Origin of the sequence: Vibrio sp. CyArs1, from assembly GCF_022432925.1 — a bacterium.
Classification (GTDB): Bacteria; Pseudomonadota; Gammaproteobacteria; order Enterobacterales; family Vibrionaceae; genus Vibrio; species Vibrio mediterranei.
Genome location: NZ_JAKRBO010000002.1, coordinates 287,605 through 748,977 on the forward strand (window position 1 = coordinate 287,605; position 461,373 = coordinate 748,977).

Sequence of the window (461,373 nt, forward strand, 5' to 3'; positions counted from 1 at the left end):
CAACTATCAAACCATTAATTCCACATTCGGGTCGCGCAATCTACCGTTACTATAACTACTCGTCAATCTCTTCTGCTCGCCAAACTAGGCGTAACATGTCTTTGTGTTGAATACCGTGTTCGAAGATCGGTTCATCATAATTATCGAGAAAGAAGTCTTTAATCACTCTCTCTACTCGAAAACCGTGCTTTTGATAAAACGAGAGTTGATAACCAAATGTACCTGTTCCTAATTCGACAACCCTAATACCTCGGCTCGCTAGCTTCGCTAATGTTTCATCAAGTAGAACTCCGCCAAATCCTTTGCCATGGTACTCTGGGTAGGTTGCGATATTGAACAGTTCAGCTTTACCATTAACCTGATCAACTTCTATTAACGTTGCCCCAATCAACCTATCTTGCATAAACACAGCAAAAGCATGACATCGGCCTCGATAAACGTTAATCGCGGCTTCCTCTGGGTCAGCCAATAACAAAATATCCAGCGGTAACTGTTCTTGAGCAATCTCTTTCACTTCAAACATCGAGTTATTCATCTTTTAATACTCTTTCCATCAGATAGTTATCTAACACGACGCCACGAATGTCAGCTTGGTTTGGTCGCACTACGTTAAAGCCAAAATGAAGGAAAAACGGCTTTGCTGTAATGCTCACATAGGAATACAGCCTACAAATATCAGCTTCTCGCGCTTTATTCATAATGGTCTGCATCAACACACTCCCTACCCCTTGCCTTTGTGCTTGGTGGTGACAATAGAAATGGTCTATTAATCCATCGGCTTGTAAATCACTATAACCCAGTATCTGAGTTTGGATTGTCACCACAAAAGGCTTACATCGAGCAATATACGCTTCAAAAGCGGATGTCTCTAACTCATCACGAGCCCATGCTCTAATCTGCATCTCATTGTAATCATTGCGATTTACAGTGCGAATTGTTTGCCGATATAATTCCAATAACTCATTTGCATCGTCTTGCGTCGCTGCTCTAACCGACAATCGCATATCTAGACTCCTTTATGTGACCGTTAATTCTCGCAATTAATAGTAGCAAGCTAAAGATGTTTAACGGGGTTCAATGTTAAGGTTACTAGACGGTAACCAATTGAAAAATATCTTTTTGTGTACTAGATATTAAAACTCATAGATGAAGCTATCCGGAAGCCATTATGCCCGAAAAAAATAACAAAGTGCTGGTGCTGTACGCACATCCATCTCAGAGACGTTCAGAGGTCAATGCTCCCATGTTTAGAGATGCCCAATCCATTAAAGGAGTCACCGCGGTCGATCTGTATTATGAGTACCCAACTTACAACATTAATATCGATAGAGAGCAACAACGATTAATTGATCACGATATTGTTATTTTTCAATTCCCTCTCTATTGGTACTCAACGCCTTCTATCCTTAAAGAATGGCAAGACTTGGTATTAGAGTATGGGTTTGCTTATGGGCAAGATGGCACAGCACTGCATGGTAAGACTTTTTTATGTGCAATCTCTGCTGGCGGTAAGGCAGATGCTTATCAAACAGAAGGCTACAACCATTTCACTATTAGAGAACTACTCCAACCATTAGAACAGACTGCTAGTTTGACGGGCATGACCTATTTACCGCCTTTCTGCCTTTTTGGTTCACGTACAGCTCAAGAAGAGCGACGTATACCGGAGCATAGAGAGCGTTGGAAAACGCTTTTAAACCTGCTTGTTACCAGCGAGTTCGATATCGAACGAGCAAAACCTCTCGAAAAACTTAACCATTATTGGCCACAAGAACAGGCTATCGAATCAGATAAGGACGCATCATGACCGGTTACTTTCTCCAGGCTTTCGTTTATCTTATAGCCGCCGTCATCGCAGTACCTATTGCTAAGCGCTTAGGTTTGGGATCTGTACTTGGTTACCTCATTGCTGGGGTGGTTATTGGACCTATTATTGGCCTCGTGGGTGAAGAAACTACTACCATTCAACATTTCGCTGAGTTTGGTGTCGTTATGATGCTGTTCTTAGTTGGCCTAGAACTAGAACCTAAGATGCTTTGGGGCATGCGTCATAAACTTATCGGTCTTGGCGGCATTCAAGTTGGTGGCACAGCAGCAGCGGTTATGGGAATAGCACTGATACTCGGACAAAGCTGGAGCGTTGCGCTGACTATTGGCCTTATTTTTGCTCTTTCTTCGACTGCAATTGTTCTGCAAACCTTTAATGAAAAAGGACTGTCGAAAACAGAAGGTGGCCAGAGTGCATTTTCAGTCTTGCTATTTCAAGACATTGCCGTAATTCCAATGTTGGCGTTCATCCCCTTACTCGCCTTGCCAGAACTAGTTGAACAAGCGCAAAATGCCGCGGCGCAGGCGGCTGAGCATCATGACGAATTAAGCTTGGTAGCTGGACTTCCAGGGTGGGCTTATGGATTAGTCATTACTGCGTCAATTGCGGTGGTCGTCGTTGGTGGTCATTATCTTAGTAGACCTTTGTTTAGGTTCGTCGCATCATCTGGATTAAGAGAAATCTTTACAGCTACTGCGCTTATGCTTGTTATTGGTATTGCAGCCTTAATGAGCTTGGTCGGTCTATCTCCTGCCCTTGGTACATTTTTGGCAGGTGTCGTATTGGCCAACAGTGAGTTTAGACATGAGCTGGAGTCAAATATTGACCCTTTTAAAGGGCTTCTCCTAGGCTTGTTCTTTATTACCGTTGGCGCAGGTATTAACTTCGGTATCCTATTTGACGATTTCTTTGTCATTATCGGTTTAACTTTGGGCGTAATGCTCCTAAAGGCAGCAGTGCTGTACGTACTCGCGATGATTTTCAAAATCAAAGATAGTGCCCGATGGTTATTTACCTTGAGTCTTGCTCAAGCCGGTGAGTTTGGTTTTGTTCTGTTAAGCTTCTCGGTTCAGAATCATGTATTGCCTACCGATATCGCCCAAACACTATCACTGGTTGTTGCTTTATCTATGTTCTTAACTCCTGGTCTGTTTATTCTGTTTGATAAAGTCATCTTGCCTAAATTTGAGAAAGACAGTAATGACCGTGAGGCCGACACAGTTGAAGAGCGAGGCACTGTCTTGATTGCGGGTATTGGCCGCTTTGGGCAAATCGTCAATCGTCTTTTGGTCGCTAATGATGTGAAGACGGTGGTACTAGACGTACGTGCTGAACAAGTCGATAACATGCGCCAAATTGGCACCAAAGCTTATTTTGGTGACGCGTCCAAGCCAGATATCCTACATACTGCAGGAATCGAAGATGTGAAACTGCTTGTTATTGCTATTGATAATCAAGAAACCAATGTTGAGCTTGTAAAATACGTTAAACATACGTACCCTCACGTCAAAATTCTTACTCGAGCATTCGACAGAGGGCACGGTTACCAACTAAGGCAAGCCGGCGCAGATTATATAGAGTCTGAAACCTACCATTCAGCTTTAGAGCTTGGTGCTAAAACCATGAAATGTCTTGGCTTTCACCCATTCTTTATTGAACAGCAGAAATCCATCTATAAGACGATTGAAGACAAACAATCCGACCGTCTATATAAAGCTTGGGCAGACGGTGCTGATGGTGAAGAACGCTACGATAACAACTACCGTGACTTATTCATTGAATTGGAAGGCTTCATAAAGGATGCCATGCAAGTCGATCGAAATGACAAACATTCTCGCGAGCGTGGATGGACACCACCTCCAAAAGGTTATGCGGATAAGTTCGAGGAATAAAACGTAAGTAACATTAATCTTTGCTTTGTTTAGCCCCCTGTAACTAATGGGCTCATAAGCTATGATGTTAACAGAGACGGGCATTTAGTCCGTCTCTCCTTTTTCGCAAGTACACAATGATAAGTAAATAGGCACAAATAAAGAGAACAACGTGGATAAAGATTCAAAACAGTTAGCCAAACAATTGTTCAACATGACCCTTCCTATGGTGCTGGGTGTGTTATCCCTTATGAGCTTTCAATTAGTCGATAGTGCCTTTATCGGACAACTAGGCGTATTACCTCTCGCTGCTCAAGGTTTTACACTGCCGATGCAAATGGTCATTATTGGTATCCAAGTAGGCCTTGGTATCGCTACAACGGCAATCATTTCTCGTGCTTTGGGGGCCAATGACGAGTCTTACGCGAAACAATTAGGGGGGTTGATCCTTGTTTTCGGTAGCTTAGGCGTTGCGGCAATTGGCGTACTCATTTGGCTAATTCGACACCCAATCCTCGCCTTGTTAAGTGCACCCGAATCTGTCTATCCAGTAATTGACAGCTATTGGCCTTATTGGCTTCTAAGCTCTTGGGTTGGTGCGGTGCTGTACTTCTACTACAGCGTCTGTCGCGCTAATGGTAATACGGTTCTACCAGGAATGATGATGGTCGCCACGAGTATCATTAACTTAATTCTCGATCCACTGTTTATCTTTACCTTTGATTTGGGTATCAATGGCGCGGCAATCGCGACTATCGTCGCCTTTGGTATTGGTATCGCTTTCGTCGCACCGAAAGTGGTCAATAAGAATTGGGCATCGTTTGATTGGAAAGATGTCAATGTAGTAAACAGTTTGAAGTCGATATGGAAAATTATGGCACCCGCGATGGTCAGTCAATTACTTCCCCCGCTTTCCTCGATGTTGGCTACTAAACTACTCGCAACATTTGGTACTGCTGCAGTAGCTGCATGGGCACTGGGCTCTCGTTACGAGTTTTTTGCCATTGTAACCGTATTAGCTTTGACCATGTCTATGCCGCCTATGGTCGGTAAGCTATTGGGGGCTAAAAACCTTACAGATATCAAAAAACTCGTCAACCTTGCCGTAAGTTATATTCTTGCGTTCCAACTCTTAGTCGCCATTATCACTTACTTGTTTGCAGGTCACTTATCAATACTGATGACCAGCGAAGACAATGTACAACAGATCCTCAATTATCATCTTATTTTAGTCCCTTTCAGCCTTGGGCCTTTGGGCATCTGTATGTTAATGGTGTCTATATCCAATGCGCTTGGCAAAGCAAAAACCGCTTTGACCATTTCAGCGCTTCGTTTATTTGCGTTCTTCTTGCCTTGCTTGTGGTTAGGGTCACAGTTTGGAGGAATCGAAGGACTCTTTTGGGGCGCTTTGGTCGGAAATGTCCTTGCGGGTCTAAGCGCTTGGTTCACATACAGTTATTCTTTAACGCAATTAGAAAAGTCCCTTTCTAAATAAGGCTCAATTTCTATTCCATTTGTACTAACTATTTTTGTCAAAATAGCCCTCCTTTGCTACGTTTAAAAGACGTAGTGAAAGGAGAGGTACAATTAATGAAAATAAACGTTCAGACCCACCACGTTTCAATTGGCGAAGAGTCTCGTCAAGAGATTGAAAACAAATTTGACAAAGTATCAGCTCACTTTCCTCAGTTGATCAGCTGTGACATCATTATCAAGAAAGAGCATGGCCAACACGAAGTGGAAATTTTCACCAATTATGAGGGTGTGAGAGTATCAGCTAAAGCCACCCACGATATTATGTACCCAGCCATTTCCGCAGCGTTGAAGAAGCTTGAAGCAGGTTTGCGAAACCGAAAAGGACAACTAAAAACTGACTTGCACGCCAAACCGACGAGCACCAAACCAGAGATCGCGTCAGACATCATTCAAGAAATGAAACTCACTTAGCCTACCCTTTAAATACAACCTAAAAAGCCGGCTCTTAGCCGGCTTTAACTCGAAAACTTATTGCAGTTCAATAACTTATCCATTACCATTCATAAATTCTTACACTGACTTTTCTATTCTAAATATCTGCTTTATTGCCAACAATATCGAACCCAGCTCAGCATTTCTCTAAAGTTCGCTCCTTTCTGACCACAATGGCGCAAAATGACAAATTCAATAATGCGTTGTCATTACTATGTGCTTAACGCTTTAGGAGGCACGATATGACATATAGAGAATTTCAACACACTGACACTTACAAACTGATGGTTGGCACAGGGGAGTTAATCTCATCTATTGCTTCCTTTCTTTTTACGCTAATCACAGCGATAGCCAAAGCCGGAGTATGGCTTGCTAAAAAAACCTACTCATGGATCGCTAAGCGATAATCCAACATCAACTCAACCAGAGACAGCGAATGAAAAGCAAATTAACTCTTGTTTTGGCATTGGCAATTGGATGTGCCTCTCCTGTTACGCTAGCCGAAGATAGCCATGCCACATCTGTAGGTACTGCAAGCCCACTCTTCGCGCAAATGGATGCACTTCAACAGGACATAAATACATTACAAAAGCAGGCTGAACTTAATCGTTTTGAAGAGAGTATTATCGACAGAAAAAACAACGCGTTGAGACAATCACTTGCGGAACAGTTGCAACATAAAAACCAAGTAGATGAGAACAAGCAGCTTGTTACACAACAAATTCACCTCTTACAAACATTACTCGCGGCAAACGACCAAGACCTTAAACGACTTTCCGACGCATCCAAAATTGCGAGCGACACTGAAAAAGATGCCGTTCAGTTTGCAATGCAAAAACGTATTACCGCGATGGATGAGTATTATGCTGATCTGTCCACCACGTTATCTTGGGCCGCTGAATTAGGGGTAGACATTTCAAAAGCGGAAACTCAATTAGAGCAAGACTTACAGAAACGTGCTGACTTTTTATATAACTCTGTTCTTTTCTTAGATAGCCAACTAAGTGACATTAATGACCGACTTGCTTACGTACCAGAAGACGGTAAAGCAGGATTGCAAGAAGATGGGATCCGAATTTCTGGTCAGATTAATTTACTTATTCTTAGCTTAGAGTCCAGTATTACCCTGTTGGAAAACTACGGTGTTGACACTACAGAGTATAAACAGCTGTTATTCACTGTAACGGGGGATATTAGCACGGACGTTCTCGATTTCAGCGTAATTGTCGGGCTCATGAAAGAGTGGTTAGGCGCATTTAAAGATTGGGCGATGGAGCATACTCCGTCACTAATTGTGAAGATATTCGTCTTTGGCGTCATACTCTGGTTGTCACGTTCGTTCGCTAAAATTGTTGGTAAGGCGGTTAGGAAGAGCGTTAGCCATTCAACAATGAAATTCAGTGTTTTGATGCAAGATTTCTTTGTTTCAATGGCACAAAAAGGAGTAACGGCTCTAGGGCTGCTTATAGCCTTATCACAGCTTGGTATAGAGTTAGGACCGCTATTGACTGGTTTTGGAGTGGCGGGTGTAATTATTGGTTTTGCATTACAAGATACCTTGTCTAACTTTGCGTCTGGCATGATGATTCTCATCTATCGTCCTTTTGATGTAGGAGATCTGGTCAAGGTTGCCGGCATATCAGGAACAGTGAGCCATATGAGCTTAGTATCAACGACCATACGGACTGTTGATAATCAAAGATTAGTCATTCCGAATAATAAGATTTGGGGCGATACTATCAATAATATTACCGCAGAGAAAACTCGACGTGTTGATATGACCTTTGGTATTGGCTACGGCGACGATATAGATCAAGCGAAACAGGTCTTTTCTGACATCTTGCAGCAGCACCCGAAAGTACTTAAATCTCCAGAGCCGATGATCTATGTACATACACTTAATGAAAGCTCTGTCGATTTTATTGTTCGACCGTGGGTACGAACAGAAGACTATTGGGATGTATATTGGGAAGTGACCGAAGAGGTGAAGAAACAACTGGACCGCAATGGGATCAGTATTCCTTTCCCACAAAGAGACGTTCACGTATATCAACATGACCTCGCTCAAAACACAACACTAGACCTGGTCACTCAAGTCGCAAGCAAATAACCACCAATGCGAACTTTAACCGAAGTTCGCATTAGTTTTAGTTATGGAAAATCAAAATATTTATCGTGATTGTCATCACACTTTTCTATTGATTGATTCTATTTCAAACTCTAATATCTGCGCCCTACCGCCCACAGTGGCGAATTTGAACAACAAAAAGCACGAACCACGCAGAGACGAGACAAAAACGAAATGGCATCCAAATACCCATTAGCTAGGCTGACCTTTTTAATCGCAATTTTGACTGCCGTTGGCCAAATGACCCAGACAATGTACGTACCGTCAATTGGGCAAATGGCGCAAGAGTTCCGCGTTAATCCAGCGATGCTGCAGGCAGTAATGGCGTGTTACTTAATTCCCTATGGTTTGTCCCAGTTCATCTATGGTCCACTGTCGGATCGATTAGGTCGCAAGCCAATAATTATCGTTGGTCTTGTTATCTATCTAATTGGAGCGCTCGTAAGCTTATTTGCACATTCTTTTGAACTCTTTCTACTAGGCAGCTTCATTCAAGGAGCGGGAATTGGTAGTGGCGGCGCAATGTCACGAACTCTTTCTCGTGACTGCTTTTCAGGCGAAGAATTACACAGAGCCAACAGCATCATTAGTATGTGCGTGATCTTTTCACCGCTGCTCGCCCCCGTTCTTGGTGGCGTGTTAACTGAAACTATGGGTTGGCGCTCTAGCTACCTTTTTCTGACTCTGTTTGCTGTTGCAGTAGTCATAGTCATGGCTTCCAAACTGGTCGAAACTCTACCAGTTGAGAGACGTAGCCAAAGTTCGGCGATGGATAACTACCGATTTGTGCTTTCTGACAAGCGTTTTCAGGGCTATGTCATTTGCTTAGTTGCTACCTTTGCAGGCGTTGCCGTGTTTGAAGCCGCTGCTGGTGTGTTGTTTGGTGGTGTTTTAAAGCTTTCGGCACTGACGGTAAGCATCCTGTTTGTATTACCAATTCCAGGTTATTTACTTGGTGCTGGGTTCTCTTCCATTATCGCAAAACGGTATGGTAACAACGCAGCATTTAAGTTTGGTTTGGTTTCGACACTTGTAGGCTCAGCGGTCGTCCTTGTGCCTGGATTACAAGGCTCGACCGACGCTTGGACACTTACCATCGGCTCTACCGTTTACTTCCTTGGCGCAGGTGTTTTGTTCCCTGCTGCAACTACAGGTGCCTTAACCCCTTTCCCAAACCACGCGGGAACAGGTGGAGCTGTATTAGGGGGTATGCAAAATCTCGGTGCTGGTTTAGCAACCTTAGGCGCATCTGTTATACCCGCTACTAGCCAGCTACCACTGGGCGTAATCATGTTGATCATGGCGTTGTTAGCTATGTGGGGTTTGCATATCGCCAAGCGCGACAATGGTCCAGATAACGCCGACGATGCGGTAATGGTTTAAATTAGAAAAGAAACAAAGGCTACCTCAGTCTTAGGTAGCCTTTTTAAGATCCTTCGTCCGTCGCATTGCCCCTCATAAGAACACTTACTCAAACTTCAACTTTCTTATAATCATGCGCTATTCATTCAAAGAGCAACACGCCCTTCTCAGTTTTCGAAAATAAACCAGCTTTTATTTTTAATTCAGCCAGTTAACGTTGTATTCTTCATATCTATTATTAAACTATGTCTGTACCTCTGATTCACCCCAAGGAAGGAGTTATTGGAGTTGAAACTTAAATGTGTGCTCACTTTTAAAACCATGCTCACTCGCATGGTTGTTTTGATCGTATTACTAGGAGCCACGCACGTTACTCTAGCTCAGTCTGATACCTATATTGTCGCGGCTCATGAACGAGACTTTATCGCCCGTTTTATTTTTTCTACCATTGAAAAACAATCCAATTTCTCTTTTCAGTACGCAGACTATCCTGTATTTGGTGAGCGATTAGATGCTGTTGAAGACGGTAAAATAGACTTTGTCGCTAATATTACCTATACCAAGAGTCGAGCTTCACGATTCATCTTCTCTGAGCCAATCAACATTGAGCCAACCTATTTATTTAACAAAGGTGGCGAGTCGTTTGATGAAATGCATGTCATTGGAACAACAATGGGAACAGCGTTTAACGACATAATTCAGAGATACTATCCAGACAAACGTGTATTGGGGTTCAATGACAATGACGTTGCATTTGAGAGCTTATTGGCTGGTAATATAGATGGCTATATTGGCACTTTCCTACAATTAGAGAGCTTTTTATCTGCAGGGTTTAAAGCAACCTCGATCAACGACCAAGTCTCCATTCCACCTGTATCCATTATTACCAACAAACAACAGAACACACCACTATTAGCGGCTTTTAGTGACATTATTGCAAAAGACTCTGTCCAGAAAGAAATTCGTCGTTACATCGACAGTTACATTACCGAAATTGCCATTAAACAGCTGAGACACAAAGTTAACTCTAGTGGGTTAGACCTAGACTCTATTATTGAGATCTATCTTAACCCTCGCCCACCTTATGTGTTTTCAGGAGCGAATGGACAACCTGAAGGTATTTCTGTTGAGTTCGCAAAGCAAATTTGCAAACTCAATCAACTAAAATGCCGAATGGTCTACGATCCTACAGAATCGTGGTCAGCATCTTTGCAAAAGCTCACTTTGGGTGAACGTGACGTGACGACTCCTATTGCTGACATAAAACACCGTCAACGTATACTTAACTTCAGCCGTCCCTACGCTTCTATACATGGTGCCATCGCCAAGCGTGTTGGTTACAAAGAAGAAGTCTACCGACATATTTCCGAACTGTTCGCGGAAAAAGTCGGTGTAGTGGAAAACGATGTGTTTGCCTCCATCACTCGACGTTCATTGCCCAACAAAACTCTGGTTTACTACGGTGATACTGAAAAGCTCATTAACGGACTTACTAGCGGGGAAGTCGATTACGCCATTACCAGTCAAGTCACGTTAGACACGTTATTGTACGAACACAATATAACCAACGTGACACAAGACCGTTACTTTCGCCCTTTTTATCAATCTGAGTTGAGTTTTGGGTTTCCTAAAACTGAGCGTGGCGAGATTCTCGCTCAGTTGTTTAATAGAACCTTAGACTTTATCGACGCCAACTCAATAAACCGCCGTTATCAGCCACCAGCAAACTGGCGTGAACTGAATGAAAAAGAGAGTGACAAACGTCGATTAAATATCATCAATACACTGTTAGCGCTGCTAGTGCTAGTGACCTTTTTCTTCGGTTACATAACTAATCATCGCGCCAATCATGATGCACTGACTAAACTTAAAAATCGTCATGCTTTAAACCGTATCCGTAAACAGGCTCTAGAAAAAGGCCACGGACTAATTTACATCGACCTTAATCGCTTTAAACACATTAACGACACTTATGGTCATACGGTCGGTGACCAAGTATTACGTTGCTACGCCAAACGTTTGAAAGAAACCATTGATGGTCAAATTTACCGGATCGGTGGTGACGAGTTCGTTGCCATCACGGAATTCGACCCTAATGAACTCAGAACAATATTAGACCAACTAGAAAGCTATCCGTTTATAGTGCGCGGTTCCGGGGTTGTATTGACGCTGTATGCCTCTGTTGGAGTCTTCTTGCCAGACACTAGTGAGTTAAGTATCAAGCAGTTACTTATCTATACAGACTTCGCTATGTACGAAGCCAAGCGTAATGACAAGATCCGAAGTGTCATTATTGATGAGGCTAAACTCAGAGATCTTGCTATCGTTCATGACCCCAAAAAACGCTCACATCGTGATGTTCCCAAAGGATAAGTAAAACTGCTTAACCTTTATTCCAACATGCTTCTTAGAAAAGACTCCCCCCTCAAAAAAACACAATTGCTAACAGAAAACCTCACTCATAACTCCCTGATTTGAAGCAATTTATGACACCTAGCAAGAGATTGCGAATATAATAGTTTTAGTGAAATAAACAAAAACAGGAGACTTTATGACTGCAAAACAAAATGCTAGCCAATTCGTGTCCATTATCTCAACCATACTTGTTATCGGACTCGCTATCTATCTTGGTACTCTAGTGAAGTCTGTTGATACGATAGAAGAGAAGCTTAGCCATCAGGCACAACAAATAGAAAGAACTTCTCTAAAAGCAACAAATGGTAGTCTTGGTGATACCGCTCGCTCTTATGTTCCTGTCTATTCACATATTTATACCGATGGTGGTAAACCCGTATTGCTGGAAAGCACCTTAGTCGTGCGTAACACTGACCCTAACTCAAGTATTAATATCCATAGCATCAATTACTATGACACCAATGGCCAACTTGTTCGTCAGTTTGTCTCCGAAGGTTACAAACTTGAGGCAATGTCCAGTTCTGAATACTTGGTTGAAAAGCGCGAAGTCAGTGGAGGCGCAGGGGCTAATTTCTTAATCGAATGGTCGAATCCAAACCAAGCGTCAGCCCCTATTTTTGAAGCGGTCATGATTGGCTCTGGCCATGGAAAGGATATTTCATTCACTAGCCGAGCTCCTCTATAAAAAAACACCCCGCATAATGCGGGGTGTTTTATCAATATAACCACTGTAATTAGTTGGCCTGTTCGTTTAGGTAAGCTTGAAGTGAGATGTTCGTCCATTCACGCATCTTCACTAGATAATTGGCTTGTGAATCAAGAATCTCTTTCGCCAATTTATCGTTAGCCGCCTGCTGCTGAAGCAGTTCCTCATTTGCTGCTTTTAGGGCATTGATTACTTCTGGCGGGAAAGAACGGACTTTAATATTCGGATACTCTGAACTCATCTTAGACCAACTGTTCGCATTCTCATGCAAAGCTTGGGTGTACATATCAAACGCGGCAACGCGGAACGAAGTTTCTAAAATGATTTGGAGATCTGCTGGCAGAGATTCCCACACTTTCTTGTTGACCAAGAACTGAGTCTCAGAGCCTGGTTCATGCCATGCTGTGTAGTAATAAGGTGCGATTTTTTGAAAACCCATTCGTAAATCAAAGGCAGGCCCTACCCACTCTAATGCGTCAATTGTTCCTCGCTCTAATGAGGTATACAGTTCGCCCGGCGCGATGTTGGTTGGTTTCGCGCCAACTTTCGCTAACACCTCACCAGCAAAGCCAGGGATACGCATCTTCAAACCTTGCAGATCCTCAACGGTGTTGATCTCTTTTTTAAACCAACCACCCATCTGTATATCTGAGTTGCCGCCGGGGAACGACAACAAATTATGAGGTGAATAGACTTGCTGCATGAGTTCTAGACCCCCACCATGATAGAACCACGAATACTGCTCCATCGTTGTCATACCAAATGGCATCGATGAGAAATACAGAGTATTAGGGACCTTACCTTTCCAATAGTATGAACTTGAATGACCAAGGTCATATTGACCAGACTTAACCATATCAAACACACCTAAAGGGGCTTTGTGTTTGTTAGCAGAGTCGATTCGAATAATTAAACGTCCATTCGACATTTCTTTGGCTAACTTTGCCATATTCTTACTCGCGTCACCCAGAATTGGTGTATTAGGCCCCCAGGTTTCTGCCAGTTTTAAACGGTAAACTTTATCGTCAGCTTGCACTTGAAAGGTTGCCACAGCAGTGAGGGATGCAATGACGATAGTACTCAGTCGACGAATGGTTTTTGTGAATTCCATTTCTTAGATTCCTATGTACGTTATTGGATAGCTCAACAACAATGGATGTAAACACTATGTATGTCAAAGTGTTACCGTTTGGGTATATTCTTCTTAAGCAGTCATTACACCTAATATTTAACCGTTCATCCCTATTTTATACTTCACATTGTCTAACGACTCTATTTAACTCCAACCTTTCACTAGCCAAAAATATTCCATTCTGTTTAACAAATTGATAGTTCTGTCACGAAATCTCTGTTATTAATAGCTAAATTGTTAAATATTCTAATAAGCATCATTATGGACTGGGCAACACTCTCAATATTCATCCCCACATTTTTCTTTGTTTCTATCACCCCAGGAATGTGCATGACACTGGCGCTTACAATGGGCATGAGTATTGGCTACCGACGTACGTTGTGGATGATGGTCGGTGAATTGCTCGGTGTTGCCGCCGTTTCTCTTGCTGCTATCTTAGGTATTGCTGCCGTCATGTTGAAATACCCAGAAGTATTCACTGTCTTTAAGGCCGTCGGCGCAACTTATCTGTTCTATCTTGGCATCCAAATGTGGCGCTCACGTGGTAAACTAGCCATCACCTCTGACGTTGAACAACAAACCGAACACAAAGATTGGGATCTAGTCGTTCAAGGCTTTGTTACCGCTATTGCCAATCCCAAAGGTTGGGCATTTATGATTTCGCTTCTTCCCCCATTTATCGACCAGTCAAAGCCAATGTTTGGACAAGTATCGATCATGCTCGGAATTATTTTGGTCAGTGAGTTTGTTTGTATGACTATCTACGCGACTGGTGGAAAAGGATTGAAACGAACATTGGGTAATGCAAACAACGTACGGACCATGAACCGCATTGCGGGAACACTCATGTGTGGTGTTGGGGTTTGGTTGTTTATTGGGTAAAAATGGGCTCCGATTTGGAGCCCGTTTATTTTATTGTGTTACACCTACAATCACTGAAGGCTCTCCTGTCACCTCAGGCATACTACCGATATCGGCACTACCCGTGACAGAAGTTGGTACCGCAACGGCAGGGTCTTGCAAGGTTAATGCGTCGCACTCAGACGTTGCCAAAGGTTTCATCAACTCTTCAATTTCACGAGCTTTTATAACGTATTGACTGCTTCCTCCCATAGCTACACCATCGCCGATTGAAAAGGCAGCACGATAATGGTCGTCCTCGTCATTTTTGATACTTGGAATGCCCCATAGATCACCATTCCCTCCGTAGTTAAGCATAAAGGTCTGGTTCGCATAGTCACCAGCATCACCATTTCGATCATTGTTAGTGGTATGAACATAGCTAAACTGAATTGGACGGTCGAAGCTCACGATATCCCCCGATTCATTGCGAACTGTAGTCAATCGATTCCACTCATTGACCCCTGTTTCCCACACATAAAATTCTTGCACAACATTAGGATCGTAAATTTCCCATGGATTAGAAATAGACTGCGACGATAGAACCATTGGTCCTGTTCTCAATCCCCAATGGTGAGGTGTAGATTCAAGACTTGATGAGGTAACAGACGAATCGAAATGAACCGCTTCGCCACTGGTTACGCTAACGAGCGTCAATGCGTTAACACCATCAATCGAGAACGTAAATTGATAAGCAATGCCATTCACAGTTTCAAATGGGCTATTCTCTCCCCAATACTGGGCGATATGCTGGTCATCAATGGTACCGATCGGACAATTATCGTAACAAGTTAGTGTAATGGTGCCGTTGTTAGGAAGTGCAGCATCACCGTTTTGTGACCCATCAATAAAGGTTTGGACATAATAAGTTATGCTATCCTCTCCGTTGAGATACTTCACCTCTCCGCCGAGCTGCTCAGAATACATATATAGACTGTCGTAATCGCTAAGCGATATTACGATTGGAGTTTCTAGCTGAGTCACACTAGGACCATTATCCGTCCAAGACAGCTTACCAACTTTAATGAACTGTTGATTGCTATAGTTCACGACCCACTGATCGAAAGAGTTGTCTTGATAGACATCATCATCCCAATAGTTAAAGTCTATCCCTGCTAATTCAGTGAGCGCTAACGTATTCACTGTGTTTTTGATTAAACGGCCCGGCGCTGTCACGATAGTCAAAGTTTCCTGTTGTTCGTTGTTATCCTTCACTACGGTGTCACCATTACTGAACTGATGACCGCTTTCGGTCCAAAGCCCCCAATAACCTATAAAGCCGTAGTTATCGTTATTGCCATTGCCCGTAGAGTCATAACGAATAGGAAAGCCACTATTGAGTTCGACAGCAGCCCCTGTCGATGCATCAAATAAATCATATCGATGAACGTGTGATGTAAATTCTGTCCGACTCAAACATTGAGAGCCAGTTGCAAAGTCTCCTGACTTGTAAGGCAAATCATCAAAACCGCCATTGGTACTCTGAACTAATACGCGATTCTCATTGAATGCTAGTGCAAACGTCTGTCCTCCACTACCATATTGACCAGAGTATTCCATGCCCGTTAACGCAACGCCTGTAGTTCTATCTTCAGACATGACCACACTGGCACATTGTTTGTAGCTTTGGTTACCGCCGTGGCTTCCCTGCTCATATAATGTGAAACCAATTTGTCCATCAAGATCAGAGATCGTTTTGACTTCACCTCCTCCTGATTGATTGTTTTGGTCAAAATTATCAAAGAAGTCAAAGTTAAAGGTGAAGTCGCCAAATGGATTGGCATCAGTGGCGCCATTACGAATTTCCGCTTTGAACTTAATCGCTTGTTCCCCCTCATCACTTTGTCCCATATCTGGAAGCCATACACTAACGCGTAAAGGGTCGGAATCAGACTCTCGAACAACCGTACTTACCGCTTTCATCAACTGGGTTTGATTACTCGCGCCTGATGATTGCCCGCTATCACCTGATTTATCTTCATCAAAACACACCGACTCATCAGCTAACACTAAGTAAGGCCCTTGGTTAGCAAACTCGACGCTGTTGAACTGCGCCGTAAAGCACAGAATGCTGTTCACGAGTTCAATAGGTTCTAAAGCTTCGTTCCAGACATGTGTCCGCTGCTCTGCGAGCGTATAGTCTGTGCCCGCGTCATTGTATGCGGCTTGAATAGTGAAAGGGGCTAGCGCCAAGACAAGTGGAATTAGTTTAGTCGTTTTCATTGGTCACTACCTCCAATTGTTCAGGCAGCGAAAGCTGAGATGTCGGAATGGTTTGAGTCTGATTACCTGAGCTGGAGTCTCCTCCACTTCCATTACAACCGAAGAGTATTCCTAGGACAAAGGTAGCGATTACTGCTTGGATATGAAGTCGTTTCATATCTCCTCCTTGTAATTCAACTTACGAACGTAATTCGCGCCAACTAACCTTATTTATAATGTGGTTATAAATACCCTAGGATAATGGATACATAAGTTTATAGAACAAAATCCCATATACATATGGCATTTGCTTATAAACCATACAATTTACATGGTTTATGTAGGTAAATTACAATATATGTAAAAACAGCACTATTGTATGACAAATATATCTATGCTAATCTGCGTTCACCCTTGCGGCAAAACGATTGCTATGCTTTTCCCCTATAAATAGCTTCTTCTACTATTAACTTGTTGATTAGTTAATCACCCCACCTACCACTTTAGAGTAGTTTAAAAGTGTAATTGATTTACATCATGTTTTAATTTTCTTTCACATTTAACAATGCGCGAAGATTCGAAGAACTAACACTTAGGTATTAATATGAGCAAGATGAAGCTTGTCGTGATAGGAAACGGCATGGTTGGTCATCGTTATCTCGAGGACTTAGTCGAGAAAACCGATATGGCTAACTATGACGTCACCGTTTTCTGCGAAGAACCACGCGTCGCGTATGACCGTGTCCACCTCTCCTCTTACTTTTCACACCACACTGCAGACGAACTTTCCCTAGTTAAAGAAGGTTTCTACGAAAAGCACGGCATCAATGTCCTTATTGGTGAACGCGCAATCAACGTTAACCGCGAAAACAAAATCGTTTATTCAAGTACTGGTCGTGAAATTAAGTACGACAAGCTTATTCTCGCAACAGGCTCCTACCCATTTGTACCACCTATTAAAGGTAACGAGAACAAAGACTGTTTTGTTTATCGTACTATCGAAGACCTAAAAGCTATTGAAGCAACGGCGAAAAAGAGTAAACGCGGCGTTGTTGTTGGTGGCGGTCTACTTGGTTTAGAAGCAGCCGGAGCACTTAAAGCACTGGGCGTCGAGACACACGTTGTGGAATTCGCTCCAGTATTAATGGCGGAACAGTTAGACCTTCAAGGTGGTTTGCAACTTCGCAACAAGATTGAACGTATGGGCGTTCAGGTTCACACAAGCAAAAATACACTTGAAATCAAAGCCGAGGGTAATGAAGCCCGCAACACTATGGTGTTTGCTGACGGTACTGATCTTGAAGTAGATTTCATCGTGTTCTCTGCGGGTATCCGCCCACAAGACAAACTTGCTCGTCAGATGGGCTTAGGTGTTGCACCTCGTGGCGGTATCGAAATTAACAACTTCGCTCAAACTACTGACCAAGATATTTATGCGATTGGTGAGTGCGCTTCGTGGAACCGTACTTTCTACGGGTTAGTTGCTCCTGGTTATAAAATGGCGACAGTTGCTGTTGACCACTTGGTAGGTAACGACAGTCAGTTTGAAGGCGCAGATATGAGCGCTAAGTTAAAGCTACTTGGCGTAAAAGTGGGCTCTATTGGCGATGCAAATGGCCGTACTCCTGGTTGTAAGAGCTTCGTATACCAAAACGAAGAACAAGAAGTTTACAAGCGTTTGATTGTTTCTGAAGATGGCAAGAAGTTGCTTGGTGCAGTAATGGTTGGCGATACTTCTGATTACGGCGATCTACTTCAGCTTAAGCTCAATGAAATCGAACTTCCAGAGCACCCTGATACTTTGATTCTACCTGCGCATGCTGGTGCTGAAAAGCCGACACTAGGTGCAGATTCTCTACCTGAATCAGCCGTTATCTGTTCTTGTTTTGATGTCACTAAGGGCAAGATTGCACAAGCTGTTGCTGACGGTCACCACACGATTGGCGATATTAAAGCAGTGACGGGCGCAGGTACGGGCTGTGGCGGTTGTATCCCTCTTGTTACCTCGGTCCTTAATGCTGAACTAGCAAAATCAGGCATCGAAGTTAAAAACGACGTTTGTGAACACTTTGCTTACTCTCGCCAAGAGCTGTTCCACTTAATTCGTATCGAAGAAATCAAGACGTTCGAAGAACTACTTGAGAAACACGGTAAAGGTTACGGCTGTGAAGTGTGTAAACCTCTTGCAGGCTCTATTTTAGCGTCTTGCTGGGGCGAGCATATTCTTAAGCCTGAGCTTGTGAAACTGCACGATACCAACGACAACTTCCTAGGTAACATTCAAAAAGACGGTACTTACTCTGTCATTCCTCGTATGGCGGGTGGTGAAGTTACTCCTGAAGCACTGAAAGTGCTTGCTGAAGTGGCAGCAGAGTACAGCTTATATACTAAAGTTACGGGTGCTCAACGTATTGGTCTATTTGGTGCGCAAAAAGACGACCTTCCTGCTATCTGGAAAAAACTGATTGCGGCTGGCTACGAGACTGGTCAAGCGTATGCCAAAGCACTTCGCATGGCGAAGACTTGCGTGGGTTCAACATGGTGTCGTTATGGTGTTCAAGATTCTGTTGGTCTGGGGTCACGCATCGAGAACCGTTACAAAGGTATTCGTACTCCTCATAAGATGAAGTTTGGCGTTTCTGGCTGTACTCGTGAGTGTGCTGAGGCTCAAGGTAAAGACCTGGGTATTATCGCGACGGATGCTGGCTGGAATATGTATGTATGTGGTAACGGTGGTATGAAGCCACGTCACGCTGACCTACTTGCTTCTGACTTAGACGAAGCAACGCTAATTCAATATATCGACCGTTTCATGATGTTCTATATCCGTACTGCTGCACCGCTACAACGTACTTCAGTTTGGATGGAAAACATGGAAGGCGGCGTCGACTATCTACGTGAGGTGATCGTTGATAACAAACTTGGTATCAACGAACAGTTAGAAGCCGATGTACAACGTCTAGTGGGTGATTACAGCTGCGAATGGAAGAGCACAATTGAAGATGAGTCTCAGCTTAAACGCTTCTCTCACTTTATCAACAGCGATCTTCGCGATGACAATGTGGTCTTCGTTCAAGAGCGTGAGCAACACCGTCCAGCGACATTTACAGAGAAACACCCAGAAGCTAAGGGTGACATCCTACACGTTGAGTTGGAGAAGTAATCATGGCATTTCAAAAAGTATGTGATATCCAAGACATCATCCCTGGTACTGGCGTATGTGCATTGGTGGATGGCCAACAGGTTGCTATTTTTCGCCCAACGGCCGCTGAAGAAGTGATGGCGATCAGCAACATGGACCCGTTCTACCAATCTAACGTGCTATCACGTGGATTAATTGTTGAGCACCAAGGTGAGCTTTGGGTAGCAAGCCCTCTTAAGAAACAACGCTTTAACCTAGCAACAGGTACTTGTATGGAAGATGAGCGCTTTAGCGTGAAAGCATACAAAACTCGTATTGCCAAAGGTGCAGTAGAAGTTTCGGCGTAAGCCAAGAGACTGAATAGCCTATAGGGGTTGGAAGCTCTAGCCCCTATCACTATTCAATCTTAACTTTTTAACTTTAACTTTTAATAGGTACAATTCTATGTCTGCTGATTTTAAACCTGCGCAGTTTGTGCAAACCATGATCGACGTTGGCGAAGCGAAAACAAAAACAAGCACTCGCGACCTCCTCCTTCGTGGCACAATGGCCGGTATCATCCTGTCTTTAGCGGTAGTTGTTGCAATCACAACAATCGTCCAAACGGGTATCGGTATCGTAGGCGCACTCGTCTTCCCTGTTGGCTTCGTTATTCTAAGTGTAATGGGCTATGACCTTGTAACGGGTGTATTCGGTCTTGCGCCACTGGCTAAATTTGCTAACCGTCCGGGTATTACTTGGAACCGTATTTTCCGCTGTTGGGGACTCGTAGGTTTGGGCAACCTAATTGGTTCTCTTATCGTTGCTTACCTTGTAGCAGTTTCACTAACTGGTAACTTCTCTCTGGAACTTAATGCGGTTGCTAAAAAGTTTGTAGCGGTATCGACAGCTCGTAGCCTTGGTTTTGAGAACATGGGCATGGACGGATGGATCACCTGTTTCGTACGCGGTATCTTCTGTAACCTTATGGTATGCCTTGGCGTTATCGGCAACATGACAGCACGTTCTGTATCAGGTCGTGTGGCGATGATGTGGTTCCCTATCTTCATCTTCTTCGCACTAGTATTTGAGCATACTGTGGTAAACATGTTCCTATTCCCACTAGGTATGATTCTTGGTGCCGATTTTGGTATTGCAACTTGGTTGAACTTCAACCTAATCCCTACCATTCTTGGTAACATCGTTGGCGGTCTTATCATGACTTGTCTCCCGCTTTACCTAACTCACGCTAAAACTGCACCATCTCTAGATGCACAAGCAGACGCAGAAGTGTCAGTGAACGCTGAACCAGCGCTGAGCAAATAAGCTTATTGGGCCTCGTACTATGTGCGAGGCCTTGTTGATAGCTTCTTTGGCTATAAACAGTATTAACTTTGCCATTATCTGAGTTTTACTTTTTATATCCAAAATTTGAAATTGATAGGCATAACTATGACCACTCATCAAACATCTTTAAACACTGGCTTCGTTTCTCTAGTCGGTGCAGGGCCGGGAGACCCTGATTTGTTGACAGTGAAAGGATATCGCGTAATTCAATCGGCTGATGTTGTCGTTTTTGACCGTTTAGTCTCTAAAGAAATTCTTGCACTTGCCAAACCAGATGCTGAGATGATTTATGTGGGCAAAAAGCTCGATTACCACTGTGTGCCTCAAGATCAAATCAACCAGATCTTAGTTGAACAAGCACAGTTAGGACTCAAAGTGGTGCGCCTCAAAGGCGGCGACTCCTTCATATTTGGTCGTGGCGGCGAGGAGCTAGAAACACTGGCAGAAAATGGCATTAGTTTTGAAGTGGTTCCAGGAATTACCGCAGCGGCTGGTGCCACAGCCTATGCTGGCATCCCCCTCACCCACCGCGACCACGCTCAAAGCGTACAGTTTATTACCGGACATGTTCAAAAGGACGGCCGAGAAATTGAGTGGAGTTCACTGGCTCAATCAAACAATACACTTGTGTTCTACATGGGTCTGAAGCAAAGCGGCCGTATCACTGATAAACTAATTACCCATGGTCTTGACGAAAATACGCCATGCGCAGTGATTGAAAACGGTACACGCAAAGAACAGCGCGTTTTCCAAGGGCCACTTAACACGCTGCCTACAATGGCAAGTGAGGCTGAAAGTCCTGCATTGATCGTGGTTGGAAGTGTTACGCAACTGCATGATAAGTTGAAATGGTTCTGATATAAAAAAGCCCAGCTATCTCGCTGGGCTTTATTTATTGATTATCTACTTTCGAGTCCAACGGTATATAAACATCAGAACGTCGATTTTGAGATCGCCCATCCGCTGTTTTATTCGAAGCTAATGGCTCAGATTCACCAAATGTTTTTAACGTTGTATTCTCTTTCCTCACCCCGTTACTGGCTAGTTCATTAGCCGTTGCCGTTGCACGCCTCATCCCCAATGCTTGGTTGTACTCATCAGAACCTACCCAGTCTGTATGCCCTTCTACAGTCACCTCAAAATTGTTAGCCGCTAACTGCTTGGCGACTCCAGTTAAGGTTTTGTGAGCCAAAGGCGTGAGATTGTATTTATCAAAGGCAAAATGTACCCGCGCAACCAAGTATCCCTTTTCAGTCGGTTCACCAAACTTAGCAATGCCCAAATTCGATATGTAAGTCAAACATTCCTCGGGATTGGTAATGAGTGCAGACATCTTAAGTAACTGCCATTTAAGCTCATCATCCGTGCTGGTTTCCGTTACCTGCATATAACCTTGTCGATGTGTTCCCACACCTTCGATATCACCAATGGTTATATTATGTGAATACTCATAGTGCTTAGCTCCACAATACTCTGTAATGTGAGCACTTTCTTCATTAGCGACGGCATTGAAACTGCTAACGACTGCGATTGCTAGTATAGCTTGTAATTTCGACATCCTAATCACCCATATAAACGTGTCTCGCCTGTTCCTTGTGAGCCTTTTTGAATTAGCTCTTCGATTTTTTCTATAAACTCTTCGGTATCCGTTACATCTGTGATGTCTTCATCCGGATTTAACACACAATCTTGGAATCCACTTTGCTCCGACGCCGCAAAGTCGATGCCGATCACCGCAATATACAACCCAGGGATTTCTTCTCGAGCTTTGTCACACATACCTGCATCAACAAGCCCTTTTAGAATACCGTTGTTTGGACTTTCTACCCCATCGCTAAGCACCAAAACCATTTTGATTTTGTCATTGTACTCAGCCAACTCGTCTTCATCCGAAGTATCAGGTTTACCGGCAAGCATATGTTGAAAACCGCGTAGCATACCTTGAAATGAGGCAGTACTCCCATCAGCCCACATATCATCTATAACATCAATTTCTGTTCGATCGCTGGTAAGGTCAATAGAATAAAACTGATTCTCGTTAGAACTTCCATAACCTCTATAAAGCTCTAAACTGTCTAGACGATACTCCGTACGCGCATCTGGAAATTTGTTGATGAACATTTCAGCCACACTCAAATCAAAGTCAACATAGTCATAAACTTCAACATGATACGACCGGTCATTATCATCTTCATCAATATCAAAAACACTAACTAGCCTTTGTGCTTGTCGCCTTTCACCATTCCGGCCATTGGGACAATCATCTCGATCCTGAGAGCAATCGTATACTTCGCCAGATGTATACTCTCGCCATTTGTTCCAGTTAACGTCTTCATACGTCCGAGGAGAATCGTCTTCATCGACATCGTCTCGGTAGCGCAATTGAGTCACAGTAAACACATTGCTGCCATTAGACTCTCTAGTTCTAATATTAAACGGCACAACCGCTACACGATTATCCAACTTACTTGTGAGTTCAGGCTGGTCATCGTCAGCGCAATAGTCTTCGTTAGTTGCTGGATCAGTTTGTATGTCACTACAGAGCAACTTATCAGCAATCTCTTTAACCGCGACTTTTAAGTCAGCGATCTTGCAGTTCGTCGCGGTACACGGGTCACTTGAATTCCCGCCCCATTGCCAACTCATAGAGCCTGAAAAGTCTGAAACAAAAACGATATCTATATTCTTATCGCCTAGGTTGAACGGGTATTTTTTGGCAACAGCGACCCCTTTTAGATCTTGGGTTTCTCCAAACACTGGTATCAGGTTGCTAGCAAACCAAGAATTATGATTAGTCGTTGCTTCAACCGTATATTGGATAAACTCATCCACATCATTTTCTGGGTCAGGGGCTTGATAAAAACGCGTAGCTACTACTGTTTCACTGTTAATGTCTCTGACGTAATCTCGGATATAGTCTTTTGCCATTTCATTCGCGTTAGCAGATTGGTCCTCTATTGTTACTGCTGAAGCAGCGGCTTGTGCTGCATCTCGTAAGCGATTCGTTTCTTGGATGTATCGCGTACCTTCGACAGCAAAAAACGTCATTCCCAGTACTGGAATAAGTGTAAATGCCATCCAAACGGCTGCAATTCCTCGTTGCCGCCGTGCACACTGTCTACATATACTACTCATGCTACCTCCCCGCCACGACTGAGCTAGATGTGATGGTTAAAGTAGGCGATCCAGTGTTTCCCCAAAACCGCGCGAACCAAGAGTCCCTTTGCTCACACAGTGATACTTGATATAAGGAATAAACCGTTTCATCTTCGGTGGGAACAAGGTCCGACTTTTGGTCGATCGATGTAGTTTCACAGCCCATCGCTCCATATTGGACACTGGTGTAACTATCCACCGTCGCGGTGTTATGCAACGCTTCTATCTTTATCGCTATGTCTGCTTCTGCCGTATCAAGCATCCTAGAAGCTAAGGCATGCATGTCATCTCTATCACCGTCACTAAGAACCAGACGATCATTATAGAAACGAGCGCGCTCTTTAAGGATGTTAGCAAGAGCAAAACTCGCCCTATCTAACTGAGCTCTTACCAAAAGTTTATGACTGATATCCGTCGTAAAAAGGAAAATTCCAATTAAAACAATAACAACTAAAGTAAGCTCAATAATGAACGTGCCTCGTTGGTTTTTATGAGAGTACTTCATTATTCTCCCTCCCACCCCTCGTGCTCTAGTGTCAACACAGTTGTTCTGGAAATAGTTTTTTCAGATGCACCGAGGACATTGAGTATTGGGGTGTATTGATAATCCAAGGTTATCTCCGCCAAAGCGTAGCCCTCTTGAAAACCATCATCGTCTTCCGAAAAGCCTACATCATCGACAAAGTCCCTATATGAATTGAAATATTTCCCTGTAATTTGAAAATTCTCCTGTGGCGCTAGATAACTCCATAGCTTGCCATCAGATGTAATCAGTTCATCAAGCCTATTTTTATAACTGTCATGGACACTAGAACCTTCATAGACCTTTGCATTTCTTACTGTTTCTCGAAGCGAATACTCCACCAAATTGGTTACGTATATTTGATAGCTTGCTTCAATAATCAACAACGTCGTTAATATCAGCGCAACCGCTCCTACAGCAAACTCAACAGTTGAAGTTCCTTTTTGACGAGAAATCCGAATAAACATAACTACTACCCATCAGATTTGTAGAGCTGTCGTGATATCTTCGACACTTGGCTGTCGCTATACTCATCATTTAACAGCTCTCTGGCTTGATCAATTCTTCCCAGTTTAAAGAACGCTATAGCCAAGTTTGCTTTCACCACTTGATTGCTTGGATTTTCTTTAAATACCGGTGTGAGTAACTGAGTTACTCTGAAGTAATCACCTTTCGCTAAATACACTACTGCTAAATTGTTTTTTATTATTAGATCATTATGACCTTTCAGTCTTGCTGTATTAAATTCCTGCTCGGCTTGATTAAACTTGTCCTGCTTACTATAAGTAATACCTAAAAGTACGTGAATATCGCTCGATGTATTACCCAAGTTCAAAGATTGCTTGTAACGAGTTTCAGCATAGCTGTTCTCACCCATCTTATCGTGGATCTGGCCACGCAGTTGGGCAAGCTGCCAATTCTGCACTCCGTCATTTAATAAATGATCTGTATAGAATTGTGCCGACTCAATATCACCTTTATCAAAATACACTTTCGCAAGTTCTTGGGTAATTTGATTATCTTCAGGTTTATTTTGCAAATGCCCCTTATAGTGCTGAATAAGTCCGTCATGATTGTCAACACGCTCCATGCTGTTAACAATGTCTTGATTACTAGGCGTTGAGCTTGACACACAACCGAATAGAAAAATGGTTACTATACAAACCAAGATACCTCGAATATCCATATCATTTCCTTAGGTCCGTGAAGTCTAGTTGCATCACTCCAGGTGCAAGAATTAAAATTACGATTGGAAACATAATGAGAAGTATTAAAGGAACGCTCATTTTGGCGGAGAGTTTCCCAACCTTCTCTTCAACTTTTAACAATTGAATCCGACGCATATCTTCAGCTAAATCACTCAAAATATTGGCAACCGATGTACCGTATTGAAGGTTTTGAATTATGGTTAAAACAAAGCTCTGGACCTCTGGTGCCGGCAAGCGATTGTTTAAGTCATTAAGTGCTTTTTCAATGCCATGGATTTTTCCTGCATCTGATGTTTTCTTGATTTGATAGCTAAGATCACTATCAAATGCCGCCAATTCTTTATGCAAGTAATCAAAAGAAGCTTCGATTGTCATACCCGTTTGAACGCATACAGACATGATATCTAATACGTACGGTAAGTTTCGTGAAATCTTTCTGACCATTAACTTCTTTTTGATATCGAGAATTATATCTGGAAGAATTATTACCGTTATCATAACAACGACAACTGCAACTACTTTATAAAGCACTGCTATATTTAAGAATAATATTGCTAACGATATACATACTGCGACAGCAAATTTAGTGGGTAGATAGTACTTTGCCAGATTTTTGTTGTAATAACCTGCATCAAGTAACTTCTGCTCTAGTTCCTTTCGTTGTTCTTTCGCAAAGCCAATAATTATACGATTACTCTTTACTGGGCTTAGTGTTTGCGACTTAGAAATAAATGATTTGATTTTTTTCTGTCTGCCATTGACCTTTACCATTTCAAAAACTAAAAAGGTAATGGTTAAAGTAATCACTAATAAGCTCATCAAAATGATCATAATCTTACCGCCTTAACCAATAACCAAACGATAAACAGGCCGACAAGCTCACTACCTACAACGTAATACAATACCCAAACACCTTTGGGATCATGGAGGATGTAGTTAATGTTATCGGGATTCACGTTATAGAGTATGACTGCAAAAATAACAGGAATCGCTGCGACGACTTTGGCAGAGATCCTTGCCTCAGAGGTCATCGCCATTTTCTTAGTCTCCATCGTTCTCGCGTCGACTAAGACTCGAATCAGGCGCGCTAAGACCCCTCTCAACTGACCTCCTCGGCTCATATTCGCTCTGATAGCAATAGTAAAGAAGATAAACTCAGGATAAGGAAAACGCTTAGCGGCACGCTGCAACACTTGGTCTGGCGACTCACCGAGCTTGAGCCGATCCCCCATATTTTTGAATTCCCTACCTACCTCATTATCAAGATTCTGACCGACAAAACTGACGGCTTGCATTAGGCTTTCACCCGCGGTCACCGCACTCATTAACACATTAAGTGCATCCGGAAACGTTTGTTGAAACTGAACTCGACGACGATTTGATAGCCATTGGTATCCTAGAAACCAAAACACTAACAGTGCGACGACAAAGACAACAATCTGATTAGCACTCAGTACTTCAAACGCAATGTACCAAGCAGCAACCACACTAGCCACAACGAACAGCCCGACCATGATGTTGGCACGTGGTCCCAATGTTTGAACTGAGAATTTAAATGACTCTTGAGCTTGCTTGATCCCTTTTTTAGGCACTAATGTACCTAAGTTAATCGCAGAGGTTAGTTCTTCTTGCGTGCCTGTGTCAGGGAAATACTGCGCGACCTTGTCCTTCTTGCCCATGGCCAAAAGCATTGCTACGACACCGAGTAATATGAACGAGATCCAAATAAGCATTATCTTACTCCATTAAAAGACATCATCAGCTCTTCGTATAAACCGTAGAACTGTGACTTTTTCACCAACTCAGAACGCTGCATAATCCCTTGAGTAAGAAACGATCCTTTGACATTTTCACCATAGCCTGACTCTTCATACTTAAAGCGATAGATTTCTTCCATCACCACATTCTCGCCCTCTAGGCCAACAACTTCTGAAATGCTAGTGACTTTTCGAGAACCGTCTCTCAATCGATTTACTTGCACAATAAGTTGGACTGCGCTGACAATAGAACGCCTTATGGCATCTAAAGGTTGGTTGAGGTTAGCCATCATTATCATAGATTCAACACGACTAATGGCATCTCGAGGAGAGTTAGCATGAAGCGTCGACATTGAGCCATCATGGCCTGTATTCATGGCCTGCAACATCTCAAACGCTTCAGGGCCACGACACTCCCCAAGTATGATCCGATCCGGTCTCATCCGCAGCGCATTTATCACCAAATCCCGCTGCGTCACTACGCCCGTTTCCTCAATACTGGCTGAGCGAGTTTCTAGTCTCACCAAATTAGGCTGTTGTAATCGTAGCTCCGCTGCATCTTCTATCGTTACGATGCGTTCATCGTCTTCGACATAATGCGATAAGGCGTTAAGTAACGTCGTTTTCCCAGAACCCGTACCACCTGAAATGAGAATATTCATCCGACAACGTGAGGCTATAGATAGTACTCTCGCCATGTCTAATGACATCGAACCTATCTCGACAAGCTCTTCGACGCCAAAGTTCTGTTCTCTGAATTTTCGGATGGAGATAGAAGTGCCATCAAGGGCAATAGGAGGAATAACAATGTTTACACGGCTCCCATCTTCCAGTCGAGCATCGACGGTTGGAGAGAGCTCATCAACGCGTCGACCAACCCTAGCAGCAATAAGTTTCGCAATGGCTAAAACCTGTTCTTCACTCACAAATGAAATATCAGAGCGGTGTAGTTTGCCGTTTTTCTCGAAAAACACATCCGTTGCACTGTTGACCAATATATCGGTTACGGTTGGGTCATCAACTAACGATTGAATGGGCCCAAGTCCAAACAACTCGTCCATCATGCTTTTAACGAGGCCACTTTTCATCATCGCTGTAATCGGACGTTCGAAGTTGTTCGCAAGCACATCCACAGCATTGCGAATTTGATTCTCAACCTCTTTTTGACTTAGCGTTTGTATTGCTTCAGGATCCAATGCTTCAAAGATTTGCGACCGAAACGCTACGTAGACTTCCTTGTTTGAACTCATCTCCATCCCAACCTTTGTAAAATGCCCCTATTAGTGTTAATTGGTTGGCCGTTAACTAAACGCGCCAGCTGGTCAATGGATCGATTCACAGAACGATCATGCTTGTACACACGCTTGCCATCGATTTGAAGATGAGCAAGTTGTTTACAGTATTCGACGTCCAAATCGACGCTTGCGCCCAGAAATTTTGTGACATCATCATGTGCGATTGGGAAGTTATTATTAGGTCGGTGATGATTTACCACAGTAACAATTCGAGTCCGTTTCTTGGTTAGGTCTCGCGAGGTATCAATATCTGAAATAAGTGCTTTAGCTTTTCTAACTGCGGTAACTGTTGGCTCGATGACAATGGCGATAACATCGTAATTTCTTACTAACATGTCGCAATCGAGTGGGAAATCAACGCTGCCCGAATAATCCTCTACAATGAAGTTAGTGTTATGAACTAAAAGTTCACAAAGTGTTTGGTTGTAATTCAACAAGTCCTTTTGGTCTGCACTTCCTTGAAGCGACAACAACCGAAGCTCAGGAGATACCGAAGTTAGGTAGCTTAACGCTCCTTCCAAATCAAGCTCGTGGAGAGGGACAGATAGCTCATCGACCTGTCTCGCAGAAAACTCTGTAAGACCTAATAAGACATCGGTTCCACTTCCATTGTACTGATGGTCAACTAATATAGTGTCTACGCCTTCGCCAGCCAGTTTGTTCCCAAGCTCCGTAGCAATAAACGACGTACCTACTCCACCCTTGCTACCTACAACCGCTACTCGCTTCGCTCTCCTTTCTTTACTCACCCCTTTTTGAGCTTTCAAATCATTGTTCACATGCATTACAAACTCAGCGAACTCATACTTGTTAATAGGCCAAAAAAGATAGTAGAAGCCCATCTCTTTCAAGCTTCTCAGCGTCGAGATGGCATCTTCTTTACCTATAACGATCACGCCTTTATGGGTTGGAAGTTTGGCCGCTACCGCTTGCGCATCCGCGACAACATTCGATGATTCATTTAGCTCCAAGAGAATTAAGTTACTCTCTTGTTTCGAATAGAACTCGCTGTCTGCTTTATGTTGTTGTATACCAGTGGGGCAATCCCACCCTTCAAACTCAAACAGCTCTTCCACCAAATTTCGACATTCATCCGTTTGATAAACTAACGAGCAAGTAATATTGGAACTCGACGTTCCAACTTGCGGTTTGTTTGACTCCGGAAGTTTTTTAGTGATATCGAACATTAGATTCCCTCCACCAGACGTTCTTTATGAGCCACCTGCTGAACTCTTGCCGCTTCTGAAAAACAATTCCTGCTGCTATTCTGAGTTTCGATTTCAATCGGTTTGCATTTGGCTTTAGCTAAATTATGAAATGTCACTATCACCTTGATATCTGAGCTGAGAGCACCGTTCTTGGTCATTGAAAACGCGTCCGCTCGATAAGGTAGATATTTGAGGTCTTTCATCGAATCCTTCAAGATCGACTTTGCAGTATTATTTTTGTATTCAATGACATAAGTTGGACCAGTATCAATGTCGTCGATCGTGTCAAAGATTTGAGCCAGTTTTTTCGTTGCTTCAACCTTGTCTCTAGCCGTAAACTCGTACACATGGGTCTCTGGATAAACAAGATACTCCGCCCCTTCTCCGTTGTAGTAACGTTCACTGCATCCCAGAAGTAGCAACAAAGGCAGTAACCAAATTGAGGTATTTATTGAAATATTCATTGGATAAACCCTCCTTTGGATAAGAGCTCAATCGTAGGGCTTGACCCTTCATTCGTTTCTTCCGGCTCAGAGATATTCAACCAACGGCGTAAAGTATTGGTTTTGGTGATGTACGGAAGTTGGATGTCTTTTCTTTTCATTGGCTTAACTAAGTTCACCGTTGCGACAATGATCAGTTCTGTTCGACGTCTGTCTGTGGAAGACTTTCTAAACGCCGCACCAAGTACTGGTATATCGCCAATGAGGGGAGTTTTTTGAATCTCTTCAAAGTCTGCACTACTCATAAGACCACCGAGCACAAAGCTATCACCATCACCTAGCTCTATGGTGGTCATAGCTCTGCGTGTCGCTAATTGAGGCACCTCAATACCCGCAGCTCTGATATAACGCTCAATTTCACTTACTTCTGGAAAAAGCTGCATTCGTATCTTTTCTTCAGTTAGCACTTTTGCAGTAAGGTCGAGTTTGATACCAAACTCTTTAAAGGTGATATTTACGTTGTTATTGGTAGAGACAATCACCGGGACTTCCCCACCTACGAGGAAACTTGCTGATTCGCCTGAGATAACAGTTAGATTGGGCTCAGCAAGCACTTGTGCGACGTTTTCATTGCCAAGCGCAGTAATGAGAGTTGTTAAGTCTGCAGCTTCAAATTGCTGGAACAAGAACTGGCCAACGTTGGCACCAAACGAAGACCAATCGACACCTACCGTCTCAGCGAAACGCTCAGTCACTTGGGCTACGGATATTTTTACATTGACTTGTTGCACGGTCGCCACTTCAAGTCGTTCTATTATCCCATCCCACGTCATGTTCCTCTCAAAGATCATACTCTCTGGTTCTTCGATCGAAATATTGTCGTTCTGGAACTTTAGCTTCTGGACTTTATCCCATTTCTCTAGTTTTTCTCGACCGAGTAAAGTTGCAACAAGTCGATAAATATCGTCTCTTTCTCGTTCAGAGTTTACGATACCACTCACTGCAACTTGGTTACCTACGGACTCAATTTTCACACTAGTATCAGGGAACAATAGCGCGACTTGGCGACGCACTTGACTCAGGTCTATGTCAGCTATGATGCGTTCGGAATAGAGCAATTTTTCTGATTCGCCATAAATCATCAACCTTGCCTGACCGACAGCTTTTGAGAATATTACGATGGAGTTTTCATTAATAACGTTGTAGTCCACAATATCGGGATCACTTACAAAAACTTTAGTGATTCTCTCACTAAGCTCTATATTTTTAGCATCATTTACAGTTATGTAAGTTTCACCCGAGTAAGCTATTGATGATAAGAAGAAACTCAGTAAAATTACGGTGAGACGATATCCATACCTCATTATTTTGTAGTCCATTACAAATCCCCTCCAAAACGGTCGTTTCCTGAGGGCGAGCCCCTTAGCTCCTCTACGCCAATATAGTTGTCCATAACATTTCTGACATCCGCATATACAGGCTCTTGATATTCACGGCTTCGATAAACTTCGAGATGCATCGTTCGTTGCGCAAGAGCTAACCGAGCCACTTCCTCAGGTGGAATTTCAATAATAATGGTGGTAAAACCATCCTCTTTGTTTTCTGATACTGGTTTAACACTTTGCTCTTCTTCCGAACCGCCCATGTTTAACACTTTGATATTTTGCAAAAATAGGGTTGCCGTGACACCTCTAAATTTAATTGGTTTCTCACGCTTTCCTGATAAGTTATCTTTAGGAGAGCTTACTGTAAGAATATCAATATGTTCTCCAGGGCGAATAAAGTCGCTGATAAGGTTTTTACTGCTCACCACAAGTGGGTAAAGTGTCATGCCTTCGGTAACAAGAAGATCAATATACCCTGGGGCATCTTTTTTAGTGAGCATCTCGGGCAGAATAAGTTGACCCGATGAAATGGGGGTATTGAATAATGTTGTAGGGTCAAAATCCAATTCAACATCAGATCGGATACCTTCATCAAGAGCAGAAGTGAGTAATAATTGCTCTCGCTTGACCTTGGATGAATTAATTGGCTCGCCTCTAGAAATAGATTCGGTAGACCGCCAAACGGTCACATATTCTGCCTTAGGTTCGATGGTAGGAGTCGCTGCTTGTTTTTCTTCTACCACTGGCTGTTGTAGGGGCTTATTCATGCTTGAATAAACGCCAAGAACCCCAATTAATATTGCTAGAAATGCGACAGCAAATATTATCTTCGACTTCATAATGTTTACCTATATATAAATATATATCAGTGGTAAGCAGAAACCCATAGATATTGCAACTCCATAGGGTAATCCGCGTTGATCTTTCTTCGCTGAAATTAGGCTAAAGCGGTATTGCGATAATCGAACGACGGCTAATACACCACCAAATATCATCGTTAACCAAAGTGCTACTACTGTTATAACACTAGGTAATGCCAACGCTAATATTGCTATTAACTTAACGTCACCACCACCCATCCAGCCAAAATAGAAAGTCGTTAGCAGAATGGTAATTAGAAGAAAGTAATTGAAAAGGTATTCTGTTGTATAATACTGAAACCCAAGTGATAGTGACAATACTGCTAGCATCGCGATGTAAGAGTTTGGTATTGTTCTTTTCCTAATATCAGAAACTGAAATCAGTACCAATAGAACAACGATTGATGCTAGCAGAATGCTATTAAACACCAGATCACCACTGTGCAACTAAGGGGCGGTTAAACCAGTAGTGGTGTTAATGTCGCCTGATATTGCAGCAAACGCTTGTTGAAGCTCTCCGAGCATATTACCTTCACCAAACACCAAAACTGCAGACAAGAGTACAGCCATAGCCACCGCTATCAACCCATACTCAATTGCGGTAACACCGCGTTCATCATTCTTAAGCGTGGTCAAAAATGACAAAGCTTTTACGTATAATGTCATCAACATAATCCTATTCCTTTTATGACTGTTTGCCCTTGGCATTAGTAAAGGTAGGCATTGGATCACCGTCTCAAAAGTGAACGCTATCGGAATTACCGATAGCGTTTGAGAAAAATAAATAAACTATTTTTAGTAGTTTATAATTAGGAATAACTAAACCTTCGCAATTTTCAATATCTTACTTTTCAATTTCTTAATTCTCATTAAAAATTAAAATCTCAAATCGCCCACTTATAGTGTGACGCAAATCACACTATTCTCAATATGACATTCTATTTGCAAATAGACTGTTACGCTTAAATCGTTACTTTACATTATCGTAGAGCGTATGTATGAAGCTACCTTTCGACAATTTGCTATCGTTTCACTCCGTTGTTACTAATGGTTCATTTAGCAAGGCCGCCAGAAAACTTGCTAAATCTCAGTCAACTATTAGCGGCGCCGTCAAAAACCTAGAGAATGAGCTTGGGTATGATTTATTAGAGAGAAAAAGCAACTCTATTGAATTGACTTCTCGAGGAAAGAAAATTTTTCAATTAGCAACACCAATTGTGTCAAAATATATGGAACTTATTAATGTTGCAGAAGCACTGAGCTTTAAAGATGAAAGTAAATTAAGGATAGGTATCGACCCACTCGTGTTTGACCATAATGTCAAGCACACACTGATGGAGTTTTCTGAAATCTATCCTGATACGGAACTTACAGTTGTCACAAAACCGAGCTATATCCTTGGGCAATACATTAACAACCATCAAATAGATATCGCCATAGGCAACCCTTACCATAAGACAGAGTTTGACTTCAACGTCGATGAGTTATTCTTGGTTAATTGTCATTGGATTGCACATAAGGATTTCTCTGAAAGCGATAGCTATATATCCGCAAGGCTTTTGCTCATCGACGGTAGCGAAGACATCATTGATATCTCCAGTATTGCTCGGCACAATATTTGGGTTCTGGATGATACCTCTACAATTCTAGAGCTATGTTTAGCAAAAAAAGGAATAGCGTTTCTTCCTCAGCACCTTGTTGAAAATCATATAAAAAGAGATTCAATTATGATGATTAACGATCAAACATTACTATTTGGCCGACAGATATATGCATCACTAATTTGGTCTCAACATGGTGATTACAGCATTCACCATCAATGGCTACATGATCGATTAAGAAAGAAATAACATGTTTCCTTAGTAGTATCAAAACCAATACACTCCATTTTTCAAAAGAACGCTAAGCTTAAATTTTAGGTTTCTTGCTTGCTATTCTCTTATGCTAATAATTTCACGTAGTATCCTGTACCTATTGTTAACGGTAGTTTTTCTACTATATCAAAATAAAGTGTATGGAAAGCAATACATAGAGGTTGTCTCGGACAACAGTTCTTCTTCAGAGAAACTCAAGAGTCAAAGCTCGGCTAAATCAAGATTGACTACAATTAATCCATCTCAGTCTAATCATAATATTATCCAACTTCGTGGAGGCAGGAGTCAAAATCAACCTCTCCCCTCGCCCAATATCACAGCGGGTGGTGTTAAGAGCACTTTGTATCAACCAATTATCCGCGCTTCTTCAGAAAAATGGAACGTTGATGCCAGTTTGATTTATGCTGTAATCCATGTCGAAAGTTATTTTAATCCTACAGCACAAAGCCCTGCTTATGCGTACGGACTAATGCAGATAACAGAAGATGGAGCGGCGCAAGAAGTCGCAAAAAGATACAGAGGGGGTGTGAGCTATTCCATTCAACAAATCTTTGACCCTATAACTAACATCGATATCGGAACTGCTTACCTTAGTATTCTTGATACCGTGTACCTTCGCAATATAAGAGATCGAAATTCTAGAAAGCTACTCGTCATAGCAGCTTACAACTGCGGCCTTAGCAATCTGATGAAATATGGATTCGATACCCAATCTTTATCACACCTTACTTTTAGAGTCAGTCAACTCACTACTGAGCAACTTTATGTTAAGCTGACTAAAGAGTTTCCAATAAAAGAAACGCGCAACTATGTTGCGCGTGTCGTAGAAATGCAAAGTCGATATCTAAACCGATAAGGTTAGTTCATACTTAGCATGCAAATAAACCTATTAGTATCAAAAGCTTTATCTAGTTCTTCATGTTTTTCCGAAGAATACACCTTACCTTTTTGAGTCCAATAATCTCCAGGTGCAAGGTCCGTATATAGCTCTAAATACTGATAAGCGGCTTGCGTTGGTAGTTTAGAAGACAAACGTTGCTCACAATATTGAATAGCGTCTTCACGATTTAGGAATAGATCATGAGACTTTTTGTTCCCCTGAAATCTCGGTGATAAATAGGTAAATGCCTGATCTTTATAAATTACCTTATTAGTATAATGCGTTTCATTTTTTGAACTAGCTGATGTCGCTTCCTTAATCTTGCTTGGATTTAGAACGCTTTTAGTAAACTTTGTTTTATGACTGCTGGGTATGGTACGACTGATCGCATTGCTCGTTTCCTTTAAAACAAGCTTGTCCGAGCTTGTTTTGCTAGCAAATGGGAAGAAATAATCTCCACCATTCTTTAAGTTAAGTTTTAGCGACTGTGCTTTTCCATTATTTACAGCACGCACGCTGTAGACTCCGACATAATTACCAGTTACATCAACACGTTCACCAGAACCGACCTTCTGGTCGTTAATATAAAAACTTGTTTTAGAGGAGTTAGATCGAAACACAAAACGCACATTATCCAAGTTTAGTGCTTTCCTAAGCTCAACTTCAGTGTTAGTGCTGTAACTGTGTTTATAACTCGCATCAGCAATGAAGCTTAAATCACCATTTAACCTTTGTGTTGCATCGACCACTCTGAATCCAGTGAGTTTAATACGAGATAAACCACCTTTGCTAATTACAAATGCATTTTTTATCGACGGTAGATTTCGGTTTACACAAGTCGATAGGCTCTCCGCCACATTACATTGCAAACTACCCTCATATGTATCTTTAACTACTTGCTTAGCTTCATTCATATGACGGCTTTTTATTTGCTCATATAGAGCGAGAATTGCATCATTCTTAACCCTTTCAACCTGAGCGGCTTGTTGCTGGCCATGAGACAGTTCTTTTTTAGTTTCAGCAAGTTGCTTTACTGCAGTCTCTATCTGATGCTTCATTGAGTTGACTTTTGCTGATAAGTTACGAAGAGTCAGAATCAACGATTCGTCGTAGACGCCTTCCACCAGTTTATCCTTAAGCCTAGACGTCTCTGATTTTATCATTTCTATATTGTTGTCGAGCTTGATCTTGGTTGATTCAATGTCTGCATTCAACTTATTAAATCGAGCTATATTCTCATCGATTCTCAACTCACTGTATTGCTGCTCATACGAAGAGTTAATGTTGTTTAACTTGTCTCGTTCTTCAAAATCAATAAGCTCCGACGCTGCAACGACACCACTCCAAGTCATCACAACCATAATGGCGATCATTCTTTTGTATCTATCCACTGCCACTCTATTGCTATCCACCATGACTCCATTCAGTTTGATGTGGCAACTTCCCTAAACAGACAAGATGACCACTTAGTTATTGAATCATTTGTTCACTGATTTAACCGTGCTACCGGAAGAAACCCATATCTCCGAACGTCGATTTTGCGCTCGCCCTTCTGTCGTCGAGTTGGTCGCAATCGGCTTGGTTTCGCCAAAAGAGCGCACAACAATATGATTCTTATCCACGCCTTTTGAGATTAGGCCATCTGAGGTTGTTAACGCTCTTTTCAGCCCAAGTGCTTGGTTATACCCTTCGGGTCCAGTACTGTCGGTGTGCCCGTCTATAGTGATATTACTAGCCTGTTTCCCTAGCGTATCTGCTAAACGATTTAATGCTTCATCGCCCATGGGAGTGAGATTGGCTTGGTCAAAACCAAAATGAAGACGTGCCACTAAGCCTCCTTGTTTAGCCTTTCCGTGCTCATCACCTATCCAAGTGGTGCAGCCTGACTGACTTAAAGCAAGACTAGATTTCCCGGCCAACAGCTTTTTTAAGTCACTGTCATCTGACTTTTGTTCTATTTGCAAAAAGCCTTTTCGATGCTGCGCAATACCTGTGATATTCCCTACTGTCACACTGTGCTGAAATTCATTAAAAGTGTTATCGCAATACACGCTTTGCCCCTCTCCTGCACTCGCGGCCAAACTGTATGGCAACATCGACATGACAAGTGCACCAATCACTAACTTCTTCATATTTTCCTCTAGTACAACTTAGTTATTCCGCTTGTTTTAGAGCCCTTGCGGATGAGTTCTTCTATCTTCTTAATCAATTCATCGAGGTTGGCTACGTCGATAATGTCTTCATTGGGGTCAACTACACAGTCTTGAAAACCACTTTGTTGAGACGCTTGAAAGTTAATACCTATCACGCCTATGTATAAACCGGGTATTTGCTGTCTTGCTTTATTACACATGCCAGCATTCACCAGTCCCCTCAAAATGCCGTTGTTAGGGCTCTCTTGACCATCACTTAATATGAGCAGCATTTTTATTTTTTGGTTGTATGCTTGCTGTTCTTTCAGATCAGTACTGTTCGGGTTACCGTCAGCTAGTATCTGAGCTCCTCTTAATATTCCTTGAAACGCCGCGGTAAACCCACTGGCCCGCATAGAGCTTAGTGGCGCAAGATTATCGATATTGTTAGTCAAGGATATATTGTGAAACTGATTAAATGAGCTATCACCAAATCCCCAGTACAGCTTGTTGCGGTCAACACGATAATACGTGGAAACTGTAGGAAAATGATTGGTCATCATTTGTGACACTGTGGCAGAGAAATCTACATATTTATAAGAATCAACAACGTAATAGCGCTGGTTAGAATAAGGCTTAATGTTAAGGGCTCGAACGACTCGATTAGCTTCATTGCGTTCATCATCAGTACGACTCGGACAGTAATGACTATCAACCGAGCAGTTGTAAACTTGTCTACCAGTGTATCTACGCCACTTATTCCAATTAACGGATTCAAAGGTTCGTTCGGGGTACAACACATCAACACCCGTTTTGTATCTTAACTGGCTAACAGAGGACACGGTTCCATTAGCGTGTTTTTCCCGCGTACGAATGTTGTAAGGTACAATACCAATCCTGTTTTTAACCTTATCGGCCAGTTCACCATTATTCTCATCGCAGGTACTCGCTTCATTTCCATTATGGGCATCAGAGTCTCTGGGGTTGCAAAGAATTTTGTCCGCAATTTCATTGATTGCGCGCTTGAGATCATCGATCTTTCGACTTCTGTTTTGCCCCCATGTCCATTCCATAGAACCAGAAAAGTCGGAAACAAACACGATATCGATATTATTATCCCCCAAATAGACTGGGTATTTTCTCGCCAAGGAACGTCCTGCTAGATCTTGCTGGTCACCGAATGATGGAATAAAGCTGCTCGCAAACCAAGAATCATGTGTCGTTTTAGCGTTAACCGTATATTGGATATACTCCAGTACACCTGCGTTTTGGTTCTCTGCCTGATGAAATCGCTGCGCGGTCAGTGCCATTGACTTGATATCGCGCACGTAGTTTTCAATATATTTAGTCGCAAGATTGTTAGCGAGCGTTGGTTGATCTTCAATGGTTACCGCTAAAGCAGCAGCTTCAGAAGCATCCCTTAGACGGCTGGTTTCCTGAACATAACGCGTCCCTTCGACTGCCCAAAATGTAAATCCCATTATGGGTACAAGCATCAATCCCATCCAAATTGCGGCGACTCCTTTCTGGCGACGGAGACTTCGATGCTGATAACGCTGCATTCTCATTACACTATCTCCCGGGCAGTATTGAGGATGAAACAATTTTGACGGTGGTACTGGTACCGCCATTTATAAAGGGTTCAAACCAAGAATGTTGTTGCTGACATATACTCACTCGATACAGCGGATAGATAACCCCTTTTTCCACCGGAGCTAAATCAGCGTGCTCTTGGAGTGAGTCAGTCTGACAATTTAAGCTATTAAATTTGTTACTAGTAAACCCAACCACGGTCGTTTTATTGGTCAGCGATTCAATTTTAAGTGCTACGTTTCCAGGCGCTGTATTTAGCATTCGACTCGCAACTTGAGTAAGGTTGACTAGATCAGAGCTGGTTACTGCTAGATTCTTTCCGGCAGCAACATCAGCATCGAAATAGCGAGTACGTTCTTTGATCACGTTGGCGAGCGCGAAGCTCGAGCGATCCAACTTAGCTCGAACTAGAAGCTGATGACTCAAATCTGTCGAAAAGAGGTAGATAGCACACAAAGCCATCATGACGAACGCTAATTCGATCGCGAAGGACCCTTTTTGGCGATGTTTGGAACATACACCGTGGTTATGGAGCGTCATCTTTCCACCCCTCATGTTCTAAATTGAGCACCATAGTACGAGAGATGGTGCTATCAGACGTTCCCCAAAGCTTGAGCATTGGAGAGTAATGATAAGTAACTGTGATTTCTGCCAAATCATAGTTGAAATTCAACCCTTGGCTCGAATGCCCTCGGTTAGCAATGAAATCGTCATAGGTTTTGAAGTACTTGCCATCTATAGAAAATCTCGAGCTATCGATTAAGAAGTGCCATAAGTTTTTATCGTCTTCGATAAGCGTCTTAAACTTTGCTTCGTATTGCTGATTGATGCCCTTTCCTTCATAGATTTTGGTGTTTCTAATCGTTTCTCTCAGCGAATACTCGGTCATATTGACGACGTAGATTTGGTAACTCGATTCGAAAATAGCAAATGTAGCGAAGATGAGTACGATGGCTCCCAAAGCAAACTCAACCGTTGTAACTCCTTTTTGCTTGTACAGGCGATTCATTGTTAACTCCGGTACTGAGTGAGTTCGGCGCTAATATCACGCAATTCTTGGTCAGAAAACTCACCTTTTAGCAGTTTTCTCGCGGCATCCACCTGCTGCACTTTCATAAGTGCAATGGCTAAGTTTGCTTTTACGATCTTATTACTCGGGTTTTCTTTGAGGATTGGAGTGAGCATTTCTACCGCCTTTTGGTAATCACCATTTGCCATATGAATCATCGCTAGATTGTTCTTAATGACAACGTCGTCATAACCTCGTAATCTTGCTTCATTCAACTGCTTGTAGGCTTCTTTGTAGCTCCCAGCCTTGGTATACGATACGCCCAACAAGACATGAACTTGACCGGATTGATTACCCGATTTAATAGAGTCTAAATAAGCATTAATCGCATTATCAGTGTCGTCTTTAGCGTCAAAAACCTGCCCCTCTAACTGGTACAAACTTGGATTTATGACACCTTCTTTCTGTAAGTGCTGGACGTAAAAATCGGCAGATTCTAGGTCACCTTTATGAAAGTAGGCCCAAGCCAACTTTTCTTTGACTTGAGGATCTTTCGATCCTTTTTCTAACTCAGACTTGTAGTAACTAATCAAACCATCATAGTTTTTTACCTTTTCCATACTGGCAATTTCGTCCTGTTGCTCACGCTCTGGAGATGGAGCTGACTGACATCCGACTAGCGAAATCAGTAAAACTAAGACGATATAGAACGGTTTTCTAATCACTCGTTACCCTCCTATATTTATGGACATTTGCATAATTCCCGGTGCGAGAATAAGAATCACGATGGGAAACATAATGAACAAAATCAATGGGATACTCATTTTTGCGGACAATTTCCCCACTTTTTCTTCCACAGTTAGAATTTGTACTTTTCGCATATCTTCTGCCAAATCACTCAGTACCTGCGCCACGGAAGTACCGTATTGCAGGTTTTGAATAATAGTCAGTACAAAACTTCGCACTGCAGGCGTAGGTATGCGATCACTGAGGTCATTCAGTGCTTTTTCTAAACCATGTATTTTGGCGGAATCGGAAGTGCGCTTAACCTGATAGCAGAGATCAGAATCAAACTCTGCAAGCTCTTTACCTAAATAGATCAATGCTGCCTCGATGGTCATACCGGTTTGTACACACACCGACATCATGTCCAGTAGATAAGGAAGTTGAGCGGACGTTTTTCCAATGAGTACCTTGCGTCGCAACTGCAACAGCATGTCAGGAACGACAATCACCGCAACAAGAGATACCAATACCGTCAATAACTTGTTACTGGCCGTCATATCCGTCATTAACACTAAAACCGACAACACGGCGAGCACCGCTAACTTGGCTGGGAAGTAAAATCTTGCCCACTCAGTGTTGTAATAACCTGCTTCGATAAACTTCTGCTCGAGCTCATGTCGGTGCTCTTTACCAAACCGAACAAAAAAGCGATTAACACGAGAAGAAGAATTTAAAGTCTGTCCGCCGATATAGTCCTCTACCTTCTTACGCCTTTGCTCTGCTCGTAAAGACTCAAAAATCAGAAATAACAGGGAAACAAATAGGACGATCAGCGCCGTCAATAACATCATGCGCGCACTCCCCTTACCAGTAGCCAAACAATAGACAAGCCGATGAGTTCGCTACCAAGGACGTAAAACAGGACGTACTGACCTTGCGGATCATTTAAAACAAAGTCGACATTCGCTGGGTTTACATAATTTAGAATAACGGTAAAGATAAGCGGAATAGCCGCAACGATTTTCGCAGAAATCCTCGCCTCTGAAGTCATGGCCATTTTCTTTTTCTCTAGCGTCCTAGAATCAACCAATACTCTTATAAGGCGAGCTAATACTCCTTTGAGCTGTCCTCCACGAGCAATGTTTGCCCTAATAGTCACTGTGAAAAATAAAAACTCAGGATAAGGGTAATTTTTACAAGAACGCTGCAAGACGACTTCCGGTGATTCGCCCAACTTCAACCGATCGCCCATTAACTTAAATTCACGGCCTATCGGATTGTTCATTGCTTCACCGACATAACTAATTGCTTGCATCAAGCTATCACCCGCCGTTACTGCGCTCATCAGAATATTCAGAGCATCAGGAAAGGTATTTTCAAAATCACGTCGCCGTCTTCCCACCAAAACGCGATAACCGAAAACAGTGAAAATGAGAGAAAGACTGAGCACTAACCAAGAATTGGTCATGGATAATAATTCAATAACGATATACCACGACGCGATAATGCTGCCTGTAATATAAAGAGCTATATAAAGCGAAGAACGCGGCCCCAAGATGGTAAGCGTCGGTGAAATCGACTCCTTAAATTTCTGCCAACTCTGCTTTCTCACCAACGACTTAACGTTAATAGCATTTAAGTTTTCCGCTTCAGCTTCTTCTATGTTGAAAAACTGATCGACTTTTTTGACTTTAGAGTCTCTCAAAAGAATGATGACTAAGGCAAAGAGGACTAACGACAACCAAAGCATGTTATAGCCCCTTAAACGATGCCATTAAGTCATCATATAAGCCGAAAAACTGTGCTTTTTTCACCAGTTCCGAGCGCTGCATAATACCGTTAGTGACGAAATCACCCTTCACTGCCTCGCCGTAATGAGCATCGTCATAGCGAAAGCGGTAGATTTCCTCCATCACCACGCTGTCGCCTTCAAGCCCGACAATCTCTGAAATGCTGGTAACTTTACGGGAACCGTCACGTAAACGGTTAACCTGTACCACCATTTGAACCGCACTGACTATGGTTCTCCTAATAGCATCCAAAGGCTGATTTAAGTTCGCCATCATAACCATGGATTCAACACGAGCAATAGCATCGCGTGGTGTGTTGGCGTGCAACGTTGACATCGAACCGTCGTGTCCCGTGTTCATCGCTTGTAGCATTTCAAACGCTTCCGAGCCACGACACTCACCGAGAATAATACGATCTGGTCTCATACGAAGTGCGTTGATCACCAAGTCGCGTTGCGTGACGGCTCCGGTTTGCTCAATACTCGAAGTTCTTGTTTCCAATCGAACTAAGTTAGGCTGTTGAAGGCGCAGTTCAGCGGCATCTTCTATGGTTATAATGCGTTCATCTTCGGCAATGTACTGAGACAAGGCATTGAGTAAGGTAGTTTTACCTGAGCCCGTACCACCAGAAATCAACACATTGATTCGACAACGAGAAGCAATCATCAACACCCGCGCCATGTCTAAAGACATAGAGCCAAAACCAATCAAATCCTCAAAACCAATGTTCTGCTCTCGGAATTTACGTATTGAAATAGACGTGCCGTCTAGTGCTATAGGAGGAATAACAATATTTACACGACTGCCATCTTCTAGCCTGGCATCAACCGTAGGAGAAAGTTCGTCAACGCGGCGCCCGACACGCGATGCAATACGTTTTGCAATCGCCAACACCTGCTCTTCGTTGACAAACGTCACCTCAGACTTTTGAACTTTGCCGTGTCTTTCAAAAAAGATGTTGTTAGAACCGTTCACCATAATGTCGGTAATCGACTGATCCTCTACCAAAGGCTGCAAAGGACCTAGGCCAAACAACTCATCCATTAAGCTCTTTACTAAGCCTGACTTCATCATAGATGTGATAGGTCTTTGATAGCTATTAGCAAGAAGATCCACAGCACTTTGTATCTGAGACTCTAGGTCTCGACGACTCATTTTCTGAACCGCTTCTGCGTCCAAGGCTTCAAAAATCTGACCACGAAATGCGAGATATAAGTCTTTGTTAGAACTCATTTAGCGCGCACCTTCTTTAACCAAGAGCCCATGCCTTTAGTATCCACTGGCTGACCATTAATTAGTTTCACCAGTTGCTCTATAGAACGACTGATGTGGCGGTCGTGTTTGTGTCCACGTTTGCCGTCAATAATGATGTGAGACAATGACTTACAGTAGGCCACTTCCAAGTCGATATCCGCACCTAAATATTTCTTAAGATCTGGCCTTTGCAACACATATGCATTCTCAGGTCGATGATAGTTCACCACCGTAATAACACGCGTACGCGAAGATAGCGTGAGTTGTAAGTTAGCGACTTTCTCAAACAGTCGCTTTGCACTACGGACCGATGATACCGAGGCGTCTAGTACCAATACGACGACGTCAAAGTTTTCAACGAGCAACTGAGGTTCCACTTTAAAATCGACGCTTCCGGAGAAGTCTTCGATAATAAAGTTGGTATTTCGTGCTAGTAACTCACAAAGCGTCTGGTTGTAGGTGAGAATATCGTTTTGATTCATATCACCATCAATGGCCAACAAGCGAAGGTTTTTTCTAGCGCTAAACAGATAACTTAGCGCCCCCTCTTCATCCATCTCATGCAAAGGTGCGGTAAACTCGTCAATCGCTCGAGGCTTAAAATCCTTGAGAGCGAGCAAAACATCTATATTGGTACCGGAGTATTGGTGGTCCACAAGGATGGTGTCAGTCCCATGAGTAGAAAGTAGAGAGCTCAGTTCTGTCGCCAAAAATGATGCGCCTACACCACCTTTGGAGCCGACTACAGCCACGCGCTTAGCTTTTCGCTTTTGGCTAACCCCAGAAAAGGTTTTGAGGTTCTTGCTCACGTGAGTTAAGAAATCAGCAAATTCTTGCTTGTTCACTGGCCAAAAAACGTAGTAAAAGCCCATGTCTTTAAGTGAACGTAAAGTAGAGATAGCATCTTCTTTACCAATAACTATCACACCTTTATGAGTAGGCAGCTTGCTAACAAACGCTTTAGCATCTTCCACGACATTATTCGATTCATTAAGCTCAAGAACAACGATGTGGCTACTTTGCTGCTCAGTTAACTTCGTCAGTCCCGCCGTGGTTTTCACACATGCTGGATCATTCCAGCCTTCAAATCGGAACACTTCCTGTACAAGATTCAAGCACTCCTGCGATTGATAAAACAATGTACAACCCGCGACCCCTGTTGGTGTTTTCGGAACCGGCTTTGCCTTTGTGGTTAGTGCTTTAGTAAGGTCAAACATCTTATTCTCCTACCAACCGAGACTTGTAGGACACTTGCTTCAAACGCATTGACTCAACAAAGCAATCAGGCTGTCCAATCTGTTGTTGTATCTGCGCGGGTGCGCATTGTTGCGTTTTCAGTCGAGTTAACGTGACTTGAATATTGAGATCATTACGCATGGTGTGAACGTGTTTGAACTCCACTCGTTGCGGTGCAACTTTGTGAGACGGATACTGGTCAAAGATCTTCTCTAACATCTTTTTGCTGCGAGTGTTCTTATAGTCGATAACGTAAGTCGCCTCTTTATCAGTCGACTCAATGTCCTTCACCAATGCGTTAATTTGTTTAGCCGTTTCATCATAATTCTTAATTGCAAAGTCGAAATTATGATGTTCTTGATAGGTAATAGCCTCTGCACCATTCCCACCAAAGTAGCGTTCGGAAGCGCAGCCTAATAAAGTTGAAACAAGGAAAACAATTATGATTAGCTTCTTCATTGAATGAATCCTCCTTGCGATAACAGACGAATAGTGGCATCTGAAGACGCTACAGGCTTTCCATCTGCGTCAACATTTAGCCAACGCGACAAGGTCGAGGTTTTCTTAATGTATGGCAGTTGAATATCCTTTGGTTTCATAGGCTCTACCAAGTTCACGGTAGCAACAATGATAAGTTCGGTTCGTTTTCGTTGAGTGGTTGCTTTTCGAAACGCAGCACCGAGTACAGGTACATCACCGATAAATGGGATTTTCTGCATTTTTTCTAGGTCACTACTACTCATCAGCCCACCTAAAATGAAGCTGTCACCGTCCGCTAACTCAACCGTCGTCATGGCACGTCTAGACGCTAATTGAGGTACCTTGACACCGGCTGCTTCAACATAACTTTCCACTTCACTAACTTCTGGAGAAAGCTGCATACGAATTTTGTCTTGGCTGAGCACTTTCGCGGTAAGATCGAGCTTGATACCAAACTCTTTAAACGTAATGTTCACGTTGTTGCTTGTTGACACTATTACGGGAACTTCTCCACCGACGAGAAAACTCGCAGACTCTCCAGACAACACGGTTAGATTCGGTTCTGCTAGCACTTCTGCAATGCTGTCATTACCTAATGCAGTGATAAGCGTACTAAGATTTGCGGCATCAAATTGGTCAAAGACGAACTCTCCCACACTTGAGCCTACTGAGCTCCAGTCTACACCGACCGTTTTACCAAACGACTCCGTTACCTGAGCAACGGATATTTTGACGTTAACCTGTTGGGTAGTAGCGACCTCAATACGTTCAAGAATCCCGTCCCAAGTCATATTGCGGGCAAAAACCATACTTTCTGGCTCTTCAAGCTCCAACGAGTCAGATTTGAATTTCATTTTCTGTGTTTTATCCCACTTCTCAGTTTTTTTACGTCCCAGAAGCGTCGCCACCAAACGGTAGATATCGTCTCGAGTTTGCTCCGAGTCCACTACACCACTAACAGCAACCTGCTCACCGACCGACTGAACCTTGACCTTCGCGTCGGGAAAATGGAACTTAAGCTGGCGGCGTACCTCGGTTAAATCGAGATCAACAATAATGCGGTCTGAAAGCAGAACATCATTGTTTGTCCCATATACAATAAGCCTTGATTGCCCGACACTATTGGCAAACACCACAAGCGTGTTGTCATTGATAATTTTGTAGTCTGCGATGGCAGGGTTACTTATAAAAACCTTACCAATAGGCATTTTCAATTGAATATGCTGACCATCGTTAAGAGTAATTGAGCGATCCGCTGCGTAAGCGTGTTTCACCCAAAGCAAGCCTATGAGCAAGGATGTAATGTAAACCCACAGTGCTTGCTTGAGTCGATGTTGCATGATCATTACAAGGCCTCTCTCGGATTCGTTTCGTTACCACGTAACTCTTCAATTCCCGTATAGTTGTCAATAATGTTACGCACTTCCGCGTATTCCGGCTGCTTATAGGTTTGACTTCGATAGATTTCGATATGCATGGTTCGTTGCGCTAGCGCAAGCTTTGCTAAATCGTCTGGCTTTACTTCGATCACCACGGTAGTAAGCCCATTTTCCTTAGTGGGAGACCGAGCGGTAACAGAGCTGTTATCGCCTTTGTCATCACCCACGTTAAGTACTTTGACATGTTTGAGAAACATTGAGGCTTTAACTCCTCTGAAGCGTTTAGGCTTATCAACATTTCCAGCTAAGTTATCGTTAGGCGAACTCACGGTTAGAACATCAATGAACGAACCGGGACGAATGTAATCATTGATAAGGTTTTTATCACTTACTTCAAGTGGATATAACGTCATTCCCTCAGTGACCAGCAAGTCGATATACCCCGATTGACCAGGGGAAACTTGATATTCAGGTAGAACGATCTCTCCCGGTGTAAGAGTTCGGTTTAATAGTACAGATGGTGAAAAACTAATTTTCGCGTCTTCTCGAACGCCAAGGCTTAGTGCCTCACTTAGAGGTAATTGCTTTTTTACCACCCCTTGAGCAGTGATTGCATGACCCTTTTCGTATGCTTCTGTGGTCATCCAAACTGCAACATGCTCTTCATCTTTGTTTTCCGTCACTTCAGTGACAGTAGTCGGTTGAGGTTTACTTTTGAATAAGTCGACAACGCCTAGCGCCCCTACTACCAACGCTACAACAGCGACAAGTAATACCAGTCGAGATCTCATAATTTTCTCACTCTTAGAGATTCAAATATGTGGCGCAATTTGGACAAATATAACTAAATAAAACCCAACACTAATTGCTACCCCATATGGGATACCATTTTTAATATGACACTCATCACTTATAACTTTGCTTTTCATCCAGTAAATTACTGCAATTAAACCACCAGAAAAACCAGTGAGAACGTATGCCCATGGTAAATCAGTGAGTGGAATCGTTAAGGACAAAATAGCAGCATACTTAATATCACCAGCCCCGAACCACTTGAATACGTAAGATATTAATCCTAGAGTTAGCACCAATAAAAACGTAGTCATATGGATATCGAGTGGTGATAATAAACATTGAAAAATGAAGAGCATTGCCAATATCGAATTATGTATTTTCCTGTAAGAAATGTCCGTTATAGAGATAACACAACACACTATAGCCAAGACAATTAAATACACTGCATTACTTAGCATTACATTTCATTAGTTAGATATAGTCATTTCCAATGTCTGCAAGACATATCGTATATATATTCGTTAGACCAATAAAATACTGGTCTAACTTTGATATACCACTTATGGCTTATGTAAGTATTTAAACTTACTTTCCACTAGTAGAGGTAGCAATCGTTGTACCTATTTTGGCAAAAGCAGCTTTCAATTCTTTCAAGAAACCACCATCGCCACCCACGCTAAAAGCAACACTCACTGCTATAGCCATAGCTACACCAATCAATCCATACTCAATTGCAGTTACACCGCGTTGGTCGTTTTTAAATTGTGATAAAAACAAGCTTGTTTTTACATATAGTTTGGTAATCATTTTAACTTCCTTTAAGGTCGATTTACAAAAGCTTGCTCATTCTAATTAATACTTACATTCAACAAAAAATACACCCTATCGATGTAATCGATAGGCTTAACAAACAATGTTCAAAATGAGAATTCAAACAACAACACAGAAATCATACAAACACTTATATAACATACACTTAAAGACAAATGTTATACTTTTATTACAGCCTCAGCACAGATAACATATTTCGTACTGTGAGATATAGATCATTAATAGAGCCATTACTTTATTGTTGGTTATAATTATTCTTAGCACAAAAAGAGATAGATGCGATGATAATTTATGCAATATGGGAATATATCCACACTATAATTAACATCATTAATTTCCAGTGCTTTATAAAACGAGTTGAAATACTAGTATCATCACGCTATTGTGTTGCAAATGTACAATTCACATAATTAAAATCTGCTTGCTTTATAAAGGTTGGTTGAATCATGAAACTACAATTCGAAAATATTGTTTCGTTCGTAGCTGTAGTTGACGAAGGTTCATTTAGCTCCGCTGCTCGTAAGCTTGGTAAATCCCAATCTACTGTTAGCACTGCTGTTCAGAATCTAGAGTCAGACTTAGGCTTCAATTTATTTAATAGACAACACTCTAAAGTCTGGTTAACTGAAAAAGGGAAACGCCTGTTCCATTTATCGACACCGGTTGTGTCGAAGTATCGTGAGTTGATCACAACTGCGAAGCAAATGAATATATCAGAGCAAATTGTCTACCGTGTGGGTATTGATCCTTTAGTGTTCAATAAAGAAGTGAAGAAAACACTGTTGGACTTCTCTGAAGCATTTCCCAACGTCGATTTGGTCGTTGTTACTAAACCAAGTTTCGTTTTAGGGAACTACATTAATGAGGGGAAAATAGATCTTGCGTTAGGGAACCCTTATCACAAGACTGATAATGACTTTAACATAGACGAACTATTTCACGTTAACTGTTGGTGGGTCGCTCATGAAGACTTAAAATCCGTTAAAAGTCATCCCTCCCAACGAGTGCTGTTAATGGATGGCATTGAGGAGTTACTCAATCTCTCAAATATAGCCTCATACAACCTATGGAGGCTAGATGACTTAGGAACTATTATCGATCTGTGCAAGGCTCAACGTGGCATTGCATTTTTGCCTGAGTTCCTTATCGACAAAAACATGAAAGACAGCAAACTAAAAGTAATTACCGACCACCCCGATTTCTTTGGCAAAAAAGTCGTTGCCTCCCTTTTCTGGCCGGTACATTCTGACTTCAGTTTGTTTAATCAATGGATCAAAGGAAAACTTCAAACTAGTGTAAGTAGAAAACAATCATTCATTGCAGATTTAGCCCAATAGGTCCTGCGCTCAGTATACATCACACTCAAGTCAGCAGCGTAGCGTGCCCAGAGTGAGATAATTACGCTTTGTTCCCTCAAGCCTTAGAGTCAGGCAAAGATAAAGCTTTAGGCATAAAAAAGCCGTCACCTAGCGATGACGGCAATATCTAGCAGTGGATGTCGGATTTACACAACAGCTGGGTAGGTTTTGTATTTCACGCCCATCATCTGTTCCATGCAATGTACAACTTGGCAACTGTAGCCAAATTCATTGTCGTACCAGATGTACAATACGCAACGATTATCTTGTGCGATTGTCGCTTGGCCGTCTACGATACCTGGATGACGAGCACCAACTAAATCGGTCGAAACAATCTCTGTTGAATCGGTATAGTCTATTTGTGCCGATAGAGATGAGGTGAGAGAGATTTCACGCAAGTACGCATTAAGCTCATCTTTTGAGGTTTCTTTTTCAAGATTTAAGTTCGCCACCGCCATCGAGACATTTGGTGTAGGGACACGAATAGCGTTACCGCTTAGTTTGCCTGCCAGCTCCGGAAGCGCTTTAGCAACGGCTTTTGCTGCACCCGTTGATGTTAAAACCATATTCAAAGAAGCAGAACGTCCGCGACGGTCACCTTTATGATAGTTATCAATAAGGTTTTGATCATTCGTGTATGAGTGAACCGTCTCAATGTGGCCTGAAATAATGCCATACTTATCATTGACCGCTTTTAAAGTCGGAGTAATCGCGTTGGTCGTACAGCTCGCTGCCGATACAATAGTATCGTCCTCCAGAATCGACTCATGGTTCACACCAAATACGATATTTTTAATGTCACCCTTACCCGGAGCAGTCAGTAACACTTTATTTGCGCCATTGCACGCTACATGCTGACCTAAACCTTCAGCATCACGCCAAACGCCAGTATTATCAACAACCAGTGCATTGTTGATTCCGTATTCGGTATAGTCCACGTCAGCAGGGCTGTTGGCATAGATAATTTGAATATAATTACCGTTAACAATCAGCGCTTTATTCTCTTCATCAACTACTATGCTGCCATTGAACTGGCCATGCACGGAGTCACGACGCAAAAGGCTAGCACGTTTTTGTAAGTCACCTTCACGACCTCCACGAACTACAATCGCTCTAAGAGTCAGTGGGTAACCTGGGCCACTTTTCTCGACCAAGATACGAGTTAGTAGACGACCAATACGACCAAAGCCATATAAGACAACATCACGAGACTCAAGTGCCCCATTGCTTTCTATACTCTCAACTAGCGCTGTCATTAAGAAATCATCGATGTTTTGTTCATTATCGTTATTCGCCCAATACTGTTGAGCTAGTTGGCCGATATCGATGCAGCATGGAGACAGGTTTAATTGAGACAGTTTTTCGATGAGAGGAGCAGTTTGAACAATGTTGATGGCTTGAGGAGAGTAGTGTCGTGATACGCGATGAGTTTTAATAATGTCGATGGTCGTTGCATTGACGAGAGTTTTGCCGAACAACAGTATTTCAACGCCCTTCTCTCTGTACAGTCGACCTAAGATAGGTAGCATGGACTCAGCGAGTGTTTGGTTTAGTTGCCACTGATTCTGGTGAATTTCAGTTTGCGAGATGTTGCTATTACTCATAGTAACTGGGGGACCTCTATAAGTTAAAGGCTCGTTACTCTTGAATGTAGGGTACAAGAAATAAGGAGCTGTTTGGGGGATGTAATTGTGTTGTTATTTTTTATGCGCGGAAGTGTAACAAACAGAGACTTAATCTGCTAGGAAAAATAATTGACAGAATATATAAGGAAAAGTGTGACTTAAGTAGAATTAATGCAGGACATGATACCAGCCTTAGTCGTAAAAGAACCTGACTTAGGTCGAGCTTATTTTTCGCATTCAATCAAGAAAAGGAATGGCTAACTCAACACCATTCCTATCATTAACACGTCACTAGGGAATATGGTGGCTAGTTGGACTCAAACTCTTCGTGATCTTGCTTTTTAATCACTTTGTGACCATCTTCTGCCACCCCTCGCTTCCAATAGCTACTGATATAGATGTCTTGTCTTGGAATTTCTTTTTCGTTGCGGAAATAACGGCGAAGTGCTCTCATTTCATCAAACTCACAAGCACACCAAACGAAAGGTGAACCTGTTAACCAATCTAAGTCCTCTGATGTTTTAGACAGAGAGTCAGTCGTCCAAATCAGTCTGATGCCCTCTGGGACCTCCAATATTTGTTCATCCGCGCTGTCTTCTATTTGAATCACAGCATATCCTTTTGCATCGCTTGGGAGCATTTTTAACTTAACCGCCAACGCTGGTAAAGAAGTCATGTCTGCATTGAAGAAAAACCAGTCTTTACTAGTATCAACATCTTGAAGAGTTCCTGGTCCCATGATGGATATCATATCGCCCTCTTTCGCAGAACTTGCCCAGCGTGCACCAAATCCACACAACTTGTCTTCAGTAATATGAGTGACGAAATCGACATCCATTTCACCTGACTCGACATTAAGGCTTCTTATGGTATAGGTACGTAACTTGGGGCGATTATTTTCCGAAAGCCCGGTGATATCTGTACCACCATATTCATTAAACAAGAACTTAATATAGCCACCGACACTATCCGATGGAAAGGCCTTCAGTTCTTCTGAATAAAAAGAAATACGTAGCATGTTAGGAGAAAGTGGATGCACTTTAGTGACTTTGAGAGTCTTAGGACGTGGCTTTTTCATGATTTTCTCTTAATGATTATTGTTTTCATTTAAGTCTATCATAACAATTCCAATTGTTACGCTCTATTTTCGTTGCTTTACACTTTACGATCTTTAACTAATAAGTTTCATAGGCTCAAACACCTCCCAAGTTTCGCGGATAACATCATTTCATATGGAATGCCATAAAACACTGCTCATTATTTGACCAGCTTCAAATTTACTCCTATGTTTGATAAACCGCTCACGGCAAAGGAGGTAAAACATGAAGAAAATGAGCAAGGCATATCGCATGCAAATCATCAAGGAAGTAGCTGAGAAAAAACGCCGCGACCAGTTCGATGATCCTATGGCGGTCTACATCAACCATCTATTAGATGAAAGGCCACAAGCGGATAATGTCGTTGAATATAAACAAGAATTCAGTGGAAATTACTTTGATGAGAGCATAGGGGGATGGATCAGTAAAACTTGGCAGAGCAAATAACATATTCGCTTCACTCAACCACATGATTAATCTAATCTGAAAACTTGGGACTGAGCAGAAAAGCTCACTATGAGGCGCCATAATCTAGCGGCGCCCCCAGAACTTATTTCTTACATCACTAGCCTTTTCTAACCGCTATTACCTCGATCTCTACTTTTGCATCCATAGGAAGACGCGCGACTTCTACACAAGACCTTGCGGGGAAAGGAGCATTGTGAGCGTTAAAGAACGCTTCATAAGCAGCATTGACTAAAGCAAAATCGTTGAGGTCTTTGACAAACACTGTCGTTTTTACAATATTACTTGCTTCCAAGCCAGCTTCCTTGACGATCGCTAATGCATTGGTTAATGACTGAGTTGCCTGCTCCGCCACATCGTCAACCATTGCCTTAGTTTCGGGATCAATTGGCAACTGCCCTGAAGTAATAACCATATCACCAAATGTAACGCCTTGAACATAAGGGCCAATCGCAGCTGGTGCGTTATTTGTAGCTATTGCAGTCATAGTTGTCTCCTCTTGTTTTTATCTGGTTAAGCTAGCTCGTCTTTTGCAAGCACAAGCTAGCTGCGAATAGTTGTTTAAGGTTTAGCCAACAAATGTCGGCAACAGACCCATCATAGAAAGAATGTGGAACACCGCAGTCAGGACACCAAAAGTAATCACTAGAGTAATCATCACCTGACCACCAGGTGCTTTAAATCCATCAGCGCCTGCATGCACTTCGCGTGTTTTCTTCGCCAATAATGCCGGGATGATACATGCCCATACCGTTGCCGCAGCACCCGCGTAGCCAATAGCGATCACGAAACCAAATGGGAATAGTAGAGACATAACAAGTGGTGGTAGGAAGGTAACGAGCCATGTTTTGGTGCGACCTTGTTTTGTATCTTCGAACTTAAAGAAGTCTGCAAGGAAATCAAAAACACCCAGACCAACACCAATAAATGAAGACAAAATTGCTGCCATTGAGAAAGTATTGATTGCGTTCGCGACTTTATCTGACTCAATTACTGAGCCAAGAGCTTTTAGCAATGCATCTACATTACCACCCTGCTCGATAACTGGGCCGAAGTTTGCTCTAGGAAGATTGCCGAAAATACTAAATAGCCATAGGAAATAAAGACTAAGTGCGATAACAGTACCGCCTAGAATGGCGTATTTGGCTTTTGTCTCTTCACCGTAATAAGCGCGCATTGAAGACACTGAGTGATGGTATCCAAATGAGGTCAGTGCTACAGGCAACATTGCCATGGCGTATGGCGCATAAGCATTCTCTTCACTAATGGTATCGAAAAGTACCGCCATATTTACTTTCACAGCCAAGCCCGATACACCAAACACAAAGCTTAGAATCATGAAAGCAATTAGCACAACCGAAATTCGGTCTACCGCACGGGTTGAATGCCAAACAAACGCAGAAAAAATCAAGACAAAAAGAACGGATGCGATTTTAGCATTAAGACCGAGTACATCCTGTAATATGAGTCCTGAAGAAGTGATGTAGGCGTAGAGTAAAATACCACCCACGAAATACACTGTAATGTTGTTAATAAGATTAATCTTATCGCCTAATAAGTCCTTTGTAACTGTGTCAAAAGACACTTTTAATTCGTAGTGTTTGAATGCTTCCAATAGCATCCAACCAGAAATTGTCATGACCACCATAGTTATTGCGATGGCCAACATCGACCAAATAGTCCAGGCGCCAGCACCTGCACTTGGTAGGCCCAACATACCAGCGCCTACACAGACACTCGCTATAATACAGGCACCACCTATCAGAGACGGATTCTTTTTCATCATTCTGTTCTCATCAAATTCACGTTATTAGATTAGGGAGACTCCCCCTACTTCTCTGCTTTTATTTTTTGTATTGCTAGAGAAAAAGAGCGCAGCCAAATGACTGCGCTCTGAAGTGGTTATGCTTCTTCGAGCACTTTCGCTTCTGCTGGATTAACTACGGGTTCAACTTCTTTTAATCGAGCAGTAAAGTGACGTAAAACTTCAGGCTCATAAGTGAAATCCAATCCTTTCACTTTATGCGCGTTCTCTTTCACTTTCTCAAATGCTTCAATAACGTAATCCATATGCGTTTGAGTATAAGTAGCACGTGGAATTGTTAAGCGAAGCAATTCAGCTGGACATGGATGCTGTTTGCCAGTTGCAGGATCACGACCTAGAAGTAGTGAACCGATTTCCACTGCACGAATACCAGCTACTTTATAAAGCTCACAAGCAAGAGCGTGTGCAGGGAATTGGTCTGCTGGAATATGAGGTAGCAATTTACCTGCATCAACGAACGCAGCGTGGCCACCCGCTTGCTGACAGACGACGCCTATCGCTTCTAAGCCATCGACTAGGTATTGGATTTGGTTAATGCGGTACTCTAGCCAGTCTTGACGCATACCGTCGTACAGACCTACTGCTAGACGCTCCATTGCGCCACCTTCTAGGCCACCGTATGTAGGGAAACCTTCTTGAACCACACATAGAGTACGACAGTCAGTATATACATCCATGAAAGATTCATCTTTGAAGCACAATAAGCCGCCCATTTGAACCATTGCGTCTTTCTTCGCAGACATTGCTAGGCCATCAGCATACTTGTAAGACTCACGAGTGATCTCTTCGATAGTCCAATCTTTATATCCAGGTTCACGCTGCTGGACAAAGTATGCGTTTTCAGCATAGCGAGCAGAGTCCATAATGACCGGAATATCGTATTTTTGTGCGATTTCATATACCGCTTTTAAGTTCGCGATAGAGACTGGTTGACCACCCGCAGAGTTACACGTGATTGTACTTACGATGTAAGGTACGTTAGCTGGGCCAGCTTCAATGATAGCTTCTTCTAGCTTCTCTAAGTCAAAGTTACCTTTAAAGTCTGCATTTACTGCTGTATCAAACGCGTCTTTTGTATAAACGTTCTTAGCTACGCAGCAGTTCACTTGAGTGTGACCTTGTGTAGTATCAAAGAAGTAGTTAGACAGTGCTACCATCTTTGAACGGTCCAAACCTTTCTCTTTTTCACGCTTTTTAATTAGTACAGGGATGTAGATCTGTTCAGCACCACGACCTTGGTGAGTCGGAATGGTCAGTTCATAACCAAAGATGTCTTTTACTGCGTTAGCTAAAGCGTAATAGCTGCGGCTACCACTGTATGCTTCATCACCGCGTAGCATTGCTGCTTGCATATCTTGAGTAATTGAACCTGTACCACTGTCTGTTAGTAGATCAATAAATACATCTTCACTATCTAGTAGGAATGGGTTCATACCCGCTTTAATAATTGCTTCTTCACGGTACTCACGCGTAGTACGTTTTACTGGCTCAACAACGCGAATACGGAACGGTTCTGGTAGATGTTTGAAGTTTTCCATTTTAATTTACCTAATATATTCATTTCTTATCTAATATTTAATTAGCGATCAAAAAGATAAGAAATATAATTAAAGAGAACCCTATCCAGAATATATATCCAGATACGATTTAGTTTTGTTTCTATATTTAATCTATGAACATACTTTAACCATTACGACAATAATGCACGTTCTTGCATATTGATTCATTAAGGATAGCTGCACATAGGCTATGCGCACTGGACAGTGCGAGAGACAGGGTTATCTCGAAGGGAAGAAGAAAGCGATTTTGTAATCTAGAGTAATCCAGATACTTGTGATGTTGAACTTTTCCATTTGTTTACCTACTTGAGATGTTCAATACCTTGCTGAGTGAGGTATATTCCAAAGTAACTAAGTTAATTATCTATAATTAACCGTATATGTCATCACTATAGAATATAATTTGAGAAGTCGCTAACAAAAAAGTTGATTATGCAGGATATACGGCTGTTTAATAAAGTTTATTTTTGACGACGATCAACACAGCGTACTAGTTAATAAAAACACTTCGAGCCATTAATAAAAATAAATCTATAAATATCACTATTCTTGAGTCATAAATTCGATAACTCGTACCATCATAGGTTCAAAGTAAGGATTCCAACTCAATCTCGCGCTGATGGTATCTTCATTAAACAATCCCCAAGCTGAGTAAGACAAAGTTGGCATCTTAGCACAGTCGACCATATAGACCTCTCCTTCTTGAGAGCCACCGCATTGTCTCATCCACCCTCTACGTCCATACAAGATATTATCATCGCGATACAAGACAGAAATGTGTGAACCACTCTGTATGTTAGAATCTGGCAGTTTCATACTAAATTGCACGAAGCGCGGATCTGAGTAGTTCTGTTCACCAAACCAAATAAGTGAACTATTCTCGTTACTAAAGCGGGTTTTAAAGAGATCGTATATAACTTTGGAGTTTATTAACTCATCTGTTTCCGTCACTAACAGTAGTGCAGGCAATTCAAAAGGTTTCTCTTTTAGCGCGTCTTGAACATCAACCGCAGTTTGGTAGTACAGCGCCGCCCCATTCATTGCCAATGAATCATAGCGAGTAAAGTTCTGCTCCTTCTCGACACTTACCCAATCGACAAAATGACGCGCAAAACTCGCCATTGAAACTAGTGGGTCTTTCGGCGCAAACGCTGGCGAAAATAGCACAAGCCCCTGAATTGCTTTCGGATGAGCTAAAGCGTATTCAGTCACCAAATTGGTGCCTGTTGAAAAACCGCCTAACCATATTTTGTCGACATCATCACGCAGCAGGTTTACTTGATGTTCCACCGCCAAACGCCAGTCTTCATTGGTTGGGTTCATTAGATCAGCTGGTCGAGAACCGTGACCCGGTAACAACATGACATGAACTAAATAGCCATGCTCTGCTAAGTAAGGCGCAATATCGACAAAGGAGTAAGGCGAGTCCCCCAGTCCATGGACCAGTAATATACCTTCCCCATTCGGATTGTCAGGTAGCAGTCTGTAAGGGCTTACAACATCCATTTCGACTTGGTAACCGGCTCCGTGAAATACTCGAGTTTCATCAAGCCAAGTTCTAGTCTCATCGACATATTGTTCAAAACTGGATTGTGTATAAGGAGCGATAGAGCCCGAACTGGTATACATTTCGGGCTCTTGTTGGATAATTTGATTACTACAACCAACCATGACGAGTGCAATGATGAAAACGAAAAAACCTGTTACTTTACTCTTTTGCACTATACCGTCCTTGTTGTTAGCAGCAATACGAACTTAGCTGCTGGTAGATTGATGATCTCTGAAGTAGCTTTCGGCATCCATAACTTTACCGTCTGGGAGCGCACATTTGCTCGAATCTTGCATATAGACGCCACCTGTAGATTCACAATATCTCGCCGCCTCGTTTGGCATTTCCTTGTGGTTTTCTCGGTAATAATCCCAGGCGTCCACCATCTCACCCGACTTTAACGTACATTGACCACTTTGAAGATCATAAGAACCATGCTCTTCACAATATACTGCGGCAGGATTAGCCATCCCGATAGGTTGCTCTTTGTTAGCCTGGTCGCTGTTTGAGCATCCAGCTAATGCCAGCGTAGATACCGCAATAAGACCAGCAAGGTATTTTAAGCTATTCTTTTTCATATTATTTCCTCTTACTTACCTTAGATAAAGTTAGATGAATCTAATCAAACTTCAACCTTTTCCGCATATTGTGTGGGTAATCTAAGTTCTAGTATCTTCAAAGAATATTTGAAACTGCATCAAATTCCACAGTGTTTTTACTTGCGGCTGGTTTCGCTATCCTCGGGCTAACTCCGTTAAGTAGAGACACGTTTATGAACATTGCTGACAACGCTAAAAACCGCTATTCAACCAAAGTATTCGACCCATCTTTTAAGCTATCTTCCCAGCAGGTAGATGCGATTAAAACACTCCTCCGATTTAGTCCATCCAGTGTGAACTCTCAACCATGGCACTTTATCATTGCCAGTACTGACGAAGCCAAACAGCGTGTTGCGACTGCCACACAAGACCGCTACAGTTTCAATGCTCCCAAAGTGCTTAACGCTTCTCATGTCATCGTATTCTGTACAAGAACAGAAATTGATGACAACTACTTACAGTTGTTGCTAGAAAATGAAGAGAAGGACGGCCGCTTTGCTACTCCAGATGCAAAACTAGGACAACAGAATGGCCGACACTACTTCGTTGATATGCATCGCTCCGATTTGAAAGATGCTCAGCATTGGATGGAGAAGCAAGTGTACCTTAATGTAGGTACGCTCCTACTTGGCGCTTCGACTCTGGGTATTGATGCCGTACCTATCGAAGGGTTTGACAGCACTGTTCTTGATAAAGAATTCAACTTGGCAGCGCAAGGATACCGTAGTTCGGTTATCGTACCGCTCGGAAAACATGGTGAGCAGGACTTCAATGCAAAACTGCCTAAGTCGAGACACAGCTCAGACTACCTATTCAGTGAATGTTAACTATTTAAACGAGGTAAACAAAAACTAGCCTTATATGAATAGGGCTAGTTATTTAAAATGTCACTAACCTTGTCAAACTGACTTTGACACTTCTCTTTCAAGAACTTTTGGAATTCTCGAATAATTGGTCTTAACTGCCTCTTATCAGCACATACCATATAAAGCGGCACTGACTCACCTTGCCAGTCAGGTAGAACTTTTCTCAGCTTCCCCTCAATAATGTCCTGACTAGCGTCGATTAACGACTTATTGACGATTCCTCTGCCTTTTAACCCTAAACGCCTCACGACATCACCATCATTAGCTGATATCGCTCCTTTGGTCTCTATAACAACTTGTTGAGAATCGTAGGATAATGGCCAGTGGTTATGTACTGAGCCCGCCACCATAAAGCTGATGCAGTTATGTTGATTCAAATCGTTTGGGTGTAGCACTGGAGAGTGATGACGAATGTAGTCTGGGCTAGCACAAAGCACTCGAACATTCTGCGGACATAACGGTATTGCCACCATATTGGAATCTGGAAGTTCCCCATATCGAATAGCAACATCAATTGGTTTGCTATACATATCTACCAACTGATCAGATAACTCAAGACGAACCGTGACGTTTTCATGTAAGTCAGTGAACTCATTAATCCAATCAAGCAGTAAGTTTCGCCCAAAGTCAGACGGTGCAGACACATAAATGTTACCTGTTAGCGCGCCACGAGCATTTGCGATCTCCTCGACACCTTCATTCAAAGTTGCAAGAGCACAATTAACTTTGGCTAGGAATAGTTCTCCCTCTCCAGTTAAGCTCAATCTTCGTGTTGTTCGAACAAACAGCGGGAAGCCAACTTGCTCTTCTAAACGCTTTATTGATGCACTAACGGCTGCAGGCGTCATATCCATTTGATTCGCTACTTTAGAAAAACTACCTTGTTTGGCCGTTTCGGCAAACAAAGTCAGTTCGTTCAGTGCTTTCATGTTACTTTCACCATATTCACTACAATCTTTTCCATCATATACAAAAAATACCTCGACTCATAAAAGAAGAGGTATTTTTAACTAACATGCTGATTGTTTAATCAAAGTTGATGGCAAGCTTACCGATCATAGCGCCACTTTCCATCAATCGGTGCCCTTGCTTTAATGACTCTGCATTGAAGCCATTGATCTCTTTGGTCAAGGTTGATTGAATTCGTCCAGAGTCAATAAGATTAGCGACTTGTTTTAAGATATCACCTTGTTTGTACATATCCTGTGTTTTGTATATTGAGCGTGTGAACATAAGCTCCCAAACAAAACCGACTGACTTACCTTGAAGCTTACTAAGATCAATACCGCTATCAAACTCAACGATTGAACCGATCATGCCTTGAGGTGCAATAAGTTCTGCCATCGCATCCCAATGACCAACCGTGTCAGCGACATTGAAAATATAATCTACCGTCTCAAACCCCAAGTCATGAACAGATTCAACTAAGTTTCTATGATTGGCCACATAGTCTGCACCCATCTCTTTTACCCAAGCTTCGGTCTCTGGACGTGATGCTGTCGCTATAACCGTTAGGTTAGTGAGCTGTTTTGCAATTTGAGTAGTAATAGAGCCGACACCACCAGCACCACCGATAATTAATAGCGTTTTACGCTCTGACGGGTCTACACGAAGACGATCAAACAGAGCCTCCCATCCCGTTAATGCAGTCAACGGGACTACAGCCGCTTCTGCGTCAGTGAGCCCTTTTGGAGCTCTCGCGACAATTCTAGAATCAACAGCATGATATTGTGCGTTGGTGCCAGGGCGAGTGACATCACCAGCATAGTACACTCGTTCGCCCTCAGTGAAGTTGGTAACCTTACTGCCCACTGATACCACTTCTCCCACGGCATCAAAGCCCAGAACTCGTGGACTTTCTAATGTTTTATTCACTGCTGAACGAACACGTATTTTTGCATCTGCAGGGTTAACGGAAATGGCCGCAACTTTTACAAGTAGGTCGAATTCGCCGATTTCAGGCATAGCCATTTCAAACTCATACAAGCTGTTTTCTTCATCGATAGTTTTTGATTCACTAAAACCGATTGCTTTCATCATTGTTGTCATAACGTGTTCCTCTATAGTGTCTAGCTGCAAGTGTTCTTGCTCAATGACTTAACTATAGGTTGAGAGAAGGAAGCTAAAAACCACCAAAGACTTGAAACACTTTCAAATAAAAACCGATGTATCTAACAAGCTCAAAACTCCAGATGATAAGTATTCTTATCTTTACTTAACTTTACACATATGCATCTAGAACAAAAAAAGAGCATAAGGAATAATTATCGCCATAAGCCCACAACAAAAATATGGACTAATATGCTCAACAACAAACTTAGTAAACCTACCATGGTGTTTCATTGGCTAACTGCTGTTTTCTTTATAGCGACGCTTGCCATAGGACTTTATCTCGGCGATATGGCCAATGGCCCAGACAAAAATGAGCTAAGGAATCTTCATAAATCACTCGGAGTACTTGTGATGTTTGCAGCTTCCATCAGGCTAGTTTGGCGCCTGAAAGAAGGCATGATCGGTTCCATCAAACAGCTACCTGCGTGGCAAGAGAAATCTGCCCACTTTGTTCACTGGTTTTTGCTTTTAGCTACAATAATGATGCCCCTATCTGGAATCACTATGAGTATCGGAGGAGGACGTTCGGTCGAGTTTTTTGGCATAAGTCTTATCTCAGCAGGAGAGAAAATCGAATGGCTACAACAAATTAGCTCTACCATTCACTTCTCATCTGTGAACATTGCAATCGCTACACTTGTATTGCACGTTCTGGCAGCCCTAAAACACCAACTCGTTGATAAAGATGGCACACTCTCACGTATGTTAGGCAGAAGCTAAAAACATAATTTCAAATGATGAAAGCACCACTTTTTGGTCTTTCATCATTTGATGTCATTAGAAGACGGGGCGTAATTATTCGATTGTGAGAAGGTAACGGGGAGTATGTTACTTGTTTCTCTGTCCAATTCCTTGAAAATTCATGAGTAAATTATTAATAGAGGTTCTCACTCATGAATGGCATTCGACTGTGGCATTTCGCACAAGCTTCTCTTGGTATTGTCCAATGGGTTGGTATTGCGATTCTTCTCAACCCAATCATCATTGAAAGAACATCTAGTGGCGCACTACTAGGCCAAGTCATGGCACTCATTGGAGGTGCGGGTTTATTAGCACCGTTGATTGGTGGGATGGCCGATCGTTATTGTTGTCATCGTCTACTACAACGAATGGCCTTGTTTATTCATTTTATTGCTCTGTTAATTCTTTACTTCGCTGAGACAACCGCAGCAATCTACTGGACAGTAGGTATTCTGATAGGCATTGGTAGTGTCGCATTGTTAGTACTGAATCCGACCTTTGTAATCGCGTCTAGCAAAAACCAAAATGATGAAGGCCGGGGTCTAGCCAGCTTATATCAATGTCAGTTCTTTGGTGTTGTTGTGACTGGTTTACTTATTTCAATTGCTGACTTCTACCATGTGCCAAGTGACGATCAGCTGCTTATACTTATGTCTTTGGTCATCATCGTGCTTTGTTTGGTTTCTGTTTGCCCTCCTCCATCCATTGAAACGGATAAATCCTACTTTGAGGGTGCTGAGAAGAAATCAGCTAATGAAACCACTTCACAACAAGGTGCGGCACCTTGGTTTCTCTTTTTGTTGGCAGTCTTCTTCTCAATGTTTCTCTCTTCTAACCTGATGGAACTTGGTCCTTTGCTAATCAAAGAAGTTTATCAAGTCAATATCGGCAACTCCGCACTTGGTATGGCTATCTCTGCCATTATCAGCATTTTTATGCTCGAATCGGCCGGAAGATGGATGCAAAGAAGCGGGCCATTTAAAGTTTGGTATGCCGCTCAAGTGATTTATTTAATAGTCGGCACTCTATTTTGGTTAACTGCTGGAAATGATGTTCAGGCTTTCGTGCCTATCGCACTGTTAGTGTTACTCATGCAAGCAATGTCTTGGAATGACATGATCATTCCATCCATCGCAGGTCGTTTGAGTCCCAATTCTCCAGCGTTAACTCAGGGTCTTTTGATGTTATGTATGGCAGGCGGTTTTGGTGTCGGCGCAATGCTTGCTGGCTTATCCATTGATAAATTCGGCTACGCATCAGTATTCACCTTGTCATTAATCGGGATTATCATTGCGCTCTTGTGTATAGGATTACTCACCCTGTCTACCCAGAAAAACCGATGTACCATTTCTGCCTCTTAAAGCCCCTTTCCGCTACACACCCAAAGCACAGTAACTCGATACTGTGCTTTGATATTGCTCACATTCTTCCTTAACTGCCTATACTGTTTAGTATCTAGTGCTAATCTTAGAATATTATCAAAGGCTTAGTTCAAGGAAGACAGAATGGCCGATCTATACTTGGCATCGACCAGTGAGTTCACTGCCAAAGATTATAAGAACAATGAGTACCTAGTAACTCATGCGACAATTCAAGAGCGGTTCTTTGAACCTTTTGAGATCAATCTACAACTGGTCGCAAAAGGGCTCTCTGCCTCTGATCAACTCGGTCAGACAATGACGCTTAATCGCTATACTTTTGAGTCAGGCTCACAAAGCCTAGTGCGTAGCTTTCATGGCTACATCGCAAAGATCGTTTGCACGGGTTTCGATGAAACTCAGCAATATGCGTTTTACAACATCACTTTACGGCCTTGGCTATGGTTACTTAACTTTTCTAAGAAAAGCCGTGTTTTCCAAAACCAATCAACCAAAGATATCGTTTCTTCTGTGTTTAGTGATGCCGGTTTCTCAAGCCTATTTACAGCCAAATCTCTACCAAGTACCAAACGTGAGTACTGCATACAGTTCAATGAAACGGATTATGACTTTGTCTGTCGGTTGCTTGCTCAAGAAGGAATTCAATTTCACTTTGAACACACATCAAGCAGCCATAAACTGATCTTACAAGACGCGGAGAAACCATACAGCAAAGCGGATATCAATAAGTTCGATATGGCTAACCTACCCTCTGGTAGCAACCCACTCATTCAATCTTGGCATTCTGACCTTCAGTTTCACGGAACGAGTTTGGAGCTCACTGATTACGACTACAGTCAATCTAAGTTGCTCTCCAGTAAAGCAAGTAAATCGAGCAATAAAATCGCCAATAACACTAAACTAGCCGCAACACATTTTTCTAACGATAGCGTTTCTGGAGACATGACCGATCTGTCCACTCTGGTCAAACGTCGTGTGGAAGCGATAGAAAGCCAGTACAGTACAATACAGGCATCCAGTGATGTAGACGCATTTTATGTGGGGCAATACTTTTCACTAGCCAGTCACACAGACAATACACAGTTGGGTGAATACTTAGTAGTCTCGCAAACCGTTCAATATGATGGCCAGTCAAGCGGTCAATCGAATTGCCAAACTCAAATCACTGTAGTGCCCAATTCCACTCCCTATTTGCCAACCGTCATTGACAAACCTTCAATTCAAGGCGTTCACAACGCCGTAGTTGCAGGAAAAACAAGTGGTGATATTAGTCAGGATGACCAGGGGAGAGTAAAAATCCAATTTTTGTGGGACAACGAAACGAGCGGCGATGATACCAGTTGCTATGTTCGCGTTGCTCAACTAATGGCGGGAAAAGGTTACGGGACACAGTTTATCCCACGAGTTGGCCAAGAAGTGCTTGTCACTTTCATTAATGGCGACGCGGATAAGCCAATTATTACTGGCTCGGTATACAATAGTCAGAATGCTCCTCCATATAAGACAGCAAACTCTACTCAAACTGGTATTAAAACCATGCTTAAAGGTCAGAGTAATGAGTGGTACTTCGATGATAAAAAAGATAACGAACTGTTTTATCAACATGCCGCTAAGGACTTTACCTTAGAAGTAGAAAACAACGTCACCACGACCATCAAAGGTGAAGTCGCCTATAAAGCGACCAAAGCTATTACCTATACCGCTGAGGATGCGATGACGATGAGCGTTGCTAAAGCGTTTAGCGGCAAAGCCAAGACCGTCAGCATTGAGGGCGAAGACTCTCTAGAGCTAAAAGTAGGCTCAAGCAAAATCACCATCAGCTCTTCCTCTATCAAGATTGAATCTAGTGCAATCGAAATTAAAGCCTCTAACGCACTAAAACTTCAGGGTATGACGTTGGATGCCAAAGGCTCAACGTCTGCCAAATTATCCGCTGCGTCTGTAACTGTAGACGCCTCAGGAAGTGGAACTATAAAAGGGGCGAGCTTGACATTAGACGCCCAGACGACTTTAACCGCTCAAGGAAAGCTCTCAGCCGATCTCAAGTCAAACCTGAAAGCATCCATTAACGGTGCTGTCATGTCTGAAGTCAAAGGCGCTATAGTGAAGGTAAATTAATGATGACTCAACAACTTCAGTATCGAAAGATACCCTACGTAAACCCTGAGCAAATCACGCCATTGTTTAGTGCTTCAGAGGATCTCACTGAGATACTAGCTCAGTCACAGAGCATTGAAGATTTTATAGCGACATTGCAAGAGAAAGAGCTCTATTTCGATCTGGTTCAATTTCTTGCACACGCTTTACCGGTAAGGGAAGCCATCCTTTGGGCTTACTTATGCCTTGAGATTCGGATGCCGGACTGGAACAAAACACAACAGACTTGCCTTGCAAGCTGCAAACAATGGGTATTTGAACCAAGTGAAGAGGGAAGGCGGCGCTGCGAACTCTATGCAACTCGATTAGAGTTAAAGTGCGCACCATCATGGTTAGCACAAGCTGTATTTTGGAACGGTGCTGGTAGTATTGTGTCACCTGAACTCCCCAGTGTACTCCCCGACCCCAAGCTATACGCCAAAGCCTGCGCTGGGGCCATTAACACCGCCGCTGCGATACCTGAATGGGACAAGCATGCCGACTATTATCAACAATCCATCGCAGTCGCTCTCAATATAGCTCATGGAGGCTTAGGAAAGTTATGACTTTGCCAGCAGCTCGTTCAACAGACATGCATGTCTGCCCAATGCAAACACCTGCAGTGCCCCCTATTCCGCACGTAGGAGGGCCTATTATTGGGCCAGGAGTACCAACCGTTTTAATCGGGAACATGCCTGCGTCAGTCATGGGAGACATGTGCACATGCGTAGGGCCACCGGACAGCATAATTAAGGGCAGTGCGACAGTGCTTATTTGCAATCGGCCAGCAGCGAGATTAGGTGACACAACAGCACACGGAGGTACCATTGTTGCGGGAATGCCCACAGTCCTAATAGGGGGATAAACCCCTAATTTTATTATAGTTAATTAGCGTTCGCGTGTGACGTCGTTCCAATATTCCTACCGAAAAGCAAAAAAATGACGAAATTTCACAAATTTCCGAGACTTTCTGAAAAACGCTTCTAATATTAAAGCAATGTAATCATGTTGTTAAGCTATTGACACTTTAAAAAGTAAATAGTTTTGTTAATTGCTTTGATATGCATAAATGAAATAAACCAAGGAATGGTATGTACAGTTTCGATGACCTATCAGGCGCTCTATCGGAAGACGCTCCCAGTGGACAATACTTAAAGCTTGATCGCGGCGAATATAGAGCGATCAGAAATGGATATAACACCGCCCTTTCATCCTTTAGACAAATGTTAGAAGCCCCAGATGCATTTGCTGACGAAGAAAAGTCTGAACTCAATGATCAAAACTGGCAGCAGTTTAGAGAACAGCTCAACGAAGCACTCGGTTCGAAAACAAAAGATACGGAACTTTGGAGCTGGTACATAACTAGCTTGTCATTTGACCGAGAACCTATACCGAAGCTGATTGAAGGTTTTAAGCTTCTTCAAAACTACATTGACAACTTCTGGGATACCTTGCATCCAACACTGCCTGACAACAAGGTCAAGGCGACGGATGAGTCTGGAAAACAAAAAGAACTGGTGGAGTTTCGCATCAAACCGTTATCGCAGTTCATCGGTGACGCACCCGAGGCCTCCGCGCTCTTTATGCCAACACAGTTCATTCCTCTTGTTGGCAACATCACTTATTCTCGCTATTTCCAAGCAGAACGCAGCGGCACATTGAGTGATCTGCAAAACGAAGCTAACGACGCTTTTAGCCTTGAATGTACCGACTTGATTCTCGGCTTAGGGCAATTGGTAGAGCAGGTAAATCAGGTAGAAACTGTACTTGCAGAACGTTGTCAAAGCCATGGCGTCCAAGCGCTCAGCTTTAAATTCGTCCGTGAAATCTTCGAAAGCCATTTAACGGCACTGCGAACATTAATCGGTAACCAATATAGTCAGTGGCCTTTAGACGATATGAACACTGAAGCAGCTTCTGGCGAGGCTCAATCTCAACCAGATAGCTCTGAGCAGTCAGACGAGTCAGACGCTCACGATAATATAGACTCGGTCAGTTCTAATCCAGATACCGTTAGTATTCCCGATGCGACGCCTAATAAAGCACCAGAATCTACACCCCCTATTTCAGCGACAGTTTCAACTATCTCTACACAGCCTCTCACAAGAGACGCCGCTTATAATCAATTGAGAACTCTGGCGGACTTCTTTAAGCAAACTGAACCACATAACCCAACTAGTTACCTACTTGAACGGGCAATTGTTTGGGGACAACTACCCTTACCAGAACTGATGAAAATTCTGGTAGGAAATAATTCCAATGCACTTAATCAAATCGATTCACTGATTGGAATGAATGACGCCCCTATAAACATGAAAAACAGTTCACTATCAACTCAGTCTGGTGGTCACTCTAAGCAGTACACAGAGTCTCCTACTAGCAACTCGAATGATGCCGAATCCTCGGCCTCAAACCAATCCAACAACAATGAAGTAACTCAAGCTACCGCAAATTCAGACGTTTCTGATTTTGAATGGTAACGGTTTAACGCGATACGCGAAGGAGAAAACTGATGGCTTCTATTTTTATGAGAATTGACGGAACCAAACCTAAAGGTGCAGCAACCGTTGAGAAAATTGGTGGTAAAGATGGGTTCTTTGCCATTGATAATGTTTCTTGGAGCGCCGTTCGTGGCGTAGGTATTGATGTTGGTAATGCCAACAATGCTGACCAAGGTATGGTAGCTCTAGGGGAAATCACTATTGGCCGTGGCTGTGATGGTGCCTCACCTTACCTTACAACTTTCTTATATGCACCAGGTGCTGAAGGTAAAACCATTGAAGTGGTGATGACTAAACCAAATCGCGAAGGTTCCGGTGCTGATCCGTACCTTATCTTAACGCTGAAAAACGCACGTATGTCTAACTACACAATGACTGGAACAAACGGTTCATTACCAAGTGAGAGCTTTGCGCTTACCTACACCGAGATTTCAAAAGCTTACTATATCGAGGGAGAAGGCGGAAAAATCGAGAAAGGCCCAGAAGTCGGCTTTGATGCAACTGAAGCGAAAGTCACTTCAACCGCTAGCTAATTAATCAAGGAGAGATGTTGTGGCACTAAATTCTCAGCACAAACGCGTAAGTAAGAACCGCGTTAGCATCACATATGATGTAGAAACCAATGGAGCAGTTGAAACAAAAGAGCTGCCTTTTGTTGTGGGTGTAATCGGTGATTATTCTGGTCATAAACAAGACAAAGAAGATGTTGAAGATCGCACATTCTATAACCTAGACAAAGATAACTTCGATCATGTTATGAAACGCGTTGGTCCTGAGTTATCCATGAAAGTAGACAATGTTCTTGCCGAAGATGATAGTCAATTTGAAGCAAGCCTTAAGTTTAATTCTATGAAGGACTTCGAGCCTGAAGCCATCATTGACCAAGTCGAGCCCTTAAAAAAGCTCGTAGAGACTCGCAATCAGTTGAAGGTACTACTTTCTAAGGCTGATCGCTCTCGTGATCTAGAGAAGTTATTGAAAGAAGTGTTGCAAAGTGCAGACACCATCAACGCCTTATCTCAAGAACTTGGTATTGAACAGAAAGGAGCAGAAGAATGAGCACTGAATCAGACGTACAAGGCCAACCGTCCGCTGAGGAAGGCTCACTGAGTTTCCTTGACAGAGCGATTGAAGCCACAACACAAACTCCTGCGGATACAACTAAAGAGCTGTTTTCAGTACTTGCTGAACAGGCACTTTCAGGCACCGTAACGTGGGATAAAAACTTAACTAAAACTATTGAAAGCGCCATCGGCGAAATCGACAAGAAGCTGTCAAAGCAGCTTTCTGCGGTGATGCAACAAGACGACTTTCAAAAGCTTGAAGGTTCTTGGCGTGGTCTACAAAAACTCGTCAAAGAGAGCGAAACTGGGCGTTCATTGAAAATCAAAATGGTTGATTTCTCACAAGATGAATTGCTCGAACAATTTGAAGATGCACCAGCTATAGACCGCAGTCCTCTCTTCAACGCCCTGTATCAAGATGAATACGGTACAGCAGGTGGTGAGCCCTACGGCACATTCATCGGTGACTACGAGTTCAGCGCAAAAGATGAAGATGTCGCACTTCTTCGTTACATGGGCGAAGTAGCTGCAGCGTGCCACGCTCCATTCATTGCCGCAGCCAATGCGCAAATGTTTGAGTTCAATGACTTCTCTACATTTGAAGAAGGCAAACCTGTCGCAGCAGGCTTTGACTCTCCTGCATACGCTGCTTGGAACTCGTTTAGGGAAAGTGATGACGCGCGTTATGTCACTCTGACGCTTCCTCGTACTATGGCACGCTTACCATATGGACAAAAAGGGCTAAGCACAGACGTCTTCGCTTATGAAGAGCTGGATGTTGATATGGATGGTAATCCGAATCCGAAGAATAACGATGAACTTGTCTGGTCTAATGCGGCGTATGATCTAGGTCTTAAGATGACTCAAGCATTTACTGCATATGGCTGGTGTACTGCTATTCGAGGTCTTGATAACGGCGGTAAAGTAGAAAACCTGCCTAACCTAACGTACAAGACTGAGGCTGGCGATCTAGTCCAGCAATGTCCAACAGAAGTGAATCTCACCGACGAACGAGAGAAAGAACTCAGCGACCTTGGTTTCCTTCCTCTAGTTCATTACAAGAACACCAACTATGGCGTTTTTATCGGCGGGCAAACTACCCAAAAACCGAAAACCTATACCGATCCGGATGCTACGGCTAACGCTGCTATCTCCGCACGACTGCCATACATCATGGCAAGTGGTCGAATTGCCCATTATTTGAAAGTAATGGGACGTGATCGTTTGGGTTCAAACATTGAAGCACCCGATATTCAACGTGAACTTCAACTTTGGATCGACCAATACACCAACGCAGGTGCGATTGGTAACGATTCTCGAGCTCGTACGCCACTGGCAGAGTCTCGTATTGAAGTGGTTGAACAGCCGGGTAAACCTGGGGCTTACTCTGCGATTGCACACCTAAGACCATGGCTTCAACTCGAAGAACTTACCACCTCTGTTCGCATGGTTGCGAAGATTCCTGGTTAATTGTGATAAGCCGCAACCTTTGTGGTTGCGGCTAAATGCTGCGGTAGTTGATGTAGATGTTTAGTACAGACTGGCAAAAACAATTTAACGCGCTCGACCCCAAACAAGATTCATACTTGTTTGACGCACTCGCAATGATGGTCGAACTAGCAAAAAAAGAACACCAATACTCTACTTATTCAGCAGAGCGTATTATTGCGCAAATTACTCAACTCATTCTTGTCTTAGATGAGCGCCTTTCCAAACAAATGGATCTCATTCTGCACAATGACGACTTTCAAGCTCTAGAGGCTAGCTGGCGTCAAGCGCTTTACCTAGCAACACAACCAGTCAGCAGGCAAAGAACCAAACTCAAAATTCTTGATATGAGCTGGGAAGAGGTATCAAACGACCTCAATCAATCATATTCCATCAAACAAACTTTTTTGTTCAATACCATTGGCAATAAAGAACTTAATACGCTAGGTGGACAACCCTTTGGTTGTATCGCCTTCACACACCCTATTTCCATGGACCTAGACGTTAATAGCGAATTTGACGACATCTACACACTGGGTCTAATTGGTCAACTGGGTGAACAAACTTTATGTACCATGCTAGCTTCTCCTGATTCACTTTTTTTTGCCGACTCGGGCGCCGATTGGCTTTCCAATACACAAAGAATAGAAAAGGTCTTAAACGGCCCAGATTACACAGCTTGGCAAGCTCTGCGCAAGCAACCTAGTGCTCGTTTTCTTGGCTTAGCGATGCCACGTATCAAATTGCGTCAACCGTACAAAGATCATCGCTGTGGATTCCTTTATCAAGAAAAAGGCGACACGCTTTGGGGATATGCCAATATTGCTTTCCTATCTACGGTCATGAAGGAACACCATCGTATCGGTTGGTTTGGCTTCCTAAAAGCTCGTTGGAGTGATAAAGAACAAGGGGCTCTTCTGACATGGAAACACAAAACATCTGAGCTTACTTACAGCGAATGTGACAGTTATTTATTTGGTAGAATCGCTAGCTTTTATTCCAATCAAGGTTTCATCTCTCTCGCAAGAAACGCACTAACAGGCAAGCTCTACTTCTCTGGTAACAATTCAGTGTGGGCACCATCAGATAGCGATAACGACAAAGTTTTGGCTCAACTACAAACGACACTGATGTGCTGCCGTGTCGCCCATTTTCTCAAAGTTCAAGTGCGTGAAATGATTGGTAACTTCAGTGATGCGCGAGAATGTGAACAGTTTCTACGAAACTGGATTGAGAAATTCTCCAGTAATGTGAACTACGCCAACGAAGAGACCTTGGCAAAATATCCTCTCAGCAAAGCACACATTGCCGTTAACGAGATAGAGTCCCTTCCCGGCCATTTCTCTTGCACGTTACGAATGGTTCCCCAATATCAGTTCGACCATTTTAACGGTGAAGTGGTGTTAACTACGGAGCTTGGGGAGGTCAGCCAGTGAGTTTCTACAATGCTTTTATTCAGTCATCTCGCCAAGACGATGAGATTGACGATATTCGCTACCATCTGACTCGATTACTAGAGTCTGAAGCACCGTTAATTGCTGTCGAAAACAGTCTTTCTGAGGTCAGACGTTCTAGCTTTACCTTCGGTATTACTGATGTTCAGCTGTTGACCGCCAACCTCGACCAAACACAGTTGGCAAGAAAAATAGAAACATGGCTTACCACATATGAACCGCGATTATCCGATGTTTCTGTGGAGATGTTAGAACGCCGGGAAGGTCAAAACTGTATTCAATTTACCATTGTAGCCAAGCATCTATCTCAGGACGGAGAACAAACCCTCGTCTTTGACTCGAAAATAGCGCTTGGTGACTTCAGTGCCAAGATATCAGAGGAAGAATATGACTGATCCTTTGCTTCGATACTATGAAAGAGAGTTAGCTTTAGTAAAGCGTTCCTTAGGGTTCTATGCCGAGGAGCACTCTCATATTGCCTCATTACTCGATATGCATCAGGGGCAAATCGAAGATCCCAGCCTCGCGCGCTTGCTGGACGGTGTTGCCTTGCTCAACGCTAAAACAGAAATGGCATTGGAGACCCAATATTCGCAAGTTATCGATAGCTTGATAGACGTGATATACCCTTCCATCAATCAACGAGTTCCAAGTATTGGTTACGCAGAATTGAATGCACCGGATGGTATTACAGAGAACGCGAATATTCCATTGGGTAGTCAATTTTCAAATATGATTGGGGAGCAAGAGTGCTTGTTTCAAACGGTTGATAACTTAGCGATCAACCCATTCAGCATAACAGATATTTCAGCAACCACTGCACCGTTCTCAGTCCATAAGCCAGAAGAGGCGGAACTGGCCAATGCTGCGCTTCAGATTCAATTATCAACGGGAGATGAAGGTGTCTACTTTTCCTCGCTAGCTTGTTCTGACTTAAACTTCTTTGTAAAAGGTTTCGCTAACAACGCAGACTTATTAGTAGAACTCCTGCTCTCAAACTGTCTCGCTATCTCTCTGTCAGATCGTGAAAATAACACAATTGCAGAATTGAGTGGCGTGCAACTACAGAGCCGTGTCGGTGATCCTGATTTTAAGTTTTTACCCGCAAAAGGTAATCAGTTTGATGGCTTTCAAATCATAAGAGAGTTTTTCTTATTCAAAGAAAAGCGACAGTTTTTCATTATAAGAAATTTCGCTAGCGCTATTAGCAAAGTTAATGACCATCAATGTACTTTGAATATCTTCCTGAATGACATTCCTTCTGAGTTTTTGCGTTTATTTGATACCGACGTCATTCGTTTAAATGTTGTGCCCGTAATTAATACTTTCGAGCACATAAGCGAACCGATTACTGTCGATGGGCGTCGCCTCGCTTATCCTATTCAACCTAACAGTGGCAATGACTCTGTCATCGACATCATCAAGATCCAATCAGTCAAACAAATCACTGCATACGGAGATGTCGAACTGGTGCCTGTTCTAGGGGACAAATACAAACACAGCAAAAAGACACACGGTACAAGTACTGCCTATTGGGAAGCGAAAATGAACTTAGAGCGACAGTTTGAAGTCGTCGTTTCAGAGTCTCTTTATCAATCGGAAAATGCCACGCTAATTGCACGTTTATTGTGCTGCAATGACAAACTGGCCTGTAGTGCGTCTGGTGAGCTTGAATGCCGAGAGAGCATTGATCTCCCCGGAGTCATGACCCTGATGTACCCGCCATCCGCGCCGCAAGATGTACAAAATAGTGAAAAGTCATTAAGCCAGCTGATTGGGCTTTTAACATGTAACTTTAACTCCTTGCTGCAAAGCGATGATCCCGCATCCATGCTAAAAGGAATTTTTAAGCTATTCGCTCATGATGCCAAAAACCTCGATGAAATTAACACCATCAACAATGTGAAATTCCAAACGCAAGTCTCTACCCTGCGAGTTCACAATAAAAATGTATTTGTCCCGGGTACAGAAATCACGGTAGAGCTCAACTCTGAGATGCCCTATCACTCGTTCTCAATAGTCATGAACGAGTTTTTCAAACAATTCTGCAGCTTTGACCGCTATATACAACTTAGTGTCAATCTATATGGTAAGCCGCAAAGCGGCCTCTGTTTCGCGAAAGTTCACGGGAATCAGTTATGTCTTTAAACCTATCTAGTTCACCTATGAACGGTCTCTGCAATCAGCCCGATGATTTTGAGTTTGCTCAAGCTATTCGTGTTCTTCAATCGTATTGTTCTGACAATCCTCAGAACCGGACTCGATTGAAACTAGAATCAGAAGTCATTCCCAGTGGAGATTTAAATGACATTAGTCAGATAGAAGTCACCAATAGACAAATACGTTTATCTATCGCAAAGACGGCTTTGTCCGGTGTATATGGTGTCATCCCTGATTACATCTATGAAGAATTGCTTGAAGCACTACATCAGGAAGACGAAGGATTAAAAGCCTTTCTTGATGTCTTCAACCAACGTCAATTTGAGCTTACTTACAAACAAGAGACACGCGCTTGGTTACTGCTTCAAAATGAGCAAAACAATAAGTTAAGTAACACGCTTTATCATTTGTCAGGATTGGAAAATAGCAATCGTCATTTGATTCAATATACCATGCTGCTCGGTCAAAATAGCAGAAACATTCGTACGTTAGAGCAACTATTAAACGACTACTACGAACTAAAGATATCGGTACAGGTCACCCCATATGAGACTCGAAAGCTACCTGAAGCCGCAACTAGCAATATTGGTAAATCTGTTAGGTCTAGGAAAAACAATAAATTAGGACACGGTTTATTAATAGGAAGTCGCTGTGATGTACCTAGTGCCAGCATTAAAGTTTATATCGAGCCTCAGAATAGACGCGAAGTCGAACAGCTCAAACGGGATTCAAGATTAGCAAACGATGTGAAGTCAACGGTTCAACATTATCTCAAAGATGATACTCCAGTAACGATCTATCTTCTCATTCTTAGGCAGCATCTAAATGCACCAGTTCTTAGCTCCAACGCTTTAAGCTCTGCGAAACTGGGAGAAGTCGACTGCTTAGCTCCTGAGCGTTTTCCACAATCCAAGGTACGAATAAGGCTACGCTGATCTAGCTTTAGGACTCTAGGGACATCAAAAAAGGGAATTTATACATGGCACAAGTAACACTCACTAATTTAGTTAGCAAACTCTCACCCGAGTTAAAGCAGGCTCTAGAAGTATCGGCTGGAGCAGCAATGAACCAAGGGGTGCCTGCTATCGAAGTAGAACATTGGATTTTGCAGCTCATCTCGCAGAAAGACAAAGGTCTAGAAAATCTCTGTCGTTCTCAAAACATTGCTCAAGATGCTTTGGTTAGTGAACTCACAGATAAAATCACGCGTCTTCCCAAAGGAAGTGAAGGACAACCAACACTAAGCCATGAGCTCACTGAATTGATTAAAGATGCTTGGATGATTGCCTCGGTAAACTACGGACATGGTGAAATAATCAGTCTGCACCTTATTCAGTCCATGCTTCAACAAAACGTAATGGGTGTTTCCACTTTGAAACTTGAGAGTTTGAAAGATGTTTCCACGGAATCTTTACAAGGTCTTATTCGAAAAAGTGGCGCGTCGACTTCTACCACCTCCCCTGGCACCAGCACAGGTGTTGAGTCGTCTAGCGGTGGCGATGCGCTCTCAAAGTACACTATCAACCTGACCCAACAAGCTCAAGATGGCAAGATCGACCCCATTTCTGGACGCAACAGTGAAGTGCGCAAAGCTATTGATATTTTGTGCCGTAAGAGACAAAACAACCCTATTTTCGTAGGAGAACCTGGCGTCGGTAAAACCGCAGTGGTTGAAGGCTTAGCGCTTCGAATTGCAACTGGCGAGGTGCCAGCGGCGATTCAAGGTGTTCAAATTCACTCTCTCGACCTTGGGCTCCTCCAAGCAGGAGCAAGCGTTAAGGGTGAATTTGAAAACCGACTAAAAGATGTCATTAACGAAGTTAAAAGCTCCGAGGAGCCCATTATCGTCTTTATCGATGAAGCACACACGTTAATTGGTGCTGGCGGTGCAGCCGGACAAAATGACGCTGCTAATCTGTTGAAACCGGCCTTGGCTCGTGGAGAATTCAAAACCATCGCAGCAACAACGTGGGCGGAATACAAAAAGTACTTTGAGAAAGATCCTGCTTTAACCCGAAGATTCCAAGTTGTCACCATTGAAGAACCAAACGCAGAAGACGCAATGCAGATGCTAAGAGGGGTTGCCGACTCACTTCAAGGACATCATGGTGCCTTCATTACCGAATCAGCCATTGCAGCCGCCGTTAATCTGTCAATACGCTATTTACCATCAAGACAACTTCCAGACAAAGCCATTAGCTTGCTCGACACTGCAAGTGCTCGAATTGCCTTAACCCAAGGCGCAAAGCCAGAAATTATCGAGTCTTTAGAGCAAATGATTCGTTATCAAGAAAACGAATTGATGGCATTGGCTAAAGAGCAAGCGCTATTCGGTGGCAATGAAGCCGATATTGCAGAAGTCACACAGCAAAAAGAGCAAAAACAAAACAAACTCGATGCCTTGAATAGCCAGTGGAATCAAGAAGTTGAGCTAGTTGATAAAATTAAAGCAATACAATCTGATATCAGCAACGCGAGCGAAGAAACCGAAAACCCTGAGCAAATGACTGAAGAACTGAACAAGCTGCGAGATGAACTGGCAGAGTTACAAGGAGAGACTCCTCTGGTTCACGCATTAGTTGATGAAGGAACGATCGCTGAAGTGATTGCAAACTGGACCGGAATTCCCGTTGGAAGCATGTTGAGTGATGAAATTAATAAGCTGCTTACTCTGGAAACCGAACTTGATAAGCGAGTGATTGGGCAGAATGTGGCAAAACAAGAGCTCGCTAAAGCAATTCGTATTTCCAGAGCTGGCTTGACGGACAACCGTAAACCTATCGGCGTATTCTTGATGTGTGGCCCAAGTGGTGTTGGTAAGACTGAAACCGCTATGGCACTTGCAGAACAGCTCTATGGTGGTAGCAACGACATGACCATCATTAACATGACGGAGTTTAAAGAAGAACATAAAATATCAATGTTGCTCGGTAGTCCGGCGGGCTACGTGGGCTTTGGTGAAGGCGGTGTATTAACCGAAGCGATTAGACGCAACCCCTACTCTGTTCTGTTACTTGATGAGATGGAGAAAGCACATCCTGGTGTCCACGATCTCTTTTATCAAATCTTCGATAAGGGACATATCAAGGACAGTGAAGGCCGCAGTGTCGATTTTAAAAATACCATTATTATCATGACTTCAAATGCGGCTGACCAAGCTATTTGCGATGCTTGTGACGAAGCTGAGTCCCAGCTTGATAACAGCACGCTGTTAGAAATGATTCGACCTGACCTTCAACGTTACTTTAAACCTGCATTTTTAGGCCGTACGACCATTGTGCCTTACTACCCACTTAACGATAGTGAGTTAGGCAAGATAACCGAAATATCACTGAATCGTATTAAGAAAAAACTGGCTGAGCAATACCAAGCATCATTCCGATGGGATGAGTCGTTCATTAACTACGTTGTGGAGAAAAACAACGACCCAACAACTGGCGGTCGTGCGGTAGAACAGATCATTAATCGCTCGCTCATGCCCAAGTTAGCTGAAGAGTGTATTAATCGCTTGAGCAGACAAGAAGCCATAAATCATGTGGAGGTCTCCGGTGATGACAAAAATGGTTTCTCTTTAAGTATTAGCTAGCAAAAAGGCGATAGTGATGAGTCGACAAAAAACGGATATTCAGGATGAAAGCGTAAACAGCAAGTCTCGCGGTATGTTACCGGGGCTTAGCTTCAAGCTTTCTTTCGCTATTTTTGTCGTCTTGTCACTGTCTATTTTCCTGACCACCAGCTTAAACTACCTAAATTTTGATAAGCGTTTAACTGAGACGACTGACTCCAAATATAAGGTGGTCATGCAAGAAACCTTGTCCGACATCAACAATGCTATTGCCTTCGGTGTTCCTTTGCATGGCATCAGCAATGTACAGTCTCTATTGGAACGTCATTTAGCCAGCGTTTCTGGCCTAATCGCTCTTGAAGTTACCGATAGACAAACTGAGCGGCTCTACTTTGCCAACCACGCTGAGGTCTCTATCGCAGAGAGCCAAACTAAACAGCTACGCACACCTATTTACAATGCATTCGGTCAGTTGGACGGCGAGATCTCACTCACTTACTCCCTCGAACATTTAGGCTCGTTGCGCAGTGGGCTCATTTCAAAAAGTGCTTTCTACGCTGTAATTTGGATCGTTATTGCGACACTGTGTAATTTAATTTTCATTCACGGCATCACAAAGCACATGTTGCGCCGAACCTCCGAGGTCGATCAATGCTTGTCGTCGCAAGAAATTGCAGGATGTAAATTTGAGCTTGCAAGCCAAATTATGGAAGGCAACCAACAGCATTTAACCCGTTGGCAAAAATTCAGACAAAGACACACCACGATGTTGATTCTGGTGTTGGCATTCACCACCACTTTTGTTGCCAACTTTATGACTTCATTACAAATGATGGACTACTTCGCGGATATCTATCAACAAGAATTAAACGAAAAAGCCTCCATTATTGCCTACTCCCTCGTTCAATTACTAGATTACCTCATCGCTAGTGGCTTTGATGTCGCTAATCTACGTGGTCTTGATAGTGAACTAGCCAACTATCTGATCAATCACAACGACATTATCGCGATTTCTATCGTCCAAGAATCACAAACATTAGTGAACGCTGGTGCTCAATTCGATGAGTTGCAACTCAACACCCATTTATTTCCACTCAATAACCACGACACCATCGCCTTAACCATATCATCGGACAAAAATCTCGTTGCCACTCTCCTCAAAGAGAACTTGCTCGATATGTTATCCATATTGGTTGCCTCTTTGCTAGTCGTTACTGAAGTGATTCTTTTCCTATGTAACTATATGATCATGTCACCGTGGCACCAATTAAAACAGTTAGTTGCTCGGCTCAGTAAAGGCTTTACAGACACGACTGCTAAGGTCACAAGCCGCGATGAAATCAGCTCGCTGCTTGCAAAAATCAACCGAACAACTCTAGCAGAAAACACCTCACAAACATCGATAATTGAACATCAGAACTATCGTTTTGTCCGCCTGCCTTTATTTTTGTTTGTCTTTGCCGAGGCGGCATCTCTCTCTTTCTTTCCCAACTATGTCTCGACCTTAGTGATGGATGTCTCTTGGATACCATTAAGTATGCAAGCGAGTTTTCCTATCTCGTTATTCATGTTGGTCTGGGCGATTTCTCTACCCTTTGCAGGATACTGGTCAGATAAATTGGGACGACGTAAGGCGCTAATTATCGGTGGTTTAGTTATCACAGTTGGCATGGTTTCCACCAGTTTGTGCAATACATTATCTGCGATGCTTCTCAGCAGAACGATTACCGCATTAGGCTATGGATTAGTGTTTATTTCAGCGCAAGGTTTTGTCAGTGACTATACCGACAATTCAAATAGAACCAAAGGTATGGCGACGTTCTTGTCTTCGTTCTTCTCGGGCTCCTTGTGCGGAGCAGCTATAGGAGGCTTGCTTGCTGACCGTATTGGATATAGTGGCACCTTCTTCTTAGCTTCGGGGATCAGCGTCGTTGGCGTGTTGTTAGTTTGGCGCTTCTTCGAACAAGGCGACAATAACCAGTCTTCAGTACCAATTAAGCTATCCGACTTCAGTGATCTATTGAGCAATAAACACTTTGCTCTTATAAGCTTTTGCAGCGCTATTCCAGCCAAAGTAGTTCTTACCGGCTTTCTCTATTATTTATGCCCCGTTTATCTGCAGCATCTTGGCGAGAGCAATGCCATGTCCGGACGTATTTTGATGATCTATGGGTTAGCCATTGTGGTTATCTCGCCCTTAACCGCGATATGGATAGACAGATTTAAGAACAAACTTGTCTTCGTAGTGATTGGCGGACTGTTGTCCTCATTTGCTTTGCTCAACATCTATTACTTTAATGGCACCCTTGGATTGCTAGTTGTTGTTCTCGTTGTTGGTGTCGCTCACAGCATCGGTATTTCACCACAGATCCCTTTAGTGATGAGTCTAATGAAAGTCTCCACCAGTGAACGGGGAAAAGCGATTGGTATTTTTAGACTTACAGAGAGGATCGGTAATGTGACAGGCCCTATTTTAACTGGAGCATTGCTTGGCATTTATGGGTTTATTAACACCGTAATGATCCTAGGCGGACTGCTATTCGTCAGCACTATAAGCCTTGTATTGGTGTATTACTTTTGGCAAAAGAAAGACAAAATATTTAGTGACGTTGAAGGAGCTTCCGCATGATTAAATCGCTTCAATCCATCGTCTTAATCGTAACTTTGCTGCTGACGTCGATAGTCTCGGCAAATGAAGATAGTCCCAACTCTAACTTGCAGGACTCCAAACATGTCGTCATGCTGCTTTGGCGAGGAGTGACTCAAGCAGAGCAAGGGTTTGTTGATGAAATGAATAAGAATGATAGCGTCCGAATCACTATTTTAGATGCGGATAAGAACCGAGAAACTTTAGCAAAGCACATCGACTCCCTTGAAGGTCTTAGACCTGATCTTGTTTATACCTTTGGGACCACCATTACCTTGTCACTTTTGGGTAGCACTAATGCCCCTACAAAGTTTAATAGTAGCGGTGAAATACCGGTTGTTTTTAATATTGTGAGCGACCCTATTGGCTCAAAAATAGTAGATAGTGTGGATAGTTCACAAAGAGCCCAAAACTATACTGGGGTTAGCCATATTGTCCCCTATGAAGTGCAGCTTAACGTCATCAAAGAACTGGGAGACATCCGTACTGTTGGTATTTTGTTTAACCCTTTAGAAAACAATTCGCAAATAGCCGCGAACACTTTACTGGCCGTCGCGACACAAAACGGTATTAACGTCAAACGCTACCCAGTCCAGAAAACGACTAACGGAATAGAAAAGGCCAATATTCAATCTTTGGTCGTCGAAATGAAGAACGACGACGTGGATTTAGTGTACCTACCGGCAGACTCGCTACTGATATCGAATGCTAAAGTAATTACTGATATTGTTCACAGTGCGGGGCTACCTACTTTCTCAGCCACAGAATCACCAATACGCAATAGCGGTGCGCTTGTTGGTGTTGTTAGCCGCTATTATTATGCTGGTCAATTTGCGGCCTTTAAAGCGCAGCAAATACTCACCGAAGACACTTTTGCTGGAGATATACCCATTGAAACGCTCCAACAGTTTTCCTATATCGTTAATGCCGATACCGCAAATCTAATTGGGTATTTCCCTCCCGTTTCTATGTTGAAAATTTCAGAGTTAGTAAGGAATAAGGATGTTCTTGAAACCCCATAACATGACAAGTTATCTATCATTTTCAAGGCGATGTACTTTGTTGCTCGCTAGCACCATAGTTGCATATGGTGCTACGGCTAATACGATAGGTCCATCTAGGTTGATGTTAACAACCCAAGACTGGCCTCCCTATCAATATTATGAACACGCCGAGATGAAAGGTGTTGCGATTACTACAGTGAAGTGCGCACTTGGTTCAATGGGTCAACCATACCAATTTACTATGACCAGTTGGTCTGATGCCCAAATGCGAGTCCAAAATGGCAATCAGCATGGTTTTTTTGTCGCGACCGAAACTCTGGAGCGAAATGAGTATGCAGCAGTTTCAACCCCAATCGCCGAACAGAAGATTAACTGGTACTTCGGGGCTGGTGTCGATCCCAAGATCACCGAATTAAATAAACTCAACCTCAAATTTTCTGCAAAATTTGGGTCAAACAAATGGTTTTGGCTTAAAAGACAGGGATTTAACGTAGTGAAGCAGCCAAGAGATGCTAAAGTTTTATTAAAGCTGTTAAAACAACGTGAAATCGACATTGCACTCGAAGACCAACTGGTTTTTGAAAATGAGTTAGACGTAGCTGGATTGTCCAAAGACTACTTTCGCTCACAGCATATGGAAACAAAAAAGATGGGGGTCTACTTTTCAAATCGATTCCTCAACGAATACTCTGGGTTCTTAACAAGCTTTAATCGCGCAGTGGAAAAGTGTAAGGGGTAACCATGGCCATTAGTATTCATTTAGTGTCAATTCCGGAGCAGGAAGCCGTCGCGTCCCGAATTGTCCACCTTCCAGAGGAAGGTGGTGTGATTGGCCGCAGCCCAGATTGTGATGTAGTTCTGCCAGATCACTCCAGTCGAATATCGCGTAAACATGCTGCCATCACTCTCACCAGTGACGGTTACTTTATTCAAGACCTAAGTCGCAATGGCATTAATCTCAATGATAAATCGGTACAAGGTGGACTTCAGCTACCTATTAGCGATGGCGATATCATTGCAATAGCAGATTACAGTCTTCTCGTCAGCACATTGACGGCTTCGAAAGCGGCTGTGGTCAATAAGGAAGTCGATGTTGATACCCTTAGTTTCAACATCGACGCCAGCGATGATGTTGATTTTCTTGAAACCAGCACACTCAGTTCAATACAAGTCGACCCTATGACCAACGATTTTTCTACCCAGAACGTACTGGCCGATGACCCATTTTCATCGGATCCTTTTGACGGTTTTGAACAGGAAGAGATTTCTCGATTTGAAGAGCCAATAAACAACGTCCAACACGTCAACTTTAGCGAAGAATCAGCGCCATCTTCGACCATTGAATTCGTTCCTATGAATAGAGAAAACGATGACATCACCTCCTCGTTACAGCAGCTCATTGCGCTATCAAAAGAAAACCAAAGCCTGTTGCAAAACCCATCATTTCAACACGACCAACTTTTTACTGCCTTGGAACAGACCATAGAACAATTTTTAGATGAGTTCTGCCCTGAACAACTGGAGTCTCAGTTTAATGAATATGTAGGCAACAGCCTGTTTGTTAACAAAGAAAAGCGTTACTGGCGCATTTATAGAAAGACCTTTGAGCGCAGACAGAAAAATGGCGATTTTCGCCGCCAATTTAAGGCGCTGTTTATCGAAAATATGCAGCGTGGAGGAGAAGACTAATGCGGTTTTCAATGCTATCGACCGCTTTGTTTGTACTCAGCATTACAGCATGTTCTTCCGACCCTGTCCCAGTGACCACGGCCTATAGCATGACTGTTAATGCGGACGATACCATTAACAAATATCAATCTGACTCGGCCAACCCTGTCGTGGTCAGATTATATCAACTCGCAAGTAAAGAGAGCTTCGAGCAAAGCAGTTTTATTACTCTGTATAACTCCGACCTCCAAGCGCTAGGAAGTAGTCTGGTGGTCAAACAAGTTTTACCGTCAGTGATGCCTGACAGTAACCAAACTATCTCACTAGATATCAACAAAAATACCCAGTACATCGCCGCATTAGTGGAGTATGCCAACTACCGTGAAAGCAATGGAAAAGCAGTAACTGCTGTACCCACTGATGGTGAAAGTAGCATCGCGCTTAGACTATCTGGACTTAATGTAGAGCTTGACATCGTCGCTCCTGAGTCTAGTTGGTGGCAGATATTCTGATAGAACGATAAAAAGGATTTTTCGTGGACGCGCATAAGAAAGTAGTATGGAAAGAAGGCATGTTTATTGCCCCTCAACATTTTCAACAGCAGGATAGATTTGTCCAAAACTATGTCAGACAAAACGTCGACACACTCTCTCATTTTGCCCCATTTTTTGGTTTGACGGAGCTCTCTATTAACACAGACCTGTTAAAGATTGGAAAGTTAGCCATCACCCAATGCTCTGGGATTTTCCCCGACGGCACTCAGTTTAACACCGTCAAAGAAGTCGCCATAAATATCCCTGTTGGTACTGTCGATAACACTATATATCTTGCTCTACCTTTAGCTCTGCAGGGCAATAACGATTATTGTGAGGATGAGAGTGGGACAAGCCGTTATGTCACCAAGTCCATCAATGTATTTGACTCAGCGACTCATGAAAACACCAGCCTTGAAGTAGATGTCGCAAGATTAAACGTTCAACTTCTCTCTGACCACGATGATCACTCAGGTCACTCATTGATTCCTGTTGCTCGTATACTTGAATGTACTGAGGCTGGCGAGGTCATTTTAGACCGAGCATTTATCGCAGCGTGCCTTCACTACGGAGCTTCACGTTATTTGACGGATAAAGTTAAAGAAACTCACGCCTTATTGGTCAGTCGGACGCAGAACTTGTTTAAGCGCATTCAAGCAGGTCAAAGTCAAAAAAGTGACCAGTCGTTAATGCTTGACTACCTATGGCTACAGACTTTGAATAGTTGGATGCCTTGGTTTGATTTGACATCACAAAATGAGCGATATAGCACTTATGACTTGTACGTGCACCTCAATCGTTTTAGAGCTGAGTTAATGGCATTGAGCCCTGAACTCGCTCCAGAAGCGAGCGCGCTAAAAGTCGATAAGTTGTACAGTAACTTCAGTCCACTTTTTGCCGATTTACGTAACCTCTTGACGCTTGTTCAACAAGACTCAGTAATAGAGTTTACTTGGGATACTGCACTATTTGAGAAACGCCGACTACTCCGAACCATTATTAAAGACCCATTATCTGTCCAATCAAGACGCTTTGTACTCAGTGTGACCTCTTCATTGTCAGCAGGTGAACTCAGTGACACCTTCATAGCTGCGGCGAAATTAAGCAGTAATACCCGTATTGTTGAATTGGTTCGCAACTCTCTCTCGGGTATCAGCCTCACAGCTCTTCCTGTTGCACCAAGCGAACTTAAACCGGTTCAAGGTACTACCTATTTTGAACTCAATACTTCAGACCCTATGTGGCAAGAGATGCTAACTATGAGGGATGCCTTGGCACTTCACGTTGATACTCGTGTGCCTGATCTTGAAGTACACTTATATGCGCTGAGGTAATCCATGCTCGACTATTTGGATGAAGAGACCGTCATTTGGGAACAAGACCCCAAAAAGAAAATATCAGAAGTTAATTCTGATAAGCCTGCGGTATTTCGAACACCAGATGCTACACAAATGGAGTTTCTTAAGCACTTCGACAAATCAGAAAATCAGCTTATCAATATCAGTGCTGAGCTCTTGGCGGTGACATTAAAAATCGACAGTATTCCCGAACCAGACGATATCGCCGAGTTAAGAGAACAATTGGTAGCGAGGATTAGTGACCTCAAGGATAAGGGGAGTCACCTCAATTATCCCGTAGCTGTCATTGATAAGTTGTGCTTCTTATTTGCCGTAGTTCTTGACGAATTTATCGTCTACACCGACTGGGGGGAAAAACGCGGTTGGGAAAACAAAACACTTCTCAGTGAGCTGTTTGGAATGAGAAATGGTGGGGAGCTGTTCTTTTCCGTAGCAGATAAGGCTGCGAGACAACCCAATAAAATGATCGACCTTATCGAGATCATCTATCTTTTCTTGAGTATTGGATTCAAAGGGCAATATCACTCACAAGGTTCTGAGCAGCTTAAACGCTTTATCCACCAGCTAGAACAAATATTAAGTCAATACCGCCAATCAACTCGCATTCATTGCCAAACTCGCGTGACTCACCCTAAAGTTCGTCGTCCTAGCCGCAAAAAGCGCTATGCCGTTATCAGCTTACTGTTCGCTACACTTATCGGCTCAACGCTAGCCCTCACCTACTTCTGGTACAGTAAAACTCTACCACAACGATCTCGAGATTTTACTTATCTGCCAGATTTCAGCCAGCGATATATTCTGTCCGGACAAGTTAACGATATTGTGTTTATTTCGAGCGATAGCGACCTTTCGTCCCCTCCTATTAGAGGAAGCCGAGTAGAAGCTCAACAGAGTCCACGTGTTGCCGCCTCTCCAATTAATAGTGACTCTAAACTCTGGTTAGTTCAGCTCGCTACCTTCTCGAATGAACAAAATGCACAGCTGTTTATCGAGCGTTTGAGCGCTAGCAAGTACGAGCCCCGAGTCGATAGTTACAAACAGTATTTTAGAGTAGTAGTCGATGTTGATGATCGTTCACAAGCGATTGAAACCCAGAAATGGCTCAAAGATAACCAAAATATCGATTCAATTGTGATCAAGACAAACAAACAACAATAACGATCTAAAGACAGTTTTCAGGGAAGAAAATAGACATGGCAGATGGAAAAAAACAGAAGACAACAGCAAAGCCATTAATCAGCGGTATTTCCTCCGGATTTTTGCTTTGTATATTACTGTTGGTAACTGTGTGGTTTACGCCAGCACTTAAGGCCTACCTCGTCATAGCGATTGCTTTTTGCATCATTCTATCTGGCATCCTCGGTTTCTTCATCTATTGGTTGAGCCGAAAGAACAATAAACTTAACGACCCTGATGAGAATAAAAAGAAAGAGCTTATTGCTAGACGATGTCAGTTGCTACAAAAGCATTTTCAAAACGTTCTTAAAGTTCAGAAGACAAACAAGAGACTACAGAGTCGTTATGATTTGCCCGTCTATCTTTGGTTCAGTGACAAACCGCAAAACGATTTCAATGTCATTACTCAAATGGGCTATGAAGCTTACCAAGTAGACGAGTTTGGCAATGATATCGAGTTCCCTATTCTTTTCTGGCTCAGCGAACACTCTTTGGTTATATCGGTTAGCCAAGGAGAAGACCAACACCCGGAATACCTCAAGACACTCTACAACTGCTTGAAAAAATGGCGTCCTAGACAGGCCCTTAACGGGTTACTGCTAGCAACCAATGCTGACGCATTACTAGGGCAAAAAGAAGCCATAAAGATGAGAGCGGATCAGATAAAAGCCGATTTAACGCGATTGAATCGAACCTTTGGTTTGTCTATTCCGGTGTACAGCATTATCACTCACAGCAGCAGCATCAGTGACTTCTGCCAATACTTCTCTGGTTTTGAAGACGCAAGGCGTGAAGACGCATTTGGCTCTATGATGCCATTTAGAGAACACGGTGGTATTGACGCAGACTGGTATGATCACGCTTATGACGCCTTGATAGGTCAACTGATTGCCAATATGACAAGTGCCCTCTCAGGGCAGCTCAACCTAGACTACCGCAAGTCTATCGCTGCGGCTCCACTTCAATTTGGACTGTTAAAACAAAACTTGTGGCTACAATTAAACCGTATATTTGGCGTCAATCAACTGGGTGATGGCTTGATGTTCCGTGGCTTTTTCTTCACTCATGAAGGAAGTGACAGTAAGAACGTCGATGCACTTGCCGCAACAATCAGCAACGACTTAGGTCACGAGTTCTATCATCCAAAATCTAGTCAGCCAGTTAAGCAAGTACTTTTTGCCCAGCATCTTATGACTCATGCTTTAATCCCTGAACATATGCTTGTGGGAGTAAATAAGAAGAAAGAAAACTGGTTGCTGACCATGCAAACCACTTATACGCTTCTGTGCGCCTTATTATTAATTGCAATACTTGCAATCATCAAATTGGATTTCGACTTCCAAAGCCAGCGGGAAGCTCGCGCTGATGCTCTTCTGGAACGCTACAAAGAAGCAATAACCGCGTCACCTTATGACGTGGAAAATCTTGCAGACAATATTCCTAACCTTTATTCACTCCGTAAGATCTACGAACTTTATAATAAGCCAGAACCTTGGTACGTGTTACCGTTCATGCCTTCTTACACTATTAAGCCAGAGGTTGAACTAGCCTATATCACTGAGTTACAAGCCGTGTTGATGCCGTCTTTAGAAAAGTCTTTGGCCAATGACTTGTTCGTATACGTTAATCTTGAAGAGCAAGCGACAACACTTTCATTACTCAATAGTTATCGTCTGCTATTTACTCCTAACAAGAACAATACAGAGGAACTAAGAGCCTATTTTGTTCAATCTCTGGAGGATCAAGGAGTAGGTACAACGAGTACTCTCAATCAATTGACCAGTTTACTTGATGATGCCTTCGCCAATCATTTGATACCTGAAGAATCTAATACTGATTTAGAGCAACTGGCTCGTAAAGTCATTAATCAAACAGGTATTGAAACGCTGCTTTATCAACATATTAAGAGCCAAACTAAATACGCCAATCGAATAGATATTCGCTCAGAGCTTGGTAGCAACTACTCTCAAGTCTACTCATTCTCTTCTGGCTTTGTAGGCTATCTTGTTCCCCATATCTTTACCCCGAGTGGATTTACCGAGTTAGATCTTTCCGTAGATTCCCCTATTATCAAGGAAGCTTTATCAGCCTACGCGGGTGTTGCTGGCGAAGCACCGAGCGCATTGGAAATGTATCGGATTAGTAGAGACCTACGCCAACTCTATAAAAATGATTACATCAACTATTGGAAAGACTTCACCAATAACATCGTCGTCAATCCGGTTAAAGATGATACTGAACTCAGTCGCCTTCTGACATTATTGACCAACGCGGGAGATAACCCGATCCAAAATTATTATAATACGATCAGTAAATATACGACGATAAACATAGAGCCAGTAGAACCAGCGAAAGACGAGAAAGCGACCGAAAAAGAACAGACACCGATTGACCAAGACCAAATGGAGGCAATGAGACTGATTAATGTCAGTTTTTCCGACTTTCATAGCTATGTCAGTTCGGTAAACGATGCACCAAAACCAGTAGATCAATGGCTAGCTGCAGTCAAAGCTGCGAAAGCTTATCTTGATACTTTTTATCAAGCTGAGGATGCTCGCAAACTCGCCTATGACACGTTAGCAAAGCCATTACAAAGCTCCAACCCGATCGCCGCTATACAACTCACCGCCTCAACTCAACCTACTATGACAAAGAGTTTGTCTGATGCGATTACTCAACTTAGCAATGATGCTGTGTTATCGCTGGCACACCAGCATTTGAACCTGCAGTGGAAAAACTCAGTACTAACCACATTCCAGTCGAGCTTAGCCAGTTACTACCCATTCAGCAAAAATGCAGAAACTGACGCAAGTGTTGCTGACGTAAAAGCTTTCTTTTCTTCAAGTGGCGCTTTTGAGGCTTTCAATAAAAAATACTTAAACTCATTCTTACAAGGCACAGAAGGAAGCCCTTACCTTCCAGGTCTGCTTCCGCGTTCTGGGTTAGAGATCACACCGGAAGTCTGGGATATGGTTGATGTTGCTAATCAAATACGCAGCGCACTATTTCTGGCATCACCAGATAATGTTTCGGTTAAGTTCCAAATGAAAGCCTTAACAATGAGTCCAAAAGCAACAGAATTTATGATTTATAGCGATCAACCACTGTTCACCTACCGACATGGGCCAACCCTGTGGAAGTCCATAAGTTGGGATGGAGAGCAACAGGCAGAGGATAACCTTAATATTGAACTTAAAGACAGCGTAACATCGTTGTCCCAATCCAATTTCAGTGGTAATTGGAATTGGTTTAAGCTTATCAACTCACAATTGGTTAAGGCGGATAATCAAGGCGCGGAGATTTCCATCGGCAACAAAGGCGAGCAAATTCGTCTTTCGGTGAAGACGCAAGGTCAAGTAAACCCATTTACACCCGATTTTTTTACTCAATTTAAGTTACCTGAAAATATCTAACGATGTTTCGAATTGAGTTTAGACATGATCAACAAGGGCTATCACTCATAGCGTCAGTCCTTGAAGTTCAACCTGAAGATATTGAATGGCATTCAGACCATGTTTTTGAGTGCCACTCAGCAAAGTTAGGTCATTTGAAAGGCCGTTTAGGTCGAGGAATAACTGCTAAAAAACAGCTACTACTTGAAGCCGAACTAACTGCGCTCATTTCCCCACAAAATGTGTCATCGCGGCAATCTCTGACCTCTTTAGATGAGACTCATTTACTCCTAAATACTTGGATAGAAGGTGAAACATTGAGTCAACTCGCGCGAAGCAATACACCACCTGTAAGTTGGCATCATGATATTGAACAGCAAATCCTAGCTTTACATCGTGCTGGTTACGTACACGGTGATATCAAGCCCAGTAATATCGTCATTGAACCTGATGGACACGCTACGCTAATTGATCTTTCAATGGCTATTAAAATTGGCAGTTCATTGAAAACACTGCCTTTTCGCCACTATTCACCGTCATACTCTCCACCACAGCAAATAGACGCTGTCGGTAACATAGAGCCTATATTGGATTGGTATGCCTTAGCTATCTGTTACTGTGCCACTCATCGTGCACATCCTTACGAGGGCTTAGATATTACTCAGCATCAAACAAGCAAAAAGTTGACGTTTTTTTCACACTGCCGGACCAGTTATCAGAGAATTATTACTCACACACTAGCTGAGTTTCAGAAAGAAAAGCAAAATTCGTGTCATATCACATACTGGATGGACCATTAAAGCCGATTACTCATATATAATTCGTGACAATTGAGTTTAATCTAAGAGTATTATGTTTCTAGCTCCTTACGTTTCTACTAACAACGAACAATTCGAGTTCACACGCCAACAAGCAAGCCACTTTGCGAAAAAAGTAGCGGGCGACTTTAACCCTATCCATGACGAAGACAACAAGCGTTTCTGTGTTCCTGGCGATCTACTGTTTGCAGTATTACTGCAAAAAGAAGGAATCAGTCAGAAAATGCGCTTTGATTTCTCAGGAATGGTCAGCGATGGCGTAGCTCTAAACGTTGTAGAAAAGGGCGAAACAGAAAGTACTGTTGTCGATCAAACTGGCAAAGAATACCTTCAGATGACTCACGATGGTGAGACAAGCCACAACCAAGAGTTTATCGAACACGTAGTCACTAACTACGTTCAGTTCTCTGGTATGAATTTCCCTCACATCATGGTTCCGCTCATGCAAGAGCAACAGATGATGATTAACTGCCAGCGCCCTCTAGTTATTTACGAGAGCATGGAAGTGGAATTTGAACACCTGAACCTCACCCACCCTGAAGTCGAGTTTACTGGCGCGACTTTTGATGTAGAGGGTAAGCGCGGTGTGGTTACGTTGAACTTTGCGTTTAAAGAAGATGGGATTGTTGTGGGCAAAGGCATTAAGCGAATGGTTGCAAGTGGTCTTAAACCTTATGACAACGATGCCGTTGATGACCTAGTATCACGTTTCAACGAAAGAAAGACCTATTTTCTCGAGCAGTTTAACAACGCGGCCTAATCAAAAGTAAAAATGAACATTCAAAGCCTCGACTTATGTCGAGGCTTTTTGGTTTGTTATGCACGCATTTTTCACTAGTTAAGCGTTATAGAAGCCGATTGAATATCTCGGTATTGCTTTAAGCTATCGAAATAGTAATGTGCTTTCTGCACATGCTCGAGTTCTAGCATCCAAGTGGCGTTTCTTTGGCAGCAACAAAACTTAGCGATTTTGTCGAGCAGTGCATTGCTTTGTTTGTCCAATACTTCTCTGACACTATGTATCAGGGAAGTTTGTTCAATTGAAAGGAATTGAAAGGTAGCATGAGCATTGTTTAGTACACCAAACGCTTGGTGTTGCTTACCTAATTGATTAAAAATAGCAGACTGTGATACCGCCGCGTCATAAAAACCGGTCAACATGCAGGCAAACTGGCAAGGCTTTATACTTGTATCATCAAGAGCAGCATAAATATGTTGAGGAAGGTGGTGCAAAACTTCATCAAAAAGATGGTAAGCCTCTGGCCAATGACCTTGTTCTACTAATTGTTCTGCTTTTAAAAAACGATTCCAACACGCCTCAATATTCATCGCTAAATAGTTCCAGTCCACAATACCGACAACCATTTAAATGCAAACTAGAATCAATTGCAAATAAATATCATTTGCAACTCTATATCCAACGCCTTACTTTCGCTTTATACGAAAGATAATCATCACCAAATATTTTTTCCAACGCCCGCTCCTCGGGTTTAATCTGAAAACGGTTCATATACGGTATAAAAAACATCGACAAGAACAGGCTCAACCCATCTTCTAACCAGAAGCCCCAAGACAATAACAACGTAAATAAAGCAACATACATCGGGTTTCGAGTTTTCGAAAAAATACCAGTGTCAACCACACTGCTTGCTTTAGTCGGCTTAGTCGGGTCAACCGTTGTTTTAGCCTTCTTGAACTCAAGCACGCCTGAAATACCCATGTAACCACTAAAAACAAACAGTGCTGCAACCCAAATCGACTTAAGTGGAATATGCATATATAGCCAACCGTTATCAATAGCAGCTAGTGCATACATCGAAACGGCAAACAGGATAAACAGCAGTACTGGGGGGATTTTTAGTTCAAGCGCTTTCATTGATTATTCCTTTATCAATAATAGAAGCGCCCCAATCTGGGGCGCTTCATAAAGTTAGTTCAGTAGTTGTAGCAGAGCCTGTACAGGATGCTTGACCTTCACATCTTCAAACCTTTTTACCTGACTTCGACACGAGTAACCTGTGACTAGGCAGCGCTCTTTTGGCAACTTGTCTAGATTTGGCTGCCAACTTAAGCCATAAATATCTTTCGACATTTGCAACTTGTCTGATTCATGCCCAAACGTTCCTGCCATACCACAACAGCCTACAGGTACTGTTGTTAGTCGACCGCCGAAATGATGGAAAATAGCGCCCCACTCTTTTTCCGCATTAGGCATCTTGGTTTTCTCTGTACAATGTGCAAACAAATACCAATCTGCTTCATCCACCATCTCAAGAGCGTCTTTATCTTGTACCAGAGGCATGAGCCACTCATGAGCGGTTAACACATTAAATGTCCCACGTTCCTCTTTAAGAATCTCTACATATTCATCGCGGTAGCACAACACTAAGGCGGGATCGACTCCAACCAATGGAATATTCAACTGAGACACCTGTGTTAAGAAATCCGCCGTTGATTTTGCCCCTTTTGCAAACTGACTTAAAAACCCTTTAATGTGAGCTGCTTTGCCATTGGGCTTAAAAGGTAACAACACCGGTTTCTTACCCATTTTGAGTATTAGTTTGGCAAAATCTTCGACCACTTCAGCATCGTAGAAACTAGTAAAAGGATCTTGGACGATGCATACATAGTCACTGCGTTGACCCGCAGGAATGGCCTGTAACTGCTCCAGGCTAAACTGAGCAACAGGTTGCGACTTCAAACGTTGTTTGAGAGTAGGAACAGAAAGAAGCGGCGCGTCAATGTAGCCAACTGTTTTCTCGGTGAGCGTCTGAACAACTCTCTGGTTCAATCCAAAATTGACCACCTTGGGGAATTTGGCCATATATGGCAATAGTGTCTCGATATTTGCCACTAGATAATCTTTAGCAGGTCTTTGATATCTCGAGTAATAAAGGTTTAGGAATCGAGCTCTGAAGCTTGGTACATCAACCTTTATTGGACATTGGCTAGCACACGCTTTGCAAGCGAGGCAGCCATTCATGGCGTCATATACTTCGTGGGAAAAATCATATTCATGACGTTTATTAAACGTGTTCCGCCACTTCTCAATTAACCCTTTCGCACTATTTGAGCGATTAATATTGGTCTCTAACTCAAGAACATCGAAGCCCTGTTCCGATAGCTGTCTTAACCACTCGCGCACTAAGCCAGCCCTACCCTTTGGTGAATGACGTCGGTCTGCGGTTACTTTCATCGAAGGGCACATAGGTGAAGCGGTGTTATAGTTAAAGCACAGACCATTACCGTTACATTCCATTGCTTGGGCAAAACTATCACGAACTTCAATCGGGATCTGTCTGTCGTATGTTCCTCGCTTGGTATCCGAGACTTTAACGAGCTCATCCGTACTCTCTAACGGAGTACATATCTTACCGGGATTCATTTTGTTCAACGGGTCACACGCGGCTTTAATGCGTCTGAGTTCATTAAACAGTTGCTCACCGAAGAAATCAGGGCCATATTCAGAACGGAAACCTTTACCGTGCTCCCCCCACATAAGGCCGCCGTACTTGGCGACAAGCTTGACGACTTCATCTGAGATTTGATGCATCAACGACTCTTGGTCAGGGTCACACATATCAAGCGCAGGCCTTACATGAAGCACACCTGCATCCACATGACCAAACATGCCATAATTCAACCCGTGCCCATCGAGTAAATCGCGAAACTCGGCAATAAAGTCAGCCAAGTTCTCCGGTGGCACACAAGTATCCTCTGCAAACGCAATAGGTTTCGCGCTGCCTTTCACGGCACCCAAGAGGCCAACCGCTTTCTTACGCATATTGTAAATGCGTCCAAGACTAGCAACGTCGCTGGTCACTTGGTAACCAATGATACCGTCCTGCTCTGTCTTCAGTTTCTCATCTAGACTCTTAGTTAAAGCCGCTACCGCTTGAGTCACTTCTTCTTCATCTTGCCCCGCGTACTCAACCATATTGATACCTTGCATTTCTTTGCCTGGCACATCACTAATAAGGTCGCTCACTGTATGCCAAACAATATCCTGCTTGGCCAGATTCAATACGCGTGAATCAACGGTTTCCACAGATAATGCATTTGCTTCAACCATGAAGGGAGCATTTCTCAATGCAGCATCAAAACTGTTGTACTTGACGTTGATGAGAGTACGAGCTTTAGGGATCGGCGTAAGATTCAGCTTAGCTTCAGTGATAAAGGCCAGTGAACCTTCTGCACCACAGAGAATTCGCGTAGCATTGAAACTATCTGTCTTTGGGTCATAAGCGTTTTTTAGATCATAGCCGGTTAAGAAGCGATTTAATGGTGGAAACTTTTCGTCAATCAGTACTCGGTTTTGCTTACATACCTGTTCAGCAATCTGTAATGCATTGGCAGCGAAACTGTCTGGCTCTAGCTGATTCAATGAACCGTCACTTTCCAAAAGTGAACCGTCAGCAAACACCGCTTGCAGAGATAGCACGTGATCCGATGTCTTACCGTACTTTAATGAGCCCTGACCGGACGCATCGGTATTGACCATTCCACCCAGCGTCGCGCGATTACTGGTAGAAAGATCTGGGGAAAAGAAGAAACCATAAGGACGCACGGCATCATTTAGCGCATCCTTTACAATACCAGTTTGAACTCTTACCCACCCTTCTTGTTCATTAATCTCAAGGACCTGGTTCATATGTCGGGATAAATCGACAACAATGCCTGACGTCAAGGACTGTCCGTTAGTCCCTGTACCGCCGCCTCTCGGAGAAAACGCAATAGCCGCGAATTTTTCTTGATTAGCAAGTTTACCTATAAGCTGTACATCTGCCGTTGTTTTTGGATGCACTACCGCTTGCGGCAATTTTTGGTAAACGCTGTTGTCCGTTGCAACGGCAAGGCGACTCGAATATTGAGTTTCGATATCCCCGGTAAACCCTTCAGCCTCAAGCTGTTTCAGATAAACCAGTACGGTGGGGTTAATGTCGGTTTGAGAGTGTAATCTTGGTAACATTTAGCTTCCTGCCCCTAATTCTGCTGATCCGCTCAGCAAAGGAGTGTATGTAAAATAAAAAGTTCACCTACTTAGTCGCATGGTCGTTTAAATAAACGCGTTTTTAATTATTGTACGTAGCTGAAACCGAATAGATTTTATAGGTATTGGACACTTTACAACAATTAAAAATGTGATCAAATCGGAAAGTCATAGCGATTGACTATGGTTTATGCCTTTTCAAGAGGTTTGCTTCGTGACACACTCCTTTAACCACGGAAGAAATGATTAAACGAAGTAATCAATAATGAAAAAAACCAAAGTAATCACCACCGAAGATATTCTGTTAAAACTCTGCCAGTCCGTTTCAACTGTTTTGACTTCTGCGACACAATCAAGTGTGACATACTCAGCAATGGTTCAGAAAATCACCAAAACCACGTTAAAACCTGACTTTGGCTGCTTCGTCCTCTTTGATGGCGGTTTCTCGGGTTTAGTGGTTATTAATTTCACTTCACAAGCAGCACTTGAAGTTTACAGCAATTATATGCGTCACATGGGTATGCCTGAGGAAGAGCTCGCAATTCACCACAATGCAGATGAAGTTGGCGATGTCCTCGGCGAACTCATGAATCAGCTTGTTGGCGACTTCACCAACAAAGTTCGCAAAGAACTGCAGACCAACATTACCCAAAACCAACCAAAAATGTTGTCGATCAACAAGCAAGTGGTTCTGTCAGTCGACACAAACTTAGAACGACCTCAAGCCCGTCGAGTTACCTTCTCTACAGCTAATAACAACATTTTTTATCTTGAGTTTGCTATGGACAAAACCGAGTTTATTCAAATGGAAGAGTTTGAGATTCAACCAGATGAGTGCCCAGATACCATTATTGAGCAAGCCATCGCAGCCAAAAAACAGCGTACAGACACCAAACCAGAAAACGACAATCAAGATTTGCTCGATGAACTAGGTATTTAAGCGGCGGCTCTACAGATTCTCTTGGGACTCGGGTTACCGCTCTGAGTCCCACCCTACATCTTCTGCCCTTCCCCTTTTAGCTGAAAATCGTTAAAATAGTGCCCTTTTTCTTTCGCGGTACAGAGAACTCAGATTGTCGATGGATAAACAGAAAGCCCTCAAAAAGATTGCTAAGTGCTTAGAATTAGGTAACTCAGCGAACGTCAATGAAGCAGCCAATGCCATAAAAATGGCACACCGCCTCATGCTCAAATACGGCCTAGACAAGGACGATATTGAGTTTATTAAGATGGGTAAAACACAATCGACGCACTTACTGCCTACAACGATAAGTTCTACACTACTGCGGGTGATCCGGGGCATCAATACCAAATTTGGCGTCGAAGCTGTTTTACTCAACCATAAAGGTCTAAAGCGAGTTGAGTTTATCGGCGAAGCTGACCGTGCCATCTTTGCAGCTTTTGCTTTTGATATCATTTATCGTGAGATGAATGAGCAAACGGGTCAGTTTAGAAATAGCTTCGCAGGTTCTGGTACTTCAAATACAGAAGTGACAAAACGTGTTAATTCATTTGTCTCCGGGTGGATAGAAGGCGCGCTAGAAAAACTGCCTGTTATTGCCCCTGATGATGAATCGGCAAATAAAATTAATAACTATATCGATAAAGAGTTCAAAAACATCGATAGAGAGACATTCAAACAGCAGCTAAGAGAAGCGATGAAAAATATCACCGCTGACTACGAAGTTGGGCTGAAAAAAGGTCGAAAAGTATCGGTTAATCGTCCGATAGACGGCGCTCAAGCACCAAAGATGCTGAAATAGAAAGACCACACAACAAGGAGAGCGATAAATATGAGGATCAACTTGGCAAAGACATGCTCCAAGTTACTGTTTGTTTTTATCGCTCTGTTACTTTCATTCTCTTCTCTCGCCTCCATTGCGCAGCTTGAACAACAGGCACAACTTAACAATGCTGAAGCTCAGTACCGTCTAGGACTGGCATATGAGACTGGTGAAGGTGTTCGCAGAGATCTCAGTTTAGCGGCTCACTGGTATCAACAAGCGAGCGAAAACGGACATCGCGCAGCAACCTATAATTACGCACAAGCACTAGAATATGGACGCGGTATAAAATCCAATCCTGCAAAAGCCGTTTTGCTCTATACGAAGCTCGCCGCTGAAGGCGACCCTTCTACTTACGGAAAAATCGCTCGGCTTTACCGCGATTTTAATATCGACATTGCCAACGAAGATCAAGCCGTGCTTTGGTATGATCTCGCAAGAACCCAATCAACCGAGTTTGACGCCGAATACGCGCTCGCTTTGAAAAAACAATTCGATGCTCATCAGTTAAAACAAATTGCCGCGCTTAAGCAGCAAGAGCAATCTGTCACAAGTACACAGAAGAGCCTAACAACATCTAACTCAGTACCAACTACCCCAAGCATAAACTGGTCATTACATCTAATCTATATCTCAATTCTATTGAGCGCTTGCTTCGCCGCATTGATCATTTTCAAGAGATTCAATATGGCAAGCCAACACCGCCGCTCATCGATTCAAGAAATGAAAACAAGGCTCTCTCAACAACAAGACCTGATCACTAAGCTCAAATTACAACTTAAGAACGCCGCAAATCTTCAGAAAAGAGCATCATCCACAGCATCTAGTTCAACCACTTCTGCACTTAATGATGCTTACCTTCGTTTTGGCTTCACTCAAGGACAAATTAACAACTTAACACCAAAGCAAGTAAAAGCACGCTATAAGCAGTTGTGTCGTATTTATCACCCTGATGCTCAAGGTAGTGATGATGAAATGAGGCAATTAAACCTTGCTTTCAAAGCAATCGTGGAGCATCTAAAAGCCACTCAAAAGATCCATTGATATACCAATTTCTCAGAAAATCGCGATCTTGAAAAACATTTGAAACAAATTAAGAAACATTTATTTAACATTGCATGCAATTTTATGTCATAATACGTCCCGATAATAACACCCGTACAAATAAGGGTGGGGAGTAAAAATGCATACATTCACTATCGAAGGTTTCTGTGATTGGTGCCAAACGCCAAGTTTTGTGACCAAGCATGAGTATATAGACGGTCTATGTCACCACTCATGTGAAAAGTGTCTGAGTTTCGCCATTATGGACGTTAAGCAGTTCAATCAAGCAGAAATCGAATTTAGAAACCGATCGTCAGCTCAATCCTAAAGGAACCGCGCCTCTCTTAGAGAGGCGTTTTTGTTTCTCAATATCCTTATCTATTGTCACCCAGTAAAAACCATTGCTCTATACAGTATTCTTATACAGTAGTTGTTAGCTTATACCTGTGTAAAACTAAAAAGTATGAGATTTCCGCCCATTCCAATAGAAATTTTAACAATTAAATATCAACAACTTAGTTTCTTTTGTCGTTTTTTTATGCAAAAAGTGCTTGATCTTTTCACACCCAAAAACTACTGTATACACATACAGCATGTATAAAGGAACAGGGTTATGTTGCTCAACAATACAATTCACTCACAATACAATGTCCCAAACCAATACCGAGTTTTTGATGATCAAGGAACTTCACAACAGCTTCGTCGAATTCAGGATGATGTACTTGAAAAGGTTTCGCAGCTGGCTTCTAAGCCACAGTGGATTTTGTTGACGGCAGAATGTCCTCGCCCTTCAATTGGACAAATCATGCACTTTCATAAACTAGGTAACCATATGGTTCAGATGAAGGCTTCATTGCATTTATCGCAGTATCAGGTTGTCAAAAAAGCCATTCGCTCAGGTAACGCGTGTGCTGTTATCGCAAATGGTGAGTTCTCTCTAACAGAACAAAATCAACTTCAAGAATTGGCCGCTGACTATCAATGCGAAGTCATCTTTCTTGGTAAAGACAGTTATTTACATTAATCCAAATTCCGACCACTCGTTAAGTTAATCATGTAATCCCTTTTTTATGACGGTAAGTACTTGTTCAATAGTACTTACCGTATTTTTTATCCTCTCTTTAGGCAACTTATATAAAAATTGCGCAAACGTTTGCTATTTTTCTGGCAGCATAGAATAGTTCTGGTATGATGCGTGCAGCAAAGAGTATTACCACTCCCCATAATCGTCGCACTTTTTACGACACAACATTAGATAGGAATGTCTCCATGAGTCTCGCTGATCAAGTTCTAGCTGTAAACGATGATCTACCAATCCGCACTGATAAGCCTGTTCATAGCGGCAAGGTTCGTTCGGTTTATTGGTTGACCGAAGAGGATAGCCGCCGCCTAATCAAAGACAAAGGCTACGATGTTGCAGAAGATGCACCGTTAGCCATTATGGTTATCAGTGATCGCATTTCTGCCTTTGATTGTATCTGGCGAGGTGAAGGTAACTTAAGGGGCGTTCCTGGCAAAGGTGCCGCACTCAACGCGATTTCTAATCACTGGTTCCAATTGTTTAAGGATAATGGTTTAGCGGATAGCCACATTCTAGATATTCCTCATCCATTTGTCTGGATCGTTCAAAAAGCAAAACCTGTAATGATCGAAGCTATCTGTCGCCAATACATTACCGGTTCTATGTGGCGTGCTTATGAGAAGGGTGAGCGCGAATTCTGCGGTATCACTTTACCTGAAGGCTTAAAGAAAGACTCTAAACTGGATGACGTCCTAATTACTCCTTCAACAAAAGGTATCTTACGTGGTATCCCTGGAGTCCCTGAAGCAGATGATGTAAACATCACACGCGACAACATTAGCGACAACTTTGCAGCGTTTAATTTTACGAATGCAGCCGACATCGATGGCTACGAAAAACTTCTTAAAGAAGGCTTCTCCGTCATCAGTGATGCTTTAGAAGCTATCGATCAAACGTTTGTTGATACCAAATTTGAATTCGGCTACGTTACCGATTCAAAAGGCGAAGAAAAGCTCATCTATATGGACGAGGTTGGAACACCGGACTCTTCCCGCATTTGGGATACTAAAGCGTATCAAGTAGGCGATATCGTTGAGAACTCAAAAGAAGGCTTCCGCCAGTTCCTGCTAAACCACTTCCCTGATCCTGATATCCTTTTAAACAAAGAGCGTATGCCAGAGCGTGAAGCACTTGCAGCCGACAACGAACTTCCCCTATCCGCGCTTATGGATGTTTCCAAAACATATGTTGGTATCGCAGAGAAAATCACTGGTCGCAAGATTGAATTAAGCAGCAATCCAAAGCAAGAAATTATAGACATACTTCGTACCAACTACGACCTCATCGCAGACTAGGGTCCTAGTCGCAGCGCACATCAAAAAAGGGAGCTTAAAGCTCCCTTTTTGGTTACATAGCACAACGTGATCTAGTGAAATTCAGCGATTAATACATCTTCGTTAGGTATCACGACAATTTTCACGTTACCTTTATCTTGAATAAGCTGAATCTGTTCAGATTCTAATGAGTAAGGCATAACAACCTTAAGACACGCGATGTTTTCTTTGCGAGCGATTTTCATCAGCGCGACCAAATTCGACTCATCACTTCGTCGACTCGATAATGCACTCAGCGCTTTCTCCCAAAGACGGCTATCTGGATCAATATTCTGATTTTTTGTACTCTCTTTCCACGCTTCGCCAAACACTGGCGCTACAGAAGTGAGCGCTTCAAGGAACGTCCATTTTTTACTACAAGATGCACCGAGGAAACTGGTGTAATCAAATTCTACCGGCGATGTTTTCTTGTCACACATAACCACTCCCAATTACAGAATGCTATGCAACTACTATTATTCAAACTTTCTTATATAGCAATAGGATATATAAAAATCATCTTTTATACCCTACTTAGACATCAAAAGGTGATATAAAAATCCAAATAGCAACATAATGTGAACAAAAGTACATCACCACAATGCCACTTGGTTAACTATGTATGGTACATCTATCAATAGCAACATTCATCCATCTTTTGTTGAGTAAAACATCACAAACTCAACGAAGATCTAACACGCGACTCGCCTTCTTGTACTTTACTTTCCATCCAGACCAAGCAGGCAGTTCTTTGCGTTTAGGATCGTCTTTTCGAGAGCCTGAATGGAAGTGGACGTGTATAAGCTTGCCTTTGCCAAAATACTCGACAGTTAAACGCAGACCACTTAACTGAATGACCAATGGGTACTTAGCTGCAAAATCTGAATACTCCCAATCTGGAACGCCGTTAAACACAAAATCTCGCTCATCAATAAGCTCAAGATCTTCAAATGAACTTACACCGAGCATTGACAGTTGTTCAGCTATCCAAGACTCCAATGATACTTCTTCTACTGGACCGGTTTGGTCAGATAGACCCAGTTCAACATACAGCTTCCAATGCAGCATACGTTCGGTAAGCTGTTCTGCCAACGTGGGAAAGATAGCTCCTTCAATGATCGATTTGGCGATGGCTTTCAAAGCGACATTGCCTTTAGGCGCAATCCTGCGCTCCGCCAGTTTGCGACCTGCATACATCAAATGTTCACAATGCTGAAGACCCTCGTCGGTCTCGATAGTTTCTCCGCTCACCCATTCCCCAACATTAAGTTCTTTGAGCTGAGTGATGTCCACAGGTAAAAGTAATGTGGCCAGTGTCATCGTCTGTTTAACGCCTCGGCCAGGTAAGCTATGAGTGGCTAATACCAGCCCTGCTTCTGTTTTCGGTTTAATTCGATTCTGTCTCCCTAACAGCACTTCGACAAAACCATTACCAAAAGCGTCACGTCGCCGCTCTCTTCTCACATACAGCAAGGCGTTGTTCGCTTGGATAATTTGCTTTATCAATTCATCACGTTGATATCTAGAAGCCACTTCCAGACTCGGCAATTCAAATACACTACGCATCTGCTCCGATAACCCTTGTGCTTCACGCAAACAATCTTGGTCGACCGTCAAGCCTGTGTACTGCTTGCCTCTTACTAGGCCAATAAGAATACTTGCGTCACAACCTAACGGCTCTTCTAGGTCCAGCTTGATCAATAGCTCTTCATTACTGGTGATTTGAAACAGTTTACCTGTCGCACATAGTGCAGCCGTTAGGTCAATCATAGCCTCCTTCAGCGCTCGTGAAGGCATCTTAGTGACCAAATCAGCGTAAATAGTATCAATCGGTAATGGGTATAGCTTTTTTCCATGCTCAGTAATGCCAATATCATCTATCGCACCAAGTTGTAATAACTGCTCTTTGGCGGCTTGAAGTGATTTATCAGGTATCGCATCAATGAATTCGAGATCGTTAAGCGCTAACCCACATGTCGCAGCAGCCAACATAGGCTCGACAATAGATTCACGTTGAAGTTCTGGTGGGGTGACCAGATCAAGAGCAGCATGCTCACCATAAAGACGGATACATGTTCCTGCCATTACTCGTCCTGCTCGGCCAGAACGCTGAGCAGCACTCGCCTTAGAAATATGAGTCAGCATTAACGTGGTTTGTCCGTTACGCTGTACATTTCTTCTTTCTAATCCTGAATCCACAACAACCGCGATATTAGGAATCGTCAAAGAGGTTTCCGCAACATTTGTTGCAATCACGACCTTGCGCTTATCTTGAACTGACATTGCAACAGAACGCTGTTGCTCAGTCACAGAAGCATGCAGCGGCGCTAGAATAAGGTCATACTGCTCCGCAAGGGGTTTTAGCGAGGATACTACCTGCTGAATTTCCTTTCGCCCGGGAACAAACACCAAGATATCTGCTGCAAGCTCGTCTAACAATGGCTCAATCGCACTTTTAACACGTGTTTCTAGATGCCTTGCATCAGGCAGTTGTCGACTGTCGTTTCGATGGTGCTGAACTGCCACATCAAACACTCTTCCTTGTGCGACCAAGCGCTCGGCATCAAAGTAGTCAGCTAGCTTTTGACCTTCAATGGTAGCCGAAGTAATTACTGTTTTATGAGTTTGATTGCGCTTTAACATCGAAACCAGTAAGTCGGTGTCCCAACGTCGTTCATGAAATTCATCCACAATAACCACATCAAAGCTCTTCAGGCGGTCTTCGGCATACCACCTCAAGGCGACACCTGGCGTGACAAACACCACTTTTGAGGCCTCGGTATAACAGTTTTCAAGCTTGATTGCATAACCAACGCTTTCTCCAACCTTTTCACCAAGTCCATGCGCCACGAAGTGTGCCAGCGACGTACAGGCAATTCGTCTCGGCTCTACCACCAGCACCCGTCCTTGCTCCATCGACCAAAGAGGCAATCTCGTCGATTTTCCTGAACCCGTTTCAGATTCAACGATAAGGTGTGATTGTTTCAGGGCTTGTTTAAATTCTTGTTCAATAGAATCAATTGGTAAGACTGTCATTTTGCTTTGCTATTCAAGGTCGTTGTGAAGGAGTATACCCATAGCAGGATTAACATTCGACTCACTTCGCTTTTTACCGCAAACCGAATACAAATAGTTAACATTTCGTCATCGCTTAGAATGTCTAATTGTGTTAAATTAACCCGCAAATTGTTCCCAATCCCAAATGACTGTTCCTAGACAGGTAACCTAATGAACAACAACAAAAGACCGCTCTATATCCCGTACGCGGGCCCTGCACTTCTCAGTACCCCACTTTTGAACAAAGGCAGTGCATTTTCTGCTGAAGAAAGAATGTCCTTTAACCTTGAAGGACTTCTACCTGAAACAACAGAAACAATTCAAGAACAAGTAGATCGCGCTTACAAGCAATACACCAGCTTTGAAAGCGATATGGATAAACACATTTATCTGCGTAACATCCAAGATACTAACGAAACTTTGTTTTATCGCTTAGTACAAAATCATATCTCTGAAATGATGCCGATTATCTACACGCCGACTGTAGGCGCAGCGTGTGAGAACTTCTCCAACATCTATCGCCGTGGTCGTGGTCTTTTCATTTCTTACCCAAATCGTGATCGTATTGACGATTTGCTAAACAATGCACGTAACCACAACGTAAAAGTAATCGTTGTAACCGATGGTGAGCGTATTCTAGGACTGGGCGACCAAGGGATTGGTGGTATGGGCATTCCTATCGGTAAACTGGCATTGTACACAGCGTGTGGTGGTATCAGCCCAGCTTATACACTGCCTATTGTTCTTGATGTTGGTACGAATAACCCACAACGACTTGCTGATCCAATGTACATGGGCTGGCGCCATCCGCGAATTACTGGTGATGAATACCGAGCGTTTGTAGAAGACTTTATTCAAGCGGTTCAACGTCGCTGGCCAGATGCACTCGTTCAGTTTGAAGACTTTGCACAGAAAAATGCAATGCCGTTACTTGAACGTTATAAGGATCGTATTTGCTGTTTCAACGATGATATTCAAGGCACCGCAGCAGTGACCGTAGGCTCTCTACTTGCAGCATGTAAAGCAGCAGGTAGCAAGCTTTCTGAACAGCGAGTTACCTTCTTAGGTGCAGGTTCTGCAGGTTGTGGTATTGCTGAAGCGATCATCGCGCAGATGGTGTCTGAAGGCATCAGTGATGCGCAAGCGCGCTCTCAAGTATTCATGGTTGACCGTTGGGGACTTCTACAAGAAGGCATGCCTAACCTACTCGACTTCCAACAACGTCTGGTACAAAAACACGAACAAACCAAAGAATGGACATCGGAGAACTCAGGCTTCTCATTACATGATGTTATTCGTAATGGTAAACCTACGGTTCTTATTGGTGTGTCAGGTGCGCCTGGTCTATTCAGCAAGGAGATCATCCAAGAGATGCATCAACATTGCGACCGTCCAATCGTATTCCCGCTATCGAACCCAACTAGCCGTGTTGAAGCAACACCAAATGACATCTTACGTTGGACAAATGGCCAGGCACTGGTTGCAACAGGCAGCCCATTCGACCCTGTAGTTGTCGAAGGTAAAACCTACCCTATCGCGCAATGTAACAACAGCTACATCTTCCCTGGTATTGGTCTAGGCGTACTTGCAGCGCAAGCATCACGCGTTACAGACGAAATGTTGATGGAATCAAGTCGTGCGCTCGCAGAGTGTTCTCCTCTTGCACAGAAAGGATCAGGTCAACTGTTACCGCCACTTGAAGAGATTCATTTAGTGTCTAAGAAAATTGCTTACGCCGTGGCGAAAAAAGCCATTGAACAAGGAGTGGCGAAAGAACGCTCAGATGAAACTCTGCGTGAAGCTATTGACGACAACTTCTGGCAGCCGGTTTACCGTAAATACAAACGTTCAGCATTCTAATCTGAATCGACATCACATTTAGGCTCTTGTTTACAAGAGCCTTTTTTTTGTTTAATAGTCAGCTCATTTCTATCGTTATACTGCAGCAAGGACATTGACATGCTCGATATTTTCGCTCCGGGAGGACGCTTTATTGCTCCTTATCTTTTTGAAGTTTCTACGGCACTAATCGCATGTTCTCTTGTCGTACTAGGTGCGGATATCAACCGCCTCTTAAGGAACGCATTACGAGATACAAATTTCGTAATTCGAACGGTCTGCTTTATACTACTCAATGCATTTGGCTATGGGTTGATCATTATTAAAGCCACCCCATTGTTAAAGAACGTATTAGTTAATACAGAACCAGGCTTGATGTTCGCCATCGTGGTTCTAAGCTTTGTGAGTATAGGTATTTGGGCTCAAAGGAATCGTCAGATTTAGTGACCTTTAGATTTAACAAGGAAACGTTGTTATCCAGCACCGTGCTTTCTTTCTTAAAGAGAGCACTTCGTATCGCTTGTTATACACTTGTTTTGTTCGTCGTCTTCATCGCGTCCATTGACCGTTGGGTGAGTTGGCAAGCCGAAGACCGGATTCTCACCTCTATCGACGATATTGATAATGTTCAGGTCGCAGTCGTTCTTGGCACGAGTAAGTATCTAGGTCGAACTCTCAACGAGTACTACTCCCATCGCATTGAGGCGGCGATTGACCTTTACAACGAAGGTAAAGTGTCTCATTTCCTACTCAGTGGCGATAACGCTCACCGTTCATACAATGAACCATGGACAATGAAACGAGACTTGTTGAGAGCAGAAGTTCCTGAGCCAGCTATCCACTTGGACTACGCCGGATTTAGAACGCTAGATTCGATTGTTCGTGCCAAAAAGATCTTTGATACCGATGACTTCTTAATCATCACGCAGAAGTTTCACTGTGAAAGAGCTCTGTTTATCGCACGATCATACGATATTAATGCGACATGTTTAGCGGTGTCTGGACCGACATCCAAGTCAGGGTTTTCAGTAAGATTAAGGGAAGTATTTGCCAGAACTAAGGCGTTTTTGGATTTGTATATTATGAATACTCAACCGAAGTTTTTGGGGCCGAAGGAGCCGATTATGGACACGGAAGAAGAAGGGTTAGTCGATGAACCAATTGCACCGTATGAAAAAGGCCTTCAGCAATAAAACCGAAGGCCTTGCCAGTTTATAGCGGATTATACTGTTGGAAAGTAATCATCCAAAGAGGTTTCAACCTCGCCAATCTTAATAACTTCAACATTCTTGATGATCGTAAAGTCATCAGTACCAACGACACTAACTTTATACTCATTTCGATAAGTAGCCCCATTAGCTTCAACGGTAATTGCCGTTCCAGCTGCAAATACCAAACTATCTACACCGTGTCCGCCATCGACATAATCTTCACCTGAGCTTGCGTGGACCGTATCATCACCATGCATAACATTAATAATATCATCGTAAGCAGATCCAGTGACGGTATCCTCTCCAGCACCGGTCCACTTGTCAATATAGGTCATTCCATGCCCTAATCCACTGAAGTCAATGACATCATCACCTCGGGTCCCGTGTAATACCTCCACATTTTTCACAGTATCTGTTGCAACCTCAGTGTCATTGTCTTTTGCAATGACAGACATAACTCCTTTGTTTGAAGTTACTTCTAGGTGAGTCGCCCCAACTAAATTGTCACTATAGTAAAGTGTATCAATACCATCGCCACCATCTACATAATCATCGGCCATTTCAGAACGTAAATACCCAGCAACTTTAGCGTCCGCGTAAATTACATCATCACCGTTTCCTGCATAAATTTTGTCCTCATCGTTACCACCGTACAGTTCATCATTACCACCAGAGCCACGCAGTTCATCATTGCCATCACCGCCTCGCAATATGTCATGAATATCTGTCAGGTCATCATCATGTACGGCGTAATATCGACCTGCAGACAAAAAGTCGTTGCCACTACCACCTACAAGTAAATCACTGTGATTACCACCATGTAATTTATCATCACCCTCTTCACCATAGAATTCGTTATTGCCACCACTCGCTTTTATTACATCATTACCTTTACCGCCATAAGCAGTATCATTACCCCACATTAGGTCAAATATATCAGCATGATCACTTCCTACCATGCTTTCATCACCAGCATCAGTCCATTTATCTTTATAGACAATGCCATGATTTAAACCACTAAAATCACCGACATCGTCACCACGAGTGCCCTGAATCTCTTCGATGTTTTTGACCATATCAGTTGACAATATATTACTTATCTGTCCGGAGTTATCCACGGCAGAGATCTGGATGGATTGGTACCCCCCATTACCCTTCACAGACATATTGAGAGCAGCATCAGTACCTAGTCCATTTACTAAGTGATCATTGTAGAAAAGTATGTCGTAGCCATCTCCGCCATCAACAATATCATCTTCAACTGAGCCTCTACCGTCCGTCTCGAAGTAATCGTTACCCCCTCCACCACGTAGGGTATCCTCACCAGCCCCTCCTATCAATGTGTCATCGCGATCTTCACTGCCATCACCATAGTAATTACCGCCAACGATGTAGTCGTCTCCATCACCACCGTTCAGATAGTCACTGTGGTTACCACCATTGAGATGGTCGTTTCCTTCTTCACCGTAAAGCTTGTTGTTTCCAAGGGTTACTTTCAGAGTATCGTTACCCTTTCCACCGTATATGATGTCATCACCAGACACTAGATTTATATCATCATCAAAATCACTACCTATTGCAAAATCGTTACTGGCTGCTTCACTAGTGTCGGTAATCGTAATACCTTTGCTCGTTCCCGATAATGGGTCAACTAAACCACTGAAGTCATACTGATCTTCGCCGCGAGTACCTATGATTTTTTCAACCGAAATAAGCGTGTCGGTGAAATCCGCAGCACTTTCTGTATTCGAATGCTCTTTCGATGTTAGAAACTGCTCCAGTTTGATACTACCATCATCATTTACCGAGGCATGAATGTGTCCCTTTTGATACCAGTAGCTCGCGGTGTCAAACCCTTCGCCACCGTCAAGGATGTCATTACCCAGTGAATGCCCACCATATTCCTGAAACTTATCATCGCCTCCAAGTGCAAGAACATAGTCATTTCCGTCCGTCGTAAATGCCGGTAACGATTCCGAGGGCGATGCACCGATAGTTTCGTCGCCATTGGTGCCTGCAGCAGTCGCGTCTGGATTAGACAAAAGAGCAATAATAGATTCGGTGTTTCCTAAAGCTAGGTGCGCACTTATTTGGTCCGCAAGAGGGCCGGTGTTTTTTACGAAAAAATCTTTTAGAGTTATGTTTGTACCCAAGTTTCGCTTCGCATCTGCATCATAATCTAGAAATGTGAGAACTAAGTCACTCCCATCTTGGCTTATTGTCAGTTCATTCTCGATCGCATAATCGACAAATTGGTCGGCTTTACTCTCATCACTATCACTATCCAATGTCACCTTGTTTTCATTGTTTTTGTTGATTTTATTCAGGGCACTATCAACTTGACCTTCCATTCTCCCAGTTAATGCTTGCTCACGAGCGTCAACTTTAGAGTCTAATTCTTCTTGGTTTAAGTTAGGTCTTTTTGACGAAATTTTCTGTTCAGTTATATCATTCTCAAGAACATAATGTTTACGATTAAAGACAAGCTGTAAAGTATCCTCTCCTAAAGTAAAATCAGAGATGGTATTGTCACCTCCCTTCCAGATTCTCATAGAAAACGTATCTTTATCATCTCCTCCGATCAAAGTATCATTGCCGACCCCACCAAAAAGAAGATCGTTTCCACTACCTCCTTTTAGGGTGTCATCGCCTTGATTTCCTTCTACGATATCATTACCTTGACCACCTTTAATCTTGTCGTCTCCTTGTCTACCTCTTACAAAATCATTGTTCTCACCATTACGGTCTATCAGGTCATTACCTGAGGTCCCTTCATTACTTGATATAAACTCTGCCATGATTTGATTTCCTTTCTAACGTTGCTCTATATCTCTCTCATCCCCTTCTCCATACTTTGTATCAGCGGAGAAAGTAGATAATCAAGAACAGTGCGTTCCTCTAGTACTATTTGCGCTTCTACCGGCATACCCGGTTTCAGATCTAAGCCAAGATCCAGAAGCTCCGTTGCATCGAGGGCTATCTTTCCTTGATAGAAATGACCGCCTAGCCGCTCATCTACGATGCTGTCCGCGGAGAGGTGTATAAGCTCACCTGTTACTGCTGGGACTTGTCGAAAGCTGTATGAAGTCAGACGGATGTTTGCCGACAAACCTTCATACACCGATTCGATATCCTTGGGTTGAATGTTGACACTTGCGACCACTCGGGTGTTATTGGGGACGATCTCCAGTATCGTACTTGTTGGAGCAACAACACCACCTTGAGTGTGAATAACGAGATTGATCACATCGCCTCCAACTGGAGCGCGTACTTCTATGCGGTCGTTTAGCGTATTAGACGCTTTTAGCTGTTTTAAGATTGCTTGCTCTTCTGAAACTAGCTCTTGCTTTTTCTCTTGAGCGGTGCGCATAAAGTCTATTTTTAGTGCGTCCATTTGAGATTCAAGCTCAGCAACTTTGTTATTGGTTCTTTTGATTCGAGTACGGTGCTCCGCTATTTTTGCCACCAAGCTTGAGTACTCTCTCTTTAGTTCAAGAAAGGCAACTTTTGATACATACCCTTTTTCTAATAGAGCTGAGTTCGCTTCGATTTCTTCGTTGAGCAATGTCAGAGAATGTTCGTCGCTTGAAAGCCAAGCCTTGTAGCTGTCTCTATCATTCTCTGATTGAGCCATTTGCTGGCGGAGTGACATCATTTGTTCTTTATGAATCAGACGATTCTGGTTTAACAGTGATGCTTGATCACGACGTATCTGACTTTGAATCGGAGTGAGGTTCTCCTCGTTCCCCCACTTAATCGCCTCTCCTGAAAGCTCTGCGTCAATTCGAGCTAGGCGAGCTTGGACGATAAAACGTTTTTGATTCAGTTGTTCGAGTTGACTAACAAGCAATGGATCCGAGAGCACCAGTAACAAGTCGCCTTTTTCGACACGCTGACCTTCTTTGACGAGAAGCGTTTCGACTACCCCTCCTGTATGATGCTGCACTTTCTGATTCTCGAGCTCTGTCACCAATTTCCCTGGTGCCAACGAGGCTGAACTTAATGGTGCGCTATAACTCCAATAGCCAATTCCAATGAAGCAAACCAACAATACGAGCCAACCAAACAGAATGAAGTTGGTCAAAGAGAGATTGAACGAACGAGATGTCTCTGAATGATTTAGTTTCATGACACACTCCCTATGCTGTTTGCTGACGATGCAGGAATATTTAAGATCTCGGTCGTTTTACCGTATTGCTGGAGGCGTCCTTCACCTAACACCATGCATAAACTGGTATGCTGAATAATCGACATACGGTGTGAAATGACAATGACGGTAATTTGCTTGTGATGTGCATGAGCAATGAAATCGATCAGTGCCGCCTGCCCTGGATGATCAAGATTAGAATCGGGCTCATCCAATATAAGTAAGGCTGGTTTTGTATATAGCGCACGAGCCAAGGCAATTCGTTGCTGTTGTCCACCAGACAATCGGATTCCTAGTGCACCAACCAGTGTTTGATAGCCATTTGGGAGTGACAGAATCATCTCGTGAACACCAGCTAATTTGGCTGCATCGACGATGTCCTTCGCATCAACATTCTCATCGAATCGGCAAATATTTTGCGCAATCGTGCCCGATAGCAACTGACTATTTTGGGAAACATAACCAACTTGCCTCCCTAGTTCTGATACTTGGCGCTGGTTAAGTGTTGCGCCATCAATGCGCACCTCACCGCTTACAGGTTTAACCAAACCTAGAATAGCTTTGACCAATGTTGATTTGCCTACACCGCTACCTCCAACAATAGCTACCGATGCACCAGCAGGAATGGAAAAAGTAAGATCTTCGAGCAACGGCTTCTCACTACCTTGGTGACCTAAGAAAACTTTGTCGAATCCGACAGCGCCTTTAATCTTTGGTAGTTCGACGACTTCTTTTGGTTGTTCGAGATAAGACTTGCGTAATCTTTGATGTGCTTTCCAACCTTCTAACCAGCTTTGCCAGTTATGGATCGCCTGCTCAACTGGTGCTAAAACTCGGCTCATAATCATCGATGCGGCAATCAATACTCCAGCACCAACTTCGTTCTCTAATACCAGAATGACCGAAACGCATAACACTCCAATTTGCAACAGCATCCGAGCATACTTAGCAAGTGCTAAAATCGCTCGAGAAATTCTGTCTGCGTTCGCTTTGTCTACTGTCGGATTTATTGATTCCTTACGCCACTTCGCGACCAAATTGTCATTCATACCTAATGCTTGAACAATCTCAGCGTTTTTAAGCCAATCACTAGTTAATGTATTGAACGTACTCGCATGCTGGCTTGCATTATTCTGCAAGCGCTTCGTCACTATCATACTTATGATCGATATAACAAAGAGAACCGTTGCGCCTGCTAACGCAAAGTGTCCAAGCAGCGGGTGCATGAGATACATGACCGCTAAAAAAACAGGTGCAAATGGAGCATCAAATAACGCAAAGATCCCAGGAGAAGTGAGAGTTTCTTTAACTCGAGATAAATCAGTTAGAGATTGGCTGAATATTCCATTGCTTTGTTGTGACTTGAGCATAGAAACATTAAAGGCGAAGTCTGCGGACTGTTGCTCAACGCCATATCCATAACGCAACATTACTTGCCCGCGAACCCAATCGAGTAGCGCTTGAATAGATAAGAGGAACAATGCAACTATTGCAAGCATTACAAGCGTTTCGCGACTTTCGGAAGAAAGAACACGATCAAAAACTTGCATCGAAAATAAAGGAAGCACAAGAAAAAGCACATTTACCGCAATAGAAACCACGGTAATAAAAATAAGAACTTTCTTGTTTATTTTAAAGTACTGCGTATTATTTAAACTACCAGCATCCTTGCTTAAAGTAGACGTCATGTTAGCCTCAGACGGTTATTTATCCTTGTCATTGATTTAATAAATAAGAATGACAAAGGAATTATTTAAATATTGCCGACTTCGATATTAGACCTATTTCTGACACTTTATTTACAAAATGCTCGGCCAACCCTAACCAACCACACTTGTTCCACTTTTTGAGACCCGTTGCATAAATATTACACAATTAATGCGTTAATCATCACAAAAATAAGCAATATTGTGATACAAATCGCATTTTGATAACTATATTAATAAACTTTCGTTTAATACCAGACTAACAATTTGAAATTAGAGATGACTGATTCATATAATCTAAAAAGCTAATTAACCTAGGCATTATCATGATGCGCATTTATATTGCACCAATTTTGTGCATGAGTTTCTTCAGTCATATTGTTTACGGAAAAGAGATTTTAAAAATATTATCTTGGCATGGATATACCGACACAGATATTGTATCTATTTTCGAAAATAAAAATAACATCGACATTGAAGTAACTTATGTAAATAATGACAAACAGTTAAGAGAGAAACTTGATGATAGAAATCAAGATTATGACCTTGTTGCCCTAAACTCCTCTGAGCTACAACGATATATCAAATTGCGAAAATTTATTCCAATCGACATATCCAAAATAGAAAATAGTAAATGGATCAGCAATCAATTCGCACCACTGTCAACAAACCCAGAAATCACCTTTAAAGGTAATATCTACGGCCTCCCCTATACCTATTCATCAATGGGAATCATCTACAATGCCGATCGTGTAAAATCTGCTCCAACTTCTTGGCAAGATTTCTGGTCACCGGAATACCATCACAAAGCGCTTGGATATGATGGCGGGACACATAATGTGAGTTTAGCCGCACTGGCATTGAAGCTACCCGATCCTTTTCAGATTCCAAAATCAGACGACGAACTCATTGCTAAAAAACTGATATCGCTGAGAGAGAATACGTTAACGTTCTATCGTTCACTCGAGGAGGCAACAGAGCTATTTAATCGCTTTGAACTATCAATCATGTTTGCGAATTTTGGCCATCAACAAGTTGATTCGCTTAAAAAGACGGGTGCCAATATAGAATATACGATTCCAAAAGAGGGAGCATTGGCTTGGTTAGATTGTTGGTCAATCTTGTCTACTTCCAAACAAACTGAACTTGCTCACCGCTGGATTGATTTTGTGCTAGAACCATGGGTTCAACTTGAACTAACTAAGCGTCATGGACTACAAAGTCCTCTTAACCAGTTTTCTGAAAGCGATAATAAGGAAAAGTTGATATGGCTTTCACCTGTAGAATCACCGGAAAAACGTGAAGCCATGTGGGATTCAGTATACAGCGGTAAACCACTTCCCAAGGTAATGGAACATACCAAGAGAACGAGGCAATGAAGCTTTCTACGAAAATTGCACTGATGTTCACATGTACATTGTTAGTTTCATTTTCTATTCTAGCTTGGCTAAGCTATCAAGGCTCTAAGGCACTGCTTGCTGATAATATCAAAACAAAAATGGTACAAACCACAGGAATTGCCACTCGCGCTTTGCAGGAGAAACTGCAAGATATTGAGCGAACCAATGATATGTTAGCGATGTTGGTCAAAGATAAGCTCGACAAACAGTATGCTAAAACTGAGCTGGCAGCAGCCATCATTCCATTTCTTCAAAACAACTCAACCTATAACAGTGTCTCGATTATCCACCAAAAAACAGCACTTAGAGAAATCCTCAGAATTCAAACAGGACCTAACCAAAAAATACATGCTGTAGAACCAAATGAGCTCAACAACCTTACTCATATTCCATTGTTTGTCGAAGCTACGAAAATTTATGCGGGAGAAATCTACGTCTCTCCAGTTTCAACCCATTATGACCGTATCGTTCATCATGAATCTACGCCTTACGTATTTATTGTTTATCCTCTCAATCTCAAGAGTGATGAAAGTACATCTTTATTGTTCACTATCGATATCAAAGCCTTAATGGAAAAAGCGACCTCTTTAATGGATGACCCGACAACGTTTATGATCGCTAACACCAATGGAGATTATTTGCTTCACCCAGACAGAGACAAGCAGTTTAGTTTTATGAGAGGAAAAGTTGAACAAGTCCAGAATGACTATCCAAATGCGCTGACAACCGTTAATCACGGACATTCAAGCTTCTTTGAACTAAATACGAACACTAAAGATAACAGCTTGTATTACGCAAGCTTCGCGTTAGCAAAGTTTCAGATCCATCAAACTTCGAGTGCCTATATTTTGGGCCACGTCAGACAAGACTCCATCGGTAGCCTGTGGCGGGAAAACACAATCAAGAGCGTACTGATTACTACTATGGTATTGCTGTCAATCGCATCTGTACTTTCATTTTCTCTATTTCGATACGTTACGCTGCCCCTCACTCACATTGCCTCCTTTGCACAAAGGATTACGTTGGGAAAGAAAACAACTCCTTATCAATATAACCAACGAGATGAGATTGGAGATGTCGCGCAAGCACTCAATTACCTTCAAAACAATCTCAACGTCCAGTATGAAAAGCTCAAGAACTCGGAACAAAAGTTTCAAGAACTTGCTCGCAAGGATGATTTAACAGGCCTGCCGAACAGAAAAGATTTTTCTGTTCGGTTAGAGAACGAAATCCAACACCATCGAATCAATCAACTTCACTTTGCACTACTGTTTGTTGATGTTAATAACTTTAAACTGGTCAACGACCATATCGGACACCATGCCGGAGATGAACTCTTAAAGAAAATAGCTCATGTTCTGGCTGGAGAGCTGCGTAGCAGTGATCTGGTATGTCGGCATGGTGGTGACGAGTTCATCATCTTGCTTTCAAATCTTAGGCAGTTGACCATCATACATACGATTTGCGACAAGCTGCATCAGTCGATGGAGAGACTCGTTGGCTGTGAAAGGTTACACCATCAACATCTATCACTTAGTATAGGTGTTGCCATTTACCCAGAATCTTCTAGTCAGCCCATAGAACTCATTCAATTGGCTGATAAAGCGATGTATGAAGCAAAGAAAAATGGCCATGCTCAAACTTATTGGCACACTCCCTTTCGATAGTTTTTTCGACAGATTCTAACTCTTGTTTTTGCTACACTGGGCAAAACAACTAAAAGAGTAATGTCATGTCACTATTAGCCTCAGGTACGCTGTCCAAAATGCGTGCCTCTCTAGATTCGCAAGTTCAATACCGTTTACCCGTTGGTGAACAAGAAGTAGAACTCACCTCGTTTATTGGAAAGACGCTGACCCTTACCCATACTGGTAACATTTTCTGTAGCTCTTGTGGCAAAAAAACAAAGAAGAGCTATTCACAAGGCCATTGCTTTGTTTGCATGAAAAAACTAGCAAGCTGCGATATGTGCATTATGAAACCTGAAACTTGCCACTATGATCAAGGCACTTGTCGTGAACCCGAGTGGGGCGAAGCCAATTGCATGGTTGATCATTTCGTCTACTTATCTAACACCTCCAGCTTGAAAGTAGGTATTACACGTCATACGCAAATTCCTACTCGTTGGATAGACCAAGGGGCAACACAAGGTTTACCGATTCTGAAAGTTAAAACGCGTCAGATATCAGGCTTGATTGAAGTTGAGCTTGCCAAACACATTGCGGATAAAACCAACTGGAGAACCTTGTTAAAGCAAGATGGTGACCCGATGGAGTTAGTGGAAAAAGCACAAGAACTATTACCGCTTGTCGCCGACAAAATTGCGGAGATTAAAGCTCAATATGGTAACGATGCGATAGAAGTGCTAAGCGAAGTGATTACGCCGATCAGCTATCCAGTTGAAGTTTATCCGACCAAGATTAAGTCGCATAACTTTGATAAAGAGCCCGTGGTCACAGGAACGTTACAGGGTATCAAAGGTCAATACTTAATCTTTGATACCGGAGTGATCAATATTCGCAAATTCACCTCCTATGAAGTTGAAGTTTCCGCCTAACGAAGAACATCCAAAGAAAAGCCCGCAAACGCGGGCTTTTCTATCACTAGATATTCTCTATGGCATCGAAAAATCTGTCAACTTCTTCGAGAGTGTTGTAATGCATAAAACCGACCCGTAATACACCGCCCTTATCTTCTAGTCCGAGTTGTTTGACTAATCCTAGTGCGTAGAAGTGGCCATTCCATACGCAGATATTTTGTTCACCAAGAGATTTTGCCATCAATTCTGGTGAATGCTTACTTGAACGAAGGGCAAACGTCGGTGTGCGCCTGCTATGAGCCGAATCAGCTATTCCATAAAGGCTTAACGAATCACATCGCGATAGTCGCTCCAAAAAGTAGCGGCTTATTTGCTCTTCATGGTAACCAATATCCTTGAACGCGGACACAAGTTGTTGCCGTAAACTCTGCCCTTTACCCCAGCTAGCTAGATAACGAACCGCCTCAATGAAACCAGCCATCGCTTCAAAGTTTTGCGTGCCAGTTTCAAACCGCCCTGGGCCAATATCTGTTGCTGGTTCGACTTTATATGGTTTCAATGACTGCAACCACGTCGGTGAGATATAGGCTAACCCTAAGTGAGGTCCAAAGAACTTGTATGCAGAACAGACCAGAAAATCACACTCTAGGTCTTGTACGTCTACCAATGCATGTGGCGCAAAGTGAACCGCATCGACATAGACTAGTGCCCCCACCCGTTTTGCCAGCTCCACAATACGCTTAATATCAGTTATAGAACCAGTGGTATTGGACGCGTAAGTCACGGCGATCAATCTGGTTTTTTCAGAAATTAGACTCTCTAAATGTTCAAAATCCAAAGAGCAGTCACTTTCATCGACTTTAACCTGTTTGACCACCGCACCTTTATCTTCTGCAGCTTGTTGCCAGCTTGATACATTTGAGTAATGGTCCAGCGCCGTAACGATGACTTCATCATTAGGCTGCCAGTTTCTCGCTATCGCTCTACTCAACTGAAATGTCAACGATGTCATGTTGGCGCCAAACACGATGTTGTCCACCTCTTCGGCATTAAGTAGTGCTTTTCCATGGTGGCGGGCTTTTGTAACAAGCTCCACTGTTTCTTTGCTAGAAAAGTAGTGACCACCTAAATTAGAATTGTACTGGCCAAGGTAATCCGTCATGGCTTTAAGAACTGAGCCTGGTACTTGAGAACCTCCGGGACCATCAAGGAATACCACTGACTGGCCGTTATAAGATTGATGAAGAGCAGAAAAGTGCTCTCGAGCAGAACTAGGAGTGAAGTGCATTGCGCATATCCTTAGCGGTTAATACAAACACGTCCATGTAGCCTGCGTTTTGATTATCAATACAGCGGATTGGCTGAGCATTGTGCCAAAGCTTAGAGTCGTCAAGGATAGCTACTTCCCCATTTTCCAGTACTTTTCTGAAAAACGGAGCTTCACCATTATCGTTGTAGAGCATGATCTCACCGCCTACGATGTTTTCTCGACCAATACCGACCAAGGCAATATGGTCAAATCCATCTTGATGTACACCTTCTGGAGCAACCTCGGTTTCATCGTAAACCGCTGCGATCCTCATCTGATGAATTTCAATTTCCTGTCCGTCAGGTAAGGCATTCGTGTTAACAAAAAGCGTAACCAGTTCCAACATCGCAGAGCTCTGCAGAGTCGATTCTAAAACAGGTTCAAACTGTCTAATCACATCGCCTTGAAAGTGGTTAAAATGCTCAGACTGAACAAAGCAATTATCACCTTTGTCTACAATTTGACCTTTTTCAAAACGCACCACCGAATAACGACGTAAGCGATATTTGCCATCAGCATGTTCCGTGTTAGGTAGCGTGGCAAAAGATGGGGCCAATTGTTCAGTGGAACGGCCACTCAGGCTAGTAAGATGTAATGTACTTTCAACACTATGTAGCATCATTAACTCCTTTCAATGTTATGCCAAAAACAATGTGTTTCACAATTTATTTACAAACCATTAAATATTAACAATTCTGCAAGATCAACATTTCACAGCCTTTTAAACCATAGATTCGAACAAAAAGGAACAATCACCTACAATAAACCAACTGAACAGCGGTATGTTCTAATTATCGATTTCAACCCACTAAAAACCTAGCATTGTTAACTAGACAAGAAAATATTATGTTATTTAACAATGATTTATGGCAAAAATAACTATTAACTCATCGTCTTTGCAAAGGTGAATCGTTAAAGTGTTAGCCACCATCTAGATTATCAATCCTAGTATTTATCTCTAATCGGAAGGAACAAATGGAAAATATGCATTTGATGCGTTCGATTAACAACTAACTGCTCAAAATGACATCAGTTATCACAAATCTAGTATTGATTAATTCACCGTAACCCCAATATATTAGGTAATTAAGATGCACCGATAGAAGGTGCAATAAGAATGACTGAAGTGAGACAACAAAATGGCTGACACAAAACACTGTAAATTGCTTATCTTAGGTTCTGGCCCTGCTGGTTATACCGCGGCTGTTTATGCGGCACGTGCCAACCTCGATCCTGTTCTAGTGACTGGAATGCAACAAGGTGGACAGCTCACAACGACCACTGAAGTGGAAAATTGGCCAGGTGATGCCGAAGGATTGACGGGCCCTGCTCTAATGGATCGTATGAAAGAGCACGCTGAGAAATTTGAGACCGAGATGATCTTCGATCACATTAATAAAGTCGATTTCAGTACTCGCCCGTTTAAGTTGTTTGGCGACTCTCAGAGCTATACTGCCGATGCAGTTATCATCTCAACGGGCGCATCAGCCAAATACCTTGGCCTAGAATCAGAAGAAGCGTTCAAAGGACGTGGCGTTTCAGCTTGTGCGACATGTGACGGTTTCTTCTATCGCAACCAGAAAGTTGCGGTTGTTGGCGGCGGCAATACCGCTGTTGAAGAGGCTCTTTATCTATCAAATATCGCTTCAGAGGTTCACCTAATCCACCGTAGAGACACATTCCGTGCGGAAAAGATTCTCGTTAAGCGTTTGATGGACAAAGTAGAGTCAGGCAATATCGTCCTGCATACCGACCGTACGTTGGAAGAAGTCGTTGGTGATGATATGGGCGTCACTGGCGTACGAATTAAAGATACACAGTCAGAAGAAATTGAACACATTGATGTTATGGGTGCATTTATCGCCATTGGTCATCAGCCGAATACTGACTTGTTCGAAGGTCAGCTTGAAATGAACAACGGCTATATTGTTGTGAAATCCGGTCTAGAAGGCAATGCTACGCAAACAAGCATTCCCGGTATTTACGCTGCTGGCGACGTGATGGACCATAACTACCGCCAAGCGATTACTTCAGCCGGAACAGGATGTATGGCAGCGTTAGATGCTGAGCGTTTCCTTGACGCACAGTCATAAATTTAACATTTCGTCTCATTATTTTTGAAAACAAGAAACCCATAGGTATGCCCTGTGGGTTTCTTTTTGTATAATCGCCGTTTCTTCTAATAATAATACTCATTAAGCCTTCTACATGGATAAGAAAAAACAACGGAGCTTGAATAATTGGCTCAAGACGCAAAGTAAGCTTGCTAAACGCTGGCTCGCTATTGCGATTGGCCTTGGCGTTCTTTCAAGCCTGTTTTTGCTAGCGCAAGCTGCGCTTATCGCCACAATATTGCACCAACTCATTATTGAGCATGTCGACAAATATGAACTCATTCCGCACTTCTTAGGGTTACTAGTAGCCGTTGCTGGGCGTGCTGGATGTGCTTGGGGGCGCGAAATCGCTGGATTCAAATGTGGCGAGCAGATACGTTGTTACATGAGGCAGCTCATCCTTGATAAGTTACGCGAATTAGGACCAACTTATATAAAAGGCAAACCTGCTGGCACATGGGCAACACTAGTTCTTGAACAGGTGGAAGAAATGCAAGATTTCTTCGCTAAGTACTTGCCGCAAATGTCCCTCGCAGTTGCTGTCCCTATTATCATCCTTATCGTTGTATTTCCTATCAACTGGGCTGCCGGTCTAATTTTCCTTGTCACCGCACCACTTGTTCCTCTGTTTATGGCATTCGTCGGAATGAAGGCTGCCGACGCTAACCGTAAAAACTTTAAGGCTTTACAACGTCTTTCTGGTCACTTTTATGACCGATTGCAATCCATGACAACAATTCGTCTCTTCAATCGCACAGAAACTGAGACAGAGGTACTACGTGGTGCGTCTGAAGTATTTCGTAAACGCACAATGGATGTATTACGACTTGCCTTCCTTTCGTCTGCGGTTTTGGAGTTCTTTACATCAATCTCCATCGCCATCACTGCTGTCTATTTTGGCTTCAGCTATATTGGTGAGCTTAACTTTGGTCATTATGGTGTCGGCGTTACCTTGTTCGCTGGCTTATTCATTTTGATTTTAGCGCCTGAGTTTTATCAGCCACTGCGCGACTTAGGTACTTTCTACCATGCTAAAGCACAAGCCGTCGGTGCAGCAGAAAGTATTGTCGAGTTCTTGGATACAGAAGTTACCGCATTACCACAGGGCAGTCAGAACATTTCTCACCCTCAAAGCATCTCTATCGAAGCAATAGATCTAGAAGTTTTCAGCCCTGAGGGGACTCGCCTTGTCGGTCCAATTAGCTTCAAAATAAACGCCAACGAAGCCGCTGCGTTAGTCGGCCCGAGCGGCGCAGGCAAAACCAGTTTGGTCAACGCCATTTTAGGATTTATGCCTTATCAAGGTTCATTAAAAGTGGCAGGTATTGAACTTAAAGACCTCGACCAAACCGACTGGCGTAAAAACATCAGCTGGGTTGGCCAAAACCCACTGCTACTTCACGGAACGATTCGCGACAACATCACCCTAGGTAATAATGATGTTAACCAAGAGCAAGTCAACAATGCTCTTTTGGCGTCGTTCTCGGCTGAGTTTGTCGAAAAACATGGTTTGGATTATCAAGTTACCGATCGTTCCGGAGGTCTTTCGGTCGGTCAAGCTCAGCGTATCGCGTTAGCAAGAGCAATGGTACAAAACGGTAACTTCTGGTTATTAGATGAACCGACTGCAAGTCTGGACGCCAAAAGTGAACGTCTTGTTACTCAAGGTATACACACCAGTACCGCAGGTAAAACGACATTGATGGTCACCCACCAGCTCTCTCAACTAAAGAACGTAGATACCATATTAGTGATGAATCAAGGCCGTCTGGAACAACAAGGCAGTTATGATTCGCTTTCAGACTCAGATGGCTTATTCAGCACCATGTTGTCTGCCCATCAATCATCCGTTGCTCAAGATAAGGGGAATTTAGATGCGTGATTTACTCCCTTACTTAAAACTGTATAAAAAGCATTGGTTTGGCCTGTCTTTGGGTATGCTTCTCTCCTTTGCAACACTTTTTGCGTCCATTGGCCTACTCACTCTATCAGGCTGGTTTATTTCTGCTGCTGCGGTCGCAGGCTTAACCATTGCTCGCGAAACTTTTAACTATATGTTGCCAGGTGCCGGTGTACGTGGCGCGGCAATGGCGCGCACCGCTGGACGTTGGGGTGAACGTGTAGTCAGCCACAACGCTACCTTCAAACTACTCACCGATCTTCGAATCTTCTTTTTCACCAAGTTAGCGCCGCTTATTCCCGGTAAAGCCGTCAACATTCGCGATGCGGATATGCTCAACCGTCTTGTGGCAGATGTTGATGCCATGGACCACGTCTATTTGCGTCTTGTTAGCCCAATTATCGTCGGTGTATTTGGTATCTTATGTCTGACCGCTGTTCTTTGTTGGTTTGACATGACGCTAGGCCTCACGCTTGGCGCAATTCTAATGCTGCTGCTTATCACGTGGCCAATCGTTTTCTACCGCTTGGGAAGCAAGAATGGGGAAGCGTTAACACTAAATAAAGCTGAGCTTCGCATTCGTACCTTAGATTGGTTGCAAGGTTATAGTGAACTGACGCTTTTTGGCGCTGAATCTCGCTACCGAAAAGCTATTGTGACTGCGCAAGACAAGTTGATTACCAATCAGTTGGTTCATGCAAAAGTATCTGGTATGGCTCAGGGTCTGCTGATTCTCGCTAATGGTTGGCTGCTCATACTAATGCTGTGGCTAGCAGCGGATGGCGTGGGTGGAAATCAACCTGATCCACTAATCGCGTTAATGGCCTTTGCGACCATGGCAAGCTTTGAAATGCTTATGCCTATTGCAGGTGCATTCCAGTATCTAGGTCAAACGCTGACCTCCGCCAAAAGACTAAATGAGGTGATTCTAGCAACGCCGGAAGTCACCTTCCCTGACGATCCTGTGACGCATTCGAACGAGTACTCCATCGATATCGATCACGTTTGCTTTAGCTACCCAGACGCTAAAGAAAAAGCACTTCGCGATGTGTCACTTTCTGTGAAGGGTGGACATCGTTTGGCTATTGTTGGTCAAACTGGTTCAGGTAAGTCAACGCTGTTGCAGCTCATTTCACGTTACTGGGATGCCGACCAAGGGAAGATTACCCTTGCCGGTGCTCAGATTCAAAACTGGAGTGAACGTCAACTTCGTGAAGCAACTAGCATTGTTAGCCAGAAAGTCGACATCTTGAATGGCACACTACGTGATAACTTGTTTATGGCGAAACCGTCAGCTTCTGATGAGGAGCTTATCGCTGCTCTAGATAAAGTAGACTTGGCACATTTGGCTGAAGACAATGGCTTGGACGCATGGTTGGGTGATGGCGGACGTCAACTTTCCGGTGGCGAAAAGCGCCGTATTGGTATCGCACGAGCACTGCTACATGATGCGCCGATCTTACTACTTGATGAGCCTACTGAAGGCTTAGACAAAAAGACTGAGCAACAAATCATGCAGTTGTTTGACCAACACTTTAACAGTAAAACGGTTATTTTCATCACTCACCGCTTAGTGCATTTAGAAACATTTGATGCCATCTGCTTACTCGAAGACGGTGAAGTTTTGGAGTACGGCCAGCACCAAGCGCTTCTTGACGAGAAAGGTCGATACTACGAACTGCATCAAACGCTTTAACGGCTAATATTCATATTCACCATACGAAAAGCCCGCTTCCCTTTGTCACTAACATATTGAAGCGGGCTTTTTCATCCACTTAATTTTAATGGCAATAGTTTTCTATTTATCCTGTTTCTCTGAATCTTGAGTTCCACACACTCTGTGTGCTCTTACTTGGGTGATGCGATTATTCTTAACCTTCAGTACTTCAAAGTCCCATTGTTGATAGCAAATGTGTGTCCCGGCTTTTGCCACACTCCCAACCTGCCAGGACAAAAAACCGTTCAAGGTTTGGAAGCCCTCATCAAACTCTCCCTCTAGTTCTTGAATATCCAGCTTATGTTTCAGCTCGTTGATTGGAATTAATCCATCAATAATCCAACTTCCATCAGCAAGCAACTTAGCCCAAACTTGTTGCGGAGCCATCCCCAACTCCCCAGCAATAGACTTAAGCAAGTCATAATGAGTAACTAACCCTTGGACGTCACCATACTCATCAACTAAAAACGCCATCTCAGAGCTGGTTTGCTGCATGTGGTTGAGAAGAGCTAATCCTTTCATTGATTCAGGAACAAATCTTGGCTTACGCAACATTTTAGCGAGTTTACCCGCCGAAAGCACTTCATACTCATCCAATAGATTCTTTGAAGATACCGTACCAATGATGTTATCAAGACCGCCACGACACACGGGCCATACAGAGTGCTTGGTTTGCCTAAGCTCTTTGAGTGCTTGTTCAATTGGTTTATCTATATCAAGATGATGTATGTCGCTACGCGGCGTCATAAGTGACGTTACCGCTCTATCATTTAGATGCAATAAATTGCGGATCATCACCAATTCTTGCTGTTCTATAGCGCCTGTTTCTGAACCTTCTCGCACTAAAGAAATGATGTCTTCTTCGGTCACGCAATCGCTTTGTCCCTCCTTTTGACCAAGGAGACGAAGCACCGCATCAGTGGATACCGATAAAAGCTTAACAAAAGGGCTGGTTAATAATGATAGCCAATGTATTGGATAGGCAACGAGAATAGCAATTCGCTCTGCGTTGTTTTGCGCAAGCCGCTTTGGAACTAACTCTCCTACGACGATCGCGAAATAAGTAATCGATATAACTACGCTCGCTGTAGCCAAAATATTCGCAAGTTCAGGGTCTATGCCTTTTGAGTGCAACCAGACTGACAACGGCGCAGATAAAACTGCCTCACCAAATATCCCGCTGAGAATACCGATTGCAGTAATACCGATTTGAATAGTAGAGAGGAATAATGTGGGGTTATTTTTAAGCTTTAACGCAAGTTGCGCAGATTTCTGTCGTTCTGCCATTTTTCGCAGTCGACCACTTTTCGCTGCCACTAAAGCGATTTCTGACATGGCAAATAAACCATTCAGCCCAATTAAACTTGCTAATAAGATAATGTCCATAAACCGATCCAGTGATGCACACATAGCAAGCATAAACGAGTTGTCAGCGATGAAGCTGTGAATCAGTGCATAATTACTGAGTCCTATTTATTGGGTTATTTATGGACACAATAGATAATATTAATAAGAGAGAAAATTGCCATTTACCCAAAAGAAAAGCCGAGCTTAACTGCTCGGCTTTATTAGAAATAGTCAGTACCGTTTAAGCGAACTGCTCTTCAAACTCTTTCATGAAATCCACTAACGCTTGTACACCTTCGATCGGCATCGCATTGTAGATTGATGCGCGCATACCACCTACGGCGCGGTGGCCTTTCAGTGCGCGCAAACCACGTTCATCTGCCAGTTCCAAGAATTTAGCATCTAGTTCAGGTTTTGATAGCTGGAACGGCACGTTCATTAGCGAACGGTTGTTCTCGTGTACATTGTTGTGGTAGAAGTCAGAAGCATCAATGTGATTGTAAAGAATCGCCGCTTTGTCTCGGTTAATCTTCTCAATTGCAGCAACACCGCCCTGCTCTTTCAGCCACTTAAACACTAAACCAGACAAATACCACGCAAAAGTTGGCGGCGTGTTGTACATAGAGTCTTTTTCAGCGAGCACTTTGTAATTTAAAAATGTCGGTAGGACATCGTTGGCTAGGTCAAGCAAATCATCGCGTACAATCGCAATACAGATACCGGCAGGTCCAATGTTCTTTTGCGCGCCCGCATAAATAACGCCGTACTGTGACACATCGATTTGACGTGAAAGAATCGTCGAAGACATATCCGCTACAATTGGTAGCTCAGTCTGCGGTAGTTCATTGATTTCAATACCGTCGATGGTTTCATTTGGACAGAAGTGAACGTATGCCGAGTCGGCATCAATGACCCATTCACTCACAGGTTGAACCGCAATTTTTCCATCTATTTCTGTCTTCGCTTTATGCACGACAGGTGTACAGTATTTTTCAGCTTCATCAATCGCACTTTCGGCCCAGTAACCTGCGTCAATGTAAGTTGCTTTGGTCTTTGAACCCAATAAATTAAGTGGTACAGCAGAGAATTGTGCTCTCGCTCCACCTTGGCAGAAAAGTACTTTATAGTTGGAAGGAATATTTAGCAGGTCTCTTAAATCTTGTTCAGCCTCATCCGCAACCTTGATGAAAGGTTTACTTCTATGGCTGATTTCCATCACCGACGTACCCAAATCATTCCAATCAAGCAACTCAGATTGTGCCTTTTGTAGTACCGCTCGAGGTAACCCAGCAGGACCAGCACTGAAATTGAATACGTTATGTGAAATCGGCTCCATGACCTTTATACTCCTGACTAAATACATAAAGAAGTGCCAGTAATATCACGTTTTTACGGAGATAAAAAGCAAGAAAAGAGGCCATCAGACCTCTTTTCTAATCACGAGTGTAATTTGTACTCACTTAGCGATTATTGCCCCATTGATTGCCCCATCAAGAGCGGCAAGAAAAGTGCAACTAGTGGAATTTTCTGGCCATTGGCAAATACCAGTTGACCGTCTTCAATATCAGCCTTCATTTGATAGCCTGCATCTTGTTGCGTCACCATCTCCATCACTACCAATTCATCAATACCTTGAGCAAGCATCGGGTTAACATTCACCATGCCTTCTGACATATACGCATTCATGTTACCAGTCAGCGCTGGCATCACCACACTTGGATCACGTGATACATTTTCAGTCCCTTCAGGCACTTTTAGTAGCCAGTTAGATTTGAACTCATCGTCCGCTACCTTGAAGTGCATGTCGTTCATCGCAACGTTAAAGCCACGCGCAAACAACGTCTCAATCAACGGGGCTAAAGTAGTAATATCTGCTTGCGCGATAGTTGGATTAGTTTGATACAAGTCGACCAGTCCTTCGAATGATTTTCTATCTAGCGAGGTTAGCGCAAAGTCGACCTTGAGGTCGCTCAGTTGACCACCATCCGGATAGGTCATATTGCTCATACTGAATATGTGTTGGGTATCAATGCGATCCGCTTCAGAATCAAAAGACGATTTGAAGGTGTAGCCAAGATCATCAATATTCAAAATGCTAGTATGCATTTCATCGAGAATGGTGAAGTTTTTTAACGTCACACTCTGATCACCAAGCCAAAAACCTTGCTCTTTTTTCCCAACACCATTTGCAGACAAGTCTGTTAATGTCAGTTGTTCACCGTTTTCAAAATCCAATTGAATCGAAGGGATATTAGCATTGAACGTCAACTGACCTAGAACGGTTGCAGTACCTGTTGCCACTGACGGAGAAATAGACATGCTAACTTTCTGTGCATCATCTCCTTGATAACTCCAACTATCGAGTGACAATTCAAATTCAGTATTACCATTCAGCTGCGTCACTGTTTTTAACGCGAGAGGGAAATCAGGATAATTCTGGATATGCGAGTTCGCTGTTAAGCTGAATAAACCGTGACTAATTTCACTCTGAACCACAATTTCTGTGGGCAAGCCATCCACTTCTAACTGTTCTTTCAGAACAGGATCGTTAACTTGGTAGCGTGTTTCTACGTTAGAAGAAAGGTAACCGCGATCGTAGGTTACAATCTCTGCTGTAACACCTTCGTTGTTTAGTTGCTCTACACCATCCTCAACAACTTGTTGCCCGATATGTCCAACAGCCAGTGGCCAACATAAAACAAGCGCTACTGCACCGCCGATTGCGCCATATTTTTTCAATTGATTCATAGAGTATTTAAGACATTTTGTGAAGTATATTTCATTCAGTCTAACTCAAGTCGCTAGGATCTCCAATCTCATACCTAGTTCTCATAACCCCATGCTTTTTATTGATATATTAAAATTACTGTTGAGAGAATCGAATAGCGCAGGTTCATGACAAAGCGAAATCAATACGCCGTACTCTGTTTAGACAATGATCTGATTAATTTGGACACTCTGGATACTGAGCTGTCTCTCTATCAGTCACACTTTGATATTCATCTGGTGACGTCCATCAGTGAAGGACACGAACTGTTGCAATATATCGGTGCTCAAGGGCAACAGCTGGCGATGGTAATTGCCAGACATAGTCGTCTTTTCGATGGTGGAGAGTTTCTTATTCAGCTAGAACAAACTCTTCATGCTCAATCAGCGCGAAAGATACTGGTGAGCCGAACTAACTTCCAAGACGTTCAAGCGATTTTAAATGCAGTCAACGAAGGACGACTAGACCACTGCCTTACTCTACCCTTAGAACAAAAAGAGTTACACAAAACGGTCGTCAAAGAGCTCACTCAATTCGTTATCACTCACGAGAAAGACAACCTACTTCATTATGGCAAGGTACTCGATCAACAGAAGATTCTCCGCGCCCACATCGACCAAAAAATGCACTCCTATCGGGCCAGTTTTATTCACGATTTCCATGAACTATCAGACAAAGAACTCGCCGCCCAAGTCATTGAATCTCTGTTGGGATTTTTTGCCGAAAAAGACGAAACTCGTGCGGTAAGAGAGTATTCGCCCGAACACCTGTTAACCGTTGAAGGCCAGCCTAATGAATTTCTGTGGTTTATCGTCGAAGGTCAGGTGACACTGTATAAAAAAGATGAGTTAGGTCAACAGCGTGAAGTAGTACAACACAGTCGAGGCGGTATTGTCGGCGGTATGTCTTTTGTAACTGGCGAATGCTCGTTCTCAACCGCTATGACATTGACCGCAACGCAAGTTATTAAGTTAGATAGAAAGGTATTCACTCAAGTAATGCATTCTAATACCGACTTACTGCCACTCTTCACTAACTTGTTGCTGAGACACTTTAACCGTCGCTTACAACGTAGTATTGATACTAAACTCGAGTTGCAAAAGACATTGGAATCATTGGAATCGGCCCATCAACAGCTCATAGAACAAGAAAAAATGGCAATGTTAGGGCAGCTTGTCGCAGGTGTTGCCCATGAGCTAAACAACCCAGTTTCTGCGATTTTGAGAGGTGCAGAGACCGTTTCAGAGAAAATTGATTCTATACTTAAGCAAAACCATGACCCATCCATTTTTGAACTCGGATTGAATGTCCTTGAGCAAGCTAGACAATCCACACCACTCTCCACCTCGGAAATAAGAGCAAGAACTAAAAAGCTTCAAGAGACGCTCAAAGAGCGCCGACTAGCCAAACGACTGGTCAATCTCAACTTACAAGGTAATGAACAGCTTTTAGCGCAAGCAACGCTGTCACCAGATAAGCTAACGAGTGAGCTAGATAAACTTGAGAACTTTCAAGTAACCGGGGCCACTCTGCGTTCTATTCAAGTGTGTGCCCAACGAATTGCCGACATGGTCAAGAGCCTAAAAGGCTATGCGAGACCAGATAATGAATCTTACGAATGTGTCGACTTACATGAAGGCATCGAAGATACGTTAGTCATTTTTGAGAACCGACTAAAACGGCACTCTCTCATTAAAGAGTATGGAAAGCTCCAACCGGTACTTTGCAAACCCATTGCCTTGCAGCAAGTTTGGACCAACCTTATTTCTAATGCGCTAGACGCACTCCCTGAAAAAGGGCAGCTGACAATTCGGACTGACTGCGTCGCTCGGGAAGGTTCGCTATATAACATGTATCAGTTTATCGACAATGGTGCTGGCATTCCTCGCGATCAACTTGAGTCGATATTCGAACTTAACTTCACGACCAAGAAAGAAGGCAACTTCGGGCTGGGTATCGGTCTTTCTGTTTGCCAACAAATTTTGAACCAACATAAAGGCTGGATAGAAGTCGACTCTGAAGTTGGTGTTTATACCAATATGTCTGTACTCATCCCTGTCGACAACGATGACAAATTATAAGGAGTATTACGATGAGCGAATACCTAATCCTATGTGTAGATGATGAGCGAGAAGTGTTGGACAGTGTTCTACAGGACCTCGATGATTATGAGGAACATTTTGTTGTCGAAGGTGCTGAATCAGTTGATGAAGCAAGAGAAGTGATTCAAGAACACGCTAAAGATGGTACAAGACTGGCATTGATTCTCTGCGATCACATCATGCCGGAACAAACAGGCGTCAGCTTCCTTATCGAGCTTAGTGAAAATGAAGAGTTCAAGCACTGTCGTAAGGTATTACTAACAGGACAAGCAGGCCACGAAGATACAATAGAAGCTGTCAATCATGCCTGTCTTGATTTCTACATTAGTAAACCATGGAAAGGCGATCACCTGAGAGAAGTAGTTAAACAGCAACTTACTGATTTTGTGATAGAACACGATAAGAACCTCGCCCCTTGGGGACGAATCTTAGACACAGAACGGATTTTTAAGGCCCTATCAGATAATCGAATGAGCTTTGGCGAATGACCGAGTTTTATCCCAAGTGCTAATTCTGTGAACTATAACTTTATAACAGACTGTAGTTGTGGGAATTATAGCGTGGCTACTCTCAGGTTTTCTGTTACTAATTCCTTACAGAATGCGGACGTTTTGATTGAAATCTGTATGACAATGTAAATTTTTGGGAATTTGCCCTCGTTAAAGACACTTTTTATTGGTGAATCAATCACAAATTGGATTATCATACTCCGATAATGATTGTCGCCATAAGCTTGATGCGACGCGCGTGCTTCTTATGGGCAAGGAATTAATTTCAACAAAAAGGTTTAGAGACACTATGCGCAAAACTCTATTAGCCGCTCTGATGGTAATCACTTCTCAGCAGGCGTTTGCAAACCAAGAAGAACCACGAGCTACAATGAGTAACTTCAACTATGATTACGCTGAAGCTCGAATTGGTGCAAGTCCGATGACATTCGGTGCTGCAATTAGCAAGTCAATCCACCCTAACGCTCATATCGTTGGTAGCATTGATTCTAAGTTTGAAGGCGATTACGATTTTTCTGGTGGTGTTGGCTTCCACGCTCCGGTAAATAACTGGGCGGACTTTACTGGTGAAATGCTTGCTCACATTCACGATAGCGGTGAGCATCACAAAACAGATACAGGTATGGAAGTTAACCTAGGTGTGCGCCAATGGTTAGGTCCACAGCTTGAGATTGGTGGTAAAGCAGGTTACCTGAACGTTGGTGATAAAGATCGTTGGATGGGTAGCGTATATGGTCGCTTCCACTCAACTGAACTATTCTCACTAGGCTTAGAGGGCCGAATCAACCATATCTATGGTGATCAACTTATGTTTACTGCTCGCTTTGCATTCTAAGGCTATTAGCGAACGGATCGAAAAAGGTCGTGCTAAGCACGACCTTTTTTATTTAATCAATTTCTGAGCAGTACTGTAACAGTTGCTGTTTACGGGGGTCTTGAATCAACTTCCAGTGTATTCCCTCAACCGCACCTGCAAATTTCCAAAGCAATTTTACATCCACATCATTGCCATAGGTTCTTTTTACTTTATTGAACACTTGCGGCGCACCCAACTCCAAGAATGTTTTTACATCTTCAATGCCAGACTTCTTCACCATACGTTCGAGCGTGAGCTGCATATTCGGTAGGTCTCTAAGTCTTCTATTTTCTACAGACTTTTTGCTCGATTGCTGTTCAACAGAATTAGTAATGGAACGCTGCACTAAGTCACTTAGCATCGGTGCTCTTTCATTAAACAACGCCGTAATGTCATAGTAATTAACGGTTGCTGTAGATTGCTTTTTAACATGCCTAAACTTTTCACAATTTAGGTTTTGTAGCGTCTCGTCTAAAGCACAGCCACCACGAATAAAAACTCTATCGTTACTGATAAGCGCATACATAGCACCGTCTTTAAACAGCCCTGTACCACCAAACATGGAGCGCTTTTGAGAGATACCGAATTGAATTGTGTAGTCGTAAAAAGATTGCTCTATCATTTCCTTTGATCCTTAATCTTTTACCCCGATTAATACGATCACCAGAAATAGCAGCGGATAAATGCGAAAAAATATTATTTAGAGTCAGTCAAGATAAGTAGTAACTGCTCTGTTTGTTTTATGTGTAATTATAATAGTTCACAATGCAAAATAAGTCTGGCTCAACGTCACAAATGTGCGACTTAAAAGCAAAAGCTTTGCGAGTCACTTCACATGATTCCTATTATACAACCGATTTCATTAACAATTTTCTAATTGAATGGTGTTTCAAACGTCAAACAATTGACCTAAGACTACATTTTGGCATTTAGGTTATTGTCAATTGTAAAGCCTGACAGGTAAACTGACCTTCTATCTCCAGCTGTCGAAATCTTATGAACCACTTATCTTTTTACTGGCTACCAGACAACCAACAATTATTTATAGAGAGCTTAGAAACCGAATTTGCTGAGCTCGTAGAACAATCAATTAATACCGGAAAAATATCCCTTCCTCCAATTTCCGAAGTTGTTCTCAAGATTCAAAAACTGTGCTCCTTAGAGTCCACCGGGATTTCGGACATCGCAAATTGCCTGTTAGAAGATCCTGGACTAGCAGCCATCGTGCTCAAAGTCGCCAACTCTGTCATCTTTAATCGTGGCAATGTGACCTGTAAGGACCTTAATACCGCGGTCTCTCGCTTAGGTATCCTTCGTGTCAGAGATATTGTGACTGCCCAATCAATAGAACTTCTTAAGCACTCCGTCAATCTGACTGAGGAATGTAAGGATGTTTTGGTACAAAGTGCAGCAGTATCAAGAGAGCTCGCTGCGACCATGGTGATGGTCACCCAAGCTTTCCAAGATCAAGCGCCGACAACCTATCAATATCTTGAGCAAGAAAAAGCGTTACTTGTTGGCTTCCTAGCAGACATTGGACTGTTCTGCCTAGTCAACGAGTATCACCTCTATTTAGAGAAAGGCAACTACCTTGACTCCAACCTCGCGATGCAAATATTCCACTCGCGCTGCCCTATTACCAGTGAGCAAGTATTAAAAACTTGGGGCTTCGACAATGACTTTATCGAAGTGGCGTCGAATCAACCTAAGTCTCTAGAGCGACCGGAAGTGTCTTATCTTGATATCGCACGAATCGCCAATCACGTGTTGTTGTATCGAAAGCAAGATCACGAAGCATTAGAAGAACATGAAGTTGAAATAAACGTAGATGGTGCAGAAGTGCTGTATAAGTTAACGACAATGTCTGATCAGGAATTCAAAACCAAAACATCAGAAATTATCCGCTCAGCAGGAATGTAGGAGAGCAATCTCCTATCTCACTCTTGTTTTTGTGAAGTAAACCTCTCACAATACCGCATACGCTAATAATAACGAAGGATCGTCGCGTCAATGTTTTCAGGGATGCTGTATATTTTTACGCCGCTAGTCATCGGTTATTTTTTTTCTATTAATAATAAATCATTGCTTGAGACGTTAAATAAAGCGACCTCATGGCTGATTTACATCATCTTGTTCCTAATGGGTCTGAGCCTAGCCGCATTAGATAACTTCGGAAGCAACCTCAAGACCATTGTTACCATGACATTGGTGTTCTTTGTGTCAATCGGTGCCTGCAATTTGCTGTCTTTACCCCTGGTCGACCGTATTCTGCCACTAAAGACCGAAAATCTGACAAGTAACCTACCCCTTTCAGCCATGGCGTTAGAGTCACTAAAGCTCATATTAGTGGTAGGTTCAGGCTTAGTAGCCGGCCTATTGTTGCCAATAGGTTTAGGCTGGGTAGAAACTGCCAGTGAGTGGATTCTGCTCGCTCTACTATTTTTTATCGGTATTCAATTAAGAAACAGCGGACTCACGCTAAAACAGATTCTGGTAAATAAGCAAGGCATGGCGATCGCACTCATTATTGTCGTGAGTTCTCTCATAGGTGGTGCAATTGCTGCAATGGTACTTGATATCTCTGTCTACAAAGGTCTTGCTATGGCGTCAGGATTTGGGTGGTATTCACTAGCAGGAATTCTAATGGGCGATGCATTTGGACCAGTTTACGGTGGCGCATCTTTTATGATTGAACTGTTAAGAGAGCTGGTTGCACTTGTCTTTATCCCATTGTTAATCACCAGAAAACCCTGTACCGCCATAGGTTATGCAGGAGCAACTGCGATGGACTTTACCCTACCCGTCATTCAAAGCACTGGTGGCGTAAGATGCGTCCCAGTCGCCATCGTTAGTGGTTTTATTTTGAGTCTATTGGTACCAGTGATGATGTTATTTTTTGTATCACTTGCTGGTTAGATCGCAGGAAAACAGCGATTTTTCAGATATGCTTCGCTATCAAAACAACAATAAAGACGTATTAATAATTTAGTTAGCCCAATTCAAAGGACAATATAATGAAAAAATGGCTTATCGCAGCAATGCTCGTCGGAACTTCTTTTTCCTCATTTTCAGCTGACACGCAATGCTTAGAGAAGAAATACGATGCTTATATCGATGCATCTATCCAATGGTATGATGATCTCGTTCAATTAACGACCCAGCAATATCCAGAACTTGAAAGCGTTGGACAATGGTTTCTAGATGGTCGTAAAAACCATTTTGAACTTAATCGCGAAGCCGTTCATTACTACTTAAAGAACGAACCAACCAAAGTGGCAACCGAGCGCTCAATCGAAAGTTGGCTACAACTAGAGCAACAAGATGTAAAAGCGCTAGCACAGCGTAACGACATGTTAGGTAAAGCTGCTGCTAAGAGCTTCGCTGATCGTCAAGCTAAACCTCATGAACAGAACTACGATCTACGTAGCGCGTTTGCTGATTTACTCAGCCACCCAAAGAAGATCGACACTGCACTTAATAAATACAACTCGGCTATCCAAAAGGTAGAAAAAACCGAGTGTAAATAGTGCAGTAACAACATTTAAAAAAGCTGGCAAACTGCCAGCTTTTTGCATTTTATTTGACCATTAACACAATGCTTCGCACGCAACCCCATGAAAATTAAGTTCCCATTCCAATTTTTGCGAGACTTTCACCGCTAATTGGTTTAGATTGTGCCGCTTGCAGTAACGGAATAATAGTAGATCACGGTATGGTATCTGAGCAGAAAATTGCTGATGTCAGCTTCGAAAGCCTTCTTCGAATCTTCACTATCCCTGAAGGACCAGATTCAACTCTGACCCAAATCGAAGAAGGATTGTCCAAGAACTTAAACCAGTTTTTGCGCGAACATATAGTGGCAGAAGAAAAGCCTTTACATGAAATTGAAAAGGACTTTTCTAGTGCTGTTATTCCAGAACAACCAGCGTTTGTTTCGGACCATACTGAACACCTTCTTGATACGCTCGTATCGCACTCGGTACACACCTCTTCACCAAGTTTTATTGGTCATATGACCTCGGCCTTGCCTTATTTCTTGATGCCGTTGTCGAAAATTATGATCGCGCTAAATCAGAACTTGGTAAAGATTGAAACCTCCAAAGCATTCACGCCTCTAGAACGCCAAGTTCTAGGTATGCTCCATAAACTGATTTATGGTGAGTCCGACCCTTTCTATAGTCGATGGATGCACAGTGCTAACCATTCTCTTGGTGCATTTTGCTCGGGAGGCACCATTGCCAATATCACCGCACTTTGGGTGGCACGCAACAACGCTTTAAAAGCGCAAGGCGATTTCCTTGGCGTGGAAAAAGAAGGATTGTTTAAGGCAATGAAGCATTACGGTTATGAAGGTCTAGCCGTGCTTGTCTCTGAACGTGGGCATTATTCTCTAAAAAAAGCTGCCGATGTCCTTGGCATTGGTCAACAAGGTCTGGTCGCAGTTAAAACGGATAGTTCTAACCGAATCTGCCCTGAAGATCTAAAAGCCAAATTTGCTCAGCTCAAAGAAGACAAGATCAAACCTTTTGCGGTCATTGGCGTTGCCGGGACAACCGAAACAGGTAACGTTGATCCATTAAGAGAAATCGCTCAAATCTGCCAACAAGAGTCTTGTCACTTTCACGTTGATGCGGCATGGGGCGGCGCTACTTTGATGTCGGCTAAATATCGCTATCTACTAGATGGTGTGGAACTGGCGGATTCAGTGACAATTGATGCGCATAAGCAGCTTTATATCCCTATGGGTGCGGGTATGGTGTTGTTCAAGCAGCCAGATGCCATGAAGAGCATCGAACACCACGCTCAGTATATTTTGCGTAAAGGGTCGAAAGACTTGGGCAGTCACACTCTAGAAGGTTCACGCTCAGGCATGGCAATGCTCGTGTATGCCGCAATGCATATAATTAGCCGTCCAGGTTATGAGCTGTTGATCAATCAAAGCATAGAGAAAGCTCGTTACTTTGCTGACCTCATTAAACAACAAGACGATTTCGAGCTCGTAAGCGAACCAGAATTGTGTCTCCTGACCTATCGCTACGTTCCAAAATATGTCCGTAATGCACTGGCTAGTGCTTCAACCGAGCAGACAACCGAGATCCATAACTTGCTAAATGAACTGACCAAAGTCATTCAGAAAAAACAGCGAGAAACCGGGCTCTCCTTTGTATCTCGCACACAACTTAATCCAACTCAATGGACACTGCGCGACACTATTGTGTTTAGAGTCGTACTAGCCAACCCTTTAACTACAACTGATGTATTAAGTTCAGTACTTGAAGAACAAAGAGATATTGCTAAAACGGTGCCTAACTTAATGGCAAGACTTGATCAAGTCTCTCACGAGATCCTTCGTACAAAAGACTAAAAGTGAAATCAATTTCATTCTCGCAGTTATGAAAATTTCTTTCTGTTTTGTGGGAGTAATACGGTAAAAACGAGCTAGAAACTGGCGATTTCTGGCTGTTTTTTCTTCAATTGTTTTTTTCTTCCATTTTTTTGTTTGATGCCTGTCATATTCTAAAGATTTCATGTGAGCTTTTATTACAGCTCGTATGCTGCTTCGTTTATACTGAGGACATGGAGTTGGCGTATTTCTAACGTACTATAAGAACTCAATGTTAGATTGAGATTTGCGAAATTACCTTTTGCTCTTCACTAATAGAATCGCCAGCAAGTTGTTCTCTTTACCCTGTGAACACTATGAATACACTAGAGAAAGTCCAAAAAAATTTAGAGAACTTCAGCAAATCTGAACGTAAGGTTGCTGAAGTTATTATGGCATCCCCCCAGACTGCCATACACTCAAGTATCGCGACACTCGCTAAGATGGCGGATGTTAGTGAGCCAACTGTTAACCGCTTCTGCCGTCGTTTAGACACCAAAGGTTTCCCAGACTTTAAACTGCACCTCGCACAAAGTTTGGCGAATGGTACACCTTATGTGAACCGTAACGTCGAAGAAGACGACGGTCCGGATGCCTATACTCACAAGATTTTTGAGTCGACAATGGCATGCTTGGACGTTGCTAAGAACAGCCTAGACCCGATGCAAATCAATCGTGCGGTTGACTTGCTGACTCAAGCAAAGCGAATCTCTTTCTTTGGTTTAGGTGCTTCCTCATCGGTTGCTCGAGATGCTCAAAACAAGTTTATCCGTTTCAACATTCCTATCTCTTGTTACGAAGACGTAGTAATGCAACGTATGAGCTGCATCAACTGTTCAGACAACGATGTTATCGTACTGATTTCTCACACAGGTCGTACTAAGAGCCAAGTTGAAATTGCTCACCTTGCTAGGGAGAACGGTGCAACAGTTATTGCCGTTACCGCGAAAGACTCGCCGTTAGATAAGGCCAGTTCACTATCTATTACTGTTGACGTACCAGAAGACACTGACGTTTACATGCCGATGGCTAGCCGTGTGGTACAGATGACCATCATCGATGTCTTAGCGACAGGCTTTACATTGCGTCGTGGCTCTGGCTTCAGAGACAACCTAAAACGCGTGAAAGAAGCATTAAAAGATTCTCGCTACAACAAAATGCCTAACTACTAGTCATAGAAAATCTGTTAAAAAAAGAGGCCAATGGCCTCTTTTTTATTGCTCGTTAATCTGTCTCGACTGGATTATTGCGAATCTCTACTTGGTTTGAGTCCTCATGGGTTTGCGGATGACCATCGCACTGACATTGACACACTTGATTCAGAATAAAAATAAGTCTGTCTTCAGTTAATGGTATAGGGTTGCCTTTAATAGCTACTGACTTCATTGCATCAACAGCAACCTGCTCGAAAGACGTATTACAAACGCCAAACTCGGATAGTAGTGGCAGTTCAAGCCTTTCGAGTATCATATTCACCCAAAGCACGCTGTCTTCAATACTGGCATTGGTTCGTCCAGTAAGAATTTGCGCCATATTACGGTATCGATTCAACACGTCACTGCGTCCTGCTCTTTTCGCTGCTTTAATGTTCTCAGTCATAACATGTGGAGCGAGTCGTGCGGTAATCACGCTATGTGGCGCGGTAATTTTGCCACCAAGCGCTGAGGCAAGGCCATGAGCAGCCCCCAATTTGGCATTAGTTATCGCCATCCCGCCTAGCATCGCGGCAAAGGACAGATCCGCACGTGATTTGGGATTATCTTGTTTGCAACCTGAGATAATGGAATAACTGAGGCGTCTCAAACCTTCTTCACAAACCATATCAGTCAATGGGTTGGGTTCACCACAAACGTACGCTTCCATTAAGTGAGTAAATGCATCCATTGCACCCCGCCCCGAAGTGTAAGCATCGGTACCGTAGGTTAGAACAGGGTCGACAATCGCCACATCAGGCAACATATCCGGATTCCGTAAACTCACTTTAACCTTATCTTGTCCAGATTTAAGTACCGCATTTTTGGTCACTTCAGCTCCGGTACTGGCTGTAGTTGGAATTGCGATCATGGGAATAGGTTTGGTTTTTAATGGCACATTTCGACCCACAACTTCAACATAGTCGTAGACATCACCCTGATTGGGAATGATCGCAGCAAGTGCCTTACCCATATCTAAAACACTGCCACCACCAATAGCAACCACCATGTCAGGCTTAAAACGCCTACCCATGATCGCCGTTTCCTCGACCATGGTAATGTTAGGCTCGCCACGAATGGCGACATGCTGATAACGCATGTTTTGGCTGTGAAGATAATGAATCACAGGGTCGGCTCTTTGACGCTCCTGCCCTGTTACCAGCAACACACTGTATCCAAACTGATTGATGATTGAGAGGGAAGATTGAAGCGCGCCCTCTCCGAAGATAATACGACTAGACGTCATGAACTGAAACATACCAATATCCTTTAGGTATACCATTCGACTCACTAATCAAACCATTGCCTATGAAACTAGCAATACAAATACTCTAAGTGTGAGTCTTATTGGTAGTGCAAACATAGAAAAGAAAAGCTTCGATAAGCATGCAGTTTCCTTTGCTGCAAAAACTTGATTTAAACCAAGCTACTTAGTTTTTGCTCTATTTTATATCGACAACTTTGCCATAAATCACACTCCGTTATGTTCAACTTTGCATCTAACTGAGTAAATTATGCTCTGATAGTTTTCACCTATTAGAGCAAGTGGGATTTGCCACTTTATTTCCTTTTCATCTTGAGGCATAGTGGTTTCCAACAATATGAAAGAGCTGAGACTTGGTCTCTTTAGATGCTCAGAAAAAGTTTAATCTTCAAGGAGAAAGTCAATGTTCGTAGTGATTTTTGGTCGCCCTGGTTGTCCATTCTGTGTTCGTGCAAAAGAGCACGCTGAAAAGCTAAAAGAAAAACGTGACGATTTTAACTACCGTTACGTTGATATCCATGCAGAAGGTATCTCAAAAGCAGATTTAGAGAAAACTGTAGGTAAACCTGTTGAAACAGTACCTCAAATCTTCATTGACCAAGAGCACATTGGCGGCTGTACTGAATTCGAAGCCTACGCTAAAGAAAATCTTGGCCTTTTTGACGAATAATCGTCTGCACTATCAATAGTATAGTTGAAAAAAGAGTCTCAATAGCCAGCTGATATAAGCTGGCTTTTTTATTTGCGAGCTGCATCCGTTTTCATCAAGACTGTCATCGATTGTCAGGCTTTGTCTGGATTAGGATAGAAATACGTAATCTAATAGTAAAACATAAAAAAAATCACTTATCTTTTTGATTATTTCGGCTACAATCGCCACACTTTATTAATCTCAACTTAAGCCTCTTCGAGCAGCTACATACAGTGAATATCGACGTAGTAAATTTGCTAGATCAAAACCCGATTCTTCTCATCTTTGTCGCTTTAGCGATTGGCCTTGCTTTTGGCAAAATTCGCTTTGGTAATCTTCAACTCGGCAACTCTATTGGTGTTTTAATTGCCTCTCTCGTCATGGGACATTTAGGTTTCAGTTTTAATGCAGAAGCCTTAACCATCGGCTTTATGCTATTTATCTACTGTGTGGGTATTGAAGCTGGTCCCAACTTCTTTGGCATCTTTTTCCGTGACGGAAAACATTATTTAATTCTCAGTCTTGTTGTGTTGGTCACCGCACTGACAGTGACCTACTTTGCTAGCCACTACTTGGGACTTGATTACGGTCTTTCCGCGGGTGTGATGGCCGGTGCTTTGACCGCTACACCAGTGTTAGTAGGTGCTCAAGACGCCTTAAATTCAGGGCTTGCGACGATTCCGCGTGGAATGGACTTCTCTTTGGTCATAGAGAATCTTTCTGTAGGTTATGCAATGGCTTACCTGATCGGCCTTATCAGTATGATCATGCTTGCCAAGTTACTGCCTAAGTTGCAAAAGCAAAACCTGCACGACTCTGCACAGCAAATCGCGCAAGAACGAGGGTTGGGCGGCTCAGGCCAGAGAAAAGTCTATCTGCCTATTATTCGTGCTTACCGTGTCGGACAAGAGCTAATCGACTGGACGGACGGGAAAAACTTGAGAGAGCTTGGTATTTATCGCCAAACAGGCTGTTATATCGAGCGAATTCGCCGTAATGGCATCTTGGCTCACCCAGATGGCGATGCTATTTTACAAGAAGGCGATGAGATTGCCTTGGTTGGCTTCCCTGATAGTCACGCTCGTCTAGACCCAAGCTTCCGCAACGGTAAAGAAGTATTCGACCGCAACTTGCTCGACCTGCGAATCGTTGAAGAAGAGATCGTAGTAAAAAGTGATAACATTGCAGGAAAGAGCTTATCGAGCCTAAACCTTTCCGAGTATGGCTGTTTCCTCAACCGAGTCGTTCGAGCGCAAATTGAAATGCCAATGGACGCCAATATCGTGCTGGCAAAAGGGGATATTCTTCAAGTCAGTGGTGAAAAGAGTCGTGTACATGGCCTTGCAGAGAAAATTGGTTTCATTTCGATCCACAGTCAAATGGCCGACCTGCTCGCGTTTTGTAGCTTCTTTATTCTTGGCATTATGTTTGGTTTGATTACCATGACTTTTGGACAAGTTTCGTTTGGTCTAGGTAACGCTGTAGGTCTTTTGCTTGCAGGGATCACGCTCGGTTTCTTAAGAGCCAACCACCCTACTTTTGGTTATGTTCCTCAGGGAGCCTTGAACATGGTCAAAGATCTTGGCTTGATGTTCTTTATGGTTGGTATTGGCTTGAGTGCAGGCGGCAAGATGTTTGAGCACTTAACTCAAGTCGGTCCTCAGGTCATAGCGATAGCTTTCTTAGTTAGCGTTGTGCCTGTTGTTTTAGCTTACCTTGTTGGAGCGTACGTTCTGAAAATGAACCGAGCGTTGTTGATAGGTGCGATTGTGGGTGCACGAACTTGCGCACCGGCTATGGATGTTGTTAATGAACACGCACGTTCAACTATACCGGCACTTGGTTATGCGGGCACCTATGCTATTGCTAACATACTAATGACACTAGCAGGTACCATACTTATCATTTTGTCCTAGTCTTTTATAACGAAAGCTCTAGGGCAACGGTTCTATTAAAACTGTTATTTCTATATACCGCAAATAGCAAAGGGGCGCATAAAGCGCCCCTTTTCATTATCAGCTAATGTCTCGATTATAGGTCGATAACATCAAACTCTACGAGTGGTGATACATCTGCATCATAGTCCACACCGTCAACACCGAAACCAAATAGCTTCAAGAACTCTTCTTTGTACTCAACGTAGTCAGTTAGCTCTTTCAGATTTTCAGTTGTGATTTGTGGCCAAAGTTCTGCACAGTGCTTCTGGATATCATCACGCAGTTCCCAGTCATCTAGACGTAGACGATTCTTTTCATCGACCTCTGCAGCGCTACCATCAGCTTTGTAAAGACGCTGAGAGAACATACGGAAGATCTGCTCCATACAACCTTCGTGGATACCCTCTTCACGCATCTTCTTAAATACCATTGCGATATAAAGAGGCATAACAGGAATCGCCGAACTTGCTTGAGTCACAACAGACTTAAGAACCGCTACATTGGCACTACCACCAGTTTTAGCCAACTTATCGTTAAGCTCGGTAGCGGCACGATCTAGGTCCATTTTTGCTTTACCTAGTGCGCCTTCCCAATAGATAGGCCATGTCAGCTCAGTACCAATGTATGAATACGCAACCGTCTTACAACCGTCTGCAAGTACACCAGCATCTGATAGCGCGTTAATCCATAGCTCCCAATCTTGGCCGCCCATTACAGTAACAGTATCTTCAATCTCTTGTTCTGTCGCTGGCTCAACACTTGCTTCAATGATTGTGTCTGAGTTTGTGTCTACTGCTGTAGAAGTGTAAGTCTCACCAATTGGTTTTAGCGATGAACGAATCAGCTCACCCGTTTCTGGAAGCTTACGTACTGGAGAAGCCAATGAGTAAACCACCATGTCGATTTGACCAAGATCTTCTTTGATTAAATCAATAACTTTTTGTTTTGCTTCGTTAGAGAAAGCATCACCGTTGATGCTCTTCGAGTACAAGCCTTCTTCTTTTGCTAGCTTGTCAAAAGCAGCAGAGTTATAGAAACCTGCTGTACCAGGCTTACGTTCTGTACCTGGTTTTTCGAAAAATACGCCGATTGTCGCCGCACCACCACCGAATGCCGCAGCGATACGAGAAGACAGGCCATAACCACTAGAAGAACCAACAACAAGTACACGCTTTGGCGCGTTTGCAATTGGTCCTTGAGCTTTGGTATAAGCGATTTGTTCTTTTACGTTTGCTTCACAACCTACTGGGTGAGTAGTAGTACAAATAAATCCACGAATTCTTGGTTTGATGATCATATTCAGTTCCTCAAAAAATCCCTAGTAGGATAAGAGTTTCAATCCCAGTTCGCATCTTATTTCTGTCAATTTCCTTGAATTTTCTAAGTGGTTGGAGCACTTTCGGCGCCTAATCCTCGATTTCTATAAAAAAAGCGCCCTATAAAAAGGCGCTTTTTGCTATTAACAAGAATAGTTTCTGTCCTAGTTAGGCAACACTATTCAACTTTGGTTTGGACTCTGAGTGCGTTCTTACTTCAGACATGTCATGGCTAAAGTGGTCAACTTGAATCGCTTTGTAACGAAGAGCATCCGCTTCACGAATTCTAGCGACTTCTTCTTCAGTCAGAACATTAGCTTCAAGTGCTTGATTCAATCGATCTTCCAATAGACCTTTCTTCGCCACTTTGCCTTCTTTCACACCAACAAACAGCTTTTTCTCTAGGTCACGAATGTTGTACATCGCGATAAAGGCGTTTTCCATAAGACCGACATTATCGTCCTCTTTTGGCCCGATGTAACATAGGTGAGTCAGGCGATCACGATGCGCACCCGGTACCATCATACTTTTTGCTAGTTTCAACCCTAGATCGTCTGATGGTTTCTCAAAATGGTTACCAATCGGGAATAATAGACCTTTCAAAGTCACCCCTGCCCATCGTGCTGGGAAGTTGCGGTAAGCTTCGTTCAGTGACTTCGCTGCATGGTAGAAACAATGTTGAACCGAGTAATGAACGTAATCCAAGTCAGCTTGTTGACGGCCATCATCTTCATACTTCTTCAGCGCCGCAGAAGCCATGAACAGGTAAGCAAGACCGTCACCTAAACGTGCTGAGATCATCTCTTTACGTTTCAGATCACCACCCAGTGTCAACATGGCAAAGTCTGCACTCACTGCTAAGGCTTTACTTAGGCGAGTTAGGTCTTTGTAGTAGCGTTTCGTTGGACCACTCATATGAGCACCGACAAATGCAGAACCTGTTAATGCTGCAGTAAAGGCACCCAAGGTGTTTTTAGTTGCATGACCGATATGTTTGAACAGTAGCTTATCAAAGTCCTCAGCAGCCTGTTTCTCATCTGGGTTGGCTGCTGCTTCCATCTCTTTAAGGACATATGGATGACAACGTGTTGCGCCCTGACCAAAGATCATCAAGTTACGAGTGAGGATGTTTGCACCTTCTACTGTGATCGCTACCGGGATACCCAAATAGCTCGAAGCAAGGTAATTCATAGGACCATCTTGGATGGCACGTCCAGCGTGAATATCCATAGAGTCATTGAGAATAGTACGTGCCATCTCAGTCATATGGTATTTGGCAATCGCTGTAACGATTCCTGGTTTTTCCCCCATATCCAGCGAGGTAGTCGTTAATGTTCGAGTCGCTTCAAGTAGGTAGGTTAAGCCACCAATACGGCCCATAGCTTCTGCTACACCCTCAAACTTACCGATAGACATACCAAACTGTTTACGAACATAAGCGTAAGCACCCGTTGTTCGTGTTGTTAGGTGTCCAATAGCGGTACCTAGTGCTGGAAGTGAGATACCTCGACCTGCGGACAGACATTCAACCAACATTCTCCATCCACGACCAGCATACTCTTGACCACCAATCAGCCATTCCATTGGGATAAATACATCTTTACCACGTGTCGGACCGTTCATGAATGCCAAATGCAATGGGTCATGACGCTCACCGATCTCAACACCTTTATGGTCTGCTGGAATCAGTGCACAAGTGATACCGATATCTTCTTTGTCACCCATAAGTTTGTCGGGATCGTGCAATTTGAAAGCGAGACCCAACACGGTCGCAACTGGTGCAAGCGTGATATAACGCTTATTCCAATTAAGGCGAATACCTAATACTTCTTTGCCTTCATGCTCGCCATAACACACGATACCTTTATCTGGGATACCGCCAGCGTCAGAACCCGCTTCAGGGCCCGTCAATGCGAAACATGGGATATCAGTACCGTCAGCCAAGCGTGGCAACCAATAATCTTTCTGCTCTTGAGTCCCGTAGTGAGACAGAAGCTCGCCCGGACCTAGTGAGTTTGGAACCATAACCGATACGGCAGCACTAATACTGCGAGTCGCAATTTTAGTTACAATAGTAGAGTTCGCTAGTGGCGAGAACTCTCTACCGCCAAACTTTTTAGAGATAATGAGAGAAAAGAAACGCTCTTTACGCAAGTATTCCCATACTTCTTTCGGTAGATCGCGGTCTTCTTTCACGATTTTGTTGTCATCTAACATCTCTAGCAGTGTTTCAAGCTCATTGTCCATAAAAGACTGCTCTTCTGCTGACAGCGTCGGCTTAGGGTACTGGTGCAGTGTTTTAAAGTTAGGCGTTCCTGAGAATAACTCTCCATCCCACCATACGCTCCCTGCTTCCATTGCTTCTTTCTCGGTTGCCGATAGTGGCGGCAATACCTTCTTAAACATTTTGAATGCAGGGTCACTTATCCATTTTCTTCTCAGAGAGCTCATGATACCTATCCTTTTGTTCAGATTATTTCTTGTTATTATTTGGGTTATTAGTTTGATTAAGGTTTTAGCTTGGTAGTCATTATTCCGCCGCTACACCTGCAGCGAGATAGGGAATTATTTGGTTGATGATTGCTTCCGCGTCTACTTCTTTATCAAAGGAACTCAAAGCAATTTCTGACAACGCTTGACTCGATGCCATAGTGAATACGCATGTACCCAGTGTTAGGTGCAAACGCCAAAACAGGGTTTCCGCATCTAACTTTGGATTCGCTTTCATCACGGATTGAGTGAACATCGCTAACGCTTCGGTGTATCGAGTAGTGATAAACCAGCGCAGGTGGCCTTGAACATCGGTATAGCCACGTCCAACTAGCGACATGAATCGGCTCGCTCCTCCCGGCTTCACTTGATTCAAGCTAAGCAAAGGCGACTTCAGCGCACCAAATACATCGGCCATTGTGTAGTGCTCACGCTCATTCAGTTCGTAGAGCGCCGCTTCTACAGCTGGCATAAACGCTTCTAGATAACGATTAAGTACTGCTCGAACCAGAGTTTTTTTATCGCCAAAATGATAGTTCACGGAGGCTAAATTCACGTTAGCCTTGCTAGTGATAGTTCGTAGAGAGGTATCGTTGAATCCATGCTCAGCGAACAGTATCTCTGCGACATCGAGAATCTTATCCTTGGTAGTTACTCTATTGGTCATTTCAATCATCCGTATCAAACACATGTTTGAATATACTCTCGCAACAGCAAGATAACAAGTGATTAACATCAAACTTTTTAATAAATACGCAAGACTGGTCGGACAAGGTTTATAACCACCTGTTTTCATTAAACTTTGAAAATTTTCTCAAAAAAACGTGTTTTTTTAATGAACTAACTCATCGTTATCGGGTCTATTTAAGTGTTATCAACAATGACTTGTTTTACCGACATGACACTGATTTCCATTGTTATTGTTGATGACATATGCTGCTTTTTCTTATTAACTCCTATTTTTTGTATCCGCCCAAACCAACATTGGTTTGGGCTTTTTTTATCCGTTTTTCAAACATAAAAAAACCCAGCCTAAGCTGGGTTTGTGTAATCATGGTTTCTGGCAGTTAGTATTGAACCTTCGGTTCTGGCGCCTCTTCTTTAGGAAGCGAAAAGTTAAGCAATATATAGCCAAGAACAGCTGCTGTTGTTGAGCCCATCAAAATGCCCAATCTAGCGTATGTATCAAACTCGGGGCTCACTCCAGTAAACGCCAGAGATGATATGAAAATCGACATGGTGAAGCCAATACCACACAAAACAGACACCGCAAACACCTGCTTAAAGTCCACACCATCAGGCAGTTTTGCCACACCAAGTTTCACTGCTAACCAACTAAAGCTGAAGATACCTAGTGGTTTACCAACCAAGAGACCTACTGCAATACCAAGTGGCAACATCGACGTTAGACCCGACATTGATACGCCTTCCAACGAAATGCCTGCATTGGCAAACGCGAAGATAGGTAGAATCAAGAATGCGACGTATGGATGAAGCGCATGTTCTATATGTTTCAGCGGTGACTTTTCACCTTCATTACCTTTAAGAGGAATAGCAAAGCCTAATACCACACCAGCTAAGGTTGCGTGCACTCCAGAGGCCAATACACTCACCCAAAGAACCGCACCAACCAAGAGGTAAACAGGTATGCTTGTCACCTTCTTCGCGTTCAACATGAACAACACAGCGGTCATTATGAAGCCAATAGTTAACGCCAACGTAGACAGATCGCTGCTATAAAACAACGCAATAATAACGATAACGCCTAAGTCATCAATGATAGCAAGTGCGAGTAGGAATACTTTCAGAGCTACAGGGACACGCTTACCCAACAACGCCATAATACCTAAAGCAAACGCGATATCCGTTGCTGCTGGGATTGCCCAGCCACTCATAGCTTCAGGATCACCCATGTTAAACAGTACATAAATAAGTGCTGGAGCTAACATGCCACCGACTGCGGCAATCGCAGGGAAGATAGCAGTCTCTCTAGACTTCAATGCACCTTCGAGTAACTCACGTTTTACTTCCAAACCGATCAGGAAGAAGAAGATCGCCATCAAACCATCGTTGATCCAGTGTGAGATAGACAGACCAAACACGTAGGTATGAAGCACGCCTTGATACATTTCGTTCAATGGAGAGTTTGCGACGAACATAGCGATCGCAGCAGCAATAACGAGGATGATACCTCCAGCTGACTCCATCTTGAAAAAATTACGAATGACGTCATTCATGTTGTAAAGCCCTTAATAGTTATTCATCTTGTCAGAATGTTAAAAATTGTATATCTAGTTAATTTTCAGAAAAAATCGATTCTACGGAGTTTATACTAAGGAATTTCCGAAATATAAAACTAAACCGTTCGAGATATCCTCACAAGTAATGGCCGTGTTAGATAGAAGTATAGTGCATAGATGAGCAGCTAGTCATTGATAAATTCAATCACTTAGCTGTAGTCAATATCATTTGAGAGTTGAAGGCAGAAGAGAATTAGTAACAGATTGTTACTTGTAACTATATAACAACAAAAAGGTTTTTCTTACCTAATAACCACTAAGTTGCATAAAGCCAATGGCAGAATCTGAACCTTTGGCCGTGACTGACCCTTGCCATTGTGGTACGACGAAATTCACCCAGTTATCTCGCTTACGAGCATTAATAACCAAGTCGATATTTTGGCTGGGGATTTGTAGATTCCAGGATAGAGGCACACGAGTTCCTGACGCAAATTCCGTATAGTTGAGTGCCTTAAGTATGATGTCCTCCGATGGGATGTTAATGATGTTACCTTTAATATCAATCAAAGCAGCCGTGGTATAGGGCATATTGTCTTTGTAACGATATTGGCTCACCTGTAGCGCTTCAGTATCGCTCAGCCAAAGAAGAAAGTTATCTTCGCCGACATAATTTGCACCAACAAGCTCACTACCCCACTCTTTACTTAACCAAGCGCGGCCTGTCACTTTCAGCACCTTACCATCTGATAGGGTCAACTCTCCTGTTGATGCAACAAACGGCGATTCAAAAGTATAAGATGCGCGAGGGAGTAGATCATGTTTGGCGTGGTAGCCATTTTCGCCAATAAGAGCATATGGCCCGGTTTGTTTTAACTGAAGATTCACACTGAAGTTATCGCTGGATAAGCGCAGATTCCCAGGCAGTGGCTGATTAGACAGAGAACGCCAAGACCACTCATCAATCCAAACGCGAAATGGACGGCTAAGACCTCCCGCCTGACCGATACCACCACGAGCGATGCGCTGATCGGTAAACATTCCTAAATGGCTATTCATCACTAAATTTGCGATGTAGATCTGTGGATCTTGCCAACCCGTTGCAATACGGTCATCGCTGGCATAGCGAAAAAAGCGCCATCTTAGCCAGTATGCCTGACCGGATTCGTCTTTCAGCTGCACCACCATTTGCCACCATTCATGTTGGAATTCAGGATGAAAACGGAAGTCTCTTGGTAGCTCAACCTCTCGGTCGGGTAAAACGGGTTCAAAAACCTTACGACCTGGAGAACCAAATACAGTATTGATATAGGTCGCTTTAGTCACACTGGGCTTTGACTCGCGTGATTCCGTTAGCCAAATTGATGTGCTAGCGACCACCACTACCAGCAAACATGAGAAAATAAGCTTCTGCATACGATTCATCTATAACGCATCCCTTAACGAATGAATCGGTGTATTACGTATCAACTTCAGCACTGGTAGCGCTCCTGCAACTACCAAGGCCAACAGAGACCACAAACATGTGGTGAGATACTGCCATGGGACAATCTGCAGTTGTAAAGACCAACCGAACGACTGCTTGATCACAATATCCACAATCAGTTGCGCCAGTGCAATACCAAGCGGCATAGCAATAATGGCAGAGATAAGCCCAAACACCAGCAACTGTAAGCCACCCATTAACACCAGCTCTTTTGCGGAAATACCCAGACAGCGCAGCAACGAGGTATGGCGTTGTCTAGAGATTTCCCCTGCTATTGTTGCAAAGAAGATACCAAACACGGCAATCACCAAGGTGATATTGCCCAGGGTGTCAGCAATCGCAAAAGTACGATCAAAGGTAGTCATCGCTTTAGCGTGAATAGACGTGTTGTCGTAAATCCGTTCACTGTTTAACCTAAATGTCGATTGCAGGCGTCTTTCGACAAACAACGATTGAGACTTATCATTCAGTACCGCTCCTAACGCCACATCACCAGAACCTTCTAAGTTGGCTAGCCAACGATTTTGCGATAACAATACTTGATGATAAGGGTTTCCGTAATCATAGTAGACACCAATCACGTGCCAGTTCCCACCCAGTGGCGGACCTAAATCGACATAATCGCCCGGACGAATATCCAACTTAAGTGCCATAGATTCGCTGATCATGACACTGCGAGAGTGGTGAAGATTATACCAATAGTTAGGAACAGCAATTTTAACAGTTAACGCGTCGCGTTCACCTTCTGAGTCACCCGTACTAACCACTTGCATCATTCCATGATCTGTCGGGATCTCCTCTTCCCAGCGCCACCAGACGCGATCAACTTCGGGTTGAGCTTCCAACCATTTACTCATGCGAACTGCATTATTGTTAGTTGGATAAACGTAAATATCGGCCGCAAGCCTTTGGGTTAACCATCGGTCAGTAGTATCTCTAAAACTACCAACCATAGTCTCAACCCCCATATTAGCAGCCATAGCTAACATGAAAGCCATATTGGCAACACCGCGGTAGCTCATACTGGCAGCTGCATCCGCAAAGAACCAACGGACTTTTACCCAGCGGAGAGAGTACGAGAATAACGTGAAGATTTTCCAAGTAATAAACGGCGTAATCAATGCGACACTTAGCAACATCAATACAATGATGGCATAACCTGAGTTCTGCGACTTAGGTGCTTGATAAATAGCGACTGCAGCCACACAAAATCCACATGCTACAAACGCTTGCCATGTAAACTCTGCTCCGGTAAATCGCATTAACGATAGACGAGCAGAAAGTCGAATAGGTTGAGATTTCAAAAGTCGGACTAACGGCCAGCCGCACGAGACCACAGCACCTGTGAACGCCAATAAGAAGCTATATAAGCTCCACTGCCAACTCCACTCAATGCTCAAACCAATGTTCGCATCATAAAGATCATTCAAGCTCTGTGAGACTGCTGGAATCAACTGATTTGCCAATGCTAAACCAAACAGGTTGCCACCAAGCCAGCTCAAGAACACTAAAGCCGCCAGTTCAAGACACAAGGCTTGAGTCAACTGCCACCCCGAGACACCGACTTGGCGCAGACTACCAACCAAAGGCTGACGCTGAGCTAAAGACAACGACATCGCTTGATAGAAGATAAACAGGCCAACAACGAAAGACAGCATACTCATCGCAGACAAGTTGGTGTGGAATGCTTTAGTGAGCGACTCCAGTTCTGATTGTGAGCTGCGTGATAACGTCATACCATTTGGAATCATCTTACGAAGATTCTCAAGTTTGGCTGCGCTCATCTCACCACAAGCAATTACAGACAACCCAGACGATTTTTTCATCGCACGGACTAAAGACATATCCGCTAAGATACGCGTGCCGCGAATGCCTTTCTTCGAATCAATCTTGATAGGGCCTAACTGAATTCCGTTATTGAGCGTCAACGTATCGCCATTTTGCCAGCCTTTAAGCTCGGCAAGATCATGACTCACAATAATTGTCGTTGGGACTTTAATCATATCTTGCGATGCGATATCGCCAATAGTGACAACATTACGCAGCTGCAATAAAGAAATTGGATCTACACCAACTAGGTTAAGTTCCAAACCATCGACTGTAGTTACTTTTTGAATATCAAAAGGAACACATTGTTTGAACCCTTCGCGGCGCAGTTGGATATAGAAGCCTTGCGGAATTTTGGTTTCTGCGTGCTTAGGACGAATGCGGTATGGAACGGGATTAGCGAAAAGTTTTTCACCGCTTGCGTAAGCCTGTTTAGCGTGGTGATTTATAGCCGTAACGCCAACTAATAACGATACACCAAGCGTTAAACCAAGCCAGACGAGAAGTATTTGTAGCGGGTGGCGACGATAATGGCCAAGTAGTGCTTTAACTACGGGCCATAACATGAAGTTGCCCCCCTTGAAGGCGGATAGAACCGTCCATGTGAGAAGCGACTTTTTCACTGTGGGTGACGACAAGCAAGGTACACTCTAGATGTCTTGTGAGTGAAGTAAGAAGTCGCATTACCGCTTCAGCGTTACGCTCATCCAAGCTACCCGTTGGCTCGTCGGCTAGCAGGATTTTTGGCTCCATATAGAGCGCGCGAGCAATAGCCGCACGCTGCTGTTGCCCCCCAGAAAGCTCTTCTGGATAACGACCAAGCAACGCCATTAAATCTAAAGCGGATAAAATCTGACGCCAAAGCCCTCGATCTTCTGGCAGTCCTTTAATCTGTCTGCAGAATCGAATATTGTCGGCAATATTAAGAGTTGGTAGCAAATTGAACTGCTGAAAGATATGACCAATGTTATTTCTTCGATAAGCCGTTCTAAGACTTTCTTTTGCGTCATGCATAGCAAAATCGGGGTACCAGATTTCCCCAGAATCGACCTTATCGATGCCAGCGATTAAGTTAAGTAGTGTACTCTTACCCGAGCCACTTTCACCCATCAATGCCAGTTGTTCACCTTGCGACAGTGTTAGCTCTGCACTTTGCAATACAGGATGGAATTCTCCACCGTCAATATAGCCTTTACAAAGGTCTGACAACTTAAGCATTCAATCTCTTCAATCACTGGTAAATTTGGAGTGTGAATCTACACTAAATTTGCAGTTCTAGGAAGCAAATTTGGCCATAAAGCCCCTACATTGAGTCGGTTTAGCTCAATTTCGATTCAAGATATCGTTTTTTAAAAGAATTGGAATTTGGAACATATACGCGTGAAAACACCCTAATTAGCCATCATGTATTGTAAACAAATGAAGATAAACTAGAAAAATGTGTTAAATTTTATAGAGATAACAATTAAGAGAGATAACGGAATATGAAGCGCGTATTGGTATTAGGGGCGTCGGGTTATGTCGGTTCTCAGCTCATTCCTATCCTACTGGACCAAGGCTACGAAGTAACAGCAGCGGCTCGTCAAATAGACTACCTAAAAAGCCGTGTCGTCCCCCACTCGATGCTTAAGTTTGAGTATCTTGATCTCGCTAATCGAGACGCCACAATGGCACTCATTCCTAAGTTCGATATCGTTTATTTCTTGGTACATGGTATGGCTCATGGCCATGACTTTTTGGACTACGAGCTCTCTCTTGCTCAAAACTTCAAAGATGCGCTCGATATTGGTCATGTTGAACACGTCATCTATCTCAGCGCAATTCAACCTCAAACTGGTAATTCCGAGCACCTTGCAGCCAGAAAAGCAACCGGCAAGCTTCTTCGTACCAGTAAAGTGCCAATTACCGAACTGCGTGCAGGTGTTATTATAGGCCCCGGCTCTGCCGCTTACGAAATCATGAGGGATTTCGTCTATAACCTACCTATCTTAATCGCCCCCAAATGGGTGGACTCCAAAGCGAATCCTATTGCTTTACAAAACCTCAATTATTACCTAATCGAACTGGCTAAAGAGACATCACCCGATTCAATTATTTATGAGGTTGGTGGCCCCGATACCTTGTCTTACCGCGAGCAGTTCGCCGTTATTTGCAGCAAAATAAACAAACCACTACGACTCTGGTCAACGCGACTTCTCACACCTAAACTCGCCTCATACTGGCTCGGTGTTGTAACTTCGGTTCCTTCAAGCATTGGCAAAGCACTATTGGCGGGGCTAGAGCATGACTTTATCGCCGATTCTCAAGCAATCAGAGCTCGTTACCCACAAGATATGGTTTCCTACTCTGACTCAGTCTCAGAGACCATAGAAAAAGAAGGTACCTTTGTTCGTAGCAATGTTTGGGGCTACGACCCTGCGGCATTAACGCGATGGCAAGCAGGATTTGGCTATTACCCAAAGAAGACTGGGGCCAGCTATTTCACTGATAAATCCACTGAGCAGCTTTGGGAGGTCGTCAAACAAATCGGCAGTCCTAAAGAAGGCTATTTCTTTGCTAACACACTGTGGCGCACTCGAGAATGGTTAGATGTACTGTTTGGTGCAGGAAGACCAATAAGGCGCTCACCTGCAGGACCAGAATTAAAAGTGGGTGACTTTATCGATTCATGGAAAGTCATTCGATGTGACAAGCCGCATTTTCTGTCACTATTATTCGGAATGAAAGGCCCTGGACTGGGGCGACTGGAATTCACCATTACTGATCATGGCGACAAAAGAGAAATCAACGTGACTGCGTGGTGGCACCCGCAAGGATTCAAAGGGCTGCTTTATTGGTTTGCAATGATGCCTGCACACTTGTTCATTTTTAAAGGAATGGTAAGGGCGATCTGTCGCAAAGCCTAGTCGTTACAAATACTTCAACCTCTATGCTTTGCGACAATTATGCTCTCATACCACTAAGCTTTAACTTAAGCTTTAAATGACAGAGGGATTTCAGCTAGCTGAGTCCCTTTGTTCATTGGATAAATAAGATATTCGCCGTGATACTTTACTTTCGATTTGTAATCAGTGCGTTTGTGGAGCATAAAGCCAGCCTCGTACGCTTTAGTCACAAACTCCGTATGATTACCACGTACAAACCAACTCATCGGCTTCACCAGGTTTTCTGCATCAAAGCAGTCGTCACATTGATTCGCGCACAGTGCGAAAGAGTTATGACCATCGGTGAAGAATTGAACTTTACTGCCATCAGTCAGAATCTCTGAGGTGCAGACACCCCAACCCGCCTCTTCCATATCTTCAATAAACTGTTCAATCTTTGCATCAGTTACTGGCTGTACGTCACCAGAAAAAAACTCAGCATAGTAAGCAGAAATGCGCTTAAACAAAGGTTCAAGCATTGAATCATTACCCTTGGAACGCCCAGATTTCTGCCATTGAATTAGGTTAGCACTGGTCGTTTTCCCAAAACGCTGAGTTTTTATCGCTTTTGTTACCCATCGAACAAGAAAGTGATTGTTAGTCACTGGAGAATTAATCAACTTGCCTGAAGCATGCTCATTCGCCAATTCTTCTAGTGCACTGTTTACGATTTTTTGGATCTCTGAATAGTAGTCAGACATTATGCTTTTTTCCCAAACGTCCAATATAAGGCGGCGGATAATACCGAACAAATAGCCATTAATGCAATCATAGGCCAAACTGTTCCACCCGGAAGCATTGCCACAATCGCCCCAATGACTGAGCCAGTGCCAAATCGCAATGTTCCTGCAAGTGAGGAAGCCGTGCCCGCCATCGTTGGATAACCGCTTAACAACAAGCCCATTGAATTACTACCGATGGTCGACAGCGTACCAATAAATAGCATAACGAAAGGAACCGTACCCCAAATCCCAAGATCTAGAATACCACTCGCTAACAGTCCTAGACCTGCGAACAGCTGAATGCTTAGCCCAAAACGAAGCATGCCATGTAAGCCAACTTTCTTCACCATACGGCCATTAATACTGGTCATGATGATCATTGTGACAATGTTCAGGCCAAACAGATATCCAAACTGATCTGGCGTCACACCATAGATATCAATATAGACAAACGAGCCCGCGGTAAGAAAGGCAAACATACCAGCGAACGAAAACGCTCCAGAGAACATCAGTCCCATCGCGACCGGATTCTTGCACAACCTCAGGTAATTTCTGATCGTGGTTCGAAAACGAAGTGGCTGTCTGTTTTCTGGCGCTAAAGTCTCCGGAATTTTCCAAAGTACCGCTGCTATTACCACTACAGAAAATGCTGTCAGCACCCAAAATATCGAACGCCACCCAAACCAGACCGCCAAATGGCCCCCTATCATAGGCGCAACTAACGGAGCCAAGGTAATGACCAAGGTGACAAAAGACATGGTACGCGCGAAATCTTCCTTATCGAACATGTCGCGAACCACTGCTTGGATAATGACCGCTGCCGCTGCACCCGCAAAGCCTTGGGCAGTACGAATATAAGTTAAAGATTCAATGGTTGTCGCGGTGGCTGATATCGCTGAAGCAACACCAAAAAAGAACACACCAAATAGCAGGATCGGCCGGCGACCAAAACTATCAGCGAGAGGACCATGTAAAAGTTGGCCGATAGCAAATCCGGCAGTGTATACCGTTAATGTAATCTGAACAGCCCCGGCTGTTACCCCTAAATCTTGTGCGATAGTTGGCATCGCGGGCAAGTACATATCGATAGCAAGAGGCGTTAACGCGCCTATAGCTCCGAGAACTAGGAAAAGAACTAAACCTAGTTGAGGTATGTCGGGCTGCGATACTGGCTTAGAACTCATATCGCTCCTAATGAAATCTTTATTTGTGTGCGATCCGTGCCAACAAATAAACAACCTAGACTCAATTTATCCCATTGAGTGATGTGAGATAGCGCAACAACAGAGCGCTATCTTCGGGGTAACCGTAATATAAGGAAGGCTCTCAGAGTTCGAGAGTAATGACTCATTACGGGTATTACTTTTACTCTGGACGAGTAGACGTTTTATCTATCAAAACAGTTTATTAGTATTACTTTTTCCAGACAGAGTCAATTTCTTCTTGAGTGAGATATCGATACTCTCCTGGCTCAAGCATTTCATCAAGAACAATGTCACCGACGCTTTCACGATGTAGACCTTCAACTTTATTACCTAGCGCCGCAAACATACGCTTGACTTGGTGATATTTGCCTTCGTGAATGGTTAATAACACTTCTGTTTCATCAATAATTTCGAGTTGTGCTGGCAGAGTTGGCGCTTTCTCATTTCTCAGCTCAATGCCTTCTTCGAATGCCTTGATGTAATTATCTTGCACAGGGTCTGCTAACCATACGCGATAAGTTTTTGCACATTTATGTTTCGGTGAGGTAATTCGATGAGACCATTGACCATCGTCTGTAATTAACACCAAACCTGTCGTATCAACATCTAAGCGACCTGCAAAATGAAGGTTCTCCATTTTGACCTCATCGAGCAACACAAACGCAGTGTGATTAAAGCCATCTTCATGAGAACAAACAAAGCCATCTGGTTTGAATAGCATGATATAGCGCGGCCCCTGCATGCGGACCTCTCTATCTTGCCATTCGACACTGTTATCCTCAGTGACTTTAAATGCACCGCTCTTTTGTACTACGCCGTCAACGGTAACATCACCGGATTTAATGATTTTTGTTGCTTCTTTACGTGTTGCGCCTAAAGCGTCACACAAAAACTTATCTAAACGCATGAATACCTCGTTTTCATTTCGTGAGGTATTATAGAGCGGTTTTTTGAAATGTAGAGTAAAACTGAGCCGTATGTACACGCTTCGCCCCTACCAAGCCGATTCTGTTAAAGCTGTTATCCACTATTTCCGCAAAAACGATACCCCAGCGGTGATCGTATTGCCCACTGGGGCTGGAAAAAGCTTAGTTATTGCCGAACTTGCAAGGCTAGCGCGAGGTCGTGTTTTGGTTCTAGCGCACGTTAAAGAGCTCGTAGAACAAAATCACGCAAAATACGAAGGCTATGGACTCAAAGGCTCTGTTTTCTCTGCCGGCTTAGGTAGAAAAGAGACATCTGAGCAAGTGGTGTTCGCCTCCGTTCAATCAGTAGTGAGAAACTTGGATGCATTTGCCAATCAATTTTCACTGCTTGTTATCGACGAATGTCACCGCGTACCAGAAACCAAAACATCAAGCTATCAAAAAGTGATCAGCCACCTATGCGAGATTAATCCTGGAATTAAGATCCTTGGTTTAACCGCAACCCCCTATCGTCTTGGCGTTGGCTGGATCTATCAATATCACACCAAAGGACTGGTTCGCAGCGACGAAGCTCGTTTCTTTAAAGATTGTATCTTCGAGCTTCCTATCCAATACTTGCTCGATGAGGGCTTTTTAACACCTGCGAAACTCATCGACGCTCCAGTCCTTAGTTACGACTTTTCTCAGCTCAAACCTACCAGTATGGGTAAATACAAAGAATCTGAAATGGATCTTGTTATTGAGCAATCAAAGCGCGCAACACCGCAAATTGTGGAGCAAATAAAACGCTATAGTGAAGACAAACTAGGTGTCATGATTTTCGCTGCGACGGTTCGTCATGCGCAGGAAATACTGTCGCTGCTACCGAATGAAAACAGCCAAATTGTCATTGGTGATACACCAACACCTGAACGCGACGCTATCATCAGTGATTTCAAAAATCGTAAGATCAAGTTCTTGGTTAACGTTTCGGTTTTAACTACTGGATTCGATGCGCCCCATGTTGACCTGATTGCAATTCTTCGCCCAACCGAATCCATCAGTTTATATCAGCAAATCGTTGGCCGTGGTTTACGATTGTCAGAGGGCAAGTCAGAGTGTCTCGTTCTTGACTATGCGGGTAACACGTACGATTTGTATCAACCTGAAGTCGGTAACCCTAAACCTGATTCCGATTCCGAAATTATCACCATCCCCTGCCCTGCGTGCGGGTTCAATAATGACTTCTGGGGTAAACTCGATGCCAATGGTTTTTTAATTGAGCACTTTGGTCGCAAATGTCAGGGCTATTTCACCGACGAAGAAACCGGAGAACGTGAACACTGTGACTATCGCTTTAGAGCCAAATACTGCTCTGAATGCGGCGCAGATAACGATATCGCTGCGCGAATCTGCCACGAATGCGACGCCACTTTGGTAGACCCAGATAAAAAACTTAAAGAAGCCCTTAACCTCAAAGATGCGCTCGTCTTCGAATGCACCGACATGAACCTTGTCGTTCATAAAGATGAAAAAGGTAAAAACAGTCTAAGAGTTAACTATATTGGAGAGAACGATGCCCAAGTCAGCGAGTTTTGGTCATTAAATACCAAAAAGCAGAAAGAATCGTTTCTCGCTAAGTTTGTACGCCCACATTTGGCCGACAAGCATCGTGAGTTTGATGCCACTTCGCCAACAAAAGTCGTGAACAATCAACATCGTTTCCGATTGCCCGCGTTCGTCATAGCCAGAAAAAGTGGTCGATTTTGGAAAATGAGAGACAAAGTTTTTGACGACGAACTGAACTAATCACTGTTCAGCTTTCATTCATGTTTACAAATGTATATTTTAACTATGTTGAAAATATTGGGTCTCCGCCATGCTTAATAAAACCAAACAGACAATATCCATCGTCTCGCTCTCCCTATTATTGGCAGTACCGCTTAGCGCCCATGCCGAATTTTTCTCAGACTCAAGCAAGCCAAGTGGTCACGACCTCGTGCAGGATGTGCAACCGGATGGTGCCCGCATTGAGTTTGAAGAGGACCAAGACGAGGTCTATGACGCTGTACAGCAAGGGCTTATCAAACCGTTTTCTGAGTTGTTTGCGACGGTAGAACGCGACCTCAATGGTCGAGTGATCAAAGTCGAACTAGAAGAAGACGACGATGAGTGGATTTACGAGCTAAAATTGCTTCATGAACAAGATGTTATTAAAGTCGAATATAACGCCACCACACTGGAGATGATGGAAATCAAAGGCCATAATCTTCAAAGAGTCATAAGAAAATAAAATAGAGAACAATAATGAAAATTCTTGTCGTGGAAGATGACCCAAGACTGGGTGAACAAATATTAGAAACTCTAGAAAGCGCAGGTTGGGTGCCTGAACTTGCCCAAGACGGTATCGATGCGCTTTACCGCGCTACGTCAGAAGAGTGGGATGTCATTGTTTTGGACTTAGGACTTCCTAAGATTGATGGTTTGACGGTACTTAAAGGCATTCGAGACGAAAACATTAACACACCAGTCGTCATTCTCAGCGCACGTGACACCTTAAGTCAGCGCGTTGAGGGCCTAAATGCTGGTGCAGATGATTACCTTACCAAGCCATTTGAAATGATTGAGCTTATTGCACGTATCCGAGCGCAGCTACGACGCGCTTCTGGCAACGCTTCCCCGCTGATGCAAGTCGGTGACTTAAGCTTAGATACACGAACTTCAAAAGTAATGTGGCAAGGTAATGCAGTAAGCTTAACCGCACTGGAATATAAGGTCGTTGCTTACTTTATGCATAATGCCGACAAGGTCATTTCTCGTACTGAGTTAGTCGAGCATATCTACAAACAAGACTTTGATAGAGACTCCAACACAATTGAAGTGTTCATCGGTAGAATCCGTAAAAAAATTGCTCCTAAAATTATCAAAACCGTACGTGGCTTAGGGTATCAACTTAATGCCTGATATTAGCGCGACTCGGCTCAAAACAGAGTTCAAGCGACTCAGTCTAAAAACGCGATTATTGCTGGCAGCCACCTTGTGGTTGTCAGCCATGATGATCGCCGCCGGTATTCTCATTCCCGGTCTAGTTCGAGATTACCTTAGTCAAGACTTAGAAACTAAGCTTGGACTGACTATGGATGAAATCGCCGCTAATCTAGAAGTGAATAAACAAGGACAACTGGTTCTACAAACTCGTCTTTCAGACCCACGCTTTAATCAGCCATACAGTGGTCTGTACTGGAGCGTCGACAGTGGCTCAGACAAACTCCGCTCTCGCTCATTATGGGACCGCACCATTCGAATTAAGAATGAGAAACACAAAGCGACTTACTTCGGTGCCAAAGACGAGAAACTTATTGCCATAAAGCGAACCGTCTTCTTACCTGACATAAGTGACGGCGTCACAATCATTATTGGCCAAGATGAAGATCGTATCGATGACACCCTAAATTTGCTGACAGGCCAACTTTGGTTGATCTTAGGTGTTCTTTCCATTGGTATTCTGACTTTAGTGGTGGTTCAAGTCAGCTGGTCACTCAGACCTTTAGGGAAGATGCAGAAAGAACTGAAACTATTAAAAACGGGTGAGCAACAAACACTGGACGAACAATATCCAAAAGAAATTGCCCCACTCGTAAGCGATCTCAATGCCCTATTGTTCCACTATCAAGAGTTATTAGCGCGCGCACGTAATCACGCAGGTAACCTATCGCACGCACTCAAAACACCGCTCTCGGTGTTAAAGAATGAGTTACACCAACTTTCAGAGCAAGACCGACAGAGGCTACAACCCTCGATAGAGCAGATTCAAGCACATATCGATTACCATTTGGGTCGAACTCGAATGGCAGGCGCAATGAATATTCTCTCGGTTAAGTCATCACCGAGTGAACGCGTCGATGCTATTTCATTGGCTTTCGATAAGGTTTACGCTCAGCGCGATATCGCTTTGGTGAGCGAACTGGATACCGATCAATACGTCGCCGTAGAAAAAGCGGACCTCGACGAGATGCTTGGTAACCTACTAGAAAATGCCTACAAATGGGGTAACAGCTTCATCCGCGTATATTCCGAACTGCTCGATAATCACGAGATCGCTATCATCGTCGAAGATGATGGTCCCGGTATACCTCAAGAGAAGCTAAAAGAAGTGCTGAAACGTGGAGTTCGCCTAGATGAAACGACTCCCGGTACCGGTTTAGGGCTTAATATAGTCAATGAGATGGCGCATAGCTATCGAGGTGATTTAGCTTTGGAATCGAGCAAATTGGGCGGTTTACGAGCAGTTCTTAAACTGCAACGTGCAAAAGAGTAAAAATTGTAACGTTATAAGCGATTTGCTATTGCTCCGCCTAGATTTGAATGTTAGTATCCGCGCTCGTTTTGAATGTATCGATTCGATACTTCGGAACGGCTATAGTTTTGACTAGGTCGCTACGTCAAAACAGTTACTTTAATTTTACTATTTTGAGAGTAAATACTATGAAATTCGAAGCAGTAGTACGTACTGAACTAGGTAAGGGTGCGAGCCGCCGCCTACGTCACGCTGGCCAATTCCCAGCAATCGTTTACGGTGGTGAAGCAGCACCTGTTTCTATCGCTCTAAACCACGATGACGTGATCAACCAAATGGACAAGCCAGCATTCTACGAAGGCATCACTCTAGTGATCGACGGCGCAGAAGTTAAGGTTAAGCCACAAGACGTTCAACGTCACGCGTTCAAGCCAAAAGTTGAGCACATGGACTTCATCCGCATCTAATTCCCTACCAAGGAATTATTCGGATCAAATCCAAACCTTTTGCATAAAAAGATTCTCGGCTTTACCAACCAAGAATTCTTAAAAAATTCGAAACCCCGATGCTACCAACATCGGGGTTTCACCTTTTCTAGGGCTTTGAAAATCCGAAAGCCCTATCTAATCACCTGATTTAAATGATTTTAATACCAACAAACAATAACCTTGTAGTTTGTATGTAATTGGGGTGTAGTTATACAGTAGAGTGAACTAAATCAAGACATTACGATCAAACCAGTGAAAACTACTCGTTAACATCGTTTCATGCCTAAACCCTACTTCAAAACCAAAAACTGGCGCTAGTACAATAATTCGTTGATTAACACAGGCTCGCTCACATTTTGGATCGACGAGGAAACGATAAGAGACTGGAAGCAAGGAAAGCACGGTAGTGATCTCGCTATCACCAAGGCTCTTCGTGTACACTTGATGCCTTTAAGAGCACTTCAGGGCTTTATGAACTCGGTGTTTAGGTTAGTCGATTTTCCATTAGTATGCCCACACTATACATGCCTCAACCGCCGAGTGAAGGATATTGAGGTCTCATTAAAACCCTATACTCGGGGCACAACACTACACCCAGCCGTCGATACCTCCACTCATGAAATCATCATTACGGAGTTGAGTTTATCTGGTTTCACAAATGGTGAAGTGCTGCCCAAAACTTCTGCAGCAAAGACGGCGCACCATCAAAGCAATATCAGGTAATGGTACTTATGGTACGAGAGAGTGTTTTCAAGCTTTTGGTCGTAAGAAGGCCTCGCCTTTGATATCCCATTTTGGGAGAAAGGACCCCTGGGAACCTAGCTGTAGGCAGCCAGAAACTTTACCGTTCAAACAAGAAATGGAAACAGGAATACGGCTACCACAAACGTTCACCGTCTGAGTTGGCTATGCACCGAGTGAAGCAACCCTTTGGCGCGTCATTAAACTGCGAAACTGCAATGCTCAAGATGGGGAGACTTACACGATGATCAAAACGTTGAACAAACTCACTAGCCTAGATTTGCCTCAAACTCGGGATATTGTTTGAAACTTAGTCATTTTGGAAGCATTGTGCCTTGAACTCGATTTAAGCAACAGAGCCTTATATGAGTCAAGAAGAACTGAGAAAGGCAGCGGAATTTTGCTTTGTGGACTTGTAATAACAACTTACGGCCGAAGCGGGTATTTGCCTCGGCCATAACAATAGACTTTGCTTTATGTCTTATTAGTTACCGTGCCAGATAGAGTAAGCCATACGGTCAACGTTATCGGCTAAATTCTCTTTATAACCTCTCCAGTGACTGAACTCAGGAAGTTTGATGGCTTTTCTTAACTCGTCGACGTTTTTCCCTTCTCTTAAACCTTTTGATACTTCATCGAACAGCGCCTGATGGAAACGGTAATCTTCGTCAAAAGCTTCAGGTGAAGATTGTGGAGAATGAGCACTGACCACTGTGTCAAATTCCCAACCTTTTGCTTTTACATTTTTAAAAGTGCTTAGCTGGCCTAACATATTGCGCGCGTATTGACGGCGATAGTCCAGCATAAAGCCCGGTAGGTGCCAGTCAGCCGCAAACAATAGCCCGCCGTTATCTGGTATATGAATGGTACTCATACAGAAACTTTCATTTGGGCCTAAGTAGTGAAGGTCGACATTGATGTCTCCCATTTCTACACGATATGAGTCACCTTTATAGTAGACATCTGGCTGTACGACTCGGTTTTCCGGGTCTCGGCCTAGAAGATCAGCACATTTTTCATTGGCAATAAACTCGGCGCCTTCTTCTTTAAAAATCTGGCCTCCGCGAGTGTGGTCAAAGTGATCGTGGGTATACACTACTTTGGTTACCGGAAGATCGGTTATTTTTCTGATTTCTTTTCGCATATCAGCAGCACGTTTTTCGTTTACCGGATCAACGACCAGAACGCCTTCATCACTTACCACGATAAGGCTGTTAGTGTAGAACTGAAAGTACTGATATACGCCATCTTTCAGCTTTGTCATCATAGGTGTTGCCGGGTCAAAATCTGCTGCTATTGCGGAAGTTCCGGAAAAAAGAGTGGCGATGAGTAAGAGAGGGTTTATAGCCTTTTTCATTTTGCTATCTCCAGTTAGTTATGACCTAAATTTATTAACTCAGCGTTTCTGCATGAATCAAGAGATTTTTGGACTCTGATTAGTCAGTTGGCACTCAATATACAGAGTCAAATATTATTGGATACTTTCTAAAGGCAGTGGATTGACTGAGCTATGAAGGTTCGTATCTTTAACATTTACGTTCAAGTATACGTTCGGAGTTAGTTTAATAAATGAGCATAATGTATCTTCTAAATATACATATAATATCGAATATGCCAGACGCCCGGTAGTAACGTGCTTGGCGTCTAACAGTTTTTCAAACAACCCTCTTTAACCTAAGGAACATTTCCATGGAACCACTCTTTTAGAAAATTGAGAAACAAACTTAAACGATAAGGTAGGTGCTTTCGGGTGGGGTACATAGCGTAAACCCCGACTTCAGGAAATGTGGCCAGTGGTGGCAATTCTACTAAAGCGCCTTGTTCTATGTGTGTTCGGACAAATACGGTAGGTAATACGCCTATTCCCATTCCACTTACTAGAGCCTGAATTAAGCTACCAGTATTAGAAGTCACCATTGCCCATGGCTGTCGGTAGGTAATATTCTTACCTTCTACCTGCAGATTCCATGCATCACCATAGCGGCTTGTTCCCATATGCAGGCAGTTGTGTTCTTCAAGATCACCCAATTTGGCAGGAATACCTCGGTTAGAGAGATAATCCGGAGAAGCGTACATCCCAAATGTGGTTGTACTTAGTTTGGTAGCGACATAGCTTGAATCTTGTAGATCAAAAGAAAAACGAAAGCTAAGATCAATCTCCTCAGACGCTAAATCAACCTGATTGTTATTCAGTTCAAGGTCAAACCGAATATTTGGATAACTATTGCGAAAGACCTGCATTGCTTTAATAAGAAATGTACTCAGTCCATCTGGGGCAGATAACCGTATCATACCCGAGGGGTTACTCAGATAGTCACTGCACAGTGATTCCTCAAACTGTTCAATATCAGCGACAATACGTTTAGCTCCTTTGTAATAAGTTTTGCCGCCCGGAGTGAGCTGCATACTTCGCGTTGTACGATTTAAAAGAACAAAGCCTAATGAATTCTCCAAATCGGCAATGCGCCGTCCAACGATTGCGGGGGTGACACCAGCAGCTTTCGCAGCTTTCGCAAAGCTCCCTTTTTCTACTACCGAGCAGAAGAGCTGCATATTTTTAAATTTATCCATTCGATACTTTCCGTATATATAGAAGTTACTAATTGAGCAATTGTTTGGAATAAGTATATAAATTATCTTTCCAGTATCCCACTCTTGTGTAGCAAGTGAAAAGTAGTAAATGAAGGTGCTTTCAAGAATAACTGTCCAACCACTCTTATAGGGAACCACGTTAAACACTCGGCTAATAAAGGTGTCATCGTTACGGATCCTACAGGCACGGTAACTAAACGCTCAACAAATGAGGTTACATTATGAATATTTTCAAAAATATGGCACTAGTCATTATTGCATCTATTCCTCTCAGTACTCCGGTACTGGCAAAAGGTGGAGGTGGTGCGACAGTAAAAGAACTGGCGGAAAACGTTTATTCTGTCAGCATGTTTAACTACAACAGCCTGGTGGTGATAGGTGATCAAGATGTTTTAATTACGGACACCGCTAATAGCTTTCGCGCTAAAGTGTTAAAAGAAGAAATTGCAAAATTAACGGATAAACCGATTAAGAAAATCGTGTTTTCACATGAACATTTTGACCATGTTGGTGGTACGGAAGTGTTCCCTGATGCTGAAATCATCGCACAAAGAAACATTCTGGAATACGAAGGGCTGGATCCGTTGGATGTGGTTCCGGATATGATTCATAAGACATTCGATAAGTCGATGACGATTGATATGGGGACAACAACTGTTGAGCTGAAACATTACGGAGCTGCTGATGGGCTAGCCGTCGCGGTTATTTATCTGCCGAAAGAAAAAGTCGTTTTAACAGCAGATATGTACGTTGACAAAGGGCTTAATCCGGGTGTGTTTTTAACCGATACCAATATGTTAGGCAGCCGGGCTCTTTTAAACAGAATCGCAGATATGGATCTGAATTACGCCATTAATGTGCATTCTCAACGTTTGGATCTTGTGCCGTTATTGGCCACTAAAGATTTCTACAATGATCTATATGACTTAGTGATGCCGGAAATTCAGGCACAACTTCGCACCAATCCTGCTGGTTTAATACCACGTATTCTGGAAATGAGCCAAACACTAAAAATGCCTAAATACCAAGACTGGAAAAACTACCAGGATCTTCCGACTTACATTCAGAAGATGTCATTTGCAATCATCCATGGGGGATAAAATGAAACTACACGTATTTGATAGCTGTCCTTACTGTGTGCGCGTTAAAGTTTTAATTGGACTGAAAGGTCTAGATTGTCAGATTAATCCAATGGTTTTAGGTCAACTTCCTGAGTCGGTTGAAGGGAAACTCGAAAAGTTCAGTGTGCCTATTCTTGAGGAATCTGCCCCGGGAAATGGTGACTTAACCATTATGACAGAGAGCTTAGATATCTTCCGTAAACTTGACAGTATCGGGACACCACTCTTTTGTAGCTACGAGCCTTCGAAAAAAGTAGTGGAGCTGTTGGCAAAGCTTCAGCAGGCCAAAGCACCACTTTCTTATCCGCGCATGCCGTTGATGAATCTACCGGAGCTGTCATCTAAAGAGGCACTAATGATGTTTCGAACATCGCGAGAAGAGGCATTTGGTCAGACACTTGAGCAAGCCATTGAGAACACCCCTCAGTATATTCCGAGGGTGAAAGAAGTAGTTGATGAGCTTGAACAGGCTCTCATGCAGGAGGCCTTCATCAGCGGAAACAGAAACCTAGATATTGATGATGTTGTAGCATTTGCAGAGTTAAGAAACCTCACCATGGTGGGTGAACTTAACTTAAGCGAACAGATGCAAGCATACCTAGATATGATTTCATCTCGTTCAAATGTGCCGTTATATGTTCCGGCAATCTTCTAATTAACTTACAGTAAAAGGGGGTATTACGATGGCTCATCCAAGTCTATTACCACTGATTATTATTTTCTCTCTGGTTCCATTAGGACCGCTGGCGATAGATGTCTATTTGCCATCGTTTCCCCAAATGATCGAAAGTTTTTCTGCTTCTGACAGTGATATCAGGCAGACCATTTCAATTTATGTACTAGCGCTGGGTTTCAGTCAATTGATAGCTGGCCCGGTATCAGATAGAAAAGGCCGTAAGTTTTCGGCCATGCTGGGTTTGGCCTTATACGCCGCAGGGAGCTTATTTGTTGTTGCTTCATCATCGCTGTCGTTTTTGTATGCCGCGCGTGCACTTCAGGGTGTTGGAGCATCTTTTACCATGATCACGGCGATGGCATGGATTCGAGATAATTATGAAGGTGAGACTGCCGGGAAATGGCTTAGCTACATGGGTGGTGTAACAAGTGCTATTCCCACTATTGCGCCGCTTATCGGTAGTGGGTTGGCATTGCACTGGGGCTGGTCTGGCGGTTTTTACCTTATGGCTGCGTTGGCCATACTATTGTTTGCTTTATCTTTCATAGGGCTAGAATCTAAAAAAGTCTCCAATACCACAGTGGATATTGAAGATACTAAAGTACTTAAATGCAATGTGCGTGATATTTTTGCTAACCATACCTTCACCACCTATGCACTAGCTAATATGTTGAGTTTTGGTGCTATTCTGACCTATATTTCTGTCGCGCCGATTGTAGCGATGAAAGAAGGAAATTTCAGCCAAGTACAGTTTTCCATTATGTTTGGCTTAATAGGTGGCATGCAGATTTTGGCCAGTCTGATTGCACCTAAGCTGATGAAAGTGTGGGGGCGAAGAAACACAGTTCGCTTTGGTTCTGGGGTGATAGTGTTGGGTGGTATTGGGCTACTGTTTACCCCGTCAACGGCAACTTATGCCTTCTTTGTGATGGCAGCGCTTGGTGCGGCTGGATTTAGCATTATGTCAGGCTCGGCGACATCGCTCGCACTGGAGCCATTTAAGTATTGTGCTGGACTTGCTACTTCCATTGATGGCTTTTTAAGAATGATAGGTGGTGCACTTTTAGTCGTTCTGTCAGGGGTGCTAGGGGTAAGCAGTATGCATACACTGGCTGCAGTATTACTGCTATCACTGGTTCCAGTGTTGCTGATTTCAGTTGATGTCCATAAAGCACACAGGTCCGGTATGACTAGCAACTGATTTACATAACGATACGCCGGAAAAGCTCTGTTTGATGCGTCTGTTTCGAGTCAGCACCTATTAAGTACAAATCAAATCCGGCATATTGATGAAATAAGGCGGCATCGACCAGTCATTATGCATTCTAGAATAATAAGCGACCAAACGTGCAGTTCTTCTCGTCCCACCACGAGAAGGGGCGACCTCCTAAGAACAAAGGCATCCTCGCAATTTATCGATAGGTTGTCAGAAACTTTACGGCTCGAACAAGAAGTGGAAAAAGCTATGCAGCTGTCATAAGTACTCAATTACATTTAGATCAATACGTTATACTCCATAGAAAATCACTTAGCACTTAATTGCAGCTTTTATCTATCTAAGTCATTTAATAAGTTTGGTACCTCGTTATTTATAGACTATCTTTTATAAGAAATTAGATTATTTAGAGGCGAAAATCATGTCAGAGAAAATGCAAAAAACCAAACACTCAACTGAAGAAAAAATGCAACATAAATATGGCACTGAAACGGAACACAAACATAACAAAGATCATTTAGAGTTTCACGATAAAGAGAAGAGCCATCCTCATAACAAACATGGTGGTAGTAATGATGGGCATAAGCACTCTGTAAACCACCACCCTGATGGACACCACGACAAACATCATCATGACAAAAAACATGACCACAAACACTCCTCCAGAAACCACCACAAGACTGGAAGTGAAGAATAATATCATGATTTTCAAACAGTAAGATAGTAACATTTGAACATAGATAGGATAGAAAACTGTTCGAATAGTCACTTATTATACTGCCTAATCAAATTAGTATTTAGTAGATTGCTTTTCTTCTGGCTTCAATGGACCATTTATTATTAATAGTTGAATTTTAGCAGTTTTATTTTTAGTAAAAATCAGTATAAGTCATTGGAAGAGCATTCATCTTACTATAATTTTCAATCGCCAGAAAAATCAAAGTTACTTTCTAACACTCATTAATAACATTATTAAATTATACATTTAATAGCCAGATACCATGTATTTTTGATCATCGCTAGATATTGGAAGTGATTATATCGGCTTGGTCAACATAAGTCGTTTAACTTCTAATATATTCTTTCGTTTTTCTAAGGAGTTAAGCTCATAGTCTGACTGTACTATCAAGTACCGTGCACCCATCACCTTCGTTACAATTGACTAGATAGACTTTTTTCTTGCCACAACCTTTAACACCTATTTGATATTGCGGCCTTTCAAAGCGATAAGCTTCGATACGTTTCTCTGAAATCAAGGTTGTAGATACATCTTTGCAGTCGAATACGAACTCGGCTTTGCGCTTGGATGCTGCCTCTGCTTCGGCTTGATATTCAGCTAGATAGTCTTGCGTAGACTCACAGGCTACCAACACGAGCGAAGCCACTATTATCATTATAGATTTCATAATTTATCTTCCTGTTACCCTTCAAATAACCAATTTTGCCAGCTCTGCATTCTCAAAATAACCTTTCTCACAACTGAAAACATTTCCCATTCTGGTGAATATACCGCAACATGTGCATCTGTCCCTGCAGGTATAGGTTGGCCTTTTAACAACTCGGGCTCGTTAAGTTCGACACGCACTAATACGCGACCTCCGACTCTCACTAGCGGGTCATTCAATACTCCTGAAGGAGCGACAGCACCTTCCTTAGTAATATCCAAGACACTCATTACCTTAGCCTTGTACGCGTGACCAGGAATGGTTTTGAATGTCACTTCTGCTTCATAACCTTTTTTTATGTAGCGAGCAGGATTCTGCTTAAATGCAGCGAAGATTACTTTGTTTTCTTTGTGAACAAACGTTAAGTTACCTTGAAAAGGCACAACACGGCTTTTCATACCGGGCCTCAAGGCCACTTGAGTGACAAACCCATCTGTTGGCGCTCTTACCACAGTGCTATCAAGATTGAACTGAGCTTTATCCAAGGCTGCTTGATAAAGAGAGTTGTTGGCATTTTGCTCATCAACTTGCGCGTCTATGACATCAAGCTGAATGTGGTTTTGGTTTTGAGCTGCCGTAAGTTCGTTCACTGTATCGGTAAATTTATCCACCTGTTGCTGAGCGCTGAAATCTTTCTTAGCAAGCTTATTGAAACGTGCTAGTTCCTTTTTATTGAAGTCAATACTTGCCTGTGTTTTAGCGATAGCTTGTTCAACACTCGATTTTGACAAAGACAGTTGCGTAATCTTAGCTCTCACTCCGAGCAACTGAGCCTTAACCTTATCCACTTCAGCTTGGAATGGAACCGGATCAATTTTATAGAGCGGTTCCCCTTTTTTTAGCGGAGTGTTGCCCTCTATATATACTTCTTTCACTATACCTGACACTTGAGAAGTTATAGGAGTTGTTATGCTGTAAACGCCTGCGACACGGGCGACAGGTTGATACATAGCCATATACAAGAAAATCCAACCAACCAAAAACATCCCGATAACGCCGGCTGTGGTGATAGTCCATTTGTTTTTAGGTACTTTAAACACGCGAAACACAATGACACATAGTGCAACATAACTGAGCGTAATAAGCGTTTCCATAGCTACTCCCTGTCTTTATCCTGCATTTGCTTTTCTAGTTGGTTAAGGCGAGCCAACAACGCGTCATATCCTTCTTGTTCCCGCTGTCCTGCCCAGTTTTGTTTCACAGGGTCATACATCATGGCCCATACCCATAAAATAGGCCAAAGCACATGGAGGAAAAACAAACTTATCCACCCCGCCACATGAATAGCATCTTGATGCGGATGTTGACGCTTAACCGCTATTTCATAGGGGATGTCATGAACGACTATTAAGCCATAGATAAAAATCAAAATGACTATAAACAAAATCGCAAGTGACGCATAATCTAAAATCAAATTCATCATTACCTCAGTAGGTTATTATTGGTTTTCATCGCTAATAGTCGTAATCTAACTGCACAGAAAAAAACTGATTCTTTTGCTCATACCTGCCCTGAACACCAATTAAGTTTTTACTTTGTTCGATGTTTCTCGAACCATAATCGTTATATTGATAAGCCACATTAACGGCAAGAGCTGCGTTAATTTGATAGTTCAAACCAACGCCAACATTGAAGATATCGTTAACAGGTAAGTCAGGGTACAGCTTAGTATCGTCCGACTGAGGGTTAGTCGCGTAGCTCGTCCCAAAGTCTAGGCGATAACGTTCGTTTATGTGGTACCTTCCACCTAGAGCAAACGTGTAAACATTGTCAAACTCTCGATTATAGACGCCCTTTGGTATGCCAGAGTCTACTTCCACATAAGTAACGTTATAGTCACCCCAAAACTCCATTCCCACACTCCAAGCTAAATCGAACTTGGCGGTTAACTGATGAAACCCTGACAAATCAAGCTGCGCGGCATTGGGAATGTTCAAGCCCACGCTTCCCGAAGACCCATTAATACGAGTGTAATCTCCAGCTAAATCGTGTTTAATCTCTGAGCGATAAGCAAATCCGAATTGATCTTTCTCAGTAGGTTTAAATAAAAGCCCAGCATTAAATCCTGCATTCCAATCATCGGCGGAAATATTGATACGCTTGTTTAACACGTGCTCTTCTACCGTCATATATTCCACAGCTATACCAAGACCTACCGCCCATTGAGATGAAATTCGATAGGAAAATGAAGGATTCAGTTGCACAGACGTGAGGCTCACGTCGTTAAGCTGAGCACTCCCTTCCCAATTTGTTCCATAGTCCAACGATGCACCACCTGGGGCGGTAAGAGAAAACCCGATGGCTGTGCCTTGTTGCAGTTGCTTAACAATGAAGAAATTACCATAGGGCATCACTGACCCTGAATCGGGAGCATTGCCAATCCCAGATTGAGAATAATAGTCCACATCGTAAGCCATTACACCAAGAGAGGCGCTCAACGCATCTTTGCCTAAAACACTCATTCCTGCAGGGTTGGTATAAGCAATTGTCGCATTATCCGCAATCGCAGCACTCCCTGCTCCTGAGAGCGCCAAATTTCCATCACTTAATGCAGGAACGAGGATTACTGCTGATTTAGACGTCGCAGTTAAAACTAGTCCTGTCAGAGCCAAGCTAATTTGCTTCACCTTCATAAGCATACCCATATGAATCGTTGTAACTCTAAACTAGTAGAGATCTTCACGATCTCAACTCATAACTTCAACATCGTAGATATTTGCTCTCCTTGGGCACTGTCCATGTATTGGGAATAATATTATTGCTTAATATTATTAACACCTTAGTAGTGGTTTTACTCACTAGGCTACACCTCAAAAGAGATGGTGGTAAATCAATTCAATTTGGCTTTTCAAATAACAATAAAAATTAAGTAGCCAGATTTTAACTAACACCTATACTAATTTTGTCTTTGATTCTATTTCAGTCAAAACACAACAAATAATTAGCAACGAGAGGTTTTACATGTATAAATCTAATCTTATGTACTTAACTTGTTTATCACTATCCTTATTATCAACAGCATGCACAACAGGGCAGTCTACAAACGAGAAAACTATGGACTCATCTATGAATTCGTTACAACAGGAAACACTAGTCGTCAACGACTTTGGTTATGAGATTCAAACAGGTGATGACATTAGAACGCAATTTGATGCCTACCTAACACCTGTATATAGAGAAACATATATTACTTCAGAACAAGCAAAAAAAATGAATCTAAAACCAGGCTATACATTTCATGCATACGATTTTCAATCCATTGATAAGTTAGACAAAAAAATCGCTGATAAAGTAAAAAAAGACAAGCCCATTTATTTTACGGTTGACTACTATAAAAATGTTGTCGGTGATGATGACCATACAGAATATAACGCAAAAGTGACGTTTTATTAGAACAGTTATTATTGCTAGAATTTATGCAACATCAGTTATAGGTATTTCTTTTAACCAACATTGAAGATGCCTATAACCCCTCTTAGATATATTCACCCGCGCTGTTATCATGTTAATAACGGATATCGTTGAGTGCTGTTCAATTTTGGATTGTCGACCTTAATTCAACATCTAAAACCCAGTTCCTACTTGAAAATAGATTGCATTGTCATCTCTACTGGTAGCAATATCAACCCCTGAATGCAAGCCATATCGCCTTGCCATCAGGTACCGGAAACCAACCCCGTAAGCATATTGAATATCATCGGAAAAGAGCCCACTGGTTGATGACGATGCCGCCCCCCCTCCTCCAAAGGTAAGTAACGACCAACGAGGTGTCATTTTCCAAGTTAACTGAGCCTCGACGCTTGCCGTGACATTACCTTGATATCGATTACGAGGGATCCCTCTTAAATCAATGAATGGGTATGCTGGAGGCGGTAAGAAACGCTCATCAGTGAATACTTCATTAAACAAACCTTTAAACCCTAAATTAAAAGAATCTCCCAAAGGGAAGTAGTGTATTCCACTAGCGGCTAGAAGGTTGAAGTCATAATCACTACCCACTACGCTATTAAACATCGTATATTCAAGAGTATAGTCTCCCCCTTCTGTTGGATAAAGAAAAGCATTCTTTGTATCATACTCTAAATTCAATCCGAGCCCAGACACAAAAGGAGATGTATTGACCCATCGTTTAAGAATATCTGAGGCACGATTCGGCTCACCCACTTTGAATGTGGGGCTGAAAAGCCGCTGTGCAGCACCAATGAATAAGGGAGAGTCACTGACTCTAAACTGCAATTTTTGCATCACACCATACCCCAGCATCTCCAATTCAACGCCTTGTGCGTTACTTTGAGAAAAAGGAGCATAAAAGTTCATATAAACATCTCCATAAAACAACGCGCCCTGGTAACGAATAGAGTCTTTCCCCCAAGTATGACGGTGAGCCAGCATGCCCGCTTTTGTTCCATTATCGGTAGCGATAGCACCCACCAAGGTTATTGCAGGGGTCAAAAGTTTAGCTCCACCATCAACCGATTTTAGCGCTAACGCTTTACGTTTTTCTTTGGCCTCTTCTGATTCATGAAGAAAAAGTCCTACGATACCACCGCCATAACCAACTGCAGGCTCAGTGATCAAAACGGGAACAGGAAGAAACCCATACGCGTTTTCTGCAAGATAATCACCGACATCAAATTTCCCATCAATAGGATCAACGAAAGAGGTGGCCCATGTATAGGATGAAAAAGTACACACCATTACCACTATCAGTCGGTAAAAACGATATCGCATTGTCGAGAATCCTTTCGTTACGGGTATGTTTAGAAACGAAGTGAGATAGCTAAATACTGCACTATCGTTACAGGTCATAGCATCAAGTGGTGGATTAATTTAAATGCCTAAGAATGCAATCATGATAAGGACTGTTTTCATGCTTACAGAGCTCCACCCACCTCTGTGGCCAAAACACACGAGTCGTTTGATTAATCTCAATACACTCCATTGAGATGTTTTGAAACACTAAGCTAGCTCCAACCTCAAACGAGTCTTGACTATTTAAATAGCATCTTTGTTGCAATTGACCAGACTCAGCTAGCTGATAAACCCAGTTCTTTTCTCTAGGTAGATTAAATGCCTCAAAAAAGCCCCGATTCGCCTCAAGCGTCGTCTTTTTCTCTAGTTCCGTCGCCTTTTGTTCATCAGGCACTGCGGAAGATAGACATGACCAAAGGGTCACTAACGCCACCACTATCGTGTTATAAATTTTCAAACGTTGGCGCTCCTAGCTATCTGGTTTAAACCAAATGAAATATTCGTTATTTGGGTCCTGCTTCAATACCCAATTCATATACTCTAACCAGATATCGGGCTGTTTTTCATAAGCCGCCATTGTCGCAATATAAAAGGCCACTAATTTATCTTGCTCCAATTTAGCCTGAGCGGCTCGTTCCTCTTTAACCGTTGGCACTAGGGTAAACAAATTAATCAATTCAGGCATAACTTCTGTAATAACAAGCTCATTTGTCCACTCGTCAAACTCCAGTAATGGGTAGTCATCCGTAATTAGCGGTGTATCAGTGTGCGCGAACTGTTCAAGTTCCTTTCGGCCTCCCACATAGGTCGCTAAAAGAGACTCGTAACTACTGACGCCCACCTCTAACAAAGAGGCCTCAATCATAGGGTTAGAGGAGAAAAAGTTTGAGGCTTGATCAAAAGAGAGGGTTTGAGGTTCGTCGGATCCAACCAACAACATTTCATGAACCTCAGTACTCCACAGCGTGACATATTTAAAGTTGTTAAGCATAGTTGCGACAATTGACCTTGACGCCTCAACACTTTGTGTAGCTATAGGCCACCACTGTGCCAACACTCCAGAGTCGGATAGACGCTTTTTCGCCAGTTTGTAAAAATCATCTGAGTACAGATTAGACACTCCCGATGCGGTGGGTGGTGGTGGCTCCAATGTAATGAGGTCGTATTTAGCGCCACTCCGACTTAACTGGTGTCGCCCATCCCCAATAAATACATCGATGTCCGACGGCTGATTTGTTGCTAAGTAGTTTCCTTGGAAAAAACGAGTAGCTTCTCGCACTTCTGGCAACAGTTCAAATACATGCCTTACTTCCAAAGACTCTATATTGGTTAGCGCACCAGCCGTTATGCCTGTCCCTAAGCCTATCACCAACGCTTTTCTTGGCGGCTTAGGTGAAACCAAGGCCGGGATGTAACTTTGAAGGCGCATGTATCGAAGTGAGGCCATAACATCGCCTGTATTCGATACACCTTGGATGTAAAGACGACGAAACTTGCGCTTTCCTTCACCCTGCTCAATCACAGCGACAGTGTTTCCAATACCTTCCTTAAACCACAGGAGATTTCCACCTTCCTTCGCCACAAGCATTTCGGATAAACGATTCTTAGGAAGCACAGCGGTAGCGACAATAAGGAGTGTACATGTCGTCACAACTAATAAACGATATTGAGAAAAACGAGTAGCACAAACCACTACCAATACGATAAGTCCACTGAGGACTTTAACCGTATTTATTGCCCCAATTAAGGGAACCAACCAAAATCCAACCACAAAGGTCGCAAGTACCCCAGCGATAGTATTGAATCCGAGTAACTCACCTGAAAAGCGTGCATGTAACTGCTCATTTTTCTGAATTTTCAGCGCTAGAACAAAAACAAACCCAAAGAAAAAAGCACCAAAAAACACAAAGAAAAAGGCAATGAAGATAAAGGCAATGGCATTTGATGCCATTGCCTGTCCAACAGTTTCAAAAACGAGAGATTTTATTGACAACTGTGTCTGCCATACGGCCTCGTTAATAAGTAAATACGGGAGAATCGTGGCTATCATAGCGCTCAACATAACAACTAGTAATGCGGCATAACTTTTTTCTGGCGACATTTTTAGGCGGTTAGCAGTGAAGTTCCCCACCATTAAACCTAATAGCAAAACACTTAATATCGTGGCATAAGCGAACGAGCGAGTGTTCATATATTGAACGACCGTTTGAATCCATATGATTTCCATTCCAATAGCAACAAATCCTGACGTCGCATAGAGTGCTATTAATGTTTTTCTATACACAATATGCCCCTGCTTATTAGCAGAAGTATCTGCGACTGGTGCATGCGTCTGAGTGATAAGGAAGTAGGAGGTCATTGCCAACATTAAGTTGACTGCAACAACAAGCCAAATAGAATGAATTATTCCCAGCAATGGCATCAGTATGCTCGGGGCGCTAAGTGCACCAATGACGGCACCTAGGATGTTCATACCATACAAAGTACCTGCAATCGTCTTCTTTAGCTCTATCTCTAACCAACGAATTAACAGTAAAAGAGTGCCGCCCATAAAAAAAGGAGGGAAAGCCAACAGCAATGAATAAACCAGAAGTGCCTTATCTCCCAATATGTCCTCAAGAGATAGGTAGGGGTCGATGCCCAAATACAAAACACTACTTACAATTAGCGCGCTCAGAGCAACGCATACTTCGAGAGAAGCATATCCAAGACTTAAGTTCTTAATTCGATTGACATATCGGGAAAAACACAAGGAACCAAGACCGACTCCTAATAAGAAACCACCGATGACAATACTCGTGGCATACACATCAATCCCAATAACCAGAGCCAACTGCTTATACCAAAGGGTCTGAAAAGCTAAAGAGCAAAAACCTGATACAGCGGCAAATACACTACCTACTACTATTGGCTTCATACTAGAATCATCCTGATTACTTATTATCTGTTTGTTATTGTTGCCTATTTTTAAGTTTAGAGCGGCTAAATAAAAACGCCACCCGTTCTTTGATTTTAACCCTCTGATTGTCACTGAAAGCCTGCTCCATCACCTTCTCTCTCAGCGCATCATTACTACACACCTCCGTATATAAATTAATATTCTTAGTGTGACGAGTTTTATGGCGATACCACAGACTCAACCATCCCAGGCCGCCGCTAAATAAATAACGAAAGACATTCCTTACCATGCTAATGACAGTGTTGTGGTAACGATAACCCACAAGGAGAATAGCAGTGACGGCAATGAGGATAGCCCAGTGATTCAGTAGAAATTGTTTTAGACTAAAACCAGCATCCACTTGCAATGGCTTAAACTGATAGCTTTCCAGTTCCTGCACGGAAGGCTTCCACCATCTCAGCGTTTCTCCTCCCAAGTGGTAGCGACCACTTTCTTTGATGGTGTAAGTTAAAGTCTGCTGCAGCTCTGCAAAGTTATCGTTACGACTGTTCACATCCTGCAATTGTGGACTGCCTATTTGAATGGTGTAATGAGCGCTCTTATTAGGTACAAAGTCGGGAAATATAAGACTCGTACTTTCTTCAGCATGTATGACTACCTTTCTTGTTACAATATCGCCAACCTTATAATTTGGCTTTTGACCATCCCAAGTCTCATTGACATCCACGTGGTCCGACACCAAAATATCCCCCAATTGTTGGGTTTCAGTGGGCTGTGACACGACTAACGTAAAAGCTTGCGTTTCAAGTTTACTATCCTTGCCCTCGACTTGAGTGGTGATGCTCAGTGATGGGATGGTCAACACGCCAACGTGAGTTGGATAGATATCGACAGTAAACGTTTGACTAACGTACTTAACACCTTGGTAATCGGTGAACGACGACACCACGTCTTTATCTTGCTGTAACACAAGCGCATGATTAATTGCGGGAAGCCTATATACAGGCCCGTTCGTGAAATATGAATCCGTTAGTACACTCACGGACATAGCGACCCGTTGATTGACCGCAACCATCTCCTTGTTATCTAAATGAGTCAACACCAATGTACTTGACTGCCCCTGCGATGAAAAAAAGAACAGCAACAGGCACAACCGCATCTTTACTTTATTCACTGGACTTTCCTCGGTTAAATTCGTTTAAAAACTTTCTTCGAATAAAGTCTTCAGGATCTTTGCTGACGTCTCTCAACCATTTGTCGGTGGCCGCTTTATTTGCCAACACATCCTGTGCTTTGAGTGAAGACACGGGGCGAACCCCTATGACCGTCTGTTTCTTGCCATTTGCAATTTCATCTTCATCAGGAGGCGGCTTGGATTCATTTTGTTGTGGAGGGCGACTATCATCATAAGACTGACTGAGGCGGTCAATTTTCTTGATAATACCCTCGACTATTTTTAGGTTATGTTGAGCCTCTTTATTGTTCGGCTCTATAGCTAACACCGCTTGATAATAACTCTGTGCTTTCTTGTATATGCCTCTCTGAGCCAAAGCATTCGCCGCATTGTAAGTGCCCTCCACCGAACCCACATTGACAAAGCTCTTTTCAGCACATTGGAATTTTTCTTGGTAATAACAACTGACCGCTCGCCACTCTTCATTTTCAAAAAGGGATTCTGCACTTTTGTAATCCCCAAAGTACATATAAATCATGGCCTGCTGGTCTTTAGTTAAAAATACGTCTTTTATGTTAGCTTCAACATACGGTGTCCAAAGAAAGGGAACCATAACAAACCACGAGAACCTTAATGCCCACCCTTTTCGAAACCACAATGAGCTCAAAGCAACAATGAACACCAATAACCAGTGTGATTCATCCGCCAACCCTTCTGACGAAGAATGACCTCTCGCTATAAGTTCAAACAAGCTAGTCCTGAGCGTTAGAATGTCAACGTTTGACGAGCCTCCATCATAACGGTTAGAAGAGATCGACTTAGCGACCTGCTCTCCCAGAGGGCCAAAATAGATAACATGACTAGTCACTTTTTTCTGACTTAAATAAGTCTTCAGTGTTTGTGGATCGTCTAGGCCGCCATCGGTCAAAAATAGCATATCGATTGACTCAGAGTCTTCAGGCAGTGTTGTTGACATCAGCCTCTCCAAAGATGCGACATCCCCTCCATTTAATGGCATGACTGATGGAGACAAATAAGACAGGTAAAGTAAATCAATCTTTGCATCGTCTGTGAAGGGCACCAGTTGATGTGAAGACCCTGAAAATGCCACAATACTGACAGGTCTTGAGACACCTGATTGCAATAACTGCTCAAGCAGCAATTTTGCTTTATCCAGACGTGAGGGCTGCACGTCCGTTTTTCGCATACTGTTAGACACATCAAGAACAATAAACAGGGGCGAATTGGGATAATACGTTGAGGATTTTGGCGCCCAAACAGGTCGAGCAAGTACGAATGCCAACAAAAGCATCACTACTAAGACCACAAAGGAGGGCGTCAAAATTGAAGTTCGCCTTGAAGCTTTAACAGTCAGTAGCTTCAGTAAATGCGGAGCAATAGCGCTACTTTTTTCGCTTCCAACGCGCGCTTGCCAAAACAAATAACAAGCCAGTAGCGCTATCGGAATAAGGAACCACAAGAACGCAGGTGAAAGAAAGAAAATTGTGGTGCCAAAAAGTGTTAACGCCATTATAGTTTTCTCCATGCACTAACAATCAAATACACCCACATCAACAAGTTAAAACTCATCACCAAGGTCAAAATATAGGGATACAAATAAAGGTAGTTTGGTGTAGTCGACATTTGAAATTGACTTGGTGCGATGTTATTGATTTGAGATAAAACATTCGACAGTGCATCGTTATCCTCTGCCTTAAATGCGCTTCCTTGTGTAAGGTGTGCGATAGACTGCAGCGTTTTAAAGTCCACTCTATCTTGGCCTTGCTTTTGTTCAACATTGCCAATAGCCAACGAATAGATTTTTATCCCTCTACTTTTTGCCACTTTAGCGGCTTCTACTGGCGGCAGTACGCTAGCGTTATCACTGCCATCGGTCACCAAAAGCAGCGCCTTTTCCTGTACTTTCGAATGTTCAAATGCTTTGATAGACAGTCCTATGGCATCTCCAATCGCCGTTGCGGAACCTGCTATTTCTACGTCCATACTGACAAGGATTTCGCGCCAAGAGTTTAGCTGGTCAGTAAACGGCACCATCAGATATGCGCCACTACCAAACACAATGAGCCCTAACCGGTCCCCTTCTCGTTGCTTAGAAAAACTATCCATCAAGGATTTTAATCCCTCCCACCGAGACACCAGTTTACTAGGGGCTACCTCAAAGTCTTTTTTGTTCATTGACTTTGACATGTCTATCGCCACCATTAAGTCTCGCCCTGATTTCTTTTCTGTGGTCGGCTTGCCCACTAACACAGGCTCAGAAACACAAAGAACAAGCAACGCCCAGGTTAACAACAACGACCATTTTTGAAGACGCTTTCTTCTGTCAACTTTGGAGATACTGGAGCCTTTACCACCATTAATCTTTATGACCTGTTCATAGAACGGCGCTTTTATGACGGAGCGGCTTCGACGATAAGGAGGGATAAGGTAGTACACCGCAACGGGTAGAAAAAACAGCATCAACCACCAAGGTTGCAGTAACATCATGAGCTTTTCTCCTCACGATGGTGCTTAACCCACTGGATCGCCATCGATCGACATTCTTGCCGTATTTCTATATCACCAGGGTTCAACATTACTCCCGCATACTGCTCTCGCTCTAAAAACTGGATCATTTCCGCTGTGAACTTAGCTTTATTTGAGTTCATTGTTTGGTTTAGGAATTGCCGCCAAGCTTCACCATATAAAGCCCCTCTGGCGCGTTTAGGAAAAGCACTAATGGCTGTCTGTTTCAGGATGTGGTTGAGCTGTCCATTCAAAGATTCATCATTAATGTGTTTCAGCTGAAACAGAGCGGTTCTTCGATACGCATTTCGTTTCCAAGCTTTGTAACATCGAACAATCACAAAGCACGTTATCAACACAAAAACCAGCACTAACAGCTTAGCCCCTATTGTTTGCGGCGCTAAACTCACCACGTCGGGCAAGACAATAGTCTTAAATCCTTCAGATTTGAGTAGATAGTTTCCAAAATTCTCTGGTTGAGGTACATCCAATGTCACCATCACGCTTTCCCTGTTATGAGTTTTGAAAGCTGCTTATAGGGCTCGTCTATCGTATCCAACATAGCAAACGAGAGCCCACTCCCACTTAATAGCTTTTGGATCTGCTCTATTTTTGCTTCGTTTTCTTTGCGAAATGACTCCATTGCTTTTTTCGACGTCGATAAGGACACTTGGGTAATACCATCGCTAATCGCTAGGTCAGTCGCTTGGCTGTAGTCAACCTCCAATGGGTCATACACGAGAAAAAAGAGGACATTGTGTTTATGAGTGATCAGTTTTAGAGTATCGAGCATAACAAGGTCGATACTTTCTAGGTCGCTGATCACCACCAAGGTTCCATTGCTACTCAGTAGCCGAGTCGCGTCACTCACTATCTGTTTGAAGCGCAGATTAGCATCAGCTTTCTCAATCGCGGTGGATTTGTTAACTTCAAGCAAAGCTTGGTTAGATTTGACTATGACATCGAGATAGCGAGTAAACGGTTTCACTCCTCGCTTAGGGGGCACTACTTGATGACCGTGCTTATCGACTACGATGCCGCCAACTCGTTCGCCCTGCTCTAAGAAATGAAAGCCGAGTAGCGCTGCTAAATGTGCCGCCACAACCGACTTGGTATAAACCTTGGAACCAAATAGCATGCCTTCATTTTGGTTGCAGAGGATGACGGTCGGTTTATCCGTTTCTTGTGTGAACACTTTGACAATTTGCTTACCTGAGCGAGACGAGGCTTTCCAATCAATATCTCTTGGATTATCTCCAAAATGAAACGGTCGCAGCTCATCGAAGTTATACCCTTGCCCCTTGAGTTTGGATTGAGCTCGTCCAGAGAACATTCCCCCACTTCTATAACGCTCATCAATCCTCAGTTTTTTACTTTTGTTTCTTAAGTGGCGCAAAATATCCAAAGTGATATGCAAACGTTCATCCATCATTCAATCACCGTAACGAAACCCATTGCGTAAGCTCTTTAATAACCTCTTTGGACGTAATGCCATCAGCAATAGCATCATAGGTCAGTATGAGTCGATGCCCTAAAATGGAATCTATTACCGACAACACATCGTCTGGCTCAACATAATCCCGCCCTTCAAGAAGCGCTTTAACACGAGCAGCCTTATCTAATGCAATAGAGCCTCGAGGACTAATACCAATGTCTATCCATTTCGATAATGAAGAGTCTGGGAACAGCGTCAAGTCGCGTGTTGCGTTGATCAAATCAACAATATAGTGCTCAATGGACTCAGAGGTCCGAATGGAGGTTAACTGATGACGAGCACTGTATATCAGCTCTGGCGAGACTTTTGATGGGGCTGTTGTTTGATTTTCTTCACCCTTGACCAACTGTAAAATCTTCAGCTCATTCTCAGGTGTGGGATAATCGACAACGACTTTCATCAAAAACCGATCTAATTGAGCCTCTGGAAGTGGATAAGTACCCTCCTGCTCGACGGGGTTTTGCGTGGCTAGTACCAAAAAAATATCAGGAAGTGGATGAGAAGTTCCATTAATGGTGACTTGCCTTTCTTCCATAGCTTCTAGAAGCGCAGACTGCACTTTAGGAGGTGCTCTGTTGATTTCATCAGCCAAAAGAATGTTGGTAAACACCGGACCTGAATTAAAAGTCATCTGGTTAGTACTACTGAGCGTCTCGTAACCTACTACATCAGAAGGCATGAGATCGGGAGTGAACTGAATTCGATTTAAATCGACGGATAAACTCTTTGCTAAAGAACGCACGGATCGTGTTTTAGCGGTACCAGGCAGGCCTTCCAGTAATATGTGCCCATTCGCAATAAGACCAATAAGCATCGACTCAACAACATGTTGTTGTCCAATAATTTGCTTACCAAGAGAGTGGGAAAGGGATTGTAGTTCTGATGCAGTACTTTTCGTGTCCATACGCTACCAATTAACTTAATCGATGATGCTCCTTGAGAAACAAGGAGCACCGACTTAGGCCCTATTTGTCTTTGTGCTCACCCATAGCTTCAAGCTTATAGGCATTGTCTTTCAAGTCTTTAAGAGACCATGAGCCTGGTTTTTGCGAGGCAGGAAACTCCTTAAATGTCATCACATACTCTTGCATGTGTGCCATCATGGAATACATGAATGGAATTTGATTCACCCACCAATCGCCGTACGTTGTTGAGTCGTACGGAGCTCGTTCAAACGGATCCATTTTCAAATCCACTGGCATTGGTGTACGAAGCCATGTGAATGGTTCAGCCCAAAGTTCGAGACCATTTCTATAGCCCCTCTGCTCGGCAAATGTCCATTTCAGCGACATTTCTTGGTCACCCGCTGTCACGTCATTGCGAACCGCGACTGGCTCTGCTTCTGAGGTATGATAGATGAACCATTTTCGTGGTGATTCATCCACTTTACCTTGTAAATATGGAAGCACGTTGTAGCCATCTAGGTGCACTTTGAACTCTTTGTTATTGGCCTTATAACCCCCTTTCAAGAGTTTTTCTTTAATATCTGGTTCACCTGCTGCTGCAAGAAGCGTGGGCATCCAATCAAGGTGTGCCACCATACCATCTAACACTTTACCGCCTTTAATGCCTCCATCAGTCCAGCGGATCATAAATGGAACACGGTATGCACCTTCATATTGTGTCTCTTTTTCTGCTCGGTATGGTGAGATACCGCCATCAGGCCAAGTATTGGTTTGAGGACCATTGTCCGTGCCATAGATAACAATGGTGTTATCTGCTATCCCTTTTTTATCTAGATAATCAAGAAGCGTAGCGACATGATTTGAGTGTTCGACCATACCATCGTTATAAAAGCCTCTTCCTGAAAGTCCTTTTGACTCAGGTTTGATATGCGTGCGAAAGTGCATTTTCGCAGCATTCCACCAAACGAAGAACGGCTTACCATCGGCTTGCGCTTTATCCATGAACTTCATCGCACGCTCAGTAATATCATCATCGATGGTTTGAATACGTTTGACCGTTAATGGCCCCGTATCAACAACCTTGCCATCTGCGGTCGCATGAAGTACCCCACGTGGTCCAAATTTCTTTTTAAATTCAGCGGATTTAGGGTAGTTCGGATACTCAGGCTCTTCCATCGCATTTAAGTGGTAAAGAAAGCCATAAAACTCATCAAAACCATGCTTATTAGGCAACATATGGTCTTGGTCACCCAAGTGGTTTTTACCAAATTGACCCGTAGCGTAACCGTGGTTTTTTAGAGCTTCCGCAATGGTAATGTCATCGTCTGTCTGGCCTTGAGGAAAGCCTGGCATACCTACTTTTGTCATCCCTGTCCGAAGACCACTTTGCCCTGTAATAAATGAGGAACGTCCTGCCGTACAAGACTGCTCACCATAGTAATCCGTAAACTTTATTCCCTCATTTGCAATACGATCAATACCATCGGTGGTGTACCCCATTTGACCACCGCTGTATGCACTGACATTCCAAAGACCAATATCATCCCCCCACATTACAAGAATGTTGGGCTTTTCAGCAGCATGTGCTGCTCCCAACATAGTGGTAGCAAGGAGACCTGCCAAAATAACTCTCTTCATAGATAAACTCCATTTCAGCTAATAGAACCAGTTTAAGAGTAATTTCTTAATCACCAGTTAACTGAAACCTAGGACATGAAGTTGATAATTTCTAGAAAAAAGCTCAAGACAAAGACATTCATTCTGACGTCGAGTTTGTCTAAAGAGAATACGCATTAATATCGATACGAACTTGTAAATTCAGTCATACTGTACAATATTTCCACTTGGTTAAGTGATTAAGAGGAATTGATTTTGAGACTAATAAAAATAGCATTAAGCCTTCTTTTTATAATCATAATCTCTATGCGTTTGGCGCAAGCTGAGCAATCCTTGGCTAATTGGCATGATACCGCTCTTAAGCAACATATTATGGATTTTGTTGCTGATAGAGTCGATGAATCCAGTGCTCAGTATAGACCACCGGAAGAGCGCATCGCGGTCTTTGATAATGACGGTACTCTTTGGAACGAAAAGCCTACTTACATTCATTTTCAAGCAGTCTTTCATACCTTAGGCGAGCAACTTAAAAGAGATAAGAGTCTCGCGACAAGGCAGCCCTGGGCAACGATTGCAAGTGGTAAACCAGACCTTTCTCATTACGGTCAGTTATTTGATATAGAGAGTTTTGGCTTAGATAGCATCGTCGAACAATTGCTTGGTGTTCCCTATTCCGGGATGACGAGCAGTGCCTTCACGAAACACAACGAGCAGTTTCTAAAAACATGGAAACACTCTAAATATGATGTGGGATATCAAGATTTAACTTACGCACCAATGAAGGAGCTGATAGATTACTTACATCAAAACCAGTTCAAAGTATTTATATTCACTGCAGATGAAGTTGATTTCTTGAGGCCGCTTAGCCAACAACTTTACGGTATTCCACCAGAAAGAGTATTTGGGACTTCTATTAAACACGACTTAACCTTCGAAAGTGGAATTGGCGTATTAACTCGCTCTGCGCAGCCACTTTGGATTAATAACTGGGCACATAAATCTGAACTCATCCAGCGTACATTTGGTGAGTTAGTCCCAGTAATTGCTGTTGGCAATTCGAACGGAGACCAACAAATGCTTCATTATACCGCTAGCCATGGCGGCTTATCTTTGTGGCTACACCATGACGACCCAGAACGTGAAGATAAATACGACAAGCACACAGATGAATTGCAGAAACTAACAAGCAAAGGACTTATAAAACCGATTAATATGAGTACAGAATGGAAAGTAGTATTTTGATTAAGGTTAAGCACTTCTGTAATAGCTATTACTTTTTTTTGTATTTACATAGCGTTCATTAACCCCGGTTGTCACTTAGAGCAACTGGGGTCAATAACGGACTATTTATAACGTCATGTATGCTTTAAATCTCTGCCATTTCCCAACGGGCTTTTCTCGCCTAAACTGTTCTTTTAATACATCTTTTAAAACTCGTTCATCACTAGAAGCATCGATGAGTAACATAAAAGATTTATCACTTGCTTTCGAATAGCAACTATTAATCCAAGTGGCATTTTGTCCAAAAAACAATCGTTTTAACCTTAGTGTTCTTTTCGAGTTTGTTTTGGCGCAAATGACTCCGCCCACGCTAGCGATTAATGCTCCGAACAGACCAATCAACCACTTAGTCAATTGTTTATAATCAAATCCACCAGAATCAATAGCATGGTGCTTCGCGATCCAACTCTGCTTCACTTTCTGGCTAGGGTTCCACCAAAATAACGCTTCTCCTCCTAGTGAATAGTGCCCGGGCTCATCAATGCTATAGCTTATCTTCTGAGTAAGGGTTGAATAATGCTCTCCTCGAGTGTAATTGGATGAAAGTTGAGGCTCAGATATCGATATACTTATCCCGTTTGGAGCCAGTGGTATAAAATCTGGCATCATAAAAGTAGATGTATCATCTGCTTTTATTGTTACGGTTCGTTGTATTATGTCCCCTTTTTTAAACTGTTCATTTTGTCCTACATTCGTAGACCATTTATCGGTTACTGTAACCGCTGGAGAAACTAAGTAGCCAGACTTGCCCTTCATAGTGGCAGGAGCATTCACCATAATTGCCATCGGTTGTGTTTTATGGTGCGTTTTTACCGAATTCCCCCCATCTCCAGCAGTGAGTAGCGTCACATCTATAGATGGTATAAGGTACACTCCTTCATTATTAGGGTATACCTGTATGGACCAACGTTGACTGGTATATTTCTTCCCATCTACATAAGAAAAGCCAGATAGAACAGACGTTTGTTCTTGCTTAACCATTGCGTCTGCCACATAAGGTACTGAGAACTCTGGACTGTCTACAAAATATTGATCTGTTGTAGCAATAAACTCTAGGTTCACTTGCTCACCGGGTACAACATTTTGCTTATCTATAGAGACGGATACGTTTGCCGCTGAAATAGCAGGCATAGAAACTAATAACGATAGTAGTAATGACATCAATCGGTACATCAGTTCAACTCCCGGTTATATTCATTCAGAAATTTCCGTCGAATAAAGTCTTTAGGGTCACGACTAATATCTCTTAACCATTTATTTGTCGCTGTCTCATTCCTCAACACATCTGAAGCTTTAAGCGTCGAATGAGGGACTTGCCCTAGCGATTTTCGCTTAGCACCATCCGATATATCGTTAACATCTTTAGGCGGCGGTGGTGCATCTTTAGGTGGCGGGTGTTGATCATGCTGATTTTCACTAAGTAGCTTCATTTCAAGTAGAATTGCATCTACCTTGTCAAGGTTCTGCTGAGCTTTTACATTATTTGGGTCTACTTCTAGCAGAGCTAAATACAGTTGATGAGCTTTTTTATATCTTCCATCCTGTGCGGCTGCATTAGCCATATTGAAAATCGCTGTGGCATTACCTATTTTGGCAAATTCTTTCTCTGCACATTTAAAATTTTCTTGATAGTAGCAAGCGACCCCTTTCCAGTTAGGGTCTTGGAATGATTGCTCTGCTTGTTGAAATTTACCCATATACATTAGTACCATCCCCTGCTGGTCCTTGGTCATAAGCCAATCTAACGCACCAGCTTCAGCAGTTTGACTGTGAGGAAGCAGTAATAACAGACAAAGAGTCCATTGCAATGTCCATCCTTTTCGAAACCATAACGCTACAAAGATTGACAATATAATGATCAACCAGTGCGACTCATCCTGCCAGTGATTGCCTTTTGAGCTCTTTTCATGGAAATTCAGAAAGTAATTTCTAAGCGAGTTATCACTTATCGTCATATCTCTTCCATCAAATGAAGTAACTGTTAGGTTCTTTGCCGTTTGCAAACCTAGTTCATTGAGATAAAGCACCGCCGCTGTTATGTGATGTTTTTCGATAAAAGACGTTAACTGTTGCTCTCCTGAAGAAACGCCATCAGTGACCAACAACAATTGAGATTCATCTAACTTCAGCCCTTTGGTGTTATTTAATCGCGCTATCAGATTGGATAAGTCCCCGCCATCCAAGGGCATCACGTTTGGCGCTAAGTAAGATAGATAGAGCGTCAATAAATCCTGATCTGATGACGGTGGTAACAAAACATGGCTACTCCCGGCCATTGCTATTATCGATATGGGACGATTCATTCCAGTTTGTAGCAGGTGTTTTACGATCAGCTGTGCTTTTAGATTTCGACTAGGTGGAATATCTACCTTATTCATTGAAGATGATTCATCCATTACAACGTAAAGTGGTGGATTGTCTTGTGATGAGGTATCTGCAACTTGCCAAACTGGTTTAGACAACGTGCCGATAACAATCAATAGAACAATTGATGCCGCCAAAATAGGCCCATATCCTTCTTTTTTATTAGGTTGTTCTACTAGCTCCGAGAGCAAATGTGGTGCGATTGCTGTCGTCGATATGGATAATTTATTGTGGCGCTTTTTGAATAAATACCCGATCAAGGCAATGAGTGGTAGAACCAACCATAAATACTCTGGTGCTAAAAAGTAGAATGCTCGGAAATAATCAGCCATGTGAACTCCTCGTTCTCCATTCAACAACAGACAACCCAAGCCACATCACGGCATAATAGAAAAGAAGGCTAGTTAGAAGATATGGGTAAAGATAGATATATGGTTGAAAGCTGCTTTGTTGATATTTGCTTTGCTCAATCTGGTTAATTTGTTGCAACACAGATTTAAGGGCATCTTTGTTCATTGCCAAATAGTTTTTTCCACCCGTTAAAGCGGCAACTTGACGTAAAGTGTTCACATCAACTTTGGCATTTTCGTCCTTCGTATCAGGATTGCCCATCGCAATTGTATAGATTTTAATATCACGTGTTTTCGCCACTTTTGCTGCCTCAACCGGCGGTAGCTGACTTGACGTATCGCTACCATCAGTGACTAAAATCAAGACTTTTTGTTTTGCATCAGATTTATCAAAAGCGCGTATACTCAAGCCAATTGCATCACCAATAGCTGTCGCAGGACCGGCAATCTCAGTTTCCAAACCTTCAACAACTTGTGTCCACGTTTCTAATTCCTGAGTAAAAGGCACTTGTAAATAGGCGCCGCTGCCAAACACGATCAAACCCAGACGGTCTCCTTGTCGCTTTGCCCCAAACTTCCACATGAGTTTTTGTAGTGCTCCCCATCGAGACGATAGCTGCCCGTCTTGCTGAGGAAAGTCAATTTTATTCATAGACTTCGAGAGATCTAAAGCAACCATTAAGTCTCGAGCAGACTTTTGTTCCGTGATTTTGTCCCCAAGAATCACAGGCTGAGCCGCACACAAAACCAATAAGCCCCATGTAATTAACAGTGATATTTTCTGTACTTTAGATCGAACAGGAATGCAGCTGTTTTTTTGCGCACTCTTGTTCGTAGTGTCTAGCACTTTCTGGAAAAATGACACTCGCACAGCACTTTCGCTTTCTCGATACGCAGGCATCAAGAAATAGACTAGCGGTGCAACTAATCCCAAGAGAAGCCACCAAGGTGTTAATAAAGTCATAAAGAGACTCCTTTTTCTGCCCCATGGTGTGCAATCCAATCTATAGCGGCACTTAAACATTGTGAGTTGAGTTCAACATTCGACGTCCAAACTCTTGGATTCTGAAACGCAATGGCTTCAATATGTTTTTGAATAGCCTTAGTAAATATTGTCGTCTTTGCGGATGAATTTAGAAATTCGTACCACTCTTGCCCAGTTAAGGTGCCTATAGGTAAGTTTGGATAAGCAATAGAAGCGACCTGGCGCAATTCGTTTGGAATGAGCGCAATACCCTGCTCCAACGGCAACCTATGGAGCAGTGATATCGCTTTTCGTCGATATGCATTAGCTCGCCATTTGTGAATCTGCCACCAAATAGTAAGGGCTAATATCACTACAAAACATAGGATCAAGCCCCAAGCAGCTGGGGTTTTTGGCGTCAACGACACGTACTTAGGCATGATGATGCCGTTAAAACCCTTTAACATATAATTACCAAAGACTTCTGGTTCAGGGATCTGATATGTAAACATCATCCGCCCTCTCTTAGAAGCTGACTTAACTGAAGGTAGGGTTCATCAACAGTATTAAACAGACCAAAAGGTAAACCAGAGTGATGAACCGAACGGCGAACTTTAGCAAAGTGCTCATTAGATGCAGTTTGATATCGCAGTATATCTTGAGCGTTGTTATCAAGTTTTATTTGCTTTGAACCATCACTAATTAGCAAGTCAGATGCCGACTGGTAATCCTGTTCCAGCAAGTCGGTGACGAGAAAGACCATCACGTTATGCTTTATTGACAAACGTTTAAGCTGGTCAAGCTCTTGATTTGTCAGCGCCAATCCATCTATAACTAGTACTAACGTACCACTGCTGCCTAACAAAGGAGTGTAAGTCGTCAACGTTTCTTGAAGCGGAACAAACGCGGGAGCTTTCTCTTTAGGTGAGTCGCGTAGAGCTTGATTTAGTGTCGTTATATCAGATATGTAACGCAATATTTGAGATGTCGTTCGTGATGGATATTGAACTAAAGTTTGGTTGGCACCCATGGTAATTCCACCAACACGATCTCCTTGAAGGTGCAGTAACCAAGCGATTAGCGTAGCAAGTTGCGCTGCAACAACCGACTTCATGTAACGTTGGCTACCGAAGAACATATTTGCACGTTGGTCACAAAGTACTAAAGCAGGTCTATCCGTCTCTTGGGTAAAAACTTTGGTGACACGACCATTCGCTCGCATACTCGCTTTCCAGTCAATGTCCTTAATATTGTCACCAGTTCGATATGTTCGGAGTTCTTCAAAACTCAGCCCTTGCCCACGAAACTTGGAACTATTTTGGCCCGAAAAGATACCGTCAGGCTTGAACTTCGCATAAAGAGTTAATCGCTTTGCTTTATTTTTGAGGTCCATTAACGTGGCACGATCCACAACTATTCTGGGGTCAGATATAGGCATTAGACAATTTCCACCACGTTAATGAGCTCATCCACTACCGCTTTACTATCAATGGCATCAGACATCGCATCAAAACTCAGAGTAATACGATGGCAGAGTACGCTATGCGCAACCGCTCTAACATCATCAGTGTCAACATAGTCTTTATTTTTGAGAAAAGCATAAGCTCGCGCCGCTTTGTCTAAGGCTATTGTTGCTCTGGGGCTCGCCCCAATTCGAATCCATTTGGACAATTGGCTGGTCTGATATAAGTCTGGGGAGCGTGTTGCCATTACCAAATCTACAATATAACTTTCGATAGAATCAGAGACATAAACGTCTAGAATGGCCTTTCTAGCATCTAGCACCACAGAAGGCTCAACCTGCATTAGTGCTTCCACAAATTGTTGCTCTTTTTTGACAAGCTTTAATATCGCTAGCTCATCAGCACGTTTAGGATAATCAACAACAATTTTCATTAAGAAACGGTCTAACTGAGCCTCTGGTAATGGGTAGGTACCCTCTTGCTCAACTGGATTTTGTGTCGCTAAAACCAGGAAGATTTCAGGCAGTTCATGGCTCTGTCCACCTACAGTGATTTGTCTTTCTTCCATCGCTTCAAGTAATGCAGATTGCACCTTAGGAGGCGCGCGGTTAATCTCATCGGCAAGCAGAATATTGGTAAACGCCGGCCCTTTGACAAAAGACATCATTCCTTCGTCATTAAGAGATTCATAACCCACAACATCGCTAGGCATAAGGTCTGGGGTAAATTGAATACGGTTTAGATCCAGATCGAGACTCTGTGCTAACGAACGTACTGAACGTGTTTTAGCAGTCCCCGGCAAACCCTCTAAAAGTACATGACCATCGGTCAAGAGTGCAATTAAGAGGGAATCAACAACATGTTGTTGACCGATTATTTTATGTGTTAGTGATTCAGATAACGTTTGTATATCTCGGCTAATACTTGTCACTGACATATTTACCTCCAATAAGTTGAAGAGAAAATATTAGCCCTTTAGAAAACTGAGATAAATTAATTGTATTTAAAATAGCATTTAGCAATACTAATCTCATGCAAAACACAACAAAGGCAGCAACAATGCATATAAAAATCAGCACTTTAACCATGATTTAAACTAAGATAAATAATACTTTAAGCATTAGTAATTATTCAAATCACCAAACATCATTAATATTCACCTCAAGCTTAGATGCTGAATGATAATTTAAATCCAAATACATACTGGTGAAGATAAATGAAAATACCATGTAAGAAGACACTATTAACGTCCGCAATGCTCGCGCTATCCGCATTGACGTCTGTTAATGCAACTGCTGCCCCATCAACTCCATCTACACCCACCGAAAAACCCAACATTCTAGTGATGTGGGGTGACGATATTGGTATGTGGAATATCAGCTACTGGAACCGTGGATTAATGGGCTATGAAACTCCCAATATAGATAGAGTCGCCAATGAAGGCGTCGCTTTCACTGATTACTACGGAGAACAATCTTGTACTGCGGGTCGTAGTGCGTTTATTACCGGTCAAGATGGCTTGCGTACCGGAATGACTAAGGTTGGTCTTCCTGGTGCTCCACAAGGCATCGCTGACGATGATATGACGATTGCCGAAGCGCTTAAAGATATGGGTTATATGACAGGCCAATTTGGTAAAAACCACCTAGGTGACAAAGATAAAGACTTACCTACAAATCACGGCTTCGATGAGTTTTACGGTTTCCTTTATCATCTAGACGCGATGGAAGAACCTGAGCATGACTTCTACCCTAAAGATCCTAAGTTTGCCGAGCAATACGGTCCTCGTGGTGTCATCCATTCAACGGCTGATGGTCAAATCAAGGATACAGGCCCATTGACCACAAAACGCATGGAAATCATTGATGATGACGTTACAGCACACGCTATTAAGTTTATGGACAAGGCACAAGCTGCGCACAAGCCATTCTTTGTTTGGTGGAACTCATCCAAGATGCACTTCAAAACGCACCTTAATCCGAAAGACAGAGGTATTTCTGGTCAGGGTTTCTACAATGATGCCATGGTGTCTCACGACAGAAACATCGGCCAACTTCTCGATTATCTTGATGATAACAACCTAACTGACAACACCATAGTCATGTATGGCACCGACAACGGTCCACACTATAACGCATGGCCTGACGGTGCAATCACTCCATTCCGCTCAGAAAAAGAAACTAACTGGGAAGGTGCATGGCGCGTACCTGCATTCGTTCGCTGGCCTGCCGGTCACTGGGATGGTGGTCGAGTACTAAACGGCATGGTTTCTGGTCTAGATATGCTGCCAACATTAGTCGCTGCTGCAGGTAACTCACACATCAAACAAGACCTTCTAAAAGGTGGATTTAAAGCGAACAACAAAGAATTCAAGATCCATCTTGATGGCTATAACATGAATGATTACTTCGCAGGTCGCACTAAAGAAACTCCACGTAAGAGCATTATGTTGTACAACGCCGACGCTCAGATCGTTGCTATGCGCTACTCACAAGACAACTACATCGGTGGCGGTAAAAACCACAGCACGGATTGGAAAGTTGTGTACGGTGAACAACGTGCGAAAACAATGGCTCTATGGGCAGAACCATTCACATGGTTACGTCTACCTAAAATCTTCAACCTTCGCCAAGACCCATTTGAGCGTGCTGATCAAAACGCTAATGGCTACTGGAACTGGGAAATTGACAATGTATTTGTGTTTTATAAAGCTAACCAGTTGGTTAAAGAACACCTAATGACATACAAGGATTACCCACCATCACAACGTCCTGGATCTTTCACCATGTCTGGCGCAAGTGAAACGGTTTACAAAAACTTTGGTATAGGTGCTGGTGGCTCAAAAGTTCAAACTGCTCACTAGACAAAACTCAACTAACGATACAAGGGTGAATTGACGTTCACCCTCTTTTTTGGAGAAAACCATGAATAAAGCAGCTTTAATACTGTTATTGGTCACATCAGCTTGCGCTCATGCAACGACTGCAGATGACTCTAACAGCGCAGTACTAGAAAATATCGCTCGTTTTAATAAGTACGAGCAAACGGCAAAAGAAATGTCTAATGGCCAATCAGATATGGTTCAAATTAGCCAACAACAATACCAGAAGGCACCAAGCCAGCCCCAAATTGTCATGCCTACTACCGCGACATCCAGTAAACAAACGGCCGCACCAACACGTGCTGAGTCTTCTGTTTATCAATCCATCAAAATCTTAATTGAAAGTGGGAACCTTACAGAGAAAGATAAGATGAAGCTAATCAGTGCCTTGAGTTCTTGATTGAGCATACACATAGAGTTGGATTTAGTTTTAGTTAAATAACTAATAAGCACCGCTATTCAATTAATTAGCATTGGACGCCTTATAGTACCCCTATCAACGAAACACGAGAAAGGTTATTTATGAGTGATACCAGCCCTGTAATTCAAGCGGGACCACAATTTAATGGCAAACCATCTAAGCGCATGCATGTAATGGCAAAGCCGATTGGCGCAGCATGTAATTTAGACTGCGATTACTGTTATTATTTAAGTAAAGAAGACCTGCTTGAGTATAAAAAAGGATGTTCACCAAAACTGGATGACCAAAAACTAGAAAAATTCATTAAAGATTATATTCAAGGCCAAAATACACCGCAGATTACTTTTTCATGGCAGGGCGGCGAAGCTACTATGTTAGGTCTTCCTTATTTTGAAAAGATCGTTGAATTTCAAAAAAAATACCAACCTGAAGGTGTAACTATTTCCAACGACCTTCAAACCAATGGCACCCTTTTAAATGACAAATGGTGTAAGTTTCTCAAACAGAACAACTTTCTTGTTGGCTTAAGCATTGATGGTCCTGAACTGCTGCACAATACCTATCGTACCAACAAATCTGGTCGTGGTACCTTCAAGCAAGTAATGAGAGCTGTTGAATTGTTACATAAACACCAAGTAAGCTTTGCAACACTTACCTGTGTGAACAATATAACTAGTCGCAACCCATTAGAGGTGTACCGCTTTTTAAGGGATGTAGTGAAGTCACCTCAGATGCAGTTCATCCCAATTGTTGAAATGAAAACCTTCCGCGAAACTGCACCAAATACTTGGCAGATTGACGAGAGATTAATGCAAGGTGACAAACGCCTTATTCCAGGCTACAAAGACTCCGTAGTGGAACCGTTCTGTGTTTCTGATCATGCATGGGGCAATTTTCTCATCGCTATTTTCAATGAATGGATATGTAACGATGTGGGAACCGTATTTGTTCAGTATTTCGAAGCATTTCTTGAGGCGTGGATGGGACATAGAAACCCTCTTTGTACTCTGGGTGAAATGTGCGGAAAGGGCTTAGCGATGGAACCTAATGGTGATGTATACACGTGCGATCACTATGTTTATCCAGAGTACAAAATCGGTAATATTGCCGAGACCGAACTCGAAAACATGGCGTTCTCGGCTAAACAACAACAGTTCGGTACAGCGAAGTCAAAATCCCTCCCTAAACAATGCAGAGAATGTGACTATAAGTTTGCATGCTTTGGAGAGTGTCCAAAAAATCGATTCATCAAGACCAAAGAAGGCGAAAATGGCCTGAACTACCTGTGTGCGGGATGGAATAAGTTCTTTCGTCATGCAGATGCAGGCTTTGCATTTACACTGCGAAGACTTGGTTTACCCGTCGCTCATGGAAAGCATAGTGACCAAGCCCTAATCGATAATCAAATAATCTCTGAACACAAGGCATAGGCATGAAGTCGTTATCTTTAATCTTTATTGGTTTGTTGTCGTTTTCTGTGTTTGCTTCAGGAGTACCGTCTGAAAACTTCAATCCAAATAAAAATGATCCTGCATATGTCGCTCAGGATAAGTCTCAGCCAATCGAGCAACGAATTGACGCGTTAGAATCGTTAAGAATCACGCCTTCCCAAAATGCTCTAATAGCCATCGCTCGAGCACTCAAAGAGGATAATGAACGCATTCAACATGCTGCAATAGTAGGTAGTGATGGGTTAGCACTCGACTATCGTTGGGAGCTCATTTCACCTTTTTTAGGTGATACTAGCCCGACCTTAAGCTATGCGGCAACATACAGCTTAGCAAAGATGTATCCGAAGTTAACAACATCTATGAGACACAAGCTTGATTTATATATCCCGAAACTAGAACAGTATTACAAATCGAAGCATGACGCCTTTTCAACCTTTAAACTGGCTGAAGTGTATCAAGCATCAGGTGACACTAAAAAAGCAATAACGACCTATAAATCACTTATTGAAGAAGACTCAAGTAATCAAGCTTTTTGGGTTGGATTATCGGAATCCTATCGCGCAGACAGTCATACTGACAAAGCTTTAGATGTACTGAACGAAGGCATTCTGTTAAATCCCAATGCTTCACAACTGTATTACGCCAGAGCACTTGCTCGTGTACGAAATGATAACAAACGCGAAGCGCTTTCCGACTTCAAATCCGCTGCCATTTTAGCTGAAACGAATAGCTATTATTGGTATTTATATGCCGTAGCGCAAAAAGGTTTTGACCTCGAAAAATCTGTGCCGCTTTTCGAACATGCGTATCAACTGTCAGGCTCTGCCGAGCAACTGTACACACTATGTAGTGTTTACATAGAGTCGAACAATACGGCTGCCAAGTCTTGCCTAAATGAGCTAAAACCTAGAGTACCTCAGGCGAATTATGATGCTTTACAGTATGAACTTCTCCACAAAACAAAGAGATGATAACGATATGTACAAAGTTACGCAGTTAAAACGATGCTTAACCCTTTTACCAATGATAGTGGCACCGATTAGCTTCACAGCCGATGCAGGACAATTGTTAGCTCAACAGCAAGAGGTTTCCGCCGTGACCAATGCAAACGCGTCATACTATAGTGCTTTTAAGCAAAGTAACGAGGATAACTGGGTTTACCAATTAGCCCAAAAAAACGAACTGAAACAACACTGTTATTTGTCTAAAGATAAATCGTTACCTCTGGGCAAACAGATTAGTTACCTAGGAGTCGAAATGACGTGCATACAAATAGGAAAGTCTAGCCGTATCTTTTGGCCAACTAGATGGGTGGAGCACTGCCAGTCGGTAGGAAAGCCTTACAACATCTGTATGATAGACGACATCAAAACATAGATAAGTAAACTTCAACAGACTTCTCGTTAATCGTAATACATCCCACCAGCAGTAACTTTCTCATTACTGCTTAAGCCACAAATTGACTATCATACATATAGAATGCATTATCATTTTGTAATGTTGCTTAAAGAGTAGGTTATGGATCTTAATTTATTAAAAACCTTTGATGTTGTAATGAAGTCTAAAAGCGTTAGCGAGGCGGCCGAGGTCTTAAATATTACTGCTCCGGCTGTGAGTCACGCTCTCAACCGCCTTAGAGATCAGTATCAAGACCCTCTTTTTATTCGACAAGGCAGAGGGATAACGCCTACCAATTTTGCTCTTCAACTGCACAGTGAAATACAAGGCCCCTTGAGTTTTCTGCTCAATGGCACTAGTTCTAAACAAGAATTTATTCCTTCTAAGAGTCAAAGAACTTTCCGCATATCAAGCCATAAAGATTTTGATTTGATGATGGTACCTGCGATTACCAAATATAAGCAGAAATACGCTCCTCATATTACGATTCAAGCAGACGTAGAACACTTGAACGAAGCAGATAGACAAGATGACCTTCGCCGAAGAACCGTTGATGTCATTCTGGCGACCGTTCCCCTCTCTGAACACGGCTACCACAATGAACTTATAATGGAACAAAAAGCAGTTGTTGTAGCGAGTAAGTCGCATCCTACTATTCAAGATTCATTATCTTTCGATGACTTTATGCAAGCGCATCACGTTACATGGCGCAGCCAACGTCTTAGTACTCATACATTAGACTCTCTTGCTATCGAAGGCCAACTTCCAACTAGAAAAGTAGCCTATTCTACAGGTTCACTGCTAACAGCCATGCAATTGGCTTCAGAAACTGAGTGGCTTAGTGTATGTGGTGAATGGTATGCAAATAAATTTTCGGAACGATTAGATTTGAATGTACTCCCATTACCATTTTCTGCAAAGAAAGTTCCCATATACATGACATGGCATCAATCACAAAAGAAAGATAAAGGTCATGAGTGGCTTCGTGAAACGATTAAAACTATATTTAAGAGCATCGGATAGTACTCTATTACTGTACTCACATTGAATGTTTGAGCTAGCACACTTTCGGTACCTACTTAAAACATCATATTGATACTCTTATCCTTCTACAAAATAACTAGTCGTAGAGTAATTTACATACGCTTGAACCACGATAGACACCATGGCAGCAGCACAATCATGAGTGTACCCAACCCCCAAATAACACCCATATTCGCAGCTCGTCGAATAAATGGACCAATATCGAACCCACTTGAATGAGTGTACAGTGTAAACGGTGTCAGCGTAGCTGCTAGGAGTCCAATTTCGAAATTTGGTATTTTCTTGGAGATTTTCTCCGAACTATGAGCAAAGTAAAATACAACAATGGAGAAGCCAAATATCACTAGCGATAGCATCAGTATATTTTGGCCATGACCAGCCACAAGCATATGTAATACTAGCGCAATGAAACAGCCGGATACCTGCAGCGGTAAGATACTTTTTAGGCCTTTTATGATCGAAGCATAATCTGGTCTACAAACAATACTTATGATCACTGAAAGGCAGAATATGGCCTTGCCAACTTCAATCGATAGAAAGTAAACCAAGGATAGAGATATGATGATGGTGGATATCACATTCAGAGTCTTAGAACGCTTGGCGACTTTTTGATTTTGTCTGGATGACATTTGGTTAGTTGGGGTCGGCAAAATCCAAAAAATAGCTTTTGCTAGTAGTAGCATCATGAACGCGACATGTAGAAGTTGGTAAAAATACAACTCCATCGAAGTTCCATATGTTGTATTGATAAGTCCATAACAATATAAAAATAGCGGCGCCGTTGAAAATGATGCAAGTTTTTCAATTCGCAAATAGCTATATATGACGAAAACCGAGATTACTATTAACGCCCACTGGTTATGGTCGAGTATTGTCGCAGCCAAGGAGCCCGAAATAAAATAGATGCTAACTAAAGATATGAACACTAATGATTTATTCAAGCTAAACTTATCTCGTAAGATCAAAGCTGGACCTAAAAAAACACTAAATACTGGCATTCCTAAATGCAGCATATCAGTGATAACAATCGATAGAGTAAAGAACAGTGCACTTCTTATCATTGGTGCTTTTATGTTAAACATAGGATATATCTTTCATTAGTATAGGTAACGAAATAATGCAATAATATGCATCGTCATATATGAAAACGAATTCCAGTATTTGCTATCGTCACGAACTACCATTACTGTTGCTCGAGAACCTGAAATTAAACTGCTATCAACATCTGGCATATTTAGAGTAGAGCGAACATATTGGCTTTTGCGTACCCATCTATCTCCCTGAGTTACCGTAGCAGTCTCTCCTAACTTTTGATCGCCAACCCCAGTTACAGTTATCGCTTGGTCTATGCTAGTTACTTGTGTCTTGAATATTCTGCCGGGTATAGCATCAAACACAACCAAGCAATTCGCATTGGGTAAAAGATCTAAACCTTTTTCGTTAAAATCAGCGACGAGCTGTCTCTGTGATTGAGAGGTTATGACGATTTGCGGTGAGTTCTTTGATACAAAATGACCTTTTACGAGCTGCATATTGGTAATTACTCCGTCAAATGGAGCATGTACTGTAGCTTTATTAAGGTTTTTCCTAGCTTTTTCTAATATAGCTTTCCCTAACATCAGCCCACCGTTTCCACCTTGTTCTGAGCCAAGCTTAACGTGGTTAATCTGTAACTTGATTTTAAGTTGTTCTATTTCTCTTATTTCATCAATGTATGCTGTGTAAGCATCATCATATTGTTGCTGGTTAATTGCTTTATTACGTAAAAGGGTTTTCATCCTCATATAGTGCTGTTTTTTATTACTGGCAATTTCTGTTTTTTGCTTTATTTCGCTTTCAATCAAACCCATTTCAAGTTCAATCTTCTTAAAGTTCTGTTCTAGAATAATCAAATTTGCATAAGCGGTATCGTACTTAGATTGAAGTTCATCAGTTTCAATTTTAAAAAGAGGGTCACCTTTTTTAACAAATTGACCATTTCTTACGTATATGTGCTCTACCACACCGTCAATATCAGTAGATATTTTCGATATATCACTTATCACGTAACTATCCGTTGTAAATGGAGAATACAAGTCACTAAGAATCATGCTGACAGCAGATATTACCAATAGAACAATGGCAGCTAAAGTTAGAGGTTTCGAAAGATTATGGAGAGTTAAATTCATCTTAGAATGTCCTTCATTCGGTACTATTAACGTCAATACCCAGAAAGAGCAAACTACAATCAGATACTGTGTATTGATTTCATATTATCTACATATAGACTTATGGTTAAATGGCTCGAAATCAGGAACAGTTTTGCACAGAAACAATAATCGCTTTGACTTAAATACACTTGTCATCTTTCGGCGTGTAGTAGACCTAAACTCGTTGTCTAAAGCCGCTGAAGAGCTAGGAATCAATGCCTCTACTGTAAGCCGTAAGATATCAGAAATAGAAGCATACTACGGCGTTAAACTCCTCATACGTTCAACACGAGCACTTGACCTAACTGAGGAGGGAAAAGCACTCTACCGCTACTGTCAAAATGTGGACGATGTGTTAAGACGTTCAGAAGATGAAATAATGCTCCACCAACTGGAGCCCACAGGCATTTTGAAAGTTGTCGTACCCGTTGACCTTGGTAACCTCTTACTTCAAGACGCCCTCGTGAGTTTTTCCCGAAAGTACCCTGAAGTTTTACTCGATCTTGATTTTTCTAATCGGCAAGTCGATATGCTTGAAGAAGGCATCGACATTTGGTTTTGTATTGGAGAAGTAAGTAATAAGAGCTTGATTTCAAGTGAGTTACTATCATATAAACGATACCTTATGGCATCAAAGACATATCTTTCAGAATATGGCGACATTAGCTCTATTGCTGACCTAAAAGCGCCTCATAGACAGCTCAAATCTAAAAATCCATTCATTTATCAAGAGTCAGATAAGTCAGTACTTAAACAGCTACCAGTGGCATTGACAGTCAATAGCGGCTATACCATTTTCAAAGCTTGTGCTTCAGGCCTAGGACTAGCTTTCATCATGCCTAACCTAGTAGAAAAATACGATACCGATAAAACGCTAGTGCCTGTCCTTCCAAACGAAATCTATCAGCAATCGTCTGTTAACATGGTATACAAAGAGCGAAAGCTAAAGCCAATGCGCGTTGAATACTTCTTAGCTCACATGAAGAGTTACTTTCTTTAATGAGGTAAAATTCCTTCGACTAGCTGTTTTTGGTCAAACCATAAATAAACGCCAACTCAGCCACCGTTTTTGCTTTGAATTTTCTCAGTAAACTGGCTCTATGAACTTCCACCGTCCGCATAGCGATACACAATTCATCAGCAATGCGAATATTGCGCTTTCCGGCTATGATCAAGCGCAGAATATCTTTTTCTCGCGGTGTTAGCGACGCATACGCGTTTTTTGCTTCCATTGTATCTAGGTTGGCAGATGACTGAGCCAACCCTAGGACTATCGCTTGAGCTAACTCTGAACCTTTCACTGGTTTTTGGAAGAAGTTGACGGCTCCAGACTGTAAGGCATCTACAGCCATTGGAACATCACCATGTCCCGTCAGATAAATAACCGCGAGTGGACTGTGTGCTTCTGTCAGGATTTGATGTACTTGTTGGCCGCGAAGCTTTGGCATACGACTATCTAAAATCACACAACCCGCTTGTTGGATATCAGCGTTATTTAAAAAAGTCACACCATCAGGAAAGCTGGTTACATTAAAGTCCTGCTCTTCAAGCATAAACGCCAATGAATCTCTGACAGATTCGTCATCATCAACGACGTATACAGGCAGTTGGTTATCACACAATTTATATCACTCCTTGGCTACTCGTCGGTGAGCATGGTGTCTGCTGGTGGATGGTATGGCAAAGTAATCACGACTAAACAGCCATGCGGCTGCGTTGATTGTATTTGTAACTCTCCGTTGTGCATCTCCACTACATCGCGGCATATTGCCAGGCCTAACCCTAGGCCATCTTTTTTACTGCTTATAAAAGCTTGCGTCGGGTTATCTTGCTCCAAACCAGTGCCGTTGTCTGCGATTCGAATAGATAACATTTGAGATTGATACTCAGTATGAAGAGCTATCGTTCCTTTATAGTCACGTTGTTTTTCAGCAAGCTTTGAGCAGGCCTCAATAGCATTGTTGATCACGTTAACAAGTACTTGTTGTATACCCACCGCGTCAACATTGACGAGTCGTTGTTGCCCTTCTGTACTCCGAACCGTCTCAATACCATTTTTGTCTAATCGATATTTAAGTAGCTCGATACTATCCCCTAGCAACTGTTCAACATCACATTCTGTCTTCGCAATCGCACGTTTCTTTATGAGATCCCTTAGTCTGCTGATAATTGCATCGGCGCGCTCAACTTGGTCTTGGATTTTTTCCAACACTGGCACGATGTCTTCTGGAGGACGCTTTTTGGCAAGGCGCAGCAAGCCACCTTCACTGTAGTTTCGAATGGCAGCTAATGGTTGGTTAATTTCATGTGCCAAACTACTGCCTAATTCACCAATAATCGCAACTCTCTGTGTATGTTCTAACATTTCACTTTTTTCTTTGAGGCGCAGTAATGTCTGTTCTAAATCGTGTTTACTCTTGCTAAAACGATATTCAAGCCAAAAGTGATACACGTTCAATACAATCACGAATAAAAACAGTGTCCATGCCCATTCTTGATGCAATCTTAACCAACGAATCGCTTCCTTCCACCAAGGCTGCTGAAGCGGATGCAAATCCATAGCCTGAAATAGTTTATCAATGGAGAGTAAACTAACCGGAGAAGTCCAGCCTGACGCTTTTGAGGCAATCGCAGCTGGGCTGTCAGCAGGCATAGCAAGCAAAGCTCGGCTGATTTCTTTGGCGAGTTGAGATGAGCCGCGTTCAGTTTTTGCAAACGACCAGTTAGGATACAGAGGTGTAGAAACAGCACATGATGAATGCGTTTGTTCAAGAGGGTTCAGCACACGCAACAACCCTTTATCTATCAATCCTTCCTTCTCCATTTGTTCCAACAAGCACGCTGGTACAACCGCCGCTTCTACCGCCCTATCACGAAGTTGATATAGGTTGGCATCAATTGGAAACCCCAAGTAGCGCACATCGGAGAAGAAACTATTAGGATCGCCTCCGTCGGTTAGAACTTGGTATCGCATCGTTAGATATCCACCAAAAGCATCTTTAGAAACAGCAGCAATAGATAAACCTGCAACGTCACTTGGTGTCTTATATGGGGAGGCAGACCGAACAACCAAAGCCGAACCAATGCCGTAGTTTGAGCGTTCTGGTGCTTGACTTACTATCGTCGCTATCCACGATAATGGGTATTGACGACCTAATTGAACGGCTTGCCCTGGATTCGTCAAAATGAAATCCATACGCTGCTCTCTAACCGATTGCGCCATTCCATCAAGATCTAAAGGATGCAGTACAAAATGCGCGCTAGGGATCTGTTGATTTAACCAATCAATAGTCGGCTGCCAACGTTGCTGAGCATATAAATGCCCTCTGATAGCTAATACCCCTACATCCACTTGTGCCTTAGTTGTTGAATCTATCTTCGTCCCTTGGTCTTGCTGCCCTGCATAGGCAAATCCAGTTATCGTGCCAACGATAACCATCAATAAACGAACCCAACGTAGCGTGCTTCTCACCATGAATTGTTTTTAATCCTTAAGATTTAGAGCACCAGAATAGCAGCAATAGAGGCACTTCGGCATTTGTCTTAGATCAACTTTGATCGTGGTATGTGGAAATCCACTATATCGACAGCGAGTAACAATTCTGACAATACCAACAGGCTTTCATTAATCTTAGCAGGTGAGTTATGGATTCCACCAAACGTCGCTTTCTTAGCGCCATTACAGCTGGCGCTGCCCTCATCCCTGTTGCAGGCGTTGGTACAGCTACCGCCAGTACAGTTATAAGGAACAATCAGGAACCCAACCGAAAAGGCCAAACTGGAAAACGATTTGCCATGATTGTCGATCTTCGAAAATGCGTAGGGTGCCAAGCATGCACAGTCGGTTGCAGTATCGAAAATCAAGCTCCAATTGGTCAGTTCCGAACCACGGTAAAACAGTATGAAGTCACTTTGGATGACGGCTCAACCGCTACCAAAGAAGTGAAATCCTTTATGCTGCCGCGCCTTTGCAACCATTGCGATAACCCGCCTTGCGTAGCAGTTTGCCCAGTTCAAGCTACTTTTCAACGTGAAGATGGCATCGTCATGGTTGATAACAGTCGTTGTGTTGCCTGTGCTTACTGCGTTCAAGCGTGTCCATACGACGCGCGTTTTATCAATGAAGACACTTTGACTGCAGATAAATGTACCTTCTGTGCACATAGGTTGGAGCAAGGCTTACTACCTGCCTGTGTCGAGACTTGTGTTGGAGGTGCACGTGTCATTGGTGACCTGAATGATCCCCACAGCGAAGTTCGACGCTTAATGAGCGAGCATAGTGACGATATTAAGGTGTTAAAACCGGAAGAAGGAACCGATCCCCACGTGTTTTATATCGGCATGATTGAACGTTTTACTCAGCACATTGAAGGTCAACCCGCTATTTACGAACCACAAGGAGAGCAAGTATGAACATTACTGAAGTTCTAGTTCAACCTCAGGCTATCGCATGGCTCCCGTGGGCGGTACAGTACTTTTTTTACATTGGCTCAGCCTATGCTGCAGCTATTTTGTTTTTGATTGCTCTCACGTTTCAATCTCACACCAGCCATCATTTGCGCGCTGCTTTAGCACTGACCTTGGCCATCGGTGCGATTGTTGGCCCACTTGCCTTAACCGGAGACTTACATCAACCAGGTAGAGCTTGGCATTTTTACGCACACTTAACACCTTGGTCTTGGATGTCTTTAGGTTCGATTTTTCTACCTCTATTTTCGTTATTGGCGATAGCGACAGCTTGGCTTTATCTTCGAAATGACCTAGTTGCGCTGCAACATCAGAACAATAAACTGCTTCGACTCTTTACTAAGTTATCACTAGGTCAATGGACCACCAGCCGTAAACTAATGATGAGTGCAGCCATTGCCACCGTGATTTCTGGTTTGACAATTGCTCTCTATACCGGCGCAGAGATAGCCGTTGTTCAGTCTCGTCCATTATGGAATCAACCTGCCTCGCCACTCATTTGGTTCGTCACAGCTTTCTCAGCAGCAATTGGCTTCACTCTGCTAATTCTGCTCCTTATTCCCTCAAAACCGAAAGCACTGTCATTGGGAGATACCCGTCTAGTGAAACAGACTATGATATTGAGTAGCGTATTAGCCCTCATATTAATCCCTCTTTGGGCATCGAATAATTCCGCGTTTTCACTTTATGCCAACTCGCAGTGGGTTAATAAAATTGCACTGCTTACCGTTCTGCTTGTTGCCAACATACTGTTGTCGCTCTTCTGCCTACGCGACAACAAAACACATTTTTTCTATTTGTTTATCTTGTCCTTTATCTGCCTTGTCAGCGCATGGAGTGTTCGCTGGGTCACCATGATAGAAGTACAAACCATCGCGAAATTTGATGTTGGTCCTTACCCTTATCACCTTCCTGTGGGCAGCAATGGCTCGCTCGGGATTATAGGTATGTTTGGCCTGTGGATTGCTCTTGCTTTACTTTGCTCTGAGCTTGTTCAGCCTAAACAGAACATCAACTCCACTACCCTAAACAAACACTGATTTAAGAGGATTTCACTATGGATAACAAACGTCGTCAGTTTCTGAAATCTGGCCTAGCTGTCGGTGGTCTGGGTGCTTTTTCAGCTGGCTATTCAACCACTACTAAGCATATGTTCGATGGAGTCGTTGAAGGCACTGCAGGACAGAAAACCAGTAATATTCACCATGGAAACTCACTCGAACCTGAATACAAAGTGACCCCAACGGGCGACCTAATACCAAACCCGAACCAGCGCGTGGCACCTTCTATGTGTTTTGGATGTTGGACCTTATGTGGTTTACGTGTACGTATCGACAATCGCAATGACGAAATACTGCGTATTGCAGGTAACCCATACCATCCGCTCTCTCATCAACAGCATATTCCATTCAATACGCCTGTTAAGGATGCTTATCTAGGCATGGCAGGCGAATCTGGCCTCGAAGGACGCTCTACAGCTTGTGCTCGCGGCAACGGCATGATGGAGATTCGCAATAGTCCCTATCGAATTACACAACCATTGAAACGTGTGGGCAAGCGAGGTGATGGGAAATGGCAACCCATCAGTTATGAGCAATTGATTCAAGAAGTCGTACACGGCGGAGACTTATTCGGTGAGGGGCATGTCGAAGGTCTCAAAGATATTCGAGATCTTGTAACTCCTGTCGATGCAGATAACCCAGAATATGGACCTAAAGCCAATCAACTTTTGATGACCAACGCTGGTAATGAAGGTAGAGATGACATCTTTAAACGATTTGCCTTCAACAGTTTTGGAACCAGAAACTTCGGCCATCACGGCTCATATTGCGGTTATGCGTTCCGAGCAGGCAGTGGTGCATTTATGAATGACCTAGACAAATTTGCCCATCTTAAACCTGACTTCGACAACGCTGAGTACATCATTTTCATCGGCATGTCTCCCGCTCAAGCTGGTAATCCGTTCAAACGTCAAGCACGCCAACTTGCTAAAGCACGAACAGAAGGCAAGCTTACCTACACCATAGTAACTCCGAGCTTGCCGGCAGGCTCTTCTAGTCTCGCTGCAGCTGATACCAACCATTGGCTACCTATCAAACCAGGGACAGATTCCGCATTAGTGCTAGGAATGATTCAGTGGATCATCAAAAACAAGCGCTACAATGAGAATTTCCTAAGCCAACCTGGTGTGAATGCCATGCATAACGCGGGTACCGCACATTGGTGTAACGCTACGCACTTGGTGATTAGTGACGAAAATCATCCGCGCTATGGTACATTTTTGCGCGCCTCCGATTTAAACCTTCCATTCGAAGGTGAAGCGCTATCTGACAACGATCCTTACGTGATTATTGATGCGCGATCTGGGCAATTTGGTTTAAACACACAAACGGGTTCAGCGGAGTTGTTTGTTGACCAAACCGTCGAGCTATCCTCAGGCAAAGTCCGAGTTAAATCGTCTCTGCAGCGATTAAAAGAAGAAGCTTTTAAACATGATTTAAACTTCTATAGTAAACAGTGTAAAGTCCCCGTTAATGAAATCACTGCTTTGGCTAAGAAATTCACAAGCTATGGCACTAAGGCGGTAGTGGATACACACGGTGGCAACATGCACACCAATGGGTTCTATAACGCGTTTACCATAATGATGCTCAATGCGCTCATCGGTAATATCAACATGAAAGGAGGCGCAATGGCGAAAGCCGGCGGCTATCCTACATCTGCTGCTGGCCCGCGTTATGACTTTACGAAGTTCCCTGGCAAAACTGCGCCAAAAGGCGTTTTCTTGTCACGCAGCAAATTTCCATATGAAAAGACCAATGAGTACAAACGTCGTGTTGCAGCTGGAGAATCCCCATACCCTACACGAGCGCCGTGGTATCCGTTTGCAGCGCCTTTACTGACTGAGCACTTATCCGCTGCCATTGATGGTTACCCGTATCGCATTAAGGCATGGATTAACCATATGGCAAACCCTATTTACGGTGTACCAGGACTAAAGACATTATTAGAGGAAAAGCTAAGAGATCCGACACAACTCGGATTAATTGTCTCTGTCGATGCCTTTATCAACGAAACCACTGCATTATCTGATTACATCGTACCTGATACTGTCACCTACGAAAGTTGGGGGATGGCAACACCTTGGCATGGTGTTCCAGTAAAAACTGTAACTGCACGTTGGCCTATCGTCGAAGCTCGAACAGAAAAATCTGCCGACGGTCGCTCTATCTGCTTAGAAAACTTCTTAATCGATGTCGCTAAAGAAATGGAATTGGGAGGTTTCGGTGAAAAAGCAATTCGAGATACCAATGGTCAATGGCATGGGATCCATTCTGCGGACGACTATTATTTGCGTTCAGCCGCTAACCTAGCTTATGTGAAAGGTGGAGTACCTGACGTCAATGCAGAAGACATCGCCTGGTCAGGCTTAGAACGACTACTACCGAGTATGCAAAAGACATTAACACCAGAGGAAGTGAGTCGCGTCGCTTACATTTTCGCTCGAGGAGGACGATTTGAAAATGCTACCGAGGCTTATAAAGGCGAACAGATGAAGTACAAATGGTCTCGTCCGCTTGCTGTTTGGAACGAGCGTGTGGGCAGCTCAAGAAACACAATGACTGGTGAATACTACAGTGGCTGCCCTACATGGCACCCGCAGAAGCTAGCGGATGGGACACCATTAGAAGATCGCTATCCAAAAGACAAATGGCCATTTAGCTTAACAAACTTTAAATCCAATATTCATAGTGCAGTCTCCAACCTTTCACCAAGGTTAAACTCAATTAAAGGTATCAATCCGGTCTATATTCATCCAGATGATGCCAGCAACGCAGGAATTAAAACAGGTGATAAGTTCATCATCGAAACGCCTGGAGCGAGTACCACCGCCCTTGCGATGATTGTGCCAGGAATCCTTCAAGGCACACTTGGATTCGAGCATGGTTTTGGGCATACGGAATTAGGGCAACGAGCTCACTGGATTGGTGACAAGCAGCAACCTATCAAAAGTCGTCAAATGGATGGAGTAAATATCAATGACATCGGCTTAACTGACCCTACCCGAGAGGGTAAAGGCGTCATGCTGGATTGGGTTGTTGGCGCCGCTGCTCGCCAATCATTGCCCGCGAAGATTCGCAAAGCTTAATCTACCTCGACTATTTCTTTAGGGCTTCTTTCAGCTTTAGAAAGAAGCCTTTTTTATCATTATTTGCGCTCAAGCCACCAGCACAATTACACACATACAAGTCTTATTGACATATTTTCAATCTTGTCTTTTTGACAAAACAACAATCAAAAAAAACTATAACCAACTGTAATAAAACAAAAATAAAACGTGGCACAGAAAATGAATTAAGTAAGAGTAGTATCAAATAAAAACAATACCCTAGTGAGGTAACTTATGACTGCTCAACATAATAAATTCAACTTCCACCACCTACTCACTTTCTCAAACATCGCATTAGTGGCCACCTTTATTGCCATGATCGTGAGTATTCTGGTGTCTTACCCCTATGCACACCTGTTTACGCTACCTCAACAAATCGCTGCGCACATTAGTACTATCGTCATCGCGGGCTTGCTGAAAGTGAGTTATGTTACGCGCTGTCTCGCTCAGTACAATTTAGGATTAGAAGTTCGCTAAGGAGACGAAAAGTTGGCGTTGAATACTTAGCGCCAACTTATTTACCCAACACACCCGTTAACTTAAACATCCAACAGTCGACGTTGCGACTGATTAAGTCTCATTGAGGTTTCTGCCGTTAACCATTTCTTCTGGTCTTGCTGCTGAACCCCGTCTTTAGCGACATACAACCCATGCAATACACGGCGACGCGTACCTAGCGTATTGACCGTACCTCCGTGCCAGGTGTGGGCATTAAAAATCATAATACTGCCAGCAGGACACTCAAGGTAGACTTCATCTGGATGCGTTGCTTCGGTATCTTCTAAAACATCTTCTGGTAACTCTGGACGTAAATGAGTGCCCGGAATAATCCGAGGGGCGCCATTGTCTCTGCAAAGATCATCAAGTGCCCAGATAGAATTCACTAAATGCACTTTGGGGAAATCGGGCCTTGGTTTCTTCCAATCGCCATGCAGCGGTTGCAAGCCACCACCAGGGTGAGCCTCGCGGCCATTCAAGCTCGACAGTTTGAATTCGCCATTAAAGATATGCTCACAGGCATCAAGCACTAATGGATGACACCAGATTTTTTCCCAGACGGTGCCCTTATTAATCAAATTGGCAATTCGAGTCACCGTCTCTTCTTTGTGGTGCTCAATGGCTAAGTTATCTCCCTCTTTCTCTACAAGGTAGTCAAACTTTGCTCTGAGTTCTTGAAGCCACTCAGGGTCAATCACATCATGAATGATGGTGAAGCCATGAGTGTCTAAATCATCATATTGATGCGGTGTTAATCCCTCTAAAGAGTAGAGGCTAGTTATTGTAGATTCGTGACTCATTTTATTATCCTTCTCGGCTGACTTTTCCCCTACCAATCTACTGTTAAAGCCGTAATAATCCTGTAGGCAATATCTACGATAAACTGGATATTTGTAAGATCGTTTACTAAATGTGAAGCAACGCAAATAGACCAAGCAGGCTTGTCGCGTATACTGGATTCTTATTTAGTTTCGCCTCCACCACCTAGAAGAATGTTATAAAACATGTTAGATAGAACCTACCTCATCGAAGCCTTAGAACACTACGCAACGCATACGGAGCAAATCCACTCATTGCTGTTTGCAGGTAACCTACCAAGCCCACCGCCGCTTGCGTATCAAGTTCACTTTCCTCGTATTGAAATGGTATTAATTGGTGAACTGGAAATGGACGTTGGTAATAGCATAGGAACAGATACGGAGGTCACTCTCAAACAAGGTGATGTTCTCTACTTACCAGCCGAAAGTTGGAATAAACCTAATTGGGATAAACCTGTGGTCACCATGTCAGTCCTTGTGGGTAAGCAAAGTTTTGGGATGAGTCTTTTGAGTTGGGATGGTGAAAAGTTCGATTCGGCAATAAAAGAGAACGTCGCAAGGCGCGGACCGAGAACAGGCTCCTTCATTCTTCAAGCCATTGAGGAATTATCATGGCACTCTCAAGATCAGAATACGTTGCACCTTTTGGCTAGCAGCCTCTTTAGTCATATCCATGACCTGATCCATAACCCACCCGAAACGCCGTCTAAGAGTAAGGCGTTGTTCGATGCAGTAAGAGATTACTTGGAGCAGAACTATCATGAGCCATTGACGCGAGAGTCAGTCGCTAAACATTTCTACGTCTCACCGAACTACCTGTCGCAACTTTTTAACAAAGAGGGAAAAGTGAAGTTCAATGAGTATTTAACGCATATTCGCTTAGAGAGGGCAAAGTACTTACTCAAACAGTATGACACCAAAGTGAAAGAGATTGCGCATCGCTGCGGATTCAACGACAGCAACTACTTCTGCCGAGTATTTAAACAGCAGACAGACCGCTCCCCTTCTGAATATCGGGCGCATTACCAAAGCGGAACGATAGAATAAAGCTAAACGCTTATAACAGTCCCTGCTGGGGCTACTTTAGCGCGCTCGATAGCGTTAATCGCCAGCTCTGGACTACGCAAAAAATCTGAAATCGACATCTTGATTAAGCGTGATTGCTCGAACCTCTCAGCCCCTTCAATGTTGATCTCTGAAATGATAAATGCGACGTCCGCGGCATCAATTGCTGCTTGCTCTAAGGAATTCTCAGCGCCTAATGCTCCCTGTGTCTCCACCTGGATTTTATAACCTGCTTTTTTGGCTGCTTTCTCCAGCAACTCCGCTGCCATATAGGTATGCGCAACGCCACTGATACAAGCCGTAACTCCAACTAACTTCATTATTACCCTAAGATCTTCCTATAGCAAAAAGCCTAGTGAGTATAATCTCACTAGGCATCCGTGTCTTTGTCTATCCTAGCTAAACTTGTTTTTAATCATGTTCATAATAGATCAAGAACCGTTTTGCCTTCACCGTAAGCGCCATGCCAATCACTCATAAAGCCAGCGACACCAGAGTCGGTTAACGGATGAACAAGCAATTGGTCAAACACATCTGGTGCAATCGTAACGGATTGAACCCCTGCTTTTGCCACTTCATGGACTTGTTGAACGTTTTTAAATGAAGCAGCAAGTACTTTTGCATCTAGATTATAGACATCAATTAGGTGGGCCATTTCAGCCGCAACCAACGTGCCATCACCACAGATGTTGTCCAAGCGGTTCACATAAGGAGCAAGGAATTCAGCACCCGCCATAGCGGCCATCAATGCTTGCTGCGGAGTCAAAATCGCCGTTGCAGTAATTCGAATACCTTCAGCGCTGATCAGCTTCATCGCTTTAATACCTTGCGGTGTCACCGGCACTTTAATAATGATTTCAGGGTCAAGCTTACGCAGTGCCTTTGCTTCTTCCAGCATCACCTCTGCAGTGTCACCTACCACCTGAGCATGAAGCATACGCTCAGAGCCAATTAACTCACGAATATCCAAAATGATATCGCGCAGTGAACGGTTTTCTTTTGCGATGATCGTTGGATTGGTCGTCACACCCGCAATCGGATACAGGTCTACCGCTTTCTTAATCGCATCTAAATTGGCGGTATCTAACATATAAATCATGGTACATCTCCAATAACTTTCACTAGTCACGACGCCCTCTCATTTCGGTTCGTCGTTTACTTTTTTAATAACCAAATTCTTTTAAACACTGAGTAATGGCTTGTTTACTCTCAGTAAAGCGGATGCCCTGTGCCGCGAGCTTACTCGTGTCTAAACGAACATCACGCGTCTTAGGCGCATCGCATTGCACCAATAAGTCCGGCAAACGCTGCTCTAATTTGAGTTCCGTCAGAATATGCTCGGCAATGTCATAACGACTCGCGTCATTGTGTGCGCCGGTATGATAGGTGCCATAAGGGATGTCAAAGATCTTAGGAAACTGCTCGATAAGCTCGTGCACATAGGTTAAACCTCGGAACTCATTACCACGTTCGTGCATCACTCCCCCTTTGAATAAGGTTTGAATGGCATTCCAAACCACATTGGGATTGATCGTGGTGTTTCTTTCAGGCAAACCAAACAACCACGTGAACCTCAACACCCACATTTCTGGCAGAATGCTCGCTAACTCTCGCTCTGCTTCCAGTTTGTTCTGACCATAAACGGTGTCAGGAACCGGGATTGATTGTTCTGTGTAAGGACCCGCTTCAGAGTTACCATTGAAAACTTGCTCAGTAGATATGAATACCAGCTTCGCGCCAACTTGCTTACATGCTTTGGCGACATTGATTGCACCTTGGACATTCACTTTATGAGCAGCTTCAGGATGCTCATTACAAAAATCCGTTACAGCAATAGCAGCAGCGTGAATCACGAAATCAGGCTGAAATTCGGTAAATATCTGGTTAACGGCGCTGTTATCAGTGATATCCAGTTGCGCAACGTCCGTCCCTTTAATCTCAAATTCACCTTGGTAACGATTTATAAATCGAGTACCAAAAAAACCACCCGCTCCTGTAATCAAAATTCGTTTCTTGCTCATGTCTAGCCTCCTATGACGACTTTATATCCATGCGCTTCGACATGGCGCTGAATCGCATCAATTTCTTGTTTTGTCGGTACTGGGGTGTCTTTCATGGTGTAGTGCATCCCCAATGTGTCGTATTTATTTGAGCCAAATTGATGAAATGGCAATAAGTGGACCTCTTCAATATCGTAAGGAGCAATAAAGCCAAGTACCCTATCTACATTAATGAGATCGAGGGTGTAGCCTGGTATTAGCGGTAATCTGGGGATGACCTTGCAAGGTTTGGCCATTAACGTCTTAAAGCTTTCGAGTACCTTATCCAGATTAATGCCGATGATCTCCTTAGCTCTGACCTCATCCATCAATTTGAAATCAAACAGAATTTCATCGCAATATTGAGCCATATCGCTCAACTGCTTACTATTTCCATGTCCTGAGGTTTCAATCGCCGTTTTGTATCCCAGTCTTCTTAGCTGCTTTAGAAGTTCGATGCAAAATCTGCCATGCACCAGAATCTCACCACCAGACAAGGTGACCCCACCGCCTGATGTTTGATAGAACACATCATCTTTAGCAATTTCTTTGAGCAGCTCATCAATGGTGACGTCATAACCGACTTGTTCAAACGCACCACTTGGACACTCATCCGCGTCCTGCTCGCAAACATCACAGTGTAAGCACTTGGCTTCCCTGCGAATGTTTACCAAATCAATCGAACGTGACTCTGGGTTAGCACACCAAGGACATTTCAAAGGACAGCCTTTAAAAAAGACCACGGTACGAATACCTTCACCATCATTTAACGAGTATCGCTGGATATTAAATACTCGCGCTTTGAGCTGGGGCGCACTAAACTCCCCAGATTCTGAACAACCTGTTTCGCTCGTTTGGCAATCACAGCTCATGAGCGGTTCTTCGGATAATGTCATCTTGAATTTCTTTCGATAGTTCCACGAAGAAAGCGCTATAGCCGGCTACTCGCACCACCAATCCTGCGTAATCTTCGGGCTTTTCTTGCGCCTTACGTAACGTGTCTGCATTCAATACATTGAACTGAATGTGTTGCAGCTTGAGCTTCATAAATGCTCGTAAGAAATCTCCTAACTTGGTAATGCCCTGCTCTCCCTCTAGGGTTGATGGCGTGAACTTCACATTGAGCAAGCTACCATTCGACAGTAAGTAGTTATCCAGCTTACTGACCGATTTCAGTACCGCAGTCGGGCCTTGCTGATCTTTGCCCAACATAGGAGATAGGCCTCCATCAGCTAATTGCTCACCAGCCAATCTTCCATCTGGTGTTGCACCAACTACAGCACCAAGGGGAACATGAGCAGATACCGTGTATGACCCCGGAGTAAAATATCCACCACGCGGGTTTTCGTAGGTTTCGACTTCCTTACAGAACAGTCTTAACAAGTCAGCACCCAACACATCCACTTCATCGATATCATTGCCATATTTTTCGTAGCGGTTCATCAGACGAGCACGAACTCGTTCGCCCTCTTTACCTTCGAAGTTAGATTCAAGAACCGCGATAAACTCTTCAAAGTTCATACGATTTTCTTCAAATACAAAACGCTTTAACGCCATTAACGAATCAGAAAGGTTGGCTATCCCAATCCCTTGCACCCCCGAGAAATTATAACGACCACCACCATAGGTAATGTCCTTCCCATTCTTGATACAGTCACTAATGAACGAGGACAATAGTGGAACAGGAGCCCAGTCACGATGCCCCACATCACAGATGTTTGACCCTTCAACCATTAGCTGCACATACTGGCAAATGTCAGTGCGAATCTCAGCGAGTAATGTTTCAAAACTGACGTCTTGATTGCCCTTATTGCGCTTAAGTACCAATTCCATGACCTTAAGCAGGTTAAACATCGCTATGTCATGCAGCCCATAGGTTTTCCCCGGAATCGACAGCTCCACACAGCCCACAACAGAATAATCACGCGCATCTTCCAAAGAGACACCACGATTCAAAAACGCCGGCACCACCACTTCATCATTGAATATTTGCGGAATACCTGTGCCTAGACGAATGGTTTCTGCGGTTTTATTGAGAAACGCACGGTCAATGAATTCGTTAACTCGAACACCAAGGTTTGGCTGCGGTAGTTGCACGCTTTGGTACGCATCAAGGCAGAGTGTTGACAGTGTATTAACTGCGCTACGCCCATTTTCAGTCAGACCGCCGAGCAAGATGGTATAACCGGTCGGAAAGCCAGCAAAAAACTTAGCACTGCTGGATGAACGCAGTAGGACAATGTCGTTTGTTTTGACCCACAAACTCTCAAGCAGCTCTTGCAAAAACGCAGGAGATTCACCGTTGGCGATAGAGTCCTGATAAAACGGCATCATATATTGATCAAAACGCCCAAGAGATAGTGAACTCGCATTCGACTCATACTGAAGAATGATATTCATATACCAGAACAGCTGACACGCCTCATAAAAACCTTGCGGTTTTTGTGTGGCGACTTTGCCAGAGATACCTGCAATACGAATTAACTCTGCCGCCCTAACGGGGCACTCGCACTCAGCGGCCATCTGTTTGGCTAACGCTTCGTAACGACGAATATGTCTAGTTGAGGCTTGCAGTAGAATCAGTACCGATTGATAAAACTCGTTGTCACTATTAACGGTTGCTAGCGTAGACATGTCATCGGTCAATGCACCTAACCCGTTTTCAAGTAAGCGATCAAAGTCGATAATGATGTGGCCTTGACCTTTATCGGTTTGGTTAACACTGAATACTTTCTCGGACACCGCTTGTTTGACGTTTTCAGGAATTTGAGCGTTGATAAAATCTTTCATAGAACGCTCGGACCAGTAACTCAGCAGCTTCTCTTTATAGACCACTTTATCTTCTTCAGAGATATAGAATTTATCCTGTGGGCGTGACTCAAAGATATCTAACTCTTTATCAATCCAATAAGGATCCATTTCTGGTGAGACAATACCAGAACGCGGCTTGATGGTGCGGTTTCCGGCAATCAGTTCATCATCACGAATCGATATCGCAACATTATCCAAAACGTGTGCTGTTGCCTTTGCTCGGCGGATAAGCGTATGTTCCCCTTCCGTCTGCTGATGGCTCTCGGTATACAGTAGCGCACGTTCTAGAGAGATTTCACGTTGAGCTTCAAACAGGGCGGACTTTAATCGAGTAATTCTTTCGGTGCTCACAATAGGCTCCATTATTATTGTCTATTGCCACTGATGGGCATTTTCTTGATTCATAACAGAGTCACTTTCGATAACGCTTGAAGAAAGTAACTGTGGTATGAAGGCTCCCTCGTGTTAAGGGAGCCTGACTGGTTATGCTGTCGCTTTCTCTAAGTGAGCTTCAATCTTACTCATCACAGCATCTGCACGCTTGACGGCATCACTCACGCCGATACGAACAATTGTTTTACCCTTGAATCGATCCTCATTCTTGATACCGATATCCTTAGTTAGAATCACGATGTCAGCTTGAGCGACCTCTTCTGCTGTCAGCTCATTTTCAATACCAATTGAGCCCTGAGTTTCAACTTTGCAATTCCAACCTTTTGCTTTTGCTGCTGCCTCTACGGCTTCCGCCGCCATGTAGGTATGCGCTACGCCAGATGGGCACGCTGTAACTGCTACGATATTAGTCATAATTCTCACCTTTATTTTAATGTTCTGTTTTTATTGGATAATATTTAATTCAAAGACTTAGAGTTAACCGATTGATATGTCTAGGTCTAAATCATCAGATTCTTCTTTCTGCGGCTGTTCTACTTTACGACGAGCTTTAAGAAAGTTAACCAGTAGTGCGGTCACTAAAGAGCCAACACCAAGTGCAATTAGGAAACCGAATCGACCGTCTACAACTGGTAGTACAATCAAACCACCCCATGCCGCGAAACACTCAACACCAAGAATCGCTGCAGTCGCCGCACCTACTGCGGTGCCAATCATGATGGAAGGAAGCACACGAAGTGGATCGGCTGCCGCGAATGGAATAGCACCTTCAGTAATACCCATTGTTCCCATTAGAATGGACGCGCGGCCAGCTTCCTGTTCGTCAGCAGCGTATAGCTTCTTGTTCAAGAATGTCGCCAGCCCCATGCCTACAGACGGTGTTGCTACCGCAACTGCACTAATACCCGCGACGTTGTAAATGCCTTCACCGACACAAAGGATGACGAATGCATACGCAACTTTGTTAACTGGACCACCCATATCAAAGGCAATCATTAGGCCCATGATGATAGCGAGTACAACGATACTTGAGTCCTGCATACCTTTTAGGAAACCAGTAAGCGCTTCCGTTGCCGCGCCAATTGGCTCACCGATGCCCCAAACGATGGCACCTGCGGTAATAAATGTACCTATAATTGGAATCACGAAGATTGGCATAATTGAACGAGCAAACGCTGGCACTTTTATCTTCTTCAGATAGAAAACAACAATGCCGCCTAATAGACCCGCGAAGATCGCACCGAAGAAACCAGTGTTGTACATGTTTGCGCCAATGAACGCTGCAATAGCAGAAGGCGCAAGCGCTGAGCGGTCAGCAATCGAATAACCGATGTAAGCAGCTAGAATGGGAACCATAAGTTGGAAGCCGGCTACACCAATAAAGAATAGATCGTGCAGCCACGTTCCTTCTTCAGGCACAGCACCTTCCCCATATAACATGACGGAAGCCGCCAGTAGGATCCCCCCCGCAACCACGAAAGGAATCATGTGAGATACACCTGTCATTAGATGTTGTCTCGTATTTTTAAGAATTGAGATTAAGTCATTCATTGACCTCTCCTTTGAGTACATAAGTATTAAAATTTTTATTAAAGGAAGTACTTCTTTTGTATTTATTGGCTCACGTTTCTGATTAAGCTTCAGAGAAACTCCATCTCTACAGCACAGGGTTATAATAGTGAGCAAAAGTGCTAACCAGTTAGAGGACAAAACTGCTTTTTACTGGATATTTGTTAGATGCAGCGTGAATATTGATCTTGAGCACACTTTACTAGTACTTTTATCAAAAGATGCAAAGCAACCAATTAAACAACTGTTATTAAAGGATTAGTTGAGCATAAAACACTGACACATCTTTTATAAAACTTGATTAAAGTCACATACCAAACTGTATTTTTGAACGGTATCACAAACAGCCCACTACCTTACAAATATCCAGTTTTTAGCACTTTTATCCAATAGTCCACACGGTGCTTTTTGTTAAAGTTGTAGACATAAACGACTAATAACAAATTCGAAACTAAGGACTAAACCCCTATGAGAAGTTTTACCTTTTCTTGTGAGCTACCCAATGGTGTTCACGCAAGACCAGCGGGTCATGTAGAAACCCTTTGTAATCAATACCTATCTAACATTGAGTGGCAGAACGAACGTACTGGTCTATCTGGAAATGCAAAAAGTGTGTTGTCTTTAATAGGGACAGACACACTACTCGGTGACACATGTATGATCACCATAGACGGCGAGGATGAGGAGTCTGCTCTGGAAGCTATACAGAACTTTATTGCGAATGAGTTTCCACATTGCGATTCTCCACTAGAACAAACACACGCTAATGAAGAACAGCAACCACTACCACGTAACTTATCCAACCTCACGAAAGGAGCGATTCGTGCAACTTCCGTGAGCAGTGGCATTGGCCGTGGCGTAGTGGTTAAAGTAGGTGCAATCAACTTTGATCAACTGCCCTACCTTCCTGAAACAAGGGCACTTGAAGAAGAAAAGTCTGAACTAAAAAGCGGTCTCGCTCAGCTTTCTAAGGCCATTGAAGTGCAAGCCAACACATCAGTAGATACGGAAAGCGAAGTGCTTGCCGCGCATCTCTCTATATTGAGGGATGAGTCGTTCGCACAACAACTGAATACTAATCTCGTAGAAGGAAGAAGCTGTGCCCAGGCAGTGGTCGCAACCGCAAAACACTATGCAGAGCAACTACAGAAATCTTCCAGCCAATACCTTCGTGAGCGTGAACTCGACATTCGAGATGTTTGCTTCCAATTACTGCAAACAATCTACGGTGACGAACATTACACCAGCCAACTCGCGCTGACTGAACCCTCTATCTGTATGGCTGAGGACCTCACCCCTAGTCAGTTCTTAGAGCTGGATAAGTCACTGCTAAAAGGTTTGGTTTTGACCCATGGTGGCAGCACATCTCACACAGTTATTCTTGCTCGCTCTTTTGGTATTCCAACAGTCGTTGGAATGAAAGATGGTGCATTGGAGGCCGACATCGGCCAAGAGGTTTATCTTGATGCCAATTTAGGTGCAATCGTCACCGACCTAACTGAACCTGTGGTTCGTTACTACGAACAAGAAAACCGAATCATCAATACGGTTCGAGAGCGCCAGGCTGCGTTCAAAGATACACAGGGTATGACACAAGATGGAAAAAAACTTGAAGTTGCAGCGAACATCGCCCATTCCGTAGAAGCAAAATCAGCATTTGACTCGGGAGCAGAAGCCATCGGTTTATTCCGTACCGAGATGCTATACATGGATCGCAAAAGTGCGCCGAAAGAAGATGAGCTCTACAACATATTCTGCCAAGCACTGGATGCAGCTTCAGGTCGTGCGATCATCGTTCGTACTATCGACATCGGCGGCGATAAACCAGTTGACTACCTCAATATCCCTAAAGAAAACAACCCATTCCTTGGCTACCGTGCAGTACGTATCTACGAAGAGTTTATTGACCTATTTAAAACCCAATTACGAGCTATTCTGCGTGCTTCGGCACATGGTCCGCTGAAGATAATGATTCCAATGATTTCTTCGATGGAGGAGATTTTATGGGTCAAAGACATTCTTGCTGAGATTCGCCAAGAACTCCGTAAAGAACAGGTTCCGTTCGATGAAAAAATCCCGCTTGGCATTATGATGGAAGTTCCTTCTGTAGCCTTTATCATCGATCAATGTTGTGAAGAAGTGGATTTCTTCTCCATCGGCTCTAACGACCTAACTCAATATTTGATGGCCGTTGATCGTGACAATGCAAAAGTAACGAAACACTACAACAGTCTAAATCCAGCATTCTTGAGAACGCTAGACCACGTCGTCAATGAAGTGCATCGTCATGGTAAATGGATTGGACTGTGTGGGGAGCTTGGCGCTAAAGGCTCAGTATTGCCCCTGCTCGTTGGTCTAGGGCTTGATGAAATCAGCATGAGCGCACCAAGCATTGCTGCGACCAAGGAACGCATTTCCAAACTAGATAGCCGAGAATGTCGACAGTTGTTAAACAAAGCAATGCAATGTCGTACACCATTGGAAGTAGAGCATCTACTTGCGCAGTTCCGTATGGCACAAACCGAAGCGCCACTGATTTCAGAAGATTGTATCAAGCTTGATCTCGACCTGCGTAGCAAAGAGGAAGTGATTAAGACACTCGCTGACAATCTATTCCTAACAGGACGTTGCCGTTATCCGAATAAATTGGCGGACGATCTTTGGGCTCGAGAAGATGTGTTCTCAACCGGTCTAGGCTTTGGCTTTGCTATCCCTCATACCAAGAGTGAACACATTGAGCAATCAGCGGTGAGCGTATGCCGTCTAGCGAAGCCTATTCAATGGGGCGATGAAGAGGCGCAGTTTGTCATCATGTTGACGCTGAACAAACACGCAGCCGGCGACCAACATATGAAGATCTTCTCTAAGTTGGCACGTAAAATTATGCATGCCGAATTTCGTGATGCCTTGTTTAACGCCCAATCGAGCAGTGAAATAGAACAGAAACTCATGACGGAGCTAGAGCTATAGTCCCCAATTCCAAATGGAAGTAAGAAGGATTCAAAACCTTCTCACCTCGGACTTGGGCTGACTACTTGTTCGGTTCCAAGTTTTTGGCGAAGTAACCATCATTCGTGTCCAGTGTTACTTCGCCCTTTTTCGTTTTAGAAAGGAGCGGAATATGCCCGCCACTACGACATCAAACACTCAAACAAGACTCGACACCCTTATTGCGGAAGAAAACCTGTTGCAGTTCCCCTATTTCAATCATCAAGTCGCTTGGGATATCGGTAGTGAACTGCGTGCCAACGCCATCGAAAAGCACGCTAAGGTTGCCATCAATATTTCGGTTGGCGAGCAGTGCCTTTTCCACTGTGCACTTGACGGAGCAACGTTAGACAATCAAGAATGGGTGAGAAGAAAATCAAACGTTACCAAGCATTTTCAGCGCAGTTCTTGGTATATGAAGCATTACCTAGAAATGAAGGGAAAGAATATAGAACAAGCTTCCTTCATTGATGAGAAAGATTACAGCCCATTTGGCGGTTCTTTTCCTGTTCGAGTTAAAAACACAGGTATGATAGGAACGATTACGGTTTCAGGTTTGCCTCAACACGAAGACCACCAGCTAATCGTAGATGTACTCTCACAGTATTTGAAAAAGGAATAGTTATCGTGACGACGCTTTCATTTAAAGGTCTGTTATTCGACCTAGACGGTACATTAGTCGACTCAATCCCAGCAGTGACACGTGCATGGTCACGCTGGGGAGAATCTAAAGGTCTCGAGCCTAGCTACGTGATGTCGAGGATTCACGGAAGGCCTGCTATCGAATCAATCGCTGAGCTGCTTAATGCATCAGTCGATACACCAGAAGTTCAAGCCGAATTTGACTATCTAGAACGCTATGAAGCCACCCACACCGAAGGCACCACTGCACTACCTGGCGCCGTTGAGCTACTAAACAGCTTAAATGAGCTCGGTATCCCGTGGGCTATCGTTACCTCTGGTACATTGCCAGTAGCAACAGCTAGAATGAAAGCGGCAAACCTCCCTCAGCCCAAAATCCTTGTTACACCCGAGTTGCTCTCCCAAGGCAAACCACACCCCGAACCTTATTTGAGAGGGGCGAAAGAACTGAATCTGAATCCTGAAGAATGCATCTGCTTTGAAGATGCGGTCGCTGGCCTCAACTCAGGGAACGCAGCAGGTTGCCAGAGCATTGCGGTGCTCAGTCATAGCTCAAGAAGTGAATTGCCTGACGCGGATGGCTATATCTTCAAGCCTTCTGATATTCAGATTGAAAAGACAGAACACGGATTTACCCTGACGTTGTAAGCAGAAAAGGAGGCATACGCCTACCCTGTTCAGAAATTGTCTATTAGTGCTTCTATGTATAGGAAACCTATACCATTGAGCAACCTAGAGTCTGGCAACTCACCATATCGCACCGATGCCCTTTGCTCCTTTAGGGCATTAGTGTTAGCTTCAAACGTATTGAATAGCGCTGATTCTGCTTCTGTACCTCTCGCCACCTAAGACGCTGTCCGCACAACATCAATAGTTCAACTGATCATCAACAAACATACCATTCCCTGTTCTCTTTACTACACTACTATAAGCAACTCCAACTAGTAACACTTTTGTTAATAGCACTGGAAGAGATCATTTGAACAATAATAATAGATTAGTTACCACTGATTCCCTCAGCAAACAAGGCCGTCCATTATCGTCCTTTGATTTACGCTATGTGAGTTTGTTTTTTCTATACATAGTATCTTCATTTCTTTTCTCAATGCTCAGCCCTCAAACTTTAGTTGCATCATTGTGGCCATCAGCTGGTATTGCACTTGCGGGTTGTTTTTTATGGCAGAGACACTTCTTACCTGCAATCTTAGCTGGCTCACTAATATTTAGTATTGGGATTCAATTATTCGATGGGAATGCAACTGGCCTCTCTTTAATAATAACGTCAATTGGAATCAGCTTCGCTTCTACGGTTCAAGCTTGGATAAATTACCGCGTTTTAAGACATCTCTCCTTAAATGTCATTAGCTTAGCCAGCTTTACCAAAGTTACTCTATTTATAGGAGTAGCATTTATATGCTCTCTAATCGGTAGTTTGCTAGTAAACCTGCTCATAGAGCCCACTCATATATTACGCTTTAGCGACAGCTACTGGGCAAATGTAGTCATTCAATGCTTAGGTGACTTTTTAGGTATCATCATTATTACACCTATCGTTGTTATCTTATTTAAATCGCGCGACCGACTAGCCAACAGACTAAAGCACTCTAGGGCTCTGATATTTCCACTTTCTATTGTTTTTATTACACTTATTATCATTCAAAATTACAGTGATAAAACGCTCAAATCCGACAGCCTCAATGAGGTCCAAGTCCGTTCTCAATTGATTGAAAAAAACCTTAATCATCAAGTAGAAAACTATTTAAAGTCTTTATCAACTTTAGCTAGACATCTTTCCGGGAATGGTGACATTACACAAGAAGAGTTTAGAGAGATAACCTTGCCGCTTATCGACAAAACTCCTGGGATTCGAGGGTTTTCTTGGAATCCACTTGTAGAACAGCACCATGTAAGCAAGTTTGAAATAGAGACCAATAACCAAAGCTCTTCGATGTTTAAAGTTCGGGGCACCCCATTGAATGAGTATGATCCTCTCGTTGTTGTAAAATGGATCGAGCCATTCCTTTCCAATGAAAAAGCATTTGGCTTCAATGTGTTCTCTAATGCAGCACGGCGAGAAGCAATGATTCTCGCGCAGAACAATAACTATCCCGTCGCTACAGAGATTATTCAACTTGTCCAACTTGAGACCAAAGAGCCTGGATTTTTAATATTTACTCCGATAAATGATGGACCTTCTCTTGATACCTCAGTTATTACGCGCTCTTTCAATCTATCTGGTTTTGCCGTTGGCGTTTTTGTCGTTGGGGATATTGTTAAAGCAAGTGTGAACAATAGCTCTGCACACTATATGGACGTAGAAATTCTCGACTCTAGTGCAGGAAATGAAGTTATTTACCGCTACTTCTCACCAGACAATTTAGCCCCATCTGAAGGCGCAGTAGAGTTTTCTTTTTCTCAACAAGTGACTACTCGAGAGTGGACCGTCGTTTTATCTGTATCACAACAAGTACTCCTTTCTTTAACCGCTCAAAAATCCGTAACATTTCTCATTTATGAGTCTGTGTTTGGTGCTTTAAGTGTACTGCTTATCATGACGGTGTTTAACAATCATAAGGTCTTATTAAGGCGTGTAAAGAGTCGAACTAAAGAACTGGAAGCGTCAAGAGATCAGCTTAAGCGTTACGCGTTTAACGATGCACTAACCAACTTACCTAACAGACGCATGTTTATCGAGCAAACTAACCATGCTTTAAGATTGGCCGAACGGAATCGTTCGATCGCAGCCGTTCTTTTTCTTGACCTCAATCGTTTTAAACACGTAAACGATAGCCTAGGGCATGACTTTGGCGACAAGTTACTCGTCGAAGTTTCTAAAAGGTTAAGTGGTTGCTTGAGAAGTAGCGACGTACTAGCTCGTTTTGGCGGTGACGAGTTCACAATTCTTATCGAAAACCTTACCAACATAGAACAAGCAATCGCTCTATCCAAAAAGATCATTAATGGGTTGAGAAAACCCATTCAAATTGGGAGAGAGTCCCTTACGATATCAACTAGTATAGGCATTGCCGCTTACCCTAAAGATGGTCAAAATGTCGACGATCTTCTTCGAGCAGCTGATACCGCCATGTATAAAGCAAAAGAGTCATCGGTTGGTTATTTTTGTTACGCGAACACTTTAAGAAAACAAGCACAACACAAACTATTTATTGAATCAGAACTGCCGAGAGCCTTGGAGAAAGGACAGTTTGAATTATACTACCAACCTATTATCGAGCTCCGCTCTGGGAAGCATCTTGGTTGCGAGTGCTTGCTAAGATGGAACCACCCTACCTATGGAGTAATTTCACCCGATTCATTTATACCTATTGCGGAGGTCTCTGGAGAGATCATTCCTATTGGCGCATGGGTCATCGAGCAAGCCTGCAAACAGATCAGAGTGTGGCAAGACCAGAATATTTACCATAAAAAAGTATCAGTAAACGTATCAGTAGTGCAGCTAGTTTCGGGTCAACTAATTGACGATGTGATGGATCCACTTCAACGCTACGGGATTTCACCTGAAGCCCTTGAACTTGAAATTACTGAGAGTGTATTAGTACAAAATATGGGCCAAGCCATCAGGTTCATCACAGAGTTGAAGAAGATTGGGGTAAATATAGCTATCGATGACTATGGAACCGGCTATTCCTCGTTAAGTTATTTAAAGCAACTTCCTGTTGATAGCTTAAAAATCGACAGAATTTTCATAGACCAACTTCACCCAGAAGACATGACGATAGTAAGTTCGACGTTACAAATGGCTAATGAGCTTGGTATTAATGTCATTGCGGAAGGGATACAAACCGCAGAACAAATGAAAATCTTGATAGATCACGATTGTCAGTGGGGTCAAGGTTTTCTATTTAGCAAACCACTCCCCCAATCATCCTACACGGCGTTCTGCCAAAACAGCAAACTTAGCCGTTCAGAACGCTCCAATTGACTCTAGGTCCATTTTAGATACTAAAATCACATAACCGAAGACTAGCGACCGATGAATGATTAAATAGAAAAACCGCGCATACACAGCGCGGCTTTATTTTTTAGCAGTTTGTAAGTGAGCTAGCCAAGCTAATAAGCGAAACAAAAACCTAATTTGTAATCTTCACCACTCTTCGCTGTATATTCCTTGTCTTCATTACTCGCCGTTGGGCGACATTTATCATCGCCTTTTACCAAGCTTACCCAGTGACGAAGACCCGTGGTTTGATGGCCTTCAGACTGACCAAACGTAGTACACGTTTCTAATTGAATATCAGCAATTTGAACCAGCTGTAGAAACCCGTTGCCTTGACGGCGAGCGAACGTAACTTCTACGTGAGTGCCACTTTCGTCGCGAAATAGAATCGAATCCGGAGAACACTTGTCGCCAGTATAAGCAACAAACTGTTTGGCATGGCGCAGGCCGCTATGTTGACCATTTTTGAAGTACGCTTGAACGTGGCGATAGTCAATTTCATAACTTACTACATCCTCGTGAGAACCATTCTCTAGCGGGAACAAGGTATCAAGAAGTTGCTTAGTCATTTGTTGTTTTTGAGTTGGCTTATCAGCGTTGACCATTTCCACGGCAAACACGGCTTCAGCGATAAAATTTTGTGGGTTATGTAGTTCTGTTTTATCGAATGTCTGCATATTCATAGTCTATTCCTTCAGAGGCAATTAATAACAGCTTAAGCAAATACCCTTAACACCTTGTTGGTTTGTCTCGTTATTGCTTGATTATTAGAATAGCGCTTTTTTGACAACAATTTCACAACGAAATTTTCACACTGTCAATTTTACAAAATCACTCTTTGTAAAAATCGATAAAGCACTCTTGGAAATCATATTTATTCTCAATTTTTCAATACGTTAATAAAATCAGACATGCAAAAAACACAAAACCCGCTAAAAGCGAGTTTTGTAAAATTCACTGTGTGAACGAGTAAAAAAGGGGATTTTTACAAACCTCTTTGCCACTCTTGGCGGAGCGAAATTTGCTCTGGATGATGAATTGCCAGCTCAACTTGTTGCAATAATGCCTCTTTATCTTTACCCAGTACTCCCTTGAGCACTAGATAGTTGGAAGCATGATCTGAGCGGAATATTGTCTTGTCTAACTGTAAATGTTCAAGCAATAATTTTATTTCTTTGAATAACTCGAGTTGAGTCAATTGGCGAAAGTCACCGTTATATTCAGCCGCGACGCGCTCTTCACCAAATGGAAAAGACACTACTAAGGTTGAGAGATAGTCTGGCTGAGCGGCATTCATTAGCTTGGCCGAATTCAGTGCATGCTGCTCACTCAAAATAGGGCCGCCTAGACCATTTAGGATCATGACAGAACTTTTCATGCCTGCCGCTTTTATCTTGTTTAGCGCGGCCAACGATGATTCAAATGTCTCACCTTTTTTCACTTTAGCTAGTACTTCGTCATCTACGCTTTCACAACCGATATACATCAAACTCAACCCAAGCTCTCTAAGCTCTGCGAGTTGCTCCGATGTCTTGTTGGTTAAATTTCGTGGCAAACAGTAGCTTGAGATACGTTGAATGTTGGGAAGGTAGCGATGAATTAACTCACAGATCGCTTTAAGACGATGAAATGGTAATGTCATCGCATCACCATCCGCAAGGAAAACTCGGTGAACTCGTGCACCAGACGCGGCCACTTGCTGCAATTCTTGCTCTAGTTCTTCTAGCTTCTTAGGACGAAACTTCTTCTGAGACTGAGTATACATATCGCAGAAAGTGCATTGATTATGGCTACAACCATTGGTTACTTGTAATATCAGCGACGTCCACTCTGACGGTGGTCTAAAAACCGGTTCAATGTAATTGAGCATCCGATATCCTGTTAAGTAAGTGCGTTAGCGAAATCGTAACGCACTTTGACCTCTCGTCCAACGAACAAGGTGAGCTAGAACTACATAAATATGAACTGCCTATATAAACTATCCAGTTCCGCTCGAATTTGCGCATCATTTTGCACAGAGACCGCTTCAAGCAGTCCTTTCTCGCGCGCGGTGATTTGTTGACAAAGGCTAGCAAGACTGTCGCAAAACGCGACATTATGACAAGCCTGCTGCTGCGCCTCTTCCATTGCTGATGCTACTTTACGACGCGATGTAGCGGGCACAATCGCATTTGCTTGATTATAAACTTGTTGTCTTTTACGTCTTTGTAGCGATTCGTCTATCGCTTGCTTCATGGCGGGTGTGATTCTATCGGCATACAAAATCGCCTTACCATTGGCATTTCGTGCTGCTCGACCAATGATCTGAATCAGCGCTTCTACCGAACGTAGAAATCCTGCGTGGTCCGCGTCGAGAATGGCAACCAAGGAAGCTTCGGGAATATCCAGTCCTTCTCTGAGTAAGTTGATACCAATCAAGACATCGAACTCCCCAGCCCTTAATCCATTGATAATACCAACTCTTTCTGAGGTTTTAATATCGGAATGTAAGTAACGAACGCGTATTCCCTGCTCCGCCATATAGTCGTTTAACGACTCCGCACTTACCTTAGTTAAAGTGGTCACGAGCACTCGTTCATTATTACTGGTACGCTGACGTACCTCCTTTAACAGGTCTTCCATATTGTTAGCTGATGGGCGCACCTCAACCTCAGGGTCAAGCAAACCTGTTGGTCGAATAATTTGTTCAACCACCACTCCACCTGAACGCTGAACTTCGTATTTTCCTGGCGTCGCAGAAACAAAAATTGTCTGCGGTTTTGCCTTTTCAAATTCATTGAACGTCAGTGGACGATTATTTAAAGCTGAAGGAAGACGAAACCCGTAATCAATAAGGGTATCTTTACGACTTCGGTCTGATTTCGACATTGCTGAAATCTGAGGAACCATCACGTGAGACTCGTCGATAAACACCAGCCCATCCTTAGGTAGGTAATCCATTAATGTCGTCGGCGGTAGCTCAGGATCTCGTTCATTAAGATAACAGGCATAGTTTTCGATACCGGAGCAATAACCGTATTGCTGCATCATTTCAATATCATGCATACACCGTTCGTAAAGCCTTGCCGCCTCGGTTAATCGGTTTGCTTCGTTGAGCTCTCTAACTCTTTGTTCCATTTCAATACGGATCAACTCACTGGCTTTACGGACTTTTTGTGGTGACGACGCATAGAGTGTTTTAGGTGAAATCTTGTACTCTGTGCAAGATTTTAAGAGTGTACCCACGATAGGGTCGACCCAATCAAGTTGCTGAATAACGCCGTTATTTAAAGTAATGCGAATAGCATCTTGGGCAGAATCAGCTGGAAACACATCTATTTCGTCACCACGAATGCGAAAACCAGCGCGCTCTAACTTGGGCTCGGTAAGGGTATATTGTAAGCGTGCTAATCGTTCCGTTAAATCAGCTATATCTAGCGCCTCACCTACTGCGAGCGATATTTGTAAGTCTCGATAAGTTTGCGGATCGCCTAACCCGTAGACAGAAGAAACGGAAGCCACCACAATAACGTCTCTTCTCTCAATCAGTGACTTGGTTGCCGAGAGCCTTAGTCGCTCTAGCTGTTCGTTAATCGCGGAGTCTTTGCGGATAAAACGGTCGCTACCGGGAATGTAGACTTCTGGCTGAAAGTAATCGTAATAGGAAACAAAATACTCAACGGCATTCTCGGGAAAGAAGTGACACATCTCGCTATATAACTGGGAAGCTAATGTTTTGTTATGAGCAAGAATCAACGTGGGTCGTTTCAAGCGATGGATAATATTCGCCATCGTGAATGTTTTACCCGACCCCGTTACGCCTTGTAATGTTTGATGACTTTTACCACCTTCGATGCCTGAGATTAAACGAGCGATGGCTTCAGGCTGGTCTCCTGAAGGTGAGTATGCGGAATGAAGAATAAATTTGTTTTTAGACATATACTCGCCCTCTGAAGAACAGTACTAAAGTATATGCCTATTATCGTCAAAGTGACTAAGCGAAGCTTGCTTGAATCATATAGCTTCTGCAGAATCGATCTCACTTGTGTCCCCTGTCGACTCACTTAACAACCCTGCATAGATGCCATTAATAGACACCAAATGTCCATGGTTGCCCTGTTCGACTATTCGACCCTTTTCTAATACTAAAATTTGATCCGAGTGTTTGATGGTACTTAAACGGTGAGCAATAGCGATAACCGTTTTTTCCTCAAATAAACGCTGCATGGCTTTCTGAATAAGATCTTCAGTAATCGAATCTACAGAGCTTGTCGCTTCATCAAGCATCATAATCTGCCCACCTTGAGCAACTGCTCGAGCAAACGAAATAAGCTGCGTCTGCCCCACCGATAAGTTCGAACCATTCTTATCTAAAACCGAGTCATAACTTCGAGGTAACTGTTCTATAAATCGATCAGCATAGACATAGCGTGCGGCTTGCTCAACTTGTTCACGCAAAATCCCTGGTTTGCCAAGGGCGATATTGAACTCGATACTTTCTTCAAACAAATGAACATCTTGCATCATCATCGAAAATAGGTGTGCCGAGTCATCCACTGAAATCTTCGATAACTCAATGCCATTTAACAGAATACTGCCCTCATAATCTTGATAGGTTTTTGAAATCAATCTCATGATGGTTGATTTTCCAGAGCCAGTAGAACCTACCAAAGCGATTTGATGGCCTTTTTCCAGTACAAAAGAGACATCTTTGAGTACATACGGAGCGTCTTGCTTATATCGAAAACTAACATTAATGAACTCTAAGCTCACAAACTCTTGCAATGGCTGTTGGACCTGATGACTCGGTAACAAGGTTCGACCTTGTTCCTCCGTCGGCTCAACAAACAGTTCTTCGATATGATCAAACGCCGCAAATGAGCTTTGAATAGAGGCAATTTGAGAGGTGAAATCACGAATCGGCACAAACACTTTTTCTAACGTATTAATAAAAGCAATCAGTACACCTAAAGTCAGCGTTCCAGCTAGCACTTGTTCAGAACCATACCAAATCATGAGACCAATGGTTACCGACGTCACACCAGAAATGAAAGAGAATAAGATGGCGTCATACTTATTAATTTTCTTTTGAGCAACCAAAAACTCATCAATATGCCCATTGTATTTCGCTTCTACTTTCTCTTCAGCGCGGTACATTTGAACGGTACTCATACCGAACAACAATTCTTGCAGATAACCGATACCTCTTGCTAAGGATGCGCGCGTTATCTTATGTAAAGCTCTTAGACGATTACGTACATACACCGTTAAATACATAACAGGTGGCATGACTACTAATACGATCAAAGTCAGCTTCCAATCGATAAATAGCATCATTACCAACAAGGCAATGGTGTTTATTGAATCCTTTACCAACCCGACAACTGATTGCACAAACGTTTCACCGATAGTCTCTAAATCACTCGTCAGACGTGACAACGTGACGCCTGCTGGCGTATTGTCGAAATAGCTGCGCGGAAGTCTGAGTACGCGTTCAAACAACACAGCACGCATGTCGGTAATCGTTAGTTGACCAGTTTTTCTTAAATTGTAAGCATAAGTGGTGTCCACCACGTACCCAGCAATAAGGACTAGAACCAAATACACCACATACTGCATTAACCCAGCGAAGTCATTTTGTCCCAACTGCACGTCAATAACTTGGATAATTAACCAGGGGAATAACAAGCTGGTTGCGACCGACAGAGGAAGCATAGCAATACCAATCAGAGCGGTTTTCTTGTATTTCTTAGCGAACTTGAAGAAGTGCTTGAGATACTTTACGTCGACACCTTTTAACATGCGCTCGCCTCCGCTTCATTTTGCTGAAGCTGCCACGTTTCCAAATAGTACGGACATGTTTTCAGTAACGTTTTATGGTCACCTTTCGCAATTATCTTGCCTTCATTAAGTACGATGATCTCATCCATATATTCTAAAGCGTTAACACGGTGCGATACCACGAGCACCGATTGGTGTTTGAGTCGCTCAAATAACCCATTCAATATTTTACGTTCGGTTTCGTAATCAACCGCAGAGAGTACGTTATCCATAATGACAAGGTCTGCGGGCTCTAAGAGTGCTCGTGCAATGCTCAACCTCTGCTTTTGCCCACCAGAGAGCATAATGCCTTTTTCACCTACCAGAGTTTGATCACCATCCTCAAACCTAGCCACATCGTTTGCAAGCTGGCTCAGCGATAGCACTTCGTCCACTTGCTCCTTGGTGGCATCATTGTTGGCACTACCAAATCGAATATTCTCTTCTACCGTGGCCGAGAACAGATAAGGGTCTTGGGTGACGGTTTTAACATAGCGACGCAAGTCACTGCGGGAAAAATCCGTAATGTCTTTACCACCTAAGAAAATCGCATTAGTGGGAACATCTAAATGATGATTCAGGCAGTTCACCAAGGTTGTTTTGCCTGAGCCGATTCCACCAAGTACCCCTACTTTTTTCCCCGCTGGAATGTCAAAGCTGATATTGTCCAAAATCAGCCGTTCATCATTTGGATAATGAAAACTCAAATTTCTTACCGATAACGACTCCCCTTTCAACTGTTCAACATCCTCATCAGCGAGACGAGTTTGATCAGTTTCAGGGATTTTAGCATTGAGGATAGTTTGAGCACTTTGAATACCAACAATACCTCGCTGGTAGATAGTCGCGATTCGACCAAGCTGCATCAGTGGCATAGCTAATAACACAGAATAAGTAAGAAATGCGGTAATTTCGCCAAGAGTTAGCTCTTGATTCATCAGCATGTAACCACCTAGACCGAGAATTAATATCTTCATTAGGTCATTGGCGTAATCAAGTACCGGTAAAAAGAACACCTGGATTCGAGTAATCTGCATTCGGCAACGCAGCAGTTGCTGATTGAGCTTCTCTATTTCTGTAGTTACCCAAGGTGACATGCGTTGATTCTTAATCAAGTCGATGCCTGATAAGTAGCTCATAAGCTGAGCAGACAAGCTTTGTAGCCGATTCATATGCTCAGTGTGTAACACTTTCATTCGCTTAAATCCAATGCGGAAAATCACAAAAGCAATGGAGATTGGAATGACTGAATACATGGTCAGTTCTGGAGAGATACGCCACATCCAAATTGGTGTCAGAGAAAGAGCAAACATAGTGTTGAAGAACTGGAGAAAGCCAATCCCAAACATCAGTCGAACCCCCATCACATCGTTGTTCATGATAGAAATGAGTCGACCTGATTCAAACTTCTCGTGGTAGCTATTTGGTAGTCGATTGAGCTGTTTTAACAGTCTATTTTTAAGTGCAGCTTCTGCAATCCTTCCGGGGTTAAGCGCATACACTCGAGAGAGAATACGTACCACAACCATAGCTACAGACATGCCCACTACGATGGCGACATAAGTTTGCAATTGTTGATGACCGTCATTCGACGCATCATCAATCAGATCTATCGCCAGTTGGATATAGCGTGGAATTTCTACTTGCAGCCAGTTAACGAGAAAAATAAAAATGATCGCGAAAATATAGGATTTGCGATTCATATACAAATAGTGCGAAATCAACTGCCTAGTGTTCATAAAGCTCTTTATTTGGAAAGATTTAGGGGCGTACTAGTCGATGCTGATATGACCAGATTGTGTCAGTAGCATAGGATTAGCTTTAAAATATGGTTGATAATATCAACTTTAATTAAAGATGTGAATGGTACTGGATCAATTTAATAACGATTAACGTAACTGGTCAAGTAGGACGAAAAAACCTCCATGTAGGAGGCTTATTATTAAGGATATACAATAGCTACGAGTTACGAAGCGCTGCTGAACGACCAAGAATCGACAGCGTAGTACCATTGTGCAGCAGCGCACTCATTGTCGGACTCAGAAACCCTAGTGCCGCAGCAAGCATAATGCCACTGTTAATATACTCAGCGAGCTTGATATTGGAGTTAATGACTCGCATCGCAATTTCTGACAACTCTCTTGCGTGGGCAACACCAATTAGGTTGTCCCCTAGCAAAACAACATCAGCCACTTGTCGAGCGAGTTCTGTACCCCTTCCCATTGCGACACCGACATCCGCTTCAGTCAGTGCAGGCGCATCATTGACACCATCACCAACAAACATCACCTTACGACCTTCACTTTGTAACGACGACACTATCTTAGATTTGTCTGAAGGTCTCGTCTCTGCATAGACGCGATCAAGGTTCAATTCATCCCCAAGAATGGATGCCTTAAACTGACTATCACCGGATATCATGATGAGCTCTTTTATGCCGAACGCTTTTAATTGTTCTAACGTTTGCACAGCATCCTCACGTAAATGATCCCGTAATCCTATCATTCCAATCAATTTGCTTTGATTAGAGATAAATATCAGGTGACGCCCTTTGGCCTCAAATTCACGAATAGTTTGCTCAAACTCTTCAAACTCTACATTCTCATGAACCTCAAGGAAGTGCCTGCTGCCCATTACGAGTGTATTCCCATTCAGAGTACTTCTCAGACCATGAGCTATGACGTAATCTACCTCTCCATGTTCGATATGCGGTAATGCATGATGTTTCGCGGCATTCACTACCGCCTGAGACAGTGGATGATTACTATGCTCTTCAACTGATGCGGCGATAGCTAGCAAGTCTCTAGCACTATTGCGAGAACATAATGGGATAACATCCGTTACCTCCATATCCCCATGCGTTAGAGTACCTGTTTTATCGAAAACGCAGGTATCAACGTTCACCAACTTCTCGATTGCACTGCCGCCCTTAAACAGTACGCCTTGTTGAGCAGCACGGTACATGATTGATTTGAATGTTACCGGTGTGCTTAGTTTTAAAGCACAGGAATAGTCAACAAGAAAAACAGACGCTACGCGGTTAATATCTTGAGTTAAAGCAAATACAGCCGCACCAATACCAAGAGTAATTTTAACTCGGCGATTCGCCATATCTTGTGTGACTTGTTGAATCTCACTTTTTTCGCTCAAGGAGTCATAAATCAATTTAGCAATTTGTGCTGTCGTTGCTTCACTGCCAACTTTATCAACTCGAACATGAACAGTGCCTTCATGAACCGTCGTTCCCGAATAAACCACAGCGCCTTCTTCTCGACGAACCGGGACATTTTCACCAGTAAGAGAGGACTGGTTAACGAGCGCTGCGCCTTTGATGATAGTGCCGTCGACTGGAATCGCAACGCCAGGACCAAGCTCCAAAACGTCATGTTCTTCTAGTAGGTTGGAGCTAACTTGTTCGAGCGAATCGCCATTAAATCGCCAAACGAGAGACTCTTGTGGTCTCATCAAATCGGCAAGCAAAGCGTCACTATTCCGGCTAGTACGCTGCTCCATATACTCACCAAGACTGATAAGACTTTGCGTCATCATGGCAGTTCGATAGTCGCCGCGCCACGCGGATAAACCAACAGCAATCGCGTCGAGGACTTCTACGGAGACTTTTTTGTCTTTAAGCTCAGAGACTCCCTCAAAAAGAGTTGGCGCAATCAAAGTCGCTGTGGTTAAAGCGCCCCATTTATTTGGCAAAAGTGCTGCAGCAATGGTGCCGAGTACATTCATGGCAATATCACCACGAGTGTACTCGTGCTCTGATTCTTCAGCTTCAGCATCTTGGAAATTAAGTTGAGTGACACGCTCTTCAATAGTTGATGGTTTAAGTAAGTCTGTATCGTATTCCACAACTATCGACAGAGCGAGCTCATTCACCCTAACCCGCTTGATACCTTGAATCGCCATCAAACTGGTTTTGATCCATTCTCCAATATCCGGATACTGCCTAAGCTCTTTAACTTTAAACCGAATTCGACCAGGAAAATGGTGTCTTACTTGCGGTCCAATCATTCTTCGCCTTTATGAAGATTACGATAGTACTCCAACTCTGCCTGCGTATCTTCTAAACGCTCTTTAAGCTCCTCAACCTCACCTCTAACCGCAGACCAAGCTCGTTCTCCTGTTGCGGCAACACCTTGTTTAACTTTCTTATTTGTCAACAAGTAAGCTACCGCCGCCCCTGCCGCTACGCCCATCGCAAAATGTGTCTTACTATTCTGCTGTTTATAAGGTTGCTCTTGTTGTTGAGCTGGTTCTTGATTTGGGTTCTGTTGCGGATAGCCATAATATGGGTAGCCGTAGTAAGGATTATTGTTGTTCATTGTTTGATTCCGTTACTTGATCAAGTAAATAAAGTCCAGCAGCGCCCACACTAAGTATTGTGAGCATTGATAACGCAGGACGACCCGCCATTTTTTCGGCGACATAGGTTGTTGCACCGGCTACCGCTCCGGTTTTTACGGCAGTTTTAGCGGCAGTAGCAACTAACTCTGTAGTATCGATTTCGCCATTGGAGTGGGCATGCCACTGCCGTGCTACCGACGCACTTCCACCAGCGATGGCACCCACTAACATGGCTCGATTTGCCGAGCTTAGTTTGTCCGAGGAATTACTCATAACTACTGTTCTTTGATTACGGGCTCTGCAGATTGGCTATCTTCAGAAGGCTCTGGCGTACTTGCAGCGACTTCTTTGATAGCAGGTTCAGCACGATGTTTCTCTACCGATTCTTGATATCCCTGCTTACCTGCAGCAACGGTATCTCGGAAAATTTCACTACCAGTAGAGACATTATCTTTCACAGACGAAGCCGTAGTAACTGCAGCGTCTTTCACTGAGCTACCACCGGTTTTAATCATGTCACCAGCTCCAGACACAAGGCCCATTAGTTTGCCACGGACATTTTCGTTACTAAGCAGAAGCGCTGCTGCTGCACCAACTACTGCACCTTTCCAAAATTCTTTATCGCTCATACCAAAAGTTCCTAATATTTCGTTAAACATACCCGCATCTTCACCTAATGCGCCTTCTAGCATTGATTGAGCTTGTTCAAACAATGGATCAGAAGCTGAATTCGGACTTTGTTCAGGCTGAGGAGGTGCATTGTGCATTTGATGTGGTTGTGGAGGAGGTGTTCCATATCCCCAATGTGGAGGTGGTGGTGGCATCCCATTGTAAAAATGAGGAGCCATATGTGGATGCATAAAAGGATTCGCTCCATGAGGAGGCATAAATGGAGGCATCATTGGCGGCAACTCACCATTTTGTTGCATTGCCGCATATGACTTCGCCATTTCCATCTGCATATCCATCATGGCTCGGAAATAAGCCTCATAAGGGTTATTCGAACTGGATGAGTCAGTCATTCAGATTCTCCATTCAAATTAAGACGTTCGGCAATCGCGTAACAAGCTCGCTCGGCATCTTGCTCAGAGCCCGCAAATAACATATCAACCCACTTAGGTTCTATCTGTGTGGCATCATATTCGATAACGATACTGCCAGTCGCTGAATTCAGCTTGTAGTTCTTGAAAGCAGAGATTGAGGCGATAGCCTGTTCAATATCATCACTTCTAAAGTTCGCTATATGTGCAACTATTCCCAATTTATATTTGAGCCGCACACGCCCTGGGATATGGTGGCCAACCTTTACCCACTTACGTAGTTTTAAGGCCTTTTCTACATATTGCTTCATGGTTGCGAGTATAGGGTAACCCTATTAAAAAAACGTGAATTTTTACATTATTGAACCGACTTTTTACGAACACTTTGCTCTGCGTCAAATTCAGTGGTATTGTTGCTAATGCCAATAGTTATCATTTAGGTTGACGCTTCTATGAACACTTACATTCACAAGACAAATCAGAGACTTAGAGTAAGATCTGATTTTATTAAAGATCACCCCAAGCAAGTTGAAGAACTCATTAAGCAGTTATCAGATATCGACGCAATCTATCAACTCAAACACCAGAAACATGCGGGGTCTGTGGCTATCTGTTTTGATCCGAAAGAACTAGATTGTGAGTCCTTGTTAGAAATCGTCGAATCACATGGTTGGACAAAGAGTAGCGATAAACCATCTTTCATTGAAAAAGCGATGGTTTCAGGAACAAAAACATTTGTGAAAGGGATGACAGGTGTAGCACTGTCTCGATTAGTCGGTCCATCTGTTAGCCGAGTCATCATGAATCTAGCGTAGTAGAAATACGACGCTGACAAACGATTTAAGCGGTCAACTTAAACCGCTTGGCAGCACACTTGCATATTCCGTTGCTCAATGCAGGGCATCGCTTGCAAGGTGGTGACTTTAACGGAAGTGAAGCAATCGAACTGATATTAGGTTTGTTAGAGGATGGCTTAGAGCTCACTCTGGCATTCGCTGCTGTTAACTTACCAGTTGAAGACCAATTCCCCTGCCTTCCACCGTTTAACCATGAAAGCACTGGCGAGAGAGGTGCAGCAAGTTCCGACAAGGCACTTATCGCAGCATCGTTGGCAACATCTTTTATCTCAGAAGACCAACCCGGTTTTGATTCAACTTTCTTAATGTCGCGTGCTTTAGTTTCAAATTTAAGCAACTGAAGTTGTTCTAAAGATCGACTACGAATCGCCTTTACAGACTTCTTCTTTAGTTTCTTAAGTGCTTTCTTTGCTTTCATTTCAGATTCAATTTCTTAAACAGACCCACAAACACTAACAGCAATGCGAGTGAAAATAAATCTTATTTACACTTATAGTACACTCTCACGTAGAACTTATTACGTTAACAAGTTTAATTCGCAACAAGACATGATCTTAATCATAACAGCACCACTTTTATTTCTAGTATCATCAAGAGGCACTGGAATAACCCCTTGACCTTACCGATGACAAACAAAATAAACTCAATAACATTCGAAATGGTCGACACAGCATTAACGAGAGTTGAACACGCTAATCACATCAACTTGGGTTCACTAAAGCACACGCTAAGTAGCAATCCAGACCAAGCGGTTGAAATGTTCAGTTCGCTAATCGTTAAAGACTCTATCGACGATAAATTCAAACAGATTATGCATAGCTATCCACAATTGCTAGATAATGCTCATCATCTATTAGAAACGTCCATTCTGTTGAGCTAACACTTCTAAGATCTGTTCGATGACTTCTAAACAAAACTCCCCTACCAAAGGGGAGTTTTTGTGTCTGGACTTTTCTTATGCGTACACGCTTCCAATAAAATCACCGTTAACACAATTGAGCGTATCAGTATAGCTAGTGGATTACCCCTGCCATCCAATCTAGCGATTTTCATACATAGTTACTATTTGCTATGTGAATGCAACTACGATGGAGTGTTAAGCTGCTCTCTCAGCCATTGACGTCTTCTATATCTCACTCTTAAAAACTCAACATAAATGATAATGATTATCATTTGATCCAGATCAGTATTTTATAAATAGAACTCTCCATAATACACCGCAAATGATAATGATTACCATTTAGTTTAATCACACTCACTTCTTGCTGTTGTCATAGGGAATCACACATGTCTTTTAAGCTAGCTAGATACGCACCTTGCGTATTTATTCTGCCCTCTTTTATTACCTACAATGCAGTCGCTCAAGAAACTGAGCGCTCGTCATCAACGAATGAAACTATGGTTGTTGTCGCCTCTCGCAATGAGCAACGGCTTCAAGACGTTGCGGGTAGCGTCAGTGTAATCACTTCTGATGAAATGGAAAAACAGCTGTCAAATAGTATTGAAGATAGCCTTCGCTATATTCCCGGCGTAAGTATGAATAGTGACCCCAGGTTTGGCTTCGCTGACTTCAATATCCGCGGCATGGAAGGCAGTCGGGTAAAAGTTCTTGTCGATGGAGTGGAACAACCAACGCCGTATAGCTCGGGCTTAGGTGGTGGCGTAATGAGCGTAATGAGCAAAGGTCAAGGTGGGTTAGAGCCAGATACATTAACCGCGATAGAGATAAACAAAGGTTCGTCATCGACGCTTTATGGTAGTGGAGCGTTAGGCGGTAGCGTTCTAATGCGAACAAAAACAGCCGACGACCTGCTAAAAGGCGAATCAGGCCATGCTAGTGTCGATGCAGGTTTCATGTCTCGAGATAATAGTTATAAAACAACGATTAACTTAGCTAAAGAGCTGGCTAGTAATGTCCAAGGTATGCTCATTTACACCCGTCGTGAGGGGAATGAAAGACAGACTCATAGCAGCGGGCTCGACGTGACTGGGCCTAGTCGGGGTCAGGCGGACCCGATGTCTTACCTTTCAAATAACGTGCTTGGTAAACTGGCTTTTCAACCCAACTCCGACCATGAATTTACCTTAATAGGTGAATGGTATTCAATGGAAAGCGACGGGAGAAATTATTCACTTGATGGCGTTGTTCCTCCTTACCCTTACGAGTATTCCAACTATCATTTCGAAGACAACCAAAATAGGCTTCGCCTAGGTATGGAACATCAGTGGTATGCCAACAATGTCGCATTTGATGCGTTAAAGTGGAAGCTGAATTGGCAAGCATCTGAAAGCAAATTCAATACGTTAGATCATCAAACTAATATTTACTTCCCGGCCGACAACTTTGATCGTCGAAGAGAACGTAATGCCAGAGATGCATCTCTTCAACTCGATGTTCAATTCGATAAAGCCTCTACAATTGGCGAAACCGACCATAACTTTACCTATGGTTTCACCATTGTAGACAGTGATTTTGAACTAGAAACTAATACCTATCAGTCCAACGGAGATAATCAAAGTGGTGTGGTAGAAATGCCTCCACATACCGATGTGTTCAAAGCTGGTTTATTTGCTAACGATCAAATGTCATTAATGAATGACAAACTGCTTCTTAATGCAGGTGTTCGGTACGATATGTTCCAATATCGCCCTGAGGAAGGCGCGAAGGATATTGACAATAAGATCGGTGAATTTAACAACCACGACAGTAGCGCCTTTACAGGGCAACTAGGCGCATTGTACCGACTAAATCAGTCACTAAGTACCTTCGCCAAATACGCTCGAGGCTTTAAAGCCCCTACTCCAGAGGAGTTATACTACAGTTTCGATCGCGCCCCTATGGCAAAAGTAGAAGCGAATCCAGATCTTAGACCCGAGACCAGTGACACATTCGAGATTGGATTACGTCAAAACACGGCGAGTTATATGTGGGAATTCTCTAGTTACTACAACTATTACAACGACTTTATTGACACTAAAACTACCGATAAACCCGGTTACATGGGCGGTGTCACCACAAGAGAAAACATTTCAAGAGCGCAAATCTATGGCGTAGAGCTGTCTGGTATGTTCTATCTAGACGAATTTGCTTCTTTACCACGTGGCTCCTATCTAAGGTATAGCGCCGCTTGGTCAAAGGGGAACGACCTTGAAAAAGACGTTGCACTTAACAGTGTTGCACCGTTAACAGGCGTGGTAGGTTTCGGTTTCGATAAAGCTGATGGCTTCTACGGTTGGGCAACTAATGTCACTGCCGTAGCGGCAAAACAAGGTGATGATTGGAGCGATCCTGACAACCTAAAAGCACCGGGCTACGCATTAGTTGATATTACCGCCTATGTTAGGCCAACAAAGAGCTTTGTTGTTAGGGGCGGTGTATTCAACCTACTAGATCAAAAGTATTGGCAATACAGCAATCTGCAAGGAAAAACTGCGAGTTCACAAGGTGTGGATCGTTACACTCAACCAGGCATCAACTTTGGTGTTAACGCTAAATACGAGTTCTAGCCTTCATGATATCGGGAGCAAGCGAGATCATTTCTTCGGCTTGCTCCTAACAATGCTAAGTGGGAAAAACCATGACGACAGCTTCATCTCAAGTTCAAACTCACACGAAAAATTTAAGCTTAGTTTTTGCAATGCTTACACTATTTATTTCACCTTTCTCCCTCGCACAAAATCGAATAATTAGTGCGGGTTATGGTGTTACAGAGATTATTTACGCTCTTGAAGCACAAGAGCAATTGGTAGCCGCTGACTATACCAGCCGCTCTTTTATTGAAGGGGCAAACATTTCCCAAGTAGGAATACATGTCCGCCTGTCTGCCGAGGGCTTGCTTGCTCAAGAACCAACTCAGCTAATTGGCACGAATGAAATGGGGCCGCCTTCTGTAATAGACAAAGTAAAGCAATCCGGTGTGAACGTTAACATCGTCTCTTCTGAACAAAGTGTTAAAGGGCTAATTGATCGAATCCATCAGATTGGCTCCATCACTCAAAACGAAGAGAAAGCGAATTTGCTCGCTACAGCGGTTGAACAAGATGTTCAAACGATGAATGACTCTATCTGTCAACAAAAGCCCAATGTTGTGTTTTTTATGCTTGACCGTTCAAGTAACATTCGCGTTGGTGGTAAGAACACAGCAATTGATAGCGTTATTTCTTTATCCGGCGCTAGCAATCCTGCATCCGATTTAATTCAAGGCTATAAAGCGATGAATGCCGAAGCTATGTTTGCGTTACAACCCGATTATATTCTGGTCAGCCAACGAGCTTGGGATATGTACGGTAGTAAAGAGAAAATTCTGAATGCTCTACCTCTCCTAAAGTCCACAAACGCTGATAACGAAGGCAATATTGTCGTTATATCTAGTGGTGCACTATTAGGAGGGTTCGGATTGAGCAGTATTAAACTCGCTAAGAAGTTGCATCAAACATATTGCCAATAAGTGTCATTATCGAACAAATGCAGTCATACACATTCACTTGAGTATTGACTACATTTGTCTGCTACTTTATTAACCTGACCAACAGTGAACCTGGAGCTCTTACCGACTCTACATTGTGACTGATCACCACGCCGTCTGAAGGTGACAAGTACTCTTCGATAACATCACCAAAACTGTTGTATTGCGTCGCTATTTTTTGACCCTCGGATATCTTATCTAGCAACTCAACATGGCTGATCACAAACCCACCTTGATTCGCTCGAATACTGACAATTTGCTCGCCCTCTGTACAAGGTAGAGTTTGCGGCACCACTTCACCATCAATTAACTGATACGAGCGCAGAATGTTCAGCACCCCATCTACCGCACGTTGCACCATGTCTAGGTCAGAATAGCGCCCGACGCCAACTTCAATCGTAATTGAGGGAATGTCTGCTCGGTTATACACAGTTTCAAGAATGCCTGGGTCTCCTGAGTCGTTTAAAATCACATCGGGGTTCAGCAGACGCGCCATTCGAATGGCGTCATCAAGTCGATAATCGGCAAACACATACAGTGGATACGCCGAGCCCGAAGTTTGGGAATGCAGATCAATGGCCAGATCGGCGTTGGGCTGAAGAAGGTTGGTCCAAAGGCTGTGCGCAAAACGATTCGCATCATCGCCGTCTGGGCTGCCGGGAAAAACACGATTCAAATTCGAGGTGGAACTATCCGGAGCAGCGGAGTGGTAATCACGACTGTGGCGCGCGATCCCAGACAGGTTCACTGTCGGCACAATGGTGACCGTACCAGCATTCGTTTTACCAATCAGCTCTCTAGCCAACTGCTGAGCCGTTAGGATCCCGTTTTGCTCATCACCATGGATACCAGCGGTAATCATAATTCGTTTTCCAGGGCGAGAGCCCTTGAACACACGAACGGGCAACGTCTGGGGATGACCTATGGCGTCGGTGGCGACCGCAAACCAAAATTTATGCTCACCCGGCTCTAAACCTTCCACATCCAGAGCTAGTATCGTTGGATACATAGGCACAATACATTGGTTGAGTGGTTTAGACATAGTAACTCCGGCGCTGGCACAAAGCGTCATCATAACATTGATATAACACCAGTACAGTGCAGAATCACCGAGTTACATCCTCCCTCACTATTGGAACCATGGTGGCAGAACTGGTTGATAAGACTGAGTTTAAGTTACGTATGGAGACGATAAAAACGTGCATAAAGGCGGCAGAGTCACTGCCGCCGTTTTATTATGCTAACAGGCAAGATACCGAGTGCTCTTCGTCACCAGTTAGTATCGGCTTTTCCTTGGCGCAGGTTTCATTGGCTAGTGGGCAGCGAGTACGGAACACACAACCTGAAGGTGGATTGATTGGAGAAGGCAAATCCCCTTCCAACATCTCGATGGTTTTCGAGCGCTCAATGTGAGGATCTGGTATTGGTACCGCTGACATCAAAGCTCGAGTATAAGGGTGCTTTGGCTCAGCAAACAACGCCTCTGACTCTCCCAACTCTACCGCGTTTCCTAAATACATCACCAACACTCGGTCTGATATGTGTTTGACTACCGACAGATCGTGAGCAATAAAGACCAAACTCAGTCCTAGTTCCTTTTGTAGTGCTTTCAATAAATTCACTACCTGTGCTTGAATCGATACATCCAATGCTGATACTGGCTCATCGCAGATGATCATCTTGGGACGCAGAATCAGTGCTCGGGCAATACCGATACGCTGACACTGGCCACCAGAAAACTCATGGGGGTAGCGGTTAATCACATTAGGTAATAAACCGACTTTCGCCATCATTTCTTTAACGCGTTGCTTCACTTCTTGTTTGCCAAGCTCTGGATAAAATGTCTCTAGCGGTTCAGCAATGATATCGCCTACTGTCATGCGAGGATTGAGAGATGCCAGCGGATCTTGGAAAATCATCTGGATTTCCTTGCGCGTCTCCCTACGCTGCACAGAATGCATTTTAGTAAGGTCATTCCCAAGCCAGACCACCTCACCATCGGTAGCTTCAACTAAACCAATTATCGCTCGTGCGAATGTGGATTTACCGCAACCTGACTCACCTACTACTCCGAGCGTTTCTCCTTCATAAAGACGGACATTGACTCCATCGACCGCTTTCAACTGAGAAGCCTTACTCCAAGGCCATGCGGATTTCGAAGCAATACTGAAGTGTACTTTGAGCTGTTTTACATCTAACAGCAGGTTTTTGTTATCTTTCATAGCATTCATTTGGTCCAAGTCTCCCAATCAGAGAAGCAGGCTCGCTGGCGATTATCGGCAAAGTTCTCTAACGCCGGCGCCGTAACGCTGCACTGTGGAATAGCACGATGGCAACGTTCTTGATAAGGACAGCCCGGTGGTAAGCGAAGCAAGTTAGGTGGATTGCCGGGAATAGTAGGGAGTATCTCCCCTTCCGTGTCCAATCGAGGAATAGCCTTGAGCAGACCCTCTGCATAAGGATGACTTGGGTTATAGAAAATATCATCCACAGTTCCATACTCCATGGTACGGCCTGCATACATAACCAATACCTTGTCGCAGGAACCAGCGACTACACCCAAATCATGGGTAATCATAATGATCGCCGTATTGAACTCAGTTTTCAGCTCATTCAATAGGTCCATGATCTGCGCCTGAACCGTTACGTCCAACGCAGTGGTGGGTTCATCAGCGATCAACAGCTTAGGGCGACACAAAAGAGCCATGGCGATCATCACGCGTTGGCGCATACCTCCTGAAAATTCATGAGGGTACATCGAGATACGCTTACGGGCTTCAGGAATCTTCACCGCCTCTAGCATGCGCACAGATTCTTCAAGTGCCTCCGCTTTACCCATCCCTTTGTGCAGCATCAGGACTTCCATCAATTGGTCACTGACCTTCATGTATGGATTGAGAGAAGTCATTGGGTCTTGGAAGATCATTGCAATCTGTTCTGCACGAACTTTATTCAGTTCTTTTTCAGACAGATTAAGAATTTCACGACCTTCAAATTTAGCACTACCGGAGACAATGCCATTCTTTGCCAGTAAACCCATAATTGAGAAAACAGTTTGTGACTTACCGGAACCAGACTCGCCGACGATCCCCAACGTTTCACCTTGGTTTAACGCGAAGTTGAGGTCATTCACTGCCGTCACTAAGCCATCCTGCGTCTTAAACTCAACTCGCAGATCTTTTACATCTAATAAACTCATTATTTTTCCTTAGTCACGACTATCTGTCTTTTGGATCCAGCGCGTCACGAAGACCATCGCCAACGTAGTTAAAGCAAAATAGTGTGACCACCATGAAAATAGCAGGGAAAGCCAGTTGCCAAATAGCCACTTCCATTGTCTGAGACCCTTCCTGCAGCAGCGCGCCCCAACTTGTCATTGGCTCTTGCACGCCTAATCCAAGGAACGATAGGAACGACTCGGTTAAAATCATGCTCGGAATAAGTAGTGTCGAATAAACCGCAACAATACCCAATACATTCGGCACAATATGGCGTGTAATGATTCGCCAGTTGCTCACACCACTGACATGAGCTGCCTCGATAAACTCTTTACTACGAAGACTTAACGTTTGACCACGTACTATTCGGGCCATGTCCAACCAGGCAATTGCGCCGATAGCGACGAAAATCAGCACGATGTTGCGACCAAAGAAGGTTACTAACACGATCACCAGAAACATAAATGGCACTGCATAGAGAATTTCAAGCACACGCATCATCACGCGGTCCACTCTGCCTCCGATAAATCCAGAGGTCGCCCCATACAAGGTCCCAATAAGCACAGCAACCAGAGCACCGAGCACACCAACCATCAATGAAATACGTCCACCGATTAGCGTTCGCACATAGAGATCTCGTCCTAAGCTATCCGTCCCAAACCAGTGATCTGCACTTGGTGCAGCGTGCATGGCATACCAATCCGTATCATCAAAGGTGTAACTTGCAACCATAGGAAGGAAAATCACTGCCATGGTCATTACAAACAGAATCAACAAACTCACCATCGCAGCTTTGTTGCGCATAAAACGAATTCGCGCGTCTTGCCACAAGCTTCGACCTTCAATTTCTAAACTTTCTGAAAACTTCTCGACAGCTTCCAAGTTTTCTTTTTTCGTTAGCATCACTCACTTCCTCAGTAACGAATTTTCGGGTCGATCATCGCAAGCAAAATATCCACGATGGCGTTGAATAGAATGAAGAGGAAACCAATCAGAATGGTCACTCCCATCACTAACGAATAGTCTCGGTTAAAAGCCGCGTTAACAAACAGCTTGCCGATACCCGGTAAGCCAAAAATAGTTTCGATAACAACGGAGCCAGTAATAATGCCGACAAAAGCAGGCCCCATATACGACACTACAGGCAGTAAAGCAGGCTTTAACGCATGCTTAAGAACGATGTAGGAATAACTCAGCCCTTTGGCTCGCGCTGTACGAATGAAATTACTGTTGAGCGTTTCTATCATGCTGCCTCTAGTAATACGAGCGAAGGTCGCCACATACAAAAGCGACATCCCGATAACGGGTAGTACAATGTACTTCAGACCACCGTCGTGCCACCCCCCTGCTGGAAACAGGTGCCAGTGCAATGAGAACAAGTAAATCAGTGCCGGAGCTAACACGAAGGATGGCATCACGACACCTAACATCGCGGTCGACATAATGGTGTAATCAACCCAGGTATTTTGCTTTAAGGCGGCAATCGTACCGACTGTGACTCCCATAATGAGGGTAAAGATAAACGCGACTAACCCCACTTTCGCCGATACCGGCAGTGCCACAGCGATCAATTCGTTAACCGTGTAATCTTGATACTTGAATGAGGGACCAAAATCTCCATGGAGGACATTAGATAGGTAGGTCGTGTACTGCTCAAATACTGGCTTGTCTAGGCCATATTTAGCTTCAATATTTGCCATGACTTCAGGGGGAAGTGGGCGTTCACTTGAAAAAGGGTTACCCGGTGCAAAACGCATCAGAAAAAAAGATACGGTGATCAACACCAATAAGGTTGGTATTGCTTCCAATATCCGCTTCATGATGAACTTAATCATAAACGTGTCCAGTTTGAAATTATGAATAACAGAAGGACACTGCATGTACGATCACATACAGAGTCCTTGCTGACTTTTTAACAATGATTACTTAGCTTTGATGTAAAGGTCTTTTGCGTAGATCTTGTCTTCCGCGTTCCCTTCGGGATAACCGCCAAGTTGAGGTGAAACGAGACGTGTCGTCACGTATTGATAGATTGGAGCTAAAGGCATGTCTTTCGACAGTTGTGCCTCTGCGTCATAGTAGAGCTGAGTGCGCTCAGACTCGGATTTTGAGTTGAGGGCTTTGTCGATAATGGCATCATAAGCTGGACTCTTATAATGAACACCACCATTGACGTTATCGCTCATCATCAAAGTTAAGAAGGTCGATGCTTCGTTGTAGTCTCCACACCACGCAGCACGCGTGACGTCAAAGTTGCCTTGGTCCCTACTCGCTAGGTAAGACTTCCATTCTTGGTTCTCCAGGTGAACATTAACCCCAAGTTTTTTCTTCCACATCGACGAAATAGCTACCGCAATTTTCTTGTGATTTCCCGACGTGTTATACAGCAGGCTGAAATCTAGCGGGTGGTCTTTATCGTAACCAGCCTCTGCCAGCAACGCCCGCGCTTTCTCATCTCTTTGTTTTTGCGTTAGCTTGCCGTATTCCGGCAATTGTGGCGAAAATCCCGCGGTGATTTCTGGCGTTAGGAAGTAAGCGGGTTTCTGTCCCTGCCCTAAAATGGCTTTAGTGATAATGTCACGGTCAATAGCATAAGACAGTGCTTTGCGGACTCTTACATCGTTAAACGGTGCTTTCATTGCGTTGAACTGATAGTAATAGCTGCATAAGTTGCCCTTGATGGCGACATCCTGCGGATACTCTTTTTGAAGGCGATGGAAATGCTCGTTTGGCACTTCGTTAGTCATCTGAATTTCACCCGACAGGAAACGGTTCATTTCAGCGACTTGATCCTCAATAGGCAAGAAAGTGACTTTGTTGATCACTGTGTGTTCATTATCCCAGTAATTAGGATTTCGCTTCAGCTCTAATCGCTCATTCACCACCCACTTTTCCGGAAGGTATGCGCCATTACCAACAAAGTGCTCCGGTTTGGTCCACTTCTCGCCCCATTTTTCAATTGTCGCTTTATGTACAGGCATCATAGTGGTGTGAGCCAACATCTTAACGAAATAAGGTACTTCGGTATCCAATGTGACTTTCAGTGTGTAGTCGTCAACGGCCTCAACACCTAATTCAGATATATCTTTCTTACCTTCAATAATATCTTGTGCGTTTTTCATCTTGGTTGAGGAAAGATACCAAGCGTAAGGTGACGCAGTTTTCGGATCCACTGCTCGGCGAAAACTGTAGACGAAATCTCCCGCGGTCACAGGATCGCCATTGGACCATTTAGCATTGTGACGGAGGTGGAAGGTGAAGGTCTTATTGTCAGGAGTATCCCAAGATTCGGCCACACCTGGAATGGTTTCACCATTGGCATCCTGTGTCACCAGACCTTCCAACAAATCACGAATGACGTTTGACTCGGGAACGCCTTCTGACTTTTGAGGGTCAATGGTTGCCACTTCGGTACCGTTACCTCGTACAAATTCTTGTTTTTTTGCTAGTTTAGTTCCGGCTGGAACGTTAGCTGCATAGGATGACTGAACAATAGTAGAGCCAAGTATGCCCGTACTAATTAGTAGTGCTATTTTCGTTTTATTAATAGTTAACATGTTGTGCCTGCATCTTTTTATTGTGATTAAACTGGAGAATTAACTCCGTTTGATTCAAAAGTATTTTTTACGCAAAGATGTAACACAAAAAGATAATTCTTATTCACATTAAGGAAATTTGATAGATAGGTAACGTTTTTATCACATTATATTAATGTCAAACAGCACCTATAAATCATTCTATTATCATAGAAATTGTTTTACTTTATCTATATCTGCTTGGAATGAATCAGCGCCGATAATAGTGACTACTTGCTCAATAACTTTGATTTCTTCAGGGTCAAATGTATGGTGTGGATCGACTAAGTTCCATACATGAAGAGGACTTGGAGACCATCGCTTGAACAAGCAGTCTAGAGCTTGCTCTTGGCTTCGGGTGAGTTGTTTATGGATATTTTTAGCACCTTTATGCCTCAAAGGGCCGTTAATGTAGACATCTGCCATATGAAGCATCAATCTTATTCGTGTTGTTTCGAACATTATTTCTAATTTCCTGCAGTGCTCTACGACTTATTACACACAACAAAATATCCGTTATTGTCCATTTATAATGAGTAATGTCTAGATAACATACTTTCTCAAAAGATTAATGTGAATCGTGGGTAAATTATTCGCTGTTATTTTCTGATATATTGCTTTTAATTAGGCAAGAGATAAGATATTTCCATCGAAAGATAATATTATTTAGAAACTGATCATTCTAGGCATACACGAGCAGTTAAATAATATTAACACTATGAAGGTAAATGTGGCTCAAAAAATCACATTCATAAGAGTGTTAATGAGAGGGATGACTGTCGATTCTTGAGGCAGGTTGTACGGCATAAGAGAAACATCTCACTTCTTATACCGTACAAAAGCACTTACGCCAGTAGCGATTTCGCAGTCGCTACAACGTTTTCAGTTGTGAAGCCAAACATCTTAAACAGCTCACCCGCTGGCGCAGATTCACCGAATGTTGTCATGCCGATAATCTTGCCACCGAAGCCAACATACTTGAACCAGTAATCCGCAATACCTGCTTCAACAGCAATACGCTTAGTCACTGCCGCAGGAAGAACCGCTTCACGGTATGCTTCATCTTGCGCATCAAATACGTCAGTAGAAGGAAGAGACACTACACGTACCTTCTTACCTTCAGCCGTTAGCTCAGCGTAAGCATTTGTTGCTAGCTCAACTTCAGAACCTGTCGCAATAAGGATTAGCTCAGGCGTGCCTTCGCAATCTTTCAGGATGTAACCACCTTTAGCAACGTTTGCTAGCTGCTCAGCGTCACGATCTTGCTGTGTTAGGTTTTGACGAGAGAAGATAAGCGATGTAGGGCCGTCTTTACGCTCAATTGCGTATTTCCAAGCCACTGCAGACTCAACCTGGTCACATGGACGCCATGTGCTCATGTTTGGCGTCACGCGCAGTGATGCGATTTGCTCAACCGGTTGGTGCGTCGGGCCATCTTCACCCAGACCGATAGAGTCGTGAGTGTAAACCTGGATGTTTTGCACTTTCATCAGTGCTGCCATGCGCATTGCGTTACAAGCGTATTCCATGAACATTAGGAAGGTTGCACCGTATGGTACGAAACCACCGTGCAGAGCGATACCGTTGATGATCGCTGTCATACCGAATTCACGCACACCGTAGTGGATGTAGTTACCAGACGCATCGTCAGCCGTTAGCGACTGAGAACCAGACCACATGGTCAGGTTTGATGGCGCTAGGTCAGCAGAGCCGCCCATGAATTCTGGAAGCATCTTACCGAACGCTTCTAGAGCATTTTGAGACGCTTTACGAGATGCAATGTTTGCTGGGTTAGCTTGAAGATCAGCAATGATCTTGCTTGCTTCTTGTTCCCACTGAGCTGGAAGCTCACCGTTCACACGACGCTTAAACTCAGCTGCTAGTTCTGGGTAAGCCGCTTCATAAGCCGCTAGCTTCTCGTTCCAAGCTGCTTCTTTTGCGCTACCCGCTTCGTTTGCATCCCACTGCGCTTTAATATCAGTAGGGATTTCGAATGGACCGTGTTCCCAACCTAGGAATTCACGTGCTGCTGCAATTTCGTCGTGACCTAGTGGTGCACCGTGACAGTCGTGAGAGCCCGCTTTGTTTGGTGAACCAAAACCGATGATGGTTTTAGTACAGATAAGTGTTGGACGTGGATCCGCTTTTGCCGCTTCAATCGCTGCATTGATCGCGTCAGCATCGTGACCGTCTACTGCAGGAATTACGTGCCAGCCGTATGCTTCGAAGCGCTTAGGTGTATCGTCAGAGAACCAACCTTCCACTTCACCATCGATAGAAATACCGTTGTCATCCCAGAAAGCAATCAGCTTACCTAGACCTAGCGTACCTGCTAGAGAACATGCTTCGTGAGAGATACCTTCCATCAGACAGCCATCACCCATGAATACATAAGTGAAGTGGTCAACGATATCGTGACCTTCTTTGTTGAATTGCGCTGCAAGAGATTTCTCAGCAATCGCCATACCAACCGCGTTAGTGATGCCTTGACCTAGAGGACCAGTCGTCGTCTCGATACCTGGTGCGTAGCCGTACTCTGGGTGACCTGGTGTTTTTGAGTGCAGTTGACGGAAGTTTTTAAGATCGTCAATTGATAGCTCGTAACCGCTTAGGTGAAGCAGAGAGTAAATCAGCATTGAGCCGTGGCCGTTTGACAGTACGAAACGGTCGCGGTCAGCCCACTCTGGGTTTGACGGGTTGTGATTTAGGTGAGAACGCCAAAGAACTTCAGCGATATCTGCCATACCCATTGGTGCACCTGGGTGACCTGAGTTAGCTTGTTGAACACCATCCATGCTTAGCGCGCGGATTGCATTAGCGAGTTTTTTTCTGTTGTTTGTTTCAGTCATTTTAACTCTCGAAAATTAATATAAATGTTCAAATTCTTGGATTGTTGCTTTGCCGCGTAGACGCAGGAAATTTAGAAAGCGGCTCGACGATGTCGATACAATTCTCTCTTCCGGTACTTGGTGTTTAGTGAGCAGGTCTATGGCTTTGTCGAGTTTTGAAATTTCCTCACAAAAGTGCGCGTCTGAACCCGTGGTGAAATACACACCTATTTCATTTCCTAGACGGACAATTTCGTCACAACGCTTGTCACTGCCCTTACGGCTTTTACCAGTTAGTGACGTGTTGTTTACTTCGACAACAATGTTTAAGTCTTTCGCGCACTGTAAAACTTTGCGCATATCAAACGGGTAGTTAGGGTTCCCTGTATGCCCTAACACATCAATTCGGCCACTTTGCATAGCGTTGATCAGCGCTTCTGTGTGCGCTTCTTCCGTGGACGGTGAAAACACGGGTTCATGAAAGCTGGCAATAACCCAGTCCAAATGTTGGTCACTGGAGTTAGGAAGATCAATTTCCCCCTTTGTATTTAGAATGTTGGCTTCGACACCACGCAAGATGCCGACATCATGGAGAAATCGGGGCAGAATCCTTTGATTGTTAAAATACCAGTAATGGGGGGCACCTGGCATTTCAGGAGCATGATCCGTAATACAAAGAAGCTCCAGCCCCTTATTTTTTGCTGCTAACGCATTCTCTAAGACCGTACTGTAAGCATGGCCGCTAGCGATAGTATGAGTATGGGTATCAATGACTATTTTCATGACTCTCGTCCTCTATCGCTTAAATCTTGAAGGAACCATCTTGGTTTAGATATAGGTTCAAGTCTGCTTTTTGAGAGTTGTTCAGTACGTTATCGACGTTGATAGCATCTGACTTGTAGTAGAAGTCCAAGGCATCTTCCTCGGATGTACCACCGCGAATCTTACGGTTCACCAAACGATCTTGTAAGAACTGAGGGTCGGTATCGATGAACACCGTGAAATCAGCAAAATTCTTTAACCCATTCCAAACCGGTTGATCTAGCAATAAATAGTTTCCTTCGATAACTACAATGTTCTTATCGACAATCAATGCATCGTCCACGGGATCGTGAAGATTTCGGTCGTAATAAGGCCATTTAGGCGCTGGGTCTTTTAACTGTCTTAGTTTTCTGACCAGTTCAGTCAGATTGAAGGTTTCATAAGCGCCCTTTATTGAGCGAAGTAATACTTCTTTACCATTTCGAGTCGTGCTATTGCTGTCTAAGATTTCATTTGGAAAGTGAAAGCCATCAAACGGTAATACTTGCAAGGTTTCTAGAGCTTCGTCTTGCTCTGACAGATGTTCCCAAAATGCTGCAAGTGTGGATTTTCCACTGCCTGGAGGCGCAGCAAGAAAGATAATGACTCGATCTTGTTTTTCTTTGTAGAGTTTGGAGAATTTTTCGACTAGAGGTTTATGGATTTGTTCAACGTCGCTATTGGGAAATTCAGCTTGGGTTTCAAAGCCGCTAACGTTTAAATTCACTTTCATAGTGACACCTTACTGATGGATCTCCTCTTCTATTTTTTGAATGAGCATTTCACAAGACAGTTTAAGGACTGTGATGATGAGAGATTCGTATCTCATCTGTGAAAACGTCTCAAATGAAGAGAACTTTAGTTGTTTTAGAGATTCAATATAAAAGCTATCTTGTTGCGAAGATAATATGGCTTGGCTCTCAATAAAGTCATAGATCATGTCATCGCTAAACGACACTTTTTCCGGCCTAGACAAAGCGTACTCCAGCACTTGGTCGTAGAGGCCGATATCCGAATAGGTTTCTAGCGAAATCTTACCCATTGCGAATACTAACTTGGATACCACATCGGTGGTCACGAGAGGCCCATCTTCCTTCAGCAACGGGTCCACAGCATACTCCTTCACTAGCTCGTCTTGGACAAATACTGATGGAAGTATGGCTTTTAACTTGAGGTTTATAATCTTGTTTGAAACTTGAAGAAAGGCGGTGGCGTTATCGCACTCATCCAACTTCTCCAATAAATCTTCAATTCGTGACAAAGTTTCTAACCTTTTGATTATGTGGTAACCGTGAGGCTACCACATAAATAAGCATCGACTAAACCGTCAAACTCACGTCATAAAACTCCAGTAACGCTTTTTCTGCTTCCGCATTCCAAACATAGTTGTTTTGCTTCAAAATCGCGTCCAGTTCACCAAAGAATGGATCACTGTCTTCTAGAGTCTTAAACTGATCGATTGCTGTTAGAGGCAAGTCGATGTGAGGGTAGATCAGCTTCTTGCCACCCGGGATATCGAGTTGGTTTAGAATCGTATCCGGGGCTGCTTGTAGTCCGCCTACGTGAGTAATCATGAACGATGGGTTTATCTTCCCTTTTGCAGAGAGGTCTAGTGACTCAATCATATCTCCAGTAGAGCCTCCTGACGTGCCGACAATATGCGTCGCTTCATAGTGAACGTTGTAGAAGTTAAACGGTACTTTGAATTTCTTATCTGTAGGGCCAGCGAAGAAGTTTAGACAGCCATCGTTACCAAGCAGCTCATCCGCTTGCTCCAATACTTGTGATACCGCTGCGTAGACCATAACGTCATCGTAACCTAATCCACCATTCAGTGATTTAAGGTACTCAACCGGGTCTTCCACATTCGCCGTATTCACATAATGAAGCTCAACACCATTCTCCGCGGCTGTGCTTACTGGAATCAAGCTCTCAGCGCGTGCGAGACGTTCCGCATCAATGTCAGTAACAACAAGTAGTTTAGGTTTTACTGGACCATTGATCGCGTAGTCGATAGCACCGATACCCATTGGACCAGCACAAGCGAGAAGCGCGAGTGCCCCGCCCTCTTTGATACCCATATCATGTTCATACACGTAAGGAGTTGTATGGTAGCTCGCGTGATAGGCGCCAATAATGCACGACATTGGTTCTGCTAGCGAAGCGTCAGCAAAGTAGTTCCCTTCATAAGGAAGTACGCAGCCAAGGTCGATAGCGATTTTCGGAATAATTGAATAAGTAGCGTTACCACCAAATGTCTCATAGCTGTAGCCGGCAGAATAACCCGATGGTAAGCCCATTGCTGGTTGAAGCACAAAAGAGTCACCCGGTTTGAACTTGTCTTTTAGGTTGTCTCCAACTTCAACAATGATACCGGCATACTCATGACCTGTGATAACTGGTGTTTCTGCAATATCTTCTGGTACACGCTTATGCTTGCTACCTAGAAGCGCTGCTTTATACGTTGATAAACAAACGCTGTTAGAAATATTTTTGACCAGTAGTTCATCCGCCGAAATAGCTGGTAGGTCAAAAGTGCGAAGTTGAATGTTCTTTTCTCCGCAGATGACAGCTGCCGTAGTTTCAACCATGTTCTCTCTCCTCATAGGGGCGCCGAGACGCCCCCGAAATAATAGTTATTAAGCTTGTTGTTCGATAGTCACCAGCAGCTCATCTAGTGCTGGGTCATTAATAAAGTTCTTGATAGTAATTACAGGCAACCCTGTTGCTTTCACTGCTCGACTTTCTAGGCTCTCATGAGTCACAACTATATCTGCGTCGCTAGGTACTTTTTCGATAGCGAAGTTCTTCACTTCGACATCGTAGCCCGCTTGTGTCAGTTTTCTCTTGAAGGTAGACGCTCCCATAGCACTTGAGCCCATACCAGCATCACAAGCAAATGCAACGAACTTGATGTTTTTGCCTTCAGCTGTAGCTTGAGTTGCAGCCGCTGTGTTGATAGCACCTTCCGCTTTCATGTCCTTCATATTGGTGACTGATTGCTCGAAGTCTTCTTCAGACTCTGTGCTCTTGGACATTTTCAGAATGGCACTCGCTACCAAGAAAGAAACAATTGTTGCTGTTGTCACACCAGCGATAGTCGCTAGGAAGCTCCCTTTCGGCGTTAGCGCCAAGTAAGAGAAGATAGAACCTGGACTTGGACCCGCTACTAGACCTGCATCAAGTAGATTGAAGGTTGCGATACCTGTCGCTGCACCAGCAATCATTGCTACGATCATGATTGGCTTCATCAAAACATATGGGAAGTAAAGCTCGTGGATACCTCCGAAGAAGTGGATGATGATGGCACTTGGCGCTGAACGCTTCGACAAACCTTCACCAAATTTTGCATACGCAAGTAGCATACCTAGACCAGGGCCTGGGTTAGACGCCACCATAAAGAAGATGGATTTACCAGTTTCAGCCGCAGCTTGAAGACCTAGAGGGTAATAAATGCCTTGGTCGATTGCATTGTTTAGGAACAATACTTTTGCTGGCTCATTGATAATCGCAAGTAGAGGTAAGAAACCTGTTGCTACCAAAGCTTCAATGCCTGATTTAACGAACAAGTTTGCAGCAGTCACAGCAGGACCAACAATCTCATAAGCAAATAGGCACAAAAGCATACCTACGATACCCAGTGAGAAGTTGTTCACGACCATCTCAAAGCCAGACGGGATACGGTGTTGGATTCGCTTATCCATTTGCACCACAACCCATGCACTAAGTGGGCCCATAATCATTGCACCAACAAACATTGGAATGTCAGCACCTACGATGACACCCATAGTAGCGATAGCACCCGCTACTGCACCACGCTTGTCACCAACAAGTTGACCACCTGTGTAACCGATTAACAGCGGTAACAAGTAAGTGATCATTGGGCCAACAATGCTGCCAAACGCTTCGTTAGGCATCCAGCCTGTTGGGATAAATAGCGCAGTGATAAAACCCCACGCAATAAATGCGCCTATATTGGGCAATACCATGGCGGTAAGATGTCCGCCAAATGATTGCACTTTCGCTCTCATATTTGTAGTCACGTTACATTCCTTATTAGCAGGTTTTTATAATATCCAATACTTCTGTTTTCGATTTTGCTGCTGCGAGCTTCTCTATATTTGTCTCGTCGACAAGCATTTCACTTAAAGATTGGATTACTTGAATGTGAGTATCTGAATCCTTGGCAGCTAAGGTTAGCAGTACGTTAGCGGGGCCAAGATCTGAACCAAAGTCTACGGGTTCAGGGAAGATGTGAATGCCTAAACCGGTTTTTAATACACCGGCCTCAGGGCGAGCATGCGGCATCGCGATGCCCGGGCACAAAACGTAGTAAGGACCATTGTCGATGGTAGACTGAATAATGGCATCAGCGTAATTCGACGTCACATAGCCCTTCTCTTCGAGGTATTGTGTTGTCGTTCTTACAGCCTGTTCCCATGATGTGTTATCATGTTCTACAACGTCTACTAGGTCATGGTCGATTAAGTCATACAGCATTGTCTTGTCCCATAATGAATGTCGTTTCGTTGAGTTCATTATGAGTTCTTTTCCTGGGGACATGCAATTCCGCACCAATTGCGATACAAATCACAAAAAATCACCTGTCAATAGGCAAGTAATGATCAAGTTAACATATTACAATTGAAAGTTTTGGTAAATATTTTATTTTAATTACAAGTCAATATGACAAAGTTGATACACGCATCATTTTTGGACATTTCTTAAATTACATAAATATTGAACTTAATCACATTATTCATATTGACGATCGCTTTTATGTGATATAGAGATCATTACTTATAAGCACTTTAAAGCCTATTCCAGTCACTAGTAGCACACTTTTCACCAAATTAATAAAAGCAACAATAATTTGTTGCTCAGTTTCAGGTGACTTTACACTTCACTTTATTCTTCCACGATTGTGTTTGCTGATTTCTTTATTCTTGGAAGTAATAAGCCGCGTCTCAACCCTTCTGCTTTTTGATTGCTAGTCTATCCACTGAGAATATTCACATAACTAACTGATGAATATAAATATAACTTTATATTCACCCACTATTCATTCTTATGTCGTTAGGATTCGAGAAAACACATAGGAAGTACACAATATGAAGATCAAATTGAAATTACTCATCGCAACATTATTAGGTACAATGGCGCTTTTCATTGGCAGTTTCACTTTCGTTTCAGCAGCAAAGCCACCCATTGACGGCAACGTCGCTAATGGAAAACAAAAATACGAGACGCTGTGTATCTCCTGTCATGGTTCTAAGGGGCATGGTGATGGTGTGGCGGCTAACGCTCTGCCAAATGAACCAGCCGATATCGCTCAGAAGATCAACAAACCTTTCAAAGCACCCACCCAAATTGCGAATAAAGTGTTAGCGGGAAAAATAGACGAAGGTATGCCTGCTTTTAAGGGAGTACTTACCGAGAAAGATGCTATTGATATCTTGGCGTATGTGCAGTCCATTCAATAAACAATCTGAAAAGTTTAAGGATAAAAGGTTCACGAATCGTCAATCACGACTGTGAACCTGTCAATTAAAAATGAAGCGGTAGTAGCTCTAGTCCTAGCACTCCGCTGAAACTTGTCACCACCAGCAACGAAACTTTAAATACCGCTTTGGACCAATCAATATAATTGCTGCTATTCATATCGCGGAATGTAACTCGAGCCCAGAACGCACTCATCGCTCCTACTACAATCAGATATTCGTAGTTCGCCTCACCAACAAAGAAGAGTGTGGCAGCAACCGCGCAAAATGCCAACACATAGTGTCGAATATGTTGGTTCGCTTTATTCAAGCCTTCCTTAACAGGTAAAACAGGAATACCCGCTTGACGATAATCTTCCATTCGAAAAATCGCAATAGCGTAAGAGTGTGGCATTTGCCAAAGACAGAACAACAGGAACAATAAGACAGATTCAACGCTCAAATAATTAGTGACCGCTAAGTAACCGACAAGTGGAGGTACTGCTCCTGAAATACTTCCGATCAAGGTTCCATACACTGAATGTCGCTTGTACCACATGGTGTAAAAGAACACGTAGAAGACATAGCCGATGAGCACAACAACCGCAGATAGTGGATTGGTCATCTGATATATCAACGCTGTACCAACAAGCAAGAGGAATAGCGCGTAAACAAACGCGACATCCATATTGACATAACCCTGAACTAAATCGCGATGTTTAGTTCGCTCCATCTTCTGATCAATATCCCTATCGAAAATATTGTTCACAACACAGCCTGACGCTATGACTAGCCCCACACCAACGAGTGCTGCAAAGAACAAGGTAATATCTACATGCTCACTTTTAGCGGCAAGGAAAAACCCTGCCGCTGTTGAGACCATGTTGCCAAAAATAATACCTGGTTTTGTAATCGTCAGATAATTTTTGAGCATACTGCCTCTACATCATCATGTTCATATTCATGTTGTACATTATCCACAGCGACCCGGCGATGAGGATAAACACCACAACGATGGTGAACAGCAACGAAACCAAATTCCACTGCCCATCAGAGGTCTTCGCTTCCATATGTAGGAAGTATTTGAAGTGAACAAACACCTGAACAATCGCGCAAGCAAATAAAACAAAATACGTTGTACTCGCTGGCAGAGATTGTGCCCAAACCAAATAGAACGGTACTACGGTCAGTACCAAAGCCGCACAAAACCCTTTGATGTAGTCTGATGCAGCTATATCTGTATTACTGCTCATGACATGACTCCCAGTAAATAAACGATGGTAAATACACAGATCCAAACAATATCTAAGAAGTGCCAGAACAGGCTTAAACAACTAAAACGCATCGTCATGTTGCTGTTTAACCCTTTCTTCGACAGCTGGTGATAACACACCGCCATCCAGATCAAGCCAAATGTCACATGAAGGCCGTGAGTCCCAACTAAAGTAAAGAATGCTGACAAGAAAGCATTGGTTTGCGGTCCATATCCTTCAACTATCAGGTGATGAAACTCATACACTTCCATGCCAATAAAACCTAGCCCGAGCAGAAAGGTTACTTTCATCCACAACTTGAGGTTGGTAATATCCTGACGCTTCATCGCAATCATGCCAAAACCAAACGTGATACTACTCAGTAGCAGCAACATGGTTTCTACGAAGACAAACGGCAACTCAAACAGTTCTCTCGCTAATGACCCCGTCATAGGGTTACTGGCAAGTACCGCATAAGTAGCGAACAACGTTGCGAAAAGCACGCAGTCACTCATCAAGTAAATCCAGAAACCAAACAGCTTGTTATCACTATGATCGTGGCTATCATGAACTGGTGCACTCACACTACCCTGCATAATTCACCTCCATATCGTCCTTCTTATTTCCGTCGGCATGAGTGTGTTGCTTGGCTAGTTCAAGCTGCTGTCGTCTAGCGTTTTCGATGGCTTCGATTTCCTCAACCTCGACGTAATAATCCACATCATCGTTGTAACTATGTTTGATACAACTTACGACAATGCCAACGAAACTAATGGCCGCTAACCACCACATGTACCAAATCATTCCAAAGCCAAAGGCTAGTGCCCAAGCTGAAATATAGATACCTGTCGGCGTATTTTTCGGCATGTGAATACGTTGATATTCCACTTTCTTCATTGGATCAAACTCACCGTTTTCTTTCTGATACCAAAATGCATCAATTTGGTCGCCTTTTGGTAAATGTGCAAAGTTATAGAACGGCGGAGGTGACGAGGTTGCCCATTCAAAGGTACGGCCGCCCCATGGGTCTCCAGTCAGATCGAGGTGCGCTTTTCTATCACGAACACTGACATAAATTTGAATGAACTGGCACACAACGCCGAGTGCAATTACGGCAGTTCCTGCTGCTGCAACAGCAAGTAATGGGAAGTACTCAGGGTTGATATCTTGACTAAGACGTCGCGTCATCCCCATAAAGCCCAGCGCATACAAAGGTAAGAACGCCATCAAGAAGCCAATAATCCAGAGATAGAATGCTCGTTTGCCCCACGTCTCATTCATCATGAAACCTGTTGCTTTAGGGAACCAGTAAGTGATAGCAGCAAAGCAACCAAACACCACACCACCGATAATCACATTGTGGAAGTGCGCCACTAGGAAGACCGAGTTGTGTAGTACGAAGTCGGCACCCGGTACCGCCATCAATACACCAGTCATCCCGCCGACCGAGAAGGTAATCAAGAAACCTAGTGTCCATAACATTGGCGTGGTAAAGCGCACTCGTCCCTTGTACATAGTGAACAACCAGTTAAAGATCTTCACCCCTGTAGGGATAGAGATAATCATGGTCGCAATGCCGAAGAATGCATTGACGTTTGCACCAGATCCCATGGTAAAGAAGTGATGTAACCAAACGACAAACGCCAAGATAGTGATCGCAATGGTCGCCCAAACTAGTGAGGTATAGCCAAACAGTTTTTTGCGTGAGAACGTCGCTGTGACTTCCGAAAAGACACCAAAAATCGGTAGTACTAGGATGTATACCTCTGGATGTCCCCATGCCCAAATCAAGTTGACGTACATCATCATGTTGCCGCCAAAGTCATTGGTGAAGAAATGCATTCCTAAGTAACGGTCTAAAGTCAACAGCGCAATGGTAACCGCCAAGATGGGGAATGAAATAATAATCAGAATATTGGCGCACAAAGATGCCCAAGTGAATACCGGCATTTTCATTAACGGCATAGATGGAGTTCGCATGCGCAATATAGTGGCAAAGAAGTTCACACCGGTTAAGGTTGTTCCGACACCAGATATTTGTAACGCCCATATCCAATAATCGACCCCGACCCCGGGGCTTGCATCAATCCCTGACAATGGTGGGTACGCCAACCAACCTGTGCGACCAAATTCACCAACACCAAGCGATAGGTTGGTGAGTATCACGCCAACAATAAACAGCCAAAAACTGAGATTATTTAGATAAGGAAAGGCGACATCTCGCGCTCCTATTTGCAAAGGAACGACGATATTCATAAGACCAATCACAAGTGGCATGGCAACGAAAAATATCATGATCACGCCGTGTGCAGTAAAAATCTGGTCATAGTGGTGGGGTGGCAAGTACCCGGCTTCACCAGCAGACGACAGCAGTTGTTGGCTGCGCATCATCACCGCATCAGAGAAGCCCCTAATCAACATCACCATTGCCACAGCGATGTACATGAATCCCAGTTTTTTATGGTCAACTGTGGTAAACCATTCATTCCAAAGATATTGCCACTTTTTAGCTTTAGTAATGGCCGTGACTAATGCTAATCCAGCAAGCGCAATCACGACTAAAGTGACAACAATAATCGGCTCATGGTATGGAATCGAATTGAGCGATAATCTTCCAAACATAACGTTTATCCTTCGTGTTCGGGTAAACGGTTCATCGAACCTGGATACTGAGTTACAACATCATTAAACAGCGCGGGAGGGACACTCGAATAAAGACTGACAGGATCAGCCACACTCGGTTCTGCCAGCGCTCGATATTGCTGCCAGTTTTCGATCTGTTTTGGACTGTGTTTCACTTTGTCCACCCATTGAGAAAAGGCCTGTTTATTTTCCAAAGCGGCGGCAGTGAACTTCATTTCGGAGAACCCTTTACCGCTGTAGCTAGAAGCAAAGCCTTTGTAATCTCCTTGATGGTTCGCAATCAGATTCAGTCGCGTCACCATGCCGGGCATCGCGTAGATCTGAGACCCGAGCCTTGGGATAAAGAACGCATTCATAATGTTGTCAGAAGTGATTTTGAATGTGACCGGAACATCCTTAGGAAAGGCTACATAGTTAACCGTTGCTATCCCTTGCTCTGGGTAGATAAACAGCCACTTCCAATCGAGTGAAACCACTTCGATTGTTAAAGGTTTTTCTGGATGTGCGATGGGTTTAGATGGCTCTAAAGCGTGAGTAGAACGCCAAGTGATAACCGCCAAAATCGCGATAATAATAATCGGGATAGTCCAAACCACCACCTCAATTTTGGTCGAATGAGCCCAGTCTGGAGCGTACTCTTCTTCGGTGTTAGTTGAACGATACCGATAAGCAAAATAAACCGTCATCAGAATCACAGGAATGACAACTATCAACATCAGCAAAAGAGCAGTGATGATCAGCTCTTTTTCTTGAACGCCAATTGCACCTTTGGGGTCAAGTAAAGCAGAACTGCATCCAGAAAGAGTAAGTATGGCAGTCGCCACACCTCCCCTAAGCAAGATGCTTTGATATCTTGAGGCTTTCATTAACTTTCTCGAGTATATTCGGGCTTGACTACATTGTCAGAACTCGTTGTCAAAACCCATTAGTTAGAATTATGTTTTTGTTGAGCGTGTGTAAGCAAAATCATCAAGGTGAAGCGTAAAACCCATGCTTCAAACATGGATTTATTGTTACACTTTGAAATATATTGTTACAGCAAGTGCATTATGCGTAGATAAAATGTGAAGCACATCTGTCGTATTTGAAATCTAAGCTTGCGTGAATCAAGTTAGACAACGGGATGTGATAGTAAGAACTGAGGCGAGATAGTATTACTATCTAATTGATATTAAATAATTAAAAAGGTACTTGAAGGTATATTTACGTTGTTATCAAATGCGTTCAATAACACGTCATTTGTTGCATTATTGTTATCACCACAACGATGGAAATGTGATTTTATTCATGAATTTAGGATTTCAAGTTAACATATAAATTACACTGCAATTCACATAAACCCTTATTTCTGTAAAATAATCATCTCATCTCCGACCCATTGAAGTAATTGTTTAGTCGCTTTAGACAAGATTTGATTCTGACGAACAATGTAACCAAGGTTCGTTGTCGGGAAATCAGATAACGGCGTAACATCTGTCTGAATATTTCTTTTCGTTGACAGCGCAAACTCAGGGATAATTGCCACCCCAAAACCAGCTTCAGCCCAATCAATTTGTGCATCAACGCTCCCTACTTCCATCACACGATAATTCGAAAGATTTAATCTGGGTAACGCGTCATCAATTAGATCCCGCGTTCGGGTGTCATGGCCAAGTAGAATCAAAGTAATTTCGCTTTGATTGGCGATAGCTTGTTGAAACCCTTCACCAAACGCCACCCATTTGACCTGTTGTAACTCTACAAAGTGCAACGGCTGAGATTGCTGTTGGGAAATAACAAATCCCACATCGGCCTCAGCCTTTTTAACTAAATCTGCTGCTTGAGATGACGTGGTATTTAAAAGCACGATATCCATTCCAGGATAAGCATTTCTGAACAGTTTAAACGCACCAATAAGTAGCATACGTGAAATAATATCGCTTGCTGCTACGGTGATGGTTCCCTTGTCTAACTCATTAAGTGCATTCAGATCGGATTGACACACCTGTAACTCTTCCAACGTCTTGATACTGCTTTGTAGTAAACGCTCACCCGCTTGAGTGAGATGAAAAGGATTACGATCTAACAGTTTCACGCCTGTTGTTTGCTCTAGCTGTTTTAACTGTAAGCTCACGTTAGGCTGAGTCATGTGCAACGCATTGGCCGCTTTACCGAAATGCTTGTATTCAGCCAACGTTACAAACGTCTTTAACCAATGAATATCTAACATTTTTCTTCCCTCTTAATGCGTGAGTTAGTCAATAGAATAATCATAGTTACGATATGAGTTCCTTATTAACTTAATAATTATAATTAATTTTTCTTATTCAAACTACAAGGTTAAGCTGACTCCCTAATCAATTAGGAGAACTTATTATGTCGTCTATCGTTGTTGTAGGTGCTAACTGGGGTGATGAAGGCAAAGGCCGCATCGTTGACTTTCTAGCTGCAGACGCGTCTGCAAGCATTCGCTTTCAAGGTGGAAACAATGCCGGTCACACTGTAGTCAATGACTTCGGTACCTTCAAACTGCACCAGCTTCCTAGTGGCATTTTTAATCCTGATTGTACCGCTGTGCTTGGCCCGGGTATGGTCATCAGCCCTGCCGCACTAAGTGAAGAAATTGCTGAGGTCGAATCAGCAGGCGTTAAAATTAATCTATGTATTTCAGACCGTGCGACATTATGTCTGCCTCTTCACGCTCTTGAGGATACTTTAGAAGAGCAACGTCTAGGCGATGCCGCTTACGGTTCAACTCGACAAGGTATCGCACCAGCTTACGGCGATCGTGTGATGAAAAAAGGTATTTTAGTCGGTTGGTTACAACAGCCTGAAGTCCTAGAGCAACGCCTTCAATTTATGCTCGATTGGAAAATGCCTCAGCTAAAAGCGCTTTATCCACAATGTGACTATTCACAAAGCGCAAAAGAAATCACGGAATGGCTACTAGAGGTGACCAAATCTTGGCGTCCATTTATTTGTAATGTCACCGAACCACTAAAAGCATTGCAAGCTAAAGATGCGAACTTGTTGTTTGAAGCACAGTTAGGTGCAGGTCGCGACCTAGTATACGGTGAATATCCTTGGACAACGTCATCTAACGTAACAGCCGCTTATGCAGGTATCGGCAGTGGTCTACCAGCCCTTAGACCTGAACGCGTGATCGCGGTAGCTAAGGCATTTAGCTCATCCGTTGGGACAGGTACATTGGTTACTGCGATGGAAGAGCAAGATAACTTCCGCGAAAGCGCTAACGAGTTCGGTGCAACAACGGGTCGCCCACGTGACATGGGTTTCTTTGATGCCGTAGCCACCAAAAACGGCGTTGAGCTACAAGCGGCCACAGAAATTGCACTGACGAAAATCGACTGTTTGACGGGCTTAAAAGATTTAAAAATCTGCGTCGCATACGATGGCGAACATACTGAAAACCCTATTTGGCCTCAAACCGCTGCACTGGCTCCAGTCTACGAGCAAATGGAAGGATGGGATGAAGACATCACCGGCTGTCGTAGTTTCGAGGAGTTGCCAAAAGCAGCTCAAGACTATGTGACACGTATCGAAAGCTTAATGGGTGTGCCTGTACGCATGGTATCCGTTGGTCCAGAGCGTGACCAGATGATCATTCGCGATTAACAGCAGCGAATTTCACAGGTAAAAAAGCCCAGCTCGATAGCTGGGCTTGTTGCATTTTATAACTTTAAAAGTTGGTGCGAATGAATCACGTACTATTACGACTTTATTTTTAATTTCAGTAAAGTATGACCTAAACCAATATCGTCAGTACGTTCCACCACTTCTAATCCGGACTCTTCGACAATTTCTAAAAAGTCTTCACTGCGATAGAAACGACTATTACCGTTTGCTAGACAGGTGAAATATAGAGACGTCGCGTTCAAACTAAACGACGCCGCATCGTATTTCTGTGCATCCCAAAATAACTCAAGAATATAGACCGTTGAATCTGGAGTCAGCTGAGAACGAACATTTCTTAAAATCGTTAGAATCTCCATTGGAGAGAAACAATCTAAGAACTGGCTCATCCACCAGACATCTGCTTTCTCAGGTAAGGCTTGAGACTTGTCCAGCATGTTAGCAGGGAAAGGATGTACACGCTGTGCAAAGCCATTGTCTGCCACATTCTTCATTGCCACATTAAGCTGTTGAGGCAAATCGACTATTGTTACTTCAACATCGCTATTGTAGCCACAACATTGCATCGCCCATTTACCGGTGTTACCACCAATGTCCACAATATGTTTCGGCTCTTGGCTAAACACTTCTTTCAATAAAATAGGAAACGATCTGTCCGAGTAGAAATGATCAAACTTGAACCAACTCTCTTTTGCTTTCTCTGGCAACTGAGACAAGCCTTGATATATGGTTTCCCATTCACCAAGTTCCTTTAAACCCGCAGGCTTGCCTTCTTTAATCGATTCCGTCAAATGCATCATAGCGGCGTAACAAACATCAGCTGTGAAATCCATATTTGCCTGAGTCATACCATCATGAAGCAAAAAGAAGCCCATATTAGCTAGCGAATAGTTGGGTTTGTTCCACAATACGATATGGGCACTGATTGCCATGTCGAGTAGTACTTTGACACCATACTCAGAGACACCAGTTGCTTGGGCAATTTCAGGAGCACTTAGTCCCTGCTCTCCCGCTTTATCGAGCTCAGCTAAAATCCCTAGGTCTCGTAAAGTGCGAGCGGCTTGAAATACAATTGGGGCAAAAGACAGCTCTTGAGCCGCTGTCTTTGCTTCAAATGCATTGTATGGATCAATATTTTGTTTTGACACATCAATTCCTGGTGGTTGTTCTGTTCAATTATTTTGCTGCTGCGATAGCGGCAAGTTGCTTTCTTATATCAGTATTCAAATTGTTGATCCAGCGATTGTAATTTCTATGAATTTCGCCGTCTGCAGCTTTTAGGTTCTTAGAGCTTACATAAGTAATTGAATAGAATTTATTAGTGTAAGGAATTTTAGCTTCAGCTTCATGGCTACGAACCAGAATTGCTGCTTTTAAAACGCCTTCTTCAGGTTCAGTGATCACCCAACCGCGATTCGTCGCAGCTTCGGTAATCGCCGACTTGACTTGTGCTGCGGTCAAATCATATGTTACCGGCTCATTGTCAAAATTCAGTACAGGTTGGACTCTTCCACAACCTACTACAACCAATGCTACAACAACTGCCATCGCGAACTTTAACGCTTTCATATTAATTCCTTACATTTTAGTTTATAAAACGATATAATTATCCAGTCGTATCTAAATAAATCAATACCTTATGTCAAATTCAACTCCATTAATTTCCTTTCACCTTGACGCATGGAGTGCAAAATCAAACGGTCTGCATACTTTTTCTGATTGGCAAGATTGGTACCACACAGGCAACTGCCCTAGCGAAGGCACGTTAGAAGTGAACCGCATACCTGCCATGATGCGCCGTCGTATGAGTACATTAAGTAAGCTGGCCGTCCAATGTGCACTTGAGCTTATGGAAGAACAGGATATTGATTATATTGTTTTTTCTAGTAGACATGGTGAGCTACGACGCAGTTCCGAATTAATTAAAACTATTGTCAGTGGTGACGACGCGTCTCCAATGGCGTTTTCTCAATCTGTACACAATACGGCAGCCGGACTCACTACCATTGCAGCAAAGAAGGCCATTCCAGTCACTTCCATTGCAGCATCGGACAATACGTTTAATAGTGCATTAATTGAAGCGTGGAGTTACTTAGAAGAAAACCCTGAACATCGAGTCTTGGTTGTAGATTTTGATGAACCTCTACCTGAGATTTATCAACAATTCAAAGATCAAGAGTTTTGCGGCTATAGCCTTGGTTTGGTATTGTCTCGCGGAAATTCGATACAAGTCCCTCCCGTAAAGGCGTCTAATCAACCGCAAGCTTTGGACTTTCTTCGACACCTTTTAGCCTCAACGCAGTCATAACCTAAAAATAATCGCATGATAGTGAAGTCTCTATATCTAAAAGTTAATCAGTTCTGGCGTATTGCTGCGACAGGCTTTTGCTTTAGTGTGTTTGGCATTGGGGGATTAGTGCTTAGTTTTGTGCTAATTCCGTTCATTATCCGAACCACATCTGAGACAGAACTAAGAGAACATCGCGTACAGGCATTGATTCAATCTGCTTTCCATGTATTTTGTCGGTTAATGAAATTTACTGGTGCTATCGATTACAAGATAACTGGCGCTGAAGCGTTAGAAAACGACCGCAATTGCCTAATTGTGGCTAATCACCCAAGTCTAATCGATTACGTTTTGATTGCCTCGCAACTTAAGCAATGTGATTGCTTAGTGAAAAGTGCAATATGGCGTAACCCGTTTATGAAGCACATCGTCCAAGCGGCAGGCTATATTCCTAATGAAGCCCCAGATGATGTTATTACAATTTGCGAGCAACGATTTGATCAAGGCAACGTGTTACTCGTTTTCCCTGAAGGAACACGCACCACTCCTAGTGTCGAATCAAAGCTACAACGAGGTGCGGCTCAAATTGCCGTGCGTACTCAGCGTGATTTGCGGGTAGTTCACATTACTGTAACTCCCTCTTTTCTCACGAAACAAAAAAAGTGGTACCAAGTTCCAGAGACCAAGCCCTTTTTCCATGTCGAAATAAAGGGTAAGATTGAAATCACGCCCTTTATTGAGCAAACTAATTCTCCGACTTTAGCGGCAAGAAAACTAAACCGTTATTTGGCCGAAGCGATTTTCCCCGAAAATGAACACCAATAAGTAGGACCCTGTGGAAGCACTACAAAACCAAATCAAACAACTAATTATTGACGCCCTAAACCTTGAAGATATTACTATTGACGATATCGAAACTGATGCACCACTGTTCGGTGATGGTCTAGGGCTAGATTCCATTGATGCTCTTGAACTCGGCTTAGCCATTAAGAAAACGTTCAATATCGTAATTGACGCGGACGATACCAATACACGTGAACACTTTGCATCTGTAGCAAACCTTGCAAAGTACATTTCGTCTCAAACTAGCAACTAATCGATAGATATCAGCATGACAGAATTAAACCAACAGCAAGTATTTGACCAAGTAAAAGACGCTCTCGTGGAGCTGTTTGAAATTGACGAAGCGGATATTCAACCTGAAGCTCACCTTTATCAAGATCTTGATTTAGATAGCATTGATGCTGTTGATCTAGTAGTTCACTTGCAAAAAGTAACGGGCAAAAAAATCAAGCCTGAAGAGTTCAAAGCTGTACGCACCGTTAATGACGTTGTGGTCTCTGTGACTGAGCTATTGAAAGATAAATAATGCGAGCTTTGCTGACCATACTGTCTGCAATCGTAATTTTTGCCTATCCTTTTGCCGTCTACTTCGGTGCAGAACGATTTGGTCTCCAAGCTATCAGTCTGATTCTTATCACAGTATTTGTGGTAAGAATCATTTCTAGCAAGCAGGCAAAGTTCAAGGAACTCAAACAGCTCGCATGGATAAGTGGCCTCACTGGAATCACGCTTAGTGTATTAGGTGCTCTATTTAAACAGCACGGATGGCTAACCTTTTATCCCGTCGTCGTTAATCTTTGTATGTTGGCCGTTTTCGCCATAAGTTTAACGCAGCCACAATCCATCATCGAGCGTTTTGCTCGTCTTCAGGAACCCGACTTACCCGCAAGTGCCATTTCTTATACTCGAAATGTTACCAAAGTATGGTGTGCCTTTTTTATTATCAACGCGGGCATTGCTCTCTACACTTGCTTTCAAACGCTAGAGGTTTGGACTTTGTACAACGGATTGATTAGCTATCTAGCAGCCGGAAGTCTTTTTGCAGGTGAGTGGATAATCAGACAGTTTGTACGCAAGGATTAATTCAATATGGCAAATGTTGAGCAGATGAACCGCACTAACAACACACACCAGACGCTTGCGCACTTGCTCTGCACCTCTAAAATCGGTGAAGACATTGTCGCATTCGATATGGAAAAACAGTGGACTTGGCAGCGATTTTTACACGACATTCGTGCCACGAGTGACATGCTCGAACACTCGACCTCACAGCGCGTTGCAGTGTGCACACTAGATAGCTATCAATTTGCCGTTGGATTCTTAGCCTGCTGCTATGCGGACAAAAGTGTGGTCCTTCCCGGTAACTACCAAAATGCGGCATTGACTGAGCTTTCCTCTCAATTCGATTTATTACTCCATGACGCTGGCATTGAACCCATTGCGACCAAGCCATGCGAAAAGGTCGCTATTGATTCTCACCTTGAGAACCTAGAATCATTTTCTGCCCTTGACTTAAAGCAAGTTGAAATCATCTTATTTACTTCTGGCTCGAGTGGAACACCTAAAGCTATTGTTAAAACACTCGAGCACTTAGACACAGAAATTGCCATCCTAGAATCTATTTGGGGCGATCTGCTGGGCAATGCCCTAGTCGAAAGCACGGTCTCTCATCAACATATCTACGGATTGTTGTTTCGCGTACTTTGGCCACTATGCACTGGGCGTGCATTTGCTTGCCGAAACCTAGAGTATCCTGAGCAAGTGATGACTCATGCGTCGGCCAATCGTGTGCTAGTGAGCAGCCCAGCTCTACTCAAGCGGTTATCGACCCAGACAGACCCTGCTGAGATACGCGCCTTGTTCTCATCAGGAGGACCATTACCTTACGACGCCGCGAAACACGCGCACGGACTTTTTGGACAATTACCTATCGAGGTCTACGGAAGCACGGAAACTGGTGGTATTGCCTACAAGCAACAATACAGTCCAAGTGAATTTTGGCGACTATTTCCCGGCATCGAAGCTGAGCTAAATCACGAACAATGTTTAAAGCTCAAATCACCACATATTGATGCTGACAACTGGTACCAAACTGCGGATGCTTGTGTATTTCATGATGCACAACGCTTTGAATTAAAAGGACGAACCGACCGTATTGTCAAAATAGAAGAAAAGCGCATTTCTTTAGTTGAAGTTGAAAAACGTCTCGATCAGCTAGACTGGATTTACGAAAGTGCCGTATTCTGCTGTCACGATCAACAACGCTTGTCACTCAATGCTGCTATCGTACTCACGCCCGCGGGTCTTGATAAGCTTAAATCCCTAGGGAAAGGCAAATTTTGGCTACTGCTGCGCGCGGAATTGAGGCAATGGATTGAGCCAATCGCGGTTCCACGACGTTTTCGAGTCGTTGCAGAAATACCATTGAACAGCCAAGGTAAAAGGCAAGCATCTGAACTCGAGAAGCTTTTTGCCGACTCGCTATAGTTCGTTTATCTCAAAGAACACTGCTTACATTTACACGACTTACATTTAAAAGACTAAGACCGACACGACCATGACAAAAAGAAAACCGACCGTACTAAATTCTGATGTACAATCAGCGTCTGCAACGCTTTGTATTCAAGCAGACGCCGATATTCTGGATTTTTGCGGTCACTTTAATCACTTCCCTTTACTTCCTGGTGTAACTCAAATTGATTGGGCACTCCACTACGCTGTTGAGTACCTTAACGTTCCTTCTGCATTTAAAGGAATGGAAGTGATTAAATTTCAAGAGCCTATTCTGCCTGATGCAATCATCACACTGACTCTGAATTGGAATGAAGAGACGCAAAAGTTAGCGTTTAAATATTCGTCAATATCTGGAGAAGACATCGTCGTGCATTCCTCCGGTAAAATGAAACTAGGTAGTTCGAGTGAGTAACAGCAAAGAACGTGGACATGCAGAGAGCATCCAAGAACAAGGCCGTCAGTATCAGCCTTGCTTTCTCATACCATGTTTTAATCATGGCTCTACTGTTGAAAGTGTAGTGAAATCGTTAAAGCCATATGGTTTTGCAATCATCCTTATCGACGACGGCAGTGACCAGACTACAAAAACAGCGCTTAACGCCGTGGCTATCGCTCATGACGTGCACCTTATTACCCTTGAACAAAATCAAGGGAAAGGTGGCGCAGTGATGGCAGGAATTCGTCATGCAAGTTCGCTTGGGTTCACTCACGCCATACAAATTGACTCTGATGGTCAACACGATTTAGAGTCACTGCCTGTTTTAATCGAAGCATCACAAAACCAGCCATATTCGCTTATCTCTGGCAAACCGGTTTATGACAGTAGCGTCCCCAAATCCCGTTTGTATGGGCGCTATATCACGCACTTTTGGGTTTGGGTTGAAACACTTTCGCTGTCAATAAAAGACAGCATGTGTGGCTTTAGAGCCTATCCGGTTGAGGCTACTCTCAATGTTCTCAATCGATACAATATCGGCACGCGAATGGATTTTGATATTGAGATCTTGGTTCGTATGTATTGGGAAGGTTGTGACATTCAGTTTATTGATACCCGCGTTATGTACCCAGAGGGTGGTATCTCTCACTTTGATGCCTTGTGGGACAACGTAAAGATAAGCAAGATGCATACGAAGTTGTTCTTTGGCATGTTACCGCGTAGCCCTAAGTTGATCGCCCGCCATTTTCACAACCAAAATGTGAACACGCCTCATGGCTCTTCAGACAAATCGGGTGCTCATTGGTCAACACAAAAAGAACGTGGCACCATTGTCGGCATCAAAACCTTACTTTGGGTCTACCGTTTGCTGGGGCGTCGAGCTTTCAATCTCGTTTTACCCATGGTTATTGGTTACTACCATTTAACCAATGCCCGAGCGCGTAATGCTTCGCAGCAATACCTCGCCAATTTAAGGCACTACGCGGAATGTCGCAACATTGCTTTGCCAGATGATTTAACCAGTCAGAAACACCTATTGTCGTTCGGTCATACCATGCTCGACAAACTGGCAGCATGGCAAGGGCATTTCTCTCTAGATAATCTAACGATTCATGGCCAAGAGCAGTTTCAGCCTTTGATTGATAGCCAACGGGGTGTTTTATTACTGGGTTCTCATCTTGGTAATATTGAGTTGTGCCGTGCTCTCAGCCAGCGCTATTCCCATATCCAAATTAATGCCTTAGTTTTCACAGAACATGCCGAGCAATTTAACTCAGTAATGAGAGCCATTAATCCAAACTCTGACCTTAACCTAATTCAGGTCAGTCAGATGGGTCCAGATACGGCGATCATGCTGCAACAAAAAATCGAGCAAGGCGAATGGGTAGTTATCGTTGGCGATCGAACATCGACGAGCAAAGAACAACGCTGCGTCTGGGCCGACTTCTTAGATAGACCCGCTCCTTTTCCTCAAGGGCCGTTTATGTTGGCGTCGGTACTCAAAGCTCCAGTCTATCTAATTTTTGGCTTTCGAGACGATAGCCGCAAAGAACCACATTTTAATGTCTATTTTGAGCATTTTAGTGACAAAATAGCCTTACCACGTAACAATCGACAAGACGCTATGGAACACGTTGTCCAGCGGTATGCGAACCGCCTAGAGCACTATGCCGTAAAGTCGCCACTACAGTGGTACAACTTTTTCAACTTTTGGACGCTAAGTAAGCACAATGACCAAGAAAAATAACATCACCTTCGGCGCAGAGCGCCTTTCTATTGAAGACGTCGTCGCCATTTCTGCTGGCGCAACAGCTAGTATGAATAGCGCTCCTGAGTATGTTGCCAAAATTGACCGCAGTGTGGCTTTTTTAGAACGTCTTCTTAAAGAAGAAGGTGTTATTTACGGTGTAACCACAGGGTATGGCGACTCATGTACTGTTGCTATTCCACCAAACCTTGTCGATGAGCTGCCACTTCATTTAACTCGTTTTCACGGCTGTGGTTTGGGCGACATACTCACTCATGAACAATCTCGCGCTGTGCTTGCGACCCGTTTATGCTCATTAGCGCAAGGTATGTCAGGCGTTTCTCACGATCTACTCAACCAAATTACAACGCTGATCAATCACGATATAGCACCAAGAATTCCTCAAGAAGGTTCTGTAGGTGCCAGTGGTGACTTAACACCGCTGTCTTACCTTGCCGCGGCCCTTATCGGTGAACGAGATGTACTGTATAAAGGCGAGATTCGTGAGACTAAAGACGTCTTTGACGAACTGAACATCAAGCCTATCACGCTGCGGCCAAAAGAAGGCTTGGCACTCATGAACGGCACCTCTGTGATGACTGCTCTCGCTTGTTTGGCGTATAAGCGTGCAGAATACCTTGCACAACTGTGCACCAAGATCACTGCGATGGTTTCAGTGGGGATCCACGGCAATGACTTCCACTTTGATGAAGCACTATTTGCTGTAAAACCGCACCCAGGTCAGCAGCAAATTGCAGCGTGGCTACGTGATGATCTTCAGGCTGAGCGACCACCTCGTAACAGTGACCGTCTGCAAGACCGCTATTCATTGCGCTGCGCACCACATGTCATTGGTGTTGTTCAAGACTCTCTGCCTTGGTTACGACAACTGATTGAAAACGAGCTTAACAGCGCCAACGATAACCCGATCATTGACGGTGATAACGAACGCGTATTGCACGGAGGTCATTTCTATGGCGGACATATAGCTATGGCAATGGACACGCTCAAGACGGGTGTTGCCAACCTCGCCGACTTACTTGATCGTCAAATGGCACAGCTAATGGATTACAAGTTCAACAATGGCTTACCGTATAACCTAACGGGCGCTGAAGGTGAACGTAAGCCTATTAACCACGGCTTTAAAGCGGTACAAATCGGTATCTCGGCTTGGACAGCTGAAGCTCTAAAACACACGATGCCAGCAAGTGTTTTCTCTCGCTCTACAGAGTGTCACAACCAAGATAAAGTCAGCATGGGTACCATTGCTGCTCGTGATTGTTTACGCGTTTTAGAGCTCACTGAGCAAGTTGCCGCGGCTTCTTTGTTAGCTGGTATTCAAGCCATAGAACTCAGAAAACGCCAAAATGAGTTAGATGAACATCATATGAGCGACAATCTGAAGGCAATTCGAGAATCCATATTAAGTGAGTTTGAAATGGTCATTGAAGATCGTCCTTTAGAAGCGGAATTGCGCCATTTCATGCAGCGCATACAACAGCGCCACTGGTCTCTTTATTAAGCTAGATTTACCGTTACAACGTAAATCATTCTCTGGTTAAATTGTTTAATTAACCCCATGGGTTTATACAGTATTAGGAATCGTTATGACTGATATTCAACATCCGCTTACGGCTGAGGTCAACATCATTACCTCTTTTCAAGATGCGGATCCTATGGGCGTCATCTATCACGGGAATTTCTTTCGATTTTTCGAAGAAGCCCGCCGAGTTTTGATGAGTAAAATTAGCTACGATTATCGTGCCATGCAAGCCTCTGGCTATGCGTGGCCGATCATTGATACTCGAGTGAAATACGTGAAAGCCATTCCCTTCAATCATGAGATCCGAATAACGGCAGAGTTAACTGAATGGGAAAACCGTCTGAGAGTCGACTATGTGATTTACGATGCGCAAACTGGTGCTCGTATGTGTAAAGCGCATACCACACAGGTGGCAGTAGCCATTGAAACTGAAGAGATGTGTTTCGTCTCTCCAACTATTTTCACCGATAAAGTTGAGCAATGGCATAAACAAGGACATTTCAATAATGAAAATTAGACAAAATATCCACGTTAGACGCTATTGTTCAGCCTTGAGAACTATAGCTACAATGATGCTGCTCATTGCTTCTCCTTTTGCGTTGGCCCAAGTCAACACAATGGAAGAGTTGCAACAGCAACTCGCTCAACATCCTATCGTACGTGGCGATTTTGAACAGAAGCGCACGCTCGCAATGTTTGACCAACCTTTAACTTCAACAGGTCAATTTACACTCGATAAAACGCACGGTTTATTATGGCGGCAAGATGTGCCCTTTACGGTGCAGTTAGTGTTAACAAAAGACAAGTTACGCCAGACTTTCGCGGACCAACCTGCACAAGTTATCACAGCAAAGGATAATCCTATGGCATTTTATTTTAGCCATATTTTCCTAGCCGTGTTTCATGGTGATACCGACCAGCTTAAGCAGCAATTTGATATGACGTTTAAAGCCGACAATGGCCAATGGACCTTAGCTTTAACGCCTAAAGCCGCACCACTCAATGCCGTTTTTAATACCATCACACTAGGTGGAAAAAGCGACCTTGAGCGCTTAACACTGCAAGAGATACGTGGCGATAAAACCGACATCCTTTTCAGCAACCAAAGCTACCAACCTGAAAGCTTAACGGATGCCGAACAAGCTCAATTCAAGTTCTAACATTATGCGCCGCCTACAGTTCACTCAAACACGTTGTTATCAACTGGCCACATTGTGGGCTGGCATCGTTGTATTTGCTGTTTTCTTACTGATCAAGCAATGGGGATTCTCAGCGACCTCACCAATTGAGACTGACATTCTAAAGCTGCTCCCCGTCAACCAGCAAAACCCTATCGCGGAAAGTGCATTTAATAAAGTGACAGCCAGTATGAGTGACAAAGTGGTGTTTGTGCTATCGACTGACGGTAACTCTAAAGAGCACTCGTCTCTCTTCAACGCTGCAAACGCTTTTGCTAATCAACTGAAAGACAGTCCCTATTTTGCTTCGGTCACTGCGAAAATATCGCAAGACCAACAAAAGCAATGGGCTCAATATTACTTTCAACACCGCTGGCAGCAACTGACCAAAGATCAAAGAGAGCGACTAACCACTAACCCTAGCGCCCAAACACAACAAGTTATTCAAGCGATTTACAACCCATTTTCTGGCGTTACAGGTAGCGAATTGGAGAATGACCCTTTTCTACTGTTTCGCGATTATTTAAGTCAAGTAAGTCACTCTTCTTCAGCGTTCCAATTACTGAACGGTTTCTTAACCACAGAATATCATGGCAAAACCTATTTACTGGTGACGGCTGAACTCAACGACTCACCTTATAGTATGAAGGCGCAGAAAGCCGTGCCTGACATCGAGCACTGGCAGCAGCAGCTCAAGCACAAGTTTGACGTTGATGTTGCACATACTGGTGTACTTTTTTATGCCGATTTCGGTACTCGCAGTGCTAAGTCCGAAATCAGTACAATTGGCGTATTTTCGCTCGTTGGCGTAGTGCTGTTAATTGTTCTCGTTTTTCGAAGTGTCGTGCCACTTGCTCTAGCACTTCTTTCAGTATCCATGGGTTTGTTGGTTGCTTTAGCAGTGACAACAGCGATATTTGGACAGGTTCACCTATTTAGCTTAGTGTTTGGTGCTAGCTTGATTGGTGTGTCTATTGATTATGCCTTTCACTTTCTTACTGACCGTTTAGCAGCGGGTAATAATTGGAACAGCCTCAAAGGGTTGCAACATATTTTTGTAGCGATCACTTTTGGGCTACTCACTAGTCTAATTGGTTACCTAGGTTTATTAATTGCCCCTTTCCCCGGCTTACAACAGTTGGCATTGTTCTCGGCAATTGGACTGATCTCGGCCTATGTCACTGTAGTCGCGTGGTACCCAATCTTAGCAAAAACACCAAGTCAGCCGCGTGCTCTGCCGGGTCAGAAGTTGAGTCAGCTGTGGCTTGGCTATTGGCAGAATCGAAGTGTCTGGTTGGGCCTACCTCTGGTTGTTTTGCTGCTAAGCGCTATCGCTGTCACCAAAGTACGCTATAACGATGACATCCATCAGTTGCAGGCGATGCCAGCGGACTTAAAACAGCAAGAATCTACTATTTCTGGTTTAACCGGAATGCAATCCTCTCAGCAGATGTTAGTGATTACCGCTCAAAACAACGAAGCACTAATGCAAACTTTAGAATCGCTAGAGCCGCAATTGGACTCGTGGCAAGACAATCACGTGATTACCGGTTACCAAAGTCTAAGCCGCTACTTTCCTTCGCAGCAAAGACAGGCACAAGATTTTCAGTTAATTCAGAATTTATACGCAGATCAAGCCGAACCATTAAAAGCGGCGCTGCAAATAAGTCAGTTGCCGCCCATGGCGAAACAGCCTCAATTGATCACGTTAACTGACTACCTTAAACAGGCGGTATCTGAGCCAGTTCGTTTCTTATATCTCGGCGATATCGAAGGTAAAGTCGCCTCAGTGATTTTACTTAAAGATGTGTCTAGCGCTGAAAGTATTAAACAGCTAGCCCACCAGCATAACAACATCACCTACCTGAACAAGGCAGAAGAAGTGTCTGATCTTTTTGCTCAATACCGAGTCAAGATTATGGAGTTGTTGGGTTTTGCCATTGCAACTATAGCCGCCGTTTTAGTGTGGCGCTATGGTCCGACTCACAGCATACGAATCCTTCTACCCTCACTCATCGCATGTGTTGCAGGATTGGCCGTGACAGTGTTGTCTGGTGGAGAATTAAACCTGTTTAACCTACTGGCACTGATTCTAATCATTGGTATTGGCATCGATTACACCTTGTTTTTTGCTGAACAACAGCGATGCCAAAGCACCTTACTAGCGATCACGCTTTCTGCTATCACGACATTATTGTCATTCGGTTTGCTGTCTTTGAGTCAAACACACGCTATTCACAGCTTCGGAATTACCGTATTAGTCGGTATTTTCGTGGCTTGGCTGCTCTCGCCTTTAGCCATTGTTGATAATAAGGAAATGAAATGACCTTAACCTTTTCTCCTACTCTGGCTCACACACCGATAAAGATTATTAATAGGCTAAAGCAACGTATCGGTATGTTGATCGCAACGCTCTTTCTCCTAGTGACGACAGGCTGTGCTTTACAACCACAAGATGCCTCTACACAAGTGCAATTAAACCCAAATACATCGGTTGAACTGCCGACTCCAGCTCAACTAGGGTATCAGCTCAGCGCCAGTCAACTGATCAGTGCGACCTGGCAAACTCCAAAGGGAGCAGAGTCCTCACAGCTGCCAGTGCAGTTGCAAGTGGATAAAGACAAACTTGTACTCGCGGGGTTCTCTTCTTGGGGAACACGCATTATGTCTCTGAGTTATCAGAATAACGATATCGAGGCAAACGTACTGAACGGCTTGGAGAATACACTTCCTGAGCCGGAGCAAATTTTGTTTAATCTCATGATGACGCTCTGGCCAAAGAGCGCTTGGGAAGCCTCACTTAGCGCAGTAGGTTGGCGAATCAAAGATTCCACGCAACAACGTCAGCTCATCGATGAGACTGGGGCTACGGTAATCACAATCCGTTACAGCAACCCAGATCCACTTCGTGGTAAAATTTACTTTGAGCACCAACAATTGGGGTACTCAATCGTAATCCAAACGCTCAACTTTCAACTCAACGGCAGTAAATAATAGATAGGTATGAAGCAAAGCATTCCCCCAATACCCATTTTCATCCAAGATTGCGGGTTCCACTCAGCTCTAGGACATACACCTGAAGGTGTAAGACGGAGCTTGTCTCAAGGTTATTGCAACCATATGGAACGCGACCATGGATTGTTGAATTCGGGAAAAGAGACTGTCGTAGGACGCGTTAAAGAAGCACTACCTGAGCTTCCCGCCAAGCTTAGCCGCTACGATTCAAGAAACAATCGATTGGCGCTTTCTGCATTGCAACAAATAGAAGACAATGTGCGAGCCGCCATTAATCATTATGGTTCAGATCGCGTCGCCGTCATTGTAGGGACCAGCACATCCGGGATTTCCGACGGTGAGGTGGCTTACACTGAAATATTGGCTACAGGCCAATTTCCAAAAGAATATCATTACACCAAACAAGAGCTGGGTAACTGTAGTGACTTTATTGCTAAGTACTTTGGCATCAAAGGTCCTTGTTATGCGATTTCAACAGCCTGCTCTTCCAGTGGGCGTGTATTCATCACAGCGAAACGGTTACTCAAGTCAGGGCTGGTAGATGCGGTTATTGTAGGCGGCGCAGATACGCTATGTGCACTAACACTGAACGGATTCAATAGCTTAGAAGCGCTATCCAATACTCTTTGTCGTCCATTCGATGCAGATCGAGATGGAATCAATATTGGTGAGTCCGCCGCCTTTATGCTGCTTGGTCATCAGCCATTAGACACCGATAACAAGCCAATCGCTTTGCTAGGGGCTGGTGACAGTTCTGATGCCCATCATATCTCAGCACCTCACCCGGAAGGTCGTGGTGCGGAAGAAGCAATGCAAAAAGCCCTAGCAGATGCTCAATTAAGCCCTGCAGATATTGGCTATATTAATGCCCATGGAACCGCGACACCGTTAAACGATAGTATGGAAAGCAAAGCTATTGCTCGTGTTTTTGGTACTAACGTGCCAGTTAGCTCCACCAAACCATTTACTGGCCATACACTTGGCGCAGCCAGTGCAACAGAAGCAGCTATTGCTTACCACATACTCAAATCTGACTTGTCTTTGCCTAAGCAATCCTGCAAAAACAAAGCGTCCGACATCGAAATCAGCCTTGTGGAGACTGACCTCAAACTCAATGGAAAAGCAATATTGAGTAACTCATTTGCCTTTGGCGGCAACAACATCAGTCTTATTTTTGGAGAATGGAATGACTAATTTTCCAGACATCGCCGAATTGCTTCCTCATGATGCACCAATGATTTTGGTGGACCGTTTGATTGATGTACAAGAAGAATCAGTGCATTGCCAAGTGGATATTGGTGAGCACCAATTGTTTTTTGATAACGAATCTAAGACCACTCCTGCATACGTCGGTATTGAGTTCATGGCACAATCTATCGCTGCTTGGTCAGGGTTTCATTCCAAACAAAAAGGTGAGACACCGCCCATCGGTTTTTTATTAGGTAGCCGACGTTACCAGGTTGATTGTGACCGTTTTGAGCAGGGACAAACTCTCGATGTCTATGCTGAGAAAGTGATTGAAGTTAGTGGAATGGCGGTATTTTCTGCTCGGCTTGAGCTTGATGGAGTACAAGTTGCTTCATGCCAACTCAATGTTTACGTGCCATCTGAACAAAAATTAGAAGAAATGAAAAATAGGAACTCCCAATGAGCCGACAAGTTTTAGTCACTGGTGCCAGTAAAGGTATTGGTAAAGCCATTGCTATACAACTCGCTAATGATGGTTTTACCGTCGCCGTGCATTACATGGGCGATAAACAAGGCGCTCAAGCAACGTTATCAACCATCGAAGCCAATGGCGGCAAGGGTCGATTGATTCAGTTTGATATCAGCAATCGTGCACAATGTCGTGAACAAATTGAGGCGGATATTACAGAGCATGGTGCGTACTACGGCGTGGTCAACAACGCGGGAATTACTAGAGATACCGCATTTCCGGCTATGACAGAACAAGAATGGGACGGGGTTATTCATACTAACCTAGACAGTTTTTATAACGTACTTCACCCTTGTGTAATGCCAATGGTTCAAAAACGCAAAGGCGGCAGAATCGTCACTCTTGCCTCGGTATCAGGAATCATGGGTAACCGCGGGCAAACGAACTACAGTGCTGCAAAAGCTGGAGTCATTGGTGCAACAAAGTCGCTTGCTCTAGAACTGGCTAAGCGCAAGATCACTGTGAACTGCGTAGCACCTGGTTTGATTGACACTGGAATGGTGGACGAACACGTGAAAGAGCACGCGATGCCACAAATTCCACTCCGAAGAATGGGTGAGCCTGAAGAAGTGGCTGGTCTGGTAAGCTATCTGATGTCTGATATTGCCTCTTATGTCACCCGCCAAGTTATCTCTGTTAACGGAGGCCTAGTATGAGTCGCCGTGTTGTTGTGACAGGAATGTCTGGCGTTACCGCTTTTGGCAACGACTGGGCGGCGGTTGAGCCGAAGCTTCGCGCCTGTGAAAACGCCACTCAATATATGCCGAGTTACGAGCAATATGACGGGTTGAATACTAAATTAGCCGCACCAATTGATCAGTTCGAACTGCCTAAGCATTATAAACGTAAGCAAGTGCGCGGTATGGGGCGTGTTTCTAAGCTCGCTACTGTTGCTACTGAAAATGCATTATTGCAATCAGGACTTATTGGCAACGACATTCTGACTAACGGGCAAACTGGTATTGCTTACGGTTCTTCGACCGGAAGTACCGATGCCATTGGTGCGTTTGGTGTGATGCTCAATGAAAAAAGTACTAAAGCTATCACCGCAACCACTTATGTTCAGATGATGCCCCACACTACCGCGGTCAATGTAGGCCTCTTCTTCGGCCTTAAAGGTCGCGTCATTCCTACCAGTAGTGCTTGTACATCAGGAAGTCAGGCGATTGGCTATGCTTTTGAAGCTGTCAAACATGGCTATCAAACGGTGATGGTTGCAGGCGGTGGCGAAGAGCTCTGCCCAACAGAATCGGCCGTCTTCGATACGCTATTTGCCACCAGCCTAAAAAACGATGATCCAAAGTCTACGCCGAGCCCTTACGACTCAAGCAGAGACGGCTTAGTCATTGGCGAAGGCGCTGGCACATTGATCCTTGAAGATTACGAACACGCCGTTGCTAGAGGTGCTACTATTTACGCCGAGATCATCGGTTTTGCCAGTAACTGCGATGCTGCACATGTAACACAGCCTCAAATGGAGACCATGCAAATCTGTATGGAGATGGCGTTACGAGATGCCGGTATCACCGCCGATAAGATCGGCTACGTTTCTGCCCATGGAACCGCTACAGAGCGTGGTGATATCGCAGAAAGTAACGCAACAGCCAATGTCTTTGGCAACATTCCTATCAGTTCTCTTAAGAGCTATTTTGGTCATACCTTAGGGGCTTGTGGCGCTATTGAAGCCTGGCTTAGTTTAGAGATGATGAACTCTGGCTGGTTTAGCCCAACGTTAAACCTGAACAGCCTTGATAAAGAATGTGGTGCATTAGATTACATCACCGGCGAAGGACGCAATATCGACGCTGAATACATCATGAGCAATAACTTTGCTTTTGGTGGTATCAATACATCGATTATTTTTAAGAAATATAAGTAGACGTTCTACGCGTCATACATACAGTTATGTCGCCATTTACCTCCGCTCAGTTCATTGAGTGGAGGTTTGTTGTTTTTAGTCCTCATACACTCTTCTTGCTTCCCATAACCATTAGTCCCACCTGACATCATTATTCTGTCACAAATAGACATACTGATATTTATCGTTGTGATATCAGCTATCGCTCCCACTGCATTGTTGGTCCTTAGCTCGCTATCTACAATGCGCCTCAGACACTAAAAGCCCACAAATAATGAGGCCATTATGAAAAAATCCATTCTAGCTGTTTCGGTATTATCTATCGTTTCTGCACATGCATTTGCAGATTACGAGTCAGTAGAGACTTACCAGGGTAAACCAGCAACTTCACACACTATCGAAGCCAACAATGCGCTCGCCAAAACACTTCCATGGAAAGATACCACCGCGTTTGATCGTTCTAAGCGAGGTCTAATAGCCGAGTTTTGTGACCATCGTGCAGGAGAGCTAAAAAACCGCATGGCTCACTTAGATAATGATGAAATCCCGGCCTCGGTTAACCCTTCGATTTGGCGACAAGCACAGATGAACTTTACGTCAGGTGGTCTGTATCAAGTCACTGAAGGTGTGTATCAGATTCGTGGTGCAGACCTTTCAAACATGACTATCTACAAAGCAAAAACAGGCTACATAATTCACGACCCTATGGTAACGGCTGAAACCGCACTAGCAGGTTGGGAGTTTGCGAAAAAGCATCTTCCGAAAATCAACGGCAAGCATAACATCGTAGGTATGATTTACTCGCATACGCACGTTGACCACTTCGGCGGCTCGCGTGGTATTTACGAGTCAGGTGACTTTGTAGAAGGTGCTCCTATTATCGCACCAGTAGATTTCATCCGTGAAATGGCGGACGAAAATGTATTAGCGGGCAACGCAATGGGACGTCGTTCAGCTTATCAATACGGCTCAGAACTGGGTAACGATGTCACTGGTATTGTTGATAATGCACTGGGTATGGGCTTATCAAAAGGTAATGTTACGCTCGTAGCGCCAACTCAGTACATTGAAGAAAGAGAAGAAACCGTTGATATTGGTGGGCTAGAGTTCCACTTTATCAATATGCCAGGAGCAGAAGCACCCGCAGAGATTGTTCATTACATCCCAGAATACCGCACACTGCATACTGCAGAACTGACCTATGACGGCCAACACAATATCTATACCTTCCGCGGTGCTAAAGTCCGTGACTCGTTAATCTGGACTAAGTACCTGACAGAGCTAAAAATGCGATTTGTAGACTCTGGATTAGTCGACAGTATTCACGCGGCTCACTCTGCTCCGGTGTGGAATGATAAAGGGAACGAAATTTCCGACTACATTACCCTTCAGCGCGATAACTATGGATTTGTCCACAATCAGTCGCTGCGCCTTGCAAACCACGGTGTCACCATTAATGATGTTGGACGTGAGATCGACAAGATCATTCCGAAAACACAGCAAAACAACTGGGCTTCAAGAGGTTACCACGGCTCCTACTCGCATAATGCTCGTGCTGTTGTGAACATGTATTTAGGTTATTACGACATGAATCCAGTTAACACCAATCCACTGACTACAGTTGATAAGTCATGTACCTATGTTAACGCTGCTGGTATCGATACCTTCATGAAAGTCGGCCAAAAACATTTTGCGGCGGGCGAGTATCAACAAGCCTCTCAACTGCTCAATGATGTTGTCATGTGTAATCCCGATAACAAACAAGCACGCGAGTTGTTAGCTGACAGCTTTGAGCAGCAAGGCTATCAGTCAGAAACCATGGCGTGGCGTAATAGCTATTTACAAGCTGCGGTTGAGCTTCGTACCAACCAAATCGGTGAAGGAACTAAAGTAGCATCGGCGGATGTTATCGCCAACACACCAACTTCGAGCTTCCTAGATTTCATTGCTGTGCGTCTAAATGCTCCTAAAGCGGAAGCGCTAGGTTTAGATTTCAACATGAATGTGGTTCATCCTGACGTTCAAGAAACCTATTACGTTGAAGTGTCTAACGCCAATATGGCAAGCCTTGAAGTCGATGAAATAGTGAAAGATACCGATACCACCCTACGCATCAACAAATCCGATTTAACTAAGGTGGTGTTAGGTCAAACTACGCTTGATGAGTTGATTAAGTCCAACAAAGCTCAAGTTGAAGGTGATGCGAAGACGCTAAAAGATTTGGCTAGTTCGCTAGATAGCTTTAAGCAAGGTTTCGAAATTATGCCTCTGGCTAAATAACTCTCTCGTCTAGAAAGTATTATCTAAAACAACAAAGGTAGTATGCAACTGGCAAACTCGAACGATACAGTCAATGCATACTACCAACCTACCCTTCCTCTTCAATATTCCATACCAATCTATTCATATCACGCTAGCTAATGAGGCAATCAGTCCTTTTTAGACCATGTTGTTCATCTTTTTAATTACTATCATACGCTCGAAAATTCCGTCTTTTTAGCACTACGATTCTGATATGAAAATTGCAGACCTAAAACTGTTCACAAAAGTAGTAGAACTAGGCAGTTTTACTGCCGCGGCCAATGCGCTTGATCTGCCTAGAGCCAATGTCAGTCGACGAATCAATGAACTCGAAAAGGCAGTAGGGTCGCAATTATTTCACCGGACAACCCGCAACCTATCGCTGACAAACAGTGGTAGCACCTATTTTGACGAAATTACCCAAGCCATAGAGTTGTTCGACCGTGCTCAACAATCACTGTCCAGTTCTAGAGATATGCTTACAGGGAAAATTAAGCTCGGAGTCCTACCCGAGACTTATGACCTTCTGCAGCCTATCTTGTTCGAATTTCATGACAAATACCCTGAGATTCAACTCGACATCCGCAGTATCAGTAACGGATTCAATGAAATTTTTCAGCAGGGTTTAGATATCGCTATTCACGGCGGAACCATATTCGACTCTGATATTGTTGCCCGAAAAGTGATTCAATATCGCCGAGCGTTAGTCGCTTCGCCTGAGTATGTTGAAGAGTTTGGAGCTCTAGAGTCGTTAGACGAACTTGATCAACATAAGTGTATTTGTTTTCGCTGGCCTAGTGGTGATATCGACAGCCAGTGGCACTTTGATTCAGGTACCGCTTCTGTGAAAGCAAGTTTAATCGCCAACAGTGTCGGCTTTATTAAAGGCGCGACCATAAGGGGCCGAGGTATTAGTTTCTTACCGACAATGATGATACAACGAGAGCTAAAACAAGGAACGCTCGTACCTTTGCTACCTCAAGAAACAGCCATAAAAGAAGATGGTTGGCTACTCTACCCTCAGCCAAAAACATTGAATAAAGCCAGTAAAGTGCTCATCGAGCACCTCTCTTCAGAAATACCGCGCCTCAATCAATTGTCATAATTTTTATGACAGTAAGTCTCATCAGAGACGGCTTATTTGAACACTGTTCAATATTAAGATAGCTCCATTATTACGGAGCTATCTATTATGAAAACAATAAACACAATCACACTCTGCATCGCAACGTCCATCGCGTTGCTTGGCTGCAATCAAGCCAAGGTGCTAGAGCAACCTGAACCAAAACAAACCACTTTACAGGTGATCAGACTCAATAGCTTAGAAGATAATTCAACCAAGCATTTTAGTGGTGTAGTCCGTGCTCATGATAGCGCTAACTTGGCATTTCGAGTTCCCGGTACGCTGAGCGAAGTTCACGTACAAGCAGGCGATAGTGTTAGAAAGGGTGACGTAATTGCTCGCTTAGATCCTCATGACTATCAAGTAGCACTCGAAGAACTAGAAGCAAAGATGATTGAAGCAAAATCAGCTCACAAACTAGCAAAAGCCGAGTTAAAACGGGTTAAACAAGCAATCGCTGACAATGCGATTGCCAGTGTAAATTTGGACCGTGCCACGAGTGGTTATGAACGTAGCCTTTCAGCAGTGAAAGTCGTCAATAAAAACATCCAGAGAGCCAAAGACACATTAGGCTATACACAGTTGGTCGCACCTTTTGACGGTATTATCGCCAGCGTAGAATTTGATGCCCATGAGCAGGTTCTACCCGGTATTGCCGTAGCAACCATGCAAGATAACTCCGCATTGGACGTTGAGATTGATGTGCCAGAAAATATGATCGACCAGTTTAGTATCAACGATTCAGGCTCTATTACCTGGTATCAATCAGACACTCCTATCAACGGGTATGTCACCGAGATAGCTCCACTTCCTCATCTGATCAAACAGACCTATACCGTTACCTACACATTGGACAATGCAAACCAACATCTCTTCTCGGGCAAGTCCGTTACAGTGTCATCAAAAACAACGGTGGCTAAAGATTCATTCTGTATTCCCTACTCGGCGCTAGTGGGAGAGAAAGAGGAACTACATATCAATGTGGTACGCAATAACGAGGTGGTCTCGACACCCGTTGAACTGAGATCTTTAGATGCTTATCAAGCTTGTATCTCTGGAAATGTGAAAGGCGACGACTACGTAGTAGTGAGCGGATCTTTCTATTTAAAAGATGGTGATGTAGCAGACAAACTTGTACTTAGGGATCTATAGGACATAGAACATGATTAAACTCGCCGAATTCGCCATTCGACAAAAAACATTTCTGTTGTTTTTTATCACGCTTAGTATCATCGCTGGCATCTATTCTTATTTTGATCTTGGTAAGCTAGAAGACCCAAGCTTTACCGTAAAAACCGCGGTTGTCGTTACCTTATATCCAGGAGCATCGGCTGAACAGGTCGAGAAACAGGTGACCGATACGGTCGAAACCAAGCTGCAAGAAATGGGGGAACTAAATCGGTTACGATCACTGTCTCGCCCAGGCATGTCCATGGTATTCGTAGACCTTAAAGAAAGTCTGAACTCCCAAGACTTACCTCAGCAATGGGACATACTTCGCAGTAAGGTACAAGATGTAAAACTGCAGCTCCCTGCTACAGCGCAAATCAGCCTAGTGCAAGATGAGTTTTCCGAAGTCTATGGCATGTTGTTTGCCATTCATAGCAACGATGCTCAGCCGGAAGAACTTCGTCGTTATTCAGAAGAACTCCAACGTCGTTTAAAAACCATAAAAGGCATTAAGAAAATTGAATTACACGGTGTCCAACCACGTGTGGTCTATATCGACCTTCCCGATGAACGCCTTGCTCAGTATGGCTTGTCTGTAGCTCAAGTTTGGAATCAACTTAATAGTACCAATACCACCTTCGAAATGGGTAAATTCGATGCTGGTTCAGAACGTATTCGAATACACCAAGGTAGTGAATTTCAATCTCTAGCCGATATTCGCAATCTCGTAATTAAAGGCGGGGTTAGTGAGTTTGGCACTGGGCTTATTCGACTCGGTGACGTTGCAGATGTCACCATGGGCTATCAAACACCAGCACTTACAGAAAACCGCTACAACGGACAAGCTTCGGTCACATTGGCAGTAAGTCCAGTCCCGGGGATTAATGTCGTGTCGTTAGGCGATACGATCCAAGATATTATCAATGACTACCAAGCGAGCTTGCCTCTTGGGGTTGATATCTCGACTATTGCATTTCAACCTGACGAAGTACAAAAAGCTATCGACAACTTTGTCGGCAACCTGTTAGAAAGTGTTGCGATCGTCTTTGTGGTGCTACTGATCTTCATGGGTTTTAAGAGTGCAACAATTGTTGGCGGCAGTCTTCTTCTGACGATACTGTTAACGCTTATCTATATGAACATCAACGATATAGATTTACACCGAGTATCCCTAGGTACGTTTATCTTAGCACTTGGGATGTTAGTAGATAACGCCATCGTTATCACTGACATGATGATCGCAAAGTTAAATAAAGGTGTTGAGCGAACACAAGCGGCGTTAGACTCTGTTAAGGAAACTGGTGTTCCTTTATTGGGTGCGACTATTATCGCCATCATGGGAGCAAGTCCAGTTCTATTCTCGAAAACGGACGCTGCCGAATTCGCAGGCTCAGTATTTTATATCATAGCGTCTTCACTCTTACTCTCTTGGCTTGTTGCTATGACATTCACCACTCTCATGTGTTGGCTGTTCATCAAACCTAATTCAGAAAGCAGCGAAGACAAAATGGCTCGCTACAAACAATGCGTAAACTGGACAGTCGATAATCCCAAAAAAGCGCTAGCAGCATTGATTCCATTAATTGCGGTTACCGCAATGGCTGTTCCGTACATTGCTATTAACTTTATCCCACAATCAGATCGCCCAATTGTATTCTTCGACTATTGGCTACCTAATGGAGCCAAAGTAGAACAAACCTCAATAGACATGAGGAAAATGGAATCCTGGCTGTTACAGCAACCAGAAGTGGAGAGCATCGCCACAGCAATTGGTAGTAGCGTTCCTCGATTCTCTGTGACGGTTGAACCAGAACCGTTTGACCCAGCTTACGGTCAAATACTAATTAACACCAAAGATTACCAATCAATATCTGCACTTGTTGCACGTGGTGATGCTTGGGTAGAGGAGCAGTTTCCTAATGCGGAGCCTCGATTCCGAGCCTTGAAGCTTGCCACCGCTGATAAATACGCGGTCGAAGCTCGCTTCTCTGGTCCAGATGAAGCAGTACTACACCAACTCGCTAATCAAGCTAAAGCCATTATGGCCCAGCACCCTGAAGCGAAGTACGTACGAGACGATTGGCGCCAACAAAGTAAGGTACTGACTCCAATTATTAACCAAGATAAAGCGCGCCGTGCAGGCATCAATCGAACCGATATCGCCTTTGCCATGAAGCGCGCCTCGGATGGCATGCCACTTGGTCAAATGAACCTCAATGATGAGTTAATTACCATTCAGCTTCGTGGTTCTGAACAAACCATGGCATCACTAGAGACATTACCCGTTAAGTCCATTCTTGGATTGCACAGTGTTCCACTAGGGCAAGTTGTGGATGGCTTCGAGTTAAAAGCCGAAGAGAGCATGATTTGGCGTCGTGACCGCGTGAAAACCATCACAGCTCAGGCGGGGGTTGAACGTACCAGCACTCCTGCGAGAGTTCGAAATGCCATTAAAGACCAGATTGAAGCAATTGAGTTGCCACTTGGCTACACAATGACGTGGGGTGGCGAGTATTACGACGAACACAAAGCAGTGTCAGACATTTTGAAGCAGCTGCCTAAAGCACTGCTCATCATGGTGATTATCCTCGTCGCGATGTTTAATGGCTTTAAACAGCCTGTGATTATTCTTTCTACGATTCCATTAGCAGCAACAGGTGCCACCTTTGCCCTACTTGCTTTTGATAAGCCATTTGGTTTCATGGCGCTCATAGGTGCCGTAACGCTCATGGGTATGATTATTAAAAATGGCATCGTGCTCATGGATCAAATTGAACTAGAAAGGCAGAACGGTTTGGGACTTTCCGAAGCCATTAAGTCAGCGACGATTAATCGTACGATGGCTATATCTATGGGCGCATTAACCACGGCCTTGGGGATGATCCCACTACTCAGTGACCTGTTATTTGATCAAATGGCCGCAACCATTATTGGTGGACTGGCAGCTGCAACGGTGTTGTCACTATTTGTTATGCCAGCTCTTTATCGCTTGGCCTACAAAGAGACACCAACAACAGCAAAATCATCGACACACGGCACTATCGTCGCGTCAGAACAAAAGGCATAAAACATGAAAACGCATCACTCACGTAAATGCCTACTTAAGGCGATAAAACTTGCTCCTTTGACTCTCGCGATAACATTAGCGGGCTGTGCTGTTGGGCCTGATTACACAGAACCAACGATGACTCTATCAAACACTTACTTATATAGTGGTAACAAGCAACAAGCTGAGAACGATTACTGGTGGACAAGCTTTAACGACGACTCACTAAATCAAATGGTACAAGATGTGCAGTGTCAAAATATCCCGCTTAAAATGGCAGCCGAGCGGATAAAAATGGCCAACAGTTATCAATCTGTAGTGAGCTCTTTTAAAGTCCCTACTGTTAACATTGGGGCGGGCTACTTTAACTATCAGTTGAGCAAGAATGATTCCCTGTTAGGTCCAGCATTAAACCCTATCGGAGACTCGCTGCCAACTGGCACACCTTTAGACTCCACAACCTTGCTAAATAATCAGCATGATGGCGTGTTTGCTGGCGCTAGCATAGGTTGGGAAATGGATCTGTTTGGGCGTATCGACAGACAGTCGAACGCCGCCAAGATTCGTGTTGAACAAGCAGAAATCTACCGCAGTGGGCTCAATACCCTAATTACCGCAGACTTGGTGCACAACTACCTACAGTATCGTGGCGCTCAAGAGAGAATGGCGTTGATTGACGCAAACTTGGCCGACCAAACTAAGACATTAGAGCTAGTAAAGAAACTGGTAAAAAGTGGCTATGGCTCTGAACTCGACTTAGCACAAGCTCAAACTATGCTGGCTGCAACTGAGTCGGTTATTCCACAACTGGAAATCGCCCAACAAGTTCATAAACAACGGATGGCAACTCTATTAGGTGAACCTCTTACTCAAGTCGATATTCGCCTTGCTAGCAGTGCTGGTCTGCCAAGTCTAGAAGGTGTTATCCCCGTTGGCCTGCCATCTGATCTTCTAAAACGTCGCCCAGATATACGCATTGCTGAACGTGAAATGGCCGCGTTAAACGAAGAAGTCGCAGCTAGCATTGCCAATCGTTACCCCAAGTTTTTCCTAACTGGAAATCCGGGAGTATCGGCAAGCAGCTTTGATGATTTATTTGATTCTGACTCTGTTGGGTGGGCTGGTGCGGTTGGCGTGAGCTGGAACGTGTTTGATGGAGGAAGAGGCGAAGCACTGGTTAAGTTGAACGAAGCACGCTTTGACGCAGCAGTACTTGGCTACGAACACTCGGTCAACACTGCAATCACCGAGGTCGACTCTATGCTGTTTGCGTATGGGCGAAGCCAGCAAAATGAGCAACGTATTCAAGAAGCACTAAACGCCTCTGACAACGCATTAAGTAAAGCACAATCATTGTACAAAGCGGGCCTTATCAACCATCTTGCATTGCTCGATGCACAACGCCAGCAGCGTATTATGGAAGATAGATTACTAGCGGCAAGGTTGCAGACCGCACAAGTGACAGTAGGAGTCTTTAAATCACTAGGCGGAGATTGGCAGCTTCCTAATTTAGTACCAGAAGACGCTTAACATATTGCATTATGAAAGAACGCGGATGACTGGATCGCCGCGTTCTTTCATTTCATAAAGTACAACAGTTCATTACTGACAGGCTATCGTGAAAGAATGACACCTAGCTACTAGTCAGTTGAGGTCACTACATCAAAGCACTCTTGCTTAACCCGAGAGCGTAAAATCTTCTAGATAATATTTCGCGAATGTTCAGTATTTTCAGAACGATTATTTCGAATTAAAGGAATGGAGTCATGTTATTTCAACGTTAAGTTTTAACCGACTGTAACCATAAATTCGATACCAAGATGAAATATACGGATAGAGTTAATTTCATTTACTTCTGAAAAATATAATGTAGCAAAACTCGTAAAGCAATTTACGCCTCACGAGCTTTCAAAACTCTAAGGTTAACCTATTTGGTTTTGTTCTTTTAACCTCTTTAGTTGGTTAATAGCACTGAACTTAGCACGCGTCTTCACATACTTAGACAAAGCTCTCTCCTGGATATGTGCCACCCTGATCGCACCGAGTACATTTACCTCCAATGGCGCATCGATCGAAAAAACCATCGTTGGAATATCAGATACAAGGTTATGATAGCCTTTGTTAGCCAGAATATCACACTCGTAACTCTTACTTACCAGGTTACAAGATATACAGATATTTACATATTTAAGTTTTCCTATGATGAAGAAGTTAGAGTCGTCACTCCCTCGCTGAACTTCAGTGAACCCAAACTCCTGCAAAGAAGCGGCAATCGTTTCAGTATGCCGTTCAACGAAGAAACTCATAACTTTTCCCTTTGCTTAGTGCAAAATCGATACCTTATCTGATACCACGCTATATCCTGGCGAGCAGTGGCTTGCTCTACAGCCTTCTTCCAGTATATGGAAGCTTCATTAAACTGACGCTGTCTCTCTAACTTTGAAGCGGTCTCTGCGTATTTCTCAATATCAGTCAAAATTAAACCCTCAGCTAAATATAGATTGGGGTACCTTTGTCAAAGCAGTAGCCTTGATACCCCCAAAAGAATCGATTTAAGCCAACTAACATTTTGAATATCGACGTAGACTCAACATGTTCCATGATTATTTTTTCAGGCCTTACCTGTGCGAAGGTCTCTAGCATATCCACTTCTCTTGCTGAGCTAGGAGATTGAATTTTTATGAACTCGTATAAGTTCATGTCCAATTCATTAGCACGAAAGTCCGAATGGTAAATATCGTAGTCATCCGCTGCCGTCACTACGCCATTCTGTTTTAGCAGAGTAAGCCCTTCTATGATTCGTACGCAGCTACCACATACATTTCGTTCGGTCATTTCCACTACAAGCCCAATTTGTTTTTCTAATAGATAGCTATTTAACTCAATGAGTCTCGCTAACAAGGTAATATCACAGAGATTACTTCGCTCAATGTTGAGGAAGATATACTTCCCAGACCAATCACATTCAAACCTACCATTCTCAACGGCGACTTTTATCCTTTCGAGTAAATAATTGGCTGATGATGAAAATGTTAAGTCACTATGAACATTGGGACCAAGCAAGGTTTCTCGACTTCTTATTTGATCAATTAGAACCTCATATCCTATACATTGCCCACTTGCACTATATATACCTTGCATTTTGTATTGGTAATTTGCGCTACTTTGCTTGATCCCCTTAATAAACCTGTCAATTTGCACACACATAAATGGCATTCTCCCCTTCTACGAGTGCGTAACCTACGCCTCGTATACTTATTATCCTTATATTTTTATCTGCCAGATTCCTTCTTGTGCAGTACACCAACTGGAGCAAACTACTTTCGCTTATTGGTTCTCCGTCCCAAACAAAATCAACAATCTCATTTTTCGATAGAACCACACCTTGAGGTGTTTGGTTTAAGCAGCAAAGCATTCTTAAACATGTCTCACTCCATACTCGATTGCTTTTTCGGTCTATTACTTTGTTCTTTCTCTTCTCTAGTTGAAGATCAAACCGGCACTCAATATTCTTAATTCGAATACAGTTAAAACATTCAAGACTTTTAAGACATTCCATTAGTTACTCCCCCGTAAGCGAAAATGCTAACAAACAGACCAACTGACATGACGTTTAATGATTATTATTATTTAGAGCACAAATTCTATTTTAGGGTGGAAGTAAAGTGCGAACCAATAACCAATGTAGATCACATAAAACAATCACACTAATAATAGTAGAATCAATAGCAACCTAAATTTCAATGGTTATAAGATGTAGAGTAATGAAGTGTCGGAATAAGTAATGTTTCGTAGGAATAACCCATCAAATATCCGTACGCAATCCCAATTAATTATATGTAATAATTCCATTGATGAGAAAAAACAAATATTATCAATTGGCTAACATCGACGAAAATTAGGCGTTATATAAAACAACACCTCTTATAAACCGCATGTCATGAGATATAAATAGTGTACGCTCTTCATCACAATGGGGTTACTCTTGGTATCAGATATCTACGTACAATAAATTATCTGATCAACATGACATATTCTTGGTGAATAGAGCTTGAAAAATGAAATTACATTAACGAGCCAACAACTGTACTCGTTTACTTTTTGTTGGATATACTATTGGTAACTCTAGAAGTGAATATGTTTTTTACACATACGAAAAAGCCCGCTTCAAAGAAGCGGGCTTTCGAAAATTTGGTGGGTCCGGGCGAACTCGAATCGCCGACCCCTACCATGTCAAGGTAGTACTCTAACCAACTGAGCTACGGACCCAAATTTTGTGTTCCCTTTGAATCGTGATTCAAAGTGAGGATGGTGGGTCCGGGCGAACTCGAATCGCCGACCCCTACCATGTCAAGGTAGTACTCTAACCAACTGAGCTACGGACCCATCGTCTTTGGAACGAGATGGATATTAACGAGAGATACCAAGCTGTGCAAGTAGATTTTTGTGTTTTTGGTATCGTTTGGCTTAGAAGCCATCAATTCGACTCTTTTTTATGCTTTTAACCAGTAAAAATGTGAATTACATCAGTTTGTTGAACCTAATGGTACTACGTATTTATTCCTCATCATCGAAAACGACGTTGTAGTTTTCGGTGTATTGGCATAATGGTTGACGACTACAAGTAAAGAAACGTCGTCCTTTGAAATCACCCTGGGTTGCCGTCTTTATCGTCATAGGGCTACCACAACGTTTACAGAAACGGACTTCTTTTTCGGGTTCAATAAGATCAATATGTGCAGCAAGCAAACGTCTTATCTTACTGACTTGGTAGCTCAACTTAACAGATGCACCTATTAGTGGGATATTTGCAGATTTACACACTTGCATAATCAGCTTTTGACGTTCAACTTTGCCTTTATCCAACTTTTGACCGTTGTCATACTCGATCACGACTCTGGGTTGCATCGTTCTCGGATCGCAAATAACAAAATCGAAGTAGCTTTTGGCAATCACGTTGTTAGCAATGAACCATTGCTTCTTATTACTAATGTTCTGAGGAGTCACTACATTAGCCATGCTGACCTTAGTTAAGATGACACCATGCTCCCCTACAGCTTCTTTTAATGCATTATAGAAAGCTGTTTGTGCCGAAGAGAGAATTGGTCCCTTCACTTTGTACTGATACGATCTTGTGTCTTCCTGCTTTACAAAGTATTTCTGAGCAACAAGGAACAACCCCACCAGTAACGCTAATACAATGAATATCTCAAACATTGACGCAGTAATACCTAGAATTAATGAACATGTTCGATTCCAGAGTATTCGCAATAGGATATAGATGCAATCATTGTAAGCTGAACTCTGATTTTTGTCGTATATTCTATTTAGAAAGAGTCAGTTAGGTATTAAAAGGAGTCTACCTTGATAAAAACAATTCTTCGCTATTTTGTGGTGAGCTTACCACTGTTGTTACTCGGTTGTACTGGCATTCCCGACAAAGTACAGCCCGTTACAGGTTTCGATCTCGACCGCTATCTTGGCAGATGGTATGAGGTGGCTCGACTAGACCATAGCTTCGAGCGGGGGCTAGACAATGTGACCGCTACCTACTCATTGAATGACGATGGCTCTGTAAAAGTGCTAAATCGTGGTTGGGACACGAAAGAGCAGGAATGGTCGGAAGCGGAAGGCAAAGCAAAATTTGTCTCGTCACCCGATATCGCGCACCTTAAAGTGTCTTTCTTCGGACCTTTTTATGGAAGCTATGTGGTCTATTATTTAGAACCAGATTATTCTGCTGCACTAGTCAGTGGCTACAATTCCGATTACTTTTGGATTTTATCGAGAACGCCTACCATCAAGGAAGCAAAGTTAGACCAGTATTTGAAAATCGCTTATGAAGCCGGATTCGACACATCGGCGCTTATCTTCCCTAAACACGATAAGCCTAAGCAAAATTAACGGGCAGTCAGCACGGACTTAAACATCCCTTTAAGTTTGATTTTCGTTACCCGCCAATGAGTCATTGGTCTCATTGGCGCGGTGTCAAGAATATGCTCTTTTGCACGCTCATCAAAAACCACAGGGCCTCGGTGCGCCAACAGAATCTGCTCGGCGTTTAAGTTGTACACTTTCTCCACTGATCTTCGATATTGATTTGGATGAAATATAGGAAATGGTGCGATGAGATGCTGCTTCACTTGCACCATTAAGTCCGCAACATAAACAATCGACTCATTAGGGTTATAGACCGAGATATCTCGGTCTGTGTGACCCGGCGTGTCAAGTATTTGCCAATCAGCAAATAACGGTACAGTATCACCATCAATCAGTTGGTAATCCGCATTTAATGCCTTGTTGTACCATAGGTTTTTTCTAGGTTGCCCTAACCGCTTTGCCATATACCAAGCCAACACTAAGTCTGTAACATGCATCAAAAAGCCATCTATCCCGGAATACCAATCACGCTCTTTCGCCGCAGAGACAATTTTAGCTCCTGTAATAGCTTTGAGCCGATGAGCAGCTCCAGCGTGGTCTGGGTGCATATGGGTCACGACGATAACTTTTAAATCAGAAACTTGCCTCTGTAAATCATCGGTGATAAAACGCAGTATAGTGCCCACGTCAGCTCGGCTTGCACCGTCTAACAAGAGCAATTTATCTGGGTACTCAACCAAATAGATTTGTTGTATATATCCTTTAATTTGATGAATCTTCATCTTTCACTGACTGGTCTGATGTCTTTTCACCAAGATAGCCTTCGGGTAACATTTTTGCAACATAAACATCATTCATCTATGTCGAATTGATAAGTGTCTAGGAATATTTATGAGCACATTAATTGCGGGTCATCGCGGTGTTGCTGGAACCCATCCAGAAAACACCCTAGCAAGTATTCAAGCAGCAAAAAGAGCGGGCCTCACCTGGGTTGAAGTAGATGTTCAACCGACTAAAGATGACATACTAGTGGTTTGTCACGACCATACTATTAACCGATGCAGTAATGGCACTGGCAGAATCGATGAATTAACATTCGAACAACTTAGTCAGTTCGACTTTGGGTCATGGAAAGCACCACAGTTTGCTGGTGAGCGACTGATGAGCTTCGATGAATTACTCAATTACTGTCAGACTAACCAGCTGAGCATCAATATTGAGGTCAAGGTTGATAAACATGATGCGGAGCACGTCGTTGCTCTACTTGCAGAACGGCTCAATGCCTGTGAGATAGACCGAAATCAGTTGCTTATCTCAAGTTTTAGTCGTGAGGTAATGCTTGCACTGTATCAAGCAAAACTTGGCGTGCGCCTAGGTGTGCTAGGTAACCGGCTTAATAACCGTCTTTTAAAAACTATTGATGAGGTAGAGGCATTCAGCTGCCATCTCAATTATCGTTGGCTTACCCAAAAGCACATTAGAACGTTGCGAGACCGTGGCTTACAGATCTGGTGCTATACCGTTAATAACCCGAAATCTTTTAAGCATTTACAACAAGTTGATGCAATTTTCAGTGACTACCCGCAGCGATTTATGAACTTGCTTTAGTGGGCTTCATTGACGCAACCATATAGTCAATAAATGCTCGTCTTCGGGCGGGCATAAACTTTGACTGGGGAAATTGCATCACTATTTCCCCTTGATACCGAGAATTAATATGCCATTCCGGTAACACCTGTAAGACGTCACCTTCTCTCAAAGCTTTTTCCACCACAAATTCTGGGAAGATACCAATACCAATTCCACTTTTCACTGCATTTAACCGCATCTCGGAGTGGTTAACTGAGTAACGGCCGTCAACTTGAACTTTAACGTTTTCCCCATCCTTATTGAAAAGCCATACATTATCGTTTGGTTGTTCATTGAGAAATAAGCAATTGTGATTCAATAAGTTATTTGGATGGAACGGAATACCATGCTCTTGAAGGTATGATTTGCTTGCACACAGCACGGCTTTGATTTCACCAAGTGTTTTTGCTACCAAATTTTCTCTTGGGAAGTGTGTCAGCTCGAAAACGATATCTAGGTTGTGACCAAAAGGGTCAACGAACTCATCACTAACCAATAGGCGAAGTTTTACCTTCGGGTACAAATCGAGAAACGGCAGCATTAATGGCTCTAAAATGTGGCGACTGAAAGCTTTGGGAGCTGAAATCCTTAGTTCGCCTTGGGCTTCTCCCCCTTCCTGACTGGCAATATTGGCGATATCAGAAGCAGACTCCATGATTTTCTTACTGAACTCGTACACTACCTTGCCAGTGTCTGTTGTTACCTGTTTTCTCGTTGTTCGTTCAAGTAGATCAGCATTAAGCGCAGCCTCAAGTCGACTTATTTGGCGGCTTACTCCTGATGGTGTCATACCCAACCTCTGCGAGGCGGCGGTGAAGCTCCCAGCTTCAACAACTGTCACAAACGCAGCAATATCCGGCAAAAGTGCCATGAGTTTATTTGTGTCCATCAGTCATAAGTCCTATGCATTTCGGAAGTATTATCACTTTGTTATTCATAAGTTAGCATATCGATAGAATTATTCACAAAAAATATTTAAGAGCAATTACAAATGGATAGGAATTACGCACAAAGTTTCACAGTGAATTGGGCGGTTATAGGGTTACTCGCGGTATCAATCGTCTGGGGTACCAGTTACGGAACGTCAAAACAGGTTCTTCAAACACTTAGTGTCCCACAACTATTGTTTGCCCGTTTCGCTTTAAGCTGTGCCGTACTAGTCGTAATCCTATATAAGAAAAAGCTCTTCATTGAATTTACTAACAACGCAATTGGCTATTTAAAAGTAGGATTACTTACTGGTGCTATCTTGAGCTGCATATTCATTACCGAAACATGGGCTGTGATGCTCGCTCAAGCAGGACAAGTTGCTGTCCTCATAAGTCTCTGTATCCTGTTCACTCCATTCTTGGAAAAGGTATGGCTTAAGGTTTCATTGCCTAAAGGCTTGGTAGGATACTGTTTTATAGGGGTGGTAGGTGTCGCTTTGCTTTCCAACGTGACTCAACAGGACTTTACCTTCAATTTGGGAGTCGCATTAGTTCTAATCGCGGCTGTACTCAGAGCGATCATGGTTGTTACCTGCCGAAAAGCCTTCACGGGACACGAGTTGAATACCGAACTGATTACTTTTATTCAACTCTCGGTTGTTACTGTCGTAAGCTTGTTATTAATGTTCAAAGAAGGGTCGGCTACCCAGTTTACAACAACTATGATGCAACTTGATTGGGTCACCTCGAGTTGCTTAATATACCTTGCTTTAGGTTGTACCCTTATGGCGTTTTTCCTGCAGAACTACGCCGTCAAGTTTCTTCACGCAAGTCAAGCATCACTTTTGATGGGCACAGAGCCACTATTTGGGTTGATTTTCGCGGCAATTTTCTTGCAAGAGCAACTTACAAACCTTCAATGGTTGGGTAGTTTTCTTATCATTTCCACCACTGTTGCAGCTTGTTACCAATTTTCTAAGCACAAACAGCCTTGATGTCAGTCGATTTACCTAAAATGCGGCACTTTTTTTGATTTACCTCAGGTCTAGCACGTAAACATAGGGTGTAAAGTGAGTGTCCCTGTTTCATAACGTGAAGTAATCCTATGACACTAGTAAATACCGACCGCCTTGTTAACCACTTCTTTGATCTTGTTAAAATCGACAGCGAATCTGGCAATGAAAAAGCCATTGCTGAAGCTATTGCTGAACAGCTGGGTGAGCTAGGTTTCGCCGTAAGCAAACTTCCTGTACCAGAACAGTATACCAATGGGTTTAATGTATATGGTCGCCTTGAGGGTACGCTTGACGGTAGCATTGTATTCAGTGCTCACATGGACACAGTAACTCCAGGTATTGGCATCGAGCCAATCATTGAAGACGGTATTATTCGCTCAAAGGGCGATACGATTCTTGGTGGAGACGACAAGTCTGGTATTGCAGCAGTAATGGAAGCGGTACGTTGCCTTAAAGAGCAAAACCGTGAACATAAAACTATCGAAGTCGCTTTCACCGTTCACGAAGAAGGTGGCCTGTTCGGTTCGGAACACTTCGATATGTCCTACATCCAATCAAACAACGCGATAGTACTTGATACTGGTGGCCCAATCGGAACCATCGTAACGGGTGCTCCGGGCCAACAAAAAATTGTTGCTAAAATCAAAGGTCGCCCAGCTCACGCAGGTCTAGCTCCCGAAGAAGGCATCAGCGCAGCAATGGTTGCCGCAGATGCTATCGCAAATATGAAGCTGCTTCGCATCGATTCAGAAACTACAGCAAACATCGGTTCTGTTAACGGTGGCCAAGCAACTAACATCGTAATGCCAGAGCTAACTGTGGTTGCCGAAGCACGTTCACTAAACAGCGAGAAGCTAACCGCTCAAGTTAAGCATATGGTTGATACTTTCCAAGCGTCGGCTGAGAAATTCGGTGCAGAAGTCGAGATCGAATCAACACGTGCCTACGACGCTTTTGTTATCGCAGAAGACGACGCACATGTACTGAAAATCAAGCAAGTTTTTGAAGCAAACGGCATCGAAGCCAACACCAAACACACTGGTGGTGGTAGTGATGCAAACAACTTCAACGGTAAAGGTCTAACGACTGTGAACCTTTCTACTGGTATGGCAAAAGTTCATACTACTGAAGAGTACATCGCTATTGACGATATGGTGAAAATCACTGACTTCGTTATTGGCTACGTAACGGCTTAAATCTAGCAATAGAACTTAGCGCTGCATTTCACACCTGTGGAATGCAGCGTTTTTTATAGCCCCTCATATTCATCAATGGCTGCACGAGCTTCCACTAAAGTACAACCCGACTCATGCATCAATTCTGCAATGGTTACTTCAGGGTTTCGCTCTAATACTTGTTGAATGGGTGAATTATACTCCGATAACACTTTCTCTATCGCAACCGATATCCAACCTACACTGGCATCTAATGCGAACGACGCCAGTTGTTCTTTACGACCAGTAACGAGCCAATTGCGTGAGCGGCGGATGCGTTTGAGCGTGCATCCGGATTGGGAAGCGCTTGCGATAACCTGTGCTTTATCCTCAACTCGATGGACGAAGCTATTAAGACGAACTGATATTAAAAGCCGCGATTTTTCCAAAACTGACCTTCATCTCTTGCTGTTACTTTGAACTTCTTCTCCGCAACCACACGTCCTTGCATTTCAAGTACCATGCGCCACTCCCCTAGATTGCTTTCAAAGCCATCGATAGGGTGAAGCAGCTGAATGGTGTCCCCCAGATAGAAGTCCCAATCATTACTGCCGATATGCTCTTCACCATCAAAAGGTTCCAACACCTGCCCTTTCTTACCAAGGATGCCAGGATGGTAAATACAGTATCGAACGCGCTCCCCTTTGGCCTTTTTGATATTAACAATAAAGCCAAATTCAATGTGCTCATCGGCTGGCACTATGGTGGTGAAATCTTGAATTTTAGGCAGCTCTTTAGAGCCGGAATCCCAAGTGGAATAAATACCATAAGACGTCATTTCGATGACGGGTGAACGTTTAGCCATTGTCCCATTGAGCCTTTAATTTGATGAGCATTATTTGATACGCCATTAGCGTGACACAGCGCTGTATATAGTGCATTCAGTCTTGCCAGCGAGCACGCATTTTAGCAATGACAGCATCACTAACTCCATGGATATTTTGGTATTTACCGTTACAAACGATAATTTCCAAATCCGCATTGAATTGCTGCGCTAGCGTTTTATACGCCTTCATTTCCCAACGTCGCACGAAGGTATTTGCCACTACTACATTCTCACCTTTGGCAAGAGCCAGTTCGACCTGCTTCTGGCACCACAAATGTGCTTGTTCAATCAAGTCAGGATCATAGCAGTAGTCTCCGTGAACATTAACAAAATACATGTCGGCTTCGAAATGTTGTGCATCATATGTCTTTGCTAACGTTGTTTTTCCTGAGCCAGGTAAGCCACGGATTAGCGTCAATTTCAATTGCTGGTACCTTCAAACATATAGAACCAAGCATTGTACCCAATTTCAGGCTCAGTACACGGTTTGATTCGTTGGTCATACTCGAATTGAACTAAAATTAACTATCGACAAGCAAAAACGTTTGCGTTAACTTTAGATGTATAGACGTCCAGATGACCAAACATTAGCTTAGGGAGAAAGCTGTGCCAATTAAGATTCCCGATCAACTGCCTGCATCCAACGTATTGAGAAACGAAAATATCTTCGTGATGTCGGAGACGCGTGCTGCCACGCAGGAAATTCGACCACTCAAAGTACTGATCCTCAATTTGATGCCAAAGAAAATTGAAACGGAAACCCAGTTCCTAAGATTGCTTTCTAATAGTCCACTACAAGTTGATGTCGAGCTGCTGCGCATTGATGACAGACCAAGCAAGAACACACCAACGGAACACCTAGATACCTTCTACCGTCAGTTTGAAACGATCAAAGATCGTAACTTCGATGGACTTATTATTACCGGAGCACCACTCGGTCTAGTTCAATTTGAAGACGTGATTTACTGGGAACATCTGCAAACCATTATGAATTGGGCCAACAAGCACGTGACCTCTACCTTGTATGTGTGCTGGGCGGCTCAAGCGGGACTGAAGCTGTTATTCGACCTGCCGAAAAGAACTCGCAAAGAGAAATTGTCCGGTGTTTACCACCATACTATTCAGCATCAATACCACCCGCTACTGCGTGGTTTTGATGATTCTTTCCTTGCCCCCCATTCGCGCTATGCGGATTTCTCGCCCGAGTATCTGGAGTCACATACGGATCTAGATATCCTAGCGACCTCAGATGTAGCAGGTGTCTACCTTGCGGCAACCAAGGACAAACGAAATGTATTTGTGACAGGTCACCCTGAGTACGACTCACACACTCTACACGGTGAGTATGTCCGTGACCTTGGTGAAGGTATGGAGCCCGCAATTCCGGTCAATTATTATCCGAACAACAACCCTGATAATAAACCTATTGCGAGCTGGCGAAGTCATGGGCACTTATTGTTTGCCAACTGGCTCAACTACTGTGTATACCAGCAAACGCCTTACGATTTGGAACACTTCAGTGCAGATGCGTTTACCACAGACGAGTAAGGCAGTCTTGCGACCTACTTTCTAAATCCTATTGCGGCAATATCTACCTATCTCCCCAGCTATTGGGGAGATATCATCTGCTTTCCTACGATTTTACTTCGCCAATAACGCTACTTTTTTCAAAAAGCTATCACGCAAGTGTTCTTGGTCGTATTCCAAATGATAGGTATTGTGAAAGCCCACTTTCAGCTCTACACCATTACCTCTCATATACACGTTATAACCATCATAATCTGAGAACGCTTCAACACCGCCATAGATCTTGCCAAACTCTGTATCAGCGCCATGTTCCATTATGTTGTCGTAGGCTTGAAGTACTTTTCCGGGGTCCAGTTCGTTTTTCATCGCTGCCCCCTAATAAACAAAGCCACACTAAAAGTGTGGCTTATGAATATGCAGAGCGCCAATTTTATCCGACTATTGCGTGAGCTGTCCGATCTTATTCATCACGTAGAACTCGACGTAAAATTTTACCTACGTTGGTTTTTGGCAGCTCATCTCTAAACTCAATTACTTTAGGGATCTTGTATCCTGTGAGGTGTTGACGACAGTGCTTTTTAATGTCATCAACGGTGACTGGACCACTAGTCACTACGATTAACTTGACGCGTTCCCCAGCTACATCATCAGGCACGCCTACCGCTGCAGCCTCAACAATTTTCGGGTGTAGCGTCGCTACCTCTTCAATTTCCGTTGGGAACACATTGAATCCAGAAACCAAAATCATATCTTTCTTACGGTCTTCGATATAAAAGATACCGTCTTCGTCCATACGACCAATATCGCCCGAATACAACCAGCCATCTTTGGTTAAGATAGCGTTGGTTTCCGCTTCTTGCTTCCAATAGCCTTTCATTACTTGGTCACCACGGATTTGAATCTCTCCGACTTCATTTACACCCAGTGGCTGACCGTTTTCATCTACGATACGCAGTTCGGTACTTGGCAAGGGCACTCCTACCGCAGGCACGTAGGACTGCTGCGTATGAACACCACCTGCGACTACAGGCGAGCATTCCGTCAAACCGTAGCCTTCAATGATTGGCATCCCTGTAACCTTTTGCCATTCGTCTGCGATGTGTTTTTGAGTAGCCATGCCACCAGCAATGGTGAACTCAGCATTGGAGAAATCCAACTCTCTAAATTTGGCGTGATTGTTCAATGCAGCAAATAACGTATTAAGCCCAAATATCATCGTGAACGGATATTTACTTAAGTCATTGACAAAACTATTCAAATCACGAGGATTCGTGATCAAAAGATTGCTACCACCCATGTACATCATCAACATCATACTGACTGAATTGGCAAAGATGTGGTAAAGCGGTAAAGGAGTTACCGCACGCTCTTTGTCTTTCGAGGTTCTAGGACCGAAATGGCCATAGACTTGCAGCACGTTCGCAATGATGTTTCTGTGGGTTAGCATTGCGCCTTTCGCAAGACCTGTGGTGCCGCCAGTGTACTGCAGATAAGCAAGGTCACTGCTTTCAATCACAGGAGGGTTAAAGTCCATACGTTTACCGTCAGTAAGCGCACGTCTCAATGAAATCGCCCCTGGCAAATGGTACTTAGGCACCATTTTTTTCACGTACTTAACCACAAAATTCACTAGCGTTCGTTTATGTGGCGCAAGTTCATCACCAATGCTCGTCAAGATGACATGCTTGATGCTGGTCTTAGCAATCACCTGTTGTAAGCTGTTGCCAAAGTTAGTCACTGCCACAATGATCGTCGCACCCGAGTCACGCAACTGATGCTCAAGTTCTCTTGGCGTATAAAGTGGGTTGACGTTAACCACAACAAGTCCTGCCTTCAATGCACCAAGAATGGTGATCGGATATTGCAGTAAGTTCGGCATCATCAGAGCAATTCTATCGCCCTTTTTCGCCCTAAGTTCGTTCTGAAGATAGGCAGCAAAGGCATCACTTTTCTCGTTTAAATCGCGATACGTGAGTGAATGTCCCATGTTGACAAACGCTGTGTTGTCCGCGAATTGCTCGAACGGCTTAACGAACATCTCATTGATGTTGTCGTATTGGTCGATATCGACAAACTCAGGAACATCATCGGGGTACGTCTTTAACCAAGGTTTGTTATTTGTGCTCATTGCTATTACACCTATTTATTTTGTCTCGAGTACTCTAACGAAGTTCACACAATAGATATAGATTAGAGTCATTATTCTATCTTAACTGGCTACTTTATAAGCAAAATGATTTGCACGCACTACACAACCATCATTGAGTTTTGACGATTCGCTCGCACAGTTACCCCGTTTTCCTACGTTAGTTCCGGCATCTACTTATGATGATCGGAACAAAATCACAGTATGACATTTAGGAATTTGGGACAGAACTATGAAAATCCATACTCATATCGTAATGCTCGCATCGATGACATTAAGTGGTTGTGTTACCGTGCATGAGGATAATAGCAATGCTCAACACAGCCCCATAGATATGGCTGATACACGTATTGCTTTGGGTCTTAACTACGTCAAACTTGAACAGTATTCCAAAGCACGTCAAAGCTTAGAAAAAGCCATGAAATATGCACCCCACTACTACAAAAGCAGTTTGTCTTTAGCGTACTATCTCGATGTAGTCGGAGAAGTTGATAGAGCGGCAGAGCTATACAAGAAAACACTTGATGAACATCCAAACAACGGCAATGTTTACAATAACTATGGTACTTTTTTGTGTAAGCAAGGGGAATTTCAAAGGGCTGATGTCTTATTTAATCAAGCGATCGACAAGCCTAATTATTATGCTGTCGCCGAAACCTATGAAAATGCGGGGTTATGCGCTCTAAAAGCGCGAAAGAGTCATCAAGCCAAATACTATTTCAGCAAGTCAGTTGAACACCAACCGCTGCGTCCAACCTCTAGTTTGCAATTAGCGGCGTTAGAAATAGAACAGGACCAATTACATCAAGCTCGATTGAGATTGCTCGACTTTAGCCAACGTTATGGTTATCAGCGAAACAACCTCGTGTTATTAATCGAGCTTGAGCGAAAATCGGAGAACTGGATGTTAGTCAACAAGTACCAAGCGTTGCTTGAGCAAGTTAACGTATTAAAGTAGTGCTTTGACCCTATCTTGTCTTTCTTCTGCCGACATGAACGTCCATGCCAAGAAACGACTTTTCTTCTGCCCTTGTGCCATTTCTTGAATCACAATTTCAGAGACACCTAGTTTTTCTAGACGCTTTCTAAGTGGGCGGATATTGTCTTTTTTGGACAGTAAGGTGCTAAACCAAATCACTTGTGATGCAAAGTCTTTACTTTCCTGAGCCATATTGAGGACAAATGCTTCCTCTCCTCCGGGACACCACAGTTCTGCATTTTGTCCGCCAAAATTGAGCTTCCCATTCAACTTGGTTGCACCGGACTGACCACGCGACTTTTGGTTTTTCGAGAGATTGTTGTTTTTTCGCTCTGTGCCTTTTTGCGCGTCTTCCATCGATTTATGGAAAGGCGGATTGCAAGTGGTCGCGACGAAGAAATCATCAGGAGCAATCACACCAGCAAAGATATGATTGCTGTTTTGCTGATGACGAATCTCAATTTTCCGCGCCAGTTTGTCGTTATTATTGACGATTTCTTTGGCACAACTCACCGAGACAGGGTCGATATCCGACCCTATCCAATTCCAGTGATGACGCGTCGCACCAACAATCGGATAGATGCAGTTTGCGCCAGTGCCAATATCAAGCGCTTTAACCTTAAGACGAGCTTTCTCAGACTGCTCTCGCATTAAGTCATATTGCAGCCACTCATTAAGTCGATGTACATAATCTGCTCTGCCGGGGATAGGAGGACACAAGTAACTCTCAGGAATGTCCCAAAAGTTTATACCATAGTAGGCCTTGAGCAGAGCGCGATTGAGGAGCTTAACCGAAGCAGGATCAGAGAACATAATCGTCGCCTCCCCTTTAGGATTGCTGATAACATAGTCCTTCAGTTCAGGGAGTGCCTGCGTGAGCTCTACAAAATCGTAGCGTCCATGGTGTAAATTGTCTTTGTGAAGACCCTCAGCATGACGCTTAACTAGCGTGGTTTCTGAGCTCACCTTTTTGTTCTTCTTAGTGTGACCCGATTTGCTCTGAGCACGTTTATTGTTGTCGGGCTTCATGCTTAAGTTCCTGATAGATCATAAATAGGCGCGCATCGAACTCTAACTGGTGATAGTCAGGCTCCATATGACAGCATAATTGGTAAAATGATTTGTCGTGCTCTTTTTCTTTGATATGAGCAAGTTCGTGCACCACTAGCATCCGCAACAACGGCTCCGGCGCATGCTTAAACACGCTAGCAATGCGAATTTCGTTCTTAGATTTTAGCTTGCCGCCATGAGAGCGGGACACATAGGTGTGCAAACCAAGCGCGTTATTTATCAAGTGAATTTTGTTGTCCCAAATGACTTTTGAAATCGGCGCTGTTTTTTTCATGTAGCGCTGCTTGATATCCATGGTGTAGTCGAATAAGGCTTTTTCACTTTGGATTTGATGACGTTCGGGATAACGCTTTTCAAACCACGTGACAAAACGTCCGCTTTCTATTAGTGAAGATACTTGTTCAATAAGGTTTTGCGGATACCCCGCAATGTATTTGAGACTACTATTCATCCGCTTTTAGCGCATCCTAGGTTAAGTTTGTCGCCATTCTATAGAAGTCCCTTTTTGAAAGCCATAAGATGGTTCTGCCAATCTAACTGCTCTAAACCAACAAGCAAAAAAGCAGCCGAAAGCTGCTTTTTGATTATTAGTGTCATGGTTAACGATTAAATGGGTTCAATATAATCCACAACCTCCAGACCAAAGCCAGACAGCGAGTGGTATTTTTTGTCTGCCGAAGACAGGAGATTCATCTTGGAGACACCGAGGTCAGCAAGGATCTGGGAACCTACTCCTACCTGTCGTGATGAGCTGGTTTTCTTGCTTTGTGGGTAGTTTTCCCCTTGGTCTAACGCCTGATAACGTTTTACTTTTGCTATCTGCGACTCGGTACTATCCTGCCCTTCTAGGATCACCAATACCCCTCCTCGATCAGCAATGGTGGCCATGGCTTTGTTTAGTGTCCATGATGATTGAGATTCGCGAGTAGAGAACAGCACATCTTGGAAAGTGTCTTTCACATGAACTCGAACGTTAGTCGGCTGCTCATCAATACTCCCATTCACCATGGCGTGATGAATTTGGTTATCCACGGTATCTTTATAAGTCACCATTGAGAACTCACCAAATTCTGTCGGGATCTGACAGCTTGCAACGCGTTTAATGGTCGTTTCTGTCGCGTTTCGGTATTCGATAAGATCGGCAATCGTCCCTAGTTTAATGCCGTGCTTTTCAGCAAACACTTCCAATTGCGGACGTCGAGCCATCGTGCCGTCGTCATTGAGGATTTCAACGATAACTGAAGCTGGCTCGTGACCAGCTAATCTCGCTAAATCGCAGCCTGCCTCTGTATGCCCAGCGCGAACCAAGACCCCGCCATCTTTGGCCGCCAACGGGAAAATATGCCCCGGTTGTACTAAGTCTTGAGGTTGCGCACCTTTGGCAACAGCAGCCTGCACAGTCACTGCTCGGTCCTCAGCAGAAATACCAGTCGTGACACCTTGCGCTGCTTCAATCGATACGGTAAACGCGGTTGCCCAAGGCTCAGTAGGATTTTGAACCATAGGGAACAAATTTAACTCTTGGCAACGCTGCTGCGTTAATGTGAGACAAATCAGCCCTCGACCATGGGTTGCCATAAAGTTGATATCTTGGGCTGAGATACACTCAGCCGCCATCATAATATCGCCTTCATTTTCACGATCTTCATCATCCATTAGGATGACCATTTTTCCTTGTTTATAGTCTTCAATGACATCTTTGATACAGCTAATTGGCATAAGAAAACCTATGTTATTGTTCGGCAAGTTGTTGAATGTAGGACACGCTAGATTGTAGTGCTGCCACAATGTTTTCCATACTTTCTGGCGAGCGCCCACGAATTGGGAAGGTGTCTTTGCGTCGATACATACGCAAGGGCTTTTCAATACTGAATGGCAGTTGACGGTTAGCAAGCGTCTGGATAATTGGCTCAAAGTTAATTACCCCCTGCCCCAGCGCTGGGAACGTAAACTTGTCATCATGAATTTGCACATCTTTAATGTGGAAATGCTGACAGAAAGACAACGCCATCTTAGCTTCTTCACTCGGGCTTAAATTGGGTACAAGAGAGACTGAGTTACCCGGATCGAAATTTAGCGCTAACGCATCATGGTTAACTTCTGAAAGCATTCGAACACCATCGTGGGCCGTCGCAAACGCATTAAAGTTATGATCACCACCATTCTCAATGCAGATGACACAGCCCTTGTCTTTGGCGTATTCCGATAACACTTTAAGATTGGCGATAATGGTTGCACGATCGGCAATGGGACCAGTACAGGTATTAAGGTAAGTCACTCCTAGATGATGAGCAAAATCGATTCTCATCATAAAGTCATCTATCGCACTCGGTGCCGCCAAATTCATGGTACAGCCCAGCGCATCTGATTTAAGTTGCTCTTTCTCTAAAAGAGACAATAAGTATTGAGCATGGCTCTCGGAGAACATGTCACTGTCAAGTTGACCAACATAGCCTTGGTTGAAGGCAAATTCGACTTTACCTAAGCCCAATTGACTGATTGTTTTCAACGACGTTTTTAAATCATGTCCATCAAAAATCGCCGTATTGATGGCTAATCTATCTAATATTCCCATCACATTAATCCCTTAATTATGTTACTTGGAGCACCTTTTCCCATGTCACTAGCGACACCAACGAGAGCATAGTGGTGAACAGTATCACGCTCGCCGTTGCTTCTTTTGCCACCTGGTATCGCTCAGACAATAAGTACACGTTAATACCCGTTGGTAGACTGGCTAGAATCACCAGGACTTGAACTTCTATTTGAGAAAGTTCAAATACCAAGCTTGCGAAGAGCAGCATTGTTAATGGAAATACGACGATTTTCACAGTAAGAAGAAGTAACACTTTCTCTTGCATCAGTGAGCGGAACGGATAGCAACTTAGGCTTGCACCAAGAATAAATAAAATAACCGGAAGAGCGGCCCAGCCAATGAGCGCGAGGCCATCAACAACTGCCGGATAAAGAGTAATGCCCCATACATTAATCAATAACCCTGTGGCAATTGCGAGTAGAATCGGGTCGGTCACGACTTTTTTATAAGAGTAGAAACCCGGCTCCCCCGAACGAATCATAAATATGTTGACCATGGGCAACACCACGACCAAATTGGTCACGATAATTCCCATCAAGATCAATTCAGCTTCTGGACCATACAGTGAGAACACCAATGGCACCCCAATACCAACGGCGTTAGGGTACAGCGCAGAAATCGATTTGATCGTCGCCGCCGCTGCAGTGTCATTGCCTTTGACGGAGAGCCAGAAACGGACGGCGAAAAATAAACCTCCCAATCCCAAACCATAGGTAGCTAGTAGCTTTGGTGAAGGAAGTTGAGAGAGGTCAGCCTGAACAAGTGAAGTAAAGAATAAACAAGGCGTGAGATAACTGAAAGCCACATTTCTACTCCAATCAATGCGACTTTTCGTCATGATTGGTAACGTTTTGGCGACTAACAGTCCAAACACAATGAGTGATAGTAACTTCACTTGCTCCATAGTTAGTGCTCCAACTTGCTATTGGCAATACTGAGCAGCTCAACGTAGCCTTCGGCATTCCATGCCGTACGACCAACAAACACGCCATCAATATTGGCTTGGTCTAGTAGCTCTGAAGCATTAGTTAGATTGACGCTGCCACCGTATAGAAGTACCACATTATCCGCGACCTCTTGACCATAGCACTCCACCAGTGCATCACGGATTGCGCAATGTACCTTTTCGGCTTCTTCTTTGGTTGCCGGAGTGCCTCCTTCCCCGATTGCCCATACAGGCTCATAAGCGAGAACAACGTTGGCTACTTTGTCTAGAGGTACGTCATACAACGCAATTTTAACCTGACGCACAACAGACTCTACTGATACACCCCACATCTTTTCCTCTGCGGTGTCACCGACACAAACCAGTGGCGTTAGGCCATGCTTTAAAGCCGCGAGTACTTTAAGATTGACGGTTTTGTCCGTCTCGCCAAACATGGCGCGTCGCTCAGAATGACCGATCTCCACAATAGAGACACCACAATCTTTCAGCATCAATGGTGACACTTCACCGGTAAATGCTCCGCTGTCTTGCCAGCACATATTCTGTGCGCCAAGTTTGATCGCATCTGCATTTATCGTTTGTGCCATTTGAGAAAGGTAAGGGAATGGCGGAATAACAAAAGGTTGAATTCGGCCATCTGACCGTTCGACCGCCTGTTCCACTGCCGCTGCCCATGACGCTGCCGAGGCAGCGTCTTTGTTCATTTTCCAGCTTGTGCCGACCCAGATTTTCTTCATGCTGGAACCTGCTCGCACGCATACTCAGACATGAACTGTAAGATAAGAGACATAGAAACCGCGCCTGGGTCTGGATGACCCAGTGAACGCTCACCAAGAGTTTTCGCTTTACCTGTTGTGGCAATCATATCTTTAGTTGCTTCAACACCTTGCTTGGAGGCAGCAGCAATTGCAGGTAGGTTTTTCGTCAAGTCACCAGAAAGTTTTTCAGATGCTTCAACAGCTGCTACTAGGGCATCAATCATCGTCTTGTCCCCTGGTTTTGCACCACCACGGTCATAAACACCTTGCAAGCCGCCGGCTAAGAATGTCGCCAGTGTTTCGGTATCTAGTTGCTTTGCACCTTTGATGGACTTAGCACCGCTACGGAACAAGGTACCGAAGATCGCCCCAGAAGCCCCGCCCATGGTAGCCATCATAGTAGAGCCAATTTTCAGCATCAGCTTACTGACATCTTCTGGTTTAAATTCGTCCGTCAGCAGCGTCTGAACGGCTAGAAAGCCTCGCTCCATACCTATGCCGTGGTCACCATCACCAATCGCTTGGTCATACTTAGTCAGCATAGGTTCGCTATCGACCATGTTCTTTGCCACATAAGCCATCATGTTTTTCGCTGTTAATACATCCATTGTTATTTCCTCAAAGCAAATGATTCACAAGGTAGGTCGTAGAGCGCTTTCAGCTCATCATCCAGTTTTAATAAAGTAATTGAGTAGCCAGACATTTCCTGAGACGTACAGTAGTTACCGACTAACGTGTCATGAACAGTGATGCCGCGCTCTGCTAGAAGCGCATGCGCTTGCTTGGTAGCAATAAGAAGTTCCATATAAGTCGATGCGCCTAGGTTATTGACCAAAAGACACACTTCATCGCCAGATTGATACGGAAGATCAGTGCACAGATCATTAATGAGACGGGTGACGACTTCGTCAGCAGAGGTCATTTTCTCGCGGGATACACCCGGTTCACCATGCAAACCCATACCAATTTCTAGCTCATCATCTGGCAGTTCAAAGTTAAAGGTATTGGTTTGTGGTACTGAGCCCGCCGACAATGCCACACCAATTGAGCGGGTGTAGTCGCGAGCGCGTTCAGTCACTGCCACAATTTGGTCAAAGTCATCGTATTTTTCAGACGCTGCACCCGCGATTTTTAGCACGTATAAATCACCCGCTGTACCGCGTCTTTCTTCGATTTTTTCTAGCGGTGCAGAAGCCACATCATCCCAAACACGAATGGTGTGAGTTTTGATGTCATCATCGTCCGCAAGTTCGGCAGCAATATCGAAATTCATATTGTCGCCCGCATAGTTACCGTAAATGTAAATCACGCCTTTGCCATTGTTGACCGCTTCAGTCGTCTGCAAAATCACGTTAGGAGCAGGAGCGGCGAAAATATCACCCAGAGCCGCGGCATCCGCGAGCCCCTTGCCGACGTAGCCTGCAAATAATGGCTCGTGACCTGCACCACCACCTGTCACGATAGCGACTTTATCCTGAGGAAAATCGGTACGCATTGCTGCGGTAATACCCGGTAAGCCTTCCAGCTTGCCATTCATCGCAACTAAGAGACCATCAAATTGCTCTCTTGCCACCGCCATTGGATCATTAATCAGTTTTTTTGGCTTTCTCATGGGGTTCACCATTTGATTTATTGTTGTTTTAGTTGATAACTAGTCGCCATTCTTGTGGTCAGCTTCAGCGCATTTTCCATTGCAGGCGTTGAGGCAACATTCTTGCCGTAAATATCAAAGGCAGAGCCGTGGTTAGCGGTTGCGATTGGAATTGGGATTCCTCCCTGAACTGTTACACCGCGGTCAAAGCCCATCATTTTCAGCGCTGTCGCGCCTTGGTCGTGGTACATAGAAACAATCGAATTCATCGATTCTTTCTCTACAACCCACATAGTCGTGTCACCAGGGAATGGCCCGAATGCTTCGATGCCTTTTTGCTTCGCTTTTTCAATTGCCGGTGTAATAGTGGTAATTTCCTCATCACCGAACAGTCCACCCTCCCCACCGTGTGGGTTAAGAGCTTGAACGGCAATTCGTGGCGACTCAAAACCTGCAGATCGCAATGTTTTGTCCATCAGCTCAATGGTTTCCAAAACCGAATCAACCGTGAGGTTATCGACAACATTCTTGAATGGAATATGAGAGGTAACGCGACCAGCCCAAATGTCGTCAACAACGTTTACTTCACAACCAAATCCTTGATACCCAGTTAGCTCTGCAAACCACGACAGTTCATCACGGTGAGCCAAACCTGCCATGCTCATCGCCTGCTTATTCAAAGGCGCAAAGCAAATACCGTGGGTTTTATGGGCTAGGGTTAAATCAACCGCTATCTTGAGTGTTTCAAGTACATAAGTTCCGCCTTGCGCCGTGGCTTTACCGTACTCAATAGGCTCGGCATGAGAACTGCTAAATTTCAGTAGAACAGGCTTATTGTCGACAAATTTGGCTTGCTCGAATGAATCCACCACATCGTAATCAAATGTCACCTGAGCAATGTCCATGCCTTTGCGAAGTTCGTATTCATCAGCAATGATAAGAATATTGGCTTGCTGTCTGTTTGCCTCGTCAGCGAGCACCTTAACCGCAACTTCAGGGCCAATTCCGGAAGGGTCACCTAATACAAGAGCAATAGTCGGTTTAGTCATGTTTTAATTCCTTGAAAGTTATTTATAAATGAAGTCCACAAAACCTACAGAGAGCGCGGGTACATACGTTGCCAGTAGCAGTACAAAGAACAGTACTCCAATGAACAGTGCGTTGACTTTTGTTACCTGCCAAATGTCTCGTTTCGCAATAGAGCAGGCCGTGATAAGTACACTTGCCACGGGCGGCGTTTGCTGACCGATAGAGATGTTCAATGCCAGCATAATTCCGAAGTGGATTGGGTCGATACCTAATTCATGAATCAGTGGGAGTACGATAGGTACAGTTAGAATGATGGCCGCAGCGCCGTGCAGGAATACACCAACAATTAAAAGCATCACGTTAAGCATCATGAGAACAACGTACTTGTTTTCAGAGATACTTAAGATGCCAGCTGCCATTTGTTGTGGTACTTCTTGCTCGGTTAGGAACAGACCTAGTACTGCCGAGGTTGCGACAAGAAGCATAACTACTGATGTACCTGTCACCCCTTCCATCATCGCTTTATAGAACAGCTTTAGATCCATCTCACGGTAGATAAAGATACTGATTACTAACGCTAGTAACACCGCGATGCCCGCTGCTTCGGTCGCGGTCATAAAGCCTGAAAGGATGCCACCAAGAATAGCGAACGGCAGCGTTAGCGCCCAAAATGCATCTTTAAATGCCACCCAAAGCTTACGAAGGCTAAACGACTCTTCTCTTGGCAAGTTGTATTTGACCGCGTAGTAGTAACACACTCCAAACATGCCAGCTGCGCCTAGGAGACCCGACACGATGCCTGCCACAAACAGCTGTGAAATCGACACATCTGCCATCGCACCGTAAATAATCATTGGTAACGATGGTGGAATGATCACAGCTAAAGAAGCTGAAGACGATGTGACCGCCGCAGAGAAGCTTCCTGAATAACCACGTTTTTTCATCGCTGGAATCAAGATAGAACCTAGCGCGGCAACGTCGGCCACTGCCGAGCCAGAAATCTCAGCAAAAATCATCGAGACACCAACATTTACCATAGATAGGCCGCCGCGAACGAAGCCTACAATAGCGTTAACGAAATTGATCAATCGAAGAGAAATACCACCGGTGTTCATTAGTGCACCAGCGAAGACAAATAATGGAATAGACAGTAGCGTGAATTTAGAGCCACCCTCAAACATTGCCAACGCAGCGTTGTAAATTGCGTCAATGCCTGACGTCGCGACCATCCCAACAATAGCAACCGCTCCGATAGCAACACCAATTGGTACATTAATCATTACTAAAGCGATCAAACAAAACAAAACGACTAACGCACTCATTTCACAGCCTCCATTGCTTCTGACATATCCTTTTTGGCATCACGAATTGCTTCTTTTATTTCTTCGTCTTCTTGCGTTGAACCATCACAGAGTAAGTTCCATGCTTTTGGCAATGAGCAGATTTGTGCCACGATAAACAGCACCGCTCCAATAGGTAACGCGGATTGAGCAAAGGAAAGTGTAATAAAGTCGAGACTCGTTAATGTCTCTTCTCCAAAAATCTCCAAAATGTAGTAACTGGCCCAAGCAATCACTGCAAAGAACCCAATCACCACCAGTTCACTAAATAAGAACAGCGCTTTACGTAATGGCAACGTCATGCTCGCCACTAAACCGCCAAAGCCCATATGAGATCGTTTGATTGCACAAAGCGCTGAACCATAGAAGGTCAACCAAGCCAACAAAATAGCGGAGACTTCGTCGTACCAATAAAGAGAAGCACCACTAAAGCGTGAAAAAACCGCAACAATGATAATGGTGCTGAGTGCGAGTAAGATCGTCATTGAAATAGCGATCAACACTTTTTCTAGAACGCTAGAAACTCTATTTAACACAGCTAGAAAAGACATCATAAACCCTCGCGAAAAACACATGAGTGGCTGCACCCAAGGTGCAGCCAAGGAACTTCTTAGTTAGCTGTTGCCATTGCTTTATTTAGCATGACTTCGCCGTTGTTTACGTTTTTCACAAAATCGTCGTAGATAGGTTGGCTTGCATCTACGAAGGCTTGACGGTTCGCTACGTTAAGCTTCATACCACCAGCAACCAGCTTATCTTTCAGTTCGCCTTCTAGCTTCGCGGCTTCTTGATAACCCCACTGCTGTGCTTGCTTAGCAGAGTCTTCAAGCACTGCTCGAACTTCATCAGGGAATTTCCCATAGTGGCGTGCACCTGCAGTTAGGTATGCTGGTGTGTACACGTGGTTTGTCACACTCAAGTAGCCTTGCACTTCATGTAATTTCGCTGCATAGATGTTGGTATACGGGTTTTCTTGCCCATCGATAACACCAGTTTGTAGACCAATGAATACCTCACTGAAGCTCATAGGCGTTGGGTTCGCCCCCCAGTTTTTGAACATCTTCACGCGCCATGAACTGTTTGGTGTGCGAATTTTCAAACCATCAAGATCTTCTGGTGTGTTAACCGGGCGCTGCGCATTAGTGATGTTTCTAAAGCCGTTTTCCCAAAAACCGATGACTTTATAACCTTTCTTTTCAGCAGCCGGCGCGATATATGGCCAGAATACTTGCTCCTCGATCTTAGCGACATGGTCACGATCTGAGACTAAAAATGGTAGTTCAAACAACGCCATTTCTGATACATGCGTTGGTAGTGTTGAAGTGAGTAGAGCCAAGTCTACTGTGCCAAGCTTCAACTTCTGCTGCACATCTTTATCTTTACCTAATTGAGCTGCACCAAAGAACTTAAGGTTGTAGTCAATACCTTGTTTTTTGAATTCTTCGTTTGCCACTTCAGTAAAATATTGTGTCGTGTTGTATTGAAGTGAACCTACCTGCGCGCTAGTCGCCACTTTTAGGTCTTTGGCAAATGCCGCTGAAGAAAGAACAGCAGACACAGCGAGTGCAGTAAAAGTAAGTGTTGTTTTTTTCATTTTAGTTTCCACGTTATTCCATTAAACATTGAGGGAGGGTTATCCAATAAATTCTTTCTCTATCTCCTTAATTCTATTTACCTTAGGGGTCGAGGGTCCGTCAGAAAACTCTGAATCTAACCATGTATCTAATATCGCTTTTGCGAGCTCAGAACCGATCACGCGAGAACCCATAGTGATAATTTGCGCGTCGTTGCTCTTACGAGCTCGCTCAGCAGAAAACGTATCGTGGCAAAGTGCAGCTCTAATACCTGGTACTTTATTTGCCACAATAGATACACCGATTCCGGTACCACAAAGAATGATGCCGCGTTCATGCTTTCCAGCACTCACTGCTAAGCTGACTTCTTTGGCAATATCCGGATATAGTGATGCGTTCTCTGGGTCGATTCCGTAGTCGACATACTCAATACCTTTCGCAGCTAAATGAGCTTTCAAGCACTCCTTCAAATCTACTGCTGCGTCATCACATCCAATTGCAATCATGTCGCTATCCTTATGTTCATTTGTCCATCGAGATTGCAAATGATATTGAACTTTTATTCCTAAAAGTTACAGATGAACATCTTTCAAATGAGATATCAGTCACCAAAACAATACAATTTATTAACATTATCGTGATCAACCTAGCCTAAAATCCAATTTAATAAATGCCTGTAGCTTTTATAAAACAGAACATACCTCAGATCTTGTAAATAATTTATTTTTATATTATTCAATAACTTAATATTAATTAGCAAAATTATCACCACTTGCTCAGTAGAGCATAAGCTCTACTCTGTAACTGTAAAAAACCCAGTTTGATAGTTTGTTCACACAAACAAAGAAATGAGAACGCGAACATTCTAAATGCATTGTTCAGATGTTATATTGACTGAACATATGAACAACACCTATAACAAAAGGACTTGCCAAAATGCATAACGAATTAGGTTTAACGCTTTCTCAAGTAACTGAATCAGCAGCACTAGCTGGATACAAATGGCTTGGGCGTGGAGATAAGAACAAAGCAGACGACGCAGCGGTAGCTGCAATGCGACATCAACTTAACCAGTCACATGTCGACGCGACTATTGTCATTGGGGAAGGAGAAATCGACGATGCTCCCATGCTGTATATTGGTGAACAGTTAGGAAAAGGCGGAGCTGCTATTGACATTGCCGTAGACCCTATTGAAGGCACACGAATGACGGCTATGGGACAATCGAATGCCCTCGCGGTGTTAGCTGCCGCTGAAAAAGGTACATTGCTTCAAGCTCCCGACATGTATATGGAAAAATTAGTTGTCGGCCCAGAGGCGAAAGGTGCGTTAGATTTAACGCTCCCTATTGAAGAGAACATTCTCGCTGTCGCTAAGAAACTCAATAAACCAGTACAAGATATTGTTGTCGCAACGCTCGCAAAACCGAGACACGATGCCATCATTCACACTATGCAATCGATGGGTGTCAGAGTCTATGCTTTCCCAGATGGGGATGTCGCCGCTTCCCTACTCACATGCATGCCAGAAAGTGATGTTGATATGATGTACTGTATTGGTGGAGCACCTGAAGGTGTTGTAACAGCAGCGGTAATACGTGCATTAGATGGAGACATGCAGGCTCGATTATTAACGCGTGATGTAGTCAAAGGCGAAACCTTAGCCAATATCAAACATGCCAAATCAGAGCGCCAACGCTGTCAGGAGATGGGGGTAAGTGAAAATGTTATCTTATCGCTCAACGACATGGTGAAAACCGATAACATTGTGTTCTGCGCAACGGGTATTACCAAAGGTGACCTCCTTGATGGTGTTCAAAAACATGGGTCGTACCTCACAACTGAAACCTTACTTATACAAGGTCACAACAGAACGATTAGAATGATAAAGTCTAATCACGACCTAAATAAAACCAATAAAGAACTACTTAAGCTTATTGCTTAGCAATCTATTGCTCGCAGTGATACGCCTTTAAAGGAACAGAATGGACTTAACCAACATAGAACAAACAGAAGAAACTAACCTTCTGACTGAGATTGCCGTAGCCTATTATCAAGATGGTGCAACACAAGAAGAAATATCAAAACGTTTTGGTCTGTCACGTGTCAAAATAGGACGCTTACTCAAACGTGCTAGAGATCAAGGCATTGTCGAAATCAAAGTCAAGTACCATCCTGTTTTTGGCGCTAAGCTCGAGGAGCAGCTCAAAGAACGCTTTGGTTTAAAGCGAGCTTTAATAGCACTTGATCAACCGACCGAAGATGAGCAACGCGCACTATTAGCCGGTGTCGTTTCTACCTACCTTTCCTCAACGTTAAAGGACGGCATGATTGTCTCAATCGGTCAAGGACGTAACGTCTCGTCTGTATCTGAGCATATCGGCGTCGTTAATCCGAAAAAATGTACATTCGTTTCTAGTATTGGAGGTATTCATCCCCGTGGTGGCATGCTCAATGCGGACCATATCTCGCGGCGCTTTGCTAAAACTTTTGGTGGCGTTAGTGAAACCTTGTACGCTCCTGCTTATGTTCGCAACCCCGATCTTCGTAGAGCCTTGCTTGAAGACGAAACCGTTCAGCAAACAATGGACATCGCAAAAAAAGCCGATGTGGCATTAGTCGGAATTGGTGACTTGAATGAAAGTAGCTATATGGTGAACCTAGGCTGGTTTTCAGTTCAGGAAATGGTCGAAGCACGAATCCAGCAAGGTGTAGTCGGTGAAGTCGGCGGTTATGATTTTTACGATATTAAAGGCAACGTCCAAGATACCAAAATGAGTAACCGTGTAATCGGACTAACCATTGCTGACTACCAAAAAATCCCACAGGTAATCGCTATTGCCGCAGAAAGCAGTAAACCGCTGTCAATTGTTGGAGCTTTGCGTACCGGAGCGGTAGACATACTAGCGACTAGCGTCGCCAACGCGATCACCATTCTTAATTTAGACGCTCAGCAATAAAATAGCCGTGCAATGTAACAAATAGTGCATTGCACGGCTTCAACTTATTGTTCCCGTTTACTTCACATTTCTCTCAGTTGACAGGAAAAGTCGTGTTTTCTCTCTTATCCTAAACAAGACGCCATAGTGACATTATTGTCATTATGGCTTATCAAGTAACGATTCTAGGAGCTTCTATGGGAAAACTGATGCTAAAAGTTATTGTGCCAGCTCAAATGCATACAGGGATGACAATGGTGCCTGACCCAATGCCACAGTATATTGGAGCAGAATCACTTCTACCTAACGGGTTGCTACCACCAATGATAGCTGGAGCGACGGTTATTGGAGGCCAAAAGGTCGGGAGCAAATGGATGGGGTGTACTTACATGAAAGCTCCATATGTGATTCCAGGATTTGCCGAAGTTGAGGAAACCCCTTTTTAGGCAGCAATGACCTATTTGCCTACCTATTTCATTCCGGTACCTACCTATTCAAAGAGTAAGTACCGGAACTTGTGTTCAAACTAATCCCAAAGAATTAACTCTCCCAAAGTCCTTTTGTATCAGAGAACAACGACTTAAACCAAAGAACAACTGAGTCCCATGCTCGTTTAAAAATAGAGCCTTGCTCTACATTAGACATGGCAATCAGAGGCTCTGAGGCAATTTCATCATTACCAACACTCCAAGTGACATTACCAATGATATCTCCTTGTTTCACGGGAGCAACCAACGGTGCGTAGATTTCGGTTTCCTTTGTCACTCCACGGCTGTTACCGCGAAGGTAAGTCGCATAAACATCATGATCAAACCCCACGTCAATATTGGCGTTTTTCCCTTTCCAAACTCTAATCGTCGCTTCACTTTCGTCCGCTACGGCAAGTTGGTCTGTTTCATAAAAACGGAAACCGTAATTGAGAAGTTGTCTTGATGCTTCCACGCGAGTTTGAGTACTTGGTGTCCCCATGACTACGGAAATCAGACGCATCTGTCCTTGTGTCGCTGAACTGACTAGGCTGTACCCTGCATCTGAGGTATATCCAGTTTTTCCACCGTCGACATTAAGAGAGTTATCCCATAGCAGTCGATTGCGGTTGTATTGCTTAATATCCGCCCAAACAAAGCGTTTTTCTGAGTATATTTCATAAACCTCTGGCACATCTTCGATGATCTTTCTCATCAATATTGCCATATCGTTTGGCGTAGTGTGAATACCCTGCCCGTCTAAGCCATGTGCATTAATGAACTGAGTATTGTTCATACCCAAGTTCACTGCCCACTGATTCATCAAGGCAACGAAACCACTTTCCGTTCCGGCTACATGTTCAGCAAGTGCGACCGCGGCATCATTTCCTGATTGAACAATCAAACCACGCAACAAGTCCGCAACCGTGACGTTGTCACCCGGCTTAATGAACATTTTGGAAGAATCTGGAAATTTAACTGACCACGCGTTCTCACTGACCGCTACTTTACTATCCCAAGAAGTACGGCCATTTTCGATTTCTTTGCCAACTACATAGGCAGTCATCAATTTTGTTAAACTAGCAGGTGCTAAAGCGGCATCTTGGTTGCCTCCCACGAGTATAGCTCCAGACTGATAGTCCATGAGCACGTAGCCTTTGGCATTAAGAGTGGGTGGGTTTGGTGTCACCAACGCCGCGACAGACACCGATGAACTCAAGGCTAAAGACGCAAACAGCAGTGACATAGTTTTATTCATCTCACGGACTCCTTATTCTGTGAGCACTCCGTTGAACCACCGATTTAGGGAATCTTGACTACAACTCGTCATTTGAAACATCGGCATCAACACGGAGCAGAAAGATTTCTTTCCCCCTACCCACAAACTAGAATAATATTCGCAAGTTAGCTCAGAATTTTTGTAAGATTTATTACGGCATCTCGAAATCACTCTTCGGGGTATTGCTCGCTACAATTATCGCCTACTTTACGCAACTCTCTCCTTTACTCACCTCACGTTTACTATATTGTTTTATAGCCACCTACTTATTTTGGTATGTCAGTAATACGGTAAAAAGCAACACAAAAACATCTCTATCAAAGTTCAAACATCGAGTTTATGATTATTGAGTACATACTTTGTAACAATGCGCCATCTGAAACCTATCTAATCGCCGCCGTTTGCCCTGTTGGGTCATGCACCGATGTTATTAAGTATGCTCGGTCCCCCCTTCTTTACATCGCTTCAGGTGAACGTACCCCCTTAACATCATCTGCTTGATGCCACTTTTCCACGACCAGTGATGCAATCAAATCACCCTCTACATTTACTGCCGTTCTGAAAGTATCAAGGGGACGTTCTATAATGAGCAGAATGGCTATTGCTTCGAGCGGAATTCCCGCCGCCAATAAAACCATCTGCATCCCAGACATAGAACCAGAAGGCATACCGGGTGCCCCAATTGATGAAATCATCGCCATAATAAAGATCATCACCAAGCCCGTGGTGGTTAAATCAACACCGAACAATTGTGCTAAGAAGATTGCCGCAACGCCCTCAAATAAAGCCGTTCCATCCATATTCATAACTGCGCCTAACGGTAACACCATACTGCTCGTGCTTTGTGATACTTTAAGCTCTTGTACTGCTACTTGCATCGAGAGTGGTAACGTAGCCGAACTGGATGACGTCGCAAATGCCATCGCCATCGGTGCATAGATCGCTTTAAACAGAGTTCTATAACTGATTCCCGTCACCAACTTGGCGATTGCTGGCAGAACAACTGCACCGTGGAACACCGTCAATAAGAACACGAGTAAAGCAAATAAGATCAGTTGATGAAACAAGCCACTGTTGCCGTTCGTGGTAAACTCAAACACGATGGAAAATACAGCGATTGGTGCCAATTTAATGATACCACTGACTACCGTATTGACGGCTTTGTTCAGTCCAGACAAGGACTCAAAGATACTGTGTTTCTCTGGCAACGAAACCAGCAATGCAATACCTAGTAAAAATGAGAATGTTACAGTTGCTAGCAGATTCCCTTGAGCTAAAGCTGCTACAGGGTTCATCAACGCCATATTCAGTAGCTTTTCCACAATGGCGCCGCCCGTTGTGGACTCAGTGTCAATGAGTTGGACATGACTTTCTAAAGGCACATGACTAGTGAGCGGTTGCCATGCTGGTAACAATAGCGAAGCACCAAGACCTAAGCTGACCGCTAGAAGTGTTGTGGAAGTATAAAACAGTAGTGTGTGGCGTCCGATGCTCTTCAGTTTGACCGTCGAGCCTATGCTCGTAATGCCTTGTAGTAGCGACAGCATAACCACGATACCTACAACCATTTTTAACAAGCCAATATAGGTGGCCTTACCTAACATAATCAGCTGATACCAACTCGTCTGAGTCAGGTTATTAGGTAACGGTAGAAAGGTCGCTATACTCCAAGCGAGAAACGCAGAAAACAACAATTGCAGTGGTAGAGAAAGACGCAGTTTTGCCCACATGATGGTGATATCCATAAACGATGAAACGAGTAACGAGAAGGCTCATTGGCCTTCTCATCTTTGAACCTTGGTGCTAGTAACAATTAAGAGATGTTGTTTCTATAAAAAGGATTCAAAGCACTTTTTAGTCGCTTCAGAACCACCAATGCCGTGACTCGACCCCACCCAAATAAGATACGCTGGTGAAGTCTGAAAATAGTATCGTAGAGATTGCGAACTAATCGCCCACGTAAAATCAGTTTATTGTTCATCAAAGTACCCACCGCGTAGTTGTGGCCCACCGCGATAACCATCCCACCGTCTTTGAAAATAAACGGCTTAATGGTTTTGCCTTTCAGCAGTCGTTTGATCTGATTCGCTAAATGTCCTGCAGCTTGATTAGCTGCCTGTGCGCGAGGCGGGACAAAACTGCCGTTGGGCTGAGGACATTCCGCGCTATCGCCAACCACGAAAATGGCATCATCAAGAGTGGTGACTAGATTAGCGTCTACTTTTAATTGATTTAGCGAGTTGGTTTCTAGACCATCAAGCGTTGCCAGCCATGGTGCACACTTGATACCAGCCGCCCATAGCTGCAAGTTAGCGTTAATAACCTCACCGCTATCAGTCACCAATTTACCCGCGTCGGCACGTTTAATGCGGGTCTCCGTTTTCACTTCGACACCATTTCTTACCAAGGCCTTACGCACTTTCTCTGACATGCACCCTGGGCCAGCAGGCAAGACTCGACTTGACGCTTCAATCAGAGTAATGGTGAGATTCATGTCATGGCGATAACGTGTCAGTTTCTGACTGACTTTTGCTAATTCGGCCGCCAGTTCCACACCGGTTGCTCCAGCACCAACGATCGAGATTCTTTGCACACCTTGCGCACGTAACAATGGATTTATCTGATCCCATGCTTGTTGTGCTTGCAAAGCAGAGTCTAAAAATAAGCAGTGTTCACTCACACCTTCCGTTTTGAAATCATTACTCACCGCACCAACGGCGATCACCAAATAATCGTAAGCCAACTCAGAGACCATACCTTGTTGATCTTGAATCTCAATGGTCTTTTGACCTCGATTTAGCGATTTCATCGATGCCTGAACGTATTGATATTGATTGCAATAGCTATGTTGTAAATAGCTCACAGCATCAAGCTCCGAATCAAAAGTACCAGAAGCAATTTCATGTAAACGCGGCTTCCAATAATGGTGACTAGCGGACTCCACCAGTACGACCTCGTGTTGACCTACACGGCCAAAACTTCTTCCTAAACGAGTAACTAATTCAAGGCCGGCTGCACCGCCGCCTACTACCACGACTTTTGACATCGTATGCTCCAATAACTGTACAACCAATCTAGATTGCGCTCTAAAACCAATTGTTTGCGCAAACCCAACGCCTGACATCAAACAGAATGGCGACATTGTATTGGAACGATTTATTATGATAATCCAGCTAAATTCATATTAACTTATACAGATTTGTAATAATGAATTTGACCATCAAAGTATGACACTCTGGGATGTGGGACGAGTTTGAGAGTGGTCCTAAATAAACGCGTTTAGGGATACAGAATGGTGTTTCAGTCGCTAACGGCCTTAACTCAGCAAATTTACATTAGGCTTTTCTTTTTATAATCAATAAAGTAGCTAGATGAACCTTGAGTTTTCTTAGCTTCATACATTGCAGCATCAGCGATATGTATTGCTTGCTGAATGTCAATATGTCCACTTAAACACAGTGTGGTACCTATACTGAGCTCTGGCGTTACCTTATCACCATTATGAACATCGATGGGGTGAGATGAGACTTGCAATAGATGATTAGCGATACTTAGAACATGTTCTCGACTATTAAGTCCAGGTAATACGACCAAGAACTCATCTCCACCTAATCTTGATACCACGTCCGTTTGTCTAGTGAAATCCTGCAATCTCTCGGCAAGCGCTACCAATATTTCGTCTCCTATCACGTGACCATAGGTATCGTTGATCACCTTAAAATTGTCGATATCTAGAAACATAAATGCGATTTTCTCTGAACGGTTCCAACAATGGCAAATCATTTCTTGAAGTTTCACGTCTAGAAGGCGGCGGTTGGGAAGACTCGTCAAAGGATCAAGGTTCTGCTTTTCTATGACGAGTTGCTCTCTAGCCTTTCGTTCAGAAATATCACGGACGATAGCCAAAAAATAGTTCTCACCATTAAACTCCACCATACTGATGTTAGCCTCGATAGGGATCTCAACTCCATCTTTACGTTTGTGCGTTGCTTCGACGAAACGATTTTGAGCTTGTTTCATTTTTACAACGTGGTCTTTCCAAGTTATTTCTCTATTAAACAAAGGGTTGATATCTGGCACAGTTAGACGTAACAGCTCCTCTTTGGTGTAGCCTAGACGTTGATAACCAAGTTCGTTGCAGTTCAAGATCTGACCAAATTCCATATCGACGACATAAATCGCGTCATGTGATTTACGCACTAGTTGGTCAAGTAATAATTCAGCGGCTTGAGATTGTCTTGGCCCAGACAAATCAATTAGTTGCGAGACTAAACGGGTAATATTTCCTTCATCATCACATTCAGCAGACATATTGAGTAGAGCTAATATTGAATGGCCGTCTTTGTGAATATACCGTTTATGGGTTTGAACGGAGTCAGTTGGGTTTTCAAGAAGTTGCGCCCTTATCCGCTTATTTAGCGCAAGGTCGTCCGGGTGAGTAATAACAACACTGTCAGACATTAACTCGGCTTCCGAATAGCCGAGCAGTTTACGCAAAGCAGCATTAGTATATTCCAACTTACCTGTTGGTAAGCTAATCGCTGTTGGAATCGGCGTTATATCGAATAGCCGACGAATAGAGTTATCCATTTGAGCGGAATTTTTATCCATACCATCCCCGCTTTTCTATAGTCGTAACACGTGAAAGCTAGCCAACATGTCACTACTGTACACAGCCCAGAACATTAAAATATGTAACACCAATGCTGACTGTCTTTTGATTATTGTTCAGAAACTATAGCCAAAACTTAAACAGAATATGCTTAATCTTGCCCGATAGAATGGTGTTATTAATCAATTACTCAAAAATGAGACATTGTCGTACAGGCGTTTTATCTACCTATAAGGTGGCATTTTATCGCGTGAGTGACTGGCTTATTATTCTCCCCAGTTAAACCACAAGTACTTTGCCAATGACCTCCAAACCTAGTCTTACTGATGCTACTCTGCAACTCATTTCCGACGTTAAGAAACAATTACCTCTTTACTCCGAGGATACGTTTGTTTGTGGTCCTGATAATTCTTGTATCGGCTGTCCTAAAAAGTTAATGGAATTAGTAGAGACCGAAGTAAGTTACTGGGAATCGGCATTGTCACGTGGAATTACACCCAACTTTGAAGAACTCAGAAGGTTTGGAAAGTTGTGTTCTAGTGTAAGACGAGGATTGGTTCGAAACGGTCTTGTTAACTAAGCACGATCACTCGTATTGTCCGATAATATTGTCACACGGATGTGAATCTCCCTTCCTTTTCTATTTCTATTGATTTACCCACTTCTATTACTGACAAATTAAATATCAACATCTTGAAATTTAATATCTTGTCTAGCGGTCTAGTGCTTTGAACCGATATTTTTTGGACGACCTCAATAGATAGCCTCAAGACTATTGATTATCGTGTCTCAACCTTTAGTATCAATTGTTAACAACAGGGCAAGGTTCGCCACAAACAGTATAAAATGGATAACATAATGAATAATAAGATGTTCAAATCTGCAGTGCTTTCCACTCTCGCAATGACGGTCTCTTCTTGGTCAACCGTTGTCTCTAGCGAAACACTCGACACGACTCAATGGAATTCGGTATTAGAACAAGCCAATGGACAAACAGTATACTTCCACGCATGGGGAGGTAGCCAAGAAATTAACCGTTACCTCCAGTGGGCCGGTAAAGAACTAAAAGACCAATATGGCGTTAACTTTAATCACGTAAAAGTCACCGACATCGCCGAAACTGGCTCTCGTTTACTCGCTGAAAAAGCAGCAGGAAAAAATGACGGTGGCAGTGTCGATATGGTGTGGATTAATGGTGAGAACTTCAAATCCATGAAGGACAACGCCCTACTTTATGGACCTTTTGTACCCAACCTTCCGAACTGGCAATACGTCGATAAATCGCTTCCCGTTGACAGTGACTTCTCAGAACCAACGGAGGGGCTTGAAGCACCTTGGGGAGTGGGGCAACTCGTGTTTATTCACGATACACAAACTCTCAATAACCCACCGACGTCTTATATGGAGATGCTCAACTACGCTAAAGCGTTTCCGAATAAATTAAGCTACCCAAAACCGCCAGAGTTTCATGGTACTAGCTTCTTGAAGTCTCTGTTAATTGACCTTACAGATAACGATCCTGCGTTAGCAAAACCCGTTTCAGAAGCTGACTTTCAAGGCGTCACCAAGCCGCTTTGGGATTATCTGGATGAGTTTCATAAGGTTGCATGGCGGGCTGGTAAGCAATTCCCTGCCGGAACCGCTGAAACAATCCAATTACTAGACGATGGTCAGCTTGATCTAGCTATTACTTTCAATCCAAACGCTGTCTACTCTGCTCAAGCGAATGGTAACCTTAGCGATACCACTACCGTGTATGCAATGGATAGTGGTGCATTGTCCAACATTCATTTTCTTGCAATCCCTTGGAATGCTAATGCTAAAGCAGGGGCTCTAGTCGCTATTAACTTCTTACTGAGTCCAGAAGCACAATCGCGAAAAGGTGATATCGCAATTTGGGGTGACCCTTCGGTACTCAACAAGCAATATCTCACTGGCAGTGCAGCGAAAACTCAACAATTTAAGTCTGTCGCCGAACCTCACCCAAGCTGGCAGAGCGCCCTTGAGCAAGAGTGGCTCAAGCGCTACGGCAGCTAACGGCTTACGAGATAATAAGATTATGCTTCGACTGTTGTACGTCTGTTTAGTCGTTGTCTGCATTTTCCCTACAGTACCTGGTTTACTTGGGGTGGTGATATCCTCTTTGGGTTATATCCCCCCTTTAGGTCTACATCATTTTGATTTAGCCGGATTCAATCAGGTCTTTGCATGGCAAGGCGTAGAAACTTCTATTTTGCTGACGTTTAGCTCCGCAATACTGAGCAGCTATCTCGCCTGCTTCTTATCCTTTGCCATTATTGCCTCTTGTTGGAACAGTAGTTGGTGGAAACGAATCGAACTATCGCTATCTCCTTTACTTGCTCTGCCTCACGTCGCCTTTGCTATTGGTTTTGCTTTTCTGTTTTCTCCTACCGGATTTGGCGCGAGAGCCTTAGTTGACCTTTTGGGAATGGATCTAAGCGGAAACTCTGCCAGTTCAGCTTGGCTAGTCAAGGACCCTTATGGCGTTGGCTTGACGTTGATGCTAGCCCTCAAGGAAGTACCGTTTATACTGCTGATGAGCATCCCAATACTACGACAACTTAGAGTCAGTGAGTCACTGCGTATCGCTACATCACTCGGATACACTGAAAGTGCAGCTTGGTGGAAGATCATACTGCCACAATGGTTTACTAAAATTCGATTCCCGATGCTCGCAGTGATTGCCTACAGTTTATCTGTCGTCGACGTTGCTTTAATTATCGGACCAACTAACCCACCAACCTTCGCTGTCTTAGTTTGGCAATGGTTCAATGACCCCGACCTGAGCTTGCTTCCCCGCGCCAGTGCTGGTGCTGTTGTGCTATTTGCTATTGCTTCAATCTTGATTGGTATCGCTCGTCTCATCGAGCATCTCGTCGTTGCCATTTGCAATCAATGGCAATATTCAGGTCGTACATCGCTGCGCATTCCTGGCAAACCAATATTCACCGTACTTGTATCCATTGTTGCCGCCATGATACCGCTGACGGTTATTTGGACATTTGCGCAGCGTTGGCGTTTTCCGGACGTCTTACCAAGCCGCTATACATTGCGTTTCTGGGAGTACGAATGGGACGGTATTTTTGAAGTGATGGCACAGAGCTTGACCATCGCGCTTATCTCGGCAACGATTGCTCTCATACTTGCTGTTGTAGGACATGAGTATCGCAATAAATATCGCTTACATATACCAGGTTACGTCATTGCGATTCCCATGCTATTACCGCAATTAAGTATCCTGTTCGGATTACAAGTTACCACGCTATTGCTTAGTGACTCGAGTTATTTGCTTTGGGTTTGTTGGTCACATGTATTCTTCGCCTTCCCGTTTGTCTTCCTTGCACTAGATGGACCATGGCGCGGCTTCAATAGTAAGTTTACCCAGGTATCACTGAGCCTTGGGAAGAGCCCTATTCATACTTGGCTGCATGTCAAATTGCCGCTTCTTTTCCCTGCAATGGTATTTGCATGGGCGGTAGGCATTAGTGTGAGCCTTGCTCAATATTTACCTACGCTGGTATTAGGAGCAGGTCGAGTTGCCACTATTACAACCGAAGCGGTAGCCTTATCGAGTGGATTCGATCGCAGAGTCACCGCCATCTATGCACTCTTCCAGGCTTTCTTACCACTACTATTTTTCTCTGTTGCCGTATTGGTTAATCGTATTCACTCTCGTTATCGACGAATTAAGATCAAAGGACTTTTATTTAATGACACTATCGCTGGCAAACCTCACCATCCGTAAGAAGGAAGGCGAGGTGCTGTTTTCTGACTGCAGTTTCAATGTAAAACAGGGCGAAATATTGACGCTAATGGGCCCAAGTGGTTGTGGAAAATCCACGCTACTTGACGTCGTTGCCGGTCATCTGTCGTCAGAGTTTGTCTACCAAGGACAAGTTCTACTCGAAGACAAACGTATCGACATGCTAGAACCACACAAGAGACAAGTCGGAATTTTGTTTCAAGATGACCTGCTGTTTCCTCATCTCAATGTATGGGAGAACCTTGCCTTCGCCTTGCCTAATCGAATTAAAGGAGCTGAACGACAAGAACATGCAATGAACGCTCTTGCTAGTATTCAACTCAATGGTGTGGCTAATCATTACCCAGAGCAATTATCCGGAGGACAACGTGCCCGTATCAGCTTAACACGAATGCTGCTCGCTGAACCAAAGGCCGCCCTACTTGATGAGCCATTCAGTAAACTCGATAAAGAGCTGCGGGTTCAGTTCAGAGATTGGGTTGTGGAACAGCTTCGCAGTGCCAATATTCCCGCTTTAATGGTCACACATGATGAGGATGATATTCCTGATGGCAGCCAAGTCCTTAAATGGCCTTGGGAGAGTGCAGCATGTTAGACAGCATTAGTATCAAAGTTATTCGCTGGCCGTTATCTCAATCGGCACGTGTGCTTAACCGATTAGGGATAACAGCCAATCAAACTACACTATTTGGCTTCGCTTTGGGTTGCCTTGCTTTTCCTGCTTTAGCGTTTGAGCATTATTCCATCGCCCTGATATTTATTTTGTTAAACCGAATTTGCGACGGTCTTGATGGTGCTCTAGCACGTATTCAAGGGATTTCAGATGCCGGAGGTTTTTTAGATATAAGCTTGGATTTCTTATTCTACTCACTGATACCGTTTGGTTTTGTTATTGCCAACCCGGAGCAGAATGCCATTGCTGGCGCTTTTTTGATTTTCTCTTTTATCGGCACGGGAACTAGCTTTTTGGCATTCGCTGTGATGGCAGGTAAACGCGGTATTGAGAATCCAGTTTATCGTCATAAATCTTTGTACTATATGAGTGGCCTTACCGAAGGCACCGAGACCATCGGTTGCTTTGTTCTTTTATGCTTATTACCTGAACATTTTGCTACCATTGCGTTCGTCTTCGGGGCTGCGTGCTGGTTTACAACGTTCACTCGCATTTATTCAGGGTTTCACACATTGCGATAAACGCTACCGAAATCAAGTTAGAACCCACTTTTGTTGTGGTACATTCAGCATTAGTTGTTTCGGTTAATACGATGAAAGGATCGATATGTCTTCAGACTACTTTGGAACCAGTGCAGCCTACGCACGAAAAGAGAGCGATTACCGTGAGAAAGCCCTTAAGCTTTATCCGTGGGTATGTGGAAGCTGCGCTAGGGAGTTTGTTTATTCAAACCTGAGAGAGCTAACGGTCCATCACAAAGATCATGACCACACGAATAACCCAGATGACGGAAGTAATTGGGAACTTCTATGTTTGTACTGCCATGATCATGAGCACTCAAAATATACTGAGCACGATTTATACGGTAGCGAAGTAAAACCAGGAGAAGATAACCATCAGGCCGCTACGCATAATCCGTTTGCAGACTTAGCAAATATGATGAAGAAAAAGTAAGCGCGTTAAACGAAAAACGTCAGGGCTTACCCTGACGTTTGTTTCACCCAGTCGAAACTTAGTCCCACTCAGGAGCGAAGTCTGGATTGGCTAATCGATGCCCTCTATCCAGTTTCGAGATACTCTCCATATCTTCATCGTCTAATTTAACGTGAACATACGCTAAATTACTTTCGATGTTCGCTTGCTTAGTCGATGATGGAATAGTCACAAATCCACATTTCGCCATCCAAGCCAATACGATTTGAGCAGGCGTCGCTCGATGTTTGTCGGCAATGTGTTTTATTGAACCATCTTTAAGTACATCCCCATACGCAAATGGCATGTAACCAGTCACAATCATATTTTGTTGACGGCAATACTCCACTACTTGTTGATTCTGAAGGTAAGGATGAACTTCAACTTGGTTGGTATAAAGCACGTTATCGCCCAAGATTTCGATTGCCTGTTTCATTTGAGCAACAGTGAAATTAGATACGCCAATATGACGAGCGAGTCCACTATCTTGAGCTTGTTTAAGTTCTTTAAGGTACTCTTCCATTGATACTGCTTCATCTTTAAGAGGCCAATGAATAAGAAGTAAATCCACGTAGTCTACTTGAAGGTCTTTTAAGCTCTCTTGTAAGCTCGGTATAAATGAGTCTTTTCCCAGTTTATCCATCCAGATTTTGGTGGTTATATAAAGCTCCTGACGAGGAATTCCGGAATCTGCTATCGCTTGCCCCACTTCTTTTTCATTGCCATAAATCTGAGCGGTATCAATGTGGCGATAGCCAGCATTTAATGCCATTTCAACAGACTTATAAGCATCGTCGCCTTTTAAACGAAAAGTACCAGCGCCAAGAGTTGGAATAGAAAGAGACATAGTTTTTCCTTGAATATATTCGGTGGACACTCTTATCCAGCAAGAGTCAAAGTTAAAACTTACTATAACTCAGAATCACAAAGTGTGCGCCACCTCTAAAACTATATAGTTTTAGAGGTATTTAAGTTATCAAGTGTTGCCGATTAACTTTCAGGTGCAAATGTTTTTAGTACTGAAACAACAATGAGCTCAATTTTTTCTTGGAGAACTGTTTCATCCGGTTTAGACGCCAAATCTAACACTTGCGGCCAAAACAGTAGACCTTGCAGAACACTGAGGTAAAAGCTTGTAATAGTCTGAGCATCTTTAGCACACAATTTACCATCAGCAATCGCTTGCTCGAACCAACGAGTAACAGCACGTGTTTCATAGATTCGTTGACTGATATTCTTAGCTAAGTCTGGCTGACGGAAAAACTCCATAATGATGGTGCGCGAAAAAGCAATACCGTAAACATCATAAGAAATATTGACCTCATTGACCGTAATCGCCATCAACTGTTGATGCAAACTGCTGTCGCTGTTGTAGGGGTAATGCCCCGCTCTCTCGACACCATCTTGTACGATCGCCAACACTGCTTCAAACAAAACTTCTTTACTCTCAAAGTGTCGATATAACGTTCGTTTAGAAACTTCTGCTGACGTACAAACGTTATTCATGTTCGCAGCTGAAAAACCGTTGTCGATAAACTCTTTTTTTGCTGCATCAAGGATTGCTTTTCGCTTTTGTTCTGAGCGAGTCATTCGTTATCTCCTATTCATTGATACCGAGTCTAACAAATCAATTATCGCAGGTAAACTTTAAGGTTTACTTTTTAAAAAACCTCAAATAGAATCCAAAAAATAAACCCATGAGTTTACCTTTATGTTGATGAACTCTTTTATCTATCTTCTTTTTGGAGCACAACATGAACGATACGCGCACTGCCACTTTTCGTAATAAGCCAAAAGCAATGGCATGGCTTTTTGGTATCTCTCTAACAGGATTACTTTTAGCGGGCTGCAACTCTCAATCAAAAACAGTCGAAACGACGGCTGCCGTTCGCCCTGCTCTTGTTGAATCAGTCTCAGCACACAAAAACGATCATCTGAGTTTTAACGGTGTAGTTCGAGCTGCTGAACGTGCAGATTTATCTTTTCGTATCAACGGTCGACTCACTGACATACTGGTTGAAGAAGGCGATCGAGTTGCACGTGGTCAATTACTCGCAACATTGGATTCAAAAGACGCAGAAATAACATTAGCTTCTGCCGAATTAGAATTAGATAACTTGGCCGCTGAGTACAAAAGAGCTCTAACTATTTATGAGAAAAGCAACGCCATTTCTAAGAGTAGTCTTGATGAGCTAACGACCCGCTACTACTTGGCACAAAATCGCCGTGATGAAGCGCTTCGTCAGGTGGAATACACCAAAGTTGAAGCTCCTTTTGATGGCGTAATCGGACGCAAATGGGTCGACAACCACATGCAGATCCAGGCGAATGAGGCCATATTTACATTACATGACCTCGACACGATGGAGGTGGTCATTCATATTCCTGACAACGTGATGATGTCAGGACTTAAAAGTACCAAAGCCATCGCTGAAATTACCGCCATTCCCTCACAAGTGTTCGATCTAAGCTTAGGGACCCACGCTACTCAAGCTGACCCTATCAGTCAGAGCTACGCTGTGGTTTTGCGGTTTGATGATTTGAAAGGGTTTCGCTTACTACCGGGTATGACCGCAAAAGTGAGACCCGTTGACGATCACGTTGTCTCAGGAAGCCAATACATTACGCTGCCTGTCACCTCTGTTGTTCCTGATAACCAAGGTAGACAATTCGTGTGGTTGGTGAACGACAATAACCTTATCACTCGTCGTTATGTTCAAGTGGGCGCACTTAGCCAAGATCGATTGGAAATCAGCCAAGGGCTGACAGTGGGTGAGTCAGTGGTCATCGCGGGTGTTTCTAGCTTGCATGAGGGTATGGAAGTGCGCCCAGTGCTGTCTGTCGGCAATGGTAGTCAAGAGGTTCAACAATGAACATTGTTCGTTACACCATCGCTAAACGCACCAGTGTTTGGGTGTTAATCGCTCTGACGTTACTAGGGGGATATATTAGCTACCTAAAGTTAGGTCGCTTTGAAGATCCTGAGTTCATCATTCGTCAGGCGGTGATTAATACTTCCTACCCTGGCGCGACCGCTCAGGAAGTTTCCGACGAAGTTACGGATGTGATTGAAGGTGCAGTACAAACCTTACAGGAACTGAAGGAAGTCAAGTCCGTCTCAAAACAAGGCATGTCTGAAGTGACCGTTGAGATTAAACTTGAGTTCGCTAACAGCAGCGCCGAGCTACAGCAAGTCTGGGACAAACTGAGACGAAAAGTTAGTGACGTACAACGCTTGCTGCCTCCAGGAGCAGGGGCGTCCATGGTTAATGATGACTTCTCAGACGTGTATGCTCTATTCTTTGCAGTCACTGGGGAAGGCTACACCGACAAACAGCTACAAGACTATGTCGATCAACTGCGACGTGAGCTCGTGCTGGTTCCTGGGGTTGCAAAAACCGCAACCTTAGCTGAGCGACAAGAGACCATTTTTGTTGAAGTTTCAGGTGAACGCCTGGCTAAATTTGGCCTCTCTGCCGAGCAAGTGTTTCAAGTACTGCAGAAGCAGAATTTAGTCACTGTTGCCGGAGCTATCGATACGAAAGACATGCGCATCCCAGTGATTCCACGCTCAAACATTCATTCGTTTGATGACTTGCGCAATCTTCAAGTGGGCATTGGGCAAAATAATGCTGTCATGCAACTTGGCGACATCGCAACAGTGACTCGAGGCTATCAAGAACCGTCGAGTATGCTTATGCGCTATAACGGTCAGCGTGCTGTCGGATTTGGTATTTCTAACATCAATGGCGGCAACGTCGTTGAAATGGGCGACGCGGTTAAAGCAAGGCTACTAGAGCTTGATAGCCAGCGACCGATTGGTATGGAGCTACACACGATCTCGATGCAGTCTGATTCAGTGCGCGCATCGGTAGCAAACTTCATCGACAACCTTATCGCTGCAGTGGTCATCGTATTTGTCGTGTTGTTGGTCTTCATGGGGCTGCGCTCCGGCGTAATTATCGGCTTTGTCCTATTGCTGACGGTTTCGGGTACGCTTTGCATCATGTTTATCGATGACATTGCCATGCAACGTATCTCTCTCGGAGCGCTGATTATTGCTCTAGGTATGCTTGTCGATAATGCCATTGTGGTTACTGACGGCATCTTGGTACGACTGCAAAACAATCCAGAGCAAGATAAAGAAACGATCGTCTCTGAAGTGGTCGATGCAACAAAATGGCCACTGCTAGGAGGCACTGTCGTTGGTATCTGTGCGTTTAGTGCTATTGGCTTATCTCCTTCAGATATGGGTGAATACGCTGGGTCACTGTTTTGGGTTATCTTGTATTCCATGCTATTGAGTTGGGTATTCGCTGTGACAGTGACGCCAATGCTGTGTTTCGACTTTTTAAAAGTCGAAGCGAGTAAAAAAGGTGCTAAGCCCGGCCGCATTATGACGACCTACAAAGCGGCACTTAATTGGGTACTAAGCCATCGTTGGATGAGTCTTGGTATGTTGCTAGCAATAATGGTGGTAGCGATATATAGCCTCAAATATGTGCCTCCGGGTTTTATGCCGGATTCACAGCGCCCGCAATTTGTTGTCGATGTATATCTACCACAAGGTTCGGATATCTCACGCACAGAACGTGTTGTCGCTAATATTGAACACGATGTGAAAGCGAAAAGCGGTGTGACCAATATCACCAGCTTCATTGGCGGTGGCGGTTTACGCTTTATGTTGACCTACTCCCCTGAGCCACGTAACGGTAGCTATGGGCAGTTATTAATCGATGTTGACGACTATAGAAAAATCGCGCCATTAATTGGTGAGCTGCAAGACGAGCTGTCTGCTAAATACCCAGACGCTTCGATTAAGGTTTGGAAGTTTATGTTGGGCCGCGGGGGCGGTAAGAAAATCGAAGCTGGATTTAAGGGGCCCAATAGTCAGGTACTCCGTTCTTTAGCCGAACAGGCAAAGGCGATTATGCTTGAAGACGGAAACCTCATCGCGATTCAAGACGACTGGCGCCAGCAAGTGCCGGTGTTGAGTCCGATTTATTCAGCAGAAAAAGCGCAACGTTTTGGCTTGACAACTCAAGAAATTAACCAAGCGATTGCTCAGACGCTAAGTGGCCGCAATGTGGGTGTGTACCGTGAAGGGAACGATCTAATTCCTATTGTGGTTCGCTCTCCAGAATCAGAACGTGACCACCAGCGAGCCGTTGAGAATACTGAGGTTTATGCCTCAAACGTAAATGGTTTCATTGCGGTCAGTCAGTTGGTCGATTCGGTGGACTTGGTATGGCAGGATGCCATTTTGCGCCGTATCGATAGAGTACCTACTATTTTGGTTCAAGCGGACCCAGCTCCGGGCGTCTTGACCTCTGATGCGTTCAATCAGATTCGTACAAAAATAGAAACCATCGAATTGCCACCGGGTTATGAGTTGATTTGGTACGGTGAATATAAAGCGTCTAAAGATGCCAATGAAGGTCTTGTCATTTCTGCACCTTACGGGTTTGCTGCGATGATTTTGTCGGTCATATTTATGTTCAACGCGATACGTCAGCCTCTCGTGATTTGGTTAACAGCGCCATTGGCTGTCGTCGGTGTGACCGTTGGTCTGATTGCATTCCAAACTCCATTTGAGTTTATGGCAATCCTAGGGTTCTTGAGCTTGATAGGTATGATGGTGAAAAATGCGATTGTGTTGGTAGATCAAGCCGATGTGGAGATCTCACAAGGTAAACAGCCTTACCAAGCGATTATTGACGCGGCAACTAGTCGTGCACGACCGGTTCTACTTGGCGCGCTCACTACCATCTTTGGTGTTGCTCCGCTGATCGTTGATCCTTTCTTCAAGAGTATGGCGGTAACCATCATGTTTGGTTTACTGTTTGCTACCATCTTAACCTTGGTGGTGATCCCTCTGTTCTATGCCCTCTTCTTTGACATTAAATCGGAGCCAAAATCACTCTAAATCGCACCCAAAAAAAAGGCCTCGCTAATTAGCGAGGCCTTTGTCATTTCACAAACGAATTACACGTCGTAAGTCGTTGAAGCCGTGTTACCACCTGTACCAGTCCAGTTTGTGTGGAAGAACTCACCACGTGGACGGTCAGTGCGCTCATAAGTGTGAGCACCAAAGTAGTCACGTTGAGCTTGAAGCAGGTTAGCTGGTAGACGTGCTGTTGTGTAACCGTCTAGGAAAGATAGCGCTGAAATCGTACATGGCATTGGGATGCCCGCTTCTAGAGATTTCGCTGCTACTTTACGCCATGCCGCTAGGCTGCTTTGTAGGATGTTTTTGAAGTAATCATCTGAACCTAGGAATGCGATATCTGGGTTAGCTTCGTAAGCATCACGAATATTACCTAGGAATGCAGAACGGATGATACAACCGCCACGCCACATTAATGCTACGTTACCGTAGTTTAGATCCCAACCGTTCTCGTTTGACGCTTCACGCATTAGCATGAAACCTTGAGCGTAAGAAATGATCTTAGATGCAAGTAGTGCTTGGCGCAGTGCATCAACCCACTCTTGCTTATCACCTTCTACTGGAGTAATAGTCTTGCCGAATAGAGATTCAGCTTCAACACGTTGGTCTTTAAGAGCTGATAGACAACGAGAGAATACAGACTCAGAGATAAGCGTTAGAGGGATACCAAGGTCTAGTGCGTTGATACCTGTCCATTTACCCGTACCTTTTTGGCCCGCAGTATCAAGGATCTTCTCTACTAGTGGCTCACCGTCTTCATCTTTGTAACCAAGAATATCAGCGGTGATTTCTACTAGGTAGCTGTCTAGTTCTGTCTTGTTCCAATCTGCAAATACAGCCTGCATTTCATCTGCAGACATACCTAGACCGTCTTTCATGAACTGGTACGCTTCAGTAATCAACTGCATGTCGCCGTATTCGATGCCGTTGTGAACCATCTTAACGAAGTGACCTGCACCATCGTTACCAACCCAGTCACAGCAAGGCTCGCCAGCATCAGTTTTCGCAGAGATACCTTGGAAGATAGGCTTAACTGCTTCCCAAGCTTCAACTGCGCCGCCTGGCATGATTGAAGGTCCAAAACGAGCGCCTTCTTCACCACCAGAAACGCCAGTACCGATAAAGTGGATACCTTTTTCACGTAGCTCAGCAACGCGACGGTTTGTGTCTGGGTAGTTTGTGTTACCGCCATCAATGATGATGTCGCCTTTGTCTAATAGTGGTACTAGCGCTTCGATGAACTTATCTACAACATCACCAGCACGTACCATTAGCATCACTTTGCGTGGCGTTTCTAGCTTCTCAACGAGTTCTTCTAGCGAGTATGCACCAACAATGTTCGTGCCTTTTGCTGGACCTTCCAGAAACTCGTCAACTTTTGCAGCAGTACGGTTGTGAGCCACTACTTTAAAGCCGTGGTCATTCATGTTTAGGATAAGGTTCTGACCCATTACCGCCAGACCAATTACACCAATATCACCTTTCATTGTTCTCTCCATCAATTCGGCAACTTAACTTGCTGCTTTGAAATCTTTTCGTCGAGCCAAGTTGTGCAGCTCTCCTAGCTCGACATTATTTGTAATTACAGTTCGCAGTAATCGGTATCAGTCAGGTTTTTACATGGGAAGCGCCACGCGCGACCATCATTATGTAGTAGCTGATCTGACTCTTGTGGACCCCAAGTACCACACGCATAACCAAACAGGGATTGCGGATCTTGCTTGTAGTCCAGAATTGGTTGAACAAATTCCCAACATGCCTCAACTGCATCGCTACGTGCGAACAGCGTAGCATCACCATTAAGTGCATCAAGTAATAGACGCTCATAAGCTGTAAGCATCTGTGTCTCTTGCAGTGATGCGTAATGGAAATTCATTTTTACTTCTTTTGCATTGAAACCAGCACCTGGTTCTTTCAAACCAAAGCTCATTTGAATGCCCTCATCCGGTTGAATACGGATGATCAGCTTATTCTCTGGCGCATCTTTACCAAACACTGGGTGCGGCGTTTGTTTAAAGTGAATCACTACCTCTGTCACACGTGTCGGCAATCGTTTACCTGTTCGAACATAAAAAGGAACACCGTTCCAACGCCAGTTGTCGATAAACATTTTCAAGCCAACGTAAGTCTCTGTGCGAGAGTCGTCAGCAACACCATGTTCGTTGCGATAGCCTGGTAGGAATTGACCACGTACGTTAGATTCTGTGTACTGCCCGAGTACAAGGTTGTTACGCAGGTCTTCATCAGAAAGAGGACGCAAACACTGCAGCACTTTAACTACTTCGTTACGAATAGCGTCAGCGTTAATTTGAGCTGGAGATTCCATACCGACCATTGCTAACACTTGCAATAAGTGGTTTTGGAACATATCACGTACCGCGCCAGAACCATCATAGTAGCCACCGCGCTCTTCCACACCAAGGAACTCGGCACCTGTGATCTCAACATAGTCGACATACTGGTGATTCCAAAGCGGCTCGAACATGGCATTTGAGAAACGTAAAACCAATAGGTTTTGTACCGTTTCTTTACCCAGATAATGGTCGATACGATAGATTTGATGCTCTTGGAAATGCTCGTGAATTTCTTTGTCCAATTGGCGCGCAGACGCTAGGTCATATCCAAATGGTTTTTCGATGATCAAACGCTTCCAGCCATCAGCTTCATCATTGAGACCGTGAGCAGCAAGACTTGCAGGAATAATGCTATAAAGGCTTGGCGGTGTCGCCAAATAGAAAAGCGTATTACGTTGCTCGAAACCATATTGGTCAGCAACATCATCAAGGCGGGTTGCCAGTTTCGCGTAGTCTTGAGTATCAGAAGTATCAATGGCTTGATAGTGAAGATGATTACAGAAGGCTTCTAGTGTTTCAGGTTCTGTTTTTTCCATCTCCTGAAGGGAGTGTTTTAGCTTTTCTCGGTATGATTCGTCGCTGTATTGAGTGCGGCTTACACCAAGAATTGCGAAAGATTTAGGTAGCTGGTCGCTAGCATACAAATGGTAAAGTGCAGGGATCAACTTACGATAAGTAAGGTCGCCTGAAGCACCAAAAATCACGATGCTGCTGTTTTCAGGTATTACCATCTTTTTTCCTTAGACAATGGGGGCAATTGTTTAGCGGACGCAATGTTAACAGCGTGCTAGAGAAAAAGAAAATAAGTTTTGCCTATAAGAAAGATAGGTAAATTCGTTGGATATATGACATCTGACCAGTCATCTCATTCACCACCCCTGCTTTAAGAAAACTAGCGCATATAAAGTTTCTTCTACCAGTCAATTATCGCAGAATCTTCTAGCTTGGTTACAAAATTGGACCACATAACTTCATTAGTTATGGCACAATCCAATATAATGTAAACATAACGTTAAAAAATACGCTTTTGTTCTCGACATAATCGTCAACCAACACTCAAAGCGACCAATAGAAGAGAATGTGTGCATGCTTTCAATATTTGAGATTTACAAAATCGGGGTTGGCCCTTCCAGTTCCCATACCAATGGTCCAATGATCGCTGGGCATAGTTTCACTGAGTTAATCGCAGACCAACTGACTAAAGTGAACCGGATTCAAGTCGATCTCTACGGTTCCCTGTCACTGACAGGCATCGGTCACCACACTGATCGTGCCACTATTTTAGGCTTATTGGGCAACAAACCTGACACTATTAAGATTTCGAGCGCAAATCAAGCGATGAGAAATGCTATCGAAGATGGCGTGTTACCTCTCTCAGGCACTCACCATATTCCGTTTAACTACGAAACAGACATGCTGTTTCATGAAGACAATCTGCCTTTACACGAAAACGGCATGACCATTTCCGCATTCGATAAACAAGGTGAACGCATTGGCTTTGAGACTTACTATTCCATCGGCGGTGGCTTTATTGCCACAGAATATGAATTGCAAAACGGTAAAGACGAAGAAGACGTCAGTGTCGAATTCCCGTTTAGCAGCGCTGACGAAATGTTAGAGCTAGCAGAAGAACACGGTATGAGCCTCGGTGGTATGGTACTTCGCAATGAATTGGCGTTCAAAGATCTTGAAGAAATCAATGATAAAGCCGAGCAGATTTGGCGAGTCATGTTACGTTGTATGGAGCGCGGTTTTGAAACTGAAGGTATCTTGGATGGCGGTCTAAACGTCACCCGTCGTGCTCCTAATCTACTGAAAAAGCTGGAAGCAAATGCCGCCATCGAAAATGATCCGATGGAAATTATGGATTGGATCAACTTGTTTGCCTTTGCCGTAAGTGAAGAGAATGCGGCGGGCGGTCAAGTGGTCACCTCTCCAACAAACGGAGCTGCGGGCGTTATTCCAGCCGTATTAATGTACTACCATCGTTTTATTAAAGAGCTTGATACCAAACAGCTCAAAGACTTTTTAGCGGTTTCCGGAGCCATCGGTATCCTCTACAAAACCAACGCCTCTATTTCCGGTGCTGAAGTGGGCTGTCAAGGTGAGGTAGGCGTATCATCATCCATGGCAGCAGCTGGCCTAACCGCACTACGAGGTGGTAGTAACGAGCAAATGTGTATCGCAGCAGAGATTGCCATGGAGCACTCACTCGGTATGACCTGCGACCCTATCGGCGGTTTGGTTCAAGTCCCTTGTATCGAACGCAATGCCATGGGTGCAATGAAGGCAATCAATGCTTCGCGCATGGCGCTTAAGCGAACCAGTAAGTGTCTCATATCTTTAGATAAAGTCATCGATACTATGTATCAGACAGGCAAGGATATGAATAAGAAGTACCGTGAGACCTCGCAAGGTGGATTGGCGCTAATTCATTTGGCCCCGCCTTGTGAATAAATGTGCAAGTAAACAAATAAAGGCGACCAGAGGTCGCCTTTATTGATGAACAACTTAACGATATTACTGCGCGATTAAGTCTTTGTAAGCGATAGTCTTGCCTTGAGGTTTCTCATTAGCGAGCTTAGCTTTAGGCGCTCCTGGTTGTGATAACCAATATTCTGGATCCTTCTTAGGATTCAGTTTTGGACCACAATCACCCTGAGCGCCACTTCTTTCTAGACGCTTAAGCACTTTGTCTTGAGCTGCTGCTAGGCCGTCCAGAGCTTCTTGTGGTGTTTTTTCTCCACTCGCCGCTTCAGAAACATATTGCCACCATAGCTGTGCAAGTTTTGGATAGTCTGGCACATTGGTACCTGTTGGAGTCCACTGTTTACGCGCATCACTGCGGTAGAACTCAACCAAACCACCCAGCTTAGGAGCAGCATCTGTCATCGCTTGAGAGTTAATGTCTGACTCACGAATTGGCGTCAAACCAACCAGTGTTTTCTTCAAGCTCACAGACTTAGACACGACAAACTGAGCATACAACCAAGCGGCTTGACGACGATCCACTGGCGTACTGTTTAGGAATGTCCACGAGCCCGCATCTTGATAACCAAGCTTCATACCATCTTCCCAGTATGGGCCACGAGGTGATGGTGCCATACGCCATTTCGGTGTGCCATCTTCATTAACCACAGGTAGCCCTGGCTTGGTCATGTCAGCTGTAAACGCGGTATACCAAAAGATCTGCTGCGCGATAGAACCTTGTGCGGGAACCGGACCTGCTTCGCCAAACGTCATCCCTTGGGCTTCAGGTGGCGCATATTGTTTTAGCCAATCCACATACTTGGTGGTCGCATACACCGCCGCTGGACCATTTGTCGCACCGCCGCGAGCCACATCGGAACCGACAGGGCTACAGCCTTCTACACGAATCCCCCACTCATCAACTGGTAAACCATTAGGAATCCCTTTATCACCCGCACCAGCCATGGAGAACCACGAGTCAGTGAAACGCCAACCTAGTGATGGGTCTTTTTTGCCGTAGTCCATATGACCGTAGACACGTTCGCCATCGATCATTTTCACCTTCTCACTAAAGAATTCTGCAATGTCTTCGTATGCAGACCAGTTAAGTGGCACTCCTAGCTCGTAACCGTATTCCTTCTTAAACTTGGCTTTAAGATCGTCGCGCTCAAACCAGTCTGCACGGAACCAATATAGGTTCGCAAACTGCTGATCTGGCAGCTGGTAAATCTTACCGTCAGGACCTGTGGTGAAATCCAAGCCAATGAAGTCGGGAAGATCCAAATATGGGTTAGTCACACTCTTACCGTCACCTTCAATAAAGTCAGAGATTGGTACCACTTTTCCGTATCGAATGTGGGTGCCGATCAAGTCTGAGTCATTGATATAGCCATCATAGATATTGCGACCTGTCTGCATTTGCGTTTGCAGCTTTTCTACCACGTCACCTTCTTGAATCAAATCGTGATTCACTTTGATGCCGGTTATCTCATAGAACGCTTTAGCAAGAACTTTTGCTTCATATTCGTGGGTAGTGATGGTTTCCGAAGCAACGTTGATTTCCATGCCTTTGAAAGGTTTGGCAGCATCAATAAACCACTGCATCTCTTTCGCTTGCTCATCAGCGGTCAACGTCGTCGGAGTGAACTCTTCACTCATCCACTTTTTAGCCGCGTCCATATCGGCAAACGCGTTTGGCGAGAGTGCTGCGAATGCAATAGATAAAGCAACGCAGCGGGTAAGATAAGACTTCTTCATATCCTTTTTCATTATTGTTTTACTCCAATTATGAGTGTTTTGTTTCGTACGTTATTAGTCACACCTAAGCGAGCCCTATGACATTGAAGCCAAATACAGCATGTTGAGCATGGTTAGGCACTTATCGGTGAAAGTTGTTATTACCCCCATTTCAAAACGGTCAAAATCCAAACCGTGGAAATCGCAAACGGCACCCAAATAGAGAGCTCCGTTAGTCCCACAAACCCAAGGTGTATATAGGCTGAACTCAGCAAGCCAATAAACAGTCGGTCTCCCCGTGTTGTACTGATTGGGAGAAACCCTTTGCGCTCAATACATGGCGCTTTAATTTCAGCAATGGTCATCGTTAACAAAATCAGTGCGATGCCAATAAAAAACAGTGCAGACGGAGTCGTCCATGCCATCCAAGCCATAATGTGTCTCCTTAAACTCGACCCAGTGCAAAACCTTTCGCAACGTGGTTGCGAACAAACCAAATGACAAGAATGCCCGGTACGATAGTCAGTACCCCGGCCGCAGCTAACACGCCCCAATCTATCCCCGAGGCACTGACGGTTCGCGTCATCACCGCAGAAATAGGCTTGGCATCAACTGATGTAAGTGTTCGAGCAAGCAGCAACTCAACCCAGCTGAACATGAAGCAGAAAAACGCCGTCACACCAATACCGGAACGGATCATTGGCAGAAATATCTTCATAAAGAACTTTGGAAAGCTGTAACCATCGATATAGGCGGTTTCATCGATTTCCCTTGGAACACCTGACATAAATCCTTCAAGGATCCAAACCGCCAAAGGCACGTTAAATAAGCAGTGAGCGAGCGCGACCGCAATATGGGTGTCGAACAGGCCTACCGATGAATACAACTGGAAGAACGGCAACAGAAATACTGCAGGCGGTGACATTCGGTTGGTCAGCAGCCAGAAAAACAAGTGTTTATCGCCGACAAATTTGTAGCGTGAAAAGGCATACGCTGCAGGCAGAGCCACTGCCAGCGTAATACACATATTCATTACTACATAGATGATGGAATTGACGTATCCCATATACCAACTAGGGTCGGAGAAAATGGTCTGATAGTTTTTAAATGTCCAGTTTTCTGGCCAGAAGCTTAGGCTTCCCAATATCTCTTGGTTTTCTTTAAACGACATATTGAGCAGCCAATAAATCGGCAGCATCAAGCAGATGATATAAAGTGCTAAGCCGACAATTTGGGTATAGCGTGTGTATTTTGACTTCGTCATGGTTAAATCCCTTTATTTATTCTCACCGTGCGTCATCGCGGTATAGAACACCCAACTGACGAGTAATATGATCAAGAAGTAAATGATGGAGAAAGCCGCAGCAGGACCAATATCAAATTGTCCGATGGCCATCTTGGTTAAGGTTTGGCTTAAGAACGTGGTTGAGTTACCTGGCCCCCCTCCAGTAAGCACAAAGGGTTCGGTGTAAATCATAAAGCTGTCCATGAAGCGCACTAACACACCAATCAATAACACACTCTTCAACTTTGGAAGCTGAATGTAACGGATGATTGACCATGTAGAGGCGCGATCAATATTGGCCGCTTGATAGTAGGCATCCGGAATAGCGCGCAGACCTGAATAACACAGCAAAGCGATGAGTGACGTCCAGTGCCATACATCCATCAGAATCACAGTCAACCAAGCATCGACCGGATTACCTGCATAGTTATAATCAACACCAAGCCCGTTTAGAGCCCAACCAAATAAGCCAATGTCCGCACGACCAAAGATCTGCCAGATAGTCCCCACGACGTTAAGTGGGATAAGCAATGGAATAGCCAATACGATTAGGCAAAACACCGACCACTTGCCTTTGGTTGGCATGGTGAGTGCCACAATAATCCCAAGGGGAACTTCAATCATTAGCACCGTAAACGTAAATCCAAACTGACGCAGCAACGCTCCGTGTAGTCGTTCATCATTTAACGTTTCTCGATACCACTCCGTTCCAACGAAGTAGGCGGTATTAGCGTCAAAGATATCTTGTAGCGAGTAGTTCACTACCGTCATCAATGGCACGATGGCACTAAAAGCCACCAAGGCGAAAACCGGAAGAACTAGAAACCATGCCTTGTTGTTGACTGCTTTGTCCATTAGTGGCCTCCTACATTGACTAAGAATTCATCGACATAGAGCATTGTCCATTGCTCTGGAAAGCTGATGTACGCGACACTTTTCGGTACATGTTGGTCTTCTTGAAGGCGTGCTTTGATGTGCTGTTCACCCAGCTTTAAAGTGAGAATTTTGTAGGTACCCAAATCTTCAACATGCAATACCTGTGCTTTTAAAGCAGAAGGGTTGTCTTTCTCCCATACATGAACAAATTCCGGTCTTATTCCAATCTTGATATTGTTACTCGATGCCTTTGCAATAGCGTCTCGATAACTTGACGACAACGGCACATCGACATCATCAAATCGCACGCCAACCTCAGTTGGTGTCACTTCCATTAGATTCATTCCAGGACTGCCAATGAAGTAGCCGACAAAGGTGTGGTTAGGGGTTTCGAATAGCTCTCTTGGTGTACCGAATTGCACAATTTGCCCGTTGTACATAACCGCAATTTCATCTGCGAACGTCGACGCTTCCAGTTGGTCATGGGTCACGTAAATCATGGTGATATTGAACTGTTGGTGGATCTGCTTAAGCTTGCGTCTTAGTTTCCACTTCAACTGCGGGTCGATAACCGTTAGTGGTTCGTCAAATAGAATCGCCGAGACATCATCACGAACCAGCCCTCTTCCCATCGATACCTTTTGCTTTTCATCCGCAGTAAGGTGTTTTGCTTTTTTGTTCAGCACGGCGGTCAGCTCGAGAATTTCGGCAATTTCCGTCACTTTGGAATGAATTTTAGCTTTGTGCACCTTCATATTTCGCAGCGGAAACGCTAAGTTGTCGTACACCGTCATAGTGTCGTATATCACCGGAAACTGGAAAACCTGAGCAATATTTCTATCCTGAGGGCGCAGTTCATTCACTTTCATGTCATCGAAAAGCACTTCACCTTGCGAAGGACTCATGAGCCCAGAAATAATGTTGAGTAGTGTCGATTTTCCGCAGCCCGATGGACCTAATAACGCGTATGCTCCACCTTGTTTCCAAACGTGGTTCATTTCTTTAATAGCATACAGCGACGACTCGCTTGGCTGTTTGTCATAAGTATGAGCCAGTGAATTGAGTGTAATTTGGACCATGACTGACTAACCTCTCACATCATTAATCGGAGCATGAATCAGTTTTTCGTCCATACCGAATACATAGAATTTGTGGATTGGAATGTAGATTTTGATGGTTTCGTCCACTTCATAGCTGTGAACGCCAGCCAAGTGAAGCACCAACTCAAAATGCGCATTACGAACGTGAAGAAATGTCTCTGAGCCACTAATTTCGGCGACTTCCACTTGAACCGTCAGCTCAACATCGTCGTCGTTTTTCGGTAACAAACTAAGATGACTGGGTCGAATACCAAACTTGTAGCTACCCTTTTCAAGCTTGCTTAACGACTGGTTAAGCGGGAAGTGAGCACTTTGATCAAACGTGACTTCACTTTCAGTAACGTCACCTTTTAGTAAGTTAATAGGAGGCTCACTAAACAGAGTGGCTGAGGTCACGCAATCTGGGGTGTGATACACCTCTGCGGTCGGGCCTGACTGAATGACCTTTCCTTCGTGGAGAATGGTTGTTGTTCCGCCAAGTGCTAAAGCTTCGTTAGGCTCTGTAGTAGCGTAGATAGCGATCGTGTGACGGGTTTTGAACAACTCACGCATTTCCTGACGCAGTTCCTCACGAAGTTTGTAGTCTAAGTTCACCAGGGGCTCGTCGAACAAAATAATTTCAGCATCTTTGACCAATGCTCTAGCCATTGCGGTTCTTTGCTGCTGACCACCAGAAAGTTCTAATGGGTGCTTTTTTAAGTGTTCAGTAATGCGAAGCATGTCTGCTGTCGCGTGCACACGTTCGATGATTTCTTTTTCAGGTGTACCAGCAAGTCGTAGTGGAGAAGCGACGTTCTCAAATACCGTTAGATTGGGATAATTGATAAATTGCTGGTAAACCATCGAGATGTTTCGCTCTCTTACCGAAACCCCTGTTACATCAACGCCGTTAACCAGAATTCGTCCTGATGTAGGTTTATCCAAACCTGCTATCAATCTCATCAATGAGGTTTTACCTGCGAGTGTTCGCCCAAGCAAAACGTTAAACGATCCTGCTTCAAAGGTGAGGTTCACATCGGATATGTGATGCTCGCCGTCGACTACTTTGCTTACCTGCTCAAGTGTTAATGACACTAAAAACTCCTTTCATCTCGAACAATGTCGTTTTCGATATTGCTCATGATTGCTAGAGTCGTGCCAACTTGCGAAAATTGTAACAATTTAATTACAAGGCATGCGATAAACTATTGAATGAGCGTAGTTTTAAACGCTAACCCCATAGAAAGAAAGCACTTATCCTACAAAAGCGTTTTATGATCCAAGTAACATTTGTTAACCAAATGTGTTCAAACTGTTCAGAGCAATGATATGTTTATTGAGCAATTGGTGAACAATCTTTGTTCGCAAACGCGCTTTTAGTATTTTGACTCTAATTTGGCTGGTCGTAGAAATGAACAGTAAACACAGCACGATCATTAAAAACTCTTGGCAACGATGTAGAGAAGCTGGGTTGTCACACAGCAGTGCTCCAATTATAGAGATGGAGACAGGCTCCTCACTGGCGAGAACAACAGAAGAGCACTCCGGTTTAATAGAAACTACACAACAAAAAGTGTTGCCGTTTTACGACAGTTTATTGGCAAACAGTAACTGCCTCATTACCTTGGCAAATACTAAAGGCCAGGTCTTGAATAGCTGGGGAGAACAACGTTTTTTTACCCAACATCAACCACAAGTGTTTCAAAATGGCGTGCAATGGAAGGAACAGTTAATTGGCACGAACGCCATAGGCACGGCTTTAGAGACGGGCTCCATTGTGCAAGTTTTTCACGATGAACACTTTCTTAGTTCAAACCGATTTATGGCAGGTTCCGCAGCACCTTTGTTTGATGCAGACAGAAGAATGACGGGCGTTTTGTCGATATCAAGTGACGCTTATATGCCCTCTTCTCATACACTTGGTATGGTAAAACTGATGTCACAGGCCATTGAGAACCAATTAATAGCTAGTCGATTTCAAGCGACCCATCACCTATTTTGGTTCAATACTTCTCCTGAAAACATTGATAGTCAATGGTCTTCATTGTTGGTGTTTAACGATGAAGGTATTATTGTTTCAGCCAATCGTCGCGCTGAAGTGGTACTTGGTCAGAATCTTGCGCTGCAGCGTTTGGAACAATTGTTCGATGTAAAGATGGAGCAAGTGCTATCGCACCCTCCTTTTACGCCATTTCCTCTAACTTCTCGTAGCCAGTCTAATTATTTTGGCTTGACCATACCTCCAACGATTCCAAAAGGTCGTCAACTCGATTTTAGGTTGGTACCACAAACCACAGATATAGCTGCTCCAACGGACAGACCACTTGATTTAGAACAGTTGAATACCGGTGACCCAAGATTGGCGAAAGCGATTAATCAAGCAAGTCGAATCCTTGATACCGATATACCCATTTTGATCCATGGCGAAACCGGGGTGGGTAAAGAAGTTTTTGTTAACGCACTGCACCAATCAAGTAGACGCAGTCACGCCCCACTCATTGCAGTAAACTGTGCCGCTATTCCGTCTGAACTGGTTGAATCCGAGCTGTTTGGATACGAGAAAGGGGCATTTACCGGTGCTCATACTAAAGGCTATGTGGGATTAATTAGAAAAGCCGATAAAGGAACACTGTTTCTCGATGAACTTGGCGACATGCCGATAAATGTTCAAGCTCGACTGCTTCGAGTACTGCAAGAGCGCAAGGTGACACCACTTGGCTCCACAACCTCTTACCCAGTTGATTTTAAGTTAGTTTCCGCAACCAACCGGAACTTAAAAGCTGACGTAGAGCGCGGCACGTTTCGCCAAGACCTCTATTATCGAGTAACAGGTCTTAACATCACGCTCCCTGCTTTGAGGGAACGAACGGATAAAGAGGCTCTGATCCGATTCATTCTAAGAAAATACGCATACGGCAACGAGGTACCAAATCTAAGCGTGGAAGTATTGGCGATGTTCAAACAACACCCTTGGCCTGGCAATATCAGACAAATGGTTAGCGTGATTCAAATTGCAGCCGCCATGGCGGGCGATGAAACCATCACCTCAGAACACTTACCTGATGACTTCATAAATGACCTCAAACCTTATGAAAGTGCGCCGATTCAACCTATATTGGGCGCTACCGCATCAGACTTATCAGCCGCCCCAAATTTGGTTGAACAAGTCACAGAGCAAGTATCAAACAATCAAGAGTGGCTTGATATTTATGAGGAATATGGAAGGAATATTTCGGCCACTGCAAAGGCGCTTAATGTCAGTCGCAATACATTGTACAAACGCCTAAGAGAGCAAGGGTTAAGATAAGCTTCCCTTGCTCCACTTGGATTGTTTTTATATTAACTCACTGGATCGACATGATAATCATGAATTGTGATTCTGGTGTCATCCAAGCTTACTTTCCAAACTTCGTTAACCAGCAAGTTAATGCTTTCACCACGTAGCGTTGACTCGGGATAGGTGTCTGCAAGTAAGCGTATTCTGAGTTCGACTGCGTAATTATTGTCTTCTCTACGCACTTCTATTTGCTCGATTTGATGATGACAATCCGGTTTAAAGGTGCGCTTAACGATAGAATACCAATCTCTAAACCCATCATGACCTGAAAATGTTCCTTCTGGCGCTGACCATTTGATATCCATGCTTAAATAACGCGTAAAGTCATCAGTCGACTCAGGAAGTTCATCAAACTGGGCGAACCATTGAGTCACAAACTTACTAATACGGTTTTCTGGTGATTGGATAAGGTCTTCAATCCTCGTTTGCAAGCGGTCAGCATGACTCCTAGCACGAGTTTCTACCTCCTCCAGTTTGTTGTACACGCCTGCAATGTAAACCATGCTATGAGTGTAAATTGGCTTAACGTAATTCATTCCTGCAAGATAAGCGGTTTGCTCTAAAGGTTTTAACAACTCTTCAATTGAGAAATGGTTATAGCCAAGCGGGGTATAAGACTCCTCAGGACCACCGATTGTGAACGATAGCACCAAATCTTTGCCTTTTAACTTGTCGCCTTTAGCGCCATAAGCAAAGTTATAGCTGAATACATCATCAATCCATTTTTTCAGCAATGCAGGAATGGAGTACCAGTAGAACGGAAACTGCAGTACAACAACGTCAGCTTTCACTAAAGCCGCTTGCTCTGCCTCTACATCGATCTGATAGTTAGGGTATAAACGGTCTAGTTGACGCACTTCAATGTCATCAAAATGATCACTTAATTGGTTCAAAATAACTTTATTGGTATTTGACGCGTCCAAATTTGGATGACCTGAAATAACTAAAACCTGGCTCATAATGACTTTCTCATCGGTTACTGACTTAACATGTGAGTAGTGTAATTAGTATCATTGATAATTTTTAGATGACTTTTAGCTAAATAATTATTAGCTTAAAGCTAATAATAGTATTAGGTCCTAATCATGAACGGAACAATATTCAACCAACTGATTGTATTTAATACGATCGTTCAGGAAGGTAGCATTACCAGAGCGGCTCAAAAGCTCGAAATGGCACCTCCTTCAGTCAGCAATGCGTTGAAAGCTTTAGAGCAAGAATTGGGTCTACCGTTGTTTACACGTACAACACGACGCATTGAAGTCACTGAAGCAGGTAGATTACTGCATGAACGCACCTTGCATTCTATTTCCGAGCTGAGTTTGGCTTTCGAAAGTGTCAGCGATTTAAGCCGAGAACCAACTGGCACGGTTCGCGTCACCATGCCACGGTTTGTCTATCAGTATTTAATCGAGCCCATTTACGCGGAATTCTGTCAGCAATACCCTCATATACAACTAGAAATTTCAGTTTCTGACGCCACAATCGACATACTTAACGAGAACTTTGATCTTGGCATCCGCTTTGGTGATAAAGTGGAAGAAGGCATGGTCGCTCGACCACTTACGACTTCTATGAAAGAAGCCTTTTTTGCGTCCCCTGCCTATATAGAACACTATGGACAACCATCATGCCCAGATGATTTGAAACATCACAAGCTGATACAGTATCGATTCATCTCATCAAACAAAATTGCACCTCTATTGCTAAACAAACAGGGAGAGATGCTTTCGGTGGAGATGCCTACCTCCATGGTTGTTAATGACACGAACTTAATGGTAGATGCTGCCATAAAAGGTTTGGGAATAGGCAGACTTGTCGAACCTATGATTCAATCACATATCGCCCAAAAGCAACTGGTACCAATTTTAGAAGACTATTGGTACCCATATTCTGGACTTTATGTCTACTTTCATAAAAACACACAAAAGGCTAAACGTGTCCGTGTATTGATTGATTTTTTGATAGAAAAAACCAAGCAGCTATAACTAGATGGCGGTTCTTTTCATGGATGCATTGTCCCTACTACGAGGTATCAAATTGAACACAAGTAAAATTCGCAACGTGGTCTTCGACGTTGGCAACGTGATTGTTCGCTGGTCTCCCGTTGAGATCGTTCGACTAACATTTGGGTATAGTGCTCATGAAGCAGAGCAAAAGGCTAAAGCTATTTTTCAACATGATATTTGGATGGCTCTTAACAAGGGTCTATTGACCGAACATCAAGCACAAGAAGAATATCAAACTGCATTGGGGCTATCTGAGGCTGAGTGTGAGAGACTCTTCTACTACATCAAAGAAACCCAAATTCAGATTTTTGGTACGGTCGATCTCATTAAGCGCCTGAAACAAGCCAGCTACAACATTTATGCATTAACGGACAACGTCCATGAAATTGTCGAGCACTTAAAGCATCGTTATGACTTCTGGCCACTATTCGAAGCTGCTACCGTATCGGCTGAGTTGGGTGTACTCAAACCCTCTGCTGACATTTATCAGTCGCTACTCAACAGCAACAATCTTATCGCGGAAGAGACCGTATTTTTGGATGACATGCCATACAACGTCGACGGCGCAGTGCAATGTGGACTGCATGCCATTCAGTTCAGCGACGCACAACAAGCGGAGAATGTACTTCGAGAATTGGGTTTAGAGTTTTAAGACGAATAACGGCAGTTCTCGTGACAAGAACTGCCGTTACTATTTTAGTTGATTCAAATGAACAAACGCTTAACCAAGCTTGCTCTTCAAACTTTCCAATACAGACTTACGAATTGAACCCAGTTTTGGACGCTCCTCATTTGGAAACGGGATTGGTCGCATTAGACTGATCGTTTTCAAACCCAAACGAGCTGTTAGTAGCCCCACACCAAGGCCTTGTCCAGCTCGGGCTGAAAGTTTTTCTGCCAAGTTCATCGACAATATATCCGCACTTGATTCAATGGCAAGTTCACTGGCACCCGCTAATGCAATGTTCATTAATACGAGTTTGAACAACTTAAGTCTTGACCAGTAACCTAACTCTACGCCGTAAACCTCTGATAATTTGTCGATCATTCGGAAATTACGCCAAGCGATGAGAAGCATGTCAGCAATAGCCAATGGACTCAGAGCCACCAAAATTGCCGCTTCCCCCGATAACTTCGACACTGCGGCCAGTGCTTGCTTATCCTGCTCTTTCAGTACCATGGACTGGTACATATTTAGCACTTCAGCATCACTATGCGCACTGTGAATACTGTTCTTCCAGCGGTCAAACGAAGGGTTTTCAGGTTGTATCCCCGCCTCATCAGCTAGCTTTTGACAGAATTTCTCACCCTGCCCCACTCCATCGTTGGCAATCAGTGCTTCGGCCTGTTCCTGAACCGAAAAGTGGTCTTTCAGTTTGCGAAGCTTATACAGCTCCTTACCAAACGCCCCAATACCCATTGCCGCTACTGCGGTAATCAAGCCTGACCAACCTAAAGACAACCAGTCTCCGGTATTGGCAGCAGTCACGACGTTATCTATCGCTTGCCAACCAACTAAGCCTGCAAATGCCGTTAATAAAGTAGTGGCAATCCAGCCTTTTTTGCTGCTTCCTTTGACTACTCTTTCAAGCTCTAGCTCGTCCTGTTGATCATTTGCTTCATGTTCAACAGGTATGAACGCCTGTTCTGGTTCAAACAGCTTTTGGCTGTTTATATCCACTGAAGATTCTATTTCGGAAGTATCCTCAGTGAAGACTTTTCTACCTTTGATATCACTCATCGAAGTTTATCTCCAATCAAATACTGCAGTGCTTTATCAAGTCGAATATGCCCGCAAGGTTCGTCAACCGCCGTTTCAAGCGGTCTAAATGAGGTAAACTCAAACTGATTGTTTTTCCAATACTCAGCCTTTGGGAGGCGGGCTGGCACATCACCGGGATACAAGGTCATGGTTTCATTATTCAAGGTCGTTCCTCTTAGCGCAGCACTGCTCTCATTTCCTTTACCTACAAATCCTGCTTCGGTCGCTCTGATGGAAGCGACGCTCATGCAGCTCATTTCTATATTTTCGAACGCAGTATCTTGCCACGCTGGATGTACCATTTGCTGTAACAAGCTCACTAAGTTGTTGTGCTGATCTGGCGTGACATGATCAGCCTTTGTGGCGGCAAACAGAATTTTATCTATTCGTGAAGAGAACAAGCGACGTAGTAAGCTAGATTGTCCATAGCGGAAACTCTTCATAATTTGTTGCAGCGCATCTTTCATATCATGAAACGCTTCTGAGCCTGCCATGAGTGGCTGTAAACAATCCACCAGCACAATCTGACGATCAAATGTCGCAAAGTGATTCTTGTAGAATTGCTTCACCACTTTGGTTTGATACTCTTCATAGCGGCGCTTGAGCATCGCATAACCACTCGTCTTAGCGACTTTGTCTGACGGAGCCTGACAAGGGAAAAACTGCAGTACTGGTGCGCCTTTTAATTCACCCGGAAGAACAAAGCGTCCTGGTTGCACCCAATGTAATCCACGCTCTTTGCAGGCATACAGATATTGAGTAAAGCTCTCGGAAATGTCGGCTATTTGCTTTTCGTTTTCTTCTCCAGTGGCATCAAACTGCTCAAGCTTAGTCAGCCAGTCTTGGGCACATTCGCGGCGAATACCCGTTAGATTCTCAAACTGCAACTCACTCCACTGCTCAAAGGTCAAATCGAGTAGTGGTAAATCGAGTAACCACTCTCCCGGATAATCAATGACATCAATATACAGAGTCGACGTTTTGCTAATTAAGCGTTTCGCCCCTTTTGCTGGCTTATACTTAACCGCCAATCGTATCTCACTTACATCGCGCGTAGGCTCAGGCCAACTTGGTGGCATTGCATGCAGTTGACTCATCGCGTCATCATAAGCAAAACGTGGAACCATTAAGTTAGACTGCGGGACACGCTTGGCACCGATCAATCGTCCATCTCTAGCACAGTCCAACAGAGGTAAATTCTCGTGTGTAGAGGTATGCAACAGTTGATTAACCAGTGAAGTGATGAACGCCGTTTTACCTGCTCGCGACAAACCCGTCACGGCAATTCGAACATGAGAGTCCATACTACGATGCAGAAGATCAGATACTTCTTGACCAATTCGGCTCATTTAACGTACTCCAATAAAACTAATGGGATAAGTTTGCACTATACGAGATTAACGAAACATGAACAAAAAACCCCTGAAAATATTCAGGGGTTTACGTGAAACTTTGAGAGCGTCCTAATCGTCTTCAATTAACTTATAAATGACGAACAGTGCGATTTCCAACAGAACCGTCAGCACACAAGCCATGGTGACGTATTTTTCATTAAAGATGCTGATACCGTGCAGTATTAAATCGTAGCCAACGAAAAATCCCACTACTAGCAATAACGCAATTTGTAATATTTGTATGAATCGAGGCATTGTTGCTCTCTCCTTGGTTCTTTTTCTAGTATGTTTTTTAGTATACGCCTGAATTATAGATAAAAAAAAGTGAGTATGCGTTCACACACCCACTTTTTCTAAGCGGATTAAGAAACTTTTTCTGCTTCCGCTATCTTAACTTTCCACGTATCTGGACCAATTTGGTGAGCATTCGCTCCGCTTGAATCTACCGCGACAGTCACAGGCATATCTTCTACTTCAAACTCGTAAATAGCTTCCATACCTAAGTCTTCAAACGCAACCACTTTGGCTTTCTTAATCGCCTTAGCTACCAAATATGCCGCACCGCCGACAGCCATTAAGTACACAGCCTTGTGCTCTTTAATAGACTCAATCGCCGCAGGACCACGCTCCGCTTTACCAATCATGCCAGTTAGTCCAGTTTCAGACAGCATCATGTCAGTAAATTTATCCATACGAGTTGATGTTGTTGGGCCAGCTGGTCCTACTGCTTCATCGCCAACGGCGTCTACTGGACCTACGTAGTAGATAAATTTGCCTTTAAAGTCGACACCTTTTGGCAAGCCTTCACCACTCTCCAACATCCCTTGAATACGTTTGTGCGCTGCATCACGACCTGTCAGAATTTTCCCAGAGAGCAATAGAGTCTCACCTGTTTTCCACTCTTGAACGTCTTGTTTAGTGATAGTGTCAAGATTCACTCGACGAGTATTTTCGCCAGCTTCCCATGTAATATCTGGCCACTCTTCCAATTTTGGTGGCGTAAGCTCTGCTGGGCCGGTTCCATCGAGAGTGAAGTGAACGTGACGGGTTGCCGCACAGTTTGGAATCATACACACAGGCTTAGAAGCTGCGTGAGTTGGTGCGGTTTTGATTTTAACATCGACGACGGTCGTTAAGCCGCCCAAACCCTGAGCACCAATGCCCAGTTTGTTGACACGGTTAAAGATATCAAGGCGAAGCTCTTCTTCTGCATTAGAAGGACCACGTTCGATAAGCTCTTGAATATCGATATGCTCCATCAAAGATTCTTTTGCAAGTACTGCCGCTTTCTCAGCCGTACCGCCAATACCTATACCCAACATACCTGGTGGACACCAACCTGCCCCCATAGTAGGTAAGGTTTTCTCTACCCATTCTGCGATGTCGTCAGATGGATTAAGCATGACCATTTTGGTTTTGTTTTCAGAACCGCCGCCTTTCGCTGCGATTTGAATTTCAACTTTATCCCCTGGTACCATATTGATATGAACCACAGCTGGCGTATTGTCTTTGGTGTTAATACGCTTACCTGCTGGATCTTTTAGCACAGATGCACGCAACGGATTGTCAGGGTTGGTATAACCTTGACGAACGCCTTCATCGATCATCTCTTGAACAGTTAGATCAGAGTCCCATTGGACATTCATACCAATGTTCACAAAGCAGGTAACGATACCTGTATCTTGGCAAATTGGTCGATGACCTTCTGCGGACATGCGCGAGTTAATGAGAATTTGCGCGATGGCATCTTTTGCCGCTTGGCTTTCTTCCTTTTGATAAGCTTTATCTAGGGCTTGAACAAAGTCGAGGGGATGGTAATACGAGATGTATTGCAATGCATCAGCAACACTACTGATCACATCTTCTTTACGAATAACCGCCATTGAATACCTCTTTATAATTTTAGCTTCCAGAATTACGAACTTTCTTTGAACCTGTACCACGCCTTAACCCGCAGTATTTTCAGGGATAATTGTCCGACTTTTTATTGTGAAAATATGATACTCTTGCTTTCCACTATGCGCCATGAGTGCGACAACGTTTCTGTCACAATTTAAGCAAATGAACACAAAAGAAAGACTATCTATTCAATTCGTTGACCTTCCTTATTACCAAGACCTAGCCCGAGACAAGTTTGCTGAGATTGAGCAACTTCCTTGGTCGATGCTACTGAAATCGTCAGACGCCAGTCATGAGAACAGCCGATTTGATATTTTGGTCTCTCAACCAGTCGCAACTGTCGAAACGTTTGGTGCTATCACCAAAGTTATAGTTGGAGACGAAGTGTCAGAAAGTGACCAAGATCCATTTGCCATCGTTAATGATTTGATAGAGAACTTAGTTGGTTTCAGGAAAGATTCTACCAACTGGCCATTCATTGGAGGTGCGGTTGGTTACTTCGCATACGATCTAGGACGCAGAGTGGAACGTTTGCCAATAAAAGCAGAAAACGACATCCAAGCCGCCGATATGTCTATCGGTATTTATGATTGGGCATTAGTCGTTGACCATCAAGAACAGCGAGCTGCCATCGTAGGTAACAACCCTGAATTTCATAAGCAATGGTTAGAACGTAAGGTCTCCCCTCAAGAAGATCCGTTTACGTTGGTGTCGAATTGGCAGTCCAACATGACCAAACAACAATACCAAGACAAATTTCTTTCGGTGCAAGACTATCTCTCTGCAGGAGACTGCTATCAGATTAACTTAGCGCAACGACATCAAGCTCAATATACTGGTAGTGAGTGGCAGGCATTTAATCTATTGGACAACCAGAATCAAGCACCGTTTAGTGCCTTTATCCGAACCAACGATAGCGCGATAATCAGTGTTTCCCCTGAGCGTTTCTTACAGCTTCATCAAAACTGTATTGAAACCAAACCAATTAAAGGTACTCGACCAAGATCAGTCGATGTGGAACAAGATAAAGCGTACGCAGAAGAGCTAAAAGCAGCGACCAAAGATCAGGCAGAAAATTTGATGATTGTGGATTTGCTCCGCAATGATATCGGACGAGTAGCAACTCCAGGCAGTGTTAAAGTGCCTAAGCTTTTTGATATCGAAAGCTTCCCTGCAGTTCATCACTTGGTAAGCACGGTAACTGGCGAGTTAGCTCCAGAATACTGCGCTACAGACCTTCTTAGAGCTTGTTTCCCCGGAGGTTCAATAACTGGCGCACCTAAAATACGAGCCATGGAAATCATTGAGGAACTAGAACCTCACACTCGCAGTGTATATTGCGGTAGCATTGGCTACATCAGTGCTCATGGCGTTATGGACACCAGCATTACCATTCGAACACTCATCGCAAAACAAGGTAAAATCTATGCTTGGGCCGGTGGCGGTATCGTCGCCGATAGCGAATGTGATGCAGAGTATCAAGAAACCTTCGATAAATTAGGTAGAATTTTGCCAACCCTTGGCAACCTCTAGTCAGAGCGCATCTAAACCAGAGCTTGGCCCCCATTTAGAGAGTGTGAGGGTCAAGTCTTTTGCGGTATAAGGTTTGGATAGGATGTCGTCCATACCCACATCATAACAAGTTTGTCGTTCTTCTCGTGTTGTGCCTGCGGTTAGCGCCACGATGGGTTTGGCGTAACTTGCGTCTCGTAGTCGTTTCGTTGCTTCAAATCCATCCATCACTGGCATTCTACAATCCATAAATATGATGTCGTATTGCTGATTGGTCGCATGTTCAACCGCTTCAAGGCCATTAACAGCAAGATCAGGTGTGATACCGACTTTGCTCAGCATTTTGGTAATCACGACCTGATTCATTTTGATATCGTCAACGACCAGAATCTTAAGGGCAGAAAAATCCTGTACCACAGTATCAAGGTTCTGTTTTATCCGTTCGTTATCGTCAACATCTTCAACCTGCAACGGTAAAAAACCATAAAACGTTGTACCCTGCCCTAACTCACTGGTTAACGAAATTGAGCCACCCATTAGCTCGACAAGTCTTTTACAGATGGCTAATCCGAGCCCTGTTCCCTCGTAGTTACGTGAACTAGACCTGTCTGCTTGAATAAACGGTTGAAACAGTTTCTTCTGAGCCGTCTGACTGATACCAATTCCCGTGTCTGTTACTGAAAAGCCAATCCCACCTTCCTGCGAGGTTAGCGTAACTTTAACACTTCCTTCATCGGTGAATTTAATTGCATTACCAATAAGGTTGACGAAAATTTGTGTGATACGTTCTAAATCGCCTTTGAAGTTCTTGTTAGAGAAGCCGTCAGCGCAAATTGTAAATCCAATTTGCTTCTCCGCCGCTTTGTGCTCAAAAATACTGCACAACGTTGATTGAAGGTTGGTCCATTTGAATGTTGATTCGATTAACTCTAACATTCCTGCATCAATCTTACTGAAATCCAAGAGGTCATTAATAATCGACCTAAGTAGTTGACCAGATTGACTTAAATTACTGTGAAGCTCTTGTTGAGCACCTTTCAGATCAGTATCTGCCAACAACTCAACGCTCCCTAGTAATCCATTTAAAGGAGTCCTCAATTCATGATTGATCATTGCCAGAAACTCACGAGTCGAACGTTCCGACGCTTCTGCGCGCTCTTTCGATTTAACAAGTCTTAAGTTGATTAACTGGCGTGTTATGGAGCTCGACAACAGTTCACAAACTAATGACATTTGGCTTTCAATAAAGGCCAAGTCAAAATCTTCACCAACAAGGTTAACCTCCAATTTCCCAACGTTTTTCTGTTCGACTTGAATTGGTATAGAAGCTTGTAAGGCCGGAGACGTGCTGGCTTCATTTATTACCTTAGTTGAGTTGAAAAGATTATGTTTAAGGGTAGGTATAAGGTTTTCAGTCAACTCAATACTATAAGAGATGCCCTCAGCAGCATCCGTTAATTGTTTGACTAAATCCGCAAGTAGTACATCATCAAGGTTGCTACGTAAAAAGGTTCTTCCAAACTGAATTAGAATTCGCTCAATATGCTGCTGAAACTCCAGCCGTTTAAAGCTAGCCTCTGAGCGCTGCTCTACTTGTTTTAGAGCCACTTCTAATTGTTGATTGGCATTAAACAATTCTAAGCTTTTAGCTTCGAGTAAACTCTCAGCCGCCTTTCTGGCCGCTATTTCACGCTTGAGTTTCCTTTCAATCGCCGCACTACTCGTCATAGTCAATTCACACTAAAGATAAGCTAAACCTGACCACGCTTCCGTCTTCTGTTTGAGGACTCATTTTGACATCTACGGTTTCCCCAAAGTGGGTTGCGCACCCTTCTATTAACCCCAAGCATACGTTAGACATACAGCGAGCGCTCTGATAGTCCATGACCATTTCTGTTTCTGTCTCACTAATGAAATGAAATTTAGGAGGTTCTGCATCCGCGTAGAGTTTTTTCACCTCAACATGAATGTAATCTTCTACGTGGCGAATGAACTGAAATGTAGATGTGCTTTGGCCAATACTGGCACTGTCCGGAATAGATGCCAGTAGTGCTTTAAACACGGTCTGACCAAACACTTGCTGCAATGTATCAGGCGCAATATCGGTTTTCTTACTAAGGTTAACAATTAGCTTCACAAGGTCTCTATGATCGTAACTCCCAACAGCTGTATAGATACCTTCATCCCCTGACATTTCAAGAACTTCGTCCAATACTTCTAAGCCGAACTTTTCTTCAACGAGCTCCATAAACTCGGTAAAAATGATTCCTTTCATAGCCAATCTCCCCAAGATTGAGAGTTGAGGTACTCTCTTTTCGATATTGAACCTAATCATTGGTAGGCTCGATGAATAATTAATCCTCTTAGTTAAGTTCTAGAACAATATTCACACTAAATCCAAGTTAATACGTGTTCACAATCAATAACCTAGTTAAATGGTTATTGATGAAAAGCCCAATGTTCCATCATCAAAACTCAAGGTTAAGTTCAGTTGTGTTTGTGCTTGGCAGTTCACAGACCATAACGTAAATGTATTAATGTTGTTGGCAGTCACTAACCCATCACTGCAATTAACATCAATATGTGCGATACGCTTGCGAACTCTTCGGCTCAGCAGTGCTTTAATCTCGCGAGTCGAAACTTCCCAATAGTTGCCGCTTTTAGTTTGAATACAGTTATCGAAAATCAAGTTAGGCATAAAGACCAGATCGAAAGTTAAATAGCCTTCACTACTTTCTCCATCATCACCTGACAAAGAGAGTTTTCCGAGTCCTTTGCTACGATTAACAGACGACAAGGTTAGGTCACCCTCGCTTTCTGATTTTACTTGAACTAAATCAGAATGCTCGAACGCTAATTGGTGAATAGATTTTGCACACTGCCGGCTCACCGAGTTGGAAATAAGATCTTTTTTATTTACTTCGATATCACACCACTTGTTCGACGCTTTAAGGCTGGTCTGAATCGGTGCCGCTTGCATATGTGGCATGAAAATTCCAGTGGCAATGTAGTCAACCGCATCAGACAATAAGTAAATATATCCTTCCGACTCAGTTTTGGGTTGACTGAAAGAACCATTCGGCAAACGACGTAAAAAGCTCTGATTTGAAAATGAGTAAACAGCATCAACATACACTATCGGACTTGCAAACTGTGTAGGAGAACCAACAAGATCTTTTTGTTCAAGTGCTTTTCGTGAACACATACCGTTCTCTGTCTTTACTATTAGGTCCTTCAACAAAGTAAAATCAAAACGCAGAACTAAGTCCAAACTCTGCTCGCTGTGAAGATTGAGCGCCTCAACTAACAATTCACAAGACAGGGGCTGAAAACTATTGTTGGAATGTGTATACGGTGGAGAAATAAAACAAAACTCTTTCGTCAGTTTACTTTGATAATTTGCTGTGGCAGTCATTACTGACCTAACTTGGAACTCACTTCCTTGTATCGATGCATCTGAATGACCCGCGCTCTTATTCACAAATTTGACAAGAGCACTTCGGCTGATAGCTATGGTTCCGTCCGAAAGGACTGAATAACCAATTGGACTGCTCTTGGATTGCGCTAATTGAAATTGTTCGGGAACCACGATGTGAGGCACCGATAGAAGATTACATTGCACTCGCAATGGCACACCTTCGATCAAGCAGCGGAGCTCCAGTGTTCCTCCAAACTCTTTGTTCGGTAAGTAAGCATAGACACCATTTCCATAGTCTCTAAAGATACCTACACCACTGTCACAAAGAACTTGCTCCGGTGTTATTCCGTTGAGTTTTTCAATATGAGTTATTAGGTAATCTCTCGAAAACACGAGTAAGCCAGACTGAAATTCAACGATTTGATGTCGATAGCTATCTACACTCATCACATACTCTACCCGTCTGAATAAAATCAATGTCGCTTAGCGTCAGAAGCATACTTAAGAACTTCACGAACCTGACTAGAGGACAATGGACGATAAAAGAAATAGCCTTGGATATAATCGACATCAATAGACTTTAGCGTTTCCAACTCAGAGACTTTCTCTACCCCTTCAGCGACGACTTTAATATTCAAGTCGTGAGAAAGCTGCCGAAGCATATTTACGGCAAAATATTTCTGTTTAACCTCATTGATATTGGTAATGAACTTACGATCGATTTTCAGCTCATCAAAATGGAAGTCGTTAAAATAAGAAAAGGACGAACTACCGGTACCAAAATCATCAACCGCAATCTTAATACCAGCAGAGCGAATTTTCTCTAACAGGTTGGCATTGTTCACATTATTTTCGAAATAGGCCGTTTCTGTTATTTCAATTGTCACCGCATCATTGTCGACTGGAGACCGTTTAATAAGTTCGAATAAATCCAAGAGGTGAATCGAAGGTTGGCCCGATTCAGCAATTGAGCAATTAAGTGACAAAGATAGTTTTTTAGAAACACCTGAGTTTATGCTAACAAACTCCTCAATGGCTCTTTCAGCAACCATTAGATCCAGTGCAGAAATGAGTTTGAGTTCTTCAGCTAGGTGGATCATTTCTTGAACCGTGTACGACATATCTTGAAAACGGAATCGGCAAAGCGCCTCAAGCTTTACTATTTCCCCCGTATGCGTATCGACAATTGGTTGGAAGTTGACGTCGATAGCTTTATTGCGTATCGCATCTATCAAAAGCTGTTCTAAGCGCTTTCTGCGTATATTGCCTTGAACTAGCTTTTCATCGTAAAAATTGACGCTACTGCCGCTTGAGTCATGAACGAACATAGCTTGTACCGACTGAGAGATAACTTCATCAATGCCACAGCCATTGAATCCATGAAGTGCAACACCAACCTGACCGTCGGCTATATCATTAACCAAATGGTCATCGAGGTATTTTCTCATGCCTTTGAAAAACTGCTTGATGCATAGATTGATAGTCGCCAGATCTTCGACGTCACTTTGTCGAATTTTGACAAGTGCGATGAACGTGTTGCGCCCCAAATACCCAAAGCTGGATTTGTCATGTGATGACTTTAGTGCAGCAAGGACTTTGCCACGTGACTCTTTTTCTAACTCGCTATAAAAGTGCGGCTTGAAGCTGATAACAATATATTTTCCGTTCTTTTTGGATAACTCACTGGCACTTTTTCTAAAAGAGGCTTCATCCTGCGCTGTCTCCTGCTTAAAATTGATATGCGCTGATTTATCCGTGCTCTTCTCTGTAAAATTATCGCCAAAAAAAATGTACACAAAGATATGCTTGCCGTCTGACAACTCGATCTTTTTCACACTGATCGTCTCAAGACGAGCATGGGAATCGCGAGCTCTCGTGATAACAGCGCCCTGCCAACGTGAAGCCTGAGAAATCATACTTTTAAACACTTCCATATGACTACTATCACTTTGGAGCAATTGTATGTCAGAAATGTTTCTACCCAACACACTAATGGGCGATACATTATGTTCGTAGCACAAGCGGTTGTTGGTGAATAACACATTATGTTCATGATTAGTCACTAAAACACCACGATGTGGATCATCAAGCAGATGTTCAATCATTGAGAACACACTAATCTGAGCCTGTGATTGTGACAGTAGTTCAACACTACCTTTCACTTTGTTGTCCAAAATCAAATAGATTTCGAACTTAACAATAAACAGATCTTCGGTTGTTGTTTCAAGTGCAATGGGCACAGCTGCAGGTAGACCGTTAAACTGAACATCACGGATCAACAGCAATATTTGGTTAACATAATCAATCGACGGAGGTTGAACTGTGATTAACTTATCCTCGCAACACAGCACATTACGCCAGAACTCGCCTTTGGAAATTACCGACGTAATCTCCGAGAGATCTTCCGACCAAAATGTTTTATTTTCGTCATGTGTGGTAGAAAGCATTCGCCTCTCACTTCTTATAGTTATCTGCCAACAACGTGTACAGAAGTAAACTAGGCAATAGGAATATGAAATCAAGTTAACCTTAGCTGAGAATTTAAAGTTGAATACTTCAGATTCCCTCCTAGCTTGTTGACTAGATTTAGGAGCAAGGAGCGAGTCATGCGGTATGTGTATGTAGATGACGTATACGATGAACGATATCGAATATCACCTCCCCTTAGAGTTAACCTCGTTAGCGGTGATATTCCGGAAGAAGAACTTGAAATAAGAGAGATTTTACGTTGCTGGATGGAAACAGGGCTATCTCCTTTTCAAACCGCTGCAGATATCAAAATGGATTTCTGGACACATGCAGATAACTTCTCACGGCTTAGCTGTACTTTGAATACTCTGCTAAAACACAAAGCCTACTATTTTGCTGCAAAGCGTGTCGCAACAATATGGCGACGCGGATCTATCGAGAAAGCATATTTGGAATATTTGCTAACAAAGCATATTGGATTAGAGTCACACGAATAGATATGCAACTAATACAATTACTTTTAATTTTCATCCTGTTAGCTTATATTTAATATTATCAATAGATAGCGGACGTTAGCCATACTGCTACCGTAGATACGTATGTATAAATATGTAAATGACATATTCGACACGGAATATAATCAATCGCTTCCTGATCAAGTGACTTTTACTGAGAATGAGGTTCCACTTGAGGAAATTGAAGTTAGAGAGATGGTTGAAGCGTGGTATTTATCAGGGTATGTACCCTGTTTTGAAAAACACAAACTGAGTTCATCCAACAAAATTGACGAACTTTCGATTGACGCTGAGGACAGTGCAACACGATTACGGAAATTAGAAGCGACTCTGTTACTGGTTATCAAAAACCGAGTTTACAGAGCCGCGTTCAAACGTCTTATGACAGCTATGAAGCCATCGAGCTCAAAAGATCGATTAATGCTTCTGCTGGAACAAGTAGAAAACGTCTTAAAAGTTCACTAACTCACTTCGCCTGGTTAGTTGATCCAACCGTCAAATTTAAGTTTGTTTTGCAACTTGCTGATCCCTTCCTGTTGAAGCTGACGTACTCGCTCTTTCGATAGCCCAAACATTTCTCCCAGATTGTCCAGTGTTAGCACTTCTTTGCCAAACAAACCAAAACGATGAATCACAATGTCACGGTATTTTTCTGGAAGAGACAAGACCACACTTTCTAGACTCTGCGATAACTTCTCGTTGTGACATATATCGTATGGCTCTGGGATAGCCTCTGACTTACAAGTTTCTAAACTTTGAAATTCTTTATCAATAGTATCAACAGATGAACTCGACTCAATAAAGCCACTCATGTGGATCAAATCACTGATTTGAGCTTGAGATTTAGCGGTTTTTTCAGCGATTTCCTTAACAGATGGCGGGCGTTGAAGATCAGCAATAATCTCGTTAGTTTGCTTCGATAATCGGTTTATTTCTTTAATAACATGAACTGGCAGGCGAACGGTTCGTCCCGTGTTCATTAGTGAAGACTCGATGCTTTCACGAATCCACCAAACTGCGTAAGTGCTAAAGCGAAAACCTTTTTCTGGTTCGAATTTGTCAATCGCTTTAATAAGTCCCAAATTCCCTTCTTCGATGAGGTCAAGAATCGTGTGATTACTCAACCCTCTCTTCGTATAATTTCTGGCGATTTTTACTACCAATCGTAAGTTAGATTCGATTAATACGTCTCGAGCAGCCTTATCACCCCGGCGTGCTAACGTCGCATAATGATACTCTTGCTCGGGCGATAGCAAGTCGATACCCACGACGTCATGGATATACTTTGAATAGAAATCTGTACCACGCTCTTCGTACTGTTTGTTAAGCCTTTCTGTCCTTGTGCTCATCATTAGCTCCTTTGTATGGCGCTACTCCTAGCCAATTAATTATTATTGGTGTGATCTAAGTCGCACGAATAAGCATAGACGCGTTTATGCTATGCATCAAAATTTAGTCCTATCGAATAAGCTAAATTCTCTTAAAAATAGTATAAAAGTATTAGAAATTTAGTTTCATGGTCGTTCAAGTTTAGATCGTGTGTTTCTACAGATTTTAATTTTCTATGAACTATACTATTTTTGTAACTATCTGAAGTTGGTAGGTAATCTACTTAGGAACACTACTTATTCACTCTTTACAACAACAGGGACGCTACAATGATAGATTTTGAGGTATTGCGCGGCTACATGGATAATGACGACGATATCATCGCTGCGGTATTCATGGCATTTATGGAAGAACACGAGGATGGTGCGGAAAAAATCCAAGCCTTGTTCAACGAACAAAACTGGAGTGAGCTATTTATTACCGCCCATTCATTAAAAGGCATACTAGCCAGCTTTGGTGAGACTAAGGCCGTCGAAAAACTCGAAGCTATAGAAGGTTCAACCAGAAACAGTGACGCTCCTAACAGCGAAGATATTCAGTTTGTTGTTCAAGAGCTCGATGTTATCAAGGGACAAATCAATGAATATCTCGCTTCCGCCGTGTAACTAAACAGTAAGGCACCAATGACTAAGCACGAATTTTTAGAACGATTCCAGTTACATCAGTTAGCAGACTATCATGATGGTTCTAAATCAAGGACGGAACATCTTGATAAATCAGCGCTCAGGGAAGCAAGCGTTCTTATTGGTTTAGTTGAAAGAAATCAGTGTCTGCATGTCATATTGACGAAACGCGCAAGCCATTTGAAGCATCATCCGGGACAAATTAGTTTTCCTGGAGGAAAAGTTGAAGAAGATGACCTAGACGCAACCTTCACTGCTCTTCGCGAGGCTGAAGAGGAAATAGGCTTACGCTATGATGAAGTATCCGTCATTGGCCATCTTCCTCGTCTGGTCACCGTTACCCAATTTAACGTTACACCTGTTCTTGCATTTGTGGATAGTAATTACCGCCCTTCGATAGATGCTAATGAAGTGGACTTTCTATTTGAGGTACCACTTGAGTTTCTCGCTCATCCAGAAAACATGTCAGCATTGCAATTTACTGTACGTGGAAAACCACACCGCGTTCTCTCTATTCCATATAAAGAGCACTTCATTTGGGGCGTGACCGCACAAATTATTGAAAGTTTACAAGCACAGCTGCAACTTAGTTAACAGACCTCCAACACCAGCCAATCGATTGCGTTATTTTTCATTAGTTTTACTAATGCATCGCAATAGTCAATCTAATCTCTGGCACGTAAAAAACGTGACCCAAATAACGAATCCATCATTAGTATCAATATCCCGCTACAAATCATGACCTAGATCTAATTTTCACGTGAGAAAAGCATGCAAAATGCCCCCGACTTATTTCCTGTTCCCAAAATGAGTAACAAACTATGACTACCACAACTACTACGGCAACGAGCCGTTCTTCGTCTAAGTGGACCTATAAGGATTTCACCTGGGCTCTTTCTCTATTCGGTACGGCGGTTGGTGCTGGTGTACTTTTCCTTCCAATTAAAGCAGGTGCTGGCGGCTTTTGGCCATTAGTTATCCTAGCCCTAATTGCAGCACCAATGACTTGGTTTGCACACAAAAGCTTAGCTCGCTTCGTTCTTTCTGCTAAGAACCCAGAAGCGGATATTACCGACACAGTAGAAGAACACTTTGGTAAAACTGGTGCGAACCTCATCACTTTTGCATACTTCTTCGCTATCTATCCAATCGTTCTAATCTACGGTGTAGGTATCACAAACACAGTTGATTCATTCCTAGTGAACCAAATGGGTATGGAATCTATCCCACGCTGGTTGCTTTCAGGCTGTCTGATTGCAGCGATGACTTGTGGTGTAGTATTCGGGAAAGAGCTTATGCTGAAAGCGACTTCCGCGATGGTTTACCCACTAGTATTCATCCTACTTGCTCTATCTGTATACCTAATCCCAGATTGGAATACTTCAATGATGAGCGTTAGCCCTGACTGGGGTTCAATGCCAGCAGTTATCTGGCTAGCGATTCCAATCATTGTTTTCTCTTTCAACCACAGCCCAATTATTAGCCAGTTCTCTAAAGAACAGCGTCGTGTATACGGTGAAGATGCGGTTAAGAAGACTGACATGATCACTGGCGGTGCAGCGATGATGCTAATGGGCTTTGTAATGTTCTTCGTATTCTCTGTTGTTCTATCTCTATCTCCAGAGCAACTAGCGATTGCACAAGAGCAAAACATCTCTGTTCTTTCTTACTTAGCTAACGTTCACGAATCTCCACTGATTTCTATCCTTGGCCCTGTTGTTGCGTTCGCCGCAATCACTTCGAGCTACTTTGGTCACTTCCTAGGTGCACACGAAGGTCTTGTAGGTCTAGGTAAGTCTCGTTCTAAAGCACCAGTTTCTAAGATCGAGAAAGCATCTCTACTATTCATCGTTATTACTACTTGGATTGTTTCTATCATCAACCCAAGCATCCTAGGCATGATTGAAACAATGGGTGCGCCAATGATTGCGGCAATCCTATTCCTAATGCCTGTATATGCAATGAAGAAAGTACCGGCTATGGCTAAGTTCCGAACTTCAGCACCTGTACAAATCTTTACAGCAATCTGTGGTATTGCAGCGATTACTTCTGTAATCTACGGCGCTTTTTAATTGACTTCGTCAGTTGAACATCTCGGTTAAACAATAACGATAATATAAGCCTCCATGTACTTTGGGGGCTTTTCTAGAGGTAAATCAGTATGATCAGTGTTTTTGATATCTACAAAATTGGTGTTGGACCTTCAAGCTCTCACACCGTAGGCCCGATGAAAGCTGGTAAAGAGTTCATCGACGACCTGCGTTCAATGGGTAAGCTAAGAGACATCACCAAGATCACTGTAGATGTTTATGGATCACTATCACTGACAGGGAAAGGTCACCACACAGATATCGCAATCATTATGGGTTTGGCTGGTAATTCACCAGAAAAAGTCGACATCGACTCAATCCCAAGTTTCATTGCCCGTGTTGAAGAAACAGAGCGTCTTCCAGTTGGCATGCACTGTCACACCGTTTCATTTCCTCGTGACGGCGGCATGAATTTCCACTCCACTAATTTAGAGCTTCACGAAAACGGCATGCAGATCCACGCTTGGATCGATGACGAAAAAGCGTATTCAAAAACTTACTACTCTATTGGTGGCGGCTTTATTGTTGATGAAGAGCACTTCGGAAAAGAAGAAGTATCAGCATTAAAAGCTCCTTATGAGTTCAACTCAGCAGAAGAACTGGTAGAACTGTGTAAAGAAAATGGCCTATCAATCAGCACACTGGTTATGGCTAATGAGCACGCTGTACACTCAGATGAAGAGACTCGTACGTACTTCGCTAATATTTGGAAAACAATGCGTGAGTGTATGGAACGCGGCATGAGCACTGAAGGCATTCTGCCTGGTCCACTGCGTGTTCCACGTCGTGCAGCAGCACTTCGCCAACAATTGATCACATCAGAAAAAACCACAACTGACCCGATGTCGGTAGTTGACTGGGTGAACATGTTTGCTTTTGCTGTAAACGAAGAAAACGCAGCAGGTGGTCGCGTTGTTACCGCTCCAACCAATGGTGCTTGTGGCATCATTCCAGCGGTACTTGCTTACTACGACAAGTTTATCCAAACCGTGACTGAAAAAGACTACATCCGCTACTTCGCTGCGTCGGGCGCAATCGGTGGACTGTACAAGCAAAATGCATCGATTTCTGGTGCAGAGGTAGGTTGTCAGGGTGAAGTTGGTGTTGCATGTTCTATGGCGGCGGCAGGTCTTGCTGAACTTATGGGTGGAAGCCCTGAGCAAGTTTGTATGGCAGCTGAAATCGCAATGGAACACAACCTCGGTCTAACTTGTGACCCTGTTGCTGGACAAGTTCAAGTACCATGTATTGAACGTAATGGTATTGCTGCGGTTAAGGCAATTAACTCGACTCGAATGGCGCTTCGTCGTGCTTCTGCACCTCGTGTGTCATTGGATAAAGTTATCGAAACTATGCTTGAAACTGGTAAAGACATGAATGCTAAATACCGTGAAACCTCTCAAGGCGGTTTGGCAATCAAGGTTGTTTGCTAATAGGTAAATTCCAATAACAAAAAACCGAAGCCTGAGCTTCGGTTTTTTTATGGTCATAGTAACGTTTAGCAGCTAGCGGTTTATTCGCCTTTGTAGATACAACCTGCAGTACACGTTTCTTTGATCTCTACTTTACTTAATAGCGGTAGGTTAGGCTTAAGCTGCCCCCAAATCCATTTGGCCAGTACTTCACTGGTAGGGTTCTCTAGTCCCTCAATATCGTTCAAGTAGTAGTGGTCTAAACGATCGTAAATTGGTTTGAATGCTGCTTTGATCTCTGCAAAATCGACTACCCAACCAGTATGCGGATCGACTTCACCTTCAACATAGAGACGCACTAAAAAAGAGTGTCCATGCAGACGACCGCACTTGTGGCCCTCTGGCACATGCGGAAGATGATGTGCAGCTTCGAACATGAACTCTTTATACAACTCAGTTTTCATAGGATATCTCTGTTAAAAAATGACACGCAATCCTACTGAAAACCGAGCTCTATCTCAAGCTATACCGTAAAGAACGACGACGAGAAAAACCCGATAGATATAAATGTCGACATGGCTGCACCGCACAACAGTACTGGCATTTTTGCTCTTGGGTAAGATTCAAGCAACAAGATAATCGCCAGATAAGTAGGATACAAACCAAAGATATAACGTGGCATCGCATTGACACCCGATGATAAAGGTATCACTAAGTTGATAAACATAAATAGCGCTTCAGCATAACGCTTTTTATAGATTAGATAGCCGTTAAGTGCGAAGCCAAGTAAAGAAACAATGGTGAGATAGAGCTTTGGACCACCTCTTTCAAATCCATATTCCAACCAAACAAATGGATTACTAAAGGTTCTGCCCCACGCCACTTGAATATGACCGAATGCCAATGCATCTCCCATATGGAAGTACAAATAAGCCATGTAAGTAAAGAAACCTAATGGGATGACCCAAATAGCCGCAATAACCGCCAAACCGCGAGTTTTAAATCGATAAAAACTACTTAGCCCATAGTGCTGGATGCCAATAATGAGTACAGAGAATACTAACATCACACCTAGATTTCGCGTCACTGCAGCTACCATCCCTAGTACAGCGACCAATACCCAATTCTGGCGATAACAAGCAATGAACAGTCCTGCTACCAAGGCAATATACAGCGGCTCAGAATAGCCCGCTAATGAATAAACCGTATAAGGCGAGAAGCACATTAACCATATTGCCGTATCTTGCGCATTATTGCTGAGTTTCATCTGTTTCAATGCCATCACTAAAGCAGCAGTGCCAGCAATGAGGGTCACATTAGACACTAAGACCAATGACAGGTTGATGTTATTAACGACGTAATTCACTGTTTTCGCGAGATAAGGGGACATGGGCATAAACGCCCAGTTAGCTCCGTTGCTTTGCCTCATATAGCTAGGCACTAGCGCGTAACCATCTTCCGCTATTCGCCTAAACCATACACAGTCAAAGCGACACATTTGATGCCAAATATCGATGTCCTTGATCGCTTCAGGGTTGAATGAGTACGTTCCTATTAAACCAAAAGCGGCAAAAACGATACGACTAGTGATCACTGCCAGCAAGAGTGTTATCCATTGGTCTTTGGTTAACATTATTGAAGAGTTTGGATTATGCATGGACTGAACTCACTTTCTCGACTTGCTGCGTCCCGGATAGAGGGGGTTGTTCTGGGTTATTTCTCTTGTCATATTGACCATATATTCCTTCTACAAGGTAAATTGGTCTCTGTTTCATTTCACGATACATTCTGCTGATATAGCCGCCGATAATGCCAAGCGAGATCAACTGAATGCCACCTAAGAAAAGTACAACACTAATAGTCGAGGCATATCCCGGAGTCTTAATATCAAAGAAGGTTGCGCCAATCACTATCTTTAGCATAAACAGAAAAGCGAGTAGAGAAATCACACACCCTACAAATCCCCATATTCGCAACGGCCATGCAGTAAAACTCAGTAAACCGTCTACTGCAAAATTCCACAACTTCCAGTAATTAAATTTGGTTTCACCAACATGTCTTTCAGGACGCTTAAAAGTAACCCCTTTAGAACGAAATGCCCCCCAAGCCAATAAGCCTTTCATAAAGCGATTTCTCTCCGGTAGTTGACGCATCGCCTCTATCACTACTCGATCAATCAAACGAAAGTCACCTGCATTTTCCGGCAAGGTTGTTTCTGATGCGAGCCAGTTGAAGACTCGATAAAAACCACCAGCAGAGACTCGTTTCATCCACGTGTCTTTGCTTCTATCTTCGCGCACGCCATAAACAGTGTCCCACTCACCTGTCTGCCACTCTTTCACAAACTCTAATATGAGTTCAGGAGGGTCTTGAAGGTCAACATCCATAATGACACACGCATCACCTCTAACATGATCAAGACCTGCTGTCATCGCCGCTTCTTTACCGAAATTTCGGGCCAAATTCACTAAAGTGACCCGTTTATCTTTGCCTATCAATTCTTCAATAACCGTGCGAGTTCGATCAGAGCTACCATCATTGACGAAAACAATATCTAATTGATGACGCATTCCATTGAGGGCATTATCCAGCGCATCAATAAACGGTATGATCGACTCTTCTTCATTAAACACGGGAACTAATATGGATAAACTAAACTCGTTGCTACTTTTCATCAGCCCCGTCCTTAATCGTTATTTTGGTGACCGTTAGACTCGCCGGAGTTTCAAATTGCATATATTGGATGGGACGCGCCGCATCGATATTTGCTGCGGGCAATGTAGCTGCAAGAGACAGCTGACCGATAGGCTCCAATCGTGTCTTATGTTCACCATCGATGGAAACGTAAACGGGCTCAGTAATGCTTTTCGCTAGATCAATTTTTACATACACGGAACGAGTTGGGTTTTGGTCAAAGTTAAAATACACACCGCCAGAATGAACCAGTCTCCTACCTTCATTTTTATTACGCTCAAGCTCGGTGTGTAAGTCGTAGTTCCAGCCTTCACGACTAATAAATGGGGACTGCTCTCCGGGCTCAATAATCCCTGACAAAGGCAGCACTAAGTTGTTATTATCCTTGCCCCAAAAAAGCGTGGCTTTATCAATGTAATACGTTTGATAGCCCACCGTTACATTAGGTGTTGCCGCTAAATATAAAACCCACAAATAGTAGCCAGACAACGTAATCAGAATGGCAATTAGACTTATTCTAAGTCGACACTCTTTACCTTTAACATTGCCTCTAGACGTTGTGTTTTCGAGATTTTGTTCGGTCATAATTAATTTACAACTAGTTACATTTCATGATGTTTTACTCCTGCCTAACGGAAAGACTGTCAACATTTAGTCAGAAGCTTATTAAGATTTGATCAACCGATAATTAAACTTAGGGTACAAACCACCACTCATCCACACCTTGTATTTCATCATCGATTTAAACTCATACCAACAAATACCAACTCAACTTATATTTGTCTCATTTCTCAATTCCAAGATTAGTTGCATAAAAAACCATGAGCTTTTCGAGGTTTTACCAATAAATGCCTTCCAGAGCACCGGTAAGTTAACTTAATATTCACTCTGTCAGCCCATATCATTAACAATAAAAACTATGCGTCTAACAATTACAAATAAACTTTTAATAGCGCTTATATTGGTCTTTGGAACAGTGGTTATTATTTCGACAACTTATCAATATAATCAACAAAGGGATCTCATCTATTCAGTCCTCAGTGAACAACTTCATGACAAAGCAAGTAACTATTTCGATAGCTTAAACATGATGATGCTCACAGGTACCATGGCTCAAAAAGAAACGCTGAGAAATAAAGCACTAGCTCAGGAGAATATTGAAAACGTTCGTGTTCTTAGAGGAGATGCTGTTTCCAAGCTATATGGACAAGGTTTAGAAAACCAAGTGGCGGTCGATGACATCGATAAACGTGCCCTCAATGGCGAAACGGTTATAGAGCCGTTCAAAGCAGATTGGGGAAGCGGCCTAGTCGTAGCTCTACCAATGGAGGCAAGCACCAACTATCGGGGTACTAATTGCATTACCTGCCACATGACAGAAGAAGGCGAAGTATTGGGTGCCATTCGCATCGAATACAACTTGAATCAAGTCAATGGATTCATTAATAAGCGAACCGCTATTGCTGTCGCTATTATGGCCGCCATCGCGTTTCTTGGTTACTTAGCAACGATCTTTATTGCTCGTCGGTTTATTGTTGGACCCGTGCAGACCACGTCCAAATTTATGACTCGTGTTAGTGGCAGCAAGGATCTCTCCATTAGATTATCGCAAAGACAAAATGATGAAGTCGGTGATTTAACCAATGACATCAATGCATTTCTGGACACAGTCTCAGACAGCCTGACTAAAGTACAAACTACAGCGCAAACCGTCAGCGCAAATGCCGACAAACTAACAGCCATTGCGGAAAGCAACGAGTCTGTGGCAAAACGTCAGCTTGACGAAACCGCAGCAGTAGAATCCAACATGCAGATGCTGAAACAGCAACAGGCTACAGTCAGTGACGCAACCGAACGTGCATCGCAGTTGATGCAAGAGACGTGTGAACTGACAAAGGCGAGCAGCACCGAAGCTCAATCTGCAAGTAATGATATCGAGTCGTTGGTACAAGACATTACTCAAGTCTCCTCTCATATCTCTGAGCTTAATGAACAGACAGAGCAAGTCTCGGCAATTCTGTCGACAATCAAAGGAATCGCAGACCAAACAAACTTGCTTGCACTCAACGCTGCTATTGAAGCTGCGCGAGCTGGGGAGCAAGGACGTGGTTTTGCGGTTGTAGCAGATGAAGTTCGCTCTCTTGCTAGCAGAACCACGCAAGCGACTAATGATATTGAAGATATCATTGCCAAATTCCAACAAGGCAGTAGCCATTCTGTTCAAGCGGTTCGAAACGTCTCCGAAACAGCTCACCAAAGAGCGGATGAGGTTCAAGCACTGGCAGATAAAATGCAGACCGTTGTATCTCAAATTGAGGCTACGACTGACATAGCTAGTCAAGTGCAAGAGCAAATACAAGCTAACCGAGAAACCAGCGAAAACGTTGGTCAAAAAACCGTCGTAATTAGTGAGCATGCCAATGAAGCCTCGGACTCGGCGACTCAAACTCACCAAATTAGCATGGATTTGCAGCAACTCTCCCACCAACTCGATACGTTACTGAATCAATTTATGCTGAATAACCACAATAAAGGTTGAACCGTAAAAATTGACAGGTAATATGTCCCTTTGAAAAGAAATTTAGTAGCAACCCAATGAATTGGCTAAATGTTAGCCAAAGTCATTGGGTTGTATTGTTACCTCCATGGAGAAGATTAATAACATGACTTACGCGCCTGTAACTGACGTACTAAGCGGTAAGCTAGCTGTTGACAGTGAAGTCACTGTACGCGGCTGGATCCGTTCACGTCGTGATTCCAAAGCTGGAATCTCTTTCCTTGCCATCTACGACGGCTCTTGTTTCGACCCGATTCAGGCCGTGGTCCCTAATAATCTTAATAATTACGAGAATGAAGTACTGAAGCTAACAACAGGCTGTTCTGTTGAAGTAACAGGTACTATCGTAGAGTCTCCAGCAAAAGGTCAAGACTTCGAACTTGCAGCGACAGACGTTAAGGTTGTTGGTTGGGTTGAAGATGCTGATACTTATCCGATGGCGAAAACACGTCACTCAATCGAGTATCTGCGTGAAGTTGCTCACCTGCGTCCACGTACCAATGTTATTGGTGCTGTTGCGCGTGTACGTAACTGCCTATCTCAAGCTATCCATCGCTTTTATCACGAGCAAGGCTATTTCTGGATGTCTGCACCACTTATCACGGCTTCTGATGCAGAAGGTGCTGGTGAGATGTTCCGCGTTTCTACGCTAGATATGGCTAACCTGCCATTGACAGAGCAAGGCGATGTAGACTTCAACGAAGATTTCTTCGGTAAAGAAACATTCCTGACGGTATCTGGTCAACTTAACGCAGAAGCATATGCTTGTGCTTTAAGCAAAGTGTACACATTCGGTCCAACTTTCCGTGCTGAAAACTCAAATACTAGCCGTCACCTAGCAGAATTCTGGATGGTTGAGCCTGAAGTCGCGTTTGCAGACCTTGATGACGCAGCGAAACTGGCTGAAGACATGCTGAAATATGTGTTCAAAGCGGTATTGGAAGAACGTCGTGATGATCTTGAGTTCTTTGCTCAACGCATCAACAAAGAAGCAATTACTCGTTTAGAGAAGTTTGTAGAATCTGACTTCGCGCAGGTAGACTACACTGACGCAATTCAAATCCTGCTTGATTCAGGTAAAGAGTTCGAGTTCCCTGTTGAATGGGGTATCGATATGTCCTCTGAGCATGAGCGCTACCTAGCGGAAGAGCACTTCAACGCACCAGTTGTTGTTAAGAATTACCCGAAAGACATCAAAGCGTTCTACATGCGTATGAACGATGACGGTAAAACAGTAGCTGCTATGGACGTACTGGCACCGGGCATTGGTGAAATCATCGGTGGTTCTCAACGTGAAGAACGTCTAGAACTTCTAGACAAGCGTATGGTAGAAATGGGTATCGACCCTGAGCACATGAGCTGGTACCGCGATCTTCGCCGTTATGGCACAGTACCTCACTCAGGATTTGGTCTAGGCTTTGAACGTCTAGTATCTTACGTTACTGGCATGGCAAACATCCGCGATGTGATTCCGTTCCCACGTGCACCTCGCAGCGCGAACTTCTAATTCTTACTCATTTTGCTCTTACGAGCAGAGATAGAATCCAATTTAAAGACCACCGCTTATGGTGGTCTTTTTTATTTCATCACATGCCAATTCAAGAACGGATAACTGAATGCTTAATTTGCAAATTCGAATCGAATATTCAGTTGGTAATTCATCCTATTAGCACTACATTTAGAGTGTAAACTTTATATAGAACGAGGTCTCATGATGGGAAAATTTACAGTAAAAGACATTGAATACTATGGTGAATCAGACGGCGTTCATAAATGGCAAGCTTCAAGTGGTCAACCATATTACTGGCATCCTGATTGGCTACATGTTGCCGAAGATGAAACCGGATTGCGCCCAAAACAAGCGCTAGAAGTGGATGACAATGAAAGCGCAACAAAAGAGCATGCAACAACCGCTATTGTTAAACATCTCAACGAATGGCTAAAAGATAAATTAGACCAAAACCCAGATATAGAAACTCAAGCTGTAGAATCTGAGCACGAGCTTAAAGGCAAAGACGATTAATCGTTATCTATCTTAGCTAACGTGCTTTCCATTGCTGCATAAAGAGCACGTTAGTTATAACTTAACCTAGCAACTCAAACACTATTTCTAGAACTTTACATACACAAACAATGAATTAGTGTCCTTTTCTGTTTCAAATCAAAATAATTTTCTGTTTTCTTCTTTAATGTGGTTGTCTCCTATAGCCTTGAAAGGTATAAATAGGCTGTTGTCGTTTGTTAACAAACGTTTTGATTGCCCCTTCAATTAACATGGATGAAGAATATGTTTGAAAAAGTTGTTGCAGCACCCGCCGATCCAATCCTTGGTCTTACCGAAGAGTTTAAAAAAGACACTCGCGCAGAGAAAATTAACCTAGGTGTTGGTATCTATAAGAATGAACAAGGTGAAACTCCCGTTCTAGCGACTGTTAAGAAAGCAGAAGCGGCACTGCTGGAGACTGAGAAAACCAAATCTTATCTAACGATTGAAGGGACAGCTGAATACGGTCTAGCTGTTCAAAAACTGCTTTTCGGCGCTGATTCAGAGATCGTTGCCGAAAAACGTGCCAAAACAGCTCAAGCTCCAGGTGGTACTGGCGCACTTCGTGTTGCTGGTGAGTTCATCAAACGTCAGCTTGGTGAAGTGAAAATTTGGATCAGCAACCCTACTTGGGCGAACCATAATGGCGTATTTAGCGCAGCAGGTATCGAAACCGCGCAATATCGTTACTACGACGCTGAAACTAAAGATAAAGACTTTGCAGGCATGGTTGCAGATCTTGAACAAGCGTCAGCTGGCGATATTGTGTTGCTACACGGTTGCTGCCATAACCCAACAGGCATCGATCCTACTGCCGATGAGTGGGACCAATTAGCTAAACTTGTTGCAGAGAAAGGCCTAATCCCATTATTTGACTTTGCTTATCAAGGCTTTGCTAAAGGTGTAGAAGAAGACGCTCAAGGTCTACGTGCATTCGCTAAACACAACAAAGAGATTCTAGTGGCAAGCTCTTTCTCTAAGAACTTTGGTCTATATAACGAGCGTGTTGGTGCCTTCACATTGGTTGCGACTTCCGAAGAAGTGGCAACAACGGCTTTCTCTCAAGTTAAGAGCATCATCCGTTCAATCTACTCTAACCCACCAGCACACGGTTCTGCAGTAGTAACTCACATTCTAAATGACCAAGCACTGCGCGCAGAATGGGAACAAGAAGTGGCAGAAATGCGCGACCGTATCCAAGAAATGCGTGAACTATTCGTAGAGACTCTTAAAGCCGAAGGCGTAGACGCAGACTTCAGCTTTATCGAACGCCAAAATGGCATGTTCTCTTTCTCAGGCCTGTCTAAAGAGCAAGTTAACCGCTTAAAAGAAGAGTTCGGTATTTACATCGTTGGTTCTGGCCGTATCAGTGTTGCTGGTATGACAAAGTCAAACATGGGTCCGCTATGTAAAGGTATCGCCGCAGTTCTATAAGCTCTAGCTCATAGAATCAAGACGTTAGCATTGAACAAATGCAACTATAAGGCATAAATAATAGGTCAGCTTCGGCTGACCTTTTTTGTATCTGCGTGTAGTATTAAAGCATTGACCGACAGCTAAGGCCGCACATGGACGCAGAAATCTTGGAAATTCAAAACTTCCTAGCCTCCCACCCTCCTTTTGACGAACTTCCAGAAGAGACCGTACTTTATGTATCTCAACATATGGAAATCGCTTACTACCGACAAGATACACCCATCATCCACTTTGGTGATGATATTCACGACCTTTATATGGTTCGCAGTGGTGTGGTTGAAATCTACCGTCGAAAAGGAGAGCTCTACAATCGCCTAGATGAGGGAGACCTATTTGGACAGATGGGACTGCTAACCAACAACAAAGTCCGTTTTCCTGCAAAAGCTGTCGAAGACACGTTAGTTTACTGTTTGTCAGCCGAAATCTTCCAGGAGCTCTATGACGGCTTCGACTCATTCGCTGATTTTGTAGAAGTAGAGGATACGGTACGTCTACGCCAAGCGGTATCCAACAACACCAATGAAAATGACCTGACCACATCCAAAGTAAGAACTTTACTAACACGTGACGCTCCAACTATTGAGCGTTCCAGTACCATCCAAAACGCTGCACGATTAATGGCGGACGAACAAGTATCATCGTTACTGATCATTGACCCAGAAATTGTAGACAATGATGAGGAAGACACTTCTCCGGTCCTCGGCATTATTACTGATAGGGACTTATGTACTCGTGTACTTGCAGAGAGCCTTGATCCACAAGATGAAGTGGGTAGCGTGATGTCAACCGATGTGATTTCTCTCGATCACAATGCTTATGTTTACGAAGCCATGCTTACCATGCTTCGTTACAACGTGCATCACTTGCCGGTACTCAAAAACAAACAGCCTATCGGCATCATAGAAACTACCGATATCGTCCGATACGAATCGCAGAATTCGTTACTACTGGTGAGCAGTATTTTCCAACAACAGTCCGTTGAAGAGCTTAAATCGCTCTCCGAACAAGTTGGAGACAGCTTTGTCCGTTTAGTTAACGAAGATGCTAATGCTCACATGGTAGGAACCGCCATGTCGGTCATTGGCCGAAGCTTTAAGCAGCGCATAATTGAACTTGCAGAAGAAGAACTCGGAAGCGCGCCTATCCCTTACTGCTTCTTAGCACTTGGCTCAATGGGACGAGACGAGCAACTTGTCGTCACAGACCAGGATAACGCCATTATTCTTGATGACAGCTACGATGAGAAGAAACATGGGAAGTACTTCGAAGCCTTTGCTAAGTTCATTTGTGATGCTCTGGCAGACTGTGGGTACAGTTACTGCACGGGTGACATCATGGCCACCAACCCGGAATGGCGCATGACTCGCAAAGAGTGGGAGGCGTGTTTCTCTGATTGGATTGATGATCCTAACCCGAAAGCCCTGTTGAATGCATCGATCTTCTTTGACCTCGATGGTGTATACGGCAAGTTGAAATGGGCCGAGCAACTAAATAGCTTTATTGTCCGTCGTGCCCGTCGTAACAACCGATTCCTTGCTTGTTTGGCACGAAATGCCTTAAACCGAAAACCACCTCTCGGTTTCTTTAAAGATTTTGTGATGGAAAAAGATGGTCAACATAACAACTCCATCAACCTCAAACGTCGTGGTACTGCACCTTTGGTCGACCTGATTCGCGTTCACGCCTTGGCGGTTGGCTCTCGCTCTACCAATTCATTTGAACGACTGGACGATATTCACGAAGCGGGAATATTACCCAAAGGCCGTGCTCGAGATCTCAAAGATGCACTTGAGTTTATCTCTATGGTACGTATTAGCCACCAAGCTATCGACGTAGAGCAAGGAATAGAACCAGATAACAATATCGAACCAGAAAACCTTTCTGACTTTGAGCGTCGAAACTTAAAAGACGCGTTCCAGATCCTAAGTAACGGTCAAAATTTCCTCAAATTCCGTTACCAAGCCAATAACGCGTTAAAGTAGGCTCAAATGATTAAGAAATTACTTCAGCCCCCGTCCGTTCAGTGGGCAAACAAGTTTGCGACCTTGGCAGAACGAGTTAATGATGAGCGTCTACGAGCATTTTACTCTGCTGGACTACCTGCCGCAGACACGCCATTAAGTGAGTTAGAGTTCGTTGCACTGGATTTCGAAACCACCGGACTAAATCCAGATAAAGACGGAATTCTCTCTATCGGTTTAGTGCCGTTTACCGCGTCTCGTATTCGTCTCAAGCAAGCAGCGCATTGGACCATCAGACCCAAAGCCAAGCTTGAAGAAGAGTCCGTTGTCATTCACGGCATAACTCACAACGACATTATTGACGCACCAACACTAGATGAAGTATTGGGTGATGTCCTTTCGGCGCTGGCAGGGAAAATTATTGTGGTTCACTACCGCCCAATTGAGAGAGGCTTTCTAAATAGTGCGCTTAAGCGAATGATTGGAGAAGGCATTGAGTTTCCGGTTGTCGATACCATGCAAATCGAATCGGATTATCAATCGCGCCTGACCGGAGGCATTATTAATAAACTGAAAGGGAAACGAGCAGACTCTGTGAGACTTGGCCAAAGCCGACGTCGATATGGTTTACCTGATTACCCACCTCATCATGCGCTGACCGATGCCATCGCGACAGCAGAACTTTTGCAAGCTCAGCTTGCTTATCATTTCGAAGGCAAACATACGATTAGCGAGATTTGGCTATAACTTTGCATTCCCCTCTGACCACGTTTGGTCAGAGGGGAAATAAGATTAGATCTTAAAGCGACCAATCTCTTTCTCTAGTTTCTGAGATAAATTAGATAGGTCAACGGCTTGCTGTGCCGCTTCCTGAGCTTCTTCAGCTAACTCATCAGACACATCACGTATACCTTGGGTATTTCGAGTGATTTCAGAGGTCACAGACGCTTGTTCTTCCGCTGCCGTAGCTATTTGCGCAGCCATATCACTGATTTGTTCAACAGCCGCATGAATTTGCGTTAGGCTAGCTGCAGCACAGTTCGCATCGTCAACACTAGTGTCAGCCAGTTTTCGACTATCGTTCATAATACCCACCGCTTTTGCAGTGGTTGCTTGCAAGGTTTCAATCGTACTTTGAATTTCTTGAGTTGACGCATGAGTACGCTGACTAAGCACACGAACCTCATCCGCTACAACCGCAAACCCACGCCCCTGCTCTCCTGCACGAGCTGCTTCAATTGCTGCATTAAGAGCGAGCAAGTTCGTTTGTTCAGCGATGTCTTGAATAGTCGAAAGAATGGTATTGATGCTATTACCGTGCGTCTCAAGCTCTTGAATTACGCCCGTCGCCACTTGAACTTCTGCCGCCAGATTTTGAATAGAGCCTTGAGTTTGAGAAACTTGGCCAGCACCGTGATTACTCGCACCAACCGCTTCTGACGAATTAGATGCTGTCATGTCGGCATTACTTGCGATTTCTTGAGTGGCCGCAGCCATCTCGTTAATCGCTGTCGCAACCATGTTGATTTCATCTTGCTGTGTTTGAATACGCTGGCTACGCACTCGGGCATGCGTTGCCGTATCTTTAGCTTGCTCCGATAGAGCCAATGATACATCTTTCAGGTGCATGACCGTTTCATGCATATAGCTGACGAACGTATTGAAGTTTCTAGCCAACTGCCCTACTTCATCTTTACTACGCGGTTCTAAACGCTGAGTTAGGTCACCTTCACCAGAAGCAATCTCTTTCAATGCTTTTGACACGCGAGCGAGGTCATTCACTAAGAAACTCATCAACCACGACGCTACAATACCAACCAGAATAACAATAATCAGAGAGGTAATAATCAGTTGAGTTAATGCCGTTTTGTGACCCGCTAGTTCTGTCGCTTTATCAAGTTCAACCGCAAACACCCAGTTTGTTCCGGGAACCTTCGAGAAGAACATCAGCTTCTCAGTACCGTTTAGTTTAAGCTCCAACATTGAGTTATCGGACGCTTTTTGCTGAATAGTTTGGATATTAAAACTCTGACCCAATGCCGTCACAGGCTTTAGAAGTAGCGATTTGTTAGGGTGCGCTAAGAAAGTGCCATTAGTCAGATCAATGAGCATTGCTGTCGCATTATTACCGACGTTTAAGCTGATTACATCGTTAACTAATTGGTCAATGAGAACATCAGCCCCAACGACCCCCATAAGTTGGCCATGCTGTTTTACTGGCTCCGCAATTGTCACCAACAGTGCGTTGGTAATGGCATCTTGATAGGCCTCAGTGATAATCTGTTTATTCGCAGCCTGAGCCTCTTGATACCAAGGACGGGTACGAGGATCGTAATCAGCACGATTACGCTCAGGGTGAGAGCGGAACATTTCACCAGCCGGAGTGCCAAAGAAAATGTCGTCAAAGCCACCCGCTATGCGAGCTTGCTGTAAATATGGAACTTTATCCTCTTGATCAACAAAACCGTTGAACGCAGTGGCGATAGTTTTGCGAATATCGACCCAGTTTCTAATGCCTTCTACAGCAGCGTATGAGACGTTGTTCGCACGTGCACTGATTGCAGCATTAGTTTGCGAGGATAATTGATTAGCGGCAAGAATGGTCAACGCGACCGCCATGAGCACCACCGCACTGAGTGTGGCAGCAATAAGCTTTTGTCTTAATGATAAGTTCATAGTTTATTATTCTGTCTTTGTCGGATTTTGGTTGTTATTTTTATTGTTAACCACTACGTGGCGTGCGAATAATATACATATTCAGCAGCAAAATCGAGCGCCAATATATTGACTTATAAGCATTTTGTAGTGACATTTCATTGACCCCACTAATTTTACAAACAATGTTTTTGTTTGTATTATGCTGGAGATTTAATCAACTCCACTATAATCGGCTAATCACTCCATTTCTTTAGGGCTCGACATGTTAAAGATCTACCAAAGACAATATGCAGTTGTCGAGGCCATTGCCTACTTGAAGCGACCTCACATTCATTAGCTAATGTTGACTTTTGTGCTGACAGCACTCAAAAACTCGCGAGAATTTCTCGACATTCACTTTGGCTAATTTTAGAGGTTCACTATGAACTCCAAACATTGGACTCGGTTTGAACTACTCCATCAAACTGTGACTAACCCTAATATCCACGTTAAAGGTACGCATAGTTATTACAGCGACGCTTACGACAATGGTTTCGAGTCGTCGGTCGTCCGCTACCTGCATGGCGACGAGCAAACTCGACATAAGTCGCCGCCATGGGACATTGACCAACTATATATAGGCGATTATGTCTGTATCGGAGCGGAAGCAGTAATACTTATGGGTGGCAACCACACTCATCGACTCGATTGGTTTTCACTCTATCCATTTTTAGACAATGTCGAACAGGCTTATCAATCGAAAGGCGATACCATTATTTCTGATGGTGCATGGATTGGCATGCGAGCAATGCTCATGCCAGGAGTGTCTATTGGTGAAGGTGCAGTAGTTGCGGCGAATAGCGTGGTGACGAAAGATGTAGCGCCCTATTCGATAGTTGGCGGTAACCCAGCAAAGGTCATTAAGCATAGGTTTGATGCCGACAGCATAAAGCGTTTGCTAACACTCAATATCTATCAATGGAGTGAAGAAAAATTCGAGGCGCTACGACACTTCATTTGCGCCAGCGATATCGATGCACTTGAAAGTGCTCACACACTCTATGAAAGCCGTTAATAGCAATCATAATTTGAACATCGATAAACAAAAAGAGCGGCTAATTAGCCGCTCTTTCTTATCTGCTCAGATTGCAATCAGTATTTTTCAGTTCTCATACCAAGCAATAAGCTCACACACATCATCAGCAAAATGATGGTGAACGGTAATGCAGATGAAATCGCACCGGCTTGCAATGCTGCAATCGCCTCATTACCACCAATCCAAAGTAGCGCAACTGCGATAGCACCTTCCATAAACGCCCAGAATACGCGCTGAATAACTGGTGCATCGACTTTACCGCCAGCTGTAATACTATCGATTACCAAAGAGCCTGAGTCTGACGACGTAATAAAGAACACCAAAACAAGCACAACAGCAACGATAGAGAGCATCGTACCCATAGGCAATTCATCGAACATTTCAAACATCGCCAATGGAACATCACCTAAGCCATTGGTACCCAGTGAGCCAACTTGATTAATCACTTGATCAATAGCCATGCCACCAAATACTGACATCCACACCACGGTCACTGCGGTCGGTACGATAAGTACAGCTGTAATAAATTGGCGAACAGTACGACCTTTAGATACACGCGCGATAAACATACCTACGAATGGCGACCATGAAATCCACCACGCCCAGTAGAACACAGTCCAACCGTGCATCCATACTTCATCTTCGCGTCCATGAGGGTTGCTTAGTGGAATAATGTTCTTAATATACGCAAACAACGTCTCAGGAATCGCGGCAAAGGTAACGGCATAACCAATAAAAGCAACTAATATAAGCAACAAGAAGGCGATGATCATGTTGATATTACTAATTACCTTAACACCGCCATCAATACCGCGTAATACAGAAACAACCGCCAATAATGTTACGACCGCAATAACGACTATTTGCAAAGTCATTCCTGACTCAACACCAAACACATGATGAATACCGCTCGCTGCTTGCTGCGCACCTAAACCAAGAGATGTTGCTAAGCCGAACAATGTCGCCAATACCGCAAGAATATCAACGATGTGACCTGCCCAACCCCAAGCTCTGTCGCCAAGAATCGGATAGAAAATTGAACGCATCGACAAAGGTAAACCTTTGTTGTAGGCAAAAAAGGCAAGTGAAAGAGCAACAACGCCGTAGATTGCCCATGGGTGTAGACCCCAATGGAACATAGTAGCACCCATTGCAAGCTCTCTTGCCGCCGCAGTGTTTGGCTCTACACCTAGTGGAGTTTCAAACCAGCCAGTAAAGTAAGCCACGGGCTCAGCTACACTCCAGAACATTAAGCCAATACCCATACCAGCAGCGAACAACATGGCAAGCCATGACATAAACGAATAATCCGCGACCGCATCTTTACCACCAAGGCGGATTTTACCGTATGGGGACACTATCAATGCTAGGCAGAAAACAACAAATATGTTCCCAGACCACATGAATAGCCAATCAAATTTATCAATGATTGCTAGTTTGATACCATCAAGAGCAGATTTTGCGGTATCCGCGTCAACAATGACGGTTAGTAAGAGAAGCAGTGCAATAAATCCCGCACTAATCCCGAAGACAGGGTTGTGAACATCAAACCCCCATTTCTGGACATTATCTTGCCCAATAGTGTAGTCAGTACTATCAATACTGTACTTATCAATACCCTTTGTCATTAATCCTCTCTATGACCCATTCCTTTCAACTCAAAGCATTTTAGGTCAAAACTATGAATGCTGGACTACAACGAACAGCTGACCCTTAACGATATCTGCTTTGCAAACGCTGTATTTTACCAAATTATAAGCGGAATTTCACAAAATGTTAGGAAAGTCAGACAATTCGTACCAAATGGAACTGAGACAATTAACGATTAGAACTCGAATTAAATCGGAGTGGGCGGGAGTTTAAGGGCCAAAATAGAAGAGACATATGGCCCCAAATTGATGAGGCCACTATTCCAATAAAATACTAGTTCTTTGAAATATTACTATCGAGTTGTAGAACCGGAGACGCGTCAATATCGTCGGCATTCATCATCAACGAAATACGCTGGATCGACGACAGCAATAAAGTTTGCTCCCAACTTTCTAGACGCTGAAATTTCTGAACGAAGCTATCCTGAAGTGGTAAAGGAGAATCTTTTAATACTTCCTCCCCCTTCTCAGTCAAAGTTGCGTGCACTTTGCGTTTGTCTTGCTGACTCCGAATACGTTGGACATAATCTTGAGCTTCAAGGCGGTCTATGATCGTCGTTGCCGTGGCTTGGCTGATATTGGTTGAGTTTGAAAGTTCACGAATTGTCACATCACCCATATCTTTGATAGCTTTCATCAAAATAAGCTGAGGCCCCGTCAAGCCGCACTCTTTCTTAAGCTTTTTAGAGTGTAGGTCAATCGCGCGGATAATCTGGCGTAACGCCACCAATACTTCTTCGTGTTTTTCCAATTTCCAATCCAGTCTTTCAAAGAGTTAGCGCGCTCTTTATAACAGAACGCGAAACAGAATGCGTCGTGATTTTAGTAAAAGTCTCAATTGATCACAGCTTTTGTCCACTTAAACAACCTAAACCCTCGCTAAATCTAGCTTCACGCCTATTTTATGCTCGTTAGGAGCATATTAAACCAAGTCGTTTAAGCACCCTACGACAAACCATTTTCTAGAGCGTATTTTGCCAACTCTGCCGTCGAATGTAGATCCAGTTTATGTTTGATGTTTTGACGATGAGTCTCCACAGTTCGATAGGAGATGTCTAACATCTGAGCTATTTTCTTACTACTACAACCTTGAGCTACTAACTTGAGCACAGACTCTTCACGTCGACTCAATGGGTTGGACTTTGCAACGACAGGGGTAATCTCTTGAGAGAATAATGTTTGGGTGACTGACTCACAAAAGTAGGTCGACCCTTGATGAACAGTCTTAATTGCCTGCACCATTTTCTCTGCGGAGATTTCCTTTAGCATGTAACCTACCGCTCCTGCCTGCATTACCTTCATAATGTATTCACGATTATCATGCATCGTTAACATTAGAACTCGGATATTGGGAAGCTCTTCTTTAAGCACTTGCGTGGACTCAATGCCGTTCATTATCGGCATACTTACATCCATTAAGACCACATCCGGCAAAGTGCTTTTGACAACCTCAATAGCTTCTACACCGTTGCTTGCAGTTGCAACCACATCGATTTCCGGTTCCCGCTCTAGCCTAGCCATAAAACCTTCAAGAACAACCTGATGATCATCGACAATGACGACTCGGATCTTGGCATCCATTACACTGCCTCCTCTACCTTTAACAACACGGTAATTTCTGTTCCCTTTCCATATTCACTAATCAGCTCGAACTCTCCCCCGATGAACTCCACTCGTTCGCGCATGTTTCTTAATCCAATCCCACGGCTATTCATCGCATTTCCAACATCAAATCCAACTCCATCATCGGTGACGATCAACTGTAGTACACCGCCAAATTGCTTCAAGAACACGGTTACTTTGGTCGCCTGAGCATGCTTTTCGATATTATTAAGAGACTCTTGAACCACTCTATAGAGTGTAGTCGCCACTTCAGATTTGAGTTTCGAGGCATTGGAGTCTAAAACCAGTTCAGTACTTGCCATGGAGTAAGTTTTAAAATCTTGCAAGAGAGTGGTAATCGCTGCTTCCAAACCTATATCATCCAAAGCACTAGGACGTAAGTGATGGGAAATTCGACGAACTTCCATTATTGCTTCTGACAATGAAGATTGAGATTGCTGTAAGTGCCCCATAGAACGATCATCAACGCTTCTCGTGTCCATCAACTCAAGATGACATTTACTCGACACCAGCAATTGATTTACCCCATCATGAAGCTCTCTGGCTAAATGCTTACGTTCATCCTCCTGAAACATCACCGTTTTATGGGCGAGCTCTTTTAGATTTTTATCAGCTAATTTATGTTCGTGCCAATTAACCGCTAAGGTCAGTACAATAATCACCGCTACTGTTACTGCGAAAATTGTCACGATAGAAAATATCGTGGTCTCGATATTGTTATCAATGGCGGCCCTTAATATTGCCACTTCTTGTGCCACATCTTCGATATACAGCCCGGTCCCTATCATCCAGTCCCACTTATCCAGCCAAGCTGCATAACTAAGTTTGGTGACCGTTTCTCCAGTAGAAGGTTTTTGCCATAAGTACTGGTGATAGCCCCCTCCTGATTGAGCTTGAAACAACAGAGCTTCAATCAGGTAATCACCATCTTGGTCTTGAAGTTTTAACAAGTTTCGACCAACAAGTTGCGGGAGAATTGGGTGAACAAGGTTGGTGCCGTTTTTGTCGTAGGCAAAAAAGTAGCCATCGGTTCCATAACGTAGACGATTGAGCGTTTCTTTGACCTGATTTTTGGCTTCAGTCTCAGTTAATGAAGAGTTGTTATAGACCTGCTCAATGGCGTCAAAGGCCATTTCGACGCTATCCTTAAGAGCGGATTCTTTTGAGCGAATAAGACTCTCTCGGAAAATGTTAATTTCATTTTCTCCGAGGGCTTTTGCTTGATGAAGAGTTATCCAACTAACACTCGCCGTCACAATGATAAGTGGGATGAGTGTTAGTAAGATAAGTTTTGCTTTGAGCGGCATAGAAGTCCTTTTTCTAAGCTGCATTGGATGTAGCTTATTGTTTCCTATTGTAAACAGTAGCAATGTCTAAAATAGAAATGAACTACTATGCCGAGCTAACGCAGCTCCGATCACATTCCATAAAATTCTGGGAACATAAGTATCGACGCTAAGACGACTATTTGTATCGCAATAAATGGCATTACGCCTCGGTAAATATCTCTTGTGGTCACGCCATTAGGGGCTACGCCTTTCAAATAAAACAAGCTAAAGCCGAATGGTGGGGTTAAGAACGATGTTTGCAGGTTCATCGCAATCAAAATAGCAAACCACGTCATATTGATACCCATTAGCTCTGCCACAGGGGCAATCATCGGTACGATAATGAAACAGATTTCTACGAAGTCGATAAAGAAACCAAGAATCAATATCACCACCATGGTAATGATTAGGAAGCCCCATTTCTCACCAGGCAGTTCAAGCATCCACTCCTCTACCAGCATATCACCACCAGTATAAGTAAACGCCATTGAGAACGCCGTTGCACCAAGTAGAATCGCAAATACCATTGCCGTCACTTTCACCGTCTCTTTGGACGCATCATAGAGCATGCCCCAACTGAATTGGCGATACATAAGTGATAGAACAATAGCACCCGCACCACCGAGAGCAGCAGACTCCGTTGGCGTCGCAATACCGGCAAAGATAGAGCCTAAAACCACAACAATCAGTGCTAGCGGTGGAATAATCGCTTTCAGCGCCGTTTTTACTTCTTCTGAGCGTGAAATAGTTTCATCTCTTGGAATCGGTTGGGCACTCTCTGGGTTTAGCTTTGCATAAATGAGTATGTAAGCGACATAAGCGCCAACTAAGACGAAACCCGGCCATAACGCAGCTTGGAATAAATCGCCTACTGGTACACCTAACACGTCACCCAAAAGAATAAGCACGATGGATGGTGGAATGATTTGCCCTAGAGTACCCGACGCACAAATGGTGCCGCAGGCCAACCCTTTATCATAGTTGTATTTGAGCATCACTGGCAGTGAGATAAGCCCCATGGCGACGACCGATGCTCCTACAACACCCGTAGATGCTGCAAGCAATGCACCCACGAGTACCGTTGAAATTGCGATACCACCACGAACACCACCAAACAAACGACCCATCGACTCAAGAAGCTGTTCAGCTAGTCGAGTCTTTTGTAAAACTAACCCCATAAAAACAAACAGAGGTACAGCCATTAATACCGTGTTTTCCATAATGGACTGTATGCGATATGGCATAAACGCAAACATTTCTATCCCTTCCGCCCACACACCGAAGATCAGCGCAATGCCGCCAAAAGTGAAAGCAACAGGAAAGCCGAGTAGTAGCGCGAATAAGGCTACAAAAAACATCACAATACCGATCATGAGAATGTCCTTATTCGTTTGAGCCGGAAGACTTAGCGTAAATGAGGTGTGGATTGAACAGTTTGTTCAATGAGTGCAGAACTAAGCCAACACCAGCAATCGCCATAAAGAAGAATGAAAGAGGAATCATCGCTTTGATGATCCAGCGATAAGGTAAACCACCAGGGTCACCAGAGGTTTCTCCTAGCGCGTAACTTTCTTTGGCAAAATCGATACCAAACCAAGCGACCAATAAGCAAAATGGGAAAAGAAAAACAAAAGTACCTAGCAGGTCGATGATGGCTTGAGCTTTAATAGATAAACGCTCGTAGAACACGTCTACTCGCACATGTCCGCCCGCTTTAATTGCGTATGGGACACCCAGTAAAAACACCGCCGAGAACAAATGCCATTCCATTTCTTGGAAGGCGATAGAAACATCATTAAATACGTAGCGCATCACTACGTCATAAACAACATTCACCAATAAGAGCAAAAACAAAATACTGGATAACCAGCCTAGCAAATCCGCTACCTTGTTAAACAGTCTTTCAATGTAAATTAAACTACGCATACAACTTTCCGCCTATCCGCCATATTTAGTTCATTGTTTTAGTTAAGGGCGTATGACCATTTTTTGGGAAAAAGTGGCGCAGGAGCCGCGCCACTTAAAGGGGGTATTAATTGTCGAACTTGTTTAGGTAAGCTTTAGACGCAATATCGGTCCAAGAGCGTACTTGCTGTAGATAAGCGGCTTGAGAAGCTTGGATTTCTTTTGCCATCTCATCTTTAGCTGCGTGCTCTTTTAGCAATTTGTCATTCGCATCACGCAGTGCATCCATTACTTCGCGTGGGAAGTCTTTAACTTTCACGTCTGGGTAATCTGTTTGGATAGTCGCCCAGTTTTTGCCACTTTCGTGAGTCGATTGGATGTACATGTCGTACGCTGCTGTCTTCATAGCGATTTGTAGAATTGCTTTCAAATCGTCAGGAAGTTTGTTCCAAGTACGTTTGTTTACTAGGAATTGCAGCTCTGTTGCTGGCTCATGCCAACCGGTGTAGTAATAAGGCGCAATTTTGTGGAAGCCCATACGAAGGTCTAGTGATGGTCCCACCCACTCAAGTGCATCGATGGTACGACGTTCTAAAGAGGTATACAATTCACCTGAAGCGATGTTTGTTGGCTTAGCGCCAACCTCTGCTAGGATTTCGCCCGCAAAACCTGGGATACGCATTTTCAGACCTTGTAGGTCATCGACACTGTTGATTTCTTTTTGGAACCATCCGCCCATCTGAACATCAGTGTTACCACCAGGGAAAGACATCATGTTATGCGGCGCATACACTTTCTCCATTAGTTCCATACCACCACCGTGATAGAACCAAGCGTACTGTTCTGGTGCCGTCATACCAAAAGGCATTGTCGTAAAGTAGAGGGTATTTGGCACTTTACCTTTCCAGTAATACGAGGCTGAGTGACCCATGTCATATTGACCAGATTTAACCATATCAAACACACCGAAAGGCGCTTTGTGCTTGTTCGAAGAGTCAATGCGGATTTGTAAACGACCGTTTGACATTTCTTCTGCCATTTTCGCCATGTTCTTCGTTGCGTCACCAAAGATAGGGAAGTTTGGCCCCCATGTTTCGGCTAACTTTAAACGATAAACTTTATCGGCTGCATTTGCGGTACCTGCAACAAACGCTAAACACGTTGCTGCAACAATCGCCGTGCTCTTCATGACACGTGTTACTGATTTCTTGATTAGACTCATTATTCAGTTCCTTGAGTAGGTTCCCTGTTGAAGTCACTGTCGCGACTCCAAGTTTCACATTCCACACAACTATGGATGCAATTCTGAATAACGGGTATTAGTGAGAGCACGCAGTGATAAAACCATTAATTAGCGTTGTCAGACCTTGGTATTACGTAGAAATACGTAGGAAATAACCGCAATAAAAATTTAAATGGCGATAAATCAATAAATTAACAAGATAGGGTTAGAAAAGAGCTAGTAAAAATACTTAGGCATTTATTATCAGGCACCAATTACACAATCGCTACTTTTGTGACATCAGTCGCTAACATTAGTGCATTTTAGTCTGCTGGATCAAAAAGACCCCTTAATAAGGGGTCTTTTTGAGAATGGGTAAAGTGAACGCTTAAAGCGCTTTATAGATCACTTTATTGCCCGCAAGCTGTTCTTTAGCCACTAAGCCTTCTTCTAGAAGCTTCTTAAGTGCGCCAGTCGCCCAAGATGCTGCTTTCGCTTCTTCTTGGCCAGCTTCTAGGCCAATGCCTTTTGGATTGATACCGTCAGCATTTTTAGCAACGATGTCTAGCACTTGTTGCTGCTTAGGAGTTAAGGCTACATCAACTTTTTTTGTCGCAGTTGCGGTTTCAACTACAGGCGCTTTCGCTACAACAGGCTTTTCTGTTTTTGTTGCAGCTGCTGTGTTGGCAACTACCGCTTTAACGCGCTTTTGCAACTTAGATTGCACTTTGCGCTTATGAGCAAGTCTCATTTAGTTTTCTCTCCAATTCACTGCACCAAGACAGTGGTCAAAATTCGAAGCGCGTTTTATACCAAAATTTTGATAGCTTTTGTAGAGGATTGACACAAAGTGGCGTCAAAAATGCAGACCTAGTACGTTTATGGCTATTATTTAAACAATAAACTTTATTATCGCTTCATCGGTATAAAGAACCAAATAGGGTAAAAAATTAGTCGTCACTATGGATACATTACATTTCAGCAATCATAACTACACATGGCAATCTCCGACCATTAAAGTCGTTGCAGCAGTTGGGGGACTAGCCTGTTTTAGTTTTCTTCTACTTTCCCCCAATTGGCAGCAAGCACTGGTGTTTATTACGCTCGTCGCTGCAGTTATGACCTTTGCTTACTTTATGCTTATCAAAAGTCGTGTCACCTTCACACTGACAGCGACTCATTTCCAGCAACACGTATTTAAAGGGGGCTGGGTCGTTAAATGGAGTAATATCGAACGAATAGGCGTATGCACTCACCACCAAGAAGGTTGGCATAAACCGTTACCTTGGATCGGAATCAGACTTAAACACTATCAACCTTACTTAGATGGCATCTGTCCTAGAGTGGCAACCGACCTTTTGCTAAGCCAACGTGCATTGCTTTATTTGGGTGCCCAGCAAACCTCTCCAGCACTTAATTTTGAAAACATAGTGTTGGACTCTGAGGCTTACGTTACCAATGAGGGAAAAGAGTACAGAGGACTGCTCGCCATGTTGGCAAACCGAATGCGTTATCAGCGAGAGTTTTATGGATTTGATGTATTTGTAGCTGAGGCCGACTTAGACAGGTCTGCAGACGAGTTTGTGGGTCTTACCCGCCGCTATTTAGCTGCGGCGGATAGAGAGTTGCCATAGAGAAGCGTTACTTTTAATCGCTTACTGTCAGTACGCTTCTCTTAGACGTCTGTTAGTAGAGCGGCATCTCATCGGCAACAAACGGATTGGATGCTCTCTCATGACCAAAGGTAGATTGTGGGCCGTGACCCGGTACAAATGTTACGTCATTACCCAGCGGCCACAACTTTGTCTTAATCGAGTTAATCAAAGTAGCGTAGTCACCTTGAGGGAAATCTGTGCGTCCAATACCACCATTAAAGAGAACATCACCAACAAAGGCGACTTTTGATTCCTCATTAAACAGCACTACGTGACCTGGAGTGTGACCCGGAGTATGAATAACGTTAAGAGTTTGATTACCAAACTCTACGGTATCACCATCATCTAACCATTGATTGGGTTCAAACGCTTTAGTTAAAGGAAAACCAAACATTTGGCTTTGGTTTTCTAAGCCTTGTAGCCAAAAGTTATCAGCTTTATGAGGACCAACAATGTTAGCATCAAGCGCCTCTGCAAGTGGCTCAGTTCCGCCAACGTGATCTAAATGCCCATGGGTCAGTACCAGCTGTTCAACTTGGACTCCAAGTTCTTTGATCAGCATTTCTAGCTGTTTTACATCACCGCCAGGATCAACAACCACACCTTTCATGGTTTCGTCACACCAAACGATAGAACAGTTTTGCGCAAATGAAGTGACAGGCACTACTTGATATTGAAGACTCATCATAAACCCTATTAATTTTGCAATTAGCGGGACTATGACATCACGCTAGCGGAATGACAAGTGTTACCAGTTTCTCACAGGACCTGTATCAATATGGACAAACTGGCTTCTTGGGTAATACCCCACTCCACCGGCCTTTATGGTTAGCGCCGCCTCATGAAGATGACTGAGTTTTACTCCATCTAATCTAAAGTCGATAGCCTGACCTAACATATGAAGACTTTTTTTCGCTACTCCATTTGAGCCCGAACGCAATGAAGCATTGGTTTCTGGAGATCGGTAGCCAGAAATGATCAACACCTCTGATTTAACGCCTAGTAGGCTCTGAATCTCTGATATCTGGTCGAACAAACGCTTATCCATGTTATGGGTTTCATTACGTCGATGGTCACGACAAAGTGTATTGAGGCGAGCGAGTTCAGCTTGAATATACTTAGCACCGTCAAAGTAGCGACTTTCTAGACTCTCTCCCGTGTGTAAGTTATTCATTGCTAATGTTCTTGGTGCAGAGGAAGGCATTGCAAAAGATAGCGAAGGCACCAATGACGCAGTTGCGCCACACAATGCAAGTTTGAGGGCGTCTCGTCTAGAAATATTTGTTTGGATCATACTACTCAAAGAAAGGAAACTACTGAATTGCGGCGCAAGATACGTGTTTCTCGAGCCTAGTTCAAATGCAGAAATGAGCAAAATGCGCTTATTTTTGCAGCTAGCAACGGTTAACCTTTGAGCAGAAAGCGTTTTTTAGATTGTTCAAATTTGTGTCAATTTTTTGAAAAAGCCGCACTGTTCATACTTTCTCGTTTCGCATCGTATTGGTATACGTCACCACGGAAGTGTGCCTTTCCGTCAGACATCCAAGCGGTTTGATAAATGATATGTACTGGAATTCGCTGTTTAAGGGCTATCGCTTTATTTGGGCGATCCGTTGCGACATCTTCTAGTGTTTTCCCTTGTGCTTCGAGTAACACTTGAGCGAACTGGTCAGCGTGTTCCACTCTCACACAACCAGAGCTGAACGCACGTAAACTCTCATCAAAGAGATGTTTACTAGGTGTATCGTGTAGAAATATGGCCTGCGCGTTGGGTGTGTTGAACTTGTACTGACCCAGCGCGTTCAACTCCCCTGCTTGTTGACGCATACGATACGGGAAGCGCCGCGCATTAACCTCCTGCCAATTAATCATCGTAGGGTCGATACGAGCCTGATTGTTCCAATCTTCTAAAATTTCAATTCGCTGCGAAAATAAGTAAGTGGGATTTTGTTTTACTTTAGGAATGATGTCTTTAACCATAATTTTCCAAGGCACATTCCAAGTAGGATTTAGGATAAGCGAATCCATATTAGTTTCCAGTAGAGGCGTTTGACGCGAGGTTCTGCCTACAATTACGCGAGACTCAAATCGTTCCTCTCCTTCATCCCAATATTCAAGCTGAAAATTCGGCACATTGACGACAATGATGTTTTCGCGCTGCTGTGGCCACAAGCGAGAACGTTCCGAATTGAGTGCCAAGATACGCAGTTTATCGGACGCGGACTTGTTCAACCATTCAATGGTATTGGGACCGATAATACCGTCATCGTTTAACCCGTAAATGGTCTGGAACTCTCGAATAGCAAGGTCGAGTGAATCATCGAAATACTGGTCTTCCCTTGCGGTTATAAAGACATTTGATTCGGACAGTCTTTCAAGAAGAATTAAATATGCTTCTTCAGGTAACGTATCACCGAGTCTCGTGAGTCCAACTTGCTGGTACTCTATTTTGGTCATTTGCGATTTCGACACTAGATCGATGTAGGCATTCTCAAATCCATCTTGCTTTAACATTGGCGACGCGAACGAGGTGATATAAGCCAGTGCTTCTTGCGCTTCGAAAGCTTTTACCATTAGATCCACTTCAGTTGCCGAAGGACGCGGAAGAGGTTCAATTAGATCGGCAGTAAAATACCACTCTTTACCAAGCTCTTGAGACGCTGCAACATAGCTTAAATAAAGTAAGAAAGTATCTGTAGCCACTCTATCATAACGGTCCACTTCGCCCTGCTGATAATACTGTTGCAGGAGTTCTACTCTTGATTGGAACAGCGGACTAAAGCCAGCAAGCTTCATCATATCTAGTTGCAGATTTAGCTGAGCGTTAAGCTCGTTGCCACTCCATATACGTTCAGCATCCAGTCTGGAGTATAAGTAGTCAACTAACGAGGGATAGAGAAGCGCGTCTTGAGTGCTCTCTATAAGCTCAGTTGAGCCTTTGGTATTATCCTGCTGAAGGATTGGCTTGATGTGTTTTACAGAATATGAGGTGAGCTCGGTCGAATTTGAGACAAGCTGATCTGGCGCAGCAACCGTCAAATCAGTTGTAGCAAGAGAGAATAAACCAACAGACAATGAGAGTAGCCAGTTTCGCATCTACCAACCTCCTTTCAAACAAGGATCTTAAGTATGGCAGAAATCACACTATCAACCGGACAATTTTAAACTAAACCAGCTACCGTCTCATTTATGTGATGGCACTCCAATGATTATCCCACTGAATTCCAGAATAAAAGCGCTGTTTGTCCAGTTGTGGATTAATTTTAATTACTTGCCCCGCACCAGAGCTCACATGAAAGTCACCATTCCTGACTACCACTCCTGAAGCATCTGGGAGCGCATTAATCTCTAGCAATTCACGTGTTGCCTTGTCCCATATGCCGTAGCAGCTTCCTCTGGGAGATGTAGCCAGAATATGCGTTTCTGTCGCTGCAATACTGGCAATATAATGATTAAATCTTGCCCACTGCTCAGGCTCTCCACCCAGCTCTTCCATCACCGAACCTCTCTGGTGAATAGCAACAAGTGGTACGTAGTCCTCCGCTTCACCCCGATATTGCTGACCTGTTAACACTGTAATGTCACCATCATGGGCAAGGTGGCGAATACTTTTATGATGGTCGCCAAGTGTTGCTTGCTCAAGAAGCTCTCCTTGAGAAGAAAGATAACTCAAGCTAGGTTGCATGGTTGCAAGATTTTTAGGTTGCCTGCCATTGGTATGTACGCCGCCGACTCCAACGACTAACGAATCGTCTGCCATCACGATCACTTCATGAGGACCTAACCCGAAACCGGTAAACTCTTCTATTTTTTTGTAGTCATTCGAAACATCATAAACGCCAATGATTCCGCGACTGGTCGACCGCTCTCCTTCCGTAGCGTACAGCCATCGACCATCATTTGAATACACGCCATGACCATAAAAATGTCGGTTATTTGGCGCTAAAATGAGCTTTATTACTTGTCCTTCACGATAATCAAACACCATGGCATAGCTACCTGGCCTTCGAGCAAACATCACCGCCTGATGAGTATTCGGCGATACAGCGATGCCATGACCACGGTCTGGTAAAGGCAGTCGATGCATAGCAGCAGCATTTTCGGCAGAAACAATAACTTCGTAGTCACCCTTGTTGCGAACCGAACCTCCTATCAAAGTTTCCTGAGCCACTTTCGTTGCGGATGTGCAAGCCGTAAGCAAAGAAGGCGACATCGCCGTGATGCCTGCCAACTTTGTGAAGTTGCGTCTAGAAATATCAATCGCCATCAGTCGCATTAAATCCTATTACTACTCCCAACTGAACCGCAGCCTCTTCATTGATAAGATACTTAAGTTGTTCAAGCTTGTTGAATTGCGACAGCACTGTTCGATAGCCTTGTTTAGATTGCAAAAGCGCAAATAGGCTGGTTTCACTCGGCCAAGTTTCCAGCGTATCTTCAAATTGGTGAATAATACTGTCCGCCAAAGGTGCATGACCTTCATCGCGCAAAATCTTATCTAATCCCTCTCCTTTCGCCAGATAGAGTGCTTGCATAGCTTCTACGTTGGTTTTTAAATTGCTCATCGACGTTTCCGATCGCCACGACTCAGAGAAATAAGGTCGCGGAGCACCGATTTTTGCTAACGGACGAGACAGTTTTTTCATACTGTAATCCAGCTGGTTAGACAGCAACGCCAGATATTCTGACTCCCACCCCTCTTTGTTTAAAGAGGACCACGGATTGGTTTGCCATGCCATGAGTATCGTGTCGGCGCGATCGGTAAGAGAAGCGGTAATGGCGGTCGCCAATGAGCAATGCTCTTGCGAACCCTTTGCTAGTGTTGAAGCATCGTCATAAAGCAGCCATTCTATTGCTCCTAGCCCCTGAATGGTGACACTTTGCAATTGCACTGACTCCATGGTCCACACGTCGGTTTTAACCGCTTGTGACATCTTCCTACCGGTGGTGTTCTTCTTATCTGGCCAGAATTGAACATTCCAATTCTGCTCCAGTGCCATAGCAGGACCTCGCTCTTGCCCTTGCAACCACATCCAACGAGACATTCCTTGTTGCCATGCCGCAGACACCTGTGTCAGGTCCGATTCCCCTTGGCAAAACTGTGCAGTTTGCGATTGCAAGTTCATCATTGCCGTTTTGAACTTCAACGCAGAGTCGAATTCAACTTCATATACTGCTTGGCTAAGGTGTGTTGTGGCTTCTGGCTCAGGGGCTTGGGTCACACTACTAGATTGACAAGCTGTTAAAAAAAGCAAGCTCAACGCTATAGATGAAAGTTTGTAATTCACGTTGCTCTCCTTACAGTGAATTTAGAAACGCCAGTAGCGCATCACGTTCTGATTTAGATAAAGCTAACACGTTTTGTTTTGCGGCTTCTGCTTCGCCACCGTGCCATAAAATCGCTTCGGTGAGATTTCTCGCTCGCCCATCATGAAGAAAGTAGGTGTGACCATTAACTTCTTCCGTGTAACCAATGCCCCACAATGGTGCTGTGCGCCACTCACGGCCTGAAGCTGCGTATTCTGGTCGATTGTCTGAAAGCCCCTCTCCCATGTCATGTAATAGCATATCGGTATAAGGGTAAATCGTCTGGTTCGAAATGGCAGGTAACCCTTCTTGTGTACCGGTTTGAATGCCTGTTCTATGACAATTTTGGCAACCAACATTGTTGAATAGCTTCTCACCTGCAATAACCAAAGGATCATCGATATTACGTCGTTGAGGCACCGCTAAATGCTGAGTATAAAACTCGACGAAGTTGAGAATTTTGTCGCTCACCTCAGGGTTTCCGCCACTATGCTGTGCCGTACAAACGTCCTGATTACTGGTACAGTTCTCACTCGGAAACAACGAACTTGTCAAGCCTACGTCACCATTGAAAGCTGCCGCATTTTGCTGCATCAGATTAGGCTGGCCTGCTTTCCATCCAAAGCGCCCTAATGTCATCTTTTGGGTGCGTACATCCATTACATAGTTCGGTTTTCCTGTTACTGATGAGTTGTCCGCTTTCTGCGCTTCAGCAAATGCTAAAATCGTCGACTCTGGAATCGATTCGAGCAACCCTAAGCCAATCATTGGCGGAGCAACTCGTGCCGACATTAAAACGTCAGGGTGCATATCGCCGTAGGCTAGCTCGACAATCTTTAGATTGGGCTTGCGTAACATGACGACCGTGCCATCTTTAAAACTTACCGCAACCTCATCATAAGTAATATCAATTTGTCCTTCTGGCTGCATGTTTGGCAAAGCAAAATCTTGCAACTGACCACCATATGTTGGCTCAGGTATTACACCGTCAAGCTCATAGGCCGCTTCCTGCTGCGCAGTCACAGCCGGAATACTCAACCTAACCAACATAGATACGGCATGTTGGTCATTTGCTTCAGGAGGATGACCACGACCGTCTTTGATATGACAGTTTTGGCAACCATTAGTATTAAATAGTGGTCCAAGTCCATCCCTCGCATCTGTGGAAGCGGGAGCTTGAACCCATGGGTTTCTAAAAAAACTGTTACCGACGCTAAAGTCTAGTCGCTTTGACATAGGCAAGTTGGCTGCTGGCATTGAGTAAGCGTTAGGCCCCTCTTTTTTTACTGTGGTTTTACCGCCCGATAGATGAGAAGACTCAGACTCGGCAAATACCGAGCCGACAAAAAGGAATAGTAGCGTGGCTAAAAAAGGATAAGATCTTGACATACAGCGCTCACAAAAAGATCGACAAAAGGGGGCAGTAGCCCCCCTATTTATTATGGTTATTGTGCTTAGAATTCGTGGTCAGCAGTATCTGGATTTAGGCTATCGATACCGATGATGCCAGCGGCACGCTCAATTGAACCAGTTTGCGCGACAAGTGCAACAATGGTCTCATTCACTAGTTTGTTACCTTGAGGATTATTAGACGCGATCAACTGGTCAAAGTGTTGGTTGTCTTTTTCTGCCGAGGTAACAAGTTTTCCAACTTGAGCGCGTGCAAGATCAAATTGCTTTTGAATCTCTTTCGCTGCTGTTTTGTCTTTTGCTTCAACAAGGTTAGCGATACTTGGACCGTCAACTAACGTTCCATCAACACGAACATAAGTGCCCGTGTAAACGTTATAGATACCTTGCTCGTTGTAATAGTGAGAGTTATGCGTGTTATCAGAGAAACAATCGTGCTCATCTTCAGTAGAGTTGGCTTCTAGAGCCACTTTCATGCGCTCACCCGCAAGCTCACCTAGAGAAAGTGAACCCATACCAAATAGCATCTTACGAATGCCGTTGTCAGCTTTGTCAGCAAGTAGTTCAGAGCGGTAGTTGCCTTTCTCAGCCGCCGACCATTGTTTCTCCATCCATTGAAGATCTTGAATCAACAGTTTTGATGCAGCTTGAAGATACTGCGCACGACGCTCACAGTTACCGTTAGTACAACCTTCACCGACGACATAGTCAGTATAAGGACGTTCGCCTGCACCTGCGTTGGTTCCGTTAAGGTCTTGTCCCCACAGTAAGAACTCAATCGCATGATAACCTGATGCTACGTTTGCTTCAGAGCCACCAACTTCATTAAGGTTAGCAATGACTTCAGGTGTAATTTCTTTAACGTCAAGAGTTGTCGCGCCGATTTTTAGGCTGTTGTTAGCAACAATGTTTGCTTGTGCACCTTCATTACCTAGTTCATATTGGTAATCCGCACTCACATAGTCGATAAGACCTTCATCAAGTGGCCATGCATTAAGCTGTCCTTCCCAATCGTCAACGATAGCATTACCAAAACGGAATACTTCCGTCTGCTGATAAGGTACTCGAGACGCTAGCCATGCTTGTTGAACATCGGCAAGACCTTTCTCTGAAGGGTTTGCCAAGAATGTGTTAATAGATGTGTCTAAATCTTTTGCTGTAATTAGTGCATCTGCGAATACTGCGTGAGCCAGATCAGCATAGTGTTCTACTACTTGGTCTTTAGTAACTGCAGAAAATGCAGCGCTTGAAGTCATTACAAGAGAGGCTGCCACTGCACCCTTCACCATGGTTGTTACATTCATGAAAAGCATCCTTGTTGAGCTTAATAGTTATCTGTAGTGCGAATTATTATCATTTATACTACGAAGTGCGATAATACTCAGTTACAATTTATTTTCAAGAATAAATACAAAAAAGCCTCACAAAAGTGAGGCTTTTCTATCATTTTACTAACAATTTTATGATTGGTGACCAAGATTACTGGCTAAAGCTTGAGGTAGTGCTTACCGTGAGAGACCTTTGCTTTAAGGTAGTTTTCATTGCCATCTTTGATATGAGCGTGCGTATTCACGACTTCTTCAATATTGATGCCGTGCTCGCGAAGTTCGCGCACTTTTTTAGGATTGTTAGTGACCAGACGAATAGAGTGTACGTCCAGCGCTTTAAGCATTTGAGCGGCTTCAGTAAAGTCACGTAAGTCATCGCCAAACCCTAAATGGTTATTGGCTTCATACGTATTCATACCATCAGACTGAAGCTTGTAGGCGTCTAATTTGTTGTAAAGACCGATTCCTCGCCCTTCCTGACGTAGATACAGGATGATGCCGCCTTCTTCACCCATTTTCTGAATGGTCTCTTCCAATTGCTCACCACAATCGCAACGTGACGAGTGGAACACATCACCGGTAAGACACTCTGAGTGCATCCTTACCAGAGGTAAAGATTGGGTCTTGTCAGATGATTTAAAAATAATCGCTACATGTTCTTTATCTGTCTTGAGTCCACGAAACGACAGCATCTCTGCGTCTATATCACTCCTGGAACCGACTTTTAATTGTATTCTGGCACGTACTTCCGCCATAGTTTCTCTCACTAGATTATCTGAGGCTAGTAATGAACTTATCTCAGCCATCGCTCTATTCTCCATAAAGTGAACTATGGGGGCTAGTACTCGACTTTTCAACAATAAGATCAATATAGTAATTGTTATATTATAACAATTACTATTTATAAGAAACTAAAAAAGCCCCGAGTATCAATACTCGAGGCTCATAAAAATCATTTAGTTAGGCGATAAAAAGATAGGTCTTACGCTTGTTTTTGTTTCCATACAGCGAGTTGGACCCACACATTTTCCAGTTCCGCTAGCTCTTCTTTTGTTAATAGAGAGATGGTCTGGGAAGACTCACCCGAGCTCGCACCATTGGCAGATTTAAGGTGTGCATAAAAGTCTTTTTTGAGTTGGCTGATGACTGCTTCCACTGCTGTACCACCTTACTTACGGGTTATTTCCTAAACAATGCGATAATACCACTCTGATCAGATCGTACAGCTTTTTCAAACATTTCTGGAACTGCCATCACAATCTAACGGGTTTTTACCTAGAATTTTCTAAACTTTATCGCACAACGGACGAAGGCGGCAATTTGTTACTGAACTTTTTTGTTGAGGCGGTAGAATATCGACACTTTACACTTCAAAGAACAATGTCATGTTAAAAATCATCAGCAACCAAGACTTCGATACATTTGCGCAAAACGCAAAGGAAGCACCACGCAAACGCAGTCATCATAACCTACACGAGCAATTAGACGCTGGCGTTCAACGTTTGTTCATCTCAACAGAGCCAGAAACCTACATGCGCCCTCACCGTCATACTGAAGAGCACAAATGGGAATTGTTCCTTGTTCTTAAAGGACAACTGGATTTATTGATTTTTGATGATGAAGGCAACCTCACAGAGCGTCATAGTCTATCACCAGAAACTAACCGTGCTATCGAAATACCACCAGGTACTTGGCATGGTTATGCTTGTATGCAATCGGGCACGGTCGGCCTTGAAATCAAAGAAGGCGCATACATCCCTACTCCTCAAGAAGATTTCGCACCTTGGTCTCCAGCAGAAGGTGAAGATGGCGCCAATGAATATCGCGATTGGATGAGTACAGCACAACCAACGGCAAAATAATCTTCAGCTGCTATTCTCACTACTAAATCTACAAAAGCGTAGATAAAAGTAGCATCTAGAGCGGGAATGTTGATAATACCCGCTCTGCATACCGACTGAGGACAGCTCTTGAACACTCCAGCCTTTTCTACCTTAAACTTACCATCTGAATTACTCGGCACATTAGACAGTCTTGGTTACGCTTCCATGACGCCAATCCAAGCCGAGGCACTACCAAAAATTTTGGCGAGTAAGGACGTTATCGGCCAAGGAAAAACAGGTTCAGGAAAAACCGCAGCGTTCTCTCTCGGCGTACTTAGCAACTTAAGAGTAAAGCGCTTCCGAGTGCAGTCTCTTGTTCTCTGCCCAACTCGTGAGCTTGCGGACCAAGTTGCAAAAGAGATTCGCACCCTAGCTCGTGGTATTCACAATATCAAAGTACTAACACTGTGTGGCGGTATGCCAATGGGACCACAAATTGGTTCTCTGGAACACGGTGCGCATATTCTAGTAGGAACGCCTGGTCGCATCCTTGATCATCTAGAAAAAGGTCGTATCAACCTAAGCGAACTGAATACTCTGGTACTTGATGAAGCGGACCGTATGCTAGATATGGGTTTCAAAGATGCCTTAGACGCTATTATCGACCAAGCTCCAAAGGAGCGACAAACGCTGCTTTTCAGCGCTACATTCCCTGAGCAAATCCAAACCATTGCTGCTCGAGTTATGAAGCAACCAGAAGTGGTGAAGGTAGAGAGTAAGCACGATCACTCAAGCATCAAACAGTTCTTCTATCAAACTAACACTCTCGAAGAACGTGATAACGCACTTGAAAACTTGCTTCTGACTCACCAACCGGAGTCTGCTGTGGTGTTCTGTAATACTAAAAAAGAAGTTCAGAGCGTCGCGGATGAACTGCATCATCGTGGCTTTAGCGTGATTGATATCCACGGTGATTTAGAGCAAAGAGATCGTGACCAAGCACTCGTACAGTTCGCCAATAAAAGTGTTTCTATTTTAGTGGCAACGGATGTTGCAGCTCGTGGTCTCGATGTCGATAACCTCGATGCAGTATTCAACTATGATCTGTCTCGCGACCCAGAAGTACACGTACATCGCATTGGTCGTACTGGGCGCGCCGGTAATAAAGGTTTAGCCTTTAGCTTCTACAGCGAGAAAGAGTTCTATCGTGTAGCGCGTATTGATGAGTACATGGATATGCCGATTGAACCAAGCGAATTGCCTGCAAAGTCAAGCAACCAACCATTTCAAGCAAAAATGGTGACGATTCAAATTCAAGGCGGTAAGAAGCAAAAATTGCGCCCTGGTGATATTTTGGGGGCGCTAACCGGTGATAAGACACTCTCCGGCAATCAAATTGGTAAGATCAATATGTTCCCGATGAGTGCTTATGTGGCGGTCGAGAAAGCGATAGCTAAGCAAGCGTTAGGTAAGATTACCAATGGCAAGATGAAGGGCCGTAACTTCCGCGCGCGAATCATCAAAGCTTAACCTTCAACTCCATCAAAAACAGCTCTTAGTTAATACATAGAGCTGTTTTTGTATTCGCTACTGCATGGATAACGCCATAGATACGGCGGAAAAAGGACATCCCTGCTTACAACGTCCGCAGCCATCACAAGCTTTCTTATCCAACTCCGGTAGGCTGTACGACGTGATACTTATCGCCTGTTTTGGGCAGGCTTCTTGGCATAAGTGGCAATCACTAAACAGTGCATTTTGACATCCATCCGAGAACTGCGGAATTAAACCAGTATGGTTGTCCTGTCCATGCAATGCACCTGTTGGGCATACTTGGCTACACTCTCCACATTGGCTGCAGTACCCATAATCAAGTACAAGTCGAGCGAGTTCATCTTCAATAGCAATAACCTGCTCAGGACAAGCCTTGACGCAATCTCCACAAGCATTACAAATCTGTTGATAGAGCAACTCATCAACAGCTTTTGGTGGTCTAGGGATTGTTCGTGATACTTCTTGGCACTCTAACTTAGCAGCTAATGAGTCATCACTGGCCATGACAGGTGAATTACGCGTACTGCCATTCGCCAAAGCGCGAAAAAGACCACGACGACTTATGGTTTTGTGCTCCATATACGCTTTGTAGTATTTTTCATCTCTGGTCATGAGCGCTTACCAACCCTAACGATACAGTTTCACGGCAAGTGGCGTAATATTTAACAGCTCCTGAACGGCTTCACACCATTGCGATACCAAGGCAGCTAGTTGTTTGTAGCTTTGAGTTGAAGCATGCTTCTCAACCAACTCGAAATAACGGTAACACCAAGTCAGTAAGTGCTGTGAAAACAGCGCCTTGACCGACTCAATGTCGTGTTCTTGCTCAACCAATTGACTCACTGCAAATAACATTAAGCCAATTTGATCTTCTGGCTCTCTCATCCCAGTATCTAAGGCAATATCGTGATCTCGAAGAAACTGACGGTACGCTACTGTGGTATCACCAAAAATCACCTCTTCTCTATCCATATAGACTGAGCCCCACGGTGGTGCCAGCATCGCCTCTCCTCCTTCAAAAAGTAAGAAGAAGTCTTGATTTAGTGCTTCGTTGCTTTCGCCTTTAACCTGATGACACCATGCCTGAAGATCACTGTCTTTTAAGTTTTCATCTTGTAGCAACGCAGTCAATAAGGTCTGGTTGTTGTTGTCGGTAAGCGGGAAATAAAACAGCGAACCGAATACCTTTGCCATGGTTTGTAGACTAAGTAGATCGATAGATTGATTTTCTGACATGAATTTACCAAATTTCAAAAATGACTAAGTTGAACCAATAAATGAGAGCAGGCCGGTCAGCCTGCTCTCATCTTTGCTACATGCCTGCTGTCATGTGCAGACCAAAGAACACGCTGCGTCCGATGAGTTCCGCAACTAACACCATCGCAAAGCCAATGACGGCAATCGGCATAGAACGAGACTCAGAGCGCATCGCCCACATCCATGCAGCTAGGCCAACGAACACTAGGACAAAACGTAAGTTTTGAATCTCTGCCATATTTGGCACTAACTCACTAGCTGCAACAATCGCAGAATGAATATTAGGCAAGTTGGCGACCATTGACATAGTGACCATTGCCATTGTCACTGCGGCTACACTTGCCACAATCGCCGTAACTTTACCTAAACGTGGACATTCCAACTTAGCGCCACGCATCAAAATAAGTGACAGCATCACGCCACAAATGACAGCCGTAAGCGTAAATGATTGACCCGTAAACGGTGTATCCCAAGTTGGAACCGTATCAATGATGTAGACGTTCGTCATGGCGACCATAAAGGCCACGCCGATCACCATCGCCGCTACCATCAACCCTTTACGAATCGATTCACTGCCTTTATTGATGACAGACAATAGCCAATATAAACCACCTAAGCCAAAGAACATCGAACCAAATAGGATCTCACGCGATAACCAAGATGTTCCAATTTGGTTTAACGCATTGATTGCACGCATTGGGCTACCTAAGTGCATGGTTGACGCCATAAAGCCAAGTCCCATGAAAACCCAAATAAAGAACATATTGCGAGTTATCGCTGTCTTAACGTGTGCATCCGCCTTACCAAATAATGTGATTAAGCCCATTACGATAAACGCACCGACTGCTGTTTGAGCAAATACAGTAAAGAAAATCAGAGGCCATTCATGCCATCCCATGTTAAACCTCCTTAGGGTTTGCTAGGTGACCAGTGGTGTCATTCGTTGGACGCGCATGACGATTTGGTTTGATCACGATATTTGGTTTCGTTAACGTTGACGATGGAAGTGGCGCTACGTCTGCGTTGGTTCCATACTTGGCACGAAGCTCAGCAATAGGACCGAACTCCAACGCACGAAGTGGGCAAGAACCGACGCAGATTGGCTCAAACCCTTCTGCTACGCGCTCGAAACAACCGTCACATTTCGTCATGTGACCCTTTTCTTTGCTGTACTGTGGCGCACCGTAAGGGCAAGCGTTAGCGCAGTGTTTACAGCCAATACACACCTTTTCATCCACGACCACAAAGCCGTCTTCACGTTTGTGCATTGCACCCGATGGACACACTTTTGCACACGCCGGTTCGTCACAGTGGTTGCATGCAATAGAGGTGTAATAGGCAAACACGTCTTGACGGTAAGTGCCGTTATCTTCGATCCAGTTACCACCAGCGTATTCGTAAACTCGACGGAAGCTGCGATCAACACCAAGATCCTTAAAGTCTTTGCAAGCTAACTGGCAGGTTTTGCAACCAGTACACTTACTCGAATCGATATAAAAACCGTATTGTTTCATGAGTTAGTCCTTACGCCTTATTTGCCAGTTGAACTTCAACTAAGTTAGTGTGTTGAGGGTTACCTTTCGCCAACGGGCTTGGGTGTTGAGACGTCAGAACATTGATCGAACCATTATGGTCAACCTTGTTGCCGTCTGGCGCATACCATGCTCCCTCTCCGAGAGCTACAACTCCCGGCATCATTCTTGGCGTGACTTTAGCGTTAATTCGAACTTCACCACGGTCGTTGAAGATCTTAATTCGGTCACCATTGTTAATTCCGCGACGTTCAGCATCTACAGGGTTGATCCACATTTCTTGTTGTGCGGCCTGCTTCAACACATCGACGTTACCGTAAGTTGAGTGGCAACGTGCTTTAAAGTGGAAGCCCGTTAACTGCAATGGATACTTATCGCGTTTCGGTGAATCCCAGCCTTCTGATGTACTCACGTAAATAGGTAGAGGATGAATCACATCACCTTCTGGCAGCTCCCACTCAGCGGCAATACGAGCTAACTCTTCCGAGTAGATCTCTACTTTACCTGAAGGTGTGTTAAGCGGGTTATTCACCGGATCTGCACGGAAAGCTTGGTAAGCGACATAGTGACCATTAGGGTCGCTACGTTTGACGATACCTTGCTGACGTACCGTCTCGAAATCTGGCAATGTCGGGTCTAACTTCAATGTTTCAGCATACAAGTGACGTAGCCAACCTTCTTGGTCACGACCTTCGGTAAATGCCTGACCCACACCCATGCGCTCCGCCAAATCAGAGCAGATTTGATAGATGCTGCGTGCTTCAAATTGAGGCTCGATCGCTTTGTCAGCAAAGATAAAGTAAGGCATGTTTGCCGCTTTACCATCCATACAGAAATCTGCCTGCTCAGAAGTAGTGAGGTCAGGCAAAATGATGTCGGCGTACTTTGCTGAAGACGTCATGTGGTTATCGATCACGACAATCATTTCACATGCTTTGTCATCTTGAAGGATATCGTGAGTACGGTTGATATCTGAGTGCTGGTTAATGACACAGTTGCCCGCATAGTTCCAAATGAACTTGATTGGCACATCGAGTTTGTCTTTACCACGCACACCATCGCGTGTCGCAGTCATCTCAGGACCACGAACAATCGCATCAGTCCACAGGAACATAGAGATCGACGTTTTCACTGGGTTTTCTAAGGTTGGGAAGCGCACAAACGGAATGTTATAATCCGATTCACGAGCACCAGAACCACCGCCATGAATGCCTAGGTTGCCGGTTAATAGCGCTAGCATGGCAATCGCACGTGACGCGATTTCACCATTTTGCGTACGCTGAAGACCCCAACCTTGATAGATTGCACAAGGTTTAGTTGAACCAATCTCACGAGCTGTCTTGATAATGATGTCCGCTGGAATACCGGTAATTGGTGCCGCCCATTCAGGGGTTTTCTCAACACCATCTTCACCCAAACCTAAAATATAAGATTTGTAATCACTATTTGCTGGCGCAGATGCTGGCAGGGTTTTCTCATCGTAACCAACACAGTAGGTATCTAAGAACTCTTGGTCGACCAAGTCTTCTTTGATCATCACGTGAGCCATTGCTGCTATGAACGCTGCATCAGTACCCGGTTTGATAGGAATCCACTGATCTTCACGACCCGCCGCAGTATCGTTATAGCGTGGATCAATCATGATCATTCTTGCGTTGGATTTCTCTTTGCTTTCAATCAAGTGATGAATCAAACCACCGCCAGACATACGCGTTTCGGCTGGGTTATTGCCAAACTGAACAATGAGCTTACTGTTTTCGGTATCTGAGAAAGAGTTACCGTTAGCCCAACCGCCATAGGTATAACTCAGGCCTTTGGCAATTTGAGCCGTCGAATAATCGCCATAGTGATTTAGATAACCACCCGTTAGGTTCATCAGACGCGCGATTAACGTGCTACCAGGAGGCCATGACTTGGTGACCGTACCGCCTAATGTACCCGTCCCGTAGTTAAGATAGATAGCTTCATTACCGTACTGCTTCTTAATGTGGTCTAAGCTATTTACGATCTCCGTGTAAGCTTCATCCCAAGAAATACGCTTGAATTTACCCTCACCACGTTTACCAACGCGCTTCATTGGGTATTTCAGACGGTCTGGGTTGTACACACGACGACGCATAGAACGACCGCGTAAGCATGCTCGTACCTGAACGTCTTTGTTGGCGTAATCATCTTTACCCGTATTGTCGGCATCTACCCACTTAATTTCACCGTCAACGACATGCATGCGCAGTGGACATCGACTGCCACAGTTTACGGTACATGCGCTCCACACCACTTTTTCGTCGTTGGCTTGTGGTTGGGTTTCCGCTTGTGCAGATTTAAAAGGGAGAGAAATGGCGCTGGTTGCAGCAGCAAGACCACCGATGGCTGAAGAGGATTTTATGAATCCTCGACGCGTCAGCGACGGCGTCAATAATTGCTTCAGTTTATTATTCATAAAGACATGCTCGATTATAGTTATGCATCATCGAGCGAATGTTACTAACGAAACCTTTAGAAACTGTTGATAAAAATCAACACTACTACTTAATGGTTAGTGGATTGACAATTCTCTGACATTTGGTGGAATATTTTTAAATCACTCATTTATAAAAACAAATAATTTGCCATTTAGTTGAAAAACAAATTATCGTATTGATAGGCATTCCATTTTATAAATGAATATCAACACCATTTGATCTCAAAGAAAAAGTACCATTTAATAGTGTTTAATAAATACGTTCGCCAACGTTGGATGAGGATTAGTGCCTGTCAACAGTACAATATCCACACTAGGGAGTGGTGGCATTCCATTTAATATCTGGACGTCTTTGTTAGTACTTAGACGCCCCATCGCACCGACGCCCATTCCTTTAGCCACTAATGCTCGCTGAGCTGAAGCGGTATTGCAACAAGCAAGTAGTCGATGAGCGATCCCTCGCTTGGTTAAACTATCCAACGCCGCGGCGTGGTACTTACAGTCGGTTTGAAACAGTACCAACGGCAATGGGGTGATGGCGGTATCAAAATCATGCCCAGCAATCCAAACGCCTTTGTCTGACTCTAACCAATAACCTTCTTCACTGTCAGGTGCTCGCGTCACAATCGCGGCGTCTAACTTCCCCTCGTCTAACCACTCTCTTAGCATAATGCTGGGCTGACTGAATATTTGAACTGAACAAGTAGGTTCAACTTCGATAATTGCCGCCACCACTTTCGGTAGGACAGTGTCATTGTAGTCTTCAGGGCAACCAAGCCTCAACGCAGTCTTGTTTTGATAGCGTTTCACCTGGTGCAAGGCGGTATCATGTAAGGAGAGTATGCGTTCAGCGTGTGCCTTCAATGATAGTCCTGCTTCACTTAGCACCATATTCCGGCCTTCACGCTCAAACAATACAGCCCCAGTTTCGGCTTCTAACTTTTTCATCTGCGCGCTAAACGCAGATTGAGTTCGATTTATTTGTTTTGCTGCTCGCGTAAAGCTCCCCGTCTCGGAAAAAGCGAGAAGACTTCTCAGCGCATCGATATCCATATCGCCCCCAATCCATCGATTTCATTGATGAAATACATTCAAATTTTGCGTTAGTCACCCATCTCACCATTGATTAGTATCAAAATCAAACAGGCAAAGGAGGCAAATATGAAACTGTATATTGGAAATCAGAATTACTCGAGTTGGTCATTACGTGCGTGGCTTATCTTTGAGCATTACCAGCTTGAGGTCGAAGTAGAAAAACTCAAACTGTTTTCAACCGAGTTTTATCAAACACTTGAAACGCTGACGCCAACAGCCAAGGTTCCTACACTCATTGATGACGAAACCACAGTTTGGGACTCTCTTGCGATATTAGAATATGTGAATGAGCAATATCTCAATGGTTGCTGCTGGCCAAATGACAGCGTGAGAAAAGCCAAGGCAAGAGCAGTAGCCTGCGAAATGCACTCTGGATTCTTGGCTCTACGCAATGAATTACCAATGAACTGCCGAGCCAAGCGCCAGGTCGTACTTTCTGCAGAAGCTAGAAAAGATATCCAACGGATTGACACCTTATGGGCAGAGCAGATGTCAAAGCACGATGGTCAATGGTTATTTGGCGATTGGTCCATTGCCGACGCCATGTTTGCTCCTGTTGCACTTCGTTTCCGAACCTATGGCATTGAACTGTCACCTTTAGCGCAGCAGTATCAACAAAAAGTGCTAAATAGTGACGCAATAAAAACGTGGTTAATACAAGCAAGTCATGAGCAAGACATCATTGTTCAGGACGAAGCAGGATTTGATCGCTAGCCAATGCAACGGTTTGACAAAATAACAAAGGCTTGCCTAACGTTTCGTTATGGCAAGCCATGAGTTCAAAACCGCAGTGCATTGACTGCTTTATCAAATCATTATTCGATTAGTTTAACGCTTTTGCTCATTTCGGATATACATAATCGCGACCATACTAAAGCCCATAAATTGCCATAGGTACTGACCATCACTAGCACCCGAAGTCGTTTGAGTAAATGCCATACAACCTGCGACGAAAAGAGAGGCGATTGCCGAATAAAGCAACCAAGGACGTTCTCTATCAGTCATAAATTCTAGATTCAATACCGAACGAATAATGAGAATAAAAGGTAGGCATTGCAACAAAATCAGAATCGGAAACATAAAGTCGAATGTTGGACTTAACAAAGCATGACCAACCTGACTTTTATCCCATGTCCCCACAATATAGCCTTTCCATCCGCCCCAAGTATCACCCGCATAGGCCGTCTCAGGAGTGACAGCCCCAAGTAGTACGCCCATTACCTTGTCGATAAAGCCATTCTTAAACCAGAATACAAATAAAAAGATTTGCACTGGAATGATTTGAAACGCGAGCTTCTTTAACATTTTTTGTTCCTGTTAGCATAAATAACACAAGAACAATTATGAGTTTGCCTTTATTAAAGACGCTTGATGCAAGGCAATCGGCGTTAATTACAAAGTAAATTCAAATAAACCATTCTCCGTAGCCCTATGAACTATGGCAAGGTTTGAATTAAATTTGATTTTTGTAAAGATTCAATTAAATCATAGAGTTGCCCACCACTCTCTTTCTTCATCGCGACATAGTGTTGGTAGTTAAAATCGGCACCTTTTAGATTACCAACTTGTTTGTCAGCCACACTTAATAGGTAGTAGCCAATGGGAGTTGGCGTGCTCTCTGCAGCATAGAAAAGGTAAGGAATGGCTTGGTCAGCGCGTTGGTTTAACAACAAGGCAAGCCCTAACGTCAGGTTCGCGATATCACAACGAGGGTTAAGTTCGAACGCTTTTTGTCCCAATTTAAGACCCTCAAGGCGTGTCTGAGCATCACCCGATTGCAAATAGTCAACGGAGGCTGAGTAAGAGAGTAAAGCACTGACTAAATAGTTACCGCGACCTTGAGACTGAATATTCTCTAGCATAGGTGAGAGCTTTACAAAGGCATCGTTTCCGCCACCTAAGTAGAACTGAGAAATACCGTCTGAAATCACTTCCCAATCATCGTAGTTATTAATGGCACTCACACGATGACTGGTCACTTCATACCCGTCTTCTTTAGGTTCTACCAACGCCTTAATTTCCAATACTACATCGCCAATAGCAGTGAAAAAATCTTCTTTGTTGAAAGATTTTTCAATACGCTGATTCTTAGATGGTAATTGGTTGTTCTGAATCATCAAAGTAAGTAAGAACTCACTCTCGCCGCTCTTTTTAAGCCAGCCTTTAAGCTCAATACCCTGTTGCTTTAATGCCGCTTTACTCTCCTTAGACAACTGGGAAAAGTGATAGCCGGTTAACGCTCGCGACGAGTTGAGGCCATAGAATAGATAATTGTAAACGCTTTCCGACAGTTGATAGTCTTGCATCGAATCTGAAGTAATATCATGGATATAAACCGGCACAGTACCAAGCGGATTGGTATTTTCTGCCACGATGTCTGTGTTCTCTTCAACAATATAAGTGACAATCCATGACGCCATTGCCAATATCGCTAAACACCCAGCAAGGGTAGCCCAAAGCTTGTTGTTACCGCCTTTGCGCCCACTCTTTTCCGAAAATTGTGGCTCCTCAATATCATCGACTTCAACCGCGACGACTTGTGGTGCTTTTTCAATGTGAGCAATCACTTCAAGATCAAATAGGTACCCTTTCTTCGGGATAGTTTTGATCGTACGGTAAGGCCGCGTTTTGTCTTTAAGCTGGCCTCTTAATGAGCTAATCACTTGGCGAACCAAATTGTCCGACACATGATTACGCTGCCAAACATTGTCTGCGATTTGTTGAGTCGTCAGGACTTGCCCTTGGTTTTCAACAAAATACTTCAACAAACGAGATTGCAATGGTTCTAAATGCAGTTCTGCACCATCGACTTCAAGCTTATTTTTGCTTGGATAAAAAACAATCGGAGATTCGAGCTGCAATACGTAGTATTTAATGGAGTCCATAGTGGCTACAAGGGTAAGAAATAACCCTAAAAGGGTATTAATTTCGTTTCACAGAAGCAACTTAGATTTTGTATTGTTAAGTATGGACAATGACGCTGGCGAAATGGATCGATAAGGAAAAGGATGTTGTGGGCGCTTTGTAAGTCAAGCCGCCATTTGAGAGCCTGCAGGCCCTGAAACGGCGACGAGGAATCTCAAACGATTACTTTTGAAGTTGCTCTTTTGCTGCTTCAACTTTTGCGAAATCAAGTCCTAACTCTTCAACGGCTTCTTTGATCAACGCAGGGTTTTGCATAACTTGACCCATTAGCGCTTGAAGCTGCTCTTGTGGCAAACCAAGCTGGCTGATTGTTGCCATTGCTGCAAGAGGGTTCTGTGTCAGTACTTCAAAAATTTCACTGATTTGCTCATCACTGATGTTGTTCTCTTTTAGCATTGCAATTATTGGATTCATTTCACTACCTTTATCAATATCAAATGAAATTGCCCGCAGTTTATCATTTGAGACCTTAACTGGGTACTACCCGATTCCATCACTCCTGCCAGTTGGCGAAATGCGAAACCAAGTAGTCTATCGCTAAACGAGCCCTCATTGGCAAAAACCGTCGATTCTGATAAACAATCCAACTACTAGAGCCTTTGCCCCAATAGGGTGTTAAGACGGGAACCAGTCGCCCGTTATGGAAAGCGTCACTAAAACTGCTTTTTGGCATATAGACAATGCCTAACCCCTGTTCACAAGCATTGACCACAGCACTGGAGTTATTGCTGCGCCAACGTCCATCTACTCGAATACTCCCCATCGGTTTGCCATTATCTTCAAATACCCAATGGTCATTATTCGCGATGATACAGCTATGGTGTCGAAGTTGATCAGGATGAGTTGGTACTCCGTATCGTTCTAGATATTCAGGACTGGCCGCGGCTGCCATTGGCCTGTCCACCAGCTTCCGTGCAACTAATCCCGAATCACTTAATCGGCCGTACCGAATCGCAAAATCGATACCATCTTCGATGAAATTGACCATTCGAGTATCAAAATCCATCTCAACCGTCAGTTCCGGGTACCCTTTCGCAAATTCCATCAATGCAGGAGCAACGTAGTTTTCGGCAAACGCACCAGCGGCACTCACCCTTAAAGTGCCATTTAGCTGTATTTGCTCGGAACTAAGCTGCTCGTTAGCTTGTTGAAGTCCAATAACTAAGTCTTTGCACTGCTGATAATACACCTGCCCCGCCTGTGTGAGATTTACCATTCGAGTGGAGCGGGCAAGCAAAGCGACGCCCAAGCGTTCTTCTAAACGCGATACCTGTCGACTCACATGACTTGTGCTGCAACCAAGTTGCTTAGCTGCCGCAGAAAAACCGTGGCTTTCTGCTACCGCTACAAACTCGTTGATTCCTTCAAAGCTATCCACATCTCACCTTTGTCATATAGCAATAATATTTTGTCATTTAGCTATATTATCACCAAATCAGTTAGCAATTAGTATAACTAAGGTAATTACAACAACGAATCAGCCAGAAGGACATAACGATGAAAAAGGTACTTATTCCCGTCACTAACCATGCAACATTAGGTGAGACAGACCAAGCAAACGGAACTTACGCTCCAGAACTCACTCACGCTTTACGTGAACTCCAGTCGGCAGGTCATGACTATGAAATCGCATCCATTAAAGGTGGCAAAGCGCCACTTTACGGTACTGACATCGAGGGTGACAGTGTCAATACAGAAATCCTAACGGACGAGGCGTTTCAGAATCGTATTAACAACACCATTCCTGTCTCGCAAATCAATATCAATGATTACGATGCTATTTTTTACCCGGGAGGGTTTGGATTGCTATCTGATCTATCAAGTAACGAGGATTTCGCTGCGCTTGCAGCTACTCATTATGAGCAAGGTGGTGTAATTGCAGCAGTGTGTCACGGCCCCGGAGCTCTTCTACCTATTACTCTGAGCAATGGCGACAAATTACTGGCATCGAAGTCAGTCACTGGATTTACACGAGAAGAAGAAATCGACTTCGGCACTATCGGCGATATTCCTTTCTTACTGGAGGAATCACTGGCACGCACCGCTGCTCAGTACAGCAAAGTACAACCTTGGCAAGAGTTTGTAATTGTTGACGAACGTGTAATCACAGGCCAAAACCCAACCAGCGCACACGCTGTCGGAAAAGCGATCGTAGCGGCTTTATCCTAACTTTTGTCACAGCTGTAACCGTTCGTGTCGTGTTAACGTAACGCAACGTTCTCACGACACGTATTGTTGTCTATTGCCATTTATAGACTTGTGTCTCTGGATAAAAAGCGTACCACGCGAACCAAAATAGTAAGGTTGATGGTTGGGTTTCACCCTTCTCATCAGTTATCCAAGCTGACTGGTTGCTGCTATCCCAGTGAACATAATAGCGATCCCCGCCCAATTCAAAGCTTTGCTGCTGAGTTGCTAACTGAGATATCTCACTAAATGGAAACGCGATAGTTGACTGCTCCACTTTAAACCCTAATACCATCTCTTTCGGGTGATACTCATTGGGTGCTTGATTCGCTACAGGAAAGTAGATGGCAGCGTTTTTTCCATAACCTGCATAAGGATCTCTCTGGTAATCGCGTTGATAACCTGTGTTGGTGGAGAGAACTAGCGAGTCAGGGTAACGAGCCAGCCAATTCGACCAACGACTAAGTGTAAGCGGCACTTGTTTGAGTTTACGGCCAACTAATGCTCCAGCTATAGCCTCACCATGAATTTGCGACCATAGCGATTCGGTTTTGCGGTCGTACATAAGTACGTCCGAGTTATACAACAAACCAGAAACTCCAAAATCCAGAGCGTCACGCTCTCCCGTCGGCTGGCTAAGAAATGCCATTCCACTGCCACACAATGGACAATAACTGATAACGTAACGTGTTCCGCTGAATTGGTCATTAACGATTTCATGCCAGTTGAGAATTCGAATAGGATACGCCTTCACCACATCACCAACCTGCAACCCCAATACGATATCCTGTGCATGCATAAATTTTGCCTCGTTGCCTTTAATAAACTCGGGCTGATTGAGTGCCGGAATGCCATCTTTAGGTGGCCCACCTTTTTGAATGAATTGTGAGGGCACAGATGCATTGTCTATGTTGAATCCATTGAGCACCTTCGCCAATAGTGATACCGGAAACGACAACAATATGAAGACCAAAAGAGTTAATCGCAGCTGCATTTGCCTCTCCTCCAATCAAGAAGACTGGTCATATAGACCCGCCAACTACAGCAATGCTTTCAATTGTCGTCTAGAACAAAAGTAACAATTTGCATTAATACGCATAGCACCCTAGTGCTTATTCGACATAACAAACGCCGCGTTGAGCTGCTCAACAATTGTGACAAGCTTCAAAACCATAAATAAAAACTATACTTAATCCTACTGATCAAGTTGATCGAATGATGCAAATGTGAAAACCTTACCACATTGAAACATGAAAACCTTTTCATGTTATGTGAAAACCTTTTCTTAAAACGTATCAGGATAGAACAAATGAATAAGAAAATCGCGGTCCGCTTGCTTGCGGCTCTCGGCGGAAAAAATAATATTCGAGCCCTAGAACATTGCGCGACAAGACTTCGTGTTGTTGTAAAAGATGATGCACTTATCGATGTCGACCAAATCAAATCAACAGATAATGTAGCTGGTTACTTCTTCCAATCGGGCCAACACCAAATCATCCTTGGCACAGGCTTAGTTAACAAGGTCTTCGCCCTTATCCAGCAAGAACTAGATGGCGAACTTGAGAGCGCGAAAGGCGCTGCTTACGAAAACATGAGCCCATTCCAAAAGGCCCTGCGTTCTTTAGCAGACGTATTCATTCCTTTGATTCCCGTGCTGGTTGCGACCGGTCTGTTCATGGGGTTACGCGGATTCGCCCAACAGCTAGGCTTTGAGTTCTCTCCTGAGCTACTCACTATGACGCAAGTTGTAACTGATACGGTATTCATCTTCCTACCAGCGCTTGTCGTGTGGTCTGCCTTTAAACGCTTTGGTGGTACGCCTGTTATCGGCATGGTGCTGGGTCTAATGCTTATCGCACCGATGCTGCCAAACGCATGGGATGTGGCAAGCGGTAACGCAGAAATGCTGAGCATTGGTATGTTTAAGATTCAAGGCTTCCAAGGCACCATAATTCCAGCTCTAATTGTAGGTATCTTGGGCGCTAACCTAGAGCGTTGGATTAACTCATGGATGCCATCAGTGGTTTCGCTGATCTTTACTCCATTTTTGACGATCACTATTGGCATGCTAGCAGGTCTATTCATTATTGGCCCGGTATTCAACATTGTTGAACATGGCGTAATGGTTTCTACAGAATCAATTATTAACTTACCAATGGGCATCGGCGGTGCAATCTTTGGCGGTCTACAACAGGTTCTAACTGTAACGGGTCTTCACCACAGCTTAATGGTTGTAGAGCTTAACTTCCTATCGACTATCAAGATCAACCCATTAAATGCACTGATTACTGCATCAATGGCAGGTCAAGCAGGCGCAGCGATTGCCTACACCATGTCGATCAAAGATAAGAAACAAAAAGCGCTTAACTACTCTTCAATCGTACCGTGTTTCTTCGGCATCACTGAACCACTTCTGTTTGGTGTGACGCTAACTAATAGCCGTGTATTTGTATCAGGTATCATCGGCGGTGCCATTGCGGGTGCATTCGCAACCATCATGCACATCGCACCATCTGTTATGGGTGTCACTTTCATTCCAGCTATTCCTGCCTACTTAGGCAATGGTCTTGGTATGTACCTAGTGATGATTGTTATTGGTATGGGTAGCGCAGCAATGCTAACTAAATTACTAGTAAAGCCAACAAGCAACGAAGCAACGATGACGGTTGCTTTAGATAAGTAAACTTCCCCTCGTGGCGGTGTACCTTAGGGTCACCGCCACGGTTCGTTTTAAAACATTGAATAATTCAATGTTAGCAACAAGTCCAACTACAGAGTGTATTAATAGCAATGACTTCAACAGAACTGTGTTCACAAAGCGAATCTTCAGTGTCGCACCAACCAAACACTGACCACTTGCGCCCACGGTTTCACCTAACTGCACCGTACGGACTGATTAATGACCCAAACGGCTTTATTGAATACGATGGAGAGTATCATCTGTTTTTCCAATGGAACCCACACGCTTGTGAGCACGGGGCAAAATATTGGGGACACAGCACCAGTCAGGATCTAGTAAACTGGACACTGCAAGGTCAAGCATTAGTCCCAGACGAAAGCTACGATCGCCACGGCTGCTACTCAGGTAGCGCGTTCGTATTGGATGAGCGACTTCATCTTTTCTATACCGGAAATGTAAAAACCGACGACGATGTTCGTCTTACTACTCAATGTCTCGCCAAATCTATTGATAGCCACAACATTCATTTCGAGAAAATAGGCCCGGTTATCCCAAAACAACCTGAGGGATATACGGCGCACTTTCGCGACCCTAAAATTTGGCAACACGATGGCACTTGGTATTGCGTTCTTGGTGCTCAGACAAATGATGAACTTGGTCAGGTACTTCTTTTTAGCTCAAAAGATGCTTCTAACTGGACGTTTCTCGGCCCAATTGCCGGCAACCAGATCAACGGACTTCACGACTTTGGTTATATGTTCGAATGCCCAGATCTGTTCCACCTAGATAACACTGATGTTTTGATAGGTTGCCCACAAGGAATTAAGCCCAACGGATTAAGCTTCCAAAATCGCCATAATAATGGCTATTTTGTAGGTAAGATGGATTACCTAAATACGTGCTATACACACGGCGACTTTGAGCCACTTGATCATGGGTTTGAGTTTTATGCTCCGCAAACCACCGAGTCCAATGATGGACGCCGCCTGATGAGTGCTTGGGTTGGTATTCCTGAGGAAGATGAACAACCTAGCGTCACCAATGACTGGATTCACGCTTTATCCTTAGTGCGAGAGCTTTCCGTCGTTGATGGGAAGGTGTATCAACAACCCGCTCGCGAGCATGAATCTTTGCGCGGTGCGATGTCTTCGTTTGAAGAGGTGCAACTTACCAATCAGAATCACTTATCTCTGGACAGCAACCACTGTTTTGAATTGAATCTTGATATCGAGCATATTACTGATGATGTCACGATCAAGTTAGCTGATGAAGGTGACCGTTGGCTGGCATTAAACTATCAAACAGAGACTGGCGTAGTCACTTTAGATCGTTCAAACTCCGACTATTTACCGGGGAAACGACAGTGCAAAGTAGACAGTGAGCAATCCCTCAATCTGCAGATTTTCTTTGATCAGTCTATTGTTGAAGTCTTCATCAATCATGGTGAAGCCGTGTTTACATCACGCGTTTTCCCGCAAGCCGAACAGTCAAAAATCACACTTGAAACTGGAAAGTCATGTATAATCAAGCGCTTTATTAAATACGACTACTGACCAAAGGAATAACGGGAAATGGCGACAATTAAAGAAATAGCCAAGTTAGCAGAAACTTCAATTTCAAGTGTTTCCCGTGTCTTGAACAGTTCTGGTTATGTCAGTGAGCCCGTTCGAAAGCGCATTCAAAAAGTGCTTGATGAAACGGGCTATCGCCCCAACGCCTTGGCCAAAGCACTGCATTCAAAACGCAGTCAGACTATCGGGGTTATTCTTCCAAAAATAAACGCCACTTCCTCTGGTGACAACATCGCTGGCATTGATCAATACTTTGCCAATAACGGCTACAGTATCATCTTAGGTAACACCAACCACAGCATAAAAAGCGAGCTAGAATTTCTCGATTTATTTGCAGAAAAGCAAGTCGATGGCATCATCCTAATCGCGACTACGATTACGAGTGAGCACAAAGAAAAAATCAGAAAGGTAGGCAAACCCGTTGTAGTTATGGGGCAATCCACTACCGATGGAACACCTTGTGTGCTGTTCGACGAAGTGACGGCGGTGGAAGAGATCATTGACTATCTTGTAGCGTCGCAACATCGTAATATTGCGCTTATCGGTGTATCTGAAAGTGACGTATCTGTGGGTGTGAAACGAAAGCAAGGTTACTTAAACAGTTTAGAAAAGCATGGATTACCCATTTCTGCCGATATGATGGTCAATGGTGAGTTCTCTGTAGAAAGTGGTTATACCGCCTGTCAGGAACTTTATGAAGAGCGAATGCAGCGCCCAGACGCTATTTTCGCTGCCAATGATAAAATGGCTATTGGTGCGATTACCTACTTACTTGAACATGGCTTTAAGGTCCCAGAGGATGTCAGCGTGTGTGGCGTTGGTGGTGGTAATATGTCTCGTTATTACAACCCTAAGATTACCTCGCTGGTTTATGACTTTGAGGAGTCAGGTAAAACCAGTGCACATTTACTGCATATGCTGATTGAAAAGCCCGATCTGGATTTGACCGACCACGTAAGCTTTATTCCCTACCATCTCGAAGTAAGAGACAGTACTGCGCCTAAACTCAGTTAAAGCGCAGCCATATTTGATTATCGTTTAACGAGTGATCATTTGACGGGCTATAAGAAGCTATTCGAAAAACTCTATTACTAACTGGTTGTTCTTAATCACAACTTCTGGATTAGAGGATTTCAGTAGCGCCTCTTTAACCGTATTGCTATCGAGTTTGTAAACAGGATAGGTAGATACAGCGGCACCAATCATACTTACTGCGGGCTTAATCAGCTTCTTGATTTCTGGGGTTAGAAGCTGCCCTTCTTGATCAATTTTTTCTAGGCGGAGTGATTGTAGAAAAATCTCACCACTTTCTTGTTCATATCTAGGTATGGCACTGAACTCTATATCCAAATCAAGGTTAATATCCTGTTCATCCAATAACTGTAGTTGAGCCTTGGTGTTGGCAAATACCGCTACACGATCAGCGTCAGAGCGTCCAATTTTGACCTGAAGATCATCGACTGAAAGCTTGGCATACATGACGTTTTCAACACCAATAGATTGGTTGAGTTGTAGGTTGTCATTGAGATAATTCGTCATTTCTTGTTCAGTGATGCTGTAACTCACACAACCTGACAATAACAGCACTGATGAAGCCCAGAGGAGTTTGGCGAATCTGTTTTTCATAACGGGTGGCACTCTCAGAATATCGGAATAAGAGAAAATAAAGCAGACCTTTGAGTCTGCTTTATTTTATTAAAAGGTAGGGTGTTTTTGTGTCACAGGCAAGTGTTAACTTAGTCAGAATAACTTAGCTAATCGACCACCGTGACAATGAGCATTTAAAGTCATCGTAACCAAACTCATTAAGCTTTTCGATCTGACCGCTTGAGCGCTCACAGTAGATTGACGGCATCTTCAGACCATTAAACCAGTTGAGTTTCACCATGGTATAGCCAGCACTGTCCATAATATGCAGTCGTTGCCCCACCTCTAACGGCTCATCAAACTTGGCCTCACAGAATTGGTCACCAGCTAGGCAAGAACATGAGCCAATGACGTATTCATGATCACCTTCTGAATTGGCTTCTAAAATCGAAGCGGGTTCATCGTATATGAGCGTGTCCAGACGATGCGCTTCCGTCGCAGAATTTACAATCGCCGTCTTTTTCTCATTTTCTACAATGTCCACAACGGTAACAACAAGGTCAGTCGTTTTAGTTATGATCGCTTCACCTGGCTCTAGGTAGAGCTGCACACCATGCTTTTTCGAGAACGCACTCAATGCAGCACCAAGTTTATCGATATCATAACCAGGCCACGTAAAGAACACACCGCCCCCCATACTAACCCAATCGAGCTTATCTAGATGAGCACCAAATCGCTCTGAAATAGCATCAAGTAAACCGATAAATGCATCGACATCTTTATTTTCACAGTTCATGTGAAACATAACACCATCGATAGAATCGAAGATCGTTGGGTCGATATGATCGGCTTGCACTCCAAGGCGAGAGTACGGTCTAGCAGGGTTGGCCAAGTCCTGTCCCGCATAGCTCACCCCCGGATTAAGACGTAAACCAATGGACACTTTGCCTTCAACGATATGACGATAAGCGGCTAATTGAGACTGCGAGTTGAAGATCATCTTGTCACAAATATCAGCCACTTCGCGTACGTCGTCTTCGGTATAACCAACACTGTATGCGTGCGTTTCACCACCAAACGTCTCGTAACCAAGTTTTACCTCAAATGGACCACTGCTGGTTGAGCCATCTAAGTATGGTTTAATAATGTCAAACACACCCCAAGTTGAGAAACACTTAAGCGCCAGCACTAGCTTTACGCCAGAGACCTCTTTGAGGTGTTTTGCTTTCTCTAGGTTATCAATCAGTTTGCCTTCATTAATCATGAAGTATGGAGTTTTGAGTTCGTTTTTAATCATTTTGTAGACCTAAGTTTAAAGACCCTAGATAGCTACCTAGGGTCTGTCACTTTATTTAAGAATCTTGATATCCGGAGCACCGACTTCCAGCTCTTGAACATGCCAATCTAAACCGATTTCAGGCATGGTTTCTAGGAACGGATCAGGGTCTAATTGCTCCATATTGAACACTCCAGCGTCTGCCCATTGACCACGGAAGTATTGCAGTGCCGCCGTGATGGCTGGGACACCCGTTGTATAAGAAATGGCTTGATGCTCTACATCTTCGTACGCCACTTCATGGTCTGCATTATTGTAGATAAATACAGAACGTTCTTTACCATCTTTCTTACCTTGAACCCAAGTCCCGATACAAGTTTTACCTGTGTAACCTGGTGCCAAAGAAGTTGGGTCTGGAAGCAGTGCTTTTAACACATGTAGTGGCTGAACCACAGTGCCATCATGTAGAGTTAGAGGGTCAGGGCTAAGTAGACCAATATCACGCATGCAATTGAAATAGTTCAAGTATTTATCGCCAAAGCCCATCCAGAACTCGATGCGCTTTGCAGGAATGAACTCTTGCATAGAACGAACTTCATCATGTGCCATTGAGTAAACTTTGTGTTTGCCGACTAATGGGAAATCGAACTCAAGCATACGAGTGTGGCATTCAACTTGTTTCCATTCACCGTTTTCCCAATAGAAAGAGTCACCTTGAATTTCTAGCATGTTGGTTTCTGGATCAAAGTTAGTGGCAAACTTTTTACCGTGGTCGCCAGCATTGACATCCATAACATCGATGGTGTCGATTTCATCGAATAAATGCTTCACTGCGTAAGCTGCAAATACGCTTACAACACCAGGATCAAAACCTGCGCCTAAAATACCCGTGATACCTGCCTCTTTGAATTTGTCACGGAAACCCCATTGCCAATCATAAGCTTGAGGAACTTGCTGACCTTCCGAGCATAGATCGACAGCGACAGAAGTATCTAAATAAGAGACTTTCGCTTGCAGACACGCTTCCATGATGGTGATGTTTACCCAAGGAGGACCCGCGTTAATCACTAGGTCTGGCTTCACTTCATTGATCAGGGCAACCAGCGCTTCAACATCGTCCGCATCAACGGCACGAGCGTCTAGCTTTTTAGTCGTGTCTTTTAAGTTGTTTTTGCCTTTAATGGATTCAATGATTTTTTCACACTTCGCGACGGTGCGTGACGCAATCGTAATATCACCTAATACATCGTTATTCTGAGCCGCCTTGTGCGCGACTACCCAACCAACACCACCAGCGCCAATCTGTAAAACTGCCATTTTCTTTCCTTATTCTGTTTATCGGTTAGTACGAGTTAGCTAGCTCAAGTGCTAACTGATCAATGTTATTCAGTAGGCTCTCAAAATCTGAGAGCGTTAAGCATGGGTTTAGAATCGTGAACTTCAGTGCTGACTGACCGTTCAATACCGTTTCCCCTAACACCGCAACGCCACGTGTTAGTGCTTGTAAACGGATCGCTTTATTCAGCTCATTCAAATCGTTGACGTCATGATTAATAACGCGCAATAAGACCGTTGATAATGATGGCTGTGCCAATAGCTCAAATCGTTCATGCGCTTGAACAAGTTTGGCCACCTCTTGCGTTTGTTCCATCAGATGGTCATACATATCACTTAGTGCCTGTGGACCAACGTTTTGCATCGTCATGAAGACTTTTAGAGCATCGAAACGCTTGGTTGTAGCAATGGATTTATCGACCAAGTTTGGCAGCTCATCGTGCTCTCGATTGAGGTAATCCGCATGATGAAGCAGGTACTTAAAGTTGCTGCGATCTTTTACCAGCAACGAGCCACAACTGATGGTTTGATAGAACAGTTTATGGAAATCGACGCTGACAGAGTCCGCTTTTTCAATACCATTAAGCTTGTTTTTGTGACTGCTTAGAATAAGGGCGCCACCGTAAGCACCATCAACGTGAAACCAAAGCTGGTTTTCGGCAGCAATGGTGGCGAGAGAGTTTAGATCATCAATAGCGCCGTGATCTGTCGTCCCTGCTGTTCCGACTAAAGCAAAAGGTATCAAGCCTTCAGCTCTCATCGCTTGTAAGTCAGTGATAAGTGCATCCGTTTTGATGGTGCCGTTGTCGTGGGTTGCAACGCAGTGCACGGCTTTTTCACCCAAGCCTAACAACGAGGCTGACTTTTGAACCGTAAAATGCGACTTATCGGAACAGACAATACGAAGTCTATCGGCATAACTCGGAAGACCTTGCTTTTGGATAGAATGACCATCCGTCACATCCGCAATTCGGTCACGTGCCAACAGAAGACCCATTAAATTACTCTGTGTGCCACCACTGGTGAAAATACCATCTGCTGACGCACCAAGCTCATAGCGCTCGCAAAGCCAATCCAGTACTTTCTGCTCAACATAAGTTGCCGCCGATGCTTGGTCCCAAGAATCCATAGATTGATTCAACGCCGCGATCATCGCCTCTGCAGCGACAGCCGGCATTAAAGGTGGTGTATGCAAATGTGCAATACAATTAGGGTGTTGAGTGAATATTGAATGGTCTGCAACCAAACTTGCAGTCTCATCAACAACACGTTGTAGATCGTGATGACTGCCGTCAAGATTGACATTGTTAATGGCCGATTCAAGCACTTTTGGATCTAATCCCGAATACGGTTTCGAGACGCCCTCAAACACTTCTTTCATCGCTTGAGTGGTGTGATTCATTACCTGAGAAAACTCGGTCGCACCTTGCACACCCGTGTGGATGAAGTACTTTTTCCACGACTTTGCTTTGTTATCTTGCTGTGACTTTTGCCCGCCACCGGCTACAACGATAGCCTCTTCAATAGTGCGTAATGCAAAATCGATCTGCTCGAAACTGATGATTAGTGGTGGAAGAAAGCGAATAACGGCACCATCACGCCCACCTTTTTCAACCATCAAACCGCGTTCTAGCGCGGCGCGCTGTATGTCTAGAGTAAGCTGACCATCGGCAACAGGTTCACCAAACTTGTTGTGTTCACCCGTTGGCTTGACAATCTCGACGCCCAGCATCAGTCCTTTGCCGCGAACCTCAGCAATACAGTCTACACGTTGCTTTATTTTGTTGAGGCCAAGACGTAAATACTCTCCAGCGACTCTGGCATGCTCAACAAGATTGTCGCGCTCGATGATCTCAAGTGCTTTCTCGCCCGAAACCATGGCCAGTTGATTACCGCGGAACGTGCCCGTGTGTTCACCTGCGTTCCACGTATCCACTTTTTTGTTAAATACCAGTAGCGACATCGGCAAGCCGCCGCCAATCGCTTTGGATAAACAAAGAATATCTGGGCTAATCCCCGCTTCTTCAAATGCAAAACGGTAGCCTGTTTTGCCTACGCCGCACTGGATTTCATCCAAAATGAGCAAGATCTCATGCTCATCACAAAGTCGGCGTAGTTCTCTCAGCCAAAACGCCGGAGCAGGGATAACGCCCCCTTCTCCTTGAACTGGCTCAACAATAATGGCAGCTGGTTTCATGATACCGGCTTCATCATCGTTCAATAGTCGTTCGATATAACGAATACTCTGTTTTGCGCCCGCATCGCCACCAAGACCAAACGGACAACGAAGACTATAAGGAAATGGCATGAAGTGAACATCGGACATCAGCCCAGTACGACGAGCTTTGGTGCCAAGGTTACCCATCATGCCCATGGTGCCATTCGTCATACCATGATATGCACCGCGGAAGGCAAACATAGTATTTCTACCCGTAGTTTGCTTCGCCAATTTGATAGCGGCTTCAACAGCGTCAGCACCCGAAGGGCCACAAAACTGAATCACCGATTGGTCAGCGAATTCTTGCGGTAGAAACGCTTTCACTCGTTTGATAAAACGATCTTTCGCTTCTGTCGTAATATCAAGAGTTTGGTACGGTAAACCTGAATCAAGCTGCTGTTTGAGAGCTTGATTGATTTCAGGATGGTTGTAACCCATCGCAAGCGTGCCTGCTCCAGCAAGACAATCAAGAAAGATTTGCCCACGAGTGTCTTCCACCAAAGCACCAAATGCTCGCTTGATGGCGATAGGCAGACGTCGCGGATAGGAACGAACTTCTGATTCGTGCTCCGCTTGATCAAGTAGAACCTGATCAGGTGTCAGGTCATAGATGCCTTCAACGTGTGGAACGTGTACCGAAATTGAAGACGCGAATTCTTTGGAATCAAATTCGAATGCTGTACTCATTTTTTGTAACCTAGATTAGGCGTGCGAAATCACTCGCTACGCGCATAGCAAAACAAGTCCCACCGTATTTCAGATGTGACAAAGACCTAAATGAATTTCTTCATTTAGAAAGGTATTAGCGTTTTGAAATCAAGGCTCTGTGATACTACGGTTTAAGCGCAATACACAGTTTGGAAGTACAAAGCTGATTTTTGAGTGTGAGTTAATCTGTTTCAATGTTGGGTTTCCCATTAACATGCCCTTCTAGGCATCAGTATCCCGTCTACTGGTTATTGGCATAACCAGTACCTACCCTACGTTGTGTCACAATCAGCTTGAATGGTCACAACGCGTCTCCCCCAGATTCATTCCGAGATTGCGCGGGAAAGTAACATAGAAATCATTATTATCGCAACCGTTTTCTCCAGTTACGTTTTGTCTAACTTATGGAAACAACTACCAAAAATATGAAATTGGTTAGATAAAAAAACCGCCTTATGGGAGGCGGCGTTATTTTATTTTGCTACTTATCCTTTTGATCGCTTAGGCGTTTGGTGGTCGCTTGGCCTATGGTATCTACGTCAACACCATTTTGTTCCAAGAATTTTTCAAACATCGGTAACAGTGGGCCTAAAGTGTCAGCAATTGTATCGCGCACGGTATCAACAACAACTTGAGTGCCACGCTCAATCTCTATATTAACGTCATCACCCACCAGTTTGCCTTCAAAGGTCGTCATACGGCGAGTTTCTGGAATCAGCCACACATCAAACCACCCTTCTTGCTTATCTACTTCTGAAACCGTCAAGCTTGCCCCGTTGATAGCGATATAGCCTTTAGGGAACACGTATGGTTTCCACTCTTTTGGCAACTGAAATTGTATACGGTAATTATCTTCTTGTTGATGAATAGCAACCAATGGCGTTTTGAAGTCCACGTGTCCTGAAAGCGGATGACCACCAATCTCTGCGCCATCTTTTGCCGCACGCTCCACATTGATTCTCTGGCCTTCTTCAAATGCACTCAATGTGGTGATGTTCAGGCTCTGAAGCATGACGTCAAAAGAGAGACGCGTTTCACTTTGAATTTCGGTAACAGTTAAACATACCCCATCCACAGCGATACTGGCTCCAATTTCAACATCGACGCAAAACCCAGATTCAAAATCGATTTCAAAGGTACGAATGCCGTTAAGATCAGTAATTTTGTCGATTGTCGCGACAGATTGGATAATTCCCGTAAACATAGATGCCTCATTTCACTAGTGAAGTGCCTTTAGTACGGACATCATTACAAAAAGAATCAAGAAGATAAAGAGAGTAGAAAGGAAAAACGAAAAAGCCCAGCATAGTTGCTGGGCTTTCTTGTTTGGAGCGACACACGAGGTTCGAACTCGTGACCTCAACCTTGGCAAGGTTGCGCTCTACCAACTGAGCTAGTGTCGCATTTGTCTTTTCAGACTAATTTGAGATGGTGCCCCGGGCCGGACTTGAACCGGCACAGCGCGAACGCCGAGGGATTTTAAATCCCTTGTGTCTACCAATTCCACCACCAGGGCACACAAAATTCATTGTGATGGAGACACCATCTAGATACCGCTTTCGCCATATCTTTAAAACTTGGAGCGACACACGAGGTTCGAACTCGTGACCTCAACCTTGGCAAGGTTGCGCTCTACCAACTGAGCTAGTGTCGCATATTCTCTAAGAGAGAATGGAGGCGCCTCCCGGAGTCGAACCGAGGTCCACGGATTTGCAATCCGCTGCATAGCCACTCTGCCAAGGCGCCTTCTTGTCACTCTGGACTCTAACTTAATCGCTTTGCTTTAAGCAGTTCCTCTTGAGTACGGGAGGCATTTTACGCAATCAGAGAAATGAGTCAACACGTTTTTTTATATTTTGAATCGTTTGTCTAAGAAACATCCAAAAAGCGCTAATTTGCTCAATTTTCTAGCAAAAACATGCACATTTAGCACTAGAAAACTTGTTTTGCTTTGTTGTTGTATTTATATCTACAAAACCTAAGAACTCTGATATCACTTACCGAAGTGCCTCTCTTCGAGTATTAAAGCATTCAATAGTGACAAAAAAGGCGAGCTCATCGCTCGCCTTCTATTATTCATTATCTCTAATCATCTGCATTCAATAAATCATCTTTAGCAGCAGCTAGATATTGGAACATTGACCAGTAGGTTAATACCGTTGCAACATAAAGTGCACCGAAGCCTAGCCATACCATCCAATCGTCATAGCGCCAGATAAGTACCCATAGAGCAAACATCTGTGTCAGCGTCTTAACTTTGCCTACCCATGAAACAGCAACACTGGCGCGCTTGCCGATTTCAGCCATCCACTCTCTCAAAGCAGAAATGATAATCTCACGTGCAATCATGGTAACAGCAGGAATAGTTACCCAAATGCTGTGGTAGTGTTCAGTAATTAGAATCAACGCAGTAGCAACTAACACTTTGTCAGCGACAGGGTCGATGAAAGCGCCAAATCGAGAGGTTTGACCCAGCTTCCTTGCTAACATCCCATCTAACCAGTCGGTAAAACCGGCCACCCAAAACACCATTGCGGCAGCAAACGGCGCCCAGCTGTATGGGAGATAAAAAACTACAATGAATACGGGGATGAGAAATAATCTCAACAAAGACAGAATGTTAGGTATGTTTAAACGCATATTATTATCGGCTCTTTTCTACTGCGCCTTTATGTTGCGGGATTTTCTCTAGTGTTTCAATGCTTGATAGATGTTTTCTGCCAAAGATTTGCTAATTCCGGGTACTTTGGCGATTTCTTCTACACTGGCTCGCTTAAGTTCTTGCAAACCACCCATGTACTTCAGCAAGGCTTGACGACGCTTAGGACCGATTCCTTCAATCCCTTCTAACGGACTGGTACGTCTTGTTTTAGCACGTTTGGCTCGATGGCCTGCTATCGCATGATCATGACTCTCGTCTCGAATATGCTGAATTAGATGAAGTGCGGGAGCGTCACTTGGTAAGTTAAACTCACGCCCCTCAGGGGTAATTAACGTTTCTAATCCCGGTTTACGAGTCACCCCTTTAGCGATACCAATTAGTAATGGATGCTTAGGCCACTCTCCCCAATACTGAGAAACGATTTCAACCGCACGGTTGAGTTGCCCTTTACCACCATCGATAAAAATAATATCAGGAATTTTGTCTACGTCGATTTGCTTAGAGTAGCGACGTTCAAGCACCTGTCCCATAGCAGCGTAATCGTCACCGCCAGTAATACCAGTAATGTTGTAGCGACGATACTCTTGCTTTAACGGCCCTTCTTGATTAAACACCACGCAAGATGCAATCGTACTTTCACCCATCGTATGACTGATATCGAAGCACTCCATGCGAGTTATGCTCTCCAACTCAAGTTCTTCTTGAAGGGCTTTGAAGCGCTGGTTGATTGTCATCTTATGATTGATTTTGGTGGTAATTGCCGTTAATGCGTTGGTGTTTGATAGTTTAAGGTAACGACCACGAGATCCCATCGGGTTGACGTGGAAAATAACTTTCCTTCCAGCAATTTCAGACAGCGCTTCACCTAACGTACTGATATCCTCCACAAGGTCATCATTGAGGATGATTCGCGTAGGGATGGTTCTAGATTCTGTTTGATTCAGATAGTATTGGCTTAAGAAACTATAAAACACTTCTTTTCGGTCGGTGTTACTTGGGATTTTAGGGAAATGACTGCGGCTACCGAGTACTTTGCCTTGGCGAATCATTAGAATATGGACACAAGCGACACCTTTCTCTTGAGCAAAACCAAGCACATCCATGTCATCATCGCTGTCTTCGGAGACGAACTGCTGCTCTTGAACCCGTCTAATCGCTTGTATCTGGTCACGATATTTAGCCGCATCTTCGAATTTTAGATTACGGCTTGCCTCATCCATTTTCTCCACCAGCATTTGCAATACGTTACTGTCTTTGCCTTGCAGGAAGAGACGTAGCAATCCCACCAATTCTGCATATTCTTCATCGGAGATAATGCTGCTGACACACGGGCCAGCACAACGGCCGATTTGATACATTAGGCATGGACGGCTACGGTTAGCATAGACCGAGTCTTCACACTGACGAACCGGAAAGATCTTTTGAAGAAGGTGAAGAGTTTGCCTAACAGCGCCAGAGTCAGGGTAAGGACCGAAATACTCCCCTTTCTTACGACGTGCCCCTCGATGCATCGAGAGCCGTGGATGTTTGTGTCCAGATAAGAAAATATAGGGATAAGACTTATCGTCTCTCAGCAGTACATTATATTTGGGCAAGTACTGCTTAATATAATTGTGCTCAAGGATCAGTGCTTCGGTTTCTGTATGAGTAACAGTTACATCGATTTTCGCAATATTGCTGACTAAGGCACGTGTCTTTTCGCTATCGACTCGTTTGCGAAAATAGCTAGTAAGGCGTTTTTTGAGGTCTTTGGCTTTACCGACATAAATAACGACCGACTCGGCGTCGTACATTCGGTAGACGCCGGGTTGGTTTGTTACAGTCTTTAGAAATGATGTTGAATCAAAAATGTGTTCCGACACTACAATGTCTCAGTATCTAACATTCCATGTCGAATAGCTAAATGAGTCAGTTCAACATCACCATTGATATCCAGCTTACTAAAAAGTCTGTATCGGTAGCTATTAACTGTTTTCGGGCTCAAGCTCAGTTGCTCTGAAATATCTGTTACCTTCTGTCCTTTGGTGATCATCATCATGATTTGAAGTTCACGTTCAGAAAGGTCTTTAAACGGGTTTTCAGACGCTGATGAAAATTGGCTAAGTGCCATTTGCTGAGCAATTTCAGGAGAAATGTATCTCTGACCACTATTGACGAGTCGAATAGCGTTGACCATTTCATCAGGCGCTGCACCTTTGGTTAGGTACCCGGCGGCACCCGCTTGCATTACTTTCGTCGGAAACGGATTTTCCGTATGTACAGTTAACACGATGATCTTAATGTCTGGATTGTGGCGTAGAATTTTCTTTGTTGCTTCTAAACCGCCAATACCAGGCATATTCATGTCCATTAAAATGACGTCAACATGGTTGCTACGACACCATTTTACGGCTTCTTCACCACTGTCAGCTTCTCCTGCTACATTCATTCCACGGACGTCTTCGATAATACGTCGTATCCCTGTGCGAACCAGTTCGTGATCATCTACAAGGAAAACATTAATCAAACTTGTATCTCCACACTTGTCTATTGGCTCTGCGACCACTTGAGGTTAGTGGATAGCAGCATGGCTAGCTATCTTACCTCATTTGAAACTAAATTGCTCTCGTACAAATCGTGCACAAGCGCAAACTTTGGCAAACACATTACGATGAAGATGAAGCGTCGTCAATCATAAAAACTTTAAAATCATTAGGTTACAAATTAGTCACTCATCCTAGTGCTTAAACGTAACTCCTCGTTTTACTACGATTATTTCCCAATGTTCACCTATGAAACCCAGTACACATCATATGCCAAAAAATCACAAAAACTCGATATAAATCACTATTCTAATTTATACTGTTCGTTACTAAAGTTTAGCGCATATTCATAGATTTTCGCGGTTGGTAAGCCTTTGTTACACTACTTCCTTACATGTGATTATCAACCAATGATATTTTGCTTAAAATTTACGCAAAGCCATTATGCCGGTAGGAAAAAACTGAGTTGGACATCCATAAAGGGTTTCTATTAACCCGACAATCAAGAGACACGCGTCAAGGACCACAGATTGAGTTGTGGATTTCCACTGTGAATGGGCCCGTCCAAATTCTAATTGAGGGTCAGAAACCAGTTTTCTTCGTGCCACGACATTTTGCAGAACTGGTCGATGACTTAGCATCTGATGCTCGACTTCCTATTGCCCTCAAGCCTGTAGAACTAAAAAGTTTTGAGGGTGAAGACCTCTTCGCGGTCTACAGCCAATCAATTTCCGGTGCGCGCAAGCTTCACGAACTCTTGTTGAATAATGACATTCTGGTTCTTGAAGCAGATATTAAGTTAGCAGATCGCTTTCTAATGGAGCGTTTTATCCAAGGCAGTTTAGCGGTCACTGGTAACTGTGAAGTGATCAATGCCAACACTTGCAACCAGTACATTCGAATCACTAATGCCAAGTGCAAAGCCTACGACTACACGCCTGAATTAAAAGTAGTTTCTCTGGATATAGAGTGCTCTGAGAAAGGCCAGTTGTATTCCATTGGCCTTGATAGCGCGAGGGATAGTCGCGTTATTATGGTAGGTGAAGCGCAGGCGTGCGCGACCCAAGTTCAATGGGTCAACGATGAAAAAGCCTTACTTGTAGCGTTAAATGACTGGTTTAAAACGTTCGACCCCGATGTCATCGTAGGGTGGAGTGTCATTGATTTTGATTTTAAGTTACTTAATAAACGAGCAGAATTGAACCATGTGAAGCTCAGTTTGGGTCGAGGCGATCAGAATATATACTTTCGTACCTTACCTTCTAGTCAGCAAAGCTTTATCACTATTCCGGGACGTGTGGTGTTAGACGGTATTGATACCTTAAAAACCGCCACTTACGGTTTCCGCTCTTGGTCTCTAGAGTCGGTTTCTCAAGAACTGTTAGGCGAAGGAAAAGCGATTCATAACGTGCATGACCGAATGGCAGAAATTAACACCATGTTCCGCCAAGACAAGCCATCACTCGCTAAGTATAACCTACAAGACTGTGTGTTGGTTAACCGCATCTTTGCACACACCCACTTGCTAGAATTCGCCATTGAACGTACCAAATTAACAGGCGTTGAGCTTGACCGAGTAGGCGGGTCGGTAGCAGCTTTCACTAATCTTTATCTCCCTCGTCTACATCGCTCTCATTACGCGGCACCTAATTTGCACCCTGAGAACTGGGTAGCAAGTCCAGGCGGTTACGTCATGGACTCCATCCCAGGGTTGTATGATTCAGTACTTGTGCTCGATTTTAAAAGCCTTTATCCATCCATTATTCGCTCCTTCTTGATCGATCCTATGGGACTGATTGAAGGCTTGAAATTGGAAATTGGTAAAAATGACGACCAAGCTGTAGCAGGATTTAGAGGAGGTCAATTCCATCGGACGCAGCATTTTCTTCCAAATTTAATCGAAGAATTATGGAAAGCGCGCGATGTCGCAAAAGCCAACAATGAAAAAGCATTTTCTCAAGCCATCAAGATCATTATGAACTCGTTTTATGGTGTTTTGGGCTCATCAGGCTGTCGATTTTTCGATACTCGTCTAGCCTCCTCAATTACCATGCGTGGCCATGAGATAATGAAAACATCGAAACGCTTGATTGAAGAAAAAGGATATCAAGTTATTTATGGTGACACCGATTCAACCTTTGTTTCATTGAATGGTAAGTTCGATGCTCAAAGTGCGGATAATATTGGCAACCAACTTATCGACTATCTGAATACGTGGTGGGCCGATCATCTCAAGAACGAGTACAACTTAACGTCCATTTTGGAATTGGAGTATGAAACCCACTATCAGAAGTTTCTAATGCCAACAATAAGAGGTTCCGAAACCGGATCTAAAAAGCGTTATGCAGGGTTAATTGGAGATGGTGACAAGGAACGACTGATCTTCAAAGGATTGGAAAGTGCCAGAACCGACTGGACTGCACTGGCGCAACAGTTTCAGCAAAAACTCTATATGATGGTGTTCAAAAACCAAGATCCATCTGACTATGTCCGTTCATTTGTGGAAAGCACTTCACGAGGTGAGTTTGATGACCAATTAGTCTATCAAAAGCGCCTGCGCAGAAAGCTGCATGAGTATCAAAAGAATATTCCCCCTCAAGTACGAGCGGCTCGCATGGCAGACGACATCAACCAACAATTGGGACGACCATTGCAATACCAAAACAAGGGAAGAATAGAGTATGTCATTACTTTAAATGGACCCGAGCCGGTTGAGTATCAGCGTTCACCCATTGATTATCAACACTACATTGATAAGCAACTGCGGCCGATTGCTGAGGCTATATTACCTTTTATTGGTCAAAGCTTTGATGATTTGAGTGCGCCTCAAATGGGGCTCTTCTAATAGTAAAGTTAGCCAATTTTGAATTCTGTTTTCTTGTACTCATTAGCAATCCATGTGCCAAATTCATCCAAGATACCCACCACTGAACGTTTGGGAATGACTCGATTACCTAACAAGATCCCAAGACGTTCAACAGTTTGCTGGCGCTCCGGAAAATAGTTTAAGAATTGCAAACCACACTCCTTGGGTTCATCTATCCACTTCTTGTGTTTATGTAGAACAAGTCCATAAGCAGCACGTAAGAGTTTCTTCGCCATCTGGCGCTGCGCCATTAGCATGTGGTCTTTTGTTGTTGCTTGCGCAATTTCGCTACGCAGATTGATAGAGCTCTCTGCAATATCCATATTCCACTGCTTAGAAATTTCCCAGCTAGGAATATACTCGCCAAAACACTCGGCCAAATTTTCACCATACACATTAATACAGCACTGCTTAAGTAAGAAACCCCACGTAAACAATGCATCAAGTGATACCACTTGCTTTACGAGCGCAGTACGTATCGAGATACCTCGTACAAAGGGAAACTCTTTTTGAAAGCGCCAATTAATACTGTTGAAAAGAGACGTTCGACTGTCACTGAATGATTGATGAGTAACCACAACAACATCCAGATTGGATATGCTAGAGATGGCTCGCCCCTGCGCCACGGAACCATAGATATAAACGCTGTGGAGATTGTCTTTAAGCCCAGCTTTCAAACAAGCTAATAGGTCCTGGACGACATCAACATATTGAGGTTGAGCTACCAGCGATGAAAGTGAATTCGGAGTATGCACGATATCGATTTAGAGTACTGCGGATAGATCTATTCTACGTTTCGAAATGTCGAGATTCAATGCTCAAATGAATCATGGCCAGCATCACATGTTTCTTGAGCAAAGCCCGACTTCGGACGTATAATTGTCTGTCTAAACAAAAAACGAAGGAAATATTCCCATGCCTAAGGCAAGTGAGCTAAAAAAAGGTTTTGCGATTGAGTCAAATGGCAAAACGTTGCTAATCAAAGATATCGAAGTAACGACTCCAGGCGGTCGTGGCGGTGCAAAGATCTATAAATTGCGTTGTACTGATTTGGCAACAGGCTCAAGAGTTGATGAGCGTTTCAAGTCTGATGATACTCTAGAAACCGTTGAAATGAACAAGCGTAACGTGACGTTCTCTTACGTTGATGGTGATGAGTATATCTTTATGGATAACGAAGATTACAGCCAGTTCACATTCAAACATAACGAAATTGAAGACGATCTACTGTTCATCAATGAAGACACTCAAGGTGTACAAGTTATTCTAGTAAACGGCAGTGCTGTGGGTCTTGAACTCCCTTCATCTGTCGAGCTCGTTATCGAAGAAACTGACCCGTCAATCAAGGGCGCATCAGCATCTGCTCGTACAAAACCAGCTCGTCTGTCAACAGGTCTAACCGTACAAGTACCTGAGTACATCGCAACAGGTGACCGTGTAGTGATCAACACTGCAGAACGTAAATACATGAACAGAGCATAAGTTATGTCAGAACTGATTTCATACGATGACGTTATCGAAGCGGCCTACGACATCTTCCTAGAGATGGCCCCTGATAATCTTGAACCTGCAGATGTCATTCTTTTCACCGCACAGTTCGACGACCGTGGGGCTGCTGAGGTTGTAGAAACAGGTTTGGATTGGGCTGAACAGGTAGGATTCGACGTTGATGAAACCTACGCAGAAGTGCGTATTGGGTTGGTAAACGAAGAAGACGATGTTCTTGATGATGTGTTCGCGCGCTTATTGGTAAGCCGTGATCCAGAGAATAAGTTCTGTCATATCCTTTGGAAGCGCGATTAATCGTTGGTTTCCATCCATTAAAAAAGCTCAGCAAACGCTGAGCTTTTTGTTTTACGCTAAGTATTGAGTACTGACATAAATCACTACCAAACATAGGTCATAGAAATACCGGCACCCTGAGATGAAGCCCACGGCAACAGTTGAACATTTGGGTCCAACTTGTCGGTAAACATCCAGCCAGTAAAGACACCGATAGCCGCACCCGCAGCAACATCGCGCCAATAGTGTTTGTCCGCTTGTACACGGCCAACGCCTACTAAAGTTGCGACTCCATATGCGGGTAAGCCGACCTGCCACCCATGCCTTATGTGTAAGGTAGTTGCAGAAGCAAATGCATTTGCCGTATGGTTTGATGGAAAGCTTTTGTTATCGCTACCGTCCGGTCTCGGTGCATCGATCGTATGTTTTCCTACCAAACCGATAGCCGAGGCAGAGCCAATACTCAAACCTGCCTGCCAAACACCTTCCCAATCTTCTTGGTAGGCTGGTAACCCCGCCGCTAAACCAACCAATCCATAGGCGCCAATATCGCTGAATAAATCCCAGTTATCCTTATTAGAGGCAGACGCCAGCGAGCTAATAAGTACGCTCAAGATTAATAGAAAGAAACGTTGCATGACAGAAACTTACCGTAAGAAAACTGGCAAAGAGTCTACCTGAACTTCAGGAAAATGAATACTTCATGCAATGTCTATTTACTATTTCAATACTCAGTTGCTTTCTGGAAAGCTTATTTTCTGGAAAGCTTAGTCGCCTGCTTCTTTAGCTCGAAATCAAACTCATCAGGGAATAAAATAACCCCTTCTTCATTTTGATTTGGGAACACAACCACAGCCAATTCGTCATCTTCCAAACCATAGGTCCAGCGGCTATGCCATTTATTTAGAGAGATAGCTTCAGCTTTGCAGTGATCCCACTCTCCTGTAGCCCATTGCTCAGCTAACTCTTGGTGCGGCCAAACTGGAACACAATCTTCATCTTCCGTATTTAACATGACACAACCATGTTCATCGGTCAGAATCCAAATCTGACGTTCTTGAACCATAGTCTTCACACTGTACTTCAGCCGTTTCTCTTCGTCATAGCTGGAGATTTCATCGATTTGCTGTTGCTCTAATGCCATCACTGAACACCTTTATGTAGATTCGAAAATTAAAAAACCCCAGTACCTTAGATACTAGGGCTTTTTTCAAACTTAGTGAATAATTACACCAGCTCGTTCTGAAGCCAAGGCCAACCTTGCTTCTTACGGCTTAGTGTATTCTCCATCATAAGCATGCCGTTTTCTTCGTGCTTAACCAGCTTCTCAGCCCACTCGCCTTTGTAGATTAGGCGAGTTTGTGCTGTTGTGATATCCGTTAGCATTACCGCAGCAAACGCTAGGCCTTGTTCTTCACAACGACGAGTTAAGTCTGCTTCAAGCGCGTCAATCATGCCATCTACTTGCTCAAGTGTCGCAAGTTCAACTTGGCCAACAACCACATCACGACCATTGAATGGGTATGCTTTAAGGTCTTTTTCTACTAGCTCAGCAGCAGACAAGCCTTCGATGTTTGTTTTTGCAATCAGAAGATCTTTGATAAATGCATCAAGATCTTCAACACCAGCGATCTCTGCTAGTTCCGCTACTGCATCTTTATCTTTTTGAGTACACGTTGGTGAAGCGAAGCCTACAGTGTCAGACAAAATTGCAGACATCATTAGGATAGCGAGAGGACGAGTAATCTCAGCGTTTTCCATCTTGAATAGATTGAACAAGATAGTACATGTACAACCTACAGGCCAAATCCAAGCTTCAAGAGGGTTAACGGTCATGACGTCACCTAAACGGTGGTGGTCAACAATACCTAGAATTTCAGCTTCGTTGATATCATCTGGTGCTTGAGCCAGATCGGTGTAATCAACTAACCATACTTTTTCACCAGCAACGCTAGTGCGAAGTTCTGGTTGATCAACACCTGCTGTGGCAAGGATATGTTGAGTTTCACGGTTAATTTCACCTTGGCGAACTGGCTGTGCTTCAAGACCACGAGCTTTTAGAAGTTCTGTTGCAACGAGTGCACCACAAATGCTATCACTATCTGGGTTTTTATGACCGACAACTAAAATCATTTTGCTTCCTAACTAATTCTGATCATCAGGCTCATGCGCCTGCTTTACATCTCACAAAGGTCGTTACTTTACCTGAATTTCTAAATTTGTCATCGGTTGATGTCAGATTCGTTCTATTTCTTCGCGTAGAAAACCACATTAATGACATTGAGAATTATTCTCACCCATGTATAATGATAACAATTCTCATTTGATATCGGTAAAATGTATGCAACAGGTAAAAAACCTCGCTATCGTGAATGGATTAACTATCGACCAGTTCACACCAAAGTATAAGCGTCTCATACTACCTATTGCTATGGCTGCCCTACTCGCCTCTAGCGTTACTAGAGAAGTCACGATGAATGCGCTTTCCGATGCTTTCTGGGCCGTCTCCTGCTATGTCGTATTTACCTTAGTCGTTTATCATCAAATATCTCAACTGATATCTAGTCAAAACCGACTCGTCGAGCTTTACCACCACTCACCAACACATCAAGTTGTCTTTTCTTCGTTGTTAGGGGCTCTGCCCGGCTGTGGTGGCGCCATAATTGTCACGACGCAGTTTGTTTCCGGTCGAGTTGGCTTCGGTTCCGTCGTTGCGGTATTAACGGCAACAATGGGTGATGCCGCATTCTTGATCCTAGCGAGTAAACCTAGCGCGGGATTAGGCCTTGTCGCGATGGGTGTCGTTGTCGGGATGATCTCAGGGTTAATTGTAAACAAAATACACGCCGCCGATTTCCTGCGCCCTAAACCCGCTAATCCTTCGGCAAAACGCGTCTCACAAGTAAATAACACATATAATACCGATTGCACATGTGAAACCACACACGAATCAACGGGGGTTCAAAGAGCAGCGATCAATCTACAAGGCCTATTCTGGAAGTGGATTATTGTGCCCGCTTTGATAATTGCCTTTACCATGTCATTTCAGGTCGACATAAACCAAGTACTTGGTTTGCCAGCGAACAGTATTGAGTGGACTGGTGCGGTCTTAGCCGTGGTAATGATGTTTTTGTGGGCCTTCACCAAAGAAATCAACGACTATCAAAGCACGGTCGCGGAAGACGCTAAAATCGCGTCATCACACCCAATGCAAAAGGCAGCACAAGACACTCATTTTGTAAGTGCTTGGGTCATAGTGGCGTTTTTGTTTTTTGAGCTAAGTGTCCACTTTGCACATATCGATTTAGGATCTGCATTATCTGGTTATGGCGTTTATATGCCTCTTGTAGGAATGCTGGTTGGTCTACTACCGGGTTGCGGACCGCAAATTTTGGTAACTAGTCTTTATATTACTGGTGCGATGCCAATGTCCGCGCAAGTTTCGAATGCTATCTCTAACGATGGGGATGCTTTGTTTCCTGCTATCGCACTCGCTCCTAAAGCTGCGTTAGCCGCTACATTTTACTCGGCAATACCCGCAATCGTCGTGGGTTACGGGTATTACTGGTTGTTTGAACTATAATTCTGTCAACTGGTTAAGTGATGACCGATACGATTGCACGACTGTCGAGTCCTCGATTAACCGGAATAATTTGGATCTGAACCGGTTCTTTATTGAGTTTCTCTCCCGTCCAGTAATCGAACCAGTCACAAGGTAACTCAGCGGTTAGGGTGTACTCCGTTACATCATCGTCATAGTGGAACAAACAATGCACTCTGCGATCCTCTGACAGCTTCAACGTTGCGTGATTCATCGACAGTGATGTAAATGTTGACGCATTGGTCGAGTGTCGCTGGCGTGACACCAACCGCGCCAGTGTTTCTTCAGCAAATGGCGTCAGTTCTGGTAATGGATCTCCCGACAACAACAATCCACCACTCGCCAGCAGAACATTACGATGGAATTCGTAACTGGCTCTATCGGTGCCCTGATTAGGTAGTGAAGTAAACGTGGCACAATCTGGATCAATTAACCACAACCTCTGATGTTGCCAACTGCGATAGAACGTCTCCTTAGCAATTTGCTCAAATCGATGTGGATCGCGTTCTACGTCATCAGAAACACGCATTGCATCAACCAACCCAAGTGAAGGCCACATTGGTGCGTTGCAACCCAGAACTAAGGCGTCGCCAGCACCTTCGTTTATTGCTGCCATACCTAGGCGATAAGCTTCAACACCAGTGACACCTTTCTGGTAACGTTGACCTTTTAAGGTTCCCCAGTAGTTGGCATCCAGCTTGAACAGCTCCACACCCCACTCTTCTCTCATGGTTTTGACAACACGAGTTAAGTGCTCTTGAACTTCTGGATGTGACGCATCAAGGATGTACCATGGCGTACAGCGCCAACCGCCATAAGTAATATCCTCCGCCTTAAGCAGTTCACCATTGTCATGCTTTAGAAACCATTCAGGGTGATTTTTAAATACTTCCGATTCCGCTTGAGCGATAAATGGTGCCATCCATATGGCCGGTTTTTTTCCTTTTTCACGAATATTGTTGATCAGTGATTTTACGCCACCTTCAAATTTTTCCGACGGTGTTAACCAGTCTCCCATAAAAGATTGGTAACCGTCATCAAGCAGCACCCACTCCAAGTCAAACATCTTATCAGCCATGATTTCGACGTTTTCAAGCACGTTTTGCTTAGTTACATCGGCATAGTATGCGTACCAAGAACACCAACCGATGGGACTGTCACCTGAGACGCCAATTCTGGTGGGATGATGATTTGAAATGAGGTTAGCGTATTCGTTGTAGACCGACTCTAGGCTATCGCCATGCAAGACCGTTAGCGATTCCAATTGATTGTTTTCCCAATGCTGCGGAGAGCTTTCTTCACCATCAATCAAGGCCACAATGTCTACGCCATGACCAGTATGTTGCAGTTCAAAATAACCGGCGAAGCGATGGCATGAGGTAAAACCATATAGGTGAAAGCCAGTAGACTGCTCAACAACCAGATAATTGTAGAAACGGCGCGGAGCATCTTCAGGATATATACGATAACTACTGTTGTTATCTGGGCAGCGGCCTATATCAATAAATCCATCAAGTTTTCCTGCGGTTTGGCACAGCATTTGGAAACCATCACCAAGAACGTACGCTCCAGATTCGATCTGATTTTCAAACTGCACTAATGCGGTACGGGACGACAAAGGAGAGAAATGAAGACTAACATTTTCAAAATGCAGCTCTTTGCCTTGTTTGGTTACCTTAATTTCAGGATTGATAGCCAATGCATCAAGCTCTTGAGATACAGGGATATATTCGGTCATTGAACCCTCGACCATAAATTAGGAAGTTGCTCAATAAGTATATTGTTAGGTAAAAAAAAACCCATCCTAATGGATGGGTTTTGTGTACTAGTTAAAACTATGGGAGACCAATTGCAATTAAGCTACTTCGATCGGTCCACCGAACGACGTCACTGGCGGCACTTTGCCTGTGAACTTCTCGAAGTTTACAAGACAAGTATTTGCAGATGTCGCCTGTGCCAGCTCAGAAGAAGGAATATCTTGAGTTAGCGTATTTGGATCACCATAGGTATCGATCGCACCGATTTTTTCGTTTAGAGGACCATACCAAGCCCCCTCTTCAATACGAACCACACCAGGTGCATAGCTATCAGTAACCACAGCACCCGCTAGAAGCTGACCACGGTCATTGAATACGCGAACCAAATCACCGTCTTTAATGCCTTTTGCTTTTGCATCTTGAGGGTTGATGTAGATTGGCTCACGCCCCTGTACAGCATAAGTCGCGCGGAATTCTTCAGATTCACACATTTGTGAGTGAAGACGCTTGTCCGGGTGGCACGATTGTAGCCAGTACGGGTGCTTGTCAGAACCAGGACCGCCATGTGAACGCTCAGATTTTTCAAACCACATTGGGTGCTCTTGGCAATATTCGTAACCCATGTTGCCGATAGTACGGCTAGTGATTTCGATAAAGCCTGAAGGCGTACCCAGTGCGTTGATTTCTGGATCTTCACGGAAGTCAGCGTGGCGAACCCAAGGTTTACCAGTGCCGAAGTCAAGGAAGCCTTTTTCCCAGAACTCTTCAAACTCTGGTAATTCAAACTTGCCTTTGTTCGCTTCTTTACAGTTGTTATAAAGCGACTTAACCCATTCCATTTCAGACATACCACGAGTGTAATCGTCTGAACGACCCCAACGACGAGTAAGCTCAGTCATGATCTCGAAGTCTGTCTTCGATTGGAATAGCGGGTCGACCAGCTTATGCATCGCGATTAGGCCACGGCCAGAGTATGCACCATAACCATCAATATCGTTACGTTCCCACTGAGTACAAGCAGGTAATACGATATCAGAGAAACGACACGTTGCTGTCCAAGCAAAATCAACAGCGACCACAGTGTGAAGGTTACGGAACGCTTTCTTCATGCGGTTGCGATCTTGGTGGTGATGCCAAGGGTTGTTACCACTAAACACCATCATCTTAAGATCTGGTAGCGTCACAACAGAACCATTTGAATTGATCTTCTTACCCGGCTCCACAAGACTATCTACCCAACGCGCTACAGGAATAACTCGGCTGTAACCGTTGAAGTCTTGGTTGGTGTACTTAGGCTTTTGACCTTGGTCGATATTCAATGGGAATGAACCCGGTGCTGCGAAGCCTGTTGATGGTACTCCAATACCTGAGTAGTGGTGACCATATGATACTCCGCCGCCTGGCAGACCAATTTGACCAATCATTGAGGCAAGTACGGCACCCATCCAGTATGGTTGCTCACCATGTTCTTGGCGTTGTACACACCAACCGAATAGGATTTGAGTGCGGCCTTGAACCAGCATACGTGCAAACTCACGAATCTTGTCCGCTGGAACACCACAGATTTCTGCAGCCCACTCTGGAGTTTTCTCAACCTTGTCTTTGGTCTCACCCTGAACGTACTTGATGAAGTCTTCGAAACCTAGGCAATACGTATCGATGAACTTTTTATCATACAAGTCTTCGTTATAAAGAGTGTGAGCCATACCTAACATGAACGCCACGTCTGTTTGCGGGTTCACATATAGGTGTTCGTTTTCTAGGTAGCGTTGAGTCTTGTTTTTAACTGGGTCAACAGAAATAACATTGATCTCTTTCTTCGCTACTTTTTCTTTAAGCTGTTCTAGGTAAGCAAACGACTCATGGGTTTCACAAGTCCAACCTACCTGTAGGTTTTTCACTGGATCGTTAGCCCAAAGAATAATGTTGTCACTATTCTCAAGGATCAGTTCCCAGGACGTACCCTGTGCGTAAACTTCTGTAGAGCCAAGCACGTAAGGTAGGATTGTCTGGCCCGCACCAGTTGAGTAGTCACCTACTTTCTTAACAGAATAGCCGTGCAGGCCCATGGCACGCATCATGTGGTTAGTACAGCTGTGGAACTGACCTGTTTGACGCCAACCTGTTTGACCTGTGTGCAGTGCCCATGGACCGTAATCTTTCTGTACACGTTCTAGTTCACGGTAGAACAGGTCAAGTGCCTCATCCCACGTCACACGTACAAAACGGTTGTTACCACGAGTTTCGGCAGCATATTTATGCTTCTTCAACCAATCAAGGCGAACCATTGGGTAACGCACACGTGATGGGCTGTAAATAATACCTTTAATGCCGTTAAGCATGTCAGTTGGGTACTTATCGAGTTCTAAAGGTTTAATTTCTTGAACTTTTCCGCCCCATACACGGGCGCGAAACGCGCCCCAGTGAGAACCAGATGTCTTCCAAGTACCATCAGTTTCCGCTGCACTTGCAGACGCCGAAGCCAGCAAACTTGGTCCAATTAGTGCTGCTGCACTTGAGCCAGCTGCGCCTTTAAGGAAGCTTCTTCTTGTAATTGCCATTTTATTACTCCAATTGACGTCTATTAGTGGTGACCTTCAGAATAATCTGAAGAGTGCTTCTGTAGATACTTAAGAACAAGCGCTTCTGTATCTGTGTCGAAGTTCACGAATGCGATCATACCGTCTAGCATACCTACCCAACCGTTGGCACTGAAGTGCGCAACATCCGGTTGTGTGTGACATGTAGAACAGTTGGTTTGATACGCTTCACCAGCTGCATCCCAAATTGGATTGAAGTCAGACACCATAGAACCTTGTTTCATCCAAAGATCCACGGCAACTTTCTCCCAAGGAAGACCCGTCAACTCATCTTCTTTCTTCTCACCGACATGAACGTCACTGCTCTGAGATACTTCACGAGTTAGAATCGCGGTAGAAATGTTCTTACCAAAGTCTTCTTGAATAACGCGACCGAAGCCTTTCGCTTTACGCCAGCCGTCAATTTCAACTTTAATCATGTCACCTTTCACATCCAGGATTTCAACTTTACTTGCAGGGCTTAGTAGACCTGCTTCAGTTGTACCCGTTTCGTCTGTATAAAGAGGTAGGTGACGAATGGACACCACTTCACCGCCTTTAGAGTAAGACGTGCTATTTGCAACTTGCTCTAGGTCACCCACAATACCGCTTGCTTTAGCCATATCTTTAGGCAAGTTGTGCGCAATACCTTTGTGACAGTCAACGCAGCTTTGGTCACGTTCAGCCGCTGATTTCATTTGGATACGAGCGGTTGGAGACATTTGCTCAAAGTCCATTGACTCATAGTTGTGACAGTTTTTACATTCTAAAGATTTGTTGGCAGAGAAACGATCCCACTCGTGACGAGCGAGTTCGAAACGACGCGCTTCGAATTTCTCTGGTGTATCTAGATCGCCAAATACTTGCGCGAATACTTCTTTAGAAGCCTGCATCTTACGTGCAATTTTGTCCGTCCAGTTATGAGGAACGTGACAGTCTGGACAAGTAGCACGAACACCTGAGTGGTTTTTCCAGTGAACGGTTTCTTGTAGCTCTACGTATACGTTGTCACGCATCGTGTGACAACTAATACAGAATTCTTCTGTGTTTGTTGCTTCTAGCGCAGTGTTAAAACCACCCCAGAAAATAACACCTGCGATAAAACCACCAGCAGTCAACACACCCAAGCTGATGTGAACTGCAGGGCGACTGATAGTACGCCAAAGTTTGATTAAAAAGGATTTCATGACTAACTCTCTTGAATATCGTAAATGAATAAAGGGCTATGGAATTAGCCGTGTACACCAGGAGGACCAAATACGAAGATTTGAAGCATCCAAACGATAAATCCGTAACCACCTACGATGGCTACACTCAAAAGAGGGAAGAAGACGGCGCAGATGAAGAAAAATGATTTCCACTCCATACCATGCTTTTCAGCACTCTCAACTTTGTTAACATCACTCATACATTTGCCTATTTTGTATCGTGTATAGTTTGCGAATTGCACTAGTTTGCAACTCAATTATTTAATATCTCTATTGGAAAATGCTAAACCATACTAACCGTGTGGTTCAATCAATTCCGACCATTCATACCTTATTAATCAACCGTTTTTTGAGTTCATCCAGAGATGTATTTAATTAAAAATCGATGTGTAATTTTGTTAACAGTTATGAAAAAATAATATCGTTATAAGTATGTAAAGCACCTTACAAATTTGCAACTTTAACCCTTTAGAGTAAGCTCGAAAATTCAGTTTCTGGCGTGAGATTTTTAGATTTAACCCACATATTTGTTAAAGAAATGTATCTATATCTCGTTTAAAAATAGGTGGTTAAGCATTCAGTTTGCGGTAGAATTTAGTCTCTCGAACACCACTAAATAGGGTCAATATGCAGCAAGTCGTCGATATAAGTTGGTGGCAAATACTCTTGTTTTCACTCACTCTGCTGATCCCGTTTTCTATCAATAGCTACTACAAAATCAACATTGGACGCGATGCCATTGTCGGTTTGGTGAGAATGACTGTACAACTGGCATTAGTCGGTCTCTACCTTGAATACTTGTTTTATTTAAATAGCTTAGTCATCAATCTTATCTGGTTAGCGGTGATGATAGTGGTAGGCTCAAACGCTATCGTTAATAAAGCAAAACTGCCAAAATATCCATTAATGGGCTTCGTCAGCATTGGTCTAGTAGTCGGTCTATTTCCTATTGTCGGATTACTGTGCATTGCCATCATCCAACCAGAACCATTTTACAGTGCTCAATACGTCATTCCTTTGGCGGGTATGCTGTTAGGAAACAGCCTAAGTGGCAATATCGTCGCGTTACAAAACTTTTTTGGCTCTCTAGAAAACCGATGGAGCGAATATGAAGCCTCTATCGCGTTAGGAGCACCGATTCCTCTAGCGACCCTGCCTTTTATTAAGGTCGCACTCCAGAAGTCCTTAGCTCCTATTTTAGCGACTATGGCGACAACCGGGTTAGTCTCTCTCCCTGGCATGATGACTGGTCAAATTTTAGGCGGCGCTAGCCCGCTGATAGCGATCAAATATCAGCTTGTCATTATGATTGCGATTTTTGTAATGATGACGATCTCAATAACCATCAGTCTTAACTTAGTAGTACGCCGAAGTTTCAACGAAGCCGGCAAGCCGAAAATTCGATTTATTGATCCTCAATAGATCTTCAACTTTCATTGTTACTCACCAAATTTAAACCAAGTTATCCACAGCTTATGTGGATAACCAAGCTATTGAGTTTAGTATAATTATTGGTTATCACTACTACATATGGTGTGCTGATCATACTAGATAAGATTTCTTCATCTTATTGTCATACCTTCTGGTTATTTTGTGTTCTAAACAGTCACTCCTATATAGAAACACACACGGGCAGTGGCTTAACGCAGTTCGTATTATCGAGAGAGGAAGGAACCCATGCCGAATAACATGGATTTTGAAGACGGTATAGATAACGAGGCTAAAAACTGGCTCATTCACGAACCTGAAGAGCTTAAGGACATAATGGCTGACATTCCCTTTTTTATGGAAGGCAGCAGTACCAAAAGAGTAGTTATATCTTAAAGCCATTTAGACCGACACAAAAAAAGCGCCAAAAGGCGCTTTTCTACAATGAGTCCGTTATTTAATCTCTTAGGTAGATCAACCAGTAAAGCATACCGACGAAAACACCACCGCCGATAATGTTGCCCAGTGTTACCGGAATCAAATTGTTGACGACAAACGTAGCAACATTCAAATCTGCAAAGTCGGAAGGATTTGCGCCAATCATTTGCCAAAACTCTGGTGACGCAAAGTTCTTAATACCGATCGCCATTGGTACTTGAAATAAGTTCGCAATACAGTGCTCAAAGCCCGCAGAGACAAACATCGCCACTGGCAAAACCATCACAATGATTTTGTCAGTTAAGGTTCTACCACTGAATGTCATCCAGACAGCTACGCACACCAGTACGTTACACATAATACCAAGTGCAACCGCTTGCCAGAAACCATGATGCAGTTTGTGCTGAGCGATATGCATGGTGTTCAGTCCCACCTGCCCTGCATCAAACATATATTGTTTTGCTGTAAGCATGATTCCAACAAGAAGTAGCGCCCCTAGCATATTGCCAAAATAAACAACGAACCAGTTCTTGAACAGTGAGCGCCATGTAATCTTGCCACTGGCACGAGCAACTAACGTCAGTACCGAACTGGTAAAGAGTTCTCCACCAGTGATAATGACCAGTACTAAACCTAAACTGAACGCCAGTCCACCAAGAAAGCGAGTGATACCCCAAGGGAGCTCACCAGCACCTGTTGTAATGGTTGTATAAAATATAAATGCGATACCTATGTGCAGACCTGCAGTAATCGCCAAAAGAAAAGACTTCATTGGGTCTTTTGTTGCTTTACCTACACCGGCCTCGGCCGCACGTTCTGCCATTTGTGGTGGCAGTAAGGCATCAAACTGATTCATTTCCATTTTGCTCTATACATATTTGGTTACATGTCAACTGGGCGCGGATAATCGCTCCAATCAATAGATAAAGCAAGATCTATTTATCACTTTAATCGCGTTTTTCTTGACAGGTGGAAAATGAATCCGCATTAAGGTTTATGTGACAAGGATCACTCGTCGATTTTCAAAAATAAGTGTTTATATTTCACTATTGAAAATGTTGAACTTGAATATCGGTAATAAAGATAACTGATAAAAAAACGCCGCATGAAGCGGCGTTGGTTTAAAAGATGCGAGACTTTAAAACAAGTCATTAAGATTTGTCTGATTTCTCTTGAAGTGCGGACACCAATTTCTTCAAAGCTTCTATGTCTGCTTGATTCTGCTCGGCTCGGTCTAGTGCTACTTGAGTATCCTCTGAATGTCCTTCGGTATTTTGCTCTTGTAACAGGGCTATTTGCTGTTTCAGTAGTTGATTTTCTTTCTGTAGCGCTTCAGAACGATCCGCCTTCCTCAATTGCTCAACATCATGAGCAATACGTTCAGACTGTGCTGTAAGAGATTGATCTCGATAATCGTTACCCTTCGCCACCGAAGATATCTTGTGCAAACGTGATTCAGCCTCTAGCACCATAGGTTCAAATTGAGATTTCTCGATATTAATCAACTTGTTTACTTCAGCGACAACCGCCTCGAGACGTCGGAACTGAAAGTTGATCTGATCGACTTGATGTTCTATCTCGGAAAAACTTCGTGGTGACTTGGCAACATACTTCGCCAATTCAGCGGTCCCCTGCTCTACATAGCCATAGCTCACTGGTGCCAATGTATTGTATTTTAACCGACTTAGATCTGACAGTCGCTGTTCCAATGGCTTGACGTACATGGCATCAATAACGCGAACTTCAAGTGCCACAGCGTTATTGAGGAATGTCTCTTGATAGCTTTCAGCATGCTCAGTTTCAGATACGACTAGATACTCAAACAAGCGCTGATAATCACGATTTAAATTGTTCATCGCATGTCTGAAATACTTGCCTGCTTCTATTTTATTAAGGTAGGCCATTTGACTCATCGCAGGTGCGAGCAAGACATCCGCTTGCTTTTTGAGTCCTTGAATTGCCTTATAATTATACTCCACAGAATTAATGCGATCTCGGAAACCAACCGCATACGTCTCACTAGAAAAGACGGAATGCTTCGCATCGATTTGCGTCGGGTCTTTACGCATTTCTATGAATAAATCATGCGCACTTTTCCAAGATGACATCATATCGCGGTAGTTTTCTGGCGCATAAATTCGAAGTGCATCCGCACCTTCCAATTTATTCGACCATACGGCATAGGTGCCTGAAATCTCGCTAAATACCCTACTTCTTGTTTGACGAACCTCTTCCGGCGTCAAATTGGCATGGGACTCATTAGCCGTTGGGGTACTCGCACACGATGCAAGGCCCAAAACACACATTAATACAACAGCCAAATTGCGTGTAGACATCTACTCTCCTAATAACCTGGTTTCATCATATGAACCAAGAAAAATCGTCCTATCGAATCGACAGGCCATAACCTACGAACTATATTCAAATTACTCACTAAAATACATCACATAGAGCCCTAAGTGATTATATTTCATCCACTTAATAACAAAAATTTACCGTTTTCCTTTAGAAGGCGGCGCAAGCTAACACTTTATTAACTGTGTGATTGTCAACTCATTCAATCCCCACTATGTTGAGTGGAGAATCTCAACCAAGAGGCAAATCTATGAAATTCACTCCAACGCATCTTTCTGAAATGAACCTGTTATTGCAATTTGACTTAAGCAGTGCGGCAACAGGCATCAAGGTCCATCACGATGCAAGTAAAGAGATGCAAGAAGCAGTCCAAAGATTATTTGACAAAGGACTATGTACCCTACCTGACGGTGGCTACCTAACGGATGAGGGAATTGAAGTGGCAGAACACGCAGATAGAGTTCTTCGTGTCTTAACGTCTTAGCGCTAACGTGAAATGTCTCTAGCAGCGGCACCTCATTGCCGCTGCAATATACTCCTACCTTTTAGGCTACAAAAAGTCGACGATAGGGTTGCCATCTGTCATACACCCAGTTAAATCCCGTCGTATAAAAGAAAAAGAACACTAGGAAACCAGCCTCAATAATCAAGGCTGTCAGTAGTGAAACCTGCAAGAACCATGCTATGGCCGGTATGGTCATGACAATCAACCCTGCTTCAAATCCTACTGCATGACCGATACGCAAAAGCAAGGAACGCTTGCTCCTCTCACCAGGAATATATCTATCAAACAATACATTATAGAGATAGTTCCATACTACGGTGAATAAGCTCATACCGACACCTACAACCATTAGTTCCATTGATTTACTACTTGTAGCTATAGATGCAATAGGAATTATGATAGCTAATGCTAACGCCTCAAACAGAACGGCATGAAACATTCTTTCTTTATTATTCATGAAGTTACCTTGTAAATATGAAACATCGTTTACCAATAAAGTAATTATCCGTTATGCTTTAGAAAGACGGAAACGAGATAACATCAGGAAACCTGATATGTTCAGTATCGAACAATTAGAAGCATTTATTACTACGGTTGAAACCGGTTCTTTTTCCGCTGCAGCACGAAAGCTTGGCAAGGTCCAATCTGCTGTTAGTCAGAACATCATGAATCTTGAGATCGATTGTGGTGTTGATGTTTTTGACCGAAGCGGTCGTTATCCAGTTCTTACCGATGCTGGTAATAAACTACTTCCCTATGCTCGCGCAGCAATTACCCAACACCAGCGACTTGCGGATTTAGTCGACACACTAGGACATGGCGAGATACAACCTATCGTTTTAGCAGTAGATGAAGGTATTCCACTGGAAAGAATCACTCCAATACTCAAAACACTCTCGGAAGAGTTCCCCTCTCTACAATTGGAATGTTTGCTTGCCTCCAGTGTTGATATTATAGAAATGGTTCAATCAGGCAGAGCAACCTCAGGTTTAGTCTATGGCGAGCACGTTATCCCCTTCTCATTAGACTTTGAACATGTTGGGGATTTCGAGTTCGACATTTTTGTGTCTTCAGAGCACCCGCTCGCTAAAACTATCACTCCCCACCTTGAAATGTTGAGTTTGCACCGACAGCTTGTCGTCAGCTCGAGAAGTTCTCAAAAGAGTAGCTTTCATCAAGTGCTTAGTCCTGATGTTTGGTACTCTGATAGCTACGCTATGATTATAGAATGGTGCCTTGCAGGATTTGGGTGGACCTATGCTCCTTCTTATATGGCAAAAGAAGCGCTTGCTCAAGGTAAGTTAGTGCAGGTTCCGATAGAATTTGAAAAGATATCCGCAATCACCAACATCGATCTAATCCAACACTCAAGTAAGAGTAAAGATGCCGGTCATAAGCGACTGCGAGAATTACTTCGACACCGTTTCGAGGATGTATAACATGACAGAAAAGCAAATACTCGTCGTAGGGGCAGGTTGGCTTGGCCTACCGCTGGCCCATGCTTTGCAGAGCCGAGGCTATAAGGTTATAGCAACAAGAACCAGCGTTGAAGGCGTAGCTGAAATCTCCCAAGCTGGCGTGGATAGCCTCTGCTTGGATCTGAATGCTATCCGTTCAGAAGAAGAGGAGCTGACACTAACAGATCAACTCATCAAGAAGCAGATAAATGTGATTATTGGCTGCTTTCCTCCTGGCTTTAGACAAGGAGGTGGTGCGCTTTACGCTTCTCAATGGGCTCAGCTTGTTCAAGTGGCAAAACGAATTGGTGTGGAAAAGATCATCATGATTAGCTCTAGCTCTGTTTATCCAGAACGAGCCGAAATCATGACCGAAGATATGGCTAGGCTACCGATAGCAAAAGGCAGAGAAGACTTTAGCGCTAAGTCTATTATTATGCTCACTGCAGAAGAACACGTTAGAAACTCGACTTTAGATTATGTCATCGTGCGTTGCAGTGGTTTGTTTGGTCCAAATCGTCATCCATCTCGATTTGCCTCGAAACTCAAGACTGTGAGTGATCTAGCATCCGCCAATATGCTGCACCTTGACGACGCTGTTGGAGCAATTATTTTTTGTTTAGAACATGTGGATGCGAGCGTGGTAAACGCCACCACACCAGAGACCTGCGACAAAGTGACCTTTTATCGTGCTGCGTTGCGTTCGGTAGGTTTAGATACCTCGTTGAATTTAGTGAACTCAGAGCCAGACAAAACCATCTCTAGTGAAAAACTGCAAGGTCTGGGTTATCACTTCAAATACCATCATACGCTTGATGCGCTATAGATTACTGAATAGTCCACTACAAAAAAAGGAAGCATTATGCTTCCTTTTTTACTTTCATTATGTGCTTTACTTGCCCAGCGCTTCTTTATAATGCTGACGGCAAACTGAGACATATTTATCATTACCACCAATCGCTACTTGGTCACCTTCTGCGATAGCTTTACCGTCTTCATCGGTTCGGATTACCATATTGGCTTTACGACCACAGTGGCAAATTGTCTTTAGCTCAACTAATTTATCCGCCCAGGCCAGTAGGTGTTTACTGCCTTCAAATAACTCACCCAAAAAGTCTGTTCTCAGACCGTAGCAAAGAACTGGAATATTCAGTTTATCAACCACTTCTGTAAGTTGATAAACTTGTTCCTTTGACAAGAACTGACATTCATCAATGAGGATACAGTGTCGTTTAGTCTCGGCATTCAGCGTTGCAATTTCATCAAACAAATTGGAGTCTGGCTGGAAAAGCTGCGCTTCGGACTGAAGCCCAATACGTGAGCTAACCTTACCAATGCCATAGCGATCATCAAGTGCGGCAGTGAAGATTAGAGGATTCATTCCTCGCTCTTGGTAATTGAAAGAAGACTGAAGAAGAGTTGTCGACTTACCCGCATTCATTGCTGAGTAATAGAAGTACATCTGAGCCAAAGTGATACACCAAATTCAAAACTTAAAAAGAAGCCCTTGCATGCAAGGGCTACGAGAAATTACTTACGACGCCACGTCGTACCTTCAGGACCATCTTCTAGAACAATGCCCATTTCCGTCAGCTTGTCGCGTGCCATGTCAGCATTCGCCCAATCTTTAGATGCACGAGAGTCGTTACGTAGCTTAATCAAAGCTTCAATTTCAGCCACCTCATCGTTATCGCCTGCATCACCTTTCAAGAAAGCTTCTGGATCCTGATGAAGGATACCGATAACATCAGCCAATTCACGCATTAGCGCACCAAGTTGGCTCGCCTGACCTAAATCCACCGTTTTCAGACGGTTGATTTCACGTGCCATATCAAATAGCACTGAGTACGCTTCAGGTGTGTTGAAATCATCGTTCATGGCTGCGGTAAAGCGAGTCACGTACTCTTCGCCACCCGTTGGTTCTGCATCTAAATCCAAACCACGAAGTGAAGTGTATAGACGCTCAAGTGCTGAACGAGCTTGATTTAAGTTGTCTTCACTGTAGTTCAGTTGACTACGGTAGTGACCTGACATTAAGAAATAGCGAACCGTCTCTGGATCGTAATGATCCAACACATCGCGAATCGTAAAGAAGTTGCCAAGAGACTTAGACATTTTCTCTTTATCAACCATCACCATACCGCTGTGCATCCAAGTGTTCACGTATTGTGTGTCGTGTGCGCAGCAAGATTGAGCAATTTCATTTTCATGGTGTGGGAATTGAAGGTCTGAACCACCACCATGAATGTCAAAATGATTACCTAGAATCGATGAGTTCATTGCCGAGCATTCAATATGCCAACCAGGACGTCCTGGTCCCCATGGCGATTCCCAAGTAGGCTCACCTGGCTTAGACATCTTCCAAAGTACGAAATCCAGTGGACTGCGCTTAGCGCTCTCAACATCAACACGAGCACCTGCTTGAAGTTGGTCAAGATCTTGCTTTGAAAGCTTACCGTATTCATCGAACTTCGATACTTCAAACATAACGTCACCGTTATCAGCAACGTAGGCAAAGCCACGTTCGATCAGTTTTTCAACCAGCTCAATGATTTCCGCAATGAATTCAGTAGCGCGAGGCTCCACATCTGGACGCTTCATATTTAACGCATCAAAGTCCGCGTGCATTTCACCGATCAGGCGTTCAGTCAACGACTCGCACGATTCACCATTTTCGTTAGCACGTTTGATAATTTTATCATCGATATCGGTGATATTACGCACGAATTTCAAATCGTAACCAACGTAACGAAGGTAACGTGAAACCACATCGAAAGATACAAAAGTACGACCATGGCCGATATGACAGAGATCGTAAATAGTGACCCCACAGACATACATGCCGACTTTGCCCGCATGGATAGGTTTGAATTCCTCTTTTTGTCTCGTCAGTGTGTTGTATATTTTTAACATGATCTCTATCTGGATTATTACGTTTAAAAAGTAACGGCGATTATAACCATAATCCTTGTCATAATGGAGTCATTAAGCGAATAAATCTTGCATTTTGCGTGAAGAATGAGCTAACTCCAATCGAGTCAGCATAAAAACGAGCTCATTAATGCCAGATAACCGGATTTCGACGTTTGCTTGTGACAGCAGTTAGGCTAGAATCGTTGTCTCTAACATAAAAAACACAGAATAGGTATTCATCATGATCACCCTTCATACTAATTTCGGCGACGTTAAGATTCAGCTAAATGAAGAAAAAGCACCAGAAACGAGTGCTAACTTTGCTCAGTACTGCCGCGATGGTTTTTACGACAACACACTATTTCACCGTGTTATCGATGGTTTCATGATTCAAGGTGGCGGCATGACGTCTGGCCTTAAAGAAAAGGCAACTCGCGCGCCAATTAAAAACGAAGCTAACAATGGCCTGAGCAACAAAGTAGGCACTTTAGCAATGGCTCGTACAATGGAACCGCATTCTGCTAGTTCTCAATTCTTCATCAACGTAAACGACAACACTTTCTTAGACTTCCGCTCAGAAAGCCTAGATGGTTGGGGTTACTGTGTATTTGGTGAAGTTGTTGAAGGCATGGACATCGTCAACAAGATCAAAGGCGTGAGCACAGGTTCTATGGGTATGCACCAAGACGTACCACTAGAAGAAGTCATCATTACTGGTACTACGATTCACGAATAATCGTTCGAGGGAGGGCATTGCCCTCCCTAACTCAACTATGACTACACTATTTATTTCCGACCTTCATCTTTCTCCCTCTCAGCCCCAAATAACGGATTGTTTCGTTAAGTTTATGCGCGAAGAAGCAGTTCACGCAGAAGCACTCTATGTGTTAGGCGATCTGTTTGAATTTTGGATTGGCGATGATGACCCCTCTGATTTTGCTCAAGCGATCAAAGCCGAATTCAAAACTCTCACTCAATCAGGTGTCTCCTGCTATTTCATCCAGGGAAATCGTGATTTTTTGCTTAACAGACGTTTTTGCAAAGAAACAGGGATAAAACTACTCGATGAACATAGCGTGATCGATCTTTATGGTCGCAAAACCGTGATCCTTCACGGCGATACGTTATGCACTGAAGATCACAAGTATCAAGCATTCAGAGCCAAGGTTCATATGCCTTGGCTGCAGTGGATATTTAATCGGCTTCCATTCTTTACAAGACAGCATGTCGTAAATAAAATCCAAGGTGATATTCGTGATGTAAAGGCGCAAAAATCGCTCGATATCATGGATGTCACTCAATCAGAAGTGGAAACACTGATGAAACAATGCGGAACCGACTTGATGATTCATGGTCATACACACCGACCTAATATTCACCAATTCGAGGTTGATAACAAGCCTTACACACGCATCGTACTTGGTGACTGGTACCAACAAGGATCTGTTTTGGTTTGTACACCAGAGTCGCAACATTTAGAAGTACGCCGTTTTGCTTAAAGCATGAGCCAAACCGCAGAAAATTCGACATATAATTAGTCAAGGACTGCAATAAAACGTTAAGATAGTCCAACGTTTTTGAGATCACGATGCAAAATTTGAAATACTCCTACATTGCTCGGCAACCCATTTTAAATAGCGAACAGAAGACTGTTGGCTATGAGTTGCTATTTAGAGACGGGCCGAACAATACCTTTCCAGATATCGATCCAGAACTGGCGACAAACCGTCTCCTTTCTGAGCACTTCCTTGCAACTCACTATAGTACTATTGGTGATAAGCTAGGTTTTGTTAACTTTCCGTACCAGAGTTTAGTGAATTTGGTCCCTACTCTATTCCCTAAAGATAACTTGGTGATCGAAATCTTAGAGAGTTGCGAGCCCACTGCGGAACTCCTCGCCGCGATAAAGAAGATGTCGAAAGCAGGCTATACCATTGCACTTGATGACTTTGTGCCACGTAAAGAATGGCTACCATTCTTGCCGTATACTTCGATTATCAAGATCGACATTCGCCAATATTCTTTGTCGAAAGCTGAGACTTTGATCGAGCGCCTCAAGGATCAAAACATCGTGTTTCTTGCGGAAAAGGTTGAAACCTATGAAGAGTTTGAACTCGCAAAGCAAGTTGGTTTCACCCAGTTTCAGGGCTACTTTTTTAGCCGTCCTCAGCTGATAAGAAGAAAACAGATCAAACCTTCCTTTTTGACTGTAGTTCAGCTTTGTAAAGAGATTTCAAACCCAAATATCAATTATGATGAGCTTGAGCGACTTATCTCTCTAGATGTCACGCTTTCATATAAGCTGCTCACATTTGTTAACGCCTCTTACCTGATACGAGCAGAGATAAAGTCATTTAAACAAGCTCTGGTCTATCTCGGCGAAGATCGCCTGAGAAAGTTCATTTCGTTAGTCGCAATCACTTCAACGCAAGACGATAAGCCTGACAGCTTATATAGCTTATCGATTCAGCGCGCCCGTTTTTGTGAATTATTGCTTAATGATATGAACACCAACTTGGATGATGGATTGGGTTTTCTGACTGGCATGTTCTCATTACTTGACTCGTTATTCGATCAACCTCTAGAAGAGTTGGTTCAAAAGATGCCAATTGATAATCTGGTTAAAAGTGCCCTTGTGACCAAACAAGGCACACTTGGAAAACTCTTAACCTTGGTGAAAGCTTATGAAGCGGCAGACTGGACGACGGT

Annotated in this window: 414 protein-coding genes, 6 tRNA genes and 2 pseudogenes (1 of these 422 only partly in view); 182 read left to right on the top strand and 240 right to left on the bottom strand. The window is 43.5% G+C overall.

Going from position 1 to position 461,373, the window contains the following annotated elements:
- Positions 1 to 55: 55 nt before the first annotated feature.
- Positions 56 to 535, bottom strand: coding sequence for a GNAT family N-acetyltransferase (locus tag MMA19_RS08010; RefSeq protein WP_240205945.1), 480 nt, complete (start codon positions 533 to 535; stop codon positions 56 to 58).
- Positions 528 to 1,004 (bottom strand): GNAT family N-acetyltransferase, encoded by a 477-nt coding sequence (locus MMA19_RS08015; protein ID WP_240205946.1) that lies wholly within the window; start codon positions 1,002 to 1,004, stop codon positions 528 to 530. Before MMA19_RS08015 ends, MMA19_RS08010 begins: the two co-directional genes overlap by 8 nt.
- 164 nt (positions 1,005 to 1,168) lie before the next feature.
- Between MMA19_RS08015 and MMA19_RS08020 the strand changes: the two genes are divergently transcribed.
- The 9 genes from MMA19_RS08020 to MMA19_RS08060 all read left to right on the top strand — a co-directional run bounded on the left by MMA19_RS08020 (position 1,169) and on the right by MMA19_RS08060 (position 12,257).
- Positions 1,169 to 1,807, top strand: a complete 639-nt coding sequence (locus MMA19_RS08020) for an NAD(P)H-dependent oxidoreductase (RefSeq protein ID WP_006070688.1) — start codon at positions 1,169 to 1,171, stop codon at positions 1,805 to 1,807.
- Complete coding sequence (locus MMA19_RS08025) at positions 1,804 to 3,720, top strand: monovalent cation:proton antiporter-2 (CPA2) family protein (RefSeq protein ID WP_240205947.1); 1,917 nt, start codon at positions 1,804 to 1,806, stop codon at positions 3,718 to 3,720. Before MMA19_RS08020 ends, MMA19_RS08025 begins: the two co-directional genes overlap by 4 nt.
- Before the next feature lie 193 nt (positions 3,721 to 3,913).
- Positions 3,914 to 5,194, top strand: a complete 1,281-nt coding sequence (locus MMA19_RS08030; protein ID WP_198558271.1) for an MATE family efflux transporter — start codon at positions 3,914 to 3,916, stop codon at positions 5,192 to 5,194.
- Positions 5,195 to 5,289: 95 nt separating this feature from the next.
- A complete protein-coding gene (gene raiA, locus MMA19_RS08035) occupies positions 5,290 to 5,646 on the top strand; it encodes a ribosome-associated translation inhibitor RaiA (RefSeq protein WP_006070691.1) in 357 nt (118 codons plus the stop codon).
- A 263-nt stretch (positions 5,647 to 5,909) separates the two neighbouring features.
- A complete protein-coding gene (locus MMA19_RS08040; protein ID WP_006070692.1) occupies positions 5,910 to 6,074 on the top strand; it encodes a hypothetical protein in 165 nt (54 codons plus the stop codon).
- Between the two features lie 29 nt (positions 6,075 to 6,103).
- Positions 6,104 to 7,777: a mechanosensitive ion channel domain-containing protein gene (locus tag MMA19_RS08045; RefSeq protein ID WP_240205948.1), complete on the top strand. Its 1,674-nt coding sequence runs from the start codon at positions 6,104 to 6,106 to the stop codon at positions 7,775 to 7,777.
- A 192-nt stretch (positions 7,778 to 7,969) separates the two neighbouring features.
- Positions 7,970 to 9,178 carry a multidrug efflux MFS transporter EmrD gene (gene emrD / locus MMA19_RS08050; RefSeq protein ID WP_240205949.1) on the top strand — a complete coding sequence of 403 codons (1,209 nt, stop codon included), beginning with the start codon at positions 7,970 to 7,972 and terminating at the stop codon, positions 9,176 to 9,178.
- A 267-nt stretch (positions 9,179 to 9,445) separates the two neighbouring features.
- Positions 9,446 to 11,530, top strand: coding sequence for a GGDEF domain-containing protein (locus MMA19_RS08055; protein WP_240205950.1), 2,085 nt, complete (start codon positions 9,446 to 9,448; stop codon positions 11,528 to 11,530).
- A gap of 178 nt (positions 11,531 to 11,708) precedes the next feature.
- On the top strand, positions 11,709 to 12,257 hold the full coding sequence (locus MMA19_RS08060; RefSeq protein WP_006070696.1) for a DUF3124 domain-containing protein: 549 nt from the start codon (positions 11,709 to 11,711) through the stop codon (positions 12,255 to 12,257).
- 49 nt (positions 12,258 to 12,306) lie between these two features.
- Here MMA19_RS08060 and MMA19_RS08065 read toward each other — a convergent pair whose 3' ends face one another.
- Positions 12,307 to 13,389, bottom strand: a complete 1,083-nt coding sequence (locus tag MMA19_RS08065) for a TRAP transporter substrate-binding protein (protein ID WP_006070697.1) — start codon at positions 13,387 to 13,389, stop codon at positions 12,307 to 12,309.
- Positions 13,390 to 13,671: 282 nt separating this feature from the next.
- Here MMA19_RS08065 and MMA19_RS08070 point away from each other — a divergent pair, with 282 nt between their 5' ends.
- Entirely contained in the window at positions 13,672 to 14,292 is a 621-nt protein-coding gene (locus MMA19_RS08070) for a LysE family translocator (RefSeq protein ID WP_038222142.1), read from the top strand.
- A 30-nt stretch (positions 14,293 to 14,322) separates the two neighbouring features.
- Here the strand turns inward: MMA19_RS08070 and MMA19_RS08075 are convergent, their stop codons facing one another.
- Positions 14,323 to 16,533 (bottom strand): hypothetical protein, encoded by a 2,211-nt coding sequence (locus tag MMA19_RS08075; protein ID WP_240205951.1) that lies wholly within the window; start codon positions 16,531 to 16,533, stop codon positions 14,323 to 14,325.
- Positions 16,520 to 16,690 carry a hypothetical protein gene (locus MMA19_RS08080; protein WP_006070701.1) on the bottom strand — a complete coding sequence of 57 codons (171 nt, stop codon included), beginning with the start codon at positions 16,688 to 16,690 and terminating at the stop codon, positions 16,520 to 16,522. Before MMA19_RS08080 ends, MMA19_RS08075 begins: the two co-directional genes overlap by 14 nt.
- Before the next feature lie 426 nt (positions 16,691 to 17,116).
- Here MMA19_RS08080 and nirB point away from each other — a divergent pair, with 426 nt between their 5' ends.
- The 4 genes from nirB (at position 17,117) to cobA (ending at position 21,838) form a co-directional block, all read left to right on the top strand.
- Entirely contained in the window at positions 17,117 to 19,675 is a 2,559-nt protein-coding gene (gene nirB, locus MMA19_RS08085; protein ID WP_240205952.1) for a nitrite reductase large subunit NirB, read from the top strand.
- A gap of 2 nt (positions 19,676 to 19,677) precedes the next feature.
- Positions 19,678 to 20,001, top strand: a complete 324-nt coding sequence (gene nirD, locus MMA19_RS08090) for a nitrite reductase small subunit NirD (RefSeq protein ID WP_006070703.1) — start codon at positions 19,678 to 19,680, stop codon at positions 19,999 to 20,001.
- Positions 20,002 to 20,098: 97 nt separating this feature from the next.
- Positions 20,099 to 20,959: a formate/nitrite transporter family protein gene (locus MMA19_RS08095; RefSeq protein WP_006070704.1), complete on the top strand. Its 861-nt coding sequence runs from the start codon at positions 20,099 to 20,101 to the stop codon at positions 20,957 to 20,959.
- Between the two features lie 126 nt (positions 20,960 to 21,085).
- Positions 21,086 to 21,838, top strand: a complete 753-nt coding sequence (cobA, locus tag MMA19_RS08100) for a uroporphyrinogen-III C-methyltransferase (protein WP_006070705.1) — start codon at positions 21,086 to 21,088, stop codon at positions 21,836 to 21,838.
- 34 nt (positions 21,839 to 21,872) lie between these two features.
- Here cobA and MMA19_RS08105 read toward each other — a convergent pair whose 3' ends face one another.
- From MMA19_RS08105 to MMA19_RS08170, 14 genes are read right to left on the bottom strand one after another with little or no spacing between them, the layout of a single operon-like run.
- A complete protein-coding gene (locus MMA19_RS08105) occupies positions 21,873 to 22,538 on the bottom strand; it encodes an OmpA family protein (protein ID WP_062459588.1) in 666 nt (221 codons plus the stop codon).
- Positions 22,539 to 22,543: 5 nt separating this feature from the next.
- Positions 22,544 to 24,115: a TadE/TadG family type IV pilus assembly protein gene (locus tag MMA19_RS08110; protein ID WP_124939775.1), complete on the bottom strand. Its 1,572-nt coding sequence runs from the start codon at positions 24,113 to 24,115 to the stop codon at positions 22,544 to 22,546.
- A gap of 1 nt (position 24,116) precedes the next feature.
- Positions 24,117 to 24,641, bottom strand: coding sequence for a tight adherence pilus pseudopilin TadF (gene tadF / locus MMA19_RS08115; protein WP_006070708.1), 525 nt, complete (start codon positions 24,639 to 24,641; stop codon positions 24,117 to 24,119).
- Positions 24,641 to 25,126: a TadE family protein gene (locus MMA19_RS08120; RefSeq protein ID WP_240205953.1), complete on the bottom strand. Its 486-nt coding sequence runs from the start codon at positions 25,124 to 25,126 to the stop codon at positions 24,641 to 24,643. The genes tadF (MMA19_RS08115) and MMA19_RS08120 overlap by 1 nt, the downstream gene beginning before the upstream one ends.
- A gap of 5 nt (positions 25,127 to 25,131) precedes the next feature.
- Positions 25,132 to 25,845: a tetratricopeptide repeat protein gene (locus MMA19_RS08125; RefSeq protein ID WP_006070710.1), complete on the bottom strand. Its 714-nt coding sequence runs from the start codon at positions 25,843 to 25,845 to the stop codon at positions 25,132 to 25,134.
- Position 25,846: 1 nt separating this feature from the next.
- The gene (locus MMA19_RS08130) at positions 25,847 to 26,698 is read right to left on the bottom strand and encodes a type II secretion system F family protein (protein ID WP_006070711.1); all 852 of its coding nucleotides are present in this window, start codon (positions 26,696 to 26,698) and stop codon (positions 25,847 to 25,849) included.
- Positions 26,695 to 27,600 (bottom strand): type II secretion system F family protein, encoded by a 906-nt coding sequence (locus tag MMA19_RS08135; RefSeq protein ID WP_006070712.1) that lies wholly within the window; start codon positions 27,598 to 27,600, stop codon positions 26,695 to 26,697. The genes MMA19_RS08130 and MMA19_RS08135 overlap by 4 nt, the downstream gene beginning before the upstream one ends.
- On the bottom strand, positions 27,600 to 28,874 hold the full coding sequence (locus tag MMA19_RS08140; protein ID WP_006070713.1) for a CpaF family protein: 1,275 nt from the start codon (positions 28,872 to 28,874) through the stop codon (positions 27,600 to 27,602). Before MMA19_RS08140 ends, MMA19_RS08135 begins: the two co-directional genes overlap by 1 nt.
- Positions 28,871 to 30,106, bottom strand: a complete 1,236-nt coding sequence (locus MMA19_RS08145; RefSeq protein ID WP_240205954.1) for a chromosome partitioning protein ParA — start codon at positions 30,104 to 30,106, stop codon at positions 28,871 to 28,873. The genes MMA19_RS08140 and MMA19_RS08145 overlap by 4 nt, the downstream gene beginning before the upstream one ends.
- Positions 30,106 to 30,591: a hypothetical protein gene (locus MMA19_RS08150; protein ID WP_240205955.1), complete on the bottom strand. Its 486-nt coding sequence runs from the start codon at positions 30,589 to 30,591 to the stop codon at positions 30,106 to 30,108. Before MMA19_RS08150 ends, MMA19_RS08145 begins: the two co-directional genes overlap by 1 nt.
- Positions 30,588 to 31,934, bottom strand: a complete 1,347-nt coding sequence (locus MMA19_RS08155; protein ID WP_240206172.1) for a pilus assembly protein N-terminal domain-containing protein — start codon at positions 31,932 to 31,934, stop codon at positions 30,588 to 30,590. Before MMA19_RS08155 ends, MMA19_RS08150 begins: the two co-directional genes overlap by 4 nt.
- Positions 31,935 to 31,948: 14 nt before the next feature.
- Positions 31,949 to 32,794 carry a Flp pilus assembly protein CpaB gene (gene cpaB / locus MMA19_RS08160; protein WP_006070717.1) on the bottom strand — a complete coding sequence of 282 codons (846 nt, stop codon included), beginning with the start codon at positions 32,792 to 32,794 and terminating at the stop codon, positions 31,949 to 31,951.
- Between the two features lie 9 nt (positions 32,795 to 32,803).
- Positions 32,804 to 33,244, bottom strand: coding sequence for a prepilin peptidase (locus tag MMA19_RS08165; protein WP_236109842.1), 441 nt, complete (start codon positions 33,242 to 33,244; stop codon positions 32,804 to 32,806).
- Positions 33,245 to 33,262: 18 nt separating this feature from the next.
- The gene (locus tag MMA19_RS08170; RefSeq protein WP_006070719.1) at positions 33,263 to 33,487 is read right to left on the bottom strand and encodes a Flp family type IVb pilin; all 225 of its coding nucleotides are present in this window, start codon (positions 33,485 to 33,487) and stop codon (positions 33,263 to 33,265) included.
- A 326-nt stretch (positions 33,488 to 33,813) separates the two neighbouring features.
- Here MMA19_RS08170 and MMA19_RS08175 point away from each other — a divergent pair, with 326 nt between their 5' ends.
- A complete protein-coding gene (locus MMA19_RS08175) occupies positions 33,814 to 34,665 on the top strand; it encodes a LysR family transcriptional regulator (protein WP_006070720.1) in 852 nt (283 codons plus the stop codon).
- A gap of 364 nt (positions 34,666 to 35,029) precedes the next feature.
- Positions 35,030 to 35,545, top strand: a complete 516-nt coding sequence (locus MMA19_RS08180) for a transglycosylase SLT domain-containing protein (protein ID WP_164491409.1) — start codon at positions 35,030 to 35,032, stop codon at positions 35,543 to 35,545.
- 2 nt (positions 35,546 to 35,547) lie between these two features.
- On the opposite strand, the gene MMA19_RS08185 is transcribed toward MMA19_RS08180, so the two are convergent.
- The 15 genes from MMA19_RS08185 to MMA19_RS08255 form a co-directional block, all read right to left on the bottom strand.
- A complete protein-coding gene (locus MMA19_RS08185) occupies positions 35,548 to 36,942 on the bottom strand; it encodes a hypothetical protein (RefSeq protein WP_240206173.1) in 1,395 nt (464 codons plus the stop codon).
- Between the two features lie 105 nt (positions 36,943 to 37,047).
- Positions 37,048 to 37,701: an OmpA family protein gene (locus tag MMA19_RS08190; RefSeq protein WP_240205956.1), complete on the bottom strand. Its 654-nt coding sequence runs from the start codon at positions 37,699 to 37,701 to the stop codon at positions 37,048 to 37,050.
- Positions 37,702 to 37,709: 8 nt separating this feature from the next.
- Positions 37,710 to 39,269: a TadE/TadG family type IV pilus assembly protein gene (locus MMA19_RS08195; protein WP_240205957.1), complete on the bottom strand. Its 1,560-nt coding sequence runs from the start codon at positions 39,267 to 39,269 to the stop codon at positions 37,710 to 37,712.
- 4 nt (positions 39,270 to 39,273) lie between these two features.
- A complete protein-coding gene (tadF, locus tag MMA19_RS08200; protein WP_240205958.1) occupies positions 39,274 to 39,834 on the bottom strand; it encodes a tight adherence pilus pseudopilin TadF in 561 nt (186 codons plus the stop codon).
- Positions 39,821 to 40,303, bottom strand: coding sequence for a TadE family protein (locus MMA19_RS08205; RefSeq protein WP_006070726.1), 483 nt, complete (start codon positions 40,301 to 40,303; stop codon positions 39,821 to 39,823). The genes tadF (MMA19_RS08200) and MMA19_RS08205 overlap by 14 nt, the downstream gene beginning before the upstream one ends.
- A gap of 2 nt (positions 40,304 to 40,305) precedes the next feature.
- Positions 40,306 to 41,028 (bottom strand): tetratricopeptide repeat protein, encoded by a 723-nt coding sequence (locus MMA19_RS08210; protein WP_240205959.1) that lies wholly within the window; start codon positions 41,026 to 41,028, stop codon positions 40,306 to 40,308.
- 3 nt (positions 41,029 to 41,031) lie between these two features.
- A complete protein-coding gene (locus MMA19_RS08215; protein ID WP_088877443.1) occupies positions 41,032 to 41,880 on the bottom strand; it encodes a type II secretion system F family protein in 849 nt (282 codons plus the stop codon).
- Positions 41,877 to 42,779, bottom strand: coding sequence for a type II secretion system F family protein (locus MMA19_RS08220; RefSeq protein WP_240205960.1), 903 nt, complete (start codon positions 42,777 to 42,779; stop codon positions 41,877 to 41,879). Before MMA19_RS08220 ends, MMA19_RS08215 begins: the two co-directional genes overlap by 4 nt.
- A 1-nt stretch (position 42,780) precedes the next feature.
- The gene (locus MMA19_RS08225; protein WP_124939784.1) at positions 42,781 to 44,052 is read right to left on the bottom strand and encodes a CpaF family protein; all 1,272 of its coding nucleotides are present in this window, start codon (positions 44,050 to 44,052) and stop codon (positions 42,781 to 42,783) included.
- On the bottom strand, positions 44,049 to 45,290 hold the full coding sequence (locus MMA19_RS08230; protein WP_240205961.1) for a P-loop NTPase: 1,242 nt from the start codon (positions 45,288 to 45,290) through the stop codon (positions 44,049 to 44,051). Before MMA19_RS08230 ends, MMA19_RS08225 begins: the two co-directional genes overlap by 4 nt.
- Position 45,291: 1 nt before the next feature.
- Positions 45,292 to 45,768, bottom strand: coding sequence for a hypothetical protein (locus tag MMA19_RS08235; RefSeq protein WP_240205962.1), 477 nt, complete (start codon positions 45,766 to 45,768; stop codon positions 45,292 to 45,294).
- Positions 45,765 to 47,135, bottom strand: coding sequence for a pilus assembly protein N-terminal domain-containing protein (locus MMA19_RS08240; RefSeq protein ID WP_124939787.1), 1,371 nt, complete (start codon positions 47,133 to 47,135; stop codon positions 45,765 to 45,767). Before MMA19_RS08240 ends, MMA19_RS08235 begins: the two co-directional genes overlap by 4 nt.
- The gene (gene cpaB, locus MMA19_RS08245) at positions 47,135 to 47,959 is read right to left on the bottom strand and encodes a Flp pilus assembly protein CpaB (RefSeq protein WP_124939788.1); all 825 of its coding nucleotides are present in this window, start codon (positions 47,957 to 47,959) and stop codon (positions 47,135 to 47,137) included. The genes MMA19_RS08240 and cpaB (MMA19_RS08245) overlap by 1 nt, the downstream gene beginning before the upstream one ends.
- 21 nt (positions 47,960 to 47,980) lie before the next feature.
- Positions 47,981 to 48,406: a prepilin peptidase gene (locus MMA19_RS08250; RefSeq protein ID WP_240206174.1), complete on the bottom strand. Its 426-nt coding sequence runs from the start codon at positions 48,404 to 48,406 to the stop codon at positions 47,981 to 47,983.
- A gap of 142 nt (positions 48,407 to 48,548) precedes the next feature.
- Positions 48,549 to 48,770, bottom strand: coding sequence for a Flp family type IVb pilin (locus MMA19_RS08255; RefSeq protein WP_124939789.1), 222 nt, complete (start codon positions 48,768 to 48,770; stop codon positions 48,549 to 48,551).
- 470 nt (positions 48,771 to 49,240) lie between these two features.
- On the opposite strand from MMA19_RS08255, the gene MMA19_RS08260 reads away from it, so the two are divergent.
- Positions 49,241 to 50,131, top strand: a complete 891-nt coding sequence (locus MMA19_RS08260) for a LysR family transcriptional regulator (protein ID WP_006070738.1) — start codon at positions 49,241 to 49,243, stop codon at positions 50,129 to 50,131.
- Positions 50,132 to 50,298: 167 nt separating this feature from the next.
- Here the strand turns inward: MMA19_RS08260 and MMA19_RS08265 are convergent, their stop codons facing one another.
- Together MMA19_RS08265 and MMA19_RS08270 are read right to left on the bottom strand one after the other, a co-directional pair.
- A complete protein-coding gene (locus MMA19_RS08265; protein WP_006070739.1) occupies positions 50,299 to 51,756 on the bottom strand; it encodes a glyceraldehyde-3-phosphate dehydrogenase in 1,458 nt (485 codons plus the stop codon).
- 328 nt (positions 51,757 to 52,084) lie between these two features.
- Positions 52,085 to 52,858 carry a siderophore-interacting protein gene (locus MMA19_RS08270; RefSeq protein ID WP_240206175.1) on the bottom strand — a complete coding sequence of 258 codons (774 nt, stop codon included), beginning with the start codon at positions 52,856 to 52,858 and terminating at the stop codon, positions 52,085 to 52,087.
- A 241-nt stretch (positions 52,859 to 53,099) separates the two neighbouring features.
- Here MMA19_RS08270 and MMA19_RS08275 point away from each other — a divergent pair, with 241 nt between their 5' ends.
- Complete coding sequence (locus MMA19_RS08275; protein WP_006070741.1) at positions 53,100 to 53,321, top strand: hypothetical protein; 222 nt, start codon at positions 53,100 to 53,102, stop codon at positions 53,319 to 53,321.
- A gap of 118 nt (positions 53,322 to 53,439) precedes the next feature.
- Here MMA19_RS08275 and MMA19_RS08280 read toward each other — a convergent pair whose 3' ends face one another.
- The 5 genes from MMA19_RS08280 to MMA19_RS08300 form a co-directional block, all read right to left on the bottom strand.
- Entirely contained in the window at positions 53,440 to 53,826 is a 387-nt protein-coding gene (locus MMA19_RS08280; protein WP_006070742.1) for a Rid family detoxifying hydrolase, read from the bottom strand.
- An 81-nt stretch (positions 53,827 to 53,907) separates the two neighbouring features.
- On the bottom strand, positions 53,908 to 55,122 hold the full coding sequence (locus MMA19_RS08285; protein WP_006070743.1) for an aromatic amino acid transporter: 1,215 nt from the start codon (positions 55,120 to 55,122) through the stop codon (positions 53,908 to 53,910).
- Between the two features lie 119 nt (positions 55,123 to 55,241).
- A complete protein-coding gene (gene tnaA / locus MMA19_RS08290) occupies positions 55,242 to 56,702 on the bottom strand; it encodes a tryptophanase (RefSeq protein WP_006070744.1) in 1,461 nt (486 codons plus the stop codon).
- 564 nt (positions 56,703 to 57,266) lie between these two features.
- A complete protein-coding gene (locus MMA19_RS08295; protein WP_240205963.1) occupies positions 57,267 to 58,445 on the bottom strand; it encodes an alpha/beta fold hydrolase in 1,179 nt (392 codons plus the stop codon).
- Between the two features lie 33 nt (positions 58,446 to 58,478).
- A complete protein-coding gene (locus MMA19_RS08300; RefSeq protein WP_006070746.1) occupies positions 58,479 to 58,850 on the bottom strand; it encodes a DUF333 domain-containing protein in 372 nt (123 codons plus the stop codon).
- A 194-nt stretch (positions 58,851 to 59,044) separates the two neighbouring features.
- Here MMA19_RS08300 and nfsB point away from each other — a divergent pair, with 194 nt between their 5' ends.
- Positions 59,045 to 59,698 carry an oxygen-insensitive NAD(P)H nitroreductase gene (gene nfsB / locus MMA19_RS08305; protein WP_240205964.1) on the top strand — a complete coding sequence of 218 codons (654 nt, stop codon included), beginning with the start codon at positions 59,045 to 59,047 and terminating at the stop codon, positions 59,696 to 59,698.
- A 44-nt stretch (positions 59,699 to 59,742) separates the two neighbouring features.
- Here nfsB and MMA19_RS08310 read toward each other — a convergent pair whose 3' ends face one another.
- Both MMA19_RS08310 and MMA19_RS08315 read right to left on the bottom strand, forming a co-directional pair.
- Positions 59,743 to 60,666 (bottom strand): LysR family transcriptional regulator, encoded by a 924-nt coding sequence (locus MMA19_RS08310; RefSeq protein ID WP_006070748.1) that lies wholly within the window; start codon positions 60,664 to 60,666, stop codon positions 59,743 to 59,745.
- Positions 60,667 to 60,763: 97 nt separating this feature from the next.
- Complete coding sequence (locus tag MMA19_RS08315; RefSeq protein ID WP_124939794.1) at positions 60,764 to 61,786, bottom strand: zinc-binding alcohol dehydrogenase family protein; 1,023 nt, start codon at positions 61,784 to 61,786, stop codon at positions 60,764 to 60,766.
- Positions 61,787 to 62,038: 252 nt separating this feature from the next.
- Between MMA19_RS08315 and MMA19_RS08320 the strand changes: the two genes are divergently transcribed.
- The 24 genes from MMA19_RS08320 to MMA19_RS08435 all read left to right on the top strand — a co-directional run bounded on the left by MMA19_RS08320 (position 62,039) and on the right by MMA19_RS08435 (position 91,693).
- Positions 62,039 to 62,569, top strand: a complete 531-nt coding sequence (locus tag MMA19_RS08320) for a cytochrome b (protein ID WP_240205965.1) — start codon at positions 62,039 to 62,041, stop codon at positions 62,567 to 62,569.
- Positions 62,570 to 62,742: 173 nt separating this feature from the next.
- Positions 62,743 to 63,951: an MFS transporter gene (locus tag MMA19_RS08325; protein WP_240205966.1), complete on the top strand. Its 1,209-nt coding sequence runs from the start codon at positions 62,743 to 62,745 to the stop codon at positions 63,949 to 63,951.
- Between the two features lie 144 nt (positions 63,952 to 64,095).
- On the top strand, positions 64,096 to 66,087 hold the full coding sequence (gene tssI / locus MMA19_RS08330) for a type VI secretion system tip protein TssI/VgrG (protein WP_124939797.1): 1,992 nt from the start codon (positions 64,096 to 64,098) through the stop codon (positions 66,085 to 66,087).
- Positions 66,087 to 66,671 (top strand): hypothetical protein, encoded by a 585-nt coding sequence (locus tag MMA19_RS08335; RefSeq protein WP_006070753.1) that lies wholly within the window; start codon positions 66,087 to 66,089, stop codon positions 66,669 to 66,671. Before tssI ends, MMA19_RS08335 begins: the two co-directional genes overlap by 1 nt.
- Positions 66,668 to 66,970 carry a PAAR domain-containing protein gene (locus MMA19_RS08340; RefSeq protein ID WP_038230304.1) on the top strand — a complete coding sequence of 101 codons (303 nt, stop codon included), beginning with the start codon at positions 66,668 to 66,670 and terminating at the stop codon, positions 66,968 to 66,970. Before MMA19_RS08335 ends, MMA19_RS08340 begins: the two co-directional genes overlap by 4 nt.
- A gap of 226 nt (positions 66,971 to 67,196) precedes the next feature.
- Positions 67,197 to 68,585 (top strand): type VI secretion system ImpA family N-terminal domain-containing protein, encoded by a 1,389-nt coding sequence (locus MMA19_RS08345; protein ID WP_240205967.1) that lies wholly within the window; start codon positions 67,197 to 67,199, stop codon positions 68,583 to 68,585.
- Between the two features lie 32 nt (positions 68,586 to 68,617).
- On the top strand, positions 68,618 to 69,139 hold the full coding sequence (locus MMA19_RS08350; protein WP_006070756.1) for a type VI secretion system tube protein Hcp: 522 nt from the start codon (positions 68,618 to 68,620) through the stop codon (positions 69,137 to 69,139).
- A gap of 19 nt (positions 69,140 to 69,158) precedes the next feature.
- Positions 69,159 to 69,665 (top strand): type VI secretion system contractile sheath small subunit, encoded by a 507-nt coding sequence (tssB, locus tag MMA19_RS08355; RefSeq protein WP_006070757.1) that lies wholly within the window; start codon positions 69,159 to 69,161, stop codon positions 69,663 to 69,665.
- Positions 69,662 to 71,140 carry a type VI secretion system contractile sheath large subunit gene (gene tssC, locus MMA19_RS08360; RefSeq protein WP_240205968.1) on the top strand — a complete coding sequence of 493 codons (1,479 nt, stop codon included), beginning with the start codon at positions 69,662 to 69,664 and terminating at the stop codon, positions 71,138 to 71,140. The genes tssB and tssC overlap by 4 nt, the downstream gene beginning before the upstream one ends.
- 56 nt (positions 71,141 to 71,196) lie before the next feature.
- Positions 71,197 to 72,594: a type VI secretion system contractile sheath large subunit gene (locus MMA19_RS08365; protein WP_240205969.1), complete on the top strand. Its 1,398-nt coding sequence runs from the start codon at positions 71,197 to 71,199 to the stop codon at positions 72,592 to 72,594.
- On the top strand, positions 72,591 to 73,007 hold the full coding sequence (tssE, locus tag MMA19_RS08370; RefSeq protein ID WP_031495885.1) for a type VI secretion system baseplate subunit TssE: 417 nt from the start codon (positions 72,591 to 72,593) through the stop codon (positions 73,005 to 73,007). The genes MMA19_RS08365 and tssE overlap by 4 nt, the downstream gene beginning before the upstream one ends.
- A complete protein-coding gene (gene tssF, locus MMA19_RS08375) occupies positions 73,000 to 74,760 on the top strand; it encodes a type VI secretion system baseplate subunit TssF (protein ID WP_006070761.1) in 1,761 nt (586 codons plus the stop codon). Before tssE ends, tssF begins: the two co-directional genes overlap by 8 nt.
- Complete coding sequence (locus MMA19_RS08380; RefSeq protein WP_240205970.1) at positions 74,751 to 75,707, top strand: type VI secretion system baseplate subunit TssG; 957 nt, start codon at positions 74,751 to 74,753, stop codon at positions 75,705 to 75,707. The genes tssF and MMA19_RS08380 overlap by 10 nt, the downstream gene beginning before the upstream one ends.
- A gap of 44 nt (positions 75,708 to 75,751) precedes the next feature.
- Positions 75,752 to 78,358 carry a type VI secretion system ATPase TssH gene (tssH, locus tag MMA19_RS08385; RefSeq protein ID WP_240205971.1) on the top strand — a complete coding sequence of 869 codons (2,607 nt, stop codon included), beginning with the start codon at positions 75,752 to 75,754 and terminating at the stop codon, positions 78,356 to 78,358.
- 16 nt (positions 78,359 to 78,374) lie between these two features.
- Positions 78,375 to 80,966 carry an MFS transporter gene (locus MMA19_RS08390; protein WP_240205972.1) on the top strand — a complete coding sequence of 864 codons (2,592 nt, stop codon included), beginning with the start codon at positions 78,375 to 78,377 and terminating at the stop codon, positions 80,964 to 80,966.
- Positions 80,963 to 82,006, top strand: coding sequence for an ABC transporter substrate-binding protein (locus MMA19_RS08395; protein ID WP_006070765.1), 1,044 nt, complete (start codon positions 80,963 to 80,965; stop codon positions 82,004 to 82,006). The genes MMA19_RS08390 and MMA19_RS08395 overlap by 4 nt, the downstream gene beginning before the upstream one ends.
- Before the next feature lies 1 nt (position 82,007).
- Positions 82,008 to 82,727, top strand: a complete 720-nt coding sequence (locus MMA19_RS08400; RefSeq protein WP_038222180.1) for a transporter substrate-binding domain-containing protein — start codon at positions 82,008 to 82,010, stop codon at positions 82,725 to 82,727.
- A 2-nt stretch (positions 82,728 to 82,729) separates the two neighbouring features.
- Entirely contained in the window at positions 82,730 to 83,677 is a 948-nt protein-coding gene (locus tag MMA19_RS08405; RefSeq protein ID WP_006070767.1) for an FHA domain-containing protein, read from the top strand.
- Positions 83,677 to 84,168, top strand: a complete 492-nt coding sequence (gene tssJ / locus MMA19_RS08410) for a type VI secretion system lipoprotein TssJ (protein ID WP_006070768.1) — start codon at positions 83,677 to 83,679, stop codon at positions 84,166 to 84,168. The genes MMA19_RS08405 and tssJ overlap by 1 nt, the downstream gene beginning before the upstream one ends.
- Positions 84,169 to 84,191: 23 nt before the next feature.
- Entirely contained in the window at positions 84,192 to 85,523 is a 1,332-nt protein-coding gene (tssK, locus tag MMA19_RS08415; protein WP_124939804.1) for a type VI secretion system baseplate subunit TssK, read from the top strand.
- A 3-nt stretch (positions 85,524 to 85,526) separates the two neighbouring features.
- On the top strand, positions 85,527 to 86,705 hold the full coding sequence (gene icmH / locus MMA19_RS08420; RefSeq protein ID WP_240205973.1) for a type IVB secretion system protein IcmH/DotU: 1,179 nt from the start codon (positions 85,527 to 85,529) through the stop codon (positions 86,703 to 86,705).
- 35 nt (positions 86,706 to 86,740) lie between these two features.
- Positions 86,741 to 90,136, top strand: a complete 3,396-nt coding sequence (tssM, locus tag MMA19_RS08425; protein ID WP_240205974.1) for a type VI secretion system membrane subunit TssM — start codon at positions 86,741 to 86,743, stop codon at positions 90,134 to 90,136.
- A 2-nt stretch (positions 90,137 to 90,138) separates the two neighbouring features.
- Positions 90,139 to 90,915, top strand: a complete 777-nt coding sequence (locus tag MMA19_RS08430) for an RIO1 family regulatory kinase/ATPase (protein ID WP_006070772.1) — start codon at positions 90,139 to 90,141, stop codon at positions 90,913 to 90,915.
- 52 nt (positions 90,916 to 90,967) lie between these two features.
- Positions 90,968 to 91,693: a DUF3581 domain-containing protein gene (locus MMA19_RS08435; protein ID WP_006070773.1), complete on the top strand. Its 726-nt coding sequence runs from the start codon at positions 90,968 to 90,970 to the stop codon at positions 91,691 to 91,693.
- Positions 91,694 to 91,767: 74 nt separating this feature from the next.
- Here MMA19_RS08435 and MMA19_RS08440 read toward each other — a convergent pair whose 3' ends face one another.
- The 3 genes from MMA19_RS08440 to MMA19_RS08450 form a co-directional block, all read right to left on the bottom strand.
- Complete coding sequence (locus MMA19_RS08440; RefSeq protein WP_031494171.1) at positions 91,768 to 92,262, bottom strand: hypothetical protein; 495 nt, start codon at positions 92,260 to 92,262, stop codon at positions 91,768 to 91,770.
- Between the two features lie 82 nt (positions 92,263 to 92,344).
- Positions 92,345 to 92,809 (bottom strand): isoprenylcysteine carboxylmethyltransferase family protein, encoded by a 465-nt coding sequence (locus tag MMA19_RS08445; protein WP_240205975.1) that lies wholly within the window; start codon positions 92,807 to 92,809, stop codon positions 92,345 to 92,347.
- Positions 92,810 to 92,863: 54 nt separating this feature from the next.
- Positions 92,864 to 95,902: an FAD-binding and (Fe-S)-binding domain-containing protein gene (locus tag MMA19_RS08450; protein ID WP_240205976.1), complete on the bottom strand. Its 3,039-nt coding sequence runs from the start codon at positions 95,900 to 95,902 to the stop codon at positions 92,864 to 92,866.
- Positions 95,903 to 96,188: 286 nt separating this feature from the next.
- Between MMA19_RS08450 and MMA19_RS08455 the strand changes: the two genes are divergently transcribed.
- The 6 genes from MMA19_RS08455 (at position 96,189) to MMA19_RS08480 (ending at position 101,127) form a co-directional block, all read left to right on the top strand.
- Entirely contained in the window at positions 96,189 to 96,863 is a 675-nt protein-coding gene (locus tag MMA19_RS08455; protein ID WP_006070777.1) for a DUF3334 family protein, read from the top strand.
- 139 nt (positions 96,864 to 97,002) lie between these two features.
- Entirely contained in the window at positions 97,003 to 97,686 is a 684-nt protein-coding gene (locus tag MMA19_RS08460) for a DUF2786 domain-containing protein (protein WP_006070778.1), read from the top strand.
- Positions 97,687 to 97,716: 30 nt separating this feature from the next.
- Complete coding sequence (locus tag MMA19_RS08465) at positions 97,717 to 98,751, top strand: J domain-containing protein (RefSeq protein WP_240205977.1); 1,035 nt, start codon at positions 97,717 to 97,719, stop codon at positions 98,749 to 98,751.
- Positions 98,752 to 98,890: 139 nt separating this feature from the next.
- Entirely contained in the window at positions 98,891 to 99,079 is a 189-nt protein-coding gene (locus MMA19_RS08470; RefSeq protein WP_006070780.1) for a hypothetical protein, read from the top strand.
- A 285-nt stretch (positions 99,080 to 99,364) separates the two neighbouring features.
- Complete coding sequence (locus MMA19_RS08475) at positions 99,365 to 99,775, top strand: hypothetical protein (protein ID WP_006070781.1); 411 nt, start codon at positions 99,365 to 99,367, stop codon at positions 99,773 to 99,775.
- 245 nt (positions 99,776 to 100,020) lie between these two features.
- Positions 100,021 to 101,127: a phosphoribosylaminoimidazolesuccinocarboxamide synthase gene (locus MMA19_RS08480; RefSeq protein WP_062459440.1), complete on the top strand. Its 1,107-nt coding sequence runs from the start codon at positions 100,021 to 100,023 to the stop codon at positions 101,125 to 101,127.
- Positions 101,128 to 101,198: 71 nt separating this feature from the next.
- On the opposite strand, the gene MMA19_RS08485 is transcribed toward MMA19_RS08480, so the two are convergent.
- A complete protein-coding gene (locus MMA19_RS08485) occupies positions 101,199 to 101,585 on the bottom strand; it encodes a transporter (protein ID WP_240205978.1) in 387 nt (128 codons plus the stop codon).
- Positions 101,586 to 101,826: 241 nt separating this feature from the next.
- Positions 101,827 to 104,181 carry a helicase-related protein gene (locus MMA19_RS08490; RefSeq protein ID WP_240205979.1) on the bottom strand — a complete coding sequence of 785 codons (2,355 nt, stop codon included), beginning with the start codon at positions 104,179 to 104,181 and terminating at the stop codon, positions 101,827 to 101,829.
- 192 nt (positions 104,182 to 104,373) lie between these two features.
- Between MMA19_RS08490 and MMA19_RS08495 the strand changes: the two genes are divergently transcribed.
- The 3 genes from MMA19_RS08495 (at position 104,374) to MMA19_RS08505 (ending at position 107,234) form a co-directional block, all read left to right on the top strand.
- On the top strand, positions 104,374 to 106,062 hold the full coding sequence (locus tag MMA19_RS08495; RefSeq protein WP_006070785.1) for an NAD-dependent malic enzyme: 1,689 nt from the start codon (positions 104,374 to 104,376) through the stop codon (positions 106,060 to 106,062).
- Positions 106,063 to 106,161: 99 nt separating this feature from the next.
- Positions 106,162 to 106,485 (top strand): DUF3392 domain-containing protein, encoded by a 324-nt coding sequence (locus MMA19_RS08500; RefSeq protein ID WP_006070787.1) that lies wholly within the window; start codon positions 106,162 to 106,164, stop codon positions 106,483 to 106,485.
- A gap of 71 nt (positions 106,486 to 106,556) precedes the next feature.
- Positions 106,557 to 107,234 carry an ElyC/SanA/YdcF family protein gene (locus MMA19_RS08505; protein ID WP_240206176.1) on the top strand — a complete coding sequence of 226 codons (678 nt, stop codon included), beginning with the start codon at positions 106,557 to 106,559 and terminating at the stop codon, positions 107,232 to 107,234.
- 29 nt (positions 107,235 to 107,263) lie between these two features.
- Here MMA19_RS08505 and MMA19_RS08510 read toward each other — a convergent pair whose 3' ends face one another.
- The 3 genes from MMA19_RS08510 to MMA19_RS08520 are packed head-to-tail and all read right to left on the bottom strand — an operon-like array spanning position 107,264 to position 113,087.
- Positions 107,264 to 110,050 carry a calcium-binding protein gene (locus MMA19_RS08510; protein ID WP_240205980.1) on the bottom strand — a complete coding sequence of 929 codons (2,787 nt, stop codon included), beginning with the start codon at positions 110,048 to 110,050 and terminating at the stop codon, positions 107,264 to 107,266.
- Between the two features lie 26 nt (positions 110,051 to 110,076).
- On the bottom strand, positions 110,077 to 111,381 hold the full coding sequence (locus MMA19_RS08515) for an HlyD family type I secretion periplasmic adaptor subunit (RefSeq protein ID WP_240205981.1): 1,305 nt from the start codon (positions 111,379 to 111,381) through the stop codon (positions 110,077 to 110,079).
- Positions 111,378 to 113,087 carry a type I secretion system permease/ATPase gene (locus tag MMA19_RS08520; RefSeq protein ID WP_124939815.1) on the bottom strand — a complete coding sequence of 570 codons (1,710 nt, stop codon included), beginning with the start codon at positions 113,085 to 113,087 and terminating at the stop codon, positions 111,378 to 111,380. The genes MMA19_RS08515 and MMA19_RS08520 overlap by 4 nt, the downstream gene beginning before the upstream one ends.
- A gap of 377 nt (positions 113,088 to 113,464) precedes the next feature.
- On the opposite strand from MMA19_RS08520, the gene MMA19_RS08525 reads away from it, so the two are divergent.
- The 3 genes from MMA19_RS08525 (at position 113,465) to MMA19_RS08535 (ending at position 117,062) form a co-directional block, all read left to right on the top strand.
- Positions 113,465 to 114,484 carry an extracellular solute-binding protein gene (locus MMA19_RS08525; RefSeq protein ID WP_164491412.1) on the top strand — a complete coding sequence of 340 codons (1,020 nt, stop codon included), beginning with the start codon at positions 113,465 to 113,467 and terminating at the stop codon, positions 114,482 to 114,484.
- Complete coding sequence (locus MMA19_RS08530) at positions 114,481 to 116,172, top strand: sensor domain-containing diguanylate cyclase (protein WP_240205982.1); 1,692 nt, start codon at positions 114,481 to 114,483, stop codon at positions 116,170 to 116,172. Before MMA19_RS08525 ends, MMA19_RS08530 begins: the two co-directional genes overlap by 4 nt.
- A 65-nt stretch (positions 116,173 to 116,237) precedes the next feature.
- A complete protein-coding gene (locus tag MMA19_RS08535) occupies positions 116,238 to 117,062 on the top strand; it encodes a DUF2797 domain-containing protein (protein WP_038230250.1) in 825 nt (274 codons plus the stop codon).
- A gap of 46 nt (positions 117,063 to 117,108) precedes the next feature.
- Here MMA19_RS08535 and MMA19_RS08540 read toward each other — a convergent pair whose 3' ends face one another.
- A complete protein-coding gene (locus MMA19_RS08540; protein WP_240205983.1) occupies positions 117,109 to 118,332 on the bottom strand; it encodes a cysteine desulfurase-like protein in 1,224 nt (407 codons plus the stop codon).
- Entirely contained in the window at positions 118,316 to 118,975 is a 660-nt protein-coding gene (locus MMA19_RS08545) for a 2OG-Fe dioxygenase family protein (RefSeq protein ID WP_171389159.1), read from the bottom strand. Before MMA19_RS08545 ends, MMA19_RS08540 begins: the two co-directional genes overlap by 17 nt.
- Before the next feature lie 517 nt (positions 118,976 to 119,492).
- Here MMA19_RS08545 and trxB point away from each other — a divergent pair.
- The 3 genes from trxB (at position 119,493) to cydC (ending at position 124,063) form a co-directional block, all read left to right on the top strand.
- Entirely contained in the window at positions 119,493 to 120,446 is a 954-nt protein-coding gene (gene trxB / locus MMA19_RS08550; RefSeq protein ID WP_088877488.1) for a thioredoxin-disulfide reductase, read from the top strand.
- A 115-nt stretch (positions 120,447 to 120,561) separates the two neighbouring features.
- Complete coding sequence (gene cydD, locus MMA19_RS08555) at positions 120,562 to 122,349, top strand: cysteine/glutathione ABC transporter permease/ATP-binding protein CydD (protein ID WP_240205984.1); 1,788 nt, start codon at positions 120,562 to 120,564, stop codon at positions 122,347 to 122,349.
- Positions 122,342 to 124,063 carry a cysteine/glutathione ABC transporter ATP-binding protein/permease CydC gene (gene cydC / locus MMA19_RS08560; protein ID WP_240205985.1) on the top strand — a complete coding sequence of 574 codons (1,722 nt, stop codon included), beginning with the start codon at positions 122,342 to 122,344 and terminating at the stop codon, positions 124,061 to 124,063. Before cydD ends, cydC begins: the two co-directional genes overlap by 8 nt.
- A gap of 102 nt (positions 124,064 to 124,165) precedes the next feature.
- On the opposite strand, the gene MMA19_RS08565 is transcribed toward cydC, so the two are convergent.
- The 3 genes from MMA19_RS08565 to MMA19_RS08575 form a co-directional block, all read right to left on the bottom strand.
- Positions 124,166 to 125,503 carry a hemolysin family protein gene (locus MMA19_RS08565; RefSeq protein ID WP_152559707.1) on the bottom strand — a complete coding sequence of 446 codons (1,338 nt, stop codon included), beginning with the start codon at positions 125,501 to 125,503 and terminating at the stop codon, positions 124,166 to 124,168.
- A 169-nt stretch (positions 125,504 to 125,672) separates the two neighbouring features.
- Positions 125,673 to 126,767, bottom strand: a complete 1,095-nt coding sequence (gene serC / locus MMA19_RS08570; protein ID WP_006074725.1) for a 3-phosphoserine/phosphohydroxythreonine transaminase — start codon at positions 126,765 to 126,767, stop codon at positions 125,673 to 125,675.
- Between the two features lie 131 nt (positions 126,768 to 126,898).
- Positions 126,899 to 128,179, bottom strand: coding sequence for a DUF945 family protein (locus MMA19_RS08575; RefSeq protein WP_240205986.1), 1,281 nt, complete (start codon positions 128,177 to 128,179; stop codon positions 126,899 to 126,901).
- A 147-nt stretch (positions 128,180 to 128,326) separates the two neighbouring features.
- Here MMA19_RS08575 and MMA19_RS08580 point away from each other — a divergent pair, with 147 nt between their 5' ends.
- From MMA19_RS08580 to MMA19_RS08590, 3 genes are all read left to right on the top strand, one after another.
- A complete protein-coding gene (locus MMA19_RS08580) occupies positions 128,327 to 130,279 on the top strand; it encodes an ATP-binding protein (RefSeq protein ID WP_240205987.1) in 1,953 nt (650 codons plus the stop codon).
- Between the two features lie 11 nt (positions 130,280 to 130,290).
- Entirely contained in the window at positions 130,291 to 130,788 is a 498-nt protein-coding gene (locus tag MMA19_RS08585; RefSeq protein WP_062459398.1) for a response regulator, read from the top strand.
- A gap of 310 nt (positions 130,789 to 131,098) precedes the next feature.
- Positions 131,099 to 131,644, top strand: coding sequence for a hypothetical protein (locus tag MMA19_RS08590; RefSeq protein ID WP_006074729.1), 546 nt, complete (start codon positions 131,099 to 131,101; stop codon positions 131,642 to 131,644).
- 52 nt (positions 131,645 to 131,696) lie between these two features.
- Here MMA19_RS08590 and MMA19_RS08595 read toward each other — a convergent pair whose 3' ends face one another.
- Positions 131,697 to 132,287, bottom strand: coding sequence for a TfoX/Sxy family DNA transformation protein (locus tag MMA19_RS08595; protein ID WP_006074730.1), 591 nt, complete (start codon positions 132,285 to 132,287; stop codon positions 131,697 to 131,699).
- A 374-nt stretch (positions 132,288 to 132,661) separates the two neighbouring features.
- Between MMA19_RS08595 and MMA19_RS08600 the strand changes: the two genes are divergently transcribed.
- From MMA19_RS08600 to MMA19_RS08620, 5 genes are all read left to right on the top strand, one after another.
- Positions 132,662 to 133,585 (top strand): HDOD domain-containing protein, encoded by a 924-nt coding sequence (locus tag MMA19_RS08600; protein ID WP_006074731.1) that lies wholly within the window; start codon positions 132,662 to 132,664, stop codon positions 133,583 to 133,585.
- Between the two features lie 90 nt (positions 133,586 to 133,675).
- Entirely contained in the window at positions 133,676 to 134,581 is a 906-nt protein-coding gene (locus MMA19_RS08605) for a lysine exporter LysO family protein (RefSeq protein WP_006074732.1), read from the top strand.
- A gap of 98 nt (positions 134,582 to 134,679) precedes the next feature.
- Positions 134,680 to 135,192: a hypothetical protein gene (locus MMA19_RS08610; RefSeq protein ID WP_006074733.1), complete on the top strand. Its 513-nt coding sequence runs from the start codon at positions 134,680 to 134,682 to the stop codon at positions 135,190 to 135,192.
- A gap of 185 nt (positions 135,193 to 135,377) precedes the next feature.
- Positions 135,378 to 137,030, top strand: a complete 1,653-nt coding sequence (gene panP / locus MMA19_RS08615; RefSeq protein WP_006074734.1) for a pyridoxal-dependent aspartate 1-decarboxylase PanP — start codon at positions 135,378 to 135,380, stop codon at positions 137,028 to 137,030.
- A 335-nt stretch (positions 137,031 to 137,365) separates the two neighbouring features.
- Positions 137,366 to 138,220 carry a MurR/RpiR family transcriptional regulator gene (locus MMA19_RS08620; RefSeq protein ID WP_006074735.1) on the top strand — a complete coding sequence of 285 codons (855 nt, stop codon included), beginning with the start codon at positions 137,366 to 137,368 and terminating at the stop codon, positions 138,218 to 138,220.
- A 52-nt stretch (positions 138,221 to 138,272) separates the two neighbouring features.
- Here the strand turns inward: MMA19_RS08620 and MMA19_RS08625 are convergent, their stop codons facing one another.
- Positions 138,273 to 139,499: an iron-containing alcohol dehydrogenase gene (locus tag MMA19_RS08625; RefSeq protein ID WP_240205988.1), complete on the bottom strand. Its 1,227-nt coding sequence runs from the start codon at positions 139,497 to 139,499 to the stop codon at positions 138,273 to 138,275.
- 409 nt (positions 139,500 to 139,908) lie between these two features.
- Between MMA19_RS08625 and MMA19_RS08630 the strand changes: the two genes are divergently transcribed.
- A complete protein-coding gene (locus MMA19_RS08630; protein ID WP_006074737.1) occupies positions 139,909 to 140,175 on the top strand; it encodes a GrxA family glutaredoxin in 267 nt (88 codons plus the stop codon).
- Positions 140,176 to 140,429: 254 nt separating this feature from the next.
- Positions 140,430 to 142,112 (top strand): aspartate:alanine antiporter, encoded by a 1,683-nt coding sequence (locus tag MMA19_RS08635; protein WP_088877499.1) that lies wholly within the window; start codon positions 140,430 to 140,432, stop codon positions 142,110 to 142,112.
- A gap of 115 nt (positions 142,113 to 142,227) precedes the next feature.
- Here the strand turns inward: MMA19_RS08635 and fabV are convergent, their stop codons facing one another.
- From fabV to MMA19_RS08670, 7 genes are all read right to left on the bottom strand, one after another.
- On the bottom strand, positions 142,228 to 143,430 hold the full coding sequence (gene fabV, locus MMA19_RS08640; protein ID WP_006074739.1) for an enoyl-ACP reductase FabV: 1,203 nt from the start codon (positions 143,428 to 143,430) through the stop codon (positions 142,228 to 142,230).
- 187 nt (positions 143,431 to 143,617) lie between these two features.
- Positions 143,618 to 145,900, bottom strand: coding sequence for an acyl-CoA dehydrogenase (locus tag MMA19_RS08645; protein ID WP_240205989.1), 2,283 nt, complete (start codon positions 145,898 to 145,900; stop codon positions 143,618 to 143,620).
- A 79-nt stretch (positions 145,901 to 145,979) separates the two neighbouring features.
- Positions 145,980 to 146,615, bottom strand: a complete 636-nt coding sequence (locus tag MMA19_RS08650) for a TetR/AcrR family transcriptional regulator (RefSeq protein ID WP_081411584.1) — start codon at positions 146,613 to 146,615, stop codon at positions 145,980 to 145,982.
- A gap of 391 nt (positions 146,616 to 147,006) precedes the next feature.
- On the bottom strand, positions 147,007 to 148,176 hold the full coding sequence (gene nhaA, locus MMA19_RS08655) for a Na+/H+ antiporter NhaA (RefSeq protein ID WP_240205990.1): 1,170 nt from the start codon (positions 148,174 to 148,176) through the stop codon (positions 147,007 to 147,009).
- A gap of 309 nt (positions 148,177 to 148,485) precedes the next feature.
- Entirely contained in the window at positions 148,486 to 149,601 is a 1,116-nt protein-coding gene (locus MMA19_RS08660) for a lipocalin-like domain-containing protein (RefSeq protein ID WP_006074743.1), read from the bottom strand.
- A complete protein-coding gene (locus MMA19_RS08665; RefSeq protein WP_006074744.1) occupies positions 149,602 to 152,055 on the bottom strand; it encodes an ABC transporter permease in 2,454 nt (817 codons plus the stop codon). It abuts the gene before it with no gap.
- Positions 152,036 to 152,707, bottom strand: coding sequence for an ABC transporter ATP-binding protein (locus MMA19_RS08670; protein ID WP_006074745.1), 672 nt, complete (start codon positions 152,705 to 152,707; stop codon positions 152,036 to 152,038). The genes MMA19_RS08665 and MMA19_RS08670 overlap by 20 nt, the downstream gene beginning before the upstream one ends.
- 266 nt (positions 152,708 to 152,973) lie before the next feature.
- Here MMA19_RS08670 and MMA19_RS08675 point away from each other — a divergent pair, with 266 nt between their 5' ends.
- On the top strand, positions 152,974 to 154,395 hold the full coding sequence (locus MMA19_RS08675) for a DUF2867 domain-containing protein (RefSeq protein WP_240205991.1): 1,422 nt from the start codon (positions 152,974 to 152,976) through the stop codon (positions 154,393 to 154,395).
- Between the two features lie 65 nt (positions 154,396 to 154,460).
- On the opposite strand, the gene MMA19_RS08680 is transcribed toward MMA19_RS08675, so the two are convergent.
- The 3 genes from MMA19_RS08680 to rsuA all read right to left on the bottom strand — a co-directional run bounded on the left by MMA19_RS08680 (position 154,461) and on the right by rsuA (position 157,247).
- A complete protein-coding gene (locus MMA19_RS08680; RefSeq protein ID WP_240205992.1) occupies positions 154,461 to 155,114 on the bottom strand; it encodes a DUF2913 family protein in 654 nt (217 codons plus the stop codon).
- Positions 155,114 to 156,319: a Bcr/CflA family multidrug efflux MFS transporter gene (locus MMA19_RS08685; RefSeq protein WP_031495648.1), complete on the bottom strand. Its 1,206-nt coding sequence runs from the start codon at positions 156,317 to 156,319 to the stop codon at positions 155,114 to 155,116. Before MMA19_RS08685 ends, MMA19_RS08680 begins: the two co-directional genes overlap by 1 nt.
- 229 nt (positions 156,320 to 156,548) lie before the next feature.
- Positions 156,549 to 157,247, bottom strand: coding sequence for a 16S rRNA pseudouridine(516) synthase RsuA (gene rsuA / locus MMA19_RS08690; RefSeq protein ID WP_240205993.1), 699 nt, complete (start codon positions 157,245 to 157,247; stop codon positions 156,549 to 156,551).
- 70 nt (positions 157,248 to 157,317) lie between these two features.
- Between rsuA and MMA19_RS08695 the strand changes: the two genes are divergently transcribed.
- The 6 genes and pseudogenes from MMA19_RS08695 to MMA19_RS08720 all read left to right on the top strand — a co-directional run bounded on the left by MMA19_RS08695 (position 157,318) and on the right by MMA19_RS08720 (position 163,078).
- Positions 157,318 to 159,054 carry a DEAD/DEAH box helicase gene (locus tag MMA19_RS08695; RefSeq protein ID WP_240206177.1) on the top strand — a complete coding sequence of 579 codons (1,737 nt, stop codon included), beginning with the start codon at positions 157,318 to 157,320 and terminating at the stop codon, positions 159,052 to 159,054.
- Positions 159,055 to 159,124: 70 nt separating this feature from the next.
- Positions 159,125 to 159,538: a hypothetical protein gene (locus tag MMA19_RS08700; RefSeq protein WP_031497177.1), complete on the top strand. Its 414-nt coding sequence runs from the start codon at positions 159,125 to 159,127 to the stop codon at positions 159,536 to 159,538.
- Between the two features lie 14 nt (positions 159,539 to 159,552).
- Positions 159,553 to 160,209: a response regulator transcription factor gene (locus tag MMA19_RS08705; RefSeq protein ID WP_240205994.1), complete on the top strand. Its 657-nt coding sequence runs from the start codon at positions 159,553 to 159,555 to the stop codon at positions 160,207 to 160,209.
- Complete coding sequence (locus MMA19_RS08710) at positions 160,202 to 161,563, top strand: ATP-binding protein (protein ID WP_051868327.1); 1,362 nt, start codon at positions 160,202 to 160,204, stop codon at positions 161,561 to 161,563. Before MMA19_RS08705 ends, MMA19_RS08710 begins: the two co-directional genes overlap by 8 nt.
- Before the next feature lie 167 nt (positions 161,564 to 161,730).
- Positions 161,731 to 162,009, top strand: a complete 279-nt coding sequence (gene rplY, locus MMA19_RS08715) for a 50S ribosomal protein L25 (protein ID WP_006071740.1) — start codon at positions 161,731 to 161,733, stop codon at positions 162,007 to 162,009.
- A gap of 351 nt (positions 162,010 to 162,360) precedes the next feature.
- Positions 162,361 to 163,078, top strand: a pseudogene (locus tag MMA19_RS08720) (transposase).
- Between the two features lie 177 nt (positions 163,079 to 163,255).
- On the opposite strand, the gene MMA19_RS08725 reads toward MMA19_RS08720, so the two are convergent.
- Entirely contained in the window at positions 163,256 to 164,128 is an 873-nt protein-coding gene (locus MMA19_RS08725; RefSeq protein ID WP_240205995.1) for an MBL fold metallo-hydrolase, read from the bottom strand.
- Positions 164,129 to 164,445: 317 nt separating this feature from the next.
- Positions 164,446 to 165,342 carry a LysR family transcriptional regulator gene (locus MMA19_RS08730; RefSeq protein WP_240205996.1) on the bottom strand — a complete coding sequence of 299 codons (897 nt, stop codon included), beginning with the start codon at positions 165,340 to 165,342 and terminating at the stop codon, positions 164,446 to 164,448.
- A 242-nt stretch (positions 165,343 to 165,584) separates the two neighbouring features.
- On the opposite strand from MMA19_RS08730, the gene MMA19_RS08735 reads away from it, so the two are divergent.
- The 5 genes and pseudogenes from MMA19_RS08735 to MMA19_RS08755 all read left to right on the top strand — a co-directional run bounded on the left by MMA19_RS08735 (position 165,585) and on the right by MMA19_RS08755 (position 169,073).
- A complete protein-coding gene (locus MMA19_RS08735; protein WP_240205997.1) occupies positions 165,585 to 166,463 on the top strand; it encodes an MBL fold metallo-hydrolase in 879 nt (292 codons plus the stop codon).
- Position 166,464: 1 nt separating this feature from the next.
- On the top strand, positions 166,465 to 167,139 hold the full coding sequence (gene grxB / locus MMA19_RS08740) for a glutaredoxin 2 (RefSeq protein ID WP_240205998.1): 675 nt from the start codon (positions 166,465 to 166,467) through the stop codon (positions 167,137 to 167,139).
- A 28-nt stretch (positions 167,140 to 167,167) separates the two neighbouring features.
- A complete protein-coding gene (locus MMA19_RS08745; RefSeq protein ID WP_240205999.1) occupies positions 167,168 to 168,361 on the top strand; it encodes a multidrug effflux MFS transporter in 1,194 nt (397 codons plus the stop codon).
- 142 nt (positions 168,362 to 168,503) lie between these two features.
- Positions 168,504 to 168,623: pseudogene (locus tag MMA19_RS08750) on the top strand (IS5/IS1182 family transposase); the annotation flags it as partial.
- A gap of 174 nt (positions 168,624 to 168,797) precedes the next feature.
- Complete coding sequence (locus MMA19_RS08755) at positions 168,798 to 169,073, top strand: hypothetical protein (RefSeq protein ID WP_240206000.1); 276 nt, start codon at positions 168,798 to 168,800, stop codon at positions 169,071 to 169,073.
- A gap of 409 nt (positions 169,074 to 169,482) precedes the next feature.
- On the opposite strand, the gene MMA19_RS08760 is transcribed toward MMA19_RS08755, so the two are convergent.
- From MMA19_RS08760 to MMA19_RS08775, 4 genes are read right to left on the bottom strand one after another with little or no spacing between them, the layout of a single operon-like run.
- Entirely contained in the window at positions 169,483 to 169,782 is a 300-nt protein-coding gene (locus tag MMA19_RS08760; protein WP_240206001.1) for a hypothetical protein, read from the bottom strand.
- Between the two features lie 14 nt (positions 169,783 to 169,796).
- A complete protein-coding gene (locus MMA19_RS08765; RefSeq protein ID WP_240206002.1) occupies positions 169,797 to 170,915 on the bottom strand; it encodes an HlyD family secretion protein in 1,119 nt (372 codons plus the stop codon).
- Between the two features lie 2 nt (positions 170,916 to 170,917).
- Positions 170,918 to 171,241 carry a DUF3302 domain-containing protein gene (locus tag MMA19_RS08770; RefSeq protein ID WP_063606195.1) on the bottom strand — a complete coding sequence of 108 codons (324 nt, stop codon included), beginning with the start codon at positions 171,239 to 171,241 and terminating at the stop codon, positions 170,918 to 170,920.
- Positions 171,242 to 171,275: 34 nt separating this feature from the next.
- On the bottom strand, positions 171,276 to 172,454 hold the full coding sequence (locus MMA19_RS08775) for an outer membrane protein transport protein (protein ID WP_240206003.1): 1,179 nt from the start codon (positions 172,452 to 172,454) through the stop codon (positions 171,276 to 171,278).
- A gap of 433 nt (positions 172,455 to 172,887) precedes the next feature.
- Here MMA19_RS08775 and MMA19_RS08780 point away from each other — a divergent pair, with 433 nt between their 5' ends.
- On the top strand, positions 172,888 to 173,214 hold the full coding sequence (locus tag MMA19_RS08780; protein WP_240206004.1) for a hypothetical protein: 327 nt from the start codon (positions 172,888 to 172,890) through the stop codon (positions 173,212 to 173,214).
- Positions 173,215 to 173,385: 171 nt separating this feature from the next.
- Here the strand turns inward: MMA19_RS08780 and MMA19_RS08785 are convergent, their stop codons facing one another.
- From MMA19_RS08785 to MMA19_RS08825, 9 genes are all read right to left on the bottom strand, one after another.
- Positions 173,386 to 174,552: a glyceraldehyde-3-phosphate dehydrogenase gene (locus MMA19_RS08785; RefSeq protein WP_240206005.1), complete on the bottom strand. Its 1,167-nt coding sequence runs from the start codon at positions 174,550 to 174,552 to the stop codon at positions 173,386 to 173,388.
- A gap of 490 nt (positions 174,553 to 175,042) precedes the next feature.
- Entirely contained in the window at positions 175,043 to 177,490 is a 2,448-nt protein-coding gene (locus tag MMA19_RS08790; RefSeq protein WP_240206006.1) for a fused MFS/spermidine synthase, read from the bottom strand.
- 34 nt (positions 177,491 to 177,524) lie between these two features.
- Positions 177,525 to 178,646, bottom strand: a complete 1,122-nt coding sequence (locus MMA19_RS08795; protein ID WP_240206007.1) for a BatD family protein — start codon at positions 178,644 to 178,646, stop codon at positions 177,525 to 177,527.
- Positions 178,639 to 180,177, bottom strand: coding sequence for a VWA domain-containing protein (locus MMA19_RS08800; protein WP_240206008.1), 1,539 nt, complete (start codon positions 180,175 to 180,177; stop codon positions 178,639 to 178,641). The genes MMA19_RS08795 and MMA19_RS08800 overlap by 8 nt, the downstream gene beginning before the upstream one ends.
- On the bottom strand, positions 180,177 to 181,154 hold the full coding sequence (locus MMA19_RS08805) for a VWA domain-containing protein (protein WP_240206009.1): 978 nt from the start codon (positions 181,152 to 181,154) through the stop codon (positions 180,177 to 180,179). Before MMA19_RS08805 ends, MMA19_RS08800 begins: the two co-directional genes overlap by 1 nt.
- A complete protein-coding gene (locus MMA19_RS08810) occupies positions 181,151 to 181,672 on the bottom strand; it encodes a DUF4381 domain-containing protein (protein ID WP_240206010.1) in 522 nt (173 codons plus the stop codon). Before MMA19_RS08810 ends, MMA19_RS08805 begins: the two co-directional genes overlap by 4 nt.
- Positions 181,672 to 182,604, bottom strand: coding sequence for a DUF58 domain-containing protein (locus MMA19_RS08815; RefSeq protein ID WP_240206011.1), 933 nt, complete (start codon positions 182,602 to 182,604; stop codon positions 181,672 to 181,674). Before MMA19_RS08815 ends, MMA19_RS08810 begins: the two co-directional genes overlap by 1 nt.
- 4 nt (positions 182,605 to 182,608) lie before the next feature.
- Positions 182,609 to 183,571 (bottom strand): MoxR family ATPase, encoded by a 963-nt coding sequence (locus MMA19_RS08820; protein ID WP_240206012.1) that lies wholly within the window; start codon positions 183,569 to 183,571, stop codon positions 182,609 to 182,611.
- Between the two features lie 61 nt (positions 183,572 to 183,632).
- Positions 183,633 to 185,210 carry an arylsulfatase gene (locus MMA19_RS08825; RefSeq protein ID WP_240206013.1) on the bottom strand — a complete coding sequence of 526 codons (1,578 nt, stop codon included), beginning with the start codon at positions 185,208 to 185,210 and terminating at the stop codon, positions 183,633 to 183,635.
- Positions 185,211 to 185,522: 312 nt separating this feature from the next.
- Here MMA19_RS08825 and MMA19_RS08830 point away from each other — a divergent pair, with 312 nt between their 5' ends.
- The gene (locus MMA19_RS08830) at positions 185,523 to 186,431 is read left to right on the top strand and encodes an HAD family hydrolase (protein ID WP_240206014.1); all 909 of its coding nucleotides are present in this window, start codon (positions 185,523 to 185,525) and stop codon (positions 186,429 to 186,431) included.
- Between the two features lie 105 nt (positions 186,432 to 186,536).
- Here MMA19_RS08830 and MMA19_RS08835 read toward each other — a convergent pair whose 3' ends face one another.
- The 6 genes from MMA19_RS08835 to MMA19_RS08860 are packed head-to-tail and all read right to left on the bottom strand — an operon-like array spanning position 186,537 to position 192,548.
- Positions 186,537 to 187,643, bottom strand: a complete 1,107-nt coding sequence (locus tag MMA19_RS08835) for a BatD family protein (RefSeq protein WP_240206015.1) — start codon at positions 187,641 to 187,643, stop codon at positions 186,537 to 186,539.
- The gene (locus MMA19_RS08840; protein ID WP_240206016.1) at positions 187,643 to 189,166 is read right to left on the bottom strand and encodes a VWA domain-containing protein; all 1,524 of its coding nucleotides are present in this window, start codon (positions 189,164 to 189,166) and stop codon (positions 187,643 to 187,645) included. Before MMA19_RS08840 ends, MMA19_RS08835 begins: the two co-directional genes overlap by 1 nt.
- Positions 189,159 to 190,148 carry a VWA domain-containing protein gene (locus MMA19_RS08845; RefSeq protein WP_240206017.1) on the bottom strand — a complete coding sequence of 330 codons (990 nt, stop codon included), beginning with the start codon at positions 190,146 to 190,148 and terminating at the stop codon, positions 189,159 to 189,161. Before MMA19_RS08845 ends, MMA19_RS08840 begins: the two co-directional genes overlap by 8 nt.
- On the bottom strand, positions 190,145 to 190,663 hold the full coding sequence (locus MMA19_RS08850) for a DUF4381 domain-containing protein (protein ID WP_240206018.1): 519 nt from the start codon (positions 190,661 to 190,663) through the stop codon (positions 190,145 to 190,147). The genes MMA19_RS08845 and MMA19_RS08850 overlap by 4 nt, the downstream gene beginning before the upstream one ends.
- Positions 190,660 to 191,586 carry a DUF58 domain-containing protein gene (locus tag MMA19_RS08855; RefSeq protein WP_051868432.1) on the bottom strand — a complete coding sequence of 309 codons (927 nt, stop codon included), beginning with the start codon at positions 191,584 to 191,586 and terminating at the stop codon, positions 190,660 to 190,662. Before MMA19_RS08855 ends, MMA19_RS08850 begins: the two co-directional genes overlap by 4 nt.
- Entirely contained in the window at positions 191,586 to 192,548 is a 963-nt protein-coding gene (locus MMA19_RS08860; protein WP_239922244.1) for a MoxR family ATPase, read from the bottom strand. Before MMA19_RS08860 ends, MMA19_RS08855 begins: the two co-directional genes overlap by 1 nt.
- A gap of 279 nt (positions 192,549 to 192,827) precedes the next feature.
- On the opposite strand from MMA19_RS08860, the gene MMA19_RS08865 reads away from it, so the two are divergent.
- The 6 genes from MMA19_RS08865 (at position 192,828) to MMA19_RS08890 (ending at position 198,785) form a co-directional block, all read left to right on the top strand.
- On the top strand, positions 192,828 to 194,474 hold the full coding sequence (locus tag MMA19_RS08865) for an arylsulfatase (RefSeq protein ID WP_240206019.1): 1,647 nt from the start codon (positions 192,828 to 192,830) through the stop codon (positions 194,472 to 194,474).
- 61 nt (positions 194,475 to 194,535) lie between these two features.
- The gene (locus MMA19_RS08870; RefSeq protein ID WP_038231201.1) at positions 194,536 to 194,892 is read left to right on the top strand and encodes a hypothetical protein; all 357 of its coding nucleotides are present in this window, start codon (positions 194,536 to 194,538) and stop codon (positions 194,890 to 194,892) included.
- A gap of 122 nt (positions 194,893 to 195,014) precedes the next feature.
- A complete protein-coding gene (locus MMA19_RS08875) occupies positions 195,015 to 196,343 on the top strand; it encodes an anaerobic sulfatase maturase (RefSeq protein ID WP_088877515.1) in 1,329 nt (442 codons plus the stop codon).
- A gap of 2 nt (positions 196,344 to 196,345) precedes the next feature.
- The gene (locus tag MMA19_RS08880) at positions 196,346 to 197,335 is read left to right on the top strand and encodes a tetratricopeptide repeat protein (protein WP_240206020.1); all 990 of its coding nucleotides are present in this window, start codon (positions 196,346 to 196,348) and stop codon (positions 197,333 to 197,335) included.
- A gap of 7 nt (positions 197,336 to 197,342) precedes the next feature.
- A complete protein-coding gene (locus MMA19_RS08885; protein ID WP_240206021.1) occupies positions 197,343 to 197,741 on the top strand; it encodes a hypothetical protein in 399 nt (132 codons plus the stop codon).
- A 141-nt stretch (positions 197,742 to 197,882) separates the two neighbouring features.
- A complete protein-coding gene (locus tag MMA19_RS08890) occupies positions 197,883 to 198,785 on the top strand; it encodes a LysR family transcriptional regulator (protein ID WP_038231195.1) in 903 nt (300 codons plus the stop codon).
- Positions 198,786 to 198,898: 113 nt separating this feature from the next.
- On the opposite strand, the gene MMA19_RS08895 is transcribed toward MMA19_RS08890, so the two are convergent.
- Together MMA19_RS08895 and MMA19_RS08900 are read right to left on the bottom strand one after the other, a co-directional pair.
- Positions 198,899 to 199,888, bottom strand: a complete 990-nt coding sequence (locus MMA19_RS08895) for a hypothetical protein (RefSeq protein WP_240206022.1) — start codon at positions 199,886 to 199,888, stop codon at positions 198,899 to 198,901.
- 15 nt (positions 199,889 to 199,903) lie between these two features.
- Entirely contained in the window at positions 199,904 to 200,974 is a 1,071-nt protein-coding gene (locus MMA19_RS08900; RefSeq protein WP_240206023.1) for an efflux RND transporter periplasmic adaptor subunit, read from the bottom strand.
- A gap of 133 nt (positions 200,975 to 201,107) precedes the next feature.
- Here MMA19_RS08900 and MMA19_RS08905 point away from each other — a divergent pair, with 133 nt between their 5' ends.
- On the top strand, positions 201,108 to 201,995 hold the full coding sequence (locus MMA19_RS08905; RefSeq protein WP_240206024.1) for a LysR family transcriptional regulator: 888 nt from the start codon (positions 201,108 to 201,110) through the stop codon (positions 201,993 to 201,995).
- 19 nt (positions 201,996 to 202,014) lie between these two features.
- Here the strand turns inward: MMA19_RS08905 and MMA19_RS08910 are convergent, their stop codons facing one another.
- The gene (locus tag MMA19_RS08910; protein WP_240206025.1) at positions 202,015 to 202,617 is read right to left on the bottom strand and encodes a response regulator; all 603 of its coding nucleotides are present in this window, start codon (positions 202,615 to 202,617) and stop codon (positions 202,015 to 202,017) included.
- A 17-nt stretch (positions 202,618 to 202,634) separates the two neighbouring features.
- Entirely contained in the window at positions 202,635 to 204,470 is a 1,836-nt protein-coding gene (locus MMA19_RS08915; RefSeq protein ID WP_240206026.1) for a sensor histidine kinase, read from the bottom strand.
- Positions 204,471 to 204,640: 170 nt separating this feature from the next.
- Between MMA19_RS08915 and dsrO the strand changes: the two genes are divergently transcribed.
- The 4 genes from dsrO to MMA19_RS08935 all read left to right on the top strand — a co-directional run bounded on the left by dsrO (position 204,641) and on the right by MMA19_RS08935 (position 210,110).
- Entirely contained in the window at positions 204,641 to 205,408 is a 768-nt protein-coding gene (dsrO, locus tag MMA19_RS08920; protein ID WP_198557936.1) for a sulfate reduction electron transfer complex DsrMKJOP subunit DsrO, read from the top strand.
- On the top strand, positions 205,405 to 206,502 hold the full coding sequence (gene nrfD, locus MMA19_RS08925; protein ID WP_240206027.1) for an NrfD/PsrC family molybdoenzyme membrane anchor subunit: 1,098 nt from the start codon (positions 205,405 to 205,407) through the stop codon (positions 206,500 to 206,502). The genes dsrO and nrfD overlap by 4 nt, the downstream gene beginning before the upstream one ends.
- 17 nt (positions 206,503 to 206,519) lie before the next feature.
- Positions 206,520 to 209,612, top strand: coding sequence for a tetrathionate reductase subunit A (locus tag MMA19_RS08930; protein WP_240206028.1), 3,093 nt, complete (start codon positions 206,520 to 206,522; stop codon positions 209,610 to 209,612).
- A 255-nt stretch (positions 209,613 to 209,867) separates the two neighbouring features.
- Positions 209,868 to 210,110 (top strand): hypothetical protein, encoded by a 243-nt coding sequence (locus MMA19_RS08935; protein ID WP_006071766.1) that lies wholly within the window; start codon positions 209,868 to 209,870, stop codon positions 210,108 to 210,110.
- Positions 210,111 to 210,172: 62 nt separating this feature from the next.
- Here the strand turns inward: MMA19_RS08935 and MMA19_RS08940 are convergent, their stop codons facing one another.
- Positions 210,173 to 210,931, bottom strand: a complete 759-nt coding sequence (locus MMA19_RS08940) for a phytanoyl-CoA dioxygenase family protein (RefSeq protein ID WP_240206029.1) — start codon at positions 210,929 to 210,931, stop codon at positions 210,173 to 210,175.
- A gap of 204 nt (positions 210,932 to 211,135) precedes the next feature.
- Here MMA19_RS08940 and MMA19_RS08945 point away from each other — a divergent pair, with 204 nt between their 5' ends.
- Entirely contained in the window at positions 211,136 to 211,996 is an 861-nt protein-coding gene (locus MMA19_RS08945) for an AraC family transcriptional regulator (protein WP_006071770.1), read from the top strand.
- Between the two features lie 2 nt (positions 211,997 to 211,998).
- On the opposite strand, the gene MMA19_RS08950 is transcribed toward MMA19_RS08945, so the two are convergent.
- The 7 genes from MMA19_RS08950 to MMA19_RS08980 all read right to left on the bottom strand — a co-directional run bounded on the left by MMA19_RS08950 (position 211,999) and on the right by MMA19_RS08980 (position 218,808).
- A complete protein-coding gene (locus MMA19_RS08950) occupies positions 211,999 to 212,334 on the bottom strand; it encodes a fructose PTS transporter subunit IIB (protein ID WP_006071772.1) in 336 nt (111 codons plus the stop codon).
- A gap of 101 nt (positions 212,335 to 212,435) precedes the next feature.
- Positions 212,436 to 213,113 (bottom strand): fructose-6-phosphate aldolase, encoded by a 678-nt coding sequence (locus MMA19_RS08955; protein WP_006071774.1) that lies wholly within the window; start codon positions 213,111 to 213,113, stop codon positions 212,436 to 212,438.
- 64 nt (positions 213,114 to 213,177) lie between these two features.
- Positions 213,178 to 214,035: an NAD(P)-dependent oxidoreductase gene (locus tag MMA19_RS08960; protein WP_240206030.1), complete on the bottom strand. Its 858-nt coding sequence runs from the start codon at positions 214,033 to 214,035 to the stop codon at positions 213,178 to 213,180.
- Between the two features lie 2 nt (positions 214,036 to 214,037).
- The gene (locus MMA19_RS08965) at positions 214,038 to 214,949 is read right to left on the bottom strand and encodes a [formate-C-acetyltransferase]-activating enzyme (protein ID WP_240206031.1); all 912 of its coding nucleotides are present in this window, start codon (positions 214,947 to 214,949) and stop codon (positions 214,038 to 214,040) included.
- Positions 214,915 to 217,215 (bottom strand): formate C-acetyltransferase, encoded by a 2,301-nt coding sequence (locus MMA19_RS08970; protein WP_261359883.1) that lies wholly within the window; start codon positions 217,213 to 217,215, stop codon positions 214,915 to 214,917. The genes MMA19_RS08965 and MMA19_RS08970 overlap by 35 nt, the downstream gene beginning before the upstream one ends.
- Positions 217,216 to 217,347: 132 nt before the next feature.
- Positions 217,348 to 217,671: a PTS fructose-like transporter subunit IIB gene (locus MMA19_RS08975; protein WP_006071781.1), complete on the bottom strand. Its 324-nt coding sequence runs from the start codon at positions 217,669 to 217,671 to the stop codon at positions 217,348 to 217,350.
- Positions 217,672 to 217,734: 63 nt separating this feature from the next.
- The gene (locus MMA19_RS08980; protein WP_038231172.1) at positions 217,735 to 218,808 is read right to left on the bottom strand and encodes a PTS fructose transporter subunit EIIC; all 1,074 of its coding nucleotides are present in this window, start codon (positions 218,806 to 218,808) and stop codon (positions 217,735 to 217,737) included.
- Between the two features lie 486 nt (positions 218,809 to 219,294).
- Here MMA19_RS08980 and ptsP point away from each other — a divergent pair, with 486 nt between their 5' ends.
- From ptsP to MMA19_RS09000, 4 genes are all read left to right on the top strand, one after another.
- The gene (gene ptsP, locus MMA19_RS08985) at positions 219,295 to 221,796 is read left to right on the top strand and encodes a phosphoenolpyruvate--protein phosphotransferase (RefSeq protein WP_124939845.1); all 2,502 of its coding nucleotides are present in this window, start codon (positions 219,295 to 219,297) and stop codon (positions 221,794 to 221,796) included.
- 151 nt (positions 221,797 to 221,947) lie between these two features.
- Positions 221,948 to 222,436 carry a heme-degrading domain-containing protein gene (locus MMA19_RS08990; protein ID WP_240206033.1) on the top strand — a complete coding sequence of 163 codons (489 nt, stop codon included), beginning with the start codon at positions 221,948 to 221,950 and terminating at the stop codon, positions 222,434 to 222,436.
- Between the two features lie 5 nt (positions 222,437 to 222,441).
- The gene (locus MMA19_RS08995; RefSeq protein ID WP_006071788.1) at positions 222,442 to 223,104 is read left to right on the top strand and encodes an HAD-IA family hydrolase; all 663 of its coding nucleotides are present in this window, start codon (positions 222,442 to 222,444) and stop codon (positions 223,102 to 223,104) included.
- Between the two features lie 1,072 nt (positions 223,105 to 224,176).
- Positions 224,177 to 226,399, top strand: coding sequence for an EAL domain-containing protein (locus MMA19_RS09000; RefSeq protein WP_240206034.1), 2,223 nt, complete (start codon positions 224,177 to 224,179; stop codon positions 226,397 to 226,399).
- Between the two features lie 128 nt (positions 226,400 to 226,527).
- On the opposite strand, the gene MMA19_RS09005 is transcribed toward MMA19_RS09000, so the two are convergent.
- From MMA19_RS09005 to MMA19_RS09050, 10 genes are all read right to left on the bottom strand, one after another.
- Positions 226,528 to 227,097 (bottom strand): hypothetical protein, encoded by a 570-nt coding sequence (locus MMA19_RS09005; RefSeq protein WP_240206035.1) that lies wholly within the window; start codon positions 227,095 to 227,097, stop codon positions 226,528 to 226,530.
- 302 nt (positions 227,098 to 227,399) lie between these two features.
- Positions 227,400 to 228,284, bottom strand: a complete 885-nt coding sequence (locus MMA19_RS09010) for a radical SAM protein (protein ID WP_240206036.1) — start codon at positions 228,282 to 228,284, stop codon at positions 227,400 to 227,402.
- A gap of 80 nt (positions 228,285 to 228,364) precedes the next feature.
- The gene (gene uvrB, locus MMA19_RS09015; RefSeq protein WP_240206037.1) at positions 228,365 to 230,332 is read right to left on the bottom strand and encodes an excinuclease ABC subunit UvrB; all 1,968 of its coding nucleotides are present in this window, start codon (positions 230,330 to 230,332) and stop codon (positions 228,365 to 228,367) included.
- Between the two features lie 75 nt (positions 230,333 to 230,407).
- A complete protein-coding gene (locus tag MMA19_RS09020; RefSeq protein WP_240206038.1) occupies positions 230,408 to 232,195 on the bottom strand; it encodes an ABC transporter ATP-binding protein in 1,788 nt (595 codons plus the stop codon).
- Positions 232,189 to 233,952 carry an ABC transporter ATP-binding protein gene (locus MMA19_RS09025; protein ID WP_240206039.1) on the bottom strand — a complete coding sequence of 588 codons (1,764 nt, stop codon included), beginning with the start codon at positions 233,950 to 233,952 and terminating at the stop codon, positions 232,189 to 232,191. The genes MMA19_RS09020 and MMA19_RS09025 overlap by 7 nt, the downstream gene beginning before the upstream one ends.
- A 220-nt stretch (positions 233,953 to 234,172) precedes the next feature.
- Positions 234,173 to 236,233, bottom strand: a complete 2,061-nt coding sequence (locus MMA19_RS09030; RefSeq protein WP_171390894.1) for a heavy metal translocating P-type ATPase — start codon at positions 236,231 to 236,233, stop codon at positions 234,173 to 234,175.
- Positions 236,230 to 236,544 (bottom strand): YtxH domain-containing protein, encoded by a 315-nt coding sequence (locus MMA19_RS09035; RefSeq protein WP_171390893.1) that lies wholly within the window; start codon positions 236,542 to 236,544, stop codon positions 236,230 to 236,232. The genes MMA19_RS09030 and MMA19_RS09035 overlap by 4 nt, the downstream gene beginning before the upstream one ends.
- A complete protein-coding gene (locus MMA19_RS09040) occupies positions 236,531 to 236,839 on the bottom strand; it encodes a magnetosome protein MamC (protein WP_171390892.1) in 309 nt (102 codons plus the stop codon). Before MMA19_RS09040 ends, MMA19_RS09035 begins: the two co-directional genes overlap by 14 nt.
- A gap of 2 nt (positions 236,840 to 236,841) precedes the next feature.
- Positions 236,842 to 237,588 (bottom strand): YtxH domain-containing protein, encoded by a 747-nt coding sequence (locus tag MMA19_RS09045; RefSeq protein ID WP_240206040.1) that lies wholly within the window; start codon positions 237,586 to 237,588, stop codon positions 236,842 to 236,844.
- Positions 237,585 to 237,917 (bottom strand): HMA2 domain-containing protein, encoded by a 333-nt coding sequence (locus MMA19_RS09050; protein WP_171390890.1) that lies wholly within the window; start codon positions 237,915 to 237,917, stop codon positions 237,585 to 237,587. The genes MMA19_RS09045 and MMA19_RS09050 overlap by 4 nt, the downstream gene beginning before the upstream one ends.
- A gap of 141 nt (positions 237,918 to 238,058) precedes the next feature.
- Between MMA19_RS09050 and MMA19_RS09055 the strand changes: the two genes are divergently transcribed.
- The 5 genes from MMA19_RS09055 to MMA19_RS09075 all read left to right on the top strand — a co-directional run bounded on the left by MMA19_RS09055 (position 238,059) and on the right by MMA19_RS09075 (position 242,911).
- The gene (locus MMA19_RS09055; protein ID WP_171390889.1) at positions 238,059 to 238,421 is read left to right on the top strand and encodes an HMA2 domain-containing protein; all 363 of its coding nucleotides are present in this window, start codon (positions 238,059 to 238,061) and stop codon (positions 238,419 to 238,421) included.
- A gap of 59 nt (positions 238,422 to 238,480) precedes the next feature.
- Positions 238,481 to 238,804 carry a hypothetical protein gene (locus tag MMA19_RS09060; protein WP_240206041.1) on the top strand — a complete coding sequence of 108 codons (324 nt, stop codon included), beginning with the start codon at positions 238,481 to 238,483 and terminating at the stop codon, positions 238,802 to 238,804.
- Between the two features lie 284 nt (positions 238,805 to 239,088).
- A complete protein-coding gene (locus MMA19_RS09065; protein ID WP_171390887.1) occupies positions 239,089 to 239,343 on the top strand; it encodes a hypothetical protein in 255 nt (84 codons plus the stop codon).
- A 407-nt stretch (positions 239,344 to 239,750) separates the two neighbouring features.
- The gene (locus tag MMA19_RS09070) at positions 239,751 to 241,970 is read left to right on the top strand and encodes a TonB-dependent hemoglobin/transferrin/lactoferrin family receptor (protein ID WP_240206042.1); all 2,220 of its coding nucleotides are present in this window, start codon (positions 239,751 to 239,753) and stop codon (positions 241,968 to 241,970) included.
- A gap of 71 nt (positions 241,971 to 242,041) precedes the next feature.
- A complete protein-coding gene (locus tag MMA19_RS09075; protein ID WP_240206043.1) occupies positions 242,042 to 242,911 on the top strand; it encodes an ABC transporter substrate-binding protein in 870 nt (289 codons plus the stop codon).
- Positions 242,912 to 242,972: 61 nt separating this feature from the next.
- Here the strand turns inward: MMA19_RS09075 and MMA19_RS09080 are convergent, their stop codons facing one another.
- The 14 genes from MMA19_RS09080 to MMA19_RS09145 form a co-directional block, all read right to left on the bottom strand.
- Positions 242,973 to 243,971, bottom strand: coding sequence for a succinylglutamate desuccinylase/aspartoacylase family protein (locus MMA19_RS09080; RefSeq protein WP_240206044.1), 999 nt, complete (start codon positions 243,969 to 243,971; stop codon positions 242,973 to 242,975).
- A 193-nt stretch (positions 243,972 to 244,164) separates the two neighbouring features.
- Entirely contained in the window at positions 244,165 to 245,151 is a 987-nt protein-coding gene (gene oppF / locus MMA19_RS09085; RefSeq protein ID WP_276574105.1) for a murein tripeptide/oligopeptide ABC transporter ATP binding protein OppF, read from the bottom strand.
- A 5-nt stretch (positions 245,152 to 245,156) separates the two neighbouring features.
- Complete coding sequence (locus MMA19_RS09090; RefSeq protein ID WP_006071807.1) at positions 245,157 to 246,128, bottom strand: ABC transporter ATP-binding protein; 972 nt, start codon at positions 246,126 to 246,128, stop codon at positions 245,157 to 245,159.
- A 19-nt stretch (positions 246,129 to 246,147) separates the two neighbouring features.
- The gene (gene oppC / locus MMA19_RS09095; RefSeq protein WP_062457513.1) at positions 246,148 to 247,050 is read right to left on the bottom strand and encodes an oligopeptide ABC transporter permease OppC; all 903 of its coding nucleotides are present in this window, start codon (positions 247,048 to 247,050) and stop codon (positions 246,148 to 246,150) included.
- An 11-nt stretch (positions 247,051 to 247,061) separates the two neighbouring features.
- Positions 247,062 to 247,982 (bottom strand): oligopeptide ABC transporter permease OppB, encoded by a 921-nt coding sequence (oppB, locus tag MMA19_RS09100; protein WP_031495785.1) that lies wholly within the window; start codon positions 247,980 to 247,982, stop codon positions 247,062 to 247,064.
- Positions 247,983 to 248,069: 87 nt separating this feature from the next.
- Complete coding sequence (locus tag MMA19_RS09105) at positions 248,070 to 249,704, bottom strand: ABC transporter substrate-binding protein (protein WP_107307273.1); 1,635 nt, start codon at positions 249,702 to 249,704, stop codon at positions 248,070 to 248,072.
- A 186-nt stretch (positions 249,705 to 249,890) separates the two neighbouring features.
- A complete protein-coding gene (locus MMA19_RS09110; protein WP_006071813.1) occupies positions 249,891 to 250,184 on the bottom strand; it encodes a hypothetical protein in 294 nt (97 codons plus the stop codon).
- A 383-nt stretch (positions 250,185 to 250,567) separates the two neighbouring features.
- Positions 250,568 to 252,571, bottom strand: a complete 2,004-nt coding sequence (tkt, locus tag MMA19_RS09115; RefSeq protein WP_240206046.1) for a transketolase — start codon at positions 252,569 to 252,571, stop codon at positions 250,568 to 250,570.
- 15 nt (positions 252,572 to 252,586) lie between these two features.
- Positions 252,587 to 253,333, bottom strand: coding sequence for a phosphatase (locus MMA19_RS09120; RefSeq protein ID WP_006071815.1), 747 nt, complete (start codon positions 253,331 to 253,333; stop codon positions 252,587 to 252,589).
- A 19-nt stretch (positions 253,334 to 253,352) separates the two neighbouring features.
- Entirely contained in the window at positions 253,353 to 254,084 is a 732-nt protein-coding gene (locus tag MMA19_RS09125) for a nucleoside/nucleotide kinase family protein (protein WP_038225654.1), read from the bottom strand.
- A 9-nt stretch (positions 254,085 to 254,093) separates the two neighbouring features.
- Complete coding sequence (locus tag MMA19_RS09130) at positions 254,094 to 254,612, bottom strand: MltR family transcriptional regulator (RefSeq protein ID WP_240206047.1); 519 nt, start codon at positions 254,610 to 254,612, stop codon at positions 254,094 to 254,096.
- 58 nt (positions 254,613 to 254,670) lie between these two features.
- A complete protein-coding gene (locus MMA19_RS09135; RefSeq protein ID WP_240206048.1) occupies positions 254,671 to 255,942 on the bottom strand; it encodes a zinc-binding dehydrogenase in 1,272 nt (423 codons plus the stop codon).
- Positions 255,943 to 255,990: 48 nt separating this feature from the next.
- Complete coding sequence (locus tag MMA19_RS09140; RefSeq protein WP_086027628.1) at positions 255,991 to 257,394, bottom strand: PTS mannitol transporter subunit IICB; 1,404 nt, start codon at positions 257,392 to 257,394, stop codon at positions 255,991 to 255,993.
- Positions 257,395 to 257,407: 13 nt separating this feature from the next.
- Positions 257,408 to 257,851 carry a PTS sugar transporter subunit IIA gene (locus tag MMA19_RS09145; RefSeq protein WP_038222468.1) on the bottom strand — a complete coding sequence of 148 codons (444 nt, stop codon included), beginning with the start codon at positions 257,849 to 257,851 and terminating at the stop codon, positions 257,408 to 257,410.
- Between the two features lie 611 nt (positions 257,852 to 258,462).
- On the opposite strand from MMA19_RS09145, the gene MMA19_RS09150 reads away from it, so the two are divergent.
- Complete coding sequence (locus MMA19_RS09150; protein ID WP_240206049.1) at positions 258,463 to 258,834, top strand: cytochrome c; 372 nt, start codon at positions 258,463 to 258,465, stop codon at positions 258,832 to 258,834.
- A 64-nt stretch (positions 258,835 to 258,898) separates the two neighbouring features.
- On the opposite strand, the gene cyoE is transcribed toward MMA19_RS09150, so the two are convergent.
- From cyoE to MMA19_RS09180, 6 genes are all read right to left on the bottom strand, one after another.
- Positions 258,899 to 259,765, bottom strand: coding sequence for a heme o synthase (gene cyoE, locus MMA19_RS09155; RefSeq protein WP_240206050.1), 867 nt, complete (start codon positions 259,763 to 259,765; stop codon positions 258,899 to 258,901).
- A gap of 7 nt (positions 259,766 to 259,772) precedes the next feature.
- A complete protein-coding gene (gene cyoD, locus MMA19_RS09160) occupies positions 259,773 to 260,084 on the bottom strand; it encodes a cytochrome o ubiquinol oxidase subunit IV (RefSeq protein WP_006071828.1) in 312 nt (103 codons plus the stop codon).
- Positions 260,081 to 260,680, bottom strand: a complete 600-nt coding sequence (gene cyoC / locus MMA19_RS09165) for a cytochrome o ubiquinol oxidase subunit III (protein ID WP_006071829.1) — start codon at positions 260,678 to 260,680, stop codon at positions 260,081 to 260,083. The genes cyoD and cyoC overlap by 4 nt, the downstream gene beginning before the upstream one ends.
- The gene (gene cyoB / locus MMA19_RS09170) at positions 260,670 to 262,706 is read right to left on the bottom strand and encodes a cytochrome o ubiquinol oxidase subunit I (RefSeq protein ID WP_240206051.1); all 2,037 of its coding nucleotides are present in this window, start codon (positions 262,704 to 262,706) and stop codon (positions 260,670 to 260,672) included. The genes cyoC and cyoB overlap by 11 nt, the downstream gene beginning before the upstream one ends.
- Positions 262,707 to 262,711: 5 nt before the next feature.
- Positions 262,712 to 263,593, bottom strand: a complete 882-nt coding sequence (cyoA, locus tag MMA19_RS09175; RefSeq protein WP_062457483.1) for a ubiquinol oxidase subunit II — start codon at positions 263,591 to 263,593, stop codon at positions 262,712 to 262,714.
- Between the two features lie 476 nt (positions 263,594 to 264,069).
- Positions 264,070 to 264,936 carry a LysR family transcriptional regulator gene (locus tag MMA19_RS09180; RefSeq protein ID WP_006071838.1) on the bottom strand — a complete coding sequence of 289 codons (867 nt, stop codon included), beginning with the start codon at positions 264,934 to 264,936 and terminating at the stop codon, positions 264,070 to 264,072.
- 146 nt (positions 264,937 to 265,082) lie between these two features.
- Between MMA19_RS09180 and MMA19_RS09185 the strand changes: the two genes are divergently transcribed.
- Complete coding sequence (locus MMA19_RS09185; RefSeq protein WP_107307001.1) at positions 265,083 to 266,342, top strand: adenylosuccinate synthase; 1,260 nt, start codon at positions 265,083 to 265,085, stop codon at positions 266,340 to 266,342.
- Between the two features lie 95 nt (positions 266,343 to 266,437).
- Here the strand turns inward: MMA19_RS09185 and MMA19_RS09190 are convergent, their stop codons facing one another.
- The gene (locus MMA19_RS09190; protein ID WP_006071841.1) at positions 266,438 to 267,508 is read right to left on the bottom strand and encodes a class I SAM-dependent methyltransferase; all 1,071 of its coding nucleotides are present in this window, start codon (positions 267,506 to 267,508) and stop codon (positions 266,438 to 266,440) included.
- A gap of 28 nt (positions 267,509 to 267,536) precedes the next feature.
- Positions 267,537 to 267,929, bottom strand: coding sequence for a hypothetical protein (locus MMA19_RS09195; protein ID WP_006071843.1), 393 nt, complete (start codon positions 267,927 to 267,929; stop codon positions 267,537 to 267,539).
- Between the two features lie 70 nt (positions 267,930 to 267,999).
- On the opposite strand from MMA19_RS09195, the gene MMA19_RS09200 reads away from it, so the two are divergent.
- From MMA19_RS09200 to MMA19_RS09305, 22 genes are all read left to right on the top strand, one after another.
- A complete protein-coding gene (locus MMA19_RS09200; RefSeq protein ID WP_240206052.1) occupies positions 268,000 to 268,668 on the top strand; it encodes a beta-ketoacyl synthase chain length factor in 669 nt (222 codons plus the stop codon).
- A gap of 15 nt (positions 268,669 to 268,683) precedes the next feature.
- Positions 268,684 to 269,472: a lysophospholipid acyltransferase family protein gene (locus MMA19_RS09205; RefSeq protein ID WP_240206053.1), complete on the top strand. Its 789-nt coding sequence runs from the start codon at positions 268,684 to 268,686 to the stop codon at positions 269,470 to 269,472.
- Between the two features lie 10 nt (positions 269,473 to 269,482).
- A complete protein-coding gene (locus MMA19_RS09210; RefSeq protein WP_006071847.1) occupies positions 269,483 to 269,743 on the top strand; it encodes a phosphopantetheine-binding protein in 261 nt (86 codons plus the stop codon).
- A gap of 15 nt (positions 269,744 to 269,758) precedes the next feature.
- The gene (locus tag MMA19_RS09215) at positions 269,759 to 270,016 is read left to right on the top strand and encodes an acyl carrier protein (protein WP_006071849.1); all 258 of its coding nucleotides are present in this window, start codon (positions 269,759 to 269,761) and stop codon (positions 270,014 to 270,016) included.
- A complete protein-coding gene (locus tag MMA19_RS09220) occupies positions 270,016 to 270,573 on the top strand; it encodes a hypothetical protein (protein WP_006071852.1) in 558 nt (185 codons plus the stop codon). The genes MMA19_RS09215 and MMA19_RS09220 overlap by 1 nt, the downstream gene beginning before the upstream one ends.
- Before the next feature lie 24 nt (positions 270,574 to 270,597).
- Positions 270,598 to 271,977 (top strand): AMP-binding protein, encoded by a 1,380-nt coding sequence (locus tag MMA19_RS09225; RefSeq protein ID WP_240206178.1) that lies wholly within the window; start codon positions 270,598 to 270,600, stop codon positions 271,975 to 271,977.
- 70 nt (positions 271,978 to 272,047) lie between these two features.
- A complete protein-coding gene (locus MMA19_RS09230; protein ID WP_240206054.1) occupies positions 272,048 to 272,416 on the top strand; it encodes a 3-hydroxyacyl-ACP dehydratase in 369 nt (122 codons plus the stop codon).
- On the top strand, positions 272,409 to 274,187 hold the full coding sequence (locus MMA19_RS09235; protein WP_240206055.1) for a glycosyltransferase family 2 protein: 1,779 nt from the start codon (positions 272,409 to 272,411) through the stop codon (positions 274,185 to 274,187). Before MMA19_RS09230 ends, MMA19_RS09235 begins: the two co-directional genes overlap by 8 nt.
- Entirely contained in the window at positions 274,171 to 275,709 is a 1,539-nt protein-coding gene (locus MMA19_RS09240; protein ID WP_006071859.1) for an aromatic amino acid ammonia-lyase, read from the top strand. Before MMA19_RS09235 ends, MMA19_RS09240 begins: the two co-directional genes overlap by 17 nt.
- 85 nt (positions 275,710 to 275,794) lie before the next feature.
- Positions 275,795 to 276,247, top strand: coding sequence for an acyl-CoA thioesterase (locus MMA19_RS09245; RefSeq protein WP_088877568.1), 453 nt, complete (start codon positions 275,795 to 275,797; stop codon positions 276,245 to 276,247).
- Positions 276,248 to 276,299: 52 nt separating this feature from the next.
- On the top strand, positions 276,300 to 276,890 hold the full coding sequence (locus tag MMA19_RS09250) for an outer membrane lipoprotein carrier protein LolA (protein WP_107307007.1): 591 nt from the start codon (positions 276,300 to 276,302) through the stop codon (positions 276,888 to 276,890).
- Positions 276,862 to 279,234, top strand: a complete 2,373-nt coding sequence (locus tag MMA19_RS09255) for an MMPL family transporter (RefSeq protein ID WP_240206056.1) — start codon at positions 276,862 to 276,864, stop codon at positions 279,232 to 279,234. Before MMA19_RS09250 ends, MMA19_RS09255 begins: the two co-directional genes overlap by 29 nt.
- Positions 279,235 to 279,305: 71 nt before the next feature.
- Positions 279,306 to 279,902, top strand: a complete 597-nt coding sequence (locus tag MMA19_RS09260) for a DUF3261 domain-containing protein (RefSeq protein ID WP_240206179.1) — start codon at positions 279,306 to 279,308, stop codon at positions 279,900 to 279,902.
- 9 nt (positions 279,903 to 279,911) lie between these two features.
- Positions 279,912 to 281,117: a beta-ketoacyl-[acyl-carrier-protein] synthase family protein gene (locus MMA19_RS09265; RefSeq protein ID WP_240206057.1), complete on the top strand. Its 1,206-nt coding sequence runs from the start codon at positions 279,912 to 279,914 to the stop codon at positions 281,115 to 281,117.
- Positions 281,110 to 281,574, top strand: coding sequence for a hotdog family protein (locus MMA19_RS09270; RefSeq protein WP_240206058.1), 465 nt, complete (start codon positions 281,110 to 281,112; stop codon positions 281,572 to 281,574). Before MMA19_RS09265 ends, MMA19_RS09270 begins: the two co-directional genes overlap by 8 nt.
- Positions 281,571 to 282,296 (top strand): 3-ketoacyl-ACP reductase FabG2, encoded by a 726-nt coding sequence (locus MMA19_RS09275; protein WP_062457445.1) that lies wholly within the window; start codon positions 281,571 to 281,573, stop codon positions 282,294 to 282,296. The genes MMA19_RS09270 and MMA19_RS09275 overlap by 4 nt, the downstream gene beginning before the upstream one ends.
- On the top strand, positions 282,293 to 283,519 hold the full coding sequence (locus tag MMA19_RS09280) for a beta-ketoacyl-ACP synthase (protein WP_062457442.1): 1,227 nt from the start codon (positions 282,293 to 282,295) through the stop codon (positions 283,517 to 283,519). The genes MMA19_RS09275 and MMA19_RS09280 overlap by 4 nt, the downstream gene beginning before the upstream one ends.
- 264 nt (positions 283,520 to 283,783) lie before the next feature.
- Positions 283,784 to 285,778 (top strand): alkyl sulfatase dimerization domain-containing protein, encoded by a 1,995-nt coding sequence (locus MMA19_RS09285; RefSeq protein ID WP_240206059.1) that lies wholly within the window; start codon positions 283,784 to 283,786, stop codon positions 285,776 to 285,778.
- A 235-nt stretch (positions 285,779 to 286,013) separates the two neighbouring features.
- Entirely contained in the window at positions 286,014 to 286,904 is an 891-nt protein-coding gene (locus MMA19_RS09290) for a LysR family transcriptional regulator (protein ID WP_063603842.1), read from the top strand.
- An 87-nt stretch (positions 286,905 to 286,991) separates the two neighbouring features.
- A complete protein-coding gene (locus tag MMA19_RS09295; RefSeq protein WP_240206060.1) occupies positions 286,992 to 288,074 on the top strand; it encodes an efflux RND transporter periplasmic adaptor subunit in 1,083 nt (360 codons plus the stop codon).
- Between the two features lie 10 nt (positions 288,075 to 288,084).
- Positions 288,085 to 291,159, top strand: coding sequence for an efflux RND transporter permease subunit (locus tag MMA19_RS09300; protein WP_240206061.1), 3,075 nt, complete (start codon positions 288,085 to 288,087; stop codon positions 291,157 to 291,159).
- 3 nt (positions 291,160 to 291,162) lie between these two features.
- Positions 291,163 to 292,668: an efflux transporter outer membrane subunit gene (locus tag MMA19_RS09305; RefSeq protein ID WP_240206062.1), complete on the top strand. Its 1,506-nt coding sequence runs from the start codon at positions 291,163 to 291,165 to the stop codon at positions 292,666 to 292,668.
- A gap of 392 nt (positions 292,669 to 293,060) precedes the next feature.
- On the opposite strand, the gene MMA19_RS09310 is transcribed toward MMA19_RS09305, so the two are convergent.
- The 5 genes from MMA19_RS09310 to MMA19_RS09330 all read right to left on the bottom strand — a co-directional run bounded on the left by MMA19_RS09310 (position 293,061) and on the right by MMA19_RS09330 (position 296,355).
- Complete coding sequence (locus MMA19_RS09310; RefSeq protein ID WP_240206063.1) at positions 293,061 to 293,444, bottom strand: hypothetical protein; 384 nt, start codon at positions 293,442 to 293,444, stop codon at positions 293,061 to 293,063.
- 184 nt (positions 293,445 to 293,628) lie between these two features.
- On the bottom strand, positions 293,629 to 293,973 hold the full coding sequence (locus MMA19_RS09315; protein WP_160171207.1) for a hypothetical protein: 345 nt from the start codon (positions 293,971 to 293,973) through the stop codon (positions 293,629 to 293,631).
- Between the two features lie 1,357 nt (positions 293,974 to 295,330).
- A tRNA-Val gene (locus MMA19_RS09320) sits at positions 295,331 to 295,407 on the bottom strand.
- A gap of 40 nt (positions 295,408 to 295,447) precedes the next feature.
- Positions 295,448 to 295,524: transfer RNA gene (locus MMA19_RS09325), tRNA-Val, on the bottom strand.
- Positions 295,525 to 295,695: 171 nt separating this feature from the next.
- Positions 295,696 to 296,355 carry a DUF2726 domain-containing protein gene (locus tag MMA19_RS09330; protein WP_038225778.1) on the bottom strand — a complete coding sequence of 220 codons (660 nt, stop codon included), beginning with the start codon at positions 296,353 to 296,355 and terminating at the stop codon, positions 295,696 to 295,698.
- 147 nt (positions 296,356 to 296,502) lie between these two features.
- On the opposite strand from MMA19_RS09330, the gene MMA19_RS09335 reads away from it, so the two are divergent.
- Positions 296,503 to 297,042 carry a lipocalin family protein gene (locus tag MMA19_RS09335; protein WP_236109513.1) on the top strand — a complete coding sequence of 180 codons (540 nt, stop codon included), beginning with the start codon at positions 296,503 to 296,505 and terminating at the stop codon, positions 297,040 to 297,042.
- On the opposite strand, the gene MMA19_RS09340 is transcribed toward MMA19_RS09335, so the two are convergent.
- Positions 297,039 to 297,800, bottom strand: a complete 762-nt coding sequence (locus MMA19_RS09340; RefSeq protein WP_240206064.1) for an MBL fold metallo-hydrolase — start codon at positions 297,798 to 297,800, stop codon at positions 297,039 to 297,041. The two genes, MMA19_RS09335 and MMA19_RS09340, sit on opposite strands and share 4 nt — an antisense overlap.
- Positions 297,801 to 297,909: 109 nt before the next feature.
- Here MMA19_RS09340 and MMA19_RS09345 point away from each other — a divergent pair, with 109 nt between their 5' ends.
- Complete coding sequence (locus MMA19_RS09345) at positions 297,910 to 298,626, top strand: glycerophosphodiester phosphodiesterase family protein (RefSeq protein ID WP_240206065.1); 717 nt, start codon at positions 297,910 to 297,912, stop codon at positions 298,624 to 298,626.
- On the opposite strand, the gene MMA19_RS09350 is transcribed toward MMA19_RS09345, so the two are convergent.
- Positions 298,610 to 299,536 carry a LysR family transcriptional regulator gene (locus MMA19_RS09350; RefSeq protein ID WP_240206066.1) on the bottom strand — a complete coding sequence of 309 codons (927 nt, stop codon included), beginning with the start codon at positions 299,534 to 299,536 and terminating at the stop codon, positions 298,610 to 298,612. The two genes, MMA19_RS09345 and MMA19_RS09350, sit on opposite strands and share 17 nt — an antisense overlap.
- A 102-nt stretch (positions 299,537 to 299,638) precedes the next feature.
- Between MMA19_RS09350 and MMA19_RS09355 the strand changes: the two genes are divergently transcribed.
- Complete coding sequence (locus MMA19_RS09355; protein ID WP_006073762.1) at positions 299,639 to 300,571, top strand: DMT family transporter; 933 nt, start codon at positions 299,639 to 299,641, stop codon at positions 300,569 to 300,571.
- 110 nt (positions 300,572 to 300,681) lie between these two features.
- On the top strand, positions 300,682 to 301,788 hold the full coding sequence (locus MMA19_RS09360; protein ID WP_240206067.1) for a M20/M25/M40 family metallo-hydrolase: 1,107 nt from the start codon (positions 300,682 to 300,684) through the stop codon (positions 301,786 to 301,788).
- A gap of 53 nt (positions 301,789 to 301,841) precedes the next feature.
- Here the strand turns inward: MMA19_RS09360 and MMA19_RS09365 are convergent, their stop codons facing one another.
- The 3 genes from MMA19_RS09365 to MMA19_RS09375 form a co-directional block, all read right to left on the bottom strand.
- Entirely contained in the window at positions 301,842 to 302,195 is a 354-nt protein-coding gene (locus MMA19_RS09365) for a ribosome recycling factor family protein (RefSeq protein ID WP_240206068.1), read from the bottom strand.
- Entirely contained in the window at positions 302,174 to 302,611 is a 438-nt protein-coding gene (locus tag MMA19_RS09370) for a DUF3859 domain-containing protein (RefSeq protein ID WP_006073772.1), read from the bottom strand. The genes MMA19_RS09365 and MMA19_RS09370 overlap by 22 nt, the downstream gene beginning before the upstream one ends.
- A 76-nt stretch (positions 302,612 to 302,687) precedes the next feature.
- Positions 302,688 to 303,056, bottom strand: a complete 369-nt coding sequence (locus tag MMA19_RS09375) for an ATP-binding protein (RefSeq protein WP_088877588.1) — start codon at positions 303,054 to 303,056, stop codon at positions 302,688 to 302,690.
- A gap of 182 nt (positions 303,057 to 303,238) precedes the next feature.
- Between MMA19_RS09375 and metA the strand changes: the two genes are divergently transcribed.
- Positions 303,239 to 304,180 (top strand): homoserine O-succinyltransferase, encoded by a 942-nt coding sequence (metA, locus tag MMA19_RS09380; protein WP_038225793.1) that lies wholly within the window; start codon positions 303,239 to 303,241, stop codon positions 304,178 to 304,180.
- A 93-nt stretch (positions 304,181 to 304,273) separates the two neighbouring features.
- Here the strand turns inward: metA and MMA19_RS09385 are convergent, their stop codons facing one another.
- Positions 304,274 to 304,525: a DUF3081 domain-containing protein gene (locus MMA19_RS09385; protein WP_006073778.1), complete on the bottom strand. Its 252-nt coding sequence runs from the start codon at positions 304,523 to 304,525 to the stop codon at positions 304,274 to 304,276.
- Between the two features lie 94 nt (positions 304,526 to 304,619).
- A complete protein-coding gene (locus tag MMA19_RS09390; protein ID WP_240206069.1) occupies positions 304,620 to 306,287 on the bottom strand; it encodes an AMP-binding protein in 1,668 nt (555 codons plus the stop codon).
- Between the two features lie 250 nt (positions 306,288 to 306,537).
- Here MMA19_RS09390 and pilW point away from each other — a divergent pair, with 250 nt between their 5' ends.
- On the top strand, positions 306,538 to 307,263 hold the full coding sequence (gene pilW, locus MMA19_RS09395; protein WP_198557979.1) for a type IV pilus biogenesis/stability protein PilW: 726 nt from the start codon (positions 306,538 to 306,540) through the stop codon (positions 307,261 to 307,263).
- On the opposite strand, the gene rlmF is transcribed toward pilW, so the two are convergent.
- From rlmF to rpiB, 13 genes are all read right to left on the bottom strand, one after another.
- Positions 307,255 to 308,313 (bottom strand): 23S rRNA (adenine(1618)-N(6))-methyltransferase RlmF, encoded by a 1,059-nt coding sequence (gene rlmF / locus MMA19_RS09400; RefSeq protein ID WP_198557980.1) that lies wholly within the window; start codon positions 308,311 to 308,313, stop codon positions 307,255 to 307,257. The genes pilW and rlmF overlap by 9 nt on opposite strands.
- Positions 308,294 to 308,806: a M48 family metallopeptidase gene (locus MMA19_RS09405; protein ID WP_031495766.1), complete on the bottom strand. Its 513-nt coding sequence runs from the start codon at positions 308,804 to 308,806 to the stop codon at positions 308,294 to 308,296. Before MMA19_RS09405 ends, rlmF begins: the two co-directional genes overlap by 20 nt.
- Positions 308,807 to 308,961: 155 nt before the next feature.
- Complete coding sequence (gene ribB, locus MMA19_RS09410; protein ID WP_240206070.1) at positions 308,962 to 310,074, bottom strand: 3,4-dihydroxy-2-butanone-4-phosphate synthase; 1,113 nt, start codon at positions 310,072 to 310,074, stop codon at positions 308,962 to 308,964.
- A gap of 13 nt (positions 310,075 to 310,087) precedes the next feature.
- Positions 310,088 to 310,930, bottom strand: a complete 843-nt coding sequence (locus tag MMA19_RS09415) for a sugar phosphate isomerase/epimerase family protein (RefSeq protein ID WP_240206071.1) — start codon at positions 310,928 to 310,930, stop codon at positions 310,088 to 310,090.
- Between the two features lie 16 nt (positions 310,931 to 310,946).
- Positions 310,947 to 311,855: an AEC family transporter gene (locus MMA19_RS09420; protein WP_240206072.1), complete on the bottom strand. Its 909-nt coding sequence runs from the start codon at positions 311,853 to 311,855 to the stop codon at positions 310,947 to 310,949.
- Between the two features lie 2 nt (positions 311,856 to 311,857).
- Positions 311,858 to 312,634 (bottom strand): triose-phosphate isomerase, encoded by a 777-nt coding sequence (locus tag MMA19_RS09425; protein ID WP_006073793.1) that lies wholly within the window; start codon positions 312,632 to 312,634, stop codon positions 311,858 to 311,860.
- Positions 312,631 to 313,263 carry a dihydroxyacetone kinase subunit DhaL gene (gene dhaL, locus MMA19_RS09430; RefSeq protein WP_006073795.1) on the bottom strand — a complete coding sequence of 211 codons (633 nt, stop codon included), beginning with the start codon at positions 313,261 to 313,263 and terminating at the stop codon, positions 312,631 to 312,633. The genes MMA19_RS09425 and dhaL overlap by 4 nt, the downstream gene beginning before the upstream one ends.
- A gap of 2 nt (positions 313,264 to 313,265) precedes the next feature.
- Complete coding sequence (locus tag MMA19_RS09435; protein ID WP_062457364.1) at positions 313,266 to 314,267, bottom strand: dihydroxyacetone kinase subunit DhaK; 1,002 nt, start codon at positions 314,265 to 314,267, stop codon at positions 313,266 to 313,268.
- 17 nt (positions 314,268 to 314,284) lie between these two features.
- The gene (locus MMA19_RS09440) at positions 314,285 to 315,295 is read right to left on the bottom strand and encodes a 4-hydroxythreonine-4-phosphate dehydrogenase PdxA (RefSeq protein ID WP_006073797.1); all 1,011 of its coding nucleotides are present in this window, start codon (positions 315,293 to 315,295) and stop codon (positions 314,285 to 314,287) included.
- 18 nt (positions 315,296 to 315,313) lie between these two features.
- Complete coding sequence (locus MMA19_RS09445) at positions 315,314 to 316,597, bottom strand: TRAP transporter large permease (RefSeq protein ID WP_006073799.1); 1,284 nt, start codon at positions 316,595 to 316,597, stop codon at positions 315,314 to 315,316.
- Entirely contained in the window at positions 316,594 to 317,169 is a 576-nt protein-coding gene (locus MMA19_RS09450; RefSeq protein ID WP_231892927.1) for a TRAP transporter small permease, read from the bottom strand. Before MMA19_RS09450 ends, MMA19_RS09445 begins: the two co-directional genes overlap by 4 nt.
- Before the next feature lie 56 nt (positions 317,170 to 317,225).
- Positions 317,226 to 318,209 carry a TRAP transporter substrate-binding protein gene (locus tag MMA19_RS09455; protein WP_006073802.1) on the bottom strand — a complete coding sequence of 328 codons (984 nt, stop codon included), beginning with the start codon at positions 318,207 to 318,209 and terminating at the stop codon, positions 317,226 to 317,228.
- A 39-nt stretch (positions 318,210 to 318,248) separates the two neighbouring features.
- On the bottom strand, positions 318,249 to 318,695 hold the full coding sequence (rpiB, locus tag MMA19_RS09460; RefSeq protein WP_006073804.1) for a ribose 5-phosphate isomerase B: 447 nt from the start codon (positions 318,693 to 318,695) through the stop codon (positions 318,249 to 318,251).
- 430 nt (positions 318,696 to 319,125) lie between these two features.
- On the opposite strand from rpiB, the gene glpX reads away from it, so the two are divergent.
- The 3 genes from glpX (at position 319,126) to MMA19_RS09475 (ending at position 321,573) form a co-directional block, all read left to right on the top strand.
- On the top strand, positions 319,126 to 320,133 hold the full coding sequence (glpX, locus tag MMA19_RS09465) for a class II fructose-bisphosphatase (RefSeq protein WP_240206073.1): 1,008 nt from the start codon (positions 319,126 to 319,128) through the stop codon (positions 320,131 to 320,133).
- A 40-nt stretch (positions 320,134 to 320,173) separates the two neighbouring features.
- A complete protein-coding gene (locus MMA19_RS09470; protein WP_006073807.1) occupies positions 320,174 to 321,148 on the top strand; it encodes a sugar-binding transcriptional regulator in 975 nt (324 codons plus the stop codon).
- Positions 321,149 to 321,324: 176 nt separating this feature from the next.
- Complete coding sequence (locus MMA19_RS09475) at positions 321,325 to 321,573, top strand: hypothetical protein (RefSeq protein WP_006073808.1); 249 nt, start codon at positions 321,325 to 321,327, stop codon at positions 321,571 to 321,573.
- 94 nt (positions 321,574 to 321,667) lie between these two features.
- On the opposite strand, the gene MMA19_RS09480 is transcribed toward MMA19_RS09475, so the two are convergent.
- The 4 genes from MMA19_RS09480 to MMA19_RS09495 all read right to left on the bottom strand — a co-directional run bounded on the left by MMA19_RS09480 (position 321,668) and on the right by MMA19_RS09495 (position 327,484).
- On the bottom strand, positions 321,668 to 322,852 hold the full coding sequence (locus MMA19_RS09480; RefSeq protein WP_006073810.1) for a D-alanyl-D-alanine carboxypeptidase family protein: 1,185 nt from the start codon (positions 322,850 to 322,852) through the stop codon (positions 321,668 to 321,670).
- A gap of 476 nt (positions 322,853 to 323,328) precedes the next feature.
- Positions 323,329 to 324,603 (bottom strand): dicarboxylate/amino acid:cation symporter, encoded by a 1,275-nt coding sequence (locus MMA19_RS09485; RefSeq protein ID WP_240206074.1) that lies wholly within the window; start codon positions 324,601 to 324,603, stop codon positions 323,329 to 323,331.
- 83 nt (positions 324,604 to 324,686) lie between these two features.
- Positions 324,687 to 325,919 carry an NAD(P)/FAD-dependent oxidoreductase gene (locus MMA19_RS09490; RefSeq protein ID WP_240206075.1) on the bottom strand — a complete coding sequence of 411 codons (1,233 nt, stop codon included), beginning with the start codon at positions 325,917 to 325,919 and terminating at the stop codon, positions 324,687 to 324,689.
- 284 nt (positions 325,920 to 326,203) lie between these two features.
- Entirely contained in the window at positions 326,204 to 327,484 is a 1,281-nt protein-coding gene (locus tag MMA19_RS09495; protein WP_240206076.1) for a sensor domain-containing diguanylate cyclase, read from the bottom strand.
- Positions 327,485 to 327,786: 302 nt separating this feature from the next.
- On the opposite strand from MMA19_RS09495, the gene MMA19_RS09500 reads away from it, so the two are divergent.
- The 6 genes from MMA19_RS09500 to MMA19_RS09525 all read left to right on the top strand — a co-directional run bounded on the left by MMA19_RS09500 (position 327,787) and on the right by MMA19_RS09525 (position 332,896).
- Positions 327,787 to 328,065 (top strand): hypothetical protein, encoded by a 279-nt coding sequence (locus tag MMA19_RS09500; RefSeq protein ID WP_006073815.1) that lies wholly within the window; start codon positions 327,787 to 327,789, stop codon positions 328,063 to 328,065.
- 278 nt (positions 328,066 to 328,343) lie between these two features.
- On the top strand, positions 328,344 to 329,522 hold the full coding sequence (locus MMA19_RS09505) for an ABC transporter substrate-binding protein (RefSeq protein WP_240206077.1): 1,179 nt from the start codon (positions 328,344 to 328,346) through the stop codon (positions 329,520 to 329,522).
- A 22-nt stretch (positions 329,523 to 329,544) separates the two neighbouring features.
- Complete coding sequence (locus MMA19_RS09510) at positions 329,545 to 331,251, top strand: thiamine ABC transporter permease (RefSeq protein ID WP_240206078.1); 1,707 nt, start codon at positions 329,545 to 329,547, stop codon at positions 331,249 to 331,251.
- The gene (locus tag MMA19_RS09515; protein WP_031496155.1) at positions 331,217 to 331,864 is read left to right on the top strand and encodes an ATP-binding cassette domain-containing protein; all 648 of its coding nucleotides are present in this window, start codon (positions 331,217 to 331,219) and stop codon (positions 331,862 to 331,864) included. The genes MMA19_RS09510 and MMA19_RS09515 overlap by 35 nt, the downstream gene beginning before the upstream one ends.
- Positions 331,858 to 332,463, top strand: a complete 606-nt coding sequence (locus MMA19_RS09520) for a CDP-alcohol phosphatidyltransferase family protein (protein WP_062457342.1) — start codon at positions 331,858 to 331,860, stop codon at positions 332,461 to 332,463. The genes MMA19_RS09515 and MMA19_RS09520 overlap by 7 nt, the downstream gene beginning before the upstream one ends.
- Before the next feature lie 85 nt (positions 332,464 to 332,548).
- Positions 332,549 to 332,896, top strand: a complete 348-nt coding sequence (locus MMA19_RS09525; protein ID WP_006073826.1) for a YajD family HNH nuclease — start codon at positions 332,549 to 332,551, stop codon at positions 332,894 to 332,896.
- A 58-nt stretch (positions 332,897 to 332,954) separates the two neighbouring features.
- Here the strand turns inward: MMA19_RS09525 and dkgB are convergent, their stop codons facing one another.
- Positions 332,955 to 333,761, bottom strand: a complete 807-nt coding sequence (gene dkgB, locus MMA19_RS09530) for a 2,5-didehydrogluconate reductase DkgB (RefSeq protein WP_006073828.1) — start codon at positions 333,759 to 333,761, stop codon at positions 332,955 to 332,957.
- A gap of 143 nt (positions 333,762 to 333,904) precedes the next feature.
- Positions 333,905 to 334,504, bottom strand: a complete 600-nt coding sequence (locus MMA19_RS09535) for a TetR/AcrR family transcriptional regulator (protein ID WP_124939900.1) — start codon at positions 334,502 to 334,504, stop codon at positions 333,905 to 333,907.
- Positions 334,505 to 334,668: 164 nt separating this feature from the next.
- Between MMA19_RS09535 and MMA19_RS09540 the strand changes: the two genes are divergently transcribed.
- Positions 334,669 to 335,787 (top strand): efflux RND transporter periplasmic adaptor subunit, encoded by a 1,119-nt coding sequence (locus MMA19_RS09540; RefSeq protein WP_240206079.1) that lies wholly within the window; start codon positions 334,669 to 334,671, stop codon positions 335,785 to 335,787.
- On the top strand, positions 335,784 to 338,840 hold the full coding sequence (locus tag MMA19_RS09545) for an efflux RND transporter permease subunit (protein ID WP_240206080.1): 3,057 nt from the start codon (positions 335,784 to 335,786) through the stop codon (positions 338,838 to 338,840). Before MMA19_RS09540 ends, MMA19_RS09545 begins: the two co-directional genes overlap by 4 nt.
- 59 nt (positions 338,841 to 338,899) lie before the next feature.
- On the opposite strand, the gene gnd is transcribed toward MMA19_RS09545, so the two are convergent.
- Complete coding sequence (gnd, locus tag MMA19_RS09550) at positions 338,900 to 340,348, bottom strand: decarboxylating NADP(+)-dependent phosphogluconate dehydrogenase (protein WP_006073836.1); 1,449 nt, start codon at positions 340,346 to 340,348, stop codon at positions 338,900 to 338,902.
- A gap of 95 nt (positions 340,349 to 340,443) precedes the next feature.
- On the bottom strand, positions 340,444 to 341,946 hold the full coding sequence (zwf, locus tag MMA19_RS09555; RefSeq protein ID WP_240206081.1) for a glucose-6-phosphate dehydrogenase: 1,503 nt from the start codon (positions 341,944 to 341,946) through the stop codon (positions 340,444 to 340,446).
- A 355-nt stretch (positions 341,947 to 342,301) separates the two neighbouring features.
- Between zwf and MMA19_RS09560 the strand changes: the two genes are divergently transcribed.
- Entirely contained in the window at positions 342,302 to 343,672 is a 1,371-nt protein-coding gene (locus MMA19_RS09560) for an L-serine ammonia-lyase (protein ID WP_240206082.1), read from the top strand.
- A 63-nt stretch (positions 343,673 to 343,735) separates the two neighbouring features.
- Here MMA19_RS09560 and MMA19_RS09565 read toward each other — a convergent pair whose 3' ends face one another.
- The 6 genes from MMA19_RS09565 to MMA19_RS09590 form a co-directional block, all read right to left on the bottom strand.
- Positions 343,736 to 345,454 (bottom strand): ABC transporter substrate-binding protein, encoded by a 1,719-nt coding sequence (locus MMA19_RS09565; protein ID WP_038222822.1) that lies wholly within the window; start codon positions 345,452 to 345,454, stop codon positions 343,736 to 343,738.
- A gap of 128 nt (positions 345,455 to 345,582) precedes the next feature.
- Entirely contained in the window at positions 345,583 to 345,855 is a 273-nt protein-coding gene (locus MMA19_RS09570) for a DUF2160 domain-containing protein (protein ID WP_006073669.1), read from the bottom strand.
- An 11-nt stretch (positions 345,856 to 345,866) separates the two neighbouring features.
- Positions 345,867 to 346,685 (bottom strand): carbohydrate ABC transporter permease, encoded by an 819-nt coding sequence (locus MMA19_RS09575; RefSeq protein WP_006073671.1) that lies wholly within the window; start codon positions 346,683 to 346,685, stop codon positions 345,867 to 345,869.
- A gap of 12 nt (positions 346,686 to 346,697) precedes the next feature.
- Positions 346,698 to 347,561: a sugar ABC transporter permease gene (locus MMA19_RS09580; RefSeq protein ID WP_006073672.1), complete on the bottom strand. Its 864-nt coding sequence runs from the start codon at positions 347,559 to 347,561 to the stop codon at positions 346,698 to 346,700.
- The gene (locus MMA19_RS09585) at positions 347,561 to 348,661 is read right to left on the bottom strand and encodes an ABC transporter ATP-binding protein (RefSeq protein ID WP_240206083.1); all 1,101 of its coding nucleotides are present in this window, start codon (positions 348,659 to 348,661) and stop codon (positions 347,561 to 347,563) included. The genes MMA19_RS09580 and MMA19_RS09585 overlap by 1 nt, the downstream gene beginning before the upstream one ends.
- A 6-nt stretch (positions 348,662 to 348,667) precedes the next feature.
- On the bottom strand, positions 348,668 to 349,756 hold the full coding sequence (locus MMA19_RS09590) for an ABC transporter ATP-binding protein (protein ID WP_006073675.1): 1,089 nt from the start codon (positions 349,754 to 349,756) through the stop codon (positions 348,668 to 348,670).
- Positions 349,757 to 350,072: 316 nt separating this feature from the next.
- On the opposite strand from MMA19_RS09590, the gene MMA19_RS09595 reads away from it, so the two are divergent.
- A complete protein-coding gene (locus MMA19_RS09595; protein ID WP_239920030.1) occupies positions 350,073 to 351,968 on the top strand; it encodes a sigma-54-dependent Fis family transcriptional regulator in 1,896 nt (631 codons plus the stop codon).
- 32 nt (positions 351,969 to 352,000) lie between these two features.
- On the opposite strand, the gene MMA19_RS09600 is transcribed toward MMA19_RS09595, so the two are convergent.
- Positions 352,001 to 352,957 (bottom strand): NAD(P)H-dependent oxidoreductase, encoded by a 957-nt coding sequence (locus MMA19_RS09600; RefSeq protein WP_124939907.1) that lies wholly within the window; start codon positions 352,955 to 352,957, stop codon positions 352,001 to 352,003.
- Positions 352,958 to 353,083: 126 nt separating this feature from the next.
- Between MMA19_RS09600 and MMA19_RS09605 the strand changes: the two genes are divergently transcribed.
- A complete protein-coding gene (locus tag MMA19_RS09605) occupies positions 353,084 to 353,986 on the top strand; it encodes a LysR family transcriptional regulator (protein ID WP_088875824.1) in 903 nt (300 codons plus the stop codon).
- A 52-nt stretch (positions 353,987 to 354,038) separates the two neighbouring features.
- Positions 354,039 to 354,659 carry an HAD family phosphatase gene (locus tag MMA19_RS09610; protein WP_038222831.1) on the top strand — a complete coding sequence of 207 codons (621 nt, stop codon included), beginning with the start codon at positions 354,039 to 354,041 and terminating at the stop codon, positions 354,657 to 354,659.
- A 69-nt stretch (positions 354,660 to 354,728) separates the two neighbouring features.
- Here the strand turns inward: MMA19_RS09610 and MMA19_RS09615 are convergent, their stop codons facing one another.
- The 4 genes from MMA19_RS09615 to MMA19_RS09630 all read right to left on the bottom strand — a co-directional run bounded on the left by MMA19_RS09615 (position 354,729) and on the right by MMA19_RS09630 (position 359,046).
- On the bottom strand, positions 354,729 to 355,748 hold the full coding sequence (locus MMA19_RS09615; RefSeq protein WP_240206084.1) for a TIGR01620 family protein: 1,020 nt from the start codon (positions 355,746 to 355,748) through the stop codon (positions 354,729 to 354,731).
- On the bottom strand, positions 355,745 to 357,118 hold the full coding sequence (locus MMA19_RS09620; RefSeq protein ID WP_240206085.1) for a YcjX family protein: 1,374 nt from the start codon (positions 357,116 to 357,118) through the stop codon (positions 355,745 to 355,747). Before MMA19_RS09620 ends, MMA19_RS09615 begins: the two co-directional genes overlap by 4 nt.
- Positions 357,119 to 357,232: 114 nt before the next feature.
- The gene (locus MMA19_RS09625; protein ID WP_006073687.1) at positions 357,233 to 357,418 is read right to left on the bottom strand and encodes a hypothetical protein; all 186 of its coding nucleotides are present in this window, start codon (positions 357,416 to 357,418) and stop codon (positions 357,233 to 357,235) included.
- A gap of 107 nt (positions 357,419 to 357,525) precedes the next feature.
- Positions 357,526 to 359,046, bottom strand: a complete 1,521-nt coding sequence (locus MMA19_RS09630) for a fumarate hydratase (protein ID WP_006073689.1) — start codon at positions 359,044 to 359,046, stop codon at positions 357,526 to 357,528.
- A 178-nt stretch (positions 359,047 to 359,224) separates the two neighbouring features.
- On the opposite strand from MMA19_RS09630, the gene pabB reads away from it, so the two are divergent.
- The gene (gene pabB / locus MMA19_RS09635; RefSeq protein WP_240206086.1) at positions 359,225 to 360,595 is read left to right on the top strand and encodes an aminodeoxychorismate synthase component I; all 1,371 of its coding nucleotides are present in this window, start codon (positions 359,225 to 359,227) and stop codon (positions 360,593 to 360,595) included.
- Here the strand turns inward: pabB and MMA19_RS09640 are convergent, their stop codons facing one another.
- The 4 genes from MMA19_RS09640 to MMA19_RS09655 all read right to left on the bottom strand — a co-directional run bounded on the left by MMA19_RS09640 (position 360,596) and on the right by MMA19_RS09655 (position 366,439).
- Positions 360,596 to 362,302 (bottom strand): ATP-binding protein, encoded by a 1,707-nt coding sequence (locus MMA19_RS09640; protein WP_198557990.1) that lies wholly within the window; start codon positions 362,300 to 362,302, stop codon positions 360,596 to 360,598.
- Between the two features lie 7 nt (positions 362,303 to 362,309).
- The gene (locus tag MMA19_RS09645; RefSeq protein WP_006073693.1) at positions 362,310 to 362,849 is read right to left on the bottom strand and encodes a heme NO-binding domain-containing protein; all 540 of its coding nucleotides are present in this window, start codon (positions 362,847 to 362,849) and stop codon (positions 362,310 to 362,312) included.
- Positions 362,850 to 363,005: 156 nt separating this feature from the next.
- Complete coding sequence (locus MMA19_RS09650; protein WP_198557991.1) at positions 363,006 to 364,439, bottom strand: hypothetical protein; 1,434 nt, start codon at positions 364,437 to 364,439, stop codon at positions 363,006 to 363,008.
- Positions 364,440 to 364,465: 26 nt separating this feature from the next.
- A complete protein-coding gene (locus tag MMA19_RS09655; RefSeq protein WP_006073697.1) occupies positions 364,466 to 366,439 on the bottom strand; it encodes an EAL domain-containing protein in 1,974 nt (657 codons plus the stop codon).
- Positions 366,440 to 366,598: 159 nt separating this feature from the next.
- Between MMA19_RS09655 and MMA19_RS09660 the strand changes: the two genes are divergently transcribed.
- Positions 366,599 to 366,958: a hypothetical protein gene (locus tag MMA19_RS09660; protein ID WP_006073699.1), complete on the top strand. Its 360-nt coding sequence runs from the start codon at positions 366,599 to 366,601 to the stop codon at positions 366,956 to 366,958.
- 102 nt (positions 366,959 to 367,060) lie between these two features.
- Positions 367,061 to 367,441: a hypothetical protein gene (locus MMA19_RS09665; RefSeq protein WP_006073701.1), complete on the top strand. Its 381-nt coding sequence runs from the start codon at positions 367,061 to 367,063 to the stop codon at positions 367,439 to 367,441.
- Between the two features lie 14 nt (positions 367,442 to 367,455).
- Here MMA19_RS09665 and MMA19_RS09670 read toward each other — a convergent pair whose 3' ends face one another.
- A complete protein-coding gene (locus tag MMA19_RS09670; protein WP_006073703.1) occupies positions 367,456 to 368,325 on the bottom strand; it encodes a sigma-70 family RNA polymerase sigma factor in 870 nt (289 codons plus the stop codon).
- A 309-nt stretch (positions 368,326 to 368,634) separates the two neighbouring features.
- Here MMA19_RS09670 and MMA19_RS09675 point away from each other — a divergent pair, with 309 nt between their 5' ends.
- From MMA19_RS09675 to MMA19_RS09690, 4 genes are all read left to right on the top strand, one after another.
- The gene (locus MMA19_RS09675; RefSeq protein ID WP_006073707.1) at positions 368,635 to 368,970 is read left to right on the top strand and encodes an Hpt domain-containing protein; all 336 of its coding nucleotides are present in this window, start codon (positions 368,635 to 368,637) and stop codon (positions 368,968 to 368,970) included.
- A gap of 18 nt (positions 368,971 to 368,988) precedes the next feature.
- A complete protein-coding gene (locus tag MMA19_RS09680; RefSeq protein WP_240206087.1) occupies positions 368,989 to 369,582 on the top strand; it encodes a CoA pyrophosphatase in 594 nt (197 codons plus the stop codon).
- 227 nt (positions 369,583 to 369,809) lie between these two features.
- Positions 369,810 to 371,060, top strand: coding sequence for an aromatic amino acid transport family protein (locus MMA19_RS09685; RefSeq protein ID WP_006073709.1), 1,251 nt, complete (start codon positions 369,810 to 369,812; stop codon positions 371,058 to 371,060).
- Between the two features lie 89 nt (positions 371,061 to 371,149).
- Positions 371,150 to 372,511, top strand: coding sequence for an L-serine ammonia-lyase (locus tag MMA19_RS09690; protein WP_006073710.1), 1,362 nt, complete (start codon positions 371,150 to 371,152; stop codon positions 372,509 to 372,511).
- An 80-nt stretch (positions 372,512 to 372,591) separates the two neighbouring features.
- Here the strand turns inward: MMA19_RS09690 and queD are convergent, their stop codons facing one another.
- From queD to MMA19_RS09710, 4 genes are read right to left on the bottom strand one after another with little or no spacing between them, the layout of a single operon-like run.
- Entirely contained in the window at positions 372,592 to 372,954 is a 363-nt protein-coding gene (gene queD, locus MMA19_RS09695; RefSeq protein ID WP_006073712.1) for a 6-carboxytetrahydropterin synthase QueD, read from the bottom strand.
- Positions 372,955 to 373,013: 59 nt separating this feature from the next.
- A complete protein-coding gene (locus MMA19_RS09700; protein WP_240206088.1) occupies positions 373,014 to 374,147 on the bottom strand; it encodes a hypothetical protein in 1,134 nt (377 codons plus the stop codon).
- Positions 374,140 to 375,165: a glycosyltransferase family 2 protein gene (locus MMA19_RS09705; RefSeq protein ID WP_240206089.1), complete on the bottom strand. Its 1,026-nt coding sequence runs from the start codon at positions 375,163 to 375,165 to the stop codon at positions 374,140 to 374,142. The genes MMA19_RS09700 and MMA19_RS09705 overlap by 8 nt, the downstream gene beginning before the upstream one ends.
- A complete protein-coding gene (locus MMA19_RS09710; RefSeq protein WP_240206090.1) occupies positions 375,155 to 375,769 on the bottom strand; it encodes a hypothetical protein in 615 nt (204 codons plus the stop codon). Before MMA19_RS09710 ends, MMA19_RS09705 begins: the two co-directional genes overlap by 11 nt.
- Positions 375,770 to 376,103: 334 nt before the next feature.
- Here MMA19_RS09710 and MMA19_RS09715 point away from each other — a divergent pair, with 334 nt between their 5' ends.
- The 6 genes from MMA19_RS09715 (at position 376,104) to MMA19_RS09740 (ending at position 383,969) form a co-directional block, all read left to right on the top strand.
- Entirely contained in the window at positions 376,104 to 377,723 is a 1,620-nt protein-coding gene (locus MMA19_RS09715) for a methyl-accepting chemotaxis protein (protein WP_240206091.1), read from the top strand.
- 124 nt (positions 377,724 to 377,847) lie between these two features.
- Entirely contained in the window at positions 377,848 to 379,248 is a 1,401-nt protein-coding gene (gene asnS, locus MMA19_RS09720) for an asparagine--tRNA ligase (protein WP_006073720.1), read from the top strand.
- Positions 379,249 to 379,455: 207 nt separating this feature from the next.
- Positions 379,456 to 379,764: a hypothetical protein gene (locus MMA19_RS09725; RefSeq protein WP_240206180.1), complete on the top strand. Its 309-nt coding sequence runs from the start codon at positions 379,456 to 379,458 to the stop codon at positions 379,762 to 379,764.
- 264 nt (positions 379,765 to 380,028) lie between these two features.
- The gene (locus tag MMA19_RS09730) at positions 380,029 to 381,219 is read left to right on the top strand and encodes an amino acid aminotransferase (RefSeq protein WP_239940982.1); all 1,191 of its coding nucleotides are present in this window, start codon (positions 380,029 to 380,031) and stop codon (positions 381,217 to 381,219) included.
- Positions 381,220 to 381,353: 134 nt separating this feature from the next.
- Positions 381,354 to 383,243: a putative nucleotidyltransferase substrate binding domain-containing protein gene (locus MMA19_RS09735; RefSeq protein WP_038225878.1), complete on the top strand. Its 1,890-nt coding sequence runs from the start codon at positions 381,354 to 381,356 to the stop codon at positions 383,241 to 383,243.
- A 9-nt stretch (positions 383,244 to 383,252) separates the two neighbouring features.
- Positions 383,253 to 383,969: a 3'-5' exonuclease gene (locus MMA19_RS09740; protein ID WP_240206181.1), complete on the top strand. Its 717-nt coding sequence runs from the start codon at positions 383,253 to 383,255 to the stop codon at positions 383,967 to 383,969.
- 45 nt (positions 383,970 to 384,014) lie between these two features.
- Here MMA19_RS09740 and MMA19_RS09745 read toward each other — a convergent pair whose 3' ends face one another.
- Positions 384,015 to 385,898, bottom strand: a complete 1,884-nt coding sequence (locus MMA19_RS09745) for a methyl-accepting chemotaxis protein (RefSeq protein ID WP_240206092.1) — start codon at positions 385,896 to 385,898, stop codon at positions 384,015 to 384,017.
- Positions 385,899 to 386,301: 403 nt separating this feature from the next.
- Between MMA19_RS09745 and MMA19_RS09750 the strand changes: the two genes are divergently transcribed.
- Positions 386,302 to 386,934, top strand: coding sequence for a CatB-related O-acetyltransferase (locus tag MMA19_RS09750; RefSeq protein ID WP_240206093.1), 633 nt, complete (start codon positions 386,302 to 386,304; stop codon positions 386,932 to 386,934).
- A 77-nt stretch (positions 386,935 to 387,011) separates the two neighbouring features.
- Here the strand turns inward: MMA19_RS09750 and MMA19_RS09755 are convergent, their stop codons facing one another.
- The 8 genes from MMA19_RS09755 to MMA19_RS09790 all read right to left on the bottom strand — a co-directional run bounded on the left by MMA19_RS09755 (position 387,012) and on the right by MMA19_RS09790 (position 395,433).
- On the bottom strand, positions 387,012 to 388,583 hold the full coding sequence (locus tag MMA19_RS09755; protein WP_006073732.1) for a BCCT family transporter: 1,572 nt from the start codon (positions 388,581 to 388,583) through the stop codon (positions 387,012 to 387,014).
- A gap of 295 nt (positions 388,584 to 388,878) precedes the next feature.
- On the bottom strand, positions 388,879 to 389,355 hold the full coding sequence (locus MMA19_RS09760) for a MarR family transcriptional regulator (protein ID WP_006073734.1): 477 nt from the start codon (positions 389,353 to 389,355) through the stop codon (positions 388,879 to 388,881).
- Positions 389,356 to 389,549: 194 nt separating this feature from the next.
- Positions 389,550 to 390,185, bottom strand: coding sequence for a response regulator transcription factor (locus tag MMA19_RS09765; protein WP_006073738.1), 636 nt, complete (start codon positions 390,183 to 390,185; stop codon positions 389,550 to 389,552).
- Positions 390,185 to 391,534 carry a cache domain-containing protein gene (locus tag MMA19_RS09770; RefSeq protein WP_006073741.1) on the bottom strand — a complete coding sequence of 450 codons (1,350 nt, stop codon included), beginning with the start codon at positions 391,532 to 391,534 and terminating at the stop codon, positions 390,185 to 390,187. The genes MMA19_RS09765 and MMA19_RS09770 overlap by 1 nt, the downstream gene beginning before the upstream one ends.
- A 110-nt stretch (positions 391,535 to 391,644) precedes the next feature.
- The gene (locus tag MMA19_RS09775) at positions 391,645 to 392,928 is read right to left on the bottom strand and encodes a TRAP transporter large permease subunit (protein WP_006073742.1); all 1,284 of its coding nucleotides are present in this window, start codon (positions 392,926 to 392,928) and stop codon (positions 391,645 to 391,647) included.
- Positions 392,929 to 392,938: 10 nt separating this feature from the next.
- Positions 392,939 to 393,481: a TRAP transporter small permease subunit gene (locus tag MMA19_RS09780; RefSeq protein WP_062457260.1), complete on the bottom strand. Its 543-nt coding sequence runs from the start codon at positions 393,479 to 393,481 to the stop codon at positions 392,939 to 392,941.
- A gap of 106 nt (positions 393,482 to 393,587) precedes the next feature.
- Positions 393,588 to 394,682, bottom strand: coding sequence for a TRAP transporter substrate-binding protein (locus MMA19_RS09785; RefSeq protein WP_006073745.1), 1,095 nt, complete (start codon positions 394,680 to 394,682; stop codon positions 393,588 to 393,590).
- A gap of 388 nt (positions 394,683 to 395,070) precedes the next feature.
- Positions 395,071 to 395,433 (bottom strand): MarR family transcriptional regulator, encoded by a 363-nt coding sequence (locus MMA19_RS09790; protein ID WP_038225886.1) that lies wholly within the window; start codon positions 395,431 to 395,433, stop codon positions 395,071 to 395,073.
- Between the two features lie 211 nt (positions 395,434 to 395,644).
- Here MMA19_RS09790 and MMA19_RS09795 point away from each other — a divergent pair, with 211 nt between their 5' ends.
- Positions 395,645 to 396,316 (top strand): DUF2982 domain-containing protein, encoded by a 672-nt coding sequence (locus tag MMA19_RS09795; RefSeq protein ID WP_240206094.1) that lies wholly within the window; start codon positions 395,645 to 395,647, stop codon positions 396,314 to 396,316.
- A gap of 52 nt (positions 396,317 to 396,368) precedes the next feature.
- Here MMA19_RS09795 and MMA19_RS09800 read toward each other — a convergent pair whose 3' ends face one another.
- From MMA19_RS09800 to MMA19_RS09840, 9 genes are all read right to left on the bottom strand, one after another.
- The gene (locus MMA19_RS09800) at positions 396,369 to 397,022 is read right to left on the bottom strand and encodes an MBL fold metallo-hydrolase (RefSeq protein ID WP_063603769.1); all 654 of its coding nucleotides are present in this window, start codon (positions 397,020 to 397,022) and stop codon (positions 396,369 to 396,371) included.
- Positions 397,023 to 397,085: 63 nt separating this feature from the next.
- Entirely contained in the window at positions 397,086 to 397,631 is a 546-nt protein-coding gene (locus MMA19_RS09805) for a YcbK family protein (protein WP_063603768.1), read from the bottom strand.
- A gap of 155 nt (positions 397,632 to 397,786) precedes the next feature.
- Complete coding sequence (locus tag MMA19_RS09810; RefSeq protein WP_240206095.1) at positions 397,787 to 399,433, bottom strand: L,D-transpeptidase family protein; 1,647 nt, start codon at positions 399,431 to 399,433, stop codon at positions 397,787 to 397,789.
- Between the two features lie 91 nt (positions 399,434 to 399,524).
- Complete coding sequence (locus MMA19_RS09815) at positions 399,525 to 400,613, bottom strand: DUF1513 domain-containing protein (RefSeq protein ID WP_240206096.1); 1,089 nt, start codon at positions 400,611 to 400,613, stop codon at positions 399,525 to 399,527.
- Positions 400,594 to 401,625 carry an imelysin family protein gene (locus MMA19_RS09820; protein ID WP_240206097.1) on the bottom strand — a complete coding sequence of 344 codons (1,032 nt, stop codon included), beginning with the start codon at positions 401,623 to 401,625 and terminating at the stop codon, positions 400,594 to 400,596. The genes MMA19_RS09815 and MMA19_RS09820 overlap by 20 nt, the downstream gene beginning before the upstream one ends.
- Positions 401,626 to 401,635: 10 nt before the next feature.
- Positions 401,636 to 403,033, bottom strand: a complete 1,398-nt coding sequence (locus MMA19_RS09825; RefSeq protein WP_240206098.1) for a di-heme oxidoredictase family protein — start codon at positions 403,031 to 403,033, stop codon at positions 401,636 to 401,638.
- A 65-nt stretch (positions 403,034 to 403,098) separates the two neighbouring features.
- Positions 403,099 to 404,358, bottom strand: coding sequence for an imelysin family protein (locus MMA19_RS09830; protein ID WP_171393560.1), 1,260 nt, complete (start codon positions 404,356 to 404,358; stop codon positions 403,099 to 403,101).
- 182 nt (positions 404,359 to 404,540) lie between these two features.
- Positions 404,541 to 405,137 (bottom strand): GTP cyclohydrolase II, encoded by a 597-nt coding sequence (ribA, locus tag MMA19_RS09835; protein ID WP_038223104.1) that lies wholly within the window; start codon positions 405,135 to 405,137, stop codon positions 404,541 to 404,543.
- 227 nt (positions 405,138 to 405,364) lie between these two features.
- On the bottom strand, positions 405,365 to 405,538 hold the full coding sequence (locus tag MMA19_RS09840) for a hypothetical protein (RefSeq protein WP_006074875.1): 174 nt from the start codon (positions 405,536 to 405,538) through the stop codon (positions 405,365 to 405,367).
- 229 nt (positions 405,539 to 405,767) lie between these two features.
- Here MMA19_RS09840 and MMA19_RS09845 point away from each other — a divergent pair, with 229 nt between their 5' ends.
- Positions 405,768 to 406,244, top strand: a complete 477-nt coding sequence (locus MMA19_RS09845) for a WbuC family cupin fold metalloprotein (protein ID WP_062457237.1) — start codon at positions 405,768 to 405,770, stop codon at positions 406,242 to 406,244.
- Positions 406,245 to 406,352: 108 nt separating this feature from the next.
- A complete protein-coding gene (gene dbpA, locus MMA19_RS09850) occupies positions 406,353 to 407,735 on the top strand; it encodes an ATP-dependent RNA helicase DbpA (protein ID WP_240206099.1) in 1,383 nt (460 codons plus the stop codon).
- 57 nt (positions 407,736 to 407,792) lie between these two features.
- Here the strand turns inward: dbpA and MMA19_RS09855 are convergent, their stop codons facing one another.
- The 6 genes from MMA19_RS09855 to MMA19_RS09880 form a co-directional block, all read right to left on the bottom strand.
- Positions 407,793 to 408,371, bottom strand: coding sequence for a ferredoxin-type protein NapF (locus MMA19_RS09855; RefSeq protein WP_038225913.1), 579 nt, complete (start codon positions 408,369 to 408,371; stop codon positions 407,793 to 407,795).
- A 15-nt stretch (positions 408,372 to 408,386) separates the two neighbouring features.
- Complete coding sequence (locus MMA19_RS09860) at positions 408,387 to 408,995, bottom strand: molecular chaperone TorD family protein (protein ID WP_240206100.1); 609 nt, start codon at positions 408,993 to 408,995, stop codon at positions 408,387 to 408,389.
- 76 nt (positions 408,996 to 409,071) lie between these two features.
- Entirely contained in the window at positions 409,072 to 409,914 is an 843-nt protein-coding gene (locus MMA19_RS09865; RefSeq protein ID WP_198558007.1) for a DmsC/YnfH family molybdoenzyme membrane anchor subunit, read from the bottom strand.
- A 1-nt stretch (position 409,915) separates the two neighbouring features.
- Positions 409,916 to 410,530 carry a DMSO/selenate family reductase complex B subunit gene (locus MMA19_RS09870; RefSeq protein ID WP_063603757.1) on the bottom strand — a complete coding sequence of 205 codons (615 nt, stop codon included), beginning with the start codon at positions 410,528 to 410,530 and terminating at the stop codon, positions 409,916 to 409,918.
- 10 nt (positions 410,531 to 410,540) lie between these two features.
- Positions 410,541 to 412,988, bottom strand: coding sequence for a DmsA/YnfE/YnfF family dimethyl sulfoxide reductase (locus tag MMA19_RS09875; RefSeq protein ID WP_240206101.1), 2,448 nt, complete (start codon positions 412,986 to 412,988; stop codon positions 410,541 to 410,543).
- A 261-nt stretch (positions 412,989 to 413,249) separates the two neighbouring features.
- A complete protein-coding gene (locus MMA19_RS09880) occupies positions 413,250 to 414,062 on the bottom strand; it encodes a LysR family transcriptional regulator (protein WP_240206102.1) in 813 nt (270 codons plus the stop codon).
- Positions 414,063 to 414,170: 108 nt separating this feature from the next.
- Between MMA19_RS09880 and MMA19_RS09885 the strand changes: the two genes are divergently transcribed.
- Complete coding sequence (locus tag MMA19_RS09885; protein ID WP_236109465.1) at positions 414,171 to 414,818, top strand: glutathione S-transferase family protein; 648 nt, start codon at positions 414,171 to 414,173, stop codon at positions 414,816 to 414,818.
- Between the two features lie 114 nt (positions 414,819 to 414,932).
- Here the strand turns inward: MMA19_RS09885 and MMA19_RS09890 are convergent, their stop codons facing one another.
- From MMA19_RS09890 to MMA19_RS09905, 4 genes are all read right to left on the bottom strand, one after another.
- Positions 414,933 to 415,409 carry a hypothetical protein gene (locus MMA19_RS09890; protein WP_240206103.1) on the bottom strand — a complete coding sequence of 159 codons (477 nt, stop codon included), beginning with the start codon at positions 415,407 to 415,409 and terminating at the stop codon, positions 414,933 to 414,935.
- A gap of 131 nt (positions 415,410 to 415,540) precedes the next feature.
- Positions 415,541 to 416,989 carry a winged helix-turn-helix domain-containing protein gene (locus MMA19_RS09895; protein ID WP_240206104.1) on the bottom strand — a complete coding sequence of 483 codons (1,449 nt, stop codon included), beginning with the start codon at positions 416,987 to 416,989 and terminating at the stop codon, positions 415,541 to 415,543.
- A 202-nt stretch (positions 416,990 to 417,191) separates the two neighbouring features.
- Positions 417,192 to 417,443: a DUF2999 family protein gene (locus tag MMA19_RS09900; RefSeq protein WP_031497056.1), complete on the bottom strand. Its 252-nt coding sequence runs from the start codon at positions 417,441 to 417,443 to the stop codon at positions 417,192 to 417,194.
- Between the two features lie 79 nt (positions 417,444 to 417,522).
- Positions 417,523 to 418,407: a LysR family transcriptional regulator gene (locus MMA19_RS09905; RefSeq protein WP_124939929.1), complete on the bottom strand. Its 885-nt coding sequence runs from the start codon at positions 418,405 to 418,407 to the stop codon at positions 417,523 to 417,525.
- A 119-nt stretch (positions 418,408 to 418,526) separates the two neighbouring features.
- Here MMA19_RS09905 and MMA19_RS09910 point away from each other — a divergent pair, with 119 nt between their 5' ends.
- On the top strand, positions 418,527 to 419,198 hold the full coding sequence (locus MMA19_RS09910; RefSeq protein ID WP_240206105.1) for a type 1 glutamine amidotransferase domain-containing protein: 672 nt from the start codon (positions 418,527 to 418,529) through the stop codon (positions 419,196 to 419,198).
- A 70-nt stretch (positions 419,199 to 419,268) separates the two neighbouring features.
- Here the strand turns inward: MMA19_RS09910 and MMA19_RS09915 are convergent, their stop codons facing one another.
- Positions 419,269 to 420,210: a DUF3179 domain-containing protein gene (locus MMA19_RS09915; protein ID WP_240206106.1), complete on the bottom strand. Its 942-nt coding sequence runs from the start codon at positions 420,208 to 420,210 to the stop codon at positions 419,269 to 419,271.
- Positions 420,211 to 420,525: 315 nt separating this feature from the next.
- On the opposite strand from MMA19_RS09915, the gene MMA19_RS09920 reads away from it, so the two are divergent.
- The 3 genes from MMA19_RS09920 (at position 420,526) to MMA19_RS09930 (ending at position 424,481) form a co-directional block, all read left to right on the top strand.
- A complete protein-coding gene (locus tag MMA19_RS09920) occupies positions 420,526 to 421,899 on the top strand; it encodes a PTS transporter subunit EIIC (RefSeq protein ID WP_198558016.1) in 1,374 nt (457 codons plus the stop codon).
- Between the two features lie 107 nt (positions 421,900 to 422,006).
- Entirely contained in the window at positions 422,007 to 423,449 is a 1,443-nt protein-coding gene (locus tag MMA19_RS09925) for a sucrose-6-phosphate hydrolase (RefSeq protein WP_240206107.1), read from the top strand.
- Positions 423,450 to 423,467: 18 nt separating this feature from the next.
- Positions 423,468 to 424,481, top strand: a complete 1,014-nt coding sequence (locus MMA19_RS09930; protein ID WP_006075497.1) for a LacI family DNA-binding transcriptional regulator — start codon at positions 423,468 to 423,470, stop codon at positions 424,479 to 424,481.
- 57 nt (positions 424,482 to 424,538) lie between these two features.
- Here the strand turns inward: MMA19_RS09930 and MMA19_RS09935 are convergent, their stop codons facing one another.
- The 12 genes from MMA19_RS09935 to uvrY form a co-directional block, all read right to left on the bottom strand.
- Complete coding sequence (locus MMA19_RS09935) at positions 424,539 to 425,093, bottom strand: DUF1439 domain-containing protein (RefSeq protein WP_006075496.1); 555 nt, start codon at positions 425,091 to 425,093, stop codon at positions 424,539 to 424,541.
- Between the two features lie 124 nt (positions 425,094 to 425,217).
- Positions 425,218 to 426,351 carry a carboxynorspermidine decarboxylase gene (nspC, locus tag MMA19_RS09940; RefSeq protein ID WP_240206108.1) on the bottom strand — a complete coding sequence of 378 codons (1,134 nt, stop codon included), beginning with the start codon at positions 426,349 to 426,351 and terminating at the stop codon, positions 425,218 to 425,220.
- A 51-nt stretch (positions 426,352 to 426,402) separates the two neighbouring features.
- The gene (locus MMA19_RS09945; RefSeq protein ID WP_006075494.1) at positions 426,403 to 427,647 is read right to left on the bottom strand and encodes a carboxynorspermidine synthase; all 1,245 of its coding nucleotides are present in this window, start codon (positions 427,645 to 427,647) and stop codon (positions 426,403 to 426,405) included.
- A 25-nt stretch (positions 427,648 to 427,672) separates the two neighbouring features.
- On the bottom strand, positions 427,673 to 430,570 hold the full coding sequence (locus MMA19_RS09950) for a pyridoxal phosphate-dependent class III aminotransferase (protein ID WP_240206109.1): 2,898 nt from the start codon (positions 430,568 to 430,570) through the stop codon (positions 427,673 to 427,675).
- A 502-nt stretch (positions 430,571 to 431,072) separates the two neighbouring features.
- Entirely contained in the window at positions 431,073 to 431,795 is a 723-nt protein-coding gene (locus MMA19_RS09955) for a riboflavin synthase (RefSeq protein ID WP_006075492.1), read from the bottom strand.
- Positions 431,796 to 431,918: 123 nt separating this feature from the next.
- Positions 431,919 to 431,994: transfer RNA gene (locus tag MMA19_RS09960), tRNA-Gly, on the bottom strand.
- 26 nt (positions 431,995 to 432,020) lie between these two features.
- A tRNA-Leu gene (locus tag MMA19_RS09965) sits at positions 432,021 to 432,107 on the bottom strand.
- A gap of 62 nt (positions 432,108 to 432,169) precedes the next feature.
- Positions 432,170 to 432,245, bottom strand: a tRNA-Gly gene (locus tag MMA19_RS09970).
- A gap of 18 nt (positions 432,246 to 432,263) precedes the next feature.
- A tRNA-Cys gene (locus MMA19_RS09975) sits at positions 432,264 to 432,337 on the bottom strand.
- 339 nt (positions 432,338 to 432,676) lie between these two features.
- Positions 432,677 to 433,231: a CDP-diacylglycerol--glycerol-3-phosphate 3-phosphatidyltransferase gene (gene pgsA, locus MMA19_RS09980; RefSeq protein WP_038225942.1), complete on the bottom strand. Its 555-nt coding sequence runs from the start codon at positions 433,229 to 433,231 to the stop codon at positions 432,677 to 432,679.
- Between the two features lie 48 nt (positions 433,232 to 433,279).
- Positions 433,280 to 435,115: an excinuclease ABC subunit UvrC gene (gene uvrC, locus MMA19_RS09985; protein ID WP_124939940.1), complete on the bottom strand. Its 1,836-nt coding sequence runs from the start codon at positions 435,113 to 435,115 to the stop codon at positions 433,280 to 433,282.
- Positions 435,115 to 435,759: a UvrY/SirA/GacA family response regulator transcription factor gene (uvrY, locus tag MMA19_RS09990; RefSeq protein ID WP_006075673.1), complete on the bottom strand. Its 645-nt coding sequence runs from the start codon at positions 435,757 to 435,759 to the stop codon at positions 435,115 to 435,117. The genes uvrC and uvrY overlap by 1 nt, the downstream gene beginning before the upstream one ends.
- 482 nt (positions 435,760 to 436,241) lie before the next feature.
- Here uvrY and MMA19_RS09995 point away from each other — a divergent pair, with 482 nt between their 5' ends.
- Complete coding sequence (locus MMA19_RS09995) at positions 436,242 to 438,620, top strand: DNA polymerase II (RefSeq protein WP_240206110.1); 2,379 nt, start codon at positions 436,242 to 436,244, stop codon at positions 438,618 to 438,620.
- Positions 438,621 to 438,628: 8 nt separating this feature from the next.
- On the opposite strand, the gene MMA19_RS10000 is transcribed toward MMA19_RS09995, so the two are convergent.
- Positions 438,629 to 439,396 carry a nucleotidyltransferase domain-containing protein gene (locus MMA19_RS10000; protein ID WP_240206111.1) on the bottom strand — a complete coding sequence of 256 codons (768 nt, stop codon included), beginning with the start codon at positions 439,394 to 439,396 and terminating at the stop codon, positions 438,629 to 438,631.
- A 160-nt stretch (positions 439,397 to 439,556) separates the two neighbouring features.
- Here MMA19_RS10000 and yeiP point away from each other — a divergent pair, with 160 nt between their 5' ends.
- Both yeiP and MMA19_RS10010 read left to right on the top strand, forming a co-directional pair.
- On the top strand, positions 439,557 to 440,123 hold the full coding sequence (yeiP, locus tag MMA19_RS10005; RefSeq protein WP_006075135.1) for an elongation factor P-like protein YeiP: 567 nt from the start codon (positions 439,557 to 439,559) through the stop codon (positions 440,121 to 440,123).
- A gap of 3 nt (positions 440,124 to 440,126) precedes the next feature.
- A complete protein-coding gene (locus MMA19_RS10010; RefSeq protein ID WP_006075134.1) occupies positions 440,127 to 440,444 on the top strand; it encodes an HI1450 family dsDNA-mimic protein in 318 nt (105 codons plus the stop codon).
- An 83-nt stretch (positions 440,445 to 440,527) separates the two neighbouring features.
- On the opposite strand, the gene MMA19_RS10015 is transcribed toward MMA19_RS10010, so the two are convergent.
- From MMA19_RS10015 to MMA19_RS10025, 3 genes are all read right to left on the bottom strand, one after another.
- Positions 440,528 to 441,061: a phosphatase PAP2 family protein gene (locus MMA19_RS10015; RefSeq protein WP_240206112.1), complete on the bottom strand. Its 534-nt coding sequence runs from the start codon at positions 441,059 to 441,061 to the stop codon at positions 440,528 to 440,530.
- Positions 441,062 to 441,174: 113 nt separating this feature from the next.
- Positions 441,175 to 441,567, bottom strand: a complete 393-nt coding sequence (locus MMA19_RS10020; RefSeq protein WP_006075132.1) for a DUF2750 domain-containing protein — start codon at positions 441,565 to 441,567, stop codon at positions 441,175 to 441,177.
- Between the two features lie 83 nt (positions 441,568 to 441,650).
- Positions 441,651 to 442,556, bottom strand: a complete 906-nt coding sequence (locus MMA19_RS10025; RefSeq protein ID WP_006075131.1) for a manganese-dependent inorganic pyrophosphatase — start codon at positions 442,554 to 442,556, stop codon at positions 441,651 to 441,653.
- 208 nt (positions 442,557 to 442,764) lie between these two features.
- Between MMA19_RS10025 and MMA19_RS10030 the strand changes: the two genes are divergently transcribed.
- Positions 442,765 to 444,006, top strand: coding sequence for a putative manganese transporter (locus MMA19_RS10030; protein ID WP_240206113.1), 1,242 nt, complete (start codon positions 442,765 to 442,767; stop codon positions 444,004 to 444,006).
- A 13-nt stretch (positions 444,007 to 444,019) separates the two neighbouring features.
- On the opposite strand, the gene MMA19_RS10035 is transcribed toward MMA19_RS10030, so the two are convergent.
- The 4 genes from MMA19_RS10035 to torE all read right to left on the bottom strand — a co-directional run bounded on the left by MMA19_RS10035 (position 444,020) and on the right by torE (position 449,768).
- Positions 444,020 to 445,762, bottom strand: coding sequence for an alpha-galactosidase (locus tag MMA19_RS10035; protein WP_240206114.1), 1,743 nt, complete (start codon positions 445,760 to 445,762; stop codon positions 444,020 to 444,022).
- Positions 445,763 to 445,879: 117 nt separating this feature from the next.
- Complete coding sequence (gene torA / locus MMA19_RS10040) at positions 445,880 to 448,342, bottom strand: trimethylamine-N-oxide reductase TorA (protein WP_171391654.1); 2,463 nt, start codon at positions 448,340 to 448,342, stop codon at positions 445,880 to 445,882.
- A gap of 23 nt (positions 448,343 to 448,365) precedes the next feature.
- On the bottom strand, positions 448,366 to 449,547 hold the full coding sequence (gene torC / locus MMA19_RS10045; RefSeq protein ID WP_006075127.1) for a pentaheme c-type cytochrome TorC: 1,182 nt from the start codon (positions 449,545 to 449,547) through the stop codon (positions 448,366 to 448,368).
- A gap of 44 nt (positions 449,548 to 449,591) precedes the next feature.
- Positions 449,592 to 449,768: a trimethylamine N-oxide reductase system protein TorE gene (gene torE / locus MMA19_RS10050; protein ID WP_006075126.1), complete on the bottom strand. Its 177-nt coding sequence runs from the start codon at positions 449,766 to 449,768 to the stop codon at positions 449,592 to 449,594.
- A gap of 427 nt (positions 449,769 to 450,195) precedes the next feature.
- Between torE and MMA19_RS10055 the strand changes: the two genes are divergently transcribed.
- Entirely contained in the window at positions 450,196 to 450,990 is a 795-nt protein-coding gene (locus MMA19_RS10055) for an ABC transporter permease (RefSeq protein ID WP_124939945.1), read from the top strand.
- Between the two features lie 255 nt (positions 450,991 to 451,245).
- Entirely contained in the window at positions 451,246 to 451,392 is a 147-nt protein-coding gene (locus MMA19_RS10060; RefSeq protein ID WP_006075124.1) for a hypothetical protein, read from the top strand.
- 61 nt (positions 451,393 to 451,453) lie between these two features.
- Here MMA19_RS10060 and focA read toward each other — a convergent pair whose 3' ends face one another.
- Both focA and MMA19_RS10070 read right to left on the bottom strand, forming a co-directional pair.
- Positions 451,454 to 452,296 (bottom strand): formate transporter FocA, encoded by an 843-nt coding sequence (focA, locus tag MMA19_RS10065; RefSeq protein ID WP_240206115.1) that lies wholly within the window; start codon positions 452,294 to 452,296, stop codon positions 451,454 to 451,456.
- 289 nt (positions 452,297 to 452,585) lie between these two features.
- Positions 452,586 to 453,770 (bottom strand): hypothetical protein, encoded by a 1,185-nt coding sequence (locus MMA19_RS10070; RefSeq protein ID WP_240206116.1) that lies wholly within the window; start codon positions 453,768 to 453,770, stop codon positions 452,586 to 452,588.
- A gap of 269 nt (positions 453,771 to 454,039) precedes the next feature.
- On the opposite strand from MMA19_RS10070, the gene MMA19_RS10075 reads away from it, so the two are divergent.
- Positions 454,040 to 454,273, top strand: a complete 234-nt coding sequence (locus tag MMA19_RS10075) for a TIGR02647 family protein (RefSeq protein ID WP_006075120.1) — start codon at positions 454,040 to 454,042, stop codon at positions 454,271 to 454,273.
- A gap of 61 nt (positions 454,274 to 454,334) precedes the next feature.
- Here MMA19_RS10075 and MMA19_RS10080 read toward each other — a convergent pair whose 3' ends face one another.
- On the bottom strand, positions 454,335 to 454,751 hold the full coding sequence (locus tag MMA19_RS10080; RefSeq protein ID WP_006075119.1) for a PACE efflux transporter: 417 nt from the start codon (positions 454,749 to 454,751) through the stop codon (positions 454,335 to 454,337).
- Between the two features lie 97 nt (positions 454,752 to 454,848).
- Here MMA19_RS10080 and MMA19_RS10085 point away from each other — a divergent pair, with 97 nt between their 5' ends.
- Positions 454,849 to 455,733 carry a LysR family transcriptional regulator gene (locus MMA19_RS10085; protein ID WP_240206117.1) on the top strand — a complete coding sequence of 295 codons (885 nt, stop codon included), beginning with the start codon at positions 454,849 to 454,851 and terminating at the stop codon, positions 455,731 to 455,733.
- A gap of 1 nt (position 455,734) precedes the next feature.
- On the top strand, positions 455,735 to 456,577 hold the full coding sequence (locus tag MMA19_RS10090) for an NAD-dependent epimerase/dehydratase family protein (RefSeq protein ID WP_240206118.1): 843 nt from the start codon (positions 455,735 to 455,737) through the stop codon (positions 456,575 to 456,577).
- A 66-nt stretch (positions 456,578 to 456,643) separates the two neighbouring features.
- Here the strand turns inward: MMA19_RS10090 and MMA19_RS10095 are convergent, their stop codons facing one another.
- Together MMA19_RS10095 and cysS are read right to left on the bottom strand one after the other, a co-directional pair.
- Positions 456,644 to 457,222: a thymidine kinase gene (locus MMA19_RS10095; RefSeq protein WP_006075116.1), complete on the bottom strand. Its 579-nt coding sequence runs from the start codon at positions 457,220 to 457,222 to the stop codon at positions 456,644 to 456,646.
- Between the two features lie 59 nt (positions 457,223 to 457,281).
- Positions 457,282 to 458,664 carry a cysteine--tRNA ligase gene (cysS, locus tag MMA19_RS10100; RefSeq protein WP_038225968.1) on the bottom strand — a complete coding sequence of 461 codons (1,383 nt, stop codon included), beginning with the start codon at positions 458,662 to 458,664 and terminating at the stop codon, positions 457,282 to 457,284.
- Between the two features lie 241 nt (positions 458,665 to 458,905).
- On the opposite strand from cysS, the gene MMA19_RS10105 reads away from it, so the two are divergent.
- The 3 genes from MMA19_RS10105 to MMA19_RS10115 all read left to right on the top strand — a co-directional run.
- The gene (locus MMA19_RS10105; protein ID WP_006074416.1) at positions 458,906 to 459,400 is read left to right on the top strand and encodes a peptidylprolyl isomerase; all 495 of its coding nucleotides are present in this window, start codon (positions 458,906 to 458,908) and stop codon (positions 459,398 to 459,400) included.
- Between the two features lie 37 nt (positions 459,401 to 459,437).
- Complete coding sequence (gene lpxH, locus MMA19_RS10110; protein ID WP_240206119.1) at positions 459,438 to 460,163, top strand: UDP-2,3-diacylglucosamine diphosphatase; 726 nt, start codon at positions 459,438 to 459,440, stop codon at positions 460,161 to 460,163.
- A 98-nt stretch (positions 460,164 to 460,261) separates the two neighbouring features.
- On the top strand, positions 460,262 to 461,373 hold the 5' portion of the coding sequence (locus MMA19_RS10115; protein ID WP_164491465.1) for an HDOD domain-containing protein. The gene runs 121 nt beyond the window's last position; 1,112 of the gene's 1,233 nt are visible here — the first part of the coding sequence; it begins with the start codon at positions 460,262 to 460,264; its stop codon lies beyond the right edge, outside the window.

Excerpts from the sequence above, each read along its gene's own strand:
- MMA19_RS08010 (WP_240205945.1), bottom strand. The coding sequence starts at position 535 with ATGAATAACTCGATGTTTGAAGTGAAAGAGATTGCTCAAGAACAGTTA.
- MMA19_RS08015 (WP_240205946.1), bottom strand. The coding sequence starts at position 1,004 with ATGCGATTGTCGGTTAGAGCAGCGACGCAAGACGATGCAAATGAGTTA.
- MMA19_RS08020 (WP_006070688.1), top strand. The coding sequence starts at position 1,169 with ATGCCCGAAAAAAATAACAAAGTGCTGGTGCTGTACGCACATCCATCT.
- MMA19_RS08025 (WP_240205947.1), top strand. The coding sequence starts at position 1,804 with ATGACCGGTTACTTTCTCCAGGCTTTCGTTTATCTTATAGCCGCCGTC.
- MMA19_RS08030 (WP_198558271.1), top strand. The coding sequence starts at position 3,914 with ATGACCCTTCCTATGGTGCTGGGTGTGTTATCCCTTATGAGCTTTCAA.
- raiA (WP_006070691.1), top strand. The coding sequence starts at position 5,290 with ATGAAAATAAACGTTCAGACCCACCACGTTTCAATTGGCGAAGAGTCT.
- MMA19_RS08040 (WP_006070692.1), top strand. The coding sequence starts at position 5,910 with ATGACATATAGAGAATTTCAACACACTGACACTTACAAACTGATGGTT.
- MMA19_RS08045 (WP_240205948.1), top strand. The coding sequence starts at position 6,104 with ATGAAAAGCAAATTAACTCTTGTTTTGGCATTGGCAATTGGATGTGCC.
- emrD (WP_240205949.1), top strand. The coding sequence starts at position 7,970 with ATGGCATCCAAATACCCATTAGCTAGGCTGACCTTTTTAATCGCAATT.
- MMA19_RS08060 (WP_006070696.1), top strand. The coding sequence starts at position 11,709 with ATGACTGCAAAACAAAATGCTAGCCAATTCGTGTCCATTATCTCAACC.
- MMA19_RS08065 (WP_006070697.1), bottom strand. The coding sequence starts at position 13,389 with ATGGAATTCACAAAAACCATTCGTCGACTGAGTACTATCGTCATTGCA.
- MMA19_RS08070 (WP_038222142.1), top strand. The coding sequence starts at position 13,672 with ATGGACTGGGCAACACTCTCAATATTCATCCCCACATTTTTCTTTGTT.
- MMA19_RS08075 (WP_240205951.1), bottom strand. The coding sequence starts at position 16,533 with ATGAAAACGACTAAACTAATTCCACTTGTCTTGGCGCTAGCCCCTTTC.
- MMA19_RS08080 (WP_006070701.1), bottom strand. The coding sequence starts at position 16,690 with ATGAAACGACTTCATATCCAAGCAGTAATCGCTACCTTTGTCCTAGGA.
- nirB (WP_240205952.1), top strand. The coding sequence starts at position 17,117 with ATGAGCAAGATGAAGCTTGTCGTGATAGGAAACGGCATGGTTGGTCAT.
- nirD (WP_006070703.1), top strand. The coding sequence starts at position 19,678 with ATGGCATTTCAAAAAGTATGTGATATCCAAGACATCATCCCTGGTACT.
- MMA19_RS08095 (WP_006070704.1), top strand. The coding sequence starts at position 20,099 with ATGTCTGCTGATTTTAAACCTGCGCAGTTTGTGCAAACCATGATCGAC.
- cobA (WP_006070705.1), top strand. The coding sequence starts at position 21,086 with ATGACCACTCATCAAACATCTTTAAACACTGGCTTCGTTTCTCTAGTC.
- MMA19_RS08105 (WP_062459588.1), bottom strand. The coding sequence starts at position 22,538 with ATGTCGAAATTACAAGCTATACTAGCAATCGCAGTCGTTAGCAGTTTC.
- MMA19_RS08110 (WP_124939775.1), bottom strand. The coding sequence starts at position 24,115 with ATGAGTAGTATATGTAGACAGTGTGCACGGCGGCAACGAGGAATTGCA.
- tadF (WP_006070708.1), bottom strand. The coding sequence starts at position 24,641 with ATGAAGTACTCTCATAAAAACCAACGAGGCACGTTCATTATTGAGCTT.
- MMA19_RS08120 (WP_240205953.1), bottom strand. The coding sequence starts at position 25,126 with ATGTTTATTCGGATTTCTCGTCAAAAAGGAACTTCAACTGTTGAGTTT.
- MMA19_RS08125 (WP_006070710.1), bottom strand. The coding sequence starts at position 25,845 with ATGGATATTCGAGGTATCTTGGTTTGTATAGTAACCATTTTTCTATTC.
- MMA19_RS08130 (WP_006070711.1), bottom strand. The coding sequence starts at position 26,698 with ATGATCATTTTGATGAGCTTATTAGTGATTACTTTAACCATTACCTTT.
- MMA19_RS08135 (WP_006070712.1), bottom strand. The coding sequence starts at position 27,600 with ATGCTTATTTGGATCTCGTTCATATTACTCGGTGTCGTAGCAATGCTT.
- MMA19_RS08140 (WP_006070713.1), bottom strand. The coding sequence starts at position 28,874 with ATGAGTTCAAACAAGGAAGTCTACGTAGCGTTTCGGTCGCAAATCTTT.
- MMA19_RS08145 (WP_240205954.1), bottom strand. The coding sequence starts at position 30,106 with ATGTTCGATATCACTAAAAAACTTCCGGAGTCAAACAAACCGCAAGTT.
- MMA19_RS08150 (WP_240205955.1), bottom strand. The coding sequence starts at position 30,591 with ATGAATATTTCAATAAATACCTCAATTTGGTTACTGCCTTTGTTGCTA.
- MMA19_RS08155 (WP_240206172.1), bottom strand. The coding sequence starts at position 31,934 with ATGAGGTATGGATATCGTCTCACCGTAATTTTACTGAGTTTCTTCTTA.
- cpaB (WP_006070717.1), bottom strand. The coding sequence starts at position 32,794 with ATGAAGTCGAAGATAATATTTGCTGTCGCATTTCTAGCAATATTAATT.
- MMA19_RS08170 (WP_006070719.1), bottom strand. The coding sequence starts at position 33,487 with ATGTTGATGACATTATACGTAAAAGCTTTGTCATTTTTGACCACGCTT.
- MMA19_RS08175 (WP_006070720.1), top strand. The coding sequence starts at position 33,814 with ATGAAGCTACCTTTCGACAATTTGCTATCGTTTCACTCCGTTGTTACT.
- MMA19_RS08185 (WP_240206173.1), bottom strand. The coding sequence starts at position 36,942 with ATGATCGCCATTATGGTTGTGATGACTTGGAGTGGTGTCGTTGCAGCG.
- MMA19_RS08190 (WP_240205956.1), bottom strand. The coding sequence starts at position 37,701 with ATGAAGAAGTTAGTGATTGGTGCACTTGTCATGTCGATGTTGCCATAC.
- MMA19_RS08195 (WP_240205957.1), bottom strand. The coding sequence starts at position 39,269 with ATGAGAATGCAGCGTTATCAGCATCGAAGTCTCCGTCGCCAGAAAGGA.
- tadF (WP_240205958.1), bottom strand. The coding sequence starts at position 39,834 with ATGACGCTCCATAACCACGGTGTATGTTCCAAACATCGCCAAAAAGGG.
- MMA19_RS08205 (WP_006070726.1), bottom strand. The coding sequence starts at position 40,303 with ATGAATCGCCTGTACAAGCAAAAAGGAGTTACAACGGTTGAGTTTGCT.
- MMA19_RS08215 (WP_088877443.1), bottom strand. The coding sequence starts at position 41,880 with ATGATGTTATTGACGGCGCTGATCGTCCTATTTGTTTCCCTGTTATTT.
- MMA19_RS08220 (WP_240205960.1), bottom strand. The coding sequence starts at position 42,779 with ATGCTTTGGTTGTCGTTAGTCCTCTTTGCCTTAGTCATCATTCTTTTG.
- MMA19_RS08225 (WP_124939784.1), bottom strand. The coding sequence starts at position 44,052 with ATGAGTTCTAACAAAGACTTATATCTCGCATTTCGTGGTCAGATTTTT.
- MMA19_RS08230 (WP_240205961.1), bottom strand. The coding sequence starts at position 45,290 with ATGTTTGACCTTACTAAAGCACTAACCACAAAGGCAAAGCCGGTTCCG.
- MMA19_RS08235 (WP_240205962.1), bottom strand. The coding sequence starts at position 45,768 with ATGAAGAAGCTAATCATAATTGTTTTCCTTGTTTCAACTTTATTAGGC.
- MMA19_RS08240 (WP_124939787.1), bottom strand. The coding sequence starts at position 47,135 with ATGATCATGCAACATCGACTCAAGCAAGCACTGTGGGTTTACATTACA.
- cpaB (WP_124939788.1), bottom strand. The coding sequence starts at position 47,959 with ATGAGATCTCGACTGGTATTACTTGTCGCTGTTGTAGCGTTGGTAGTA.
- MMA19_RS08255 (WP_124939789.1), bottom strand. The coding sequence starts at position 48,770 with ATGATTACCAAACTATATGTAAAAACAAGCTTGTTTTTATCACAATTT.
- MMA19_RS08260 (WP_006070738.1), top strand. The coding sequence starts at position 49,241 with ATGAAACTACAATTCGAAAATATTGTTTCGTTCGTAGCTGTAGTTGAC.
- MMA19_RS08265 (WP_006070739.1), bottom strand. The coding sequence starts at position 51,756 with ATGAGTAATAGCAACATCTCGCAAACTGAAATTCACCAGAATCAGTGG.
- MMA19_RS08275 (WP_006070741.1), top strand. The coding sequence starts at position 53,100 with ATGAAGAAAATGAGCAAGGCATATCGCATGCAAATCATCAAGGAAGTA.
- MMA19_RS08280 (WP_006070742.1), bottom strand. The coding sequence starts at position 53,826 with ATGACTGCAATAGCTACAAATAACGCACCAGCTGCGATTGGCCCTTAT.
- MMA19_RS08285 (WP_006070743.1), bottom strand. The coding sequence starts at position 55,122 with ATGAAAAAGAATCCGTCTCTGATAGGTGGTGCCTGTATTATAGCGAGT.
- tnaA (WP_006070744.1), bottom strand. The coding sequence starts at position 56,702 with ATGGAAAACTTCAAACATCTACCAGAACCGTTCCGTATTCGCGTTGTT.
- MMA19_RS08300 (WP_006070746.1), bottom strand. The coding sequence starts at position 58,850 with ATGAAAAAGAATAGCTTAAAATACCTTGCTGGTCTTATTGCGGTATCT.
- nfsB (WP_240205964.1), top strand. The coding sequence starts at position 59,045 with ATGAACATTGCTGACAACGCTAAAAACCGCTATTCAACCAAAGTATTC.
- MMA19_RS08310 (WP_006070748.1), bottom strand. The coding sequence starts at position 60,666 with ATGAAAGCACTGAACGAACTGACTTTGTTTGCCGAAACGGCCAAACAA.
- MMA19_RS08315 (WP_124939794.1), bottom strand. The coding sequence starts at position 61,786 with ATGACAACAATGATGAAAGCAATCGGTTTTAGTGAATCAAAAACTATC.
- MMA19_RS08320 (WP_240205965.1), top strand. The coding sequence starts at position 62,039 with ATGCTCAACAACAAACTTAGTAAACCTACCATGGTGTTTCATTGGCTA.
- MMA19_RS08325 (WP_240205966.1), top strand. The coding sequence starts at position 62,743 with ATGAATGGCATTCGACTGTGGCATTTCGCACAAGCTTCTCTTGGTATT.
- tssI (WP_124939797.1), top strand. The coding sequence starts at position 64,096 with ATGGCCGATCTATACTTGGCATCGACCAGTGAGTTCACTGCCAAAGAT.
- MMA19_RS08335 (WP_006070753.1), top strand. The coding sequence starts at position 66,087 with ATGATGACTCAACAACTTCAGTATCGAAAGATACCCTACGTAAACCCT.
- MMA19_RS08340 (WP_038230304.1), top strand. The coding sequence starts at position 66,668 with ATGACTTTGCCAGCAGCTCGTTCAACAGACATGCATGTCTGCCCAATG.
- MMA19_RS08345 (WP_240205967.1), top strand. The coding sequence starts at position 67,197 with ATGTACAGTTTCGATGACCTATCAGGCGCTCTATCGGAAGACGCTCCC.
- MMA19_RS08350 (WP_006070756.1), top strand. The coding sequence starts at position 68,618 with ATGGCTTCTATTTTTATGAGAATTGACGGAACCAAACCTAAAGGTGCA.
- tssC (WP_240205968.1), top strand. The coding sequence starts at position 69,662 with ATGAGCACTGAATCAGACGTACAAGGCCAACCGTCCGCTGAGGAAGGC.
- MMA19_RS08365 (WP_240205969.1), top strand. The coding sequence starts at position 71,197 with ATGTTTAGTACAGACTGGCAAAAACAATTTAACGCGCTCGACCCCAAA.
- tssF (WP_006070761.1), top strand. The coding sequence starts at position 73,000 with ATGACTGATCCTTTGCTTCGATACTATGAAAGAGAGTTAGCTTTAGTA.
- MMA19_RS08380 (WP_240205970.1), top strand. The coding sequence starts at position 74,751 with ATGTCTTTAAACCTATCTAGTTCACCTATGAACGGTCTCTGCAATCAG.
- tssH (WP_240205971.1), top strand. The coding sequence starts at position 75,752 with ATGGCACAAGTAACACTCACTAATTTAGTTAGCAAACTCTCACCCGAG.
- MMA19_RS08390 (WP_240205972.1), top strand. The coding sequence starts at position 78,375 with ATGAGTCGACAAAAAACGGATATTCAGGATGAAAGCGTAAACAGCAAG.
- MMA19_RS08395 (WP_006070765.1), top strand. The coding sequence starts at position 80,963 with ATGATTAAATCGCTTCAATCCATCGTCTTAATCGTAACTTTGCTGCTG.
- MMA19_RS08400 (WP_038222180.1), top strand. The coding sequence starts at position 82,008 with ATGACAAGTTATCTATCATTTTCAAGGCGATGTACTTTGTTGCTCGCT.
- MMA19_RS08405 (WP_006070767.1), top strand. The coding sequence starts at position 82,730 with ATGGCCATTAGTATTCATTTAGTGTCAATTCCGGAGCAGGAAGCCGTC.
- tssJ (WP_006070768.1), top strand. The coding sequence starts at position 83,677 with ATGCGGTTTTCAATGCTATCGACCGCTTTGTTTGTACTCAGCATTACA.
- icmH (WP_240205973.1), top strand. The coding sequence starts at position 85,527 with ATGCTCGACTATTTGGATGAAGAGACCGTCATTTGGGAACAAGACCCC.
- tssM (WP_240205974.1), top strand. The coding sequence starts at position 86,741 with ATGGCAGATGGAAAAAAACAGAAGACAACAGCAAAGCCATTAATCAGC.
- MMA19_RS08430 (WP_006070772.1), top strand. The coding sequence starts at position 90,139 with ATGTTTCGAATTGAGTTTAGACATGATCAACAAGGGCTATCACTCATA.
- MMA19_RS08435 (WP_006070773.1), top strand. The coding sequence starts at position 90,968 with ATGTTTCTAGCTCCTTACGTTTCTACTAACAACGAACAATTCGAGTTC.
- MMA19_RS08440 (WP_031494171.1), bottom strand. The coding sequence starts at position 92,262 with ATGAATATTGAGGCGTGTTGGAATCGTTTTTTAAAAGCAGAACAATTA.
- MMA19_RS08445 (WP_240205975.1), bottom strand. The coding sequence starts at position 92,809 with ATGAAAGCGCTTGAACTAAAAATCCCCCCAGTACTGCTGTTTATCCTG.
- MMA19_RS08450 (WP_240205976.1), bottom strand. The coding sequence starts at position 95,902 with ATGTTACCAAGATTACACTCTCAAACCGACATTAACCCCACCGTACTG.
- MMA19_RS08455 (WP_006070777.1), top strand. The coding sequence starts at position 96,189 with ATGAAAAAAACCAAAGTAATCACCACCGAAGATATTCTGTTAAAACTC.
- MMA19_RS08460 (WP_006070778.1), top strand. The coding sequence starts at position 97,003 with ATGGATAAACAGAAAGCCCTCAAAAAGATTGCTAAGTGCTTAGAATTA.
- MMA19_RS08465 (WP_240205977.1), top strand. The coding sequence starts at position 97,717 with ATGAGGATCAACTTGGCAAAGACATGCTCCAAGTTACTGTTTGTTTTT.
- MMA19_RS08470 (WP_006070780.1), top strand. The coding sequence starts at position 98,891 with ATGCATACATTCACTATCGAAGGTTTCTGTGATTGGTGCCAAACGCCA.
- MMA19_RS08475 (WP_006070781.1), top strand. The coding sequence starts at position 99,365 with ATGTTGCTCAACAATACAATTCACTCACAATACAATGTCCCAAACCAA.
- MMA19_RS08480 (WP_062459440.1), top strand. The coding sequence starts at position 100,021 with ATGAGTCTCGCTGATCAAGTTCTAGCTGTAAACGATGATCTACCAATC.
- MMA19_RS08485 (WP_240205978.1), bottom strand. The coding sequence starts at position 101,585 with ATGTGTGACAAGAAAACATCGCCGGTAGAATTTGATTACACCAGTTTC.
- MMA19_RS08490 (WP_240205979.1), bottom strand. The coding sequence starts at position 104,181 with ATGACAGTCTTACCAATTGATTCTATTGAACAAGAATTTAAACAAGCC.
- MMA19_RS08495 (WP_006070785.1), top strand. The coding sequence starts at position 104,374 with ATGAACAACAACAAAAGACCGCTCTATATCCCGTACGCGGGCCCTGCA.
- MMA19_RS08500 (WP_006070787.1), top strand. The coding sequence starts at position 106,162 with ATGCTCGATATTTTCGCTCCGGGAGGACGCTTTATTGCTCCTTATCTT.
- MMA19_RS08510 (WP_240205980.1), bottom strand. The coding sequence starts at position 110,050 with ATGGCAGAGTTTATATCAAGTAATGAAGGGACCTCAGGTAATGACCTG.
- MMA19_RS08515 (WP_240205981.1), bottom strand. The coding sequence starts at position 111,381 with ATGAAACTAAATCATTCAGAGACATCTCGTTCGTTCAATCTCTCTTTG.
- MMA19_RS08520 (WP_124939815.1), bottom strand. The coding sequence starts at position 113,087 with ATGACGTCTACTTTAAGCAAGGATGCTGGTAGTTTAAATAATACGCAG.
- MMA19_RS08525 (WP_164491412.1), top strand. The coding sequence starts at position 113,465 with ATGAGTTTCTTCAGTCATATTGTTTACGGAAAAGAGATTTTAAAAATA.
- MMA19_RS08530 (WP_240205982.1), top strand. The coding sequence starts at position 114,481 with ATGAAGCTTTCTACGAAAATTGCACTGATGTTCACATGTACATTGTTA.
- MMA19_RS08535 (WP_038230250.1), top strand. The coding sequence starts at position 116,238 with ATGTCACTATTAGCCTCAGGTACGCTGTCCAAAATGCGTGCCTCTCTA.
- MMA19_RS08540 (WP_240205983.1), bottom strand. The coding sequence starts at position 118,332 with ATGCACTTCACTCCTAGTTCTGCTCGAGAGCACTTTTCTGCTCTTCAT.
- MMA19_RS08545 (WP_171389159.1), bottom strand. The coding sequence starts at position 118,975 with ATGATGCTACATAGTGTTGAAAGTACATTACATCTTACTAGCCTGAGT.
- trxB (WP_088877488.1), top strand. The coding sequence starts at position 119,493 with ATGGCTGACACAAAACACTGTAAATTGCTTATCTTAGGTTCTGGCCCT.
- cydD (WP_240205984.1), top strand. The coding sequence starts at position 120,562 with ATGGATAAGAAAAAACAACGGAGCTTGAATAATTGGCTCAAGACGCAA.
- cydC (WP_240205985.1), top strand. The coding sequence starts at position 122,342 with ATGCGTGATTTACTCCCTTACTTAAAACTGTATAAAAAGCATTGGTTT.
- MMA19_RS08565 (WP_152559707.1), bottom strand. The coding sequence starts at position 125,503 with ATGCTTGCTATGTGTGCATCACTGGATCGGTTTATGGACATTATCTTA.
- serC (WP_006074725.1), bottom strand. The coding sequence starts at position 126,767 with ATGGAGCCGATTTCACATAACGTATTCAATTTCAGTGCTGGTCCTGCT.
- MMA19_RS08575 (WP_240205986.1), bottom strand. The coding sequence starts at position 128,179 with ATGAATCAATTGAAAAAATATGGCGCAATCGGCGGTGCAGTAGCGCTT.
- MMA19_RS08580 (WP_240205987.1), top strand. The coding sequence starts at position 128,327 with ATGACAAAGCGAAATCAATACGCCGTACTCTGTTTAGACAATGATCTG.
- MMA19_RS08585 (WP_062459398.1), top strand. The coding sequence starts at position 130,291 with ATGAGCGAATACCTAATCCTATGTGTAGATGATGAGCGAGAAGTGTTG.
- MMA19_RS08590 (WP_006074729.1), top strand. The coding sequence starts at position 131,099 with ATGCGCAAAACTCTATTAGCCGCTCTGATGGTAATCACTTCTCAGCAG.
- MMA19_RS08595 (WP_006074730.1), bottom strand. The coding sequence starts at position 132,287 with ATGATAGAGCAATCTTTTTACGACTACACAATTCAATTCGGTATCTCT.
- MMA19_RS08600 (WP_006074731.1), top strand. The coding sequence starts at position 132,662 with ATGAACCACTTATCTTTTTACTGGCTACCAGACAACCAACAATTATTT.
- MMA19_RS08605 (WP_006074732.1), top strand. The coding sequence starts at position 133,676 with ATGTTTTCAGGGATGCTGTATATTTTTACGCCGCTAGTCATCGGTTAT.
- MMA19_RS08610 (WP_006074733.1), top strand. The coding sequence starts at position 134,680 with ATGAAAAAATGGCTTATCGCAGCAATGCTCGTCGGAACTTCTTTTTCC.
- panP (WP_006074734.1), top strand. The coding sequence starts at position 135,378 with ATGGTATCTGAGCAGAAAATTGCTGATGTCAGCTTCGAAAGCCTTCTT.
- MMA19_RS08620 (WP_006074735.1), top strand. The coding sequence starts at position 137,366 with ATGAATACACTAGAGAAAGTCCAAAAAAATTTAGAGAACTTCAGCAAA.
- MMA19_RS08625 (WP_240205988.1), bottom strand. The coding sequence starts at position 139,499 with ATGTTTCAGTTCATGACGTCTAGTCGTATTATCTTCGGAGAGGGCGCG.
- MMA19_RS08630 (WP_006074737.1), top strand. The coding sequence starts at position 139,909 with ATGTTCGTAGTGATTTTTGGTCGCCCTGGTTGTCCATTCTGTGTTCGT.
- fabV (WP_006074739.1), bottom strand. The coding sequence starts at position 143,430 with ATGATCATCAAACCAAGAATTCGTGGATTTATTTGTACTACTACTCAC.
- MMA19_RS08645 (WP_240205989.1), bottom strand. The coding sequence starts at position 145,900 with ATGAGCTCTCTGAGAAGAAAATGGATAAGTGACCCTGCATTCAAAATG.
- MMA19_RS08650 (WP_081411584.1), bottom strand. The coding sequence starts at position 146,615 with ATGATTGAAATGACCAATAGAGTAACTACCAAGGATAAGATTCTCGAT.
- nhaA (WP_240205990.1), bottom strand. The coding sequence starts at position 148,176 with ATGAATGACGTCATTCGTAATTTTTTCAAGATGGAGTCAGCTGGAGGT.
- MMA19_RS08660 (WP_006074743.1), bottom strand. The coding sequence starts at position 149,601 with ATGAATCGTATGCAGAAGCTTATTTTCTCATGTTTGCTGGTAGTGGTG.
- MMA19_RS08665 (WP_006074744.1), bottom strand. The coding sequence starts at position 152,055 with ATGTTATGGCCCGTAGTTAAAGCACTACTTGGCCATTATCGTCGCCAC.
- MMA19_RS08670 (WP_006074745.1), bottom strand. The coding sequence starts at position 152,707 with ATGCTTAAGTTGTCAGACCTTTGTAAAGGCTATATTGACGGTGGAGAA.
- MMA19_RS08675 (WP_240205991.1), top strand. The coding sequence starts at position 152,974 with ATGAAGCGCGTATTGGTATTAGGGGCGTCGGGTTATGTCGGTTCTCAG.
- MMA19_RS08680 (WP_240205992.1), bottom strand. The coding sequence starts at position 155,114 with ATGTCTGACTACTATTCAGAGATCCAAAAAATCGTAAACAGTGCACTA.
- MMA19_RS08685 (WP_031495648.1), bottom strand. The coding sequence starts at position 156,319 with ATGAGTTCTAAGCCAGTATCGCAGCCCGACATACCTCAACTAGGTTTA.
- rsuA (WP_240205993.1), bottom strand. The coding sequence starts at position 157,247 with ATGCGTTTAGATAAGTTTTTGTGTGACGCTTTAGGCGCAACACGTAAA.
- MMA19_RS08695 (WP_240206177.1), top strand. The coding sequence starts at position 157,318 with ATGTACACGCTTCGCCCCTACCAAGCCGATTCTGTTAAAGCTGTTATC.
- MMA19_RS08700 (WP_031497177.1), top strand. The coding sequence starts at position 159,125 with ATGCTTAATAAAACCAAACAGACAATATCCATCGTCTCGCTCTCCCTA.
- MMA19_RS08705 (WP_240205994.1), top strand. The coding sequence starts at position 159,553 with ATGAAAATTCTTGTCGTGGAAGATGACCCAAGACTGGGTGAACAAATA.
- MMA19_RS08710 (WP_051868327.1), top strand. The coding sequence starts at position 160,202 with ATGCCTGATATTAGCGCGACTCGGCTCAAAACAGAGTTCAAGCGACTC.
- rplY (WP_006071740.1), top strand. The coding sequence starts at position 161,731 with ATGAAATTCGAAGCAGTAGTACGTACTGAACTAGGTAAGGGTGCGAGC.
- MMA19_RS08725 (WP_240205995.1), bottom strand. The coding sequence starts at position 164,128 with ATGAAAAAGGCTATAAACCCTCTCTTACTCATCGCCACTCTTTTTTCC.
- MMA19_RS08730 (WP_240205996.1), bottom strand. The coding sequence starts at position 165,342 with ATGGATAAATTTAAAAATATGCAGCTCTTCTGCTCGGTAGTAGAAAAA.
- MMA19_RS08735 (WP_240205997.1), top strand. The coding sequence starts at position 165,585 with ATGAATATTTTCAAAAATATGGCACTAGTCATTATTGCATCTATTCCT.
- grxB (WP_240205998.1), top strand. The coding sequence starts at position 166,465 with ATGAAACTACACGTATTTGATAGCTGTCCTTACTGTGTGCGCGTTAAA.
- MMA19_RS08745 (WP_240205999.1), top strand. The coding sequence starts at position 167,168 with ATGGCTCATCCAAGTCTATTACCACTGATTATTATTTTCTCTCTGGTT.
- MMA19_RS08755 (WP_240206000.1), top strand. The coding sequence starts at position 168,798 with ATGTCAGAGAAAATGCAAAAAACCAAACACTCAACTGAAGAAAAAATG.
- MMA19_RS08760 (WP_240206001.1), bottom strand. The coding sequence starts at position 169,782 with ATGAAATCTATAATGATAATAGTGGCTTCGCTCGTGTTGGTAGCCTGT.
- MMA19_RS08765 (WP_240206002.1), bottom strand. The coding sequence starts at position 170,915 with ATGGAAACGCTTATTACGCTCAGTTATGTTGCACTATGTGTCATTGTG.
- MMA19_RS08770 (WP_063606195.1), bottom strand. The coding sequence starts at position 171,241 with ATGAATTTGATTTTAGATTATGCGTCACTTGCGATTTTGTTTATAGTC.
- MMA19_RS08775 (WP_240206003.1), bottom strand. The coding sequence starts at position 172,454 with ATGAAGGTGAAGCAAATTAGCTTGGCTCTGACAGGACTAGTTTTAACT.
- MMA19_RS08780 (WP_240206004.1), top strand. The coding sequence starts at position 172,888 with ATGAATTCGTTACAACAGGAAACACTAGTCGTCAACGACTTTGGTTAT.
- MMA19_RS08785 (WP_240206005.1), bottom strand. The coding sequence starts at position 174,552 with ATGCGATATCGTTTTTACCGACTGATAGTGGTAATGGTGTGTACTTTT.
- MMA19_RS08790 (WP_240206006.1), bottom strand. The coding sequence starts at position 177,490 with ATGAAGCCAATAGTAGTAGGTAGTGTATTTGCCGCTGTATCAGGTTTT.
- MMA19_RS08800 (WP_240206008.1), bottom strand. The coding sequence starts at position 180,177 with ATGGCGTTAACACTTTTTGGCACCACAATTTTCTTTCTTTCACCTGCG.
- MMA19_RS08805 (WP_240206009.1), bottom strand. The coding sequence starts at position 181,154 with ATGATGTTACTGCAACCTTGGTGGTTGATGCTGTTTTTTCTACCCGTT.
- MMA19_RS08810 (WP_240206010.1), bottom strand. The coding sequence starts at position 181,672 with ATGGTGACATTGGATGTACCTCAACCAGAGAATTTTGGAAACTATCTA.
- MMA19_RS08815 (WP_240206011.1), bottom strand. The coding sequence starts at position 182,604 with ATGATGGATGAACGTTTGCATATCACTTTGGATATTTTGCGCCACTTA.
- MMA19_RS08820 (WP_240206012.1), bottom strand. The coding sequence starts at position 183,571 with ATGGACACGAAAAGTACTGCATCAGAACTACAATCCCTTTCCCACTCT.
- MMA19_RS08825 (WP_240206013.1), bottom strand. The coding sequence starts at position 185,210 with ATGAAGAGAGTTATTTTGGCAGGTCTCCTTGCTACCACTATGTTGGGA.
- MMA19_RS08835 (WP_240206015.1), bottom strand. The coding sequence starts at position 187,643 with ATGTACCGATTGATGTCATTACTACTATCGTTATTAGTTTCTATGCCT.
- MMA19_RS08840 (WP_240206016.1), bottom strand. The coding sequence starts at position 189,166 with ATGGCTGATTATTTCCGAGCATTCTACTTTTTAGCACCAGAGTATTTA.
- MMA19_RS08845 (WP_240206017.1), bottom strand. The coding sequence starts at position 190,148 with ATGACTTTATTAACACCTTGGTGGCTTCTCTTGGGATTAGTTGCACCG.
- MMA19_RS08850 (WP_240206018.1), bottom strand. The coding sequence starts at position 190,663 with ATGATGTTTACATATCAGATCCCTGAACCAGAAGTCTTTGGTAATTAT.
- MMA19_RS08855 (WP_051868432.1), bottom strand. The coding sequence starts at position 191,586 with ATGCCTATATCTGACCCCAGAATAGTTGTGGATCGTGCCACGTTAATG.
- MMA19_RS08860 (WP_239922244.1), bottom strand. The coding sequence starts at position 192,548 with ATGTCAGTGACAAGTATTAGCCGAGATATACAAACGTTATCTGAATCA.
- MMA19_RS08865 (WP_240206019.1), top strand. The coding sequence starts at position 192,828 with ATGAAAATACCATGTAAGAAGACACTATTAACGTCCGCAATGCTCGCG.
- MMA19_RS08870 (WP_038231201.1), top strand. The coding sequence starts at position 194,536 with ATGAATAAAGCAGCTTTAATACTGTTATTGGTCACATCAGCTTGCGCT.
- MMA19_RS08875 (WP_088877515.1), top strand. The coding sequence starts at position 195,015 with ATGAGTGATACCAGCCCTGTAATTCAAGCGGGACCACAATTTAATGGC.
- MMA19_RS08880 (WP_240206020.1), top strand. The coding sequence starts at position 196,346 with ATGAAGTCGTTATCTTTAATCTTTATTGGTTTGTTGTCGTTTTCTGTG.
- MMA19_RS08885 (WP_240206021.1), top strand. The coding sequence starts at position 197,343 with ATGTACAAAGTTACGCAGTTAAAACGATGCTTAACCCTTTTACCAATG.
- MMA19_RS08890 (WP_038231195.1), top strand. The coding sequence starts at position 197,883 with ATGGATCTTAATTTATTAAAAACCTTTGATGTTGTAATGAAGTCTAAA.
- MMA19_RS08895 (WP_240206022.1), bottom strand. The coding sequence starts at position 199,888 with ATGTTTAACATAAAAGCACCAATGATAAGAAGTGCACTGTTCTTTACT.
- MMA19_RS08900 (WP_240206023.1), bottom strand. The coding sequence starts at position 200,974 with ATGAATTTAACTCTCCATAATCTTTCGAAACCTCTAACTTTAGCTGCC.
- MMA19_RS08915 (WP_240206026.1), bottom strand. The coding sequence starts at position 204,470 with ATGGTGAGAAGCACGCTACGTTGGGTTCGTTTATTGATGGTTATCGTT.
- dsrO (WP_198557936.1), top strand. The coding sequence starts at position 204,641 with ATGGATTCCACCAAACGTCGCTTTCTTAGCGCCATTACAGCTGGCGCT.
- nrfD (WP_240206027.1), top strand. The coding sequence starts at position 205,405 with ATGAACATTACTGAAGTTCTAGTTCAACCTCAGGCTATCGCATGGCTC.
- MMA19_RS08930 (WP_240206028.1), top strand. The coding sequence starts at position 206,520 with ATGGATAACAAACGTCGTCAGTTTCTGAAATCTGGCCTAGCTGTCGGT.
- MMA19_RS08935 (WP_006071766.1), top strand. The coding sequence starts at position 209,868 with ATGACTGCTCAACATAATAAATTCAACTTCCACCACCTACTCACTTTC.
- MMA19_RS08940 (WP_240206029.1), bottom strand. The coding sequence starts at position 210,931 with ATGAGTCACGAATCTACAATAACTAGCCTCTACTCTTTAGAGGGATTA.
- MMA19_RS08945 (WP_006071770.1), top strand. The coding sequence starts at position 211,136 with ATGTTAGATAGAACCTACCTCATCGAAGCCTTAGAACACTACGCAACG.
- MMA19_RS08950 (WP_006071772.1), bottom strand. The coding sequence starts at position 212,334 with ATGAAGTTAGTTGGAGTTACGGCTTGTATCAGTGGCGTTGCGCATACC.
- MMA19_RS08955 (WP_006071774.1), bottom strand. The coding sequence starts at position 213,113 with ATGATTTATATGTTAGATACCGCCAATTTAGATGCGATTAAGAAAGCG.
- MMA19_RS08960 (WP_240206030.1), bottom strand. The coding sequence starts at position 214,035 with ATGAGCAAGAAACGAATTTTGATTACAGGAGCGGGTGGTTTTTTTGGT.
- MMA19_RS08965 (WP_240206031.1), bottom strand. The coding sequence starts at position 214,949 with ATGACATTATCCGAAGAACCGCTCATGAGCTGTGATTGCCAAACGAGC.
- MMA19_RS08975 (WP_006071781.1), bottom strand. The coding sequence starts at position 217,671 with ATGACTAATATCGTAGCAGTTACAGCGTGCCCATCTGGCGTAGCGCAT.
- MMA19_RS08980 (WP_038231172.1), bottom strand. The coding sequence starts at position 218,808 with ATGAATGACTTAATCTCAATTCTTAAAAATACGAGACAACATCTAATG.
- ptsP (WP_124939845.1), top strand. The coding sequence starts at position 219,295 with ATGAGAAGTTTTACCTTTTCTTGTGAGCTACCCAATGGTGTTCACGCA.
- MMA19_RS08990 (WP_240206033.1), top strand. The coding sequence starts at position 221,948 with ATGCCCGCCACTACGACATCAAACACTCAAACAAGACTCGACACCCTT.
- MMA19_RS09005 (WP_240206035.1), bottom strand. The coding sequence starts at position 227,097 with ATGAATATGCAGACATTCGATAAAACAGAACTACATAACCCACAAAAT.
- MMA19_RS09010 (WP_240206036.1), bottom strand. The coding sequence starts at position 228,284 with ATGCTCAATTACATTGAACCGGTTTTTAGACCACCGTCAGAGTGGACG.
- uvrB (WP_240206037.1), bottom strand. The coding sequence starts at position 230,332 with ATGTCTAAAAACAAATTTATTCTTCATTCCGCATACTCACCTTCAGGA.
- MMA19_RS09020 (WP_240206038.1), bottom strand. The coding sequence starts at position 232,195 with ATGTTAAAAGGTGTCGACGTAAAGTATCTCAAGCACTTCTTCAAGTTC.
- MMA19_RS09025 (WP_240206039.1), bottom strand. The coding sequence starts at position 233,952 with ATGAACACTAGGCAGTTGATTTCGCACTATTTGTATATGAATCGCAAA.
- MMA19_RS09030 (WP_171390894.1), bottom strand. The coding sequence starts at position 236,233 with ATGATTGGACCGCAAGTAAGACACCATTTTCCTGGTCGAATTCGGTTT.
- MMA19_RS09035 (WP_171390893.1), bottom strand. The coding sequence starts at position 236,544 with ATGAACAACAATAATCCTTACTACGGCTACCCATATTATGGCTATCCG.
- MMA19_RS09040 (WP_171390892.1), bottom strand. The coding sequence starts at position 236,839 with ATGAGTAATTCCTCGGACAAACTAAGCTCGGCAAATCGAGCCATGTTA.
- MMA19_RS09045 (WP_240206040.1), bottom strand. The coding sequence starts at position 237,588 with ATGACTGACTCATCCAGTTCGAATAACCCTTATGAGGCTTATTTCCGA.
- MMA19_RS09050 (WP_171390890.1), bottom strand. The coding sequence starts at position 237,917 with ATGAAGCAATATGTAGAAAAGGCCTTAAAACTACGTAAGTGGGTAAAG.
- MMA19_RS09055 (WP_171390889.1), top strand. The coding sequence starts at position 238,059 with ATGAACACTTACATTCACAAGACAAATCAGAGACTTAGAGTAAGATCT.
- MMA19_RS09065 (WP_171390887.1), top strand. The coding sequence starts at position 239,089 with ATGACAAACAAAATAAACTCAATAACATTCGAAATGGTCGACACAGCA.
- MMA19_RS09070 (WP_240206042.1), top strand. The coding sequence starts at position 239,751 with ATGTCTTTTAAGCTAGCTAGATACGCACCTTGCGTATTTATTCTGCCC.
- MMA19_RS09075 (WP_240206043.1), top strand. The coding sequence starts at position 242,042 with ATGACGACAGCTTCATCTCAAGTTCAAACTCACACGAAAAATTTAAGC.
- MMA19_RS09080 (WP_240206044.1), bottom strand. The coding sequence starts at position 243,971 with ATGTCTAAACCACTCAACCAATGTATTGTGCCTATGTATCCAACGATA.
- oppF (WP_276574105.1), bottom strand. The coding sequence starts at position 245,151 with ATGAAAGATAACAAAAACCTGCTGTTAGATGTAAAACAGCTCAAAGTA.
- MMA19_RS09090 (WP_006071807.1), bottom strand. The coding sequence starts at position 246,128 with ATGAGTTTATTAGATGTAAAAGATCTGCGAGTTGAGTTTAAGACGCAG.
- oppC (WP_062457513.1), bottom strand. The coding sequence starts at position 247,050 with ATGCTAACGAAAAAAGAAAACTTGGAAGCTGTCGAGAAGTTTTCAGAA.
- oppB (WP_031495785.1), bottom strand. The coding sequence starts at position 247,982 with ATGATTAAGTTCATCATGAAGCGGATATTGGAAGCAATACCAACCTTA.
- MMA19_RS09105 (WP_107307273.1), bottom strand. The coding sequence starts at position 249,704 with ATGTTAACTATTAATAAAACGAAAATAGCACTACTAATTAGTACGGGC.
- MMA19_RS09110 (WP_006071813.1), bottom strand. The coding sequence starts at position 250,184 with ATGTTCGAAACAACACGAATAAGATTGATGCTTCATATGGCAGATGTC.
- tkt (WP_240206046.1), bottom strand. The coding sequence starts at position 252,571 with ATGACTGAAACAAACAACAGAAAAAAACTCGCTAATGCAATCCGCGCG.
- MMA19_RS09120 (WP_006071815.1), bottom strand. The coding sequence starts at position 253,333 with ATGAAAATAGTCATTGATACCCATACTCATACTATCGCTAGCGGCCAT.
- MMA19_RS09125 (WP_038225654.1), bottom strand. The coding sequence starts at position 254,084 with ATGAAAGTGAATTTAAACGTTAGCGGCTTTGAAACCCAAGCTGAATTT.
- MMA19_RS09135 (WP_240206048.1), bottom strand. The coding sequence starts at position 255,942 with ATGGTTGAAACTACGGCAGCTGTCATCTGCGGAGAAAAGAACATTCAA.
- MMA19_RS09145 (WP_038222468.1), bottom strand. The coding sequence starts at position 257,851 with ATGCTGTATGACTTAATCGACCATGACCTAGTAGACGTTGTAGAACAT.
- MMA19_RS09150 (WP_240206049.1), top strand. The coding sequence starts at position 258,463 with ATGAAGATCAAATTGAAATTACTCATCGCAACATTATTAGGTACAATG.
- cyoE (WP_240206050.1), bottom strand. The coding sequence starts at position 259,765 with ATGCTCAAAAATTATCTGACGATTACAAAACCAGGTATTATTTTTGGC.
- cyoD (WP_006071828.1), bottom strand. The coding sequence starts at position 260,084 with ATGAGCAGTAATACAGATATAGCTGCATCAGACTACATCAAAGGGTTT.
- cyoC (WP_006071829.1), bottom strand. The coding sequence starts at position 260,680 with ATGCAGGGTAGTGTGAGTGCACCAGTTCATGATAGCCACGATCATAGT.
- cyoB (WP_240206051.1), bottom strand. The coding sequence starts at position 262,706 with ATGTTTGGAAGATTATCGCTCAATTCGATTCCATACCATGAGCCGATT.
- cyoA (WP_062457483.1), bottom strand. The coding sequence starts at position 263,593 with ATGAAAGCCTCAAGATATCAAAGCATCTTGCTTAGGGGAGGTGTGGCG.
- MMA19_RS09180 (WP_006071838.1), bottom strand. The coding sequence starts at position 264,936 with ATGTTAGATATTCATTGGTTAAAGACGTTTGTAACGTTGGCTGAATAC.
- MMA19_RS09185 (WP_107307001.1), top strand. The coding sequence starts at position 265,083 with ATGTCGTCTATCGTTGTTGTAGGTGCTAACTGGGGTGATGAAGGCAAA.
- MMA19_RS09195 (WP_006071843.1), bottom strand. The coding sequence starts at position 267,929 with ATGAAAGCGTTAAAGTTCGCGATGGCAGTTGTTGTAGCATTGGTTGTA.
- MMA19_RS09200 (WP_240206052.1), top strand. The coding sequence starts at position 268,000 with ATGTCAAATTCAACTCCATTAATTTCCTTTCACCTTGACGCATGGAGT.
- MMA19_RS09205 (WP_240206053.1), top strand. The coding sequence starts at position 268,684 with ATGATAGTGAAGTCTCTATATCTAAAAGTTAATCAGTTCTGGCGTATT.
- MMA19_RS09215 (WP_006071849.1), top strand. The coding sequence starts at position 269,759 with ATGACAGAATTAAACCAACAGCAAGTATTTGACCAAGTAAAAGACGCT.
- MMA19_RS09220 (WP_006071852.1), top strand. The coding sequence starts at position 270,016 with ATGCGAGCTTTGCTGACCATACTGTCTGCAATCGTAATTTTTGCCTAT.
- MMA19_RS09225 (WP_240206178.1), top strand. The coding sequence starts at position 270,598 with ATGAACCGCACTAACAACACACACCAGACGCTTGCGCACTTGCTCTGC.
- MMA19_RS09230 (WP_240206054.1), top strand. The coding sequence starts at position 272,048 with ATGACAAAAAGAAAACCGACCGTACTAAATTCTGATGTACAATCAGCG.
- MMA19_RS09240 (WP_006071859.1), top strand. The coding sequence starts at position 274,171 with ATGACCAAGAAAAATAACATCACCTTCGGCGCAGAGCGCCTTTCTATT.
- MMA19_RS09245 (WP_088877568.1), top strand. The coding sequence starts at position 275,795 with ATGACTGATATTCAACATCCGCTTACGGCTGAGGTCAACATCATTACC.
- MMA19_RS09250 (WP_107307007.1), top strand. The coding sequence starts at position 276,300 with ATGATGCTGCTCATTGCTTCTCCTTTTGCGTTGGCCCAAGTCAACACA.
- MMA19_RS09255 (WP_240206056.1), top strand. The coding sequence starts at position 276,862 with ATGCCGAACAAGCTCAATTCAAGTTCTAACATTATGCGCCGCCTACAG.
- MMA19_RS09260 (WP_240206179.1), top strand. The coding sequence starts at position 279,306 with ATGTTGATCGCAACGCTCTTTCTCCTAGTGACGACAGGCTGTGCTTTA.
- MMA19_RS09265 (WP_240206057.1), top strand. The coding sequence starts at position 279,912 with ATGAAGCAAAGCATTCCCCCAATACCCATTTTCATCCAAGATTGCGGG.
- MMA19_RS09270 (WP_240206058.1), top strand. The coding sequence starts at position 281,110 with ATGACTAATTTTCCAGACATCGCCGAATTGCTTCCTCATGATGCACCA.
- MMA19_RS09275 (WP_062457445.1), top strand. The coding sequence starts at position 281,571 with ATGAGCCGACAAGTTTTAGTCACTGGTGCCAGTAAAGGTATTGGTAAA.
- MMA19_RS09280 (WP_062457442.1), top strand. The coding sequence starts at position 282,293 with ATGAGTCGCCGTGTTGTTGTGACAGGAATGTCTGGCGTTACCGCTTTT.
- MMA19_RS09285 (WP_240206059.1), top strand. The coding sequence starts at position 283,784 with ATGAAAAAATCCATTCTAGCTGTTTCGGTATTATCTATCGTTTCTGCA.
- MMA19_RS09290 (WP_063603842.1), top strand. The coding sequence starts at position 286,014 with ATGAAAATTGCAGACCTAAAACTGTTCACAAAAGTAGTAGAACTAGGC.
- MMA19_RS09295 (WP_240206060.1), top strand. The coding sequence starts at position 286,992 with ATGAAAACAATAAACACAATCACACTCTGCATCGCAACGTCCATCGCG.
- MMA19_RS09300 (WP_240206061.1), top strand. The coding sequence starts at position 288,085 with ATGATTAAACTCGCCGAATTCGCCATTCGACAAAAAACATTTCTGTTG.
- MMA19_RS09305 (WP_240206062.1), top strand. The coding sequence starts at position 291,163 with ATGAAAACGCATCACTCACGTAAATGCCTACTTAAGGCGATAAAACTT.
- MMA19_RS09310 (WP_240206063.1), bottom strand. The coding sequence starts at position 293,444 with ATGAGTTTCTTCGTTGAACGGCATACTGAAACGATTGCCGCTTCTTTG.
- MMA19_RS09315 (WP_160171207.1), bottom strand. The coding sequence starts at position 293,973 with ATGACCGAACGAAATGTATGTGGTAGCTGCGTACGAATCATAGAAGGG.
- MMA19_RS09330 (WP_038225778.1), bottom strand. The coding sequence starts at position 296,355 with ATGTTTGAGATATTCATTGTATTAGCGTTACTGGTGGGGTTGTTCCTT.
- MMA19_RS09340 (WP_240206064.1), bottom strand. The coding sequence starts at position 297,800 with ATGAAGATTCATCAAATTAAAGGATATATACAACAAATCTATTTGGTT.
- MMA19_RS09345 (WP_240206065.1), top strand. The coding sequence starts at position 297,910 with ATGAGCACATTAATTGCGGGTCATCGCGGTGTTGCTGGAACCCATCCA.
- MMA19_RS09350 (WP_240206066.1), bottom strand. The coding sequence starts at position 299,536 with ATGGACACAAATAAACTCATGGCACTTTTGCCGGATATTGCTGCGTTT.
- MMA19_RS09355 (WP_006073762.1), top strand. The coding sequence starts at position 299,639 with ATGGATAGGAATTACGCACAAAGTTTCACAGTGAATTGGGCGGTTATA.
- MMA19_RS09360 (WP_240206067.1), top strand. The coding sequence starts at position 300,682 with ATGACACTAGTAAATACCGACCGCCTTGTTAACCACTTCTTTGATCTT.
- MMA19_RS09370 (WP_006073772.1), bottom strand. The coding sequence starts at position 302,611 with ATGGCTAAACGTTCACCCGTCATCGAAATGACGTCTTATGGTATTTAT.
- MMA19_RS09385 (WP_006073778.1), bottom strand. The coding sequence starts at position 304,525 with ATGAAAAACGAACTGGACCCCGGAAAAGTACTTCAAGCCTACGACAAC.
- MMA19_RS09390 (WP_240206069.1), bottom strand. The coding sequence starts at position 306,287 with ATGAGCACAAATAACAAACCTTGGTTAAAGACGTACCCCGATGATGTT.
- pilW (WP_198557979.1), top strand. The coding sequence starts at position 306,538 with ATGAAAATCCATACTCATATCGTAATGCTCGCATCGATGACATTAAGT.
- rlmF (WP_198557980.1), bottom strand. The coding sequence starts at position 308,313 with ATGAAGCCCGACAACAATAAACGTGCTCAGAGCAAATCGGGTCACACT.
- MMA19_RS09405 (WP_031495766.1), bottom strand. The coding sequence starts at position 308,806 with ATGAATAGTAGTCTCAAATACATTGCGGGGTATCCGCAAAACCTTATT.
- ribB (WP_240206070.1), bottom strand. The coding sequence starts at position 310,074 with ATGCCAATTAGCTGTATCAAAGATGTCATTGAAGACTATAAACAAGGA.
- MMA19_RS09415 (WP_240206071.1), bottom strand. The coding sequence starts at position 310,930 with ATGGGAATATTAGATAGATTAGCCATCAATACGGCGATTTTTGATGGA.
- MMA19_RS09420 (WP_240206072.1), bottom strand. The coding sequence starts at position 311,855 with ATGGAGCAAGTGAAGTTACTATCACTCATTGTGTTTGGACTGTTAGTC.
- MMA19_RS09425 (WP_006073793.1), bottom strand. The coding sequence starts at position 312,634 with ATGAAGAAAATCTGGGTCGGCACAAGCTGGAAAATGAACAAAGACGCT.
- dhaL (WP_006073795.1), bottom strand. The coding sequence starts at position 313,263 with ATGGATGTATTAACAGCGAAAAACATGATGGCTTATGTGGCAAAGAAC.
- MMA19_RS09435 (WP_062457364.1), bottom strand. The coding sequence starts at position 314,267 with ATGAGAAAGCCAAAAAAACTGATTAATGATCCAATGGCGGTGGCAAGA.
- MMA19_RS09440 (WP_006073797.1), bottom strand. The coding sequence starts at position 315,295 with ATGACTAAACCGACTATTGCTCTTGTATTAGGTGACCCTTCCGGAATT.
- MMA19_RS09445 (WP_006073799.1), bottom strand. The coding sequence starts at position 316,597 with ATGAGTGCGTTAGTCGTTTTGTTTTGTTTGATCGCTTTAGTAATGATT.
- MMA19_RS09450 (WP_231892927.1), bottom strand. The coding sequence starts at position 317,169 with ATGATGTCTTTTCTAGCTGTGTTAAATAGAGTTTCTAGCGTTCTAGAA.
- MMA19_RS09455 (WP_006073802.1), bottom strand. The coding sequence starts at position 318,209 with ATGAAAAAAACAACACTTACTTTTACTGCACTCGCTGTGTCTGCTGTT.
- rpiB (WP_006073804.1), bottom strand. The coding sequence starts at position 318,695 with ATGATTGCAATTGGATGTGATGACGCAGCAGTAGATTTGAAGGAGTGC.
- glpX (WP_240206073.1), top strand. The coding sequence starts at position 319,126 with ATGCATAACGAATTAGGTTTAACGCTTTCTCAAGTAACTGAATCAGCA.
- MMA19_RS09470 (WP_006073807.1), top strand. The coding sequence starts at position 320,174 with ATGGACTTAACCAACATAGAACAAACAGAAGAAACTAACCTTCTGACT.
- MMA19_RS09475 (WP_006073808.1), top strand. The coding sequence starts at position 321,325 with ATGGGAAAACTGATGCTAAAAGTTATTGTGCCAGCTCAAATGCATACA.
- MMA19_RS09480 (WP_006073810.1), bottom strand. The coding sequence starts at position 322,852 with ATGAATAAAACTATGTCACTGCTGTTTGCGTCTTTAGCCTTGAGTTCA.
- MMA19_RS09485 (WP_240206074.1), bottom strand. The coding sequence starts at position 324,603 with ATGTGGGCAAAACTGCGTCTTTCTCTACCACTGCAATTGTTGTTTTCT.
- MMA19_RS09490 (WP_240206075.1), bottom strand. The coding sequence starts at position 325,919 with ATGTCAAAAGTCGTGGTAGTAGGCGGCGGTGCAGCCGGCCTTGAATTA.
- MMA19_RS09495 (WP_240206076.1), bottom strand. The coding sequence starts at position 327,484 with ATGGATAAAAATTCCGCTCAAATGGATAACTCTATTCGTCGGCTATTC.
- MMA19_RS09500 (WP_006073815.1), top strand. The coding sequence starts at position 327,787 with ATGACCTCCAAACCTAGTCTTACTGATGCTACTCTGCAACTCATTTCC.
- MMA19_RS09505 (WP_240206077.1), top strand. The coding sequence starts at position 328,344 with ATGAATAATAAGATGTTCAAATCTGCAGTGCTTTCCACTCTCGCAATG.
- MMA19_RS09510 (WP_240206078.1), top strand. The coding sequence starts at position 329,545 with ATGCTTCGACTGTTGTACGTCTGTTTAGTCGTTGTCTGCATTTTCCCT.
- MMA19_RS09515 (WP_031496155.1), top strand. The coding sequence starts at position 331,217 with ATGACACTATCGCTGGCAAACCTCACCATCCGTAAGAAGGAAGGCGAG.
- MMA19_RS09520 (WP_062457342.1), top strand. The coding sequence starts at position 331,858 with ATGTTAGACAGCATTAGTATCAAAGTTATTCGCTGGCCGTTATCTCAA.
- MMA19_RS09525 (WP_006073826.1), top strand. The coding sequence starts at position 332,549 with ATGTCTTCAGACTACTTTGGAACCAGTGCAGCCTACGCACGAAAAGAG.
- dkgB (WP_006073828.1), bottom strand. The coding sequence starts at position 333,761 with ATGTCTCTTTCTATTCCAACTCTTGGCGCTGGTACTTTTCGTTTAAAA.
- MMA19_RS09535 (WP_124939900.1), bottom strand. The coding sequence starts at position 334,504 with ATGACTCGCTCAGAACAAAAGCGAAAAGCAATCCTTGATGCAGCAAAA.
- MMA19_RS09540 (WP_240206079.1), top strand. The coding sequence starts at position 334,669 with ATGAACGATACGCGCACTGCCACTTTTCGTAATAAGCCAAAAGCAATG.
- MMA19_RS09545 (WP_240206080.1), top strand. The coding sequence starts at position 335,784 with ATGAACATTGTTCGTTACACCATCGCTAAACGCACCAGTGTTTGGGTG.
- gnd (WP_006073836.1), bottom strand. The coding sequence starts at position 340,348 with ATGAAAGGTGATATTGGTGTAATTGGTCTGGCGGTAATGGGTCAGAAC.
- zwf (WP_240206081.1), bottom strand. The coding sequence starts at position 341,946 with ATGGTAATACCTGAAAACAGCAGCATCGTGATTTTTGGTGCTTCAGGC.
- MMA19_RS09560 (WP_240206082.1), top strand. The coding sequence starts at position 342,302 with ATGCTTTCAATATTTGAGATTTACAAAATCGGGGTTGGCCCTTCCAGT.
- MMA19_RS09565 (WP_038222822.1), bottom strand. The coding sequence starts at position 345,454 with ATGAAAAAGGATATGAAGAAGTCTTATCTTACCCGCTGCGTTGCTTTA.
- MMA19_RS09570 (WP_006073669.1), bottom strand. The coding sequence starts at position 345,855 with ATGGCTTGGATGGCATGGACGACTCCGTCTGCACTGTTTTTTATTGGC.
- MMA19_RS09575 (WP_006073671.1), bottom strand. The coding sequence starts at position 346,685 with ATGACGAAGTCAAAATACACACGCTATACCCAAATTGTCGGCTTAGCA.
- MMA19_RS09580 (WP_006073672.1), bottom strand. The coding sequence starts at position 347,561 with ATGGACAAAGCAGTCAACAACAAGGCATGGTTTCTAGTTCTTCCGGTT.
- MMA19_RS09585 (WP_240206083.1), bottom strand. The coding sequence starts at position 348,661 with ATGGTCCAAATTACACTCAATTCACTGGCTCATACTTATGACAAACAG.
- MMA19_RS09595 (WP_239920030.1), top strand. The coding sequence starts at position 350,073 with ATGAACAGTAAACACAGCACGATCATTAAAAACTCTTGGCAACGATGT.
- MMA19_RS09600 (WP_124939907.1), bottom strand. The coding sequence starts at position 352,957 with ATGAGCCAGGTTTTAGTTATTTCAGGTCATCCAAATTTGGACGCGTCA.
- MMA19_RS09605 (WP_088875824.1), top strand. The coding sequence starts at position 353,084 with ATGAACGGAACAATATTCAACCAACTGATTGTATTTAATACGATCGTT.
- MMA19_RS09615 (WP_240206084.1), bottom strand. The coding sequence starts at position 355,748 with ATGAGTGATATCAAAGGTAGAAAAGTCTTCACTGAGGATACTTCCGAA.
- MMA19_RS09620 (WP_240206085.1), bottom strand. The coding sequence starts at position 357,118 with ATGAGCCGAATTGGTCAAGAAGTATCTGATCTTCTGCATCGTAGTATG.
- MMA19_RS09625 (WP_006073687.1), bottom strand. The coding sequence starts at position 357,418 with ATGCCTCGATTCATACAAATATTACAAATTGCGTTATTGCTAGTAGTG.
- MMA19_RS09630 (WP_006073689.1), bottom strand. The coding sequence starts at position 359,046 with ATGGCGGTTATTCGTAAAGAAGATGTGATCAGTAGTGTTGCTGATGCA.
- pabB (WP_240206086.1), top strand. The coding sequence starts at position 359,225 with ATGAACACAAAAGAAAGACTATCTATTCAATTCGTTGACCTTCCTTAT.
- MMA19_RS09640 (WP_198557990.1), bottom strand. The coding sequence starts at position 362,302 with ATGACGAGTAGTGCGGCGATTGAAAGGAAACTCAAGCGTGAAATAGCG.
- MMA19_RS09645 (WP_006073693.1), bottom strand. The coding sequence starts at position 362,849 with ATGAAAGGAATCATTTTTACCGAGTTTATGGAGCTCGTTGAAGAAAAG.
- MMA19_RS09650 (WP_198557991.1), bottom strand. The coding sequence starts at position 364,439 with ATGAGTGTAGATAGCTATCGACATCAAATCGTTGAATTTCAGTCTGGC.
- MMA19_RS09655 (WP_006073697.1), bottom strand. The coding sequence starts at position 366,439 with ATGCTTTCTACCACACATGACGAAAATAAAACATTTTGGTCGGAAGAT.
- MMA19_RS09660 (WP_006073699.1), top strand. The coding sequence starts at position 366,599 with ATGCGGTATGTGTATGTAGATGACGTATACGATGAACGATATCGAATA.
- MMA19_RS09665 (WP_006073701.1), top strand. The coding sequence starts at position 367,061 with ATGTATAAATATGTAAATGACATATTCGACACGGAATATAATCAATCG.
- MMA19_RS09670 (WP_006073703.1), bottom strand. The coding sequence starts at position 368,325 with ATGAGCACAAGGACAGAAAGGCTTAACAAACAGTACGAAGAGCGTGGT.
- MMA19_RS09675 (WP_006073707.1), top strand. The coding sequence starts at position 368,635 with ATGATAGATTTTGAGGTATTGCGCGGCTACATGGATAATGACGACGAT.
- MMA19_RS09680 (WP_240206087.1), top strand. The coding sequence starts at position 368,989 with ATGACTAAGCACGAATTTTTAGAACGATTCCAGTTACATCAGTTAGCA.
- MMA19_RS09685 (WP_006073709.1), top strand. The coding sequence starts at position 369,810 with ATGACTACCACAACTACTACGGCAACGAGCCGTTCTTCGTCTAAGTGG.
- MMA19_RS09690 (WP_006073710.1), top strand. The coding sequence starts at position 371,150 with ATGATCAGTGTTTTTGATATCTACAAAATTGGTGTTGGACCTTCAAGC.
- queD (WP_006073712.1), bottom strand. The coding sequence starts at position 372,954 with ATGAAAACTGAGTTGTATAAAGAGTTCATGTTCGAAGCTGCACATCAT.
- MMA19_RS09700 (WP_240206088.1), bottom strand. The coding sequence starts at position 374,147 with ATGCATAATCCAAACTCTTCAATAATGTTAACCAAAGACCAATGGATA.
- MMA19_RS09705 (WP_240206089.1), bottom strand. The coding sequence starts at position 375,165 with ATGAAAAGTAGCAACGAGTTTAGTTTATCCATATTAGTTCCCGTGTTT.
- MMA19_RS09710 (WP_240206090.1), bottom strand. The coding sequence starts at position 375,769 with ATGACCGAACAAAATCTCGAAAACACAACGTCTAGAGGCAATGTTAAA.
- MMA19_RS09715 (WP_240206091.1), top strand. The coding sequence starts at position 376,104 with ATGCGTCTAACAATTACAAATAAACTTTTAATAGCGCTTATATTGGTC.
- asnS (WP_006073720.1), top strand. The coding sequence starts at position 377,848 with ATGACTTACGCGCCTGTAACTGACGTACTAAGCGGTAAGCTAGCTGTT.
- MMA19_RS09725 (WP_240206180.1), top strand. The coding sequence starts at position 379,456 with ATGGGAAAATTTACAGTAAAAGACATTGAATACTATGGTGAATCAGAC.
- MMA19_RS09730 (WP_239940982.1), top strand. The coding sequence starts at position 380,029 with ATGTTTGAAAAAGTTGTTGCAGCACCCGCCGATCCAATCCTTGGTCTT.
- MMA19_RS09735 (WP_038225878.1), top strand. The coding sequence starts at position 381,354 with ATGGACGCAGAAATCTTGGAAATTCAAAACTTCCTAGCCTCCCACCCT.
- MMA19_RS09745 (WP_240206092.1), bottom strand. The coding sequence starts at position 385,898 with ATGAACTTATCATTAAGACAAAAGCTTATTGCTGCCACACTCAGTGCG.
- MMA19_RS09750 (WP_240206093.1), top strand. The coding sequence starts at position 386,302 with ATGAACTCCAAACATTGGACTCGGTTTGAACTACTCCATCAAACTGTG.
- MMA19_RS09755 (WP_006073732.1), bottom strand. The coding sequence starts at position 388,583 with ATGACAAAGGGTATTGATAAGTACAGTATTGATAGTACTGACTACACT.
- MMA19_RS09765 (WP_006073738.1), bottom strand. The coding sequence starts at position 390,185 with ATGGATGCCAAGATCCGAGTCGTCATTGTCGATGATCATCAGGTTGTT.
- MMA19_RS09770 (WP_006073741.1), bottom strand. The coding sequence starts at position 391,534 with ATGCCGCTCAAAGCAAAACTTATCTTACTAACACTCATCCCACTTATC.
- MMA19_RS09775 (WP_006073742.1), bottom strand. The coding sequence starts at position 392,928 with ATGATCGGTATTGTGATGTTTTTTGTAGCCTTATTCGCGCTACTACTC.
- MMA19_RS09780 (WP_062457260.1), bottom strand. The coding sequence starts at position 393,481 with ATGCGTAGTTTAATTTACATTGAAAGACTGTTTAACAAGGTAGCGGAT.
- MMA19_RS09785 (WP_006073745.1), bottom strand. The coding sequence starts at position 394,682 with ATGAGTCTAATCAAGAAATCAGTAACACGTGTCATGAAGAGCACGGCG.
- MMA19_RS09790 (WP_038225886.1), bottom strand. The coding sequence starts at position 395,433 with ATGAGACTTGCTCATAAGCGCAAAGTGCAATCTAAGTTGCAAAAGCGC.
- MMA19_RS09795 (WP_240206094.1), top strand. The coding sequence starts at position 395,645 with ATGGATACATTACATTTCAGCAATCATAACTACACATGGCAATCTCCG.
- MMA19_RS09800 (WP_063603769.1), bottom strand. The coding sequence starts at position 397,022 with ATGAGTCTTCAATATCAAGTAGTGCCTGTCACTTCATTTGCGCAAAAC.
- MMA19_RS09805 (WP_063603768.1), bottom strand. The coding sequence starts at position 397,631 with ATGATCCAAACAAATATTTCTAGACGAGACGCCCTCAAACTTGCATTG.
- MMA19_RS09810 (WP_240206095.1), bottom strand. The coding sequence starts at position 399,433 with ATGCGAAACTGGCTACTCTCATTGTCTGTTGGTTTATTCTCTCTTGCT.
- MMA19_RS09815 (WP_240206096.1), bottom strand. The coding sequence starts at position 400,613 with ATGCGACTGATGGCGATTGATATTTCTAGACGCAACTTCACAAAGTTG.
- MMA19_RS09825 (WP_240206098.1), bottom strand. The coding sequence starts at position 403,033 with ATGTCAAGATCTTATCCTTTTTTAGCCACGCTACTATTCCTTTTTGTC.
- MMA19_RS09830 (WP_171393560.1), bottom strand. The coding sequence starts at position 404,358 with ATGAATGTAACAACCATGGTGAAGGGTGCAGTGGCAGCCTCTCTTGTA.
- ribA (WP_038223104.1), bottom strand. The coding sequence starts at position 405,137 with ATGGCGGAAGTACGTGCCAGAATACAATTAAAAGTCGGTTCCAGGAGT.
- MMA19_RS09845 (WP_062457237.1), top strand. The coding sequence starts at position 405,768 with ATGTTAAAAATCATCAGCAACCAAGACTTCGATACATTTGCGCAAAAC.
- MMA19_RS09855 (WP_038225913.1), bottom strand. The coding sequence starts at position 408,371 with ATGACCAGAGATGAAAAATACTACAAAGCGTATATGGAGCACAAAACC.
- MMA19_RS09860 (WP_240206100.1), bottom strand. The coding sequence starts at position 408,995 with ATGTCAGAAAATCAATCTATCGATCTACTTAGTCTACAAACCATGGCA.
- MMA19_RS09865 (WP_198558007.1), bottom strand. The coding sequence starts at position 409,914 with ATGGGATGGCATGAATGGCCTCTGATTTTCTTTACTGTATTTGCTCAA.
- MMA19_RS09870 (WP_063603757.1), bottom strand. The coding sequence starts at position 410,530 with ATGAAACAATACGGTTTTTATATCGATTCGAGTAAGTGTACTGGTTGC.
- MMA19_RS09875 (WP_240206101.1), bottom strand. The coding sequence starts at position 412,988 with ATGAATAATAAACTGAAGCAATTATTGACGCCGTCGCTGACGCGTCGA.
- MMA19_RS09880 (WP_240206102.1), bottom strand. The coding sequence starts at position 414,062 with ATGGATATCGATGCGCTGAGAAGTCTTCTCGCTTTTTCCGAGACGGGG.
- MMA19_RS09885 (WP_236109465.1), top strand. The coding sequence starts at position 414,171 with ATGAAACTGTATATTGGAAATCAGAATTACTCGAGTTGGTCATTACGT.
- MMA19_RS09890 (WP_240206103.1), bottom strand. The coding sequence starts at position 415,409 with ATGTTAAAGAAGCTCGCGTTTCAAATCATTCCAGTGCAAATCTTTTTA.
- MMA19_RS09895 (WP_240206104.1), bottom strand. The coding sequence starts at position 416,989 with ATGGACTCCATTAAATACTACGTATTGCAGCTCGAATCTCCGATTGTT.
- MMA19_RS09900 (WP_031497056.1), bottom strand. The coding sequence starts at position 417,443 with ATGAATCCAATAATTGCAATGCTAAAAGAGAACAACATCAGTGATGAG.
- MMA19_RS09910 (WP_240206105.1), top strand. The coding sequence starts at position 418,527 with ATGAAAAAGGTACTTATTCCCGTCACTAACCATGCAACATTAGGTGAG.
- MMA19_RS09915 (WP_240206106.1), bottom strand. The coding sequence starts at position 420,210 with ATGCAGCTGCGATTAACTCTTTTGGTCTTCATATTGTTGTCGTTTCCG.
- MMA19_RS09920 (WP_198558016.1), top strand. The coding sequence starts at position 420,526 with ATGAATAAGAAAATCGCGGTCCGCTTGCTTGCGGCTCTCGGCGGAAAA.
- MMA19_RS09925 (WP_240206107.1), top strand. The coding sequence starts at position 422,007 with ATGACTTCAACAGAACTGTGTTCACAAAGCGAATCTTCAGTGTCGCAC.
- MMA19_RS09930 (WP_006075497.1), top strand. The coding sequence starts at position 423,468 with ATGGCGACAATTAAAGAAATAGCCAAGTTAGCAGAAACTTCAATTTCA.
- MMA19_RS09935 (WP_006075496.1), bottom strand. The coding sequence starts at position 425,093 with ATGAAAAACAGATTCGCCAAACTCCTCTGGGCTTCATCAGTGCTGTTA.
- nspC (WP_240206108.1), bottom strand. The coding sequence starts at position 426,351 with ATGATTAAAAACGAACTCAAAACTCCATACTTCATGATTAATGAAGGC.
- MMA19_RS09945 (WP_006075494.1), bottom strand. The coding sequence starts at position 427,647 with ATGGCAGTTTTACAGATTGGCGCTGGTGGTGTTGGTTGGGTAGTCGCG.
- MMA19_RS09950 (WP_240206109.1), bottom strand. The coding sequence starts at position 430,570 with ATGAGTACAGCATTCGAATTTGATTCCAAAGAATTCGCGTCTTCAATT.
- MMA19_RS09955 (WP_006075492.1), bottom strand. The coding sequence starts at position 431,795 with ATGTTTACGGGAATTATCCAATCTGTCGCGACAATCGACAAAATTACT.
- pgsA (WP_038225942.1), bottom strand. The coding sequence starts at position 433,231 with ATGCGTTTAAACATACCTAACATTCTGTCTTTGTTGAGATTATTTCTC.
- yeiP (WP_006075135.1), top strand. The coding sequence starts at position 439,557 with ATGCCTAAGGCAAGTGAGCTAAAAAAAGGTTTTGCGATTGAGTCAAAT.
- MMA19_RS10010 (WP_006075134.1), top strand. The coding sequence starts at position 440,127 with ATGTCAGAACTGATTTCATACGATGACGTTATCGAAGCGGCCTACGAC.
- MMA19_RS10015 (WP_240206112.1), bottom strand. The coding sequence starts at position 441,061 with ATGCAACGTTTCTTTCTATTAATCTTGAGCGTACTTATTAGCTCGCTG.
- MMA19_RS10020 (WP_006075132.1), bottom strand. The coding sequence starts at position 441,567 with ATGGCATTAGAGCAACAGCAAATCGATGAAATCTCCAGCTATGACGAA.
- MMA19_RS10025 (WP_006075131.1), bottom strand. The coding sequence starts at position 442,556 with ATGATTTTAGTTGTCGGTCATAAAAACCCAGATAGTGATAGCATTTGT.
- MMA19_RS10030 (WP_240206113.1), top strand. The coding sequence starts at position 442,765 with ATGCAACAGGTAAAAAACCTCGCTATCGTGAATGGATTAACTATCGAC.
- MMA19_RS10035 (WP_240206114.1), bottom strand. The coding sequence starts at position 445,762 with ATGACCGAATATATCCCTGTATCTCAAGAGCTTGATGCATTGGCTATC.
- torA (WP_171391654.1), bottom strand. The coding sequence starts at position 448,342 with ATGGCAATTACAAGAAGAAGCTTCCTTAAAGGCGCAGCTGGCTCAAGT.
- torC (WP_006075127.1), bottom strand. The coding sequence starts at position 449,547 with ATGAAATCCTTTTTAATCAAACTTTGGCGTACTATCAGTCGCCCTGCA.
- torE (WP_006075126.1), bottom strand. The coding sequence starts at position 449,768 with ATGAGTGATGTTAACAAAGTTGAGAGTGCTGAAAAGCATGGTATGGAG.
- MMA19_RS10055 (WP_124939945.1), top strand. The coding sequence starts at position 450,196 with ATGCAGCAAGTCGTCGATATAAGTTGGTGGCAAATACTCTTGTTTTCA.
- MMA19_RS10060 (WP_006075124.1), top strand. The coding sequence starts at position 451,246 with ATGCCGAATAACATGGATTTTGAAGACGGTATAGATAACGAGGCTAAA.
- focA (WP_240206115.1), bottom strand. The coding sequence starts at position 452,296 with ATGGAAATGAATCAGTTTGATGCCTTACTGCCACCACAAATGGCAGAA.
- MMA19_RS10070 (WP_240206116.1), bottom strand. The coding sequence starts at position 453,770 with ATGTCTACACGCAATTTGGCTGTTGTATTAATGTGTGTTTTGGGCCTT.
- MMA19_RS10075 (WP_006075120.1), top strand. The coding sequence starts at position 454,040 with ATGAAATTCACTCCAACGCATCTTTCTGAAATGAACCTGTTATTGCAA.
- MMA19_RS10080 (WP_006075119.1), bottom strand. The coding sequence starts at position 454,751 with ATGAATAATAAAGAAAGAATGTTTCATGCCGTTCTGTTTGAGGCGTTA.
- MMA19_RS10085 (WP_240206117.1), top strand. The coding sequence starts at position 454,849 with ATGTTCAGTATCGAACAATTAGAAGCATTTATTACTACGGTTGAAACC.
- MMA19_RS10090 (WP_240206118.1), top strand. The coding sequence starts at position 455,735 with ATGACAGAAAAGCAAATACTCGTCGTAGGGGCAGGTTGGCTTGGCCTA.
- cysS (WP_038225968.1), bottom strand. The coding sequence starts at position 458,664 with ATGTTAAAAATATACAACACACTGACGAGACAAAAAGAGGAATTCAAA.
- MMA19_RS10105 (WP_006074416.1), top strand. The coding sequence starts at position 458,906 with ATGATCACCCTTCATACTAATTTCGGCGACGTTAAGATTCAGCTAAAT.
- lpxH (WP_240206119.1), top strand. The coding sequence starts at position 459,438 with ATGACTACACTATTTATTTCCGACCTTCATCTTTCTCCCTCTCAGCCC.